A 399,829-nucleotide genomic window follows, 5' to 3' on the forward strand; every position below is an offset into this window, starting at 1 on the left:
TTCTATGTTCATATTCCTCTACCATTCTTTTTACCATTTCTCCGCCTACTGAACCACATTGTCTAGAACTTAGTTCTCCATTATATTCTTTAAATGGAACTCCTAGTTCTTGAGCTACTTCGTTCTTGAATTTAGATAAACCTTGTCTTGCTTCTGGAACTAATGCCCTATTACTATTTGACATGACGATCCCCTCCTCGGTTAATTTGGTATATATATCAGTAAACAAAGTATTTTCACTTCATCTGCCGACAATAGTATTTTAACCTTAAACGGTCATATCATTCACGTTAATTTAAGGGTAATATTAAAATTTTTACCATAATTATTCCTTTTAAAAATAACTTCATAATATATATTTATTATTTCCTCTGTTTCTACTATACGACTATTTCTTTTAATACAACTTGTATCTCTCGATTTATCTCAAAAAGAAGATTATCCTTTTTATCTATTATAAATAGATTTAATAAATCAACTGCCAATATATTCAATTCATTAATATCCTTATCATTTAATACAGCTTTATTTTTAGCTTTGCTTAAATATTTATTAATATCTTTATAAAGTCTAATCATTTCATCTTTTATTTGTTCTTTTGATATTAATTCTCTATTCAATCCAGACGATATTTTAATGAAATCTATTACCTTCATTGGAATTAGAAGGTACATACTACTTTCAAATAATTGTTTAAAATCATATTTCCAACCCTTAATTATATTAACTTTGCACGCTACATTTTCACCTTCACAGTCATCTCTAAATTCATATTCATCAGGTACTTCAATACTTGAATTTAACATTATTAAGTACTTTGTAGAATCTTCTTTTAAATTGTTCTCGTTAACATATTCTTTTCTTTTTTTATTTAGACTTATAACATTATTATCATCAGACAAATCAACTTTACTTATTATTATCCCTATATTTTGTTCATCTTTTGCTTGAAACTGTATTTTATATTCAATTTTTTTATATTCATCTTCTGCTGATACTTTCAAATTATAATTTGAATCCTTCAATATTATTACTTCACTTTTAGAACCTTCTCTATTTTTCGTAATATTAACTTTTGCAGTTTCATTAAAATCATCATTATATATCGAATTAATTAATTCCATCAATGGCATATAATTTTTTAATGAAAAAATTCTTTCCATAATCTTAATTAACTTTTTTTCAAAAACACTGCTTTTTGCTTTTGCATCATTATCATTATTTAAACTAAATAATCCTTCTCTATTTTGCAAACAGTTAAATTTTTCTTTGAAAGTAACATAAGAATTCTTATACTCTTGCTGCTCTGCATCATCTTCAATGACAGTTAACAATTTATTTCTATATTTAACTTTTTCTTCTCTTACTTCATTTAATAAAATTAACTTATTCATAACTTTTCCACCTCTACCATGGATTATTACCATAATATGCTTATATTATACGATTATTTCGAGGATTTCAATGTAAATTTATTCCATAGAAAGATTAAAATTATATAAAATTGATCTTTTGTTACTATAATTTTATTATTTTAATAAAATCATCACCTTTTCAAATATAAAAAATATAATTACTATATGATTTTTTTTATATTATTTAAAAATTCGATATTTTTCTACTTTCTTTCGACATTTACCAATAATCATATTATTATTACAATATGCAGTTTTAGTTTTTCAGATAAATTTAAAGTATTATAATAATAACGTTTTAACTTCCTGAATATATTTCTTAATTATAACTAACTTCTATTCTTATATAGATATCCAAATTAATAATCAAACTTATAAATATAATATAGATACATCATCGAGAAATTATAATCGTAACACTACTCTAGAAATCAGATACATTTTTCTGGAAGCAGGTATGTGAAATTGAGCTGATAAAGGTTCTTAATGGGGGCTTGTTTCATTTACAGCTTGTCCAAAAGTGAATGTCCAAATTTTATATTTGGAAACATGAACTTTCTCCTTGGAGATTTTACATCTGGAACACGCTAAAATGACGACAAGCCACCATTTATAACCTTCCAGTGAAAATTTCACTAGTCCTGTGGAAGATAAATGTATCTGATTTCGGTAATTGTTGCATAAGTCTATTCTTCTGATAATCTCTGATTAGTCTTAATTATTAGTTTATACTTCCAAAATGCTCCAATGGATAAAATTTAAATTGTACTTTTCCTTCTATATAAGAAGCATCAATATAAGGATTATTCCAGCGTCTTGAATCAGCTGAATCTGGTCTATTATCTCCTAAAAAGAAGTACTTTCCTTCTGGCACTTGAAAACTTCCATTATAGTTGTCTTTATTTTTCACATAATCTTCATTTAATTTTTCTCCGTTTCTAAACACTACTCCATCTTTTATATCAATTTTATCTCCTGGAAGTCCTATTAATCTTTTTACTAATCTTTCTTTGTATTCATCTGAATGAAAAACTATAATGTCACCTTCTTTAAGATTTTCTGTATTGTATACTCTAGTTACAGCTAATCTGTCTTTTACGTTTAAAGTTGGAATTAATGAACCGCTCATCACTTCCACATTAAAAAATAGAAATTTATGTACTAATAAAGCTACTCCTATTGCAGCAATTATTGGTATAACCCAGTCTTTAAAGAAATTTTTATTACTTCCTCTAATAGATTTATCATCTGTATTTTTTTCCGAATTATTAATTACAAATTGCTTTAAATTAAGCATTTTACTATTTCCACTCATTATTGTCACTCCATTCTCAAAAATTTTGAATAAATTCTTATCACTAAAATCAAATTTACAATCCAAAACGAATCATATATAATAACTTATCTTTTTATTAAAAATAAAATAATTCTTCAAATTTTTTATCTAAAGCTATGCAAAGTAATAATGCTAGCTTTGCACTTGGACAAAATTGCCCTGTTTCTATAGAACTTATTGTCTGCCTAGATACATTAACTAGTTCTGCCAAATCTCCTTGTGATAATTTTTTTTCGGCTCTAGCTACTTTCAATCTATTTTGTAAAATCAATTTTTCTTCCATAACTCTCCCCTTTATCTAGATGTCATTATAAAAAATTGAAGTAAAGAACACATAGATGCTACACTAAAAAGAATTCCTGATATCAATAGTTTCTTATGTTTCAAATAATAATATTTATAAAACGATTCAGTTGCTCCATATGCTGTGAATATTGCCCATATATCTCCTGTTGGCATATGTTTATAATTCTTAAATAGCACTAATATAACAACTATTGCACTAAAAACAAGCTTAGCATTCATTCCTGCTTTTCCTTCAATATATTGTTCCATTTCATCTTCTCGATCTATATTACTTTTTTTATTTCTTTCTAGTATTTCCTCTTTATTCACAATAAAACTCCTCCTTCTTGTCCTAATATCCTTATACTATACAAAATGCGTCTTTTTGTCAAGTATACTTGTCAAAACGCCAATTTAACTTGTATTTTTCCCCATGCTGTGAGCGATTGGTTAGGTATAAAATATTAATGTACCGTTTTAATCCTGAATAACGCAAATTAGACTATCCATATCTCAAAGAATTATTAAAACTCTATCCAATACAGATAATCTAATTTATTTAATTTATATATTTCAGAAATATGGAAATTTCAAAGTATATTTAATCTATAGATATCTAATTTAAAAATCAAACTTATATATGTATTATTAAGAGATTATAATCGTAACACTACACTAGAAATCAGATACATTTTCTGGAAGCAGGCATGTGAAATTGAGCTGATGATGATTATTAGTGGAAGGTTGTTTCATTTCTGCTTGTCATAAATTTACTTTAGGAACATGCAGAAATGGGTGCAACCTTCCACTTAGAACCTTCCAGCGAAAATTTCACTAGTCCTGTGGAAGATAAATGTATCTGATTGCGGTAATTGTTGCATAAGTATAATTCTTGCATTGTATATCTATATCCAATCTTTTCTTAACATCTCTTTTAAGAATTGCATGTTATCATTTCCTATATTTTTTACAATTTCTTCTTCTATTTCTTGTTTTAAAATTAGCATTTCCTTGCAGTAAGCTTCACCTTTTAAGGTTAATATCACTAATTTATCTCTATTGTTGCCTTCAACAGATTTCATTGTGATATACCCACCTTCTATTAATTTTTTTGAGCACTTATGAGCTGCTTGTCTTGATATGTTCATTTTTCTTGCAATCTCTGCTACTGTCGTTTCTTTTATGTTAATTGTTCCAAGCATATGTGATTCTGAATCCGATATATATTCTCCATGTTGTTTATCCCATAATTTCATAACTTCTTTACGAAGCTTTTTATGTTTTTCACTCACTAAGTCTATCAAATTTAAATCTTTCAAATAATTATCCATATAAAATTCCTCTAATTCCAATGAAATCTTGTTATTGACACTTGAAAAAGCAATAAAACCACATAGAAGTTTATCATTTTTTATCTGTGTATCTTATTATAACATAATAAGAATTCAACTTTCTATCGTCAACTTTGTTGACAATATATTTTTTCGAATGTTATAATTAATTGTAAACTTAGTTGACAATATTTTTCAAGGAGATGTATTATGGGAAAAAATAAAAAAGAAAATTTTATATTTACACTTATTTGTTGCGCTTTAATGGTTTTAGGAATGGATTTATATAACGGCATTTTATCAAATGGATTTAATAGCAATTTATTTATAGGAATATTAATACCATATGTGCCTATTTTTTGTATCGCATTAATTTTAGATTGGTTCTTAGTTGGTAAATTAGCAAAATCTATTGTAGCTAAAATAGTAAATGAGAATGATCCCCTTATAAAAAAAGTTTTACTAATATCATTCTTTATGGTATGCGGTATGTGTTTTTGTATGTCTTTAATTGTATCAATTCTTCATATGACTACACCTTCACAATTTCCTGCTCAATTTATTAAGACTTTAGGTATGAATTTTATTTGCGCTTTACCACTTCAATTACTCATTGTTGGGCCAATAGCTAGAGGTATTTTCTTTAAAATGTACCCTCCTATTGTCAATGCTTAAAAACCTTAATTTAAATTTTATATAATAAAACCTCTAGTAATAGATAATCAATATATTACTAGAGGTTTCTCATTTAAATTTCTTACTTTTCTATATAATTAATAACATTCTTTACTATCAAATTAATGGTACCATCACCATTCCTTTGTATTTCAAACTTGCTTGAATCATGATAAGTATCTTCATTAATATACAAATCTATCCGCTTATCTATGTTTAACCTAACTCGCTTCATCTTTTTTTCAACCCAAGTTTTATCGACTGCAACTTCTTCATTTAATCCTTGCTGCTTTATATAACTCGAAAAGTCTTCTTTTATTTGAGGATGTTCATTAAATATTTCTGCTGAAAACTCATCAATATTTATAGTATCTTCTTCTTTCAGCTTAGTTTTTATAGCAGTTCTAATTTCTTCAGCTCTTCCTGCATCTTCAGTAATATTTTTTCTAGTCCAGTTTTCTGCTGCCTTCACAAAAGTCCTTGTCATATCTCTTTCATTAGTAACAATACTTGCACCTAAAAAAGTATTTATAAAATAATTAGCTCCATATTCATCTTCTTTGCTGCTTTTTTGCTTATCTAAAATCATCAAATTATATCTGTCTTCTTCATTAATAGGTTTAATAAATGCAGCTTTTTGAATTTTTTGCCCACTCCCTGGAAGCCCTGCTGATTGTGGAACTATACCTATTCCAATTTTTTGATCTATAAACTGAATTTCATGAGTAAAGTTCTTAACATAATCCATCTTAAGTATACCTATCATAGGACCTTGATCTGTTGTTAAAGATACTATTATTAAGTCTCCTGATGGAATATTTACATTGGCCTTCATTATTATGAATAATTGCCTTGCTAATTCTTTAGATAAATTAATTAAATCATTATCCACTCCATTTAAATAGTCTTGAACTACTTCCTTAACTATATTTCTTTCTAAATTAAATTTTCCATATTTAAGCTCTTCATCTTTAAAGCATTTTTCTAAGTGTTTATATAAAAAAGCATATATGTCCTCACTTAATTCTAAACTGTATTCATTTAAAATAGGATCTTCTCCATTACTATCTAATATGTGAATAATTGCTTGATTTATATTAATTTCATTTATATATTCCATAGTTTCACCATCCAATAAAATTTATACAATAGATATTATAAACTTTTATCGATTAATTTACTACAATGTTTTACTAGTAAAGAGATTTGAACTATAATAGTATATGTTCTAATTATCAATGTTCTCAATTATCAGCTTATGATGAATATTTCATTTTCTTTCAGAATCTCTTAAATTGAGATGTATAATATTGATTAGGACTTATAGGTAGTTTTAAAACTATCCTAATACTACGTTATAATTTATACTAAGGAGATTATATTATGCAGGAATTAGAAACAAGAATTATTGACATTGATGTTGATAATATTAGAAAGATTTTAATATCAAATGGTGCACAAAAAGTTAAAATGGAAGATCAAGTTAATGATATATATGATTTTGAAGATGACAGACTTTTGAAAAATAAGGGATATGCCCGTATAAGAACTGTTAATGATATGCTTAATAATAAAATTGTATATTATATGACTACCAAAAAAATGATATCTCAGGAAAGATTTAAAATCATGGAAGAAAACGAAGTTATAATTGATAATAAAGAAATGGGAGAAGGAATATTTAAATCTCTTGGATTAGTTCTTAAAGAATCTAATAAAAAATATAGAGAAAGTTATAAATTTGATGAATGTTTAATTGAAATAGATATAAATGATAAGACTTTTTGTCCATTTCCTTATTTGGAGATAGAAACCAATTCTGAAGAAAACTTAGAAAAGGCAGTTAAATTGCTCGGTTATACACTAGAAGATACAACTTCACAAACCATTTATGATATTTTAGCCCAAAAAGGTATAGTTAATAGTACACCAAAAGGCATTTAGAATATATATGGTTCCCTCTAAAGGGACCATATATTTTTAATATATTTTCTATACTACTTAATACTTACTGTTCTAAACTCTATTTTATCACTTCTATGATGTGCTATCGAATATTCGAAAGGTTGCCCATTATCTAAAAATCCTACTTGTTCAACTTCTAATATTGGGAAATTGCTATCTATTTTTAATTCTTTTTGTTCTAATTCATCTGGTAAAATAGCCCTAATAATTCTATGTGCACTTTTTATTTTTAACTTCAAAGTATTTTCTATGTAACCATAAACTGAACTCATTAAAATATCATTTTTAATTCCTGGAATGAGTACAATAGGCATATATGTATATTCAATTACGAATGGTTCATCATTACTATATCTTGCTCTTATCAAGTAATATGCAAAATCATCAACCGTTATTTTTAATTTTGTAGCAATCTCTTCTGTTGGATGCACTACTTCAAATTTAATAATTTTTGAAGTTACCTTTTTATCATTATGACTTTCAGTAAAACCTTCAAACTGTTTTGCCATGCTTAGCTTTTGAACATCAGTATCATCAAGAGCTTTTACAAATGTTCCAGCTCCTCTTCTTTTTATTACCAACCCCTGTGTTACAAGCTCATCAACTGCTTTTTTAATAGTAATTCTACTAACTCCATACTGCTCACACATTTCTTTCTCTAAAGGCAATTGTTCATTAGTATTAAATTTACCATTTAATATTCCATTTCTTATATCTTCAGCAATTTCTTCATACTTTGCCATTATATCCCCTCAACTCCTCACAACATAACTTATTCACTTATTGATTATATCATTTATTTATAATATTATACAAATAATTCGAGTAAATCTTCAAATATAATCTTTTAAAAAATTCACTTACCTTCTTTTTTTCATATTTTTATGACAAGTTTCTAAACATTTTATTAATCCTACACTCTATTTATCAAAAAATGATATACTTGACTTAATCCACTTATTAAATTTCACTTAAAGGAGAATTAATATGCTAATAAAAAATTGTAATATTGTATATTTAGATAAAATTGAAAAAGGCACAATACATATTGAAGACGGAAAAATAAAAGAAATAAATCCAATTAACTGTAGTGATAAAAATATATATGACGCTAATGGATTATATATATCTCCAGGATTTATTGATGTTCATATACATGGTGCTGGTGGTTTTGACACCATGGATGGAAGTAGTGAAGCTATTAAAGGTATCGCTAAAACAATAGTTAAACATGGAACAACTGCTTTTCTTCCTACCACTATGACTGTTTCTGTTGACGATATAAGAAAATCTTTAAAAGTAATAAAAATGCTCAAAGAGAATAGTTCTGATATTCCTCATGTTTTAGGGGTTCATCTAGAAGGACCTTTTATAAACCCAAAAGCTATTGGAGCACAAAATCCTAAATACGTTTTATCACCTTCTATTTCTCTGTATAAAGATTTAATAGATAAATATGAGGATATTATTATTTCCATAACATTGGCTCCTGAAATTGCTGGAGCAACTGAACTAATTCAATACTTTTCTTCAAAAGATATTATCTGTTCAGCAGGTCATACTGCCGCAACTTATGATGAAGCAATATTAGGCATAAAACATGGTATTTCTCACGCAACTCATCTGTTTAATGCAATGACTACTTTAAATCATAGAAGCCCTGGAGTTGTTGGAGCGATATTTGATAGCAGCATTACAACTGAAGTTATTTGTGATGGAATTCATATTGCATATCCTGTCTTAAGAATTGCATTTAAGCAAAAAGGAACTGACAATGTTTTATTAATATCCGATGCCATGATGGCTTGCGGTATGAAAAATGGAGAATATTCTTTAGGTGGGCAAAAAGTAATTGTAAATAATGATGAAGCTCGTTTAGAAAACGGTGCTTTAGCAGGTTCTGTTCTTACAATTGATAAAGCTGTAAGAAACGTATATAAAAATTCAAACTTACCCTTATACGAAATAATAAAAATGGCTACATACAATGGTGCTAAGCATTGCAAAGTTGATAATCATAAAGGTTTAATCAAAGAAGGTTTTGATGCCGATTTAATATTATTTGATGAAGATATCAATATAAAGAAAGTCTTTATATTAGGAAAAGAAGCTTATTCTGCAATAAATTAATTCAAGTAGCCATATTTAAATGAGAAACCTTATACATATCTTGATTTACTTTTACAAATCAAAAATAAAATGTATATTTATAAAAAACTACAGGAGTCTGTCAAGATTTTTGTGTAAACTTCAAAAAATAACATGTTTATTTAATAAGGTTGGAGGTAGAATTATAACTTCCAACCTTTATTTTGTGATTATTGAATATTATTACATTAATTATTTAAAACATAGGTGATTTAATTGTTCTAAATTTTAAAACAAGACTTCGTCGAGACGACCTTCGAAGAAGATTGATAGTTGAGCTAAAATTTGAGCCCAGCTCTTAATTCCTTGTGTCCATTTTTTTGTGATATCAACAGTTGCAAGATAAAGTATTTTTAACAATGCTTCATCATTAGGGAAAATAGACTTACTCTTAGTAACTTTTCTAAGTTGGCGATTATAGCTTTCCATTGCATTTGTTGTATATATTATTTTTCTTATTTCAGGAGGATATTTAAAAAAAGTTGCAAGTTCATCCCAATTATTTCGCCAACTTTTTATTGCAATTAGATATTTATCTCCCCACTTTTCTTCTAATTTATCCAATTCGGCTAACGCTACGTCTTCTGAAGGTGCTTTATATACAAGTTTTAAATCGGCATTAAAAGCCTTCAAATCTTTATACGATAAGTACTTACTTGAGTTTCGTATTTGATGAATAATGCATCTTTGTATTTCAGTATTAGGGAACACTGCATGGATAGCTTCTTTGAAACCATTAAGACCATCAACGCAAGCTATTAAAATATCATTTACACCACGATTTTTCAGTTCATTTAAGACTAATAACCAGTATTTTGATGATTCAGCTGATCCAATCCAAATGCCCAGCACATCTTTTTTACCTTCAAGATTAACTCCGATAACAGCGTAAGCTGCCTTTGATACAATTGTATTATCTTTTCTTACTTTAAAGTGAATCGCATCCATAAAGATTATTGGATAAATTGATTCCAACGGTCTACTTTGCCATTCTTTAAGCATTGGGATAACCTTATCTGTTATATTTGAAATAAGAGTTGGTGAAGCATCCATTCCATAAATATCATTAATTTGAGTTGCTATATCTCTTGTAGTCATGCCTTTTGCATACATTCCAATAACAGCACTCTCTAAGTGTGATACATCTGTTTGATGCTTCTTTACTATAGCTGGCTCAAATGAGCCTTCCCGGTCTCTTGGAACATCTAAATCAAACAATCCCAGATTGGATTTCATAGTTTTTGAACTCTTACCATTTCGGCTATTTGATGTATTCTTATTTCCATAATCATGTTTAGCATATCCTAAGTGTTGTTCCATTTCCGCTTCTAGCGCCTGCTGAAGCAAACCTCCAAATAAATCTTTAAGTGTATTTTGTATATCTTCAGCAGTTTTGATGTCAGAGTTATTTAAAATTAATTTTACTAATTCATCTCTAGATAAAGACATAGTCTGTGCTCCCTTCATTTGATAATTTATTATATCATCTTCATGAAGTTTACACAGACTATTTTACACTCTCAACTACAGCTATTTTTTTATAAGCTGTAGTTTTTACTATGTTAATTAATTATTCCTGTCTTTGAAGGTAATTATATAATGCACCTAACTTATTTGCATCATTTCCAAATTCACATTTCTTTAAAAATGGCTTTATTGTTCCTTCTAAATCGCTATTCATGAGAATATCTAATCGTTTATTGATCTCATCAATATATTCTTCTCTTTCACTTATAGCTCCACCTAAAATTATAACTTCCGGATCAAAAGTATATTGAATATTATAAATTCCTACTGCCATAATAAAATAATATTTATTCACTTCTTTAATGGCAATTTCATCACCATTCTTACATAATTCAAATACTCCAATCCCATCTAAGCTTCCTTCTTCTAATCCTTTTAATCTTGCAACTCCTTTTGCTAATGCTATGGTAGACCCTGCTTGACTCCAGCTTGTAAACTTTGGTTCTCCCTCAAAATCACAAGTTATTGAACAATATCCAAATTCTCCACCATGTTTATGAGTTCCACCATGAATTTTCTTATCTTTAACAATCGCTCCACCTATTCCTGAACCACATACAACAAAAGCCAAGTCATTATTATTTTTACCAGCACCAAGCCAACATTCACCTAATGCTGCACAATTTGCGTCATTTTCAAGTTCAGTTTCTAAACCTGTAGTTCCTCTTAGGATTTCTTTAAAGTTTGGACCATGTATATATGGAATAGCACTTACCCCTCCAATTATTCCTGTTTCACTGTCTACTGCTCCTGGTGCACTTATAGCTATTCCTTTAACATAATGGACTTTCTTCATCTCATTTGTTATTTTAGATAACTCATTAAAAAATTCACTTTTATTTTCTGGAACATTAAATTTATTACTTTCAACAAATTCTCCATTTGTATTAATTACAGACCACTTAACAGAACTTCCACCAATATCAAAAACCATAAAATTTTTCATAATTATCTCTCCTCTAGAATCCATTGTTTTGAGCAACTTCTTTAATCCATCTTCCTGACTTTTTTATTGTTTTCTTTTGAGTTGCTAGATCAACAGCTATAAACCCATATCTATTTTTGTACGCATTAGACCATGACCAACAGTCAATTGGTGTCCACGTATGATATCCAAAACAGTTAGAGCCTTCACTTATGCCCTTGTGAAGATATTCTAAATGTTCTTTATAAAAATCTATCCTATAATCATCTTCTATTATTCCATATTCATTTATATATTTTTCTTCTCCTTCAACACCCATGCCATTTTCAGATATGTACCATGGAATATTATCATAATTATCTCTTAAATTAATTGCAATATCATACATACATTGTGGATATATTTCCCACCCCCTATATGGGTTCATTCTTCTTCCAGGCATTTCATAATTATCAAAATACTTATCTGGCATCCATCCTTTTGACTCATCAAACTCTGATTCTTTCGCCTTTACTCTTCTAGGCTGATAATAATTTACTCCAAGAAAATCAACAGTATTATTTTTAATTATTTCTAATTCTTTTTCTGTTGCCTGCCAAATCACTCCATCCTGCTCCAATATATCAAGAAGAATTTTAGGGAAATTCCCTTTAACAGCTGGTTCCAAAAATGAAGTATTGAAATAACTATCCGCAATATTAGACGCCATAGTATCTTCATCATTATTTGATCTTGGATATGCTGGTGTTAAATTTAAAACTATTCCGATTTGTCCACCTTCTTTATGGAATCCCATTTCTTTATACGCTTCAATAACTTTTGCTGATGCTAGATTTAAGTTAAACATTACTTGAACAGCTTTTCTTCCATCTACAATTTTAGGATAATGGAATTGATATAAATATTCTCCTTCAACTATTACCATAGGTTCATTAAATGTTGTCCAATGTTTGACTCTGTCCCCAAATAACTCAAAGCATTTTCTTGCGAATATCACAAACAAATCAACAACATGCTTTGACTCCCATCCACCATATTTATCATATAATTCAACTGGTAAATCAAAGTGATGCAGATTCATAACAGGAAGAAGATCATTTTCAATACATTCATCAATGACTTCATTATAAAATCTCACTCCATCTTCATCTACTTCACCAGTTTCAAAATCTTTTATAAGCCTTGTCCACTGAATTGAAGTTCTAAAACTATTTAACCCTATTTCTTTTATTAATTTTAAGTCTTCTTTATGACTATTATAGAAATTAGATGCTACATTAGGACCTACTCCATTAAAAAATGCTTCTGGTTCTATATCAAACCAATGATCAAATACACTATCATGTTTCTTATTAAATCTACCTTCACTTTGCGGACCTGAAGTTGCTGATCCCCACCAAAAATTTTCTGGAAACTTATATTTTATACTCATATCTTCTCCTCCTACTTTTTCTTGTTTAGCATTATTTTTTACAAGTTAACTAATTGTGCTAATTTTAATATTATTATTTTGAAAATCTATTAGACTTTTCTTCCAAAATTCTAAACTCTTAACTAATTTTTAGTTCCGTATTGCATAAATGATCCGTATTGCAGCATAGCTGCTCTCTTTATAAGTGCATAGCTACTCTTTTTATAGGTGTAACTCTTAACTGAACTAAAGCATTGCTGCCCCTATAAGTCCTGCATTATCTCCAATTTCAGCTATTCTTATGTCTACCATTGAAGGATCAGCTACTTTTGTTTTCGTACATTCAATTATCTTAGGTAATAAATAAGTGTTATATATTAATACTGCTCCGCCAATAACTACAGTTTCTGGATCTACTACGGATATTATATTAGCTATTCCAATTGAAATATTATCAATCCAATTTTCTATTACTTGTACAGCTTTTTTATCATTACTTTTATATAACTCAAACACTTCTTTTGTACTTAATTTTTTTCCGTATGCTTCTGATGCTATTCTAGCTATATTAATGCCACTGCATTGTCCTTCTAATCCTCCCTTATTTGCACCTGAATGACTATACCTATCCTCATTAATTATCATATTGTAAATTTCTGCAGTTTGGCTGTGTGCTCCATTTATAATTTTATTTTCAAGAATCAATGCACCACCTACTCCAGTTGAAACAGTTATATAAAATACTGATTCACAGTTCTTGGCACTACCAACCAAGCTTTCTGCAAGACCTGCTACATTTGCATCATTATTAACTTTAACTGGTAAGTTTAGTTTTTCACTTAAATAATTTTTTATATTAAAATTTCTCCATCCTTTTAGGTTAACAGGATTCAATAATTTACCCTCTTTCAAATCTAAAGGCCCTGGTACTCCTACTCCTACTTTTTCTATTTCATAATTACTCCATTGTCCCTTTATGTGATTAACTAATTTATCTAAGTTATAAGTAGGACCTTTTTCTACTTCATTTTCAACTTTGAATATTTCTACTATATCTCCATCCTTAGATATAACTGCTGCTCTTAAGTTTGTCCCACCAATATCGATTCCTATCAAATTAGACATGTTACTCCCCCTATAGTTTTTCAAAATTGTTTTTCTTATTTCTTGGTATAATTATAACTACAAGCGATTTTTTATTTACATTCATTTAATAAAAATAATTGTGACATAAAATCTTCACGTTTTCTTGACCAATATTCATTAGAATTATCTGTATAATCCTTCGATAATATTATTCCTAAATTCATAAGTTCATCACCGTAATAATTTCCTTCTCTGCCTTCTATTGAATATAACTTATTAGAATCTAACCCTTGTAACTTTATCCGATTATATTTTTCATTCGGTATGCATAAAGCTTGATAATAACCTACGATAGCTCGTGATTTATCCTCTGAAACAACCATCCATGACGTTTCATTTCTTTCAAAAGGATTTAGTATTCTGTAAAAATCACCTTTTTGAAATAGTGATTTATTCTTCTTAAAGAATTCAACTTGTTCCTTGACTATTTCTTTTTCTTCATCACTCAAGGTATTTAAATTGAGTTCATAACCAAAGGTTCCAAAGTATGCCACATTAGCTCTTGTATTAAGTGGAGTAAATCTTCCTACCTGGTGATTTGGCACTGCTGATACATGGCTTCCTATTGCACTTAATGGATAAATCATTGAAGTACCATATTGTATCTTTAATCTCTCTATAGCATCTGTATCATCGCTTGCCCAAGTTTGTGGTGCATAATAGAGCATTCCAGGATCAAATCTAGCTCCACCACCTGCACAGGATTCAATTAATATATTTGGATATTTAGCAATTATCTTTTCAGCTAACTTATATACTCCAAGAATATATCTATGGAATACTTCACCTTGTCTATCTGCTCCTAGTGCTAATGAATAAGGCTCTGTTATATACCTATTCATATCCCACTTAATATAAGAAATTTTAGAATTTCCTATTATGTCGTCCATTAAATTAAATACATATTCAATAACTTCATCCCTTGAAAAATCTAGGATAAGTTGATTTCTTCCATGAGACATATTTCTATTAGGTGTTTGAATAGCCCATTCTGGATGTTCTTTGAATAATTTAGTATCCTTACATACCATTTCTGGTTCAAACCACAATCCAAATTTCAGACCTATTTCTTCTACTTTTTTAGATAAGCCCGCTATACCGTTTGGCAGTTTTTCTTTATTTACAAACCAATCTCCAAGAGAACTTGTATCATCATTTCTTCGTCCAAACCACCCATCATCTAATACAAATAGTTCTATGCCTAAGTCTTTTGCAGTTCTTACAATTGAAAGAATCTTTTCCTCATCAAAATCGAAATATGTTGCTTCCCAATTATTCACAAGAACTGGACGTTCTTTATCCCTCCAGATTCCTCTTGCAAGTCTCGTTCTATACAGTTTATGATATGTTTGGCTCATTGCATTTAATCCATTGTCAGTATATACCATTACGCATTCTGGTGTTTGAAATTCTTCCTTTGAATCTAATTTCCATTTGAACTCATAAGGATTTATTCCCATCATAACTCTTGAAACTCCATAAGAATCAACTTCAATCTGCCCTAAAAAGTTTCCACTATATACTAAACTAAAACCATAAACTTCTCCTTTTTCTTCAGTTGTATCTGGACGCTTTAAAAGCATAAACGGATTATGAATATGACTACTTGCTCCTCGCAAACTATGAATTCCTTGGATTCCCTCCGTTAATTTTCTACTTTTTAAATGACACTCCCTTGCCCATGCACCTGATGTATGTATAAATTCAAAATTTGAATCAGGCAAATCAATGCTCATACTCATAGCATTATCAATATAAAACTCATTTAATCCTTCATTTGTTATTTTTGTATTTCTACATATGGCATCAATATCTTTGTAAATAGTATAGCTTAGAATAAGTTTACTATTTAACAACTCATCAAATAATATGATTTCTAATGTTTCTGCTTCTGAATTATTCTCAACATAAGTTGCTGGTAATCCCTTCAATTTATTTTTTCCACCATAGATCTTATGTTCCAAATACCTATAATTACTTATTCTACTTCCGTTCTTGCTTATTATCGTATGAGCTGGATATCTGTAATCTGTTGTTCCATAGCATGGATAATCCTGCTTTATATGTTCTAGCGATGTTGTGTGACTGCCTTCAAACATATTACATGAAGGTCTGAGTTCCCGTTCCATAATATGTTTAAAAGATTCTCTGTGCGTTAATCTTTTTCCATAATAAACATTTTCAACTTGTTCTATACCAGCAATTATTCTTACAATATAGCTTATATTATCATTATAAAGATGAAATTCTCTTGTACTCTTATTAAATTTAATTCCCATTTTAATTAAGTTCCTTCTTAAATTAATATTTATATAATAATAAAATCTAATATTCTTAAAAATATTTAAGACCTATTTCTATATATTTCCTTAAACTAATAAATAAACGCAGTTCAGATTTAATTTTTTTATACCACTGGATAACTCTTAAGTATTGTAAGATGTCCAATTATTTCATACTTGCCCAAAGTTGCAGGGATCAAATAACTATCACCTATTTTTATCTTCTCTAGATAACCATCTCCTTTTATAGTTCCTTCTCCATCAACACAGGTTAAAATATCAAATTTTTCTTTATCACTTTCGTCTTTTAATGTTTCATGTATAATGAATTTTTCCATTCCAAAATATTCATTTCTACACAACAAACTTCTTTTGAACCCATCAAATGAAACTTCCTCACCTTCAAGATTTTCACATTTAAGATCAAAATTTATAACTTCTAATGCCTTTTTCACATGTATTTCTCTTGGTCTTCCATAATCATAAACCCTGTAAGTAACATCACTATTTTGTTGAATTTCTGCTATAATAACTCCTTCACATATTGCATGGATAAGCCCACTATTTATTAAAAAGCAGTCACCTTTTTTTACTTCTATTTTGTTTAAATAATTTTCTACTTTTCCTGACTTTATTGCTATCTCAAACTCTTTCTTGGTACAATTTTTAGTTCCAACTATTAAAGCTGCATTAGGTTTGGCATCTACAACATACCAAGCCTCAGTCTTTCCATAATCGCCTTCATATTTAGCTGCATATTCATCTCCCGGATGAACTTGAACTGAAAGCTTTTCTTTTGAATTAATAAGTTTAACTAGCAGAGGTAGCTTCTCTGTAGAAACTTTACTACCAACTAGAGCATGTTCATATTTATTTATTAACTCATCAAATCTTGTTCCTTTTTCTTCTCCATTTTCTACAATTCCTATTCCATTTGGATGGCAAGCTATATCCCAGCTTTCTCCAATACTACCACTTGGAAGATTATCTCTAAATTTTTCTAAATCTCTTCCTCCCCAAATTTTTTCATAATATAAATTTTCAAATTTTATTGGATACATTTTTCCCCTCCATATAGTTTCCATATTTCTTCAATTAGAATTTAACTAAACTTCATAATTAACAACGTTTTCAACTAGTCAATTGTAATATAAAAATCACACTTTTAAACAGTTGACTTTTTTAGCTTAACGTTTAATTAAACAATTATATTATACAGCTAATTAGTAAACATATCAATATAATTTCTATTAGCCGTTTTAATAATAAATTAAGTTTGATATTCTTTGCTTTTACAAAATTTCTTTTAAATATCCAATTAACTCTATTGCTGCTTTTTCATGCGATAACTTCCCAGGATGCTTTCTTGAACCTACAGTTTCTTCGTTAGTATTTGGCAGTTGGAATACCGAAACCTTTTTTTCTCCTGTATTTTTAACATAAATATCTACTGCACGATAAATTGCTGGGAGCATCTCCCCACCAAGCATTCCATTTACCCACACTATATTTGCACTCTTATTAAATTTCCTAAGCTTAACAAGAAAATCATACACAGCCTTTTCAAATGTTTTTAAATCTTCTTCATTAAATGTACCATCTTCATTTAATCTTTGCTTATAAGTTTCACCAGTCACCTCATCTATCCATTCAGGAGAATTAAAAGCTCCTCTATCATTTGTTCCAAGATTCACCACCACAACATCTGGTTGCCAAGAATCAAAGTCATTAGCTTTAAAAGCTCCTAAAGTTTCATTTTTCTCTCCAGTGAGAATACCACAAACTTTTTCATAGTACTGTGGGATATTAAAATGTGGATTATTATCCCAACTAGTAAGCACTCCCCATCCACTTTCTGAAATGACTCTATAATCAGCATTCAAAGCCTTTGCTACTATTGTACTATAATTATCTATTGCACTAAACCACATAGAAATCCAATCATCTTCTTGCTTAGCTCCTATCACTCCTTCTCCTGACGTTATACTATCACCTATAAATTCAATTTTATATTTCTTTTCTTCTATTGGTAAAAATTCTCCATCAAATTTTACAGCATGTATTTGCATAAAACTTGCTGGATCTCCATTCATAGCTTGAACATCTCTTACTATGCAAACATTCTTCACTTCATTTTCATTCATGCCTCTAAATACACATATCCAATACCTTCCTGCAGTAAGCATCTGTCTGCTTACCGGAGACGAGTTAATAACTACACTTATCCAAGGTTCATACATATCGTAATCTACTTCTACTTCAATCCAAAGTTCAGAGCCTTTTGCATTTAACTCAATACCACTACCTGTCCAAAATACTGTTAATGGAGAAAGACATCCTGTTGTTCTGCCATGAACTTTTAAATTTTCAATATCTAATAATGTATGCACTTTTAAATTTCTATTTTCTTTCATCTTATTTTTCCTCCTAAAATACGCTTTATCTAAAAAAAATATTTTTATTATTAAATTTATTTTACATTTGCAATTTTTTCAATTTATAAAACTCACCTTTTTTCTCCATAAGCTCCTCATAAGTTCCAAACTCTTCTAAACCACCATTTCCTATAACCGCAATCTTATCTGCATTTCTAATTGTAGATAATCTATGAGCAACCACCAAGGTTGTCCTATCTTTAACTAAATTCTCAATTGATTCCTGTATCTTTTTTTCTGAAATACTATCCAAAGCAGATGTTGCTTCATCAAGAACTAATATTTTAGGATTTCTTGCAAATGCCCTTGCTATAGATATTCTTTGACGCTGACCACCAGAAAGATTCATTCCATGCTCAGTTATTTTAGTATCTACTCCATCTGGAAGCGACTCTATTAATTCTTCTAAATTGGCAGCCTTGATTATTCTATTTAATTCTTCATATGAAATACTATTTGTTCCATAAATAATATTTTCACGAATAGAATCAGAAAATAAAATTGCATTTTGTGGCACAACTGCAATATGTGAGCGATAACTTTGAAGATTAAGTGTTGCAATATCTTGATTATCAATAAGTACTTGTCCTTCTGTTGCTTGAAAAAATCCAATTACAAGATTTAAAATAGTTGATTTCCCAGCTCCTGAAGCGCCTACAAAAGCTATTGTTTCACCTGGATTTATAGTAAAATTTAAATTTGTTAAAATTGGGAGTTCACTATCTTTATATTGAAAATTAACATTTCTAAATGTAATTTCACCTTTAACCTCTTTAATTTTCTTTTTCTTACGATTATTTTCTATATCATCAGAAAGAAGTATATCTCCAATTGAAGACACGGATTCTAAGCCTTTCGCAATAGTAGGCAGTAATGTTATAACACCTGCTATCTGAGCAACTATTGATCCAAAATAAGTTTGATAAAGTACAACCTCACCTATTGAAATATAACCTTTTACTGCTATATACCCTGTAAATCCAAGACATATTATTTGGAAAACTTGAAATGCTACCCAGCTTATTGATGAAAAATATGCCTGAATTAGATCTAATTTCAAACCCTTTTTCTCAACGTTAACTAGCTGTCTGTCTATTTTCTTCGTTTCTTGTTTTTCTAAAGCATGAGCTCTTGTAACAGGAATTAATTCTACCATCTCCATTACACTAACTGAAGTATCTTCCATCTCTTTTCTATAATCACTATTATATCTTTTAATTTTCCCACTAAATACAATAATAATAATCACTGCTACAGGTATAGTTCCAACAAAAAATATAAATACTGTTAAACTTTTAAAAATTACAACCCCCAAGGCTACAACAATATTTAAAGCTATGCCTAATATAGTAATAAAAACTTGAGATGATAAATTTTCGATTTGCTCCACGTCCCGCATAATTTTTGATTGCAAACGTCCTGATTGCATTTCATTATGATATGCAATAGAGAGTTGCTGCAATTTTTTAACGAGAGTGCTCCTTAATTCTCTTTCAACACTTCTTATAGTTTTAGCATATAACACTGTATGTATATAATTTGTGGGTACGTTTTGTAGTACCATAACGAGGATTATAATAACATTTACTATAATTATATTAACAGCATTCTCACCCTTATCAGTTGCAGCATTTATAATATTTGCTGATACAACAGGCATAATCCATACAGGAGAACTTTTAATCAAAAAGAATATAACTGAAAAAAAGAGGTTTAAATAATATCCTTTATATATTCCAATAAGAGTTTTCAAAGTATTATTTTCATTTTGTTTGAATATTTCTAAAAGAGCTTCTTCTTGTGGTTCTAATTTGTCATCTAATTTATTTTTTAATTCTATCACTCTTTCACCACCATATCATAATATTTCTTTATAATTTTTTCTGCTGGTTTTCCATATACATCATATCCCTTATCATTTTTAGCTCTACTTAATAAATACTGACTTCCTGCCCAATCCCACATAGCAAAACCAGATACCCATTCACGCTTAATTGAAGATTCAAACATAGTTTTATACCATTCTGCTTGCTCATTTAAATCTATGTTTCCTTCAAGACTCCAATCATTCGGAACCTCTGAAGAACCTTTTGTAGACATACAACCCGCTTCTGCAAAGAAAAATGGTTTATTATATTTTTTCACTACCTTTTCAATACGATTCAATTCTTTTTCCCAATCAGAAATAGGATAGTAACCACTCGAAGAAATAACATCTATACAATCCCACCATTTTACATTATGCTCTTGATATTTATCTGTATTATAAGATACAATTCCTTTGTAAACATTTCTGATATCTGAAATAAGTTTACGCCACTCATTTTCTCTACGCTCTGACATAACCATTTCACAACCCGCTATAAACATTTCACAACCTGTTTTTTGAGCAATAGTAGCATAATGAATTTGAAAATCTGTATATGAAGCAAACCATTTACTCCATTTTGGCTCACAGTGAACATCTTCATCAAAAAAATTAATATATGCTCTCCAAGTTCCATTTTTACAATTAACCGTTGGCTTAATAGCTATTCTAAGCCCAATATCCTTTGCATAATTTATAATATCTTCTAACTCTTCATCTGATACAGTTGAATTAGATATATAACAAATCTCTTCTGATTGCGGAGTATCCTGTAATCCATTTGGTACAAGTATTATAAAATTGATTCCAACTCTTTCTTTTAAATTATCTAAACTCTCATAAGTTTTCTTCTTCAAATAGCTACCCTTCCTAGCAAAAGGTGCAAATGTAAAACCCTTTATAAACTCCATAAAATTCATTCCTTTCTTTAGTTAATACAATAACAAATAATATTCTTGTTTATTATTTGTTTATTGCACCGTTATCCACATATACTATACCAATTCTATTTTTTATCTGATATAATACAATTGTTTAAAAATAGAACAAATCTATTTTATGGAGGCTATCATGAATTATTTATTTGAAGAAATTAATGTTTTAGTATCACCCTACGAAGCTTTTATAGCTGGTACCAAATATGGAAATTTCCCAATCAAAGCTCATTGGCATTATTATATGGAAATTATTTTTATCCTTAAGGGAACTTCATTAATAAACTGTAATAACAACGAATACATTCTTGAAGCTGGCGACTTAATTTTATTCCATCCCCAAGCAGTTCATTCAATTTTTTCAGCCTCTAACGAACCACTGAAATACGGAGTGCTAAAGTTTGATATAAACAATCTTCACATAAACAGTAATTATACCCCAAAGCTTAGTTTAATCTTTAAATGTGCAATAGATAACCCTTATGCTGCTATATTAATTTCTTCAAAAGCATTTAATAGTTCAATAGAAAATATATTCACAAGCTGCATTGAAGAAGTGGCCAATAAAGATTATGGCTACGATATCCGTTTTCAATCTCTAGTTTCATCATTATTGATAGAAATTCTTAGAATTTGGAGAAAAAATGGATTTGATACAAATAATATAATGTTAACTCCTTACGACACTGATTCATTACATACAATATTACAATATATAGACGAACATTCACATGAATCAATAAAAGTTGAATCTCTTGCCGAGAAGTGCCACATGAGTTATTCATACTTTGCTAAGAAATTTCACGAATTATACGGTCAATCCTGCAAGGATTATATTGAATTTATAAGATTGAGTAAAGTTAAAGATTTATTGTTATTCACAAATTTTGACCTTAACTATATCAGTCAAGAAACAGGCTTTGCAGATTGTAGTCATTTAATACGAACCTTTAGAAAAAATACAGGTATAACTCCAAAACAATTTAGAAAACAACACCTTATAGATCCCAACTATTAAAATTTGCAAAAAAATAAGGCCCCAGTTACTTAAGCTATCGAGAATATAATTATAAATCTCTATATTCTCGATATAATACTACGTAAAAGAGTTCCTTTTTTCTACTTTACTATGATACTAATATTCCTAAAATAGTCACTTCACTTGCAATACTTTCTTTAATTACATTTATTTCGATTTTATATTTCTTAACTTCATCACTTAATTCCAATATCTCAGTTGCAGAATAATCTCCCCAGCCATCTTTAAAATAAGTGTCTAATAATACCTTTTCTTTATCATTAACTTTGACACTAATTTTTCCTGAATTCTCAGAAACACTCTTTTTATATAGCAAGATAATATTTTTTGCAGATAGCTCAAAAAACAATCTTCCATGATCAGCAATTTTCCCGTCATATTTCCATCCATTCTTAAATACTTGAAATCCTTCATCATAATTATCAAACCCTAGGATTTCTTCTGGTTTTATACTAGAATTATTTATAATTTTTCCGTTTATATATCTATCCTCAAATACACAAGGTATATCTAAAATATTATCTAAACTCTTTATTTGTTCTCTTTTTTTATAGTCATTATTATAAATATTATTAATAAAATGAACTAATAGCTGCGATATTATATAGTGCCCATCATCACTTGGATGAACCTCATCAGTTAAAACATCAGAAAATTTCATTTTATTTTTTTCAACTTCACATTTAAGGGCATCTCTAAAGCTTATCATTGGTACATTATATCTATTACCTATTTCTACTTGTTGTTCTTGAACATTTAATCCCGTATCCATAGTCATAAACACTTCTACTACTGCTGGTTTATTTTCACTAGCCAATAATCTTCTAATTAAACTTTCATAAGCAACTTTACAGGAATAATCCTCATCATCATTTACAGCTGCATCAACAAAAACTATATCTGGACTTTCATTTATCACCTGCATCTCAGCTCTATGCACCCCAATTAAAGATCCCGTAGCACCTACCCCTGCATTTATATGTTTCACATTTACATTATTAAACTTGTTTTCAAACCACTTATATGTCAATTCAACATAGCATTTTTCTGGAACTGTAGAATTACATCCTTGTGTTATTGATCCACCTAAAAATGCAATGGTTATATTCTCACCTTTTTCAATTTTAGCAAATAATTTTAATATTCTACTTATATCGCCCTTATTTACTAATGAACTATCAAACATCTCTTCTGTAATTTTAAATTCCACTTTTCTCCCTCCTAATGAATTCATTAATAAAGTCAATAATAAAACACAAGATAATTTACACAAGTGTTATGAATTATCTTGTAATTATTTTTTTAATTCTTTAACTGTGTCTTTTATAACTATTTTCCCACATATAACTCTTCTTGCTGGTTTATAGTCAACTTTACGAACTTTTTTAAGTATAACATCAACTGCTGTTTCTGCCATTGTTTTCATATCAACTTCAAAAGTTGTTATTCCTAAATCAGATATTTCTGTAATTAAATAATTATCAAATCCAACAACTGAAATATCTTCAGGAACTTTATATCCTTTATCTTGAAGTTTTTTAATTAGAAGATATGCTACTGAATCACAATTACAGGCAAAAGCAGTAGGCATTTTTTCAGGCAACTCAAAATTTAATTCTTTTTTACCTATCTCCCTATCTGAAATATAACTATTAGAGGTATATTCAATTCCTCTTTCTAGCAAAGCTTTTGTAAAACCTAAAAATCTGTCTTGAATGCTACTAGTAGCACGTGGATTTCCTACAAATAGAATGTCTCTATGTCCCATTTCAATTAGATAATCAGTTAGTAAATACATTCCATAATAATTATCTGAAGTAACTGTATCATAATCAATGTGCTTATCATATGTATCTAGCATTACTACTGGAACATCATCAAGACTATTTAAAAATTCAACATACTCTTTCTTTAATTCCCCCATAACAATGATCCCATCAACCTTACTATCCTGTAACATCCTTGGAACCACATTATTATTTTCATCTTCTCGATTTACTACCTCCATGATTCCATAATATGATTTTTGGGTTAATGCATTTAATACATTTTGATATAACTCCCAATAGAAAGAATGATACATTTCAACAAATCCTTCTGGAATTAGTACCCCTATATTGTATGTGTAACCATCTCTTAGAGATCTTGCAATAGAATTTTGGCGATATCCCATCTCTGCTGCAACTTTTTTAATTTTTTCTCTTAACTCATCACTAACTCCATCTTTATCTGATAGAGCCTTAGAGACTGTTACTTTACTCACCTTTAAAACTTCAGCAATATCAGCAAGTTTAATTGCTTTTGCCATATATTATTCATCCCCTTCCTGTATATGTAAAACTAATTCTCATAAATGCTTTCATTAAAACAATATTATATATTCCAATTATAAATCACTTAAGAATTTCTTGAATTGAGATGTACAAACTTAATTAGTGTTTATATATACCGAATTATCAAAATATCTCTCAATATTTAACACTTAGTTTACCCCTAATTATTATATTTATCACTTCAAATTACGCTTTATATGAATAAACGATTAGTTTTCACAATTATACCTTTATTATACAATAAAAAACTGTATTTCGCTATTAGTATATACTCTAAACGAGTTTACAATATTAGCTAAAAATACAGTTCAATTATTTTAACTTATTAACCTTATCACTTTATATTTAAAGTTAACGATTAATTACGAGGTATAATTCTACTATAATCTTCCTTCTAGACTATCTATTGCTCCAAGTTCATTATGTTCTTTTATGAATTTTACAGTTTCATCAATAGTAGTATATGCTAAACCTACATAAGTATCTGCCGCACCATAATAAATGGCTATTCTTCCTGTTTTAGCATCCGTTAAAGCTGCACATGGGAAAACAACATTTGGAACAAATCCACGTTCTTCATACCATTCTTCCGGTGTTAACATTATGCTTCCAGCTCTATATAAAACTTTAGATGGGCATTCTTTATCTAAAAGTGCTGCACTCATAGAGTAGACTAATCCGTTGCATGTTCCAGTTACACCATGATAAAAAATCAACCAACCTTCATCTGTTTCAATAGGTGCAGGGCCACAACCAATTTTTACTGACTGCCACCATCCATTTCCACCTTTTTGCATTACAATTCTATGCTTTCCCCAATAGTTCAAATCCGGACTTTTACTTAAGAAAACATCACCAAAAGGAGTATGACCATTATCACTAGGTCTTGATAGCATAATGAATTTCCCATCAATTTTCTTAGGGAATAAAACTCCATTACGATTAAATGGCAAGAACGGATTTTCCAATCTTGTAAATGTCTTAAAATCTTGTGTCTTAGCTAATCCAATTGCTGCTCCATCAAAATCTCCACACCATATAATATAATATGTGTCTTCTACTTTTACTAATCTTGGATCATATGCATATAGAGGTTGATAATCCTCTCCATTCTCATCAACAAATTTTATTCTTTCTTTATCAAAATTCCAGTTAATTCCATCTTTGCTGTGACCTAAATAAATATGAGGTCTTCCATTGATGGTTTCTCCACGAAAAACTCCAATAAACTCTTTATTATATGGCATTACTGCACTATTAAAAATTCTTGATACACCTTCTACAGGATTTCTCCCTATAATTGGATTTTCTGTATGTCTCCATATTGGACCTTCAAAGTTATTTGGCTTTTCCTGCCATGGCATATTTTCTAGTTTTTCACCTAAAATTTTACTCATATCAATTCACCTTTCTCAAGAAACTATTAATATTATGCAATAAACCTTTATTAATACATAACTTAACATTACTTCTCACTTCATATTTTATTGTTTTACAACTTTTATTAACTTATCTTATTATTCTTTTACCGATCCAGATACTAGTCCACTATAAATATATTTTTGTAATGTAATAAACACAAGGAAGGTTGGAATCATAATCAGAACCATCCCAGCTGCTATTATTTCCCAGTGAGCACCATATGGTCCCTTAAATTTAAATAGTGTTGTAGATATTGTTAATAATTCTGCTTTTGGAGTATATAAAAATGGAGTATAGAAATCATTATAAACACCAACTCCTTTTGTGATCAAAACAGTTATAATTGCTGGCGAAAGTAGTGGAAGAATTATTTTGTAGAATATTTGAAAATAATTAGCACCATCAATTATTGCAGATTCATCTAATGAAACCGAAATATTTTCCAGGAATTGCAAGAATATATAAATACTCATTATATCTGTACCACAATATAATATTATTGGGGCTAATCTAGTATTAAATAACCCTAATCCAGATACTATTTGAAATGTCGCAACTTGTGTTGCGATACCTGGAATCATTACTGCCACTAAAAACATTCCATTAACAAATTTACTAAACTTTGTTTTAAATCTACTAAATATGTATGCTGCCATAGAACCAGTAAGCACTGAACCCAAAAGAGAGAATACTAAAACAATTAACGTATTTTTAAAACCATTAAGCATATTTCCTTGGTTAAATACCACTTTAAAATTATCAAAATTCAAAAATGATTTAGGTAATTGTAATGCATTTGTTGAAGAATATTCCGTACTTGTCTTAAAGGCTGCAAAAAATACACTTAAGATAGGAATAATGAATACTAGTAAAAAAAAGATTAATACAGCATATTTAACTGTTTCATAAGCAATCTCTTTTCTATTCAACTTTCTTTTACTCATGTTTTAATCACCCTTTCCTCTTCATAACTGCATTTTGTATGCTAGTTATAATAATACACATTGCTAACAATATCATTGCCATTGCAGAAGCTAAACCAACTCTATGATTTTGGAATGCATATTGTACAGTTTGAATTATAAAAGTCATACTTCCATTTCCACCATTAGTCATTATATAAGGGGTTTCAAATGCTGACAATGCTCCTGTAAGTGCTAGGAATAATTGTAATCCCAAAATTGTTGAAATACCTGGTATTATTATATATCTGAGCTGTTGAAATCTACTAGCCCCATCAACTCTAGCTGCTTCTAAAATATCTGATGAAATTGAAGCCATTGCAGCTGAAAACATTACGATGTTATATCCAACATATCTCCAGACTGATACTGAAGCCAAAGATATGTTAACAATCTTTGGATCTTGTAGCCAATACTTTATAAGTCCACCTAAACCAACAGCATTTAATATAGTATCAAAGGTACTTCCTGGTTGAAAGAAGAATATAAATACAAAACTTATTGCAACACTATTAATTAATGATGGGAAAAAGTATACTCCTTTAAACAAATTAGAAAATTTACATTTAAATGATACTAAGTATGCAATTAAAATACCTAATGCAATTTGCACAAATGATGCAACAAAATAATATATACTTACAAATAAAGGTTCAAAATACTTCGTATCACTAAGTATAGTTTTATAATTTTTCAATCCCACAAAAGTTTTAGTTTTGCTAACTCCATCCCAATCTGTGAAGCTATATCCTGCCATTGCTACTGCAGGCAAATATGTGAATACTACTAATAACACTACTGGAACAGCTAAAAACAAAGCAGAAATTATGATTTTTTGTTTCTTATAAGGCAAAGAAGAAAAACTAAATTTTTTCTTAGTTGTACTAGGTGTTATATGCTTAGCATTTGTTACCACTAATAACACTCCTTTACTTTTAATTTGAAGGACTTAAATCAGTTTTCTGATAACCTCTCCCCGTTAACAGTTATTAAAAGTAAATGTCTATTACTATTTTTTTACTGATTTAAGCCCTACTACATCTTATTAAAAAATTATTTTTTAATAAATAATTTTTCAAGCAACTAAATTTTACTATTTTCCAATAGATTCAATTCCTTTTGTCCAATTATCATTTAAAGAATTCATATATTGATCAAATGTTTGTTTTCCATTTCCTAATCCAATTTCTATAATAGTTTTAACCCATTTGCTATCACTAAGGTTAATTAGTGATTCTTTTTGTACTTTGTCTAAATCAACAGCATTTTGAGTAGAACCCATCTTTTGTTGAACTAATTCAGCATTACTTCCTGATAAGTAAGCAGGCAACTTAGCACCAACAATAGAAGAAATCATATTAGAATCATTTGGATATTTTTCTACGAAATATTTTACAAATTCTTTTGCAATATCTTTATTTTTACTGTGGACATTTACCCCCATCATAAAATCAGACGCTATCTGAATAATTTGTTTACCATTATGATTTACAGGCGCACTCATAAACTTAATATTTTCAGGTGTTTTTGATTTAGCTTGAATTTGTCCTATAGCCCATGAACCTAGTGCCATTACGCCTATTTTATTATCAGCCATATCTTGTTTTGATTTTTCCCAATCTGATGTCATCGGATCTTGCTCAACATATTTATTAGCTACTGCATCATTTAATAATTTTAATGATGTATAAAGAGTAGATCCTTGCTTAAACGCATTCTTGTCATAAGTCACTTTATTTGGATAATCTACATCTCCTGAAACATTAACAAATTGTGCATTAGTCCAGTTAGTTAAAGCCCAATCTGCTACATAGTTTGTATATAAAGGAACTGCAGATGTTTTTTCTTTTATAGCTTTTAAGGCAGCCATAAATTCTTCTGGGGATGTTGGTATTTTTGTAATTCCAGCATCTTTAAAAACCTTTTCATTATATACAAAACCATTTGCATTAGCACCAGTTGATAAACCATAAACTGTTCCATCTACATTAGCATTATCAAGGAACGCATATTTATCTTTAAGTTCTGATTCAGTTCCCATTGGTTCATAAAAGTCTTTATATTGATTTTTTGTAATATTAGAAGGCATCATTAGAACATCACCATAGTCCTCTGTTCCCATTCTAGTATTCATTGTATTTTGATAATCGTTTACTGATTCAAAATTAACTGTAGTTCCAGGATGTTTTGACTCAAATTCTTCTTTATATTTTTTAAAAACTTCATCCATATCAGTTCTATGTGTTAATACTGTAAGTGTTGATCCTGATTTTCCATCGTCTTTACTAGATGAGCTTGTACCACTACTACCACAACCAGTTAAAGTTCCAACAGCTAGTGCTCCAGCAATTAATATTGCTAAATTTTTACGAATTTTCATTTTACATACCCCTTTTCTAAGTTTTTAAGTTAACGTTTAACTGGTTTTAGTATATATAAAAATTTAATCGTTGTCAATAATTTAAGTTATCATTTTTATATTTAAGTTACTCTTTTTGATTTGTAAGTTAACATTTTACTTTTCTGTTTTTATAATATATTTCTTTATTCCGCTCCATGCACAAAAGCTGCAAAAAAAACTAACAAATGAAAATGTACAAAATAAAATTGCTAGTAAATTAAATGGTAAAAATACAGCACTTGCTTCGAGTAATCCCATACATATTATCAATGTTATAATAGAATATTTAACATATATAATGCTTAATAAAAATGAATTCTTAAACATTTCTCTTAAGGTTAAATTAACACTTACACTCATTGGATAAATATATATTGACCAAATGCCGAATAATATTCCAGCTATAACTAAAATCGAAATTATAATATTATAAATCAAACCTTCTGACCTAACACAAAATATTAATGATTTACTCAAAATCACAACAAATATAATTTGAAAAATAAAAATAACAAAAGAAGATTTCCAATTCTTCTTAATAGCTTCCTTAAAGTCATAATATAAGTCTGAAGGTTTATCTTGCACCATCTTGATAGTAACTGCAGTCATTGCTCCAATAGCTGGTCCAATTGTAACTATAGGTATACAAGTTATAATAAATAGTAAATTCAGTTTAAAAAGCGAGGTAAATTCACGTAAAAATATATTCCAAAACAAAGCCATTCCTTCCTTTGGAGGTGCATCTTTTGAAACACCTGGTCCCTCTCTATTGTAGTCAAAGAAAAATAATCTCATAGTACACCTCCATAGTTTTTTTGCTTATCTTAATATATATTATTACAATTATCCCCATTCAATATTAAATTATCAATGACTGATGATTTTCTTTGCAAATCTATAACTTTTTAACAATTCTTTTTGCAACATATAAATATATATATAATTCTAATGAATATTAATTTTTTTAAATACAATGCTAATCATTAAGGTGATTTTAAGCACAAAATCACCTTAATAGTTGCTAATTTTATATTAACTTTAATTAATTGCAAATAGTTTTACTTGTTTCTTTATCAAATAAATGTATTTTTTCTTCATCTATAGCAACTTTAATTGCATCTCCTGGATGCATAAATGTACTTGCAGATGCACGAATAGTAAGTTTTTTATCATTACAATAAACGTGGAGATACACTTCAGCTCCCATTAATTCTTGAATAACTATTTGCGTAGCTAATACATTCTCTTTATACTTTTCCAAAAATTCTTTTTCTATGCCAATATGTTCAGGCCTAATTCCAAGAACAACATCCTTCCCAACATATGATTCAAATGTTTCTTCTCCACCTTTATTTTTAGGAATCAAAATACTATACTCATCAAACTTAACATAGTATTCTTTTTCTTTTTTTTCAATAACTCCATCTATAAAATTCATTTGTGGTGATCCAATAAAACCAGCAACAAATTGATTAGCTGGTAAATTATATAGCGTCATTGGTTTATCAACCTGTTGTATGTATCCGTCTTTCATAACAACAATTTTATCTCCCATTGTCATTGCTTCTACCTGATCATGAGTAACATATACAAACGTAATTCCTAATTTTTTATGTAGCTTAGTTATTTCCCCTCTCATTTCAGCACGAAGTTTTGCATCTAAATTCGAAAGTGGTTCGTCCAAAAGAAAAACAGCTGGTTCGTGAACCATAGCTCTTCCTAATGCTACACGTTGCCTTTGACCACCAGAAAGTTCCTTAGGCTTACGATTCAATAAATATTCAATATCAAGAATTTTGGCTACATTTCTAATTTTTTCATCTATTAATTTTTTATCCATTTTTCTTAAATTCATACCAAATCCAATATTTTTGTATACAGTCATATGTGGATATAATGCATAATTTTGAAAAACCATTGAAATATCTCTATCTTTCGGAGAAACATCATTGACTAATCTATCACCAATATATAATTCTCCACCACTTATATCTTCCAATCCTGCAATCATTCTTAACGTTGTTGATTTACCACACCCTGATGGACCAACTAAAACAACAAATTCCCCTTCATCAATTTTTAAATTCAAATCCTTTACAACGGTTACATTGCCGGGATAAGTTTTTACTATATTTTTAAATAGAATATCAGCCATTAAAAAACCTCCTAAAATAACGCTTAATTGTTAACTTTTTTAGTTTAACGTTAATCTTAATAATATAAATATACCATTCTTTTTTAATTCTTACAAGAATAAAAAAATAAATAAGATTTAATTAATTTTTAATTAAATCTTATTTATTTGAATCCAACTTTCTATTTTTCAAAGTTTAATTTATCTGAATTTGTCACATTCCAAGGGTCTTTTAATTCACTATCAAAGGTAACATTTTTAAATGAACTATTGGTTAAATAATCTATTTTTGCTTCCTTAGTATTATTAAATGATACATTTTCAAAATGAATATCAGTATGACACATATCCTTTAAACCCAACACAAATATTGCATTACTTTTTGCTCCATCCACACTGCAATTAATAATATTAATATTTTTGAATTGTGGCAAATCCTGAGCTGGCTTAAAAGCCCCTGTTGCAGTGCTATTACTATAGTTAGATGTAAATATAAATGGTTCTCCTTCTCCATCAGTAATATTTTTTAATGCTGAGTCTCTAAATATAATATCTTTTGCGCCTCCACCTGTTCCTGGTGATGATTTACAACGTAATCCAGAACCTGTACCATTCATAACATTATCTTCTGCCAAAATATTTTCTATCCAAGCTGCTGTATTACTACCAGCCACAATTGCACCATGCCCACGACCAAAATAGTTATCAAATACCCAAACATCAGTTACAGGCTTACGATTTTTTTCTGCATCTGCACCTTTTCCCGCTGTAAAATTCACACAGTCATCTCCTGTATCAAAAACACAATTTAATACTGTTAATCCTTTGGAATCAAAATCTATTCCATCTGAATTATTGCAATCAAAAGTTTTAATTAGTGCACCATTTAATACTACATTACTACAGCTATTACTTCCAATTGTATGTTGACTTGGATTAACAAATGAAAGTCCATCTCCATAATAAACATTATTTATATTGCTTATTGATATTAAATTAGATCTTCTACTGTAAGCTTCTGTGTCTGAAAGCCCCTTAATTTTCGCTGCTTTATATTGCTTAGCTGCAAGGATACCATTTTCTTCAACAGTTTTTATACTACTTTTTAGTGAATTAGGAAAATTAGTTGTTTTTTCTGGTTCACCTTGTTTCCACCCATTCCCATCTATTACTCCACTACCTACAATTTTTAGATTGGAACTATTACTACCTATAGCATTAATAAGTGCACTACTTTTACCTGTTCCACTTTTTATATAATCTTCTGGATTTTCAGAGCCTAAAAGCTTTCCATCAACTTGAAAAATAATATCACCTTTTAGCCAAATAGCTCCAGATTTAAATACTTTTCCGGCTGGAATTAAAACTTTACCATCTGAAGTACAGGCATCTATAGCTTTTTGAATTGCATTTGTATCTAAAGTTTTTCCATCACCAACAGCTCCATATTTGGTAACATCAAATATCTCTGGTGTTTTTGTTGTAGTTTGAATCACTTGATTACTATCTTGTGATTCCTTGCCATTTTTATCAACCGCCCTAACTGTAAAAGTATATGAAGTATTTGGATTAAGACCAGAAACTACATAATTATGCATACTTATGTTTACTGCTGATTTGTTGCTTGAATCTTTATAGAAATTATCTATAAAGGGTTTAGCTTTTGAATTTTTATTATCATTTGAGTTACCTACAAGTTTTCCATTCATATATATATTGTAATTTTTTATATTGTTATAATTTTCAGGTTTGTGCCAAGCCAAGGTAATACTATTATCATCATAAGCTAAAATTGGAACAGATAAATCTTGCGGTGCTAATACATCAGTTGCTGCTACGCCGTTGTTTTTTGATAAAATTAACCCTATAAATATTACTGCGATTACTCCAAAGACTATTACTGAAGTTATAGCTACCTTCTTTCTCATTACTTGCGCCTCTTTTCATACTTAACTATAAAATAATTCACATGATCTTTTTGTTAACATATTCTAACTAATTGCATTATATCCTGTTAAAATGTCAAACGCATGTCATACCAAACGACGCCTCCATGTGTTGATTCTGAAATTCCTTCATTTTCAAAACCAAATTTTTCGTAATAATGAATCAATTTTTCTTTACAAGTAAGTACCAATCCAGTGCGTCCTTGAGTTTTGGCATCAGCAATAACTCTAGTTATTATTTTTTCTGCACAACCTAACCTACGATATTCTGGTATAGTATTTACACCAAAAATCATTTGCCATTCACCCTTTTCATTATGTAAATTAGCATTTTCAAACATCTCATCACATAATTTTCTCTTATCTGTGACCATTCCATTTACAAAACCAACTAGCTTTCCATCATCCTCTAATAGCCAAAAATGGTTAGGATAAATTGTTAATCTATTCTTGAAATCACTTTCTGAAGCTGCTTCTGCTACTGGGAAACACAATGATTCAACAGCAGTGATTGCTTGTATATCTTCTATGGTTGCAATTCTTATCTCCATTTTCATTAGCTCCTTTTATTTATTAGAATTATTTTTCTTCAACGTTTTTTCTAAATCTGAAATATAAACTGCTTGTTGTTTTTTCAAATATATTCCTACAAAAGGTTTCATAATCCACTTTTTAGTTAACACATTCTCTGTAAAATTTATCTCTGTCCTATTATCATCTATCTTTGAAAATAATCCTACCCAATGGCCATGCATATTATTATTATCCATATCAAACTCATAACACGTCATAGGTTCAAATTTAGTTATTGTAAAAGTTGTAGCATATCCTTCTTTTGTATACTCCACAAATTTTTTTTCTGCTTCCAAAATCTCAATTTTACTTAAATCACTCCTCCATGAATAATTATCAAGAGAAGTTACTACTTCCCATACAGTTTTTATACCCTCGTTTAAAATTAGTTTTATATTTGCACTTGCCATTTTATCCCACCTTCAATATGACATTTCATTATTATTATAACTTATTTATACCCATAATAATGTAATCATTCAATCATTTTCTGTTTTTAAATTACTAAATTACATTGGTTTTCACATTAAAATACCTTTATAAATAACAATAACAAATATTTTGTTTACCAATTTATCCATGTTAAGCAGATAAAAAAGAGCTAAGAGAAATTTTAAATCCTCTTAACTCTTCTTATATAAATAAATTTATTCTATCTATAATTTTTCACAACCATTAGCTGATTAACAAATTTAAACTTTAAATTTATTTACTTCCACAAGCATTGCATTAGTCATGCTATTAAGCATTTGTGCTGCTGATGCAACCTCTTCCGTTGAAGCATTCATTTCTTCTGAAGACGCTGAAATTTCTTGAGAAGATGCTGAAACTTCAACTGAAATTGAAGATAAACCATCTATTTTATTTAAAATTGTGTTCTTATCTTTTTCTATATTTTCAGCTGATTTTTTAACAACATCAATTTTAGGAATTACTTCATCTACTGCTTCAATTATCTTTTTAAATGATATTACTGAATTTTCTATAACATCAACTTGATTCATCAATTCATTATCCATAGTAACAGAATCTTGGACAATAACGTCTGTATCTTTAGATATTCCACTTATTAACTTACTTATACTTTCAGATGACTCTTTTGATTGTTCTGCAAGTTGTCTGATTTCATCTGCAACTACTGCAAAGCCCTTACCAGATTCACCTGCTCTCGCTGCCTCAATTGCTGCATTTAATGCTAATAAATTTGTTTGATCAGCCACTTCGTTTATCAGATTAGTGATTTCATTTATTTTATTTACATTCCTACCAAGTTCAGTAATCTTACTATAAAATGTTTTGAATGAATTACTTACATTTGTTACTGATTGATTTAATCCATTCATTTCATTACTACTATCCCCCGCCATCACGCTTATCTCTCTAGAATTCGAATCTACAATCTGTATTTCTTTAACCATTCCAGACAACTTCTTGCTAAACTCACTAAGAATTTCTGTTATATATATTAATTCTTCTGATTGATTGCTCGTACCTGTAGCAATTTCAGATATTGCTCCTGTAACATTTTCTGATACATTTGCTATTTCTTCTGAGATAGAAGATAAATTTTCTGACTGTAAGTTAATGTTTGATGAATTATCCTTAACTTGCTTTATCATTATCCCTAACGATTCTTGCATCATTTTCATTGAAGCAGTCATTTCTCCAATTTCATCTTTTTGATTCAAATATTTAATTGGAACTTCCTCAATCAAGTTTCCCTCTGACAATACCTTCAAATGCTTTGAAGTTAATTTAACACCTTTAGATATATTATTTGAAATTAAGTATATAATGCAACCTCCAATTAATATAAATATTATTGAAGATATTGCAACTGAAATCTTCAAACCAGATAATTCTGATAACACTTCAGTTTCTGTTACTATAACACCTACAGACCATTCAGTTCCAGAAACTGGTGCATATCCTACATATTTATCTACTCCACCAAAACTATATTTACCTATTCCTGTCTCACCTGCACCCATTTTAACTTCAATATCTGCTATTGCTTGTAATTTCGGATCTTTTTTTGCTTCATCTATTGGATTATATAAATTGGTAACTTTATCTTTATCAGTACTTGCAATATTTACTCCATCTTTTCTAATCATAAATGCATAGCCAGTTTGTCCAATTTTAAGTTGATTGGTTAATTCACTTAAATAATTTCCATCTCTTGTTTCTATTAAAACACCTACAATTTTATCATTATATTTAACAGGAACTGCATACACAACTACAACTTGTTTATTAGCATCTTTACTTACTATCGGATCTGATACATTATCCTTACCTGCTAATGCATTTTTTAAGTATACTCTGTCTTTAACATTAACAATTGTTCCATCTGGTTTTTTAATGTCTCCATTTGCTTCTACAAATTCTAATCTAATACTTCCAATTCTTTTACCTTCATTTGAAAGAATTGGCATCTTACTTTCTGTTGCTATATTAGGATCACTTATTTCTGGTTTAGCTGCAATAGCCTCCAATGTTTTTAACTGCCCTTCAAGTCTTCCAGAAACATTACTTGCAGTTTGTTCTGCAATTTTAGGCAATGTCTTCCCTAAATTCGATTTTAATGCATTCGATGAATTGATAAATGAAATTATACCTAATCCTATGCATATAATTGCTAACATTAATCCCAAAAATACTATTAATTTTGTTTTAATACTTTTCATAAATTTCCCCCTATCACTATTTAAGTATAAAGTAGTTCTTATAGTCATTCTCTTTACTTAATTTTCGTTTTATATTCTTAAAAATTTATATGTATCATATATGTTTCTATATAAAATAAAAAAATCGCAGGCGACTGTGGAGCCGTAGATTTTTAATATTAAGTTCCGTATTGTGCTTCGCACTCTTTTTATAGGTGCGCATCTGCCTTTTCGAACGCATGTGAGAAAAATCTGCACCTTAGAAAAAGCAGCTATGCTGCATACGAGAACATTTTATGCAGGCGAATATGATTTATTTTTTTATTCTTTTAAAATATTAAACCTAGTTGATTAGTCTGTTTCAAAAGTTATCCGCAGATTCTCCAATAATATAATTTCCTAAAGAATAAAAAAGTGCCCATATAATTATAGGCACCAAAATAAAGCTTAAAATTTGTATAAATACATTTTGGCAACCTGACAATCATAGAAAATTAAATTTTCCTTAGACTCATAGCTTTGCGGCCCTACCTTTCAGTAAGTGTGCTATTAACATTATATTTTTATTATTTTATACTATTATGTAAAATATTAAGAACTGTACGTAAATCAGCAACTCCTATTTGACCAGGTGCTGAAGCTTTTTTGGCAGCTCCAAAAGTTAATGCTGAACCAAATACTTCGCCTGCTAAACGGCTTATAACCCCAGTACCTGCCATAGACATTGTAATAATTGGCCCCTCAGCATAATTTTCAACCATTTCATTTGTAGCTGAAAGTAAAACTAACACGTCGTTTTTATTTTGAGGCATTACTGCAATTTTAGGTAAATCAGCTCCTAATTCTTGCATTTTTCTCAAACGTAATACAATTTCTTCTTGAACTGGAGTCTTAAAGAAATCATGATTTGACATTACAACTTTAACTTCAGAATCATGTGCATAAGCAACTATATCTTTAACAATTTCATCTCCTGTAAAAAGTTCTACATCGATTAAGTCAACTAATCTAGTAGCTGCAATTTCTTTGTTCAATTTTGCATAATAATTTGTAGATACTTCTTTTTCTCCACCTTCCTTTTTGCTACGGAATGTGAATAATATTGGTGTATTTGAAAGTAGCTTTCTTAAACTAACAAGTAATTCTTTAACTCTTTCTATGTCTTCTACATTTTCATAATAATCAACACGCCATTCAACAACATCTAAACTGATATCCTTTAAAGCTTCAACTTCTTCAATAAGTTCTTCCTTTGTCCTTCCAACGATTGGAACGCAAATTTTAGGAGTTCCTTCACCAAGTACAACATTTCTAACTTTTACTGTTTTTTTCATAGCTATCCCCCTACTGTTTTAAAAAAATATATTATGAATATTATTGCTTTATTTTTAAATTATGTACAATATTATAATAATTATTAATCTCAGAAATAGCTTCTAATACAACAAACTTTAAAATTGTCATACTAGAAGCTGCATTATTTTTTTAACATACTTTCAATATTATTTGATATTTAAGAATTCTTTCATATGTTCAATAGGCATTTCTTTTCCTGTGAAAAGTTTAAATGCTTCTGCTCCTTGATATAACATCATACCATCACCATTAATCCATTTACAACCTACTTTATCAGCTGTTTCTAATAATTTAGTTACGTGTGGCATATAAACTGTATCTGCTACGAATAAATCAGGACGTAAGTATGTTTCATCTGGAATTACCATTTGACCTTCTAATGGCTTCATACCAACACCTGTAGCATTTACAAAAAGATAACTTGATTCAATTTCACTTCTTAAAGCATCAGTATCAGCTAAGTCAAATAATTTAACTTTACAGTTTGTTTTTTCAGTTAACTTTTTAACTGTTTCTTCTGCTCTTGCCCAGAATTTATCTTTAATATTAAAGATAGATATTTCAGCTACACCATCTAAAGCAGCTTGAACTTGAATTGCTGTTGCAGCACCACCAGCTCCTGCTATAGTCATTTTTTTACCAATCACATCAATACCACTATCTTTTAATGAAGTCATAAATCCAACTCCATCTGTTATATGTCCAGTTAAAACACCATCATCATTTACAACAGTGTTAACTGCACCTGCAAGCTCTGCTGCTGGAGAAATCTTATCTAAATATTTGTGAATAACAGTCTTATTAGGCATTGATACATTAGATCCACGAGCTTTTAATGCCTTTAATCCTTTTACTGCATCTTCTAGTTCATCGTTTCCAACTTCAAAAGCAAGGTATGCATAATCTAGTCCTAAATATGAAAAAGCCTCATTGTGCATTGTTGGTGATTTAGTATGCTTTATTGGCGTTGCAATTAACCCTATTAATGTAGTATATCCTGTAATACGTCTTTCCATTTATCATCTCTCCTTAATATTTAAATAATATATATTTATTAAAATTTTTATTTGTTAATTTTCCTACAATTATATGATATGTCTATTTCTAATAATATTCCAATTAATTCTTCTCTTATTATCAATAGAAATGTTCTATAGATAAATTACTAAAAATCTAGATTGCTAAACATAACCTTAATTAATCTGGAATCACAATACGTTTAGGTTTTCCGATAATAAATATGTATGAAAAAGCACCTAATCCACCCATTGCAGAAACAAAAACCAATGCAGATGCATACGATCCTGTTGCAGCAATTAGATAACCAACTATAGCAGGAGATAAAGCCCCTCCCATATTAGATACAAAATTAAAAACTGAACCACATAATCCTACTAATTGCTTAGGCATTATCTCAGATAATAAGGCCCAAGAAATAGTTGATGCCATACCTTGACCAAAGAAAGCTATGCACATAAATATGATAACAATTGTAATATCATTAGTATAATTAGCAGCCATAATAACAGCAGATAATAGCAAACCGATAATAACTGGAAGTTTACGTGATATTCCTATTCCATATTCTTTAGAAATCATCCAATCTGACCATCTTCCAGCAAACAAAACTCCAGCAATTGCTGCCATATATGGTAAAGCTCCATAAATCCCCATCTTTAACATAGTCATATGTTTTTCAGCAACAAGATAAGATGGAAACCATGTCATGAAAAAGAATAATATAGCAGTATTACAAAATCCACCTATATACATTCCCCATAACTGACGGCTTGTAAAAAGATACTTTACCTGTTTCCAATTAACTTTATTTTTTTCTGCAATAGTATCTGAAAGACCACCGCCTTCTTTAATAAGGTCAATCTCTGCTTGATTAACACCTTTTGATTTACCTGGATCATTGTAGCAAATCAACCAGAAAAATGTGAATATAATTCCAATTAAACCAGTAGCTACAAATATAGATTTCCATCCGAATGTTACTAAAAGCCATGTTAAAATAGGAGTACATAATGCGAGTCCTACATATTCAGCTCCTGTGTAAGCACCAATTGCTAAACCACGTTCCCTAGATGGAAACCATGCAGTAACAATACGGCTATTTGCTGGAAAAGCTGGCGCCTCAAATATTCCAAGTCCAAGACGGCAAGCAATCATACTAGCAAAGTTATAAGTAAGAGACATGGCTCCTGTAAATGCAGACCATCCAAAAAGTGCAATCCCATACACTACTCTTGGTCCTAACCGTTCAAGAAACCAACCACATGGAATTTGCATGCATGTATATGACCAACTCATAGCAGAAAATATTAATCCCATTTTTGCAGCGTCAAATCCCATATCGCTTGATATAAATGGAGCAGCTACTGAAATATTAGCTCTATCTAGATAATTAATAAAAGTTATTATACAAACCAAAAATAATACAAACCATCGTCTTTTTGTAGGTTTTTCTTTTACTCTACTTACATTTGTTTGACTCATCGTTGTCCCTCCAATTTTAATTATATTATAGCATTGTTATATAACTTATTTTATTACATTATTCAGCAATTTTACACAAATATTTTATATATACTCATATTTTCACATTAGGTACATCACAATGATTTACTTTAAACCTTTATGCAGAGATAGTATAAAATTTAACATTCAATATTACATAATAACCATCATATTTACTCCACATTTAAGTAGCTTATATAAATATGATGGTTTTGTATATTTAATTAAATATATTGTTTCAACAAGTTATAGACTTTTTTATAATTTAATTTATTCCTTCTTTTGCATATTGTCTATTTACATACAATGCAAGTACTATACCAACTACTGTAATTATTGCATTAAATAGAAGTACATATTTAGGTCCTTCTACACCACCTGATTTTGAAATGTAACTTGCAGCATTTAAGATAACATAGTTTGCTACACTAGACGCAATCATAACAATAGATGTAATTTTTCCTTTGTTTGTAGGGAACATAGAGTTTGCTGTCGATACAGCTAACTGAAGTACACCACCTGCTGCTGAATATCCAATTACAAATCCACCAATTAGACAAATTCCAGGTGTTTGCACAAAGTATATAATCATTAACATAATTGCAGAAATTGCTGGATAAAGAACAAGTACTCTAACTGGTTTAATAAATTTCTTTACAAGAACTGCTGTTACTAATACAGCAACCATTGATCCTAATGCATAATAAGTTTGAATTTGACTTGGATTAGCTAGACCATATAACTTACCTAATTCTTGATTACAGTTTAACCATAGTTGAAAAGTAGATGTACATGTAAATCCGATACAAATTACTGCTATACTTGTTGCTGTAAATTTCATCTTTTCTGATTTTACTGGTGTATCTTTCTTTGAATCTACATTTCCATTTCTAGGTGGAAATGGTGCAATAGCAATTAAAATACCGTCTATAGCTAATGCTATACCTGTTACAAAGAAAATTGTTGTATACGACATATTGCTTGCAGCAATAAAACCAATTACAAAAGGAAGTAAAAATTGACCTATTGATATTGAGAACTTTGTAAACATATTAGCAACATCACCAGAATTTACAAATATCTCTAAGCATGATGGAGTAACACATGTATCTAAGAATGAGTTAGCAGCACCACCTAATAGAGCAAAAGCATAAGCAACATACATATTTGGTGCGATTGCTATACCAATAAAGTAAGCTACATATAAAACTACACCAATTAATCCTGAAACTTTTCTTCCAAATCTATCAGAAATAGGTCCTGAAAAAGGAAGTGTGATTAAACGTCCAAGTCCTAATGCAGCTATAACTGCAAGTACCATACTTACATCAAAGGTACCATTTGATAACTTATCTGCTCCCCATGCACCTGCAAAATTTTGTTTATATTGTCCTAGTATTGAAACTCCAATACCATGTACGAAATATGTAAAGTATAAAGCTAATGCCGTTGGATAATATTTTTTCATATTCATTTTCTTTTCCCCTTTATTATTTATTTATAATATATAACTAATTAAAATTATTCCGTTCCTTATGTAAACCCTAAATATTACTTGTAGTTTATGTTAATTTTTTAACTTTTTTTTGTGAAACAAATCCTTGTATACCTCTTTTAATAGTTGGGCTGGATTCAAAAATCCAACCCATTAATAATCTTATAACCTATTATGAGGGATACTCATTTTTTATCAGTTATTATTTAAAAAACAATTCATCAACTTCTTTTGCTGGCATTTCAAGCCCAGTATATAATTTAAAAGCTTCTACACCTTGCCATAAAAGCATTCCTATACCTGTCACTATTTTGCAGCCAGCTGCTTCAGCTTCTTCTAAAAGCTTTGTTTTTCTTGGGTTATATATTACATCCGATACAACTAAATCTCTTCTAAAAACCCTTATATCTTTTATTGGAGATTCATTTTCGTTAGGATGCATTCCTACATGTGTAGCATTTACAAGAATATCACTATCTGCAATTTTCTCATTAAGTTTTTTCACATCTTCTAAATCATATAAATTTAAAACACATTCTGAAACTTCTTTTCTAATATTTTCAATAGTTTTCTCAGCTTTTTTATAAAAATCATCTTTTATATTGAAGGTATTAATTTCCTTGGCTCCATCTAAAGCACATTGAACTTGAATTGCTGTTGCAGCACCACCTGCACCTAAAATAGTAATTTTCTTATTCTTTATATCTACTCCATGCTCTTTCAAGTTACGCACGAATCCAACACCATCTGTAATATTTCCAGTTAATTTTCCTCCATCATTTACGATAGTATTAACTGCTCCAACTAGACGTGCTGCTGGAGATAATTCATCCATATATTTAGCAACTTCATTTTTACATGGCATTGTTACGTTTGCGCCTTTTATATTTAATGTTCTAAAAGCTGCAATAGTATCCTTCACTTTTTCTATTGAAATATCAAAAGCTACATACGCCGAATCTATTCCTAACTTTTGAAAACTATAATTATACATAGCTGGAGATCCTGAATGACCTATTGGTGTACCAATTAAACAATATAAAGCTGTTGTTCCTGAAATTCTCTTTTCCATAAATATCCCTCACAATTTAAATATCTTATTGTAAGATATTTTCTTATAACTTCATAGCAATTTCCATTGCTTCTGCTGTAGCATCTAAGGCTCTACGAGCTCTTGCTGCATCACCTATAACATAAGTTTCATTTACAATTTCTTTAACTTTTTCGCTTAATGGATCATAATTGCGTGCTCCCATAGCAAGTACTACTGAATCGAAGCCTTCAAGAGTATGTTCTGATCCATCTTCTAATGTATAAGCAACGCCACCTTCAAAGAATTTTGCAACTTTGGCATTAGTTACACTTTTAATATTATATTCTTCGAAGTCTTTCATTAAGAATTTGCGATGTTCAGAAATCACATCTGCTCCAACTTTATCACGAAGCTCAATAACTGTAACATCATGTCCTTGTTCTCCTAAGAAATCAGCTGTTTCACAACCAACCATTCCTCCACCTACTACAAGAACCTTTTCACCACAAGATTGTTTTCCATCAAGAAGATCTACTGCATGTATTAATCCTGATTCATTAATTCCTGGGATTGGAAGTACTAATGGCTTTGCACCAGTCGCAATAATTACTGCATCAGGTTTTTCTGCTTCTAAAATTTCAGTAGTTACTTCTGTATTCATACGAACTTTTACTCCATATTGTTCGCATTTAGCTACATAACTACGTACCATATTTGTAAGATCTCCTTTTCCTGGAGGATAAGCTGCTAAACGCATTTGTCCACCAAGAGTATCTGTTGCCTCAAATAATGTTACATCATGACCTCTTTCAGCTGCTGCCCATCCTGCAAGCATACCTCCAACTCCACCACCTACAACTATTACTTTCTTTTTAGTTTCAGCTGGCTTCATTTCACCTTCATAACCAAGGAATGGATTTACAAGACATTTAACTGGATTTCCTTGATACATATTGCAAACGCAACCCTGTAGACAAGCAATACAAGGATTTAATTGATCTAATTTACCTTCTTTAGCTTTATTAGGTGTGTGAGGATCAGCTAAACTTTGACGTCCAAATGCTACTAAATCAGCTCGTCCTTCACGAACTAATAATTCTGCATAATGTGGTTCAGTAAAACGTCCAACAATAATAACTGGAATATTAACTGCACGTTTAATTTCTGTAACCAGCTCCGCATTAAATCCTCCATGTAAAACTGTAGGTGCCCACATATATTCATCACGGATATGTACAGCACGTGAAACATGGAGACCGTCAACACCACACTCTTCTAAATAAGCAGCAATTGTCGCACTATCATGAACATCTAATCCACCATCAACTTCATCAGAACTGTTTATACGACAAAGAATTGCCATAGATTCTCCAACTTTTTTACGGATATTTTCAATTATTAAACGTGGTAAACGCAGTCTATTTTCAAAGCAACCACCAAATTCATCTACACGCTTGTTAGTTCTTGGTGAAAGAAAACTATTAACTAGATATCCATGTGCACAGTGAACTTCTACTGCATCAGCCCCTGCTTCCTTAGCACGTACTGCTGCATCCCCATAAAATTCTATAAGTTCATATATTTCTTCTCTAGAAATAGCAATCGGTGTATTTCTTCCTAAAGATGATGGTATTGCAGAAGCAGCTTTTAACGGATGTCCTGCAACCTTTGCATTTCCTTCTGGTCCAGCATGTTGAAGTTGGATAGATATTTTTGCACCTGCCTCATGACAAGCATCTATGACCTTCTTAAAGCTTTCTACAGTCCTATCTTCAAATAAACATGGTTTACGTGGTCCACCCTTAGCTTTCTTATCTACAACCGTAGCTTCAAAAGTAATTAATCCAAATCCTCCAACAGCACGTTCACGGTAATAAGCTAAAGATTTATCACTTAATGTTCCATCTGTATTTGCAAAATTGTTACCCATTGGTGGCACTACAAAACGATTTGGAACTGTCATTGGACCAATTTTAATTGGCGTAAACATTGACTTAAATTTCATAAAAACAAATCATCCTTTCATTGTTAATCTAATTCACAATTATTTATCTTTTGTTTCCTTTAAAATAAACAATTAAAATTGTATACTTTTATTTTTTAGGAGATACTTCTAGCCAAGCCTTATCCAATACTTTTATAGTATTGTCATATGTGTGTTTAGCTGCTTCTGCAACACCTTTTGCTAAAATAGCATCACTTATTACTTCAACACCTATACATGCTGGTTTTATACCTTTTTCCTTAATCATACGAACAAAACCTTCTGTTACATTTATTCCTGTACCTGGTGCAAGTCTGTCATGCATTGATTCATCTCTTAAGATAGATTTTGCATAAGGTCTTTCATAAACATCATTGATTTGAATAGATACAATCTTATCAGCTGGAATACCTTCTAATAATTTAATATCATTTTCTTGGTTTGCTCTTGCCCAATGCCATGTATCTAAGATAAGTTTAGCATTGTCACAACCAGAAGCTTCAACTACTGCCCATCCCTTTTTAACATCTGGAATACCACTGTACGGCATAGGTTCTACTCCAATTATATATTTGCCTGCTCTTTGGCATAATTCTTTCAATTTTTGTGCAGTGTGTTCTACACTATAATTTTCCATTAAACCAATATTTATATGTTGAACTCCAAATAACTCACACATATGGAAACATAATTGTTCTTTGTATTTTTGTTCATAAGAACGATTGTCTTCTGCCCAAAGTGTAATATATTCTACTTCTGTAACTTTCATATCATATTTCTTAAGAATATCAAGAATATCAGAATCAAATAACCCTTCGTTTAATGCATCTACATATGTTTCAGCACGAAGACCTATTCCTTCATATCCTGCTTCTTTAGCAGCCTTAACTCTTTCCTCAAATTTACATTGATCTCCTAATGTCCATGAGCTAACTGTAAGTGGCGGACATAGTCCTTCCTCATAAGTATTTTTTATAACTTCATTATTCATGGTATTTACTCCTTTCAATTTAAAAACATTGATATCAAAATAACATTGATATCGATTTCTGAATTTTGTCTAAAAACTATTTTCTATAAAACATTAATCATTCTACCGGTAGATTGAAAGTTGAGTCCCATTTATTAATCAATATTATTGGAATCTATATTAATATTATATTATAGGCATATTTAGAAAACAAATTGATAATATCCTAACAATCTATAGATTTTATATATAGGTCATGTTATAATTTCACCATAATACATACATTATGAAAGCGAGGTGCTAAATTGAATTTATATCATTTACGTTATTTTATAACTCTGGCACATTTAGAGCATTATACAAAAGCTGCCGAAAAATTAATGATTACTCAACCAAGCTTAAGTAGTGCTATTTCTTCATTAGAGAAGGAACTTGGAGTTTCACTTTTCGAAAAAGATGGCAGGAATGTGGTATTAACAAAGTGTGGAAAAATGTTCTTTGGTGCTGTACAAGAATCTTTAGAAATTCTCGACTCAAATGTAAACATTTTAAAATCAATTAGCAATGGCGAAGGTATAATTGATTTAGCTTTTCTTAGGACATTAGGAAGTGATTTTGTTCCAGATGTAACTTCAGCTTTTTTACAATCGTACCCTGAAAAAGAAATTAAATTTCACTTTCATACTGGAGTAACTGCTGATATCATTCAAGGGCTTAAAGATAGAAAATATGATATTGCATTTTGTTCTAAGATTAAAGAAGAACATACTATTGATTTTATTCCAATTGCCAAACAAGAATTGGTTTTAATAGTTCCCACCAATCATCCACTTGCAAATAAAAATACTATAGATCTAATTGAAACTATTCCATATCCTCAAATTATTTTTACAAAAAAAAGTGGACTTCGACCTATAATAGACGATTTATTCAATCAAATTGGTAAACAGCCAAAAGTTGCCTATGAAGTTGAAGAGGATCAAGTGATAGCAGGATTGGTTTCTAAGAATTTTGGAATTGCTGTTTGTCCTAATATGCCTATGCTAAATTCTATGAATTTGAAAGTTCTTCAAATTGCAAGTCCAAATTGGGAGAGATTTTTTTATTTGGCAGTTATAAAAGATAGGCAATTAACGCCAGTTGTCCAGAAATTTAAAGATTTTGTTGTTGAACACTCAAAAATATAATCATATATACTTAATTTTTATAAAAATCAAAACTATCCCTCTCCTAATTGGTACTACAATATTAACTATTTTGCAGAAGCCAAAATAATAATTAGGACTGGGATAGTTTTATTAAAATCTCAATAAATTTATATATCCTTATCTTCTTTTGCCTATCCTATATTGATTATGAATTTTAATCATTATCTTTACACCATATAGCCCAATATTCATGACACCCTTGTTCTGTTTCATGACATTTCATACAATCACTGATTGTGCTTTTTCCTGAACATTTGGCATACTTATTGACCTCTTTCTTTAAATCTTCTTCGTTTACTTTTTTACTTTTTACTATATTATTTTCCATTTTTATGTCCCCCTTATATTTATATTATTGCTTATTTTTTATCTTAAATTATAAATAATATATCTACTATCTTGTTAACTATAAAATTTTACTTTTCCCATAACCATTCATAACTCCTGCTTTAAATGAAATATTTGATCACTTAAATATCTATATAAATAATTTTTTCTATAAAAAAACGCCCTTTGAAATTTCAAAGGACGATCTAATAATCGTGTTACCACCTAATTTTATCAACAACTCACGCTGAAGAACTCAATAAGTATCTAAAATAAATACTTTACATTTTTAACGGGTGTCACCGGCACCTTCTACTTAGAAAATCAGTTCAAAGGGCAGCTCATAAGATGAATTCAGAAAAACTATTCTACGCACCTCTCATCAACCGGTTGCTTTCTGTGAAGAATTTTATTGTTTTCATACTACTTCTTAGTCATAGCTTTTAAATTAATTTATTTTAATAATATCTTTTTTTAATGTTTTTGTCAATATTATTTATATGATTTTTTCGCTTTATTTATAGATATAATCTATGGATAGTGTAAAATCGCAAAAAACGTTGCTAAATGTGTATTTATAAATTTTCATAAATAAAAACCATGCATTCACTGAGATATAATTTCTCATCGATGCATGGTTTTAGGTTTATGATAGAACTTTCTTGCATTTTTCAGCAGTCCTTTTTCATATCCTATCAATTATATTCTTTTATCTAAAAGCACCCATTACTTCTAGAGTTTTTAATATATTTCTACCTTCTTCAGTACCATTTATTATCCTTCTTGCTCTAAAACTATCTCCAATATTAAGAAGCTTTACATCCTTTTCTTCTGCATACGCCTCAGCCATAGGTAAATCAGATATCTCTGCTCTCATTCCAAGACATACAAATCCATAGTCAAAGTTTATTTCTTCAATACTACCATCAGAATTTTTTACTGTAAACGAACTTTCATTAACAGTTTGAAGTGCAGTTTCTGTAAGTTGCTTAACATTGTTTTCCTTCATCATGTGGTATGCATCAAGTTTTGTGTTAGTGTCAAGATCTTTTCCTATTACAGGAAGCATTTCGATATCTGAAACATCTGCACCCTTTTCAGCAAAAAATTCTACAACATCAAGACCTACTGCTCCACCACCTACAACTACAATTTTCTTTCCTTTGCAGTCTTCTTTATCAAAAGCATCAATATTTTCAATGAAACCAAATGTTGATTTAACTTTTCCGCCTTCTTTATCTACATTTTCCTTCAATCCTGATATTGGAGGAAGAAGTGGCTTTGAGCCTGTAGCATTTATGATGATATCTGGCTTTACTTCATCTAATAATTCTTTTGTAGCTCTTGTATTAAGTTTTATATTTAAATTTGAAAGTTCTTTTGCTCTATTTTCTAAATATTCTACGAAATAGTGAATTTTCTTTTTCGCAGGAATTGTTCCTATCATCCAAGACAATCCACCTAATCTATCCTTTTCTTCAAATAATGTTACATTACATCCAACTTCTGCTGCTGTACATGCTGCTTCTAATCCAGCAGTACCTCCACCTATAACTGCAACATTAATTGATTTCTTTACCTGCTTGTCTTTGTATGCATCTTCAAATAAAAGATCTGGGTTAACTGTACAACGAATTGGTTGTGATTTTGCCAAACGGTGGTCAGCACATCCTATATTGCAAGAAATACATCTTCTAAGAAGGTGCTCCTCTCCATTAGCAACTTTATTCGCCCAGTATGGTTCTGCTATCAACCCACGACCCATAGCAACAAGGTCTGCATCTCCCTTTGCTATTACTTCTTCACAAACTTCTGGTGTGCGGAAATTTCCTGAAGTTATTACTGGCTTGTCAAATTTATCTCTTATAGCTTTAGCCATGTAACTTCTCCATCCTTCTGGAAGACTCATCTTATCATGTTGCAAATATAGAGTATCATTTTGTGCTATAGAAACATTGATAAAATCAACTTTTTCTTGTAAGTATTCCATTAATTCAAGGGAATCCTCTAGTGTATTTCCACCTTGAATCATATCATCAGCACTAATTCTAATTGCAATTGGGAATCTAGGACCAACTGCTGCTCTTACCTCATCTATAACCATTTTAGGAAATCTAGCTCTGTTTTCAGCACTTCCACCAAACTCATCTTTTCTGTCATTAAATAAAGGTGAAAGGAACTGACTAAGTAGGTATGAGTGTCCACCATGAATCTCAACTGAGTCAAATCCTGCTAATTGAGCTCTTGCTGCAGACTCTCCATATTTTTTAGCAATAGCTTTCATTTCATCTACTGTTAATGGTCTTGGAATAGTTCCACCTTTTTTTGAGGGAATATTTGATGCTGAAATCGGTTGTTCACCATTCAATCTGGCTGCATAAGCTGATGCTCCTGCATGGTTAAGTTGAATAGACACCTTCGCACCATACGCATGAAGTCTTTCAACCAATGTGTATAGTCCAGGTACATATTGATTATCATCAATTCTACACTGCTTTGTTCCATTTGTTCCCATAGGAAAATCAACACATGCATTCTCTACAATAATAAGCCCTGTGCCACCTTTAGCTCTTAATTCATAGTATTTAATCATCTCTTCTGATACTTCTGCACTAACAGTTGCTAAGTTACTACCAATAGGTGGCATAACTGTTCTGTTCCTTAATGTCATTCCATTAATAGTGATTGGTGACAAAAGATTTGCATATTTATTTTTCATAATTCTCCTCCTATTTATTATGTATAATATTTTTACTTAAATTTATCTATTTCATTGCAAACAATTACAAAACAGTATTTTTATATGAAAAATGTACGAATCCAAAAGATAAACATAGTAATTAGAATACGTTAAAACCTTACTTTTCAAAGATATTTTAGTATTTGTTTAAAATTTAACTTGATTGATTAAATTTTAACTTGTTTATGTAATAGGACTAAACCCTATCCTTATAATCATATTTTAATATTTATCTATTCATTAATCTAATATCTTTTTTTTACATTATTAATAGATTATATCTATTAATAATGGTATACTTAGTTAAATAGTTTTTAAAAAAAGCAATATTAGAAAGGATTGATGCTCTAATGAATTTAAATCATTTGCAATATTTTAGAGTCTTAGCTAAGCTTGAACATTACACTCAGGCCGCTAAAGAATTGTCAATTACTCAACCTAGTTTAAGTCATGCTATTTCAACAATAGAAAACGATTTAGGCACTTATTTGTTTGAGAAGGATGGAAGAAATGTAAAACTGACTAAATATGGCCGCTTTTTTCTTAAATATGTTGATAGTGCTTTAAATGAATTAGAAGTAGGAGAAAAAAAATTGAAGGCCTTGACTAACTCTTCAACTGGTGTAATTGATTTAGGTTTCATATATACCTTAGGAGCATATGTTATGCCAAATATAATTAAAGAATTTTTAGATAATGAAAAATATAAAAATATCTCATTTTCACTTTTTCAAGGCACTACTCGTAATATTATTACTGGATTAAAAAACGAAAAATTTGATTTAGGTTTCTGTTCATTTGTAGAAAATGAACCTGATATAGATTTTGTACCTATTTTAGAAGAACAGCTAGTTTTAATCGTTTCAAAAAATCATGAACTAGCTTCACTTGATAGCATTGACTTAATAGATTTAGCTAACTATCCTTTTGTATACTTCAATAAAGAAAGTGGAATACGACCTCTTATTGATAGTTTATTTAGTAAAGTTAATATTACACCTAAAATTATATGTGAAGTTGAAGAAGACAGTGCGGTTTTAGGATTGGTTGCCGTTGACTATGGTATTGCTATTATTCCTAATATATCTTTAATAAAAAATTTCGATGTAAAAATCATACATATAAGCAATCCTATTGTTAAAAGATATATTTATCTTGCTTCTATGAAGAACAAATATATTTCTCCATCTGCAAATCAATTTCGTAACTATATCCTCAAGAATTTAAGTGAAACTTTATAAAATCATTAGCTAACCACCAAAAGTGATTTTATGATATATTTCCTTTCATATACATGCGTATAGAAGTCTAACTACGACACAGGCTTCTTTTCCAGCCTCAGTTGAGCAAACAGGCTTGGCAAATACAAAAAGATTGGCTGATTATATGCCAATCTTTTTATAAATACACTTTTATAACATTTTATAAATCTTTATAATTATTCTAACATTTCCATCCTCATTTAGCCATTCCATCTTTTTGCGGTATAACACTGTATCCCAAATTGATCAAAAACTTTTGTCACATGATGATTTACAATATCCTCTATAGTTTTAGGATTATTATAAAATGCTGGCATTGGTGGCATTATTCTAACTCCAAGTCTTGATAGTTTAAGCATATTTTCCAAATGTATTGAACTTAATGGAGTTTCTCTTGGACATAAAATTAATTTTCTTCCTTCTTTCAACATTACTCCAGCAGTTCTTGAAATTAAATTATCATCATATCCATTAGCTATTGAACTAAGTGTCTTCATGCTACAAGGCAAAATTATCATTCCATCCGTAATAAATGATCCACTAGAAATCTTTGCTCCAAGATTTCTGCTATCATAAATAAAATCTGATAATTCTTGTAAATAATCTAATGAATAATCTGTTTCTATTTCCAAATTTTTTATAGCCCATTCACTCATAATGAGATGAGTATTTACATTTTCTATTTGTTTCAATGCTTCAAGGAGCTTAACCCCATAAATTATTCCTGTTGCACCTGTAATCCCAACTACTAACTCCATCTTTCACCTCAATTTAAAGCTGTTTTAATCTATCCCACAGCTATATTATCATTTGTCTGCAAAAATCCATTACACCAGTTATTCCAGTTTTATTAAATTATCTATATATATACTATAACATATAACAAAGTTTTCAAAAAAATTTTTGTTAGCATTTCATCTGACATATCTATAATGCAAAAGTTATTTATTTGCTTCTGACTTAAATAATTCTGGTGCAAAACGAGCTGGATCTACATCTTTAAATTTTGCTCTTTGGAATTTATCTTTAAGTGCATATGGCACAGTGCAATCAAATATTGTCTTACAAGAAATTCCTTTATCTTTAATTGATGAACTATATTCTGGATCTTGTGAAGGATCTAGTGGATGACAACGTACTCCCGGAATAAATATTGTATCAACATCACCTTGGTAACGTGTATTCAAAGCCCACATTACATCATTACTATCAAACGGATCAACATCTTCATCAACTATAATTACATGTTTAAGTTCAGAAAATGCTGAAAATGCTAATAATGCGGCCTGTCTTTGACGACCTTCATCACTTGGCTGGCTTTTCTTAAATTGCAAAATCGCCATATATTTTCCACCACCTGATGAATGCGCATACACATTTAACAGCCTACCAGGCATGGCCTTTTCTACCATTTGAAGTATGCTTGCTTCTGTTGGAATACCTGCCATGCTAACATGTTCTTCGCTTGGCCCAATGCAAGTTTGCATTATTGGATTTATGCGATGAGTAACAGCTTTTACTTTTATTACTGGTATTTCATCACAAGCTGGACCAGTATAACCAGGAAATTCTGGCATAGCTTTTCCTGTATTTGAGTTTTGATCTTCTCTAATACGCACATTTGGAATTAATTCACCTTCTATAACATATTCAGCATTTGCAATTGCTCTTTCATCAATTGTTAAACACTGAGTTAATTCAACAGCTTTATTTCTAATAGCTCCAGCAATGCTTAATTCATTAAAACCAATTGGTGTTGTCGGAGGTTCAAAGCAAGCTGCAATTTCTATTGCAGGATCAACTCCTATACTAATAGAAATTGGTAATGGCTTCCCTAACTTTTCAGCTTTTTCACGAAACACACCCAAATGACGAGCCCCTGGAGTAAAGAACATAGACATTTCATCTTTGCTTTGTAAACATAAGCGATGTATAGTAATATCTGAATCACCATTTTCAGGGTCTGATGCATAGCACATACCCAAGGTTATATATGGACCTGCATCCTCTTCTGTATTAGTCGGTGCAGGAACTAATTTTCTAATATCAAAACCTGGTTCATCTGCATAATGAACTACCTCTTGACATTTAGGTTTTTCCTTTATAACTATTGGTTGAATTGGATGCTTAACTGCTTCATTTAAAAGAAAGCCTAGACGTTCTGGTTTTGAATCAAGCATTAAGCCAACTCTTTCTCTGCTTGCCAAAAGTCCAATAAGGACCCTTGCATCTTCATGCCCCTTAACATTATTAAATATCATTGCCGGTCCAATTCTTGTTGGTCGCATTACCGTACCGCCAGCACCTATATAACGATAAACACCTGATATTTCAGCATTAGGATCTGCTTCTTCACTGGTCTCAATTAATTGTCCTGGAACTCCTTTTAAACGTTCCAATGCAGAACGTAAATCTGTTATTTTTGATCTTTCAGTTGACATTTTATACTCCTCCTTCCTTAAATGCACTAATTTTGGCTATTATACTTCTCTGTATAAATTTACATCCCCTTTACTTACTCGCAAATCAGCAAATAAAGGAACTATTCTTTTAAAATGCTCAGTTTTATTATGTAAATCAATCGCATTTTGATCTTCCCAATCTTCTATAAACGTAATTATAGATGGATTATTTATATCTTGGAATAACCCATAGGAAATACATCCTTGTTCTTGCTTACTCTTTTCAATTAATTCTTTTGCTAATTGAATATATTCTTCTCTCTTGTCATCTTTAACTACACTTTGCGCTACTATTCTTATCATATTATTCCCTCTTTCTAACTTATTAAAATTATTATATTTATTCCAATTAACAATCAACAGTGATTGATGAAATCCTTTCAGTACTTCTAAAAACAAATGAAGAATTTTAAACTCACTATTTCTTATATGTTGTTATTTAGAAAGTATATAATACCTTACTTATAATTTTACAGCAAAATTGCAAGTAAAATCTAATAACTAATTACATTAAAATCTATAGATTTTAACCATATAAAATAGCATCGCTTATAATTAAAATTTAATCATAAGTGATGCTACTCAATTCAAAACACTCTATCTTTTTAATTTTTATACTTATAACAAATTATTATCCAAAAAATCAAAAGCTATTTTGCCTTACTAATTCTATTATAACTTTTCACGTCTTTTTGTAGATTTTATAAATAATTGTTTTAATGACTCTATATCATTATCTTTAATTGCATATTTTATTTTGTCTAACTCATTTTCAAAGTTTTGTATACTCATAAGTAAATTTTCTTTATTTCCCAAGAAAAGTTCACTCCATAAATCTTCATTAATGTTAGCTATTCTAGTTAAATCTCTATAACTATCACCAATAAAACTTCCAGTATCTCTTCCTTCCACATCACTATTCACTAATGCAACTGCTAATGCATGTGGTAGTTGACTTGTAAATCCTATCATTTCATCATGATATTCTGGATTTATCCTTTTAACTCTCTTAAAACCTATTTCATATGCTAAATCTTCTATAAGTTTAAGATTTTCTTCTTTATTTCTATCTACTGGAGTTAAAATATAGTTTGCACCTTTAAATACTTCGCTAGTAGCAAAATCTATTCCTTTCTTTTCTCTTCCTGCCATTGGATGTCCAAAAACAAAGTCAATATTACTTGGTAAAATTTCTACTATATGGCCAATGAACATCTTCTTTATCCCAGTGGCATCTGTTATTACTGCGCCATCTTTAAAATTGTCTTTGTTATCAGTAATAAACTTTTTAACTAACCTTGGGTATAAAGACATAATTATTAAATCAGCATCTTTAACTATTTCTTCTCCACTAGTAAATCCTTCTTTAATTAATCCTAATTTTTTAGCTTTTACTAATGTTTCCTCATTAGTGTCTATTCCATAAACATCATTGTATCCTGCTTCTTTTAAAGCCATAGTAAAGGAACCACCAATTACACCAAGACCAACAACTACAATTTTCATATTTAGCCCCCCAGAAAATTTAAATTTCTTTTCCTTCCATATTTGCTACAACTTTAACCTTATCCATCAATTTATCGAATTGATCTGGTGTAAGAGATTGTTGCCCATCGCTTAATGCATTTTCAGGATCATTATGAACTTCTATCATAAGTCCATCACTTCCAGCTATAACTGCTGCCTTTGCCATAGGCTCTACTAAATAAGCATATCCTCCCGCATGGCTTGGATCAATAATAATAGGTAAATGTGATAATCTTTTAATTACTGGAATAGCCTGTAAATCCAAAGTATTTCTAGTAATTGTTTCAAAAGTTCTAACTCCTCTTTCACAAAGAATTACATTTTCATTACCACCTGCCATAATATATTCTGCCGACATTAACCATTCTTCTATAGTAGCTGATAAACCTCTCTTTAATAAAATTGGTTTATTAGTTTTTCCAATTTGCTTTAATAAATCAAAGTTTTGCATATTTCTTGCACCAATTTGAATAACATCAACATTTTCAACAAAAGTATCTATATAATCAGTTGACATAAGTTCTGTAACTATTGGAAGTCCTGTTTCTTGTTTTGCTGTTTTTAATAGTTTTAATCCTTCAAGTTCTAAGCCTTGAAAACTATATGGAGAAGTTCTTGGTTTAAAAGCTCCTCCTCTTAAGAAGTTTGCTCCTGCAGCTTTTACTCTTTTAGCTACTTCAACAATTTGTTCTTCACTTTCAACAGAGCATGGCCCTGCCATTACTCCTAAACGACTCCCTCCAATTACTGAACCCTTAATATCAATAACTGTATCTTCCGGTTTAAATCTTCTATTTGCCTTCTTGAAAGGTTCTTGAACCTTCATAACTCTATCTACCCCTTTAAGTACTTGCATCTTCTTCGGATCTATTATAGAAGTATCTCCTACAACACCTATAATATAGTATGTGTCTCCTTTAGAAAGATTAACTTCTAATCCCTTTCCTTCAATTATTTCTTTAATTTTTCTAATTTCCTCTTCGCTTGCTTTTGGTTTCATTATAATTATCATTGTTTGTTTCCTCCTATACTACTAAAAAACTATTTTTTCTTCTAATCTACTATCCTACTAATCTACTACATAATATTAATTCAAATTTATATATAATTTCAATATTTGTTGTAATACTTTTCTTTATAGGTCAATAGAAACTTAATTATTTATACTTACATTTTCATTATTGTCTATTACTTCTTTAATTTTATCAATTACCACTCTAATATCACTATCATTTTTAACTATTTCTTCAGCATATTCATTGTAAAGTGCATATCTTTCATCATATAGTTTTAATAACTTTTCTTTTCCATCTTTAAGAAGTGGTCTAAACGAAACATCTACATCTCCTAAAATATTGTCAACAGGCCTATCAATAAAAATAATTAACCCTTCCTTATTTAAAGTATCTATATTAGCTTTTCTTTTTATAACTCCACCTCCTGTAGAAATTAATACATTACTGTATCCAGCTAATTCTTTGCATGTTTCTGATTCAATATCTCTAAAAAATTCTTCACCATTTTCAAAAAGTTGTATGGTTGTTTTTCCTGTTTTCTCTACAATGTATTCATCCATATCAAAGAATTTTATATTTAATTCTTCAGCTAACATTTTTCCAAGTGTCGTTTTCCCGCTACCTGGCATACCAATTATAACTATTTTGTTTTTCATATCTAACCTTCCTCCTAATTATTTAAATTATTTATTAATATAAGAACATAGTTCTTTACATTACATTGAATTTCATCTATGGATATATTTATCGTCTTTCCTCTGCCTTAATTGCTTAATAAATTGAACTTAAAATTATTTAAAATACAATTCATTAACTTCATCTGCAGGCATTTCTAATCCAGTATATAATTTAAAAGCTTCTGCACCTTGCCATAACAGCATACCTATACCAGGAACTATTGTGCATCCAACTGCCTCAGCATCCTCTAAAAGCTTCGTTTTCCTTGGATTATAAACAACATCAGCTACAACTAATTCCTTTGTGAAAACATTTGTATCTTTTATTGGAGATTCTTCTTCATTTGGATGCATTCCCACACGTGTTGCATTAACTAAAATATCACTAGCTGCAATTTGCCCATTAAGTTTTTGTGTATCCTCTAAATCACATAAGTTTACAACACATTCAGGTACTTCTTTTTTTATATTTTCAATAGTCTTCTCAGCCTTTTGATAAAAAGCATCCTTTATGTTAAAAATATTAATTTCTTTAGCACCATCTAGTGCACATTGAACCACAATGGCTGTTGCAGCACCACCAGCACCTAAAACAGTAATTATTTTACCTTTTATATCTACTCCATGTTCCTTTAAATTGCGTACAAATCCAACACCATCTGTAATATGACCAGTTAATTTTCCACTTTTATTAATAATTGTATTCACTGCTCCAATAATACGAGCTGCTGGAGATAATTCATCCATATACTTAACAACTTCACTTTTACATGGCATAGTTACATTTGCACCTCTTATATTCAAAGTTTTAAAGGCTGCAATAGCATCAGATACTTTTTCTTCTGAAATGTCAAAAGCTACATAGGCAGAATCTATACCCAATTTTTGAAAACTGTAGTTGTACATAGCTGGCGATCCTGAATGATCTACTGGTGATCCTATCAAGCAATATAATGCTGTAGATCCAGAAATTCTTTTTTCCATAATACTCCTCCTAAAATAATTAATTAATATTTGTTTCATAAGCTCCTAACATTTTAAAATAAGGACTATTTTGTTTAATTAATGTTAGTGCTTTTGTTACCTCATCTGAATATAGATTTCCTTCAAAATCTACATATAAGAAATACTTCCATGGACCATGTTTCATAGGTCGTGACTCTATCTTTATCATATTTATATTATTTTCTGCAAAATGACGCAATAATTTGTATAAGGTTCCAGCTTTATCATCAAGAGAAAATACCACGCTTACTTTATCTGCTTTTGGATTTCTTTCAAGTTCTTTACCAATAACTATGAATCTAGTAAAATTTTCTGATTGATTATTTATATTTTCTTTTATTATTTCTAAATCATATATGTTAGCTACTCTTTTGCTTGCAATTGCTGCTTTCCTTTTGTCTTTTAATTCATTAACTAACTTAGCACTATTAGCTGTGCTATGATAAGGTATCAATTCCCAATCCCTATAAGACTTTAAGAATTCTGTGCTTTGACTAAATCCCTGAGGATGTGAATACACTTCACTTATAGTTTCTAAAGTTGTTCCCTTTATTCCTACTAAATTTTGATTTATTCTTATACAAACTTCTCCAAGTATATAAAAGCCATATTTATACAACAGGTCATAAACATCTGAAATAGCACCTGTTGAAGAATTTTCTATTGGTACAACACCATACTTAATCTCATCTTTTTTAACTGCAGCAAAAACATTTTCAAATTCATCATAAGCCTTTGCCTCTTTATTATTGCCAAAATATTTGAACATTGCTTCTTCTGTGAAAGATCCACTTACTCCATAATAACCAATTTCTACACCATTTCTACTTTTGTTAATTTTAAGTTCTTCACATTCAGAACCATTATACTTTGTTTTTTCCTGTTCAAACCCCTTAGCAATTTCCATAATATTTATGAAAAATTTCCTTGCTCCTTCTTCATAAGCTTTATCCTTAAGATACCCTAGATTTTTTTCAATTACTTGTTTTTCTCTACTTTCATCTAATACTGGCAAATTGTTCTTCTTCTTATATTCACCAACTTTAAGTACTACATCCATTCTCTTTTCAAATAATTCTGTAATTTTTTTATCTATTTCATCAATTGTATCTCTATAATCATCTAACTCTGACATTTCACCTACTCCTCACAACTCATAACTAATTTAAAGTTCCTAATTACATAAAAGTTCCGTATTGCAGCACAGCTGCTCTTTTAATAAGTGCACAGCTGCTCTTTTTATAGGTGTAACTCTTAACTGATTAAAAGGTCAAGTATTCCTATTGCTGTAACTGCTTCAATAACTGGAACAGCTCTTTGTACTATGCACGGATCATGTCTTCCTTCTATTACAAGTTCTGCTTCCTTTTGTTCTGAAATATCTATTGTTCGCTGAATTTTTGATATTGATGCTGTTGGTTTTATTCCAACTTTAAATAGTATTGGCATTCCATTAGTTATTCCACCAGTAATACCACCATTATTATTTGTATAAGTTTTAACTTCACCGTTGTCATAATAATATTCATCATTACATTCTGAACCACGAAGCTTAGTCATTTCAAAGCCTTTTCCAAATTCTATTCCTTTAACTGCAGGCACAGAAAACATTAAATGAGCTAATGTTGATTCAACCGAATCAAAAAATGGATTTCCAATCCCAGCTTTTATGCCAAGAATGGTACATTCAATTGTTCCTCCAGTAGAATCTTGTTCTTTTTTTGCTTCTAAAATTAAAGTTCTCATCTCGTCTTCTTTTTCAGGTGCTAAAAGAGGTAATTCTTTTAGCTTTAAATTGTCCAATAATTCCTTATCTACTTTCACATCATAAAAGCTTTTATCTTCTATATTTCCTATACTTTTCACATGAGCTCCTATATTAATTCCTCTAGCTTGTAGAACTTGCTTACATATAGCTCCTGCAAATACTAATGGTGCAGTAATTCTTCCTGAGAAATGTCCACCACCTCTATAGTCATTAAAGCCATTATATCTTATAAATCCTGGATAGTCTGCATGTCCTGGTCTCATTAAATCTTTAAGTTTCCCATAATCTCTTGAATGCATATCTGCATTTCTAATTACTGCACAAAGAGGAGTTCCAGTAGTCTTTCCTTCAAAAAATCCACTTAGTATTTCTGGCTGATCTGCTTCTTTTCTTGCAGTAGACAAATTGCTTTTTCCTGGTGCACGTCTAGCCATTTCCTTCATAACTTCTTCCATATTTATTTCCACACCAGGTGGAAGTCCATCGATTGTAATTCCAATTCCAACTCCATGTGATTCACCAAATATAGAAACCTTTAATTTATTTCCCCACATTCCACTCATCAAATACACCTCCTAAATTTTTATAATCATCCCAAAACTGAGGATATGACTTAGAAACACATTCATAATCTCTAAGTATTACAGGCTCTTTACATACAGTAGCTGCTATAGCCATAGTCATAGCTATTCTATGATCCTTATGACTCCAGACTTCAACTCCACCTTTTAACGCTTTCACACCTTGAATTATTAATCCATCTTCTTTTTCAGTAATCTTTGCTCCTAACTTATTAAGTTCAGAAGTTACAGCAGCTAATCTATCACATTCTTTTATTCTAAGTCTTCCAGCATTTATTATTTCTGTTTTTCCTGCTCCTAAAGCTGCTACTAAAGAAACTACTGGAATTATATCTGGACATTGTGATCCGTCGATAATAGTTGCTTTTAGTTTTTCATCAGCAGTTCCAATAATGCCATTATTTTTATTGCTTATGGTAACTCCCATTCTTGCTAAAATATCAATTACTTCTTTATCACCTTGAAGAGAATCTAACTTTAAATCATTAAGGATTACTTCATTAGAAAGTGCGTCTGCACAAAAGAAAAATGCTGATTGAGAATAATCACCTTCAACTCTATAATCTCTACTCTTATATGTTTGATTTCCTCTAATTATAAACTCTTCATAATTATTATTAATAATTTCTATTCCAAAATCTTTCATAGCACTTAAAGTTAAATCAATATATCCCTTTGATTCCATTTCTGTTGTTATTATTATTTTTGAATCCCCATCTAGTAGTGGAAGGGTAAATAACAAGCCTGTTATAAATTGAGAGCTAATATTTCCTTTAACTTTAAATTCTCCTGACTTAAGTTTACCTTCTGTTGTTAAATCTAATATATCTTCTTTAAAAGAGTATTTTATATTTTGCTCCTTAAATATGTTGTAATAGGTATCTAAAGGTCTTTTTCCTAAATTACCTCTACCAACAAATCTATTAACACCATCAAATAAAGCTGCTATTGGCACTAAAAATCTTAAAGTTGAACCTGATTCATTACAATCAATTATTCTTTCTTTTTTTACTTTATTAGCTTCAATATTTTCAGTACTTTTGATACCACAAACTTCAAGATAATCATCTTTTTTTGCTATTTTTGCACCTAATGCCGACATAGCTTCAATAGTAGCAATAATGTCATCTGAATAATCTATGTTAGTAACCTTACTAATCCCATTTCCTAAAGCTGCACATATTACAGCTCTATGCGCCATACTTTTCGATGGAGGTATTTTTACCTCACCTTTTAATTTAGTTGGAATAATTTTAAAAGTTCCCATTATACGCCCCCCGTTTTGTCAGTTTACAGTTTACAATTTACAGTTATAATTACTAATTTACAGTTATTAGTTTTTGAAAAATTCTACGTTGGTTTTTTCTAGGTATGATTCTCCTATTTCTTTTAATAGCACTACTTTCAAGACATTATCTATATTTTTTTTATCTAAAGCTATAGTATCAAGAATTGCTGAACTATCGGCTATTTCTACTTCATATGGGAGAATATATTGTTCTAATATTTCTTTTATTTCTTTACTTACACCTTTAGCTGTAAGGTTTTTCTTTTCTGCTATCTTACTTATCTCATACATCCCTATTGCAACTGCTTCTCCATGAGTAAATTTTTTAAAGTTGTAATAAGTTTCAATAGCATGGCCTAAGGTATGACCAAAGTTTAGTAACATTCTTTCTCCAGTATCTTTTTCATCATTTTCCACAACACATTTTTTTATAAAGCAACATTTGTGGATAATCATTTCTATATTGTGCATAACTTCTTCTTTATTTTTTAAACCCTTCAAAAAGTAAAAGAAATCCTTATCTTTTATGCAGCCATACTTTATGACTTCAGCCATCCCATCTCTAAAAAATCTTTCACTTAAAGTTTCTAAAACTTCTGGATCAATTAAAACTAACTTTGGATGATAAAAACTTCCTACTAAATTTTTACCTCTTTCTAAATCTACAGCAACTTTTCCACCAACACTGCTGTCAACTTGAGCAAGTAATGATGTTGGCATTTGAACAAAACTAACACCTCTTAAGAAAGTGGCTGCTACAAATCCGCCAAGATCCCCAATTACTCCGCCACCAAGCGTAATTATCAAATCACTCCTTGTAAGCTTAAAATCCAAAAGTTCATTGTATACAACTGGAAGTGTGCTAAAGGCTTTAGTTTCTTCTCCTGGCTCTAGAGCCATCAATTTCACTTCATAGCCTGACTTAATTAGCGATTCTTTAACTCTGTCTCCATAGTGATAATTTACATTCTTATCGGTTAATATAAATATTTTTTTCCCTTGATAAATTTTGTTAATTTCTGAGCCTGTCTTATCAATTAATCCCTTTTGAATAATAATTGGATAACTTCTTTCGCCAAGTTCGACAATCAAATCTTCCATTTCATTTTGCCCCCTATATTTTGAATTAATTTTAAAAAAAATGGGACTCATATATAATGAGTCCCATAAAATATCAATAAAATTTGATATTAAAAACTTATATAAATATTAAAAACTCATCAAAAAGATATTTTCAGTTTTTTTGCAAAATAAATAGCCAGCGCTAAAATAAAAGCCCCAGAACATAAAATAAAAAAAGCTATAAAATTTTTGCATAACTGATTTCACAATATCCTTTTTCATGGTTTTCTCCTTTACTAAAATATCAATTCTTTTTACGAATATTAGTATAAATTTGATTTTTAAAATTTGTCTTTTTATTATTATAACAAACTATGAACAATTGTCAATCTCCATTAACTATTTACCATGTTTTTTATCAATAAAATATACATTTATCAATTTAACTAAACAACATTGATAAAAGGTTAAAAACACGCTTTATTTTTTCTCATTTTATCAAAATCTCAAAAAATGATATTATATTTCTTTTCTATAAAAACTTGCATACTTTAATTATCCTATCACAGAGCAAGGGAATATCTCATAAAGATCTCCCTTCCTACTATTACTTCATATTCAATTCAGCCATTGCATGAACAAATGGTGAATTCCAATAAATGTCTACTTCATTAGTTGAATAGCTTTCTGAATTATCTAAATAACATTTAGCAGGAGCTTTATCCTTCAAAAGATTTTTTGCAAGTGGATCTTCTAAATTTTTATTTGAACCACCTGCAATCATACCTTGTACTGCTGCTCCTTGTGCCGTTGATGGTCTATGATGCGGATGTTTCATAGAATTTGAACCATAACCTGTAACATAAGACATACCTAATGAGTTTTTGCCCAAACAATAGTTAATATGTTCTTTTGCATATTCTAAATATTCTTTATTAGGCATAATTTTATATGCTTCTGCAAGCAATACGGCATTATTGATTACCTGCATATTACTACCCCAATAATAATCTGTTCCATTAGGGACATTGTAATTATCATTTTTATCTAAAGCCACAATGTTTTGAGCTTCATTTATAATATAATTTTTAAGTAAATTCAAAGGAACTACCTAAACTATCTGTTTCAATTCTATATGTACCTGGTGTATTAACTGAAGAGAAATCACCAAAACAATCTGTTTCTTTAGCTGCCTTATCATAAGCAAGTCCAGTAATTTCCCCTTCGTAAACTACCTCTTTTGTCGCAGTAGAAACAACTCTGAATTTACGATCTTTAGTTTCTGCTCTAAATACAATCTTTTTCTTATCATCTGGTTTTTACCCTACTTGATTTATAACTTGTGATCATGCCTGCGCATATAACTACGGCTGACATTAATGCAATTATTTTCTTTGATTTCATAAATAACTTCCCCCTAATATAATATATAGCTTAATATTCTCATAATTTGGGATATATATAAATACTACTTTCTTGTAATCTACAAAATCAATCATTAAATGCAATTATTTTATGTATTTAACTAATTTCTCTCTTTTACTCGCAAAAATATGCATTTTAAGATAAAAATTTCAACAAACTTTCCTATAACATAAATAATAAAAAAATGTAGGTACATGCAATAAAGTAAGTATTACACTAAAAAATATATAGGAATAATACATATTGAAATATATAAGGACTATATCATATCTGATACAGTCAATTAAAATGTTGATTTTATTAATAATTGATAACTTTTAACTTATGGTTTCCAACCGTCATTTCCTGATAAAATATTAGCCTTTGTATACTTAGACGCTTCATTGCTAGTAATAGCTTTTGACCAGGATACTCTCTTAGATCTATTAGCACCAGTACCTTTGCATCCATATTCCTCTAAAAGAGCAGTATTATTTACATTATTGTTCATCTTTAGCCAACCTGCTGAGTTAACTGGTGCATTTAGATTACAATTTATATATGATACGTGACAGTAGTCCCCATAAGTTCTTCCAAGATAAACTGTTGAAGGTGTTTTCCAACGAGGATTAGTTTTGAATGTGTAATTAACATCTTCATTAGCGGTTAAAGTGCAATTTAAAAATACATATCCAAATTTCTGACCTTTAGGAGTGTTAGCAGCTGTATACATCCCCCCATCTCTTATATCATTTAATGTACAATTCTCAAATAATGCAGTAGCACCTCCCCAAATAAAGTCAACGCTACCTTGTATAAAACAATTCTTAAAATAAGCTCTAGATTTATTTGCACCATAGGTATATGCACATAAGGTATCTTGCCCACTATAAAAATTACAATTAGTGAAAGTAATTCTATCTCCATAAGTATAAATACAAGATGCCTGAACATCTTTACCAGTATCCTTTAAATGACTGTTTTCAAAAGTAATATTTTCTGCATTAAAGTCATTTGCAGCAACAGTTAAAGCTGCACAATCTGCTGAGTTATAAGTACCCCCAGTAGGTTTAGGATCTCCATTTGCAACATTATAGGTAAGTATTGTATTATTTTTACTTTCACCGATTATAGTTATAGAAGATCTTGAAATGGTAAGTTGTTCTTTATAAACACCATTTTTAACGTATATGGTTTTTCTCGTAGATCCACTATTGGAACGTATCAAATAGTTATAAGCATCTGTGATTGTTTTAAAATTTCCACTACCATCTTTAGCAACAACAACATCATAATTTGTTGCTGCATTAGCAGCAGCTTTGCTATTAGTTGCTGCGAAAGTAATTTGTTTTGATCCAATAACCGTTCCAATAATTACAAAGCCTAACATAAACGCTGCAATTGATTTATTTAATCTACTTTTTTTCATAATATGTCTCCCCCATATAATGCTAGTTATAACTTAATATTCTCATAATTTTGAACATATATATAGATTAATTTCTTTAATCCTACAAAATCAATCGTTAAATGCAATTATTTTATGGATTTAATTAATTTCTCTCTTTTACTCGCAAAAATGTGCATTTTAAGATAAAAATTTTAACGAAATTTCTTATAACATAAATAATAAAAAAAATCTATGTACATACAATAGAATAAGGTATGCTAAAAAAATAGGGAGGAAATATGAATGATAAATCGAAAATTTTTTTCTGTTTTAATAATATTTATAATACTTTTTTTAATAAGCTGCACCACTAAAAAAACAAGTCAAACTGATAATGTGGAACAAATTCAAAACGAAGCTTCTGCTGAATCAACCAATACTAAACTTAATATAGACTTTAATACCTTTAATGGTTTTGATATGATTCAAGATAATGTTAAATTTATAATTAATGGAAAAACTTTAACACTCAAACTTCCAATTTATTTAGATAAAAACAGACATTACATATGCTTAAATGAATTTATCGAACAGTTAAATGGAAAAATTAGTAAAATAAATAATTTATTACGTATTGAGATTGATAATAAATTTTATTTAATTGATTTATCTCAAAATACAGTTAAATTTCTAAACAACGAATTTACATTGAAGAAAAAATTATTAAATGATGAAAATATATATTATATAAGTTTTTTTGATTTTTCTCATATATTTAACCTCTATACTAGGTGGGATAAAAATAATAAGATAATAAATTGTAAGATAAATGGTTTCGATAACACAAAACCTGCTCCATATAAATCCAAAATAAATCAAATAGGCCTTATTCGTTTTGAAGATGTAGGTTTATCTTCCCAATCTTATTCTAAAGATTATTTTGAAAAGCTCCGTATAATGGCAAATTATATGTATCAAAAAAATATTCCTTACCACATTGCATGGATTCCAAGATACGTTATTCCTAACCAAGGAATTGATAATGATCCATTAACCAAAAATAATTTTGAAATTGCCGAAATGGTATACAGTTTAGATTATTTTACTGCACATAATGGAATAATCGGCCTTCATGGCTACACTCATCAGTTAGGTGATGTTGAATCTGGGATAGGTTTTGAATTTGGAAAATATGATCCTTCTGTAAAAAATTTTGAAGAAAAAATCCAAAAAGCTATTAACACCGCTTCATATTTAGATATACCAATAGGTTTCTTTGAAGCACCACATTATGAAATTACGCCAACACAAAATAAAATAGCAGAAAAGTATTTTAAAATATTATACTATCCATTTAATGATTTTGGTCGAAATAAAGCTGATTTAACAAAGCCCCAACTTAGTCCATATAATAAAACTTCTTACTATATTTCAACTCCGCTTGACTATATTCCTATTGGTAAAGAAGAGCTTACTTTAAATAAAATAGATAAAAATAATAATAAAGCTATAATGGGAAGTGTATTTTTTCATCCACTTTTAGAAAATGATTGTATCACTTTAGCAGAAGATAAAAATTCTGCTCCAACTTTTACATATATTGAAAATTCAAATTTTAAAAAATTAATAACTATCTTAGAGAAAAAAGGATATAGGTTCATTAAAGTAACAGATCTTTAAAAAGAAAATTTTTTATAGAATATGTACCTGCTAAAATTGGTCACAAAACAAGTTGAGGCACATATCCTGTTTAAAATAATATTATCCTCGTTGCAGTTCTCAAATCATTATTTTATTAATGAAAATAGCAAATTTATTATAGAATTGGAGATACCAACCTTATTAGAGATTCTTTAATTTTAAGTGAAATACTTCTGTTATTATAAACTTCCTTTGTTATTTCTTCTGACTCGTCAATATCTCTGAAGAATTGATTTTCCCCATCTATAGCAATCCTATTATCAAAAATAAATGCATTTACTTCAAAATTAAGCTTAAAACTTCTAATATCAAAATTAGCAGTTCCTATACTCATTACTGTACCATCAGCAATTATTGTTTTTGCATGAATAAATCCATTTTGGTAACTATACACCTTTATTCCCGCTTCTAAAAGTTCACCTACATAAGAACTTGCAGCCCACTGCATGAAAAAATGATCTGGTTTACCAGGTATTATTATTCTTACATCTACTCCTGATAATGCAGATATTTTCAAAGACTCCAATATAGGTGTATCCAAAACTAAATATGGAGTTTCTAGATATAAGCTCTTTTTTGCATTATTTATTAATTTTAAATAAGCATTTCTTATGTATTCTTCTTTATGATCTGGCCCACTTGTTACAATCTGTATTCCTACATCACCAAAATCTTTTGGAAATTCTTTTTCATATTTGTTGTAATTACTAATTTCTTCTTTTGAAGCATGACACCAATCAAGCAAAAACCGTTCATTTAAATCACTAACAGCTTCACCTTGAATTCTTACATGAGTATCTCTCCAAAAACCAATATTTTTATCTTTATTTATATATTCTTCTCCAACATTATATCCACCAACATATCCATATCTACCATCAATTACTACTATCTTTCTATGGTTTCTATAGTTTATACGAGTATTTATATGAGGCAAAATTCCTGGGAAAAATAATGCATATTTTCCTTTAGCATTCAAATAATTTTTAAGAACCTTTTTAGTTAACATACGAGACCCCATGCTGTCAACTAAAAGCCTAACCTCTACTCCACTCTTAGCCTTTTTCGCAAGTTCTTCAAGGATAGTCTTCCCAAGTGAGTCTGCTTTAAAAATGTAATACTCTATATGAATATATTTTTTAGCTTTTCTGATGTCTTGTATTAATTGTTTAAACTTATCTTCACCATTTATGAAAACTCTCACCTTATTATTCGTTGTGTAATTTGCTCCTGAATGATTGAAATTTAGCTTTCTTAAATCTATAAACTTTTCTCCACCATCATGTACATGATAGGTTGATTCATAGGTATCAAGTAAATTTTTTCTTTTATTTTCATCTATTCTTATTTTTTTCTTGAAAATCTTTTGCCTGCTTAAATTTTGACCAAGTAAAATATAAATCCAAAATCCAATGCCTGGCAAAATCATTACTATTAAAAGCCATGCCCATGTTGTAGTCGGATCTTTTCTTTCTAAAAAAATAAGTGAAAATGCAAATATTATATTTAATATTAAAATTATAGTTATTAAGACTAAAATTATATCCATATATATCACTTTCTTCCCCTTTTAAAACTCTCTGTACCAATTATATTATATTTATATTTCAATTATCAATGTTCACTTATCAATTGTCAATTAATGACGAAGTCTCTATTAAATAGAATTCTTGACTTTTGTAGAAATTTTAATATATAATGTTATTAAAATTTTATATTATGCTATGAATAGGAGTATTAGTAATAGATATATCTTTAAGAGAGCTGTTGTATGGTGTAAAACAGTGTTATATTATTATGAACTTGCCTATGAGCTTACTTGTTCGAAGCAAGTACGGTAAAACCGTTAAAATATTAAGTGAGAAGAATTAACTTTGTTTTTCTTTTAATTAAGAGTGGTACCACGGAAATTATGCTTTCGTCTCTTTGCATAGAGATGAAAGCTTTTTTGCAGTTAACAGTTAATAATTTGTAGTTTTCAGTTATGGAACAAAATCCACTGGATTTTGAATAATTTATAATTTTTTTATCCTAAATTGTTATTTTGCAACTTTAACTGCTAACTGATTAAATCAGCATCTTGCTGGTTAAAATTATATTATATAAGACACAATCAAATAAATTTCTAGCAGTTATTCAGCTAACACTTTACAAATTGTAGAAATCATGTAATGATTCATCCTTCAACTGTAAATTGTGCACTGTAAACTGATTCAAAGGGGAGGCTACATAATGTCAAATTACGGAACTAAAATCGATGCCAAATGGCAAAAAATATGGGAAGAAAATGAAACTTATAAGTTTAATACTGAAAATTTAGATAAGAAGCTTTATACTCTTGAAATGTTTTCTTATCCATCAGGTGCTCAATTACATGCTGGGCACTGGTTTAACTATGGTCCAACAGATTCATGGGCAAGACTTAAGAGGATGCAAGGATATAACGTATTCCAACCAATGGGCTTTGATGCTTTTGGCTTACCTGCTGAAAACTATGCTATAAAAACAGGAATCCATCCTCAAGATTCTACTTTAAAGAATATTGAAACAATGGAAAAACAATTGAAATCTATGGGCGCAATGTTCAACTGGGAAAATGAAGTTGTTACTTGTCTTCCTGATTACTATAAATGGACTCAATGGTTATTCTTGAAGCTTTATGAAAAAGGGCTAGCTTATAGAAAAAAGGCTCCAGTAAATTGGTGTCCATCTTGCAACACAGTTTTAGCTAACGAACAAGTTGTCGATGGTGCTTGTGAAAGATGTAGCACTGAAGTTACAAAGAAAGACCTTACTCAATGGTTCTTTAAAATAACTGATTATGGCGATGAATTACTTGATAAACTAGATGATTTAGATTGGCCAGAAAAAACTAAATCTATGCAAAAGCACTGGATTGGAAGATCTTATGGTGCACAAGTTACTTTCAAAGTTAAAGATTCTGATTTAAAATTTGATGTCTTTACAACAAGAGTTGATACTTTAAATGGTGTTACTTATGTAGTTCTAGCACCTGAAAATAAATTAGTTGATAAGCTAACTCTTCCAGAATATAAGGCTGCTGTTGAAGAATATAAAGAAGCTGCTGCTAAACAATCTGAAATTGAACGACAATCAAATACAAAAGAAAAGACTGGTGTATTCACAGGAGCTTATGCTATAAATCCTATTAACGGAAAAGTAGTTCCTATTTGGATTTCTGATTATGTATTAGCTACTTACGGTACTGGATGCGTTATGGCAGTTCCTGCTCATGATGAAAGGGACTTTGCTTTTGCAACTAAATTTAATTTGCCAATAGAAAGAGTTATAACTGATAAAGATAACACTGACCCAGAACTTCCTTATTGTGAATATGGAGTGCTTGTTAACTCTGGTAAATTTGATGGTTTAACTACTGAGGAAGCTAAAAAGAAAATAGTTGAAGATTTAGAAAAAGATGAATTAGGACAAATGAAGATAAACTTCAGATTAAGAGACTGGTTAGTTTCAAGACAAAGATATTGGGGTGCTCCAATTCCAATTATATATTGTGAGACCTGCGGAATAGTTCCTGTTCCTGAAAAAGATCTTCCAGTAGAACTTCCTTATAATGTTGAATTTACTCCAGATGGTAAATCACCACTTGGAAAATCTGAAGAATTCGTAAATACAACTTGTCCTTGTTGTGGTAAGCCTGCTAAGAGAGAAGCTGACACTTTAGATACTTTTGTATGTTCTTCATGGTATTATTTAAGATATGCAGATAATAAAAATGCAGATGCACCTTTTGATCCAGAAAAAATCAACAAGATTCTTCCTGTGGATAAATATGTTGGTGGACCAGAACATGCCTGTATGCACTTATTATATGCGAGATTTATAACAAAAGCTTTAAGAGACATGGGATACCTAAACTTTGACGAACCATTCTTAAGTTTAACTCACCAAGGCTTAATTTTAGGACCAGATGGACTTAAAATGAGTAAATCAAAAGGAAATACAATTTCCCCAGATGACTACATTAAAGAATATGGTGCTGACGTATTTAGAATGTATCTAATGTTTGGCTTTGGATATACTGAAGGTGGAGCTTGGAGCGACGATGGTATTAAATCTGTAGGCAAATTTGTAGATAGAATTGAAAGGATACTTGATACTTGTAGAGCTATAATAGATTCAAATGAAAATGTTAAAGATTCCATAGATTCAGCTGAAAAAGAATTGAACTTCTGGAAGCATACTGCAATCAGAGGTGTTACTGAAGATGGAGATAAAATGCAATTTAACACTGCAATAGCAAGACTTATGGAACTTACTAATGCACTAAACAAATATACTCAAGAAAATGTTAAGAATGCAAATTTCTTAAAAGCAACTATAACTGATTTCGTAAAATTACTTGCACCATTTGCTCCTCACTTCGCTGAAGAACAATGGAGCTTACTTGGAAATACTTCAACAATCTTTAATGAGAGCTTCCCTGAATTTGATCCTTCAGCTTTAGTTAAAGATGAAGTTGAAATTGCTATACAAATTAATGGTAAGATAAAATCAAAAATCATGGTAGCTTCAAACTTAGATGAAGAAGGTATTAAAGCCGCTTCTTTAGAAAATGAAACTATTAAAGAAAATACTGAAGGTAAAAATATTGTTAAAGTTATTGTAATTAAAGGAAGACTTGTTAATATAGTTGTAAAATAAAAAAGTGGCCTCAAGGCCACTTTTTTTCATGTCTAACATCTTCCTAAGCATAAGTATTAATTATGTTACCACTTTCCTCATCGGAAACTTGTGTTGTTGCATTTGCATTAGTATTTACCTTTACATTTTTTTCACCAGTTGGTTTTTCTGGTGGCTTTGATGGTGGTGCTGCTTTACTTGTGTTGCTAGATTTTTTTTGTTCAATTTGTGATTCAATATTTTGAATTTGTGATTGAATTTGTTTAGCCTTTGATTGCTTTGTTTTCTCATCATCATTACTTGATTGAATTTCTTGTAGTTGCTTCTCTAAACTTTCTTTTTGTTTTTCAAGAGCACTTGTATCACTACTTGTGCTACTTGTAGAAGTATATGATGTACTTGTCATTGACGATATTGATGAAATACTCATTATATTCCTCCCTCATATAATTATGAATTTATTAAAAACTTTTAAAGCTCATTGTTGCTTCAAAAGCACTGCTAATAGCATCTGCTTGATCCTGTGTTATTGTTCCTGCTGATATTAGGCCACTTAATGGATTTGTTTTATTAGTTGTCTCTTGATTATTTCTTGCCTCATGTGATTTCATTAATTCTTCAAAAACACTTTCAATTGCATCCTCTTGGGCTTGAGTTATTGTCCCTGCTGTTACCAAACTATCCAATGGATTTGTTTTTGTACTTGTACTGGTTGTACTTGAACTTGATTTATCTGCATCCCTTGCTGCATCTAATGTACTTTTAATTGAATCTGCTTGATCTTGGGTTATTGTTCCTGCAGTTATTAAGCTTTCTAAAGGGTTTTGAGATTTAGTTATATTGCTGTAGGTTCCTGAAGTTTGAATTTCTCTTCCCCTAGATTGAAAAACACTTTGAACAGCATTTGCTTGATCTTGAGTTATTGTTCCTGCTTCAACTAAGCTGCTCAATGGATTATTATTTGACAAGCTTTGTGTAGCATTCCCCATTGCTTGCATCCCTTGTTGACTTATTGAAACCAAATCATTTTCTTCTTGTCTTTTTTGCTGCTCTACCTTATATTGTTGTAAAGCTCTTGCTGATTGTATCCTTCTCTCAAGATACACTTCCATACTGTTTTGATTACTACTTATTGTGTTCATTATAATTCTCTCCTTTAACCTGCTTCCCTGCATATATTTTCTCCTATACTTATTTAATCGACATGTATTTCTTAAAATCTAACGTAGTGCTGTGGCAACTTTGTGGCAATTTTGTGGCAAAAGAGTTATAAGTAAAATTTAAAATAGCATTCGTATTTACATATGATAAAATATATTTTGAGGTGAATTAATTTCATGGATAAAAAATTAATATATATTGCTGACGATGAAATCAATATTTGTAATATAATAAAATCTTTTCTACTTAAAGAAGGCTTTGATGTTGAAATATTTACAAACGGACGTGATATCCTTGAAGCATTTAATAGAAGACAAGCTGATATGCTCATAATAGATATTATGATGCCTGAAATAGATGGATATGCTCTTTGTTCTTTAATAAGACTTAAAAGTTGTGTCCCAATAATAATTGTATCAGCCAAAGATACTGAATCTGATAAAATTACTGGTCTTAAACTTGGTGGAGATGATTATCTAACTAAACCTTTTAGTCCCTTGGAACTTATTGCTAGAATGAATAGTATTTTCAGACGAATAGACTTGGACAAAGCTCCTATCCAAAATAATCAAATTATGAAATTATTAGATGTATTAATAAATCTTAATACAAAAAAAGCTGAAGTTAACGGTTCCCCTTTAGCACTTACAGTAATGGAATTATCACTTCTTAATTATCTTATTCAAAACAAAAATAGAGCTGTCAGTAGAACTGAGCTTCTAGATAAAATATGGGGATTTGATAACAAAGTGGAAACTCGTGCTACGGATGATATGATAAAAAGAATAAGAAAAAAACTTACTTCTGCAAATTCGAAACTTAAAATACAAACTATTTGGGGTTTTGGTTTTTCAATACAAGATAATGACTAACACTAAAAAAACTATTAATACATAATAAGGACGGATATTATGAAGAGAGATACTATAAAATGGAGAATTTTTAAATATAACATTATTATTATTATTATGCTAATTACATTTACCACGATAATTTTCAATGTAGCTGTTCGTATATACATAGAAAAAAATCTTGTTACACAATTAGATAAAATAGCCTCAAATGCTGAAATTACAGCTCTTAAACATGGTCCTGATTTTTTTAAACAAGCACCTCCACCACCTCCTAATGATTCACAAGATATAAATCCATTTCCTCAAAATACTAAGCCTGATGAATTACCCCTTACTGATTCACAAGGTACTAATGAACTTTTTAGATATTATTTCATGTTAGATCATTCACTTAAAGAACCACTAACTTTACTAAATGCAGACTTCATTTTAATTGATCAAAATGAAAATAGAATTACTCCTTTTCCTGACAGATATATTTCTGATGATTTTATGAAACAATTAAAAAACAAACTTTACAATTCAAAAAAACTTGAGCAAGAAGATTATTTAAATTTTCATGTAGCTAGCACTGAATACATAGCTATTATTAAATCTGTATCTGATAAAAATTCCTTTGGACTAGGCTGGATAATAATATATTCAAATGTTGAAAAAATAAATCAATTACAGATAGGTATAAATTTAATTCTTTCTCTTATTCTTATTTTCTGTGCATTAGTTACTGTTATTTTTTCGTCACGTATATCAAAAAAAATTTGTACACCATTTGATAATCTAAATGAATATATCCGTGCTATATCAGAAAGAAATTTCGGTAATAAAATTGAAATGCCTGTTTATGAAGAATTACATGAATTTATAAATAATATTAATATTATGTCTGAAAAACTTGAAACCTATGACAAAGCACAAAAGACTTTTTTGCAAAATGTGTCTCACGAATTTAGAACACCACTTATGTCTATACAAAGTTATACTGAAGGTATTAAATATGACGTTATTGATAGTGATAATGCTGTAGAAATTATATTATCAGAAATAAAACGTATGACAAGACTAGTAGAAGATTTACTATATTTATCACGCCTTGATGCAATTGAAGAAAATTATAATTATGCAAATATAAACTTTAATGAATTAATAAATAAATGTATAGAGCATATAAGTTGGTTGGCTAAAAAAAATAATATCACAATTAGAAGTAATTTACTCACTAAACTTATTGAAATTAATGGCGATGAAGAAAAACTTTTGAGAGCAATTGATAATATTATTAGTAATTGTATAAGATATGCAAAAAGCACTGTTACTATTGAATTTAATCTTATATGTGATGATAAAGTTCAACTTATATTATATGATGACGGACCAGGTTTTATGGATATAGACCTTCCTAATATATTCGATAGATTTTATAAAGGAGAAAAGGGACATTTTGGACTAGGATTATCTATTAGTAAAAATATTATTGAAAAATTGAATGGAAGTATCAAAGCAGAAAATTCACTTACTGGTGCAAAGTTTATAATAGAGCTACCCAATCTACATAAAAATTAAACTTTTATAACAATTTTATGAAAAACCATAAATTTTTTGTTAAAAATATTAAGAGAGAGTTCACTCCTACTTTTCCATGCTACAACCTTAGATTGGCAAGTTAAAATAGAATGAGCTCTCTTCAACTGTATCAAAGCTTTATGAATTTAATATTTCTTTAAACTGAAAAAGTATTCCTTTTACTTTTTCTTCATCTAATGGTTTGTAAGTTTCAATATATCTTGAAACATCAAGAGCTTCATAAGCCCTTTTACTCATAGCTACCCAATTTTCAGGTATATATACCCATATTATATCTTCATATTTACAGCTTAATAAAAAATGTTCTAATCCATAAAACGCATATTCTTCAATTTCATGTATTTTATTGAAATCAATATAATCTTTAACGACCTCTGATGTTAATTGATCTTTATGAGAATTTACATAAAAAAAATCAAAAATTTCTCTTGAAGCATTTAGTGCACTATCTCTAATTATTTTTATTTTTTCATTTTCTTCGAAGTTTTGATAATACAATTCAATTAACTCTTCATTATCCTCATATACAATAACTTTTTCTACCTTTGTTTTTCTTGCAATTTCTTGAACCACATATCCAATACCAAGACCAACTATTCCAACTTTTCCATAAGAAAAAGATATTGCATTATACGAACTTTCTATTTCTCTAGGGGATAATTTCATTAAACAAGTATTATTTCTATATAATTGTATTATGTCTATATCATAATCATCGCTATTTTCATACATATATCCTTGCAAATCTTGCTTATTCATAGTGTTTTTAACTATTTTATAGTCACCACAAGTTCCTGGATTAACTAGATTATTATATTTTTTCATCTCTTGGAACACAAAATTTTTATTATATGGTTTCATAGTTAATTCCCCTTCTTGAAATGTTTAACGTAACTTTATTCATTATAACATATATTTCCATTTTTGTATAATAACACATTAAGATTTACTTTGGATTATATATTACTAAACCATAACATAATATCACATTTTTAACCAAAACTTAAATAGAAATATAAACTTTTTATTTTTATATATGTATGTTATACTTACGTTAATGATTTAATATCATTTTAATATTATATAAAGTAGGTGTTTGAATGAAAAATGTTACTATAAGCCAAGAAGCTTATGATGAATTTAAAGCTTTTTTGGACGAAAATAAAATAACTGATTTTAATATTAGAATTAATTTTGCTGGCTTTGCATGTAGTGGCCCAGTTTTTAACATATCTGTTTCAAAAGCAAGCGATGATGATGAGATTGAAAAAATTAATGATATCTCATTCATCTACGAAAAAAGCTTAATAGAACAGTTTGGAGGCTTCATAATCCTTTCTTCTGATGAAAATGAAGGCCGTGGATTAAGTCTGAAACCTGTTATTGAGCCTGAAGGTGGATGTGGTGGTTCTTGTAGTGGTTGCCACTAAAACTAAAATAAATATACTAAATTCTAAGAATGGTGTATGCATATATACATCATTCTTATTTTCTTACTTAGCTATATCAGCTGATTCTACTTTCCACTGCAAATTTATATAATCATCACTAATTTTATATACTCCATCCAGCATATCTATCCAATAATATTCATTAATCACCTTTTTTTCCTTTTCTTCTCCAGTAATGTTATTTAAAGTTTTATTATTAAATTCATTGAAATAATTACTAATTTTTGATGAAATGTCATACATAAATTTAAAAGATATTAAATCATCATCTTTTAATACTAACTTATTTGCTTGATTTTTCATTTCCTTGTTTAAAAGAGATAATGCATATTCCTTAATTTTTCCATGTATTTCATTTTCCATCACTTTATCAGTTTTTATATTTTTAGTAAAAAAAGGAATTGCATTTTGAGAGTAAGATCCATATTGCTGCCATAATTCCATTATATCACTTGACATTGCATCATAATTTTTATAAAGCTTTAATAAATCTTCATTTTTTATGCTGCTTTGTTCAATACTTTTAGCTAAAATATCCAGATTTATTTCATTTTTTTGCTTAAAATCTTCTATTTCAATATAAGATTGCTGTCCTATTTTATACTTATAGTTATTTAATTTAACCATTGAATATATATTAACTATTACACTTATTATAAGAAATATAGATAGTAACATTATATAATCCATACTTTTAAGTTTTCTAGCCAAGAACATCCCTCCTATATTAATATTTATTTTAACATATAAGCTGGCCTTTGCATATCATTACTATGCATTTATCTCGCCCAATCATGTATAACTTCGTTAACCATCTTTAATCCAATGTTTCCTTCGACGACTTCTTTTTCTCCAGCATTTATTCTTTTTATCTCTCCATATGAATTTTCCAAAGATAATTCTTCGCTTCCAGATAGAACCCATATTATCTTTTTACTCACGGGCTTTACTCCTAATTTTTTTTCACCAACTCCATCTGTAAAGTAAATTAATACAGATTCTCTTAGATTATTATCTCTAATATACTCAAATACTGGTGTAAATTCTGTTGAACCATTATCTTTAGCTCTCTTGTGTATGTCTCTTTCACTTTTTATCTCATATATATTTCTAATTTCATTATCACACTCAATAATTGTAATTTTATTATTAGTGCTTGCAGTTATTGTTAGTATTTCTATTAATATTTTATGCATATCCTCTTCATTCATACTTGCACTTATATCTATAGCTACAATTAGTTCAGCCTCAGTCTTAGGTAGTCGACCTCTTAAATCTAATCTCTCTGGCTGTCTTCTATCTCTTCTTGTTATTGTCTTCTTATAGCCAGATTTTACAGTTGGCAAGATGTTTTTAAGAACAGTTTGCCATGGTATTTCGGCTTTTTCTTTGTATGCTAAAATTATTTTTCCGATTCCTTCAGGAGCTCCTTCTGTATAAGCACTTATGGCTGTCTTTTTAGTTAAATTTCTGATGTCTTCTTCGCTTACTTGAATTTCTTCCCATAAATCATGCGCCTTAGACATATCTAGTTCATACTTACTTTCTTCATCATTTTTTATATTAGTTTTTTTAATTCTTGATTTAATTGCCTTATAAAGTTCTTCTGCATATTCTTCAGCACTTCGGTTTTCTTGTAAAAATAAATTATGTTCCAAGCTGATTGCTTCAAGTTTATTACTATAACTAGGCATATCTTTAATGAATTGATTAATTGAAATATCTAATGCAATATTAATTATTTCTTTGTTAAATCTATTTTTTAATTTTTTTTCTCTCTCAAAATGAGAATTCATTATATGATAAATCTCATGCTTAAATAATGCAGCCATTTCATTTTTACTGCAATTTAGAAACAAAATAGGATTAAAGTACATATAAAAATTATCACGCTCAGGAATAGTAGCTATAGGCACTGTTATTTTTATGTTTATATTTCGTCTTATTCTAAGCATAAATTGTCCAAAAAAAGCATCTTGACTTTGCAATAAATATAGTACAACTTCTTCAACTAATTCAAAAAATCTTCTCCTATAATTATCACTAGCTAATCCTTCTCTATCTAACGAATATGCTTCTTTTAAAAGTTGTTCCCTTTTTTCTTCAAACACCATTCTACTATCCCTCCTATCCTCATTTTTTTATTCTTTAATACTAAACTTCTATATATCAATATTTCAATTAAATATATTAAAAAATGAATCCAAAAATTCTTCTGTCTCCAATAATTGTTTATATACAGTCTTAGAATAATCCCTTTTAATTTCTTTCATTATTCCTAATCTTAGATCTCTAGGATATAAATTAAGAAATTCTGAAAATAACTTTAAATTTTTTTCTATATTGTGAACTTCTAAATATTTCAATGAATTTTTTACTACTATATATAATCTTGAATGACTTTCTTTTTCTATTCTGTCTTTTAATTCAAAGTTTAAAACTTCATTATTAAATATATCTTCTACACTTATCAATGGTTTTTTTAAATTAGTTAGAAAACTACTAAAATCATTTCCAATATCTATTCCTATATTTCCCTTTACAACATTAAAAAATGTATCAAAAGAATATTTCTCCTTATTTCTTAAATAAATATTATAAGCCTTAGATACTCTCTCCCAGCTTCTTGGGGTAGCTTTTATTGTTTCTTCAGAATCTGGAGTATGTAAGTATTCTGGAAAAGTAGATAAAAATTCTATAATATGTTCATGTATATTACCATTATCACTCATTCCCCAGTTAATCCACTCCTTGATATCAGAATCAAGTCTTACCCAAACAAATCTATCCTCCTGAGCTGGATCCATATCTACGACATCATATCTACTATTATAAAATCCCTCATTTTTATTAGAAGGATTCATTGCTGCTATTACCTTAACTTTATCACTTAATATATATCCATTGATTTCTCTATTTAAAATTAAATTCATAAGTTCCTGTGCTACCGCATGATCACATCTATTTAGCTCATCTATAAATAAAATGACATTACGTTTTTCATCATCTTTTAAAACTTTTTGAATTTCCTGTAATTTATTATGGGTTGCATAAATAGTTACCCCATTATCAACTATAGGTAATCCTCCTATTTCTCCTTCTTTCAACAAATTTGCATCTATTGTAACAAGGTAATCTCCATTATCTTTAGCAATCTGCTTAACTAAAGAAGTTTTCCCTACTCCGCTTTCCCCTATTATTAAAGGTACATCATTTGCTGCAACAATTAAATCTACTGTATTTAAACACTCTGAATATTTCAATTTTTCACCTCTATCACAATGTAGAATTCATAATAGCTAGAGTTCTATATAGACAATTATAAATTCTACAATATTGTTCATCTCAAATATATACTAAATTGATAATTTGTAATCCACTAATAATTTTCTAGCCATTTTGCTTCCGTACTCTCTGACAAAATTAATCTTATCCATTTCCAAAATCTCTAATTCTAAAAAGTCTTCAATGTATTTTTTATCAATATCCTTATCTTTAATCTTTTCTTTAAGAACTTCTACAACTAGCTCTACATCAATACTTTCATAAATATATTTTACTACATTTATGTTCTCACTAATAAAAATTTTTATTTCATCTAAATCATAATTAGAAATGTAATTAATTGCTTCTCCATTTTGTTTTATAGCTTTAACTTTTGCCTTTAAACTAGGATTTTTTATATATCTAATTGCCGCATAATAGTTATCTATTGCTGAAAGCTGAACTTTTTCTGAAGGATTTTCTATATATTTAATCGAATCATAATCTTTGGAAACTGCCATAATTTGCAATTCTTCACTTGGATCATTTACATATTGTATGGCCCACCCCTTTGTCCTAACTGCTTCTGCTATAATATCATTACTAGGATTCTTTATAAGTTCCAAAGCATTCCATAAACTTCTAACACACATAATACCAATTTCATTATCAACATCATTGATATACTTTATTGCTAAAGGAGTACTCTTAATAGCTTGTTTTTGAACTTCCTTACTAGGATTCTTTATATATCTGATGTTATTTCCATTAATTTTTACTATGAATAATTCCATTTCTTCATCTACATTCTCTAATTCTGTAATATATTCAGGATTCGTTTTTAACTTCAATAACACTTGTTCTTTATCCATTTCGATCACCTTTTCATTTTATCAATTGCAATGTTCAACTATCAATGATTAATTTTATATGATCACTCATCATTGACAATTTAACATTAAGTATTTATCTTTAATCTCTATATTTTTCTATTTCTCTTTTAACAGAAAAAAGTAAACTATTTAATTCCCAAACTTCACCATCTTCAATTAATTTATTTAATATTTTTTGAAATCTTGACGCTTCTGCTTCTTTACCTAATGAAATTAGTGTAAGCAATGAATTCATTATATTAGAAATTAAATTTGATTTAACTTCAAATAATTTTTGAGCATCTTTAATTTCATCTTTAATTTCTAACATTTCTTCATCTAATCTAAATGCCGCATCCGCAGAACTTTTAAGCTTTTTCTTCAATTCTTCTGGTATATGCTGCTTATACTTATAATTTAAAGAATGTTCGATAGTAGCCCAAAAATTCATTGCCAATGTCCTAATTTGAAATTCTGCTAATATTTCTACTAATCCCTCCGCCATATTTACAGGATATTTAATAATCATATGATAGCTTCTATAGCCACTTTCCTTCACATTTCTTATATAATCTTTTTCATAAAGAATTTGCATATCTTTACGACCTCTTAATATTTCTACGACAGTATCTATATCGTCAACAAATTGACACATTATTCTTATACCTGCGATATCTTCAAGCTCATACCTAATTCTATCTATTGGTATTTCAAATTTGTTTGCCTTTTCTAACATACTTGATACTTCTTTAACTCTTCCAGTTACAAATTCTATAGGTGAATATTCATTTTTTCTTCTATATTCTTTTCTAATTGATTTTAATTTTACTTTTAATTCATCAACTGCTTGCTCATAAGGCATCAAAAAAACCTTCCAATCGTTCATTGCCATTAGTCTCACCCTTTAATAATATGATTTCTCAATATTGTCCTTCTATATTATATCAAAAAGTTTAAATTAAGTGTTAATAATCTAAATAAACATCAAAAAATTAACATAACCTCTTTATCAATTATTTTAATATGATATAATTTATCTATAATAAAATTATAAATCAATGTAGTTTTAATGAGGGGACAAAAAAATGAACGACACTAACATACTAAATCATTTATTTGATAAAAATATAATTTGTCCAGTTTGTGATGCACATTTTAAGGCTAAAACTGTAAAATCTAAATCACCAAGAATTTCTTCTAGAGATTCAGATTTTTTTATACGGTATTCACCAGTTGTAAATCCGTATTTTTACGATGTTTTAATTTGCAATTCTTGTGGTTATGCTGCTATGAGATCAGACTTTGATAATATTAAAACTCACAAGAAGGAACTAGTCTTTAGCAATGTAACTCCAAAATGGAAACCTAGAGTATATCCTGATATTTTGGATGAAAAATTAGCAATTGAGCGTTATAAATTAGCCCTATTAAACGCTGTACTACTTGATCTACAAGATAGTACAAAAGCTATGCTTTCATTAAAAATAGCTTGGATGTATAGATTACTAAATGATAGTAATCAAGAGAAAACATTTTTAACTCAGGCCCTTGATGGGTTTAATGATGCATATTCAAAAGAACTTTTTCCTATCTATGGTTTACAAAGAGATGCTTTTATGTACATGCTTGGTGAATTGAATAGAAAATTAGGAAATACTCAAAATGCATTATTATGGTATTCAAAAACCATTGTCAGCGTAAATTCATCTAATAGAATTAAAGAATTAGCACGTATTGGGAAAGACTTAATAAAAAATGAAAATATTTAAAACTTTTTTTACTTACAAGGGGGAAATATGTCATGAAAATTTTTAAAAATAGTACTACTAATACTTCTAACATTTCTGAACCTTCAAAAAATGAAATCAGTAACAATACTGATATAATTACAAAAGATTTAAGTAATGAATTAGGTGATTTAAAAGCAAAAGCTGATGTAATAAATGATTCTCTTAAAAGTATTTCATCTACCGCATCGTCATTAATATCTTCTGCAGACTCTCAAAACAGAGAATTGCTAAATACACAAAATACATTAAACAGCTTTAGTTCAAATATGGAAAATTTAGCAATTGATATTACAAATGTTCATATCAAGGTATTAGATACAGATAAGTTAGCTGATACTGGATTAGATACAATCGGAAATTTAGATACATCATTGACAGACCTTGAAGAAGCATTCACAGTATCTACTTCAACTGTAAATGCCTTAGTATCAAAATTAGAATCCGTAAACATTATAACTGACTCTATAAGTCAAATAGCAAGTCAAACTAACCTTTTATCACTTAATGCAGCTATTGAAGCTGCTAGAGCTGGTGAAGCTGGTAAAGGTTTCTCTGTTGTAGCAGGTGAAGTTAGAAAACTAGCTGAAAATTCAAAACTTGCAGTACAAAGTATAACTAGTATATTAGACGAAATTAAGGTAGATATTTTAAAAGCTTCTAATGCAATGAACTCTGGTAATTCTGCTTTGACTACTCAACATAATTCTTTACAAGACGCAAAAAGCAGTTTTTCAGAAATAAAAACATCAATTGAAGAAGCAACTGATGAAATCACTACCTGCATCGAACATTTAACAACAGCTTCCATGGAAAAAGACACTGTTATTTCAACTGTTGATAATATTATCAACACTTTCCAAGAAAGTGAAAGCTTATCTAAGGAAATTGCTTCACATGTTCGCACGCAAGAAAATGCTATCGAGGATTTAAATAATTCGGTAAAAAAATTATTATAATGTAAAAAATGAGATATATCACAAACTATTGTGATATATCTCATTTTTATTATTTTAGTAATAACTTATCATTTTTAATAATTAGTACATATATATTAAACACTTGAACTTATAACTTTATAGTATTCTTTTAGGATTAAAATCAAGGTAATCTGCTGATGATAATATATATTCCACACCATCAAAATATCCATCTAATACTTTTCCTAGTAATATAGGGCCATGAAGGTGTCCATATATAACTTTTTTAACTTTATATTCCTTAATTATTTTTGTAAATTCGGATTCTTCAAATTTATCATTTACTGGAGGATAATGAAGCATAACTATTATATTTTCGTATCCATTTTTTTTAGCAGCATCTAGAGAAATCTTCAATCTTATTTGCTCTCTATTGTATATTTTTTCGTCCTTTTCACTGTATTTATCTCCGCTAGGACAAACCCACCCTCTAGTACCACATATAGCATAATCCTCATAGATATAATAATTATTTTGAATAAATTTAGTATTTTCATACATATTATTTAATTTTGAAATACTTCCCCACCAATAATCATGGTTCCCTTTACTTATGATTTTTTTACCAGGCAATTCATTTATCCAATCTAAATCATATTTACTATCTTGCTCTTTCAATGACCAAGATATATCTCCTGCAATAAGTACCATATCTCTTTCTGTAACTTTATCAATCCAATTTTCTTTTATTTTTTTGCAATGATCTTTCCACTTATCACCAAATATATCCATTGGTTTTTCAACATTAAACCCTAGGTGTAAGTCTGAAATGGTATAAAGTGCCACTTAATCCTCACCTTTCTGTCATCTTGAGCATATATAAAGCAAACTCTTATAAGCCCTTCTTATCTCTTCTTATCCAAATCTGTAATAAATGCTATTACATGTGCCACTGCTTCATATAATTCTGTTGGAATTTCATCTCCAATATCAACGTTGCATAATAAATCAGTCAGTTCTTTATTATACACTATCGGAACTTCATTATCTTTTGCAGTTTCTAGTATTTTATCAGCTATATGCCCCATTCCTGCTGCTGTTACTATTGGAGCGTCACTATTAAATTCATATTTTAATGCTGCTGCCTTTTTCCTCTGATTCATTTTTGTACACTCCCACCTAATTATTCAATCAATTCTGTAATGCACAATTAAAGATGAATCAACTCGACTTTATTAGCCATTTATATTTGGAGAATCTTTTATTGTACATGATAGTAGCTTATTACAAACTTTAAAGTGTCAAGAATTAATATATACTAATTATACCTTAATATCAATAGCAGAAATAGTTAAATCATTAAAGAAATTTCTGCAGTTAACTAAATCTACAGGTTTTTCTTTGGTCGATACATGAATATTCACAAATAATCCAAGTGTAGACAACCCATCAGCCAATTTATATTTATTATTATTTATAACAGACGTAAATTCATTTTCACATTTTAAATTAACATCGATTTTATTATTTCTAATAGTTAAATATCCATCTACATCCCCTAAATGTGCAGTTTTAACACTTACAATCATTTTTGCATTAGTAGAATCAATTTTTTTGCCATCTTTTCTGTTATCTTTTATTATTAATTTGCATGGATATTCTTGAAAATTAGCAGTTATAGGCACATTCACATAATAATATTCATCACTAACCGAATTAAATACTTTGATGTCACTGATATTTGCTTTTAATAAATTCATTACCTTCTCATATCCATCTTGTTTTAATTCTGTTTTATCGATTAAATCCTTAACTATGTCTCTTATGTTATTAATCTTATCCTTCATTTCATATACTATTCCATCTTTACCACTTGAATTACTTTTTAACAAAAACTCCTGATTGTTTAATTTACTTACTACATCTTTCATAGCATTATTTTCTACTTCTTTTGGTTGAATAGTATTTGGCATATTTCCTTGATTGTCATCTTTTCTATTTACTAATTCAGTAATTTTCTTATACTCATCATCTGTTAACTTTACTTCTCTACCCTCAATATTACTTAATAAATTTTCTAATTTTGATTTATTAGTTGATTCAATAAGTTTTTCAGCTTGAGTCTTAGGTGTATTATCTGCAATAATATTATCTCCAATTGTATCTTTAATTAATTTTACTATTTCCTTATCATCCAACTTTTCTATTAATGATGTAGGAATATTGCTTTTTTCTGTATTAAGATTAACATTTTCATTTCCAGCTCTTTTTTGAATTAAATCTAATTCACTATCTTCACTTCCTGTTAATGTTCTTAAAACATCTAATACATTTATTTTTTTAGTTAACGGATCATTTTCATTGTAAATTTTTGATGCAAATGCTGTATGAGAATCTACCGTACTTCTAACTACTTCAGAGCCTTTATCAAATAATTTACCATTTATAAAAGATTCATTAATCTTATTTTCTTTTGTTTTATCTGAAAACTCTAAGGAATTCAATGAATTGCTAATTCTCTTAAGAATTTGTTCAATTGTAGCATCTCCTTTAAATACCTTATTAAAACTATTTATATTTTCTTCTGAAAAATCCAAGTTATTTTCTATAAAAGCAAGTATATCCCCAGAAGACATTTTTTTAAATTCGTCAAAAAACTTAGTTAGCACTTCCTTAACAGCTTGCCCCTCAGAACTATCAACAGCTATTCCTTTACTTTGTAGGTATGTTTTAATAAACGAATCTATTTCTTTAGGATTGGCATTAACTTTTTCATTAAATTGAATTAAGCCTTTTATTTCATTTATATTCTCTCTAGTTAAAGATATATTATGTTTAACCATGTTTTTCAAAATATCAATATCATCTTTTGAAAGTCCTTCTTTCTCAATAACTTCTTGGAAGTTCTCGTCTCCACTTACTTCATCATCTACAGTATCTTGTACCAATTTTAATTTTAATTTCCCATTTTCAAAGCCATCTACTTGAAACTTTACTAATTTTAAATCGTCTAAATCAACATTTCCATTAAGCTCTGCAATAAATTGCCATCCATCTGATAATCTTATTGTTATGTCTTTTCCGTTTCCTTTATCAACAACTCTTCCTGTAAAACGCTCTCCTACTTCAAAAGTTAGTTTGCTAGAAATTTTCTTAGTATTTGTATTATATCCATTATTTATATTCCAAATTCCTGGCATATCTTTTTCTCCCCTACTAATTATTACTTCCACTTTATTCTATTATAATTATCGTACGAAAAAAGCACAAATTAACTACGTTTAAAAGTTAATCTTATTGAATATTTATATAAATTTATATTTTATGTATTTAGTTATAAGACATATTCTCATTATATATGTTACAATTGTCAATCTTCAATTATTTAAAACACTTTTGCTTATTTTTAAATTTTAATTGTATTGTAACATACATAACTCCTATCATTAGTCTATTTATAATCTTTTGCTTCTTCTTCCCCATCTAGTACTCTAGTTACTCCTTCAGCTAATGCAAGCATTTCATCTTCTCCTGGGTAGATTACTATAGGTGCTATAAATCTTACCTTTTCACTAATAAAATTTACGATAGGTTTTCCATAAGCCATACCACCAGTTAAAATAATGGCATCTACCTTTCCATTAAGAACTACTGCAGCTGCACCTATATCTTTAGCAACTTGATATCCCATAGCATCGTGAACTAGCTTTGCTTTTTCATCTCCATCTAATGCAGCATTTTCTACGATTCTTGCATCATTTGTATTAAGATAAGCTACAAAGCCACCTTTACCTGTTATTTTCTTTAGTATTTCTTCTAGCGTATATCTGCCACTAAAACACATTCTAGCTAAATCGCCAGCTGGAACACCTCCACTTCTTTCTGGTGAAAATGCTCCTTCACCATCAAGAGCATTATTTACATCAATTATTCTTCCTCTTTTATGTGCTCCTACTGAAACTCCTCCACCCATATGCGCCACAATAACATTAATATCTTCATAATTCAAACCAGATTCCTTTGCATATTTTTTAGCTACTGCCTTTTGATTTAGTGCATGAAAAATGCTTTTTCTTGGCAACTCTGGAATGCCTGATAATCTTGCTATATCATCCATTTCATCAACAACTACTGGATCAACTATAAATGCAGTTTTCCCAATAGAATTTGCAATTTCATTTGCTATAATAGCACCAAGATTAGATGCATGCTCGCCTCTTATACTTTCTTTTAAATCCTTTAACATATTTTCATTTACTCTATATGTTCCACTCAAAATTGGCTTTAAAAGCCCTCCTCTACCTACTATCGCATCTAAATTCTGTATATCTATTTTGTTATTTTCTAATGTTTTTAATATTACTTCTGTTCTAAAGTTTTGTTGATCAAAAATATGTTCAAACTTTCCAATTTCTTCTGCAGAATGTCTTAATGTTTCTCCAAAAATCTCTCTTCCACCATTATACACAGATATTTTTGTTGATGTAGATCCTGGATTTATTATCAATAATTTATAACTCACATATTTTCCTCCTTTAAATTTTATATTATAAATATTCCCATATGTATATATAATTAAACATTTCAAAATTAAAAAGCATATTATATTGTAAGAGAAATTTTATATATACAATTTCCAATCCTTTGAAATAAAAAAAGGCTACGCCAACAAAATTGGTTTCGCCAATTAAATAAATAATTAATTATTAATAACTCACCTTATTAAACGCCTTACTTATATCCCTTCTCTTTATCCAAAGCTTCATCTTTAATTTCTTTTCTCATAGCCTCTAGAGCTTCCTCTCTTCTTTCATTCTTTTCTTCTAATGTTTGCTTCATTTTAGAGTCATCTGTTTTAGCTATCATTTCATCGGCAAGTTCACAATTTAAAATTGTTTTATCAATATTATATTGAATTCTATCCACATTGTCTCTTCTATCATCTGGTTTGTTCTTCATAATATCATATCTCCTTTTCTACTGTAATTTTGTTTTTTAATTTGAAACTACAAGAAATTATATTTTCATAGTCATGAACTTTTCTTTTGTATTATGCTCAAACAAATAATTTATTATGTAGAATCATTTAATTTTCAATTACATTTATTTGCCACACATTAATAAGTTTACGAGTGTAATACTAATACAGTTAGGAGGTGATGATTATGAATGGAAATTTAGCCCCACATGAAGCAATTGAGGTCAGAGAATACATAAGTCAAGAGATGTTAGATATAAAAAAAATTAGTGCGAGCATAAATATGGTTAATGATGCTGAATTAAAAAATTATATGCAGGATTCAATAGCATCAAAAAAAACTGCTTTGCAAAACATACAGTCCTCATTATCTTAAAAATATTTTTAAATAGAAAGGAGTAATTCTAAATGCCACAAAATAGTACTACCTTAACAGAAAAGGACATTGCACTTGACTTAATTACAAGTTCAAAGACAACAATAACAACCTTATCTAAAACATTAACAGAAGCAACAAATCCACAACTAAGGGAAACTCTAAAAAACCAACTCACTGCTTGTGTCAACTCTCATTACAGACTTTCAGATATATCAATTAATAAAGGTTGGTACAATGCTCATCTAGATGCAGAGCAGCAATTACAACAAGATTTATCAACTATCAACTCTATTACTCAATAATTATCACATATATTACATCGGAGGTGAACTCATGAATAACAAAAATAACCTAGCACCCCATGAAATGCTTGAATTAAGAGAATTAATGGATTCAAATATTGTTGGTGTAAAAAAATTACAGGCTAATATGAAGATGATTGAAGATGATGAATTAAAATCTTTTATGGAACATTGTCTAGATAGCAAAAAAGAAAATATAAATTCTGTTCAAAATTTCATTGAAAGCAATTTTAATATTTAATATAATAGGAGGTTTCCACTATGTCTTTTTTAGATAACTTATTTGGAAATGATAATGCCGCACTAACAGAAAAAGATATCGCTCAAGATATACTCAAAGATTCAAAATTTGCTGTAACATCATTAGCTTCTGCTGCAGCAGAAGCAATTAATCCTGAACTTAGAGATATGTTAAGAACTCAATTAGATAAAGCTGTAAGCGATCATTTTGAATTATCAGATATGATTGTAGATAGAGGCTGGTATCCTGCCAAGGATGAACCTATAGAACAGCTTAGAAATGAATATGAAATTTCTCAAAAATTAAGTGAAAATTCTTAATAAAAAGAGAAATAATTGACACAGCTTTTACAGTTTACAGTTATCAATTGAAGTAGAAATCCCTAACAGGATTTCCCCCCTCAACTGTAAACTGTACATTGTTAACTGCAAATATATGCCCCTAAATAAATTCTTCAAAACCATCTTTATATTTCGTTGGTATAAATTCTATTATTTCATATTTAGCTATATCCTTCTTATAAAAAGGATCTTCCTTAATTATTGAATTTATTTCTTCTTTATCTTTCCCACAAGATAATATTATTCCTCCGGTTCTTGGATTTTGCCTTCCTGAACATATAAATTTATTCAATGAATAATATTTTTCTAGAAAAACAACATGGTCGTCCAAATATTTTTCAACTTCCTCCATAGATTTTTGATATCTTAAAATTACTAGAAACATATAGTTACCCTCCTCAACTATTCTTATTTATTTCTTCTAAAATCATAATTCTTTTATAAAATCCATATTTTTCATAAAATCTTAATACTTCTTCATTCCCATCTATAACACCTATTCTCCTTGTTTTGCTTTATTTTTATATAACCATTCCAGAGCATTTTTCATTAATTTATCTCCTAAATCTAATTTACGGTATTCATAAGCCACAAAAATCGAATCTATTTCTCCTTCTAATCCTTTATTTATACTACTAATACAATATCCTACATACATTTCTGCTTTCTTTATTAGAGCTATGTTAACACCTAAAACAGTGTCATTTAGAAATTTCTCCTTTCTAGCTTCAAAATTAAAACTTTTATATCTATTCTTAAAATAATTTGATTGTTTCTCATGCTGCTTATTTAATTGTTCCCATAATGGTTTGACTAAATCTAGTAATTCTGCTCCACCACTTTTTAATTCAAAATCCTCCATAGTTATTTCCCCCCCAAAAAATATATGTGCTACAATTAAAGTGTAAATCAGTACAAAATTCAATTCAATAATTGAAAAATGAAATTGTACTAGTACACGAGGTGAATCATGAGTAAATATGAAGCTATAATCAATTTTATTAATTATGAAATTAACAACAAAAATATTACATATGGTGAAAAAATGCCAACAATTAGAGAATTATCAGAAAAATTCAATTGCAGCAAGCAAACCGTTGTCCATGCTTATGAAATAATGCAAAAAAATCATATAATTTATTCTAGACCTCAAAGTGGCTATTATTTAATTGATAAAAAAGAACTTTATATAAATGATTTTAATAAAATTATAGACTTTTCATCTGGTTCTCCTGATGAAAGCATTCTAGATTATAAAGAATTCCAGCATTGTTTAAATCAAGCTATAGAGATACACAAAGCTACTCTTTTTAATTATTCTTCTCCTAAAGGACTTCCTGATTTAATTTTTACTTTAAAAACATATTTTGAAAATTATCAGATATTTTGTTCTTTAGACGACATTTATATTACATCAGGTTCTCAGCAAGCTATCAATATACTCTGTAGTATGCCTTTTCCCAATGGAAAAAGTAATGTACTTGTTGAACAGCCAACTTATCACGGTACTTTAAAAGCTTTAGAAACGACTAAAACTCCAATAATTGGGATTGAAAGAAAGTTTGATAGTCTAGACCTAAAAGAACTAGAAAAAAAATTCGCATATGGAAATATTAAATGTTTTTATACAATTCCTCGTTTTAGTAATCCTCTTGGAATAAGCTACACAAATAATGAGAAAAAACAAATCATAATGTTAGCTGAAAAATATGATGTTTATATTGTTGAAGATGATTATCTTGCTGATTTAGAGATTAAAAACAATTCATATCCAATGTATTATACTGATACATCATCTAAGGTTATATATATTAAAAGTTTTTCAAAGATACTCCTCCCGGGCCTTAGAATTGCAGCTGTCGTACTTCCAAAACTTTTAAGAAATACATTTGAAGAATATAAGAAATGGACAGATTTAAATACCTCTGTTTTATCTCAAGGTGCTTTGGATATTTATATAAAAAGTGGAATATTTAATTCTAATAATAAGACAATAAGAACAACATATTCTGAACGAATGGATGCGTTACGGAAAGTTTCAAGTGAAATTATACTTCCACAAATAAAATGGCACATACCAGACACTGGATTCTATTCGTGTATTGAATTTTTAAATAATATAAATATTGATTGGCTGATTAAGGAATGTGATAAAAAAGATATTCTTATAAAAGGGATGGATAATGCTTATTTAAAAGATTATTTTAATGGTGATATTTTAAAAATAAGTGTTGGAAATTGCAGTACATCAGATATAGAAAATGGAATACACGAACTTTTGAAAATAATTCAAATTTATTATAATAATATTTAACAAATTGAATACAGGCAGTCCCCTAAAGCACTGCCTAATTAAATTTTATTTTCTTAAGATAAAATTCAATTTTTTTACAAAGCCTCTGAAAGTATAATATAGTTTAAATGTAGTTTTTAAACCTTTTTATTAATTTAAATAATAAAACCCTCACAATACTTTATGTATTGCCAGGATTTTATCTAGAATAAGGTCTATTTCACTTCAATTTTATTATAATTTTTCTTACCTCTCTTTATTAAGGCACTTCCATCTTGGAAATCTGCTTCTTCTAAAGCTCGTGTCATTTCTATAACTTTTTCACCATTAATTGATAATCCACCTTGTTCAATTAATCTTCTAGCTTCTTTTTTAGATGGAACAATTTTAGTGCTTGCCAGAATATCTAAGATCGGTAGTCCAATCTCTTCTTTGCTTATTGTTACAGTTGGAACATTTGACATGTCAGCTCCACCTGCAAATAATGCAACAGCTGCTTCTTCTGCCTTCTTAGCCTCTTCTTCACCATGAACAAGCTTTGTTATTTCATATGCAAGTACTTTCTTGGCATTATTTATTTCAGCACCTTCAAGAGTTCCTAGTCTTCTTACTTCATCCATTGGTAAGAATGTTAATAAAGCTAAGCATTTTTCAACATCAGCATCATCTACATTTCTCCAATATTGATAAAAATCATATGGTGAAGTTTTTTCTGGATCTAACCATAATGCTCCTCCAACAGTTTTACCCATCTTTTGACCTTGGCTATTTGTAAGTAATGTACAAGTCATAGCCATAGCTTCACCTTGAGCTTTTCTTCTTACAAGTTCAACACCTGCAATCATGTTAGACCATTGGTCGTCTCCACCAAGCTGCATCTTACAATTATATTTTTGATTTAATTCATAAAAATCATATCCTTGCATTAACATATAGTTAAATTCTAAAAATGATAATCCTTTTTCTAACCTTTGCTTAAAACATTCAGCTGACAACATTCTGTTTACTGAAAAATGCACTCCAACTTCTCTTAAGAAATCAACATAGTTAAGGTTTAATAACCAGTCAGCATTATTAGCAAGTATTGCCTTACCATCTGTGAAGTCTATAAATCTTTCCATTTGTTTCTTTATACTATCAACATTATGCTGAATATCTTCTTTGGTAAGCATCTTTCTCATATCAGTCTTACCACTTGGATCTCCAACCATAGCTGTTCCACCACCAATTAAAGCTATTGGTCTATGTCCTGCTTTTTGCATATGTGCCATGAACATCATAGCAATAAAATGTCCAACATGCAAACTATCTGCTGTTGGGTCAAAGCCTATATAAAAAGTTATCTTCTCATTTTCCAATAACTTTCTTGTTTCTTCTTCATGAGTAAATTGTTTTATGTATCCTCTTTCTAATAGCTCATCTAATACGCTTGCCATTATAGTACCTCCTAAAAATCTTCTTACTAACACAGTATAATTCAATATATATATATAATTATACTGTTGTATTACTTTTTGATTATGCGTTAATAACTTTCCAGTATTTTAATCACTTACTATAGTATATCCTCAACCTTAACTTTTGGCAACAATTGAAAACAGTTAAGGGGTCTGCACTTATAAAAAGAGTGGCTATGCCACAATACGGAACTATTATTAAACTTGAAACTTATTAAGATTAAGATATTCTGAAGGAATATCCTCATTAATCATTCAATATTCAATATTCATCATTAACTCATAACTCATAACTGATTTAAAGTTCCGTATTGCATAAATGATCCGTATTGCAGCATAGCTGCTCTCTTCATAGGTGCATAGCTGCTCTTTTTATATAAGTTCCGTTGTTGCAGAATAGCTGCTCTTTTTATATGTGTATGTCTCTAATAGAATTTCCAATTGATAATTTTGATTCTATATATATTTTTTTGCCTATTATTTCGCTCTCTCCATTTATTAGTTTCATCAATAATTCTATTCCTAATTTAGCTATTTCCCCAATTGGCCTTATAACAGTAGTTATACTAGGAGTTATAAATTTTCCTATTTCATTTCCATCAAATCCCAATACAGAAATATCATCAGGTACTTTTAATCCATGATCTGTAATAGCCTTTATTGCTCCTGTTGCCATTTCATCGTTAAATGCAAATATAGCTGTAAATTTTTCTTTTCCATTAAGAATTTTTTTAGTTACCAAATAACCACTTTTTACACTAAAATCTCCGTGTAATATTAATTTTTCATTTAATTTAATATTATATTTTTCTAACGCTTCTAAACACCCATCTCTTCTCATTTTGGTTGAATAAAATCTTTCTGGTCCTTCAATTATTGCAATATCCTTATGACCATTAATTATTAACTCTTCTACACCTCTAGAAGTCCCTATCTTTTCATCTGTATACACATTAATGACTTTATGACTTACTTTCCTATTAATAACAACAACAGGTATTTTTTTATCTATAATCTCTTCAATAAACCCATCATCACCTTTTTTTTGACTTAAAACTAATATTCCATCATAATTTTTTGGACTTATTGTATTTTCTTCATGCATATCAATACCTTTAACAATTACATTATACTTTTTATCCATATTTCTATATACATTATTTATTACACTTTGAAATACGAATGGTGAAGTTCCATTATCAATAGTTGAAAAAAATACACCTATATTGTAAGCTTTATCTATTTTCAAGCTTCTAGCATTCATATTGGGAATATAATTTAATTCTTTAGCTACTTTAAATATTTCTTCTTTAGTTTTCTCACTAACAGCTTTCGATCCTGTTAACGCCCTAGAAACTGTTGAATGAGATATATTAAGTACTTTTGCTATATCCTTGATAGTTGTCGTCATCTTTTTCCTCCAAAATCTTTATAAATCATTTTTTAATTGTAACAAAAATAATACTACTAAGGATTTGTACCCGCTCCTGGTAATATTACCTTAAAACTATGCTCCACTCTTGAATTTACAAACTTAACTTTACCATATCCTATAAATGCATTTTTAATAATCGAAAATCCTCTTCCACTATTTAAAAACCTCTTTTTATCATCTAAGGAAATCAATTTTTCATATAGCCAAATATTTCTTTTATTATAGTTTGTTCTTTCCCCTTTAATGTTTTCATCAATAAATTCGCCAGGACTTGAAATTATAATTTTATTTTTATCTATTATTATTTCAATAATCTTATTTAAATCAAAATACTCCCTATATAATACTGCATTTTTTACTGCTTCAATTACAGCCTCTATTGGATAATCTTCAGGTAATATTTGTCTTACTTTTTCTTCAGCTTGATCTATCATATATAAAAGGTTTCCTTGAATTACATGTAACTCTTCATTAATATCATTTAGTTTATTAATAATTTTTATCATATTATTAGGTATATATAGATAATTTTTATCAGAAAAAACAAGCAATCCTCCATAAGTACATTTAAGTTGGGATTCATCCTTATGCTCAAATGCTATTCCTGCGCTTAATAATAAAAACTTTCTGTTTTCTTCAGTAATTTCTATTCCTTTCTTATTAAAATATTTATTTATTAGTTCCATATTCAATATATCTATTCTGCTATGAATTAGTGGACAAGTTTCAATGGTTAAACTGAGATTCTCTTCAAATAATGCAATTAATTCTTGCTTTCTCATTACATCAGTTGTGGAACCTCTTCTAATATAGAATGCACCATTTTCCCTTACTTGGTATGGCTTTTGCCCTCCATCATATATAGATATCACACCAATTATTTTATTTTCAATATTAATGAAATCTACTTTTATTGGTATTGGCGGCTCACACCTTGTTGATATAATTTGCTGAATTTGTTCTTCTTTAAACAAATCTTCGTCTTCTAAGCCTACAATTTTTTTAGTTTTGTCTTCAATTCCAACAATTATATATCCTCTTCCACCATTTGAATTAGCAATGGCACATATATCCTTAGTTAACTCTTTTTTTCCTGTTTCATAATAAAGTTCTAATTTTAACTTAAAATCTAACTTTATACCTTCATCTTTCTTAATAAGTGATAGTAATTTTTTACTATCCATATCATTATCCTCCTAAAATATTATTATAATTTTAAAGATAAAAAAAGCACTCTTATTAAAATAAGCATGCTTTATATAATTATGATTCAAATACATGTCCGCTTAATACTTTATTCTTCCCACTTTTTTTAGCCTTATATAGTAAATCGTCAGCTTTACTTATAAGTTCGTTTAAATCAGTCCCATTTAAAGGGAAAAATGATATTCCAAAACTAGCTGTTACTGATTTATATTCGCCATTTATTTCTACTTTATCTCCTTGAAGAATTGTTCTTATTGCTTCAACTTTATCATAAACATTTTCCTCATCTATATAGTTTGAAATATACAAGATAAATTCCTCTCCACCATATCTTGCCAAAACGTCATTTTGAGCTATACCACTTTTAACAACCTTCGCTGTGTTAATTAAGATTTTATCTCCAAATTGATGTCCATAAGTATCGTTTATTTTCTTAAAATCATCAATGTCTATCATTACAATTGCAAATTTTTCAGTTAGTTTTTTACATTCATTTTTTTCCAAATATTCAAAAAAATACTTTCTATTATATATTCCAAGTAGCGAATCTCTCTGATTCATCTTTTCCAATTGTTTATATAACATAGAATTTTCTATAGCTATAGCAATTTGGTTTGCAATTGATCTAAGAAATATTTTTAACTCCATGGTCATAAACTTATAAATGTTATGTTCTACAACTATATATCCTATAAACTTATCCCTCAATATAATTGGTGACCCCATAATTGAATGTATATCAGTTTTATGTTCCCCTGTTTGCTTTAAAACTCTTCTTGAATTAATTAAAAATTCTTCTCCTTTATTTATGTGCACATACTCATTTGAAGTCAATTTTATATTCATATTCTCAATATTACTAGCTTTAACGATTAATTCACCGTTTTCAATTAAAAATATGGTTGAATATGTAACCCCTAATATTCCTACTATCATATCGTTAATCATAGATATCAAGCTATCACTACTAAAAAAAGTATTTATATATTTACTTACTTCAATTATATTAGATAAAGAATCTATACTCTTTTCTAGCCTGATATTTTTTTCATTTAATTCTTGAATATGTTGTTCTGAAAACTTTTGATAAGTTTCATATTCCATTTTTAAAGAATTATATTGTTTCTCATAATCCTGCACGCGTTCCCACCATCCTCTAACCATAAATACTTCATGATTATTCAACAACTCCTATTACAACCATACTTATACCTATTATAATTATAATACAATTCATAGCATAATTGAATAAAATTATTTCATGCTCCTTGGGAGATCAATAAATAATAAAAAAATCATTACATAAAATGAATTTCAATATAAATTTAGGATAAACTAATAGTGCAATTTTTTTACAAGGAGATAAAATAATGAGATTTATACAATGGCTTTTAAGTGTGTTTATATTTATATTAATTTGTATATTATTTATACAATTTGGTAATTCAATACTAAATTTAATATTAGTAACATCATTCATTATCTTTGGTGTAAAATTTTTAATTCAAAGGTATATTAATCACTATTAATTTTATGATTATTCTTATCTAAAAATCCCTAAAATTTGTTGAATTGATTTAATATAATTATAACAAACTTTGAATTCAAACACCAATTTTCAATATTAATAAAAAATAAATGCAAAGTGACCATATATTTTTAAGTCACTTTGCACAAAATTAATGAATTAACTAATACTTATACTTTATTTTCTAAAAACTTATTATAACTTTGTGAATGTTATAACTTTTCCCATGACTTAGAGTTTAAATAACCTAAAACTTCTTCACGAAGCTCATCTTTCTTTAGTGCAAATTCTACAGTTGCTTGTAAAAATCCAAATTTATCTCCAACATCATACCTTTTGCCTTCAAAATTATAAGCATACATTGCTTCTTTAGAAATTAGTGTCTTTAATGCATCTGTTAGTTGAATTTCTCCACCTTTTCCAGGCTTAGTATTCTCTAATATATTAAATATTTCTGGAGTTATAATATATCTTCCTAATATTGCTACATTACTTGGAGCTTCTTCCTTTGCAGGCTTTTCAACTAAATCTTTTACTTTATATACTCTATCTTCTATATGAATTCCATCTACTATTCCATATTTAGAAACATTTTCTTCTGACACAGTTTGAACTCCCAATATAGTTGTTTTATACTCACTAAAACAATCAATTAATTGTTTTAAACAAGGAGTTTCGCTATCAACTACATCATCTCCTAATAAAACTGCAAATGGTTCGTTTCCAACAAAAGTTTTAGCACAATGAATTGCATGCCCTAATCCCCTTGGTTCTTTTTGCCTTATATAATGTATATCAACCATATCAGAAATATCTCTTACTAGTTCAAGCAATTCTGCTTTTCCTGATTTCTCTAATTCTAGTTCTAATTCTATAGATTTATCAAAATGGTCTTCTATAGATTTCTTATTTCTACCTGTAATAATTAAAATTTCTTCAATCCCAGATGCTACTGCTTCTTCAACAATATATTGAATTGTTGGCTTATCAACTATTGGAAGCATTTCCTTTGGTTGTGCTTTAGTTGCTGGTAAAAATCTTGTTCCAAGACCTGCTGCTGGGATAATAGCTTTTTTAACTTTCATGGCTTCTCTGATCCCTCCATTTTTTATTTTTATCAAATATCAATTATCCATAGTTAATTACTCCATAAGCATTGATAATTGATACTTAAATATGCTTAATTCTTATTTTAGATATCCGTATAAGAACATATATGATTACCTTATAGTATATCTATTATTAATATTATATCCAATAAAATTATTTTCTTCCTTTAAAACTATCTTTCATATCTAATGTCTTAAAATCATTAAAAGGAAATTGTACTGGCATTCCTGTTTTTCTTGACTTATATGCAGCTAGTATTATTGACATAGCTTTTTTACCTTCTTCTCCTGATACTAATGGTTCTCTGTCTTCATTTATTGCATCAATTACATCCTTAAATAAAGGTGTATGTCCTTCACCATAAACATTGTCTATTTTAACATTTACTAATTTTTTAGTGGCTTCTTCGTCTTCACCTTCAAATCTCCATGTTTCAAGTTCATTAACTGCAAGACCTCCAATAGATACTGCTCCAGTTTCTCCAAATATACTTAAAGTTTCTTCGAGATTCTTAGGATATACACATGCTGATCCTTCAACAATTCCTATAGCTCCATTTTTGAATCTTATTACTACAGCTCCAAAATCTTCTGCTTCTATATCTCTTAAATATGTATCACACTCAGCATAAACTCTTTCAACTTCTCCACCCATCATCCATTGAAGCAAATCAATATTATGGATACATTGGTTCATAAGAGTACCACCATCTAAAGCCCATGTTCCTCTCCAAGGTGCTTGCTCATAATATCCCATATTTCTATTCCAAAGTATTCTTGCTGTACCATTAATTAATCTTCCAAATTTATTTTCTTCTATTGCTTCTCTTAATTTTTGTATTGGCTTATTAAATCTATTTTGATGACAAACTCCAAGCTTAACATTGTTTTCTTTTGCGACTTTTATCATCTCATTAGCATCATCAATAGACATAGCCATTGGTTTTTCAACTAATGTACTTGCCCCTTTTCTCATAGAATGTATAGCAATTTCTGCATGATATCCACTTTCAGTAGCTATTGTTACTACATCTATCTCTTCCTTTTCTAACATTTCTTTATAATCTGCATATGCATTTACAGATTCTTCTGTTACTCCAGTTTTCTCTATATATTCTTTCTTCTTTGCTTCAGCTTTTTCTAAAATAACATCACAAGTTGCAACTAATTCAGCCTCTTCATTGTTCTTTACTAAAGCTTCAACATGTTTATAAGAAATTCTTCCACAACCTATAATAGCAAATTTTAATTTTTTCATAACTCTTTACCTTCTCCCACTATATTTATAATTTCCCAACTAACTGTTAACTATTTTAAGTTCCGTATTGCAGCATAGCTGCTCTCTTTATAGGGGCATAACTCTTTACCTTCTCCCATTATATTCATAAATTCCAAACATTATAACATTCACACCACTCACAACTGTAAATTGCCCACAGGGTACCCTAAAGGGCATAAACTGTGCACTGTAAACTGCCTAAATGCATTTTATTATTGTTTTAAGTATTATATAAATATCTAAAAATATGTTGTTTTTATTTATGTATTCTAAATTCAAGGCTAGTTTATCTGGCATAATTGTATTTATATAAAATTCATCTGGATTCTCTACTTCTCCAAGCAAATCATTCTCATCTCTATATCTAATAGACGCTAAATCTGTTATACCAGGTTTCACTTCTAAGACTCGTATTTGTTCTTCATTATATAGTTTAACATATCTAGGTACTTCTGGCCTTGGCCCAACCAGGCTCATATCACCTTTAAATACATTTATTAGCTGTGGTAATTCATCAAGTTTATATTTTCTTAAAAATGCGCCTATTTTAGTAATTCTACTATCATTTCCAACAGTTATTTGTCTTCCTAATTTTTCAGCATCAACAACCATAGTCCTAAATTTAAGAATTTCAAATTCCTTACTTCTTTCACCTACTCGTATTTGTTTGAAAAATACTGGTCCATCTGAACCTGTTTTTATTCTTATTGCAATTACTAATAAAACTGGACTTAACACAATAAGTCCTAAAGTAGAGCATATTAAATCAAATATTCTTTTAACTATTTTGTTAAATTTATTCATATATCTACCCCTAAAAGTTATTTATAATATTTTAATATATTACCTATTTTACAACACTTTAATCAATTTTAATTGAATTCTCGTATTTCTTCATAAAATTTTAAGTTATTTCAAAGCCTCTAAGAACTTTTCTGCTAATCCATGATAAGTATGATTTTCTAATACATAATCTGTTCCATTTTGTCCTAATTTGCTTTTTTCTTCTTCACTTAAGCCTTTAATTTTCATTACTGCCTCTACAACTGCATTAGCATTTTCTGCTGGAACTGTAATTCCGCAATTAGAATCTTTAACAGGGTCATTTGATGCTTCTACAGCATAAATTACAGGTCTTCCAGCCATCATATAATCAAATAACTTATTAGGGCTCACTCCATAATTAAATAAGTTTTGTTTTTTCAAGCCTATATAACATATATCTAATAATTGTAATACATTATCCATATTATCTTTAAGTACTGGGTCCAAAAATTCAACATTCGTAACATTATTGCTTTTTGCATATTCAATCAGTTTGTCTTTTACGTTTCCATTTCCAACCATTACATATTTTACTTTTTCATCACTTGTTTGCTTAGCTGCATCGATCATTGTATCTAAAACATTAGCAGGTGAATGATTTCCAGTATAGCCTACTAAAAAATAACCCTGCTCTTTTAGTTCTTTTAATCTTTCAATAGTAGTTTCCATTGGTGCAGTTTTCTTCTCACCAACTATTATTCCATTTGGAACATGGACATAGTTATCAGTTTTAAATCCTCTATCTTTCATATGCTTATCTGCATTTGGTAAAATCGAAATAATCTTATCACAATTTTTAAAGGCAAAATCCTCTGCTCTTTGAAGTATTACTATAGCAGGATTATTTTTAGAATACCCCCCAATTTCCATTGGTGTTAATGGCCATAGATCATGAATTTCAAAGAAAAGCTTACCTTTAGATCTCTTTGCTATTCTATGTGCTGGATATATATCTAACGGATAAGTTGAAGAAGCTATTACTGCATCTGGTTTGTACTTATCAGCAATCTTCTTGTAATTCATTCTTAATTTAAACATAAAAGTAGATATGTTCTTTATTCTTCCAACACCATTTCCATGGTATTCAGGAGTCTTAACCCATACATATGTAATTCCATCTATTATTTCTTCTTGGAAATCCTCTTGTACTTGAGGATTTTTCTTTCTTAAATGAGAAAAGTCAGCGCCTAGAATAGTAACTTTATGTCCCATTTGAACCCATTCTCTTCCCATATAATAAGGTCTAAATTCCATCCCATGATAATCAGACCCTGCATAGTGATTTATAAGTAAGATATTCATCTTAATTTTCTCCTTTTCAAAGCTCAATGCTCAACTGTCAATTATCAGTTGCCAATGGTCAATTGAGCTATAATGTATTTTTTGACTTATGAAAGTTTATTTACTGGTAATTTCTCAATTTCATTAAAATATATTACTTGATTTCTTTTATTTGTTGTGCAAAACGCGCAAAATTTCTTTCAGCACAAAAGCTCTCCACCCATAAATTACGGCATCTTTCTCTAAATGCTTGCCTTTCTTCATTGTTTAACAGAACCATATATTTAATCTTCTTTCCAAGTTCTTCAACTTTGAAATCTGCATCTATTAATATTCCTGTGTTCATATCTCTTACGATTTCAGAAGTTCCCCCTACATTAGTAGCAATAGTTGGAATTCCAAAGGAACAAGCTTCCATAATACTAACTGGTAACCCTTCTGAGCTACTCGTATTTATAAATAAGTCTACAGGTTCTTTTTGATAATACTTCATCAAATCAATATTTTTAATTCCACCTGGAAAGCTTACCTCCATAAACCCTAAATTCTCACTTGCATATGCCTTAAGATCTCCTAATCCATCTCCAGCTCCAAAATGTGTCCATCTTAACTTCAGGCCTGAATCTTTTAGTGTTGCTAAAGCTTTCGCTAATAAATCCATACGTTTTACTGGACTAATATGACAGCAGCTTACTATATGAAATACATGCTCTTCATCAACTGATTTAATTCCGTGATCCTTACTTCCCAAGTATCCAACTTCTATTTTATTATTATAACCATTATAAAGATTCTTTAAATAATCCATTCCATTTTTAGAACAGGTATATACCTTATCTATGTTCTTTAATAAGTATTCTCTAAGCGGTAAATAATTCATAGAATTTCTATAAGTATAAATATCATAGCCATGAGCTCTGCTTATGGCAGCTTTTTTGTTAAGCTTAAAGTAATCCTTAAGTTTAATTGCTACTAAAGCTGTATCATAAAACCAATAACTATAAAAAATAACCTTGTTATATTGAGATAAATTACATTGATTTAAAATATCCTTTGCTTCTTCAAACACAGCATTGGACTTTGAAATGAAATAAGTTAAATATGCCCTTTTCTTTAATGAGCCCTTAATTTCTATGCGTTCTTTCTCTGAAATATACCCATTATAATTAGAGAACGGAAATAACTTTATAGCATTAATAGGTAAACTACGCTTAATTTTAGACGCCTTAATTCTAAGTATTTCAAAATTTTCAGGCGTAGTTCGTGTTTGAACTGCACTATCAGCTGTACTAGTTGCGATTATTATAACTTTCTTAAAATTTTCTGAAAGCATTAAAATCTCATCTTCTATAAATTCTTCTCCCTTATCAAATGGGAAAACTTTAGTTAACATTACTAGGCAATCGTTCATCTTTTCCTCCTAATTAGTTAAAGTTTCAATAATCAGTTGTCAGTTCATAATTGATAATTGACAACTACTCATTGTTATTTGTATCCATTTGGATTTTTTGTTTGCCAAACCCAAGAATCTCTGCACATCTCTTCAAGTCCTCTTTTTGCTTTCCAATTTAATTCCCTATTAGCTTTACTTGAATCGGCATAACACACACCTACATCACCGGCTCTTCTTGGTGCTATTCTATATGGTATATTAACTCCAGTTATCTTTTTAAAGGTTTCTACCAATTCAAGTACACTATAACCTTTTCCTGTACCTAAATTGTATGTTACTAATCCCGGATTTTTCTTTAACATCTCAAGTGCTTTTATATGTCCTTCTGCAACATCAACCACATGCACGTAATCTCTTACACCAGTTCCATCAATCGTATCATAATCATCACCAAATATTGATAATTCTTTTAATTGCCCAATTGCAACTTCAGTTATATAAGGCATAATATTACTCGGAACTCCAGATGGATCTTCTCCAATAATCCCACTTTCATGAGCCCCTATTGGATTGAAATATCGTAAAATTGCAATATTCCACCATTTGCTTGACATACTTAAATCTCTTAGAATGTCTTCTGCAATTAATTTTGTCCTTCCATAAGGATTAGTTACTGATAATGGTAAATAATCTTCATTTACTGGCATAGTATCTGCAGTACCATATACTGTTGCTGATGAACTAAATACTAAATTTCTTACAGAATATTTCTTCATTAACTCTAGTACAACTAAAATACTTGTCAAATTATTATGATAATATTCCACTGGCTTCTCTATAGATTCACCAATTGCTTTTAAAGCAGCAAAATCCATTACTGCTTCTATATTATTTTCTATAAATACCTGTTCAACCGCATTCTTATCTGTCAAATCTATCTTATATAATTTTATTTTTTTTCCTGTTATCTCTTCTATTCTTTCTTTAACTATTTCTTTACTATTGCTCAAATTATCTATAACTACAACATCTTCCCCAGCGTTAAGTAATTCAACAGAAGTATGACTTCCTATATACCCCATTCCACCTGTAACCAATATTGCCACTACTTGTTCCCTCCTGAAGCTGGTAATTAAAATTCCTTAATGCAAATTAACCTACCAACGTTTTTCTTTATATATATTGTTCTTCATTCAATCTTATTTTTAATTTATTTTCTATTATTTCTACCATTTGAATTATACTAATATTCATCAATATATGCAATGTTTAGTGTTTCTTTACTAGGCAATTTTATATTATTTGATTTATGGCTGTTATATGCTAAAATATTTATATCTATCACTATGTATTTTTAAATGATTTCTAACAACTATTGTTTGAGTCATATTTTAAAATATATATATAATTTAAGGAGGCATAATACATGAAAGTATTAACTGTAATAGGTGCAAGGCCACAGTTTATTAAAGCTGCTACAGTTTCAAATAAAATTAGAAGAAATGGTAATAGTGAAATTTTAGTGCATACTGGTCAACATTATGATAACAACATGTCAGATATATTTTTTGAGGAACTTAATATTCCAAAACCAAACTACAACCTAAGCATTGGTTCATCTAATCATGGTCATCAAACTGGGAGTATGTTAATAGCTCTTGAAGAAATATATTTAAAAGAAAAACCAGACATGGTTTTAGTATATGGAGATACAAATTCAACCCTTGCTGGAGCTTTATGTGCTAGTAAATTACTAATTCCAGTAGCTCATGTTGAAGCTGGTCTTAGAAGCTTTAATAAAGCAATGCCAGAAGAGCAAAATAGAATACTAACAGATCACATCTCAGATTTACTTTTTACTCCAACACTAACAGCTTTAAATAATTTAAGGAATGAAAATGTTATAAATGGTGTTCACAATGTTGGTGATGTAATGTATGATGCTGTTAATCTTTTTAAAGAAAGGGCTAAAGAAGTGTCAAAAGTAATAGAAACTTTTGATTTAGCACCAAATAGCTATATACTTTCAACAATACATCGTGCCGAAAATACTAACAGTCTTGAAAGATTAACTTCAATAATAAAAGCTTTAAGCAATTCAAATAAAAAAATAATACTTCCTCTTCATCCTAGAACAAAGAAGTTTATTCAAGAATACAACTTACACGTTGGTGATAATATTAAGATTATAGATCCTGTAGGATATCTAGATATGATTTCTCTCCAAGAAAATGCACAAAAAATAGTAACAGACAGCGGTGGAGTTCAAAAAGAAGCATATTTCCTAAAGAAACCATGTATTACTATGAGAGATGAAACAGAGTGGGTTGAAACTGTAAACAATGGTTGGAACGTAATAGTTGGAAGTGATACTAATAAAATATTAGATGCTTTAGAAAATTTCAATCCAACAGGCACTCCTGCTTCAGCTTTTGGAAATGGAGATACTTCTTCAATAATTACACAAATAATTGAAGATCATCTAAAATAATTTTAGAAAATAAAGAATTTAAATTGCCTATCTATAACTCAATATAGATAGGCAATTTAAATTTATATAATTAAAACTCTATTTTTCATAATTAATTATTATAAATTCATATTAACATTTTTCCATAGCTTGTACTATTATTTTTCAGCTGTCCTAGAATTAAACCATTCAACATAATCAAAATCATCATAGTATTTATAACCGGTAAATCTATTTTTATATGAATATAAATTTCCTACATTTTTCTCATTTTCAAAACCTTTTATATAAACTGAAGATTTGATTTCTGAATATTCTTTGTGTGTAAATACGACCTTGTTTTTATATGGAAGCTTATCGAATTCTTTTAAGTCTTCAAGGGAACATCCATCCCTATCCGTCATCATAACAAACATATTATCAAAATCTATTCTATCAGTACGTTCTTTCCACTTTCTTTCAGCCTCATTTTCATCTTTATAATGCATAAAATGTATTTCAATATCATCTAATTTTCCAACAGGATACGCAGTATCCTCCTTTTTTATAAATTTCAAATCGCATTTTGAATAATACTCCAAATTTTTTATATATTTAACAAAATCACTTGGGTACATAAATAAATTTACAGTTGGTGAATTAAACTTTAAATTTAAATCATGTAAAATAAAGGCCCCATTACAATTGCTAGCTAATAAAGAAAAATCTTTATTTTTTAGACGCTTTGAATTCTTCATATTTATTCTTTTTCTTAATATATTGATAATTTCACTATAAAATAGCATATTAGCACTCATCCCTTCTATATCCCTATACTATAACAGCCGAAATAACAGAGTCTACTGTATTTCGGCTGGTTATTTTTATATTATACTTTTTATATCATTTTAAATTCTTTTATTGATGATGTTTTTCTGTATTCATTATTATCGTTTCTATAAACTTGAATACATGCTACTGCAAAGCCCATAAGTATCCAGTATGAAAATACATATGTAATAGAACTTGGTCCAAAACTTGCTGGTGCAAAAGCTATAAGTCCTGCAACTACCGCAAAGCACATAACACTTTTTTTCTTTATTCCTAAAATTAGATTTGTTATAAGTAAATATAGATAATATACTCCATATAGTAATATACCTGGTATTCCAAAATCCCCTAAAATCTCGATTGGATAACAATGTGGACTGTATATCCCTGCCGTATTTCCCTGGTTTTGAAGGAACTGCTGTACATTACCAACTCCAAAACCTAAATAATGCTTTTCTTTTATTGTACCATTTAATACATCTAGTATTATAGTTCCTCTTTCATTTAATGAACCTGCTGCACCTTCTTGATACTCTATATCACTTAATTCGTTGATTTTATCATCTAAGCCTGTATCAATAACTTTATTACCATTAACAGGTTTAATATGCTCAAATTTAGAACTATTGTAATATAAAAATACAAAACTAATACATAAAATAAGCGGGAAAACTATAGCCTGTATTTTTAATGTTCTAATTCTGAAAATAGAATAAATGCAAAATACAATTAAACTGAAGCCCATCGAAACAATTCCTGTTCTAGAAGTTGATATAACAACTAATGAAAATCCAGCTGCAGTGCAAATTGTAAACCAAACCTTAGCCAGAATATTATCAAATCTATAAATTCCAAATAAACATACTGGCGATAAAATTGCGAGGGTTGCAGCTAAATTATTTGTATTATATGAAAAAACTATAGCTCTTGCCTCAATAATACTTCTATGAAGCTTAGATAAATTCATTGTATCAAAATAATGTCTCACGGGTAGTTGTTGGCCAAGTGCTACTTCTACAGCCCCAACAATAACTACTAATGATACTAAAAACAATATTAAATTTATTGTATTATTAATTCTTTCCTTATTTATATTGTATATCATCATACTAATAATAAATGCAAACATCATTAAATAAATGGCTATATACTTTATTGCTAGTCCCTTACTTAATGACCACATTATGCTGACACACATATAAGCAAACCAAATAGCATAAATAATTAGTACTTTTTTGTTTAAGTTTACTATTACTTCCCTATCTTTAAATAATTTATACAAAGATATTAAAACAAATGCTGCCAAAATTACATGAAACATATAAACACTTTGGATTCTTGGAGCATATACAGTATAATCATAAAACGCAGATACCATAAGTATTGCATAAAAAGTATCGTAAATATCCTTATATTTCATTATAAATACTACTGCTAGTACTGTAACTATATACATTGCAGTTAATAAATAATTACCATTCAGTACTCCAAAAACTGCTGCTATAACAAATAAAATTGCTAGAACAATGTTTGTAATTCTACTATCTTTAGTCATCTCTACTCCTTATCCGCATTCTCTGCTGCCACTTCATCTTCATTCTTATAGTGATAAGTTGGAACGATCTTTTGCATTTGATGTTTTATTTCACCAATATCATTTAGTTCCAATAAATTTTTCAACTGCTCAAGCTTTTCTTTTAGAGTATCCATATTTTCAAAAGTTGGTTTACCAACATGTATCTTTTTATGAACAGTATCTTCTAGTCCTTCTTCACTCATTAAAAGTTCCTCAAATAACTTTTCTCCTGGCCTAAGTCCTGTAAATACAATTTTTATATCTCTATTGGGTTCAAGACCTGAAAGCTTAATTAAGTCACACGCTAAATCATAAATTTTAACTGGCTTTCCCATATCTAAAACAAATATTTCTCCGCCTTTTGCAAATGCACCTGCTTGAAGTACCAATTGAGCTGCTTCTGGAATTAACATAAAATATCTAATAATTTTCTTATGAGTAACAGTAACAGGTCCCCCATTAGCAATTTGTCTCTTAAATAAAGGTATAACAGAACCATTACTTCCAAGAACATTACCAAATCTAACAGCAACAAATTCTGTTTTGGATTGCTTATCCATGGCTTGAATTATCATTTCACATAATCTCTTTGTTGCACCCATAATATTAGTTGGATTAACAGCTTTATCTGTTGAAATCATAACAAATCTAGATATATTGGCTTCACTAGCTTCTAAAGCTAAATTCAAGGTTCCAAATACATTATTTTTTATAGCTTCCTTTGGACTATCCTCCATTAAAGGTACATGCTTATGAGCTGCTGCATGGAATACAACATTTATTTTATATTTAGTAAATACCTCATGTAATCTTTTCCTATCCCTTACAGACCCTATTAACACAGTAAGGTTCATATCTGGGAATTCTTCTCTTAGTTCATTTTGAATATCATATACATTATTTTCATAAATATCAAAGATTATCAATCTCTTTGGATTAAATACTGCTATTTGCCTACAAAGTTCTGATCCTATTGAGCCACCACCACCAGTAACTAGAATAGTTTTTCCTTCAATGTAATCAGAAATCCCTTTATTATCTAATTGAATTGGATCTCTTCCAAGTAAATCTTCTAAATCAACATCCTTAATTCTACTTACGGTTGCATCTCCACTCAATATTTCATACATACCTGGAATTATCTGTAGCTTACAATTAGTATCTTTGCAAATCTCAATTATTTCTGCTTTATTCTTTGCATCAAGAGATGGTATAGCAATTAAAATTAAATCTATTTCCTGTTCTCTGACAATATAAGGTATATCATATCTATTTCCTTCTATTTTAACTCCTGATATTCTCTTTCCTAGTTTAGTCTTATCATCATCAATAAGAACAATAGGATTATACTTTAACTCTCTTCTTGCCATCATTTCATTAATAATCATAGTTCCGGCAGAACCTGCTCCAACTATCATTACTCTTCTTTGATCAGATGAATATTTGAATGGTATGTATAAAAGAGTTCTTCTATACACTCTATAAAGAATTCTATATCCTAAAACAAAGAAAATACTTAAAAGTATTCCTACGACAGATACATTTAAAGGAATAGTTGAACCAAAAATTCTTGTATATCCAATCGATAGAATACCTGCTAAAATATTTCCACCAACTCCTAGCAAAAATTCATCAGTACCAGTTAAATGCCATAAACTATCATAAGTTTTAAATAAGTAAAAACAAACTAAATAAATTAAACTCAAAACCACACAATCGTTAGTATATATCTTTGCGATTAGAGTAAAACTTCCCGTGTTTGTTATGTTTATTGCAAAAAGATACGCCATATTTACCATAAACATATCAATTATCATAATTATTGGTGTTTTCCAACTCTTCATTATAATCTCCTCCACTTTCAAGAGACAATATTATTACCTTAGTCCATTAAAAATTTTAAGCAATAATTTAGGGCAGTATGCCATGCCCTTAGCTTGAATAAAATATCTAAGGTTATTTTTATTAAACCTCTGCATTTTATATGCCTTCAAATATCCCTTTACATCAGTTCTATTTAAAAATTCAAAAAGATCCTTATGAAAATTTGAATCTTTACTAAGCACTGAAAAAATATGTGATATTGAATAAGGAATCTTAAATTCAATCAAGAATTTTTCTATTTCCTTTAAACTTACATCTGTCTTAACCTCTTCCAATAAATCAGTATAAGAATAGTAGCCATCAAGATGTTTTAACGATACATTTTGAGTAACTGAATTTCCCCAAATAACGTAAAATGCTAAAATTTCATTGACACTTATTACTTTTTTCGAATATAGTAATGCTTTTACAATAAAGATCATATCTTCTCCATATTTTCTTTTACTATCAAATAGGAGATTATTTCCTTTAATGATTGATGCTTTATATATAGCACTTCTCATCCCTATTGTTATATCATCATTTAATTGTTTTAAGGCTGCTTCTTTTCCACTTATAAAATCACTTAAGCACTTTGTTCTATTTTTAACTAAAACATTTTCCTGTGCATCAACTTCACTGTAATCACAGAAAACTACTTCACTGCAAGTTTCTTCTGCCTTCTCGTACATTAACTCAATAAATCTAGAATCAATATAATCATCTGAATCTAGAAAAGTTATATACTCACCAGAAGCTTCTTCTATTCCCTTATTTCTTGCAGCACTAACTCCTGAATTTTTTTGAGTTATAATTCTATAATTTATAATTGATTTTTCAAGTAATTCTTTTGCTATATGAATACTTCTATCTTTAGATCCGTCATCTATTAGTAAAAATTCAAAATCCTTATTTGTCTGATTTATAACAGATTTTATACATCTTTCAATACATTCCTCTACATTATAAACAGGAGTAATTATAGATACCTTCGTCAAAACTATTCGCTCCTTTTATCTATCTATAGGCTCAACCATTAATACTTTAAATAACCTAATTGTAGTAATTTAAAACCTAATTATTTGAAATTTTAAACGCTACTTGAATTATACTAATATTGACACCTATATGCAATATTTAGTCATTTTTCTTAAGTTAAATTTCATAATTCAAATAGCAATTGTCAATGATAGATGATCAATTATCCATCGATGATAGCTTTTTTATTGTTTTTGCATGCCACACACGATCTTCTTCTTTTGGAAGTGTCATATAATCTCCATATAATTGAGTTAAAACCGCATCATAATTTTTAGGTGCATTAAAGTATTCCCCTTCAAACTCAACTTTTATTAAATCAAAAAAATCTTTCTTCTTATATATGTATTCACTCCAAGTAGTATCAACTCCATACCCCATATATTCAGAATTAATGTCATTCCAGTTTATTAAAAAATCAAATAACTTCTGTCTTCTTTGAGTTGGAAAAATTTTAACTACAATTTTATAAATAAAATGCGTAAGCTTATTTTTAAAAGTTAATTTTTCTGGTATCTCTCTACACCTAACAAAACTTCTTAAAATAAAATTACTTATTTTTCTTTGAATAGTATAGACCCATTTTTTCTTTGGTAAACTATCATAAGGTAAAATATCTATAAATAATCCATTATGCATCTTTGGATTTTCAACTATTTTTTCTTCAATAAATAAAGTATTATTATATCTAATCTTACAAGGGACTTGATAAATATCATAATAAAGATCATTTTCATGAGTTTGCAAGAATAAATGTTCAGGCAACTCATTTTTAATTATACTTAGAAACTTTCTATAGTCTTCTCTAAGCATACCTATATCAATATCATCATCCCAAGGAATAAACCCTTTATGCCTTACTGCTCCAATAAGTGTTCCTGCATCTAAAAAATATTTAATGCCGTATTTATCACAAATATCAGCTACTTCTTTCAAAATTCCTGCCATTATTATTTGAGCATCTCTTAGTCCTAACTCCTCATAGTTTGAATAATCAATGTCGTTCATATTTTTCTCCTTAAATTATATCAATGTAAATACAAAACTGTCATATAAGGTACCAAATTCTGATACCTTTCCTTTTTATTATATCAATGAAAATTCAAAACTCAATAAATATAATATAAAATTATCAATTGCCAATACTCAATTATAAATGCTAAATTGTCACTATTGACAATTTAGCATTTATAATTGGCAATAGCACAGGTATTTCTATTTTTTTGAATATACCTATCATGTATGCTATAATTTATTACGAAATTAATCATTTAATAAGGCACATGAAAAATAGGCTAGCAAGAGGACTTGTTATTTATTTGATAGTGCCGAATATCTACGATTGGAGAAAATAATAATGGAAAATAATAATGATTTAATTAGTGTTATTGTACCTGTATATAATGTTGAGAAATATTTGCCTAAATGTATAGATAGCATTTTGAATCAAACCATAAAAAATCTTGAAATTATTTTAGTTGATGATGGTTCCTTAGATAATTCAGGTAAAATCTGTGATGATTTTTCTAAAACAGATAATAGAATTGTTGTTATTCATAAAGAAAATGGTGGACTGAGCTCTGCAAGAAATGCTGGTCTTGAAATTGCTAAAGGAAACTATATTGGTTTTGTCGATAGTGATGATTGGTTAGATGAAAATATGTATGAGCAGCTGCTAGATTTAATAAAAGCTACTGATTCTGATATATCCTGTTGTAAATTTTTTAGAACAGCAGATGAAAAAGAAAAGGCTCCCTGCGTTGACAATGAAATCATCAAATCCTTTAATAATATTGATGGATTAGGTAATTTCTATACTGATTTATATACTCAAACAGTTGTAGCTTGGAATAAATTATATAAAAGAGAACTTTTTGATAATGTAACTTATCCAGTTGGAAAAATTCACGAAGATGAAGGAACCACTTATAAGTTATTTTACAAAGCTAATAAGATAACTTACACTAATAGGCCATTATACTATTACAGAGTAACGCCTAACAGTATCACTACTAGAAAATTTAATAAAAAAAGATTAGACATTTTAGATGTTTATGATGAGAAAATTAAATTCATGAGAACTATAAATAATGATAACTTATATTCCAAAACATTAAAATGGTACTTGTTTACTCTTATTAATTGCTATTTTGAGTGCAGTAATGGTATGGAAGATAGCCAACAATATATAAGTTCCATTAAGTCAAAAATATCTGAAACTTACAAGGAATATAAAACTAATCCTAAAAAACAATTTCATTGGACAATATTATTTTCTATTTTTAATATTAGCCCAAAATTATATAAATTAATATTGAATTCTGCCAAGTCACACTAAATGTAAAGAATTTGATATATACAGGGGCTCAATTGCTAATGAATAATAATCATTAGGTAATTGACATTACTATTTTTAACTACTTTATAATATTTAGCTTGGAATTTATTTTATTATATATAACAAAATAAATTTCACAAAAATTAGGAGGCCTAAATACTCATGTTAATAAAAATCTTTAAGAATTTCGTTATATTTTCAATGATTTTTCTATTAAATATTACTCTCATTGATAACATAACATATGCAGCAGAACAAACTACAACTATTGCTAATAGTTCAGATACAGCTAATTCTACTCAACAAAGTGCTAAAACAACAGAGGAATCAAAAGACAAAGATTCTAAAACTTCAACAACTACCACTAAAGATGAAACTAAACCTGTTGATAAATTAAATAAAACTTTAGCAGATGAATCCAAAGAAAACTTTATAGATTATGGTTGGAAAACAATTAATAATAAGAAATATTACATAGTTAATAATAAAATTTCTGAAACCACTGGTTGGGTTATGGAAAAAGACCTTAATCCAAATATCAAACGTAATGATAAAAATTACAATGCACAATATTATTTAGATGAAGATTTTTCAGTTGTAGTTGGCTGGAAACAGATAGACGATAATTGGTATTACTTTAATTCAGATGGAGTAATGCAAACTGGCTGGATTAATAATAATGGTACCTACTACCTAGATGATTCAGGTGTAATGCAAACTGGTTGGAACAAAATTAATGGTGCTAAATATTTTTTCACTCAAACTGGGCAAATGGTTACTGGAAAATCATTAATTGGTGACAAGTGGTATTTCTTCAGTAATATCGGACAACTTCAAACCGGATTCTATACTAATAATGGGAAAACTTATTTCTCTGATGACGATGGAATAATGTTAACAAATAAATGGGTTTCTAACAGCAAACATAAGTTTTACATAAAATCTGATGGTACTATTGCAATTGGAGACATATTTATAAATGGAGTTATGGAGAAATTTAATAATAACGGTTATTATCAAGGTTCTGATCCTAATAACAAGAATTATTTATATATAAAGTTTTTAAACGTTGGTGATGCTGATTGCGCGTTTATAAAGCTTCCTAGTGGCGAAACTGTTTTAATTGATACTGGAACTCCTGAAAGTGCTAAAAGTGTAGTTGACTTTTTAAATAGTCAAAATTTAAAAACTGATTTTTTTAAAGCTTCAAAAGATGGACAAGCTATAAATAATTCTAATGCAATTGATAACAAAACTGATGCTGAAAATATTAATAATACTATTATTTCAACAAATTCAGCCACTACAGCAGCCGCTGTTAGAGCTAACAATGGTAAAGGTGTAATTGACTATGTCATACTTACTCACCCTCATTCTGACCATATAGGTGGTCTTATCGAACTAATGAATAACTTTAACATTGGTAAGATCTTTGTACCTAAATATTTTGAAATGCAAGATTATGCTCCAGGTGCTACAACTGTTAGCGCAAGTGACATTGATATTATAAAATATGATTATAAAGTCTACAAAGCTACAATGGATGCTATAGCAAAAAGTGGAATACCTGTAGTTGAAGCTGATCCACAAGCATTTGTAGATAGTGAACACATTTTACAATTTCTTCATCAAAATAAAAAGTATTCAGACCTTGAAGCCAATACTTACTACAAAGAATATGGTGCTTTAAATGATAGATCTGCAATTACATTTTTAAATTACGGTGATCTTCAAACCTTATTTACTGGTGACATGCAATGGCATGCTGAAAGTGATTTTGCTATGAATAAATCGCTAAAGAACAATGAAGTAGACATATTGAAAGTTCCTCATCACGGAAATGTTGGTTCTTCCTCTTACACATTTATTGGATATGTGAAACCAACTATTGGTGTTATTTCTAGATCTAAATCAAGAGTTGTCACTAATAACGAACCTTATAATACTTTAATCGCCTGTGGCGTTAAAATTTACGAAACAAGTGCTACAGATGGAGTTTCTGTATACGCAACTAAAGATAACTGGAATATTGAAACTGCTAATTAATATTAATTCAGCACTTACGGAGGGATACATTTGATATTTTCAACAACATTATTTTTGTTTATTTTTCTCCCCCTTACATTATTAATATATTATCTTCCTATTTTTAAAAATAAGACTTTAAAAAATATAATCTTATTTATAGCAAGTATAATATTTTATGCTTGGGGAGAACCAACCTTTGTTTTAATATTGTTATTTTCTATTATTGTTACTTGGCTTTTAGGTTTATTGGTTGATAAATATAGATCTACAAAAATGGTAACATTTATATTAGTGATTACAGTTATATTTAATATAGGCTTATTATTCTTTTTTAAATACTTAAACTTCACTATCGATAATTTAAACTCACTTCTAGGATTACATATTAGTAATCCTAGAATACAATTACCACTTGGAATATCCTTTTTTACATTTCAAGCTTTATCATATGTGATAGATGTATATAGAAAAAAAATAGATGCTCAAAAAAATCTATTAAACATAGGTTTGTATTTAGCTTTCTTTCCAAAGTTAGCACAAGGCCCTATAGTTAGATATGAAACAATTGCCCAGGAAATCAGCAATAGAAAAGAAAACTTAACTGATTTTTCTGAAGGTATAATGAGATTTATTCAAGGTTTAGGTAAAAAAGTGTTAATTGCTAATAATTTAGCTCTTGTTGCAGACTATAGCTTTCAACTAGCTGCAGCTCCTGGCAATAATCTATCTGTCAGCCTAGCTTGGCTAGGAGCCATTGCCTACACTTTTCAAATTTTCTTTGATTTTTCAGGTTATTCAGACATGGCAATTGGACTTGGTAGAATGTTTGGATTTCACTTTTTAGAAAACTTTAATTATCCATATATTTCAAAATCTGTTTCTGAGTTTTGGAGAAGATGGCACATTTCATTACAAACTTGGTTTAGAGACTACATATATATTCCTCTTGGCGGAAATCGTGTAAGCAATTTAAAATTTCTATTTAATATATTTATAATATGGCTATTAACTGGAATATGGCATGGAGCTAACTGGACCTTCATACTTTGGGGGTTAATGTATTTTGTACTTTTAGCTGCTGAAAAATTCACAGGCTTTAATAAAAAATTAAAAGGCTTTGGTTATGTATATACATTATTTTTTGTAATGATTGGATGGGTTATCTTTAGATCTGATAATATTTCAATTGCTATAGAATACATAAAGATAATGTTTGGAATTGGTGCAAATGGGATATTAGATAATCAATTTATATTATATTTATCTGAATTTAAATACTACTTTATTGCTGCTATTTTATGCAGTGTTCCTTTAAAAGACTGGCTTAGTCCTAAATTTAAATTTGATGGAATCATATATAATACCATCTATTGTGTGTGGTACGTACTTATATTATTCATATCAATTTCTTTCCTAGTAAAAGGAGCATATAATCCTTTTATTTACTTCAAATTTTAAAGGAGATAAAAAGATGAAAAATATTAAATCTAATATAAATAAAAATTCAATTGTTTCATTGATTTTTATACTTACAATCTTCACTTTACTGTTTGGGTTCTTAGCTAAAATTGGAGAAGGCGTACTTACTAGAATTGAAAAAAGAATTTCACCTTCCCAAAACATTACTGCAGAAGCTACTCAACCCGCTCCGGAAACTGTAGATTTAAATAAATTATACCCTGTAAAGCAAACAGAAAATAAAACCTCTGATACAGCGAATAATACTGCAGCCACAGTAAATAATAACAAGAACTTAACTATTGGTTTAAAAACACCTGCTATATTAAAGAAAATAATAGATAGAGGTGAGGCTCTTAGCACAGATAGTATTATGTTTAAAACTAAATTTATTGAATTAAATGGTTTATTTAATAGAGTTTTAGGAAAGCGATTAGTTAATGATGTTGATAAAGATTATAACGTTGGTAAACTTGATAATGGTTATTTAGTCTTCACTAATCCTAAAATTGATATTACAAAATATGCTCAACAAACAAAGGACTTCAAAGACTACTTAGCTGAACAAAATATTCCATTATTATATATTCAAGCACCATATAAAATATCTAAGTATGATCCAGAACTTCCAACAGGTTTTGAGAATTATACTAACGAAAATGATGATAATATGCTAGCTGCACTTTCTAAAGATAATGTAAATACTTTAGATTTTCGTGAAGAAATAGCTAAAGATAATTTAAATCATTATGATATGTTCTTTAAAACCGATCATCACTGGACACCTAAGGCTGGATTTTGGGCAGCTACAAAAGTTGCTCACCTATTAAGAAATAACTACAATTTCAAAATTAATGAAGATGATTATAATTTAGATAATTATAATATAAATACTTTAAAGCATTGGTTTTTAGGCTCTCAAGGAAAAAGAGTTGGAGTCACTTATACTGGCGATGATGATATTGATTTAATAACACCAAAATTTGAAACTGATTTTAATTTTTCAGTTCCAACCTCAAATATAAATCGTTCCGGTGAATTTAAAGACACCATGTTTTTATATGATCTTATAAATAAGAAAGATTACTACAATCTTAGCCCATACGAATCTTATATTGGTGGTAATTATGATTTAAATTTAATAACAAATAATAAGAGTCCAAATAATAAGAGAATTCTACTTGTTAGAGATTCCTTTGCATGTGCAATGACACCTTTCTTAGCTATGTCCTGCAAAAACTTGGATACTATTGATTTAAGATACTATACAGCAAGTATTAAATCATATATCGAGCAAAATAAACCTGCTGTAGTTATATTGATGTACTCAAATCAGCAAGATGAATATTTTAACTTTAAGTAATAATGGTCAATTATCAGTTTTAAAAGGCCGTTAATAAAGGCTAAATGTTCAAAAAACTCAATTATCTTTGATCTTCCATAATCGATAATTGAGCTTTTTTTATTTCTAATTTTTCATCTCAATTGTTCTTTGATTGACAATTGAAAATTGACAACTGTCAGTTGGTGAGCATTGTTTATGCTGATTTTATTTTTAACTTAACTAATAATTTATTCATCACTTCAAAGAACAATTCATCCCTAGTAAATAAAAGTATTCCAAGATAAATTCCTCCACACACTACTACATTAAACGTACACGAAATAAATACATTTTGTATAAAAAATCTTGATGCAATTGTTATTGGTATGAAAAGTAAGGAATAGAAAAAATATTTAATATTTTCAAATGCAAATAAATTTATATCTAGCTTTATAACCTTTTTTACTAGTCTATATTCTAATATTAATATAATCAAATTAGCCAAAAGAGTGGTTGATATAGCTGTTACCATATTAAAAGTACCTGTAAGGGTTAAGGTTATATTAAATATTAAATTCATAACCCCGCCTATCAAAACTAATATGGCATCTTGTTTTTCTTTTCCAAAGATATATATAATTTGATTTGCAACAACGCTTTCTACACCCGTTACTAACATATGAATTGCAAATATACTCATAACGGGAACTGCTGCTAAGAAATCTTTTCCTCCAAATATGTATATGGCTTCTTTTGAAAGACATGATAACCCAATAGCTGCTGGAAATAAAAATAAAAAATATATCTTTACAACTTTCTTTAACAAAACTAAATATGCATCTTTCGATTGGTTTCCTAAATAATTTGAAAGTCTTGGCATTGTAACTTGAACTACCGTTAATAATAAAGTACTTACAATAGTAGTTACTCTCTGAGCCATGTAATAATATCCAACTTCTGCTATACCACCAACGCTATCCTTTAACATGGTTTTATCAAGTTGAGTATATAAAATTCCTGTACTAGTTAGAATTACAACATAAAACATTGGCTTTATATGTTTTAAGAATTGCAAATCAGAAAAATCAAACTTAACTCTTCTCTTTATGTAAATAAAGCTAATTATGTTATTTATGAAATTAAAGCCTACAACTATGTATAAATAAAATAGGAAATCTCCCTTTTCTCTAATAAAAAATAAAATCAATGCTGAATATATTACCCTAATCAGCATTGTTTTAAGAGCAATGAAATCATAATTCTCTACTGCTTCATTAACCCATTCCACATAAAACATATTAGTAACTATATTAAAACCTAAAATTATGCATGTAAATAAATACGGTTGATCTTTATAAGCTATTGCTACAAAAACCATATATGCAACTGTAGCAACCGTATTTGTAAATACTGTAAAGACAAACAAGCTTGTGAATGTCTGTCCAAGCTTCTTTTTATCATCTCTTACTTTACTTATTTCTCTTAATCCATATTGATAAATTCCAAAGCTTGCAAATATTAAGAAATATGCAGTTAAGGAATCTCCATATCCAATGTATCCGTATAATTCTCCTCCAAAAGCTCTACTTACTAACGGCATTACTATTATAGGTAAAATTATATTAAATAAGTTGAGCATTGCTTTAAAAATTGCGTTTTTTGAAATTGACTTAGCCATTTATTCAGCCTCCATAAATATAAGTTTTTTTACTTATATTTCTCATCTGTGTTATTTCTTTTTCAATTGTACATTCTACGCAATTCCTTGTCAAATTGGTAATTAGCCTTTTACTCCACTGTCATTAATACCTTTCATAAACCACTTTTGAGCTATTAAAAATAATATTAACAATGGTAATACTGTAATTGTACTTGCTGCCATCACTTCTGGCCATTTTATTCCGTATGCTCCTCCTTGAATAAAAAATTGCCTAAGACCTGCTGAAATCAAGAATTTTTCTGGACTCTTTGTTATTAAAGAAGGATATAAATATTCATTATAGTAGGTTACAAAACTAATTAACCCAAAGGTTATAAAACTTGGCTTTGTTAATGGAAACATTATCTTTAAAAGTATTTTAAAATGAGATGCACCATCCATTCTTGCTGCTTCAACTAAACTTTTGTCAACTTGTAAAAAAGCCTGTCTGATTAAAAATATCCCAAATACATTAACAAGATTGCTGATAATGAGCCCAGTTAAAGTATCAATTAAATTAATATCAGCTAGTATCATATAGCATGGCACGTAAGTAACTGCTGATGGTAACATATATGTACCCATTATTAATGAAAATAATAACTTCTTGCCCCTAAATTTAAATTGTGTCAATGCATATGCAATCATAGCAGCACTAACCATTTGAAATGCAACTTCTATACTTGCAACAAATAAACTATTTCCCATATATCTCGCAAAAGGTGCTTCTGTAAATACCTGACTAAAATTATTCCATTGAGGAACTTTAGGAATTAACAATAAAGGAAAATTGAACACTTCTTCTTTAGTTTTTAGTGCACTGCTTATCATCCATAAGAAAGGGAAAAAAGTAATTACACTGATAAGAATTAATACTCCATGTCTCATCATACTAGCTAAGACTTGAGATAATTGTGGACGCTGTGATATAAGTTCTAACTTTATTTCTTCTACCTCTTTATCTATATCCTCTCGATTTTCAGCATTTCTTTTTAAATTTATATCCATTAACTCTATTCCTCCCTGCAAAATTCTAATCCAGTACTATTAATAATGAACCCATTTTTTTGATGCGATAAATTGAATTCCTGAAAGAATTCCTATAATAAGCAATATAACCGTAGCCATTGCTGTGGCTTGCCCTATATTAAAATTCTCAAATGCACTTTGATAATATAAATATAATAAAGTTCTTGTGCTCCCTGCCGGTCCACCTTGTGTTAATACTTGAATTTGATCATAAGCCTGTAGAGAATTTATCATTGTTATTATGCTCAAAAAAAAGGTTGTAGGAGATATGAGAGGCAAAGTAACACTTATAAATTTATTCCAAGAACTTGCTCCATCTATTGCTGCTGCTTCATACAAATGCTTTGGTACCTTTTCTAATGCAGTTAAATAAAATACCATAGCCCATCCAATTCCCTTCCAAACTGTAACAATTATAACTGACATCATTGCTGTATTTGAACTTTGCAGCCATTGTGATTTTGGCATATGAAATAACTGCAGCATGTAATTAGCTAACCCATAGCTTGGCTCAAAAATCCAACTCCAAACTATTGATATAGCAACCGTTGGTGTAATCCACGGAGAAAATATAACCGCCTTATAAAAAGCTGAGCCTCTTATTTTTTTCTTTAAAAGAATGGCAAGAGCTAATCCACCAGTTATAGTTGGTATTAAAGTTCCTACTGTAAATACAAAAGTATTCTTTAATGCCTCATAGAACTTGTTGTTTAAAAACAACTCTCTATAGTTCTGAGTTCCAACCATATTATAATTAGAACTCATATAATCCCAATCTGTAAAACTCATGAATATAGCCTTTATCATAGGCCAAATCCAAAATATACAAAGAGGAATTAATGCTGGCAAAATAAACATTAAAGTCACAGCCATATTCTTAATATGTTTTTTAATACCAACTCTTGCTTCCACAAAACCACCACCTTTTTTCAGTTTACAGTTTATGCCCTTTAGGGTACCCTGTGGGCAATTTGCAGTTTACAGTTGATGATGAAAAGCCTTCAACTAATAACTTTAAACCGTTAACTCCTGCTATTGATAAAATTCTTAACTTCTAATTCTTAACTGAATCAACCGCTTCTTGTGCAGTTTTTTGTGCTTCATCTAATGCATCTTTTGCAGAAACATTTTCAATTTCAACCTTATCAGCTGCAACCTTTAATGCGTCAATAATTTTTCCATCAGTCGGATCTATAAATACTTTTGTTGCATGTGCAGCTTGAGCAGTCGGAACCAACGCTTGAGGATTTTTCTTTACATACTCAGTAAACTCTGGAGTAGATGTACTTCCCTTGTTTACAGAAATATATCCTGAAGCCATTGACCATTGTGCACTAACTTTTGCAGACGTAAAATATTTAATAAACTCATATGCTCCTTGTTTTTCTTCATCACTAATTTCTTTAGGAATTACTAATACTCTTGCTTGTGCAATAGGACTTGATTTTTTTCCTTCTTTAAATGCTGGTTGTTCAAATGCAGCTAATTTATTAAAATCCAAATCTCCTTGGTCACCTGATGATCCAGTATAACCAGCTGCTTTATCCTTCATAGCATCATCAACTGTTGCATACCAATATTCCCAACCTTGTCCACCTGAGTGTATTCTCATAATTTTATCTTCATGAATCCATTTTCTAAAACTATCCCAAGCTTCAATCCATTCTGGTGAATTTATTAATACTTGTTTTCCATCATCACTTAATATTTTTCCACCATTGCTTAATGCTGCATCAATTAAATTATCTTGTCCCCACATAGGTTCCCAGCCATAAAATGAAACTTCATCCCCATCTTTTTTAGTAAGTTTTTTAGCGGCTTCAGCAAGACCTGTCCAAGTTTTTAATTTATCTTCTGAAATTCCTGCATCTTTAAATGCTTGCTTGTTATAATATAAAAGTTGAGTTGTTCCAAATGCAGGAAATCCTATTAATTTATCCTGATATTTTCCTGTTTCTAAAAATGATTCTAAATAATTATCTGCTTTAAAGTCAGCATCTTTGTTTGTATAGTCACTTATATTGATTAATAAATCTTTTCTTGCAAATATTACAGCTTTATCAGGCTCTAACAATGCAACAGCAGGACTTTTCTTTGCAGCTATTCCAGCTTGCAGATTTTTAAAGGTAGTATCATACTTATCTTGAGCTACTCCCTTTACTTCATATTTATCTTGTGAATCATTAAATTCCTTAATTATTTTCTCCATATTATCTCCAAGCTTCCCCCCAAGACCATACCAATATTCAACTTGAATTTTACCACTAGCAGTCTTTACTGGTCCTTTTGCTGATACTCCACTATTTCCACAAGCAGCCAAACTTCCTGAAACAATAGAAATTAATGCTACTGCACAAATCTTTTTTACAAATTTATTCATAAAAAATTACCCCCATTATTTATAATAGTATATAATCACACGCATCGTTCATCTTTTGAACAATATTATATTATCACCGTTCATTGTTCATAACAACATGTTCATCAAACTTTTCCCAATTATTCTTTCAATTGTAAATATCCCTCACTTCACTTTAAAATATAATTTATTGCCGCTTGATATTAACTTAATGATATTTTTTCTTATTGGTTATTATAGATATCCAATTTAAGAATCAAACTTACAACTGGAATATACATGCATCATTGAGAAATTATGATCGTAACACTACACTAGAAATCAGATACATTTTTCTGGAAGCAGGCATGTGAAATTAAGCTGATGATGGTTCTAAATGGGGGCTTGTTTCATTTACAGCTTGTCTAGATTTTACATCTAGAACACGCTGAAATGACGACAAGCCCCCATTTAGAACCTTCCAGCGAAAATTTCACTAGTCCTGTGGAAGATAAATGTATAAGATTTCGGTAATTGTTGCATAAGTCTAATTCTCGCCTTGGATATCTTTACTAGGAAATTTTCTTGGAAACAAAAAAAGAAACTCAACCTCCGCACTAAGTGCAAATATTGAGTCTCTTTCTTTTCAATAAAATTTTAGTTAATATATTTTAAATTGTTAATAAAAGGGCTAATTAATTCTAAGCTTGTACACTATCTCCATGGTGTTGTGCAGCTACTTCATCTGCATAAGCCATAGCATCTGCCTTCTTAAAGAATGGAAGATAAATAGCTGTATCAATTGCTAAAATAACTAATTGTGCTAATGCATATGGAAAACCACCTATTAATAAACCTGAGATGATTGGTGGTACTGTCCAAGGTGGAGTTACTCCTCCCATTGGTGCAAGTAATCCACTTGCAATTGCAAGATACATTAGTATTGCTGTTAATACAGGGCAAACTATAAATGGTACAGCCATAATTGGGTTCATTACTATTGGAGTACCAAATAAGATTGGTTCATTTATATTAAATAAGTTTGGCGCTACAGCTAATCTACCTAATTGCTTAAATTGAGCTGATTTTGCAAATAATATCATACAAAGAACAAATCCTAGAGTATGACCAGAACCTGCCATGTTTATAAAGTTATCATAGAACTGAGAAGTTACTATATGAGCTCCATGTGCAAGATCTAAAGTTCCTGCTTTTTGAAGTTCTGCATTTGCTAACATATTTGCACCTAATAAACTTCCAACTATACCAGACATAATAGTTGCTCCATGTACACCAAACCACCATAAGAATGGGATACAGAATGCAATTACTATAACTCCACCTAATGAATCTGATACACCTTGTAATGGTGTTTGAATAACCTTATAGATTAATTCAACAAATGTTGTATTTCCGCCCCATTTTAAAGCTGCATATATAACACCAGCAGCTGTAAACATAACTGCAGCTGGAATTAAAGCTGAGAATGCTGAAACTACACCTGATGGTACACCTTCTGGCATCTTAATTCTAATATCCTTCTTCATAAACCAAGAATATGTTGCACCAACAATTAAACCAATAATGATTGCAGTAACCATACCTTGACCACCAATCCAGCTTCTTGGAATAACTCCACCAACTGAAAATACGTCTTTTGTTCCTTCTGGAGTGAAGGCTACTGAATCTGAAGTTGTAATTAAAAATACAGCTAACGACATTACTCCTGCTGATAAAGGTTCATGACCTTCATTCTTAGCATAAACATAAGCTATTGAAATAACAGAAACTAAAGCCATAATATTCATTGTATTACCTTGAATTTTTAATAATGGATCAGTCCATCCTGCTCCAAATGTAGCAGTCATAAAATCAGTGAATCCTTTTACTGGAAAGAAAGCTATCAATAGGAATAAGGAACCTATGATTTGTAGTGGCATTGTGTATAACACACCATCTTTTAATGCTTGAATACCTTTAAGGTTAACGAATTTCATAACCACTGGTATTACTTTTTCGTTCAACGTTTGACTCATTGACATAATATTTTCCCCCTTGTATTTAATTAAGATTATAATATAAATAATTACAAATAATAAATTTGTTATTATTAACACATAAATAAAATGTTATTCTTTAATATCGTTTTCACATGTTTGAAGACATCATATAACTGTATATAATACAGTTATATAGGTGACATCCTGCTTATAAATCAATTAAATTATTTAACACCATATAAATAACTTACTTTATTTATTCGCTAGCTTTAAAGCTAAATCTAAAACTTTAGTTCCATTCATCATTCCATAATCAACCATTGGAATTACTTCTACAGGAATTCCTTTTGGATCACAAAGGCTTTTTGCTTTCCCTAATGTATAACCAACTTGTGGTCCTAATAAAGCTACATCCATGCTATCTAAATGTTTATCCATTTGAGATTCTGGAAAAGCTACAATTTCAGCCTCTACACCTTTAGCTTTAGCCGCTTCTTTCATTTTATTAACTAAAACACTAGTTGACATCCCTGATGCACAAAACAATTTGATTGTTACCATATTTATTTCCTCCTTATAATAGATTAATAGATAGATTTAAAGATATTTTGAAATGCTATATCTCGGCATTATGTTATAATGTCTTCTTAACATTTTATGCAAATCTATATTGTTTAATGAACTTATTTAGCTAATGTATTAACAACTTTTCTTAATTCCATAATTTGTTGAATAAGATTTTTTTCTGTTATAGCTGTCATTAAATGATCTTGTGCATGAACAAATAATACTGATAATTCTATTTTCTCTCCAGCTGCTTCCTTTTGAAGCATTTCTGTTTGAGAATCATGAGCCTTAGCCAATGCATCATTTGCTAATACAATTTCTTTATCAGCTTCTTCATACTTACCTTCGTTTACAAGGTTAAGGGCCATGTAAGAATGATTTTTACAATCTCCTGCGTTTATTATTATGTTCATAATTGCCATCTCTAACGGTTCCATTTACATTCCTCCATTTTATGCTTTACTACTTTATGCAAATATATAAAGCAATACTCATGCCAAACACTAAAAAATAACTTTTATTTTCAAATGTTATGCTTTATAATATACAATGTAGACGCTTGATATTATCTATGTTCAAGTCATTTTGTTAAATAAAAAAAGTCTTTCAAGTTTTTTTATTATTTTTTTCTGTTTAATTCTATTTTAATTACTGTTTGTACATTTTTATTAGTGTTTAATAACTTTTTTATAGTGTTTAAGACTTATTCTTTGTTTGTTTAAACACTATATAAATATTGTTTGACCTTATTAATAAGTATATGGTACTATTTCCATATAATACATGTAAATGCTCGATTTTATATACACTAATCGCATATATAGTATACATTAGGAGGAAAACTATGGCGAAAAAAGACTTAGTATATCGAAAAATACTTCAATTAAACAATCCAAATGGAATTGATACTAAAACACTAGCTTCTTTAATTAATATGTCCAGAGCCAATTTAAGTCATGAACTAAATGAATTATGTAAGGAAGGTAAATTATCGAAATCATCTGGAAGACCTGTTTTATTCTTTATTACAAATGATGAAAATACACCTACTGAATCACAGTTAGATCTATTAGCCAAAACTAATACATCTCTCAAAGATTCTATTGAACAAGCAAAAGCTGCTATTTTATACCCTCCGAAGGGTATGAATTGTTTAATATTAGGTAGTACTGGTGTTGGTAAATCAATGTTTGCTTCATTAATGCATAACTATGCTTTAGAAATGAAAGTAAAACCTGAAGATTCTCCATTTATTGTATTTAACTGTGCAGATTATAGTAATAATCCTCAATTACTTACTTCTCAATTATTCGGAGTAAAAAAAGGTGCTTATACAGGAGCTGAATCTGATAAAACAGGCTTAATTGAGCAGGCCGATGGTGGGATATTATTTTTAGATGAAATTCATAGACTGCCTCCAGAAGGTCAAGAAGCTCTTTTTATATTTTTAGATACTGGAACCTTTAGGAGAATTGGAGATTCAGAGATAAGAAAATCAGATGTTCTAATAATTTCTGCTACAACAGAGGATCCAAATTCTACTTTGCTAAACACTTTTACAAGAAGAATTCCAATTATAATCAATATTCCTTGTCTTAAAGATAGGACTCTAGATGAGAGATTATTTCTAATTAAAAGTTTCTTCAAATATGAAAGTATTCGTATTAATAAGGAAATATATGTTTCTCTTAATTCACTTAGAGCTTTACTATCTTATGACTGCCCTAATAATATTGGTCAATTAAAGAGTGATGTTCAACTACTTTGTGCAAAAGCATATTCAGAATTTTTAACTAACCAAAAAACAGATGTAAGAGTTCACAGTGGAATGTTACCACATTATATAAAAGAAGGACTTTATAAAGAAAAAGAACACCGTGTTTTATGGAATAAATTAATGAGTGAGGAAATTGAATATTTCAGATTCAACGGTGCAAACGAAGATACCAATACCATTTTTAATAATGTAGATAACACAATTTATGATTTTATAGAAAATAAACTTGAAAAATTAAAATCCTTAGATATTTCTGATATTGATATTGAAAATATACTTGAAAAAGATATTGCAAAACATTTTAGCAAAAATAATTCTGAAGTCTCTAAAGAAGCCAACAAAAAGAATTTATTGACTATCATCGATGAAGGTATTTTAGACTGTTTTGATGAAATAATAGATTATGCTTCGCAAAAACTAAATATTACTTTTGATAATAATCTTTACACAGCTTTTGCACTACATATTAATACTTTAATAAACAGAATCAACAATGATAAGATAATAATAAACACTAATTTAAATAAGATTAAAGATTTGTATCCTTTAGAGTTTAGTACAGCAATTGAAATTAAAGAAATTATAGAAAATTATATTAATAAATCTATTCCAATAGATGAAGCTGGATACTTAACTTTATTTTTAATACCAGATAATACTTTTAATTCTATGGCCCAAGATAAAGCAAAAGTTATACTTATCGCTCACGGAGACTCCACTGCTACCTCAATGGCAAATGTCTCAAGCAGCCTTTTAGGAGAAGATTATGTGCTCCCAATTAATGCACCAATTGATGTTGCACCTTCTAAAGTACTAGATCAGTTAAAGAAATGTATTGAAAATAATCCTACTTCTGCAGGCTACCTATTATTAGTTGATATGGGATCATTAACAACTTTTGCAGATACAATAAAGAAAGATTTAAATGTTGACATAAAAGTAATATCTCTTGTCTCAACATTACATGTATTAGAAGCTGCTAGAAAAGCGCTAATAGGTTCATCTTTAGATGAAATTTATAACGATGTACTTATGGTTAATTCTTATGTGGAAATGCATAAAAATGTAAGTCATACATCAGAAAATCGGGATAAAATCCTAATAATCACTGCATGCTTAACTGGTGAAGGAGCAGCTATTGCAATTAAGAATTTTTTACTTAGTAATCTTAGATTGAATAGCGATTATTTTGAAATAGTATGCTTAAATTGCTTGGACAAAAATTACTTTAAAGAAAAAATTCTCAATCTCCAAAAAGAAAATGAAATATTATTTATAGTTTCTTCTTTCCCTGTAAGTTCAAAAATAAAACAATATACTATGTATGAAGTTTTTGATATGGATGTACTAAAGGAATTACAAGCTGCTATTGATTCAAAAACTACAATGATCAACATACCTAAAATTATAAAGGAAAATGTTAATAACATAGATGGTGTCGAATTATTTAATGATGTAACTAAGTTCTTAAATTTACTAGAAACTAAGCTTTCTATAAAATTATCAGAAGAAGTTACAGTTGGAATAATTCTTCACATAGCCTTTGTTATTGGGCGATTAAGAAATGAGAATAACCCAGCTATTTATCCTGAAAGAGACAATTATATAGCAGAATACATTGATTTATATACACTAATAAAAGAAAATTTAGGCTTTGTTAATAATAAGTACAAAATTGATATATGTGATGATGAAATATGCTATTTAATGAAACTATTATTAAATGCAGAGCCAAAATTAAAGGATAAGTTCAAACACAAATAAGAAGATAGGGCAATTATCATAAATGATAATTGCCCATATTTACATATGTGAATCTATAACTTTATTATGTAACCTTTTTCCGATACTTTCTATTATGTACAACACAGGTATTTGAGTTGTTATATCACTAATTCCTATCCTTTCTCTCTGAACATAATACGATATGTTAAGGTCAGATATCTTGGCTATAGTACAATTTTCACTATTAGTAATACTTACAATTGTACTATTTTCTCTCTTTAAATTACTTATATGGTCAATAACAGTCGCTGTTTCTCCTGATACTGATATGGCTATTATTATAGAATCTTCGTACATTTTATAATTTCTTGGGAAATATGGATCATCAATATACATTGCAAATCTACCTATTGAAGAAAAATATCTAGCTGCATATTTACATAGTATTCCTGATGTCCCAGTTCCTATAAATATAACATTATTAGCTGCTTTAATTAAATCACAAAGAGTATTTAATTTCTTTTCTAATTCACTATTATCTAACTTTTTAAAAAAATCTATTATTATAGAAGTATCATCATTTATTTTATTACTTTCATTTTTTTGAATATGCATTTTCAATTTTATTTTGAATTCTGAATACCCTTCACAGTCAACCTTTTTACAAAACCTAAGTATTGTAGTCGTTGATACATGTGCTTCATCTGCCAATTCCCTAATCCTCATATAAACAACTTTATCTGCATTTTTCATTATATATCTATATAGCATTAGTTCCAAATCATTTAAACTTTGTATAATTTCATAGTTAAACATAATTTAATCAACCTCTTCTTTCATAAATATGTCTATTTAATTATACCCTATTTAGTGTTTTTTTTATATTCCCTACAAAAATTCTGGCACTGGATAAGTTATGAACAACATATTGAGCTCATTTAAACATTGACATTATTTCTAGAAAAAAGAAGGTTCTAAAATTTAAATTTTACACTTAAATTCCAGAACCTTCTTTTAAATAAATTTATTATTAACTTACTGCTAATTCAAGCCTCTATTTGTTATTTGTGTGCTTATAGTTTGATACTCTTGAATCATTTATAACACCACTATAATTAAGTCCAAATGCAAAATCATATACATGTCCATCACTATCTTTATAGCATTCCATATCAAGTCCAACATCTTCTAATTGCTTCTCAACAGTAGTCATATCTTTAGGCATTTGAATTGGAAGCAATCCTTTTGGTTCAAATTTACCTGTAATAACATCTAATAATGCGGCATCACTTACGGAAAATCCAACTACTATTGAATCACATGATTTTTCAAACTCTCCAAAACAAACAGCATTACTTGCTTTCATAGCACAAATAATCGGAATGTTTTTACCAGTTTTCTTAATAGCAGCTTTAGCATTCACCATCGCCTCAAGGTCATAAGAATTATAAATATTTGAAGTATTGCCGTTATATGAGCGATTTTCCTTAGTTCCATCTGCAAGTTTATCTCCACTTATAGAAACTTTACGCCCATCCTTAGCCACGTAATCAGAATATTGCAATGAAAGAGGATAGAATTTTTTATTTCCAGCCGCATCTACTGAAAGTCCTGCATAAGAAAAATTACCTCCATTGTTAGGACTGCTCATGCCTACTATAACTAAATCAACATCTGAAAGATCTGGCGCCTTATATCCAGTTATATTTCCATTTGCATCTTTAACTGGAATATCTGTAACTACTTCTTTAAAGTAATTTTTAGCCACATTAATTGTCATTGTTTCACTCCAAGCGGCTTCAGATGTACCAAAAGCACTCTTTATTGCTTTTGTATATGTCATTGGAATGTAAACTTTCTTGTTTTTAGCTGAACCATTATCAGCTTTTATTGTGCTATTTGAATTTTTAAGCATAACTATTGAACTAAGTTGAGCATTATACCCATCTTGTTTCTTTTCTTTACTTCCAACTATGCTTAATGAATTGTTTAAGTTAAGATATGGATTTTCAAATAATCCTGGATTAAACATAAGCTTCAAAAGACGAACTGCTGATTGTTCAAAACGATTACGTGCCCATGCCTCTCCATTATTCTTAACCATCATATTATAAGCAGCGATAACAGGTTTTGAATTATTATTTCCGCCAAACATATCAACGCCATTCATAAGCACATCATAGTGACGTTCATCAACTGTCTTGTTTTCTTCTCCCCATGCCATTCCAAAACCTTTTCCAAAAGGAGTTGGTGGTGTTGCTGTTACTCCCCAGTCTGTGCAAACAACGCCATCAAATTTATTTTTATCACGAAGTATACTCATTTTTTCCTTATTGTAAGCACTTCCTACTGCCTGCCCTCCAATTGGATTTCCTTGAGCATCTAATCCTATAGAGTAAGAATCCATTACAGCAGTAGCTGAACCTGTTTTTCCTTTAAGCTTTAATCCACCTTCAGTAAATGGTTTTAAGTGTTCGCTGAAATTATTTCCTGGATATACAGCATATTTTCCAGTCATCATATGAGATTCACGTCCACCTTCTCCAGCTCCATCCCCTGGCCAATGTTTAATCATACAGTTAATTGAATCTTTTCCCCAGCCTAGATCTTTTCCATCTTTATCATAAGTTGATTGAGACCCATCTACATAAGCCTCTGCCATATCTGTTGCTAGCTTAGTATCTTCTCCAAAGGTTCCATATACACGCAACCATCTTGGCTCTGTTGCTAAATCGATTTGTGGTCCTAAAGCAGTAGCTATCCCCATTGCCCTATATTCTGCTGATACATCTTTTGCAAATTCATACATTATATTAGTATCAAAGGTAGCAGCAAGACCAAGGTTAGAAGGCCATAAAGAAACATCCTTTCCTGATATAGCATTTGAATATTGATCTCCTGAACCCGCAGTACTACGAGGATCAGAGCTGAAATTTACTGGAATTGGGCATGGTAGACTTTCAACATAAGCCTGCATTTGATTATTCCAGGTCACTGCTGCTTCAGTATTATTACTTCCTGCATTTAATACTGCTCTTAAATTATCTTCTGAAAGATATTTTTTTTGGGCATCTGTAAGTCCTGCTTCTATAGTTTTTTCATGGGCACTAAAAAGCATAAGTCCTGCTATTTGATTTACTGTAAGAGATTTAGCTAAATCTTTTGCTCTGGTATCTGAATCTAATCTCCAATCTTCAAATTTATCTAGCTTCCCGTTTTTGTTTAAATCTTTAAAGGCATAAGTATAATTACCATCTTTTTGTTCAATTAATTTAACACCTGAATTTTTTGAATACCCAAGTTCCTTCCCATTATTAGGATTTGTAACCAACATATAAGTAGTCTTCCCATCAGTAACTTCTTTTTCTGTGTATTTCACTGGATCAGCAGCCTTTGCTATTGTTGTAAACATAAATTGACTGGAAATTACTGCTCCTAAAAGTAGATTTGCTATTAACTTTTTTCTTTTCACAAATATTTCCCCCTACCTCTAATTATATTTTATGTTATTTCGCAATTTTTACTTTATTATAAACAAAACTCTTTTTAAAACATTTTATTCTGTATATAACTAGTAAATTGTTTCCACTTATATTCATAGCAATTTTTATGCCACTTCCTATTTTTTTACATATGGTATTATTTCACTTTTAAAGTCTCTATTTTAGATACTTCCAGTATTATGCAATGTGTGTTATTATGTGTGTTATTTAGTTCAAATCAAATAACACTCTTTGCTATGTGTTTTATTTTTAAAAATCACAAAGGTATTTAATTTTTTCACTACTTAGTTCTACTTAAACATAATATCTTTTTCAATTTCACTCTCACTTATTTCTACCTTATATAAAAAAGAAAATTAAAATAGTGCAAGTTCCAGATTTCCTCTGGAACTTGCACTATATAATTTAAGAAAATTCAAAGAATTTTCATCCTACCTATAACTGTGAACTGTTAACTGCCTAAAGTTCTTCTCCATTACTTTCAATAACTTTCTTATACCAGAAGAAGCTCTTCTTTCTAGCTCTGCTCATGTCTCCATTTCCATCATTATCTTTATTTACATAAATGAAGCCATATCTCTTTTTCATTTCCCCTGTTGATGCACTTACTAAATCTATACATCCCCAAGGAGTATATCCAATTAATTCAACTCCATCATTTACAGCTTCCTTCATTTCTTCAATATGTGCTCTTAAATAGTCAATTCTATAATCATCATTAATTGAGCCATCTGCTTCAACTTCATCCACAGCACCTAAACCATTTTCCACAACCATTAATGGAATTTGATATCTGTTGTAGATATTATTTAATGTCCATCTTAAGCCCTTAGGATCAATTTGCCATCCCCAGTCACTTGCTTTAAGATATGGATTCTTTACACCACCTAATATGTTTCCTGAAGTCTTTTCTAATTCTGGATCTGAACTTACACAGTTTGACATATAGTAACTAAATGTATAGAAATCCACACAGCCTTCTTTTAATGTTTCTTCATCATTTTCCTCCATCTTAATTTCAATGTTATTATCTCTGAAAAATCTCTTTGCAAATCCTGGGTATGCACCTCTTACTTGTACATCAGAACATAAGAAATTATTTAAATTATCTTTTTCTTGATTCAAAAATACGTCTTCTGGATTACAAGTATAAGGATATGATGCCATATATGCAATCATACAACCTATTTTAAAGTCTTTATTAATTTCGTGACCTAATTTAACAGCTTTTGCACTTGCTATAAATTGATGATGAAGTGCTTGGAATCTTATTTGTTTACTGTCTTGAGTTTCTTTATCAAATGCAAGTTCACCACCATCATTTAATAGTATTCCTCCACCCATAAATGAACCAAAAGGCATAGTCAAACAGTTTATTTCATTAAATGTAAGCCAATATTTTACCACATCTTTATATCTATTGAATATAGTTTCACAGTATCTAACATAGCAATCAATAACTTCTCTGCTAGCCCATCCATTATATTTTTTAGTTAATCCAAATGGAGTTTCATAGTGTGAAATTGTAACTAAAGGCTCAATATTGTATTTCTTTAACTCCGCAAATACGTCATCGTAAAATTTTAGTCCTTCTTCATTTGGAGCCATATCATCACCATTTGGGAAAATTCTGCTCCAATTTATGGACATTCTGAAAGTCTTAAAACCCATTTCACCAAATAGTTTTATATCTTCTTTATAATGATGATAAAAATCTATTGCTTCATGACTTGGATAATAAGTTGCTTCTTCTAATTCTGGTGTTATTCTTCTTGGAGTTGTATGAGTACCTCCTGTCATAACATCAGCAGTACTAAGCCCTTTTCCACCTTCTCTATATCCACCTTCAAATTGGTTAGCAGCTGTAGCTCCTCCCCATAAAAAATCCTTTGGTAATCCTTGAAATTTATTATTTAACATTTTTATACCCACTTTCTTCAGTTTACAGTTTACAATTTACAGTTAACTGTATAAGTTTATTTGTGAAGTGACCTTAATTGCAGAAAAGTTCACTGTTATGGCAAAGCCCTTCTTCATACAAGTAAAATGATCCGTATTGCAGGAAAGTTCCGTATTGTGGCAAAGCCACTCTTTTCAGATGTGCATAGCTGCTCTTTTTATAGGTGTAAAATTTTATAAACAGCTTTAGCTACTCCAGAATTATAATTTGCATCTGTTATATATTTTGCTATTTCTTTTATCTCAGGAATTGCATTTTCCATAGCAAAGGATATAGGAAATTCAGTAAACATTGAATAGTCGTTAAACCCATCTCCAATTACAACAACTTCCTCTTTTTTTACTCTCTTTTTATCTGAAATCTTAGACAATATAGTTCCTTTTTGAGCTTCTATATGATTTATTTCTAAATTAATTGCAATACTTGATGCAATTGCAAGACCATCTATATTTTTAAGCTCTTCTTTTAATTTTAAAATCTTATCTTCACATTCACCATAGGACTCAATTTTTCCTATTTTAATATCTTTACTTAAAAATTCATCTATATTATCAATATACTTTAAAATCGGAAAATGATGCTCTTCTTTTGCTCTCTTAAGGATTTCTTCATGATTTGTAACTTCTGGATTAAAATATTGGACCCTAAGTACACTTCCTTTTAAAGAGTCTTCTTTAGTATTAATAGTATATAATCCTCTATCCGTGTATATCTCAACATTAAGTCCATTTCTTTTTATTATCTCTAAAATGTCCTTAAGCTTACCTTTGTCCATATAAATTCCTTCTAATACATTTCCATCTTTATCTCTATATTCTGCTCCATTTAGCACTATGCATTCACACTTTAAATTATACCTATCAAGAAATGGCTTAATATCTTCATACATTCTTCCACTTGCAATTACGAACTGTACTCCCATTTCTTCTGCTTTTCTTATAGCCTTTAAATTTTCTTCAGGTATATCATTATTTCTTCCAAGTAAGGTTCCATCCATATCTGATACAATGAATTTTATCATAATTTATTATTTATTTTTCTCTAGGGTTTCTATTTTTTCAGCAAATTGTGGCAAGTGTTTTTTATGTGCAAGTAACATTTCATCTAATAAATCTTTGGCAATTTGTCCACTTGGAACTAATGGATTTATTGTAAATGCGTGAAGAGCCTTATTATAATTTCCTGTAACTGCTGCTGAAATTGTTGTTTCTTCCATTCCTTTCATTATTTGAACCATTCCTCTTGGTGCTGGATCAAATTTTCCCCAATTTAAAGGTTGAGGTCCATTTGCTGTTATTATACTTGATACTTCTACAATAGAATCATATGGCAAATCACTTATTGCACCATTATTTTTTGTACTAACTACCATAGTCGTCTTCTTATCGTTGAATATTGAAGCAATTAATTCACAAGCAGCATCACTATAATGAGTTCCACCTCTCTTAGTTAATTGTTCAGGTTTATAATCTAATTTAGGGTCTTTGTATAATTCAAATAATTCTGCTTCAGTTCTCTTTACGACTTCTGCTCTAGTTTCACCTTTTTTGAATTCTTCAAGTTCGTCTTTTAACATGTCATCTGTAATATAATAATATCTGTGATATGGGCATGGTAATATTCCTAAATCTTGAACTTGCTCATAATTAAATTTAATGTCTTTTATATTAGCAACGCCTGAATCCTTTTTAGGTTTCTTCTTTTGTGCTGGATCATATAATTTTCCTATTAATTCTTCTGTTCTTTCATTTCCTTCCTTATCCCATACTCTATGCCAATGGAAGTGATTTAATCCTGCAAATTTAAAAGTTAATTCTTCTAGCGGAACATCTAAGGTTTCACTAGCAATAAACATACAATTTATTGGAACATTACATAAACCAACAGTTCTATCCCATCCACCATATTTTATAGCAGCCTCTGTTACCATACCTGATGGATTTGTGAAGTTAACTAACCATGCATTTGGACATAATTCTCTCATGTCATCTATTATGTCTAATATTACTGGAATTGTTCTAAATGCTTTAAACATTCCACCAGCACCATTAGTTTCTTGTCCAATTATTCCATGACTTAAAGGAATTCTTTCATCTTTAATTCTCGCATCTAAAAGACCTACTCTAAATTGAGTAGATACAAAATCTGCTCCCTTAAGAGCTTTTCTTCTATCTAAAGTTAAATTAACCTTCCAATCAAGGCCTGCTGCTTTAACCATTCTTTGAGCCATAGCACCAACTATCTCTAATTTTTCTTTTCCTTCTTCAATATCAACAAGCCAAATTTCTTTAATTGGTAGTTCATCTTTTCTTTTTATAAAACCTTCAATTAATTCAGGAGTGTAACTTGAGCCACCACCAATAGTAACTATTTTGATTTTTTTCTTTTTCATAATTCAACCTCCACTTTGGCAGTTTACAGTTTACATGGCACAATTTACGATTGAGGTTAAAAACCTTCAACTGTAAACTGTAAATTGTAAACTGTGAACTGATATTTTTACTGCTTTTTCTTGACATAAATATATCACAAAATTCAGATAATTAGTTCATTATTGAAGTTTTAGTGACACATGCTGATTTTTAGTTATTTGTTTTTTTCTGAAACAAGTTGTTTTATGCTTTTTGTATTATAATAAAAAAGTCCTAAAACCTTTATTAGGATTTTAAGACTTTCTAAGTATTTAAATGCAAATTTTATTTCTTTTGACTAAACAACCAATTAATAGCCTCTTGATTATTAAATGCTGGTACCCAAGCAAAATGATTATATGCAACATTTTTATCTACTGGCACTCCAGCTTTAAGCATATCTTCAGTTGAGTATTCTGTAAATTTAATATTGCTGCCTAACTCTTTTAGTCTATATACTAATGTTTTTGTTCCTATAATATTATTGTTATATTTATATTGATCTTTTTGTCCATACATTGGAACTATAGGATCATTTGTTGCATGAAATGCCCAAATTGGTAAATTCTTAACTTTATCCATTAACGCTATATCTCCTTGTCCACATACAGGCATAGCTGCTGTAAAAAAGCCAGGATAAGTAGTAATTAATCCCCAGGTTCCCATTGCTCCCATTGAACATCCTGCAACATAAATACGAGATTGATCTATATTAGGATATTCTTTCTCCAAACCTTTTATAATTTCAATTAAAGCTGGTTTCACTTTTTCTTCATTCCAACCTAATTTTCCTGTAGTTGCCACATTAACCTTTAATTCAGCAGGCAATTGAGGTGCTACAACATAAGCCTTGTGAATAGCTTGTTGTGCATCAGAAGCAAAGCCTGTCACCATATCATTCGCTACTAATTGTGCTTCATTATCGCTTCCAATTTCTCCACCACCATGAAGGACTAAAACTAATGGAGCTTTTTCAGTGGTTTTAGGCACAAATAGTCGATAATTCAAAGTTTGAGTTGTATAACTTCCTTGATATGTTCTTTTTAAAAACTTATCTGCATCTCCTAAATCAAATTTAATATTATCCTTGTTAAAATTAAGCTTAGAATTAGCATCACATACTATATTAAATTTTTGATTGTATGCAAATGCATCAAAACTTAAAGTAATCTTATTTCCTTCTATTTTTATATCTTTAACTGCCTGTTTAGATATTTGAGTAGCTCCATTAACTACAGTTGGAAATTCTATATGGAAATCAGAAGCTTTGAAATTATAATTTGATGCATCTTTAACTGTTATTTGAATTGATTTAACTTGATTTCCAAAATCACTTGTTGGAGCTGATGCTTCTATTTTTTCAATTTGATTATTAAGAGCAGTTCCAGCTGAATCTAAAGCTTTAGCTGCAGTTGAAAATGATAAAATTGCACACACTGTCAACATACTTACAAGTGGTTTTATAAATTTATTCATTTAAAGTTCCCCCTACATTTTTAAAATTATATATGGCTTTATTATTATAAAAGTAGTTCAAATTGTATATATGTAACCTTTTAAATAAACCCAATATATCTAAGTGATTTACAAAGATATATTAGGTTTATTATATATTATTTATTTTGTAATTTTATCTATTATTGTGCTGCTTGCTCATTCTTAACATTGATAGCATCTTGCTTCTTGAAGAATGGTAAGTAAATAAAGAATGATATTGCCATAATTACAATTTGTAATAATGCTGTTCTCCATCCACCTAATATGAATCCTGAGATTACTGGTGGAGTTGTCCATGGAACCATTACTCCTGTGAATAGTGGAACCATTCCTGTGGAAATTGCTAAATAAGTAAGTAAACTTGTTACCATTGGACTAATAATAAATGGTATTGCCATAAATGGATTCATTACTATTGGTGTACCAAATGTAACTGGTTCATTAATATTGAAACATCCTGGTACTATAGCTAATTTACCTAATTCTTTACTTTGTGCTGATTTACCAAAGATAATCATACATAATACAAGTCCTATTGTCACACCTGCGCCTGTCATACTAACAAAGTTATCTAAGAATTGTTGTGTTACTATATGACCACCATTTGCTATTGTAAGTTCTTTTCCACTTTGAATTATAGCTTGATTTTCTAATGTATTCGAAGTTAATATTCCTGTCATGATACCACCCACGATTGTTGAACCATGAACTCCAAACCACCATAAGAATGGGATTAAGAATGACATTACTAAAACTCCACCTAAAGAATCTGAAATACCTTGTAATGGTGTTTGAATCACTTTATAGATTAATTCAATAAATGTTGTATTCATTCCATATTTAAGTACTGCATATAAAACTGTTGCACCTGTGATTATAACAGCTGCTGGTATTAATGCTGCAAATGAATTTGCAACCCCTTGTGGAACGCCTGCTGGCATCTTAATTGTAATTTTCTTAGCCATAAACCATGAATAAATTGCTCCAACAAGTAAACCAATGATGATAGCTGTAACCATACCTTTTCCACCAATAAAATCTTTATTGATAACATTTCCTACTGTTACCCCTTCAGGAGTTGTAACAGAAGCATTCATTGTTAACAAAAATACTACAAGTGCTATGATTCCTGATGATAAAGGTTCATGTCCATCGTTTTTAGCATATGTATATGCTATACCAACAACTGCAATAAGTGCTATTATAGCGAAACTAGAACCATAAGCTTGTAATAAAGGTTCTGTCCATCCCGCTCCCATCATACTAGCCATCCAATCATTAAAAGGCTTATATGGAATTTGTGCTAATAATAGGAATATTGATCCTACCATGATTATTGGCAACGTATACAAGATACCGTCTTTTAATGCTACAATACCTTTTAAGCCAACGAATTTCATAATTACTGGTATTACTTTTTCATTTAAAGTGCTTCCAAATGATGACATAATAATTCCTCCTTAAAATTAAATATAAGATGATAAATATAAAACCGTGATATTAATATATAAATAATAATAAACATTTTGAATTTATTATTATCTTATTTAAAGCTGCATTCGCCTATGTAATTGTATACATTTGACAATCAACAAATAACATAGCCATATACAAACTAAATAATAAGCTTTTATTATTTTGTGATATTTCCATCTAGCTAATGACTAAACGGAAATATCATCAAATCGCACAAATTTATTTTCCAGCTAATTTTAATGCAAAATCCAATACTTTTTGTCCATTCATCATTCCATAATCAACCATTGGTATAACGTCTACTGGAATTCCTAATGGTTCACAGATCTTTTTAGCCTTTGCTAATGTGTACCCAACTTGTGGTCCTAATAGAGCAACCTGTACATTATCTAAATGCTTATCCATTTGTCCTTCTGGGAAAGCCTCTATATCCACTTCTATTCCTTTAGCCTTAGCTGCATCTTTCATCTTATTAACCAAAAGGCTTGTTGACATTCCTGCTGCGCAAAATAATCTAATTGTTATCATAATCTTTTCCTCCTGAAATATAAAATTATTTAATGAAATTTATTACTTAATTAAAGTATTTACAATTTTTCTTAGTTCTATTATTTGTTCTATCAAATTTTTTTCTGTTATTGCCGTCATAAGATGATCTTGTGCATGTACAAACAACACTGACATATCTATCTTTTCACCATTTGCTTCTTTATGAAGAAACATCGTTTGACCATCATGAGCTTTAGCTAATGCATCATTGGCTAATTCCATTTCTTTATCAGCTTCCTCATAATTCCCTTCATTTACATTGTTAAGAGCCATATAAGCGTGATTTTTGCAATCTCCAGCATTAATTATTATATTCATAATTGCCATTTCCATTTCTTCCATAGTTAACTCCTCACTTTGCTTCTATATTTTTTATTTATTCAAATATCATTTTTGTTTTATTTATCTTATGCATATATACAAAGCAATAATCGTGCCAAGTTTTTAATAATCAAAAAAATTTTTCAACTTTTTACAATCCCAGTGTTTTAAACGTTTTCGTGTCTTTCGATAATTATTGTAAAGGTTTTAATGTGTTTTATTTTTCATAAAAAGTATCGAAACACATTGTTAATGTGTTTTATTTATAGATATCCAATTTAAAAGTTTAACTTATAAATGGAATATACATGCATCATTAAGAAATTATAATCGTAACACTACACTAGAAATTAGATACATATTTGTGCAAGCGGCATATGAAATTAAGCTGTGATGGTTGTTAGTGGAAGGTTGTTCCATTTTCTGCTTGTCATAAATTTATTTTAGGAACATGCAGAAATGGGTGCAACCTTCCACTTAGAACCTATCCAGCGAAAATTTCATTAGTCCGCTGGAATAAATATGTGTTTAATTTCGGTAAGTTCCGCATATGTCTAATTCTCGCTTTGGATATCTTTATAAAAAAATTGATAAGTTATTCGTGTACTTTAAAAAGTCCTTCACTTACAACTTATCAATTAATTTAAATTCTTGGATTAAAAAAATTCATCAAACAACATATTTCTTCTTCTGAAGCATTTATTGAATACTTAGTATTAATTGGCATAAATGCATTTTTAACTATTTTATATAAATTCAAATTATCTTTAATATATTTATCTTTTCCTTCGAATTCAATTATAGTCTTTTTCTCAATAGACATATCTATCATAGCAGCTATATGCAAGGTTATCCCAATAAGAATATTAGTACTTATATTAGTCTTCAATTCTTCTTCAATATTCTTAATAAATTTCTTTATATGTTTTAATACAGTTCTTCCATCACTGTTTTCTAGAGTATTTTCTAGAGTATCCTCCATTTTTAAATATGTTTCCTCAACATCAATAATTTTCTGCATACCACTAGTGCTTTGCCCATCTATTATTTGATCTAACATAAATTGAGGACTCTGTACCTCTAATTCAAAAGGACTTACAAAACAAATAATTTCATATTTTATGCTTAGTTTTTCAATTCTTTCATAGATGCTTTCTTTTCCAACAAGATTTATTGGAACAATGTCGAGCAATTTTTTATCAAAAGTCAGATTGCGTTCTAATAATTTCTTAAGTGTTTTAGCACCACCTTCACCAGTCGTACATACAGTAACTATCGCCAATCTCTTTTCTTCTTTTTCTTGTTTATGCTCCAAGGCATTTTCTTCATATAAACTGTTAACTTCAAGGGTTTCTCTATAAATTTCATCTAACGAATACCCCATCATAGACTTTCTAGTTGCCTCTAATGCATGCAGAGTACTAACAAGTGGTATTGTTCTTGTTTTTATATTAAATGTATTTTCTATTTCTTGTCCAAAGGTTGTTAAAGACCCCATATCCACCAAAAATAATATATCAGATTTAATTTCATTTTTTTTAATATAATCTATAGTCTTTCCTAGTATGTTTTCTGGTTTTTCTTCTATAGGCGCATTAATTCCAACAACATTCTTTGTACCAAGAAGACTATTCACTGCATCTGCCATTGAAGTTGCTGTGCTTACTCCATGTGCAATTACAATTACTAAAACATCATTTTGCTTATATTTTAAGCTTCCATAATTGTAACTTAAAAACATAGCAATAAAACCGGCTTCATCAATTGGCATATTTACATCTATAGCCCGATCTATTATCTTTAGAGCATCGACAGCAACATTGAATTCTTTTCTATGTTCTTCTCTTATACTGCTTAATTTAGGATTTACTATTTTTTTATTTCTTCTTATTCTATCAATTGAATTACTGATATGGACTGCTAATCCATAGTTTATTTTTTTATCTAGATTGATTTCTAATTCCTCTTCACAAAAATGAATAACTTCTTCTATAACATTCATAACATCTTTTTCTATAATGTTTTTAATATTAGACATATCAACCTTGCTAATATACTTTTTAAAATAATCTTCTATATCTCTTTCAATTTCCTCTTCGAGTTTTACCCCTTTAATTCCTCTTGCCTTAAGTTCATTTGTTCTTAAGTCTAACATTTCATAAATATTATCATCAGTTGCATTTTCTTCAAATATTTCTCTATCTTCATCTTTATCAAAAATAAAATATCTTTTATTTATATCAATTAATTTATTCCACAACTGTCTATGTTCTACTTCCTTATACAATCCTTCTCTAATATACGAAGGCAAATCTAAACTATTTATTTTTATAGCATCTTTCTTATTCGAAAGAAAATCAGCATATGCTTTAGCACAAGCAAGCTGAATATCTGATTTTAGTTGTCCTATATTATTCTCACAATTATAAGATAAGAATGCCTTTATGGAATTAATGGACACTGTAATACTTCTCCCAAGTCTTCCAGATTCCTCAAGCAAAAATTGTTTTATAAGATTAAATCTTTCTTCCATACCTCTATTTCGTAAAGCAGGTATAGTTATAACCATAGGTATTCTTCTAGTGAAAGTTTTAAGCAAAGCAGCATTTGGATCTTCAGTTGTTGCTGTTATTATAAGAACATTTGCACTTCTTTCACTATCTGTTTCTCCTAGTCTTCTATAAACTCCCCTATCCATAAATGTAAAAAACATTTCTTGTCCTTCAGCGGGTAACCTATGCACTTCATCTAAAAATAAAATTCCTCCATCTGCCTTTTCAATAAGACCTACCTTATCAAAATCCGCACCTGTATAAGCTCCTTTTTTTACCCCAAACAATTGTCCTAACAATAATTGGGGATTGTTTGCATAATCTGCACAATTAAATGTAATAAATGGACTTTCTTCGGACTTCACTTTCATTTCAATTGCATATTTATAAATTAACCCTGCGAAAGTTGACTTACCAACACCAGTTTCCCCTAGCAGCAAAATATTCATCCCATTCGGTGGATATAGTATAGCTGCTTTAGCCTGCTCTACCGCTGAATATAAACTAGGATTAACTTCCGAAAATTTATTTATAACTGATATATCAGGGGGAACGTTTTCTTCATCCACAGCCATAAATAACGTTGGCTTTCCTTTTGATTTAATTGCTTTTCCTTCACTCACCAATTTATTTAAATCATTACTTGCATTTGCTCTGCTAATGTTTAATTCTTCTGCAATCTCCGATGCTGAAATTCCACTTGAATCCAAGTCCTTTTTTTCTTTAAGTTTCATTAGAATCAAATCAATTCTCTTCATCAACTAGTTACCCCCTTTTGACACTATTTTCTGTCATATATATTTGCAATTATTAATGGTGAATACTCAATATTCAATCAACAACTAATCTGGATATTTCTTTATCCCCTATCAAACCTTAACTATTAAAAAAATAGAATGTTAATTGCAATATACCCCATTAACATATAAATCTTACCTTAATTATACAACCTTATGTATTTAAAACTCATTATTTAATTTATATAGTAAAAACTATATCACATATTACAATTTTATTAAACAAAAAACTAGAAATATCCAAGGCACAAGCTAGAATCGAGTATTAATCTAGTGAAATTAAATATATTATAATAATAACTATTTTTAATTTCTAATATAGATATACACTCTAATCCTAGTTAATGCACTTTGATACCAAAACACAAATATTATTATTTATTAATTAATTTTCTTCAAAAATACAATAATTATCTTTACCTTTATTCTTTGCTAAATATGTTGCTTTATCGGCTTTAATATATAAATCCTGAAAATTTTCACCATGTTCTGGATACTTTGCAATTCCTATACTACCAGATAATTTGTAATTTAAGAATTCCTTAGTAAAATTTGTCCTAAAGCCAAGCACTAACTGCTCTGCCTTCCTATAAATTAATTCTTCTGATTCTACATCTTTTAAAAACACTACAAATTCATCTCCACCTATTCTTCCAACAATAGAATTTTCACTAAAGATCTCTATTAACATGGAAGACATATTCGTTAAAACAAAATCTCCAGCTAAATGTCCCAAGTTGTCATTAATTGATTTAAAATTATCTAAGTCTATTTGAAATAATGCTCCCATACTGCCCTTACTATTATTAATATATTCTTCAATAAGTCTTTCTGTTGTTCCTTTATTGTACAAACCAGTTAAACTGTCTCTTTCTGCTTTAAATAAAAGTTCTTCATTTTCTTTCCGCTCTTTATCTATATCTATAATTATACCTATAGCTCTAGAAATATCCCCATTTTCATCAAACATAGCGGTAATTCTTATTTTATGCCAAATATACTCATCATCTATTTTCATTCTAATTTCAGTTTCTTTATAAACTTCTCCAATAACTATTTCATTTAGCATTTTCCCAAATACCTTTTTATCCTCAATATGAATATAATCTGTATCATATAGTTTCTTTGTAGCATTTTCAAAAACTTGCTTCAAATTACTTCTATTTTTCAAATTTCCATAATAATGAACAGTATCTTCCTTAACATTCCATTCAAATATTATGTTATCCGTTTGAGATGTGATTATTCTATATCTTTCTTCGCTTAATTTAAGTTTTTCTAAAGCTATTTTAGAATCATTTATATCCATTGCTACATTGTAGCTAAAGATTTTGCCATCGTTATCTTTAATTATTCGCCCCTTATCAAGCACCCAAATAACACTTCCATCTTTGCGCTTTATCCTATACTCCACAGTAAATTTATCATCTTTACTTATTTGTTCGTCAATTTCTCTTTTAACACGCTCATGGTCTGCTTCATAAATTATGTCAAGTATATTTTTACCTAGTAATTTATTTAATTCACTCCTTTTATAGCCTATAATTTTTAGATATCCACTGCTCAAAAAGTCCATGTAATATTTTCCATTTATTAATATATGTCGATGAACACCTCCAGGAATATTTGAGGTTAAAGATTTCAGCTGCCTATTTTTATCTTCAATATATTTTCTATTATTCTGTACTTCATCAATCAATTCATTAAAGGCTGTTGCTATTTCACCAAATTCATCCTTCTTATTATATATAAATCTATCCTCATAATTTCCATTTTTTATTTCTCCAATTGCTTTTAATAAACTATTAATTGGCTTCGAAAATTCATTTATTGTAAATGCATTTGCACTTATAACAAGTAGAAAAATTAATATTGAAAATATACTTACTTCCTCTAAACTTTTATTAATAGGTTCTTTAAACTCAGCCAAATCAACATCACTTAACACTATCCATCCAGAGTTATTAATTTTTTTATAATATCCTATTTTTTCAATTCCATTTATAGTAAATTCTATAGTTCCTTGCGGTTTATTGTCAAATTCTATTTTTTCCCACTCCACCTGTAAATTACTTGACTTTACACTATTATTAATATTTTCTTTAAAACCACTGCTATTACTTGCTGCAGTAATTCCATTTTTATCTACTATTGTAATTTCACCACTCTTAAATAAATGTGCCCTACGAACAAGAGTATCAAAATAATTCATATTTATTACATTAACTATAAAGCCTTTATATTGGCCGTCAAAAAATATTGGACTTGCTATTATTGCACTTTTCATATAATTATTAAAATCATTTCCTTCTACAATATCTGTTATAACCAATTCACTATTTTCAAGTCTTTTCATTTCATCTTCTGACAAAGTAAAGTTTTTATAGATATTATCTGTTGCTGCAATTATTTTACCTTGCTTATTAAAAAGCATTTGCCTAATTGAAAAGGAATCTTTATTAACTACATCATTAAATTTTTTTATGTTTTCATCACTCATTACATTATTTGAATTTTCTAACAATTCTCTAACCACTAGAGAATCTGAAATAACGTTGTTATTATTTATATTTCGTTGAAAAAACGCTTCAATACTCACAGCTTGATCGTTACTAAATGTTACTATATTTTGCTTAATCAGTTCCATGCCTTTGGTCTTAAAATTTGCAATATATATACTTGTCAAAACAATTACAGGTACTATCCCCCATAATGTAGAAAAAACAATAAATTTCCTCCTTACATTCATGCTAACACCCCATTACCATATAATTAATAAATCTATATATTAATTTTAACAAATTTTGATATTTTTTTATATATTTTTATTTTTTCTACATTATTGTATCTAATATTCTTTTATTATTTATTGAATTTTAACCAAAAATATTATTCATATAATATTTTTTCAAATATTATACTATGTATAATTTAAACTATACTTAAAAATTTATTACATATGCTTTGCTATTAGCTCAATTACTAATTATCAACAAAAAAATCGCAGGCGACTGTGGAGCCGGAGATTTTTAATATTAAGTTCCGTATTGTGCTTCTCACTCTTTTTATAGGTGCGCATCTGCCTTTTCGAACGTATGTGAGAAAAATCTGCACATTAGAAATGATGGCAGCTATGCTGCATATGATAACATTTTATGCAGGCGAATATGATTTGTTTTTTATTCTTTTCTTATACACAGCTCATTTAAATAGCCTTTTTCATATATTATCCACAGATTTTACTGCATTATAAATTCATAAAAAATAAAAAAAAGCATAAATTATGCTCAATATTTAAGACTAAGTTTTCAAATAAACTTTTCTTAATGAAATTAAGCATAAATTATGCATATTATTTTAAATATATCGTATTAATTAAACCAAATTATTCAACTTCCATAAGACTTGGAACTTCATCTGTCCCAGCTTCAGGTTGCTTTGCTACAAAATAAACTCCACCTATAACCATTAAACTGCATACGATTGTCATTATATCTATCTTTCTACCATTAATGAATACGTCAAATACAATTGACCAAACAACATATGTTATATTTAACCCCATAGCTCTAGTAGCACCAATTTTATAAATTGCATTGTAATAGAATAAATATGATACTGTTCCTGACAATGCTGTAGCTCCGATCCACCATATTACACTTGTCCTTAAGATTTCAAAACTAAGTCCAATTCCACCTACAATTGGAACTATTAGAATTCCATATACTATTGCTGAAGTCATTTGTCTTATTTGAAGTGCAAATTCAGAAGATACTTCATCATCTTTCATTCCATACGCACATATAACACATTCACTTCCCCAACCAAACACACATAACAAAGCACATAAAAATCCAACTATACTGATTCCATTTTCACTTGATGAGTATCCAATTATTGATACACCTATAATTGCAAATATTAATCCAATCCATGCTTTCTTATTCATTTTCTCTTTTAATATGAAATAAGCTAAAATAGCCCCAACTGCTGGATATAATGATGAGATTATTGCAGTATAAGATGGTCCAATAAGCTTAACTGCAAGTAAATATCCTGCCATTCCAACAGGTCCACCCATAAGTGCCGCAAGTACAACAAATAAAGCACTTTTAGTTCTCATAGCTTTAAACAAATGACCTAATTGTCTTTTACTTGCAAGGTATATGAATGTCCATGCTGCTGAAAAAGCATCATGAAAAAATGCAGTTATAAATGGTGCTAAAAAAATTGCTCCCTCTGGTAAAAATGGGCTCATCCCAAGCACGATTGCCATTAACACGGTATCCAATCCCCAAGTGATTGCTGAGGTTACGCCACTTAATACACCGGCTTTATAATTTTTTTTCATAATGAATCTCCCCTTTTATAATTACTTGCAAAACATAAATTAATTTTATCAGACTCTGCAATTATTTTATATATATTTATTTTCTAAAATATAAATATATAAGGCCAATCAGCAAAATAATAACAAAGGTAGTAAATAACTTATTTAATATAAATTACTTACTACCTTTATCTTTTAAACATATATTATACTAATTAGCTTCTGCAAGCTTTGGAGTTTCTTTAGTTTCTTCTGAAATTTTTGCCATAAAATAAACTCCTCCCATAACCATCAAACTGCATATAATTGTTTTTAAACTTAATTGAGTTCCATTTATTAATACATCAAATATTATTGCAAAAACAGTATTTGTAGAGTTTAATCCCATTGCTTTTGTAGCCCCAATTTTATCAATTGATTGATAATAGAACAAATATGATGCTGTTCCTGCTAAAGCAACTCCTATAAGCCACCAAACTGAATTTGTTTTTAAAGCTTCCATACCTATTCCAATTCCCCCTATCATTGGAACTATTAAGACAGCATAAACAATACCTGATGTTAATTGTCTTATTTGAAGTGCAGATTCTGCTGAAACTTCATCATCCTTCATTCCAATTGCACATATAACAGATTCACTTCCCCATCCTACTGCACACACTATAGCCCATATAATTCCAATCATACTAACTTCAGATCCATCTGGTGAATATCCAATTAAAAATATTCCTATAATTGCAACAATTAATCCTGCCCATCCCTTTTTACCTATTTTCTCCTTTAATATTAAGTATGCTAAAACTCCTCCAATTGCAGGATATAATGATGTTATAATTGCTGTATAAGATGCTCCTATATATTTAATTGACATTACATATCCTGTCATACCAATTGGACCACCCATAATTGCTGCTAATGCAACTACCAATCCGCTCTTAGTTTTCATAGCTTTAACTAATGGTGATAATTTTCCTTTTATTGCAAGATATATAAATGTCCATATTGCAGAAAATACATCATGAAAACATGCTGCTATGATTGGTGCCACAAGTACCGCACCTTCAGATGAGAATGGACTCATAGCAAGTATTAATGCCACTAAAACAGTATCTATCCCCCAAGTTACTGCCGAACCTATTCCGGTAAACACACCAATCTTATAGTCATTTTTATTATTTTCCATTAAAAATCCCCCTTAATCATTCATTTATAGTTTATACATTAATATTTTTCCTATACCATATACGTTTATCAAGTTCATTTTCTGAACACCTTAATACTATCATTGTTCATTGTTCATTACAATATGTTCAGAAAAAATATTTAAAATTTTCATATATTTTTATAATTTTATAGAAATTTTATGTTCTTTTTACTTTTTTTGGTGTATAATTAAACTATCAATTGTTAGTTTAAAAATAATAAATAATTATAAGTAATATTATTGTTATTTTTTAAACTCTATATAATTTTTTCTAACATTAGTGTTTAAAATATATTATTAAAAAATATTAAAACAATACATATATTAAAATTACTATTCTCTAAGGAGTTTTTATGAATACTCGAGACAAAATTATTTATGAAGCATTAAACCTCTTTTCAACAAAGGGCTTTGATGCAATATCTGTAAGAGATATCGCTAAAGCAGTTGGTATCAAAGCAAGTTCTCTTTATAATCATTTTAAAAATAAGCAAGATATTTTAGATACTATAATAAGTAAATATTCAGCTTATATCTCTAATTTCTTTGATCACATGATATACAATTGTTGTATTAATGAAATTGTTATTAACAAGATTAAATATTTCTCAGAGGAGTATTTTTTTAAAGACTGTATAGAGATATTTATGTTTTATTTAAAAGATGAGTATGTTGTTAAATTTAGAAAGTTGCTTATAATAGAACAATTCAATAATTCCGAAATTGCAAATATATATAATAAAATATTTGTTGAAGATATTTTAAATTTTCATACCAAAATCTTTGAATTACTTATGAACGAAAATGTAGTTATTAAAAAAGACCCTTATATTTTAGCTCTTCAGTTTTATTCTCCAGCTTTTCTATTATTCTATAAGGATGATAATATAACTGATAAAGAATTAACTTCATTAAAAAATCACATTGCTGAATTTAAAGATACATATGTATTGAAAGGATGATAGTTTTGAACATTACCATTATTTATGACAATAAAAATAACGCATTCAATTGTGTACAACTTTTATTACACAATTTAAAGATCAATGTAGATTTGGAAGTAACTGAATTCTACTTATCGGGAAATCATGGTACTTTGAAGAAACTTTCTTATATTGAAAATTTTAATTCTCCCTCTCCCGATATGGATACCTTTAAAAAAATTATAACTTCATTAAAGAAATCAGATTTATTCATTATTGCTTCTCAAATTTCTAATTGTGACATTAGTATTGGAATGAAGAACTTTTTTTACAATCTATCGCAATATTTTATTGATGCTAAAATAAAATCACTGATACATAATAAGATTGGTATAGTAGTTTCAACAACAGCTGGTGCAGGATTATTTTATAATACAAATCTGCTCAAAAAAAATTTAAATCTTTTAGGCATGAATTACATATTTAAATTTCACGAAACCCTTTACGAAACAAACTGGAATGATATTAATCTTAAAACTAAAATGAAAATAAACAAAAATGCATTTAATATAACTTACAAAATTCTTAACTTATACAATAATCTTCACAGTGTAGGTTCACAATTTTTTAATAAAAAAATTTGTATGCCTAACATACATCTTGTTCACCCTGCCAAAAACAATATTATTGATGTTAGTTGCTTAGAAAAACAAGATCACTATCTTCATAAGCACATGTAATAATAAAAATCTCCACAAAAATAAGAGGTGCTTGTTTCACTCTAGCAAATTCAAAATCACATTTGAATACTATAAAGTGAAACAAACTACCTCTAATTGCTTCATTATCTATTGGGACTATTTATAAATTAAGAGTTCTTTTTAAATACTCTAAATCTTGCAATGAATCTATTTCAAATATATCATCTGATTCAATTTTTTCAATATAAACATTCATATTCTTTAGATTATCTACAGCAATACTATCCCAGTACAAATCTCTAAAATCGCCCTTATCTACTGCTTCTTCAACTTTCTTAGCAATAAGCTCTCCATCTTTTTCTGTCCAAAAAGATGCTCCAGACATTATATATTTAGGTTCATCACCTTCTTTTCCAATATCTACTCCAAATATTCTTCCATTATCATCATATTTTAAAATCCATTCACCAACTATATTTTCCTTGCAGGCAGAATAATATATTGACGTTGTTGGTTTGGCTTTTGGTAAAAAGTTTTTAGTAATATAATTATCTGCATCTATAACAAACGCATCATTAAGATATTGTCTTACAAGATACATAGTATATATATTGTTATATACATCAAATTTTTCATTAACTACTTTTATAAGATTATACTTTTTTACTATATCATCAAACTTTTCATGAAGATAACCAGTTAAAACTATAATTTCATTAATTCCGCACTCTCTTAAATTTAGTATTTGTCTTTCAAGTAAAGACATTCCATTAACTTCAATTAAAGACTTTGGAGTATTTTCTGTTAATGGTCTTAATCTTGTTCCCATTCCTGCTGCCATTAAAATTGCTCTCATAACACACCTCTAGTTCAGTTTACAGTTTACAGTTTACAGTTTACAGTTTACAGTTTACAGTTTACAGTTGGCATTATAAATCAAACTGTGCAAATTGTATACCGATATTTATAATTTATTCAAACATTCTTTTGCTCTATTGTATCTATCAATTCCATAAGTACCAAAATCATCGCCTTCAGCTTCTTTAATTAATGTCCAAACTGCCCATAGAAAATCCTGGCATATCTGATGGATTAATAATCTTCTTCTGGAATCTTTATCAGCTTCTTTTCCATTAAAGTATAACCTAAACATTAACTCAATGTCATCTTCTGAAAACTCATTTTCTAAAGAAAGTGCTGCTAAATCCCACATATCATCATTGATGCCACTGTATTCCCAGTCAATTAAATAAATCCTACCATGTGTATCCTTAACAAAATTTTCTGAAACCAAATCATTATGTGATGGTACAAACACTCTGTTACAAACCTTCAATTCCTCTTCTAGAGCCATAATTTTCTCTCTTACTTCTTCATAATCCTCAAAGAAATCTCCATGATCGTTTCTCAATATATTTTCATATTTTTCAAGTTCTCTAAACATACTAAATTCGTTATCCATATGGAAATCTGTACTTTCATGAAGATTTCTCAAAATAGTAGTAACTTGTTTTAAGTTTTCTTCTTTTTTAATACTCCTATGAGTTAATGTTTCTGCATTTTCAATAAATTTAGATATTTTAACTCCTGTCTCCAAGTTAAAGTATGGCACTTCAACATTATAACCTTTTTCAGATGCAATTGCCGAGTTAAACATTTCTGTATTTCTATTAATCATTTGCTCAGTCCCAACTCCTGCAACTCTTAAAATATACTTTTCACCTTTAACAGCTATTCTGTAATTTTTATTTGTCATTCCTCCCGCTGGAACTATTTCAGTGATATCCTCGTCTTTAACCTTCAATGATTCACGGATTATAGTTTTTATATTATTGATTTCATAGTTGAGCTCTCTTCTTCTTATAGTTGGATAAAGATAATTTTTAATCTTTTCGTATTCCTTTGGAGTATCTGCATCCCCCCATGCAAGATCATCTATTTTAACAAATCCAATATTATAATCTCTTGCAACATCTAATAGTACATATTCATAATTTAAATATGGATTTACATTCCCCTTAAATTCTTCAAGCATCATACTATACAGCTTGTATGAAATCTTAGTAAGTCCAATCATTTCTCCATCAATCCTGTTAAATTGGTGGATATCTTTAGACATCTTGTATAAATGATTATCTCTTATTTCAACAAAAGCTTCATCTCCAGAACCACTTTCATTAGTAAAAAGTATACAATCTCGACTTGGACTTTCAGCTAATTCCTTTATTGCTCTTTTTTCGAAAATCAAGTCATTTTCAATAAGTAAAAAATCATCATCAATGTATTCTTTAGCTAAAGATAAAGAATGCATAGTACCTGTCCACTTATAAGTATCACTTTTTACTAACTTTATGTTTTTACTACTTTTAAAGTATTCTTCAAAATATTGACTTTCATATCCTGTAACTATTACAGTTTTGGTTATTCCATTTTCTTTTAATATATTTAAAGTTCTATCAATCAACTTAAAATCTTCAATTTCAAGCATTCCAACAGGCTTTCCAAATTCCTCTGTTCTACCAGCTGCTAATATAACAGCTTGTTTTACTATTTTCTTTTCTTCTTCATGAAGCTTTAATCTAGTATTCTTTGCCGAAGTAATATTTTCTTCTAAATACTTCATACCTTTTTCAGTCACTTTATATAAAGTTCCCCTATTATTTGTTATTCTATCTATGTATGCAGCCTCTGTAAATTCCTTTAAAACAGCATTAACCTTACCAAGGGATATATTAGTTCTTTTGGCTAATTCTCTTTGATTTATATTAAAATTATCATTTAAAGTTTTTAATATTTTTATTCTATCCTCCAACATATGTACCTAGCTCCTCTTTTCAAATTATTTATATATCCAATAATCACTGTTCGAAATTTGAACTAAAATAATTATATTCCTAATCCCCTTTTATGTCAATAAAACAATTACAAATTAATGCAAAAATGCTGCTTAAATAACTATGAAAATTATTTAAACAGCATTATTACTTAAATTAATCTCTTAAATACAGTATGGTTTCAAATTTGTTTATATTACCATGAAGCTGCACCATCTTGTCCAAAAGTATATACTCTATCATCAATAAACATGCCTTGGTTAATTACCATTTGTCCATTTGGAGTAAAGTAATACCATTTTCCATTTAAATTCAACCAGCCCTTATGCATTACTCCATTTTTACCAAGATAGTAAACTTTATTATCCACATTAATCCAACCCATTCTCATTTCTCCTGTTGTTGGATCCAAATAGTAAGTCTTACCATCAGTGTTATCAACCTTCCAACCTGATGCTCTAAATCCTATATTATTTAAATAATAATTTTTACCACCAGTAGTTATCCAAGCATTTTTAACTTGTCTATTATGTTTGTCAAAATAAGCAGGTTTTCCATTTACAGTTCCCCACTCTTCATATTTACTTAAATCTACCCAAGTATCATTAAAATCATCATAAAATTGATCATCGTCTGTATTATTATTGTTGTTATTATTATTCCAATCAGAATTATCAACTCTATAGACTTCTAAAGTATATGTTTTAGTAGATGCTCCATCTTCTGATTTAACTTCTATTGTAATTTGAGTCTTTTGATTTCCTCTAAGACTTACAGATATTGCTGTATCAGAATAAGTCTGTCCATTAACAGTAATTGTAGAATTAGAATTCTTTGGAACAGGTGTTACCTTTATATTAGTTACATTTGTATCTACTCTAACTTTTGTTATATCAGCTGTAGGATCAAATGTATAGTCTCCTGTATTAAGAATTACATTCTTTAACGCAGCATCACTACTTTTATTATTATTAGTTAAAGTTACTGTATATGTCTTTGTCGTAGTTCCATCCTGTGCAGTTACAACTATTTTTACCTTTGTTGTTCCACTTGAATCCAAAGGCAACTCAGTTTCTTCTCCTGAAGGTAAAGTATATGATTGATCGCCACTATTGATTGTAGCAGTAATGGAAGCTATATTAGCATCTTGTGCTATTACTGTGAATTTTTCTGTAGTATCTTCCTTAGCAACAGTTACATTATAGTTATAATCAGTACTTGAAAAACCTGTAGTTCCATTACTATTAGTTAAACTATAACCTTTTACTTTTAAAGAATTCAAAACAGCATTATCTGATTTCTGTCCTTGATTTGGGTTAGTCTGATTTCCATAATTTTCAGGTAAATAGAAAACATAAGTATCTCCTATTGGCTCACTTGTATATATAGGCTCTCCATCAGTGTTAGTTTTGATAACCTTATTTCCACTTGAATCTGTTACATATGTAAATTCATCATAATATGCTTGTACAACCATTTTCTTAGCTGTACCAATTTTTACATTAAGGTCAGTATCTCTAACATAATTACCACTACCGTCAGTAGCTAATATTGGCTTGTTATTAACTGAGGCTGTTGCTTCTGTTAAATTATTGCTGTTAACATCATCTGCAAGCCAAACTTTTATATATTCATTTAAATTACTTCTTTTAGTTTTATCAAGAGATACCTTTACTGAATCTGAATTTGGTGATCCATAATATAAATCATAAGTACGTCTTGATGTATAAAATTTATCAATTAAATTTGTTGTTCCTGGCTGAGTTAAATACGGAGTTTTTGCCGTAGAACTAGAATTATCAGCAACATCAAAAGATAAATTCATGTCAAAATTACTTGTATTTATAGGATTAACCTTAAATAAATATCTTGCTAGAATAGTCTGTGTATCTGTTATTTCACCATTGCTAGCCGCATATACATCTAATTGTAACTCATTTGTTGTTGTACTAGCTTTAAAATCAATAAATTGTTTTCCATTTTTAAGTTCTGACTTTACTACCTGAGTCTTTCCAGTAGAGTCCGTATAATTATTGGTTAAAACATAACCCACAGTAGTTTTATCTCTCAATAAAGTTGGATCTAGAGATACCATTCCAGCCCTTTGATCAATATAAATTTCTCCTTTATAAGTCTTGAACGTAGCATTCTTATCCTGTAAAACATTAAATACCTTACCAACATATGCTTGCACATCTGTATTGTCATTATAATTAAGCTTTGTTATTCCAGCATCTTTTAAGCTATAATCATTGCTAGAATTCAAATTTTTATATCGAATTTCTATTGCATAAGCTTTTTGGATATCTTTGTTGGCTCCACTTCCAGAATCCAATTTAACTACTATTGACTCTGGCTGTCCTAATTTAGCCAAACTACCAGTAAGCTGCTGTCCATCAATATTATATTCTGTTCCAATTGTAGCTTTTTTACCATTTTTATATACCATTGCATTTTCTAAATTCATTGTATTTTCAAATGTCATAACATACTTTAATGCTGAAACAGAATCGGGTACATCAAAGGTATATCTAAGTGCCATACTTGAATCTGCTTTTGCATCTTGTACATATAAAAATGGAGTTGTATTATTTACTTTTTCACTTGCTGTACCAATAAAAGCATTTGTTATATTATCAAAAGAATTTTGAGAGCCAACATAAGCCTTAAAAGTCATAGGATTTATTTTGTTAACAACGAAGTCAGTTGCATGCTCTATTGTTATTGTTTGACTTGCATATTCTGTATCCTTATATGTTCCAACATTAGCTTCATCCACTCCACTAAGACTTTTACTTGCTGGTACAAAGTCAACATTTTGTGTTCTAAATGAAATTTTGTACTCTATCTTATTAACTCCTAAAGGTAAATTCTTTATAGTTTTACCTACACTTGGCACTGCTCCATTTACAATTTGATAATCAGAAATAGTTATTCCTATTTCATTCAATGTAGTAGTATCTGTAACAGGAGTACCATTGATAGAAACTATTTCAACATTTTGTTGAGTTATATCAGATGTTGATGTCTTTGTATCCTTTGCTAATTTTTGCAAAGCATCAATAGTAGTTCTTACATCTTTTACTGTTATATCGAAGCCTCCTACAACATTTTGAGTAGAATATATTGTCTCATTCAATGTAGTATCATTTCTTGGTGTTATCAGATTTTTATCTCCTGCAATACTTACTTGTATAGCTGACGCATCTGAAGCTGCCGCTTTAGCTTCATGACCACTAAATCCAACTGGCAAAAAGGATACTATACTTGTAAATACTATTAATAATGCTACAAACCTCTTTTTCATTTCACGCATGATTGTCATCCTCCTAAATTGATTCTAAACTTCAAACTTATCTTTTGTAATCGAACTTTTATAATATTTATATTATCATATTAATTTTTAATTATTAAATTAATATGTTATAATAATTGGATTTAAACTCACTTATGCATACTCAATTTGAATATACCCTACTTTAAATATCGAACCTTTAAGTTTCATCTTTAGATATATAAACACATCTTGTAAATTAATAACTTTATTTACAATTCCGTTCTTTAATTAAATTTACTTCTTTTTTATTATTATGTTGACCTAAAAATCAAAAACCTTCCATAATATAATACAATAGTCATACATTACGAAAGGTACTTTTGTTAACTTTACTATTAAATTTTCTTTTATGATTTTCCTTTAAAGGTATTCTTACATTTTGGACATGTAATCGAAATTTTTCCTTGTCCTCGTGGCACACGCAAACTTTGCTTACAATTCGTACATGTAAAATATTTATGAGTCTTTAAATCTTTTAATTTATTTAACTTTCGTCTAAGCGAATTTCTCATAGTATTTTTTATTTTTAAAAACTTATAATTTTCCATTTGACGTTTATAAATATTTCTTGAAAAAATCCTAAAAACGCATATAACAGTAGGAATATAAGCAACTATTACTACAAACCATAAAGCTTTAGGTAAAACATTTGATATTATTAACAATATGAAAGATAATACAATTAATGCTCCAGACAAACTGTCTCCACCATATCTTCCATACATTATTTTCTTAAACCATTCCATTTTTCCACCTCATTTTCATTGTGCATGTTGTAATTATAATTATAACTAATTTGTTCTTAAAATTATAGCATTATTATAAATATAGAATTGTAAATAAAACTCCCTTATCAATTGCATTTGCAACTACTTTTTAAAAAACTTTATATACATCTGTTTAAAATAAATGTTGGCAATGTTTAGAAACTTATTATTTAGAAATTTAGGTCACTAGAATATATAAACAAATAGAATAGAAGGAAATGCTATCTCTTGATTTTTATCAATAATATATTGACAAAATAGAAATCACATTTCCTTCTATTAATAATATATATGTACTATTGAGGAATTATAATCTTAACACTAAACTAGAAATCCGATACATTTTTCTGGAGCAGGCATGTGAAATTGAGCTGATGAAGGTTCATAATGGGGGCTTGTTTCATTTCAGCTTGTCCAAAAGTGAATGTCCAAATTTTATATTTGGAAACATGAACTTTCTCCTTGGGGATTTTACATCTGGAACACGCTGAAATGACGACAAGCCCATATTTAGAACCTTCCAGCGAAAATTTCACTAGTCCTGTAGAAGACAAATGTATTGGATTTCGGTAATTGTTGCATAAGTCTAATTCTCGCTTTGGATATCTTTATTCTTTATAAGTTTCTATTTTTGATCCATTTTATATTTATACATTGTTTGCAATAACTTCTGCTATTGCTTCTGCTACTTTTTGTTGACTACTTGGATCCGCACATCTTATTGCTTCTTCTTTATTAGTTATAAATCCAACTTCAACTAATACTGCAGGCATATTTGCATTTCTACATACAAATAGATTTTGTTCTTGTCCGCCTCTATTGTTTAAATTCAGCTTACTAGCAATATTATTATTTATTAATGTAGCTATTTTTCTACTTTTATCTATTCTAGCACTATTTAATTTACCACCAAAACTAGTATCTTGAGGCTCATTACTATAAAGAGTCATTACTCCTTGTGCTGTCGCACCTGCTGAATTATGATGTATGCTTATAAAGAAATCTGCATTTACATTATTGGCTGTCGTTACTTTATGAGTAAGACTAGCTGTTAATGAGCCATACGAAGGCTTGCTACCAAGATCTCTAGTCATCAACACATTGTAGCCCTTAGCTTTAAGTTCTTTCTTTAATTTATCGGCAACTTGAATATTTAATTCTGTTTCACTATAAGTCACACCATCAATAGTACTTTCTGCACCATAATCTTTTCCATAATCATGTCCTGCATCTATTACTATTGTTTTTTTACCATTTGATGTATTATTATTTATTGGTGAATTTGTTCCAGAATTATCAACATCACCTTGAGATGAATTAGATCCTGAATTTCCTTTGTCATTTTGAGATGAATTAGATCCCGAACTAGTACTGTCATCATTCTTAACAGTAGAAGCATTTTGTCTCTTACCATCTGAACCAATCTTATATCCATCCTGTGTAGTGTTTGTAACCAATCTTCCAGTTGAAGGATTTAAATAATAAGTATCTCCATTAGATGTAACCCAACCAGTTGACATAGCACCACCATTTTCTAAATGATACCATGCATCACCAAGATTGATCCATCCTTTAGCCATAGCTCCATTATCATATAAATAATAGTAAGTTCCATTATCTAAAATCCAACCTGTTGCCATGCTTCCATCTTGATTGAAATAATACCAGATATTACTTTGTTGTATCCAGCCTGTTGCCATACTTCCATCTTGATTTAACATATAATTTTTATTGTCTATCTTCTTAATACCAGTTACCATACTTCCATCACCTTGAAGATAGTACCAATTATTATTATCTTTAAGCCAACCAGTCTTTATTTTGCTGCCAGCTTCAAAGAAATACCACTTATCACCGATTTTCTTCCAGCCTTTATATTCAGCCATAGCTCCAGAATCCTGTAGATAATACGAGTTTGAGCCATCAAATAAAATTCCAGTTGCCATAGTTCCTGAATCAGACAAGAAATACCATTCATCACCTATCTGCTTCCAGCCTTTAACCATAGCTCCTGAACTGTCACTATAGTACCATTTACTATTATATTTAAACCATCCAGTTTGCAATTTTCCTTCATCATTTAAATAATACCAATTGCTGTCTGGCTTAATCCATCCGATAGCTTTCGTATTATCAGATTTATAGTAATACCAATTTCCATCTTCATTTTTCCATCCAACTGTAGATGTTATGTTAGTTTTATCATCTATAATTGTAGTATCATTTTTAATTTGATTTTCTGGAATAACACTTGATACATTCTGTACATTTGGTTTACTTTCTGGTTTTCCTGGATTGGGAGTTCCATTTGATGATTGGTTATTATCTTTGCTATTATCAGTATTTGTTGAATCATCAATAGTATCCTTTGGATAATCTACTCCCGCAAAATCCATTAAATCTTTATATAATTTATTTACTTCTTCACCATATGTAGCACTTGGCGCCCATTTAGTACCTAAAGAATTTACTGTTGTTGCCCTACCTTTAACTGTTGCAAAATGTCTTGGATCAGGTGTATCACTTCTTGGATATCCATCCGCACCTGCATATAAAGCTAAATGATCCAAATGAGCTTGTACACCTTCATCCCAACTGGCAAACTTTTGATGAGCATTTGGATCAGTATCGCCTCCACCTTCAGGTTTTTTTAACCCACATGGATTATGATAACTCTCATCTATAACTCCACCAAATTTTCCAAATCCAGTTTCTTTTGCAGCTTGTACATATGCTATAGCTGGATTAACATCACCATGATCTGGCGCATACTTAAAATAAAGATCTGCTAAACCTACAAAAGTTTCTGTTGCTCCTTTAGATTCAGCCCATTCTTCTGCCTCTTTTGCAGTAACTTTTGTATCTGATATTATTTTAAAATCAGTAGTTGCTGCCTTTACACTCAATGTTGGAATAAAACTTAATACCATTGCAAACGCTAGAACAAATGTAATAAGTTTTCTTTTAATTTTCAAAACCGTCTGCACCTCCTTATATTTGATTTTAACAAAAAACCTTACTGCATTAAAGATGAAAATTAGAAAATAAGTGTTTTTTCGTATTAAATTATCGTAATATGTACAAAAATCGCTAAAAGAGAGCCTCTTAAGTGCTCTCTTTTAGCGATGTTTCCCTCTTCTGCAGCTATCAAGGCTACTTCTACAATCTTCAAGATTGTCCATCAAATTATCTACTAATTTATCTGTTAGACACATTTGGTTGCACATTATCTTTTCATTTACACTCATTAAATAGCAAATAAAATTTTGATTGGTATAAGCATATAAAAATAATAACACCAATATTAGCCTATTTAAAAGAGCTTCCTGGCTGCCTACTACCATTGTAGACAAGGTTAGATCGCTTACTGGATCATTACCACAATTTTCTCCTAAAGTATTGAATCCTGGATCGCTAAAATTACAGTTACTCATTTTCTACCTCTCCATGTATGAAAATGTTATATTATATTAATATGAGATATCTCTTATTTTGGTTACTTTCTTATTTCTTTCTAATAAATATTTTCACTGTAATTCCGCAACCTTTAAACTTTATATATTTCAATTATCATTGTTCAATGATCAATAATCAATGATCATTGACAATTGAATTTTGATTTCCTTTGTAATTCTTTATGTCTCGAATAATTCTTTTTGCAGCATATATTACTAAATTTATTTTTGATAAAATTATTCTTCGCTCTTTCCAACCGCTGATAAAACTAAGCCCTTATTATGCTCTAATGCCCAGTTAATCCCCCAGTCATTTTGGAATATTAAAAGATTTCTATCTTTAAGATCCTTAACCTTCTTAGTATCAGAAGTTAAGTTTAATGAATCCATGTCGATATTTTTATTTTCAATCCATCTAACGTATCTATAAGCCAATCTTTCCATCTTAACATCAACATTATATTCATTATTCAATCTGTATTCTAAAACTTCAAATTGAAGCACACCAACAACTCCAACTATTATTTCTTCCATACCAATATGGGTTTCCTTGAATACTTGAATTGCACCTTCTTGAGCAATTTGAGAAACACCTTTTACAAATTGTTTTCTCTTCATTGTATCTACTGGTCTTACTCTTGCAAAATGTTCTGGTGCGAAGGTTGGTATTCCTTCAAATTTAAATTTATTTGCTGGCATACATAATGTATCCCCAATTGAGAATATACCTGGATCAAACACACCAATTATATCTCCTGCATAAGCTTCTTCAACAATTTCTCTTTCTTCTGCTAAGAATTGTTGTGGTTGAGCAAGTTTTATTTTCTTGCCACCTTGCATATGCATAACTTCCATTCCTTTTTTAAATTCTCCAGAACAAATTCTCATAAAGGCAATTCTATCTCTATGTGCCTTATTCATATTTGCTTGAATCTTAAATACAAAGGCAGAGAACTCCTTATTCATAGGATCAATTTCTCCTATACTAGAGTTTCTTGGAAGTGGTGATGAAGTCATCTGCAAGAAGTGCTCTAAAAATGGCTCAACACCAAAGTTAGTTAATGCAGATCCAAAGAATACTGGTGTCAATTCACCTTCTCTTACCTTTTTAAGATCTAATTCATCTCCAGCTATGTCTAAAAGCTCAATATCCTCCATAAGTTTTTCATGAAGAGGTGCTCCAAGCAGGTCCTTAAAAATTTCATCATTAACATCGCCTTCTGTTGCTTCAACTTCAGTTTGCCCATGATTTCCACCATTAAAAGCTAAAACTCTCTTGTTTTGTCTTTCATAAACACCTTTAAATTCTTTACCAGATCCTATTGGCCAGTTTATTGGATAAGTTTTTATTCCAAGCTCATTTTCAATGTCATCAAGTAAAGTAAATGGATCTTGTGCTTCTCTATCCATCTTATTTATAAATGTGAATATTGGAATTCCTCTAAGAGCACAAACATGGAATAACTTTCTTGTTTGATCTTCTATACCTTTTGCAGCATCAATAACCATTACAGCACTATCAGCAGCCATAAGTGTTCTATATGTATCTTCTGAGAAGTCTTGATGCCCAGGAGTATCTAGTATATTAATGCAATATCCATCATAATTAAACTGCATTACAGAAGAAGTAACTGAAATACCTCTTTGTTTTTCAATTTCCATCCAGTCAGAAACTGCATGTTTTGAAGCCTTTCTTGCTTTAACAGACCCTGCAAGTCTTATAGCTCCTCCATAAAGTAATAATTTCTCTGTAAGTGTTGTTTTACCAGCATCAGGGTGAGAAATTATTGCAAAGGTTCTTCTTTTTTCAATTTCTTTTATATAATCAGCCAAAGCTAACCCTCCTATTACGTTCACAATATTATTTTATAACCTACTATATATTATAATTGACAATTATCAATATTCACTTGTCAATTATGTTAAAAAATTAATTACAATAACCAAATATTAACTTCCTCTATTTACATTGGAATGATCCTCCCATTGAATTTAACTAATGCTATATTAGTTTTTAAGTTACTTAATAATTTCCTTATCATTAACTAAATTATTATATCATATGAAATATTTTATGTATACTTCATATCTATCTTAATTTAGTACTGTTCCACATGTATACTTTGTTCAGGACTACCTACAAAATGAGGTCGTCAATTCAAAGCAGACACTTTCACGTAACATGCGGTATTCAATAGAACAAAAGTGGCTGCGCCACACTCTCTTTTAATCACATTTTTACACGCCATACCACTCTTAAGTGTTTATATAACTGGCTTAAAAAATCGCAATTTTTATACTTTACTAAACATTGAAAGAAGAAGGTTATTTCAAAATATACTTTGAAATAACCTTCTTCTTTAAAAGACTTAAATATTATGATGCAGATATTGTTATTTCTGTAGTTCCAACAACTCCAGAACCATCCGTTGCTGCTGCTTTAACAATTACTTTTCCTGCTCCTGTTCCTGTTAATTTACCAGTAGTACTTATAGTTGCACTTCCACCTTCACTTAATATTGACCATTTTACACTTTGAGTGGTTGCATCACCTGGTGAAACAATACAAGTCATTTGTAAACTTCCACCAACAGCTATGCTCTTTAAGCCACTAGCACCTGAAACTGCAATTGAAGTAACCTTGACTGTATCTGTATTGTTACCATTGTTATTATTGTTTGAGTTTGTGTTCTCTTCCCATTGTGCATATAAGGTCATATCTTTAGTAACATAAATCCTATCAGAATCTAAGTAACCTGTACCATTACCATTACTCTTAGTATTCCATTCAACAAAAGTATATCCACTCTTTGTAGGTATATATAAATACATTTGTGAATTTTCATCAACAGTTTTTGTTTTAAGTAATTCATCATCTTCATTATCAGCATCTGGATCTTTAAATTTAATTGTATATTGCTTTGGATGATATAAACCATCAGATGGAATATCCTTTGACATAGTTGAATTACTTGTAATCAATTGATTTGATGCATATGGCATTGTACTATTTCCATAATAATCAAAGGCCTTAATAGGAGTAATAGGATAACTTCCTATATAAACTCCATTATCATCAAAGTTGCATAATTGTCCATTTATCATAGAAGAACCTTTTTGCATTTCTCCTGATGATGAAAACAAGTGAATTTTTCCCTCTATTTGGATAAGCCCAGTCTGCATAGCACCACTCAAATCAGCATAATACCAATTATCACCATATGGAATCCAGCCAGTCTGCATTTTTCCCATAGAATCAAAGTAGTACCAACTTCCATTTATATACTTCCAACCTGTAGCAAAACTATATCCCATAGAATAATACCAAGCTCCGTCACTGCCACTAATCCATGCAGCTGAAGCACCTACAGGTACTAAAGTAACCAAAGCTAAACTTACCAAACTTGATGCAATTAATTTCTTTAAAATTTTATGCTTCATGTTAAGTTCCTCCTTATCTTATATAACCATTGGTCAAGTTATAAAGGTATAACTTGACCATTTTTTCTTTAGCATTTCATTGCATTAATTATTGGACAATAATAGTTGTAGTAGCAGTTACACTTGGATCACCATTTGATTTTACTGTAACTAAAACTGTTCCACTAGCAGTTCCATTAAATAGAGCTGCTTTAGTATCAGCACTAACAGTAACACTTACTTTTGACGGATCTGAAACTAACCATGTAACACTACCATCAGTTACTCCAGCTGGTAATACAGCTGCACTTAAAGTTAGTGATGAACCACTATTAATTGTAACACTTCCACCATTTACTGAAGCAGCACCATTAGTTATTGCAATACTCTTAGGTGCATTTATAGATATTGTTTTTGAATTAGTTAATGTCACTCCATTTGCTGTTGTTGCTGTTACTGTTACAGCAATTGCCCCATTATCCTTAGCAGTTATAGTTGCGGTCTTCTTATCAGCACTAGTTGTAATACTTGCTTTTGTTGTATCTGATACTGACCAAGTTATTGCTGATGGTGTAGTAGCAGTACTTGGTACTAAATTATAGGTCATATCTAAAGTATCACCAATTTTAGTAATTCCAGCTGCTCCAGTAACACTAGTTACAGTCAAACCTGTTGCATCCTGACCTGATATTGTAATAGGCATCGTAGCTGTCTTTCCTCCATTTGCAGTTGCAGTCACATTTATAGTTCCATTTTCAACTGCTGTAAGTGTAACGGTTGAATCACCATTATCAACAAAAGTTGCTTTTCCTGTTACATTTTCAACAGACCATTTAACAACATTACTAGTTGCTGCTGCATCAACGGTTGCTGACAAACTTAATGACCCTTGGTTTGTTGTTATTGCACTTATATCTGCACCATTCTTATCTTTTGGAAGCACAATTGTAACATTATTAGTTTTAGTTAGAGGATCCACTACAGTAATTTTTATTGGAGTAGAATTTAATCCCTTACCATCAGTTGAAATTGCTGTTACAGTAACTGTTCCTGTTTTATTACCTATCAATAATCCATTTACATTACTATCGAACGATGCACTTCCTGTATCGCCAACACCATTGCTTACCTGCCATTTTACTTGTTGATATTTAGCATCTCCACCAGTAACTGTTGCAGTCAACAATAAACCTTCGTTCACTCCGACTTTTCCTCCATTGGCTGGAGCATTAATTGCAATAGATTCTACCTCTTGAATTTGGTTATAGATTGATACTGTTGCACTACCAGTTTTTGTTTTACCATCAACATCTGCCACAGTTGCATATACTGTCACGGTTCCATTTTTAACTGCTTGAATTCTAACCGTATTTCCGCTTGTGCCAGCAGGATCTATAATTGCACTTCCTCCATCGCTTCCACCTACAATAGACCATGTTACAGCCGATGCAGTTGTAGTAGCATAAGTTGGAGTTATAGTTGCAATAAAATCAACAGTTCCATTATCATCACTTACATATGCATGAGTAGCTCCAGTTGCAGTAGCTACATTAATATTTGAAATTGGTATTTGCTTACCAGTTCCAGTTATAGTAACGCCTTGGGTATCACTAGCAGTTGAGCCATCAGTTGCAGCTGCCTTTACTGTAACTGTTCCATCTGATGTCGGAGTTAATAAACCTGTTGTTGGATTTATACTTGCACTTCCTGTACCATTTGTAACAGTCCATTTCACTGCAGCACCAGTTGTTATTACTTTAGAATTTTCTCCTGTTATTACTGCAATCATTTGTACTGGATTTGTTCCACTCGCTGCATTTGGACCTGTTATATCAATACTAGCAATCTTAACTATTTGTCCAGTTATTGTTACATCTTGAGTAGCAATCTTATTTCCATCTGCAGTCACAATTTGAACCGTAATTGATCCATTACCAATAGCACTTACAACTCCATTTCTGCTGATTGTTGCAACTTTAGCTATATCAGAAGCTGCTGTCACTTCAACTCCATCTTCATTTTTAGCTTTAATAATTGACCAAGTTACTTCTTTATTGCTTGCAGTAGCTGGTAATATATTAACGGCTAATTGAAGCGTTCCATCATTCTTAGATATTGCCATAGTATCTGTTGCATTAGCAGTACCTATATTTACACTATCAACTGGGATAACAGTAGTTTGTCCTGTTATTGTTACAGTCGCACTTCCAACAATTCCAGAACCATCTTTAGCTGTTGCTTTAACTGTAACTGTTCCATTTGAAATAGCTTTAATAGTGATATTATTTCCACTTATGCTGCTGACAGTCGCACTTCCTGTTCCATTTTGCACATCCCAAGTAACATCTTGAGTAGTTGCATCATTTGGCAATATGCTAGCGACAAGATCTAAAGTTCCACCATTTGATGTTATAACTGGTGTTCCTCCTGTCTTAGTAGTTACAAGAATCTTACCTACATTAACTACTACATCAGTAGCACTTACAGTAACATCCTTAGTTTCACTTACACCAGAGCCATCTGTAGCTGTTGCTTTAACAGTTACTGTTCCTGCTGTTACTCCTGTTAATACTCCAGTATTTTGATCAATTGTAGCTGAACCTGTTCCATTTGTCACAGTCCATTTTACAGCACTAGTGGCTGCATTACTTGGTGATACCTGTGCTGTCATTTGACTAGTCTTACCTACAGTAACATATGAACTTCCATTTATAGTAATTCCAGTTACATAAACGGTAGTATCATCATTCCACTGAGCATATAGAACTGTATCTCCTTTTATCTTTATATCATCATTACCATCATAATCTGTTCCTGAACCATCTTTTCTAGTATTCCATTCTTTAAATTTATAGCTTGTCTTAGTTGGCGCAAATAAATCAGCTTTTTTACCATATTTAACCATTTCAGTTTTAATAATTCCATCAGTTTTTGAGTCTTTATAAGTAAGTGTAAACTTTCTTCCTTCCTTAGCATCCTCATAATCTGCTTGTGTCTTATCCTGAACTACCTCATTATATTCTGACTTTGTTGGAGAGCTGACAGTTTTTGAACTGCTGTTTAAAACTTGAACAAGATTTCCAGCCGAGTCAAATTCTTTGTCAGGAGTTGGAGCTCTATATCCGGCTACTTGTCCATCACTTCCAATTGTATAAAACACTCCATTAATAATTGTATTACTAGTTTTCATAATACCTTTATCATCAAATATGTAAACTCTACCATCTATATTAATGACACCGGTTTGAATTGCTCCAGTCGAATCCGCATAATAATAATTTTTATTATATTTAATCCAACCAGTCTTTAAGGAACCATCGTCTTGAAGGAAATACCAAGAATCTCCTGCTTGAATCCATCCTTTTTGCATTCTTCCATAGCTGTCAAAATAATATAAACTTCCATCAATCTTTTTCCATCCTGTTACTTTCTTGCCATCTTGCATAAAATAATAATTACCTTGATAATCATTAACCCATGCAGCTGAAGCTACAGTTGGCGCTAAAGTAAACAGTGTTGTTGATATAATAGTTCCTACAACTATCTTATTTATCAATTCACGTTTCATTAAACTTCCCCCTATTAAATATTTTAAGTATGTAATTTTTTATTTATTCTCTCGTAAAACAAAAACATATTATAAATTATTATCGAAATATTTTAGTAGAACTATATAGTTATAGTACCATATTACACTAAAATAAGTACATATATAAACTTATATTGTCAATGTTCAGTGATCAAGTTTTAATAGTCAATTTTCGATGATAAATTTTGGGCAGCCCTTGAAACTTTATTAATTTTAAATAGCATATAAGAGTGTTTCAAATAAATGTTGTTGATATTGTAAATCTGATGATGCTATAAATGTAAATAAACATTACCAAAAATATAAATAGACTTTACCAACATTTATTTAAAACAGCATAACATGGAACATTTTTATTATTTATTATAACGGTTTATATATGTTGCAAAAATAATCCTTAATAACATAAAGATTTCCAAAGGATGCTAACATTCATTGACCCTTGAATATGTATTGAACATTTATAATTACAATATATATTATAAAATAAGTTTATAACTCTCTAGTAATCTTGATAATTTCCAAATACAAAAGACACTAAGAGTTGAATTCTTTTACTTCAGCTTATTTGCATTAATAAACTAAAGCAAGTGCAATTTTACTCTTAGTGCCTTATTAATTTTTACTCTTAGTGCCTTATTAATTTTTACTCTCAGTACCTTATTAATTTTCAAATCCCTTTACACGTAGCTATTTTAATAAATCGCCTTATTAACCTAGCTTAATGTTCCATCTGAATTAAATACATATTTTGTTCCATCGATATATCTTGTGCCAGTCACCATTATACCATTAACATTAAAGTAATAGGTATTTCCATTTACAGTAACCCATTCATTCTTCTTCATTTTTCCTGTACTATCATCTAAATAGCTCCATCCATCATTAGATGATGCCCAACCAGTTTGCATTACTCCATCGCTATTTGAGTAATACCAGCTTCCATCTGCTCTAAACCAGCCTGTTTGTAATTCCCCTGAAGGATCTTTGAAACAGTACCACTTATCTCCTAATTGAAGCCAGTTTGTTGCAGCTTGTCCATTATCTTTTAAGTAACACCATTTATCTTTATTCTTTTTCCAAGCTGAAGTTACCATTGAACCATCTGCATTAAAGTCATACCAATAATCGTCAATTTTTATCCAATCTTTAGCTCTCTTACCATCAGCTTTTAGATAGTAACTTTTTCCTCCAACATTAACCCAATCCATTTTTTTGACAGCACCATCTTCTCCAACGAAGTAATAGTCATCTCCATCTTGAATCCATTGATTGAATAATTCATAGCCCTTTTTCTTATCAAAATAAGCTCTGTTACCATCAACAATCTGCCAGCCTGTTTCCATTGCGCCATCTATTCTATTGAAGTAATAAGTTTTTCCATTAATCTTTTGAACACCTTTTAAACTTACGCCATCTTTATCATAATAATAAACATAGCCATCTCTTTTTCCCCAGCCTTCGCTATTATCGAATCTATCAAACACCTTGTCCCAAGCATTATCAACATCATCACTCTTGTCTTTAATAGCATTTGATAAATCATCTATTGAATCACTAATTTTATCAAGATTATTAGTTATACCGCTTACTGAATTTGAAATTTCATTATTAAAATCTGGTACCATTGCATAAGTTCCAGGTTTAATCATTGCAGCAGCTACAGTCGTATAAGTACTTGGTATAACTGTAGTTAAATAAGATACTATCATATTTTTTTCATATGCATCAACTGGAATATCATATAAATAAACTTTATTTGTTGATGAATTAGTAGTTAAAGATATTCCTAAAACATTTGTGCTGATTCCCATTGAACTTAAATCTATATTGTTAGTAACTCCTTTTAAATTAGTAACACCAGAAAAATCAATTACATTTAATGTATCTGCTTGAGTTGCAGCACTTGAACCATACTTCAACATTTTATATACAGGATTATTTATTGCATATACTTTGTTGTTGGTTGAATCCACAACATTTATATCAAGCCCATCACAAATTACATTCATACTAACTGCACTTAAATCAATTGTTTTCCCATAAGTAGAATTTCCTGATAAAGGAAGAGCAGGTATTAAATTCGCACTACTATAAGTAGCATTTTTACCAGTTCCATTTAAAGTATCAGACGGAAAAGTTGCTAACCCAAGAGGTCCTCCCACAGCAAAGCCTTGAGCCACTACATTTGTTCCACGCTTCACTGTATATTTGTATACAGGTACACTTTTTGCTGCTTCCTTAATAGATGTTGTTGTGACACCTGAAGCTAAACTAGTTTGGACAATTCCTACAGCTACTACTAATTGTGCACCCTTTGCCCTATACTCTGCTGTAGGTCCATATGCACTCAAATACTGGCCATAATTATAAACACTTGTCAAACCTGCTGAAATTGTACCAATATTAGCCTGTAAACTAGTTGCTATCGTTGAAGCTGCAGTATCACTTAAAGTGTATGATAAAGTTCCACATGGTTCAAATTGAGAAACAACATCTGTAGCTGGATTGAAGCCTGCTGAAGGATATTGTCCACTTAACTTTGTAACCAATTCTGCCTGAGCTACTGCTGCATATGCCGCCTCAGTACTTGAAGCCGAAGTTGCTACTGAAGTTGTATCTGCCTTTGCATTTATGTTTGAAATTCCAATTGGTGAAATCGTACTAAAGCTTGTAGTTATAAGTATCAACGCCACTATTTTACTAATTTTTCTAATCATATAAATCGCCTCCATAATATCTACATCTATTATACCATTTATACTGACCAGTTCAAATATTTTATTATCTATATGTTCTAAAAATTTTCTTCATTAAGATTTAATTACTATATTAAAGTGGTTGAATAAGGCAACTAACTAAATTATGAACTTTCTTAATTAGAACTTATATCTACAATAAAATATTTTCTTCTTCTAATAATTTTATAAACTCTTTTACCAAATATGGATCAAATTGCTCACCCGAACATTTTTTAAGCTCCTCAATAACATATTCTTTTTCATAAGTTTCTTTATAAATTCTTCTATGAGTCATAACATCATAGGAATCAACAATACTTATAATCCTTGATAATAACGGTATTTCTTCTCCCTTAAGTTTGTTAGGGTAGCCTGTACCATCATACCTTTCATGATGAGCCAATATTTTGTTTGCAATATGAGCTAATTCAGGGGTTGAAGAAGCTATTCTATATCCTATATCACAATGGGTTTTCATAATAACCCATTCTTCATCTGTAAGCTTTCCAGGCTTCATTAAAATATTCTCTGGTATACCTATTTTTCCTATATCATGCAAGGAAGAAAGAAGTTCTAACTCATCAAGTTTTTCTGTTGTTAATCCAAGCTTTTTGCCCAATTTCAAACTTAACCATTTAATCCTTATAGTATGTTCCTCTGTTTCGCTATCTTTTTCATGTAAGGTTTTCAAAAGTGACTGTATAGCTGCACTTCTTGCACTTTTATTTTCCATAAGCTTACTTCTGTACATTCTCTTTTCAGCCAAACTCATAACATTTTCTGTATTAGAATTTTCTTCATAGTATCCAGCATATCCCCACGCTATACTTATTTTAAAGTGAAACTCTGTTTCGTTATTACATTTTTCTTTTATTCTATCTATTAAATCAGTAACATAATAAGAATCTTTATTTCTAACTAATATTACAAATTCATCGCCTCCCCATCTAGAAATAACATCATCCTCAGCACAAATTTCTTTAAGTATTTTCCCCACAAGAACAAGTAACTTATCGCCCTCAAAGTGGCCTAAAGCATCATTAGTTAATTTTAATCCATTAAGATCTCCCATTAAAATAAAATAATTCTCAAACTTATTCTCATCTAATTCATCAAGTATTTTTTCTATATATGCTCTGTTGTTAAGCTTAGTAAGTTTATCACAATAACTTAAAAATCTTATTTCATCATTGGCACAATTAAGTTCTGAAAGCATTTTATTTGTTGCAGCTGCCAATTTGTAAACTTCATCTTTCCCCGAAATTTCAATATTTAAAGAGGTATCTTTAGACTTACCAACTTTCTCCATGAATTTTGTTAATTTTGACAGTCTCTTTAAAATATATTTATTAATAATTAAAACATCAATTATTAAAACAATAACAATCAAGCCTAAAAATTGGAGAATAAAACTCTTGAAAAAATAACCAATTTGATCATTATTATAACCGTTATCTATCAAACTGGCGCTAATTGAACTTTCCCCATTAATGTCTTTTATTATTTTAACGGCTTCAGAATATTTTTTATTATAAATAACCGTATTATTATCTATGTTTATAAACGAAACTTCATCATTTTGTTTATAATTTTCTTGTTGAAAATCACTTAATGTTAATTTAACACCAGCAATTTCTTCTATATAAGTTATTATATTTTTGTCAACTTCACGAGCCATAATTATAAAGCCATTGCTTTTTGCATGCTTATTAGAAGAGGTTACAGGTATTATTGCTACTATATAAGTTTTTTCTTTATAAGACAACAATCCATTCTTTCCTTCATCACCATTAAAATTAGTATTAACTCCCAAAAGCCTTTCAACGAGCTTTTTACTAAATTCTTTGGAAACTGAACTTTCTTTTGAATATACAATCTCTTTATTATTATTCACAAAAACAATGTTCTTTAAATTTAAATTTTCTATTGTCTCCTCCTGCAAATTTGAATTAACAAATTCTTGATTTGGTTCAGCTATAAACCTATAAGTGTCATCCCATTGTCCCCAATCAGTAATAAGCCGTTGCATATTATCTTCTTCTTTATTAATCAAATAATCTATTACTTCAAAATTCCTTTTTAATCTTCGTTCGTGTTCCTTGTCTATATATCCAAAATAGGAAAAATTAAATATTGAAATAGTTATTCCTATTATTGATAACATACTTAAAAAGCCAATTAATAATGTTTTATGTTTGATACTCATAAAATACATCTCCTCAACATTAAAGTATAGCTTCATACTTTCAGTTAATCATATGTTCAGTGTACTCATAAATAGCCATCATACTAGTTGTATATAATATACAACTTAGCTTGATGGCTATAATTTAATATATATTTTCCAATTAAAATGTTTAATTGCAATGTATAATTTTAATTAGAACTCATATATAGATATCCAATTTAATCATTCAACTTATAAATGTAATATATATGTATTATTGAGAAATTATAATCGTAACACTACACTAGAAATCAGATGCATTTTTCTGGAAGCAGGCATGTGAAATTGAGCTGATGATGGTTCTTAATGGGGCCTGTTTCATTTAAAGCTTGTCCAGATTTTACATCTGGAACACGCTGAAATGACGACAAGACGCCATTTAAAACCTTCCAGCGAAAATTTCACTAGTCCTGTGGAAGATAAATGTATCTGATTTCGGTAATTGTTGCATAAGTCTAATTCTCGCTTTGGATATCTATACTAATAAAATTTCATTATTTCACTTTGAATTTTTGTACCAATTCATTTAAGTGTATTGCTATTTTTGCTTGTTCAGTTGCAGCATGAGCCACTTGTTCCATAGCAGAAGAACTTCTTCCAATTTCAGCTTGTATGTTTTCACTACTTACTGATGACTTTTGAACATCCGCTGCTGTGCTTTGAAGAGCTTGATTAATTTGTTCAACTGTAGCTTCAACTTCTTGTGCCATTGAAACTAACTCTTCTGACATAGTGCTCACAAATTCACCATCATTGCTATATTTTTCTCCAACCTTAGCATAATCTTGTAACTGTTTGTCCACTTCAGTTGACATAAAATTAAGTATATCATTACTATTTTCAGATAGATTTTTAACAGCCTCATTAATTTTTCCTATTGTGTCTTGAATTGTAACAACAGTTTGTGAAGATTCCTCTGCAAGCTTTCTAATTTCTTCTGCAACAACTGCAAAACCTTTTCCAGATTCCCCTGCTCTTGCTGCTTCAATTGCTGCATTTAAAGCTAACAAATTAGTTTGTTCAGCTATATCTGCTATTGCACCTGCCATAACTTTAACTTCTTCAACAACCTTTGCATCTTGTATTGCTTTTGCAATGTTCTTTTCTTTTTGATCTCTAATTTGAGCTGTATTTCTTATTGCTATTTGGCTATCATTCTTTATACCTTCAGCTCTTTTCTTAATCTTTTCAGCATTAGTACTTCCTGCTTCAGCTTTACCAGCTAATCCTTCCATATTAGTATTTACTTCTTCTATAGAAGCTGCAATTTCCTCAGCTGTAGCACTTGTTTCAGTCATAGTTACATTTATATTTTTTGAAGACCTATCAACTTCTTCAAGTTTAGCTGTGACTTCTTCTATGTTTGCTGATAATTCTTGGCTTAATGCACTCATATTTGATGATTCATTAAGTATTATTGTAATAAGTTCTCTAATGTTCTTTTGGGCAATATTCAATTCCCTTCCAGTATTTCCAATTTCATCATTTTTAGCCATTTCACATTCTTCTGTAAAATCATATGCTGCTAATTGCTTTGCAAACGTCTGTAGGTTATTTAATCTTTTAATTATACTTTTATTCATATACATTGCTGCAATCACTGCTATAACAACACTTATAACGCACAGTCCTGTTGTTGTAATAATGTCGCTAGCTATTGTATCTCCATTAGCCAAACCATTTCTTATATCCGAAAGTTGTTTGAAATTTACAAATCCCGATATAAGTACCAAAACACTCATAATTACATATGTTATTATAAGTTTAGCCTTAAGAGATATATTTTTTTTATTTCCGTCCATCTTCATTCCCCCTGATTTCCTTATCCTGTAATATCATGTAATACAAACAAAAACGAGACTAATTATGTAAATTACCCACTCCTTTCTTATTGCATTTATAATACCATTTTCCCCTTATATATTCAATAAAGCTTAATGTTAAATTCTTAATCAAAAACAGCAACCACTTTAATTGATAATCTACACTCAAACTTTGTACTTATTTCATAAATAAATGACAGGTTATTTTATATATATCAAAACAACCTGTCATTTAATCATAAATTAAGCATTATTCAAATTTATCCATTGACCATCAAGGAAGAACATTCCTGTTTTCATAACTCCATTTGCGTCGAAATAATAGTTCTTGCCGCCTATATTTTTCCAGCCTCTTACCATCATTCCACTGTCATCCAAATAGTACCATATCTTTCCAGTATATAACCATCCTGTTCTCATGGAACCATCATCATTTAAGTAATACTTGTTCTTATCGTAAGTTACCCAACCCTTTTGCATTACTCCATGGTCATCCATATAATAGTATTTTCCTTTATAAAAATACCAACCAGTTTGTAGTTGTCCATAATTATTGAAGTAATACCATTTTCCATCATAAGTAGCCCAAGCATTAGTCCTCATTGAACCATCACCTTGAAGATAGTACCAATAACCTTTGTCATATTGCCAGCCTGTTATCATAATACCATCATCATTCAAATAGTACCAGTTTCCACTTTCAAAGATCCAGCCGGTTTTTCTATCTCCATTTATATCACAGAAATACCATTGATTATCATATTTTACCCAATCATTTTTAACTTGTATACCTGCCGCATTATAAAATCTCCATTCTCCAGCAACAAGTACCCACTGATTTTTACCTTCAATGTCGCCTCTGATTAAACTCAATTTATAGGTAGTAGTTGTTGTTCCATCTTCTGCAACAACTTGTACATCTACATTGTTTGCTCCTACCTCAAGCTTAATATAATCTGATTGTCCATTTGTATATTCTTTTCCATTAACTTTAATCTTTGCACTGTCATTTTGAGCAGAAAATAATATTCTAACTTTTTCAATATTTTTAGCTACCTTAACACTATAAAGATAAGTTTCTGGATCAAATTTTGGTGATAATGTCCCATCTGTTACAGAAAGAGTTGCTAGATTAACATTATCTTTAGAATATTTTCTTGTAACATTTACTACATAAGTCTGAGTATTTCCCTTAGTATCTGTAACTTTAACATTAATTGTATTTACACCTTCATCTAAACTAATATTAGGTGAAGTTGCTGCGCTTGGCACCTTTTTCCCATTTACTGTAATAGTTGCATTTGGATCTTCTGCTGTAGGAGTTACTCCAACCGAAGTAATACTATTTTCAACAGTTGCAGTATACTCAGTTATACCTTTATTAAAGGTTGGCGAAAGTGTTCCTGAAGTTAAAGTCAAACTTGTAAGACCTGTACTTCTAAATAATGGTGTACGAGTTACATTTACAATATATGTTCCTACATCTCCATCCTTAGTAGTAAGTACTATATCAACTTCATTATTACCTTCACTTAACTTTATATTTTGGCTCTTACTTCCACTAGCTACAGAAACCCCATTAACTTTAATAGTAGACGAATTGTCTACAGCTGTTGGGATAAATGAAACTGTAGTTTGATCTGTTGGAACTGTCACAATGTATTCATTAACATCTTTATCAAAAGCTGGAGTCAAAGCACCTGTTGAAGGTACCAATGCTTGTAACTTTGGCAGACCTTTCTTAGTAATTACCAAGGTATATTGCTTTGAAACATTTTGATTAGTTCTCTTTATTTTTATAATGTTATCTCCACCAACTAAATTTACAATGTTACTACTTGCACCATTAACAGTGAAGGTCATAGGAGTTCCTGAAATGTCTAGCAATTCAATTTTAGCTGTATTTATAGTAGCGTCTGCTTTCATAGAATAATTTCCATTTGCATCTATTTGACTATATGGAAAATTCTGAGGAGTTTGAGAATCCAAAGTAACTCTCAATGTATTAAAATCAAGAGATGAATCAGCTTCAAATCTCATTTTTATTGGATACGTCACTGAATTTCCTGCACTATCCTTGATTGTAACTGTAAGAATAAAATCACTATAATCCGTTATAGAACTAATTGTATAATTTTGCCCTCCACTAGCATTTCCAATTTGCCCAATCACCATATTAGTTGAGTTACTTGTAACACTTGTAATACTATAACCAGAAGTAGAAGTTAAAGTTAAGCCTTTTCCTATAGGAAGATATTCACAAATATATCCACCTAAAGAATCCTTATCTACAATTCTAGTAACATTCTCTGTCAAGTCACCAATATTTATAACTAACCCTGGTACTTGCGTAGTTTCTTGCGTTGCAGCATTAGCTTTATTCGTGTTTCCAATTTGTAAAACTGTAAAAAACACAGTAAATATTAACAAATAAGATATAATTTTTCTTAAACTAAATTTTTTAGTCCTCATCAATAGTCCTCCCCCATTTATTTGTCTTACTCACTTGCGATAATTAATTATAAAAATCGACAAAACTCATACCAATATAATACCATATTTATAGCTGCTTTACCAAGATTTTTTAGAACCAACAACTAAATGTTTACTCTATATTGCATGAGTACCAGCTTCCCCTAATATAGGCTTTTTTATAAAACAAACCACCCCTTCTACTAAATTTTACTTTGTAATCTTAAAAACTACATTATTACCTTACCTATACTATAATATACATATTTTTTTAATAATATTGGTGCCTTTTTTCAATTATAAATACTCAAGAATTAATTACCAATTTTCATTAAAGATCAACTCTCGAGCATTTATAATCGCCTAATCAAATTTAACAGATCCTAATTGCAGCATAGCTGCTCTTTTTATAATTGATTCTAATTGCAGCATAGCTGCTCTTTTTATATGTGCATATTTTTTTAATAATATTGGTGCCTTTTTTCAATTATAAATGCTCAAGAATTAATTACCAATTTTCATTGAAAATCAACTCTCGAGCATTTATAATCACCTAATCAAATTTAACAGATCCATCCTGGTTAAAATCATAGGTATAACCATCAATTGTTTTTGTTTGATTATTCATAGTTCCATCTTCATTAAAATAATAGTATTTTCCATTCTGCGCTAGCCATCCACTATTTGCAATGCTTTCAATTCTATGTCTCATATTTCCAACAAAATTCAAGTAATACCAATCACCAGTATACTTAAACCATTCTCCTGACTTCATACTTCCATCATAATTAAAGTAATACCATTCCCCATCTATTTTAGTCCAGCCTATTTCCATTTCTCCACTTGAATTCAAATAGTACCACTTATATTTATATGGAATCCAGCCTGTTTCCATGGCTCCATCATTATTTAAACAATACCATTTCCCATTTTTAATTATCCACCCTGTTTCCATGCTTCCATCTTCATTTAGGAAATACCACTTTCCTTCATCTTGAAGCCAGCCTGTTCTCATTGCTCCATCAGCGCCTAAATAATACCACTTATCTTCAAATAGTACCCAGCCTGTCTCCATCATTCCAAATTTATTTAAATAATATGATTTTCCATTGTCCTTTATCCAGCCTGTCTGCATATTTCCTGCCCCAGAAAAATGAAAGTATCTCTTATATTTATTATCATAAAACCATGTACTCTTTAATGGATCACCTTTGGAATCATTATATCTCCATCTTCCATTTACTATTAACCATTGATTTGGCTTTAATACTGCATTAATAGCTCCTTGAACATCAGGTGTAACAGGTATTCCCAAATAAATGTTTAAGGTATAAATTCCTACTCTTCCTGTCTCCTTATCAGTAACAGTGATAGTTAATGTGTACTTACCCATATCATGCAATCTTAATCTTGTAATATTAGATGCTTTTAATTCTGTTTTATTAACAGTTACTGTATAATTTTCGTCTTCTGTAACTGCATTAAGTTCAACCATTTCAGTGCCTTCATCCAATTCCAAATTATAAAAATTAATACTATTATCAAAACCAATGGTTTCATCATCTACTCTTATATCTTTTAGATAAACAGCGTCTTTCCCACCTCTATATACAAAAACAGTATATTTAGAAACAGCTTGTGTATTAGCATCTTCTACTTCTATCTCAACTTTATTTTTACCCTTCTTTAAATTTACCCATTTTTTATAACTATCATCTTTAGTTACAATTTCTCCGTCAATTTTAACTGTATTTTCAGGTTCATCTGGTTTTACTTTAATAGATACAACATCTATATCCTTGCCAACATCAACAATATATGAGTGCACATCTTGATCAAATTTTAATTTAGAACCTTCACTTAAAGTAATATTCCTTAAAAACGGTTGCCTCTCGCTAGCATAAACTCCAGTATTAACCAAATCAAGACTGCTTGGACTTATAAAAGAAAGTCCACAAAAAAATGCCCCTATAATTACACTTCTAAATATCCTGTCCATTCTCCCCCCCCTTTGCACATGTAGATTTAATTATTAATTAAACTAAAGTACTTTTATTGGTTATCTGATTTTTATTTCTAAATATATTAATAGTAAAAAACCACATAAAATTTCATTTTATTCTTTATACTAATGTTAACACCTTAGCGCATGACTGTAAACTTACTAAGCCTTTAATTTTCCTTTAATTTTCCTTAATTTTTTATTAATTTTTTTTGAACAAAAAGGGATGTACCAAACAGAAAATCAATTTCTGTTTGAGTAACATCCCAAATTTAACCTCTTCAATTGTCATCTCTCAATTGTCAATTCTTAATTAGTGATAAATTATCTAATCCATGCTCCTGATGCACCTAATTTGTATCCATCAACAGTAGTGTTAGCTGCCATTGCTCCTGATGCATTTAAGAAGTACCAATTTCCATCAGTATCTAAGAACCAACCAGTTTTCATTGCTCCTGATGGTTGTAAGTAATACCAAGTTCCATTGTCATTTAACCAACCAGTTTTCATTGCTCCTGAACCTTGTAAGAAGTACCAAGTACCATTATCATTGTACCAGCCAGTAGCCATGATTCCATCAGCTTTGATCATGTACCAAACTCCACCATCGTTAACCCATTGTCCTTTAGTTTGAGTACCATCAGCCTTGTAGTATGTCCAACCTGCATCAGTTTTAACCCATCCTTTATTTGTTGGAGTTTCAACTGGAGTTTCAGGTGTTGTATCTTTTGCTCCAATTACTGAGTAAACTGCATCTTTTTCATTCCAAGTTACGATATTGTCTGCATCGTAAACTGACATTTCATTTAATGCACCATCTACTTTGTATAATTTATCCCAAGCAGCATCATTATCCCATTTGTAGATATATCCACCTGATAATCTGTAAATATTTCCATTTACATCTGTATCAACTGCTAAATCTCCATTAGTGTTAACTTCTGCAGTTTCATCTGCTTTATCAGCCGCATCTACATAGTTATATCCATGTGTTGAACTTAAAGTCATTGTTTGAGTTTGTACTGAATCTGAATCTTCACTGTAAGCAACTACTTTTCCATTAGCAACAGTGTATTTTCCTAATAAGCTTGCACTTGCATCTACACCAGCATCATCTGATACTACATATGTAGAAACTGATTTAGCATATTTTGCTCCATCAATATCATCAGAAGCTTGTGCTTTTGAGATCTTTTGGATAACAGTGAAACTTACTTCTCCAGCTGTTGCTGTATTAAATGCAGTTGTTGTTCCAGAAAGAGCTAATCCATTAATTTTGCTTACTGAAATTCCTGCAGTAGTTTTAATAGTAACTTTTGCAGTTCTATAGATATAGTTAGCATCTTGCCCTATTACATTTTCAGTTCCCACTGAAGCCCATACACCATTAGTTGCAGTTCCCGCACCATTGTATTTGTCATGAGTATTTGATACTGTAACAGTTTTGTCAGCAGCACCAGATGCAGTTGTTGTAACTTTGATTGATCCTAAATTGTAGTCAGCATCAATGTAATTTCCACTAGCATCTGTATAAACATTTAATCTAGCAGCAGAATCATTTGTTGCATTAAGACTTGCATATGTAGTCCCATACCATAAATCTGTAAATTTATTTCCTGGAAGAGCTTGACCATCTGTTCCGTCTAAGTTTTTCATTGTTGCTGCCTCAGTAACATTGTATCTTCCATCTGTATCTTTTTTGATATTCTTTCTTAAAGCAGAAGAAGTATCATCTTGTGCATTAGACTCAACATTTTCATCTGTTACTTTACCATCAGATAAATCCACAAAATAATCACCATTTCCAACATTTAAATACTTAGAACCATACGCACTAACTGTTGATCCTGTGTCAATGTCTGCTAAATTATTATACTTTCCATCTGCTAAATAATATGTAGCATCATCCTTATCATTGATTTCTGCATCAACAAAGAATTTCCCATCCTTATATGCTACTGCATTATATACAGTTCCTTCTTGTGAATCAATTTTCTTGTAATCAGCAGCATTTGCTGGAGCCATTGAAATAATAGCTGCAGCAGCTACTAATACTGAAGTTACTTTACTCATTCTTTTTATCATTTGTATATTCCTCCCGAAATTTAATCTTTTGTTTTTATTTAGCAACTTTACAAATATAATTATATCAACCCAATTCGACATTGTCCACATAATTATATACGTTTTTTTCAATTTTATGCCTATTTTTTTAATAAAATTATTGTTATTGCATGAATTTTTTATAGTACTTGGAAATTAATATTTAGAAATGAATAAAGTAACATATGAAGTTATATATATTCTAATAGTCAAATATCAGTAATCAATTAAAGATATCCAAAGCAAGAATTAGACTTATGCAACAATTACCGAAATCCGATACATTTATCTTCCGCAGGACTAGTGAAATTTTCGCTGGAAGGTTCTAAATGGCGTCTTGTCGTCATTACAGCGTGCTCCAGATGTAAAATCCCCAAGGAGAAAGTTCATGTTTCCAAATATAAAATTTGGACATTCACTTTTAAACAAGCTGTAAATGAGACAAGCCCCAATTAAGAACCTTCATCAGCTCAATTTCACATGCCTGCTTCCAGAAAAATGTATCGGATTTCTAGTTTAGTATTATAATTATAATTTCTCAATTATTCATGCTTATTACATTTATAAGTAAAACTCTTAAATTGGATATCTATAATGTAGAAAGTTGACCAATGCTTAATTTTCAATTGTAATGTAATTGCAAAACTCAAAGCGTAATAATAATTTATTAATTAATAGCAAAATCCCTCCAGGATTTCCTGAAGGGATATATGTATTCTTAATCAGAGCTTATATAAATATAAAAGCTTTAGCCAACCCATACACCATTGGCATCTAATTTATAGCCTCCAATTGATGTATTTTTCTGCATTGCTCCTGATGCATCGAAATAATACCACTTTCCATTATCATTAAACCAGCCAGTTTTCATAAGGCCTGAAACTGTGTCTAAATAGTACCATTGTCCATTTACCTGCTTCCAACCAGTGACCATGATCCCATTCTCATCTAAATAGTACCAAGTTTGATCACTGCCAAACCATCCTTTGAATTTCGATCCATCAGCATTGATATAACTCCAAGTTCCATTGTTTGAAACCCAACCAGCCTTTGTTTCATTAGTAGTTGTGTTTTTATCAGTATTAGTAGTTTTATCTGTCTTATCCTCTGATTCAACTTTTTTGCTTATTACTGAATAAATTTCATCACTTGAATTCCAAACAATTAAATTATCCTGATCATAAACAGATAAATCATTATATTCTTCATCAGTATCATAAACCTTGTCAAAATTTCCATCACTATCAAATTTTGATACAGCATCATCTGATAGTGCCCATAAATTACCCTTTACATCAACATCTACTGAATTATCTCCGTCTTGAACTGTTATATTATCATTATCTCCTAATTCAACATAATAAAGAGAGCTTTTATTTTTTAATTCAATAATTGAAGCTTCAAGGTCATTTCCATTTAGTTTATAATTAATTAATTTACCATCTGAAACAGTAAAGGCTTTTTGATCCTCACTTAATAAATCTATTTTCTTACCATTTTTATCGCAAACAATATAGTCAGTTACGGTTCTTGCATATTTAATTCCATTAATCCCTTTAGAATATTGATTTTTTGATATAACCTGAATAACCTGGAAAGTTACACTGGTTTTATCTGACGATTGAGTAAATGCTGTAGTTTCTGTACCTAAAGTTAATCCACCTATTCCTGTTACTGCTATACCATTAGTAGTTTTAATTGTAATTGTTGCTAATCTATAAATATTACTAGAGTCTTGTCCAATAACTGTAGCATTAGCTACTGCTCCTCTTACATTATTATCTGCATCATTAGTATTTTCTACATTAGCAGTTTTTCCACCATCTAATTGAACTTTTATTTTTCCTAAATTGTAATCAGCATCAATATACTTCCCAGATTTATCTGTATAAACATTAAAACTAGTTGCTCCACCATTAATATTAGTATCTGCTGATTTTGTTTTATATTGTGCGGCATACCAGCCTTCAGCAAATTTAGCTTTTGGTAGTTCAGTTACTTCTTTAATATCCTTTGCATCAGTATCATCATATCTTCCATCATTATCGTATTTAATACTACTTCTTAAATTAACCCCTACACTATCTAAATCTTTATTTTTAATCTCATCATCAGAAACTTTACCATTTGATAAATCTAAGAAATATTCTCCATCCTTAACTTCCGCATATTTAGTTCCATACACTTCAACTTTATCTTCTGAATCAAGGTTGTCTAATTCTTTATATTTTCCATCGCTAAAGAAATAAGCCCCTTCATCTTTTTTATTAGGCTTACCACCTATGTAGAATTCTCCATCTTTATAAGCTATGGCATTATAAATATCTCCCTCTTGAGATTTTATTTCTTTAGTTGCTGCATTAGCACTAACCGGCACTATAGAAACCACTGTTGCTACAGCTGCTAATAAAGATATTGTTTTATTAATATTTTTCAACATATTTTCCCTCCTAATTACTATCCCTCATTTTAATAGTCTAAATTATATCCATATTATAGCATAGTATTACAAGGTAGTAATTATCAATTGTCAGTTTATATAATCGTGTCATCATTTATTTCAGCATATCATTTTTCTTCAAAACCTTCAAATACTATAAATTAAGGGCAACCAAATCAAAATTAATTAGAGCATCAAAAGCACATATGAGTCAATAACATTATACCAACTCATATGTGCCTATTTTTATTGTATTTTATTAATTAACTTCTTATATATTTATAAATTTTCTATTGAAAATTATCTAATCCAAGCTCCATTTTTTCCTAATACATATCCATTAACAACTGTATCAGCTAGCATCGCCCCTGATGAATTACAGTAATACCATGTTCCGTTATCATTAATCCATCCTGTTTTCATCGCACCCATAGCACCATTTGATATTGGGTTTAAATAATACCAGGTTCCACCAATATTCTGCCATCCGGTTTTCATTGCTCCCATATTACCGTCTGATACTGGATTTAAATAATACCACAAGCCTCCTACATATTGCCATCCAGTTTGCATTACTCCAGCTCCATTAGTATAATACCAACCATTTCCATCTTGGAACCAACCTATAGTTTTAGTCCCATCAGCTTTATTATACGACCAAGTTCCATCTGTAGCCTTTACCCAGCCTTTAGTTACATTCGGAGTAGGAGTTGGATTATCATCTTGTTTCTTACCACCTATTACTGAATAAACCTCATCATGTTGGCTCCAAGTAATCATATTGTTATTATCATAAACTGATAATGAATCAAATGCACCATCTACCTTATAAATCTTTGTCCAATCATCAGTACCATCAAATTTCTTAATGTATCCACTATCTAAGATATAAATATTTCCTTCTATATCAGTATCAATTGCTGCTTTATTAATATCAGTGCTATATTCTGCTTTAATATCTGCCTTTTTTTCAACATCTGTATAATAATAGCCATTCTTTCCTTTTAATGTAGCTGCTTGAATTTTTAAATTTGGATCAGAACCCTTTGTATTATTGATATTAAATAACACTAGTTTTTCACCTATTACTCTCGCTTCAGTCCCTGATACTTTTGCTAAAGCTAAATAATTAGATTCATTTGATAATACTGACCCATTGTCATTACTTATAATATAATTGCTTACAGATTTTGCATATTTTGCATCTTTAATAGTATCTGAATTTTGCGCTTTAGATATTTTTTGAATTGTATCCAATATTACAGTATGGTTACTAGCATCAACTGCAAATATTTTACCATTTATTTTTACTGATGAAGGTAGCGTTATACCATTAGCAGGTGTTAACGTAATTTTAACTTGGGTATATCTATAAATATTATCTTTATCTTGTCCCAATTCTTTAGTAGCTGAATTTACAATTTTAGCATCTACTGTTGCAATTGTAGTAGATCCAGATTTTAATATTTTTTTATCCACTGTATTTTCTACTGTAACTTCTCCTGACACTCCTGATCCTGTGGTTTCAACTTTAATTTTTCCCAAATTATAATCTGCATCAATATAATTACCTTTAGCATCAGTATATATTGTTGGTTTATCTCCAGCATTATCTAGATTAGTTGCTATCGTATAGAATTTAGTAGCATACCAATTTTCACTAAATTTATTTCCTGCAATTTTTATAAAGTCTGTTGGCAAATTAGAATTACTATTATATCTATTAACCTCTTTAATCTTTTTTCTTAAAGACGATTCAGCATCGTCCAAATCATTTTTTCTCATGGAATCCTTTGTTACTTTACCTGTATCTAAATCTACATAATAATCGCCATTTTCTACTTCAGCATATTTAGTTCCATATATTGTATAATCCGAACCCGAATCAATATCATTTAAATTAGTATATTTTCCATTAACATAATAATAAGTCCCTTCATTGTCTTTAATTTTTCCATTTACCAAATCTTTCCCATCTTTATATGCTATAGCGTTGTAAACAGTTCCTACTTCAGTATCAACCTTTTTAATATCTGCAGCATATGCTGGTACCATTGAAACAACAGCTGCCGTCGCTAATAGTAGTGATGTGATTTTATTTGTTCTTCTAATCATAATTTTCTTTCCTCCAAAAATCTGTATTATATATTTTATTTACTACAATCTCGAATAAGCTTATTCATTGTTTTTTATTTTTCTATATATAATACAATCGACATAAAAAAAGTGTTGCAAAAAATTCATAACATACATCCTGTAATCTCTTATCAGTTATAGTTCATCTTAATATTTGGCCATTTGCTATGTGATGACTAATTTTCAACGGTAATTATCAATATGAAATTTTTGCTTGGTTTTGTTACTTCAAACTTATTAAGTTATTAATTTAGAATTGAAAGTTTTGTGGATTTAGTAATTGTTTTCATAAAGAAAAAATAGTAATATTTTATAGTTTCTAAATCATATAAATAATGCTATAATAAAACGTATACATGTTAAAATTTAGGGGGTATTTCTATGAATAAAAAGATAAAGAAAATAATTGTATTCACTTTAATATGTGCTGCTTTTTCTACTTTCATGTCATCAACCATAAATATGGGAAATCAGTGTGCTTATGCATACTCTAATGATGAAATTTCAAACTTGGGGCTAACAACATCTACCGGAATTATAATACCAATTTATAACAGTGTCTCTAACAAAGAAAAAAATAGAGTAAAAAAATATGATAAGATTCCAATAGTAATTTATTCAAAGCTTGCTTCAAATCAAGATAATATTAAATTAGGCACAATTGAAGCAGATGCAAAAGATATACGTGTTTTTGTTGGCACAGAAAAAATTAAGCTTGCCGATATTAACAGCGTAATAAAATTTGAAAAAGGTGAAAAGAAATCAATTTACATAAGATTATATGATTCAAAAAATGATTTTGATAGTTCCTTTAATACAGAATATCAACTTAATGTAGAAAGAGAAGTTGGCGAAGATAATGATACAGATGAGGATACTGTTACATTAAAAGATTACGATGATGTTTACTTAACTCAATTATCACTATCTTCTGATGATAAACAAATTGATCTTAATTTCAATAAAGAGCAGGCAATTTATAATGTAACTGTTGATCAAGATATAAAATACCTTAGAATTAAAGCTGTTCCTGAACAAGATAATTATAGACTAACAATTAATGATAAAGATGTAGATACTAAGGGCAGTAACAAAAATGTCCGAACTGAAGCCTTAGATGAAGATAAAACTCTTATCAAAATCAGAATTGTAAGTACAGATCATAAAAGAAGAGACTATTACTTAAATGTAACAAAAAATACAAGCAAGACTTCAACTACTGATACTACTTCTAGCAATACTATTAACCCGCCGGAAAATAATATTTCTCAATATGCTTTAACAAATGGAGTTTGGCAATTTAAAAAGACAGATGGAACTATAGCAACTGGTTGGACAAACATAGGCAATCAATTATATTACTTTGATGAAACAGGCGCAATGAAAACTGGCTGGTTAAAAGATGCTTCTGGTAAGTGGTACTACTTAAATGCAGGTGGAGATATGGCTAAGAATACAACTGTAGATGGATATAAAATTGGAACTGATGGGGTATACGTAGGAAAATAAGCAATGGTCAATTATCAATAATCAGTTTTCAATTAATAGATATCAATTGTTATAATTAGTTTTGAATTTTTTAAGCACTAGACGATTATTCATGTCTAGTGCTTTTGGTTATTTTTTACAAGGGTCAGTCCCCAATTAACTCTTCAGGTCCAAATAATAAAATATTTTTATTATTATTCGAATAGTCTTTTACAGAATCAGTAAATCCGCTTTTTGAAAAAAAGCTATAAAATTTCTTTTGAAACTTTTCAAATACATTTATTTCACTTTTTTTTATTAATGAGTTTACAACATCCATATCTAATTTTTCATTTCTCCATTTGCATTCTCCAAATAATATCATTGTATCATCAATAGCAACTATATCTATTTCCTCTTGTTTTTTAGTTTTAGGGTTATTGCCCCACCATCTTCCTATATTGGTATATATAAACGGTAAATCTCCATTTCTGTTTTGATAATTCATAAAATCTATACACACCTTTTCAAATATCTCACCCAAATATTTTGGAATTTGTGGTTCTATTTTTTTTTCATACAAAAAGTCTCCCATGTGCTGTTCTATAAGTGATTTATTAGAAAAAATGAAATTATAATAAAATTTAAATAGATTGTCATTAAGCTTATAAATGCTTTTTCTTGAATTTTCTTTCTCCATAATAGGTGTCTCTTTTGATACAATATGCAAATCAATTAATGATGACAAATATTTAGAGCATTTATCTTTAGGCTCCCCAATTTTAGTTGATATCTCATTTATCTTTGTATAACCATTTGCAATTGCTTCTATTATTGAATTATATACAGCCGGTTCTCTCAATTCCTGCTTTAGTAAATTTTTAGGTTCTTCATATAAATAACTTGACTTATCTAACAATTCTTGTTTTATATTATCCTCTATAGTATTCTTTTCATTAAATTTCTCTAAATATTGAGGAATTCCTCCGATTATTCCATAAGTCATAACTCTTTCATTAAAAGAATACTTTGGAAAAAACTTCGAACTATTATAAAAATCAAAAGGCTCAATCAGCATCTGTGCAGTTCTTCTTCCAAATAATGGGCTTTTGTAGCTTAATACTTCCTTTTCCATAAAGCTCATGGAAGAGCCACACACTACAATAAATAATTTTGTTTTCTTTAAGTAGTGGTCTATTAAATTTTGTAATAAGGATGGCAATGTATTATTAGATTGAACTAAATACGGAAACTCATCAACAACTAATATCAGCTGCTTATCTTCGCTTTCTTTGGCTAAAAACATAAACGCTTTTTCCCAAGATTCAAAAGTACTGATATAATCCGTCATTTTAAAATACTCCAGAATTTGTTTTGAAAAATTTCTAAGAGATAGGCTGCTATTATATTCCTCTGCAACAAAAAATATTGCTGGCTTATTATTGCAAAATTCACTTAATAAAGTTGTCTTTCCTACTCTTCTACGCCCATACATAACAATAAACTGAAATTCTTCCTTTGAATATAGTTTATTTAAAGCATTAATCTCATATTCTCTTCCTATAAACATAAATTTTTCACCTCTATTCAATAAATAATTCATAGCTTACACTAATTTCATTAAAAATAGTTAACTTTAAAGTAAATAAATTTAAAGTTAACTATTTATATTATATCCTAAATGTTAATTATTTAAAACAATTTACTGCAAAAAGTTAATCTTAAACAGAGGATTTAGATTACTAGACTTATACCTTAATAACTAAAATAAAGTTTATCTTTATTCTGCACAACAACAATAGATTAAGAAAAGTACCTTCAGTAGAAATTTCGAAGGTACTTTTCCAATTTTATACAAGGGTCAGTCCCCTACACATACACAATAAATATTTCTTTATTTCTCACATATATTGTCTCATGTATAAACTTTTTATTTTTATTGAAATTGTAAACAATCAAATAACCTTTATCCATTGAATGAATACTCAAATAATCACATAATTGATTAACTCCAGCTTTATGATATTCCTCTCCATGCCATATTTTTAATTCTGTTATATATTTATGGTTATTATAAGTAACAACTACATCTAATCTTTTCTCCCTAGATATCTGAACTTCTTTAAAATCAAAACCTATCCCATTTATAATTGGTTTTATAAATGCTAAAAACAATAACCTTCCATGATATTCAATGAATTTTTCGTCCTTATTGCTATATTGCTCTTTCATAAATTTTTGATAATTTAAAAGTACTTTTTCAAAATCCAAGCCATTATCCAATGTTAAAAAGTTCTCTCTAAAATTATAGTTTGATATATTTTCGCTTTCACGTGCTTTTATAGACGTTAAATGATTATATATATATTGTTCAAAAATCCTATTATGAATTTTACATATATTATTTTCTTGTTTTATGAATCCATATAATTCTCCAAGAGAAATCAAGCTGTCACTTGGAACATAAACTATTTCTTCACCTGATAATACTATTTTTTCAATAAATTTTTTAAAATCTTCATTATTTTCTAGATTCTTTATTAGAGAATCAAACAAAGTATTCTTTTCATATAAGAGCAATTTCACTGCTTTATCAATATTATCTTCTATCCAGTTATTTTTGAAGTTTTGCTCCATTAATAAACTTAATTTACTAACCAAAAAAGGATATCCACTAGTATAATAATATATTTTTTCAGCTATAGCCTTCGTATCCATTTTCACATTTTCTTCGATAGAGTAATCCTTAAGCATAGTTTCTATTTCCATGGAATTAAAGGTCATATCAACATTAAAATCTACAGCAATATTCCATGGACTATTATATTTCCTTTCTTCATCAGGTCTAATTCTTAACTTTAGATTTTTCACATCATGTACTCCAGCTAAAATTACAGAATGAAAAGTATAATCCATATCATCATTAGATAAGATATACTTGTTTCTAAGCATTCCCAAAAAACTTAAAAAGAGCTGATTATTGCTGGCTTTATCAACTTCATCTATAATCAATAATACTGGTTTTTCAGTACTCTGTATAAATTTCGTTATAACACTGGATAACATCTGCAAGTTTTTAATTTCTACTTTTAGATTTCTAAGTTCATTTGATTTTTCTTCATCTATAAATCTTAAGGCATCTATAATTAAAATAAAAAACGTGCTGCTAAAAACTTCCTCATCTTCAAAAACACTATCTCCAATACCTTCAAAACTTGTTCTAATAATTAGATATTTTTCTTTAAATACCTTTGCTATTTGAGATAGTAAAGTAGTTTTTCCATATTGTCTAGGCCTATTTATAATAAAGTAATCTCCTTTATCTATAAGACTTTCGATCTTCTTAAGCTTATTATCCATATTAACCATGTAATGTTTTTTACTAATACAAGGACCTGCTATATTAAATCTTTTTCCCAAGCCTGCTCTCCCTCCTTTTCAAAGCAATTGTACATTTTCACTTCCAATTTTAGCCAGAAGTCAGTCCCCACTTACAATTCTAACTCTCTTTCCCTTAAAAACAATTGCAAGCTTCCATATATTTTTTACACCTCTATCTTGAAGTTCAGCTTCATATTTATTTTTTCCAATCTGATCTAAGGCTTCCTTAACCCCTTCATCTATAGTTTTAGACGCTGTATCTTTTATTCTTTTAAACTCTATTATAATTCCAAGTTTCGAAATATCCCTTGGAATAAGCATTACATCGTACCTTCCATAGCCACTTTCCTTGTTTGATTTAACTTCATATTTGTCTGCAAGAGATACAATCATTCCAAGAACAAAAGCATGATATACCTTTTCAGGTTCTTTCCCTGATACGTCGAAGTAACTCATATTTTTCATTACAAAGTCAGTAAATATTTCTTCAAAAACTTCAAGATCTTTTGTGATTAATGCTTTTAGCATGATATTATATTTTTGATTATTTAGGGTTTCTTTAAACCATTTTTCAATTAAATTTTCATAAAATATATGAACTTCTTCATTTGGAACCTTTAGTTCACAATTTAATCTGCCTCTAACAAGTTCTGTTTTTACAGCTTTTAAATACCCACTCATAAGTAAAAAACTCCAGATATTCTCATTTGAATCTTCAACTTCTGACATCACTATAGTATCATCAATTACTTTACTAATTGACTTCCCTTCTATAAGATCTTCAAGTTCAAGTTTTAGGCTATTATCTCCTTTAAGAAGTAGTTTCTTAATCAAATCATTGCTACTGCTATTAATCCAATAAGGCATAAACCCTTCTCGTTTATTTTTTAAATAATTCAAAACAGACCAAGGATTATATATAACTTCTCCTCCGAATATGTATCCATCATACCATTCTCTAATCCCTTCTAGTTCATTAGCAGAATCAAAATACTTTACAAGTTCTTGTATTTCCTCTTCAGTAAATCCAAATTTATCATTAAAACTATATCTTAAAAGCGTATTTACTTCTAAATTATTAAGTCCTGAAAAAATACTTTCTTTTGCTACTCTAAGTATTCCTGTAATCAAAGATTTTTCAACATATGGATTATCCTTCAAAGCTGAAGTTAATAAGTTTCTTATAAGTGCAATCATTTCTTCGTAGTAACCATGTATGTAACCTTCTTGAATTGGCACGTCATATTCGTCTATGAATAGCATTACTTTCTTTCCATAATGTTTATTCATATATCTCATAAGATTGCTTATCCCCTCTGCCAAAAGTCCTTGGGATGGATTTCTTGAAATTATATCTCTAAACTCTTCTTTATCAAACTCTGATAATTTAGAGCTCTCCAAGAGATATTCATGCTCATTATATAGACTAGACAATAATACCTTAATTCCATCCTCAAAGTTTTCATAAGACAAATGTTTCTGATTTTTAAAGGTAACAAAAACAACAGGGTACTCTCCTTGAAGTTTCATTATTTCTTTTTCATTTTCTATTTTCAATCCATTAAATAAAGATTTTGTTTCTTCTTTAGTTCTTATATCAAAAAAGTATCTTAACATACTCAAATTTAGCGTTTTTCCAAATCTTCTTGGTCTTGGAGTTAAGATAATTTTTGCTCCATTTTCTATAAATTCTTTTATTAATAAGCTCTTATCCACAAAATAATTGTTTTTTTCTATTAATTCTTTAAAATCTGAGGTCCCTATTTGTATAGTTTTTTTCATTGTATAATCCGCCTCTCTATTGATTTATCACAATCAATCCCCAACTTTTACCAAGTGACAGTCCCTACACTTCACGATACAATCTTTCCTATAAAATGAAATTCCATATTTTATTATATTTTCATATCCTTCTTGATTAAGCTCTTCTTCATATTTTTTCTCTTCAATCTGTTCTAAAGCTTTATCACTCATTTTAAATATATCCTTAGGATTATCACAAACCTTAAGTTCTATTATAACTGCTGGATCAAATATTGATGGTGACTTTATAAAAATATCGCTTCTGCCATCTCCAGACTCTCTATTTGATTTTACAATATATTCATGCATATTAGCTAAAACTCCTACTACAAAGCCATGGTAGAAATTTTCATAAGCATCATTAAAACTTATAGTTTCCCTTAATAGCTTATTTAATTCCTTTTGAAAGGTATCCCTGTCTTTTTCAAATATTGCAGAATACAAAATACTCAAATCTTTTACTTTTATTTTATCATGAAACCATTTTAAGATTTTTGTTCTAAATATATACTTTACTTCCTCATTAGGTATTTCTAATTCCACATATTTTTGATTTGTTTCACTGATTCTTTCATTTACTTTTTTAAAATAACCAGTGAAAAACATAAAATTCCATAAATTATCCATACTATCGTAAATTTCATCATAAGTTATATCTTCATGAACTGGTTTCTCAATTGTTTTTCCTTCAATTAATAATTCTATTTCATTTTTAGTTACATTATCAGCTCTTTCAATTAAGCTTCTGACTATACTGTTTGAACTTGTATTTGCCCAATATGATGAAGGAAATACATTTGGATTCTTATATAAATCTTTAACAAACTTCACAACACTCCAAGGATTATATACCTGTGCCTGACCAAAAATATATCCATTGTACCAATTTCTAGTAAGTTCTTCTTTCTCACTAAGTCCATAATCCATAAGCATATTACTCACTTCAGCTTGGGTAAATCCAAAATATTCATCATAATAATCATTTAAAATTGAGATAATATCTAAATTATTTAAACCTGTAAAAATACTTTCTCGTGAAATACGCAAGCAACCTGTAATAACTGCAAATTCTAAAGATGAATTTGTTTTTAAGGCGGATTCAAAAAGTGACCTTATAAAAGCTATCATTCTATCGTAGAAGCCTTCAAAAAATGCATTTTCAAGAGGTACATCATATTCATCTATAAGAATTATCACTTTCTTTCCATGATACTTTTCTAAGCAGTCAGATAAGAATTTTAGTGCAGTTACATAAAGTCCTTCATCTCCATCTTTTCTGGCTATGCTTCTATATTCTTCTCTTTCCTCATTTAATTTATCACTTTCTAAAATATAATCATGACGTCTAAATTCATTTACTATTTCATCTTTAATACACTTAAGAGCCAAGTCAAAAGTAGGTTGTTTAGACGATTTTAATGATAAATTAATTACTGGATATTGCCCCATATGTGAAGTATATTGTTCCCCAGTTTTCATTATATTCAAATTTTCAAAAAGGTAAGAGTTATCTTCACTACTGTTTTCAAAGAAATATTGAAGCATACTCATGTTTAGAGTTTTTCCAAATCTTCTTGGTCTTGTGAATAAGTTGACATCTGCTTTATTATCAAGTAAATCTTTTATTAATAAGGTTTTATCTACTAAATAGTAACCTCTAGTTATTAACTTTTCAAAATTATCTATTCCTATTGGTAGTGGTTTAAAATTCATTATATCACTCCCTGTTTAATATTCAGCTTCTTCTCTTATATTATAGCCTACATTATGTTTGCTTAAAACAAAAAAACAGCTAAGATTTATTATTTAAATTCATCTTATCTGTTATCAATTGTCAATGATCAATTGCCTGTAAACTTTTCCTATTTTTATACAAAGAACTTACTCCTCTATTTGATTTTAAATATTGTCTTGATAGCAATTCCTCCAACATAAATTAAGGCATAAATGCTTGCTAATGAACAATAAAAAATACTGCTTATCTTCCACAACATTTTATTTATAGGTACTTCTTCTAATATATTCTTTAATAATATTCCACCTATGATAAGCAAAAGAATATTTGTCATAAAAAATATTCGTGGTCCAGATGCAAAAATAGTTGGTGAAAAGCCTAAAATATATCCACAGGCTAAGGCTGCTAAGTAAAAAATTATACACAGATATCTCTCATTTTTGTTCTTTATACACATGAACATGAGGATAACTATACTAAAAATAATAACAGAACTTATAACAGCTGGTACTATATCAAGCATTGGATTAAAAAATATTTTATCAAGGATAGTTTGTATATCATAGGGATACTCATAACTAGTGGTGCTTAAGACCATTTTGTTAATTGGTGCTAAGCTGCCTATAAAATACATAGACGGAATAAATGCTGAAATTCTAACTGACCATTTACTATTTCTATTAAATACTATAATAAATAAAAGCAAACTAATTACAAGCATTAAAATAGTAGTTTCTCTAACAAGATGAGAATGAGTCCAACATACACCTTGATATACTTTTTGAAATAAAGATAAACTATCAAACCCAGGGTACCAAGTTTTAGTTTCCGAAATGTTACGCAATTCATTACCTGGCGATAGCGTGTAAATTATCAAATTAATTAAAACCAGCAAATTTTCTGCAACTAGCCCTAAATAAAACTTTTTATCACGTTTATATAAATACAATACTGTCATTATTCCAAAACAAATTAATACAGCAGCTGTCTGCTCCATATAGGAAGCATATAATACTGATAACATTGCAATAATACAATGCTTTTTAGATATATCTTTATTGTATATTTTATAAATAAATGGTGACATTGCTATAAGGCAAAAAAACGTCGGCCATAAATAATAAAAACTACCAGTAAACCATGAACAAGCTCTTGTTGTAACAGATATTGGTATCATAAAGAATGATAAGCAAACAAAAACATCAATAATATTACTATGCTTCTCAAAACTATCTTTTGATATAGATAACTTTATAATATTTGAAATAAACACAACAAACATTACTGCTATTATTGTATTTAAAATACGCCAAATGAATAAAGGTAACAAAGAAAAAATGCCTATAAAAAATTCACTAGCTATTCTTCCTCCCCAAGTTTCATAACGCATAATTACAAAAGAAATAATACTTTTACTTTTAGAGACTGTTTCTATAAAATATGTATCATCTCCTGGATATAAGGTAATAAAACATTGGGCAATAAAAAACACTATTGCAAAAGCAATAAAAATATACCTTTTTTTATTGACCCTCTCATTAAAATACATTAGCTCACTCCTAATTAAATATTCATCAATTTACATTGCTTAATATTTTCATAATTCTTATAATAAAAAACTTATACCTGCAATTATTAACGTTCTATAGTCCATAACAAATTCTGATTTCCTTTAGAAATCTTTAAGTGTTAAACAATCATTTTTGCATATATATTCCAATTATAAATATTCAATTCGCAATTATCAGTTAACAGCGAAATCCATTCAGGATTTCTTGAATTGAAATGTACACTCTTAATTAGAACTCATATAAAATAAATTATCACTATTTTTTATTATACCAAATTATTTCATTTAGTGTAGGTCTATTTAATAAACATCGATTAAAATATCCATTTCAATTAATTTGTGGTTATCCTCTAGTTAAATGGTAATTACCACTTCAGTAGTACTTTTTCCAGTTCACAATCAAACTCACGTGGCTAAAAGTTTATAAAAGACACTTTCTTTTTCAGATTGCATCTAAGCTATCACATTACTTATTAAATTTAGACCTGGCACGACATCCCTTCATCTACTAATTTTTCAAATTCATTATTACTTTATTTACTTTTAATTCCTCATTAATAGATAGTTTCACATTTTTAAATCCATATTCAGACACTACTTTGTTCATCAATTGCAATTTTCCGTAAAATTCCTTATATAGTAAGATATTTCTATCAATATAGCTTTTCTAACCAAATATGTAATAATTCACTTTTCTGATGTTAATATTTGTGCTATTCTTAGTAATTATAAGGTTAATAATCTTATAATTAAATTCATTATATCAAATATAACTGAATCGTTAATTATTATAAATTTATGTGAATTCAATACAAATGCAGCTTTCCCAAAACAACCCAGAAAATCTAACCAGTCAAAACGTAGAGAAAATAATTAAATTCTTTTTAGATATAAATTACTAAGAACTTACTAAAAATTCTCTCTTCTTGTGTATCATATTTTATAGCAAGCCTTAATGATCAGACTTAGTGAATTTATAAAATTAACATCTGATGAATGAATACTTCATTTTCTATTTATTTTAGAAATTTATTAATAAAATAATAGCTGGCATTGGCTAACTTATTATACTGGGAGGAAAAATTATGATTCAGAATGAAAAAAGTTTAGATGGATTGAGAGGACTAGCAGCTTTTATTGTTATAATTCATCATTATTTAGTTGGTTTTTATCCTTCAACATATACCGGAAATATCAACAGCATTAGAACCAGTAGTGGCTTTGATGCACTTATTTCAAGAACACCATTCAATTTATTTTTTAATGGAAATGCTTCAGTATGCATGTTTTTTATTTTAAGTGGATATGTTCTTAGTTGCAAGTTTTTCAAATATAAAGAAAAAAATATAGTGATTTCAAGTGCAATCAGGAGATATTTAAGATTAATGATACCTGTATTATCTTCAATAGTGTTGGTATTTATACTTATGAAATTCAAGTTATTTTATAATATTCAAGCGTCTACTATAACTGGCTCAGATTGGTGGTTAGGAAGTTTCTATAATTTTGAACCTAATACATTTGAAATGCTTAAACAAGGATTATATAGAGTGTTCTTTTTTAGTGAAACATCCTATAATGCAGTGCTTTGGACTATGCACTATGAGTTATTTGGTTCCTTTATTGTTTTTGGATTTCTTTTTATTTTTGGAAAAATAAAAACCAGAGTAATCACATACATAGTTATAATATTTTTATTATTCAATACTTATTATTTAGCGTTTATTTTAGGAATGTTTTTAAGTGATATACATAGTGTTAATTGCAAATTAATAAATAAAATAAACTTTAGATTTCCGAAGATATTTTTTCTAATTACGGGACTATACTTATGCTCATATCCTTCTGGAGTAGATGTAACTGGAAGCATATATAATTATATAAAAATATCAAAATTTAATGATGTCGTAATGTTATATCATATAATAGGTTCTTTCTTTATTATGATCACACTTTTAAATTCATATAAATTAAAAAACTTTTTCTCAAATAAAATATTTTTATTTTTAGGAAAAATATCATTTTCAATGTATTTAATACATCTTATAGTATTATGTTCATTTTCTAGTTTCATTTTTTTAAATCTTATTAATTATTTTAGATATTACCAAACCTTTTTTATTATGTTGATATTATCCATACCATTAATAATACTAATATCACATTGTTTTTATAAATATATTGATTCAAATTCAATAAAATTATCTAAAATATTATATAAGAAATATTTAGAACATAATACAAAAAACTTTTTCTAATAATTTGCATATTATAGACAAAAGCATTTTATTATAATAAAATGCTTCATTCGATAACTTTTAATTTTTCAATTTAAATTACATTGTGTGATAAAAATGATGCACGAAAATATGTGACTAATAGATTTCTAATTGAATTTAATAGTGTAATTGATTTAATTAGAAAAATTGATAAAGCTATAGATTTTAATTTTATTTACAGATTTATACTCTGAACTTGACGAACTAAACATTTATGCGCCAGTACTAATTAACTCTATTATGATTCAGTAGCTATTCAGAATTCCATCAATAATGCAAAAAATATGAGAAATTGAATTAAACATTCAAGATCAACTTCGTGTAAAGACTACCAAATAATTATTTAAATATAAAATTATACCCAACATAGAATTTAAACTTTTATGTTGGGCTTATTTTATAACTTAAATTACGCTACCGCTACACATCAATCCTTTGACTGTTGACACTTAAATTTATTCATTCTTGTTGTTGTTTTTCATCAAAATTAATTCTTTGTGCTTCAATTACTAAAGGTCTTTTCATAATTCTAGTATTCATACTCATAATATATTCCCCAACTAATCCAATGAAGAAAAGTTGTATTGATCCAAAGAAAAATACTCCAATAAGTATTGGAGCCACGCCTAACGGAAAATCATTCCAATAAATTATTTTTAATATTAAATATATTACAGAAATTATTATACTTAATGCAGATAATACAAATCCTGCAATTGTAGCAAGTCTAAGGCCTATCTTAGTGTATGATGTAAAACTAAGCATGGCAGCATCATATAATTTGTAAAAATTATTACTAGTTTTACCAGATCTTCGTTTTTCTTGTTCATATGCAATATCTTTTCTTTCAAAACCCAATTCAGCAACAATTCCTCTTAAAAATGGTGAAGGATCTCCAAGATTTCTTAAGACATCAATAAAGCTTTTATCATATAATCCAAATCCTGTAAAATGTTCTATCTGTTCAACACTTGACATTTTTTTTATCATTGTGTAATAACATGATCTCAAAAAATACATAATTTTATTTTCTTTACTTTTAGTTTTTATACCACAAACTATTTTGTATCCACCTTCCCATTCTTTAATAAACTTAGGAATCATACTAATAGGATCTTGAAAATCAGCACACAATAAAATAGTGCATTCACCTGTTGTTTGACATAGCCCATAATATGGTGAATTAAACTGACCGAAATTTTTCGCATTAAATATTGCCTTTATGTTTTTGTTTTTTTGACATAAATTAAGTAATGATTCTCTTGTTTTATCCTTAGAATAATTATCTATAAATATAATTTCATATTCGTAGTTTTCTAATTTATTTTTAAATAAATTAATGATTTCCTGACTTAAAGGAATTACATTTTCCTCTTCATTATATGTAGGAATTAATATACTTATTTTTTTCATTTAACTATCCCCTAACCAATAGATTCTAATAACATTTTGATCCCTTCTTCAAAATTAATCTCACACGACCATCCTAAATTTTGTTTTAATTTATCTACAACTGGCTCAAAGCTTATAAAACCTTCGCTATTATAAGATATTGCACCAAATTTCAGTTCACTTTTAGATTTACTGATTCTTTTCATATCTTTTATAAAGTCTTTAAGCTTCCTGCTATCACCACTTGCAATATTATATATACCCTCCACACAAGATTTATTAGCAAGCAAATACATTGCTCTTGCTAAATCTTCTACATGTATAAAGTCCCAACTTTGTATACACTTAGTTAATTCTATACTTTCATCTCTTTTCATCTTATCTAAAACTGACATAACTAATGTTCCTTGATAATCATAAATACCATATACGCTAAATATTCTTGTCCAAATAAATTTTATATTGTTTTCGTTAGCAATTTTTTTAAGTGCTCGATAAGTTTTTAATTTAGCTTTACCATATTCAGTAACTGGTCTAGCAGGATAGTTTTCATCAATCTTTCCAATACATTTACCATATTCAGCTTGAGATCCAGCTCCAATAAATGTATTGCATCCTAATTTTTTAGCAATTTTTAAGGCATTTATTGCACAAATGTAATTTTTATTTTGTAAAATAGCATTATCACGATATGGTACCCTTACACCATCCCATGCCAAATGATAAAATATATCTATTTTTATTGTTTCAATTTTTTCTGTAAGTCTTCCAATATTTTCTATATCAATTTCTACAACTGTTAAAAGATTGCTTTTTGGTAATCTATCTAAATTTTTTGAATTAGGTCTAACTACAGCTATCACAATCCAGTTATTTTTAATATATTCCTTAATTATATGTATTCCTATAAAACTTGTAGCACCAGTTACCACCACATTTTTCATAATTAATTATACCTCTTTCTATTTCTCCAAGTTAAGAACATTAGAACTAATATTATTAATATTAGTTCTAATGTTCTTAAATATTACAAATTTTGATTAATCTATTAAACAAATCTCTATCTAATAATGGATCTTGATCATGAATAGGTTTTCCCATAGCAAGCTTGGGAGACACATAAGTAGTATCAGTTAAACTTAACTCTATAAAACAAGGTTTATCATCTATTAATATATCTTCACATTCTGATATTTGCTTTACAGACTTTATATTTATATATCTTAATCCATAAGCATTGGAAATTTTATCAAAGTCAGGAATTGTATACCCACCATCTTTTTTAGTTTGAACAAAATTAGATTCAAAATACATTTCTTGAAAATGACGAATCATTCCTAATGATTTGTTATTAAGTAATATAATCTTGACCGGAATCTTTTCTCTAACTATAAATTGAAGTTCTTGGATATTCATTTGTAATCCACCATCTCCATTAAAACAAATCACATTTTTTCTACTACCATAATATGCACCTATGGCAGATGGTAGTGAATATCCCATTGCACCATGTCCCCCTGAAAAAAGCATCTTTTGATTGCTCCTTATATTAAAAGATTGTGCAACCCATACCTGATTTTGTCCAACATCTGTTGTTATAATCGAATCCTCCGGAACCTTATAAGAAAGTTCTTCTATAATATCAGTTTCATATTGTGAATCTATTCCTTTGAGTTCTTCTCTTATTTCCTTGCATACATTTAACCATTTTTCATATCTATCTTTCAATTCAAATTTTTCTGTATTTAATATTGGAAATATTTTTTTCAAATCTACAACAAAGTCTATTTCATCTGCTTTAATTTTATTTGTAAGTTCTCCACTATCAATATCTAATCTTATAATTTTTGCATTTTCTCCAAACATCTTCAAATTACTTCCAGTTTGTCTACAATCAATTCTAGATCCAATACTTATAATTAAATCACTATTAGATATAATAAAATTTGCACATCTATCCCCATAAGCACCAACAAATCCAAAACCATTTTCAACATTATTAGGTAACACATCTCTTCCAATCATACTTGTGACAACAGGAATACCTATTAAATTGACAAAATCTCTAAAATCATTTCTAACATTTGCAATATTAATTCCATTTCCCGCCAAAATAACTGGTCTTCTAGAAAAATTTATCATTTGCAACATAGTATTCGTCATATAATTATAATAATCACTAATTTCCTTAGGATTTTGTGCTTCATAATGTTTTAAATCGTCAGGAATAATATCTGCTCTTAAAATATTCATAGGAATATCTATAAGTACTGGCCCTGGCCTCCCACTTATACATATATCAAATGCTTTCTCAAATTCATACTTAACATTATTCTCATCATCAATTTTCACTGCATATTTAGTAATTGATTTTACAATACTTATAATATCCGTTTCTTGAAATCCTTTTTGTCTAACATGTAACTCTCCTTTTGATTCATAAGTATTCACCTGACCAGTAATAAATATACATGGTATAGAATCAAAGTAGGCATTCGCTATTCCTGTAATAAGATTTGTAGCCCCTGGCCCACTTGTAGCATATGCAACACCAGGTTTATTTGATGCCTGAGCATATCCACATGCACAAAATGCAGATGCTTGTTCATGATAATTTACGTGTGCCGATATAAAATCTTTGTACTTATCAAAAGACTCCATAAGATGTGTTACCATTCCTCCTGGATATCCAAATACATCTGTAACTCCTTTTTCAATCAAAAAAGTTACAATATAATCACTTAGTTTCATATTTTAATTCCTCCAATACTTACTTAAATGCCCAAAACTTATTTAATATAAAATTTAAAGGTATAGTAATAATTAAATTTAATATTGGTGCAATAATATTAGAAAGATTTAAATGGTCAACCATAACTACTAGTAAAATTGTACTAAATACAAATGTTGTACCATATGAAACAAAAGTTTTTATCATGGGTTTCAAATTACCTTTATTACTCTTTTTAAATACATACCTATTATTCCAATAGTAAGCATTTAATACACTTACAATAAATCCAATTGTATTTGCAACAATATAATTAACTTTAAAATATATTAACACATAATATATTAAAAGGGAAATAAGAGTATTCGATGCCCCTACTATTCCAAATTTAATAAATTGAATTATTATCTTCCAAAAACCTTGTGTTCTAAAACTTTCAATTGAAAATAACTTCATTATTTCACAGCCTCTTTAATTGTTTTAGCCATATAATCAATCATTTCATCTGTCATTCCTGGGTAAACTCCAACCCAAAAAGTATCATTCATGACTCTATCAGTATTTTTCAAATCCCCAACAACACGGTATCCTGTTCCCTCAGTTCTCATCTCATCAAAACACGGATGTTTAATAAGGTTTCCTGCAAATAGCATTCTTGTTTGAACTCCATGCTCTTCAACATATTTAACAACCTTATTTCTATCTACACCTTCTTTACATGTTATAAGAAAACCAAACCAGCTTGGATCAGAATTTTCACACGGAACAGGTAATATTAGTTTATCTTCAACTTCTAATAAACTTTCCTTTAATCTATAAAAATTATGTTTTCTTCTTTCAACAAATGAAGGAAATTTTTTAAGTTGAGCACATCCTATAGCAGCTTGCATATCTGTAGCTTTTAAGTTGTAGCCAAAATGTGAATATACATATTTATGATCATATCCGACAGGTAATTCACCATATTGTTTATCAAAACGATGTTTACATAAATTATCCATACCAGAAGGACATACACAATCTCTTCCCCAATCTCTAAATGAACGGATTATTTTATTAAGTAATGCATCATTTGTATATACTGCACCCCCTTCACCCATTGTCATATGATGTGGTGGATAAAAACTTGAAGTTCCAATATCTCCAATAGTACCTGTAAACTTTTCTTCTCCATCAATAGTATATTTTGACCCTAATGCATCGCAATTATCTTCTATAAGCCATAAATCATTCTTATCACAAAATTCTTTAACAGCTTTTAAATCAAAGGGATTTCCCAATGTATGTGCAATCATAACTGCTTTAGTTTTTTCTGACAAAGCCTTTTCAAGCATTGTTACATCAATATTATATTGTGGAATTGCAACATCAACAAAAACAGGAACTGCACCAAATTGAATCATAGGAGTAACAGTAGTTGGAAATCCTGCTGCAACAGTAATAACTTCATCTCCACGTTTAACTGCCCTTTCTCCAAGTAATGGCGATGTTAATGCCATAAATGCGTTCAAGTTAGCACTTGAACCAGAATTAACTAGACTACAGTATTTAACATTTAAATATTTAGCAAATTCACTTTCAAATTCATCTGTATATCTTCCTGATGTAAGCCAGAATTCAAGAGAACTATCTACAAGATTAACCATTTCTGCATTGTCATAAACCCTTGATGCATAGGGAATTCTTTGTCCATATACATAAGCATCTTTTTTATGATATTTATCACAATATTGACTAACAAGTTTTAAAATTTCTTCTTTATCTTTTTCTTGATTTAATTTACCAGCCATTCTTATTCTCCTTTGAAAAATTCTATAATTTGTTTATTCATGCATTCATTAATATCCTTCTGTTCAAAATAACATTTTGCCCATTCAACTGTTTTTTCAATTGCAGTATCTATATTCCATCTAGGTTTCCATCCAAATACGGATTTAATTTTAGAACAATCTAATTTTAAAAAATTAGCTTCATGAGGTCCTCCCATAAATTTATCTTCCCAATCCATATTTTGCCCCCATTTTTTGCAAAAAACATCTACTAAAATACCTGTTGTTATGCAATCTAATTCGTCTGGTCCAACGTTATAATAATCAGCATATTTTATGTCCTCATATTGCTTTTGAGCAATCATAAGATATGCACTTAACGGTTCAAGAACATGTTGATATGGTCTGGTTGAATGCGGATTTCTTACTAGTATAGTTTCCTTCTTTTCAGCTGCTCTTATACAATCTGGAACAATTCTATCTTGAGCAAAATCTCCTCCACCTATTACATTACCTGCTCTTGCTGTAGAAATAGCCACTTGTCCATCAGCAAAAAATGAATTCTTATAACTATGGGTAACAAGTTCTGAACAAGACTTACTATTTGAGTAAGGATCAAAACCATCTAATGGTTCATTTTCACGATATCCCCATTCCCATTCGTTATTTTTATAAACTTTATCTGTTGTTACATTTAAAAATGATTTTACGCATGAATTCTGTCTAACACACTCAAGTATATTAACAGTTCCCATTACATTTGTTTCATATGTATATACTGGATCTTTATAGCTATCACGTACAATAGGTTGTGCTGCAAGATGAAAAACTATTTCTGGTTTATTTTCATTAAAAACTTTCATTAGTTTATCTAAATCTCTTATATCACCTATTGTTGAATTTATTTCTTTTCCAACACATGAAATTTCAAATAAATTAGGATTAGTAGGTGGTATCAATGAATATCCTGTAACTACTGCTCCAGCTTGCACAAGGATCTTACAAAGCCAAGATCCTTTAAATCCAGTATGACCTGTAACCAAAACCTTTTTCCCTTTATAAAAATTCAAATCAACTACCATCTTTTCCAAGGTGCTTCCCCACTTTCCCATAACTCTTCAAGTTGATGTTTATCTCTTTGAGTGTCCATGCATTTCCAGAATCCTTCATGCTTATAAGCCATAAGTTCTCCCATTTTTGCAACAACTTCCAATGGAGTTTTTTCAAATACTGTACTATCGCCTTCAATGTATTCAAAAATTTCAGGATTAAGCACCATAAATCCTCCATTAATCATATTTCCGTCATCATCGCTTTTTTCTCTAAAAGAATTAATTCCATTCTCTTCATCAATATCAAGAACACCAAATCTTTGACCAACATTAATTGCTGTCATAGTTGCTATCTTTCCATGGGATTCATGGAACTTAACAAGTTCTGTAATATTAACATCGCTAACCCCATCTCCATAGGTAAGCATAAATGGCTCATTACCAATGTATTTTTGTATTCTCTTTATTCGTCCACCAGTCATAGTATTCAGACCTGTATCAACTAAAGTTACCTTCCATGGTTCTGAAAAATTATTATGTACAATCATCTTATTATTTTCACTAAAGTCAAATGTTACATCACTTCTATGTAAATAATAATCTGCGAAATATTCTTTAATCATATGAGCCTTGTATCCACAACAAATCACAAAATCAGTATATCCATAATATGAATATGTCTTCATAATATGCCACAAAATTGGCATTCCTCCAATTTCAATCATTGGCTTTGGCCTTAAGTGACTTTCTTCACTAATTCTTGTTCCAAATCCGCCTGCAAGTAATACTACTTTCATAGTTATAACTCCCCTCATCAAAATCTTTAATAATATTTATAATTTTGTAGATTCCATTTTTTCTGCTTCATTCTTAATCTTTAATTCATTAACCTCAATTCTTATATCAGATACCTCTTCAATTATATAAGGGGGTCTATTTCTAGCTGCATCAAATCCTCGCCATATATATTCTCCCAAGATACCAAGTGTCAACATGATTGTTCCAAATGCAATTAAAACTAATATAGCAAGTGTTGCAAAACCTGGCACAGATATTCCAAATATCAAACTTGAAATTAATAGATACATAGCATATATAAATGTTCCTATAAAAATAATTGCACCTACACCAGAAATAAATTTAATTGGAAAATATGAGAATCCCATCATTGAGTCTATAACAAGCTTTATTTTCTTAGATAATGTCCATCGTGATTTACCAATTTCTCTTGCTTTTCTTACATAATAAATCTTATCAGTTTTAAAACCTGCCCATAAAATTTGTAAAGTAATAGCTGAATTCTTCTCATCTAATAATCTTAAAACTTCAATTACTTTTCTGTCTATTAAGAAGCAATCAAACCCTCCTTTAGGCATAGTTTTAATTACAAATTTTCTAATTATCCAATAATACATATTAGAAAAAATTTTTTGAGAAAAACTTTCTTCTCTATCAGAGCGTACTGCTAAAACTACTCTATTGCCTTTTTTCCAGTTTTCAAACATATCAAGAATTAATTCTGATGGTTCCTGTAAATCTGCTGCTTTAACCACAGCACATTCTCCCGAACAATTCAAATATCCTGCTAACATAGCAGAATGTGATCCAAAATTTCTTGATAACTTAATTAATTTAATATTCTTATCAATTTCAGATAATTTTCTCATCACTTCCCAAGAAGCATCACCAGACCCATCATCAACCATTACTATTTCATATTCATCAAGTTTACACAATACTTTTTCTTGTAAATCTTTATATAATGGATTTAGATTAAGTTCATTATAATATACTGGAATTATTATAGATAATTTATCCATTTTTATTTACTTCCTTTATGTATTCATCAAAATCTCTTATATATTCTGAACTATCATAAGCTTCGCTTGCCAAACACAAAAGAATACTATCTTCTGAGAAATCATACATATCTTTCCATAACATTTTAGGAAGATATATTCCCGTATGAGGCTTATCTAATACAAAAACTTCATCTTTTTTCCCATCCCTTACTCTAACTTTAGATGATCCACATACATTAATTAACACGAATTCACTTCTCCTATTTGCATGTTGACCACGAACAACTGTAGTATCAGAACCATAAATATAAAATATTCTCTTAATGTCAAAAGGAATATCTTTCATTCCTTCTACTACTACAAGTTTTCCTCTATCATCACCATTTTGTTTAAACTCTATCATCTTATTTCTATCCATTGTCATAATCCCCTTCATAAAAATATTCTTAACTATTATTATAAAAAACTAAATACTTATTAATTTACATATAAGGATTATTTTTTGCCCATTGTTCATATCCTACGTTATTCCATGGCATTCCTCTATCAAAAGTATATCTCCATGGATATACTTTTTCTCCGGATATTTTATTCTTTATATCTGATACTTTGCAAATAGGCTTAGCTGGACTTCCAGCCACTACAACTTCTTTAGGTACATCTTTATTAACAGTTGCTCCTGCAGCAACTAGTGCATCTTCATATATGTGTACCCCCGGCAATATAACACTCATAGTGGCAATAACAGCAAACGATTCAACTGTTACTCCAAGAAGTTGTTCAGATGGTGGAGTTGGATCATTAGTTAATACTACATAAGGAAAAATCCAAACGTAATCTTTTATAATGCTTTTTTGGCCAATATGTACATTACTATGAATATTTATATAATTTCCAATCTTACAATGTCCTTGAATATCAGACAATGTACCAATTCTTACATTATTTCCAATGTCAGACTTCTCTCTTATTGTAACTCTATGCCCTGTTTGAAAATTGTCTCCAATTATATTTTCTCCATAAATAATAGTTTCACTACGGATAAGTGAATTTTGTCCAATTATAAGTGGATGATTTTTATTTTTCATATCATCAAAAAAATCTACAAGATATTCTCCTAAAATACATCTTGCTCCGACAAAAGTTCCTCTTTTTATATGAACATTATCCTTTATAATACATCCATAATCAATGTATACATCTTCTTCTATTATTACATTTTCACCTATTATGCTACCATCTTTTATAGTAACATTTTTTCCTATTACGCAATTTTTGGATATTATCGAATTATTCATATTTTTTCCTCCAAAACAATATTCCACATAGTATGATTTTTTATATTTAACTAAGTGTAATTAAACCATTTGATTTTATATAATAAAATTTTTTTAATAATATATTATGAACTATTATTTACCTTCCCAATCATTTATTGCATTTATTACATAATCTAGCTCTTCTTTAGTCATACCATTATATAATGGTAGCGATAATACTTCATTAGAATATCTTTCAGTTATAGGTAAACTTCCTTTTGATAAATTTAAGTATTCATACGCCTCTGCTAAATGTGGTGGTATTGGATAATGAACAATTGTACCAATTTCTCTTTCATTTAAATAGTCGATCAGTGATTGTCTATTCTTTACTCTTATAACAAATTGATGCCAAACTGTTGTGGCACCATCACAAACTTTTGGTAATTCTATATTTTCATTTTTAAGTTCACTTATATATCTTTTACAAATTTCATGACGTTCCTTAGTAACTTCATCTAAATGTGGTAATCTAACTCTTAAAAATCCCGCCTGCATTTCATCAAGTCTCGAATTAGTTCCTACAACCATATTATAATAACGCTTTTCACTACCGTAATTTCTAAACACTCTAACTTTTTGAGCTAAATCATTATCATTTGTAGTAATTGCACCAGCATCTCCAAATGCTCCTAAATTTTTAGATGGATAAAAGCTAAAACAACCTATATCTCCAAACGTTCCACATTGTTTCCCATTTTCCATTGCTCCATGAGATTGAGCACAATCTTCAACTACACGCAAATTATGTTTCTTAGCAATTCCCATAATTTTGGACATTTCAGAACATTGACCATATAAATGTACTACTAAAATAGCTTTTGTCTTATTAGTAATTTTTTCTTCTATTTTATCAACATCGATGTCATTATACATATTAGGCTCTACAAATACTGGAGTAGCACCATTAATTGTAATTCCCATAACACTTGCTATGTATGTATTGCCCTGAACAATAACTTCATCACCGTTGCCTATACCAAGTACTCTAAAAGCAATCCACAGTGCATCAAGGCCATTTCCCAATCCTACACAATGTTTTGCGCCCGTATATCTAGCAAATTCCTGTTCAAAAAAAGAAACTTCTTTCCCAAGCACATACCAACCTGAACGTAATACTTCTAGTGCCTTGTCTTCAAATTCTTTTTGATATTGTTGAAAGCCCCTATCAAGTCTATTTGGCATTATTTTCATCGATCCCACTCCTTTGTTATTTTATATCTATATTATTAAGTATAAAGCTTGCTTGTCTGTTTGAATCATCATTAAAATAATACGTTGATTGTACTTTAACACCACATATTTTATTTTGGTCTACATTAAGTCTAAAATCATAAGTTTTCTTTTCTATGTTATTAATTGACTCTTTTAACTCACCATCTACGAAAATATTGAGTGAATTTGCTGCTGTAATATCTTTGTCAAAAGTAACAGAAAATGAAATCTTCCCCTCCCCTCCTGTTTTAGTTATAAATGAAAAGGTTGGAGGGCAATAGCCATTATTATTAGCTTCAGCTTTAGGTATGTATGGTGTAGCATTTTGTTTTTCTTGTTCTTTAATTTGATTTCTAGTATTTATTGCATATGGATTAAGTGCAAAAGTTACCTCCTGAGGATATGAAGCTAAGTTGTAACTTACAATTGAAGAACAAATACACATAAATATAAAAAATGATAATGTTATTTTAATAAAATGTTTTTTTAATAATCCCCATATTTTGCTATAATCTATAACAAACGCTATAATAAAATACATAATAATATGTATATATATAAAATATCTTGATTCTATCTGTCCTAATATTATTAATACTGTACTTATACTAGGGCATAAAAAGTAAATATATTTTTTATCTATAGCTTTTAATCTGCTTAACATATTATTATTTATATTTCTTGCTGAATTCTCCTTTACATCATATACTGATAAAAACAAACTATTTAAATATAAAATTACATAACTAATGAAAAAGTTTAAACTTAAATTTCTTGTCATATCTTTTACATAACCCTCTTCATCAAATACAAATAATATATTTATTAAATGAGTAAAATAAATACCAATCATTTCAAATGGGTATTTTAATATTATTTTTATTATACCTAAATATGATATAGTCTCAGGTGTAATATTTTCCACTTGAATTATAGCTGCACCAGTTTTATTTATTGAGGTAAGACCAGGTATTTCTGGATAATCATATAATGGTGCTATCATAGTTTTATATGAGTTACATTTTAACCCTAAATATAATTGTAATAAATTTAAGCTTTTAGCTCCTCCTAAAGAAAAAATTATAAGTGGAGAATATGTTTCTAAATATATATTATTAATTACCATTTGAGGCCAAGCTACAAAAATTATTCCTAAAATAATAAATATAATATTACATACAAGTTTCCATTTTTCTTTAATATTAAATAGTATAAATACTAAGATAAAAATAATAATTGATATTAAATAAGACGGCCTTGTATTATAACAACCATATAATAACATTCCTACTAAAGGATATTTTATTATATTCAAGGTATTATTTTTAAATTTTTCAATTGCAAAAAATATAGATGCTATTAATAACATTATAGAAATATGATCTGATAATGGATAAATTAACATACCTTTGTAGAAATAAACTATAAATAAAGAAAATACCACACTGGATATTATTAATCTTTTTATCGATATAGCATTTTTCTTTACAAAAAAATTTATAAGAATTGTAAGTATTATAGAAAATGACATACTGCTTAGTATCCATAATCCAATATATTGACTTCGAAAAATAGCTCCTCCTATTTTTCGAACAACAAATAATATAAATGGGTAAAAATATCCTCTAATGGATTGTGGATAGAATTGAGTGAAACTAAATTTACCGTCTGAATAAAAGCTTTCCGACAAACTCCAGTAGTAGCCAGAATCACCATAAAACTCCGTATTATTTTTTTCAATACAATAAATCATAAGTATTATAAAACTTATAGAACATGGAATAATTACATATTTATACTCTTTTAAAAAAGCAGTAAATTTTTCTCGAACTTTACTTATTTTCATTTACTTAATCTCCTTAAATTTAATTATATTAGCACTGAAAGTCTCTAGTAAACCAGTACACTTTTACTACACTATAATTAATTTGAACTTGGACTAATTTATAGTTACAAATTTTTCAGTTGGTACCAAAGCATTATTTTTATCACTTAAATATAATATGCAAATTTGATATTTACCGTTATTCTTTAAAGCTCTTTTATCTACTCTCCCAATAAATCCACTATGATTATAGTTATGAGTATCATCATAATTATTCTTAAAATAATCTGTAACATCACTTCTATCTTGTTCTATTGTACTGATTTTATATACTTCTAAAGTTTCTACATTTTTGAGTGCAACATAAGTTTCAACAGTCTGTAAATCTTGATTTAGTTTTATAGCCCATCCTCTTATTCTCACAATTTTATCTTCAGGATTATTATTAACTTCATCAACAGTAACTTTTACTCCATCATCATTTGCATAATTATTTATATCTATTTTTTTTATTGAATAATAATCCATGTAAATAATAAATGAAAATAATATTCCTATTACTATGAATATGCCAATTATTAATATAACACTTTTTTGATTTACTTTTTTATTCATAAATTTTCTCCTTAGACAATAATTAATAATTGTAAATAATTAATAGCTGCTATAATTCCACCATACATCAATATATTTTTTTGTTTATCCTCTGATATATTTTCACTTATATCATTAAATATAAACACTGCACATACCAGTATAGAGAAATATAAAAATATAAATGTACGTATTCCTGAGGCATAAACTGTAGGAGAAAAACTCATTATCATTCTAGATGCAAATCCTAATAAAAATATCAATTCAATTAGTAACATTTTAAGAGTGTTTTCAAATATCAAATATATTGAAATCAATATACTTCCTACTATAATTACCCCTAAAATAATACTTAAATAATTTTTTTTACATTCAAAATTTGATACATCTATTTGTAAAAAATTATTTTGACCGTTATTCATTAATGCAATTAAATTAGGAATAACACTCGAAAAAATATTTTTCCCAAATCCAAATAAAACTGAAGCTAAAAAAGGAATTAGTGAAATACATCTATACAATATCTCCTTATATTTACAGTAAACTCCAAAAATAATCAATATGGTAAAACATAAAAAGAATACATTATAATCTGATATTAAGTTTCCCAATGTTGCAGTAAAACATATTTTTATTTTATTGGTAATAGATAACATATTAAAATCTGGAAACCAAGTAATAGTTTCTGCTCCACTTCTATTAATATTTCCAGGTGCTGTTGCATGATATATGAAAAATATTAATGAAGTTACATTTTGAAGTATTGAATATTTAAATATCTTTTTTTTGATAAAAAAGAAAATATTTAATACAGTATATGCACCTAAAATAATACAACACATTTGTAAATTTCCAAGTCCCATAACCAATGCAAACCAAAATGATATGTATTGCAATTTATTTATTTCTTTCCCATCATATATATACTTTAAATATATTAACGAATATAATCCAAAAGAAAGTGGAAAATAATATATAGTAGATGTAATAATCCAGCCTGCTGTACCCATTTGCATAAATGGATATAACATTATAAAAAAAATCACCATCCATTTTTGATATTTTGAACTTCTATCTTCAGTAATTTTAATTATGGAGTATGCTGATAATATTATTACCAATAAATTGCATATTTTAAATATAAAATCAGGCCACTTTACTAAATAGAGCTGAACTACAGTTGCTAGAGAAGGTGATGACCATGTTTTATATAATGTAAACATGCTTCCCCATACATCAGCATAATGCTCTCTACTGTATACATCATCTCCATAATTAGAAGTCATTTTTATATGTATAAATATAAAAGCTATCATTAATATGATGTATGGTATATTATCTGACCTAATCCACTTTCGTATTTTTTTGTTCATTTTTTTCTCCTAACTTTATTGTAATTTTATATGTTTTCATTTTATTGTAAATGCAACATTAATTATCATATATTTATGTGATTTATAAATCTAAACATTTCTTTATTATTAATATAGCTTTCATTTCTCGGATTATTTTTAATATTCACCTGAAATTCTTTATTCATCTCTAAAAGTTTATTGCTTATTGATATAGGACTCAATTGATGTAGTGAATTAATATTATCATTAAAATAGCTCATGTCTTTATTGCCATAATTATTAGTAATCACTTTAATTCCAAAAGTAGACATTTCTAATGGCGGATAACTTGGATGTGGCGATATCATAAGTGATATTCCTGCGTATGACTCTGCCATTAAACTAGAATATCCATCTAAAGTCAATTTTCCTAAAGACTCAACCTTTACTCCATTTCCTAAATCCACATCTGGATGTTTCTCTCCAACTGAATATATTGTCCATTCTCGAACATCTGGTTGTTGCCAAACCCATACTTTCAATGATTCAATTATTAATTCAAATGCATTTCTTTGAACTGAAGGTCTTCCATATATAAGAATTTGCTTTTTCTTATTAAATTCATTAATTTGTAAAAGCCTATTTTTTAATTCCTCATTAAGTGTAGGTTCAAAGCAATATTCTTCATGAAATGTATACTCATTTAATTTAAAGTAATCCATTAACAGTCTAGTATTAAATACTGCTATTTGAGGCAACTCACTTCTATATGTACTGTCAGCAAGTGCATAATTACTTGACCATGCATAAAATCCTGGCTCAAAGTCTTGTATAAAATAAATTGATTTTTTCACTTCTTGATTAAATTCATTACTCTGCCATCTAATTAAATTATGTGCTGCATATGCAGTCCACCATGCAGTGGACATAAATACATCATTCTTGCCAATTGGAACAGTCTTATTATATCTATCATTAAAAGGTACTACTTGATAATCAACTCCACTATCTTCACTGCAGCTCACTAATGTATATTTATTAAATCTCTTCATATCTTCGCTTGATGGTGATGCATCAGTAGTTATGATTCTTCTCTTACATCCTAATTCATCCGCTAACTGTTCATAAAACTTAAGTGCTGTTGAAATACCGCCAAAAATATGTTCTTGATTAATTGATGGAACTAATAAATTTAATCTTTTCTCTTTGACTTCACTTTTCCTAGCATTTATTGGTGTAATTTCACATATATTAGGGTTAAAAGAAACCTTTACATTAACATCCTTCCAGACCTTTTGGACTAATTTACTTTTTTTGGCTATTCTTTTTATTTTACTTAGCATTTTGTTTCCCTTCTTATCCTTTTATTCGTGGAGATGTACTATAAAGATCTAACTGTGAATTATAATATGGATCTCCATTATCTAAATACTCCTGATAGTGAATCTTAGACATTTCAAAATCTATTTCTGGTATATATGAATCTCTCGATTTAGATTCTAAATGATATAATTTTACTCTTGCATTATATAAGTTATTTAATCCATGTTTTCTAGCTCTTAAAGAAATTTCAACATCACTTCCGCAAATTATAAAATTCTCATCAAATGCACCTATTTTATTAATAGTATTTTTTGATATTGCTAAACATGCACCTGTAGATGCTAAAACATTTCTATTAATGACTGGAGATATATACGGTGATCCAAAATGTATGGGATTCATACCTTTAAATACATGATCAGCCCATCCTCCCATACCTAATACAACTCCTGCATGTTGAATAGTTCCATCTTCATATAATAATAATGCTCCTACAGTTCCAACATCTTCTCTCATCGCATTTTCAGCTAAACGTTCTAACCAATCTGGACTAATAATAGTTGTATCATTATTAAGAAATACATATACATCTCCATTTGCTTCACTAATCCCGTGATTGTTCAACTTAGACCAATTAAATTCATAAAACGCATCTATTACTCTAATATTGTTATAATCTTTTTCAACTTTTCCAAACCACTCATAAGTTTCATTTTCAGATGAATTATTATTTAAGATTAGTATTTCATAATTAGCATACTTAGTTTTTTCTAATATACTTTCTATACAAGGCTTAAGTAATTCTAATTTATCTTTAGTTGGTATAACAATAGATACCATTACCTCTTCTTGCTTTAAATTAAATCTAGCATCATAAACAAATAATATATCTGTTTCTTGTGAATAAGCTTCTGAACCATACCTACGTTTTAAATGTTCATCTAGTGCCTTTAATCCAGCCACATGTGCATAAGGCTTAGAATTTGGATTCATTGCTGTTGAGCTCGGTATTTCTCTCCATGAATAAAGAACTCTTGGAATATGATAAATATTATCTGTAAGCTCACTTATTCTTAACATTAAATCATAATCCTGAGCTCCATTAAACTTATCTCTGAAACCACCTACTTTATCGAAGATTTCTTTTTTAATAACAAGCAAATGACAAATATACATTTGTGAGTATAATAAATCTCTTGACCAATCTGGTTTCATAAACGGAAACTTTCTTTCCCCATTTAAGCTAATTTTATCTTCATCTGAATATAGCACATCTGGATTATGATTATTAATTGCTTCTGCTACTTGATATAACGCTTCTTTTCTCATTTCATCATCATTATCCATAAGTATTAAATATTCACCTATAGCCATCTGCTTGGCATTATTTGTAGCATTTGATATTCCGCTATTTTCTTGCAACCTTTTAACTTTTATTTTTTCATTCTTAATGCATTCAATATAATTTATTGTTTCTGGATTTGTAGAGCAATCATCCACTATACATAATTCCCAATAAGGGTATGTTTGATTGGTAATGGACTCTATAGCCTTTTCTATCCATTGTTTTTCTACATTGTAGACAGGCATAATTATAGAAAACATTGGTTTACTTTCAAGCTTTTCAATTTGATTTTGCACTTTTTCCGATGATAGTTGTTTTTCAAATTCAATTTGCTGATTTAAATAATCTGAATTAGCACTTGATGTAAATTTCTTACCTTCAATTTTATCTTTTAAACCTTTTAATCCATGCCTCTTTATTTCTGACATTCCTTTGAATATCAGTTTAGGGTTTCTGATAATCATATATAGAATAGATGTCTTTCTTAGGCCAATTTTTCTCAAAAGACTTTTGATTCTACCTTTAATCGTAAGACTTCTACAAATATTCTCAAGTTTATTTACATGTTCTAAAGTACTTTCTAAATACTCTTTAATTCGTTCAGCTTCCTCTTTTTGAGATTCTATTAACTTACTATTTTCACTTAATATCTCTTTTAATAAAATTATACTTTTTAAGCTTTTAGATATATATTCAATTTCTATTACTAATTTTAGTATATCTTTAGTCTTGAATTGGTTTTGTATTAGTATCTGTGGATCTTCAGAAATAAACATATAGATATTACTTTCTAAAATATTTTCCCCATTGGTTACTATGTCCTTAGAAAAATCTATAATTTCACCATGGCATGTTATTCCTTTTAAAGATATTATTTTAATAATACATTGACTCTTACTAGCATCCACTCGAAAGCCCTCTATATTTGTACTCCTATCTAAATCTATTTCCTTATAAATATGTTCTTCTTTACCTAATAAGATTACAATACTCTCATCTTCATTGTAACTTTCTTCTGTTTTTTTATATATTTGTAGGTAATCTTGAGCATCTTCTTTATGGATTATTTCTTCCACGTTTTTTACAATTTGAGATTCTTTCTCACTAATAAAATTTTTCAATATAGTTACTATATCATGCTTTTCTCTTTTTATCATTTTATTATTAAACAAAATATTAAACTCATTCTCTAACTCTTTTAATTTTTCATAATTTTCCGTAGGTATTCTAGATAAATTAAATATTTCTTGATCTATCTTTACTTCATCTTTATATCCTATTATAAATTTTCTATAACTATTAGAATCATAATCAAATGGTTCTATATATTTGTTATAGTAGTCATCTATATATTCCCTATAGTTTTCTAATTCTTTATCTATTACAGATAAAAAATGCATTCTAGTTAAGTCTTCCCATACATTCAAATTACCATGTTCATAGATACAATATGGTATATCCATGTTCTGAAGAGTTATAATAGAATCTTCTAATACTGGCAAGCCATTTTCAATGTGCTCCTTCAACCATCTATACTCAGTTCCATATAAAACCTTAAATAGTTCATTCAATCTTTTTTCTGCCGCTTCTACTTCAACTGAATAAAATGGTGCTGCTATAATAAAACATTTCTTGCTAACCCTATTTAGTTCACATATAAATTTTTCTCTTCTATCCATTGGAATGTGTTCGAATACATCTAATGCTACAACAATATCATATTGAGAATCATTAAAACTCATATCTGTTGCATCACCAAGTATATATTTAGGATTATTTAGTAACCTTTCAGGTAGCTCTATATCTAAATATGTTATATTATCATTTGGTAAAAATTTTTCTAGTAATTGATGTTCATTAGCACCAACTTCTAAAATGTTAAATTTAACAACCTTATTTCTTCTAACTGATTCAATTATTTTTTTTGTGTTATTATACCTTTGATATTGATCAAAAGGAATTACCATTACTTAACCACCTCCCATTTATGTTCTATAAATAATCGTCCCTCGGAAAAATATTCATTTGTAACTAAAATTCTTTGAGCTTCAGTCTTATAATCAATGCATACTATACCTTCATTATTAAAAATACCTACATCTATGCTATAACTACCACCCAATACAGGTATAGATGGAACAATATATTTAACTTTATGTCTTCCATATTTGTTAGGTACAACAATCTTGTCTAAATAAGTATTTGGCCCAAATATATAGTCTCTATTAGGTGTATATAATGCTACTCCAATTAAAAATCCTGGAATTCTATCATCATATATTTCATATTCAATAATAACTTCTAAATTATCAAAAGTCTTAAATTTTGAAGAATTACAAGTAACACTTGTAATTCTTGCTAATATTCCGTTTCCTGGTATATCTGTAATTTTATCTTCTTCAACTTGTGATAACTCTTCTTTTTTAGTCTCCTCTTCACTTTGCATACTTATCCCAGTATTCAATTTTTCACCTAGTAACATATAAGCTTCATACTTATCTACTATTTCACTTGATCCTCCAATTTCTACAACTTCACCTTTATTTATCCATATTCCTTTAGTACAAAATCTTTTTACTTGCTCAGTTGCATGCGAAACAAAAAGAATAGTTGTCCCGTTGTCTTTTAGTTGCTTCATTTTATCAATACATTTTGTTTGAAATCTAGTATCTCCAACGGATAATGCCTCATCAACTATTAAAATTTCTGGTTCAACATTTATAGCTACTGCAAAAGCTAATCTTGCAAACATACCTGATGAGTATGTTTTTACAGGTTGATTTATAAATTCACCTATATCTGCAAAATCCATTATTGGTTGTACCCTCTGCTGCATTTCTTCTCTTGTGTACCCCATCATTGTTCCATTAAGATAAATATTTTCAATTCCAGTATATTCTGGATTAAATCCAGCTCCTAATTCTAATAATGCTGATATTTTACCATTTACCTCAATATTACCAGATGATGGTGTAAGTACACCTGTTATTATTTTTAATAATGTTGACTTTCCAGATCCATTAGTTCCTAGTATTCCAACAGTTTCTCCACGTTTAATTTCAAACGATATATCTTTTAATGCATAATGTTCTCTACCATATTTTTTTTTAGATATGCTTAAAGATTCCTTCAATCTATCCATAGGCTTATCATACAGTTTATATATTTTACTTAAATTTTCTACTTTTATTGCTATTTCCGACATACAAATCTCCCTTATAATACATCTGCAAAATGTGGCTTTAATTTTTTAAATATTGTTGCTCCAATAGCAAATAACCCAAGTGTTATTATCCAAAAATATAATGTTTGAAAATATCTTTGGAAAAACCAAACATGGTTTAAAAATGTATCTCTATATCCTTCAACTATATAATACATTGGACTTATCTTTAATATCCACTGATATTTTTCTGGAACCATTGTATAACTCCACATTATAGGTGTCATCCATACACCAATCTGTAAAAAAATATTTATTATTTGTCCTAAATCTTTAAAGAAAATTACTATTGCACTTGTTGCATATGATATTGCAAGTACTATAGCAAATACACAAAACGAATAATATATTAATTGTACTGTATATATCGATGGATAAAATTCATATATCCATGCTACCACAAACAAAAAACCTATAAATACTAAATGTACAAATAATGCTGATACTATTTTCACTATAGGTAGTATACTTATTTTAAACACAACTTTTTTTACTAAATAGCTATATTCTAACATACAATTTGTAGCATTTAATAATGCTTCCTGAAAGAAAAACCAAGGTACTAATCCCCCCATAAGCCATAATATAAAGGGTACACCTTTAATTGGTGAACCTGACCTTAATCCAACTCCAAACACGAACCAATAAACTAGTATTGTTACTATAGGTTGAATAAATGCCCAAATAATGCCCAAATAAGAACCTGCGTATTTTGTTTTGAAATCATTTTTTGCTAATCCCCATATTAAAGTCCTGTTATTTTTAATTTCTTGAATTAAGACAAGTACACCTTTTGATTTTCTAAGAACAATTAATATTAATATATCTATTAATATACAAATGATTGATTTTAAAACATAATTTATAATATTTTCGTATTCAAAAAGAGATTGTTCTACTCTTATGTCAACCTTATATGTTATGTGTGGATCAGTCCCTGTTGTTAATAAATCAATTGCTCCTTCTTCTTGTTTTGTTTCTCCAATTTGATTTTGATTGCTTTTATCTAACAATTGGTTTAAATCTAAGTTTATTTCCTTACCAAAATAGGATAATTTAACATCAGATATATTAGTCTTCCCAGGCTGCTCACCAAAATCGAATCTCAATTCTTTTGTGCTCTTTGGAATTGTAAACTCTAACTTTTCCTTATTATTTATATCAGTATAATCTATCTTTTGTGATTGTTCTTCCTTCCATGAAGAATCATTTCCATAAAACAGCTGATATGAATCTTGTTTGTCAGATATTACTTCATAACTCAAAGTAATATTTTTACTTTCCAAATCACAATATTTAAACACTGCTACATTAGATAAAAATACAATAAATATTAGTACTATTAATTTAACAAATTTTTTCTTACTCATTTTATATTATCCTCTTACTTGAGTTCTATTAAGTATCTTTCTAAAGCATTTTTCCAATCAGGCAACAAATTAAATCCATTATCCAAAAGGCTCTTCTTTGAAAGTCTTGAATTTAAAGGCCTTTCCGCTTTTGCTGGATACTCGCTTGTCGGAATAGGATTTATCTTGCAACCTAAATCCGCTTTTTTCATAATTTCTGCTGCAAACTCTGCCCAAGAACAAAAACCTTCATTAGTTGCATGATATACACCATATTTTTCAGATATAGCCATATCGCATAAAAGTGGTGCTAAATCAAAAGTATATGTAGGACTTCCTATTTGATCACACACAACATTTAAACTTTCTTTCTCTTTCCCAAGTCTAAGCATTGTTTTAATAAAGTTGTTTCCATTAACTCCAAACACCCATGAAATTCTAACAATAAAGTACTTATCCAAAACTTCCTTAACCTTTAATTCACCTTCGTATTTAGTCTTTCCATAAACTGAATGTGGCTCAATTTTACCGTCAACTTCAAATGAAGTGTCTCCTTTACCATCAAACACATAATCTGTAGATATGTAAATCATCTTAGCATCTATTTCTTTACAAGCCTTTGCTATATTCTCTGTACCATATACATTGACTTTTGTACAAGCTTCTTCTTCATCCTCCGCTCTATCAACCGCTGTATATGCTGCACAATGTATTACACATTCTGGCTTTAACTTTAAAATATGCTGCCTAACAGCATTAGCATCTGTTATATCCAATTCTGCTCTATCAATTCCAATACACTCGATATTCCTTCTATTTAATTCCTTTACAATATCAAAACCTAATTGTCCATTTACTCCAGTAACTAAAATCATTTTAACTCTCCTTTTACAGTACACCTTTCTTTGCCATTTTAATGATATACTTAAATATGCATTCTGGCAAAAAAGGTAATACAATTTCTATAATTATTGAAACCTTGTGGAAGTCTCTATACTTAATCATAACTTTCAAATTTTTAATATTAGGTTTAAAAAAATATTTTTTTCTAGAATCCAACCAAATTAAACAACTTTTTATATGTTCCTCTAATTCAGCATACTTTAATCTTTTCTCTAGTGATTTATATCTATAAATAAAATCCTCTATCCTCTTACTATAATATGTTTTTTTATCATGAACATCTTTTAAAATACCTGTTTGATTTGAACTATGTTGCCTATATCTTACTAAAGGCCTATTTATGAATTCTATTTTCCCATTTAATGCCGCTATAATAGCAATCCATTGATCATGAACTAATGTTTTTTCAAAAGGTATTGCTTTCATTGAAATATCTCTTTTAACAATCATTGCACATCCTGTCACAAAATTAGTCATCAGCAATTCTTTTGCCAAGTTATATCCAGACTTATATATAATTCTTTTTCTTATTTCAGTTATGCTTTTAGCTATCTTCTGTCCATTCTCATCAATTATTGAAAGATCACTGCACACAAGTGTCACATCTTTTTCATAAAATTTATCAATCATTAATGTTATTTTTTCTTTTTCCCATATATCATCCTGATCACAATATGCAAAAAACTCTCCATTTGCTATTTTAGTAAGTTCTTCAAACGCTTTATTAGAGCCCTCATTTTTAGTTCCACTAACTACAACATATGAAAAGTTTGTTATATACTTTCCTATCAATTCTTCACTAATAGGAAACTCTGGACAATCATCATAAACTAATAATTCTATATTTTCATAAGTCTGCTCATTCAAAGAATCCAGCTGTTCCACAATCCACTTTTTATTAGGTTTATATACAGCCATTAATATAGAAACTAGCGGAGAATCGTCTTTGCTATAATTTTTTTCTAAATTATTATCTTCGATAATCATATTACTCAACTGTAGATTCTCCTCTGCTTATAATCTTAAAACTTAACTGTTGATTTCAATGCATAATTGCTCACATCTAATCTATCTCCGAATGTTCTTGGTTGTGCTTCACACTCTTAGTAAGGTACTTGTTTATTTAAGTTAAATGATCTTGGTTTCGCTTCGCACTTTATTTATAGATGAATGATCTTAATTGCAACATAGCTGTTTTATTTATAGGTACATGTTCTTGGTTGTGCTTCGCACTCTATCTAGAAGTGTACATCTTTTCATAATAACTTTGATATTCACCACTTATTATATTTTCCCACCAAGCCTTATTGTCTAAATACCACTTAATTGTCTTTTTTATTCCTTCATCAAAGGTTGTTGTTGGAAGCCATCCAAGTTCATTATGAATCTTTGTAGGATCTATTGCATATCGCATGTCATGTCCTTTACGGTCACCAACATATTTTATAAGCTCCTCTGTTTTTCCTAATTCTCTTATAATGGTTTTAACCACTTCTAAATTAGTTCTTTCATTATGTCCACCAATATTATATACTTCCCCAACTTTGCCTTTGTGTATAATTAAATCAATAGCTCTACAATGATCTTCTACATAAAGCCAGTCACGCACATTTTCTCCTGTTCCATACACAGGTAATTCCTTATCATTTAAGGCATTAGCTATCATAAGAGGAATTAATTTTTCTGGGAAATGATATGGTCCATAATTATTTGAGCATCTTGAAATAGTTACAGGTAAATTATAAGTTCTATAATATGCTCCAACTAAAAGATCAGCTGATGCTTTACTTGCTGAATATGGGCTTGATGTATGCAATGGAGTTTCTTCTGTAAAAAATAAATCTGGTTTATCTAAGGGTAAATCTCCATACACTTCATCTGTTGATACCTGATGGTATCTCTTTATTCCATATTTTCTGCATGCATCCATAAGCACTTGCGTACCCATAACATTAGTTTTTAAGAATACTTCAGGATTTTCAATAGATCTATCCACATGACTTTCTGCAGCAAAGTTCACTACAATGTCTGGAATTACTTTCTCAAACATTTCATAAACTGCCTTTCTGTCTGCTATATCTATTTTATAAAAACTAAAATTAGGATTATCTTTAACTGACTCTAATGTTTCCATATTTCCTGCATAAGTTAAAGCATCCATACAAATAATTTTATAATCTTCATATTTATTAAGCATATAGTGAACAAAATTTCCGCCTATAAATCCTGCTCCACCAGTTACAACAATTTTCATCCTTCAATCCTCACTTCTTATATTAATAATTAATTACTTATTATATATAAATGTACAATCACTATCCTTCAATAATGGTGCCTTTTTATCTTTTTCTGAAAGAATTGGATTTTCTATTCCCCATTCAACACCTATTTCTGGATCGTTAAATTTAATACTTCTATCACTCTCATAGTTATAATAATTATCTGTTTTATATACAAACTCCACATCATCAGTTAAAGTCAAAAATCCATGTCCAAAACCTCTTGGAATAAATAATTGCTTTTTATTTTCATCCGAAAGTTCAACAGCTACCCATTGTTTATAAGTTGGAGAACCTTTTCTTAAATCAACTGCCACATCAAGCACAGCCCCTTTGACACAACGTACTAATTTCGCTTGGGCATGTTCTCCATTTTGAAAGTGAATTCCTCTCAATATTCCTTTTCCTTTAGAATAAGATTGGTTATCCTGCACAAAATCACAAGCTATTTCCGGAGTCTTAATCCTAGAATAAGTTTCCATAAACCATCCTCTTTCATCACCAAAAACCTGTGGTTCAACTATATAAACACCTTCTAATTTAGTTTTAATCAAATTCATTACTTAAACCTCTTTTCACTGTACAATTGACGATTAACAATTGCCAACTAGTAAATCACTTTATTTTCCGCAACATTTTTAAGATGTTGTCCATAAGGACTTTTTCCATACTGCTCTGCACCTTCTAACAAAGTTTCTTTAGTTATCCAACCATTTTTATAAGAAATTTCTTCTAGACATGCAATCTTAAGTCCTTGTCTTGTTTCAATTACCTTTACATATTCAGAAGCCTCTGTTAAACTATCAACTGTTCCAGTATCAAGCCATCCATATCCTCTTCCAAGAGTAATAACATCTAATTTTCCATTTTCAAGATAAATCTTATTTAAATCTGTAATTTCCAACTCTCCTCTTGGTGATGGTTTTAAATTTTTAGCATATTCACAAACCTTGTTATCATAAAAATAAAGCCCTGTAACAGCATAGTTTGATTTTGGTTTTTCAGGTTTTTCTTCTAGAGATACAGCCTTACCATTTTCATCAAATTCTACTACTCCAAAACGTTCTGGATCTTCTACATAATACCCAAAAACTGTTCCACGGCCTTCATTTTCTACTGCTCTTTTTAAATGTTTAGTTAACCCATTTCCATGGAATATATTGTCTCCAAGTATCATTGCACATTTATCATTTCCAATAAACTCTTCACCTAATATAAAAGCTTGAGCTAATCCATCTGGAGATGGTTGTACTTTATAAGATAAATTAATTCCATATCTAGAACCATCACCTAAAAGCTTTTCGAAATTAGGTAAATCATTTGGTGTTGAAATTATTAATATTTCTTTAATCCCTGCCAACATTAACGTTGATAATGGATAATAAATCATAGGTTTATCATATACTGGCAAAAGCTGCTTTGAAGTTACCATAGTTAATGGGTAAAGTCTTGTACCACTTCCACCTGCAAGTATTATACCTTTTGTCAAAATTATCACTTCCTTAATTTATAGTTCAATTTTCAGTGATCAATTCTCAATTTTCACTCATACTTAATAAAATATTATTGCGTTTATTGCTTTTACACTCTAAAAATGATTTTATCATATTATAAAGTATAAATAAACAATATTTACATATTTAATACGATAGTAGTTACTTGAATTATATCAAAATTATTGCATATCCTTAAAATTTCTTCTTTATGCTCCACTCAATCCCCTAAAAAACATAAATTATTAATTGTACATTGCTAATTTTGTTATATAATATAGTTATGTATTTTCAATAAATAATAAAGGATGATATAAATGATAAAAGAAAATCAAAATTTTTTAAACAAAATAAATGCTGTTTCAGACATTGTAATTTTATTTATATCAATGACTTTAGCATATTTAATTCGTTTTCATATATTTTCATCTGATTCTGGGTATATAAAGCTAATTACATACCTTCAATTTTCAGTTATTATAATTCCAATAAATTTAATTGTATTTAATTTTTTTAATCTTTATCATTCTTTTAGAACTAAAGTTTTTATTAAAGAGTGTAGTCAAATAATCAAGGCAAATACTCTTCTTACTGCTATACTATTATCTATGCTATTCACTTTAAAGCTAGGAAATATTTCACGTTTTGTTATTGTTATCTTTTATTTTGTTAATATCGGATTGATAACAAGTAAAAGACTAATAATAAGAAAAACTTTATCTAACCTAAGAAAGAAAGGTTTAAATTTAAAACATGTAATAATAGTCGGAGCTGGTGAAGTTGCTAATGAATATTTAGAAGTCCTTGAAAACAATAAACATTTTGGATATAGTTACTCTGGATATGTAGCTGATAGTACAGATTTCAAAGGAGAAAAACTTGGAGATTATGCTGACCTATACGAAGTTTTAGATAAAACACAACCTGATGAAGTTGTTTGTGCTTTAGATATTTCGGATGCCAAATATCTAGAAAATATAGTTTCTGCTTGCGAGAAAAGCGGTACAAAAATTTCTATAATTCCTTTTTCCTATAAATACATACCAAGTCAACCTTACATAGATCAAATTGGTAATATTCCGCTTATTAATCTTAGACGGATACCCTTAGACAACTTAGGAAATGCATTTACTAAACGAGCTATAGATATACTTGGTTCTATATTCTTAATTATATGTACAAGCCCTATCATGCTTATTACAGCATTAATTATAAAACTTACTTCAGATGGCTCTGTTGTTTTTAAGCAAAAGCGTGTTGGCTTGAATAAAAATTTATTTACTATGTATAAATTTAGATCCATGAAAGTTAATTCATATGAAGAAACTGGATGGAGTAAAGATGTTGATCCAAGAAAAACAAAATTCGGTTCATTTATTCGTAAATTTTCGATTGATGAATTACCACAATTTTTTAATGTTTTAAAAGGAGATATGAGTTTAGTAGGTCCTAGACCTGAGCTTCCTCATTTTGTCGATAATTTTAAAGATGAAATCCCTCTTTATATGGTAAAACATCAAGTTAAGCCTGGAATAACAGGCCTTGCTCAAGTTAATGGTTATAGAGGTGATACATCCATAAAGAAAAGAATTGAATACGACATATCTTATATAGAAAATTGGACTCTATTACTTGATATGAGCATATTATTTAAAACTGTTTTTAAAGGCTTAAAAAATAATGAAAAGATTGTTATAAATGATACCATTGATATGAAGTAACATTACTCTATCTTAAATTGTGCAACAAAAGGAGGAAACTGTGAAATTATCTATTATTATCGTTAACTACAACACTTATACTCTTACTAGACAAACAATAGAATCAATAATTCACAAAGAACATACCTTTCAATATGAAATCTTATTAATAGACAATGCTTCTAAAGATAACAGTATTGAAAAATTACAAAAAACCTTCAGTGATCTTATATCAAAAAAAACATTAAAAGTATTTGTAAACTCTACAAATTTAGGTTTTGCAAAAGCCAATAATATTGGTATGCGAGCTGCTGAAGGTCAATATATATTATTACTTAATTCAGATACGGTTGTCAACGAAGATTGTCTAGAACAATGCCTAGCAGAGATGGATAAAAACTCAAATTTAGGTGCTTTAGGCTGCAAAGTTGTGCTTCCAAACGGAAAACTTGATCATGCTTGCAAAAGAGGCTTCCCAACTCCTAAAGCTTCACTTTATTATTTATTAAAATTATATAAAATCAATCCTATAAAGTATGGGCAATATGATGCATTACACTTAAAAGAAGATGAAGTTGGAGAAGTTGATTGTCTGATGGGTGCTTTTATGCTTATGCCGAAAACAGCACTTGATAAATCAGGTTTACTAGATGAGGATTTTTTTATGTATGGTGAGGATATTGATTTATGCTATCGTATTAAGGAAAATGGATATAAAATTTTATATTACCCCAAAGCAACAATAACTCATTACAAAGGTGGAAGTTCCAAAAAGAAAAGGACTAAAGTTATATATGATTTTCACAATGCAATGTGGATTTTTTATAAAAAGCATTATTACTCAAAATATAATTTTGCCATATCTTTTCTTGTATTTATAGGTATTTGGACAAAATACTTATTAGAAATACTTAAAAATTCAGTTTCTTCAAATTGACTATTGATAATTGTCAGCTAGTATTGTTACTAAAACCTTACATTTCCTTGTGCTTCGTTGCAATGAATTGCTGAGGATGCTATAATATTACATATTTGTATGTGTAAATTACAAAAATAATTATATTAGGATGTGTAGATATGGATAAGCTTAGAAATAATTCAAAAGATAAATCTTATAATTTTTTCTTACCAATTGCAGTTATCCTGAGCATTGTACCTTTAATTGTTCGGATGACCAACGTTAACGTTGATGAAAATGTAGCTAATATATGGGGCAGTACTACTCAAGTAGATTTATTTTCGCAAAAAAAAGCCTTTTTATTAATGTTTTTTTCTATTATACTAATATTACTCAGTATAGTATTTTTTAAGAAAATTTTTAACAAAAAAGACAAAGTTGTTAATTTAATTTTAATTTCAACTGGTGTTTTTTTTCTTTTTATACTCCTTTCTTCAATTTTTTCAAAATATCAAGAAGTTTCTTTTTGGGGGATGTTTGATAGGGCTGAAGGGTTTATTACTATTTCATGTTATTTAATCATTTTCTTATATTCAATTTATACTTTCAAAAATACTAATAATTATAAATATATTATAATTCCAATATTAATTATAGTATTTATTAATGCATTTTTGGGATTATTCCAATACATTGGACAAGACCTAATTGCAACACCTCTTGGTAAACTCATGGTTGTACCTAGTGAATATTTTAAGACTACTGGAAATTTAACTCCAACCATTCAAGAACACACACTTTATGGTACCTTTATTAACTATAACTACATGGGAAGTTTTGTTTCTATTGTATTACCAATTTTGTTTTGTTATACGATATTTGAAGATGAAATTTTATATAAGATTTTATCTTTCATAGGAACATTGCTTTCATTTTGGCTATTATTTGGCAGTTCTGCACGTTCAGGTTTAGTTGGTGTTTTTGGTTCTCTTATATTTGGTTCAATATTATTCTGGAAACCTATTAAAAAACATTCAAAATATCATTGGAAGAAGCTTTTAATTGGCTTTTTATCATTGATCGTGATATTGGTAGGTGTTAATTTTGCTTCTCACGGATCAATACTAAGAAGACTTCCAACTTTGACTTCTGATATTTCTGAAATTTTTAAAAGTACAAGTGATTTTGATTATACAGATCACACTCCTATAAAGGATATTAAATATGAAGGTTCAACAACAGAAATAGTACTACCAAATAATGCTGACACATTGAAAATAACTTATGAAACTGGTAATCCAGTATTTAAAAATTCTAAAAACGAAATTGTTCCATATACTTTAAACGGAAAAGTATTAACAACTAATTATGAAGCTTTTAGAAATTTCACTTTTGCTTTTGGGAAACTTGATAGCAAATCAGTTATGTCTGACACTTTACTTTTAAATATAGATAATCAACCAAGATTTATATTTAAATTAAATGATGTTAAAACATTTCATCTTATGGACATGAGCACAAAGAAATTTATAGATTTACAATATCCTGAAACCTTTGGTTTTAAAGGAAAGGAAAAACTAGGTTCTGCGAGAGGATATATTTGGTCAAGGTCTATTCCATTGCTTAAAAATACTATCATATTAGGAAATGGTCCAGACACATTCCCATTTGTATTTCCTCAAGGTGAATTAATCGCTAAATATTATGCTCTTGATACCCCAAATATAACTGTTGATAAAGCACATAATCTCTATTTACAAATGGCACTTAACTATGGAGTGATAGCATTGTTAGCATTTTTAATAATAACAATTACTTATTTAGTTGATAGTTTCAAATTGTATGCTTTCAAAGAAAATTATGATTTGGATAAACAAAAAATGCTTGGAGCTATTACATCTTTAGGTGTCTTGGGATACTTAGTTACCGGTTTCTTCAATGATTCAGTAGTAAGTGTTGCTCCTGTATTTTGGATAGTATTTGGTGTGGGAGTTGCATTGAACTTCATGAACAGAGAGACACTACGTAAGCTTAGTAAATAATCAATTATCAATTATCAATTATCAATTATCAATTATCAATTATCAATTATGGATATTTTAATTCGTTGTTGATTTAAATTTAAGAGATAATGAACTAAATTGGAGCTACTTCGGTGGTTCCTTTTTTTAATTGTCAATGGTCAATTTTCAATGATCAGTTGCTTAATTCAAACAATATGGATGATTATCATGAATCTCTAATCTGTTGCTGTAATTTTTCAGTTGTTTGTTCTCTATAATAACATTAATCCATTCAAATTTATGCGAGGTGAAATGCGTGAACAACGAAGTTTTAGATATTTTAAAAAGACTTGAATCTAAAATCGTAAATCTAGATACAAAATTTGATAGACTTGAAACTAAAGTAGATGAGCATACACAAATTTTAAGAGCATTAGAGCATTCTGCTGAAGTTAATAAAGCTGAACATGATAAGATGGCTAATGATATAGCTAAAATTCAAGGTAATGTTACTGGTATAAGAAAAGATTTATCCCAAGTGGAATTAGTTACTGCAAATAATTAGGCTGATATTGCCAGATTAAAATCTGTTAAATAATATTTAGGAACTGCTAAAAATGGTGGTTCTTTTTTTGTTTATTAATTTTGTTTTTAGGCAAGAATAATGATACAATGGTCAATTATCAATGATCGATGATCAAATTTTCAGTAGTTTTGGAGGGATGGTTATTTATAGTAATGTTATTGTTAATAAGTCGTTTGATTTTGCTCTTGAAATCATCAATATTTATAAAGCTTTGGTATTTAATAAGGAGTTTATTTTATCAAAGCAATTATTGCGTTCTGGAACTAGCATAGGTGCTAATATTAAAGAAGCTATTAAAGGATATACTAAGACAGAGTTTTTATACAAGATGAATAGGAAGCTAATGAAAGCGAATACTGGTTGGAACTTATTATACAATCTAAAATTTTGAAAGATGCTAATATTTTAAAAGCGCTTCAAGATTGCAAAGAGATATGTAAAATTTTAAGCAAAATTGCAGGTAGTTGCAGAAATGAAACTTAAAATATATAATAACTGATACTCTTCACCTGATTGACAATTGATCAATGATCATTGACAATTGAAAAAAAGAAGGTACAAGGCATAGCCTTGTCCTTCTTTTATTTAACAGAATTCAGAGATTTAGGATTAAACCCAAGCTCCGTCTGCTCCTACCCAGTAACCATCAGGAGTAGTAGTGTTAACTAACATAGCTCCAGTTGCTCCAACGTAGTAGTATTTTCCACCAGATTGAACCCATGCATTAACTGTCATAGCACCTGATCCACCTAAGTAGTACCAAGCTCCAGCTGAATCTTGAGCCCAAGCATTAGCTAACATGATTCCATTAGCATTTGAGTAGTACCAAGTTCCAGTTGTATCTGTATACCAACCAGTAGCTTTAGTTCCATCAGCTTTGTTGTATGACCAAGATCCATCAGTGTTCTTAGCCCAACCAGCTGCTGCTGGAGTTGTAGTTGTGTCGTCTTTCTTAGTATCATCAGTAGATTTTCCACCGATTACTGAGTAAACTTCATCAGCTTGGCTCCAAGCAACCATGTTGTCTTTGTCATAAGTTGATATAGCATTGAAAGAACCATCTACTTTGTAGATCTTTGTCCAATCGTCTGTACCATCAAATTTCTTAACATATCCGCCATCTAATACATAAATGTTTCCATCTACGTCAGTATCCATAGCTACTTTATTAAGCTTGTCATTGTATTCTCCTTGAATAGTTGTTTTTGATTCAACGTCAGTATAGTAGTAACCATTCTTTTGCTTTAATGTAGCTGCTTGAACAAATACGTTATCTGAAGTTGAATTGCTGTTATCAACATAGTATATTACTAATTTTCCACCAACAACTGCTGCTTTAGCACCTGTTTGGTTAGCATAAAATGCATAGTTGCTTTGATCATTAGCAGTACTTCCACCTAGAGGAGATAGATTACTCTTATCATCTTTACTTATAACATAGTTATAAACTGTTTTAGCATATTTAGCTTCATCTTTATCACTTGAATCTTGAGCTTTAGATATCTTTTGAATTACTGGTAAAGTTACTGAACCATCAGTACCAAGTGCGAAAGGCTTATTGTTAATATTTACAGTTTGATTAGCTCCACCAGCTACTACAACTTTGATTTCAGCATATCTATAGATATAATCTTTATCTTGTCCTAAAACTATGCTCTTAGTTACTGCTGCACCAGCTTTAGTTGTTGTTTGACCTGAAGTATCTGAATCTAAATCTTCAAGATCAACTGAGTTTTCAATTGTTGCAGAAGCCTTAGTTGTTTCAACTTTAATTTTTCCCATGTTGTAATCTGCATCAATATAGTTTCCATCTTTATCAGTAAATATGTTAGCATATGAAGCAGGAGCTCCTATACCTTTACCATCTGCATCTTTTCCAGAAGCAGCAGTAGTATAGCTATAACCTGATTTTCCAGTAGTTTCATACCAAGTTTCTCCAAACTTAAGTCCTGGTATAGCTTGTAAGTCTGGAAGTACAGTTGCATCGTTATTCCATCTATTAACTTCTTTAGCTTTCTTTCTTAAAGCAGTTTGAGCATCGTCAGTATCATTTTCAGACACATTTTCATCGATTACTTTACCTGTTGATAAATCAACATTGTAATCTTTACCGTCATCAACTTTAACATATTTAGTTCCATATGCTGAAACATCTGAACCAGAATCAACATCAGCTAATTCATTGTACTTACCATCTTTTAAGTAATAAGTAGCATCGTTGTCATTAACTTCTCCATCAACATATGCAGTACCATCTTTGTATGCTACTGCATTATAAACAGTACCTTCTTGTGAATCTACTTTTTTAACGTCTGCAGCGTATGCAGGAACCATTGTAGCAACAGAAGCTGCAGCTACTAATAATGATGTAATTTTATTTGCTCTTTTAAACATCGTTTTCTTTCCTCCTAAATTTTAAAATTCAGATAAATTATAGCATTTTTGTATAACCATGTAAAGTTATATAATGCTTCTAAATGTATATTTTGCACAAACAATATAATCAACAATTAATTTGATATGTAATCTGTACCAAATTCACATTCATTATTACAGTATATCACATTACATTTAGCTTGTACATAAATAACTAATTTTTTATCGTTTTTACTCCTATCCCAAGTAATCCCTTTGTTGTCATTAAACTATACAAACTAAAATTTCATTTTGGGTACTTTTTCAAAAAAACTTTTTTATTTTTTATAAATAAATTTATATTTTCCTTCGTACCCTTTTATTACTACATTTGCATTATATAATACAAAGTAGTAAATTACTTTTGGTCCCTTTTCGGATATTTTAGAAAAATATTTTTAATTTTCCTGCAATTCCTTCAATGTCCTTAAATAACATTATATAATACAACATCAAAAACTATTTCTGGTACCCTTTTGATCAATTATCAATTATAAATTTTTAATGCTCAATCACTAAACACTCCAACTCAACATTTGCCATTGATAATTGAACTTAAAATTTCCACGCTCCCACAATAATTTCCCCTTTTTTCAATGTATTTTCTATATCTCCACTTTTAAATTCACATACTTCTTCCTCTGCGTTATCATCACTAAAATCACTAATTATATTATTTTTCTTCCGCCTTTTAACTTTTCTAGTTTTTTTATTTTCTGAACCTATTTTAATATCATACATATTTTCATTTACCGTAGTCTGCGTTTCTAATTCTACATTACTTTTTTCATTATTAATTTCTAAATTAATCACCTTCTCATTTCCTATATCTACATTATCTTTCTTGTAAATTTCTTCTTTATTATTATCTACCTTTAATTTTTCTTTTTTATTAATAGTTATAAGTTCTACATTATCTTGATTTTTCAATTCACTATTTTCTTTAAACTCCTTAATATCTTCAGATTCATCCTTTTTAATTTCCACTTTTTTATCTACTTTAATATTCTGATGCTTTGCAAAATTTTTCACCCTATATATCTTATCTTCTGTAACTTCAACCATTTCTAGCTTTATAAATGTATTTAATGCTAATTCAATATCTTTCTCTTCCCTATTGATCTCAATAGCTAAAGTTTCTATTGAATAAGGTATATTTTTTGAAAGATATAATTCACCCATCAAATTAACTTTCCCAGCTAAAAGCACAAGTCTAAACCAAATATATTGAATTAAATCCCTTTCTGGCATCTTATCTATTATTTTTAATTTTGTGTCATCTGGCATGTCTATTCTAAATTTTACGTACTTTCTTTCTCTCATATTACTCATTCCCTTTCATATACATAATAAATAAATCAATATTCAAAAATGTTCTTATTTGCAGCACAGCTGCTCTATTCTAAGGTGCATATTTTCTTTCTATCATATTACTTATTTCTCTCCATAATATAAAATTTAATTTCTACATTAGTTATATGCTTTATTAATTTTAAAAACATAAAATGCAAAAATTTTTTCAAAAAATATTCTTCTGCCATCAAATTGATAATTGACTATAAAAAAGAGAGTACCTTTTCTGATACTCTAATATTGCAAATAACTAATATTATCTAATAAAACTCTTCTATAATTAAACTAGAAACTTTTACCTATTCTCAATTGTCAATTATCAATCACCGACAATGACTTCATAATTAAAAATTGACAATTGAGCATTAAATAAAAGAGCACCCTTTCGAATGCTCTATTAAAACCCAAAGTATTTAATTGCTATTATTCAGTCCAAGCTCCATCTGCCCCTAATTTATATCCTCCTATTGTAGTATTACTTGCCATAGCTCCATTACTATTTAAATAATAATACTTTCCATCAATATCTTTCATCCAGCCAATCTGCATTATTCCCTGTTCATCAAAATGATGCCAAATTCCATTTATCTTCTGCCAACCTATTTTTTTAATGCCATCTTGACCAAAATAATACCACAACCCATCTACATTTAATAAATCTGTTGCTCTATTTCCTTCAGCATCTACATAATAATTTTGGACCCATTTATTCTTCACTATATTTCCCGATTCATCATTATACTGCCACTTTCCATTAGTCTGTACCCATGAACCTTTTATATTATTATCTGCTTGATTATTATTAGAGATAGCAATTCCAGTATTAGTTCCTCTAAAAACATTTAAAGTATAGGTTCTTGAATTGTCTGAATCATCTTCCACATAAATTTCTATTTTATTATTACCTTTATTTAACGAAACCTTTTCTTTATATTTATCATCTTCATCAACTTTTGTTCCATCTATTTTAACTTTATAATTATCATACTCATTACTATCACTATCTGGCCTAGCTCCTATTGTTATCTCATTAATATCATCTGGAACATTTACATTGTAATTATATGTTGTTTTTGAAAAATTTACATCTCCATAACTAACAGTAATATCTTTTAAATAAACATTGTCATTTTCACTATCACTTGAGCCTAAATATTTCACCTTAATTCTATATTCACTTGCAATATTATCTTTATCACTATATTTAACAGCTCCAGGATTTTGGCTATATATTCTCACAACAATAGTTGTTGTATCTGATAAACTTATACCACCACCTTCTCTTGTTCCCCTAGTTGAACTTGAAGTTCCATCAAATATTCTTACATTATCTGAATCTACACCACTTACATCAACTTGAACCTTACTTAAAGATGTTTTGGCATAATAAGTTCCAGGTTCCTTAACTTCACTAACCGTGTCATCATAATCATTATCTGAATAAAGACTTAATGAATTTCCACCAGATGCCTTTAATCTTATATTTGTTACTCCATCAGTTGTATTAGCATAAGCTTTTGTATCCATGAAATTTAAATTTATTGCTGGTGATAATACATTAAGAATTCCTAAAATGAGCGCTAGCGATATTATCTTTTTTATATTTTTATTCATGTCATTTCCTCCTTTACAATTGTCAGCTATCAATAATCTTTATTCAATTTTCAATTAAAGAATTTATTTTCATTGATAATCAATCATTCCACATTGAAAATTTTCTACTTAATCCATGCTCCATTTGGACCTAATTTGTATTTTCCAACAGTCGTATTATATGCCATTGAACCATCATAACCTAAATAATAATATTTTCCTGTATTATCATCTAACATCCAGCCTGTTTTCATCATCCCAAAAGAGTCAAAATAATACCAATTACTTCCTACCTGCTGCCAACCTGTTTTTTTAGCTCCATCTACTCCAAAATAGTACCATATTCCATTTATATTTAACCAATCTGTTGCCATATCACCATTATCCTGCAAGTAATAATTCCCCATCCAAGTTCTTTTTACTGGTTTTCCTGTTGTATCATTGTATTGCCATTTTCCATTAATTTGCACCCATTGATTAGCTTTAATAGTTGTTGCATTATCATTATTGGTTTTATCTACTGTTTGAGTAGTATTAGTATTTTGTGAATCAGTTGAACTAGTTCCCCTGTTTATTATCAACGTATATTTTCTATAATAACTACTACCTTCATCTTTAATTTCTATTTCAAATTTATTCGTTCCCTTATACAAATCCACATCTTTTTTATACTTATCGTCCTTGTCCACAAAATCTCCAGCAATATGGACAGAATAATCATCATTTTCAGGTTTTACTTTAATAGTTGCTTCATTTACACTAGTTGGTACATTGTAAGTGTATGTTATTTGTGATTTTACTAAAGGTATATCCTCGCCATTTACACTAAGCTTATCTAGATATATATCATCATATGCCTTTGAATATTGGGAATCTGTAAGTTTATCATTTCCATCTCCTGAATATTCTACCTTAACCTTATATGTACTTAAAAGATCATATGTACTATCCTCACTATATTTAACCTTATCGCCTGGATCTTCACCATATACTTTTATAATAAACATAGTAGTTGATGAAAAATCAGTAGATAATCTAAGATCAGTATTTAAGGTTTTTCCCTTACCAGAATCTGAACTTCCTTTAAACACTCTAACATATTTTGAACTTACGCCACCTAAATCAAATCTAACAATACTTGTCGAAGATTTAGCATAATATGTTTCATCTGCTTCTATATCCTCTGGATCTACCATTTGATTATTTTTATATTCTTTACTACTATATAGTTTTAACTCATCACCATCTGCATCTACTAATCCTACACTATCGAAATATTTATTTGAATTAGATGCTGCATATGCCTTTGTAGTTAATAAATTTATACTTGTTGCTGGCATACTTGCACTAAATGCGCTAAATATAACTGCAATAGCTATTATCTTTTTTATGTTTTTATTCATTTATATACTCCCCCTTAATAGTTGGTTTCAATTATCAATGATTAATGGTCGATTTTTGACTCAAGCGATATTTAATCATTTTCATTGAAAATTATATTTCTAACATATTAGTCAAATTTTTACCTATATATATATTAACATTTATTGTTCCATATTTTAATATATATTTTAATTTTTATAATTTAATTCTTTAATTCAATTATTAATTGTCAATTTTCAAATGTGAATTTTGTTAAATAGCTTTTATTTCATATCAAGTTTTAGCTACTTTTAATTCTGCCCTTCATTTAATAAAAAGAACGCCCATTAACTAAGCGTTCTTCTTAAATTTCATTGCTTTACTAATTTAATATTTATTTTTCTTAGTTATCTTCCTGTCCATGCTCCATCAGCCCCTAAAGTATATCCTTGTATTTTAGTACTATGAGCCATTGAGCCATCTCCAGGATTTAAGTAATAATATTTTCCATCTGTATGCTTCATCCAGCCTGTGAACATTTTTCCTTGTCCATCCAAGTAATACCAATTTCCTCTTACCATCTGCCAGCCTGTCTTTCTAGCTCCATCTGTTCCAAAGTAATACCATGCTCCATTAATTTGATACCAATCAGTAACCATATTTCCATAATCATTTACATAATAACTTTGTACCCAACTATTCTTTAATATTTTCCCGTTTGCATCTAAATATTGCCAATTAGCACCTACTTGCACCCATTGATTTACTTTTGTAGTTGTTGCATCGGTTGCTGTGTTTGGTTTTGAGTCAGCTTTAGTTGTAGAAGTTGTTGTAGTTGAATCATCTGAAGAACTTCCTCTATTTATATTTATTGTATATACTCTTTTATTACTATCTGAATCCTCAAGTTCGACCTTAAATTGGTTTTTACCTTGTTTTAAATCGACTGTTTTCTTAAACTTATCGCTACTATCTACTTCATCATCATCAATTGTAACTGTATCTTCATCTTCATCTGGCGGTACTGCTTTAATAGTTGCTTCCTCTGTGTTACTATTAACATTATAATCATAAGTAGTTTTTGAATCGGATAAGGAAACACTATCGCCATTAATAGAAAGTCTATCTAAATATATATCATCATAACTATCAGAATCATCACTATTATCAGATGTATCACTACTGTCAGCTGTGCATTTTATTTTAATTGTATAGTCATTTAATTTGTCATTTTCATCCTCATATCTTACATCACTACCTGGATCTTCACTATATATTCTTACAATAAGCTTTGTAGTTCCAGATGAAAGACTTATATCACTGCTAATCTTTTTCCCTTTAGTTGAATCAGAATCATTTTTAAATACTCTTACATATTTTGACTTAACTCCATCCACTTTTATAGTAATAGTATCAGATGACGTTTTAGCAAAATAGTCAGTATCAGGTTCTAAACTATCCGAATCTACTTTATCATCATAATTACTACTATCATAAATTTTTATACTACCACCACTTGATGTTTCCAATTTTAAACTATCAAATGTGCTATCACTATTATCAGAAGCATATGCCTTTGCCATTAATAAATTAGCACTTGTTGCTGGCGCTACTGCAGAAATAGTACCTACAGCCAACGCTAATGCAACTATTCTTTTTACATTTTTACTCATGTTCTTCCCTCCACTTTTATTTGTCAATTGTCAATTATCAATGCTCATTGATCGCAACTTCAATTGATTATTGAGCATTGACAATTGATCATTTTTCCTTTCTACGCCATTGCTCCATTACTATCTAAGGTATTTCCCTCAACAACTGAATTTTTAACCATTTTCCCTGTTGAATCTAGGTAATACCATTTTCCATCTGAACTTTCAACCCAGCCAGTTTTCATTGCTCCGCTGCCATCTAAATAGTACCAATTTCCTGAAGAATCTCCTAACCATCCTAATTTCATTACTCCACTTACATCTAAGAAATACCATTGACCTTTAACACTTACCCAGCCAGTTTGCATTTCACCATTATCATTAAAGTGATACCATTTGCCATTTTCTGAATACCAGCCTATAGTCCTATATCCATTTTCATCTAAATGATATCTGATTCCAGTATTTGTATCAAACCACCATTGATTCTTCTTAACAGTTCCTGTACCATCTACATATCTCCATTTTCCATCAAATCTTTGCCATGCGTTAAGCTTATTTCCTTCAGTTTGTACTGTGAAAGTTTGTCCACTTGTAGTTGCTGTGTCTTTCTTTCCTCTATAAACATTTAGTGTATAAGTTTCATCTTCATCATCATGTTCAACATATATTGTTATTGTATTATTTCCTTTGTCCAATTTAACTGTATTTTCAAAATCATGATCTTTATCAACAGATTCATCATTTATTTTTATATAATCTTCATCATCATCTGGCTCTGCTCTAACAGTTAATGTATCAACATTTTCATCCACATTTACACTATAATCTGTTTGACTTTTTGAAAAATCAATATGTCCATCACTTAAATGAATTCCATCTAAATAAGCATATTCTCTATCTTGTTCTGTATCAGATGATGTCGTTTCCTTTTTTACATGGATTATATAAGTCTTAACAGAATCACTTACATCTCCATTATTATAAGCTTCTTTGTAAGCATCTTCACTCTTATATGTTCTTAAGTAAATAGTTTTGTAATTTGAATTAAGTTTAATGTCATCTCCAACATCTTTTCCTTCCTCAGTTTTGCTACCTGAAGTAAATACCTTAACTACATATCCACTTCCTTTAACTTCTGCTGCTATATTCAATACATTTATACCTTGAACTTCAGCATAATATTCATTTTTCGAAGTTAAATCTACCTCGTCTCCTGAGTAACTATCTCTAAGTTTAATTTCACTCTTTCCATTGTTCCAATTTAAAGTCAAAGAGCTTAATTCCCCAGTACTTGCAGCCTTATAAGTTACTGCATAAGCCTCTGTAGCTCCCATTTTAAAATTATTTGCTGGCAAAAAGCCTGAAACTGCACTAATTACTAGACTTGCAGCAATTATATATTTTATCTTTTTATGCATGTATATCCTCCTTTAAAATCCTGATCAATTTATAATTTTTTAACTTTATTTTCTTTTTTAAAAATACTCTTTCCATCTTTTGTAGTTATGCTCTTTGTAATATTATTAACTTAATCGAATGTACCAGAACAACCATCACCTTTTTACATGGTTTTAATTACTCTATACAATTATAGCATATTTTTTCTTAAATATAAATAAAAAACTATAGAGTATATTTATTCTAAGTATACTCTATAGTTCTTAATTTTTCCTTATATAAATATTAATTTTTTATAAATATTCTGTTACAATGTTCAATAATCATAGATATCTTGTTCCATTCTAACTTGTCAAATCGAAGATTGGAACAAGCTAGAATGGGTGCAAGCTTTCTCTTAGTGCTTTCAGCGAAATTTTCATAGTCCTGTATAATACAAATGTATTTAATTTCGTGGAATCACCACATCAGTTTAAGCTATGTGCTAAAGTATTAGAACCCCACTTTCTGTGAATTTATATTCTTTATCATCTATTTTCTTTGTTCCTGTTACCATTGCTCCATCATAATCTAAATAATATTTTGAATTAGCATATACTACCCAGCCTTTTTGCATATATCCATTTTCATCAAAATAGTACCACTTATTATCTAATTGTAACCAGCCTGTCCTCATTGAACCATCATCATTTAAATAGTAAGTATGTTCAACGTTAGTTGTTTTATCTCCTTCTTGAACTGCAGCTGTTTCTTTATACCAGCCTGTCTTCATATCACCATTTGTTTTATCTAGCATGTACCATTGTTCTTTATTTTTCTGCCAGCCTGTTAACATTACACCATTGTTGTCAAACAAATACCATAAATTATTAACTTTAAACCAATCTGTTTGTCTAACTCCACTATCATTTAAATAATAATATATCTTTTTTTCATTATCAAATAACCATTTATTCTTGTATTCAGTTCCATTTTCATCATAATATTTATATCCTGCATCTGTTTTTACCCAGCCATTTTTTTTACCATTTGTTTGTTCTTGATCTTTATCTGTATTTTGTGTATCTTGAACTTTTCCTCTATTTACAGTTAATGTGTAAGTTCTCTCTTTATCATTCACTTCGTCTTTTACTATTACTTTAATTTCATTTTTGCCCTTTTCTAAAGAAACTTTATCTTGATAATCATCTTTTTCCTTAACTTGGTCACCATTAATAGTAACTACATCATTATCATCTTCAGGCTGTGCAGTTATTTTTAATTTACTTACAGATTCATCTAAATCTACAGTATAAGAATTTGTATCTTTCGAAAAATCAATACTTCCATTATCTAAAGTGATGTTATCTAAATATATATTATCTTGAGCATTTGAAGCATCACCTCTAGTGACAGTTAAAGTATAAGTTCTTTGATTATCCTTACTATCAGTAACTTTAATTTTTATGTCATTTTTACCTTCATCTAAATCTATTGCTTTCTTATATCTATCATTAGAATCAACTACTGCTCCATTTATTCTAACTCTATCATTGCTATTTTCTGGCTCAGCTGTAACATTAATATGATCAACATCTTTTGCTACTGTCAAATCATATGAACTTTTTTCCTTTAAAAAACTTATGCTTCCTTTACTAACATCAAGTTTTGATAAAAATATAGAATCTTGATCTCCATCTTCAAAAGAACTTTCAGTAGTCTTTCTTATATTCAATCTATATTCTTGTTCACAGTTTCCAACATTCTTATCAACATCTTTGGCTTTTCTAAAAGCTGATTTATCTTCATAAGTTCTTACATAAATAGTTGAATCGCCTTTTCCAATTAAAATTTTATCTCCTGGATCATAAGCTGTTGCATCAGATTTATCAGAAGTAAATATTTTAACTACGTAGTCACTACCTTCAACATCTGCATCTATTTTTATTCCATCACTTTTATCAGTTTGTTTAATATAATATTCAGTTTCATCACTTAACTTAACTTTATCTCCATTATATCCATCTAGTAAATCCAAAGACTTTCCATCTAAAGTTTTTACTTTAATTGATTTCAACTGTCCATCATCTGGAGAATATGAAGCTGCATAAACTTGTTGTACTTCCATCAAATATTTATTCATTGTTGTAGGTAAAATTGTTGCAGTTGCATTAACAATAAGTGTAAGTGCAATTATACGTTTTATATTTTTATTCATTTAATTTCCTCCTGATTCGTTCCAAATTGAATTCATCTATGCTGCAATTTTCAATGATTAATTGTCAATTATAAATACTCCATTGCATATATCCTGCATTAGCATATGATCAATTATTAAATGTCAATTATCACTGATTAATTTTTGTGATTAAAATTTGGTTGTATAGTTTTTAAAATCATTTTTTAATTTGTTTAAATGCTTGGGTTTAGAAATTTAAATTGCACCATATGTAATTATTTTACCACTATTTCAATATAAAATCTAAATATTTCTAGCATTAATGGTCTTCTTTTTTCAAATAATAAGATATAAACTAATCAATTGTCACTTTTCAGAGCCAAATTGTCAGGTTTTGCGTTCATTGATTAGTAACTTTTACTTTTTATTAAATTTTAATTATTAAAAATTAAACTTAGGAGGAGTGTTTATTATGAGTAAAGAAAAAGTTTCTTATGAAGAACCTAACTATGATATGGATAAATTAACAGATCCTCACCCATCATCACCAGATGCTTCTGATATGGAAAAAATCAAAAAGATGTATTTGCCAACTTCAAAAGCTGATAACAAACCAAGTGAAGAAAGCATAGAACGTGCAAATAACTTAAATTATTCTAAGCCTGGTTCATTAATTTGATGCAATTGTCAATTTTATATTCTAAATACAAGGAGTGATTATAATATGAGTAAAGAAAAAGAAGTTCCATGTACCTCTGATGTAAGAGATGATAGCAGTAAAGCTTTTACTAATCCATATCTTCCAAAGATGAGGACTAATTACCATCCAAGTCAAGATGATGTGGAAAGTGCAACTGGAGTAGATTTTCCTGTAAATATGCCAAATCCAGCAACAGATGCTATTGTTGCAAACAATATATCAAATCAGGAATTTGACTATACTCAAGACATGCTTTTGCCTGATGATGATTTATTCTGAGGCAATTATCAATTATTGATAGTCAATTTTAATTTTGGTGAATAGTTTTTTTAATTTTGGTAAGAATATTATCTGTACCCCATAATACTCAGGCACTAAAGTTTTTCATTTTAATTTAGTGCTTATTTCCAAAAGAAAAGCTCCCATAAATTCAACTCTTATGGGAGCTTTCGTTTTGTTTATAATTTATATATTTAAAAAGCCTTTTCCTCTTACCTCTGATACATCAATGATTGTTATAAATGCACCTGGATCTATATGATGAATTTCACTTTTTAATTCAACCATTTGATGCGAACTTACTATGCAATAAAGCATTTTCTTCTTACAATGCGTATATTCACCTTCTGCAAACAAGGATGTAATACCTCTATTTAAATCCTTTATCACATATTCGATAATTTCTTTTTCTTTACTTGTCAAAATAAGCAGCAATTTTCTGCTATTAAATCCTTTTAGCATCCTATCAAGAACTGCACTTTGGATAAACAATGAAATAATTGTATATAAAGCTTGTGGTAAGCCAAATATTATTGCTCCAATTATAACTATTATCAAGTTGAGGGAAAATCCTAAACTTCCTATGTTGAAATTTGAATATTTTTTCCTTATTAACATGGTTACTATATCCATACCACCAGTAGAACCACGCCTTAAAAATACTAATCCATACCCAATACCACACAATACTCCACCATAAATACAAAAAATAAGCGGATCACTATCCATATTTAATATATGAGACATTGATTTTGTTATAATCAAAGAACTTGATAAACTTAACATTCCTACAGTGGTATATATTGTAAAATATTTATCAAGCTTTTTATAACTTAAAAGAATTAATGGTATATTAATTATTAATACAACTATACCTGATGGCACTTTAGAAGTATATTCTAAAATAAGAGCTATTCCTGTAGCACCACCACTTAGCAGCTTAGCATGCACTAGAAATAAGTTTACTCCTAAAGATGCTATCATGCATCCTACAAAGATGAAAAAAACATCAATTAAATTTCTTTTATACTTGTAATATGTATCCATTGATTTACCTCTATTAATTATCAATTTTCGATGATCAATTTCCAATGATCAATTGTCAATCGTCGATGATTATTACGTATTTGTAATTGAGTATTGAGCATTGAATACTTAACATTCGCTCATATAGTTTATAACAAAATTTTATTAGTATCAACCTATTTTGACATTAAATTTTGAATTTATTTACTTCAATTTCTAAAAGTTCAGCTTTTTCTTTTAATTTTCCTGCCTCTTTCGACACATCTGTTATTGCTTCTGTTTGAGTTTGGATTGATGCTGTTACCTCTTCTGAACATGCTGCTGTTTCTTCAGATATCGCAGCAATATTATTTATAGCGTTAACTACTTGTTCGTTATTACTATACATAACTCCAACAAAGTCTTCCATATACTCTATAGTGTTTGTTATCTCATCAGTAGCTTCTGTAATTTTAGTAAAGGCTTCATTAACGTGATTTACTGATACAAATTGTTTTTCTGATACTTCTTTTACTTCTTTCATTGCATCTACACCACTTGATATATCCTGCTTTATATTCATAATTATTTTAGCTATATCATTAGTTGAATTTGAGGAATCTTGAGACAACTTTTGAATTTCTTCTGCTACTACTGCAAAGCCCTTACCAGCTTCTCCTGCTCTTGCAGCTTCTATAGACGCATTCAAGGCAAGCAATTGAGTTTGTTCTGAAATTTCATTTAAAGCTTTTAATATGCTTTCAATATTTTTAGATTTTTCATTTAGACTTTCAATGCTTTCTTGAGTTTTCTCTACAATATTGACAGTAGTTTCTGCCTTTTCTTTCAAATCGTCAACCTTTTGAATTCCATTAGCAATAGCTTTAGATGCATTAATTGCTTCCTTAACCATTAATTTAGTTTTTTCCGATAACTGATTAAATTCTTGATCCATCTTTTCGCCAAGCCTTGCACCATCTTCTGCTGCATTTGCCTGATTAACTGCTCCATCCGATATCTCTTCTGCTGTAGCACTTATTTCTTTGGCAACTGTTGAAGTTTCCACAGCTTTATCAGTTAATGTCACAGAACTATCTTTTATATCTTGAGTTAAATTCTTTGTACTAGCTAGTAAATTCGCCATTTTACTCATCATTTCATTAAAACTTAGTTCTAAAACCTTTATTTCATTTTTAGCTTTAGTGCTGCATTTAACTGTAAAATCTCCAGTAGCTGCTACTGATAATAATTGCGACATCTCTTTTAAAGGTTTTGATATTTTTCCTGCCATATACATTATTATTATAGCTGCAATAATTAATATTATTAGTCCAGCAACTATTGATATTTGAGTTATTCTATTTATAATTGCCTTTGCACTTGTTTCTTTTTGTACTGTTATAACTGACCAATTAAGAGAATTTCCAGCAAGCTTAATATTTTGATATGATGCATAATAATTTTGTCCATTTTCCTTGTATTGTATACTTCCACTATTCCCTGCCATCAATTGTGTTACTATCTCTTTTAAACCATCAGATATTTGTATAGGTTCTTCCTTTGAAGTTCCTTCTTTAACCCCTGTTGTCTTTGTTTGATTTTTGTAATTATAAAGCTGCTCTATAACTTGGTCATCAGGATGTGCTACAACAACACCTTCACTATCTATAATAAAAGAATATCTTCCTGCTTCCTCATCTGAATTTTCTTTTATTAATTCTTGCAATTTTCCAAGCTTAATATCAGCTCCCATTACCCCAACAAATTTATTATCTTGTAGTAAAGGAATGAATATTGATGTCACAGGATTTTTCGACGAAACTGAATAATATGATTTTGATACAAAAGGCACTAAAGAATTTTTTGCCTGAGTAAACCACCATCTATCAGACCTATCAGCTAATTCTCCTTGTGACCTTCCTGTCTGCATTCCTTTATCATTTTGTATGTACAATAATTCAAAATATGGATTTCTTTCTTTTGTTTCTTTTAATACTTTTTCCTTAATATCTTTGTCTCCATCTCTAACGTCAGAATTGTATGCCAAATCTTCTGTAACCTTGTAGGTAGTGTCAACAAATTCAGAAACATTTTGTGAAATAAGATTTGATACCATTTCATTCTTACTATTTATTTCTTTGTCATAATACTTTGATAGCATTACATTTACACACAATATAATCCCTAAAGTTAAAATTGCAGCTATTGATAACATCGTAATCAATAACTCACTTTTTATACTTCTGTTTTTGAACTTGTTGCTTGGATTAATGTGTTTTCTAACCTTTTGCTGCTCTGCTTTTAAAACTGTGTCAACTTTTTTACCTTCCATAATATAATCCCCTCATTTTCTGTTGTTTTTTTTAATATTTTCTATTGTTTTTAAATATTTTACGTTTTTATATCTAATATTATAATATAATGACGATTCTTACAACCAGTGCTTTTCTAAAAAAATAACAAAGCCTTAACCAAAAAGTTAAGGCTCATAACCTATTAATATTTTTATTTAATTATATCTGCCAAGCCAGTTAATTTTAATTATTATGCATTATTCATAATATTCTGGAGCCTTTTTTATGCTGTTAAAGAATTCCTCATCATGGGCAAAGAATACTTTCGCATCATACTTTTTCTCTAATGCTCTTACTTTGTTAATTGATTTAAAGAAAGAAAGGCTGTCATAAAGTAATCCAGATGCCTTGACAGGTGGTCCATAAATTTCTGAATTATATACACAATCTTGAGGAAAGATTAAAGTGCCCTCTTTTTCTAAATGAACTATTATTCCTAACAATCCCGGTGTATGCCCTGGCAAATTAATTATTTCTACTCCCTTTGCAAATTCAAAATCTTCTTCAACTAAATGATATTGCTTTACTGATACATCTAAATCTGCCTTTATGTATCCACCATGAGTTATTGGATTTGAATTTAATCTAACTTGAGTTTGAGCCTGCATAAAATCTGCTTTAGGCACATAAACCTCAGCATGTTTAAACATATCTAAGTTGCCTGCATGATCTAAATGCATATGAGAAATAATTACTTTCTTTATTTCCTCAGGCTTTGTCCCACATAGTGCTAATTGTTTTTCTAATCTTTGCTCTTTAGTCTGATATAATGGATAAACTTCTTGCAAGTTTTTAGGCCAATACCCCTTCATTGCTTCTGGATTACTTCCTAAATCATATAGAATTTTCCCATCTGGATGATCTATTAAAACAGCCATTACAGGAAGCTTAATCCATTCATTTTTCACAAATGGCTGGCTATAAGTCCCCATAGTAGCTCCACCAACTACATTATTTTTATCTGTTTCTAAATATCCTGTATCTAAAACATATACTTTCATTTCACAATCCTCCAATTCAATCACAATGGTTTCATTGTAATTCTTTATTTATAAATGCTGATTCCATATTGATCATTTCTTATTTCAATACCTATATAAATACTAAATTACTAGTTTCCCATTGCGAATTTCTACTTTCACTAGCTACTTTTTATATTATCACTGAAAAATTGTATTTGTATATGTTCTTGAGTGACGATTTTCTTGTGCATAAGGTATAATTTTTACATAAAATTATAATTAATTGTTTTAATATATATTCTAGTTTATATGGCACATTTCAATTTAAGAAAATCAAAAAGAACTTTGTCATTAATTTATAACTGATCATTAAACATTGATAATTAAAACATATATAATGGTGTTTAAAATAAATGTTGGTAATAGTTCTTCCTTATATATCGATTATAGATTCGTAATACTTAGAAATTTTATTAACAACATTTACTTAAAACAGTCTTACAATATATTTTTAAATTTACACTAAATCAACTTTAAAAGAGACAGTCCAATATAAACTGCCTCTTTTATAAAAATCTCTAATCATATATATGGCTTATTATTGAATATTACAAAAAAATTTTGAGGCCTTTTTATATCTTACAAAAGCCTCAAATGTCAATTAATGATTATCACTGTTTAATTATATACCTAATCTCAATTCTCAATTCTCAATTCTCAATTCTCAATTCTCAATTCTGGGAAGTATACCACAATCTCTAATTTCCCTTTATTCCTTGGAATTATATTATCTTTTGCAATCTCTCCATTAATAAGAACTTGTATTTGCTTTTCATTTATCTTTTCGCCTTTTACCATAGTTTCACTTAAGGTATTATCCTTATCAAATCTTTTAACTTTAATCGTATAATCTTCTTTTTCATTCGTAATTTTGATTTCAAATTCATTCCAATCCTTAGGAATGCATGGTTTTATGGTATATCCCTTATCTTTAACTTTTCTAAGTCCTAAAATATTTTCAACTCCAACTCTATACATCCAGCCAGAGGCTCCAGTATACCAACTCCATCCGCCCCTTCCTGCATGAGGTTCCTTAATATATACATCTGCAGCCATTACATAAGGTTCTACTTTATAGTTCATGCACTCTAATTCTGTCTTAGTATGATTAATTGGATTTATCATATTATAGTATTTCACAGCTTTATCACCTAACCCAAGCTTTGTTAAAGCTAAGATAACCCAAACTGCTGCATGAGTGTATTGCCCTCCATTTTCTCTAACCCCTGGCACATATCCTTTTATGTACCCAGGCTCTAACTTTGAATTACTAAAAGGTGGTGAAAGGAGCAATATCATTGCTTTATCTTTCTTAACAAGGTTCCTATCAACTGCTTCCATAGCCTCAATTGCTCTCTGCCTTCCATCCACCTTCAATTGAAGATTAGTTTTACTTTCAAAGGCTCCTGAGATTATTGACCAGCTTTGAGCTAAAGAATCAATTTGGCATTCTGGATTTTCTCTTGATCCGAGAGGAGTCCCATCATCAAAATATGCTCTTCTATACCAGCCGCCATCCCATGCATTTTTTTCTAAATTTTCTCTTATAAATTCTTTTCTTTCTTCAAAATGAAGTTTAGTTTCATTATCCTTTTGGTTTTCTGCAATCTCAATAAAACTATTTAAGATCGAATACAAGAACCATCCAAGCCAAACACTTTCTCCTTTTCCTTCATTTCCAACTGTGCTCATTCCATCGTTCCAATCTCCACTACCCATTAATGGAATGTTATGAATACCAAATTTCAAAGCTTTTTCTATCGCTTTTATACAATGCTCATAGATTGTTCCTTCTTTAGACGATTGATTTACTATAGTGTACCTTTCATCTTCCCCTTCTCTTAGTGGGTCATCTTCAAGATATGGAGCCCTTGCCTTTAAAATTTCATAATCTCCTGTAGAATTAATATACTCTGCTGTTACATAAGGCAACCATAACAAATCATCACTAAACCTTGTTCTAATACCCGAATTTACAACTGGATGCCACCAATGTTGAACATCACCTTCCACATATTGTCTAGAAGCACTTCTTAATATCTGTGCTTTTGGAATTTCAGTATCAACAACTCCAAGAGACAAGGAATCTTGAAGCTGATCTCTAAAACCATAAGCGCCACCACTTTGATAAAATGCACTTCTGCTTAAATATCTACAACTTAAAGTTTGATATAAAAGCCATCCATTTAAAAGATGATCTAATGACTTATCAGGTGTCTTAACTTGTATATTTCCTAGGAAATTTCTCCAATATTGTTTTACCTTATCTAATTCTATTTGTACATTTTCAAAATTCTTATATTTATTGATAATATCTTCTATATTTTCCCTATTTTCCTGTCCAAATAAAATTACAAGTTCCTTTTTTTCTCCCTTTTTTAATTTAATACTAGTAGCTGCTGCCAAGCAGGGATCATAGCTTCCACCTGAATTATTACTTAATTTATCCCTTTTCAAAGCTTTTGGTCTAGAGGTTTCACCATTAATTCCTATAAATTCTTTATTATCTCCAGTAAAGCTTATGTTATCTCCACCTAAAATAGTTAAATAAGCATTTAATTTTCCAAAATACTCGCTATATGGATTACTAGCTCCTATAAAATCTACATTTTCATTATCATCAACTATATATGTAGAAATATATCTACCACTATCATATTCATAAACTCCTAAAACAAGTTTTGCATAATAATATAATGAGAGTTCCCTATCTCTATCACTTAAATTTTCTAAAGTAACTCTTTGAAGTTTTATTTTCTCATTTTTAGGGGCAAATACTTCAAGAATTCCTTTTATATCGCAGGCCGTATGTCTAAATTCAGAATATCCAAAGCTATGCTTTATTAAATATTCACCTGAATCTCTAATTGGCTTTGGTGTTATTGAAAAACATGCCTTTGAAACCTTATCTTGAATATAAAGGCCTTCTCCCAAAGGATCTCTTACATAATCATTACTCCAAGGCGTTATTTTATTTTCTCTAGAATTTCCACACCAAGTATACCCCGCTCCCACCTCTGATACATGAAATCCAAAATCATCATTAGAAATAACATTAATCCATGGTGCTGGCGTATTCTTATAATTAGACAATTTTATTATGTAGCTATTATCTTCTTTATTAAAACCACCATAACCATTAAAGAAATCTAAATCATCCATATTAAATTCTTCAAAAGTTTGATTATTATCAGAAACCTCTTTTAATCCAATTAAGTCAGCTTCCTCCTCAAGCTTTGCTTCAGTAAAATTAGCTTGTTCTTCCGCTTCTTTAATATTATTGACTACTGATTTCTCCATATTTCCAACTATTGATTTATTCATATTCTCTTCTACAGATTGCTTTATATTTCCGGCTACAGATTTCTCAATATTTTTAGCAACATCGTATTTATTAATTACTTCTTCATCATTATCATATACTTCATAAGGAATATTATTTTCAATTGCATTTCCCTTTTCATATTTGTCTTTGAAAAGAGCATTATTTCTTAAAGCTATTGGAGAATCCATGCCTTCTTTATCTAAATTCATATAACTATTTAATCTTTTCTCATTATATGCATATGAAGATAAATTATTATTCTTATCAACATAAATTCTTGAAATACCTATTAATAAATTCTTAACTTCTACAGCTAAAGTTGATTTGCTATGAATGAATATTCCTCCTGGTTTATTTAAAGAATTATTTTCATTCACTGCCCTTATGGCTTCTATCACACTCTTTTGAAGTGGCGCATCATAGGATATTTCCTCATCATTATATATAATTAAATCCAATTTAACTCCCTTGAGTTTTAAATAATGATGAAATTTTACCATATTAAATACTAGATGCATATCTTCTTCAGCTTCAATAATCAACATTGCAATTGGTAGATCCCCAGAAATTCCATAAGGCCATAAATCCTTTTGATGTTTTGAAATATTTTTAATATATTCTTCTCTATTCTTTCTGCTATTACTTAAAAAGAATATATTGCTGGCAACACTTTGAAATATATTAGCCATGCCACTTCTTATTCCTAAATTCTTCAACTCAAGCTGTGTGGCTGTACTATATCCTTCGAATACTTTATCAAGCTTACCAGGATTATTATATTCTCTACATAGATTTAATACTTGTTCTTTAGAATCGCAAATACCTGTAATATAGAAAATTTCCCTTTTTGAATTCGGCTCTAATCTAACCCTAACTCTTACACTCATTATAGGGTCTAGTACTGTTCCTACAGTATTATCTAAAGCTTTATCATTATCCATTGCTTGTGGATTTTTCAATTCTCTGTTTCTTCCTATGAAATTAATTCTTGAAGTCTCATAACTAATACCACCCTCTAATTCTCCCTTAACAACTGCCTTGTGAAAAATGTATGGAACTTTTCCATCTTTAACTCTCGGTCTTCTGCTTCCAACAAGTATATCTTCTTCTTTATCATATTCCGTTTGAATAAACAAATTAGAGAAAGCAGGGTGAACAATATCAGCACTAAAAGTAGCTAAAGTTATTTCCATATAACTTGTTATTTCAATACTTCTACCTTTATCCCCATTGTTTTTTAATATTAGTTTTCTAACTTCAAAATTTTCTTCCGTTGAAACAGCGACTTCTGTAACAGTTTCAATATTTCCATCTCGTCTGCTAAATTTAGCTTTATCTAGATTCAACTCTACTAAATATTTTTCTCCAGAATCCTTGCAAGGCTCATAAGTAGAACTCCAATAATCATTTGAATTTAAATTCTTTATATAAAAGAACATTCCACTATCATCACTTGTGGAATTTCCTTTCCACCTATAAAGCATAGTATCATTTTTCTTAGAATATCCACTTCCGCTAACAGTAATCATTGAAGAATACTCACCATTACACAATAATAATAGCTGCGGACTGTCTTGGTTGGTTTTTTCAAATACTCTTGGAATTAAAGCTTCTCCTTTAAAATATTTATTCTTAATAAAATACTCTTCATTTCTTTCAAAGGTTACATTTTGAGGAACCTTTTCTTTTAGTAGAAGTTCAGTTGCCTTAACCTCTGGCAAACTATGAAATCTACTAACTAAAATATTATTTAGCAACACATTATCTAATGCCATTAATGACATTCCTAAATGATGCACCATATAAGTAACAACCTTGTTAACCTTCTGTGGATAACTTCTGTTATTAACATTATCATTTTCGACCTTATCCACAACTATAGGAGTCTTTATGTCATAGTTATCCACATTATGAACATCTTCCACATCATAATGTGTAATATTTGTGTTAATTTTATCCCTTGTATTATCCACTCTTTTATCATGGTTATCCACAGTTTTCTTAAAGTTATCCACATTTTGTGAATAGTTTTTCCCCACTAGGGACAAAGCGTATTTACTTTTGTCCTCTGCAGTACTTCTTATACTATCAAAAATATCATCTTTTGAGAAGCTAACTATATAATTATCTTTTCTAGCTTTAGTATAATCTACAGACTCAATAAAACCGTATCTCCCTATAGCTCCTAATTTTTCTAATTCCTTAAGGTTCTTTATTCCGGCTCTTTTAGCAAAAGGTAACATCATTAAAGTTGAATATGGTGATATTACCAATTCATCTTCAAGACCTCTTTTTAATCCAAGTCCAGGCACTCCAAACGCTTTATATTGATAATTTTCTGAAGCATCAAATTCATAAAATGCAGATTCAGATATTCCCCAAGGTGTTTTCTTTTGCTTAGCAAAGCTTATTTGAGCTTTGATAACAGATTTATATGTTTGACTAAGCAAGGTTCTCGGATAATTCTTCATTATTAATGCTGGCATAAAATATTCAAACATGGTTCCACTCCAGGAAACAAGGGAATGAGCATGAAAAGCATTAGTCATAGCTCTTCCTAATTTGAACCAATGAGCCGTTGGCACATCATTTTTTGCTATCGATACAAATGAAGCTATCCTTGATTCTGACGCCAATAAATCATAATAAGAATTTCCTAAAGACTTTTCTTCAACATTATATCCAATTGAAAACAAACCTCTAGTTTTATCATAAAGAAAGTTGAAATCCATCTCTTTTGACATATTATCAATATCTCGTATTATATTATCCATCTTATTTATATAATTTTTAAATATCTCAACTTTTTGTCCCAATATGCATTTAAAGTTATCCCCATTTTTATTTTTATACTCTTCACATCTGTGGATTAATTCAAAAAAATCAGGTACTCCTTCAAAGAATTCTTTACTATATAATTTTTCTAATCCTCCAAAAATCAATTCGTAGTGCTCAATTTTTTTCCTAACTTCATTAGTAAGCTTGTTAATCCAATAATCCGCCTCAGTGTTTTCTATATGATATGTATATCGACCACTTTCTTCTTTAAAAGTATGCTCTAAATCACTTGTATTATCATTTAGCTCTTCTAATTCTTCTAATTTTTCAATAGCTTTTAGTCCTTCAAGTTTAAATAAAATCTCATTTAATACTTTTAAATATTCACCAATATCAATGTGAGAGGAAAATTTCAGTTTCAATGAAGGATCTTCTTCTTCAATTATCTTATAAATATCATTCAGCGATTTTACTTCCTTTGATCTTATTATCTTGTTATGCTTAAGTTCTTCCATGGTTTGCTTTAGTACCCAAAGATCTCCTAATAAATTTCCGCTATCAACTGTTGATACATATCTTGGCCATAACGGCTCCTTTGTTTTTGTATCATACCAATTTAAAAAATGCCCATTTACCTTTTGCAAACTTTTCATACTATTTAATATAAGCTCTATTCTATCAATAAATTCTAGCATTGTTATATATCCTAAATCATATGCAACTATGTTTGAAGTAATTCCCATTCCTATATTGGTTGGAGAAGTTCTGTTAGCCACTCCTCTAAATGGCTTTTCTTGATAATTATCTGGGGCTAAATAATTATTTTCAACATTAACAAAATCCTCATAGTAAGCATATATTCTTCTTGATATCTTCCTTAGATAAGTTTTTTCTTCATTCTGTAGCATATCTCGTTCATGTTCTGGAAACTTCGCACTTATACAATAAGCCAAATATGGACTAGAAATCCAAAGACCTGCTACAAAAATATTATAGGCAATAACACCAAAAGAACTATAAAAAGACAAGTATAAAACTAGTAATCCCATTACTGGGGCAATCCACATTCCCTTTAAATATGCACCAAAATCATTTCTAGAACGCTTTTCCACAAATTCTGCTGATTGCCACTCTAAAAGATTTCTCCTAGAGAATATTACTCTAAATAATGTTATTAGGATAGCATCTAACATTAGAAATGCTTGATATGGAATAAAGCTAACTATAAGCATTATTTGTTCAAAATTCTTAAATGTCCCCATTAATTTATTCTTTGGAGTAACAACAAAGTCAGTTACTGTAAATACCAAAGAAATTATAGAAGCCAAAAGCACCAAAAATGCGATTTGACTTCTTCCTGATAAAACAGTTAAAGATAAAATAAGAGTACACAATAGATTAGGTGCCAATAAACTTCGTCTTAAGTTATCAAAGATTTTCCACTTGTACAATAAACTTATATTATTAGAAAATAGCCATCCTATCAACTGCCAATCTCCTCTAACCCATCGATGCAATCTTTTAGAACTTGCAGCATAAGAACTTGGATAACCGTCAATAAATTCTACATCACTCACCAATGCACATCTTGCAATTCCACCTTCAAGAAGATCATGACTCAATATAGTATCATCATCTATGGCTGTATGTAGTACTTTATAAAACTCATCTATGCTTATTATCCCTTTTCCTGTAAATGAACCTTCTCCAAATAAATCTTGATATGTATCAGAATATGCTACTGAATAGCCATCAACTCCTCCTTCTCCTCCAAATATTCTTGAAAAGTAAGTTTGATTCTTTGCTTCTAAGCTTATACTTACTTTAGGTTGCATTATCCCATAACCTCTGATAACTCTGCCATCTTTAATTTGAGGAATATTAAGCACATGACTCATAGCCCCTATCAACTTAAAAGCACTTTCCCTTGGCATAAAGGTATCTTCATCTAATGTAATTAAATATTTCACAGTTCTTAATGGCTTAATATTAGAACTAAAAACATTAAATGTATGCTCTTTATTGTTTCTAATAAGAGCCATGAATTCCATTAACTTTCCACGTTTTCTCTCTCTCCCCATAAAAATATTTTGTTTCTTATTATAAATTCTTCTTCTACTTAAAAAAAAGAATTTGTCTTCATTATTATCTTCAATGTTCAACTCATTTTTATCCTCAAAATTTTCATCTTGGATATTTAAACTATTTCTATTCTTAAAATTTTTATCTTCGATATTTAAATCATTTCTACTCTCAAAATGTGAATATTTTTCGTTAAGTCTTCTAGCACATTCAATACCACATTTAATTATTTCAGCATCATTTTTTTCTGTTTCATATTCAGAATCATAAAAATCACTAAGTAAAGCAAAGTATAAATTTCTATCTCTATTTCCTAGATAAGCAACTTCTAATTTACTCATAAGCTCTTGAACTTTTTCTTTAGAGTTTACAATAGCAGGAATTACAACTACAGTTTTACTCTCATCAGGAACTCCTTTACTAATATTTAATTTTGGAACTAATTTAATATCAATAATTTTGCTTACAGTATAATTAATAAGCCCAACTATAATTTCATTTACAGGAATTAAAATAACTAAAAATGAAATTATATATTCAGTTCTAGTATATGTCCCCCCTAGTAAATTAATTATGAACAAAATAAGAAAACTAATTATTAATGTTCCAAATACATTAAAAGCTACATAGACAGGTTCAGAATTTATTACTTTCTTGCTGTTCTTATATGCTTTTAATCGTTTTACTCCATCATCAATCAAATAATATCCTACATGACACTTATAACTTTCTTCATTACTAATTTTACTTATTTCTGCAAGTTCTAAAATGTTATTAGCTAAGTCAATTTCATTTATTCCAGAAGTCCTTGCAATAGTTTCAAGTTTATGCCTATAATAATCTTTAGTCTCAAAATCCATATTATTATAAACATTCTCTGGATCTCTTTTCAAAATACCTTCAACTAAAGATGTGTTTTCAAAAAATCTTCTCCAGCTAATTCCTTCAATTTTTCTGATAGATGTAATATATTCTCCAATATTTCTCTCTAAAGTTTCTTCTCTTAAGTCACTTTTTATATTATTATCATTTATATCTATATTAATTTTCCACTTTGCTTGAACTAACTCTTCTATTCTCCCATCTTCAATTGAATTATCTCTTAAAACCCTAAGAAATTCTCTTAAAAACAACGGACCAATATTTTTATTTTTCGCAACAATGCTCTGAACTTCTTCATTAAATTTACCATTATTAATTGAATCTATAACTTTTTCAGCTACAGTTTTCCCCCTAATTATTTCTTTTTGAATCCCAACAAGTTCATTAGTATATTTAGATAAATTAATGATTATTGCTATTTTAAGCATAAGTGGAAAAGCCCACAACTCTCCTGTGGTAAAAGCTGTTTGCTTGTTATTAGAATTTGTACTTAAAGCGTCTTCTTGAAGTTCATTTATATAACTTATAAATTTATCACAATCAATTTCATTTCCTTCATTTATATAATTCTTTGCCACTACAAAAATACGTGGAACTAATTCATTAATCTCAATATTAGCATTTGAATTTCTATTATTACTTTTATGTCCTTTATTATTATTTCCATTATAATTAACTTCATTAATACAGTCTAATCCCTTAAAATAATCTATAGGCATTTCAACCTTTATTGCTTTATACTCTTTCTCAATCAAATATATATTATCAAGTAGCCATTCTGATGCTCCAAGAACTTTATAACCATTTTTGGACAGCTTGCTAAAATACCTGAAATTTTCATGGATGCAAGAAAACCCTTCCGCAAGCTCTCTTAAAACATTTTTTCTTACTCCATAAGAATTATTCATTTTCAAGTAAAAAACTCCCTTCTTCATGTAACTTTAAACACAATTACTCAATAGAGATATTTTTACCAAGATTATAAATAATATTCTTAACTCTATAACAAAAAGCAAATAGTATTTCAAATTATAGAATTCAACTCTTACATGATTTTCAGGCATGCGAACAAGCTCTTACTAATTTTCAAATTTGAATACATTACATATAAGCATGCACAAACAATAAAATTTTATATGTATAGGTGTTTTAAATAAGTGTTGTTAATGTTTAAAAGTTTAAAATCATGTCAATTATTAAAATAGCTAATTATATATGTTCCGATTATCAAATTTCAATAACAATTGTAATTTGTCACAAAAGCTCCAAGTAGAAATTTCGAAGAACGAAATATAGAATTAAAAATTCATTATGAAAGGTGATTATTTTGATAGAAACAGATTCAAACTTTGAACAACTCAATTCTCTTATGACTTTCCTACTAAAAAAAGATATTTATAAAAATAGAATTATTGAAGCTTGCCCTAATTGTAACGGAAAAAAATATATAAGGTATGGGGCTTACAAAGGAATTCAAAGATATAAATGCAAGGAATGCTCAAAAACCTTTTCAAACAGTACAAATTCTTTATGGAGTTATTCTAAAAAGAACTCTCCTAAATGGATACAATTTATTGAACTCGTTATTGAAAGAAAATCTTTAAGATTTTGCGCTGAAAAACTAGAAATAAGTCTAGTTACCGCATTTTATTGGAGACATAAAGTATTAAATGGACTAAATTTTGACAGTATCCCAGAGAAGTTAACTAATAATGTTTTTATTTCAAAAAAACTAATTCCAGAAAATTTTAAAGGTAGCAGAAATATAATGACTGATAAGCGCCATAATATATGGGTTATAGCTGCAAAATCAAGCAATGATTCTATGATAGCAAAACCTATCTCAAAAATTCATTGGAATCTCAATAGTTTCAACAAAAAAATTTACTATTTAATTGATAAAAAGGCCTATATCACAACATATTGTGATAGATATCTATCAGCAGTTGCTGCAAAACATAACAAAAAACGAGAATATCAAGTTTTTGATGATAAAAGAATAAAAACTTTCCCAAATATTTTGAATCTATGGCTAAAAAAGTACCATGGAGTAGCTACAAAATATTTAGAAAACTATCTTTCACTTTTCATATTGTTTATTATTAATAGAAAAATTGATTCTATAAGCATATCTAATCAATTAATTACTGGAAATAGATATATTAGAACTAATGAAATAGGCCTTACTCTCGAATAATTTCAAAACTTATCATCATATCGTTATTTGGTGAAATATCAATATCATCATCATTTAATTAATATTTAACAACATTAATATTCAACAACATTTATTTTAAACAGCACTATATACAATTAAATAGTTAAAAGGCATCTACTTCTTAACTTCTATACTAAGTAGAGTACTAATTTAAATAAAGCAAAAAATATTCCACATATTTATTTCTTAGATTTTTCATTTAATATTTATTCAAGGCAACTTCAAGTTTAATCTTAGAAATAAAATTTAATTAAAATATTTTTATTATTGCATAAAAAGAGCATAGATCTACAAAATCTATACTCTTAATCAATTTATATTATGTTCTTTATAAATTAAAAAAATGGTAATTTAAAAGTAATATCAGCATATACATATGCAGCAAAAATCCCTATAAATATTAATGCTGCCAAAAAACTCCTTAGTATTATTCTTTTGTTTCTCCCAGTAATAGAATAACAAAATAGAGATAGAAAAATCACTCCTATCATTGCTGACCCTATTGCAATATATATTTACTTCTACTCTCAAACTTTTAGTAATTCTATTAGTTAAAAAATTCTGTGAAAGCCTTTATTGTGTACTCATTATCAGCTACAGATGCTAATTCTCTTACTGAATGCATGCTTAATACTGGCGCTCCCATATCTATTACAGGTATATTTAGCTTTGCTGCAGTAATTGGCCCTATTGTTGTTCCACCTCTTAAATCTGATCTATTTACAAATACTTGGCATGGTACTTGAGCTTTTTCGCATACTGCTTTAAATATCGCACTTGCGTAACTATCTGTTGAATAACTTCCTGATGCTGCAATTTTAAGTACTGGTCCTTTTCCTAATAAAGGCTTACTTGTTGGATCACATTTTTCTGTATAGTTTGGATGAATGGCATGAGCTAAATCTGCTGAAATCATTATCGAATTGCTTACTGCTCTTCTAAATTCTTCTCTTTCTTTTTTTAGACCTAAACTTATTCTCTCTAAAATATTTTCCAAGATAGAAGAATTTGCTCCTTGCTGTGTTAAACTTCCTATTTCTTCATTATCTAATGCCACTAACACCTTAGTTGCTTTAATTGGATTACTGTTTATTAATGCTTTCAATCCTGCAAATACCATCCAAAGGTCATCTAACCTTCCACATGAAATAAATTCATTATTAAGTCCAACTGTCATACCTTCTGCATATTCATATAAGAATAAATCAAAATCTAAAATGTCTTCTGAATCTACTTTTAATGATTCTGAAATCAATTTAAGTAAATAATTATCTTTTTCTAGTTTATCCTCTACTATTGTAAATAATGGTAATACATCTTTTTGTTTATTGTATTCGTAACCTTCATTCACACTTCTATTCATATGTATTGCCAAGTTAGGAATGATTAAAACTGGTTTATTAATATCCACTAAACTTACTTTTGGTGCAAATGGATTCTCTCCTTTTAGTGTAACTCTTCCTGCTATACTCAAAGGTCTGTCAAACCAAGTGCTAAGTATTGGTCCACCATAAACTTCAGTATTTAATTTTAGATAATGTCCCTCAACTAACATTTCAGGATTTGGCTTTATTCTAAAACCAGGTGAATCAGTATGTGCTCCTATTAATCTAAATCCATCTTCTTCAATTTCGCCTGTTCCAATTTCAAAGGCTATTACTGCAGAATTATTTTTTGTAATATAATATTTTCCACCTTTTTTTAATTCCCATTGATCTTCTTCTTTTATTTCAGAATATCCTTGATTATTTAAAATATTTTTAATTTCTTGAGCACCTTGAAATGCTGTTTTACTTTTATTTATAAAATCTATTAATTCTTGTCTATTACTCATTTGTTTACACCTCTCCCTTTTTAATAACAAAAAACTACTTTACTATTATATACCTTTATTACTAATATTAAAATATTTCTTAATAATTATTAATTCTCAATCATCAATTGCCAATTCAATTCTCATATGGCCTTAATTTGATAGGACTTACATACTTCAAAAATTTTATACATTTCTATAAAGAGTCAAGATAATCCATAAAATAAAATTGTCAACCCAAAGTAAAACCCTTCACATATCAGGTGCATATAAAATACAAAAAAGTTGGCATATACATACAATATCCACCAACTTTTATAATATTTAAATTCTATTTTAAGATATGTAAGTTCTAATTAATATCGTACATCTCAATTAAAAAAATTCTCAAAGAAAAATAAATATAAAAACCCTACATTTGGCTACATGAACTTTTTCTTTAGATCTTTTTGACTAATTGATAATTGAGCATGAACATTAATAATTGAAATATATTTAAATGAGCTTATATTTATGCAGTTCTTCTTTTAATATTTCTAAATTCTTGCCTTCCATAGGGAATAACGGCATTCTTAATGGCCCAACATTATATCCCATAAGACCCAAAGCTGTCTTTACTGGAATAGGATTTACTTCTATAAACAATGCATTTATAAGTTCTAAATATTCTGTTTGAAGTTTACTGCTTTCTTCTAATTTACCCTCAAAATAAAAACTACAAATATCATGTGCCTCCTTAGGCATAACATTTGAGAAAACAGATATTACTCCTTTTCCTCCAAGAGATAAAATAGGAAGAATTTGATCATCATTTCCAGAATAAATATTAAGTTCATCCTTACATAAAGCTTTTATCTTTGCAACAGCTGAAAGATCCCCACTAGCTTCTTTTGTTGCAACGATACGCGGATGCTTAGCTAACTCAACATATGTTTCTGGTGCTATGTTAACCCCTGTTCTTGATGGAACATTATATAAAATAATTGGAATATTAACTCTGTCTGCAATATAATTATAATGCTTTATTAGACCACTTTGAGTAGTTTTATTGTAATATGGAGTAACTATTAATAGTGCATCTACTCCAACACTTTCAGCATATTTAGAAAGCTCTACTGCATAAATTGTATCATTAGAACCTGTCCCTGCGATTACTGGAACCCTCTTGTTTACATACTCTACTGTAAATTTTATAACTTCCCTATGCTCATCATCTGTCATAGTAGAAGACTCACCTGTAGTTCCTGCAATTACTATTGCATCACTTCCATTCTCTATATTAAAATCAATTAACTTTTTTAATTCAGAGAAATTAATACCATCTTCTGTAAAAGGTGTAACAATTGCAACTGCTGCACCTGTAAATATAATATCCTTCATATAAGTTTGCCCCCTTGAATATTTTCACTCTTTATTATAACACAGTAAAGTTACACTATAAACTTATAATATGTATAATTATAAATTTTATTATCCACAATTTATTATTAAAAATAGAAAATTCCATATTGCTAATTTACAATTAATCATTGAACCCTTATAATTGATAATTACCCATTGACTCATATATTTTTTAATATTGAATATGCTATTAATATTGTAAACTGTTATAATTATAAATAAGTTTTGTTTTATAAAAGATTGGAGTGCTATTTAAATGTTTTTTAATTTAATTGTTAACAAATTTATAAAAGATAATACAAATTTAAAAGATGATAAAGTTAGAAATTCCTATGGTATTCTCGGAGGAATCATTGGGATTCTAGTTAATATAGCTTTATTTGTAATAAAATTTATTGTTGGTCTACTAGTATCAAGTATAGCCATCATGGCAGATGCATTTAACAACTTATCTGATGCTGCATCTTCATTAATAACAATTTTAGGTTTTAAACTTTCAAACAAACCTGCTGATAAAGAACATCCCTTTGGTCACGGAAGAATCGAGTATCTTTCTGCATTGATTGTTGCCTTTATGGTAATGTTAGTTGGTTTGCAATTTATTAAATCCTCATTTGATAGAATAATTAATCCAACCCCTGTAACCTTTGAATTAATTCCATTCATATTATTATTTGTATCTATATTTTTTAAGATTTGGCTATCAAGGTTTAATAAATTCATGGGAGAAAAGATTAATTCTGCTGCTTTGAAAGCTTCTTCTACAGATGCCTTGGGAGATGTTTTCACCACTAGCTGCGTTGCGATTTCATTTTTAGCTTCTAAATTCACAACCTTACCTATAGATGGATATATTGGAATGCTTGTTGCATTATTTATTGTTTATTCAGGTTTTAATTTAGTTAAAGATACTATAAATCCACTTTTGGGCGAAGCTCCAGATCCTGAACTCGTTGAATCTATAAAAAGAATGGTTGCTTCCTATGACAATATTCATGGTACCCATGATTTAATAATTCATAATTATGGTCCTGGTAAATGTATGGCATCTATTCATGCTGAAATTCCAAGTGATGTAAATATTATTACTATTCATGAAATAATTGATAAAGCAGAGAGGGAGATTTCTGAAGTTCTAAAGATATATTTAGTAATACATATTGATCCTATTTGTGTCATTGAAGGAGAGTCACAAGCAGCTTTTGAAGAAATTTTATCTATAATAAAAAAATATGACTATATAGAGTCTTTACATGACTTTAGAGTAGTTGGTGAAGGCGAAGTTAAAAATTTAATTTTTGATATAGTAATTAATCCACCAAAAAACTTTTCAATTACTGATGATGAAATAATTAATAATATCTCCACTGAATTAAAAAAATGTCATTCATCTTATAATTGTGTAATAACTATCGATAGACATTTTTCTTAATAAGTCCTATAACAATAATTATTTATTTTCATCACATTCTATTTGATAAAAATTATTTATTCATAATTTGAAATTAAAATCACAATATATGTTAAATAAAATAAATCTATGCTATGATTTTGTTATTAATATTGTTTTTAAGGGGGTAAAAATGTGAAATGTCCACATTGCGAGGAAGAATTAGGCCTTAATAATATCTGCATAAATCCTGTATGCTCATATTTTGGAACTGAAATAAAATTTTCAACTGATTCTGATAGAAATAATATAAAAAATGATACTCAAAATTATTCAAATATTAAAACTACTGCAAGCAATTCTTTTGAGTATACTCATAGATATTCTGATAAAAACTCTCAAACTTATAATAATATAGACAAGCAATCTACAGATAATTATTTTAAAGGTAACAATTGTATATCTAAAGAAGAATTAACTACATTTATAGGTAACAATGCTAATTATTATTTTAAATACATTGGTAAAATAAGAACTAATAATAAATTTTCTTCTTGGAATTGGCCTTGTTTTTTTCTTAATTCTTATTGGTTATTGTATCGTAAATTATATCTTCCAGCAGCTATATTGATTGGTATAAATTTTGCTTCATCAAAAATATTAGGCCACAAAACTTATTTATTTTTTATACTTATGTTACGTATTATAGTAACTATTTTTGCAAATAGTATTTATCTTAATCATTGCAAACAAAAAATCACAAAAATTAAAGCATCTATGTCATCTTTGAGCGAAATTCAATATTCTCAATACTTAAGAAAATTACGCAAAAAGGGTGGTGTTTCCTTAGCTGCCCCTATTTTTCTCCTTATAGTATCTATATTAGTTACTATAATTTATATCATTATATCCTTATCAACTATGTCTAAAGCACCTGGTTTTTATTCTGGTTCTTATTATCTATAAGAGCATGATACTAAAACAATACATATAGATGTGTTTTAAATAAATGTTGGTGATATTGTTTTATAGTTTATAGTTTATAGTTTATTTTTAATTCTACATTAAAATGCTCAAGTATCTATTGTCAATGATCTGTAATTGATCCTAGGACAATTTATACTTGAGCATTTATTATATAACAACATTTATTTTAAACAGCTTAACATAAACTATAATTATTAATGTTCAGTTATCAATTATTAGGGAAATCCCCTAAGTATTTCTTCAATTGATATGTTCAATCTTTATTAGAAATTATATATAATTTTTTAAAGGTATTATAGTACCTTTGATAAGAAGTCTATTGTACGTGGATTTTGTGGATTCTTAAATACTTCATCTGGAGTTCCTGATTCTATTATTTTTCCGCCATCTATAAATAATATTCTATCTCCAACTTCTCTTGCAAATCCCATTTCGTGAGTAACAACTACCATTGTCATACCTTCCTTAGCAAGGTTTTTCATAACACTTAAAACTTCTCCAACCATTTCAGGATCTAAAGCTGAAGTTGGCTCATCAAAAAGCATAACATCTGGCTGCATAGCTAAGGCTCTAGCTATTGCAATTCTCTGCTTTTGTCCTCCTGATAATGAAGCAGGATATGCATCTATCTTATCCAATAATCCTACCTTTTCTAATAGTGAAACAGCTATTTTCTTAGCTTCATCCTTTGACATTCCTTTTACTTTTATAGGTGCTAAACATATATTTTCACAAACAGTTTTATGAGGAAATAGATTAAAGTGTTGGAACACCATCCCCATCTTTTCTCTCATTTCATCTATATTGGTTGCTTTTGAAGTTATATCTTTACCTTCAAAAGTTATTGTACCTGAAGTTGGTTCATCTAATAGATTAAGGCATCTTAAAAATGTACTTTTACCTGATCCAGATGGTCCAATTATAACTACAACTTCACCTTTTTGAATATGCTCATCTATACCCTTTAATACTTTATTTTTTCCAAAGCTTTTATGTAAATCATTAACGTATATCACTAGCTTTAAGCCTCCTTTCTACATAACCCAAACCTCTTGTCAAAGTGAATGTTAATATAAAGTAAACTACAGCTGCAACAATTATTGGTTCTAATCCTAATGCTGTATTCCCCCTTACTATTCCTGCCTTAAACATAAGCTCTGCTACTCCTATGACAGAAACCTGTGATGACTCTTTAACTACAGAAATAAACTCATTTCCTAAAGCTGGCAATATATTTTTAAATGCTTGAGGTATTATTATTTCAAACATTGCCAATCTTTGATTCATACCTAAACTTCTTGCAGCTTCCATTTGCCCCTTATCTACTGCTTCAATTCCAGCTCTTATTATTTCAGATACATATGCAGCAGAATTTAATGCTAAGGCAATTACACCAACCAACAAATCTCCAATTGGAATATCCATTATTTTTGGCAGTCCATCAAGCGTAGGAAACCCAATATAAATTATATAGATTTGAACTAAAATCGGAGTACCTCTTACAAATTCAACATAAACTTTTGAAATTAATGATAAAGCTTTAATTTTAGAACGTCTTAAAAGCGATAATATTAATCCTAAAATAGTTCCGAATATAACTGCAAAAAAAGCTAATAAAATAGTTATTACTGCTCCTTTTAAATAATAATCATAATATTGATTTAAAAATGAAAAATTCAATTCTTTCCCTCCTAATTATTAATTTAGTAATGATCAATTATTAAGGCTCAATTGTCAATAAACTCATTACCTCCACTGAAAACTCAGTATTAAGCTAATATTCAATAGTCTATTATCAACAATCACTCATCCATTATCATTGATAATTGACAATTGATAACTGACAATTGCAAATTGATTCCTTGTCAATTATCACTGCTGAAAGGCCACTTGTCAATGCTTAATTATTTACTTCTGATAAATAATCAATAGCTGCTTGTAAAAATAAAGCAACTCCCTTATATAATACCGAATCATCCATAAGATATTTTGAATTATGTGCTGGATATACTATTCCATCTTCAAATGCCATTGGATTACATAACCTAAAATAGCAGCCTCTAACCCTTTCAAAGAAAAATCCTGCATCTTCTGCCCCCATATTATATTCCTTTTCAATATGAATTTCATCTTCTTTTAATATTTTTTTCGAAGATTTTAGGAACAGGTTTACCATATTATCATCATTAACAACTCCAGAACATCCACCATCAAAATTCAATTCATAGTCTGCTCTCATTAATTTGGTTAATCCTGATACAATTTCTTCTATTCTTCTTAATACATATTTTCTTGTTTCTGCATCTGTATTTCTTACAGTTCCTTTTACTTCTACAATATCAGGAATAATATTATTAGAATTTCTTCCCCCTTGAATACTGCTAAAGCTTATAACCGTTGGTATAGTTTGTTTTATTTCTCTAGTTAAGATATATTGAATATTGTTGATAATTAATGTAGCAATAGAAATTGGATCTATGCATAAATCTGGAGTGGATGCATGTCCCCCCTTGCCAATTATTTTCATATTAATTGGGTCTTCATATGCACTTACACTTCCATACTTAACCATTACATCTCCGTTTTTATAATCTTTTAAAGTATTCTCAACATGTAATGCTAAAATTGCATCCGCTTTAGGATTTTCTAAAACTCCATCTTCAATCATTGCTAATGCTCCGCCTGGTGCACATTCCTCGGATGGTTGAAATATTAATTTCACTTTTCCATTTATTTTTTCTTCATTTTCTTTAAGTATTTTAGCGACTCCAAGCAATATTGCCATATGTGCGTCATGACCACAAGCATGCATATTCTCATTTTCAGATTTAAAAGCTAACTTTGTTTCTTCTTTAATTTCCAATGCATCCATGTCCGCTCTTATAGCAATTGTTTTCCCAGCTTTATTACCCAAAACAGCCGATATGCCAGAATGCTTTTCATATGTAGTATAAGCAACACCTATTTCATCTAATCTATTTTTCACATACTCACACGTACTTGGTAAATTCATGCCTATTTCTGGTATTTTATGAAGATCTCTTCTCCATTTTACTATTTCCTCATTTAAATCAAAAGCTTCGCTCATTATATTCATTGCTATAATCACATCCTATCAATAATAAGTTAAGGCATCACAATCTTAATATTTTAAGAAGTGTTGCCTTAAACTCTAATTTCTACTGTCTTAATTGTTTTATTAAATCATATTAACTACTATAAGTAATTATTCTGCTAATTTATTTGCATCTGTGAAAAGTTGTTTAATCTTATTTTCATCTTGTAATTTCTTTAAAGTTTTGTTTACTTCTGCTTTTAAATCCGAACCTTTTTTCATTGCTACTGCACATCCACCATCTGGATCTTTAACTTCTAAATTACTTGCAATTGCAATTCCTGGATTCTTTTGAACAGTTATATCTGCAACTGTTGATTCAACTAAAACTGCATCTACTTTTTTATTCTTCAAATCTAATATTAAATCAGGAACTTTATCTAAAGATTTAATTTTATCTGCATCAAAGTTGTCCTTTGCAATACCTTCTTGGATTGATCCCTTTTGAACTCCAATTTTCTTTCCTTTTAAGTCTTCAATTTTGCTTATTGAAACTTCTTCTCCTGATCTTAATATAAATCTATGTGAAGCAACAAAATATATATCTGAGAAATCTGCATTTTGTTTTCTTTCTTCTGTTGGTGTCATTCCTGCAAACACCATATCAACCTTATCTGCTTGAAGCGCTACAAGTAATCCATCAAAAGCCATATCCTTCATTTCAAGTTCTACCCCTAAATCTTTTGCAAATTGCTTTGCAATTTCAATATCAAATCCAACTATTTGATCTTTTCCATCTATTTCTTTATGGAATTCATATGGTGCATAATCTGCACTTGTTCCAACAACAAGTTTTCCTTTTGACTTTATTGCTTCTAGTGTTGATCCTGCTGTTTTTGTAGTTCCAGTTCCAGCATTACCTGTATCCTTTTTTTCAGTATTTCCGCAGCCAACCATACCTATTGCTAATGTTGTTACTGCTACTACAGCTATTAATTTCTTTATTATTCCAATTTTCATTATTTATCCCTCCGCTTTTCCATCACTAATCATTAGCATAATTATACACACATTTTTATATTTATGCAATACTATTTTTTTAACTTTTTTGAATAAATATTAAAAATATCATTTTAATTTAATTATTTAAGTATACATAATATTCCTCAATAAATTATGTAAATATTTCTATAACTGCAGTATTCAAGCTAGCTTGGATCATTAGTTTAAGAGTAAGTATTGAAAATTTATAATTACAGATCATATTATTTTTAGTTTGCATAATTGGTAAAAATTTATTCATAAAAATAGTAACAAGCTTGGAATTTCACCCCAAACTTGTCACCACTTTATTCATATTCAATTATCAATTTTCAATGATCAATTAATTATATAAGCTCAAAGAAAAAGATCAAATTTCCAATTGTAAAAACTCCAAGAAAAAAGTTCGTGCCGCCAAATATATAAACTCCAATGAGAGAGCTTATGTTTCCAAAGATTAAAGTTCCAAGGAGAAAGCTTATATTACCAAATACAAAAGCTCAAAGAGAAAGTTCATGTTTCCAAATGTAAAAGCTCCAGGGAGAAAGTTCATGTAACCAAATATAAAATTTGGACACTTACTTTTTGGACATTCACTTTTTGAATACTCACTTCACTTTCAAAATATCTCAAATTAAGATGTACAGCATTAATTAGAACTTATATGTTTAACGACTGATAGCCTATGTAATGCTCTAGTACACATAATATACTTAACTAACGGTTGGATTTCACTTTCTTCTACTATTATTACGCCATCAAATTCCAAACCTTTTGCTAAATATGCTGGAATGAGAACTCTTCCACCTTTATAAGTAATATCTTCACTATCTAAACTTTGTATACTCATTTTTTCCTTAATAACAGGAGCAAATTTATTTAGTTCTTCTTTTCCATTGAAAATTATTGCTATATTTTCATAGCCATCATCCTCGTAATCTTCTAAGATAGAACTAATTGTATTTACAAATTCATCGCTATTTGACGTATCTTCTTCTATTACAGGCTCTCCTTTTCTAACTAAAGGCACAATTTTATCCACTTCTAAAAAGGCATTTGCATATTCCATAATTTCTTGGGTTGATCTATAACTCTTATTTAACTCATAGGTTTTAATTTCTGCATTTATATCATAAAAAACATCTTCTAAATGAAGCATTGCTGGCTCATCTTCAGTATTTATTAATCTTTGATTTGAATCTCCTACTATTGTATAGCTCTTACAACCTGTCATTTCCTTAATTATTTCAAATTGTATCATGCTATAATCCTGAGCTTCATCAATAACAATATGCTTTATTTCTTCTCTCATTTTTATGCCTTTTAATTTAACTGATAAATACAAAATTCCTGCTAAATCCATATATCCTAAGCTGTCATCCGAAATTTCATTATCTAAATCATCAGTTTTTTCAACATATTCTTTTCCTAAATTTGAATTAACTATTCTTTTGTAAATGTCTATAATCGATTCTGGTCTAATCCACGTATCCAATTCATCCCGTGAATTCATAACAGCTCTAATAATTTCTCTTATTTTAATTTTTCTCAAATATTCTAAATTATTCTTTTCAGTTGCTAATTCTTCTTCAGATAAGCTATTAATTTTTTCTTTGAATTCAGCATTTAATTTATAAAATTCCTCATCTCTTTTATCTTTAATCTTAGATATAAGTATTCTTTTTATTTTTTCACTTCTTCTAAACAAAGGCATATCCTTATAATAAACGTTAAATAATTCCTTAACTTCGTCAATTGCTACTATATCTTCGCCTTTAAATTTTACTGGTTTTATTTTAAAGTATTCCTTATCTAGTCCATGAATATTGAAATTCAGTAATTTCAAAAATTCTTCTGAACTTTTATATTTATACTCCTTGAATGCATCAGTATTCCCATTCATAACCTCTTCTACAGAACTTGAGAAACCTTTGATATTTTCATATTCTAAACCAAGCTCTTTTCTTGCAAAGTTTTCAAAAGTTGTTTGCTTTATATTGCTTTCTCCAAGAGAAGGCAATACTTGAGCTATATAATCCATAAAGATATCATTAGGAGCAAAAATTAGCACTTTATCTCCAAATTGCTTTCTAAAATTATAAAGCAGATATGAAATTCTGTGAAGAGCAATAGTAGTTTTCCCCGATCCTGCAACTCCATTTACAACTATTACTTTATTTCTATCTTCTCTAATAATTTCATCTTGTTCCTTTTGAATAGTCATAACAATATCTTTCAATTTATCCGATGAATTTTCAGTTAAGACCATTTGAAGTATTTCATCTTTAATATCAACAGCTGAATCAAATATACCTTTAAGCTCTCCCTTTTTTATTATCAACTGCTTTCTTGATAAAATATCTACAGCTACTTCCCCTGATGGTGGAGTAAAGCTTGATTTTCCAAGTGCTCCTTTATAAAATAGAGCAGCAATAGGGGCTCTCCAGTCAACAATTAATGGCTCAAAATTATCTTCTAATGTAAAACCATATCTTCCGATATAAATATCTTCTGGAATTTCATCATCTTCTTTAAATGTAACCTTTCCAAAATACGGCGATTCTTTAAGCTTAGTAAATTCCATTAATCTTTTATCAATTGTCTTATATGCTTCTTCCTTAACATAATTCTCATGATCAAAGTAATCTATAACTTGATCTTCATCATCCTTATATTCTTCAATATATTTTTTTCTGGCATCTAAAATATAATTGGTCACATTCTTTCTTTTCTCTAAATACTTTAATATTTCCTTATTTAAGGTATCCAAAATTTCAGTTAATTTACTTTCTTCTTGTAAAAAATCCACTTGTTTATTCAAAATTTATCCCCCTTTAGTTCAGTTATGAGTTACACCTATAAAAAGAGCAGCTATGCACCTATAAATAGAGCAGCTATGCTGCAATACGGATCATTTATGCAATACGGAACTTAAAATTAGTTATGAGTCAACAGTTAGTTTAAAGTTAAGAATTATGAGTTTAGAGTTGACAGTTAGTTAACAGTTAAGTTAGCTTTGAGTTAACAACTGGTTATTCATTATTAGTTTTTGGTTATTATGGTTATCCTAATTAATAATCAAACTTATAAATCGAATATACATGCATTATTGATAAATTATAATCGTAACACTATACTAGAAATTAAATACATATTTGTGCAAGCGGCATATGAAATTAAGCTGTGATGGTGCTTAGTGGAAGGTTGTTCCATTCTCTGCTTGTCATAAATTTACTTTAGGAACATGCAGAAATGGGGCAACCTTCCACTTAGAACCCATCCAGCGAAAATTTCATTAGTCCGCTGGAATAAATATGTATCTAATTTGGATAAGTTTTGATTAATATTGGTTTCTCTATTTTGCATTTTTAATTGCATATTGTCAACATTAAAATGCACAATGACGGATTAGAAATTTTTTGTTCATCTTCCCCCATTGTGCATTCATTATTAGTATTTTCTAATAAATTTTATATATTCTTATCTTCATTTTCTGTATTGTTGTATTCTGATTTTATTTCTTGTTGTTCTTGTTCTTCATGGTTATTTAATGAATTACTTTCCAATAAATCACCTGTAACCTCACTCTTTTTTTCAGAAGTATTATCTTTATCATCTATAATAACATCTAAAGAATGCTTCTTAGCTCTTTTCTCTTCTATTTCTTTTCTTCTTTTTTCATTTTCAGACTTTTCTTTTTCTCTTTCTTCCTTCATTTCTGGATATTTCTCATAAACTATTTCTAAGAATTCTTCACTAAATATAGTTTCTTTTTCTAAAAGCGTATTAGCTATTTTCTCTACCAATTCTTTGTTTTCAGTTAATATTTGTTTTGCCTTTTCATGAGAAGCTCTTATTATTTTTAAAGTTTCCTCATCTATTAATGTAGCTGTTTCTTCACTACAATTCTTAACTGCTCTTCCATCTAAATATCTATTTTCTATGGATTCTAATGCAACCATATCAAATCTTTCTGACATTCCATACATAGAAACCATACTTCTTGCAATTGATGTAGCTTTCTTAATATCATCAGATGCTCCTGCTGTAACTATATTAAAGAATACTTCTTCAGCTGCTCTTCCTGCAAGAATAGAAACTATTCTATTTATAAAATATTCTTTTGATGGTAGGAACTTTTTATCCTCTTCCTCAGTATACATAGTATATCCTAATGAACCCATTGTTCTAGGAACTATTGTTATTTTATGTACTGGGTCTGTTTTAAGTATTGCAGCTGCAAGTGCATGCCCTACTTCATGATAAGATACTATTTCTCTTTCTTTTGGTGAAAGAATTACATCCTTCTTTTCTTTTCCTGCTATTACAACTTCAACTGATTCTCTTAAGTCTTCTTGAAGCACTGTTTTTCTGCCTCTTCTTACTGCTCTTAAGGCCGCTTCATTTATGATATTTGCAAGATCAGCTCCAACAGCGCCTGGAGTACTTCTAGCTATCTCAGCTAAATTAACATCTTCACCTAAATGCACATTTTTAGAATGAACATTTAGTATTGCTTCTCTTCCCTTAAATTCTGGTCTATCAACAATAACTCTTCTATCAAATCTACCTGGTCTTAAAAGCGCCTTGTCAAGTATCTCAGGTCTATTTGTAGCTCCAAGGATAACTATACCCTTTGATGAATCAAACCCATCCATTTCAGATAGTAATTGATTTAAAGTTTGTTCTCTTTCATCATTACTTTGCATTTGATTATCTCTACTTTTACCAATTGCATCTATTTCATCTATAAATATGATACATGGTGCCTTTGCTACTGCATCCTTAAATAACTCTCTAACTCTTGATGCTCCAACTCCAACAAACATTTCAACAAAACTTGAACCTGATAGTGAGAAGAATGGTACTTTAGCTTCTCCTGCTACAGCTTTAGCTATAAGTGTCTTTCCTGTTCCTGGAGGTCCTACAAGTAAAACTCCTTTAGGTAATTTAGCTCCAATTTCAGTATATTTTGTTGGCCCATTTAAGAAATCTATTACTTCTTTTAATGATTCTTTAGCTTCTTCTTGTCCTGCAACATCATCAAAAGTTACTTTTATTTCACTTTCCATATAAACCTTGGCGTTATTTTTGCCGATGCCCATGACACCGCCTCCACCTCCGCCCATTTTGGAGAACAAGAATTTCCACATAAAGAATATTAGAACTAAAGGTAATATCCATGTAAGTACAAAGTTCATTATAGGAGCTTCTTTACTAGGACTTTGACCATAAAAATCAACATTGGCCGCTCTTAGTGCTGAAATTAAATTTTCATCAGCTATATTGGCTGTATATAATGTTTTTCCCTTATATTCTTGATTATTTTCACTTGGTGTGATTAATAAATTGTCACTTGTTATAACAACCTTAGAAATTTCCTTGTCTTGTAAAAGCTGCATAAACTCATTATATGTAATTGCCTTATTTGTAACTGAATCTCTTGCATAGTTAAATGCCATAACAAATGCAATTGCTATTATAAAGTAAGTAATTGCTACTATAAATGAATTTTTATCTTTGTTATTTTTTTTATTATTTTTATTGTTATCTATCATCTAATCACCTTCTCTTATACAATTTGTTATTTACAATAATACTTAAAGATTAGATTATTCTCTCCACATATCTTCCATATCACTTTTGATTTGTGACTTTCTTTTCAATGTAGATATTACATCTATTTCAAAATATTCATTCACTTTAACTAAAATATCGCCTTCTTTGAACTCACCTTTTATATTCTTTAAAGGTATTTCCTGCATTTCCCCAGCTTCATTCTCAACAATTGCAAAAGTGCCTTCTACTCTATCTATTATATACTTTTCACTCATGTAACATCCTCTTTTCATAATATAAATTAATTCTAAGATTAGTTAACCAATCCTTTTATCCCACGAGTAGTTAATTTCAATTGTCAATTATCAATTTGTAAAGCAGTATTATATTTTTACATATGTTAACATAATTAATTGTCAAATATCAGCGAAATTTAAAATTTTCTATGGAATTATTTAGTAGAGTATAAACTTCCAAACTCATTAAATGGATAAAATTTAATTTGAGCTTTTCCTTGAATCTTTGAAGCATCTATATATGGATTAGCCCACTTTCTAGCATCATTAGATCGATTTCTGTTATCCCCTAAAAAGAAGAATTTATTTTGTGGTACATCAAATGTACCATTATAAATCTCATTATTTTTAACATAATTTTCCTTAATATCTTGGCCATTAATATTAACTATACCATTATGTATTTCAATATGATCTCCTGGAAGTCCTATTGCTCTCTTTATAAGTACTTCGCTTAATTCATCTGAGTAAAATACAATTATATCTCCTCTTTTTATGTTACTTGTATCATAAACTCTTGTTACCATTAATTTATCACCAACATTTAAAGTTGGAACCATTGATTCACTAGGTATATAAACATTATACACTAAAAACTTATTTATTAAACACGCAATTCCTATAGCCGCAACAATTGGAATTATCCATTCTCTAAAAAAGCTTCCTTTACCTATTAGTTTTGACATTAATCCTTTTTTTGATAAATCTGTTTCTATAGTTTCTTTCATTAGATGTTCTCCTTCTTATTTAAACACTTCAAACTTATTTATTGGATAATACCTCAATATTGCCTTTCCTTCTATATATGATGCATCTACATAAGGATTTATCCAGTGTCTTGAGTCATTTGAATTTGCTCTATTATCTCCTAAGAAAAAATATTTATTTTCTGGTACTTGAAATGATTTGTTGATTATTTCATTATTTTTAACATAATCTTCTTGTAGTTTTTCACCATTCCTATACACAATACCTTCTTTTATATCTATTTTATCACCTGGAAGACCTATTAATCTTTTTATTAAAATTTCTCCTGGGAATTCATCATTTTTAAATAAAACTATCTCCCCTTCTTGTAAACTCTTAGTATCATGTACCCTTGATACGATTAATCTATCTTTGATCTGTAAGGTTGGCAACATAGATCCGCTAGTAATCCAAACACCATAACCCACAAAATTCCATATTAAAAGTATTATACAAGCAACAACAGATAAATCTATTATCCACTCTTTTAATTTTGATTTTTTCTTAGTTTTATTAGCTTCTTCTATTTGATTTTCATTATTTTCTGCCACTGTGCTACCTCCATAAAAGATTTATACTTCAACTGTCAATGCTCAATTTTCAATTAAGCTAAAAACCTTTGCTTTCTTATAAAATTTAATTAAAACATAGGTTTATTTTATATTTTATCATACCATTTTAGTATATCATACTTTATTGTCTAAAATATTTACAACTTATTAATTTTTTAGGATACCTAGTACATTTTTAGTTTATGATACATAATCCCCACCAAAACTCATAACTAATGACAAATGCACAATCCCAAATTGCTTATTTGGGATTGTGCATTGTAAGTTAGTACTTTAATTTACTTGACTATTTATATAACATCGTTTTTTAATAAATCTTCGTAAGATTCCCTTCTGCAAATTAATCTCGCTTCATTATCCTTAACCATTACTACTGCAGGTTTTGGTATTCTATTATAATTACTTGACATAGAATATCCATAAGCTCCAGTTGTCATAATAGCTAAAATATCTCCACTTTCAACTTTAGGAAGCTTCACATTCTCCAGTAATATATCTCCAGATTCACAACACTTTCCTGCAATAGTTACAACTTCCTCATTAACATCTGTAACCCTATTTGCTAGAAGACACTCATATTGAGCATTATAAAGAGCTGGTCTTATGTTATCAGTCATTCCTCCATCAACTGAAACATATTTTCTTACGCTAGGAATTTCTTTGACTGAACCCACAGTATATAATGTAAGCCCCGCATTAGCTACAATACTTCTTCCCGGTTCTATTGTAAGTATTGGTCTTTCTTGACCAGTTCTTGCACAAACTTCATCAACCTTGTTAATTATAACGCTACAATACTCTTCTGTTGTCTTTGGTTCATCTTCCTCTGTATAATATATTCCAAAGCCGCCACCAAAATCTACCTCTTCAATAAGATATCCTAAGTTTTCTTTAGTATTTCTCACAAGTTCAAGCATTATCTCTACAGCATCTTCATATGGTTCTAAATCAAAAATTTGTGACCCTATGTGACAGTGTATTCCTGTTAGATTTATATTTTCCAAACTTATTGCTTTTTTAATAGCATCTTCTATAACAGTTCCAACTGGCGCAAAGCCAAATTTAGAATCTATTTGTCCAGTTTTAATATATTCATGAGTATGAGCCTCAATTCCTGGTGTTATTCTTAAATAAATATTTTGAACTTTATCATACACTTTAGCTATATTATTTAATGTTTCCATCTCATAATAGTTGTCCACAACAAAATTACCAACACCTAACTTAACCCCTAACTCAATTTCATCTATAGTTTTATTATTCCCATGAAACATTACTTTTTCAAGTGGAAACTCTGCCTTATACGCCGTATATAATTCGCCCCCAGAGACAACGTCTAATGACATGTTCTCTTCTCTTAATAATTTACACATTTGAACTGTTAAAAAAGCCTTACCAGCAAAAGCTACTCTATTATTATTTTCTTCACATTTAAAGTATTTTCTATAATCTCTGCAATAATCTCTTATTAATGCTTCATCAAATACATAAAGTGGACTTCCATATTCTTTTACTAAAGCCTTAGCATTTACACCACCAACAACTAGTTGGTTATCCTGTGTTTTCATTGTTCCAAATAATTTCATTTGCTTAACCCCCAATTTAATATAATACACAAATTACAATTTACAGTTTGCAAATCACAATTGTGATTAAAAGCTTGTAATTAAAGAAAACTTTACTAAATATCCATGAAAACAACAAACGCCACAGAATATTTCTGTGACGAGTGGTAAATTTTCACGCTATATAATACGCACATATTTTCATCGATTATCAATTTACAAAAAAAGATACATTATAAATATTTAATATCTATAATAGATAATCCTTCACCTTTTATAAATTATAAACTGAAAAAAGTACCGTGTAGCTCAACACTTACGTGACAGTTATCCACATATTCTATGAATACCCAGAAATAAATTAATGCATTATAATTTATTCCTTCGGCCATAATACCTTTTAGTATAAATCTTAGCTTGCAAGCTCCTTATACTTACTCTTTATTACAGCTCCTCTACCCCAGGTCAATAACATTTGGCAATTTTCGATTATCAATAATAAATCCATCATTGATAATTAAACATTGATCCTTGTTCCTTATTATCTTATTAAACTATTACAAATATGATACCATAAATTGAAGTTAAATCAACATTTTTTTGCTAGTCAAAATAGTTTCCTATTCTTTTCTATATTCATCCATAAGATCTCCCATAATACTTGCTGAAGATGGGGGGGTATAAGTAATGGCATTTGCCCCTGCTTGTATTGTTTTACTTATGGACTCCTCTGTAGGTCCACCAGTAGCTATTATAGGGAATTCAGGAAACCTTTTTCTGATATTTTTTACTATATTGACTGTATTTTTACCGCCTGAAACATTCAATATAGTTGCTCCAGCTTCTATTCTTTTTGCAATATCTTCATCTTCTGAAATTACAGTTACTATTACAGGTATATCTATAGTTGCTCTTATCTTCTTAACAACTTCATTGCTAGTTGGAGCATTTACAACAACGCCCATGGCCCCTTTAAATTCCGCATCCATTGCTAAATTAACAACTCTTTTCCCTTGAGTAATTCCTCCACCGACGCCACAAAAAACTGGAACGTCAGCTGACATTACTAATGCTTGTGTTATTATTGGCTGTGGTGTAAAAGGATATACTGCAATTATTGCATCTGCATTACTATTTCTTATTAATGCTACATCTGTAGTAAAAAGTAATGACTTTATTCTTTTTCCAAAAATATTAATTCCACCACAATTTCTTATAACAGCTGGAACTTCAATGACATGATTTCTAAGAGTACCTTTTATTTGTGGAATAAATTTAGCTTCTTTATATGTTGTCATAGATTATATCCCCTCCACATCAATTTTTAGAGCTTAAAATTAAAATCACTATATAATAACTTATTATATTATACTCTTTTATCCTCATTCTGAAAGTTAAATTTTGTTTATCCACATTATCCACAGTTTTTATCCACAAGTATGTTTATTATTAATAAAACCTTTATAATTATCTTATAAAAATATTACTATAAAAATTCAATCACAAAAACTTAGTTCAATAGTAATTTATAATACCTTTATCAAAAGTTATCCACATTCAAAACATACTTATCAACACTATGAACAATGCCCATACTTACTAGCTTTAACGTATATTTTCATAAATATAATATACACTTTGTCCACAAACTTATTCACAGATTACAAATTAACTATACTTTACGCACAATCTTCACTAAATTGTAAAGAAATTTTCACGCGAAAAATAAATGCTAATATAATTATATAATTTCCATCAAAAATAAATTCATATTTTCTAATAAACAAAAAAATATGAATTTATTAATAATAATTACATTTTTTTCTATTTATATATTTTAAATATATCATCTAATAATAATCAAAGCAATTAAAAATAAGATATTCTTTAATCTTTAATATTTTTTCTATTAAACAATATTTTTTTATAATCTTGCATTGTTAAAATCAAATCAAATATTATTAGTAGTAAAGATGTATATAATACAATATATAAACTTTTCTCTGCTAATAAATATAGCTCATGTACTACTGGATGAAAAAAATTAATCCCTATATAACAAAGAATCATCCAACATACTGAAAAACTAAGAGTTATATATCCATAAATATTATATTTATACTTTGAATAATCCCAATAAACTTTTTTAAAAATATGCTTCAAAATATATCCACTTATATATTCAACAGTTGTTGGTATTAGGAAATATAATAATATCAAAGATCCACCTTGAATTTCAAGTATTTCATTACATATAACTAAAATTGTAAATGCTATACCATACATAGGCTTAAATGGACCTATTAAAAAACCTTCCTTCTTAAAAGTTTTTGTAATTGCAAAACTATATACTTCTTCTATTAACCATCCTAAAAAAGAATATAATATAAAATTGAATGTTAAATAAAACATTACATCCATCAATTAACCACCTTTTCCTGTAATTTAAAAATAGTATTTGTAGATGTAATTTTTTTATCCTTAGATATATATTTAAATTATTATTTTATATATAAGGTGTTTTCTTTCTTATAAAAATCCAATTGTTGGCAATGTAAATTGTCAATTAGAATATATGTTATAATAATATTATTTGATTTCTAAATTCATCTGAAAATTTGTATTATTATAAATTTGATAACTGAATTTTAGATATAAGAGTATCTTAGGAGGGTAACTTACATATGGAAAAAATTTATTATGATAACCAATATCTTAAAGAATTTACTGCTGAAATCGTTGATATAAAAGAAATTGATAACAAATTTCACGTTATATTAGATAAAACAGCATTTTTCCCAGGTGGAGGAGGACAGAATTGTGATCTTGGATCTTTAGAGAATGAAAAAATTATTGATGTATACGAAAAAGACGACATAGTATACCACGTTCTTGAAAAGAAACCTATTAAAATCCATAAAGTGAAATGTATGATTGATTGGAATAGAAGAACTGATGGTATGCATCAGCATTTAGGGCAACATGTTTTATCAGGTGCCTTCTTTAATCTTTTTAACTCCAATACTTTTGCAATCCATTTAGGTTCTGATATAAGCACCGTTGATATTTACGGCATTTTATCCGAGGAACAAGTACGAGAAGCAGAAAAGCTTGCAAATAAAATTATTGGCGATGCTATACCTGTAGAATCTTTTGTTCCAACTAAAGCTGAATTAAAAAAATTAACACTTAGACGTGCTCTTCCTAACACGCAAGAAGATATTAGAGTTGTAAAAATAGGAGATTTTGATATAAATGCATGTTGTGGACTTCATCCTGCATCAACTCTTGACTTAAGGCTAATTAAGATTAAAAGATTTGAAAAACATAAAGATGGAACAAGAATAGAATTTTTAGCTGGTGAACGTGCTGTTTCTGATTCCTTCAAAAAAGATGAATTTCAAAATTCCATCTGCAGATATTTAAGCTGTAATGAAAGTGAGGCTATAAATGGTATTAAAAATTTAAATGAAAGTCTTCGTACTACTAATGAAATGAATAAAAGTCTTAATATTTTGTTAGCTAAATATCAAGAAAAAGAAATGCTTGAGGATGCGGCTAAACTAAATGATATTAGAGTCATAAAAAAAATCTTTGTTGGCGAGAACTTAAAATATGTAAGCAATCTCACTTCAAAGCTAATTGAAAATGAACGTACAATTGCTTTAATGGCCGTACAATCAGAAGAAAAAGTTAATCTTATCTTTGCCTGCTCAAAAGATATTAAAGAAGTTAAAATGAACGATTTACTAAAAGATGCAATATCTCTTATTGACGGTAAAGGTGGTGGAAGCCCCTTCCAAGCTCAAGGTGCAGGTAAAAACAACGCAAACCTTGAAAGTACATTAGACTATGCCTTCAATAAAATAGCTCAATCTATATAAATCCATAGACTTTAATTTATATAGATATCCAAATCAAGAAATAGACTTATGCAACAATCACCGAAATATGATACAGTTATCTTCCGCAGGACTAGTGAAATTTTTGCTGGAAGGTTCTAAATGTGGGCTTGTCGTCATTTCAGCGTGTTCCAGATATAAAATCCCCAAGGAGAAAGTTCATGTTTCCAAATATAAAATTTGGACATTCACTTTTAGACAATCTGTAAATGAAACAAGCCCCCATTAACAACCTTCAACAGCTCAATTTCACATGCCTGCTCCAGAAAAAATGTATCATATTTCTAGTGTAAAGTTGTAATTTTAATTTCTCAAGAGTGTATACATATTCCATCTATAAGTTAAACTCTTAAATAGATATCTATATATTAAATGCACAAAAAAATGTTGGTAAACTACCAACATTTTTTTATAAAATAAACTTTAAAGCATTAAATCAATGATTTATTCTTCTATACTAACTACATCATATCCTTCTTCTTCAATAGCTGCCTTTATTTCTTCATTACTATTTGATGTTTCTACTATTGCACACTTATTTTCAAGGCTTACTTCCACTGAAGTTACCTTATCTAAATTTTCTAATGCTTCCTTAACATGAGCTACACAATGTCCACAGCTCATTCCTTCGATTAGTATTTTCTTCTTCATTTAATCACCCCCTTTATTCAGTTTACAATTTACAGTTAGTGCCCTATTTAAGTTACCGTGCACAATTTATAGCTTACAGTTAGGTCACAATTCCTGCTGATGGCACATAGTTTAAAGTTAGGACATAATTTCAGTTTACAGTTTAGGAAGAAAAGCCAGAGGCTTTTCTGAATATATATTCAGAAATTCCGTTAGGAATTTCCACCTTCAACTGCGAACTGTGAATTGTTACCTGTAAACTGTAAAACGTCTAAGTCTTAGTGCATTTGTAAGTACCGATACTGAACTTAAACTCATTGCTGCAGCTGCTATCATTGGATTTAATAGTGGTCCTCCAAATATATGGAGAATTCCCATTGCTACTGGAATACCTAATACATTGTAACCAAATGCCCAAAACAGATTTTGTTTTATATTTCTAATGGTGGCTTTACTTAATTTAATTGCAGTAATAACATCCATTAAATCGCTTTTCATAAGTACTATATCAGCTGATTCTATTGCTACATCAGTCCCTGAACCTATTGCAATTCCAACATCCGCTTGTGCAAGTGCTGGCGCATCATTTATTCCATCACCAACCATAGCAACTTTATTTTCACCTATTTGAAGCTTTTTAACTTCATTTGCTTTGTCTTCTGGTAACACTTCTGCCAAAACAATATCAATTCCAACTTGTTTAGCTATTGCATCCGCTGTTTTCTTATTATCACCTGTTATCATAGCCACTTTTATACCCATATTATGAAGAGCTTCTATTGCAGCTTTACTGTTTGCTTTAACAGTATCTGCAACTGCTACTATTCCTTTTAATGAACCATTAATGGTCACATACATAGGCGTTTTTCCTTCATCTGCTAATCTATCACTATCTTTTGCCAAAGCCTCAATATTTATGTTTTGTTCTATCATTAATTTCTTATTTCCAAGTAAAATACTTTTATTATCTATCTTAACTTCTATTCCATGACCTGGAATTGCATTGAATTCTTGAATTTCTTTTAAAGCTAAATTTCTATTTTCTGCTTCTTTAACTATTGCTTCACCCAATGGATGCTCTGACCCTTTTTCACTGCTTGCAGCTAAAATCAGCACCTCTTCTTCTGAAATTCCATTTGTTATTATATCTGTTACTACTGGCTTTCCTTCTGTTATAGTCCCAGTTTTATCAAACACAATGGTTTTTATTAAGTGAGTTGTTTCTAAGGCTTCTCCACCTTTTATCAACACACCATTTTCTGCACCTTTTCCTGTTCCAACCATTATTGCTGTTGGTGTTGCAAGACCTAGTGCACATGGACACGCTATTACAAGAACTGCAATAAATATTGTTAATGCGAATATTTTACTTTCTCCTGCTATAAGCCATGCTACTGCAGCTATTATTGCTAGTATTATTACTGTTGGAACAAAATAGGCTGATATAACATCTGCAAGTTTTGCTATTGGTGCTTTTGATCCTTGAGCCTCTTCAACTAATTTTACTATTTGAGAAAGTGCTGTATCTTTTCCTACTTTTGTTGCCTTGTATTTTACAAATCCTGTTTTATTAATACTTGCCCCAATTACACTACTACCTACAACTTTTTCAACAGGAATGCTTTCTCCTGTAAGCATTGATTCATCTATAGATGTGCTACCCTCAATTATTTCACCATCCACAGGAAGCTTTTCCCCTGGTTTTACTATTACTATATCTCCAGCTACTACTTCCTCTATAGGAATTATAACTTCATTATTGTTTCTTATTACTGTTGCAGTTTTTGGTGCTAACCCCATTAATGCCTTAATTGCCTGTGAAGTCCTTCCTTTTGAAACTGCTTCTAGATATTTTCCTAAAGTTATTAAGGTCAAAATAACTGCTGCTGACTCAAAATATAAATGCATAACATAATCTGTTTCACCAGATAATATTTTATAAATTGCAAATATTCCATATAAAAACGCTGCTAAAGTACTTATTGCAATTAATGAATCCATATTAGGACTTAATTGAACCAAATTCTTTATTCCAACTTTATAGAATTTATAACCAGCTATCATTACTGGTAATGTTAATATCACTTGAATAATAGCAAAATTAAAGGGATGCATCATAGGATGAAGTACTTCTGGAAGAGGCATTCCCAACATTTCACCCATAGTTATTACTAAAAGAGGTAATGTAAAAATTAATGATGCAATAAATCTTCTAAGCAGCAACTGACTTGGTTCTAGTTTTTTCTTTTCTTGCATTTCTTCATCTTCTTTAACCAATTTATACCCTGCTTTGTCTACTGCTGCTTTAATATTAGCATACCCTATTTCATCTTCATCGATAGTTATAGTTAGTTTTTCTGTAGCAAGATTAACTACTGAGTTTTCAACTCCATTAAGTTTTTTAGTAACTCTTTCTACTCTATTTGAACAAGCTGCGCATGTCATTCCTTCAACCTTGAAATTATAGGTTTTAATGTTTTTCTTAACTCCATATCCCGCTTTTACTATTGCAGCTTCAATGTTACTTTGATTTGAAATGCCTTCATCATATTCCACATTTAATGTTTCTGTTGCAAAATTTACATTTGCATTACTTATTCCTTCTAATTTATTTACAACTCTCTCAACTCTATTTGCACATGCTGAACATGTCATTCCTTCTATCTTTAGTAACTTTTTTTTCATTCTTTCACCCTCCTCCTTTATTACACACTCATTTATAAATTAACCACCTATTCTAATTTTCAATGATCATTGATCAATTTTCAATTGTAGGTGCTCAATCATTATTCTTGTTATATATTTTTTGTTTATTTTAATTTTTAATTATCAATTTTCTATGCTCAATTATTGGAATTCTATTAATAATTATCAATATTACAGAAACCCTTAATTGCTTTCGTCTTTATTTTGAAAGTAATTTTTCTAGAACTTTGCTAAGTTCTTCTATTTTTTCATCTGGATTATTATTCATACAAGCTTCTTTTACACAATGACGCAAATGCCCCTGAAGTATAGTTAAATCAGCTTTTTTTATTAATGATTGAACTGCCATTAGTTGATTGGCTATATCTATACAATATCTATCATCTTCAATCATCTTAATTATTCCTTCGATTTGACCTTTTGCAGTTTTTAATGATTGTAATGCTTTTTTTCTTTCTTCACTCATCTTACTTCCTCCTCCCCCCTAGGGGGTGTTTATAATATTATTATACTTCACTAAATACCTTTGTCAATAAAATAAAAAAAATACATACAAAAAAGTTTAAATTAAGTGTTAAAGTCAAAATTACTATTAACAACATTTATTTAATACAGCTTTATATATATTTTTTTAATAAATAACTTTAAATTTTTATTTAAATTACTAATTATATTTATTTCTAGTCTTTGTGCTTTCTAAATAATCTACAAAAACTCGAACTATATCTGGATCAAATTGAGTTCCTGCACACCTTTTTAATTCATTAATAGCTTCATTTCTACTCAAAGGTTTTCTATAAAGATCATTACTCGTCATTGAATCATATGAATCTGCAATACTGACTATTCTAGATATTAATGGAATAGACTCTCCCTTTAACTTTAACGGATATCCGTTTCCATCCCATCTTTCGTGATGAGATAGTACTCCTTGTGCAACATTACCTAATTGATTAGTTGCTTTTATAATTCTATATCCCTTTTCAGTATGAGTCTTAACTATTTCAAACTCATCAGCAGTCAAAATGCCTGTTTTGAGTAATATTTGCTCACTAATTCCTATTTTCCCTATATCATGAAGCTTAGCAACTATTTTTAATTCATCTATAATTGACATCGGTAATGACAATTTTTTTCCCATGATTAAAGAATAATTCAAGACTCTCTCTGTATGTTCTTCTGTTTCCAAATTTTTAGTTTGTAAACTTACTTGTAAAGAATTCATAACAGCACTATTAAGGCTATTTTTATTCAATAATTTCTGTCTATATACCTTATCATCTGCTTCTTTCAATGCCTCATATATACTTTTATTTAAACTATTTGTTATTGCTGAACCTAAAGATATACTTATATCAATTAAATTGTGTTCATAGGCCTTACACTTGTTAAATATTTTTCTAATAATCTCCTCACATTCATAATCAGTTGAATTTGGAATTAAAATCACAAATTCATCGCCTCCTGTTCTGAAAATAAATTGTTCATCTGTACATACAGCTCTGAGAACATTAGCTATTTTCTTTATTAATTCATCTCCCTTATAATGGCCAAATGTATCATTCACTAACTTTAATCCATTTGCATCTCCCATAATAACTCCAATAGGCAGATATTTTTCACAAGATAATTCTTTCACTTTCTCTTCAAAAAATGTTCTATTATACAGGCCTGTTAAAACATCTGTAAAACTTAAATGTTTTAACTTTTCCTCTGTTTCTTTTTTCTCTGTAATATCCAAAATTAGTCCAACTACGCCAACTGCTTCTCCATATTTATCGATTACAGGCACCTTTCTTGCTTCTGTATAAATATTTTTTTCTTCACCAGAATCAAGAACTGTTTGATAATTTATGCTTTCCTTTTTCTGTAACACTTCATTATCTTCTATTGTATATTTTTCAGCTAATTCTTTATCTCCATGTACTTCACTATTAGTTTTTCCAGCTAACTTTTTCATTTTATCTTTACCATAAAATTTATCAAATTCTCTATTTGTATAAATATATTTTCCTGCTTTATCTTTATAAAAAACCATTCCTGGTAAAGTATCCATAACAACTTTCAATATATTTTCCTGCTGTTCAATAATCTTATCCTTTTGATTCTCCGCAGTTAGATTACAATAAACTCCAGCTATAGCCATCACTTTATCTTCTTCAGCAATTAGTGGAAATAAGTTATACATCATCTTGGTTTTATTAATGCGACATTCTCCATTTTGAGGCTTTAAATCCTTAATTACAAGATTGTACTTATCAGCATTATCCTTCTCATCTGTTTCACCGAAGATTTCTTCATGACTTAGTCCAATAAATTCAATATTCTCTTTTTCAAACAGCTTTGCATATTCATTATTAACATATACATATTTTAAATCTAGATCCTTTATCCATATCGCATACGGCATATTATCAACTAATAACTTGAATAGCTTATAGTCCATATTATAGTAATCCTCTCTTAATTGATATTCTATAATCTATGTTTTCTCCATAAAAATCACTTACATTTTACCATAAATATACTATACAATAAAGTTAACAGCTAGCAATTAATGCCTTTTATGGCTAATTAATTGCTAACTGTTACTACTTTAATATATTATTTATGTACCTCTTGCTTATAGTTCTTGTCCACTATTTCCTTTAAAACACCTTCTGCTAACTTAGCAAAATATTTTGAGCAATTTAAAATAGCTGCTTCATCCACTTGATATTCTGGATGATGATGAGCATATGATTTTCCCGTTCCAACAATAATAAACGCTCCTGGAATTTTCTTTTGATAATATCCAAAGTCTTCTCCTTCTAATCCCATAGAAATTTGCTTGACATCATATCCAATTCTTCTTCCAAGTTTAGTACAATACTCAACCCATTCTTCTGAATTATTCGTTGCAGGAGAACTTGGATGCCATATAAGTTCTCCATTTCCACCTAGGATTTTAGCTCCCCCTGTGATTATTTCCTTCATTCTTACATAAATAAATTCACGTATATTCTCATCTAAAGTCCTAACTGTACCTTCAAGATATGCATAATCCGGAATTACATTCCAAGTATTTCCTGCTTCCATATGAGTAATACTTAAAAGTGCACTTTCAGTTGGACCTACATTTCGACTAATAATTGTTTGAAGCGATGTCACTATGTTGCTTGCAATTATAATAGGATCTATGCTTTTTTGTGGCTTTGCAGCATGGCTGCCTACTCCAGTAATTTTAATTTCAAACCTATCAACAGATGCAGTCATAGCACCACTTCTTATTCCCATGACTCCAACGTCTTCATCTGATATATTATGTACTCCAAAAATTGCATCAACATCATTCAATACACCAGTTTCAATAATTTTTATTGCTCCATCAGCACTTTCTTCTCCTGGCTGAAATATAAATTTGACTGTTCCTATTAAAGATTTTTGGTGCCTTTTAACTAAATATGCCGCTCCTAAAATTGCAGCTATATGAAAATCATGCCCACAGGCATGCATTTTTCCCTTAATTTTAGATTTATAAGGTAAACAGGTTTCTTCATGAATTGGCAATGCATCAATATCACATCTTATTGCAATGATCGGTCCATTAGGATTTCCTTTTATTTGTGCTACCAAACCTGTTTCTAATGGCAAATCAAGAACCTCTATATCTGCTTTTTTTAGTAATTTTTTTATTAACTTTGTTGTTTCAAATTCTTGATTCGGTAGTTCAGGATTCTCATGTAACTTATGAAATAAATTAATAAGTTCATCATTTAAGTTTTCTATTATTGATGATAGTATCTTATTGACCATATCTCTACCCCTTTATGCTAATTATTTAATACTTTCATTACATTTATTGCTAACATAGTACCTATAATAAATACAATATAAAAAACTATATAAGCTATTGACCATCCACCACTAAAAGAAGCCCTAATCTTTTCATGGATTTCAAGTATAGTTGTATCCTCTTTTATTATTTTCATGAAGTCTTTCCCATATTTAATAATAAATAAAGCTAAGGCAGTAATTCCAACAATCACATATAGAAAAGAAAATGCCATTTGCACTCCTGGTATCTTTAACAATGTAATCGCTGATAATATGAATGTTATGGTGTTATTAAACATATGGGCTATTATCGATGGAAAAATAGAGTCTGATTCTATTGCTATAAATGCTAATAGTATTCCTACTAAAATAGGATTAATAAATTGAACTAAATTCAAATGGAACATAGAAAACAAAATTGAGGATAGAATAATGGCAGTTAAATTACCATACTTCCTCATACTTTTAAGAATGAATCCTCTAAAAATTATTTCCTCTAAAATAGGTCCTACCAAACAAACATATAACAAAAACAATATTAGATATAGTTTTTCATTTGGGAAACTAAAATTTGGTTGGGGGATAATTATACCCTTAGTTTTAAGAATAGTATAATATATTGAATAAATTATGCTGGAAATCATTCCTGTTCCTATACACGAAACAGCTCCAAGCAATATAAAGCTTTTAGATGCTTTATTCTTAGTAAATAAATCTTCTTTTAATTTTATTTTTGTAATTAATATTGCAACTATAATTGCCAGAATATCCCCTAATACACATGGAAGATATCCTACAAGAAAACTTCGTACATCATCTGAAAAAGTTATTGAAAAGTTATTATGATAATATTTTTTAGAAATATAGTTAATAAATTTAACTATAAATATAATTCCATATCCTATAGCATATGTTGATATTGCCAAAATCAATAGTATCTTAGAACATTTACCACCTGTCTTCTTTATCTCTGCTTTTAATTCTAATTCTTTTACTTCCATTTCCTGTTCAAAATCATTTATCATCATTTTACCGCCATTCCAAAAACAATGATCAATTGTCAATTTTGATTGATCCTTGAGCATTGACAATTGACAATTTATTTATTATTTAAGTGCACATATAATTTTTCTCTTCTATCAAGTTTTATATTAAATATGCTTTTTATTTCCGTAACCTTTTCCATTTTTAATTCTTTTATTATTAAGCCTTCTTTATCATTAATATCATTTAATATTTTTCCATTTGGATCAACAAAAATTGATGCTCCATTATAGTGTAATCCACCACCAAAACCAATTCTATTTATTCCTATAATATAGCACTGGTTTTCAATTGCCCTTGCTTTTAATAATGTTATCCAATGCTCTTCCCTAGCATCTGGCCAGCTTGCAGCCACAGTTATTATCTGTGCTTCTTTAGATGCTATTTGAAAAATTTCTGGGAATCGTAAATCATAACAAATAAATGGACTTAAATTAAATTCATTTATCCTACAAATATTTATTTCATCTCCGGAGTCAAACTTTTCCTTTTCTCCTCCATAGGAAAAAGGATGTATTTTAGAATATTTAGCTAAAATCTCTCCTTTATTTGAAACAATTGTATATATATTTTTACCTTTTTCATCAACTCTTATTGCAAAACCAAGCCCTATATTTATATTATAATTTTGGGCTAATTTCTTAGCCCACTTAATGATTTTTTCTTCTGACAATGTGAGATTATTAATGTTCATAGTAAACCCTGTCAAAGCCATTTCTGGAAATAATATCAACTCCACATTATCTTTTGCTGCCTTTTTAATATACTCTTCAATCTTGATAATATTTTGATTAACCTTCTCCCAAGCTATATCTATTTGAGCAATTCCTATAATCAATTCTTCTCCCCCTCATAATCACTGACAGATTAAAAGTTTTTTCCGTTCCAACCCCAATCACTTACTTCTTCATATTTCACATATATTTTATTTTGAGGTATTTCTAATTCTTCTTCATATATTTTGCAAATTTCAGCTGTTAAATTTGCATAAGCATCTTTGCTCGCTTTTCCAAATATTTTAACTTCAATAAATGCACCTTTTTCTAATTTTTCTCCTGCAAAATATAATGAGTATCCATCTTCAAAGCCAACCATTAAAAAAGTTTCACTCTTTCCAGGAATTAATTCAATTGCTTTTCCTAACTTTGTTTTAATTATTTCCTCTTTTTCCTTTGAAATTTCAACACTAACTTTTGATCCTATAAATGGCATTGTGTACAATCTCCTTCCAATAAATAAATTTATAAATGAAAATAACAAACTAACATTATTTTTACTGCTAACCTAATATTCTCAATTATACTTAGTATTTTATTTAATTATATTCCCATATTAATTTACATTTCAATACACTTAGATTTTAAATTTTTGTATCATTTCATTTAGATCTTGAGAAAGCTGTGATTGACTTTGAGCTGTTAATGTTATTTCATCTATGGCTTTAGATGTTTCAGTTATATTATTCATTATTCCATCAGTTTCTTGTGAAGACTTTTGTGCTGTATTAGCCATGCTTTCAACTGCTCTACTTACTTGATCCATTGTAGCTAAAATCTCTTTTGACATTTCTGCTATCTCATATGACATTTTGCTTACAAATTCCACATCCATATAATTTTCCTTACCAACTTGTATCATTTCTTCAAACTTAGGATTTAGTCGTTCTTTTATAAATAGCAATACTTCATTACTATTATTTGAAAGATTATTAAAAGCAGTTTGAACTTGTAAAATTGTATTTTTTATTGATTCTACAGCTTCTGAAGATTGTTCTGCAAGTTGCCTCACTTCTTCAGCAACTACAGAGAATCCTTTACCTTGTTCTCCAGCCCTTGCAGCTTCTATAGCTGCATTTAGTGCTAGTAAATTTGTCTGCTCTGATATATCTGCAATGGTATCTGCCATAACTCTTATATTTTCTACTACTTCACCTTCTTTTATGGCTTTCATGATTTTTTCTTCTTTTTCACTGAATAATGTTTCTATTTCTTTAAGGGATTCCAAAGATTTATCCTGCATTTCTTCTATTCTAATTTTTGTTACATTCGCATTATTACTGCCTTCAACTGCTTTGTTGGTTAATACATTTATACTTGAATCCACTTCTTCTATTGAAGCACAGATTTCTTCTGACGCAGCACTAGTTTCTTGAATCCCAAAATTGATATTTTTAATGCCATTATCAATATTATGCTCCATTGCAGTAAATTCTTCCATGGTTGCAAATAATTCTTCACTAGAAGCACTCATATCTTGAGAGTTCTCCATTATTTTTTTTATTAAAATAGTTAACTCTTTTCGCATCCTTTCTATTCCTTTAGCTAAATCTCCTATTTCATCTTTACGCTTTAAACTTTTTTCCGAAAGTTCAATAGTAAAATTACCTTCTGCCAACAATCCAAAATGCCCTACTGCTCTTAATAATGGTTTAGAAATAGTATTACTAATATATAAATATACCACTATCCCAAACAATAATAATATTATTAATGATGATACAATAGTACTTGTAATAAAACTCCTTAAAACCATTTGACCTTCCACTTTGCTTCTCCCCGTAAATAATATACCAATTACCTTATTATTATCTCCAAGAATAGGAGTGTACATTGTATCATACTTACTCCCAAGTATATCAGCCTCACCTGAATAAGAATTATTATCAAAAACTACTTTTGAAATTTTCTCATCTAACTTCGTACCAACAGCTCTATTTCCATCCTTCATTAAAGTAGTTGAAATTCTAATATCATCAAGAAAAATAGTTGCATCACAATCATATTTTTCCTTTATGTAATCTACCACATTATCAGAATCTAATCTATATCCTACAGATATAACGCCAATTATATTGCCCTTTTCATCTTTTACTGGAATTCCTGATCTTGCTGCAAGTTTTACTTGAGTTCCACCTTCAACTTGTGAATTTGCTTTTCCTAGGATAGCATTTTTAACGTTTGCCTGATTTATAACACTATCCCCCTTTTTATCGGGTTCATGAGTTCTAACAATCACATTACCTTTCTCATCTGTAACTGTAACAAATTCAACATTTGAATTTTTTAAAATAATTTTTAATTCATTCAAGAGTTCATCACTATTTTTTTCTTCAACTAGCTTTATAACTGTTGAATTAAATGATAGTTGAGTTCCTATATTCATAGATTCATTTTTTAATTCATTTATCTTATCACTTAGCAAATAATTTGCTCTTAGCACTTCATTTTTATTATTACTACTTGAATAAGAATCAAACTTTATTGCATTAATAGTTAAAACAGAACCTGCTAATAAAATTATAATTGCAAAAATAAATATAAGTAATTTAAATTTTAACGAATTTAATTTCATATCTATACCTCCCAGCACTTTAACTTGTGTTTAAAATCGCTATTCCTATAGACTTTTATTCGATATTAATTTACAATTTCCTCTTTAAACTTACATCTGTTTTCATATATATTTGCTAATAACTTCTTGAACTGTTTCTTTTTAATATGCAATGAATTTCTACTAAACATTTTCCTTACCTGCTCTCCTAAAAAAATGAAAGCTGGCTACTTTCAAAATATCCTGACATAATAGTTTTTGCATTTATGAATTCCATACTATTTCTCCTAATTCACTTGAATATAAATACCAATAATTAATTTACAATTCTAATATATCTCATCTAACTTAACATAGTTATGTCATATTTTGAAAGCCTATCTATAAAATAATTAAATTGTATAAAAAAATTTCAATGTTAAGTTAAAAATTTTATTGAAATATGTTATATTATTAATATATGGGTATAAATTTTGGTAAAAATGGTATCTAGGTATTGAGGTTTCATTATGGGAGGGGTGTTTATATGAATAAATTAACAAGTAAAATTTTAATTGTAGATGATAATCTTGCAAATATTTTGTTGTTAGAAAAAATGTTGACTATATCTGGTTACAAAAACATCAAATCTTCGACAGATGCTAGACTTACTTTGGAATTATTTTCAACTTTCCAACCAGACTTAGTATTATTAGATTTTAGAATGCCATTTATGGATGGTCTAGAAGTTATGGATCAATTATATTCATCACAAAATTACTGTATGCTACCTATAATAATGATTTCTGCTGAAAATGATAAAGAGTATTACGAAGAAGCTCTAACTAAAGGTGCTATGGATTTTATCACCAAGCCATTTAATTATAGCGATATTATTTTGAAAATAGATAATGTATTACAATTTGCTTAACTGCTAAAGACAATTTATGAGGTGCTTCTATGGATAATTTAAAAACTAAAGATCATATTTCTTTGCACAAACTAACTTGGCAGTCTTATATTCGCAATGCCTTCATACCATTAATAATTGTACAAGTTATTTCCATATGTGTATATTTTATTTCAATAGTTTTATGTTGGACAACAATATCAGATATGGATTGGAAGCTAATAGTAGCTACGCCAAAAGAAGATATTTATTCTACTGTTAATGCTTTAAACCATACTTTAATTAAATTAGGCTTTGCTTCTATTATCATACAATCAATTTTGACTTGCTTATTATTCTTATCCTTCATTACAAAAAGTGCTAAAAAGACAAGTTATTTAATCTCTAATTCTTTCTTGAAAATCAAAGAACTTATGGACCAAATCGGGAATGGATACTATAGTCCTAAAGCACCTGAATTTGATATTGAAGAACTAAATGATTTATCAATTAATTTAACTAGAATGGGTCAACATTTAGGCGAAACAAATAAAAATTTATTGCTTACCCAATATGAACTTAGGAAAAAGGAAACTGATTTAAAAGCTTTAGTAAATTCAATTAACGACATAATCATGGAAGTAAATTCTGCTGGTGATATAACAAACTTTTGGTCCAGATCTCACTATGACTTATACAAACAATATATGCACAATAAATTGACCTCTATTTCTTTTATTTTAGACAATGAAACTACTAAAATAGCTAAAGAAAAAATTTCGTATGTCCTTCAAACAAAACATACACTTAATATGGATTTTTGTGTAGAATCAAATTCTAATATAAAGTGGTTTGAGGCGTCTATTTCTCCAAGATTGAATAGTGAAAATAGGGTTGTTGTTTCTGCTCGTGACATAACCGAACACAAAAAGCTTTCTGAATCTATTATCATTGCAAAAGAAGAAGCAGAAAAAGCCAGCAAAGCAAAATCCGAATTTTTATCAAGCATGAGCCATGAACTCAGAACTCCACTTAATGCAATACTAGGTTTTTCTCAAATTTTAGAGTTAGATCCTGAATCACCCTTAACAAATTCTCAAAATCAAAGTGTTAAGGAAATAATTAAAGCTGGAAATCACTTACTTGAATTAATAAATGAAGTTCTAGATTTAGCAAAAATTGAATCTGGTAAATTAAGTATTTCTATGGAGACAGTTTCTATTAAATCAATACTTGAAGAAACTCTAACCTTAATACGTCCTTTTGCTGATAAAAATGGTATAAAAATAAATTTCTCACAAATTAAAAATTCAGAAGAATTTGTTTATGCAGATCACATGCGCTTAAAGCAAATATTACTTAATTTATTGACCAATGCAATTAAATATAACAAACCAAGTGGAGAAGTAACTTTTTATCATGATAAAATAGATAATAAATTTAGGTTCCACGTAATTGATACTGGTATAGGATTATCTGAATGTGAAATCAATTTGATTTTCAAGCCTTTTCATCGTTTAAATACTATTAACAATTCAATTGAAGGTACTGGTATAGGTCTGACTGTAGCAAAACAACTTGTAGAATTAATGAATGGTGAAATACATGTAACTAGTGAAAAAGGTATTGGCAGTCATTTCTGGGTAGAGTTTTCTCTTATTGAAGCTAGTAGTATAGAAATTCCAAAAAATACTTTATCAATTGATAGTAAAAAAACAAATTTTAATAATAAAAATTACACTGTATTATATGCAGAAGATAATCCTGCAAATTTAAGACTTGTTAAACGTATCTTATGTCAAATAAATAATTTAAAAATGGTTTCTGCAACTTCTGGGGAATTGTGTATTGATTTAGCTATATCTCATAAACCAGATCTCATATTGCTAGATATCAACCTCCCTGGAATAGATGGTTATGAAGTTTTCAAAATATTAAGGCTACATGAAGAAACTAAAAATATACCTGTTGTTGCAATTAGTGCTCATGCAATGCCAAAAGATATTCAAGCTGGTCTTTCTATTGGTTTTTCAGACTATATAACTAAACCTATTAACATTTCAATTTTTCTTGAAAAAATATCAACTATTTTAAATAAAACAAAGACTTAATGACATCCGTCAATGTTCAATTTTTCACAATTGAACATTGACAATTAATCATTAGAAATAAATATGCAAAGGAGACTTACGAATTATGAATTTCAATTGTAAATATGACATAATCGGTTTTTCTACTGATTTAGGTCTTAGCATAAAAGAAATTTCCGAACTTTATTATGAATTAATTAATGAACTAAATTTAGCTCTACTGGAATTAAAAACTCTTGTAGATGGACAAGATTATACAAAAATACAAAATATAATTCATAACATTAAAGGTGTTTCTGGTAATTACAGAATAAATGATATTTATAATGAAACTACTAGGATTAATGATCTTCTAAGTTCTAATGACTATTCTACTCTAAAAAAAGATTTAACTAACTTGTTTGCTATTTGCATTGATGCCCAAAATGAAATACGATTCTTTTTTGAACAAGCATTAAAAATTAAACTTTTAATTTAAACCTATTTACCTGTTCTTTTAACATTTCAGCTTGAGATGCTAATTCTTCACTAGCAGATGCACTTTCTTCTGCAGTTGCAGAATTAGTTTGTACTACATTAGATACCTGCATAATACCTTGATTAATTTGAGCAATTCCTTGTGCCTGTTCATTTGTGGCTACTGATATTTGATTTATAAAATCAGCAACCTGTATAGTATCTTCCACTATTTTATTTAATGACTCAGCAGTCTCATCTGCAATACTTGTTCCCATTTCCGCCTTGCCAATGCAGCCTTCAATCATTTCTGTAGTCTCTTTGGCTGCATTTGCTGATCTTGCAGCTAAATTCCTTACTTCTTCAGCCACTACAGCGAAACCTTTTCCATGTTGCCCTGCTCTGGCTGCTTCAACTGCTGCGTTTAATGCAAGAATATTAGTTTGAAATGCAATTTCATCTATTACTTTTATAATCTTATATATATTTGAAGATGCATTATTTATTTCTGCCATAGCTTTCTGCATTTCTTTCATCTTTTCGTAGCCTTCTTCTGCATTTACTTTAGCACTCATTGCTATCTCATTTGCATTAGAAGCATTTTCTGCATTCATTGTAGTCTGAGAAGTTATTTCTTCAATGGATGCCGTTAATTCTTCCACAGAACTTGCTTGTTCCATTGCACCTTGTGAAAGAGCAACACTTGAATCTGATACTTGATTCGAACCAGCTGATACCTGCTCCGCTGCAGAATTAATATTAAACATAGCATCACTTAACTTATCAGTCATTTTTCTAAAAGCATCTGCTAATAATCCAATTTCATCTCTTCCACTTATATTTATATTTACTTCAAAATCTCCATCTGCTACTTTATTTGCAATTTTTATTATTTTATTAACCGGCTTGCTTATTGATGAAGAAATTAACATTCCTATTAACATAGCTATCACAACGCCAATAACCAAAATTATTATAGTTAAAACTGTTGTTTGTGCTGCAGTTTTAGTATTACCATCAGAAGTTTCTTTTGCAATTTGCAATTTTAAGTCAATATAACTATCAAGAGTTGTTTGTAACTTTTCTAATGCTGGTTTACCTTGACTATAAAGTAAATTAAGGGCCTCACTATCTTTACCATTATTTTTGAATTTAATTATATTGTTTATTATATCTATATAATTAGCTTTATATGTTTTTAAATCTTTCATATATTGCTGTCCTTGAGTTGTAAGAGTTGTTGAAGTTAATTTATCAAGTGCAGAATCAAATTTACTGCTTGCATCCTTTATTTTACTATCAAATTGTTGTATTTCTGAAATATCATCTGTTAGCAAAACATCTCGTATATAGCCTCTCATATCATTAAAAGAATTTGAAAGATCAATGGTATCTCCTAATGGTGCTGTCATTTTTTCATATAATTTAGTGTCAAGGTCACTGATTTTATTAATATTAGCAATTCCTTGAATCCCAATAAAGGCAGCAATCAAAGTGACTATAAGAAACCCAAAAATAATTTTTACCTTTACCTTCATATTATTAAACCAATTCATTCTTATCCACCTCTCAGTTTATTCAACGCTAGTCAATATAGTATTATCCTCATCATTTATTAATTTATCGCAATCCAAAATTAACTTTACTTCTTTACCCGTTTTTCCTATCCCTCTAATAAATCTATTAGTAATCTTATTCAGATTTGGTGGTGGTACTATATCTTGTTCCTGAATTACTAATACCTCTGATACACGATCGACAATAAGGCCTATTCCTAATCCTTCTATATCGATAACTATTATACATGTCCTATCATTGTATTCCCTGAATTCTTTCTTAAATCTTAATCTAACATCCATTACAGGAATTATCTTCCCTCTTAAATTTATTATTCCTTTAATATAATCAGGAAGCTCTGGAACTAAAGTTATTGGCTGTATTCCTATTATTTCTATAATATTATTTATACTAATACCATATGATTCATTATCAAGTACAAATATAAGGTACTTTTCCTTTTGAGTATCTTCTTCTAAATTCAATGTATCATTAACTATATTTTTATTCATCCAAACACTCCCTTTGCTCGCAGTATTATCAATCTAAAATTAATATTTACCAAATTCAATATCCCCTAAATTAATATGGGACTTTGTATTAACATTAACTGGTATATTAGAACCATTGTCATCTATGTTATTTTTTGAATTAAACATCTTTTTTTCTTCAATATGATCTAGAAAAATGTTGTTGTAGTTGTCTCTTTTTAATTTGAACTTAGCTACTCTATCTTTTAGTATTTCTGCTTGGCTAGACATCTCTTCACTTGAAGATGCTGTTTCCTCAGAAGTAGCTGAATTCATTTGAGTAACTCTAGATATCTGCATAACAGCATCTTTTATTTGTGATACAGCAGATGCCTGTTCATCACAAGATGTTGCTATTTTACTAACTATTTCAGACGTATTCCTAATATCAAAAACAATAGCATTTAACGATTCTGCTGTATTGTTAGCTATTTGTGTTCCTGCATTTACTTTCTTTATAGACCCCTCTATTAGTTCTGTTGTTTCTTTAGCTGCATTTGCACTTCTGCCTGCAAGATTTCTAACTTCTTCTGCAACGACTGCAAAGCCTTTTCCATGTTGGCCTGCTCTTGCAGCTTCTACTGCTGCATTAAGAGCTAATATATTTGTTTGGAAGGCAATTTCATCTATAACTTTAATTATTTTTGAAATATTTTCAGAAGCCTCATTTATTTCATTCATAGCCTTTAACATGTTACTCATTTCTGCATTTCCATTAACAGCATTTTCTGTAGCCTTTACTGCTAACTCATTAGCTTCATTAGCGCTTGTTGCATTAATCTTAGTTTGTTCACCAATTTCTGAAATTGAAGCTGTTACCTCCTCAACAGCGCTTGCTTGCTCAGCTGATGCTTGAGATAAACTTTGGCTTGCATTTGAAACTTGAATTGATGCAGATGCAACTTCATTTGCTGATATATTAATATCTGTTAATACTTGATTGATCGCTTTAATTGATGCAGTTAATGCATTAACTATTTTTCCATAATCTCCGCTATACGAATTGTCGATAATTATATCTAAATTACCCCTAGCCATTTCTGACAAAGCTTTATTAATCTCACTAATTGGTTTAGAAAAAGCATCCATAGCATTATTTATAATGCTTATTAGTTCTTTAAAACTCCCACTATATTTCTCACTTTCCCCTCTGATCTCTAAATCTCCAGCTGCTGCAGCTGAAAGAACTCGAACTTCTTCATCTACAACTTTAAGAATATTATTTCTTAGTCCATCTAAACTTTCATTTGCTAATCCATATCTTCCTGGTAATTTTTCAAGTTGAACTGTAAAATCACCTTCAGAATAAGATTTTAATACAGCAAAAAGTTTTATTAAAACTTCCACAGAAATCCACATACCGTCGTTGACACTTTGTGCCATTTCCCTATAAACACCATCGAATTTAGCAACATCTATTTTATCCCTTGTATTTCCTAATTTAAAAGTATCATTCATCCATTTGACTTCTTCAATAAACCTATTCAAGTTATCTATTAACATATTTAAATTACTTATAATATTGTTAAATTCACCTTGATACGTAGTTTCTATCTTTTTTGGTATATCCCCATTACTTATTCTCTTTACATAATTAGCTGTTAAACTAATAGGGTCAATGAAAGCTTTAATTATTTCATTAATTCCCTCAGCCATTTCCGCCCATGATCCACTAAATTGTGTTGAATCTATTCTCTTAGATAAATTTCCTTGCTTAATTTCATTTGCTACACTTATTTGTTCTTTTGATATATTTAATAAATTCCCCCTTAACTCATCCACATGTTCATTTACCAATCCATATCTTCCTGGCTGCTTTTCAAACTGAACTGACAAGTCTCCTTTGGAATATGCTTTTAGAACCTCAAATAATTTTATGAACACTTCTATAGATATCCAAATGGTATCATTTATATTCTCAGTCATTTCTCTATAAACCCCTTCAAATTTTGAGGCATCTATTTTATCTCTTGTATTCCCTAATTTAAAGGTTTCTTTTAACCAATGTACATCTTTATTAAAAGTATTTAAACTATCAATAAGCTTATTAATATTCTTCTTTGCAATATTAAATTCGCCTTCTTCATCCTCACTATATTTAATTCTAATTTCGCCTTCACTTATCTTTTCTATGTAATTTGAAGTTGTTCTAATATTTTTTATAAATATATTTGTGGTTGATAAATGATTGTCGCATATAGTCCTCCAGGCACCAGGGTATTCTGAACTATTTACCTGTATTTTAAAATTACCTTTATTAATATTTTCATTAATATAAGTTGATTCATCAACTAATTTTCTTATGTTTTCTGATATTATTTTTAAAGATCTTGCTACTTCACCTATTTCATCAGTTTCTTCTATATTAATATTTTCATTTAAATTACCATTTGCAATATTTCTAGCAGCACTATTAAGCTTTCTCATTTGTTTTTCAATTGAATTTGTGAGAAATACCCCTAATATCATTGTAATCACTATGAATACTATTGAAATCAGCAATATATTATTTAGATACCCTTGTATAGAACTCCCACTTTCTAATCCCTTATAACTCATGGCTAATACTATAGCTTCCATTAGAACTATTAAAATAAATACTAGCCCAAGTTTCTTTTTCATTTTTAAATTGTTAATATCAAACATCCCATTTCCCCCTATAAATTTCCTCTAATATGTTTTTTCAAATATCCACGTGTTAATACTAAGACATTTTAAATTCAAAATTTGCCTTCAAAAGCTCTTAATTCATCCAATTTCTCTTAATAATTTAATTTTAATGTCTTTCCTTTTCTGTTTGTAGTCCCTTAAGTCATGTCGTAACATGCAGAATGCACAATAAATTTATATAATAATGCAATTTGCATTACTTTTCATTGTCCTACTTTTATCAAAATGTTATAATCTATATAACATAAATTAATTTTTCTAAAAAATAGAAATAATAATCATTTGGGGACATTATTTAGGTTTGCTTTTCTGTTTCTATGCAAAGATCACAACATAAGATTGGATTAAGTGAAGAGGGGTATTTTATATGACAAGAATTATTATTGCTGAAGATCAAAAGCTCTTACGAGAAAGCTTTAAAACTATAATTGAAAATAATAGTGATATAAAAGTTGTTGCTTGTGCTACTAATGGCAATGAAGCTTATGATTTCTGCAAACAGTATAATCCTGATGTAGTTTTAATGGATTTATCAATGCCAATTTGTGACGGGACAGAAGCTACAAAATTAATCAAATCTGATTTTCCATCAATTAAGGTTTTAATCCTTACTGCATCTAATGATAGAAATGATGTTGCTGTAGCAATAAGTAATGGGGCAGATGGATATATTTTAAAAAATATAGGTACTGAAGAATTAATATTATCAATAAAAAGTATATCTCTAGGCCTTGGAATAGTTACTAGAGATATTTTAAATCCTATAGTAACAAACCTTCGAAAGGAAAGCAAAAAATCAAAAAAAAATACAATTGCTATCCATGGAATAAATATATCATTAACTGAAAGAGAGCTAACTATAATCTCTATGATTGTTGACGGAAAAGATAACAAGGAAATTGGAGCTGCCTTATTTATTGCTGAAGGAACTGTAAAAAATATAATTACTGAAATAATATCAAAACTCCAATTAAAAGATAGAACTCAACTAGCTGTATATGCTGTTAAAAATCAGTTAGTATAACCCCATTTGCATCATTAATTAATCAATATCTAATGGTGAATGATTGCTGTTGAAATCCTATAAGGACTTCAACTTTAATCATTCATCATTATCTTTTTATTTTAACGTAACATATCACAAATAAGTTGTGGTATACGCAATAAATTAACTTGCTTTTCAACCGCTCCTATCTCAAAAGCTACCTTAGGCATTCCATATACAACTGATGATTGTTGGTCTTGTCCTATTGTTCTGGCACCAGCTCTTCTCATAGACATTAATCCTATCGCTCCATCTTGTCCCATTCCTGTCAATATAACGCCAATCGCATTTTTTCCTGCTATCTTTGCAACTGATTCAAATAGTACATCTACTGAAGGGCAATGTCCATTTACCTTCTCCCCTTGTATAGTTTCTACAATATATTTATCTGCAACCTTCTTAATTTTCATATGTTTATCTCCTGGTGCAATTAAAATAGTCCCTGCTTCAATACTATCACCAGTTTGTGCTTCTTTAACATTAAAATGTGTTTGTAAATTGAGCCTATCAGCAAACATCTTAGAAAACATTGGTGGTATATGCTGAACAATTACTATTCCAGGTAATTCTTTAGGCAAAGCCTTTAATACAGAATAAATTGCTTCCGTTCCTCCCGTAGAAGCACCTATTGCAATTATTTTATTGCTTGTATTAATGCTTCCAGTTAGGGTTCTGTTCACAACATTTACCTTTGGCAACTTATTCAAGTTAGCAGATAGATTAACACTTGTTGCTCCTTTTACCTTTAGTATCAATTCATTTATAAATATTTGTAGACCATTGGGCGTTCTAGCATCAGGCTTACTTAAAAAGTCTACTGCTCCTGCATCCATAGCATCGAATACAACATCGCTTAAGGAGCTTATAACTATTATTGGAATTTTATATTGTGGGAGCAGCCTTTTAACAAATTCTACTCCATTTAATTTTGGCATTTGTACATCACAAATCATTACATCAGGATTTAATTCAAGCAATTTATCTCTTGCATCATAAGGATCTATTGCTTTTCCAACTACCTCTATATAAGGATCCTTTGATATTCCTCGTGATATTGCTTCCCTAAACACCATACTATCATCGACTACTAATACTTTAATTACTTTCATAAATCTTCCCTTCTTTTACTTCAAGTGATATCAATAGACAATTGTCAATGTTAATTTATTTTCGAAAATTGAATATTAATCATCAAAAATTCATGATGGCTATAATTCTTTTCTATATACAGATGGCATTATATATTTAAAGCCCATAGTATCGCCACTTAAAGATTCTGAATGACCTATAAATAAATATCCGCCATACTCCAAGTTATTATAAAACTTACGCACCACATCATTTTTTGTTTCATTATCAAAATATATCATTACATTCCTACAAAATATGACTTGAAATTTCTTTTTAAATGGAAATACATTATCCATTAAATTAAATTTTCTATAGATAATTTCATTTTTTATCTTATCAGTAAAGATAAAATTTTCCCCATCATATTTCTTAAGATATTCCATTTTCCATGCTGGAGGTAAAGATGAAATTTGATCCTTATGATATATCCCTTCTTTTGCCATTTTCAAAACTTTTTCTGATATATCGGTTGCAAGCAGTTTTTTATCCCACCATAGCTGATTTTCTTTAAAAAACTCATCCAATATCATTGCAAGTGTATACGCCTCTTCTCCTGATGAGCACCCTGCGGACCAAATTCGCAAATCCTTGTCTCTTATTGTATTAACCATGTATGGTAAAACCTTTTCTTTTAAATAATCAAAATGATCTTTTTCCCTCATAAAATAAGTATGATTAGTAGTTATTTTATTAATTAAGGTAATAACGGCTTTCCCTGTTTTATCAGAAATTATATGATCATAATACTCAGAAAAACTTTCAAAATTATTTTCAGCAAGTACATTATGTAATCTTCCAATAACCAGCATTTTCTTTTCTTCCTTAAGGTTTATTCCATAATTATCTTTAATATATTTAGCTAATTGCTTAAATTCTTTTTCTGTAATTGTAACCATAATTCACCCATATTTAATACTTTCCAAACTCAGTATCACTAAGTATTATTTTTTTTGAATTTTCATTTTTTACATTTCTATCCTTTAATGAATTAATTTCATTTTTATTCTTTTTCTGTTTGTCCAATCTGTCTGAATTATACTTTGGTCTTTGTTCATCTATACTTCCCAATCTAAAGGTTTCTACTTGTTCTTTTAAAACTTCAGCTTGACCTGCTAGCTCCTCACTTGCAGCAGCACATTCTTCAGCTGTAGCTGAATTGCTTTGAACAACTTGAGATATTTGCACTACGCCTTGGGATATTTGAGTCATACCTGTTGCTTGTTCAGTTGAGGCTCCTGAAATACTGTCTATTATTGCTGCAACATCTTGAATATCTACAACAATACCATCAAGTGCTTCTGCAGTTTGATTTGCGATATCTGTTCCATCTTTGATTTTAATCAAAGATTCTTCTATAATTTCTGTTGTTTCTTTAGCTGCATTAGCTGATCTTGCTGCCAAATTTCTAACTTCTTCAGCTACAACCGTGAATCCCTTTCCATATTGACCTGCCCTTGCTGCTTCTACTGCTGCATTTAAAGCAAGTATATTAGTTTGGAATGCTATTTCATCAATTACTTTAATTATCTTTGCAATATTATTAGATGATTTATTAATCTCCTCCATTGCTTTAAGCATCAATTTCATATCACTATTTCTCTTAACTGCGTTATCTTTTGTAGCATCTGCTATTGTATTAGCTTTTTTAGCATTTTCAGCGTTTACCTTAATTTGAGCAGAAATCTCTTCAATTGATGCAGTTAATTCTTCAACTGCACTTGCTTGTTCTGTAGCACCTTGTGATAAAGATATAGTTGAATCTGCTATTTGTTTAGATCCAATATTAACTTGCTGTGAGGCAAAACTAATATTTCCAATGACTTCATGTAACTTATCTTGCATTTTATTCATAGACTGTGAAAGTATTCCAATTTCATCTTTTGAATTATTTGTAATTTCTACATTCAAATTTCCGCTGCTTATTTCATCTGTCACATACATAAGTTGATAAATAGACTTATTTATAGCCCTAGAAATTAAAATTCCAAAGGTTACAGCACAAACAATTCCTATTGCAATCACTATAAACATTGTAACAATGGCAGTATTAGTTTCTGCTGAATATTCATCAGATCTTTGAGTCCCTATTGATGTTTTTAAATTAAATAAACTATCTATTGTATCACTTACTTTATCTGACATAGTTTGCCCATCTCCTGAGCTAAGCATTTGAAAAGCTTCATCATATTTTTGAACAAGAATTAAGCTTATAACATCATTTTCAAATTTATTATATTTATCCAATACGCTTTTTAGTTCTGCAAATTTTGCTTTTGCTTCATCAGTTTGCAAGGATTTCTCAAATTGGCCCATGTTTTCTTGGATATCTTTATTGTAACCATCTATCTTGTTTTTATATTGGGTTACATTTGAGACATTTTTATCAAGTACCATTTTATATAAATTTATTCTAACCCTTTGATATGAAATAGATACTTCTGCAATATCACCAATAGATACCCCAAAATTCACATATAAGTCGGAATAATTAGTATCTATCTTTTTTATTTTCGTTATTCCAACTCCTCCAACTATACCACTAATTAGCGCAATAAAAATAAACCCAACTATCAATTTTGTGCTAATCTTCACGTTATTTAACCATCTCATTAAAACTCCCCCCACCCATACAAAATTTTATAAATATAATTCTCATAATTTTATATTAGTTTTTTTTGGAAAAGCTTTTAAGTGTCTTAAGTCATTGATTTAAATGCAATTTGCACTACTGCATTATTTTTTATGCAAATTGCATATTTTATAATGTAAATAAAAAAAGCACCTTTTAAGATGCTTTCTTATATTTATTCATTATTTAAATTTTTTATTGATACTAATGTCCAAATTATAAATTCATAAACAATAAAATACCTTTTTGCCAAATTTACAATTTATAAATAAACATTGATAATTAAAAATTATATGTATTAATCAGATTTATTATCCGTAGTTGTGTATTGACGTGCTACCAAAATCTCTACCCTTCTATTTTGAGCTCTTCCATCTTCTGTATCATTAGCTGCTTTTGGCTTTAAGTCTGCCCATGCTTGAATAGATACTTTCTGAGGATTAAGCCCATATGAACCAGATACCATTAATTCCCTAACATTTACAGCACGTTCTGCACTTAACTCCCAATTTGAACGATATCTCGAATTGCTAATTGGAACATTATCAGTGTGTCCTACTACTTTAATCTGATTATCTAGACTATGTAACATGCTAGAAATTTTAGACATTAATGGTGCAACGTTTTGATGTACATCAGCTTGACCTGAATTAAAAAGTACTACATCTTGAATAGTTATATCTAAACCATCACCATTAAGTTCTACCTTAATTTTATCTGCATAGCCTTCTTTACCAATTTCTTGTTCTATCATTTTCTTAATTTCTGTCATCTTATCCTGTTCTACTTCTGCATCACTTTTACCTGAGCCTTCTGATGTATTTTCCATAGGAATCATTGAATTTCCATCACTTTGCATAACACCTTGACCACCTGCAAAAATTATATTAAATGACTTGCTCATAGCTTTAAGTTTTGCACTATCTGTTTTTCCCATGGCAAACATAACAATAAATAATGCTAATAGGAGTGTTAACATATCTGAATATGGAAGAAGCCATGCTTCATCAACATGCTCTTCATGATGTTGCTTTTTCTTACTCATCACTTATCTCCTCCAAATTAGTTCTCATTATTATTTTCTTCAAATCTAACTCTTTGTTTTGGTTCTAACATACCTACTAGCTTTCTTTCAATACTCTTTGGATTGTTTCCTGCTTGAATAGCTAAAATTCCTTCAAGCATAATATTCATATTTCTTACTTCTTCTAAAGATTTTCTTTTTAATCTATTTGAAAATGGATGCCAAATTAAATATCCAGTAAAAATACCAAAAACAGTAGCAACAAAGGCAGATTTTATACTTTCTCCAAGTACTGTAATGTTGTCAAGATTTCCAAGTGCTCCTATTAAACCTATAACTGCTCCCAAAACTCCAAGAGTTGGCGCAGTACCACCTGCTGTTGAAAATGCTGTTGCACCAAGACGATGTCTCTCTTCCATACTTTCTATTTCTATTTCTAATACTTCTTTTATAAGATCTGGTTCTAATCCATCTACAACCATTTCTAGACCTTTTTTCATAAACTTATTTTCAAGTCCTTGTATAGTACTTTCAAGAGATAGTAAACCATCTCTTCTAGTCGTTTGAGACATTTCTACAAGCTGCACTATAATTTCTGCAGGATCCTCACTCCCCTTAGCACTGAAAAGAACTCCAAAAATCTTAGGAAGTTTAACAAATTCACCCTTTGGAAATGAATTTAATAGAGCAACAACAGTACCACCAATAATTACCAAAAATGCTTCTGCACTTAAAAGTACAGCAAGACTTGCTCCTTTTTCTAGCATGGCGGCAACAACAATAATTAAACCAGCAACCATACCAATAATCAAAAATATATCCATTTTTTTCCCCCTTAATACTTTTTTCACTAATTTAGATATAAAACCTTTTAGTGTTACAATTTAGATTTCTCTCTCATAAAATCTTTAGTTTTCTGTACTATACATGTCCATATTAATATAATACCATAATACAAGCCGTTGGAAAACTACATTTTGGCATATCTTTCGACATAAATTAAATTTTAAATTATTAAATCTAAACATAATAGTATAAAAAATTATATGGTGTTTAAAATAATTTTATATTATTTTAACAAGGAGGCATTTAAATTGAATGAAGGATTAGTAGTTCTAGTACGTTCAGTCATAGCATTTTTTTCTTTACTTATTTTTGCGAAAATACTTGGGAAACAACAAATTAGTCAATTAACATTTTTCGATTATGCTCTTGGAATAACTATCGGATCAATTGCTGCAACTCTTACTACAGACCTATCTAGCAGGGCTTGGCCTCATTTTGTTGGGCTTTTAACTTGGTCCGCCCTTGGCTATTTAATGCAATATATAACTGAAAAATGGAGATATGCTGCAAAATATATCGAAGGAGAGCCTACAATTATAATTATGAATGGAAAAATAATGGAGGATGTGTTGAGAAAGATGAAATACACCGCAGCTGATATAATGGGACTATTAAGAAATAAAGATGTCTTTGATTTATCCCAAGTTGATTTTGCAATCATTGAACCAAATGGACAATTGTCTGTATTAAAAAAGCCAGAATATGAACCGTTGACACCGAAAGACATGAATATACCAAAAACTCCAACTGGTATAAGTACAGAACTAATTTATGATGGAATTCTTATAAATCAAAATTTAAGGCAACTTAACAAAAGTAAACAATGGCTTATGAGTCAGTTACGCTCACAAGGAGTAAAAGATGTCTCCGATGTATTTCTAGCAACTTTAACTCCATCTGGTTCTCTATACATCGACAAGTATAAAGATCATATGGCTAAAGTAACTGATATCGGTGATTATAATGGTCCATACTAATTTAGGAGGTAAATTAAATGAGAAAATTTTTAATAATAGCTATTCCTGTATTATCGTTAACCCTATTTTCATTAATAATGCTAAGTGGTGGTATTTTAAAAAAAACTTCAGTTAATGGTATGAATATTCCAGAAACTATTCAATTGGCTGTTGATGATATAAAATCAGAAAATTGGAATGCTGCCAATGAAAAAAGTGAAAATCTATCAAATACTTGGGATAAGGTAGTAAAAAGAATTCAATATAGCTCTGAACGAGATGAAATTAATTCTTTTAATACAAGTATTGCTCATCTCAAAGGTGCCATTGCAGCACAAGATAAATCTGCTTCTCTTATGGCTTTAAATGAAGCTTATGAGCATTGGGATGGTGTTGGAAAATAATTAATAATAAACGATAAATTATTAATGGTGAGTAATTTTATACTCACCATTAATAATTCGTCTTTAACCAATATTAAAGTTCTTCACCATTAGTCTTTATTACATTTTGATACCAATAGAAACTATCTTTCTTATATCTATTTAAAGAAGCACCTTCCTCTTCTTCACGATCTACATAAATAAAGCCATATCTTTTTTGATATCCATTTAACCAACTTAATAAATCTGTTATCGACCAAGTGCAATATGCGATTACTTCACACCCCTCATTAACAGCTTCTTTTAATTCTTCTATATGAGCTTTTAAATAGGCAATACGATAATCATCATGAATTTTATTATCTTCAGTCTTCTTATCAAATGCACCTAATCCATTTTCAGAAATAACTATTGGTAAATCATATCTACTTGTAATAATTCTGCAACACATTCTTATACCCATAGGATCTATAGTCCAATCCCAATCTGTAGTTTTTAAATATGGGTTTGGTGGGTTTTTATATAAACCTGGTGTTCCACTAATTTGTGATGTACCTTTTTTACCTGTAGTATTCATTTCAGCCATTCCAATACCATCTATTGGATTATATTCAACTACTGTTGTTTGATAATAATTAACTCCCATGAAATCTACTTGTGCTGCTGCTTTCATAAGTTCAGCGTCACCATCTTCAAATACAGGCGCAACTCCTTGTCCCTGTAAATACTTTAGAGCAGTCTTTGGATAACGTCCAAAGGCATAAACGTCCATCCACCAGAATGTTTGTAAATCATCATAATCTGCTTTAGCTATGTTATTTATTGGACTACAATCTAATGCATAACTTGGTCCAAATGCAAAACTTGCACCAATTTTACCGTTTGGAACAATTTCTCTAAAAGCAAGCACTGCTTTAGCATGAGCCAAGTTCGCATGGTGATTTACTTGATAAAACATTTTTAAATCATTTTTCTTGCCTGGTGGGTGAGTAGCCATTATCCAGCCATGTGCTGTAAATATATTTTGTTCATTCAAGGTTATCCAGAACTTTACTCTGTCCTTATAACGCTTAAACAAAGTTATCGCATAATTTTCATAATCATCAATGATTTTTCTACTTTCCCACCCATTGTATTCCTCAACTAATGCTTGTGGTAAATCCCAGTGATAAATTGTAACCATAGGTTCAATTCCATGTTTTAAACATTCATCGATTACATTATCATAAAACTGTAACCCTTTTTCATTAACTTCTCCTCTTCCATTAGGGAAAATTCTTGGCCATGAAATTGAAAATCTATAAGTTTTTAACCCCATCTCTGCCATTAAAGCTATGTCCTCTTTATAACGATGGTAATGGTCAACTGCAACATCTCCAGTTGTTCCTTTAAAAGTTTTCCCTGGAATCCTTACAAATTCATCCCAGTTACTTCTTCCTTTACCTTCCTCTTCTGCGGCACCTTCAACTTGATAAGCAGCCGAGGCACTTCCCCATAGAAAATCTTCTTGAAATCCATGTTTCTTCTCAAAATACATCTATTTTCCTCCTTATAGTATGATTTCACTTTTGCCTGATTTTCCATAAAATCAGTTATAAAACAACACCCTACTATTAACAATTACTATAACTATAGAGTATCATACAACCTACTATTTGTCTATTAAAATTATATCTATATTATTATAATGTTATATCCTTTTTAAAATTAAAATTATAGACTATAAAATAGCCTCATTTATAAACTATCTATAGTCTTATTTCTTTTATAATAGAAGATTAAAATTTTTACCATTATAAAATAAATCACTTTTCAAAAAGACAACATTATATACGTTTTCATAATCAAGTGCAACTGTTTTCATGTATTTTTTACATTCTATTAATTATTTATTAACATATTATTCATAATTTACAACGATTTCGGTCTCATCCATCGATTGCTTTTCTCTCTAAAATAGAATATTATAACAATACAGAAAGAATTTAAGGAGGAAATAAATTATGATAAAATTAATTAAAGAAATTTTTAGTTCTGAAAATTTAAAGAGAGCTATGATATACGGATCATTTACTAATCCAAATATTACTGCATCTCAACTAAAAAATTTAAGTAGTGTTCTTAAAAATATGGATGCTAAAAGTATCAATAAGAGCATCACTAAAGATTCAAACTCAAAAAAAGTAGCATAAATTTTATATTTTTTGGAGAGCGACAAATATGGATAACAAATTAATCCACAAAAAGAAGGCTTTATAGTTTTTAATAATTAGAAACTGTAAAACCTTTTTTCTTTTATGTAAACATGATTTAATAGTTTTCTTTTCTAACTTCAAAGAAACTTTGAGGATGTGCACACACAGGACATACTTCTGGTGCCTTTTTGCCCATTACAAGATGCCCACAATTACGACATTCCCACATTGTTTCTTCAGACTTTTCAAATACAGCTTTCATTTCCACATTATTTAAAAGTGCACGATATCTTTCTTCATGAGATTTTTCAATTTTAGCAACCATTCTAAACTGTGCTGCAAGTGCTGTAAAACCTTCTTCTTCAGCCTCTTTTGCAAAAGTATCATACATTTCAGTCCACTCATAATTTTCGCCTTCTGCTGCATGAAGCAGATTTGCTGCAGTATCTCCAAGTTCTCCTAAAGCCTTGAACCATAATTTTGCATGCTCTTTTTCATTGTTTGCTGTAGCTTCAAAAATAGACGCAATTTGTTCATACCCTTCTTTTTTTGCTACTCCTGCAAAGTAAGTATATTTATTTCTTGCTTGAGATTCACCAGCAAAGGCTTCCATTAAATTTTTTTCTGTTTTCGACCCTTTTAAATTCATTGTAACATCTCCTTCTTAAATTGCAAAAATTTCTTGAATTAATAATCACTATTGTTTAATTATAACTATTAATCATATTAGTGTCAATAAAAAAACAACAAAGTATTTGACTATTTAATTTAGTCTAAACTTTGCTGCTTTTTTAAAGAAAGCTGTTATATATTCTCACTGAGTTTCAAATAAAAATCTATTAATTTTTGATTATTTTCATCAAAATAGAAATTAAATCTATTTATTTTAGTAATTATACATACTAGTACTATGTCAAGAAAAAGTACAAGTTAAACATGAATTTTTTATTACCATTTTACCTTTCAATGACTCAACTTACATTTTTATATAAAATCATCCAGACTATATCCCTTACAAAATAATGCTCCTTGCAATATATATACTTAAATTGTTTTTGAAGAACCAATTGATAAAGCTGCAAATGCATCAGCTGTAGCAGGTCCCAAACTACCATTTGTAGTAGATATACTAAGTTTTATTTGTAATGCTCTTGTAAGAGCAATTATAGTACCCTAGCTAGTACTTCCATCTTCAGATATTTCGGAATATCCTGTCTTACCTTTATACGTTCTGTTTAATCATTGTTAAGCTTTCAATACCATTTGATCCAAGTGAATCAATCCCTTATTTATATTTTCATAATTTATAAGAAACTGATTAAACAATATGTAAACATTAGAATTTTAAAATTGTAGTTTACTATTTACGCATACACTTAAAATTATAAAGAATTTATGTGGGCATCTGATAATGTTTGATGCATCTTAACAAATTAGGTTCAATTATAATAATTTTTTTTCATAGAATTATTTTATTAAATTTATAGCAATTCTATAGAAATACTATAAGAAATAGATAATATAAATCTTTATAATAGTAAGTGGGGGTGAAAGATACAATATCATCTTTTAAAAATTTTCAAAATTCATATGGTATATTTTTTTATGAGCCAACGGAAAATAAAAGTTTAAAGGAACTCTAGAAATAGGGTTCTTTTTTTATTCAAAAATATAGCTTTAGAAGGCGCCTTAAGGAGGGATTGAATGTCGGTAAATTTATTATTTAAAATTAAAAACTTTAATAATAATAGTGAGAACTTTATCTGTATATTAGCTCATTTTAATTCAAAAATAAAATATTTAAGCTATAAATTAAAATATCCTGAAGCAGAAACAGATCTTATTATTTATTTTTATGAACTTATAGGTAAATTAAATAAAAACAAATTTATAGAAGATGAAGAGTTAATTATGTATATTAACAAATGTCTTAAAAATAAGTCAATATACTTATCTAACAAACAAAATAAAGACAAACAGTATTTATGTTTTACGTCAGAAGCAGAAATATTAGATGTATTTAATTATGTAGAAATGAAAGATGAATATTCAGATATTAGATTTAATGATTTAATTTCATCGCTTAATAAAAGACAAAAGGAAATTATGTTTTATAAATTTTATATGCAGTTATCAGATATAGAGATTGGAAAAATTCTGAAAATATCAAGACAATCTGTAAATAAAACCCAAAAAGGGCTTTAAAAAATTTAAAGGATGAATTATTAATGTAGATAAATTTTAAATTTACAAAATGTACACGAAACTTCTTTTAGTAACTGTAAAACATATCCAACAGGTACATTAGTAGAACTATATACTTATACTTAATCATAAAATAGTACTAAACATGCAGATTTCCTTAGAATAAGAAATTTATATGATCGTAGACAAAATCAAATTGCTGATGATACTTATGGCATGTTTATAGATTGTCAAATAAGATATGATTCTGGTAATACACCTGTTTATGGTAACTGGAATTAATAAAATTTAATGAAGCACATTTAAAAATAATGGATCCAATATTATATTGGATCCATTATTTTCTTTATTTTAAATTGTTTGAATGTGAATTTAAAAGTAGGTTTAATGAGCTATATAAATATATCACATTACTATAGTTATTCAGGTATTTCTTTAAAATAATCTATCCCAACAATAATTTCATTATCAGAATCTAGATTAAAACCTAATTCATTAGAACGATCATAATCATAGGTATAATCTTTTAGGATTTCCATATATTTTTCATTATTAATTTTAGGAGTACAGGCTCTACTTCCAACAAAGCTATCTTTTGTTTCATAGTAGGTGTTAGATGACTAACCATTATTATAATCCAATTTTGTTTTATCAACATTTCTATATCTATTAGCTATTTTAGTAGTATCATTTTCATTAAAACTTTCCTTATTATTTTCATAATTTTTATATGCATCTAAATTATCATTTTTAGTTATATCTGCTGTATTTGTTTTAGAATTATTTTCTAAGCTACAGCTGACAACTGCAGATGATAGTAACGCAAATATAATTAACCATACAACAATTTATATTTTCCTAAATATTAAAATAAATATCAGTTTTTTTACAGACTGTTTTTTTTAATAAAATCACATCTTCTAATTCTTCTTTATATACGATTTTAATAATCATAATAGTCGCTATATTATAAAAAATTAGAGTTTAGTTGAAAATAATTGGTACTTGTAATTGAGACAGATGCAATGATTGTACTAAATATTACTCATTATTAATAACTATTTTTTTACTTACTACTGCCCATAGATAAATTATATTAAGTATATCTAAGCTATTAATAGTAAAATCATTTAACATAATAATTACCTACATTTTCAAACTCTGATATAATATTATTTTTAAATTTATATCCTATTAAAGCATTTTTAGAATAATTTTTAAAATATACATTGAATAACCTAATGTCTAACTTGTCTATCTTAAATATGTAATTTTTATTTATAGCAAAAGCCTTATGACTTTGAACTATATCTTTGCAATCAATTAACTCTAGTATTTTTTTTAAACTTATATTATTATACGCATAAACTCCACTAATAGTATTTACTTCACAATCTCTTCCTTTAACTTCTATAAATATAATTTCTTCTATCTTTACCACCACATATATACTACTCCTTATTTTTATAACAAGTTCCTTGTCCTCATGTTTATCTGAATCATCCTTTCCATTACCAAGACAGTTAATTTCATTACTAATGAGCTTTTTTAGCACAGCTTGTACATCATTTTTATTATAAGGCTTTAATATATAATCATAACAGTGAATCTGCTTAAATGCTTGCAATATATAATCCAAATGTGTCGTTAAAAAAACAATTTGACTAAATTCATATTTAGGTGTATTCCTAATATCCATTGCAAGATCTAACCCCGATGACTCCTTTAAACCAATGTCTATTAAAAACATATTAATATCTTGATTTTCAATTATCCCTAAAGCTGAACTTTCACTATCAGCTTCATAAATTTCTATAGAATTATCAATGGAATGAATCATTATTTTTAGAATTTCTCTTTGTATATGATCATCCTCTGCCAACATAATAGAATACAAAATATAATCCCCCCATGTTATATACCCTTTAATATTACATTTTTCTTCGAAGTTTATATTGCAACAATAATACCCAAATACAAACAAGTTTCCTATACAGACAGTATTTAGACTTATTTTTTATTACATACTTCTCTATTTATATAATACAATATTTTTAATAATTACACAAATTTTCATATAATATATTATTTTGTATATTAATTTATTTTAATTTCAAACTCCATAGTTCAATACTCTACACGATTGATATAACTGCACTGCATTTGAACATAATCATCTTTTATTTTTACTAACATAGTGTATTATATGTACCAAACCCTCATCATACTTTACTTTTTTCACCAGTATTCCTTTATAAGTATAATATTTTAATAATAAATTGGTAATTAACAATATAGCTAAATCATTAGAAGAAATTCTACACCTTGATATTCTAAATAATTTTTAAAAAAAGCTAGATATATCCAAATTGAAAAAAATGTATATTTATTGTTCTATACATCCACAATAAGGGGAGTATATCACAATTAGTCCACAACATTTTTTTAAGTTCGTTCATTAAAAAATATTTTATAAACACTAAAATATATTATATGTTAAAATAATGAATAAATATTATTAATAAAAAAGGAGAATTTAATTGAAGCATATAAGAACTATTTTATCAATAGTACTAATTCTAGTAATATTAAATGGCTGTGGAAATCAAAAAACACAAACTAATGACAGCCAGACAAACAGTATTGATGCTATTGAATCTAATGCTAATGATAAAGTAAACACTAATAATGATACAAAAAATGACAATTCTACTAAACAAAACGATACATTACAAACACAAAATAATATAGATAAAAACAAAATTAACTTAACAGATGATTCTACTAAGACTTCTGAATCTAAAACTTCAAATTCAGATAGTACGATAAAAGAAAATGTTATAGATTATATTATCAATGGTCAAGAGAATAAATCTGAATCACAAAAATTGAAGTGGAGTAAGACATTTTTAAATAAAATTGATATCGATTCTTTATTTAAGCAATATACTGAAAACAAAGGTAACGCAGATGACATAGAGGGCTTTGCAACTTATATAACGAAAAATGCACCTGTACTAAGTAATTGGCAAGATCTATTCAAGAAAGATTTATATGACACCTATGGAGAAAATGTTGTTAAAATAAAACATTTAGAAAATGATTTATATCAAGCATATATTGAAAAAGATGGTTCGCAAGTACCTTACGTTGTGGTTTCATCAAAAACAGGATATTTTCACGGATAGTTTGATTTTATGCATAATGAGCAAAAATATTCTACATTAAACAAAAAAAACTATTACGAAACATATCGTCAGTAATAACAGCAACTATTACTGACGACTATAGTTTATTTACACAATTAGATTAAAGTTATTTAATCTGCAAGAGTATTATACCAATTTTCAGCCCAAACACCTCTTTGAGGTTGGTTGGGATTATAAGGTCGTTCATAATTATTTATAAATACTTCTGCTAAATAAGTAGGATCTGCTGTACTCTGAGTAAATTGCCCAAAATTCATAGGGTAAGCCCTAGTTGCAAAAAATTGCTGACCATTTTCAAGTTCCCATTGTATTCTTTTGCATTGTGTGTCAACAGTTCGGTAATCTAGTCCATTTTGATTTGCCCAATTAGTAATAATAGATTTAGGAGTCCATTGTACTAAACCATATCCTCCACCTCCACCTACTTCATTCATATCTGCAACAATCCCTGATTCTCCTTGCATATTTCCTAGCATTGCACAAATAGAATTGCTAGTCCATCCTTTTTTTACAAAAAATGAATAGATACACCTTGCAGTATCTGTGATATTACCTGGCTGAGAATTTAAAGTTGCTACACCACTTGAATCTATTATCCAACCATCTATTGTTGTATTAACAGCCATTTCTCCCTTATAATGAGAATCAGCTGTCTCAGTATATAAGTAATACCATATAGAATCCAATTGGATCCATCCAGTAGCCATTTCTCCTCTATAATGTGTATTACCATCTTTTTCTCTTGTCTCAATATATAGGTAATACCATTTAGCATCTATTTGAGTCCATCCAGTAGCCATTTCTCCTCTATAATGTGTATCACTATCTTTTTCTGTTGTCTTAGTATATAAGTAATACCATCTAGAATCCAATTGAATCCATCCATTAGCCATTTCTCCTACATAATGTGTATCACCATCTTTTTCTGTTTTCTCTGTATATAAATAGTACCATCTAGAATCTATTTGAGTCCATCCATTAGCCATTTCTCCTACATAATGTGTATCACCATCTTTTTCTGTTTTCTCTGTATATGAATAGTACCATCTAGAATCTATTTGAGTCCATCCAGTAGCCATCATTCCATTAGCAGGATTTAAATAATACCATCTTTTATTTTCATCTTGTATCCATCCTTTTACAATAGTTCCATCTTTATAACAATACCATGATCCATTTATTTGTTTCCATTCTAACATTTGTATACTACTTCCTTTCAATTTATAAACAAATTTTATTAAAATATTTTGGTTAGCTAACTCATTTACTTTACACTAATTAAAAGAAACTTTTGTTTAATTTTGTAAACCTCAAATTTAATTATCATTATCCTGCCATATTTTATGTATTAAAATCAAATATTACCAAAAAATCAATACTTTTGCTATAAATCGTATATTTTATTGCACAAAATAGAAATTTAACATATAAAATGATTTTATGGCTTTTTACACTTAATTTTATACGTTTTAAGAAATAAGCATTTAAAATTTTTTATAATTATGAGAATATCTACTTGAAAGTTATTAATCACCGTTTAATATTTTAGAAATAATAAATATACATTTTTATGAAAAATATATATTTCTAAATAATTACTGATATCTATTTGATCTAAAAATATAAAAGGTAATTACTAATTTTAAATAATTAAAAATTGAATGGAGGAAAAAATATGAGAGAACTAAAAATTGAAGAGCAAAAAAGTATATGTGGTGGAACACATTACCAATTTACAGATTTAACTACAGGTTATATTTATGTCTATGACAATAGAGATAAAGCAAACAGCATAAGGTTAGATCTTAGATCACAAGGTCATAAAGTAAGTTCTATTACAAGCTATAACTAATATTAATATTTAATTATAGCAATATTAGAAAAAGCTGTCTCATATGAGTCGGCTTTTTCTAATATTATTTTAAGCTTAATAAACTTCTACTACATTATGTAAATCTTGTAGTATTATATATATAAAATCTAAAAGCAATTAGTATAAAATATTAAATATAAGGAGTAAATATGACTATAAGAAGAAAATATTGTTGTATTAAACAACAGGATATAACAGACTGTGGTCCAGCTTGTATAGGTACTATTGCAATGAAATATGGATTGAAACTTTCACTTTCTAAACTAAGAGAAATCTCTGGAACAGATTCAGAAGGAACATCTGTTTATGGAATTATGGAAGCTGCTAAAAGTTTAGGCTTTTCTGCTAAAGCAGTAAAGGTATCTAGTAACGAAGAAATATTTGATGATTTAAAAACTCCTTTAATTGCACATGTAGTTGTCGATAGTATATTGCTGCATTATGTAGTAATACATAAAATTACTAAGGAAAGTATTTTGATTGCAGATCCAGCTAAAGGAATTGTTAAATACACTCCAAAAGAATTTTTCGACATATGGACTGGCGTATTAGTTTTTATGGTTCCAACAGCTGATTTTAAAAAAGGGGATGAGACTAAAGGTCTTTTTGAAAGATTCTGGGGACTAATTAAAATTCAAAAAATCCTATTAGCAGAAATATTTATATCATCCATAATAATAACTCTCTTTGGAATAGGTGGATCATTTTATTTCCAATTTTTAATAGATGATATACTACCTAACAACTTAAGTCAGAAACTATTATCAATATCTATGGCAATGCTTGTGCTTGCTATCTTTAAGATTTTAACTGAATTTTTTAGAAGGATACTACTTATACACATGGCACAAAATATAGATATTCCATTATTGCTAGGCTATTATAATCATGTAATTAATTTACCTATGAAATTTTTTAGCACAAGAAAAGTTGGGGAGATTATTTCTAGATTTAATGATGGATGTAAAATAAGAGATGCAATTTCATCAGCAACATTAACTTTAATGATTGATGTTTTGATGGCAATTGTAGGAGGTATTATTTTATATATTCAAAGTTCAAAGTTATTTTTTATTTGCTCAGTACCAATATGTTTATATTTAATTTTAGTATTTGGATTTAAAAATAACTTAGAAAAGGTAAATAGAAATGTTATGGAAGATGATGCAGCATTAACATCTTATTTAGTTGAATCGATAGAAGGGATAGAAACAGTAAAAGCCTTTAATGGCGAAAAAAAAGTAAAGATAGAGACAGAAGCCAAATTTATGAAATTTATAAAAAGTTTATTTAAGCATGCTTACATATATAATCTTCAAGATACATTGATGAATGCTGTTAAAGGAATTTTTGGTGTATGTATTTTGTGGATTGGAGGTATTTTTGTTTTAAATAGGCAAATAACAATAGGCGAATTAATAAGCTTTAATGCATTACTTGTATACTACATTGGACCAATAGAAAGGTTGATAAATTTACAGCCACAATTACAAAGTGCAGTAGTTGCAAGTGATAGATTGGGTGATATATTGGATTTAGAGTTAGAAAAGTCACAAGATGAAGCTAAAAAAATAAATCCTAAATCATTATCGGGAGATATAGTTTTAAAAGATATTAATTTCAGATATGGATTAAGGGAATTAGTTTTAAAAAATATAAATATAAGTATAAAACCAGGAGAGAAAATAGCTTTAGTTGGAGAAAGCGGATCTGGCAAGACTACAATTGCAAAACTCTTAATGGGATTTTATAAAATAGAAAAAGGTGAAATTATATTAAATGGTTATAATATAAAAGATATAAATAAGGAAGTGTTAAGAGATAAGATTAGTTACGTATCTCAAGAGTCATTTTTATTTTCAGGGACAATAAAAGAAAATTTACAATTTGCAAGAAAAAATTTAACTGATGAAGATATAATATCTATTTGTAAAAATGTAGAAATACATGATTATATAAATAGATTACCATTAAAGTATGAAACTCCTTTAGTAGAACGGGGAAGTAATCTTTCAGGAGGACAAAGACAAAGATTATCAATAGCTAGGGCTTTATTAAAAAATCCAGATGTATTAATAATGGATGAAGCAACATCTAACTTAGATTCTATAACTGAAAAAGCAATACAAAAGACATTGGAAGAATGCTCGGGAAATGTAACCTCGATAATAATTGCTCATAGATTGAGTACGATTATGAAATGTGACAAAATATATGTTATTGATAGTGGCGAAATAGTAGAAGAAGGCACTCATAAAGAGTTATTGAAAAAAAGAGGCTATTATTATAGGTTATGGGGTGAACAAAGTATTGAAAAATTAAATAAAAGCCTGCCATCTTCTATTAATAATATTAATAGAAATGATACAAATTTTAATTCAAAAAACTCATTAAGCATATAAACTACTTTATCAGAATGTTATAAAATATCACATATATGAAAATATAGAATAACTTGTGTAAATCAAATATTTGCTATGTTGTATAGAGTTGTCGCATTAGCGGATTAAAATCTGTTAGCGATGGCTCCTTTTTAAGCTTGTATAAAATATTTTCTAAACGGATTATTTTACCAATTTAAATTTCTTTAAAAATAAGAGTACTTTAATAAGCTTCGCTATAAGACTTTTTAAAAAATATATTTATGCTGTTTTCTTTAATTCAAATAAATGCTTACCAGTACAGTCCGTTTTAATTTTACTATGTAATTTATCTATATTAAGTGCCCTAGCAAGAAGTATACTTTCGGCAAATACATGATGCTAGTATAAATAGTACAAGTTGAAAGTGAAAAAATCTGAAATTTAGTTTATATTAAAGAAAGAGTTTTTTAACATGAGTAGACAGTTCACAAAAGAATTTAAATAATATGCAGTAAGGTATTATGAAGAACTTAAAGACTTTGGTATAAAAGTATGTTCAAAAGAATCTAGGAGCAAATAGAACTGTACTATTTGATTGGATCAAAAAATCTAAAAACAATAATGGAGAGGTTCCGACAAGAAAATCTGGTAATTATCAAAGTGATAAAGCAAAAGAAAATGCAAGGCTACGTAAGGACTACGTGATTCTCCAGGATGCTTTAGAAATATAAAAAAAAGTGCTCAGCATTCTGGGAAAACAAAAAAAGCTCTTTGTTATCCCCACACATAAGTCGATAGCTCTGTACAAATGCACCTTCAATGATAGCTTCATCAATACCTTTGCTTTCAGGACAGTATTTCTTACCTTTTTTAGTACCTACAACAACATTGCCAGTTACTCTCTTTTGATGAGGTGTTCAGCTGTGCCAATTACGGCGAGAAAGGTTACTGCCACAGAAACCACATTTTAGCATACAGCTAAATGTGTACTTTTTATTATAAGCCTCCCTGCGACCGTGAGCGTCTACCTTAGTACGGTTCACGTTACGTCGATTAAATCTCCTGTGCTTTCTCATATGTGTCCTTATAATTTATTAAAATAACAGTTTAGCAATTAAATATTATTTTTTAAACTTACATTTCGTAGGTTTGTTTGCTGTGCTTATTTTTATATAAAAACAACCACCAATGATAAAATCTATAGGTTTCCAACGGATTGCATAAAAATTTGCTTTTATACATTAGTTTCCGTGACTACTCATATGAATAAAAATAAGCCCTATTTCTAAGACTTTTATTATAATACCCCAAATAAGGGTTTATGGTTTTATATTCATGGGGGATTTGTCGGATGCACCCCATAAATTTCTTAAGATGATTACATTTGATGGGAGAGGTCAGTAGATAAAATAATTGTCTACCTCCTACTCAATTTATATTCAAACAAAGTTCTTTAAATATTTACTTATCAGCTCAGCATTCATAGGTTCACATTTAATATTTGTTCCTCTCAAAGCATTATCAGTATTTTTGGTTTCTAGAATTGGAGCCATTTCACCAGTTCTAATTTCAAAGTTTTCGCATGCATTACTTTTGACTATTTGGAATAGAGATTCTAATAATTTCAAAGGATGTTCACTACCTGATTTATATAGATTTTCTTTCCAAGTAGCATAATCGATATCTTTAGTTTCATATCCACACTCATTAACTAATCGTCCTAATTCACGAACAGATATATGAACACTATTTAATAAGTTATATGCTTTTCCATATGATTTGCCTTGTTTTGAGATATATATTATAGCTTCAGCTATATAATCTACCTGAGTCATGTGTATTTTCATATTTATATCTGGATATGTCTTTGTTTGAATCATAGATTTAATTGTTCTACTAACTGAATCACTATACTTCCATATACCAGTTTTATTATCTCCAGTTATTTCTCCTGGACGATATATTGCTGCTCTTAATCCCCTTTCTCTTGCAATATGAATTATATTTTCTGATACCCATTTACTTTCACTATATGATAAATAGTATCCTGTGCAACTTGAAAGTGGGTCATCTTCTGATACTGTTTTATCAAAATAACTTGGATTATCAAAAACGCTATATGAAGATATATAGTTATAGTACTTTTGTTTTCCTTCACAAGCAAATTCAATAGTTCTCACTGTTCCTGATACATTAGTATCTTTTAATCTCTCATATGGGTATACAAAATTAAGTATTGCCCCATTATGATATACAGTATCTACAACTTCAGTAAGCTGCTTGTACTTTTCTTCTTCTATTCCTAATAATGATTTATCAAGAGAGCCTATCACTGGAATAATATTTTCCTTATATTCATCTTTCCACAATTTATAATATTCCATATTTTCTTTTAATCTTCTAAAACCGTCTTCGTCATCCTTCGCTCTTACATGGCAATAAAGTTTTGCTTTAGTTTCAGCTATTAATGTGTTAATCAAATATGCGCCAACAAATCCAGTAGTTCCAGTTATAAAAATATTTTTCATGGGAGGATTTTCAGTTTCATACTCTTTAGCATAAATGCTTTCATCTAACTTAACTTCATCATATAAATAGCTTTTATCCTTCTCCAATATACTTACGTCTTCTCCACTTAGAGTTTTATCAATATATTCTCCTATTTTTTCTATTGTAGGATTATCGTATATAAATGATATTGGAACATTTATAGAAAATATATCTTCTATATTGGCTGTAAGACCTAGTACTTCTAAGGAATCCATTCCTAAATTTAGTAAATTATCATTACTTCTAGTTTTATGTGAAAATTCCTTATCAATAATATCACCTAATGTCTTTTCTGTTTCTGTACTATATTCTATAGGTTCACTGCTTTTTAGAGAATTATCTTCTTCACTTAAATTTATTAAATTCAATTTTTCTTCTTTATATAAACTAGCAGATTTCATTATTGATATTTTTCCATTATCAGACCTTGGAAGTGTCCCCTCTCTTATAAATCCAACATGATACGGTGATACTTGAAAATATTTTGATACACAGGAACTTATTCTACCAGCTACTTCATTTAAATTCCCCACCTTTACTATCTTTTCTGGTATTTCAGGAATAATAATTAATCTTTCCTTGTATTCATTTATTACGGGAAATGCAATAATATCTGAATCTTTTAATTCAGATATTTCTTCCTTTAATTTTATTGCAATATCATTTGGTAATATATTTACTCCATTAATAATGATAAGTTCTTTTATACGTCCTGTAACGTATATTTTTTTATTTTTTATAATACCTAAATCTCCTGTACGAAGGAAATTTCCATTATACCCCTTTAATTTTGCATTAAAGGTTTCATTTGTCGCAATTTCGTTTTTATAATAACCTTGGGCTATAGAAGGTCCTTGTGCCCATAATTCTCCGAACTCATCTTCGGCACATTCTTCAAGAGTGGTTGGATTTACAACCTTTATGACTATATGATTAATAGCTTCTCCATTACTTAAAAATTGAATTTTATTTCCAGTATTTTCACTGGCTAAAACCCATTTTCCAGCTTGATACTCGTCGAAATCAATTTCTATTCTCTCATCCTCTGAATAATAAGTATTTGTTGTTATTCCACATGTAGCTTCTGCCAGACCATATCCTACTATGAATTTATTCACAGTAATTCCGAATTCTTTATATGCATCAGCAAACTGTTTCATAGTTGAATGGTTAACTAACTCAGAACCATTTAATAATGTCTTTACATTTGATAAGTCAATACCTTTTAGTTTAACAGAAGGCACTAACTTTGGATAAGATTCATAAACTGAGTTTGGTGCAATGGTAACGTCTGCTTTAAAATCACTCATTCCTTCAAACCATCTTAAAGGTTTTTCAAGAAATGCATTTGGTGACATAATTCCTACGGAAAGTTCTTTATCTAACATAGGTGAAAATATTAAATACACAAGACCTAGGTTGTGAAAGAAAGGAACCCAACCAAATAACCTTTTATTTTGCATAGATTCCTTGCTTAAATTAACAAGGCTCACAATATTTCCATAAGATACCATTACCCCTTTTGGCTCACTAGTTGACCCCGAAGAATATTGAATATATATAATATCATCTAGCGATACTTCTTCTGGTATGAAATCTTTATCTTCAGTGCACTTCTCTACATTAATTACTTGTAAATTCTCCAATAATGAATTATATTTTTCATCCTTTTTTACTTTTTCTAAAACTGAATGAATCTCATCTTCAATCGAATCGCCACATAATATAAATTTGGGATTACAAGATTCCACAACTGATAAAAATCTCATCATCTTATTGGAATCCGTTGGTGGTGGAATTATTGTAAATATTGTTCCTGCTAATACTGATCCTAAAACTGATAATACATTATCAGCTGTTTGTGTAGAAAAAATAACTACTTTGTCTCCTTTTTGTGCCTTTCTTCTTTTTAACATAGATGCTATAGATAATGATTTTTCAACTAAATTAGCTCTTGTTAATGTAATTACTTGTTTTTCTTCTCCAGAATATTCATAAAAACTAAAACAAATGTTATTCTCATTTTCCCTCGCATTTTCATTTAACACCTTCCAAAAATTATCTTGATATCCTTTAATATAATATTTCATTATATTTCATCCTCCTATATAATTTTAAAAATTCCATATTATGTAAATATTATACTACTGTTTTTACTTAGTATCAAAACTTATAGATTTATTTTATACATAATTTTTATACTAAATTCGAGTACAACTAACATATCCGTGTAAAAATCTTAATTTATATCTAATTTTTGTCTTAGATTGGTTTTTGTCGGAAATGTTGACTGTACACCTTTAAAATTAGACATAATAAAAACACCTACTCTAAAAATAAGTGCTTTCAATATTTATATAATTTTTAATATTTTCTAACATTGCTCTTTTTCATCTTTATATCTTTTCACTAAATTATAAAAACTATTTTTCTTTAATTGAGTAAGCTCCATTGCTTTTACTGCAGTAATTTCTCTGGCTTTCCACTTATCATAAGTTTCTTTCCAGTTACCAGGATATTCAACACATGGTCTACCTAGTTTTCTTCCTTTCGCCTTAGCTACCGCAATTCCCTCAGCTTGTCTTTGTTTAATCTTTACTCTTTCTTTTTCAGCCATATATGATAAAAGTTCAAATACTATATTTGATATTAATTTCTTCTCTAAATCTGATTTCCCAACAGTATTTAGAATTTCAGTATCAATAACTATTATATTTATACCTGTCTTTTCTAAATCACGCCATTCCTCTTTTATCATTTCCATATTTCTTCCGAGCCTATCAAGCTCTTTAATTATCAAAGTATCCCCTAATCTTAGTAATTTCTCTTTTAATGTAAGATGTCTTTCTCTCTTAAAATCTTTTCCTGATATATGTTCTTTTATTATATCTATATTAACATCTATTGAAATATTATGTTTCTTGCAATAATCACTAATACTATTTATCTGTCTATCTAAATTTTGTTCCAATGCTTTTAGAATCAAATGCAAATACAAAGGACATACAATACAACACCGTCTAGGACATTCTAGACTGTCCACAACTATGGATATATATTCACATATTACTAAGCAAATGAGCGACAATACTGTGGATATATTTGAAAATATGCTAAAACAGGATAATGAGGTTTAATAATATCATTTCATTTGCCACCGTGTACTTATTTATGGTGACAAATAGGTTGAATTGCTTCCAATCTTAAGCTTATAATCGCTGTAAAATAGAGCTATTTCTTAATTAATTTAACTACTGTTTCTATATGCTTCGTCATTGGGAACATATCGACAGGCTGAACTTCCACTGTCTCATACTCTAACTGCTCTAAGTACTTTAAATCCCTTGCCAAAGTGCTTGGATCGCAAGATACATAAACTACTCTTTTAGGTTCAGCCTTTCCAATTGCATCTAATAATTTAACATCGCAACCCTTTCTTGGTGGATCAACAACTATAACATCTGGTTTAATTCCATCTTCAATCAATTTAGGTATTATTTCTTCTGATTTCCCCACATAGAATACAGAGTTTGTAATTCCATTATTTTTGGCATTTATTATTGCATTATCAATTGCTTGCTCAACTATTTCAACACCATAAACTTTTCTTGCTTTTTGAGACAAAAATAATGATATTGTTCCGGCACCACAATAAGCATCAAAAACCACTTCAGTTCCAGTTAACTCAGCATATTCTAAAGCTTTATTATATAATACTTCTGTTTGAATTGGATTTACTTGAAAAAAAGAAACTGGTGATATGTTAAATTTATATTTTCCTATATAATCTGATATGAAATCTTTTCCCCATAAAGTGATGCATTTATCTCCTAAAGCTAAATTGGTATCCTTAGAATTTATGTTTTGAATTATACTGGTTAAATTTTTACTTTCATTGCTTAGCAAATCTAATAATTCCTGCTTATATGGAATTTTTTTATTTGTAGTTACTATTACAACCATTATTTCATCAGTCTTGAAACCTCTTCTGACCATTATATTTCTGATTAAACCTGATTCGTAAAAAATCCCATCCCTATTAGCTGGTTCTATGGAATATTCTAGCATCCAATTCTTTATAATTTTTATAATTCTATCAGAGTCTTCATTTTGAATATGACAAGTCTCTATATCAAGAATCTCATGGCTCTTTTCACTAAGAAATCCTATTGATAGTTCTCCATTAGTCAATCCAACAGAGTAAATGCCTTTATTTCTATATCTATACGGAACTTTCATTCCAATAGGAACTTTCACTATTTCTGATGATAAGCCACCTATTCTCTCAATACAATCTTTTACTCTATTAAATTTAAAGTCAATCTGACTTTCATAATCTGAATGCATCAACGAACATCCACCGCACTTATCATAATTAATACACTCCGGAATTTTTCTCATACGACATTCTTCTATTACTTCAACAAGCTTCCCATAAGCATAGTTTTTCTTCTTTTTAATTACCTCTATCTTTACAGTTTCATCCTTGAGTGCTCCTGGGACAAATATTGGATATCCTTCTATCTTTGCAACGCCTTCACCTTCATAGCCCTGAGAAATGATCTTCACAATGTATTCCTTATTTTTTTCTACCACATGCACACGTCCTTCATTTATAACTAAACTTTTTATTTAATATTTATCATTATTTCCTACATTTTATCATATTTAAAATAATCTCGCCTTAATATTTTTCTTTAAACTCTATTAGTTTCAAAATTCCTTAATACCATTAAAGGAATCTACCCTCTCTAAATATTGTTATTTTTTTAACCCTTAAATTTCCTTATACAAAAAAAGAGCACCTTTCGGTGCCAATACAGAATCAGTTGCCATTTAATTCCATAACTATTAAATTATTATTCCTTGTTTAAAGCAATAATATACATTATATATTAAATCTCACTTGTATAATTGTTAATTTTTTGTTAACTTTTTTATTCAAGTTCTGAAATTTTAAATTACTTACAAAATCCTATAATTTTTCTATATAAATAAGAGACCTTGATATAGTATATCAAGGTCTCAATATATTACTAAAAATTATGTTTAAAATTATTTAACAACATCAATCTTTAATAAGTTAGTTGCACCAGTTTGATCTACAGGTACTCCAGCTGCTAATACAACTGTTTCTCCTGCTTTAACAAATTCATTATTTTTAGCTATTTCAACTGATTTTTCTAACATTTCATCAGTTGATTCCATCTTATTAGCAACTACTGCATATACTCCCCATGAGAATGCTAATTGTCTAGCAACTATTGGATCTGGAGTAATAGCTATAATTGGACATTCTGGTCTACATTGAGAAATTCTCTTAGCAGTAGCTCCAGTTTGAGTTGAAGTTATTATTGCAGTTGCTTCTAATTCATTAGCTGCATTACTAGCTGCTCTTGAGATAACTCCTGCGATAGCTGGAATGTGTGATTTAGCTTGAGAAACGGCTACTTTATATTCTAAAGATTTTTCAGTTTCTTCAGCAATTCTTGCCATTGTAGTTACAGCTTCTACTGGATAATCTCCATTAGCACTTTCTCCTGATAACATTATTGCATCAGTACCATCTAAGATAGCATTAGCTACGTCTGAAACTTCTGCTCTTGTTGGTCTTGGATTTCTCATCATAGAATCTAACATTTGAGTTGCAGTGATAACTGGTTTTCCAGCTTCTTTACACTTCTTGATCATCATCTTTTGAACAGCAGGTACTTGTTCTATTGGAATTTCAACTCCCATGTCTCCTCTAGCAACCATTAAAAGGTCTGAAACTTCTAATATTTCATCAATATTATCAACACCTTCTTGGTTTTCGATCTTAGAACAAATTAAGATTTTTTCTCCACCATTTGCATCAAGTATTTCTCTTATAGTCTTTACGTCAGACGCTTTTCTGATGAATGAAGCAGCTATCATAGTAACTCCAACTTCACATCCAAAGATTAAATCTGATTTATCTTTTTCAGTAAGTGCTGGTAACTTAATAGATACTCCTGGTACGTTAACTCCTTTATGAGTTCCAACAAATCCAGTGTTTTGAACTTCACACTTAATAGCGTTTCCTTCGATAGATTTAACAGTTAATCCTACTAAACCGTCATCTATTAAGATAGTGTTTCCAGGCTTAACATCATTAGCTAATCCTGCATATGTAACTGCACATTTAGTTGTATCACCAATTACATCCATATCTCCAGCATATACTGTAAATTCTGTTCCTTTAGTTAATTCAAGCTTCTTTGGTTCGAATTTACCAGTTCTGATTTCTGGACCTTTAGTATCAAGAATTATTGCAATTTCTCTATTTAACTTCTTTGATAATTCTTTAACCTTTACAATTCTCCCACCGTGTTCTTCATGATCTCCATGTGAAAAATTATGTCTTGAAGCATTCATTCCTGCAAGAACTACTTTTTCTAAGATTTCCATATCTTCACTTGCTGGACCAATAGTACATATCATTTTAGTTTTTCTCATTAAACTAACACTCCTCTTTCTTGGATTAATTATACAATTTATATTAATAAACTATAAACAAATTATTATGATAATACTTGAGCTATATCATATAGCTCTTTATCAAATTTACTTTCCATATCTAGAGCTTCATCTATATCTTGGTCTATTATTTTATTATCTTTAATTCCAATTACTCTTGAAGTTTTTCCTTCTAATAATACTTCTATAGCTCTTGCTCCCATTCTTGAAGCTAAGACTCTATCAGTAGCAGTAGGACTTCCTCCTCTTTGAATATGACCTAAGATTGTTGCTCTTGTTTCTATTCCTGTTACTTCTTCAACTTCTTTTGCAAGTTCAAATGCTCCACCAATTCCTTCTGCAAGGATTACTAAATTATGCATTTTTCCTCTATTTTTTCCTTCTAAGATAGTTCTGCAAAGTGCATCCTTATCAAAATCTATCTCAGGAATTATGATTGCTTCTGCACCACCACAAATACCTGCATATAAAGATAAATCGCCACAGTCTCTCCCCATAACTTCTACAATAGAAACTCTTTCATGAGAAGTTGAAGTGTCTCTGATTTTATTTATAGCATCTACTACAGTATTTAAAGCTGTATCAAACCCTAAAGTAAAATCTGTGTAAGCTAAATCATTATCTATTGTTCCTGGTAAACCTATTGTTTTAATTCCAAGCTTTGATAATAATTTTGCACCCATGAATGATCCATCTCCGCCGATAACTACCAACGCTTCAACACCATATGCTTGCAATATTTTAGCAGCTTTTTTTCTAACTTCTTCATTTTTAAATTCTGGACATCTTGCAGTTCTTAGTACTGTTCCACCTCTTTGAATTATATCAGATACAGAATTTCTATCCATACTAAATAATTCACCATTAATTAGTCCACTATATCCTCTTTGAACTCCCATAACTTCTATACCGTTATGAAGGGCAGTTCTTACAACAGCTCTAATTGCAGCATTCATACCAGGTGCATCTCCACCACTTGTTAACACAGCTATTTTTTTCATAATATATATTTCCTCCTTAAATACCGAAAGGGACTCTTTTTGACCCTTATGTACATAATATAACCATAATTTATTAACCAAGAATTATTGTACATAAAATTCAAACAATTATCAATGATATTTAACCATTTTCTGATATAATTCAAAATAAATTTCTAAATTATATCAAATTTTTTATATTATAAATAACTTTTAAATATTAAATTTATATTGTTAACCAACTTACCCATAAATTTCACTATATATGTGTTACTTTTTATTAGGTATCAATCACCTTATATTATACCCAATAATCGATAAAATAGTAGAATTTGATCTCATTTTTGCAATATTAATTTTTGTAATATTTTTCATTTACCTATTTGCAAATTATAACTCAATTATTTTTACATTTTCTTCTCCTAAAGTTTCTTTTAACATTATTATAACATCACTATCTAATGATACCCATCTATCCTTAGGAACTCTAAATTTTTGTTTTTGCTGACTTTCAAATATATAAATAGGTGTGTCACCTAGATATTCTTTAGCCAATATATCCTTAAGTCTTTTATTAAGATCTCTAGCTGCTTCAGTATTGTCAACTCTTAAATATACCTTAGCTGTATTTACCTGTTCCAAAGGTTCTATACTTTCACATATTAGTTTAGGTGGCTCATCTTCCTTTAAGCTTAATCTACCTTTTACTATTACTAAGCTATCTGTTACACATAACTCTTTCACTTTATCTAATGTCTTAGGAAAAACTATTACTTCTATTGTCCCAGTTAAATCTTCTAGCTTTAAAAATGCCATTATAGAGTTATTTCTTGTTACTTTTTGATTAACTCCAGCTAGTATTCCACCTAGAATTACCCTGTCATTATCTTGTAGCGTTTCTTCCCTATTAAACATAGAAATTTCATCTAAATTTTCTTCAAAGGTTTCATCAAGAGTTTCATGAACCGAGAAAATCTTTGATATTTCATTTGTAGTCTGCATTTTTAAACTTTTTGCGTAATCATCCAAAGGATGTCCAGTAATATATAATCCAGTCATTTCCTTTTCCATTGCCAATAGATTCTTCTTGTTAAATTCTTTTATGTTTGGATAACTTACTTCTGGATTTTTTAATTCTTCTGTTCCAAACAAACTTATCTGTCCATCAATATTTCTTCTTTTATCACTAGATATATTTTCAATTAACTTCTCATGTACTGCAAGCATTTTCGATCTAAAAACCTTAAAATCATCTAATGCCCCAGCCTTTATTAAACATTCAACTGCACGTTTATTTATAGCTGATGGATCCATTTTGTTTATAAAATCTACTAAAGACTCAAATTTACCTTTTTCTTCTCTTGCTTTGACTATACTGTCAACAACATTTCCACCAACATTTTTTATAGCAGCCATTCCAAATCTAATTTTATCATCTTTAACTGTAAACCTTGAGAAACTTTCATTTATATTAGGAGGCAAAACTTGAATTCCTAATTCTTCTGCTATCCCAATATAATAAGCTACTTTTTCATTAATTCCCATAATTGAATTAAGCATAGCAGCAAGCATCTCTACTGGATAGTATTTCATAAGATATGCTGTTTGATAACCTACAACTGCATAAGCAGCCGCATGGGATTTATTGAAAGCATATGAAGCAAAATCCATCATGTTATCAAATATCTTATTTGCTACTTCTTCACTTATTCCATTTCTTATACATCCTGGAACGATAACTTCGTCCCCTTCAAGAATACCATGAATGAAGTTCTTTCTTTCTTCTTCCATGACCTTGTGTTTCTTTTTGGACATGGCTCTTCTAACCATATCACTACGTCCCATAGAATATCCAGCTAACTTTCTAACAATCTCCATTACCTGTTCCTGGTAAACCATAACTCCATAGGTAACATTTAGCACACCCTCTAATTCAGGTGTTTCATACTGAACTTTATCTGGATTTTTCTTGCACTCTATATACCTTGGTATCTCAGCCATTGGACCTGGTCTATATAACGATATTCCAGCTATGATATCTTCCAAATTATCAGGCTTTAATTCCTTCATGAAGGAAGTCATTCCCGCTGATTCTAATTGGAATACCCCTGCTGTGTTTCCTTCACCTATCATTTTATAGACTTCTTTATCATCAAAATCAATTTTATCTAAATCAATATCGACTCCTCTATTCTCTTTAACCATCTTTATTGCATCACTCATAACAGTTAAAGTTCTAAGACCAAGGAAATCCATTTTTAGAAGTCCAAGCTCTTCCAAGGTATTCATACCAAATTGTGTTACTATCATTTCATCATTTTTTTGAAGTGGTACATATTCAACCAATGGTTTTGATGCTATAACTACCCCTGCAGCATGCGTTGATGAATGCCTTGGTAAGCCTTCTAAATCCATTGAAACGTCAATTAGTGTTTTTATTCTTTCATCACTATCATAGGCAACCTTTAATTCTGGATTCAAATCTAAGGCTTTCTCAATTGTAATTCCAAGCATTGTTGGTATCATCTTCGCAATTTTATCCACTTCTGTATAGCTATAATTCATAGCTCTTCCAACATCTCTTATACACAGTCTAGCTGCCATAGTACCAAAAGTTATTATTTGAGATACATTATCTGCACCATATTTCTCAACAACATAATCTATCACTTCTTGACGTCTTTCGTAGCAGAAGTCACTATCTATATCCGGCATGGATACTCTTTCTGGATTTAGGAAACGTTCAAAGATCAAACTGTACTTTATAGGATCTATCTTAGTAATTCCTAAAGTAAATGCAACAATAGATCCAGCTGCTGATCCTCTTCCTGGACCTGTAGGTATTCCATGATCATATGAAAACTTAATGAAATCCCAAACAATTAAGAAATAATCTATATATCCCATTTGTTTGATTACTCCAAGTTCATATTCTAATCTATCCACATATTCTTTAGCTTTTTCAGAGTTTTCCACAATTTTATTAACTTCTGTGTAATTTAGCTCTTTATTTCTTAATTCTTCAAATACATCATATCTTTCAATCAAACCTTTATAGCAAGTATCTTTTAAATACTCATAAGGATCCTGTCCCTCTTCTAAAGGAAACTTTGGAAGCTTTGATTCATGAAACTTATACTCGTAATTACACTGTTCTGCAATTTTCATTGTATTTTCTAAGGCCTCTGGTACATATGAAAACATATCATACATTTCCTCAGGTGATTTCAAATAAAACTGATCTGACGGATATCTTCTCCTATTAGGATCATCTATGGTTTTAGCTGTTTGGATACACATTAATACGTCATGGGATTTTGAATCTTCTTTATTTATATAGTGAACATCATTTGTAACAATCAATGGTATTCCAGTTTCTTTAGATAATTTCATATTATCCTCATTAACTTTCTTCTGCTCTTCCATACCATGATCTTGTAATTCTAGATAAAAATCTCCGTTAAAGATATCTTTATATTTTAATGCGACTTCTTTAGCCTTTTCATAATTTCCCTTAAGCAAATTTGACTGAACTTCTCCACCTAAGCACGCACTTAAAGCAATTAAACCTTCACTGTGCTCTCGTAAATAATCACAATCAACTCTAGGCTTATAATAAAACCCTTCAATCGAAGCTATTGATGCAATCTTCATTAAGTTTTGATATCCAATTTCATTTTTTACTAATAAAACTAAATGATAAGTTGAATTTTCTTTATCAGGCTGCTTAATATGCATTGATTTAGGTACTACATATATTTCACACCCTAAAATTGCTTTTATATCATTTTCTTGAGCAGCCTTAAAAAAATCCACAAGTCCATACATGACCCCGTGGTCTGTTATCGCTATGCTGTCCATACCTTTTTCTTTAGCAGCTTTCATAAGCTTTTTTATTTTGCCAGAACCATCTAACAAACTATATTCTGTATGTAGATGTAAATGACAAAATTGCTTTTCCTTCTCCATGTAACTCCTCCTCTCCTTATGATAATTATATCCATAAGTCATTTGAAATTGTCTGCTTTTTAATTATAGCAATCTAAAACTATTTTTTATATAACTTTATCTCAAAAATCGCAAATAACCAAAATCTCAATTCAAATCATTATTGATTGAAATTTTGGTTATCCTTTACAATTGAAAATCTAAAGTTTTACTTCCTTCCATATAAGGACCTATAACCTTTTTGACTTTTTCAACGTGGAACTCATTCACATCATAAGCCAAATAATCTTCTTCATTATCAAATCTTGTTATGATTCCTATATCATAACTTCTGTCACTTCTAATGGTGTCTACTCCAACTTCTAATTTCTTTAATTCTTTAATTTCCCCATTCATAGATAATAAAGTATTTTCTACAAATTTCAAGTTATCTGTTGTTGGTTCCTTTAATTTAAAAAGTACAATATGCGTAAACATAACACCACTCCTTCAGTTATCAGTTTACAGTGCACAGTTTACAGTTAGAAGTAAACAGTTGGCAGTTGGCTTATTCTCCAACTGTAAATTCTAAACTGTGCACTGCCTAGTTGTTTGTTCTTAATTCTTCTGCTATTTTCTCAATTTTTCTTAATCTATGATTAATACCTGATTTTCCTATTGGAGGATCAAGCATTTCTCCTAATTCCTTTAAAGATTCATCTGGATAATTTAATCTTAATTCTGCAATTTCTCTTAGGTTCTCTGGAAGTCTTTGAAGTCCAATCTGTGATTGAATTAATTTTATGCTTTCAACTTGTCTTACTGCTGCATTTACAGTTTTTGAAAGATTAGCTGTTTCACAATTAACAAGTCTATTTACATTATTCCTCATTTCCTTCATTATCCTTATATTTTCAATTTCCAACAAAGATGAATGAGCTCCAATTATATTAAGCAAATCTACAATTTGCTCACCTTCCTTAATATACACTATAAAACTGTTTTTTCTTTGTATCACTTTAGAGTTCAACTTAAATGTATTAATAAGATTAGATAAATCTTTTGCGTATTCCTCACTATGAGTTACAAATTCCAAGTGATAGGTTTTTTCTGGATTACTAATACTTCCTCCACCAATAAAAGCGCCTCTTATATATGCCTTTTTAGCACTTTCTTCCTTAAAAACATTATCTTCTATTCTGTAATCTAAACTCATTATACCATCAATTTCTTTAAGTATACCAGTTTCATTTAGCAGACCTCTAACGCCCATTTCTTCTGATATTACAACCATGTAGATATTATTCTTTTTTAAAGAATTACTTTTTTTAACCATTAATTTTGAATGAATATCACAGTGGTCCTTTAAAAGTGTAAATATTAATCTTGCACTTGCTGGATTTTCTGTGGTCATTTTAAAGCTAAGTCCACTTCCACTAAAAGCTAATGTACCACTTACTTTCATTATAGCTGATATTTCTGCCAATGCTTCTTCCCTTGAAATATCTATATATCTGCATATTTCTCCTTTAACTTTAGATGAAAATGACATTTTATTTCCTTCCTTATCTATACAAATTATCAATTATCAATTATCAATTATCAATTATCAATTATCAATTATCAATTATCAATTATCAATTATCAATTATCAATTATCAATTATCAATTATCAATTATCAATTATCAATTATCAATTATCAATTATCAATTATGGGTATTTTAATTCGTTGTTAATTTAAATGCAACCTTTAATCATTTTCTTTTCCTTTTTCTTCTCTTACTCTTTCCTTGATTCGTTGTGATAAATACATGTATTCAATGATCTTCTTTTTATCATACAACAACTTCTTTTCCATAATTGTATCTGCTAATATTTCTGCCAATTTATCTGCATCATGTTTTACTAAACCATTCTTAATTTTTACTAAATCCTCACCAACTATTTTTATGCCCAGGCTATTTATGTCTTCTCTGTCTAGTTTCACAAGATCTGCACCATCTTTTTGATATTTTTCTCTTAATTCCTCAGTAATTTCACCTGTATTGGCAATTACATAATCAACAATATCTTTTCCTCCATATTTTAGAAGAACTTTTAAATGGTCAGATACCTTAAAGCCTGTAGTTTCACCTGGTTGAGTCATTATATTCGAAATATAAATTTTAACTGCATCACTTTTTTTAACTTCCTTAGCTATATCTTTAACAAGTAAATTAGAGGTAATACTAGTATATAAACTTCCTGGTCCCATAACTATAGCATCCGCCTCTTTTATTGCTTGTAATGCTTCTGGCAATGCTCTTGCACTTTCTGGTACTATTTTAAATTCCTCTATTCTAGAATTCTGTTTTATTGCTTCTTCCGGAATCTGGGATTCTCCTTCTACAATATTACCATTTTGAAGTTTTGCTATTAATTGCATATTATCTAAAGTAACAGGTATAACTTTCCCTGTTACAGCAAGTACTGAACTCATTTTTTGAACTGCCTCTTCGAAATTATCAGAAATTCCAGCCATTGCAGCTAAGAATAAATTTCCGAAGCTTTGATTTTTTAATCTTCCATCTGAAAATCTATATTGAAGTAAGTCTTCCATTATTGGTTCGGTATCTGCCAATGCTAATATACAGTTTCTTATATCTCCTGGTGGCAACATACCTAAATCTTCTCTCAAAGCTCCTGAGCCACCGCCATCATCACCAACTGTTACTATTGCTGTAATATTTGATGTATAATATTTTAAACCTCTAAGCATTGTTGATAAGCCAGTTCCACCACCTATTACAACGATTTTAGGTCCTTTAACTAACAATCTCTTTTCATATATTAAGCTTTCCATTTTTCTGCTATCTAAAGAGACCTTTATATATCCCCTGTTAATTAATGCTATTATAGATTTCATCATTTCTGTAATAGAAACATATAATACAAATATTCCTGTAACATTTAAAAATACGTAAAAAACTATATAATATATATCATACATTCTATGGTAAACTAGTTCTGTAAAACCATATGCTATAAGCAATATTCCAAAGAGTCCAAATGCCAGCCACCTTTTTACTCTAATTCCTACTTTAAGCCAATCTAATATCCTCATAATTTCTTTTCCCCTTTATGAAGATCTTCAGATACATCTCTATGTTCAATTTTAGAATTGTAACTTTCTTTGTTTAGTCTTTCATAAACTTCATTTGCAATTGCTACTGAGCGATGTCTTCCGCCTGTACATCCAATTGATATTATCAGCTGTCGCTTTCCTTCTTTAATATAATTAGGAATTAGATATTTTAGCATATCCATTAATTTTTCTATAAAATTGACCGTTTCATCCTGTCTTAGCACATATTCTTTAACAGGTTCATCATTACCTGAATATTGCTTTAACTCTGGTATATAAAATGGATTAGGTATAAATCTAACATCAAAAACCAAATCTGAATCCACTGGTATTCCATACTTAAAGCCAAAGCTTAATACTGTAATTGACAATTGCTTTTCAGGATAAATATTATCACCATATGTCTTATTAATTTTATCCCTTAGATCCTTTATCTCATATTTAGATGTATCAATAATATTATCTGCTACATTTTTAACTTCTCTTAATTTTTCTCTTTCTTGCGTAATTCCTGTTAAAACTCTTCCCTCAGGCGATAAAGGATGACTTCTTCTTGTTTCTTTAAATCTCTTTATAAGAACTTCATCTGTTGCCTCTAAAAATAAAATCTCATACTTAAATTCGTTTGTTTTTAAATAACTTAATGCTTCAAAAAAATCATCAAAGAATACTCCGCCTCTAATATCTATAACTAATGCTACTTTTTCAATATTTCCTCCACTTTGAGTACATACTTCTGCAAATTTTGAGATTAACTTTGGTGGAAGGTTATCTACACAAAAATACCCCAAGTCTTCTAAAGTTCTTGTTGCTTGTGTCTTTCCTGCTCCTGATAATCCTGTAACTATAACAAATCTCATACTACACACTCCCTTTGCCAAAGATAAATAATTCATTAATTCTTAGTACAATGTTAACAGTAAAATTATATCATACTATCCCTAAAAATGTTCAATAGACAATTGAATATATACTATTTCAATTTATCCTCTCAACACCAATGTAATAATTTTGAAATATAAAAACTAATGCACAATACATTATGCATTGTGCATTAATTTAATAAAATCTGTAAGTTACCTCACAATATGCCTTATATTTTAATCTTCTCCTAAAATTCTAACTTCTGGATATAGATCCACACCAAACTGCCTTTTTACTTCGTCCTTAACATGATATATTACAGCTAATACATCTTTGGCAGTTCCATTACCTTTGTTGATAACAAATCCTGCATGTTTTTCTGAAACACATGCCCCACCTATAGTAAATCCTTTTAATCCAGCATCTTGAATCAATTTACCTGCAAAATGTCCTTCTGGTCTCTTAAAGGTACTTCCTGCTGATGGATATTCTAGCGGTTGTCTTTCTACTCTTCTTGTAGTCAATTCGTCAACTCTAGCTTGAATTACAGCCTTTTGTCCTGGAACTAATGCAAAAGTTGCTTTTAATACAACATATCCCTTTTCCATAACTACAGACTTTCTATATCCTAAATTCAATTCTTCCTTAGATAATATTTTTAACTCTTGATTATCATCTAATACTTCAGCACTTTCAATAACAAATGATATTTCTCCATCATACGCTCCTGCATTCATAAATACAGCTCCACCTATACTTCCTGGAATTCCACATGCAAATTGAAATCCTGATAAAGAGTTTTCTGTGGCTTTCTCAGATACATCCTTAAGCAATGCACCACATTCAGCAATAACTTTATTATCAATACATTCTATTTTATTTAACTCACATAATTTTATAACTACGCCTCTAATTCCGCCATCCCTAACCAAAAGGTTAGATCCATTTCCAATAACATAAAAAGGAATTTTATTTTCTTTACAAATTGTAATACTATCTCTTATTTGTTGAATATTTGTTGGGATTAAAAGTATATCTACTGGCCCACCAACCTTAAAATATATATGCTCACTCATTTTTGCATTTAATTGAATTTGCGATTCTTCGTATATTTCCTCAAACAAATCCTTATACTTTCCATAATGTTCCATGCCAAAACTCCTCAAAATTTATCTATATTTATTTGCATTATGTATAATAATTCATACATGTTATAATAATCTATTTATTACCTTAATACAAGTAAACTTTCTTCCGTATTATTATAGCATAATTTATTTACTTTGTTCATGTTTTTTAAAATATGCCATAATACTGCTTGCAGCCTTATTATCAATGGATTCAGTTTCAAGTAGTTCTTCTAAAGTAGCTTTCTTAATATTATCTATACTTCCAAATTTCATAAGAAGCGACATCCTTCTCTTTTGTCCTATATTTGGGATATCATCTAGTATTGAATGTAATGTTCTTTTATCTCTTAAACTTCTATGGTAAGTAATTGCAAACCTGTGAACCTCATCTTGAATTCTTCTTATTAACTGCATCAAATTAGAATTTCTATTAATTATCAGCTCGTTATTATTATAAATTATACCTCTTGTTGCATGATGATCATCTTTTACCAATCCACAAACAGGGATATCTATTCCTAACTTATCTAAAACTTCTAATGCTATATTCACTTGTCCCTTTCCACCATCCATCATAATTAGATCTGGAAAATTAGAAAACTTTCCATTTGAAAATTTAAGTTCCTTTTGTTGAATTTCTTGAATTTCCTTTAGTCCATGGGAAAATCTTCTTTCTAAAATTTCTCTCATGCTATCATAGTCATTAGCATTTTTTACAGTTTTTATTCTAAATCTTCTATAATCACTATTTTTAGCTTTACCTTCTTCAAATACAATCATTGAACCAACTGAATCAACCCCTTGTATATTAGATATATCATAAGCTTCTACTCTAAATGGAATATCATCAAGTTCTAGTAATTCTTGTATTTGCTCTAAAGAGTTTAAATTTATTGCTTTATCTCTTAATATTTTATCCTTAAATTGATCTAGTGTAACTTTTGCATTGCTTTTTACTAATTCAAGCATTTCTTTTTTTTCACCTTTAATTGGAACCTTAACCAAAACCTTCGAACCACGTTTTACACTTAAAAATTCTTCTAAGGTATCTATTTCATCACTTTCTGGAATATAAATAGTTTTAGGCACTTTAGGTGTTCCTCCATAAAAAGAAACAATAAACTGCGAAATGATTACTTTATTATCTTCATCTGCACTATTTTCTATAATCAAATGTTCCCTTCCTATAATCTTACCATCTCTTAAGAAAAATACCTGGATACAGCAATCTTTTTCATCTTTATAAATATTAATAAAATCTTCATCATTTTCCTGAGATTTAAAAACTTTTTGCTTTTCAGCTATATTTTTAATTGCTAAAATCTTATCTCTTAAGGATGCTGCTTTCTCAAATTCTAAATTAGTTGAAGCTTCCTGCATTTCTTCTTTTAATTTATTTAAAAGTGACTTATCTCTGCCACTTAAAATATCCATGATTTCACTTATCATATTTCCGTATTCAGCCTTTGAGATTCGTCCTTCACATGGTGCATTACATCTTTTTATATGATAGTTTAAACAAGCTCTTGTTGGAGTTCCATTTTCAGTGATTAGTTTCTTACAGGTCCTTAACAAAAATATTTTTTTAATTAAATTAATCGTCTCATGTACATCTCCTGCATTAGGATATGGTCCAAAATACTTATTTCCATCCTTTGCATAATTTCTAGTTATAAAAACTCTAGGAAAATCTTCATTAACGGTTATTTTTATAAAAGGATAAAACTTATCATCCTTTAATAAAATATTATATTTAGGACTATATTTTTTTATTAAATTACATTCAAGTATTAAAGCCTCCATCTCAGAATCTGTTACTATGTACTCAAATTCAGCAATCTTTTTAACCATTGCTTTTACTTTTTCTGAATGATTTTTTGAATTTTGAAAGTATTGTCGCACTCTATTTTTTAATATTTTTGCCTTACCAACATAAATAACCTCTCCAAGGGCGTTTTTCATTAAATAAACACCTGGTTTATCAGGCAAAATCTTTAACTGTTCTTTAAAATCAAACATATAATCTATCTTCTCCTCGCCTAATAACTTACAATTAACAATTGTCATATTCAAAAAAGTTTCAATGAGAAAGTTCATGTTTCCAAATATACAAGCTCCAATTAAAAAGTTCGAAAAATTAAATATAAACTTTCGCTCCTCACTTCTGGTACACTTACTTTTCTTTTAGATTTTCTTGAATTAGTATGTATAATTTTAATTTATATATTTACTTTCTTAAATACATAATATAACGTTTTTGCATATACATAAATACCTCAGAGAAAATTACTCTGAGGTAAAATATTACTTAAGCACCGCTGATCTTATGAGTTTTCCTGCTATTGGAGCTGCTGCACTTGCTCCATATCCACCATTTTCCACTATTACAGCAACTGCAATTTTAGGATCATTTGCAGGTGCAAAGGCTATAAACCAAGAATGAGGTGTAGCGCTTTCACCATTTTTAAGATTATAATCCGCTGTACCAGTCTTTCCAGCTGCATTAGTCCCTTGGAAAAAACTCCATATATCAAGTTTTGAATCAACTAGATTTTTCATATAATCCTTTATAATAGCTGCATTAGCTTCGCTAATAACTCTCTTATTAACTTTAGGTGAAATTGTTCTAATTACATTGCCATCTTTATCTACAACTTGATTAACAAGTCTAGGCTCCATCATTTGGCCATCATTAGCTACTGTACTTGCAACCAAAGCCATTTGCATTGGTGTTGCTAAGATACTGCTCTGCCCAATTCCTGATTGAGCAATATTTCCAACCTCCGCTTTTGACAACTTAGGAAAATTGCTTTTTGCTATAGCAAAACCATCTGAATCAACACTATTGTTAAAACCAAAGTTTTCAGCTGTGGTTTTCAATTTATCATTTCCAAGCTCCATTGCCAAGGTTCCAAAAACAAAATTACTAGACAATCTATAAGCATCTTTTAAATTTATAGTTCCATTTACTTCTCCATCATCATTACTTAAAGATTGTTTCTCATTAAATACTATTTTTCCTGTATCGTCAAAGGTTCTACTTGTAACTCCAGGCATATTTTCTAATGCACTAGCAAGAGTAACTGTCTTAAAAGTAGAACCTGGTGGATAAAGACCAATAGTTGCTCTATTAATAAGCGGAGTATCATCTGCACTTCCTGAATTAGCTGCCTTCATTGAGTTTCCCAAATCATTTGGATTATAAGTTGGCTTAGATACCATAGCTAACACTTCTCCTGTTTTAGGATTTAATGCAACCACAGCCCCTTTTCTATCTCCAAGCGCATCATATGCAATTTTTTGAAGCGTTGGGTCTAAGGTTGTTATAAGCCCATTACCCACTTTATCTTCATCTTCTTTTCTACTTTCAAACATCTTTTTGACTTTATCAAAGCTAAAGTCTTTTGTCAGATTCAAAAAATTATTTGTAAGCTTACTATAAGTTCTTAGTTCCTTATCATAACTATCTTCTAGACCTGCTAATCCATAAACTGGATCAACATAGCCTAAAGCATGAACATATAAATCCCCATTGACGTAAGTTCTCTTTTGATTTAAAGCATTTACTCTAGAACTTGTTGTTAATGGATTTTTGTCTCTATCGTATATCGTTCCTCTTAAAACTTCATTTCGTATTGCCCAAAGTCTTTTATTTCCTTGCTCATTAGCCAAATTATCAGCCAAAAAAACTTGAAAATATGCTATATAAGATATAAGTGCTACAAAACAAAATAAGAAAACAACCATTACTTGTTTTACACTGTTTGAAACATTCTTCAATTTTTAGTCCTCCTCTGATATCTTCTGAAGTATTGCAAGTGCAAAAAACATAGTTACTATCGAAGATCCTCCATAACTTATAAGAGGCAGTGTAATTCCTGTAAGAGGTATTACCGAAAAGACACCTCCGATTATAACTAAAACCTGACATGCTATCATAGCACTAAATCCTACAGTATTAAGCATAGAAAATCTATCTTTAACTCTAAATGCTGCCCTCATTCCTCTGTAGAAAAACAAGAAATATATTATCATAATACCAAGTCCAAATACCATTCCCAATTCTTCACAAATTACAGCAAAGATTAAGTCTGAAGTATTAACAGGTATAAAACCAGGATATCCTTGCCCTAAACCCGAACCAAACATTCCACCAGATGAAATAGCATATAGTCCTTGAACTATTTGATATCCTCCAGTGTCAATATATTTCCACGGATTTTTCCAAACTTGAACTCTTACTCTTACATGTGAAAATAAATTATATGCAATTACTGATCCTATTACAAACAATACAAAACAAATTACAACATACTTCTTCTTGCCAGTTGCAAGATAAACCATTGTTAAGGCTATTCCAAAAAATATTAATGCTGATCCTAAGTCTTTCTGTAAAACCAAACAACCTAGTGCATACATTACCACTAATGCAGGCTTCCAAAGCTGCCTAAAATCTTCTGCTATGTTGCTTTTATCTTCATATTTCTGCAACGCTGATGCCAAGTACAATATAAAGGTTATCTTTCCAAATTCAGATGGCTGAAATCCCCCTATTCCTGGTATAGTAACCCAGTTGGTTGCTCCATAAGTTTCTTGGTGTGCTAGCAATGCCATAGGCATTATAACTATTGTCATAATCAAATATATTTTTTCATATTTTCCAAAATCCCGCACATCTGGTATAGCCACAACAAGAAAAATAAATGCTATCACTCCACCTGTGAACCATGCTAATTGCTTAATGGCAACACTAGTATCTAATCTATATAATACAGCTATTCCTATTACTGCTAATATGCATGCAAACATAATTAAAAATTTATCACCATGAGGATAAAACTTTCTAATTAAGATTTGCGTCGCTGTTATTAAAGCACATACTATAAGTCCCATATATAAAGCACCTTTATCCACATCATCTTTTAATATTGCGAGATTTGTAAATAATGCCATACATAATAGATAAGTTAAAAGTAACAACTTTACCTCATCCTTTTTAATCTTCAAACTATATCACCTCATTATATACTTACGTCCTTTTAGCTTTTGCAAGGCTCAGTAAAAGATATAATTTTATAATTAATCTTATACTGAGCCTCGTTATTTATAGCTATATTTATATATCCAATTAATCATAATACATTTTTTATCCTAAGATTTTAAAAATTACATTTCCAATTTTTATTTCATCTTTATTTGATAACTTCACTTTACCAGTTATTTTTGTTCCATTTAAATAAGTCCCATTTGTACTATTCAAATCTTCTAAAAACAGCGAATCGTTTCTGACTAAAATTTTAGCATGATTTCCTGAGATATGTTGCTCATTCAGTACAATTAAATTATCACCTTTTCTACCTATGGTTAAGTCAGATCTAATTGGAATAATAGAACCTTCCTTTAACTCTTTCACACTTCCAGAACTCATAATTTCTAATCCATAATTCCCTTTTACAACTGTTGGACGCCTTTTTTTGCCTCCATTTTTAACATCCTTATACATTATCTTCAATGCATAATATATTATTACATATAGTATAACAATAAAAACTAATCCAAAAATTCCAGCTATTATTTTCGAAAAACTCATATATTCACCTCAATATTTATTCCTGCATAATGGCATATATTGCAATTATCTATATTCAATACTCAATTATAAATCAATGTTGATTTTCTTAGAGAATCTTTAAGTTTTGAAAAATTCTTTTTGCTATATAAAATTCACTTTTAAACTTTTCATAATATTTATATACCTTCTTAATGATTATACAACAAAAAAACAACTATGACATAAAAAAGTATTACAATTAGATTAACAATTGCATAATACAATTGTTAATCTAATACTTACTTCTTACTATAATATCTTATTTAAATATATCCCTGTATATGACTTTTTCTCTTTACATAGTTGTTCTGGAGTTCCTGTCTTAATTACAGTACCTCCCTTATCTCCACCTTCTGGTCCTAAATCAATTAAATAATCTGCACATTTTATCATATCTAGATTATGTTCAATAACAACAACAGTATTTCCTGCATCTACTAACCTTTGCAGAATTTCAATCAGCCTACTTACATCATCTACATGCAATCCAGTTGTTGGTTCATCTAAAATATATAAAGTCTTTCCAGTACTTCTTTTTGATAATTCATATGCTAATTTTATTCTTTGAGCTTCACCACCAGATAATTGAGTTGATGGCTGACCTAGCCTAATATATCCTAATCCTACATCATTTAAAGTTCTTAGCTTATTTTCGATTCTAGGTATGTTTTCAAAAAACCTTAATGCTTCTTCAACTGTCATATTAAGAACATCATCTATATTCTTTCCTTTGTATTTCACTTCTAAAGTTTCCCTATTGTATCTTTTTCCTTTACATACTTCACAAGGCACATATACATCTGATAAAAACTGCATTTCAATTTTTATAATTCCATCTCCAGAACAAGCTTCACATCTTCCACCTTTAACATTGAAACTAAATCTGCCTTGTTTATAGCCTCTCATTTTAGCTTCTGTAGTTTGTGAAAACAGTTCTCTTATTATATCAAAAGTTCCTGTATATGTAGCAGGATTAGAACGTGGTGTTCTTCCTATAGGACTTTGATTTATGTCTATAATCTTATCTATGTTTTCATACCCAGTTATTTCTTTGTGATTTCCAACTGGATTTTTACTTCTGTTTACTAACTTATTTAAGCCTTTGTAGAGAATTTCATTTACTAATGTACTTTTCCCAGAACCTGAAACTCCTGTAACCATTGTTAAAGTACCAAGTGGGATAGATACATTTACATTCTTTAAATTATTTTCTTTTGCACCAACAATTTTAATATTTTGCCCATTTCCTTTTTTTCTTATCTTTGGCGTCTCTATGAATTTCTTACCAGTTAGGTATTGACCTGTTATTGATTTTTCACAAGCCTTCACTTCTTCAATAGTTCCAGCTACAATAACCTCTCCTCCATGTTCCCCTGCACCTGGACCAATATCTACTATATAATCTGCTTCTTTCATAGTATCTTCATCATGTTCTACCACAACTACTGTATTTCCAACGTCTCTTAAATTTTTCAAAGTATTTATTAACCTATCATTATCTCTTTGGTGTAACCCGATGCTAGGTTCATCCAAAATATATAATACTCCCATAAGTGCTGAACCAATTTGTGTAGCGAGTCTTATCCTTTGTGATTCACCACCAGATAAAGTTCCAGAATTTCTTGATAAACTTAAATAATCAAGACCAACATCTAATAAGAATTTTAATCTATTCTTTATTTCTCTTACAATTTGATCACTAATAATTTTATTCTTTTCTGAAAATTCTATTCCATTTATAAATTCTAATTCTTCTTTTATAGACATGCTTGTAAATTCATATATATTTTTCTCGCCTACAGTAACTGCCAATACTTCTTTTTTTAATCTAGCGCCATTACATTTAGGACATAGATCATTACTCATATATTGCTCAATTTCAGTCTTAATAATATCAGAATTACTTTCTCTATATCTTCTATTTAATGCATTGATTTCACCTTCGAAGGCATAGTTGTATAATGCCTTAACTCCATCTTTAACATACTCAACCTTAAGTTTCTTTCCCTCTGTTCCATATAGTAACAAATCAATATGTTTTCTATCTAAATCTTTTAATTGCATATTTAAATCTAATCCATATTCTTTATTTAATGCCTTTAGTATTGCATATGTCCAAGAATCTTCTTTAAGTCTACCATTTCCCCAGCTTGCCACAGCGCCTTCCATAATACTTAATTCTTTATTAGGTATAACCAGCTTTTCGTCTATCTCAAGCAAGGTTCCAATTCCATCACAATGATCACACTTTCCATATGGAGCGTTAAATGAAAATAATCTAGGAGCTAACTCATCTATACTTATACCACAATCTGCACAAGCAAAATTTTCACTAAACAAAGTATCTTCTCCACCAATAACACTTGCTATTACTAGTCCTTCTCCCATTTTTAATGATGATTCTATAGATTCCGTAAGTCTTCCTTCAATGCCATCTTTTATAACAATTCTATCTATAACAGCTTCAATATTATGTTTTTTATTTTTATCTAACTTTACCTCTTCTTCAGTTAAGTCATAAATTTCTCCATCAATTCTAGCTCTTACAAATCCATTTTTCTTTATATTTTCTAATACTTTTTCATGAGTACCTTTTCTACCTTTAATTACAGGCGATAATATTTGAAGCTTTGTTTTATCACCATAGCTCATGATCTTATCAACGATTTGATCAACTGACTGTTTAGATATTTCCTTTCCACACTTTGGACAATGTGGAATTCCAACTCTTGCATACAACAATCTTAAATAGTCATAAATTTCTGTGATTGTTCCTACAGTAGATCTTGGATTTTTACTTGTAGTCTTTTGGTCTATTGATATTGCTGGTGATAATCCTTCAATATTTTCAACATCTGGCTTATCCATTTGCCCTAAAAATTGTCTTGCATAAGAAGATAAAGATTCCACATATCTTCTTTGCCCTTCTGCATATAATGTATCAAAAGCTAAAGAAGATTTACCTGATCCTGATAATCCTGTAAATACAACTAGCTTATCTCTTGGTATTTCCAAACTAACATTTTTTAAATTATTTACTTTTGCACCTTTAATTATTATTTTATCGTTCATAACAACCCCCTGGATTCAGTTAACCGTTTGTGCCCTTTAGGGTATCATGTGGACAATTTACAGTTAACAGTTTTTTGATTTCAGTCTTTTCATTCTTATTTTTTACCTTGATTGAGCTGTATAAATTTCTTCTTCCTCAACTCTTAACTCCTAATTCTAAGCTTTCAACTCATTTATTATATCTCTAAGCTCTGCTGCTCTTTCAAATTGAAGATTTTTAGCTGCTAAAAGCATTTCTTCTGTAAGTTGTTTAATCAACTTATCTTTTTCTTTTTTATTAAGTTTCTTCTTATTATCAACTTTATATTCTTCAACTTCTTCAGCAATTTTTGTTGCCTCTATTACTTCTCTTACCTCTTTAATTATTGTAGTTGGAACAATTCCATTTTTATCATTATATTCCTTTTGTATTGCTCTTCTTCTTTCTGTTTCTTTCATAGCCTTATCCATAGATTTAGTTATATTATCTGCATACATTATAACTTTACTCTCAGAATTTCTTGCTGCCCTACCTATTGTTTGAATCAATGAAGTTTCTGATCTTAAGAAGCCTTCTTTATCAGCATCTAAAATTGCAACTAAAGCAACCTCTGGTATATCCAACCCTTCTCTTAAAAGATTGATTCCAACTAATACATCATATTCTCCAAGTCTCAAATCTCTTATAATTTTCATTCTTTCAATAGTATCAATATCAGAATGCATATAAGTAGTTTTTACACCAAGCTCTGTCAAATATTTAGTTAAATCTTCTGACATACGCTTAGTCAGAGTTGTTATTAAAATCCTAAATCCACGTTCTACAGTTTTATTAATTTCTCCATACAAGTCGTCAATTTGACCTTTTATTGGTTTTATAACTATTTCTGGATCCAATAATCCTGTTGGTCTTATAATTTGTTCTGCAATTTCTTCTGAATTATCTATTTCATAGGCAGATGGAGTTGCACTTACAAAAACCACTTGATTAATTTTCTCTTGAAATTCTTCAAATTTTAAAGGTCGATTATCATATGCACACGGAAGTCTAAATCCATAATCAACTAATGTATTCTTTCTAGACCTGTCTCCTGCATACATTGCTCGAACTTGTGGTAAAGTTACATGACTTTCATCAATAAACATTAAAAAGTCTTCTGGAAAATAATCTATTAGTGTCTTAGGCGGAGTTCCACCCGCTCTACCATCTAATATTCTAGAATAATTTTCAATTCCACTACAATATCCCATTTCTTTAATCATTTCAATGTCATAGTTTGTCCTTTGCCTTAATCTTTGTGCTTCTAAAAGCTTATCTTGAGCATTAAGTTCCCTTAATCTTTCTTCTAATTCCTCTTCAATTCTACCAATAGATTTATCGATAGTTTCCCTTGAAGTAGCAAAATGGGAGGCAGGAGTTATAGCAACATGATTTCTTTCTCCGATAATTGTCCCAGTTAAAACATCAAATTCTCTTATTCTATCAATTTCATCCCCAAAGAACTCGATTCTGATACCTTTATTTGAATAGGATGCAGGAATTATATCTAAAGAATCTCCTCTAACTCTAAAGGTTCCTCTAGAAAAGTCTATATCATTTCTCTCATATTGAATTTCAATTAATTCTTTAATAACTTCATTTCTCTCTTTTTCCATTCCAGTCCTAAGACTTATGGTTAATTTCTTATATTCATCTGGATTACCTAATCCATATATACAAGAAACAGATGCTACAATAATTACATCCCTTCTTTCGAAAAGTGCTGATGTGGCTGAGTGTCTTAATTTATCAATTTCATCATTTATAGATGCATCTTTTTCAATAAACGTATCTGTTTGAGGCACATATGCTTCTGGTTGATAATAATCATAATATGAAACAAAATATTCAACTATATTATCAGGAAAAAATTCTTTAAATTCCGAACATAATTGTGCTGCTAGAGTCTTATTATGAGCTAAAATCAAAGTAGGTCTTTGAACTCGTTCTATTACATTTGCCATAGTAAATGTTTTTCCCGATCCAGTTACTCCAAGCAATGTCTGACCTCTATGTTTATTGTTTAATGAGTTAACCAACTTATCAATAGCCTGTGGCTGATCTCCTGTTGGTTTAAATTTAGACTGTATTTTAAATTCTCCCAAATGTATCGCCTCCATCTCGAACAAGCATTCGCATATAATTATATTCTACTTGCCCTTAAGTATTAAGTCAATAAGTTATATTAATTTTCTATATAATAATAAAAGTGGCAAAGCCACTTTTATTATTTATTTTCTTTATCATCTTCTTTATTATCTTTTATATCTATTTTTTTGTGTTCTATACTATCCGATTTTTTTATTTTGCTAAGCACACTATTAAAACTATCATCTTCAATTGGTACCATTTCTTCTTTTTCTACATTTCTGGGTACTAATAAAATTCCCAGCCTAGTATTTTTATTATGTCTAAAATTAATATCTTTTATTACACCACTAGAATCTTTAATTTTCATTATAGTATTATATAAATTTTCCTTTATAATTGCGTAAACTTCTGTCTCAGAATTGATGATCTTATCATTTATAGATAAAACTTTACTTTCAATATCAATTCCATACTCTTTCATCTTAGAATCTGTTGAAATTTCTAAAACCACTAAGCCTTCACTATCACTTACAAACTTAGGTACTCCTCTTTCTTCATTCCTTACTTGACGCTTTAACATAAATTCATGGGCAGTTGGCATGAAAGCTAGTACTAACATTTCTCCCACAATCCCAATCCTAGTAATTTGAGATGCGGCTATCAAAATTAATCCATAAATTAATATGTGCACCCCTGATGATATTGCCTTTCCTCTTTTAGTCTTTGTAAAAGTAACTGAAGAATATCCTAATATTGTGTAAAAAGGAAATATTGAAACTACACTGCTTGCTAACAATGCAAGTGCTGAAGGTGATTTAATTGACGGCCACCAATTAGGATTTTGTATTAATTCTGTTGTATAACTTGAAGTCGATCTGTCAATATTCACTGCAATCATTATAGCTATAGGCAGCACCCAATATCTTCTAAGTGCGTATCCGCCCAAAATTTTACCATTCCTATTTGTAAATACTGGAACTGCTCCTCTATCTCCATCTATCATTACTAACACACCCTCTACAATATGAAATACCCCTACAAGAAGTATTAAATAAAGTATATCAATATCTAGTTTTAAAATCTGTGAAGATTGTGGTACCGCTATATTAAGTACCTTAATAATAATACTCACAAATCCCAAAATAGCTCCCGAATAAGAAAAGCATATTAACCTTGGCTTAATAAATGCTAATAATATAGATATCATAAAGAGATAAGATATTCCTGAATTATCACTAAATACTACTCCTAGGCTTGTAAGAATCAAACTTCCGATACATCCCCCTATAATCCCTAAAACAAGTTGAGATAGCGTAAGTTCAACAAGTGAATTTACACTACCTCCTAAAATCATTTTTTGCATAGATACTACTTTTTTATTCTTCAAATACAATACTATCATTAAAGAAATTAATAAAAAAACTAATGGGGGCGTAACTATAGCACCAGCTACATTTCGCAATGTATATATTAATAAACTCATTTTATCCCCCCTACTGCAATTTTTCCTCTATTTTTTGAATCGCTGTTTTCAATTGTTCATCTGTATTTTTATCATATCCGGTTTCATCTATACCCACAGCCGTTTCGACTTCGAAATCAGGTTTAATTCCTATATTATGAATATTTTCACCATTGGGTGTATAATACTTTGAAATCGTCACTTTAAGGCCGCCAATGTTATCTTTAAGCTGAATTGGTAATTGAGTTATCCCTTTTCCAAATGTAGTCTTTCCTACCAATGTTGCAGCCTTATAATCCCTAAGTGCTCCTGTTACAACTTCAGATGCACTTGCACTATTTTTATTAACCAATAGCACTAGTGGCATTCCTTCTGCATCACCTCCAATTGACAAAGAATCATACCTATTATCATATTTATCAATTGTATAAGTTATTATTTTATCCTTTGGAATAAACTGCGATGCAACCTTTACTGCTTGTGATAATAAACCACCAGGATTTTCTCTCAAATCTAATATTAAGCCTTTCATTCCCTGACTTTTCAACTGATCAATAGTATTTTTGAAATTGTCAGCTGTATTTTCATCATTAAAAGTCTTTATTCTTATATATCCTATTGATTCATTTAACATATTTCCTATTACTGGTTCAGTTTTTACTGTATCACCTACTAATTTTATCTCAATTTCTCCAGCATTAGCTCTTTTGATTGTCAATTTTACACCAGTATCATTAGAGGTAGAAATTAAAGCAACCGCCTTATCAATATCATTCCCTGACACTTCAACATCATTGACTTTTTCAATCACATCATTTGCAATTATTCCTGCTTTATCTGCTGGTCCACCCTTGACAGTTTCTACAACTACTAGTTGTTGATCTTTTGCAGCTACAGTAATACCTATATGTGTTACATTTCCATTACTTTCTTTAATTAATGCTTGAAATTCTTCAGGAGTTTTAAATACTGTATATGGATCTCCTAATGAATTTGTCATTCCTTTAATTGCACCTACGAGTAATTTATTATCATCAATTTCTCCATCATACTTCTCCAAAAGAGTATCTCTAACTGTAAAAAGTGCTGAATACTTGCTTTTATCATTAATTTGCTTTGCAGCACTCACAACATCTTGAGATGGCATATTCACTAAAAATATGCCTTTAGTTGCTATATAGTTTCCTGATAAAAATGCAGCTAACATTATTACTACTAAAAAAAGTGTTACTGGAATTAATCCTAATTTTCTTCTTTCTTTTTTGTTTGCAAATATATATCTTTTTGATTCCTTCACCTATAAAGACTTCCTTTCATATGCATTATACATATAATCCCAATGAGTATCTTCATAGACTTAGTGGATTATTATGTAGAACCCCACGATTTTATGGTGTTAGATTTTATTAATTCATCTCATTATATTTATCTTTATACTTATTTGCAAAAATTATACCTCTAAAAATTTTCTTAATGCAATTATACTTGCAACTCCACCAACAACAATTCCACCAAGTGCAAATTGCCATGATAAAGATGCCAATATGTAAGCTGTTGGTACAAGACTTATATAGGCCAATTGTGAAGAAGCCCAATTAATTAAACCGTTGTATGCAAAAAATAATGCTCCACATGCTAACATTGCTCCTACTAATCCAATTACCATACCTTCTATAACAAATGGCCATCTAATAAACCAATCCGTAGCCCCTACAAATTTCATAATTCCAACTTCTCTTCTTCTTGAGTATACAGTTAACTTTGTTGTATTCATTATCAAGAAAAGCGAAACTCCTACTAATATTACAAATAATCCAAATCCAACTATTCTTATTCCTTTTACTACACCAACAATTTTATCTACTAAGGCTTGTTGATTTTCAATACTTTCAACTCCTTGAAAATCCTTTATTCCTTCACTTACATTCGAAGCATATTCTGGTGCTTCTAATTTTACTGTATATGATGCATTAAATGGATTATTTTGAAGTGTATATCCCTTTAATAATCCTTCATTATTATTTGTGGTATTTTGGAAATTCCTAAATTCATCATCCTTAGATTGATAAACTATATCTTTTACGCCTTCAATTTTTCTTAATTTAATTTCAATTTCTCTTTGATCAATAAGCTTTATATCATCTTTTAAATATACCTTTAGTTCTACTTTATTTTGAACTGTATTAATTCCATTATTTATATTGTTAGCTATCAATAAAAATATTCCTAGAACAAAAAAAGTTATAAGAACAGTAATTACTGAAGCAATGCTGATAGTTTTATTTCTTTTCAAACTTATAAATGCATCCTTAATAAAATGCGTAATAGTATTAATTTTCATCTTCGTACTTACCTCTTTTCTCGTCTCTTACTATTTCTCCTTTTTCAATAGCTATAACTCTTTTTTTCATATAATCAACAATTTCCTTAGCATGAGTAGCCATTAAGATAGTTGTACCAGCTTTGTTTATATCTTCTAATAATGACATTATTTCTCTCGCTGTATCTGGATCTAAATTACCAGTAGGTTCGTCCGCAATTAAAACTGTTGGATTGTTCACTAATGCTCTTGCTAAAGAAACTCTTTGTTGTTCTCCTCCTGACAACTCATTCGGAAACATTTTATACTTATGAGATAATCCAACTAAAGATAATACCATTGGAACCCGTCTTCTAATTTCTTTTGGAGACGCCTCAACTACTCTCATAGCAAATGCAACATTTTCATATACATTAAGAGTTTGTATTAATCTAAAATCTTGGAATACCATTCCTATTTTTCTTCTATAATATGGAATTTGTTTCCTAGTAATTGTTGATAAATCTTTCTCTCCAACAATTATTTTTCCATTTGTAGGTTCAACTTCTTTTAAAATCATTTTTATAAATGTGGATTTTCCAGATCCACTTGGCCCAACTAAAAATACAAATTCCCCTGCTTCTATTTCAACATTAACATCTGATAAAGCTTTTACATTATTATCGTAAATTTTAGATATCCCTCTAAATTGAATCATATTCTAACACTCCTTTTTTCTCCTGCCCAGTGTTTCTAGTTACCTGGCTATTAACTGAAGAGATTATTTATCAGCTCTTATACCAAATTATGGGTATAAAAGTAATTTCAACCAGTTTACAATACTCCACCTTAAACTTATCTTTATCGTATATTTTGCAAATTTATTGCAAAACCTACAAAAATAATTATAACATAAGAATACTCGTTAATGTTATACAAATTTATTAAATATAACGGTATTTATTGACAAATTAGTATTGTCTTATATCATTAAATCCTTCTCCCAATACCTCATGTACTTCTCCAACTGTTATAAAGGCTTCTGGATCAGTTTCTTTAATAAACTTTTTCAATTTTATAAATTCATTTCGACTAATAACTGCATAAAGGACATTAATATCTTTTCCAGTATATGCTCCTACTCCACTTAAAAATGTGCATCCACGTTCTAAGGTATCAATAATATATTTGCTTATTTCATAACTATTTTTACTAATAATAAATACACTTTTACAAACATTAAATCCTTCAATTAACCTGTCTACAATTATTCCAAGTAATATTATACTTAGCATAGAATATAAAGCCACATTAACTCCAAATACAAATATACTTGCAAGAGTTATTAAAAAATCAACAGCTAACAAAGATTTTCCAATATCTAAATGAAAAAACACATTTAATATTTTAGCTAAAATATCAGTTCCTCCAGTTGATGCATTTTCGTTAAATACAAGCGCCATTCCAACGGCTGAAATTAATGCACCAAAAATAGTGGCTATCATTAAATCATTAGTAATTGCAAATGGATTCAAAAACTTTTCAATTCCCCATATTATTAACGACAATCCCAAACTGGCATAAATTGTTTTTATTCCAAATTTTCCATCTATAAACATAAATGCAACTACAAACAAGACAACATTAAGAACTAAAGTAACTACTCCTATTGATAGGTTAGGAAAAACTGCATTTAAAATGATTGCTATTCCTGTAACTCCACCAGCAGCGATATTATTAGGAGCATAAAAGTACTCTATTGCAAATGCAACCAATATTATCCCTAGTGTTATTATACTGTATTCTTTTAATACTGAATTTTTCATCTTACCCTCTCCTTAATTTACTTAATATTTATTAAAACTTTATTTTAAGTTTCCACTAATTAAAACAAAAAATACAGGATACGAAGCTATTTCATAGGCTTTATATCCTGCATTTTGTTATACTATATTTTATTATCGTTAATCTTAAAGTATTTACTCACTTTAAAATCAAATTATTTCTTTAATGAAACAGCTTTCTTACTATGCTCTACTATTGCTTCTGTTGTTAAACCATAAACTTTTAAAAGTTCATTTGGCTTACCACTTTCACCAAAAGTATCTTTTATTCCAACTTTTAATACTGGAATTGGACATTCTTCTGTCACAACCTCAGCAACAGCTGAACCTAAACCACCGATTACACTATGCTCTTCAACAGTAACCATTGCCTTAGTTTCCTTAGCCGCTTTAATTAATAGTTCTATATCGATCGGTTTTATTGTATGTATATTTATTACTCTAGCATTAATTCCTTCTTTTGACAAGATATCTTTTGCCTCTAAGGCTAATTCCACCATCATTCCAGTTGCTACTATAGTAACATCATTACCATCGGCTAAAGTTATTCCTTTTCCAATTTCGAATTTATAGCTTTGTGCATCATTTATAATACTTACTGCTAATCTTCCTAATCTTACATAGCACGGACCATTATATTCTGCTACTGCTAATATTGCTGCTTCTGTTTCTACTGCATCAGCTGGGTTTATTATTGTCATATTTGGAATACTTCTCATTAATGATATATCTTCAACTGATTGATGAGTAGCTCCATCTTCACCAACTGTCAAACCAGCATGAGTTGCACAAATTTTCACATTTAATTTAGGATAGCATATTGAGTTTCTAATTTGTTCAAATGCCCTTCCAGCTGCAAACATTGCAAAAGTACTTGCAAATGGAATTTTTCCGCAAGTTGAAAGACCTGCAGCAATTCCCATCATATTAGACTCTGCAATCCCAACATTTATAAATCTTTCTGGTGAAACAGCCTTAAAATCTGCAGTTTTAGTGGATTTTGATAAATCTGCATCAAGTACCACAACATTTTTATTTAAAGTTGAAAGCTTTACTAATGCTTTCCCGTAAGCTTCTCTAGTTGCTATTTTATTTCCCATTAGTTTGCTCCTCCAATCTCTTGTAATGCCTGCTCACATTGCTCTTTGCTTGGAGCCGCTCCATGCCAACTTGCTTGATTTTCCATAAACGAAACACCTTTTCCTTTTATTGTGTTACATATAATCGCTGTTGGTTTTCCCTTAACTTCCTTTGCTTTTGAAATTGCATTAATGATTTCATCATAATCATGACCATTAATAGTTAAAACATTCCAACCAAAGGCTTCAAATTTTTTATCTATTGGTCCTGGATTCATAACATCTTCTATATTTCCATCTATTTGTAATCCGTTATTATCTATAAATGCAGTTAAGTTATCTAATTTATAGTGAGCAGCTGACATTGATGCTTCCCAAACCTGACCTTCTTCAAGTTCTCCATCACCTAAAATTGCATATACTCTATAATCCTTTTTATCAAGTTTTCCTGCTAGTGCCATTCCTACTGCTGCAGAAATCCCTTGACCTAAAGAACCTGTTGACATGTCAATTCCTGGTAAATCATTCATATTAGGATGTCCTTGTAATCTTGAACCAGTTTTTCTTAATGTAGCTAATTCTTCTACTGGAAAATATCCTTTTCTTGCCAATACACTATATAATGCAGGTGCAGCATGGCCTTTTGATAAAACAAATCTATCTCTATCAGGATCATTAATTTTGTTCACATCTATATTCATTTCCTTAAAGAATAATACAGTCATAATATCTGCTATTGATAAAGATCCTCCTGGATGGCCCGATGCCGACTCAGTAAGCATATAAACTATATCTTTTCTAATTAACTTTGATACTTCTTCAAGTTTGTAATCTTTATTCATTAAACAACCCCCTGTTATTAATTCCTTAACCTATTTTATATTATATATTTTTTTAACAAATTTATTCTAGCATATAAGCTATATTTTGTATATACTATTTATATATGTAGTATACTTTTTTCTATAAATATACCATATAATATATCATATTATTAAACCAAAAAGAGTAGTATAAATATAATAACATTTATACTACTCCAAAATTTTTAACACATTTTATATTAATTTAAATTTAAACTAACAGCTAATGCCCTATCAACCTTCTTCATGTCTGCTTCAGTCATATGTCCAATTTTTTCTTTTAGCCTTCTTTTATCCAGTGTCCTTATTTGTTCTAATAGAACAACTGAGTCTCTATTTAATCCATATTCCTCTGATGAAATTTCAACATGAATAGGAAGTTTAGCTTTATTAATCTGAGATGTTATTGCTGCAACAATAACTGTAGGACTATATCTATTTCCAATATCATTTTGTATAATAATTACAGGTCTTATTCCACCCTGCTCAGATCCTATAACTGGACTTAAATCAGCATAGAAAATTTCCCCTCTTTTTACCACAATGTTTGCCATTTTTAAATAATCACACTCCGCAAATCCATGCCTCATACTCATTAACATCATCTAACAAATATTCAATTCCCAATTTAGAATATTCTAAGTTTATTTCAGCCATATCTTTATACCCATTTCTCATTAATACTTCAAATTCAGCTGAAAAACCTTCGTTAATATATTGTATTAACGATTTCTCCATAATTCCACTACTTTTTTTATTTTTTGGAGTTTCTATACCTTTTATTTTAACGTTTTTCACATTATTCAGATTTTTTATTGACATATTTCCGCCTCCATCGTAGTAAAATATTCTTATTAACTATGATTATATTGCAAATTATGTCAATTTGTCAAAGGATTTGTATTACTTATTTCTCAATTTTTACATATTCCCTTATCTCTGATAATTTTCGCTTTAATATTTATGTACTTTTATTTTATAGCTTTAATGTTAATGCTGGCTTGATTTCAATTTAATATACTTTCTAAAATAAATCATTACTTAAAGTTTTCTCAATCTTAAAATCCTTATAAGTTATTATTACTCTTTCTTTATTATTATCATCCAAAATCTTTAATAAAACTGGAACCTTTTTATTTTTATCTATATAAAGTTCAGCTTTATCTAAGTGTTTATTCATATTCTTATAGTCTATATTTACTTTCAAATAAAGTCCTGATCCCCATTCTTCCTTAACTTCTTCTGCATCACCTTCCTGATAATTAGATAAAATGTTTTGTAAAAATGCTAATGGATAAATTTTATCTATATCTTTATCAAGAGTATAATCTTCGTCACCATCTTTTTCCACCTTTATTTCTCCGCCTTTATATACTTTAACCCGTTTATAGCCATCTAAAAATTCTATTCTTAACCCTTTATCAAAGCTATAATACTGAGTTGTGTTTTCCTCAAATTGTGATTTTGAATTTTTAAATAAATAATGGACTTTACTGCTATAGTATTTTTCATGCTTTAATTGATTTATTATATCTTCATTTGACGGAATAATTAAATTCCTGCCTATAATGACTAACACAATCACTAATATTGGAATTAATACCAATATTCCAATTATCATCTTTTTATCAAATAAGTTACTTCTCAAGTTCATAATTCCTCCAAATATTTATTACTATGTTAATAGTATTTATGAACTATTTGGAAGATTTATTCTCAATTAACCAATATATTATTAATTTCTATTGGTAATTCATTTATAATATCTCTCGCATTTATTATGTAAACCTGCTCGCCTAATCTATCAGCTATTTTACCATGTATATATGCACCAAAAAGTGCTGCATTCTCTATATTAACACCTTGAGAAATAAATGCATTTATTATTCCTGTTAATGCATCTCCCATTCCACCAGATGCCATCTTACTATTTCCAGTTGAATTTATATAAATTTCTTTACCATTTGAAATCACAGTATTGTAACCCTTTAGCAATACTACTATTCCATATTTATTAGCAACTTCCTTAGCAATTTCACTTCGGTTATCCTCAACCTCCTCAACAGTTATTTCTAAAAATCTTGCTAATTCTCCTGGATGAGGGGTTATAATTGCTCTATTCTTTAGATTTTTAAGCAGTTTCTTGTTTTTTCCTAATAAAGTTATCCCGTCTGCATCAATAACAATTGGGCAGTTGCTATTATCAATCACCTGCTTTAATATTTCTTCTTGTCTTTCTCCAATTCCAAATCCAGGCCCTAGTGCAATAGAATTTGCACTTTTTATAAGTTCTATTATATTGCTATCAAAATTTGATGTCATAGCCTCTACTAGTCTGTTTGCTAATATTCCTTGAATATCTTTATCACATATTAATGTTGTTAATCCAGCCCCTGCTCTAACTGTACATTCTGTAGTAATAAATGCTGCACCTGTAAAACCTGATCTTCCCGCGAAAACCAAAGCTCTACCATAATCACCCTTATGTCCAAATACTTCTCGCTTTGGAAGTAAAAATTTATATTCTTTTTCTTCTAGAATATACGTATTTTCAGTATTTATTTTTTTCACCTGTTCTGGTATTCCAATTTTTAATATCTTTATTTTTCCCACATAATTAATTGCTTTATATTTTAGGAAACCTCTTTTAATAACTTCAAATGTATAGGTTACATGAGCCCTAATGGAAGCTCCCCTTTCAATTCCGAAATTAGAATCCAACCCTGATGGAACATCTATTGCTGCAATAAATTTTCCATACATATTTACCTTTTCTATTACCTTCTTAAACATGCCTGTTAGTTCATTGTTGAGTCCAACCCCAAAAATCCCATCAACTACTACATCATAATTATTCAAGTCATCAATAAAATTTTCATCTATATCTTCTTCTGACTGAATAAACAATAGCTCCTTCTTATCAATTAACTTCTCTATAATATTAAAATTAGTCCTAAAATCATTGCTGTAATTTTGATTTCCACTTATTATGCAGACTTTTACTTTCTTTCCTTCTAATATTAGATGTCTAGATAATGCTAATGCATCACCACCATTATTTCCTTTTCCACATAATATTAAAAAAGATTCTCCTTTATCTCTCAATACCCTTAATAATTGTATTGCTGCATTTTCCATCAAGACAATACTCGGAATGCCAATTTCATTAATACTCTTGCTATCCATTTCTCTACACTTCTCTGCAGAAAAAATTTCAATCATTATATTACCTCCATAACTGCATATGCTATTGCATTTTCTTTACTATGCGAAATGCTAACATGGATATTTACTTTTTTTATATCCACTATTTTATTAATGTTATCATTTAAATATACAATAGGTTTTCCAAGTTCATCTCTCAACACTTCAATATCTTTTAACCCAAATCCTCTAAATCCAGTTCCTAAAGCTTTACTTATTGCTTCTTTAGCCGCAAAATTTCCTGCTATTACATTTCCCTTAAATCCATGTAAACTAAAATACTCGATTTCCTTTGTAGTAAATGATCTTTCAATAAAGCTTCTAGTTCTACTTATTACTTTTTCAATTCTGCCAATCTCAATTATATCTGTGCCAATACCTATAATCATGTTTATCGCCTTTCCTTAGTAATCTCTTTTCACAATCTTAGCGCAAATATAAAATTATTTCTATAATAATTTTTATTAATTTATAATTTTTTCATTTGTTCCTACATCAAACTCGCAAACGTGTTCATCAACATAATTACCTATCACATCAATCAAATGTATTGGTGAAACTTGATTATTGTATAATTTCATTAGTAATTGTTTCACCTTGTGTCTATGAATTGATATAGTTTCGACTTTTTCTCTTTCCAAATTCACATTCTTTAATCCCACATAATCTTTTCTTTCAATCTCTATCCCATATGCCGTTACACCCATAAAATTTGATTTTATGAGTCTATATGCATATCGAAATTCAAGATCCGCTTCACTATTAACCGATGCATACTCCTCAACTAAATTCATACCCTTCAACTCCTTTAATTAATAATTCTCATTTACAAAATAATCTTATCACAAAACATAACAATAAATTGTCAAAGCATGTCCACGTTTTCAATTTTATTTATCTTTTTATTGACAATAAAATTTCTTCCTTTCACTTTTATTACACGTACATTCTTCAGTTTGGTGTTTTTTACCTCTCATTGTCGAATAAAAGAATAACTTTCCACCCAATATCATCATCCAAATGTAATTATTGTCGATTGCCGTAATATATTCAATTCTACTTATATTAATGCATAAAAAAAGAGCTATTAGCTCTTTTTTTACCTCATAATCTCTCTTTTCATTCCATAATTGAAAAATATTTTTAGATACCGTTTACATCTTTATTATAACACATTCATTCTTAAATACAACCCTTTTTCAATAAATTTCATTAATTAATTATATTAAGTTTTATGTCCTTTTACTTTATATTTTTCATTTAAATTCATTTCACTTTTATACGAATACCTTTAATTTTATTAAATATTTATAATAACATCATATTAAATAATCAATGTTATTATGTTATTTTATCCCAATATAACTTTTTACTATTTTATATGTTATATATTGTATAAAAAGAATTGCCTTATATTAAAAAAATATTTAGGCAACTCTTTATTATTGATATTCCATATTATTCTCTTAACATAATGTCTTCAAAATCCCAAGTAATTAGTTAACCTTCTAAAATCTCATCTTTTTGTTTTTTATTTTCAATAAATTTAAAGTCTTCTGCTACAACCTCTATTATATACTTTTTATTCCCATCCTTATCTTCATAGCTACCAGTTCTTAGTCTTCCACTCACTGTGATAAGGCTTCCTTTCTTCATATATTTAACAATAACTTCCGCTTTTTTTCCCCATACTCTAATTGGAATAAAATCAGCTTCTCTAGCTCCATCTGGCAACTTAAAATTTCTTTGTACAGCGATTGTAAATTTAGTATAAATCTTATCACTATTTTCAGTGTGCCTAAGTTCAGGGTCTCTAACTAATCTTCCTAACAGTATTATTTTATTCATTTCTTTACCTCCTGAATTTTTTTCTTTTAAAGTTATATCCACTTCAATAACTTATATTCATCAGAAGCAAATTAATTTTCATTAATATTTGATTTTTTTATTTTCTGCTGTAACGCAGTTTATTTCAACTCCCAAAATAAATATTATTGATATCAAAAATAACCATGTCATTAGAATAAATACTGCTCCAAGACTTCCATATAATCTTGCGTAATTATTAAAATTATCTATATAAAATGAAAATCCAAAAGATACTATCCCCCATCCTAGTGTGCTAAATATAGCTCCAGGAATCACCTCTTTCCATATAAGCTTCTTAGCTGGAGCAAATGTATAAATCCCTATAAAAATAAATATCATGATAACAAGTATTAAAAAATATCTCAATACATTCCAAAAAACTGATATTATATAGAATTGATAAATCGATTGAATGTATTCTCCTATTACATTACCAAAAACTAAAAGTATCAGTGACAGCATTATAGTTATTGCTAATGATAATATTCCCAACATAGATATTATTGACAACTTAATAAACGATCTGTTTTCCTTAAAATTATAAGCTTTATTTACACTTTTAATTATAGCTTTAAATGCCGAGGATGCTGTCCATACCGTCAACAGAATTGAAATTCCTAACAAACCAGTATGTTGATTATCAAATACTTCTTCTATTGTTGTTCTTGTTAATTCTAGTATACTTTTGGGAAACATAATACTAAGTTGTGCTAATATTTGAGCAGAATTAAACCTACTAAAGCCAATTAATGTCATCAAAAAAAGCATGAATGGGAAAAATGACAACACCAAATAGTATGCTAGCTGAGAGGCTAAGGCAAATACATCATCTTTCTTAATTTTAACTATAAGATATATTAAAAATTTCATTATACTTTTACATTTCATACATATTTTACCGCCATTCCTTATTCTATATTCTTCTTCGATTACAATATATGGCAACTAATTAATAATTTAAACATATATATTTTATTCTAATACTGTTATTTTTATGTGATTTGTTTATAAAAAAACTGGTTATATGAAAACTCAAAATAACCAGTTTAAAATCTTTGTTAAAATCACCTTATAACTCTACTTATTATACAAATATCCTGAAAATATTAACAATCCAAAACATGCTATATGGAATGTAATCACTATTTGAGCATATTGAAACCATTTTTCTTTCTTATGATTTTTATAAAATTTCGATTTTCTTTGATATATATCAGTTCCAACTAATGCTAAGCCCTGATATAGTCCATATATAATATAATACCATTTTAAGTCATGCCATGCTCCCATTATTAACATTGTAAGCAATTGTCCAACATGAGAAGCTACAAACCTACTCTTAAATCTCTTATTTCTCATGCTATTTAATACAAATCTTGAATATATGTAATCTCCAAACCATTTCGATAGAGAGATGTGCCATCTAGTCCAAAACTCCTTCATATCCTTACTAATAAATGGTTTATTAAAGTTTTCTGGCATTCTTATCCCTAAAATATAGCTTGTACCAACTGCAAAAGCTGTATATCCTGCAAAATCAAAGAACAAATATAAGCTATATGAATACATATAATTCATACTATTAATAAAGGTTATATGCGTAGGTATTTTACTCATCCATATTGAATTAATTATACTAGCTATAATAAATTTATATACTATCCCTCTTATTATGCATTTTATCCCATAATACAAATATTCATTAACATATTCATTCCTGCTTATATTCTTATCTAAATCCGATTCAAATCTTCTTGATCTATCAATAGGACCAGAAATTAAAGTTGGAAAAAACAAGAAGAAATATAGTGTTTTTAATATACTAACTTCTTTAATAGTCTCGTCATATATTTCTATAACCATTTGAATAGCTTTGAAATTCATATACGAAAGACCTATAAATCCTATACTTCTTTCAATCGTTACAGCACTTATTTTAAAAATAACAACTGGCAACATTGAACAAAGCAGTACTAAAAAATATAAATATTTGTTATCCGTCTTTTTTCTTAAAACAGAGTAAGTTTTAATTAATGTAATTTCAAAAAGTAAAAATAAAGGAAATATTTTCCCTATTCCCATTATTGCCATTATCATTAATATTGATAAGAAAATCCCATAATATTTAATTTTTTTTTCAAACAATCCCATAATAATAGCAGGTATTAAGGCAATTGCTAGCACATATAAATAAAAGTAATCGCCATATTCAACTAATGTCATTTTAATTCCTCCATGGTTATTAGTGGATAATTATAGGTTAATTTACTTAAATATCCACAAGGCTATTTATTGTACTAAAATTGACTATATACAAATGGTAAATCTGCTGCAGAGTAGAAGAAATATGCCATTAATGCTGAAACTAGCACAATTGATAAAATTATACTTCTGCTCAAATCTCTATTTTTATTTAAAATGTTTATAAATTTCTTCATCTACCTTAAGCCACCCTTCTTTTCCAAAATGTTGAGTATCAAATAAAAAATATTGTTTATATTCATATTGAGATAAATCAAGAACCTCAAATCCACTGTCCTTAGATAACTTCTTAATCTCCTCATAATAATTCTGTCTAGCATCTTTGCTAAGTTCTTCATAATCAGCATACCATCCATTAGCTGGTTGCAATATAATATACGGTTTTATATTTAAATCTTTGCAAACACTCAAGAAAAATTTATAATCATCCATTTCCTTTGCTGAAAGCAAATCATCTGATTTACATTCCCCTTTATGTTTACTCACTGTACTTCCCAAGTACTCCTTATAATAGTTATCCTCTAACTTCAACTCATTTGTTGATATTAATTTTTCATTTTCATTCTCAATTTTTTTATATTCTTCATCCCAATCAATTTCTTTTGGCTGTTTTTTATCAGCTATGTTTGGCAAATCTTTAAGCTCCTCATAAATTAATGCCTTATCTTGAACATCTAGCAAATATTGCTTCATCTCATAATATGGTTTAAATGCAGCCTTTTGAAACGTCGAAAATTTGCTAGAATCCAAATATAACTTAGCGTAATATGCTTCTGGTGAATACTTTTTAGCTTTTGTTAGAAAGTTATAGACTCTATCTGCATAATACCTTTTATTATTTTCACTTATCTTAGGATTATTTAAAAATTTATAAAATTGCACTTCTGAAAAATTAGCCACAAAGCTAGCTGGATCTAATTCATTTTGTTTTTCAAACCATTGAATCGATAGGACATATGCAACTTTTTGATTATCATTAATATCTGCACCACCAAGATAATTAGCTTGCTGTAAACTTTGTGAAAATGCCCTTCCAAAACCACTTAAATCATAGTTTTCTCCTTTAATAGGAAATAACTTCAACGGATTTTGTGGTACCTTTATACTCATTTCGGAAGAAGCAAGCAAGAATAAATCTCCCTTGTCAGACAATAATTTTTTATCTAGAGAACTCTTATCCTTTACAAAATCAGAAAACTTTTTTCCCATTACACTAATATCTTTTTGCTTGGTTAATACCTCTATTTTTTTATCCAAAAATGAATTTACTGCAACTGTTACAAGTACAGCAATCATTATTGGTATTAGTAAACTTATTATTTTTTTCATTGTGTAGCAACCTCTTTGCCGTTATAATTTTAATTTACATAGTTATCATATAAAAAGGTATATTCCTAAATTAAATTTTTACGAATATACCTCATCTGTCTATAATATAATTATAACTTATAAATCTTCTCTCTGTTATTTATTACATTCTTAGTTGCATTTCTTGTATCATACACAACCTTAGCTCTAGCTACAATCGATTCGTAATCATAACAGCTGTGATTTGTTGTAATTATAACAATGTCAGAGTCATCGATAACTTCTTTCCAGTCAACTGAATTATATATTTTTCCTTTATACTTTGATACAGCACAATAAGGATCATTTACTTTAAGATCAGCACCATTCTTTTCTAGTAATTCTATTACCTTAAATGCTGGTGATTCTCTATAATCATCAATATCATTTTTATAAGCTACACCTAATAATAAAACTTTTGCTCCATTTAATGCTTTTTTATTCTTATTTAAAATTTTCATAACATTATCAAGTACAAATTCAGGCATTGAATCATTAATTTCTCCTGATGTTTCGATTAATCTTGTATGATAATCATATTCTTTTGCTTTCCACTCTAAATAAAATGGATCAAGCGGAATACAGTGACCTCCAAGTCCTGGTCCTGGATAAAATGGCATAAATCCATATGGTTTAGTTTTTGCTGCATCTATAACTTCCCATACGTCTATCCCCATTCTGTTACATAATATAGCCATTTCATTAGCTAATCCAATATTTATATTTCTAAAAGTATTTTCTAATATCTTTTCCATTTCAGCCACAGCTGGTGATGATACTGTATGTATATCTCCTTCTAAAATGTTTCTATATAATGCTGCTGCAACTTCAGTACATTCTTCACTACATCCTCCAACAACTTTTGGAGTATTTTTAGTATTAAAATCCTTATTACCTGGATCAACTCTTTCTGGTGAGAAAGCCAAGAAAAAGTCTTCTCCACATTTAAGTCCGCTTTCCTCTAAAATTGGCTTAAGAACTTCTTCTGTTGTTCCTGGATAAGTAGTACTTTCAAGAATAACAAGCATACCTTTATGTAAATATTGTGCAACACTTTTTGTTGAGTCAACTACATATGATAAATCAGGTTGCTTATATAAATCTAAAGGAGTTGGTACACAAATACAAATAGTATCTACATCTTTTACAAAACTGAAATCAGTTGTTGCTTGTAGCGTTTTTGCTTCTACCAATTTCTTTAAAGTTTCATCAACTACATCTCCTATATAATTTTGTCCGTCATTAACCATTTTTACTTTTTGCTCTTGAACGTCAAAGCCTATAGTTTTATACCCTGCATTAGCTTTTTCTACAGCTAATGGTAATCCTACATATCCAAGACCAACCACCCCAACTTTGGCAGTTTTATTGTTTATTTTATCTAATAATTGTTGTTTTAATGCTGACATCTTATACCTCCACTTATTTCAGTTAACAGTTCACAGTTTACAGTTTTTGATGAAATTCTTACAGAATTTCTTTAATAAATATTATTAAACCAATGTATATAGTTCATTTATTACATATTATCTTATACATACTTAATTGAACTAGTCATTTATGCATTTAACTTTTTCACCGTTTATATCATAATTCTTTCCGCAAGCACTGCATGTTGCATGCTCATCATTAAAATTCAGCCTCTCACCACATTGGCATACATATCCCAACATTTTTGCTGGATTTCCAACAACTAAAGCATAATCTGGTATATCCTTAGTAACTACTGCACCTGCTCCTATCAAGGCATACTTACCTATATTATGCCCACATACTATTGTAACATTTGCGCCTATGGATGCACCTTTGCCAATTATAGTTTCCTTATATTCACTCTTTCTTTCTATAAAACTTCTCGGATTTACCACATTTGTGAACACACATGAAGGTCCTAAGAAAACATCATCCTCACAAATCACTCCAGTATAAACAGAAACATTATTTTGTATCTTTACACCATTTCCAAGTTTTACACCTGGTGATACTACAACATTCTGTCCTATGTTACATTTTTCTCCCATTTCACTATTGCTCATAACGTGAGAAAAATGCCATATCTTTGTTCCAGCTCCTATTTTGACATTATCGTCTACATAACTGGATTCATGTACAAAATAACCATTATCCATAAATAATCCTCACATGTTTAAAAATTTTTCTATTGAAACATTAATTAATAATATTAAGCTTGAATACTTTCAACTATATAATTAATTTCTTCTTCTGTCAGTTCTGGATAAACAGGAATTGCAAAAGTTCTATGCGATAAGTATTCAGCGATAGGCATATCCCCTTCTTTATATCCAAGATCTTTATATACCTTTTGTAAGTGTAGCGGAACTGGATAATACACTCCTGTTGCTACTCCCTTTTCCTTAAGTTTAACTAGCATAGCATCTCTATCATCACACTGAAGTACATATTGATGATAGATAGTTTCGTTTTCTTCAGCTATGATTGGTGTCACTACATTTGAATCTTTAAATTTTTCATCATATATTTTAGCAATTCTTCTTCTTCCAGCATTCCATTTATCTAAATACGGTAATTTTACTTTCAAAATAGCTGCTTGGATAGCATCTAGTCTTGAGTTATATCCTATTAAGTAATTATAATACTTTAATGGATTATATACTGTATCATCACCTTCTTTTGATGTCTCAATTTCTTCTTTAATATTATTTAATAGATTGTATGCTTTTTGACCATTTTCACCACTTCCATGAGTCCTTAAAGCTCTTGCTATGGTTGCTATTCCATCATCATTTGTTACTATAATACCACCATCTCCAGCACATGAAAGATTCTTTGTTGGAAAGAATGAAAAACAAGCAGCATCTCCTAATGTTCCTGCTCTTTTACCTTTATATTTAGCACCTGATGCTTGGGCTGCATCTTCTACAATCTTTAAATTATGTTTCTTAGCTATTTCATTTATTTCATCCATCTTTGCACATTGACCAAAGATATGTACTGGTATAATAGCTTTTGTCTTATCAGTAATTTTTTCTTCTATCTTAGTTGGATCTATATTAAACGTTTCTTTTTCCACATCAACAAAAACAGGTGTTGCACCAACTGCTGAAATAGCTTCTGCTGAAGCAAAATAAGTGAATGTAGAAGTTATTACTTCATCACCATTTCCTATTCCTAAAGATTTTAATGCAATAACTAATGCATCTGTTCCGTTTCCTACGGATATTGCATGCTTAACACCTATGTATTCTGCAAATTCCATTTCAAATTCTGTTACATTTTTGCCCATGATGTAATTTGCTGAAGAAAGTACTTCCTTAGTCACTCTATCTAAATCTTCAGAAATAGATTTATACTGAGCTTTTAAATCAATTAATGGAATATTCATTTCCCTCGCTCCTTAATTCTACATAAAAATTTTATCGTAATCTATTTTATTCTATAAAACTAACATGAATATTTTAACATACTTATTTTTAATTAACAATGTACAATAATTACTTATAAATGACAATTCTAGGTTAATATTTCTTTATAGGATACCATTCACTCGGTAATAGCAATTTGTATTTATTTGTAGCATATCTATCATCAATAAGTAAAATTCTTCCTTTATCAGTTTCAGTTCTTATAACTCTTCCTACTGCCTGTTGCACTTTATTTATCCCTGGAAACACATACGCATAATCATAACCATTTTCATTGTAAAAATCCTTCATTATTTCATTATTCATTGATATCATTGGATAACCAACGCCAACTATAACACTTCCTATTAATTGTTCCCCAGGTAAATCTATTCCCTCTGAGAACATCCCACCAAGTACACAAAGCATTAATAGATTTCTATTTTCTTTAAACTTGCTTAAAAACTCCCTTTTCTCTTCTTCACTCATATTTTGTTTTTGCTTTACAATTTCAAATTCCTTTATAGTTTCTTTTGTTAATTCATCATATAGTAACTCCATATATACATATGATGGTGAAAAAATTATATAGTTTCCTAATTGTTCTTCTACAAACTTTAAAATTTTGTTTTTTACTAATCCTATTGTTCTTTCCCTATATTTATATCTTATATTAATTGGACTCAAATACACATTTAAATTTTCTCTTTTAAATGGTGATGGAAGTTTCAATCTATAGGTTTCATCATTTCCTCCAAGCATATTGACATAATACATTATCGGCGATATAGTTGCTGAAAAGAAAATTGCAGAATAACATTTTGATAGATATTCCTTTAAATTTTTTGCTGGATTTACGCAATATAACGTAAGCTTCAAATCTTGTGCTTCCTTTTCAATAGATGTCCTGTAATTCTCATCATATAATTGCATGGTGGAAATAAAAGCATTTATATCAAAATATAATTGTAGTATCTCTCCATATCCTTCAAATCTATTTCCTCTTATTAAAATTTCTTCACTTTCTTTTAGGTACAGCTGTAAATATTTAATTAAGTCTTTAGGTTCTTCAACTTCATAAAACCATTCTACGCTCTTATGCTCACACTCATTTCTCAAATCAATAAAATAACTATTTATTTTACCCAATACTGAATGTATTTTACTAAGTTTACCTTTAGCAATCTTCTTACATTCCATTATTTTATCCTTTGATAAAGATGCCGAATACATCATTCTTGCTCTGTCTATTAAATTATGTGCCTCATCAATAAGAACTATATTTCCCTTATTCTCTAAAATTCTTCCTAATGATACTCTTGGATCAAAAATATAGTTATAATCGCCTATAATCCCATCACAATACATGCTTAAATCTAAAGAAAGTTCGAAAGGACAAACCTCATATTTTTCAGCATAATTTTGTAATATTTCCGAGGAAATCCTATCCTCACCCTCAATAATATCTAATATTACTTTTTTTACCTTACTATAATAATCTTTCGCATATATACAGTTTTCTGGGTTACAATCAAACTCCTTATTTATGCATATTTTTTCTTTTGCCATAATTGTAATACTTATAAATTTTAAGCCACCTTGCCTGAGTTTATCATAAGTATCTTCTGCAACCTGCCTGTTAATTGTCTTCGCTGTTAAATATATTATTTTTTCTCCAATTCCACTCCCTAAAGCTTTTACTGCTGGAAATATAGTTGATATTGTTTTACCTATTCCTGTTGGAGCTTGAGCAAACAACATTTCTTTCTCTTTAATCGTCTGATATGCTATATTTATTAATTTTCTTTGACCTTCTCTATATTTTTCAAATGGAAATTCAAGATCCTTTATGGACTCATTTCTATTACTCATCTTCTTATATATTAAAATACTAAATCTTTCATACTCTTCTAATAGCTTTAAGGTAAATTCCTTCAATTCATTTAAAGTGAATTTCCTTTCAAAGCTTTTAACCTCATCTGTCTCAAGCTGTACATAAGATAACCTTATATGTAATGTATCTATTTTATTATCCTCACCATAAATTAATGCATATACTTTTGCTTGAGCCCAATGAACTTCATTTGAGTCATCGATATATGAAAAATTTTTATATGTAGATTTAATTTCCTCAATAATTATTTTATCATCTTCATTTATTATTCCATCCGCTCGTCCCTCGATATTAATAACACTTTTTTTCATTTCAAATTCATGAGTCAAATAGACTTCTTTTTGATAATTTTCATAAATCTTGCCATTATCTTCTTGAAGTTTTTGATGTGCTTTTGTACCTTCTAAAGCTCTGCCATTTCCTGAAAACCTATTATCTATATCACCTTGTTTTAAACAAAATTCTACTAAGTTTCTTACAGATTCTTTTATAATAATTTTATCCATAATATTGTCTCCACTATTTAACATGCTAAATTAAAACTTCCAAAATATTTATTTTATATGAAAAAACTTACTCAATCAGTCCTCTAAAATTATAGATACCAATTAAGTAAGTATTTCTAAATTATTTATAACTACTCTGTTTCATATTCATTAACTATTTTTTGAACTAGTTTTTTTATAACACTTGCTTCTGCAATTAACGATAAAACTAATAGAAAAATTTTTATTCTTTCCTTATCTTTATCTTTCAAATTAAAAGTCTTAATAATTTCTTCTAATTTATCTTCACTTGCTAAAGATGTAATTAAATTATTCTCCAAGCTTTCTTTTTGAATTTGAATAAAAGTCTTGTAAGTTTCTTCCCATGCTAAAATATCATCATTTCTATCATTTATTTCATTAAAAGCAAGTCTAAATACTTTTTTTATTTCTTCTGTCGTTAAAATAGGTCTCATATATCCAAGCAATACTAATTGTGTCAAATGAGTTTTTGTATATCCTCGCTTTTTACCATCCTCTGGTTTGGTTATCACTTCACTTTTAGTATAGTTTTGAACTATATTGTTAGTAAACTTTTCATCCAAAAATTTATCATTTAAATAATCAATTACTTGTGATAAAAATAAATCGTACTTAGGAAAATCTTCATATGAAATCAAACTATTTTTCGATATTTCCTCAGCTAATTCTTTAATATAATTTGAATCAAAATTTTTCCCCATTCTTTACACCTATTCTTTCATTGAACTTTATGCATACATTATATAGTAATTATCAACTTATTACAAGTTACATTAAACACCATTTATTTTATCTTATTTCACATTATTGATAACTATTAAGATATTAATAATTTTAATTCTAATTTGCATTAGAGCTCTTCTCCATACCTATTTAAAAAATATCTAATTTATGTAATTAATCGACATTATTTCTTACATAACCTTCCATTCCACAAAAAGCCGTTTTTATTACTTTTTTGTTCATTTTTCTATGTATTTTTTTAATTATTCTATTTTTTATTCACCAACTATTATATATAACAACTCAACTTTAATATTTACAACATTATAAAAAACTTTTTTTCCAATTCTCCTATCAAATTGTCAAAAAAATCCACTTGACTTTTCTAAAATATGGTAGTATATTTTACTTAAGATGTTTATTAAAGTTGAATTTTGTAATTTTTTATAAATTTTTTGAAAAAATCCATTGACTTTATATTACATCCTTGGTAATATATCATAGTAGAATGTCGAATAATGGAATGAGGAGGAATTTTTATGAAATCAACAGGTGTAGTTAGAAGAGTAGACGAATTAGGAAGAATAGTTATTCCTATAGAACTTAGAAGAACTCTAGATATTGCTGAAAAGGATGCATTAGAAATTTATGTAGACGGAGAGCAAATCATCTTAAAGAAATACGAGCCAGCTTGTATCTTCTGTGGTGACGCTAGAGATGTTATCAACTATAAAGGTAAAAATATCTGTACAAAATGCTTAGACGAAATTAAAGCTAACAGATAATATTTGATGTAGGTAATTTCCTATCACAAATATAGTATTGTTTATTAGACTATCTCAGTTCAACTCGAGATAGTCTTTTTTTACTTAATAATAACTACAGAAACTATTATTTTACATTAGTATCATCTTAACAAATATTTTAATAAATATATTTACAAATTCTTTTAAATTTCAGTTGAAAACTTATATACTTCACTCTTAGGTATTTCTCTTTCCTTAGCTACACTCTTTATGGCATCTTTCTTATTTAATCCATCATTCATATATTTAATTATATGTTCTTGAATCGATAAATTAATCCATAACTCTCGTTGTTCCTCTTTTATATCTTCAAGTTTCTTCCCTTCTAGAACTAGAACAAATTCTCCTCTAGGTTTATTCCTAACAAAATATTCTATTGCTTCCTCTAATGTTCCTCTATATATTTCCTCATAAATCTTAGTCAGCTCTCTACAAACTGCAATTTTTCTGTCACCAAATGTTTCAAACAAAAATGACAGAGTATCCAGCAACCTATGCGGTGCTTCATAAAAAATAAGTGTTTCTTGACTCTTTAATAATTCGTCAGTGATTCTTTTACGTTCTTTATTCTCTCTAGGTAGAAAACCTCTAAACAAAAACTTTGTAGTATCTAATCCAGAGTATACTAAAGCCGTTGTTATAGCTGTTGCACCTGGAAGTACTTCAAAATCAATATTTTCTTCTATGCATTTTGAAACTATAACACTTCCCGGATCTGATATTCCTGGCGTTCCTGCATCAGATACCACTGCAACACTTTTTCCTTCAAATAATAAATCTATAATCTTATTACTTTTATCTTGTTCATTAAATTTATGATAACTTATTAATGTCTTTTTTATTTCAAAATGATTTAGTAATTTTAGTGTTTGTCTTGTATCTTCCGCCGCTACAATATCGACTTCACGCAATGTTTCCAAGGCTCTTAACGTAATATCCTTTAAATTTCCAATAGGAGTTGGTACTAGATATAATTTTCCACTATTCATTTTACTCCCTCCAATATATCGAATCTATTTCTTTGGTATATTTACCACTTTCATCATAAACATATAGTGGCGCATCCCATTTTAGATATGCTCCACCATCTCTTTGTCCTTCAACTAACACAATATTAGGAGCTTTACCTATTTTAGGGTGAATCATTTTTACTCTCTTCGGCTCAATTTTATATTTTCTCATTATGGTAAATATGTCCGCCAACCTTTCTGGTCTATGAATCATGAAAAGTCTTCCATTATCTTTTAATAAAATTCTTGCTGCATATATAACATCCTCTAAATTGCATAATATTTCATGTCTAGCTATAGCCAATTTGTCATTGGGATTGATAATTCCAGCATTATTTAATTTGTATGGTGGATTCACAGTAATAACATCAAATTTTTTTAGCTTCTTTAGATACTCTATGTTTTTTAAATCTTCATTAATAAAAGAAACCTTTTCTTCTAGTGAATTTAATTTTACACTTCTTTTTGCCATATCAACCATTTCTTCTTGAATTTCTAACCCATACACACTTTTAGGATTATACTTACCATATATTAAAAATGGAATTATCCCGGTTCCTGTACACAAATCCATAACTTCGTGCTTCTTTTTAACCTGAGCAAAATCTGATAATAATACTGCATCAATACCAAATTTAAATCCATCTTTCTTTTGTATCAATTGTAATTCCTTAAGCTGTAAATCATCAATAGTTTCATCATCTTTTATATATTTCAAATAATTATTCATAATATTTTCCTTTACTATAAAATAAACATACCTTTCATATTATAGCATCACAAATAAATAAAAAAAAGTTCTTCTGTCTAATGACAGAAAAACTTAGTCTTGAAATCAGATATTAACAACTAACTTCTTATGTTTACTAATTAAGAATTCTTCTTCCTGCATAGAAACTATATACAGGACCAACTTTAACAACATCACCAGTTTGTGGTGCATGAATCATTTGTCCATTTCCAACATATATTCCTACATGACCTGCATGAGTAAACACCAAATCTCCTGGTCTAAGTTGATCTTGACTTACAGCTTGTCCACTATCGACTTGATCATATGTTGTTCTTCCTATCCCTACTCCCGCAGCATTTTGATATACATAACTAGTAAATCCTGAACAATCAAAAGTTCTTGTACCAGTTGCTCCCCATTCATAAGGTTTTCCCAATTGTGCATAAGCCATATTTAAAATAGCCTGTGCGTTTCCTGCTGATGGTACTGATACTTTTCCACCTCTGCTTGGTGTTGCTGCTCTTACTTGAGCTTGCTTCTTTTCAGCTATTACTGCCTTTGCTTTCTCAATCTTATCATTAATTTCTGATGTAACAATTTCACTCTTAATTTGATTATCTCTAATCTTTCTTAATTGATCTATTGCTGTTTGAAGATCTTCCGCTGAACTATTAGAATTACTCAACACATCAATTTGAGGCTTCACAATATCTCTCTCTAATTGTGATAAATATTGTGAATCAAAATTCTTCTTTTCATCTTGAGCTTGTTTTGCTAAAGCTGATGCTTCACTTTTCTTACCTTCTAATTGACTTAAATTAGCTTGTATTTCCTGATTAAGCTTATCTATCTCAGCCTTTTTATCTTCTAGGGATTGCATTTTATCATTTAATTCTTGTTTTTTACTTGTAACTTCCTCTATTTGGGACTTATCTTTCCCTACTATTTTACTAACCGCTTCTGCTCTAGTAAAGAAATCACTTGTTGATTCTGATTCAAGCATAAAATTTAAATAACTGAATTCTAAATCACCGGATTTATACATCTCTTTAACTCTTTGTCCTAATGCTAAATCCATTATGTTGATATCTTTTTTACATTGTTCGATATCTTTTGTAGTGTTGTCAATAACCTTATTAATGTTAGCTATTTCTTTTTTATTCTTATCCACCGTTAATTGTAGTGGTTCTATCTGCGCATCTAAATCGTAAATCTTATTTTGAATGTCCGTTATTTTGCTTTGAATTTCTGCATATTTCTGTCTCGAATCACTTAACTGTTGACTATCTGGAGCTGCATATACTGGCACTGAACCACCTATAACGATTACGCTCGCTAACATAATAGCTAGAATTCTCTGTCTCATTCATATTCGGTTTTCCAAACCTTCCCTCCTTCATTTATATACTACCTTTAACATTATAACACTTTCACTAAAGATAGACAATTAATCCATCCTCCAAGATTTTAATTTATTTTAATAAAATTTATATATCGTCCATATTCCCCACTATTTCTAAGTTATTCTTTATATTGCTCGTTTTAAGCCAAACCTCCTCCTAAATCTACAAATTTAACTAATTTATGAGAATAGTATCACTTGTTTCAACTCATATAATTTCTATTTAATTAATCCTACATTAGTTTAAATCTCTCAAAATTCTTGACACATGAATAACTTGACTATATAATTAAATATGTTCTCGGGGTGTGGCGCAGATGGGAGCGCGCGTGGTTTGGGACCATGAGGTCGCAGGTTCAATCCCTGTCACCCCGACCAAATTTTATGGCTATTGATGCCATCCCTATATAAAACGAGCTTTCTTAAATAACCTATGAAAGCTCGTTTTTCATATAATGAAATTAAGAATACTATTTTTAAGCACATCTAATTTAATTACTTATTAATAATATTATGGAGGTACTTTATGCTTACCAATATAAATGGTGCAATTTTTGATTTGGATGGAACCTTAGTTGATTCTATGTGGGTTTGGTCTAAAATCGACGTTGACTATCTTAAATCAAAAGGATATAATGCGCCCAAAGATCTTAAAAATGAAATATCACATTTGAGTTTTACCCAAACTGCTGTTTATATTAAAGAAAAATTTAAACTTGCTGATTCAGTAGAAGAAATGTTACAAGCGTGGCATGACATGGCATTTGATCATTATGCCAATAATGTTAAATTAAAATGTGGGGTGAAAGAATTCTTTAATTATTTAAAATCAAAAAAAATTAAAATTGCTTTAGCAACCAGCAACTCCATGCCTTTGCTTGAAGCTTGTTTAAAAAATAATGGTATCTACAATTATTTTGATTCCATTACTACCACAGATGAAGTTAATAATGGAAAAAATTGTCCAGATGTTTATTTACTGGCTGCAAAAAAATTAGAAGTTGAACCAAAGAATTGCTTAGTTTTTGAAGATATTTTACCAGCTATGCAAGGAGCTAAGGCAGCCAATATGAAAGTTGTTGCAGTACAAGATGATGAATGTACAAATTCTAAAGAAGAATTGCTTGAATATGCGGATATATATATTAATTCTTTTTTAGACTTATTGTAATTTCTAAATTTTAAACGGCAGATTATTCATTCACTGTTGCTAACATATACTGTTTGTACAGAAATTGTATGAATAACCTGCCATTTTATTGTTTATTTATAAATTTTAGAAGTAAAATTTATTTTCTCTCTACTCCATATTTTCCTTCTAATTCTTTTAACATTTGGTCATATTTTGTATGTTGATTTTGTTTTAATAATTCATTTAAAACATTACTTTTTACTTCTTCAAAACTCTTAACTGAAGCTTCATTTTTTGCATCTACAACTATTAAATGATATCCAAATTGAGTCTTAACTGGTTCAGTAATTTTTCCTATTTCTGCATTGAAAGCAGCTTCTTCAAATTCTGGTACCATCATTCCCTTAGAGAATTCTCCTAAATTTCCACCTTGTTGATTAGATGGGCATGTTGAATACTTCATTGCTGCATCTCCAAATGAAATACTTCCATTTGAGATTTCTTCTTTTGCATTTTTAGCTTCTTCTTCAGTTTCAACTAATATATGTCTAGCTGAAACTGTTGCTGGGCTACTAAAAGCTTCTTTATTATTATCATAATAATTCTTAACTTCTTCATCTGTAACAGTAACATCAGCTAATACTTTATTTATAGCCATTGAAGTAATTACTTCTTTAGATATGTTTTCCATAGCTTCTTTATACTCTTGAGTTTCGTTTAATCCTATTTCTTTTCCAAACTTACTCATTAATTCAAATGAAATCAATTGCTCAATTAATTGTTTCTTTTGCACTTCGTTTTGAAGAGTTGCTCTTTGTTCTTGAGGATATCTGCTAATTATTGCACTTAAATCCTTTTCTGTTATTTCATTTCCTGCAGCAACAGCTAATACTTTATTTTCCATGTAAATTCTCCTTTAATATTATTATTTTTGTATTTTTTCCATTTAAAATTTCAATATACCTCTTATTTTAACAGTATCTACATTTACTCACAATAACAAAAAAAATTATTTTTAATTTTCTACTCTTAATAACATAATATACATAAATTTATAATATAATGCTATAATAACTTTGGGTGATGTTATGTCAGAAATATTAAAAAATGATTGGAAAAACTATTTAGAATCTGAATTTCAAAAAGATTATTATCTTAAATTAAGAAAATTTTTAGTAAACGAATATAATTCAAAGATTATTTATCCTAATATGTACGACCTTTTTAACGCATTACATTTCACACCTTATAAAGATGTGAAAGTCGTTATATTGGGTCAAGACCCTTATCATGGTCCAAATCAAGCTCACGGTCTAAGTTTTTCTGTTAACCCAGGAGTAAAAGCACCTCCATCTTTAGTTAATATGTACAAAGAACTTCATACAGATCTAGGATGTTATATTCCAAACAATGGTTATTTAAAAAAATGGGCTGATCAAGGAGTTTTATTATTAAATACAGTTCTTACAGTTAGAGCCGGTGAAGCTAATTCTCATAGAAATAAAGGTTGGGAAGAGTTTACTACTAAAATTATTACCGTTTTAAATGAAAAAGAAACCCCTATAGTGTTTATTCTATGGGGTAATAACGCTATTTCGAAAACTAGCTTAATTACTAATCCTAAGCATCTTATCTTGAAATCAGTGCATCCGAGTCCTCTATCAGCTTCAAGAGGTTTTTTCGGCAGCAAACCTTTTTCAAAAACAAACGAATTTTTAACTTCAACAGGTCAAACACCTATAGATTGGCAAATTGAAAACATATAATAGCTAAAATTATAATTATTCTTAATTACTTTAAGTCAATTAAATAATATGTGATTTTCTCTGTTTGGTGTATAATGTGTTTATAAAATTACTGTCAGGAGGTTATTTTGTGGATTATAAATTTGCTTATGATAATAAAGACTACCTTTTAACAAATGAAAATTGTGAAGGATTATTTTTCGAGGATGATAATGAAATTGTAGGTTTATCTTTAGACTTGATTTTAAATGCACTAAATGAAGGTGAAGACGTTGCTTTTTCTAATGAATACTATTCTGGTAAATGTTCTTGCAATACGCAAGATGAAGTAAATAAATCTTATCGTTATTTGGAATATCATTTTTATATCTATACAAAAAATAAAGAATATGTAATAAATACAATTGAAAATGAATATAAAGCTACATCTTTTAATAAACTCTTTAATGCTGGAAAAATTGATGATAGTTACATAGTTATTGTCACAGCATGTCCTAATTGCGGCGTATATTCAATATCTGTTGAACAATGCACTGTTTAATAAATATGCTTTACAATTGAATTTAGTTGCGAATATCAAAAATATAAGGTCTATCAAACTGATAGACTTTTATTTTTACTTTTAAATTATGTATATTATAATTATAAATACTCAACATAATCAATGAATGTTGAACATTATCACACCTAATTTTAATTATTAAGTTTGGTTATTTCATAAAAACAAAAAGCACTAACTTACGTTAGTGCTTTAAATATGGTGGCTCGAACTGGAATCGAACCAGTGACACGAGGATTTTCAGTCCTCTGCTCTACCGACTGAGCTATCGAGCCATCTTACCTGGCAACGTCCTACTCTTCCACACAGTCTCCCATGCAGTACCATCGGCGCTGTAGACCTTAACTTTCCTGTTCGGAATGGGAAGGAGTGTTACCTCTACGCCGTCATCACCAGATCACAAAACTTATTATATCTAGATATAGATATTATGTCAACAACTTTTTAATATTTTTGATAAAATTTATTTTTAACATTGATGAATTATACTATTTTGATTTTTTCATTATTTGTGCAATAATAAAATTATTAAATGTTTGGAGATGATTTTATGAGTACTGAAATAGAAAAGTTAACTCAAATTTTAAAAGCAAGTAACAACATAGTTTTCTTTGGTGGAGCTGGTGTTAGCACTGAATCTAACATCCCTGATTTTAGAAGTTCCACTGGATTATTTAATGAAAAATTGAATGTTACATTTACACCTGAGCAATTAGTATCACATTCCTTTTATATTAGATATCCAGAAGAATTTTTCAACTTTTATAAATCAAAACTTATTTATCCTGAAGCTAAACCAAATAGTGGGCACTTAGCATTAGCTAAACTTGAAGACATAGGCAAATTAAAGGCTATAGTAACACAAAATATAGATGGACTTCACCAAATGGCAGGAAATAAACATGTTTTTGAACTTCATGGTTCTGTTCATAGAAATTATTGTACTAAATGTCATGAATTTTATGATGCAAAATTTGTTTTAGAAGCAAAAGGTGCTCCTATCTGCACTAAATGTGGTGGATCTGTTAAGCCCGATGTAGTACTTTACGAAGAAGGTTTAGATGATACAGTAATTAGAGGTGCCGTAGATGCAATATCTAAAGCTGATACACTCATTATTGGAGGAACTTCTCTTGTAGTATATCCCGCTGCTGGGCTTATAAATTACTTTAAAGGTAAAAACCTTGTACTTATAAATAAGAGCTCTACTTCTGCGGATTCTAAAGCTGATTTGGTTATTAATGATTCTATTGGAGCAGTTTTAAGTGCTGCTGTAGATGCCCTTTAATAACGTCGTATTCCTTATATATAACAAATATTTTGCTCTCAATTTTAAAAAAATAAATAATAATTCCTATTGAGCTTCATTCATAGGAATTATTTTCATTGCTCATATAATTCTAATTATCTAAAAAATCTTTAATTATTACCCCTTCAATATAATCTTTCGATTTTCTTTCGAATTTATATCACTCTTTTGTAATCTTTATACTTTAACATAATCTTTGTAGGATTTAGACACATGCAAAAAGATAGCAATCTCATTTGCTAGCCTATTTTCTTTCATGTACTTCACTATTTTTTATTCACTTATGCTTATATGGTAAAATAGTATTAATTTAACTACTCTGGGGGGAACAAAATGCAAAACTATAATATTTTGGTTGTTGATGATGATAAAGCAATAACTGATGCAATTGAAGTTTATTTAACTAATGAAGGTTACAATATTTTTAAAGCCTATGACGGACTACAGGCTTTAGATGTATTACAATCTGAAAACATACATCTTATATTAATGGACATAATGATGCCTAATATGGATGGTATGAGAGCCACAATTAAAATAAGGGAGGAAAAGCAGCTTCCAATAATAATGCTTTCTGCTAAATCTGAGGATACTGATAAAATATTGGGCTTAAACTTTGGTGCTGATGATTATGTAACTAAGCCATTTAATCCGTTAGAACTAATAGCTAGAGTAAATTCTCAGCTTAGAAGATATGCTATGTTCTCGCCTCTTAAAGAAGATACAAATGTAATCAGCATAGGAGGAATAGAGCTTAATAAAGAAAGTAAAGAAGTATTTGTTGACGGTACAAACGTAAAGTTTACTCCATTAGAATTTAAAATTTTAACGCTCCTTATGGACAACCCTAATAGAGTATTTTCTATTGAAGAAATTTATGAAAGAATTTGGAACGAACCAGCTTATAGCAATGTAGATACTGTTTCTGTCCATATAAGACGTATAAGAGAGAAAATAGAAATAAATCCTAAAGAACCAAGATATTTAAAGGTGGTGTGGGGAATTGGATACAAATTTGAAAATCACTAAAAAAACTATAAATAAAAAATTTATAATACTCTCACTATGTATTGCTATTTTACCTATTCTTTTAGGCTTATCAAAAGGATTTTTTCAATTAGAGAAATTTAGCTATGAAGATTATTTTCTTAATGTTATAAGAAGTATTCACTACAAAGATGGCGATGGTAATATTCGAGAAGATCGTATATTAGACACCATTAATAACCTTAAAGCCGAAGATAACTATGAATTTAATGAAAGCAAAAGGGAACTTGAAGACTTTTCAAAAAAGTTTGGACTTAATTTAAACGAAGAAATTAAACCAAATGAAAATAAGAATATTTCTGAAGATGATTATTCAACATATACTGATTTAAATTCTAATTATATTTATGCCCAAAAAAACATTAATAGAAGTCAAAATGAATATAGAACTGAAGCAATTAGTCGGATTAATAATGAATTAGATGACAAAAAAATCACAGATAATCAAAAAAACATTGAATTTTATGTTGAAAGTCAAGATGGTCAGATTATAAGTAATATTAAGGATAAATCAAAAGATGAGATTATACAGGAAACTAAAAATAATTCTAAATATCATATTATTATTTTAGGTATAAATAAAGAATTGCCAACAGAAGTAGACATTACAAGCAATATGAAATGGGCATATAAAGACTTTTTTGAAAGTAATAAAGTTAATTGGATGTTAAGTAGCTATAACTACAAAAATATTATTGTTAGACTCTCAAATCCACTAATTCCAGGTGATGAAATTTACCCTAAATTTAAAAAAAATGCCTTTTATGACTACATTGCATATGGTTCTCTAGCATTATTGTTGTTGGATTTGTGTATACTTATTATTTCTGTAAAAAAGATAATAAAAGAACAAGACTTAGAAATTCACAATAATAATATCTTGAAACTCCTTAATAGTTTTTTTATAGAAGCAAGAGTATTGTTAATTGGGTTATTTATAGCATTATTAATTGGACTATATAATATCAATGTTTACCTAGTAAATTCTATCATAGAGAATTACATTTCGCAGATAGTAGATAATATATATTTACTTAAAGTGAACTCAAATACATTTTTGGAACAAGTATCCCTTTTATTTATAAGTTCTATTATATTAGGATATTTTATAATCTGTGACTTATATCAATTATATTTATGTAAAAATTTACGTGAATTTAAGCAATATGTTCATAGGAAATCTATTTTACGTATACTCTATAATAAATTTAAAACTAACATGTCTTGTATATCAACGACCAATCGAACTACAATTTTATTAATTATAATTGCTTTATATCTCGCATTAATAATTTGGGGTACTGTTTATACATCACAAAATGTATTCTTTTTTGCTCGTATTTCGGGTTACATTATTACATTTTTAGCCATAAATCTTTTGGGTATAATATCTCTAATTATAAATACTGCTCTTTCAATTATTAATACTCAAAAAATAAAGACAGCAACAGACAACATTTTAAATGGAAATTATAAAAATGAAATTAAAATCCATGGTTCTTTTCTTGTTAAAGAATTAGCAAATAATATAATGAATATAGAAAACGGTCTGGACAAAGCTATAGATAAAGCTGTAAAAAGTGAACGAATGAAAGGTGAATTAATCACAAATGTCTCTCATGACTTAAAAACTCCATTAACCTCTATAATTAATTATGTAGATTTATTAGACAAAGATAACCTTACAGAAAAAAAGAAAAGTGAATATTTAGCTATTCTTAAAGAAAGGTCCTCAAGATTAAAAGTTTTAATCGAAGATTTATTTGAAGCCTCAAAAGCTTCTTCTGGTAATTTAGAACTGCATATGGAAAGTCTAGACCCTGTGGCACTTCTCAGACAAACTTTAGGCGAATTTGAAGATAGAATTAATAATTCAAATTTAGATTTTATCAAAAACATACCAGATCATAAATTAACAATATATGCAGATGGTAAAAGAACATTTAGAGTATTTCAAAATTTAATTTCGAATATTTTAAAGTATTCTTTAAATGGTACCAGAGTATATATAGATATCGAAGAGCAGAATACTTTCGTATCTATAACCTTTAAAAATATATCAAAATATCCTTTAACCTTCACTGAAGATGAAATACTAGAAAGATTTAAAAGAGGTGATTCTTCAAGAACAACTGAAGGTTCTGGCCTAGGATTAGCTATCGCCAAAAGCCTTGTGGAAATTCAAAAAGGAATTTTTGAACTTAAATTTGACGGTGATTTATTTAAAGTAAAAATTTTATTAAAAAAAGAAAATTTTTAATCTAAATTATGTATAAATAAATTTAACTTGGCAATAAATAATAATGAAGTATTTAACTTCAATATTTAATCGCCTCTCCCCCATTTTTATTTATATACAATTTATAAAAACCATATTATATGTCAGTAAAATGATATATAGTATGGTTTTTTAGGTTATATATGTTGCAATTTAAATCACCAATTAATTACAATCAAGTTTAACCTTTTTATATTATTTTTGCATTAAAACTCTTCTTAGCATATCCAAGCCAGTTGTTGTTGCTTGAAGTCTTACTCTGCTTCTGTTACCATTAAAAACATATTTTTTTACTGTAACTTCACCTTTAAAATAAACTCCTATATAAACCAATCCAACCGGCTTTTCTGGCGTACCGCCTTCTGGACCAGCAATTCCAGTTGTTACAATACTAACATCAGTTTTAGCTGTATTTGCAATACCAATTGCCATTTCTCTTGCAGTTTCCTCACTAACAGCTCCATACTTTTCTAAAGTTTCATTCTTAACCCCAAGTCTATTATGTTTTGCCTCATTTGAATATGTCACAGCGCCTTCTAAAAACACTTCAGATATTCCAGGATAATTTATAAGGGTACCTGCTATCATTCCACCTGTGCATGATTCAGCTGCAGAAATTGTTAATTTCTTTTCTATTAGAAGTTTGGCTACAACATCTTCAATATTAACATCTTCTGTTGCATAAATATTATCTCCTAATCTATTTTTAATTTCTTTCTCTATAGGTTCTATTAATTTACTGGCTTCTTCTTCATTATTAGCCTTTGCAGTTATTCTAAGCATTACTCCTACATCTTTTGCATAAGGTGCAATGGTAGGATTAGTTTGTGCAGCCATAATATCCTTTAGTTCTTCAGCTACTGCACTTTCTCCAATTCCCAGTATTTTAATTACTCTAGACATTATTATTGAATCAGCTTTTTTTTGAAGATATGGTCTAACCGTATCCTCAAACATAGGTTTCATCTCCTTTGGTGGACCAGGTAAAATAATCATTACTTTGCTATTTTCTTCAATAATTACACCTGGCGCTGTTCCATTATCATTATTAATAATAATAGCTCCCTCTGGAATCAATCCTTGTTTCAAATTATTTTCAGTCATCTTCCTTTTCCTTTCCCTAAACTTAAAATAATTTTTTATCTTTTCAATTGCTTCTTCATTTGGAAGTAATTCTTTTTTGAAATATTTTGCAGCAACTTCCTTAGTTAAATCATCCTCTGTAGGTCCAAGACCACCTGTTGTTATTATAATATCACTTCTACTATATGCCTCATCAAAAGCATAAATAATTCTCTTTTCATTATCCCCCACTACTTGTTGATAATACATATCTATTCCTAGTGCTGCTAATTCCTGCGCTATATACTGAGCATTTGAATTAACTATGTCACCTAGTAAAATTTCTGTCCCTATTGCTATGATTTCTGCTTTCATTATTATTCCCTCCTATCACACCTTCATGAACTTATTAATATATCTATACTTCTTTAATTCTATTAACCAACCATATTTTAAATACATAAAAGAATAAAACCTACTCAATAAAAACATTGAATAGGCTTTGTATAAAATATTTCTTTTATAATATGCTATCCCTAAATATAAATTTAGAGATAGCTTATATAAAAAATTTTTTCATCTCAATCTATTTTAAGTATATACTCAAAATCATCAAAAACAAAATTCTCTTAAAACTAAGTATTTACTTAAAATAAGATTAGTAATATGTATGAGAAGAAAAAATTCATTGCTAAGAGAACTTTCATACTTTTAGTATACGCATGACCTCTCTTATTTATTCATACCTATTAACCAATTTATTTTAAAAGTTTATAATTTTTATAGATTATTTGTTTTCTGTTTCAAGCAATGCTAATGCAACCGCTCCAATTACTCCTGCATCTGTACCTAATCCTGCTGGAACGATCTTAACTGACTCTGCCATTGATTTAAAACATCTCTTATCAACAACTTTTCTTACTGTTTCAAAAACAATATCTCCAGCCTTTGATACGCCTCCACCAATAATTATTACTTCTGGATCAAAAATAGATACTGCATTAGCAACTGCTATTCCTAAATAATTTAATGCATTATCAATTATATCTTTACAAACAGGATCTCCTGCTGCTGCTTCTGTAAATACTTCATATGAAGTAATAGTTTCATATTTTCTTAATGATGTTTCAACTTTACTAGCTAATGCTTCTTGTCCTCTCTTAGCTATTGCAGTTCCTGATGATGTTGCTTCTACGCAACCAATATTTCCACAATTACATCTTGGACCATCTGGAGCAACTGTCATATGACCAATTTCTAATGCATTTGAAGTATGTCCTCTGTACACCTTTCCATTTAGGACAGCACCGCCGCCTACACCTGTACTTACTGTAAAGAATACTATATCTTTAGCTCCTCTTCCAGCTCCAAACATATACTCTCCAATAGCTGCAACGTTTGCATCATTATCTAAAAAAACAGGTAATCCAAATTTTTTATTTATTGGCTCTACTAGATTAAAATTTTTGAAAGGAAGATTTGGTGTATATATTATAGTGCCTTTTTCTGCATCTAATGGACCTGGTGAACCTATACCAATGCCTTTAATTTCTTCACAATTTACAGACCCATCCTTAATAACTTTTTCTATAGATTCTATAATTCTATTTAATACAGGAATTTCTCCTTCGTGTGCATTTGTTGGCACTGTAGTTTGACTTATTACTTCTCCATTTAAATTAGATAATGCTGTACTAATTTTAGTACCACCTAGATCTACTCCTACTACATATTTTTGCATAACATAACTCTCCTTCATTTTCTAATTTCCCAATTAAAAACAATTTCTTTTAATTGATATTATACTATATTATGTCATGTTAATAAAACCTATATTTAAAATATTTATTTTTCTAAAACATCTTATTTGCGCTTATGTAATAGTTTCCATATTCATCACATTGAGTATAACTTATCATAAATTTATTATCTTTAAGCATAGAATTAATTAAATCAATATCATTTTTATTATTTTTATCTATTCTTATAACAAAGTTATCATCTTTATCTATTATATTTAAATAATCAAAAATATTACTATAATCACTCAGCTCCATATTCCCTTTTATGTCCATGCTGTAATCCGACATCATTTCATCTCCCTCTTTGAGAAGTATCTAATAAAAATAGTATATGTTCACAAAATTACTTTTATGCCATCCAACATGATAAAAAATCAATTGACATATAAAAATGCATAAAGAAAAAGATTATGCTTCCATTTTGCATTATATTACGCAAAACCAATAGCAGCATAATCTTTATTCTTTCTAAAATATAAGTATAATTTTCATACTATATTTAATATACATATTAATTTATTTCTATTTTCTTGCCTCTTTTATACTCTCAATAGCTTTAACTAATTCAATTTCTGGAACTTCTTCGTATCTAACAAGTTCCTTTGTAAATCCTCCTCTACCTTGTGTTAATGATCGAAGTTCAGTAGCATACTTTCTAATCTCTACAAGTGGAACCTCAGCCAAAACTTTTTGCTTATCGCCTTCTGGCTCCATTCCCATTACCCTTCCTCTCTTTTTATTAATATCAGCTATAACATCTCCCATATATTCATTAGGCATTATTATATCTAATTTCATTATAGGCTCTAGTAAGATAGGTTTAGCTTGCTCAAGCCCTTTCTTATAAGCTAATGAAGCTGCCATCTTAAATGCCATTTCAGAGGAATCTACAGCATGATATGACCCATCATGAAGAGTAGCTTTAAGCCCGATAACTGGGCATCCAGCTAAAATACCATGCGAAATACATTCTCTTAATCCCTTTTCCACTGCTGGAATAAAATTCCTTGGAACAGCTCCGCCAACAACATTATCCACAAATTCTAAGTCATCAACTCCATCTTTTCTAGGTTCAAATTTTATAACAACATCTCCATATTGACCATGTCCACCAGATTGCTTTTTATGTTTTCCTTGTACATCTGCAACTCCTTTGATTGTTTCTTTATATGGAACCTTTGGTAAATTTAATACCACATCGACACCATATTTATTTTTTATCTTACTAGCAATTACATTTATATGTGTCTCTCCTAATCCTGCAATAATAATCTCTGCATTTTCAACATCTCTAGATATTTCAAAAACAGGATCTTCATCTTTTAATTTATTTAAAGCTTGGGATATCTTTTCTTCATCACCTTTAGCTTGTGGTATTATAGCCATAGAACAAACAGTTCCAGGGAAATTCATCTTATCATACATTACTTTAAAATCTGTGCTAGCTAGAGTATCTCCTGTGTTTGTATATTGTAATTTTGAAATTGCTCCTATATCTCCTGCAATAATTTTCTTAGTAGGTATTTGTGTTTTTCCTCTGATAAAACAAATATGAGATAACTTTTCTGTCTTATCTTTATTCACATTTAATACTGTCATATCATCTTTAGCCTCTCCTGTCATAACTCTAAAGAAAGATATTTTACCTACAAATGGATCTGCAATCGTTTTAAATACTAATGCTGAAAAAGGTTTTTCTTGATCAAGATCAATAAATACTTCTTCATTCTTCGAAACATCCATTGCCTTTTGAGGAATTGCATATTCTGGTGAAGGAAAACATTCTACTATATCATCAATTAAAGAATCCATTCCTATAACCTTAGTAGCGCTTCCACACATAACAGGTGCAATGTCTCCACTAGCACAGCCCTTTATTAATCCTTTATATATTTCCTCATCACTTAATGTACCTTCACTAAAGTATTTATCAAGTAATTCTTCATCAGTTTCTGCAACTGCTTCCATGATCATTCTCTTACAATCTTCTACTTTTTCCTTTAATTCTTCAGGTATTTCTAATACCTTTATTTCCTTAGTTTTAACATCATATATTCTAGCCTGCTTTGAAATTACATTAATTACTCCTGTAAATCCCTCTTCTTTTCCTATTGGGTATTGAATTGGAACCACACTTATTCCAAATTTTCTATTAAGGTCATCTAATACCTTATCAAAGCTAGCATTTTCTCTATCTAATTTATTAATAAAAATTGTTCTAGGAAGCTTAATCTTATTACAATATTCCCATGCTCTTTCAGTACCAGCTTTTATTCCTGAAACTGCACTAACAACTATCATTCCTACATCAACAGCTCTCATGCCTTCGATGCATTCCCCTTGAAAATCAGCATAACCAGGAATATCAATAATATTTATTTTTATATTCTCTAATTCAATTGGAGCCACTGAAAGTGCAATAGAAAATTGTCTTTTCTTTTCCTCAGTATCAAAATCTAACACAGTAGTTCCATCTTCAATCTTCCCTAATCTGTCTGTTATCTTTGAATAATATAGAAGACTTTCTGCTAAAGAAGTTTTTCCTGTTCCATTATGTCCCATTAATCCTACATTTCTTAAATTTTTAATACTATAATCTTTCATGAACGCTGCCAAACCCTTAAGTCTATAAGAAGCTGGCTTCCACCCGCCTTTCGCTTGATAATACTGTATGTTATTATATTTCTATTTTTATTTCATAAATCCTTCTCTTTTTCTAAATTTTCTGAAAATTCATTTTTAATATTTTTCTTTACTTTTTAACTAATCTTTATGTTTTCTTGTAGTATCAGAAAAAAAACATTATAATCTTATTTGTTGATATTCTAACTTTTAATTTGTTATTCTGGAGGAAGAATCTAATGAAGATAAAAAAAAGATTGGCAAATCACTATAAAATTTGGTTCATTATACTTGCAGCTTTAATAATTATTGGAGTTCTATTCATAAAACCTCAAATTGGAATTGCTGATCAAGGTGATTTTGATAGAATTATGAGTATATCTGGTTTAAAATTATTAGATTCAGATGTAAATAATCCAAACTTTTGTAGATTTTTTAAATATATTGTTACTGACTATCAAATATCTGATTTGCAACATATAATTCTAACTGTTTTTGGTTCTAGCCTAACTTATATAATCATAATAATCAGTACCATATGTAAGTTATTTGGACAAACTGTATTTAAAACTCAGTATTTATCCATTATATATAGTATTGTATATATTTCTGCATTCTCTATAATATTACGTTCATTAAATATAAAGAATAATATTAAACTAATTGTACTAACAATATTAATACTATTTATTTTCTTTGATGGCAACTATCTAATCTGGTTCAATAGTCTATATGGTGAACCAATGATGTTTGTCACTTTAGTTCTATTTATTGCTTCAGTCCTAAATTACACTTACTATAAGTATGTAATTAAAGGAAGCGAAAAAATAATGTCCAAATTATTTTTTGTACTATTCACAGCGGTTTTATTTATAGGATCTAAATTACAAGTGCTAACCTCATTACCATTTATATTGTTTCTCGTTGGCAAAATAATATGGGATAATAGGCATTCTTTAAGTAAAATGAATTTATCTATATTATGTGCTTTTTATTGCATTCTAATTATTTATCCATCAGGAATTAGTTATCATAGCCATAATTTAAACAAATCTACTCAATATGATTCTGTATTTTACGGTATCCTTAAGGAATCTAAAACTCCTGAACAAGATTTAATTGATTTAGGCCTTAATCCAGATATGTCTGTTGAAGCTGGAAAAAGTGCTTTCTTAGACGAAAGTAAATATGTTAAATATTTGCCTACAAAATCTGAATTGACAGATAAAGAATTTTATAATAAAATAAGCAATTTTAAAATTGCTATCTTCTACTTGACTCATCCTAGAAGATTATTAACTGGCATGGAGTATACTGCAAGCAAGTCATTTAATATTAGCACAGGTTTAGGTAAATATTATAGAAGTTATAGTGAAACCCCTGTTAAAGAATTTCACAGATTTACTTTTTGGTCTTCTTTAAAACAGACAGTATTACCTCACAACTTATATTTTATAATTTCAAGCTATATTATTCTTTTAGTTTTTTCACTTTATAAATATATTAAAAGCAAAGCAAATTTAGAAATAAAAACTAAAATACTTTTACTTTGGACTATAATGTTAATAAGCGTAGTTCAGTTTCCAATGCCATTTGTTGGTAATGGATATGCAGATACTTCAAAACAATTATTTCTATTTAATTTTATTTTTGATGGTTTACTCATATCAATTGTCACAATAGTAATTTCTAAACTAATTGATTTAATTAAAATAAAATGAGTAACTTTACCAAAGAAGATTTTATAAGCTCTCATAAGAATTAAAGGAGTTCATCTCATGAAATTAACAAGCTTAGCATTTAAATTGCGAAATTATGCAATATCATTAATAAAAAAATTTATTCTAATAACAAAAGAAATATTTTCAACTTCAATTAAGAAACTTCGTTTTGTAACTGTGCTAGATATGTTAATAAAAACAATATTATTTTTAACAGTGCTTCACGATACAGCTATTTCACGCAATAATGCCTTATATACTAGTATAAAATTCAGTTTAGTATATTTAGGCTTCATACTTTTTATTTACTCATTTGGATACTTAATTTCCAAATATAAGCAAACCTTATTTTATTTAATTCTTAATTTTCTATATAGTATATTACTAATAGGGGATTTATGGTACTTTAGAGTTAATCGAGATTTTTTAGGTGTAAAAAATATTTTATTTCCAGGAACCTTCAATCCAACTGGTTTACCATTATATAATCTTAAATTTATCGATATTTTTTTTATCATAGATTTAATTATTATTATTAGTTGGATTATTATATTCAAAGTAAAAAATCCATATAAAAAAAATATTCACAATTTTATCACAACTATAAAGTCTTCCTTAATTATAATAATTATTTCAATATTATATTTTGATGTTTTTACGCTCAGTGACTTCGGTAATAGTATTCTTTATAAACAATGGTCCACACTAATGTCAGTTCAAGCTCCTGGTCCTTTAGGTTATCATACCCTTGAAGCCTTTAAGAGTGCCTCTAAAGCTTTTTATAACTCAAGTACCAATGATAAAAAAGAGATTACTGACTGGTTTAAATATAATGATGAAAATTTAAAGCCTAATGAATATTTTGGAATCTTTAAAAATAGAAATGTAATTTTTCTTCAAATTGAGTCTATGGAAAACTTCGTAATTAACCATAAAATCAATGGAAAAGAAATTACACCTTTTCTAAATAAACTTACAAAACAAAGCTTATACTTCAATAACTTTTATGAGCAAAATAATGGTGCAAATAGTATAGACTGTGATTTTATGATAAACACCTCCGTTTACCCTTTAGGTGATAGAATAACTGCTACAAACTATGGTGAAAATATCTATCAAAACTCATTACCAAGACTTTTAAATAATCTAGGCTATACTACAATCTCAACTCATGCAGAAGAACATGGTGAATTCAACTGGACAGAATTACATAAAAATGGATTTGGTGCTCAAAACCTTTGGAGTATTAAAGATTATAATTATGATGAAATAGTTGGATATGGATTATCCGATAAAAGTTTCTTTACACAATTGAGCGAAAAACTAAAGAATGTTAATCAACCATTTTTCTTACAAATGCCTACTTTATCTAGTCATGGTCCATTTAATATAGATAATAAATATAGACAATTAAATTTACCTAAAGAAATTGATGAAAGTTATCTTGGTGGATATTTTGAAAGCTTACACTACACAGATAGTCAAATAGAACTGTTTTTTAACAAACTTAAACAGTATAACTTATTAGATAATTCAGTTATAGTCATTTATGGTGACCATGCAGGTGTTCATAAATACTATAATGATTCTATACAAAAATTAGATTTCGATAATAATTGGTGGAAAGAATATGACCACAAACTCCCATTAATAATTTATTCATCAAACGCTCCTGCTCAAAATATAACAGCATCTGGAGGGCAAGTTGATATGCTTCCAACTATATCATATTTATTAGGACTAGATAAGTCTCTATACAAGGATACTTCTATGGGAAGAGTCCTTGTAAATACTAATAGAGACGCAACCATTATAAAAGGGAATAATATAAAAGGAACTATAAAAGATTCTGAGGAAGAAAAGCATTTACTAGATGCTTATAGCATTGGTGAAAAAATAATTAAAGACAATTACCTTTCTATAGACACAAAAAAGGAACATTAGATTTATATATTAAAAAGGTTCTATAAGTTTAGTTGATTTTTATATCAATTAACTTATAGAACCTTTTTATCTTAATTTTAATAGCTTTATACTCGATATCCCTAACCTAATCAATAATAAAGTTACACCTCCACAAGTATCAATTAGAACATCTCTAAATGCACCTTCTCTTCCCTGAACAAATAGCTGATGTATTTCGTCTGAGCAAGCATAAGTAAATACAAATGCTACAGTACTTATAATCACCACTTTTTTTGTGAAATAATGCTTTGCTACATTAATATACAATAAAGCTAACACCATATACTCTAGAAAGTGTGCGCACTTTCTAACAATAAAATTAGCCAGTTGCCCAAAAATACTATTTGCATCTATCCCAATTAATAAAAGTACTTTTATTGCTCCTTCACTTTGCGAGTCTGATATATTTGCTGGCTGATTTGACATTGTAAATATTAAAATCATCCAAGCGATTAGCAACATCCAATCTAAAATTTTCCTCTTGTTCTTCATTTTTTATCCTCATTTAATAAAAATTCATATATAATCTATTCTGACATATATCTATTTATATATGCAAGTGATTCTTCTAATAACTCTTGACCTTTTTCCAATCCATCAATTTTTATTTCTAAGTTACAAATTCTTTGATCTATTTGATACATAAAATGCTTAATATCTTGCAATAGCTTAGCTTCATATGTTACCTGAACTCCTTCATCATCAATAAACACTTTTTCTGGTGGAGAACCGCATTTAGTGCACTTCGCATACAAGCCCTGTTTTTCTAAATTAGTAAATACTTTAAATGTATCATTTCCACATTTTTCACAATTTGATAACATCATAAATTCATAATAACTTACATCATAATAATAAGTACTATCACAATCTTTACATGTTAATTTTAGTCTACCATCTTCAGTCACTATATGAAATTCATTTCCACTACATCCATCCTTTTTACACACAATAGTTCTTACCATATCCATACCCTCTCATCATATATTTTCATTTTTAACTTATATAACATTCAACGATACTTAATTATATCTTTGCATGTATTTTACATGTAAATTATATGCTGCTTTTCCCTTGTTATACATACTAATATATGATATTTTCAGTTTATTTTACGAAATAATTCTACTTTTTTCTTAAACAATTTTAACCAAACATATTGTTATAAATTAAATATAAGTTGTGATATATTCTTACAAAATAAAAAAACTATGAATTAAAATTCATAGTTTCAAATGGTGGAGATAAAGAGATTCGAACTCTTGACCCCCTGCGTGCAAGGCAGGTGCTCTCCCAGCTGAGCTATACCCCCATGGTGGACCTTCAGGGACTCGAACCCTAGACCTACCGGTTATGAGCCGGTTGCTCTAACCAACTGAGCTAAAGATCCATTAACTTATAAAACTCTTGTATTCTACAAGAATACCTCGCAACGTCCTACTCTGCCACACAGTCTCCCATGCAGTACCATCGGCGCTATAGACCTTAACTTTCCTGTTCGGAATGGGAAGGAGTGTTACCTCTATGCCATCATCACGAGATTAAGTGAGTTCCCAAATCTTTGATTTGGCTGAACGAACTTATGCAAATCGCTTCAGCGATTTGTATTCCTTATAAAAAGAATCCAGTTCATCACTTATACTTTATTTAATTGAAAGATTTGTTCTTTCAAAATTGCACATAGTTTTCTAATGTATTTTTTACAACTTAACTTATTGGTCAAGCCCTCGACCTATTAGTATCAGTCAGCTAAATATGTTACCACACTTACACCTCTGACCTATCAACCTTGTAGTCTTCAAGGGGTCTTACTAGCTTATGCTATGGGAAATCTCATCTTGAGGGGGGCTTCACACTTAGATGCTTTCAGCGTTTATCCCTTCCCGACTTAGCTACCCAGCTATGCTTCTGGCGAAACAACTGGTACACCATAGGTCAGTCCATCCCGGTCCTCTCGTACTAAGGACAGCTCCTCTCAAATTTCCTACGCCCGCGACGGATAGGGACCGAACTGTCTCACGACGTTCTGAACCCAGCTCGCGTGCCGCTTTAATGGGCGAACAGCCCAACCCTTGGGACCTACTTCAGCCCCAGGATGCGACGAGCCGACATCGAGGTGCCAAACCTCCCCGTCGATGTGAACTCTTGGGGGAGATCAGCCTGTTATCCCCGAGGTAGCTTTTATCCGTTGAGCGATGGCCCTCCCACGAGGTACCACCGGATCACTAAGCCCGACTTTCGTCCCTGCTCCACTTGTAGGTGTCGCAGTCAGGCTCCCTTCTGCCTTTGCACTCTTCGAACGATTTCCGACCGTTCTGAGGGAACCTTTGGGCGCCTCCGTTACATTTTAGGAGGCGACCGCCCCAGTCAAACTGCCCACCTAACAATGTCCTGTCACCAGTTTCATGGCATCCAGTTAGAACTTCAATACTATCAGGGTGGTATCCCAACAACGACTCCACTAAAGCTGACGCCCTAGTTTCCCAGTCTCCCACCTATCCTGTACAGACAATACCGAAATTCAATGCTAAGCTACAGTAAAGCTCTACGGGGTCTTTCCGTCCAATCGCGGGTAGCGAGCATCTTCACTCGCACTACAACTTCGCCGGATTTGCAGTTGAGACAGTGCACAAGTCATTACGCCATTCGTGCGGGTCAGAACTTACCTGACAAGGAATTTCGCTACCTTAGGACCGTTATAGTTACGGCCGCCGTTTACTGGGGCTTAAGTTCATACCTTCGCATTACTGCTAAGTATTCCCCTTAACCTTCCAGCACCGGGCAGGCGTCAGCCCCTATACATCAGCTTTCGCTTTAGCAGAGACCTGTGTTTTTGTTAAACAGTTGCTTGTGCCTATTCTCTGCGACCTGCTTTCGCAGGCACCCCTTCTCCCGAAGTTACGGGGTCAATTTGCCTAGTTCCTTAACTGCAATTCTTCCGTCGGCCTTAGGATTCTCTCCTCATCTACCTGTGTCGGTTTGCGGTACGGGCACTACTTCTCTCTCTAGATGCTTTTCTTGGAAGCATGG

General features: G+C 29.3%; 303 protein-coding genes, 4 tRNA genes, 3 rRNA genes, 1 pseudogene, 2 riboswitches and 2 other annotated features (2 of these 315 only partly in view). Of the genes and pseudogenes, 61 read left to right on the plus strand and 250 right to left on the minus strand.

Translation table 11 applies throughout. From position 1 onward, the window contains the following. From CSPA_RS25555 to CSPA_RS25580, 6 genes are all read right to left on the minus strand, one after another. A protein-coding gene (locus CSPA_RS25555) for an alpha/beta-type small acid-soluble spore protein (protein ID WP_015395308.1) crosses the window boundary here: on the minus strand, window positions 1-184 show its 5' portion. The gene continues 5 nt to the left of window position 1, outside the view; 184 of the gene's 189 nt are visible here — the first part of the coding sequence; its start codon is at window positions 182-184; the stop codon falls past the left edge of the window. A 196-nt stretch (window positions 185-380) separates the two neighbouring features. After that, window positions 381-1,394: a hypothetical protein gene (locus CSPA_RS25560; protein ID WP_015395309.1), complete on the minus strand. Its 1,014-nt coding sequence runs from the start codon at window positions 1,392-1,394 to the stop codon at window positions 381-383. Between the two features lie 742 nt (window positions 1,395-2,136). Beyond that, complete coding sequence (lepB, locus tag CSPA_RS25565; protein ID WP_015395310.1) at window positions 2,137-2,730, minus strand: signal peptidase I; 594 nt, start codon at window positions 2,728-2,730, stop codon at window positions 2,137-2,139. A gap of 97 nt (window positions 2,731-2,827) precedes the next feature. Beyond that, the gene (locus CSPA_RS25570) at window positions 2,828-3,034 is read right to left on the minus strand and encodes a helix-turn-helix transcriptional regulator (RefSeq protein ID WP_015395311.1); all 207 of its coding nucleotides are present in this window, start codon (window positions 3,032-3,034) and stop codon (window positions 2,828-2,830) included. An 11-nt stretch (window positions 3,035-3,045) separates the two neighbouring features. Further along, window positions 3,046-3,366 carry a DUF6442 family protein gene (locus CSPA_RS25575; protein ID WP_015395312.1) on the minus strand — a complete coding sequence of 107 codons (321 nt, stop codon included), beginning with the start codon at window positions 3,364-3,366 and terminating at the stop codon, window positions 3,046-3,048. 575 nt (window positions 3,367-3,941) lie between these two features. Beyond that, a complete protein-coding gene (locus tag CSPA_RS25580) occupies window positions 3,942-4,367 on the minus strand; it encodes a MarR family winged helix-turn-helix transcriptional regulator (RefSeq protein WP_015395313.1) in 426 nt (141 codons plus the stop codon). Window positions 4,368-4,577: 210 nt separating this feature from the next. Between CSPA_RS25580 and CSPA_RS25585 the strand changes: the two genes are divergently transcribed. Further along, window positions 4,578-5,042 (plus strand): DUF2798 domain-containing protein, encoded by a 465-nt coding sequence (locus tag CSPA_RS25585; protein WP_015395314.1) that lies wholly within the window; start codon window positions 4,578-4,580, stop codon window positions 5,040-5,042. Window positions 5,043-5,124: 82 nt separating this feature from the next. On the opposite strand, the gene CSPA_RS25590 is transcribed toward CSPA_RS25585, so the two are convergent. Beyond that, on the minus strand, window positions 5,125-6,162 hold the full coding sequence (locus tag CSPA_RS25590) for a nucleoid-associated protein (RefSeq protein ID WP_015395315.1): 1,038 nt from the start codon (window positions 6,160-6,162) through the stop codon (window positions 5,125-5,127). A 263-nt stretch (window positions 6,163-6,425) separates the two neighbouring features. Between CSPA_RS25590 and CSPA_RS25595 the strand changes: the two genes are divergently transcribed. Further along, window positions 6,426-6,986, plus strand: a complete 561-nt coding sequence (locus CSPA_RS25595; RefSeq protein WP_015395316.1) for a class IV adenylate cyclase — start codon at window positions 6,426-6,428, stop codon at window positions 6,984-6,986. A 53-nt stretch (window positions 6,987-7,039) separates the two neighbouring features. On the opposite strand, the gene CSPA_RS25600 is transcribed toward CSPA_RS25595, so the two are convergent. Then, the gene (locus CSPA_RS25600; protein WP_015395317.1) at window positions 7,040-7,750 is read right to left on the minus strand and encodes a GntR family transcriptional regulator; all 711 of its coding nucleotides are present in this window, start codon (window positions 7,748-7,750) and stop codon (window positions 7,040-7,042) included. A gap of 244 nt (window positions 7,751-7,994) precedes the next feature. Between CSPA_RS25600 and nagA the strand changes: the two genes are divergently transcribed. Next, entirely contained in the window at window positions 7,995-9,137 is a 1,143-nt protein-coding gene (gene nagA, locus CSPA_RS25605; protein WP_015395318.1) for an N-acetylglucosamine-6-phosphate deacetylase, read from the plus strand. A 246-nt stretch (window positions 9,138-9,383) separates the two neighbouring features. Here nagA and CSPA_RS25610 read toward each other — a convergent pair whose 3' ends face one another. The 9 genes from CSPA_RS25610 to CSPA_RS25650 all read right to left on the minus strand — a co-directional run bounded on the left by CSPA_RS25610 (window position 9,384) and on the right by CSPA_RS25650 (window position 21,659). After that, window positions 9,384-10,604, minus strand: coding sequence for an IS256 family transposase (locus CSPA_RS25610; protein ID WP_015391179.1), 1,221 nt, complete (start codon window positions 10,602-10,604; stop codon window positions 9,384-9,386). 121 nt (window positions 10,605-10,725) lie between these two features. Then, window positions 10,726-11,628: an ROK family protein gene (locus CSPA_RS25615; RefSeq protein WP_015395319.1), complete on the minus strand. Its 903-nt coding sequence runs from the start codon at window positions 11,626-11,628 to the stop codon at window positions 10,726-10,728. A gap of 13 nt (window positions 11,629-11,641) precedes the next feature. Further along, window positions 11,642-13,039: a glycoside hydrolase family 1 protein gene (locus CSPA_RS25620; RefSeq protein ID WP_015395320.1), complete on the minus strand. Its 1,398-nt coding sequence runs from the start codon at window positions 13,037-13,039 to the stop codon at window positions 11,642-11,644. Window positions 13,040-13,264: 225 nt separating this feature from the next. Next, window positions 13,265-14,143 (minus strand): ROK family protein, encoded by an 879-nt coding sequence (locus CSPA_RS25625; protein WP_015395321.1) that lies wholly within the window; start codon window positions 14,141-14,143, stop codon window positions 13,265-13,267. Window positions 14,144-14,214: 71 nt separating this feature from the next. Then, window positions 14,215-16,443 (minus strand): alpha-galactosidase, encoded by a 2,229-nt coding sequence (locus CSPA_RS25630; RefSeq protein ID WP_015395322.1) that lies wholly within the window; start codon window positions 16,441-16,443, stop codon window positions 14,215-14,217. A 128-nt stretch (window positions 16,444-16,571) separates the two neighbouring features. Beyond that, window positions 16,572-17,507, minus strand: coding sequence for a type I phosphomannose isomerase catalytic subunit (locus CSPA_RS25635; protein ID WP_015395323.1), 936 nt, complete (start codon window positions 17,505-17,507; stop codon window positions 16,572-16,574). A gap of 231 nt (window positions 17,508-17,738) precedes the next feature. Then, window positions 17,739-18,860 (minus strand): SGNH/GDSL hydrolase family protein, encoded by a 1,122-nt coding sequence (locus CSPA_RS25640; RefSeq protein ID WP_015395324.1) that lies wholly within the window; start codon window positions 18,858-18,860, stop codon window positions 17,739-17,741. A 61-nt stretch (window positions 18,861-18,921) separates the two neighbouring features. Continuing rightward, window positions 18,922-20,724 carry an ABC transporter ATP-binding protein gene (locus tag CSPA_RS25645; protein ID WP_015395325.1) on the minus strand — a complete coding sequence of 601 codons (1,803 nt, stop codon included), beginning with the start codon at window positions 20,722-20,724 and terminating at the stop codon, window positions 18,922-18,924. Continuing rightward, on the minus strand, window positions 20,721-21,659 hold the full coding sequence (locus CSPA_RS25650; RefSeq protein WP_015395326.1) for a glycoside hydrolase family 113: 939 nt from the start codon (window positions 21,657-21,659) through the stop codon (window positions 20,721-20,723). The genes CSPA_RS25645 and CSPA_RS25650 overlap by 4 nt, the downstream gene beginning before the upstream one ends. Before the next feature lie 160 nt (window positions 21,660-21,819). Here CSPA_RS25650 and CSPA_RS25655 point away from each other — a divergent pair, with 160 nt between their 5' ends. Continuing rightward, window positions 21,820-22,701, plus strand: coding sequence for an AraC family transcriptional regulator (locus CSPA_RS25655; protein ID WP_015395327.1), 882 nt, complete (start codon window positions 21,820-21,822; stop codon window positions 22,699-22,701). A 109-nt stretch (window positions 22,702-22,810) separates the two neighbouring features. Here CSPA_RS25655 and CSPA_RS25660 read toward each other — a convergent pair whose 3' ends face one another. From CSPA_RS25660 to CSPA_RS25750, 19 genes are all read right to left on the minus strand, one after another. Continuing rightward, window positions 22,811-23,932, minus strand: a complete 1,122-nt coding sequence (locus CSPA_RS25660; RefSeq protein WP_015395328.1) for an SGNH/GDSL hydrolase family protein — start codon at window positions 23,930-23,932, stop codon at window positions 22,811-22,813. 84 nt (window positions 23,933-24,016) lie between these two features. Then, on the minus strand, window positions 24,017-25,030 hold the full coding sequence (locus tag CSPA_RS25665) for a LacI family DNA-binding transcriptional regulator (RefSeq protein ID WP_015395329.1): 1,014 nt from the start codon (window positions 25,028-25,030) through the stop codon (window positions 24,017-24,019). A 405-nt stretch (window positions 25,031-25,435) separates the two neighbouring features. Beyond that, window positions 25,436-26,452 carry a glycoside hydrolase family 130 protein gene (locus CSPA_RS25670; RefSeq protein ID WP_015395330.1) on the minus strand — a complete coding sequence of 339 codons (1,017 nt, stop codon included), beginning with the start codon at window positions 26,450-26,452 and terminating at the stop codon, window positions 25,436-25,438. A 120-nt stretch (window positions 26,453-26,572) separates the two neighbouring features. Beyond that, entirely contained in the window at window positions 26,573-27,421 is an 849-nt protein-coding gene (locus tag CSPA_RS25675) for a carbohydrate ABC transporter permease (protein WP_015395331.1), read from the minus strand. 7 nt (window positions 27,422-27,428) lie between these two features. Beyond that, window positions 27,429-28,355: a carbohydrate ABC transporter permease gene (locus tag CSPA_RS25680; protein ID WP_015395332.1), complete on the minus strand. Its 927-nt coding sequence runs from the start codon at window positions 28,353-28,355 to the stop codon at window positions 27,429-27,431. A 177-nt stretch (window positions 28,356-28,532) separates the two neighbouring features. Continuing rightward, complete coding sequence (locus tag CSPA_RS25685) at window positions 28,533-29,819, minus strand: ABC transporter substrate-binding protein (RefSeq protein ID WP_015395333.1); 1,287 nt, start codon at window positions 29,817-29,819, stop codon at window positions 28,533-28,535. 135 nt (window positions 29,820-29,954) lie between these two features. Continuing rightward, window positions 29,955-30,635 carry a DUF624 domain-containing protein gene (locus CSPA_RS25690; protein ID WP_015395334.1) on the minus strand — a complete coding sequence of 227 codons (681 nt, stop codon included), beginning with the start codon at window positions 30,633-30,635 and terminating at the stop codon, window positions 29,955-29,957. A gap of 247 nt (window positions 30,636-30,882) precedes the next feature. Next, window positions 30,883-31,995 (minus strand): ABC transporter ATP-binding protein, encoded by a 1,113-nt coding sequence (locus tag CSPA_RS25695; protein WP_015395335.1) that lies wholly within the window; start codon window positions 31,993-31,995, stop codon window positions 30,883-30,885. 161 nt (window positions 31,996-32,156) lie between these two features. Beyond that, the gene (locus tag CSPA_RS25700) at window positions 32,157-33,902 is read right to left on the minus strand and encodes a glycosyl hydrolase family 28 protein (RefSeq protein ID WP_015395336.1); all 1,746 of its coding nucleotides are present in this window, start codon (window positions 33,900-33,902) and stop codon (window positions 32,157-32,159) included. Window positions 33,903-33,988: 86 nt separating this feature from the next. Then, the gene (locus tag CSPA_RS25705) at window positions 33,989-34,471 is read right to left on the minus strand and encodes a GNAT family N-acetyltransferase (protein WP_015395337.1); all 483 of its coding nucleotides are present in this window, start codon (window positions 34,469-34,471) and stop codon (window positions 33,989-33,991) included. A gap of 15 nt (window positions 34,472-34,486) precedes the next feature. After that, window positions 34,487-34,903: a DUF3284 domain-containing protein gene (locus CSPA_RS25710; RefSeq protein ID WP_015395338.1), complete on the minus strand. Its 417-nt coding sequence runs from the start codon at window positions 34,901-34,903 to the stop codon at window positions 34,487-34,489. Window positions 34,904-35,185: 282 nt separating this feature from the next. Continuing rightward, on the minus strand, window positions 35,186-37,183 hold the full coding sequence (locus tag CSPA_RS25715) for a methyl-accepting chemotaxis protein (RefSeq protein ID WP_015395339.1): 1,998 nt from the start codon (window positions 37,181-37,183) through the stop codon (window positions 35,186-35,188). A 447-nt stretch (window positions 37,184-37,630) separates the two neighbouring features. After that, window positions 37,631-37,720: riboswitch (cyclic di-GMP riboswitch) on the minus strand. 8 nt (window positions 37,721-37,728) lie between these two features. Then, window positions 37,729-38,496 carry a type I 3-dehydroquinate dehydratase gene (aroD, locus tag CSPA_RS25720; protein WP_015395340.1) on the minus strand — a complete coding sequence of 256 codons (768 nt, stop codon included), beginning with the start codon at window positions 38,494-38,496 and terminating at the stop codon, window positions 37,729-37,731. 168 nt (window positions 38,497-38,664) lie between these two features. Further along, on the minus strand, window positions 38,665-39,534 hold the full coding sequence (locus CSPA_RS25725) for a shikimate dehydrogenase (protein ID WP_015395341.1): 870 nt from the start codon (window positions 39,532-39,534) through the stop codon (window positions 38,665-38,667). 181 nt (window positions 39,535-39,715) lie between these two features. Then, window positions 39,716-41,020: an MFS transporter gene (locus CSPA_RS25730; protein ID WP_015395342.1), complete on the minus strand. Its 1,305-nt coding sequence runs from the start codon at window positions 41,018-41,020 to the stop codon at window positions 39,716-39,718. A gap of 286 nt (window positions 41,021-41,306) precedes the next feature. After that, the gene (locus CSPA_RS25735; protein ID WP_015395343.1) at window positions 41,307-42,515 is read right to left on the minus strand and encodes an MFS transporter; all 1,209 of its coding nucleotides are present in this window, start codon (window positions 42,513-42,515) and stop codon (window positions 41,307-41,309) included. A gap of 223 nt (window positions 42,516-42,738) precedes the next feature. Then, window positions 42,739-43,608, minus strand: coding sequence for a shikimate dehydrogenase (gene aroE, locus CSPA_RS25740; protein WP_015395344.1), 870 nt, complete (start codon window positions 43,606-43,608; stop codon window positions 42,739-42,741). Window positions 43,609-43,651: 43 nt separating this feature from the next. Further along, window positions 43,652-45,574, minus strand: coding sequence for an oxidoreductase (locus CSPA_RS25745; RefSeq protein ID WP_015395345.1), 1,923 nt, complete (start codon window positions 45,572-45,574; stop codon window positions 43,652-43,654). Between the two features lie 88 nt (window positions 45,575-45,662). Continuing rightward, window positions 45,663-46,544 carry a sugar phosphate isomerase/epimerase family protein gene (locus tag CSPA_RS25750; RefSeq protein WP_015395346.1) on the minus strand — a complete coding sequence of 294 codons (882 nt, stop codon included), beginning with the start codon at window positions 46,542-46,544 and terminating at the stop codon, window positions 45,663-45,665. Window positions 46,545-46,828: 284 nt separating this feature from the next. Between CSPA_RS25750 and CSPA_RS25755 the strand changes: the two genes are divergently transcribed. Then, window positions 46,829-47,710, plus strand: a complete 882-nt coding sequence (locus tag CSPA_RS25755) for a LysR family transcriptional regulator (RefSeq protein ID WP_015395347.1) — start codon at window positions 46,829-46,831, stop codon at window positions 47,708-47,710. A 175-nt stretch (window positions 47,711-47,885) separates the two neighbouring features. On the opposite strand, the gene CSPA_RS30365 is transcribed toward CSPA_RS25755, so the two are convergent. Beyond that, a complete protein-coding gene (locus CSPA_RS30365) occupies window positions 47,886-48,059 on the minus strand; it encodes a hypothetical protein (protein WP_015395348.1) in 174 nt (57 codons plus the stop codon). Between the two features lie 193 nt (window positions 48,060-48,252). Then, window positions 48,253-48,505, minus strand: a binding site (T-box leader). Between the two features lie 262 nt (window positions 48,506-48,767). Next, window positions 48,768-50,777: an oxidoreductase gene (locus CSPA_RS25760; protein ID WP_015395349.1), complete on the minus strand. Its 2,010-nt coding sequence runs from the start codon at window positions 50,775-50,777 to the stop codon at window positions 48,768-48,770. A gap of 371 nt (window positions 50,778-51,148) precedes the next feature. Here CSPA_RS25760 and CSPA_RS25765 point away from each other — a divergent pair, with 371 nt between their 5' ends. After that, entirely contained in the window at window positions 51,149-52,039 is an 891-nt protein-coding gene (locus CSPA_RS25765; protein WP_015395350.1) for a LysR family transcriptional regulator, read from the plus strand. A gap of 221 nt (window positions 52,040-52,260) precedes the next feature. On the opposite strand, the gene CSPA_RS25770 is transcribed toward CSPA_RS25765, so the two are convergent. From CSPA_RS25770 to CSPA_RS25830, 14 genes and pseudogenes are all read right to left on the minus strand, one after another. Beyond that, on the minus strand, window positions 52,261-52,818 hold the full coding sequence (locus CSPA_RS25770; RefSeq protein ID WP_015395351.1) for a UbiX family flavin prenyltransferase: 558 nt from the start codon (window positions 52,816-52,818) through the stop codon (window positions 52,261-52,263). Between the two features lie 183 nt (window positions 52,819-53,001). Next, window positions 53,002-54,501, minus strand: coding sequence for a UbiD family decarboxylase (locus tag CSPA_RS25775; protein ID WP_015395352.1), 1,500 nt, complete (start codon window positions 54,499-54,501; stop codon window positions 53,002-53,004). Between the two features lie 39 nt (window positions 54,502-54,540). Then, window positions 54,541-54,825, minus strand: coding sequence for a putative quinol monooxygenase (locus CSPA_RS25780; RefSeq protein WP_015395353.1), 285 nt, complete (start codon window positions 54,823-54,825; stop codon window positions 54,541-54,543). Window positions 54,826-55,194: 369 nt separating this feature from the next. Further along, on the minus strand, window positions 55,195-56,028 hold the full coding sequence (locus CSPA_RS25785; RefSeq protein ID WP_015395354.1) for a prephenate dehydrogenase: 834 nt from the start codon (window positions 56,026-56,028) through the stop codon (window positions 55,195-55,197). 19 nt (window positions 56,029-56,047) lie between these two features. Further along, window positions 56,048-57,061 carry a 3-deoxy-7-phosphoheptulonate synthase gene (gene aroF / locus CSPA_RS25790; protein WP_015395355.1) on the minus strand — a complete coding sequence of 338 codons (1,014 nt, stop codon included), beginning with the start codon at window positions 57,059-57,061 and terminating at the stop codon, window positions 56,048-56,050. 141 nt (window positions 57,062-57,202) lie between these two features. Next, window positions 57,203-57,721: a shikimate kinase gene (locus CSPA_RS25795; RefSeq protein WP_015395356.1), complete on the minus strand. Its 519-nt coding sequence runs from the start codon at window positions 57,719-57,721 to the stop codon at window positions 57,203-57,205. A gap of 135 nt (window positions 57,722-57,856) precedes the next feature. After that, window positions 57,857-58,726, minus strand: a complete 870-nt coding sequence (locus CSPA_RS25800) for a shikimate dehydrogenase (protein ID WP_015395357.1) — start codon at window positions 58,724-58,726, stop codon at window positions 57,857-57,859. 19 nt (window positions 58,727-58,745) lie between these two features. After that, entirely contained in the window at window positions 58,746-59,882 is a 1,137-nt protein-coding gene (pheA, locus tag CSPA_RS25805) for a prephenate dehydratase (protein ID WP_015395358.1), read from the minus strand. Window positions 59,883-60,001: 119 nt separating this feature from the next. Next, window positions 60,002-61,078 carry a chorismate synthase gene (gene aroC / locus CSPA_RS25810; protein ID WP_015395359.1) on the minus strand — a complete coding sequence of 359 codons (1,077 nt, stop codon included), beginning with the start codon at window positions 61,076-61,078 and terminating at the stop codon, window positions 60,002-60,004. Then, window positions 61,056-62,363, minus strand: a complete 1,308-nt coding sequence (gene aroA / locus CSPA_RS25815; RefSeq protein WP_015395360.1) for a 3-phosphoshikimate 1-carboxyvinyltransferase — start codon at window positions 62,361-62,363, stop codon at window positions 61,056-61,058. Before aroA ends, aroC begins: the two co-directional genes overlap by 23 nt. A gap of 66 nt (window positions 62,364-62,429) precedes the next feature. Next, on the minus strand, window positions 62,430-63,485 hold the full coding sequence (gene aroB / locus CSPA_RS25820; RefSeq protein ID WP_015395361.1) for a 3-dehydroquinate synthase: 1,056 nt from the start codon (window positions 63,483-63,485) through the stop codon (window positions 62,430-62,432). Window positions 63,486-64,053: 568 nt separating this feature from the next. After that, window positions 64,054-64,548: a glycoside hydrolase family 9 protein gene (locus CSPA_RS25825; RefSeq protein WP_015395362.1), complete on the minus strand. Its 495-nt coding sequence runs from the start codon at window positions 64,546-64,548 to the stop codon at window positions 64,054-64,056. Then, window positions 64,535-64,750: pseudogene (locus tag CSPA_RS30675) on the minus strand (cellulase N-terminal Ig-like domain-containing protein); the annotation flags it as partial. The pseudogene CSPA_RS30675 and the gene CSPA_RS25825, both read right to left, overlap by 14 nt. A gap of 443 nt (window positions 64,751-65,193) precedes the next feature. Continuing rightward, a complete protein-coding gene (locus CSPA_RS25830; protein WP_015395364.1) occupies window positions 65,194-66,279 on the minus strand; it encodes a pectinesterase family protein in 1,086 nt (361 codons plus the stop codon). A 264-nt stretch (window positions 66,280-66,543) separates the two neighbouring features. Between CSPA_RS25830 and CSPA_RS25835 the strand changes: the two genes are divergently transcribed. After that, window positions 66,544-67,920: a DUF2334 domain-containing protein gene (locus CSPA_RS25835; protein WP_015395365.1), complete on the plus strand. Its 1,377-nt coding sequence runs from the start codon at window positions 66,544-66,546 to the stop codon at window positions 67,918-67,920. A gap of 136 nt (window positions 67,921-68,056) precedes the next feature. On the opposite strand, the gene cls is transcribed toward CSPA_RS25835, so the two are convergent. Continuing rightward, window positions 68,057-69,490: a cardiolipin synthase gene (cls, locus tag CSPA_RS25840; RefSeq protein ID WP_026106306.1), complete on the minus strand. Its 1,434-nt coding sequence runs from the start codon at window positions 69,488-69,490 to the stop codon at window positions 68,057-68,059. A gap of 166 nt (window positions 69,491-69,656) precedes the next feature. After that, window positions 69,657-69,870, plus strand: a binding site (T-box leader). A 303-nt stretch (window positions 69,871-70,173) separates the two neighbouring features. On the opposite strand from cls, the gene leuS reads away from it, so the two are divergent. Continuing rightward, window positions 70,174-72,624 (plus strand): leucine--tRNA ligase, encoded by a 2,451-nt coding sequence (gene leuS, locus CSPA_RS25845; RefSeq protein ID WP_015395367.1) that lies wholly within the window; start codon window positions 70,174-70,176, stop codon window positions 72,622-72,624. Between the two features lie 43 nt (window positions 72,625-72,667). Here the strand turns inward: leuS and CSPA_RS25850 are convergent, their stop codons facing one another. Both CSPA_RS25850 and CSPA_RS25855 read right to left on the minus strand, forming a co-directional pair. Further along, window positions 72,668-73,033: a FlxA-like family protein gene (locus CSPA_RS25850; protein WP_015395368.1), complete on the minus strand. Its 366-nt coding sequence runs from the start codon at window positions 73,031-73,033 to the stop codon at window positions 72,668-72,670. 31 nt (window positions 73,034-73,064) lie between these two features. Further along, window positions 73,065-73,745: a hypothetical protein gene (locus CSPA_RS25855; RefSeq protein WP_241393364.1), complete on the minus strand. Its 681-nt coding sequence runs from the start codon at window positions 73,743-73,745 to the stop codon at window positions 73,065-73,067. Window positions 73,746-73,940: 195 nt separating this feature from the next. On the opposite strand from CSPA_RS25855, the gene CSPA_RS25860 reads away from it, so the two are divergent. Beyond that, window positions 73,941-74,636 carry a response regulator transcription factor gene (locus CSPA_RS25860; RefSeq protein ID WP_015395370.1) on the plus strand — a complete coding sequence of 232 codons (696 nt, stop codon included), beginning with the start codon at window positions 73,941-73,943 and terminating at the stop codon, window positions 74,634-74,636. Between the two features lie 39 nt (window positions 74,637-74,675). After that, window positions 74,676-76,178 (plus strand): sensor histidine kinase, encoded by a 1,503-nt coding sequence (locus tag CSPA_RS25865; protein WP_015395371.1) that lies wholly within the window; start codon window positions 74,676-74,678, stop codon window positions 76,176-76,178. 138 nt (window positions 76,179-76,316) lie between these two features. Here CSPA_RS25865 and CSPA_RS25870 read toward each other — a convergent pair whose 3' ends face one another. Continuing rightward, a complete protein-coding gene (locus tag CSPA_RS25870) occupies window positions 76,317-77,060 on the minus strand; it encodes a hypothetical protein (protein WP_015395372.1) in 744 nt (247 codons plus the stop codon). Between the two features lie 239 nt (window positions 77,061-77,299). Here CSPA_RS25870 and CSPA_RS25875 point away from each other — a divergent pair, with 239 nt between their 5' ends. After that, window positions 77,300-77,629 carry a HesB-like protein gene (locus tag CSPA_RS25875; protein WP_015395373.1) on the plus strand — a complete coding sequence of 110 codons (330 nt, stop codon included), beginning with the start codon at window positions 77,300-77,302 and terminating at the stop codon, window positions 77,627-77,629. A 63-nt stretch (window positions 77,630-77,692) separates the two neighbouring features. Here the strand turns inward: CSPA_RS25875 and CSPA_RS25880 are convergent, their stop codons facing one another. The 5 genes from CSPA_RS25880 to yjbM form a co-directional block, all read right to left on the minus strand. After that, on the minus strand, window positions 77,693-78,361 hold the full coding sequence (locus CSPA_RS25880; protein WP_015395374.1) for a hypothetical protein: 669 nt from the start codon (window positions 78,359-78,361) through the stop codon (window positions 77,693-77,695). Window positions 78,362-78,429: 68 nt separating this feature from the next. Continuing rightward, complete coding sequence (locus CSPA_RS25885; RefSeq protein WP_015395375.1) at window positions 78,430-79,764, minus strand: vWA domain-containing protein; 1,335 nt, start codon at window positions 79,762-79,764, stop codon at window positions 78,430-78,432. A gap of 63 nt (window positions 79,765-79,827) precedes the next feature. Further along, window positions 79,828-80,913, minus strand: a complete 1,086-nt coding sequence (locus CSPA_RS25890) for an AAA family ATPase (RefSeq protein ID WP_015395376.1) — start codon at window positions 80,911-80,913, stop codon at window positions 79,828-79,830. Between the two features lie 93 nt (window positions 80,914-81,006). Beyond that, entirely contained in the window at window positions 81,007-81,786 is a 780-nt protein-coding gene (locus tag CSPA_RS25895; RefSeq protein WP_015395377.1) for a hypothetical protein, read from the minus strand. Window positions 81,787-81,886: 100 nt separating this feature from the next. After that, window positions 81,887-82,678 (minus strand): GTP diphosphokinase, encoded by a 792-nt coding sequence (yjbM, locus tag CSPA_RS25900; RefSeq protein ID WP_015395378.1) that lies wholly within the window; start codon window positions 82,676-82,678, stop codon window positions 81,887-81,889. 193 nt (window positions 82,679-82,871) lie between these two features. Here yjbM and CSPA_RS25905 point away from each other — a divergent pair, with 193 nt between their 5' ends. Both CSPA_RS25905 and CSPA_RS25910 read left to right on the plus strand, forming a co-directional pair. Continuing rightward, window positions 82,872-83,555, plus strand: a complete 684-nt coding sequence (locus tag CSPA_RS25905) for a DUF2225 domain-containing protein (RefSeq protein WP_015395379.1) — start codon at window positions 82,872-82,874, stop codon at window positions 83,553-83,555. A 32-nt stretch (window positions 83,556-83,587) separates the two neighbouring features. Further along, window positions 83,588-84,532 (plus strand): methyl-accepting chemotaxis protein, encoded by a 945-nt coding sequence (locus CSPA_RS25910; protein ID WP_015395380.1) that lies wholly within the window; start codon window positions 83,588-83,590, stop codon window positions 84,530-84,532. Between the two features lie 117 nt (window positions 84,533-84,649). On the opposite strand, the gene CSPA_RS25915 is transcribed toward CSPA_RS25910, so the two are convergent. The 5 genes from CSPA_RS25915 to tlp all read right to left on the minus strand — a co-directional run bounded on the left by CSPA_RS25915 (window position 84,650) and on the right by tlp (window position 89,452). After that, window positions 84,650-85,339 (minus strand): metallophosphoesterase, encoded by a 690-nt coding sequence (locus tag CSPA_RS25915; protein ID WP_015395381.1) that lies wholly within the window; start codon window positions 85,337-85,339, stop codon window positions 84,650-84,652. Window positions 85,340-85,398: 59 nt separating this feature from the next. Then, window positions 85,399-85,656, minus strand: a complete 258-nt coding sequence (locus CSPA_RS25920; RefSeq protein ID WP_015395382.1) for an EscU/YscU/HrcU family type III secretion system export apparatus switch protein — start codon at window positions 85,654-85,656, stop codon at window positions 85,399-85,401. Window positions 85,657-85,815: 159 nt separating this feature from the next. Continuing rightward, window positions 85,816-87,693 (minus strand): hypothetical protein, encoded by a 1,878-nt coding sequence (locus tag CSPA_RS25925; protein WP_015395383.1) that lies wholly within the window; start codon window positions 87,691-87,693, stop codon window positions 85,816-85,818. Between the two features lie 251 nt (window positions 87,694-87,944). Continuing rightward, window positions 87,945-89,015, minus strand: a complete 1,071-nt coding sequence (buk, locus tag CSPA_RS25930; RefSeq protein WP_015395384.1) for a butyrate kinase — start codon at window positions 89,013-89,015, stop codon at window positions 87,945-87,947. Window positions 89,016-89,224: 209 nt separating this feature from the next. After that, on the minus strand, window positions 89,225-89,452 hold the full coding sequence (tlp, locus tag CSPA_RS25935; protein ID WP_015395385.1) for a small acid-soluble spore protein Tlp: 228 nt from the start codon (window positions 89,450-89,452) through the stop codon (window positions 89,225-89,227). A 206-nt stretch (window positions 89,453-89,658) separates the two neighbouring features. Here tlp and CSPA_RS25940 point away from each other — a divergent pair, with 206 nt between their 5' ends. Genes CSPA_RS25940 through CSPA_RS25955 form a run of 4 tightly spaced genes read left to right on the plus strand, consistent with a single transcriptional unit; the run spans window position 89,659 to window position 90,713 of the window. Beyond that, the gene (locus CSPA_RS25940) at window positions 89,659-89,847 is read left to right on the plus strand and encodes a hypothetical protein (RefSeq protein WP_015395386.1); all 189 of its coding nucleotides are present in this window, start codon (window positions 89,659-89,661) and stop codon (window positions 89,845-89,847) included. Window positions 89,848-89,879: 32 nt separating this feature from the next. Further along, a complete protein-coding gene (locus tag CSPA_RS25945; protein ID WP_015395387.1) occupies window positions 89,880-90,152 on the plus strand; it encodes a spore coat protein in 273 nt (90 codons plus the stop codon). Window positions 90,153-90,183: 31 nt separating this feature from the next. Further along, window positions 90,184-90,393 carry a hypothetical protein gene (locus CSPA_RS25950; RefSeq protein WP_015395388.1) on the plus strand — a complete coding sequence of 70 codons (210 nt, stop codon included), beginning with the start codon at window positions 90,184-90,186 and terminating at the stop codon, window positions 90,391-90,393. Between the two features lie 20 nt (window positions 90,394-90,413). Then, window positions 90,414-90,713 (plus strand): spore coat protein, encoded by a 300-nt coding sequence (locus CSPA_RS25955; protein WP_015395389.1) that lies wholly within the window; start codon window positions 90,414-90,416, stop codon window positions 90,711-90,713. A gap of 121 nt (window positions 90,714-90,834) precedes the next feature. Here CSPA_RS25955 and CSPA_RS25960 read toward each other — a convergent pair whose 3' ends face one another. Together CSPA_RS25960 and CSPA_RS25965 are read right to left on the minus strand one after the other, a co-directional pair. Beyond that, a complete protein-coding gene (locus CSPA_RS25960; protein WP_015395390.1) occupies window positions 90,835-91,119 on the minus strand; it encodes a YciI family protein in 285 nt (94 codons plus the stop codon). Window positions 91,120-91,230: 111 nt separating this feature from the next. Continuing rightward, complete coding sequence (locus CSPA_RS25965; RefSeq protein ID WP_015395391.1) at window positions 91,231-91,596, minus strand: GNAT family N-acetyltransferase; 366 nt, start codon at window positions 91,594-91,596, stop codon at window positions 91,231-91,233. Between the two features lie 108 nt (window positions 91,597-91,704). On the opposite strand from CSPA_RS25965, the gene CSPA_RS25970 reads away from it, so the two are divergent. Beyond that, a complete protein-coding gene (locus tag CSPA_RS25970; RefSeq protein WP_015395392.1) occupies window positions 91,705-93,048 on the plus strand; it encodes an aminotransferase-like domain-containing protein in 1,344 nt (447 codons plus the stop codon). Between the two features lie 194 nt (window positions 93,049-93,242). Here the strand turns inward: CSPA_RS25970 and tyrS are convergent, their stop codons facing one another. From tyrS to galE, 10 genes are all read right to left on the minus strand, one after another. Beyond that, window positions 93,243-94,463: a tyrosine--tRNA ligase gene (gene tyrS / locus CSPA_RS25975; RefSeq protein ID WP_015395393.1), complete on the minus strand. Its 1,221-nt coding sequence runs from the start codon at window positions 94,461-94,463 to the stop codon at window positions 93,243-93,245. A 430-nt stretch (window positions 94,464-94,893) separates the two neighbouring features. Continuing rightward, a complete protein-coding gene (locus CSPA_RS25980) occupies window positions 94,894-95,895 on the minus strand; it encodes a LacI family DNA-binding transcriptional regulator (protein WP_015395394.1) in 1,002 nt (333 codons plus the stop codon). A 56-nt stretch (window positions 95,896-95,951) separates the two neighbouring features. Further along, window positions 95,952-97,103, minus strand: a complete 1,152-nt coding sequence (locus tag CSPA_RS25985; protein WP_015395395.1) for an AlbA family DNA-binding domain-containing protein — start codon at window positions 97,101-97,103, stop codon at window positions 95,952-95,954. 79 nt (window positions 97,104-97,182) lie between these two features. Next, the gene (locus CSPA_RS25990) at window positions 97,183-98,265 is read right to left on the minus strand and encodes a sensor domain-containing diguanylate cyclase (protein WP_026106305.1); all 1,083 of its coding nucleotides are present in this window, start codon (window positions 98,263-98,265) and stop codon (window positions 97,183-97,185) included. Between the two features lie 600 nt (window positions 98,266-98,865). Next, window positions 98,866-99,738: a UTP--glucose-1-phosphate uridylyltransferase GalU gene (gene galU / locus CSPA_RS25995; protein WP_015395398.1), complete on the minus strand. Its 873-nt coding sequence runs from the start codon at window positions 99,736-99,738 to the stop codon at window positions 98,866-98,868. Window positions 99,739-99,916: 178 nt separating this feature from the next. Beyond that, entirely contained in the window at window positions 99,917-101,020 is a 1,104-nt protein-coding gene (locus tag CSPA_RS26000) for a Gfo/Idh/MocA family protein (protein ID WP_015395399.1), read from the minus strand. A 219-nt stretch (window positions 101,021-101,239) separates the two neighbouring features. Beyond that, entirely contained in the window at window positions 101,240-101,845 is a 606-nt protein-coding gene (locus CSPA_RS26005; RefSeq protein ID WP_015395400.1) for a sugar transferase, read from the minus strand. Window positions 101,846-101,950: 105 nt separating this feature from the next. Beyond that, on the minus strand, window positions 101,951-103,168 hold the full coding sequence (locus CSPA_RS26010) for a glycosyltransferase family 4 protein (protein WP_015395401.1): 1,218 nt from the start codon (window positions 103,166-103,168) through the stop codon (window positions 101,951-101,953). A 133-nt stretch (window positions 103,169-103,301) separates the two neighbouring features. Beyond that, a complete protein-coding gene (locus tag CSPA_RS26015; protein ID WP_015395402.1) occupies window positions 103,302-104,558 on the minus strand; it encodes a glycosyltransferase in 1,257 nt (418 codons plus the stop codon). A gap of 74 nt (window positions 104,559-104,632) precedes the next feature. Then, window positions 104,633-105,646 (minus strand): UDP-glucose 4-epimerase GalE, encoded by a 1,014-nt coding sequence (gene galE, locus CSPA_RS26020; RefSeq protein ID WP_015395403.1) that lies wholly within the window; start codon window positions 105,644-105,646, stop codon window positions 104,633-104,635. Between the two features lie 320 nt (window positions 105,647-105,966). On the opposite strand from galE, the gene wecB reads away from it, so the two are divergent. Continuing rightward, the gene (wecB, locus tag CSPA_RS26025) at window positions 105,967-107,031 is read left to right on the plus strand and encodes a non-hydrolyzing UDP-N-acetylglucosamine 2-epimerase (protein WP_015395404.1); all 1,065 of its coding nucleotides are present in this window, start codon (window positions 105,967-105,969) and stop codon (window positions 107,029-107,031) included. A 137-nt stretch (window positions 107,032-107,168) separates the two neighbouring features. On the opposite strand, the gene CSPA_RS26030 is transcribed toward wecB, so the two are convergent. The 5 genes from CSPA_RS26030 to CSPA_RS26050 all read right to left on the minus strand — a co-directional run bounded on the left by CSPA_RS26030 (window position 107,169) and on the right by CSPA_RS26050 (window position 113,305). Next, on the minus strand, window positions 107,169-107,807 hold the full coding sequence (locus tag CSPA_RS26030; protein ID WP_017810335.1) for a DUF1919 domain-containing protein: 639 nt from the start codon (window positions 107,805-107,807) through the stop codon (window positions 107,169-107,171). Between the two features lie 80 nt (window positions 107,808-107,887). Beyond that, window positions 107,888-109,375 (minus strand): O-antigen ligase family protein, encoded by a 1,488-nt coding sequence (locus CSPA_RS26035; RefSeq protein WP_015395406.1) that lies wholly within the window; start codon window positions 109,373-109,375, stop codon window positions 107,888-107,890. A gap of 2 nt (window positions 109,376-109,377) precedes the next feature. Further along, window positions 109,378-111,240: a polysaccharide biosynthesis protein gene (locus tag CSPA_RS26040; protein ID WP_015395407.1), complete on the minus strand. Its 1,863-nt coding sequence runs from the start codon at window positions 111,238-111,240 to the stop codon at window positions 109,378-109,380. A 33-nt stretch (window positions 111,241-111,273) separates the two neighbouring features. After that, window positions 111,274-112,257 carry a glycosyltransferase family 2 protein gene (locus CSPA_RS26045; protein ID WP_015395408.1) on the minus strand — a complete coding sequence of 328 codons (984 nt, stop codon included), beginning with the start codon at window positions 112,255-112,257 and terminating at the stop codon, window positions 111,274-111,276. Window positions 112,258-112,456: 199 nt separating this feature from the next. Next, complete coding sequence (locus tag CSPA_RS26050) at window positions 112,457-113,305, minus strand: LicD family protein (RefSeq protein ID WP_015395409.1); 849 nt, start codon at window positions 113,303-113,305, stop codon at window positions 112,457-112,459. A 349-nt stretch (window positions 113,306-113,654) separates the two neighbouring features. Here CSPA_RS26050 and CSPA_RS26055 point away from each other — a divergent pair, with 349 nt between their 5' ends. From CSPA_RS26055 to CSPA_RS26070, 4 genes are all read left to right on the plus strand, one after another. Further along, complete coding sequence (locus CSPA_RS26055; RefSeq protein ID WP_015395410.1) at window positions 113,655-114,635, plus strand: glycosyltransferase; 981 nt, start codon at window positions 113,655-113,657, stop codon at window positions 114,633-114,635. A 162-nt stretch (window positions 114,636-114,797) separates the two neighbouring features. After that, window positions 114,798-116,681, plus strand: coding sequence for an MBL fold metallo-hydrolase (locus CSPA_RS26060; protein WP_015395411.1), 1,884 nt, complete (start codon window positions 114,798-114,800; stop codon window positions 116,679-116,681). A 30-nt stretch (window positions 116,682-116,711) separates the two neighbouring features. Continuing rightward, window positions 116,712-118,121, plus strand: a complete 1,410-nt coding sequence (locus CSPA_RS26065; protein ID WP_015395412.1) for an MBOAT family O-acyltransferase — start codon at window positions 116,712-116,714, stop codon at window positions 118,119-118,121. A gap of 13 nt (window positions 118,122-118,134) precedes the next feature. Next, window positions 118,135-119,484 (plus strand): DHHW family protein, encoded by a 1,350-nt coding sequence (locus CSPA_RS26070; protein WP_015395413.1) that lies wholly within the window; start codon window positions 118,135-118,137, stop codon window positions 119,482-119,484. A gap of 175 nt (window positions 119,485-119,659) precedes the next feature. On the opposite strand, the gene CSPA_RS26075 is transcribed toward CSPA_RS26070, so the two are convergent. The 7 genes from CSPA_RS26075 to CSPA_RS26105 form a co-directional block, all read right to left on the minus strand. Then, window positions 119,660-121,123, minus strand: coding sequence for an oligosaccharide flippase family protein (locus CSPA_RS26075; protein WP_015395414.1), 1,464 nt, complete (start codon window positions 121,121-121,123; stop codon window positions 119,660-119,662). Between the two features lie 102 nt (window positions 121,124-121,225). Then, on the minus strand, window positions 121,226-122,035 hold the full coding sequence (locus CSPA_RS26080; protein ID WP_236907854.1) for a carbohydrate ABC transporter permease: 810 nt from the start codon (window positions 122,033-122,035) through the stop codon (window positions 121,226-121,228). 156 nt (window positions 122,036-122,191) lie between these two features. Then, entirely contained in the window at window positions 122,192-123,046 is an 855-nt protein-coding gene (locus CSPA_RS26085; protein WP_042315029.1) for a carbohydrate ABC transporter permease, read from the minus strand. A 181-nt stretch (window positions 123,047-123,227) separates the two neighbouring features. Beyond that, the gene (locus CSPA_RS26090; protein ID WP_015395417.1) at window positions 123,228-124,553 is read right to left on the minus strand and encodes an ABC transporter substrate-binding protein; all 1,326 of its coding nucleotides are present in this window, start codon (window positions 124,551-124,553) and stop codon (window positions 123,228-123,230) included. A 659-nt stretch (window positions 124,554-125,212) separates the two neighbouring features. Next, on the minus strand, window positions 125,213-126,553 hold the full coding sequence (locus CSPA_RS26095) for a PTS sugar transporter subunit IIC (RefSeq protein WP_015395418.1): 1,341 nt from the start codon (window positions 126,551-126,553) through the stop codon (window positions 125,213-125,215). A 210-nt stretch (window positions 126,554-126,763) separates the two neighbouring features. After that, window positions 126,764-127,072 carry a PTS sugar transporter subunit IIB gene (locus CSPA_RS26100; RefSeq protein ID WP_015395419.1) on the minus strand — a complete coding sequence of 103 codons (309 nt, stop codon included), beginning with the start codon at window positions 127,070-127,072 and terminating at the stop codon, window positions 126,764-126,766. Between the two features lie 122 nt (window positions 127,073-127,194). Continuing rightward, window positions 127,195-127,515 (minus strand): PTS lactose/cellobiose transporter subunit IIA, encoded by a 321-nt coding sequence (locus tag CSPA_RS26105; RefSeq protein ID WP_015395420.1) that lies wholly within the window; start codon window positions 127,513-127,515, stop codon window positions 127,195-127,197. A gap of 407 nt (window positions 127,516-127,922) precedes the next feature. Between CSPA_RS26105 and CSPA_RS26110 the strand changes: the two genes are divergently transcribed. Further along, window positions 127,923-130,619 carry a sigma-54-dependent transcriptional regulator gene (locus CSPA_RS26110; protein WP_015395421.1) on the plus strand — a complete coding sequence of 899 codons (2,697 nt, stop codon included), beginning with the start codon at window positions 127,923-127,925 and terminating at the stop codon, window positions 130,617-130,619. A gap of 39 nt (window positions 130,620-130,658) precedes the next feature. Here the strand turns inward: CSPA_RS26110 and CSPA_RS26115 are convergent, their stop codons facing one another. The 13 genes from CSPA_RS26115 to CSPA_RS26175 form a co-directional block, all read right to left on the minus strand. Continuing rightward, window positions 130,659-131,396 (minus strand): MurR/RpiR family transcriptional regulator, encoded by a 738-nt coding sequence (locus CSPA_RS26115; RefSeq protein ID WP_015395422.1) that lies wholly within the window; start codon window positions 131,394-131,396, stop codon window positions 130,659-130,661. Between the two features lie 238 nt (window positions 131,397-131,634). Further along, window positions 131,635-134,052: a glycoside hydrolase family 3 protein gene (locus CSPA_RS26120; protein ID WP_015395423.1), complete on the minus strand. Its 2,418-nt coding sequence runs from the start codon at window positions 134,050-134,052 to the stop codon at window positions 131,635-131,637. A gap of 490 nt (window positions 134,053-134,542) precedes the next feature. Next, window positions 134,543-136,003 (minus strand): glycoside hydrolase family 1 protein, encoded by a 1,461-nt coding sequence (locus CSPA_RS26125; protein ID WP_015395424.1) that lies wholly within the window; start codon window positions 136,001-136,003, stop codon window positions 134,543-134,545. Window positions 136,004-136,200: 197 nt separating this feature from the next. Further along, a complete protein-coding gene (locus CSPA_RS26130; RefSeq protein ID WP_015395425.1) occupies window positions 136,201-137,064 on the minus strand; it encodes a Cof-type HAD-IIB family hydrolase in 864 nt (287 codons plus the stop codon). Window positions 137,065-137,070: 6 nt separating this feature from the next. Beyond that, complete coding sequence (locus CSPA_RS26135) at window positions 137,071-138,435, minus strand: 6-phospho-beta-glucosidase (RefSeq protein WP_015395426.1); 1,365 nt, start codon at window positions 138,433-138,435, stop codon at window positions 137,071-137,073. A gap of 304 nt (window positions 138,436-138,739) precedes the next feature. Next, window positions 138,740-139,930 (minus strand): carboxylesterase family protein, encoded by a 1,191-nt coding sequence (locus tag CSPA_RS26140; protein WP_015395427.1) that lies wholly within the window; start codon window positions 139,928-139,930, stop codon window positions 138,740-138,742. Window positions 139,931-140,091: 161 nt separating this feature from the next. Then, window positions 140,092-141,399 (minus strand): PTS sugar transporter subunit IIC, encoded by a 1,308-nt coding sequence (locus CSPA_RS26145; protein ID WP_015395428.1) that lies wholly within the window; start codon window positions 141,397-141,399, stop codon window positions 140,092-140,094. A gap of 247 nt (window positions 141,400-141,646) precedes the next feature. Then, window positions 141,647-141,955 carry a PTS sugar transporter subunit IIB gene (locus CSPA_RS26150; protein ID WP_015395429.1) on the minus strand — a complete coding sequence of 103 codons (309 nt, stop codon included), beginning with the start codon at window positions 141,953-141,955 and terminating at the stop codon, window positions 141,647-141,649. Window positions 141,956-141,997: 42 nt separating this feature from the next. Continuing rightward, window positions 141,998-142,318 (minus strand): PTS lactose/cellobiose transporter subunit IIA, encoded by a 321-nt coding sequence (locus tag CSPA_RS26155; protein WP_015395430.1) that lies wholly within the window; start codon window positions 142,316-142,318, stop codon window positions 141,998-142,000. Between the two features lie 622 nt (window positions 142,319-142,940). After that, window positions 142,941-145,607: a sigma-54-dependent transcriptional regulator gene (locus CSPA_RS26160; protein ID WP_015395431.1), complete on the minus strand. Its 2,667-nt coding sequence runs from the start codon at window positions 145,605-145,607 to the stop codon at window positions 142,941-142,943. Window positions 145,608-146,031: 424 nt separating this feature from the next. Beyond that, on the minus strand, window positions 146,032-148,395 hold the full coding sequence (locus CSPA_RS26165) for a sensor domain-containing diguanylate cyclase (protein WP_015395432.1): 2,364 nt from the start codon (window positions 148,393-148,395) through the stop codon (window positions 146,032-146,034). Between the two features lie 636 nt (window positions 148,396-149,031). Further along, window positions 149,032-149,997 carry a DMT family transporter gene (locus CSPA_RS26170; protein WP_015395433.1) on the minus strand — a complete coding sequence of 322 codons (966 nt, stop codon included), beginning with the start codon at window positions 149,995-149,997 and terminating at the stop codon, window positions 149,032-149,034. Between the two features lie 190 nt (window positions 149,998-150,187). Continuing rightward, the gene (locus CSPA_RS26175) at window positions 150,188-151,159 is read right to left on the minus strand and encodes a DMT family transporter (RefSeq protein WP_015395434.1); all 972 of its coding nucleotides are present in this window, start codon (window positions 151,157-151,159) and stop codon (window positions 150,188-150,190) included. Between the two features lie 374 nt (window positions 151,160-151,533). On the opposite strand from CSPA_RS26175, the gene CSPA_RS26180 reads away from it, so the two are divergent. Both CSPA_RS26180 and CSPA_RS26185 read left to right on the plus strand, forming a co-directional pair. Further along, a complete protein-coding gene (locus tag CSPA_RS26180) occupies window positions 151,534-152,142 on the plus strand; it encodes a TetR/AcrR family transcriptional regulator (protein ID WP_015395435.1) in 609 nt (202 codons plus the stop codon). Then, window positions 152,139-152,843, plus strand: a complete 705-nt coding sequence (locus CSPA_RS26185; protein WP_015395436.1) for an NAD(P)H-dependent oxidoreductase — start codon at window positions 152,139-152,141, stop codon at window positions 152,841-152,843. Before CSPA_RS26180 ends, CSPA_RS26185 begins: the two co-directional genes overlap by 4 nt. Before the next feature lie 121 nt (window positions 152,844-152,964). Here CSPA_RS26185 and CSPA_RS26190 read toward each other — a convergent pair whose 3' ends face one another. The 17 genes from CSPA_RS26190 to CSPA_RS26270 form a co-directional block, all read right to left on the minus strand. Further along, complete coding sequence (locus CSPA_RS26190; protein ID WP_015395437.1) at window positions 152,965-153,660, minus strand: CTP--phosphocholine cytidylyltransferase; 696 nt, start codon at window positions 153,658-153,660, stop codon at window positions 152,965-152,967. 108 nt (window positions 153,661-153,768) lie between these two features. Further along, entirely contained in the window at window positions 153,769-155,619 is a 1,851-nt protein-coding gene (locus CSPA_RS26195) for an NTP transferase domain-containing protein (RefSeq protein ID WP_015395438.1), read from the minus strand. Window positions 155,620-155,834: 215 nt separating this feature from the next. Next, window positions 155,835-158,954 (minus strand): N-acetylmuramoyl-L-alanine amidase family protein, encoded by a 3,120-nt coding sequence (locus CSPA_RS26200; protein WP_015395439.1) that lies wholly within the window; start codon window positions 158,952-158,954, stop codon window positions 155,835-155,837. Window positions 158,955-159,322: 368 nt separating this feature from the next. Continuing rightward, a complete protein-coding gene (locus tag CSPA_RS26205) occupies window positions 159,323-159,721 on the minus strand; it encodes an RING finger protein (protein WP_015395440.1) in 399 nt (132 codons plus the stop codon). Window positions 159,722-160,389: 668 nt separating this feature from the next. After that, window positions 160,390-162,717 (minus strand): N-acetylmuramoyl-L-alanine amidase, encoded by a 2,328-nt coding sequence (locus CSPA_RS26210; protein ID WP_015395441.1) that lies wholly within the window; start codon window positions 162,715-162,717, stop codon window positions 160,390-160,392. A 144-nt stretch (window positions 162,718-162,861) separates the two neighbouring features. Further along, window positions 162,862-163,176, minus strand: coding sequence for a hypothetical protein (locus CSPA_RS26215; RefSeq protein ID WP_015395442.1), 315 nt, complete (start codon window positions 163,174-163,176; stop codon window positions 162,862-162,864). 258 nt (window positions 163,177-163,434) lie between these two features. Beyond that, complete coding sequence (locus CSPA_RS26220; RefSeq protein WP_015395443.1) at window positions 163,435-165,030, minus strand: peptide chain release factor 3; 1,596 nt, start codon at window positions 165,028-165,030, stop codon at window positions 163,435-163,437. A gap of 543 nt (window positions 165,031-165,573) precedes the next feature. Next, the gene (locus CSPA_RS26225; RefSeq protein ID WP_015395444.1) at window positions 165,574-166,638 is read right to left on the minus strand and encodes an InlB B-repeat-containing protein; all 1,065 of its coding nucleotides are present in this window, start codon (window positions 166,636-166,638) and stop codon (window positions 165,574-165,576) included. A gap of 88 nt (window positions 166,639-166,726) precedes the next feature. Then, a complete protein-coding gene (locus CSPA_RS26230) occupies window positions 166,727-170,185 on the minus strand; it encodes an Ig-like domain-containing protein (protein ID WP_015395445.1) in 3,459 nt (1,152 codons plus the stop codon). Between the two features lie 737 nt (window positions 170,186-170,922). Beyond that, window positions 170,923-172,926 carry an N-acetylmuramoyl-L-alanine amidase family protein gene (locus CSPA_RS26235; protein WP_015395446.1) on the minus strand — a complete coding sequence of 668 codons (2,004 nt, stop codon included), beginning with the start codon at window positions 172,924-172,926 and terminating at the stop codon, window positions 170,923-170,925. Between the two features lie 172 nt (window positions 172,927-173,098). Continuing rightward, window positions 173,099-175,153, minus strand: a complete 2,055-nt coding sequence (locus CSPA_RS26240; protein WP_015395447.1) for a CHASE4 domain-containing protein — start codon at window positions 175,151-175,153, stop codon at window positions 173,099-173,101. A gap of 515 nt (window positions 175,154-175,668) precedes the next feature. Next, window positions 175,669-176,976, minus strand: coding sequence for a methyl-accepting chemotaxis protein (locus CSPA_RS26245; protein ID WP_015395448.1), 1,308 nt, complete (start codon window positions 176,974-176,976; stop codon window positions 175,669-175,671). 264 nt (window positions 176,977-177,240) lie between these two features. Beyond that, the gene (locus tag CSPA_RS26250; RefSeq protein WP_015395449.1) at window positions 177,241-179,469 is read right to left on the minus strand and encodes a cadherin-like beta sandwich domain-containing protein; all 2,229 of its coding nucleotides are present in this window, start codon (window positions 179,467-179,469) and stop codon (window positions 177,241-177,243) included. A gap of 553 nt (window positions 179,470-180,022) precedes the next feature. Beyond that, on the minus strand, window positions 180,023-181,468 hold the full coding sequence (locus CSPA_RS26255) for a cadherin-like beta sandwich domain-containing protein (RefSeq protein WP_015395450.1): 1,446 nt from the start codon (window positions 181,466-181,468) through the stop codon (window positions 180,023-180,025). Between the two features lie 327 nt (window positions 181,469-181,795). Next, window positions 181,796-183,556 (minus strand): N-acetylmuramoyl-L-alanine amidase family protein, encoded by a 1,761-nt coding sequence (locus tag CSPA_RS26260; RefSeq protein WP_015395451.1) that lies wholly within the window; start codon window positions 183,554-183,556, stop codon window positions 181,796-181,798. Between the two features lie 766 nt (window positions 183,557-184,322). Continuing rightward, the gene (locus tag CSPA_RS26265) at window positions 184,323-186,014 is read right to left on the minus strand and encodes an N-acetylmuramoyl-L-alanine amidase family protein (protein ID WP_015395452.1); all 1,692 of its coding nucleotides are present in this window, start codon (window positions 186,012-186,014) and stop codon (window positions 184,323-184,325) included. A gap of 300 nt (window positions 186,015-186,314) precedes the next feature. Then, window positions 186,315-188,129 (minus strand): N-acetylmuramoyl-L-alanine amidase family protein, encoded by a 1,815-nt coding sequence (locus CSPA_RS26270; RefSeq protein WP_015395453.1) that lies wholly within the window; start codon window positions 188,127-188,129, stop codon window positions 186,315-186,317. Between the two features lie 402 nt (window positions 188,130-188,531). On the opposite strand from CSPA_RS26270, the gene CSPA_RS26275 reads away from it, so the two are divergent. Then, a complete protein-coding gene (locus CSPA_RS26275) occupies window positions 188,532-189,659 on the plus strand; it encodes a cadherin-like beta sandwich domain-containing protein (RefSeq protein WP_015395454.1) in 1,128 nt (375 codons plus the stop codon). Window positions 189,660-189,783: 124 nt separating this feature from the next. Here CSPA_RS26275 and CSPA_RS26280 read toward each other — a convergent pair whose 3' ends face one another. The 5 genes from CSPA_RS26280 to CSPA_RS26300 form a co-directional block, all read right to left on the minus strand. Next, window positions 189,784-191,187 carry an ATP-binding protein gene (locus tag CSPA_RS26280; RefSeq protein ID WP_015395455.1) on the minus strand — a complete coding sequence of 468 codons (1,404 nt, stop codon included), beginning with the start codon at window positions 191,185-191,187 and terminating at the stop codon, window positions 189,784-189,786. A gap of 299 nt (window positions 191,188-191,486) precedes the next feature. After that, complete coding sequence (locus tag CSPA_RS26285; protein WP_015395456.1) at window positions 191,487-193,037, minus strand: AAA-like domain-containing protein; 1,551 nt, start codon at window positions 193,035-193,037, stop codon at window positions 191,487-191,489. Window positions 193,038-193,097: 60 nt separating this feature from the next. Beyond that, window positions 193,098-194,780 (minus strand): AAA family ATPase, encoded by a 1,683-nt coding sequence (locus CSPA_RS26290; protein ID WP_015395457.1) that lies wholly within the window; start codon window positions 194,778-194,780, stop codon window positions 193,098-193,100. A gap of 33 nt (window positions 194,781-194,813) precedes the next feature. Continuing rightward, window positions 194,814-196,514, minus strand: coding sequence for an AAA family ATPase (locus CSPA_RS26295; RefSeq protein ID WP_015395458.1), 1,701 nt, complete (start codon window positions 196,512-196,514; stop codon window positions 194,814-194,816). A gap of 176 nt (window positions 196,515-196,690) precedes the next feature. Beyond that, a complete protein-coding gene (locus CSPA_RS26300; RefSeq protein WP_015395459.1) occupies window positions 196,691-198,085 on the minus strand; it encodes a DUF6056 family protein in 1,395 nt (464 codons plus the stop codon). Window positions 198,086-199,191: 1,106 nt separating this feature from the next. Here CSPA_RS26300 and CSPA_RS26305 point away from each other — a divergent pair. Next, window positions 199,192-200,364 carry an acyltransferase family protein gene (locus tag CSPA_RS26305; protein ID WP_015395460.1) on the plus strand — a complete coding sequence of 391 codons (1,173 nt, stop codon included), beginning with the start codon at window positions 199,192-199,194 and terminating at the stop codon, window positions 200,362-200,364. Between the two features lie 480 nt (window positions 200,365-200,844). Here the strand turns inward: CSPA_RS26305 and CSPA_RS26310 are convergent, their stop codons facing one another. The 23 genes from CSPA_RS26310 to rfbA all read right to left on the minus strand — a co-directional run bounded on the left by CSPA_RS26310 (window position 200,845) and on the right by rfbA (window position 227,329). After that, window positions 200,845-201,798, minus strand: coding sequence for a glycosyltransferase family 2 protein (locus CSPA_RS26310; RefSeq protein WP_015395461.1), 954 nt, complete (start codon window positions 201,796-201,798; stop codon window positions 200,845-200,847). 11 nt (window positions 201,799-201,809) lie between these two features. Next, a complete protein-coding gene (locus CSPA_RS26315; RefSeq protein WP_015395462.1) occupies window positions 201,810-202,721 on the minus strand; it encodes an NAD-dependent epimerase/dehydratase family protein in 912 nt (303 codons plus the stop codon). A 76-nt stretch (window positions 202,722-202,797) separates the two neighbouring features. Continuing rightward, entirely contained in the window at window positions 202,798-204,528 is a 1,731-nt protein-coding gene (locus CSPA_RS26320) for a thiamine pyrophosphate-binding protein (RefSeq protein ID WP_015395463.1), read from the minus strand. Between the two features lie 19 nt (window positions 204,529-204,547). After that, window positions 204,548-204,964, minus strand: coding sequence for a GtrA family protein (locus tag CSPA_RS26325; protein ID WP_015395464.1), 417 nt, complete (start codon window positions 204,962-204,964; stop codon window positions 204,548-204,550). Beyond that, the gene (gene rfbH, locus CSPA_RS26330) at window positions 204,964-206,298 is read right to left on the minus strand and encodes a lipopolysaccharide biosynthesis protein RfbH (RefSeq protein ID WP_015395465.1); all 1,335 of its coding nucleotides are present in this window, start codon (window positions 206,296-206,298) and stop codon (window positions 204,964-204,966) included. Before rfbH ends, CSPA_RS26325 begins: the two co-directional genes overlap by 1 nt. 2 nt (window positions 206,299-206,300) lie before the next feature. Continuing rightward, window positions 206,301-207,359, minus strand: a complete 1,059-nt coding sequence (gene rfbG / locus CSPA_RS26335; RefSeq protein ID WP_015395466.1) for a CDP-glucose 4,6-dehydratase — start codon at window positions 207,357-207,359, stop codon at window positions 206,301-206,303. Continuing rightward, entirely contained in the window at window positions 207,353-208,126 is a 774-nt protein-coding gene (rfbF, locus tag CSPA_RS26340; RefSeq protein WP_015395467.1) for a glucose-1-phosphate cytidylyltransferase, read from the minus strand. Before rfbF ends, rfbG begins: the two co-directional genes overlap by 7 nt. A 36-nt stretch (window positions 208,127-208,162) precedes the next feature. Further along, window positions 208,163-209,149, minus strand: a complete 987-nt coding sequence (locus tag CSPA_RS26345) for a glycosyltransferase family 2 protein (protein WP_015395468.1) — start codon at window positions 209,147-209,149, stop codon at window positions 208,163-208,165. After that, window positions 209,142-209,549 carry a sugar 3,4-ketoisomerase gene (locus CSPA_RS26350; protein ID WP_017810331.1) on the minus strand — a complete coding sequence of 136 codons (408 nt, stop codon included), beginning with the start codon at window positions 209,547-209,549 and terminating at the stop codon, window positions 209,142-209,144. The genes CSPA_RS26345 and CSPA_RS26350 overlap by 8 nt, the downstream gene beginning before the upstream one ends. A gap of 64 nt (window positions 209,550-209,613) precedes the next feature. Next, the gene (locus tag CSPA_RS26355; protein WP_015395470.1) at window positions 209,614-210,429 is read right to left on the minus strand and encodes an acyltransferase; all 816 of its coding nucleotides are present in this window, start codon (window positions 210,427-210,429) and stop codon (window positions 209,614-209,616) included. A gap of 114 nt (window positions 210,430-210,543) precedes the next feature. Further along, window positions 210,544-211,644, minus strand: coding sequence for a DegT/DnrJ/EryC1/StrS family aminotransferase (locus tag CSPA_RS26360; RefSeq protein WP_015395471.1), 1,101 nt, complete (start codon window positions 211,642-211,644; stop codon window positions 210,544-210,546). Window positions 211,645-211,660: 16 nt separating this feature from the next. Next, a complete protein-coding gene (locus tag CSPA_RS26365; RefSeq protein WP_015395472.1) occupies window positions 211,661-213,511 on the minus strand; it encodes a hypothetical protein in 1,851 nt (616 codons plus the stop codon). Window positions 213,512-213,604: 93 nt separating this feature from the next. Continuing rightward, window positions 213,605-214,105: a hypothetical protein gene (locus CSPA_RS26370; RefSeq protein ID WP_015395473.1), complete on the minus strand. Its 501-nt coding sequence runs from the start codon at window positions 214,103-214,105 to the stop codon at window positions 213,605-213,607. An 11-nt stretch (window positions 214,106-214,116) separates the two neighbouring features. Then, window positions 214,117-215,457 carry a DUF6056 family protein gene (locus tag CSPA_RS26375; RefSeq protein WP_015395474.1) on the minus strand — a complete coding sequence of 447 codons (1,341 nt, stop codon included), beginning with the start codon at window positions 215,455-215,457 and terminating at the stop codon, window positions 214,117-214,119. Between the two features lie 65 nt (window positions 215,458-215,522). Next, entirely contained in the window at window positions 215,523-216,761 is a 1,239-nt protein-coding gene (locus CSPA_RS26380; protein ID WP_015395475.1) for a rhamnosyltransferase WsaF family glycosyltransferase, read from the minus strand. Window positions 216,762-216,774: 13 nt separating this feature from the next. Further along, window positions 216,775-220,053, minus strand: a complete 3,279-nt coding sequence (locus CSPA_RS26385; RefSeq protein WP_015395476.1) for a glycosyltransferase — start codon at window positions 220,051-220,053, stop codon at window positions 216,775-216,777. Continuing rightward, window positions 220,053-221,291 carry an ABC transporter ATP-binding protein gene (locus CSPA_RS26390; RefSeq protein ID WP_015395477.1) on the minus strand — a complete coding sequence of 413 codons (1,239 nt, stop codon included), beginning with the start codon at window positions 221,289-221,291 and terminating at the stop codon, window positions 220,053-220,055. The genes CSPA_RS26385 and CSPA_RS26390 overlap by 1 nt, the downstream gene beginning before the upstream one ends. An 11-nt stretch (window positions 221,292-221,302) precedes the next feature. Beyond that, a complete protein-coding gene (locus CSPA_RS26395) occupies window positions 221,303-222,679 on the minus strand; it encodes an ABC transporter permease (protein ID WP_015395478.1) in 1,377 nt (458 codons plus the stop codon). Window positions 222,680-222,693: 14 nt separating this feature from the next. Then, a complete protein-coding gene (gene rfbD, locus CSPA_RS26400; protein ID WP_015395479.1) occupies window positions 222,694-223,533 on the minus strand; it encodes a dTDP-4-dehydrorhamnose reductase in 840 nt (279 codons plus the stop codon). Between the two features lie 13 nt (window positions 223,534-223,546). Beyond that, window positions 223,547-224,548, minus strand: coding sequence for a glycosyltransferase family 2 protein (locus tag CSPA_RS26405; RefSeq protein ID WP_241393410.1), 1,002 nt, complete (start codon window positions 224,546-224,548; stop codon window positions 223,547-223,549). Window positions 224,549-224,795: 247 nt separating this feature from the next. After that, window positions 224,796-225,815, minus strand: coding sequence for a dTDP-glucose 4,6-dehydratase (rfbB, locus tag CSPA_RS26410; RefSeq protein WP_015395481.1), 1,020 nt, complete (start codon window positions 225,813-225,815; stop codon window positions 224,796-224,798). A gap of 33 nt (window positions 225,816-225,848) precedes the next feature. Continuing rightward, complete coding sequence (gene rfbC / locus CSPA_RS26415) at window positions 225,849-226,400, minus strand: dTDP-4-dehydrorhamnose 3,5-epimerase (protein WP_015395482.1); 552 nt, start codon at window positions 226,398-226,400, stop codon at window positions 225,849-225,851. A 47-nt stretch (window positions 226,401-226,447) separates the two neighbouring features. Further along, window positions 226,448-227,329, minus strand: a complete 882-nt coding sequence (gene rfbA, locus CSPA_RS26420; RefSeq protein WP_015395483.1) for a glucose-1-phosphate thymidylyltransferase RfbA — start codon at window positions 227,327-227,329, stop codon at window positions 226,448-226,450. A gap of 321 nt (window positions 227,330-227,650) precedes the next feature. Between rfbA and CSPA_RS26425 the strand changes: the two genes are divergently transcribed. The 6 genes from CSPA_RS26425 (at window position 227,651) to CSPA_RS30940 (ending at window position 233,003) form a co-directional block, all read left to right on the plus strand. Further along, complete coding sequence (locus CSPA_RS26425; protein WP_015395484.1) at window positions 227,651-229,054, plus strand: undecaprenyl-phosphate glucose phosphotransferase; 1,404 nt, start codon at window positions 227,651-227,653, stop codon at window positions 229,052-229,054. Window positions 229,055-229,094: 40 nt separating this feature from the next. Next, window positions 229,095-229,970, plus strand: a complete 876-nt coding sequence (locus CSPA_RS26430; protein ID WP_015395485.1) for a glycosyltransferase family 2 protein — start codon at window positions 229,095-229,097, stop codon at window positions 229,968-229,970. A 140-nt stretch (window positions 229,971-230,110) separates the two neighbouring features. Next, window positions 230,111-231,973, plus strand: a complete 1,863-nt coding sequence (locus tag CSPA_RS26435; RefSeq protein ID WP_015395486.1) for an O-antigen ligase family protein — start codon at window positions 230,111-230,113, stop codon at window positions 231,971-231,973. 277 nt (window positions 231,974-232,250) lie between these two features. Then, window positions 232,251-232,499 (plus strand): hypothetical protein, encoded by a 249-nt coding sequence (locus CSPA_RS26440; protein WP_015395487.1) that lies wholly within the window; start codon window positions 232,251-232,253, stop codon window positions 232,497-232,499. Window positions 232,500-232,620: 121 nt separating this feature from the next. Beyond that, window positions 232,621-232,911: a four helix bundle protein gene (locus CSPA_RS26445; protein ID WP_015395488.1), complete on the plus strand. Its 291-nt coding sequence runs from the start codon at window positions 232,621-232,623 to the stop codon at window positions 232,909-232,911. Continuing rightward, the gene (locus CSPA_RS30940; RefSeq protein ID WP_241428397.1) at window positions 232,908-233,003 is read left to right on the plus strand and encodes a hypothetical protein; all 96 of its coding nucleotides are present in this window, start codon (window positions 232,908-232,910) and stop codon (window positions 233,001-233,003) included. Before CSPA_RS26445 ends, CSPA_RS30940 begins: the two co-directional genes overlap by 4 nt. Before the next feature lie 126 nt (window positions 233,004-233,129). On the opposite strand, the gene CSPA_RS26450 is transcribed toward CSPA_RS30940, so the two are convergent. From CSPA_RS26450 to CSPA_RS26480, 7 genes are all read right to left on the minus strand, one after another. Beyond that, entirely contained in the window at window positions 233,130-234,914 is a 1,785-nt protein-coding gene (locus tag CSPA_RS26450; protein WP_015395489.1) for an N-acetylmuramoyl-L-alanine amidase family protein, read from the minus strand. A 576-nt stretch (window positions 234,915-235,490) separates the two neighbouring features. Continuing rightward, entirely contained in the window at window positions 235,491-236,258 is a 768-nt protein-coding gene (locus CSPA_RS26455) for a phage replisome organizer N-terminal domain-containing protein (protein WP_015395490.1), read from the minus strand. 453 nt (window positions 236,259-236,711) lie between these two features. Further along, window positions 236,712-237,902, minus strand: coding sequence for a cadherin-like beta sandwich domain-containing protein (locus CSPA_RS26460; RefSeq protein ID WP_015395491.1), 1,191 nt, complete (start codon window positions 237,900-237,902; stop codon window positions 236,712-236,714). Between the two features lie 104 nt (window positions 237,903-238,006). After that, window positions 238,007-239,284: a cadherin-like beta sandwich domain-containing protein gene (locus CSPA_RS26465; RefSeq protein WP_015395492.1), complete on the minus strand. Its 1,278-nt coding sequence runs from the start codon at window positions 239,282-239,284 to the stop codon at window positions 238,007-238,009. A gap of 366 nt (window positions 239,285-239,650) precedes the next feature. Continuing rightward, window positions 239,651-240,916 carry an N-acetylmuramoyl-L-alanine amidase family protein gene (locus CSPA_RS26470; RefSeq protein WP_015395493.1) on the minus strand — a complete coding sequence of 422 codons (1,266 nt, stop codon included), beginning with the start codon at window positions 240,914-240,916 and terminating at the stop codon, window positions 239,651-239,653. A gap of 101 nt (window positions 240,917-241,017) precedes the next feature. Then, window positions 241,018-242,316 carry an N-acetylmuramoyl-L-alanine amidase family protein gene (locus tag CSPA_RS26475; protein ID WP_015395494.1) on the minus strand — a complete coding sequence of 433 codons (1,299 nt, stop codon included), beginning with the start codon at window positions 242,314-242,316 and terminating at the stop codon, window positions 241,018-241,020. A 464-nt stretch (window positions 242,317-242,780) separates the two neighbouring features. Next, window positions 242,781-244,493 carry a cadherin-like beta sandwich domain-containing protein gene (locus CSPA_RS26480; protein WP_015395495.1) on the minus strand — a complete coding sequence of 571 codons (1,713 nt, stop codon included), beginning with the start codon at window positions 244,491-244,493 and terminating at the stop codon, window positions 242,781-242,783. 433 nt (window positions 244,494-244,926) lie between these two features. Here CSPA_RS26480 and CSPA_RS26485 point away from each other — a divergent pair, with 433 nt between their 5' ends. Both CSPA_RS26485 and CSPA_RS26490 read left to right on the plus strand, forming a co-directional pair. After that, entirely contained in the window at window positions 244,927-245,133 is a 207-nt protein-coding gene (locus tag CSPA_RS26485; protein WP_015395496.1) for a hypothetical protein, read from the plus strand. 45 nt (window positions 245,134-245,178) lie between these two features. Then, the gene (locus CSPA_RS26490; protein WP_015395497.1) at window positions 245,179-245,433 is read left to right on the plus strand and encodes a hypothetical protein; all 255 of its coding nucleotides are present in this window, start codon (window positions 245,179-245,181) and stop codon (window positions 245,431-245,433) included. A 186-nt stretch (window positions 245,434-245,619) separates the two neighbouring features. On the opposite strand, the gene CSPA_RS26495 is transcribed toward CSPA_RS26490, so the two are convergent. From CSPA_RS26495 to CSPA_RS26510, 4 genes are all read right to left on the minus strand, one after another. After that, a complete protein-coding gene (locus CSPA_RS26495; protein ID WP_015395498.1) occupies window positions 245,620-246,480 on the minus strand; it encodes a YitT family protein in 861 nt (286 codons plus the stop codon). A gap of 166 nt (window positions 246,481-246,646) precedes the next feature. Further along, entirely contained in the window at window positions 246,647-248,770 is a 2,124-nt protein-coding gene (locus CSPA_RS26500) for a methyl-accepting chemotaxis protein (RefSeq protein WP_015395499.1), read from the minus strand. 219 nt (window positions 248,771-248,989) lie between these two features. Continuing rightward, complete coding sequence (locus tag CSPA_RS26505; protein WP_015395500.1) at window positions 248,990-249,793, minus strand: N-acyl homoserine lactonase family protein; 804 nt, start codon at window positions 249,791-249,793, stop codon at window positions 248,990-248,992. 678 nt (window positions 249,794-250,471) lie between these two features. Continuing rightward, a complete protein-coding gene (locus CSPA_RS26510; RefSeq protein ID WP_015395501.1) occupies window positions 250,472-259,795 on the minus strand; it encodes a GH36-type glycosyl hydrolase domain-containing protein in 9,324 nt (3,107 codons plus the stop codon). Window positions 259,796-260,208: 413 nt separating this feature from the next. Between CSPA_RS26510 and CSPA_RS26515 the strand changes: the two genes are divergently transcribed. After that, window positions 260,209-261,078, plus strand: a complete 870-nt coding sequence (locus CSPA_RS26515; RefSeq protein WP_015395502.1) for a transposase-like zinc-binding domain-containing protein — start codon at window positions 260,209-260,211, stop codon at window positions 261,076-261,078. A 568-nt stretch (window positions 261,079-261,646) separates the two neighbouring features. Here the strand turns inward: CSPA_RS26515 and CSPA_RS26520 are convergent. Both CSPA_RS26520 and dapA read right to left on the minus strand, forming a co-directional pair. Continuing rightward, window positions 261,647-262,933, minus strand: a complete 1,287-nt coding sequence (locus tag CSPA_RS26520; RefSeq protein WP_015395504.1) for a M18 family aminopeptidase — start codon at window positions 262,931-262,933, stop codon at window positions 261,647-261,649. Window positions 262,934-263,407: 474 nt separating this feature from the next. After that, window positions 263,408-264,292, minus strand: a complete 885-nt coding sequence (gene dapA / locus CSPA_RS26525; RefSeq protein WP_015395505.1) for a 4-hydroxy-tetrahydrodipicolinate synthase — start codon at window positions 264,290-264,292, stop codon at window positions 263,408-263,410. A gap of 277 nt (window positions 264,293-264,569) precedes the next feature. Between dapA and CSPA_RS26530 the strand changes: the two genes are divergently transcribed. Then, entirely contained in the window at window positions 264,570-265,745 is a 1,176-nt protein-coding gene (locus CSPA_RS26530) for a cation diffusion facilitator family transporter (RefSeq protein ID WP_015395506.1), read from the plus strand. 153 nt (window positions 265,746-265,898) lie between these two features. After that, window positions 265,899-266,669: a DUF2628 domain-containing protein gene (locus CSPA_RS26535; RefSeq protein WP_015395507.1), complete on the plus strand. Its 771-nt coding sequence runs from the start codon at window positions 265,899-265,901 to the stop codon at window positions 266,667-266,669. Between the two features lie 314 nt (window positions 266,670-266,983). Here CSPA_RS26535 and CSPA_RS26540 read toward each other — a convergent pair whose 3' ends face one another. From CSPA_RS26540 to CSPA_RS26595, 12 genes are all read right to left on the minus strand, one after another. Further along, window positions 266,984-267,706, minus strand: coding sequence for an amino acid ABC transporter ATP-binding protein (locus CSPA_RS26540; protein WP_015395508.1), 723 nt, complete (start codon window positions 267,704-267,706; stop codon window positions 266,984-266,986). Continuing rightward, entirely contained in the window at window positions 267,693-268,370 is a 678-nt protein-coding gene (locus tag CSPA_RS26545; protein ID WP_015395509.1) for an amino acid ABC transporter permease, read from the minus strand. Before CSPA_RS26545 ends, CSPA_RS26540 begins: the two co-directional genes overlap by 14 nt. A 220-nt stretch (window positions 268,371-268,590) precedes the next feature. Further along, the gene (locus CSPA_RS26550) at window positions 268,591-269,787 is read right to left on the minus strand and encodes a M20 metallopeptidase family protein (RefSeq protein ID WP_015395510.1); all 1,197 of its coding nucleotides are present in this window, start codon (window positions 269,785-269,787) and stop codon (window positions 268,591-268,593) included. 129 nt (window positions 269,788-269,916) lie between these two features. After that, window positions 269,917-270,765 carry an ABC transporter substrate-binding protein gene (locus CSPA_RS26555; protein ID WP_015395511.1) on the minus strand — a complete coding sequence of 283 codons (849 nt, stop codon included), beginning with the start codon at window positions 270,763-270,765 and terminating at the stop codon, window positions 269,917-269,919. A gap of 670 nt (window positions 270,766-271,435) precedes the next feature. Next, entirely contained in the window at window positions 271,436-273,607 is a 2,172-nt protein-coding gene (gene helD / locus CSPA_RS26560; RefSeq protein ID WP_015395512.1) for an RNA polymerase recycling motor HelD, read from the minus strand. Window positions 273,608-274,256: 649 nt separating this feature from the next. Further along, a complete protein-coding gene (ftsH, locus tag CSPA_RS26565; protein ID WP_015395513.1) occupies window positions 274,257-276,344 on the minus strand; it encodes an ATP-dependent zinc metalloprotease FtsH in 2,088 nt (695 codons plus the stop codon). Between the two features lie 54 nt (window positions 276,345-276,398). Beyond that, window positions 276,399-276,620, minus strand: coding sequence for a DUF3006 domain-containing protein (locus tag CSPA_RS26570; protein WP_015395514.1), 222 nt, complete (start codon window positions 276,618-276,620; stop codon window positions 276,399-276,401). 176 nt (window positions 276,621-276,796) lie between these two features. After that, window positions 276,797-277,369 (minus strand): signal peptidase I, encoded by a 573-nt coding sequence (gene lepB, locus CSPA_RS26575; protein WP_015395515.1) that lies wholly within the window; start codon window positions 277,367-277,369, stop codon window positions 276,797-276,799. Window positions 277,370-277,384: 15 nt separating this feature from the next. Further along, window positions 277,385-277,939, minus strand: coding sequence for a signal peptidase I (lepB, locus tag CSPA_RS26580; protein ID WP_015395516.1), 555 nt, complete (start codon window positions 277,937-277,939; stop codon window positions 277,385-277,387). Between the two features lie 311 nt (window positions 277,940-278,250). Then, the gene (gene lysA, locus CSPA_RS26585) at window positions 278,251-279,546 is read right to left on the minus strand and encodes a diaminopimelate decarboxylase (protein WP_015395517.1); all 1,296 of its coding nucleotides are present in this window, start codon (window positions 279,544-279,546) and stop codon (window positions 278,251-278,253) included. A 276-nt stretch (window positions 279,547-279,822) separates the two neighbouring features. Beyond that, window positions 279,823-279,991: riboswitch (Lysine riboswitch) on the minus strand. Between the two features lie 154 nt (window positions 279,992-280,145). Next, window positions 280,146-280,823 carry a beta/alpha barrel domain-containing protein gene (locus CSPA_RS26590; RefSeq protein ID WP_015395518.1) on the minus strand — a complete coding sequence of 226 codons (678 nt, stop codon included), beginning with the start codon at window positions 280,821-280,823 and terminating at the stop codon, window positions 280,146-280,148. Between the two features lie 589 nt (window positions 280,824-281,412). After that, on the minus strand, window positions 281,413-281,946 hold the full coding sequence (locus CSPA_RS26595; RefSeq protein WP_015395519.1) for a putative ABC transporter permease: 534 nt from the start codon (window positions 281,944-281,946) through the stop codon (window positions 281,413-281,415). Window positions 281,947-282,209: 263 nt separating this feature from the next. On the opposite strand from CSPA_RS26595, the gene CSPA_RS26600 reads away from it, so the two are divergent. Further along, a complete protein-coding gene (locus tag CSPA_RS26600) occupies window positions 282,210-283,409 on the plus strand; it encodes an alanyl-tRNA editing protein (protein WP_015395520.1) in 1,200 nt (399 codons plus the stop codon). A 462-nt stretch (window positions 283,410-283,871) separates the two neighbouring features. Here the strand turns inward: CSPA_RS26600 and CSPA_RS26605 are convergent, their stop codons facing one another. The 9 genes from CSPA_RS26605 to CSPA_RS26645 all read right to left on the minus strand — a co-directional run bounded on the left by CSPA_RS26605 (window position 283,872) and on the right by CSPA_RS26645 (window position 294,974). Next, window positions 283,872-284,078, minus strand: a complete 207-nt coding sequence (locus CSPA_RS26605) for a heavy-metal-associated domain-containing protein (RefSeq protein WP_015395521.1) — start codon at window positions 284,076-284,078, stop codon at window positions 283,872-283,874. A gap of 228 nt (window positions 284,079-284,306) precedes the next feature. After that, the gene (locus CSPA_RS26610; protein WP_015395522.1) at window positions 284,307-286,742 is read right to left on the minus strand and encodes a heavy metal translocating P-type ATPase; all 2,436 of its coding nucleotides are present in this window, start codon (window positions 286,740-286,742) and stop codon (window positions 284,307-284,309) included. A gap of 220 nt (window positions 286,743-286,962) precedes the next feature. After that, window positions 286,963-287,229 carry a metal-sensing transcriptional repressor gene (locus CSPA_RS26615; RefSeq protein ID WP_015395523.1) on the minus strand — a complete coding sequence of 89 codons (267 nt, stop codon included), beginning with the start codon at window positions 287,227-287,229 and terminating at the stop codon, window positions 286,963-286,965. Between the two features lie 198 nt (window positions 287,230-287,427). Further along, window positions 287,428-289,209, minus strand: coding sequence for a sensor domain-containing diguanylate cyclase/phosphohydrolase (locus CSPA_RS26620; protein WP_015395524.1), 1,782 nt, complete (start codon window positions 289,207-289,209; stop codon window positions 287,428-287,430). A 158-nt stretch (window positions 289,210-289,367) separates the two neighbouring features. Beyond that, window positions 289,368-290,558, minus strand: a complete 1,191-nt coding sequence (locus CSPA_RS26625) for an amidohydrolase (protein WP_015395525.1) — start codon at window positions 290,556-290,558, stop codon at window positions 289,368-289,370. A 17-nt stretch (window positions 290,559-290,575) separates the two neighbouring features. Next, on the minus strand, window positions 290,576-291,664 hold the full coding sequence (locus CSPA_RS26630; protein ID WP_241393363.1) for a CPBP family intramembrane glutamic endopeptidase: 1,089 nt from the start codon (window positions 291,662-291,664) through the stop codon (window positions 290,576-290,578). 14 nt (window positions 291,665-291,678) lie between these two features. After that, window positions 291,679-292,461 (minus strand): carbon-nitrogen family hydrolase, encoded by a 783-nt coding sequence (locus CSPA_RS26635; RefSeq protein ID WP_015395527.1) that lies wholly within the window; start codon window positions 292,459-292,461, stop codon window positions 291,679-291,681. 29 nt (window positions 292,462-292,490) lie between these two features. Beyond that, window positions 292,491-292,835: a phenylpyruvate tautomerase MIF-related protein gene (locus CSPA_RS26640; RefSeq protein ID WP_015395528.1), complete on the minus strand. Its 345-nt coding sequence runs from the start codon at window positions 292,833-292,835 to the stop codon at window positions 292,491-292,493. A 141-nt stretch (window positions 292,836-292,976) separates the two neighbouring features. Continuing rightward, window positions 292,977-294,974 carry a methyl-accepting chemotaxis protein gene (locus tag CSPA_RS26645; protein WP_015395529.1) on the minus strand — a complete coding sequence of 666 codons (1,998 nt, stop codon included), beginning with the start codon at window positions 294,972-294,974 and terminating at the stop codon, window positions 292,977-292,979. Between the two features lie 505 nt (window positions 294,975-295,479). Here CSPA_RS26645 and CSPA_RS26650 point away from each other — a divergent pair. The 3 genes from CSPA_RS26650 (at window position 295,480) to CSPA_RS26660 (ending at window position 298,389) form a co-directional block, all read left to right on the plus strand. After that, window positions 295,480-295,863: a response regulator gene (locus CSPA_RS26650; protein ID WP_015395530.1), complete on the plus strand. Its 384-nt coding sequence runs from the start codon at window positions 295,480-295,482 to the stop codon at window positions 295,861-295,863. A gap of 29 nt (window positions 295,864-295,892) precedes the next feature. Next, window positions 295,893-297,932: an ATP-binding protein gene (locus CSPA_RS26655; RefSeq protein WP_015395531.1), complete on the plus strand. Its 2,040-nt coding sequence runs from the start codon at window positions 295,893-295,895 to the stop codon at window positions 297,930-297,932. Window positions 297,933-298,017: 85 nt separating this feature from the next. Further along, entirely contained in the window at window positions 298,018-298,389 is a 372-nt protein-coding gene (locus CSPA_RS26660; RefSeq protein ID WP_015395533.1) for a hypothetical protein, read from the plus strand. Here CSPA_RS26660 and CSPA_RS26665 read toward each other — a convergent pair. Genes CSPA_RS26665 through CSPA_RS26675 form a run of 3 tightly spaced genes read right to left on the minus strand, consistent with a single transcriptional unit; the run spans window position 298,373 to window position 303,100 of the window. Beyond that, on the minus strand, window positions 298,373-299,923 hold the full coding sequence (locus tag CSPA_RS26665) for a methyl-accepting chemotaxis protein (protein WP_015395532.1): 1,551 nt from the start codon (window positions 299,921-299,923) through the stop codon (window positions 298,373-298,375). The two genes, CSPA_RS26660 and CSPA_RS26665, sit on opposite strands and share 17 nt — an antisense overlap. 18 nt (window positions 299,924-299,941) lie before the next feature. Continuing rightward, the gene (locus tag CSPA_RS26670) at window positions 299,942-300,436 is read right to left on the minus strand and encodes a chemotaxis protein CheW (protein ID WP_015395534.1); all 495 of its coding nucleotides are present in this window, start codon (window positions 300,434-300,436) and stop codon (window positions 299,942-299,944) included. 39 nt (window positions 300,437-300,475) lie between these two features. After that, complete coding sequence (locus CSPA_RS26675) at window positions 300,476-303,100, minus strand: methyl-accepting chemotaxis protein (protein ID WP_015395535.1); 2,625 nt, start codon at window positions 303,098-303,100, stop codon at window positions 300,476-300,478. A gap of 391 nt (window positions 303,101-303,491) precedes the next feature. Between CSPA_RS26675 and CSPA_RS26680 the strand changes: the two genes are divergently transcribed. Further along, the gene (locus tag CSPA_RS26680) at window positions 303,492-304,148 is read left to right on the plus strand and encodes a response regulator (RefSeq protein WP_015395536.1); all 657 of its coding nucleotides are present in this window, start codon (window positions 303,492-303,494) and stop codon (window positions 304,146-304,148) included. 101 nt (window positions 304,149-304,249) lie between these two features. Here the strand turns inward: CSPA_RS26680 and CSPA_RS26685 are convergent, their stop codons facing one another. From CSPA_RS26685 to motA, 5 genes are all read right to left on the minus strand, one after another. Next, window positions 304,250-305,278, minus strand: a complete 1,029-nt coding sequence (locus tag CSPA_RS26685; protein ID WP_015395537.1) for a protein-glutamate methylesterase/protein-glutamine glutaminase — start codon at window positions 305,276-305,278, stop codon at window positions 304,250-304,252. Window positions 305,279-305,377: 99 nt separating this feature from the next. Continuing rightward, complete coding sequence (locus CSPA_RS26690; protein ID WP_015395538.1) at window positions 305,378-306,196, minus strand: CheR family methyltransferase; 819 nt, start codon at window positions 306,194-306,196, stop codon at window positions 305,378-305,380. Between the two features lie 13 nt (window positions 306,197-306,209). Further along, window positions 306,210-307,910: a methyl-accepting chemotaxis protein gene (locus tag CSPA_RS26695; protein ID WP_015395539.1), complete on the minus strand. Its 1,701-nt coding sequence runs from the start codon at window positions 307,908-307,910 to the stop codon at window positions 306,210-306,212. A gap of 317 nt (window positions 307,911-308,227) precedes the next feature. Continuing rightward, window positions 308,228-308,974: a flagellar motor protein MotB gene (locus CSPA_RS26700; RefSeq protein ID WP_015395540.1), complete on the minus strand. Its 747-nt coding sequence runs from the start codon at window positions 308,972-308,974 to the stop codon at window positions 308,228-308,230. 17 nt (window positions 308,975-308,991) lie between these two features. Then, a complete protein-coding gene (motA, locus tag CSPA_RS26705) occupies window positions 308,992-309,777 on the minus strand; it encodes a flagellar motor stator protein MotA (RefSeq protein WP_015395541.1) in 786 nt (261 codons plus the stop codon). A gap of 270 nt (window positions 309,778-310,047) precedes the next feature. On the opposite strand from motA, the gene CSPA_RS26710 reads away from it, so the two are divergent. Both CSPA_RS26710 and CSPA_RS26715 read left to right on the plus strand, forming a co-directional pair. Continuing rightward, on the plus strand, window positions 310,048-310,776 hold the full coding sequence (locus tag CSPA_RS26710) for a YetF domain-containing protein (RefSeq protein ID WP_015395542.1): 729 nt from the start codon (window positions 310,048-310,050) through the stop codon (window positions 310,774-310,776). A 17-nt stretch (window positions 310,777-310,793) separates the two neighbouring features. After that, window positions 310,794-311,159 carry a DUF4363 family protein gene (locus CSPA_RS26715; protein WP_015395543.1) on the plus strand — a complete coding sequence of 122 codons (366 nt, stop codon included), beginning with the start codon at window positions 310,794-310,796 and terminating at the stop codon, window positions 311,157-311,159. A gap of 73 nt (window positions 311,160-311,232) precedes the next feature. Here CSPA_RS26715 and CSPA_RS26720 read toward each other — a convergent pair whose 3' ends face one another. Then, a complete protein-coding gene (locus CSPA_RS26720) occupies window positions 311,233-312,675 on the minus strand; it encodes a glycoside hydrolase family 1 protein (RefSeq protein ID WP_015395544.1) in 1,443 nt (480 codons plus the stop codon). A 466-nt stretch (window positions 312,676-313,141) separates the two neighbouring features. On the opposite strand from CSPA_RS26720, the gene CSPA_RS26725 reads away from it, so the two are divergent. Further along, a complete protein-coding gene (locus tag CSPA_RS26725; RefSeq protein WP_015395545.1) occupies window positions 313,142-313,330 on the plus strand; it encodes a hypothetical protein in 189 nt (62 codons plus the stop codon). Between the two features lie 118 nt (window positions 313,331-313,448). On the opposite strand, the gene rbr is transcribed toward CSPA_RS26725, so the two are convergent. Further along, on the minus strand, window positions 313,449-313,982 hold the full coding sequence (gene rbr, locus CSPA_RS26730) for a rubrerythrin (protein WP_015395546.1): 534 nt from the start codon (window positions 313,980-313,982) through the stop codon (window positions 313,449-313,451). A gap of 1,055 nt (window positions 313,983-315,037) precedes the next feature. Here rbr and CSPA_RS26735 point away from each other — a divergent pair. Beyond that, window positions 315,038-315,538 (plus strand): sigma-70 RNA polymerase sigma factor region 4 domain-containing protein, encoded by a 501-nt coding sequence (locus tag CSPA_RS26735; RefSeq protein ID WP_015395547.1) that lies wholly within the window; start codon window positions 315,038-315,040, stop codon window positions 315,536-315,538. Between the two features lie 1,126 nt (window positions 315,539-316,664). Here the strand turns inward: CSPA_RS26735 and CSPA_RS26745 are convergent. After that, a complete protein-coding gene (locus CSPA_RS26745) occupies window positions 316,665-317,435 on the minus strand; it encodes a LytR/AlgR family response regulator transcription factor (protein ID WP_015395549.1) in 771 nt (256 codons plus the stop codon). 643 nt (window positions 317,436-318,078) lie between these two features. Here CSPA_RS26745 and CSPA_RS26750 point away from each other — a divergent pair. Further along, window positions 318,079-318,726, plus strand: coding sequence for a hypothetical protein (locus CSPA_RS26750; RefSeq protein WP_015395550.1), 648 nt, complete (start codon window positions 318,079-318,081; stop codon window positions 318,724-318,726). 131 nt (window positions 318,727-318,857) lie between these two features. Here CSPA_RS26750 and CSPA_RS26755 read toward each other — a convergent pair whose 3' ends face one another. After that, entirely contained in the window at window positions 318,858-319,946 is a 1,089-nt protein-coding gene (locus tag CSPA_RS26755; protein ID WP_015395551.1) for a phage tail tip lysozyme, read from the minus strand. 476 nt (window positions 319,947-320,422) lie between these two features. Between CSPA_RS26755 and CSPA_RS29880 the strand changes: the two genes are divergently transcribed. Both CSPA_RS29880 and CSPA_RS26760 read left to right on the plus strand, forming a co-directional pair. Continuing rightward, entirely contained in the window at window positions 320,423-320,599 is a 177-nt protein-coding gene (locus CSPA_RS29880; protein ID WP_015395552.1) for a hypothetical protein, read from the plus strand. 170 nt (window positions 320,600-320,769) lie between these two features. Further along, entirely contained in the window at window positions 320,770-323,022 is a 2,253-nt protein-coding gene (locus CSPA_RS26760; protein ID WP_015395553.1) for a peptidase domain-containing ABC transporter, read from the plus strand. Between the two features lie 1,400 nt (window positions 323,023-324,422). Here the strand turns inward: CSPA_RS26760 and CSPA_RS26765 are convergent. The 40 genes from CSPA_RS26765 to CSPA_RS26955 form a co-directional block, all read right to left on the minus strand. Next, on the minus strand, window positions 324,423-327,623 hold the full coding sequence (locus CSPA_RS26765) for a non-ribosomal peptide synthetase (RefSeq protein ID WP_015395554.1): 3,201 nt from the start codon (window positions 327,621-327,623) through the stop codon (window positions 324,423-324,425). 284 nt (window positions 327,624-327,907) lie between these two features. After that, the gene (locus tag CSPA_RS26770; RefSeq protein WP_390624465.1) at window positions 327,908-328,543 is read right to left on the minus strand and encodes a recombinase family protein; all 636 of its coding nucleotides are present in this window, start codon (window positions 328,541-328,543) and stop codon (window positions 327,908-327,910) included. Between the two features lie 221 nt (window positions 328,544-328,764). Next, entirely contained in the window at window positions 328,765-330,129 is a 1,365-nt protein-coding gene (gene rlmD, locus CSPA_RS26775; RefSeq protein ID WP_015395556.1) for a 23S rRNA (uracil(1939)-C(5))-methyltransferase RlmD, read from the minus strand. A gap of 459 nt (window positions 330,130-330,588) precedes the next feature. Then, window positions 330,589-332,010, minus strand: a complete 1,422-nt coding sequence (pyk, locus tag CSPA_RS26780) for a pyruvate kinase (protein ID WP_015395557.1) — start codon at window positions 332,008-332,010, stop codon at window positions 330,589-330,591. Window positions 332,011-332,075: 65 nt separating this feature from the next. Continuing rightward, on the minus strand, window positions 332,076-333,032 hold the full coding sequence (gene pfkA / locus CSPA_RS26785) for a 6-phosphofructokinase (RefSeq protein WP_015395558.1): 957 nt from the start codon (window positions 333,030-333,032) through the stop codon (window positions 332,076-332,078). A 369-nt stretch (window positions 333,033-333,401) separates the two neighbouring features. Further along, complete coding sequence (locus tag CSPA_RS26790) at window positions 333,402-336,980, minus strand: DNA polymerase III subunit alpha (protein WP_015395559.1); 3,579 nt, start codon at window positions 336,978-336,980, stop codon at window positions 333,402-333,404. Window positions 336,981-337,145: 165 nt separating this feature from the next. Further along, window positions 337,146-337,436, minus strand: coding sequence for a Dabb family protein (locus CSPA_RS26795; protein WP_015395560.1), 291 nt, complete (start codon window positions 337,434-337,436; stop codon window positions 337,146-337,148). A gap of 106 nt (window positions 337,437-337,542) precedes the next feature. After that, a complete protein-coding gene (gene whiA, locus CSPA_RS26800; RefSeq protein ID WP_015395561.1) occupies window positions 337,543-338,490 on the minus strand; it encodes a DNA-binding protein WhiA in 948 nt (315 codons plus the stop codon). A gap of 199 nt (window positions 338,491-338,689) precedes the next feature. Then, window positions 338,690-340,042: a gluconeogenesis factor YvcK family protein gene (locus CSPA_RS26805; RefSeq protein ID WP_015395562.1), complete on the minus strand. Its 1,353-nt coding sequence runs from the start codon at window positions 340,040-340,042 to the stop codon at window positions 338,690-338,692. Continuing rightward, window positions 340,039-340,923, minus strand: coding sequence for an RNase adapter RapZ (rapZ, locus tag CSPA_RS26810; protein WP_015395563.1), 885 nt, complete (start codon window positions 340,921-340,923; stop codon window positions 340,039-340,041). The genes CSPA_RS26805 and rapZ overlap by 4 nt, the downstream gene beginning before the upstream one ends. A 240-nt stretch (window positions 340,924-341,163) precedes the next feature. Continuing rightward, window positions 341,164-342,078, minus strand: coding sequence for a UDP-N-acetylmuramate dehydrogenase (gene murB, locus CSPA_RS26815; protein ID WP_015395564.1), 915 nt, complete (start codon window positions 342,076-342,078; stop codon window positions 341,164-341,166). Between the two features lie 123 nt (window positions 342,079-342,201). Next, window positions 342,202-344,076, minus strand: coding sequence for an excinuclease ABC subunit UvrC (gene uvrC / locus CSPA_RS26820; RefSeq protein ID WP_015395565.1), 1,875 nt, complete (start codon window positions 344,074-344,076; stop codon window positions 342,202-342,204). A 285-nt stretch (window positions 344,077-344,361) separates the two neighbouring features. Next, window positions 344,362-345,837, minus strand: coding sequence for a peptidoglycan D,D-transpeptidase FtsI family protein (locus CSPA_RS26825; protein ID WP_015395566.1), 1,476 nt, complete (start codon window positions 345,835-345,837; stop codon window positions 344,362-344,364). Between the two features lie 3 nt (window positions 345,838-345,840). After that, a complete protein-coding gene (locus tag CSPA_RS26830) occupies window positions 345,841-347,064 on the minus strand; it encodes an FtsW/RodA/SpoVE family cell cycle protein (RefSeq protein WP_015395567.1) in 1,224 nt (407 codons plus the stop codon). A 139-nt stretch (window positions 347,065-347,203) separates the two neighbouring features. Next, on the minus strand, window positions 347,204-347,647 hold the full coding sequence (locus tag CSPA_RS26835) for an FHA domain-containing protein (RefSeq protein ID WP_015395568.1): 444 nt from the start codon (window positions 347,645-347,647) through the stop codon (window positions 347,204-347,206). Between the two features lie 270 nt (window positions 347,648-347,917). After that, window positions 347,918-350,740, minus strand: a complete 2,823-nt coding sequence (gene uvrA / locus CSPA_RS26840; protein ID WP_015395569.1) for an excinuclease ABC subunit UvrA — start codon at window positions 350,738-350,740, stop codon at window positions 347,918-347,920. 156 nt (window positions 350,741-350,896) lie between these two features. Then, window positions 350,897-352,864 carry an excinuclease ABC subunit UvrB gene (gene uvrB / locus CSPA_RS26845; protein WP_015395570.1) on the minus strand — a complete coding sequence of 656 codons (1,968 nt, stop codon included), beginning with the start codon at window positions 352,862-352,864 and terminating at the stop codon, window positions 350,897-350,899. Between the two features lie 122 nt (window positions 352,865-352,986). Next, entirely contained in the window at window positions 352,987-354,333 is a 1,347-nt protein-coding gene (locus CSPA_RS26850; protein ID WP_015395571.1) for a hypothetical protein, read from the minus strand. A 10-nt stretch (window positions 354,334-354,343) separates the two neighbouring features. Next, a complete protein-coding gene (locus CSPA_RS26855) occupies window positions 354,344-355,609 on the minus strand; it encodes a S41 family peptidase (protein WP_015395572.1) in 1,266 nt (421 codons plus the stop codon). A 153-nt stretch (window positions 355,610-355,762) separates the two neighbouring features. After that, entirely contained in the window at window positions 355,763-356,653 is an 891-nt protein-coding gene (gene ftsX, locus CSPA_RS26860) for a permease-like cell division protein FtsX (protein ID WP_015395573.1), read from the minus strand. Further along, window positions 356,643-357,329, minus strand: a complete 687-nt coding sequence (gene ftsE / locus CSPA_RS26865; protein WP_015395574.1) for a cell division ATP-binding protein FtsE — start codon at window positions 357,327-357,329, stop codon at window positions 356,643-356,645. The genes ftsX and ftsE overlap by 11 nt, the downstream gene beginning before the upstream one ends. A 253-nt stretch (window positions 357,330-357,582) precedes the next feature. After that, a complete protein-coding gene (locus CSPA_RS26870; RefSeq protein ID WP_015395575.1) occupies window positions 357,583-358,437 on the minus strand; it encodes a YitT family protein in 855 nt (284 codons plus the stop codon). A gap of 173 nt (window positions 358,438-358,610) precedes the next feature. Then, window positions 358,611-359,555 (minus strand): transketolase family protein, encoded by a 945-nt coding sequence (locus tag CSPA_RS26875; RefSeq protein ID WP_015395576.1) that lies wholly within the window; start codon window positions 359,553-359,555, stop codon window positions 358,611-358,613. Next, a complete protein-coding gene (locus CSPA_RS26880) occupies window positions 359,555-360,376 on the minus strand; it encodes a transketolase (protein WP_015395577.1) in 822 nt (273 codons plus the stop codon). The genes CSPA_RS26875 and CSPA_RS26880 overlap by 1 nt, the downstream gene beginning before the upstream one ends. 221 nt (window positions 360,377-360,597) lie before the next feature. Next, a complete protein-coding gene (locus tag CSPA_RS26885; protein ID WP_017810322.1) occupies window positions 360,598-360,951 on the minus strand; it encodes a type II toxin-antitoxin system PemK/MazF family toxin in 354 nt (117 codons plus the stop codon). A gap of 10 nt (window positions 360,952-360,961) precedes the next feature. Next, on the minus strand, window positions 360,962-361,219 hold the full coding sequence (locus tag CSPA_RS26890; protein ID WP_015395579.1) for a hypothetical protein: 258 nt from the start codon (window positions 361,217-361,219) through the stop codon (window positions 360,962-360,964). Window positions 361,220-361,421: 202 nt separating this feature from the next. Next, window positions 361,422-362,051 (minus strand): germination lipoprotein GerS-related protein, encoded by a 630-nt coding sequence (locus tag CSPA_RS26895; RefSeq protein ID WP_015395580.1) that lies wholly within the window; start codon window positions 362,049-362,051, stop codon window positions 361,422-361,424. Between the two features lie 62 nt (window positions 362,052-362,113). Beyond that, on the minus strand, window positions 362,114-363,619 hold the full coding sequence (locus CSPA_RS26900; RefSeq protein ID WP_015395581.1) for a bifunctional ADP-dependent NAD(P)H-hydrate dehydratase/NAD(P)H-hydrate epimerase: 1,506 nt from the start codon (window positions 363,617-363,619) through the stop codon (window positions 362,114-362,116). Beyond that, window positions 363,619-363,990: a holo-ACP synthase gene (acpS, locus tag CSPA_RS26905; RefSeq protein ID WP_015395582.1), complete on the minus strand. Its 372-nt coding sequence runs from the start codon at window positions 363,988-363,990 to the stop codon at window positions 363,619-363,621. The genes CSPA_RS26900 and acpS overlap by 1 nt, the downstream gene beginning before the upstream one ends. Before the next feature lie 75 nt (window positions 363,991-364,065). Further along, window positions 364,066-364,395 (minus strand): DUF6514 family protein, encoded by a 330-nt coding sequence (locus CSPA_RS26910; RefSeq protein ID WP_015395583.1) that lies wholly within the window; start codon window positions 364,393-364,395, stop codon window positions 364,066-364,068. 706 nt (window positions 364,396-365,101) lie between these two features. Next, window positions 365,102-365,449 (minus strand): single-stranded DNA-binding protein, encoded by a 348-nt coding sequence (locus tag CSPA_RS26915; protein WP_015395584.1) that lies wholly within the window; start codon window positions 365,447-365,449, stop codon window positions 365,102-365,104. Between the two features lie 81 nt (window positions 365,450-365,530). Further along, a complete protein-coding gene (locus CSPA_RS26920; RefSeq protein WP_015395585.1) occupies window positions 365,531-366,358 on the minus strand; it encodes a YihY/virulence factor BrkB family protein in 828 nt (275 codons plus the stop codon). Between the two features lie 189 nt (window positions 366,359-366,547). Beyond that, window positions 366,548-367,693 carry a D-alanyl-lipoteichoic acid biosynthesis protein DltB gene (gene dltB, locus CSPA_RS26925; RefSeq protein ID WP_015395586.1) on the minus strand — a complete coding sequence of 382 codons (1,146 nt, stop codon included), beginning with the start codon at window positions 367,691-367,693 and terminating at the stop codon, window positions 366,548-366,550. A 74-nt stretch (window positions 367,694-367,767) separates the two neighbouring features. Beyond that, window positions 367,768-367,908, minus strand: coding sequence for a hypothetical protein (locus tag CSPA_RS30370; RefSeq protein ID WP_015395587.1), 141 nt, complete (start codon window positions 367,906-367,908; stop codon window positions 367,768-367,770). Next, complete coding sequence (gene dltD / locus CSPA_RS26930; protein ID WP_015395588.1) at window positions 367,880-369,061, minus strand: D-alanyl-lipoteichoic acid biosynthesis protein DltD; 1,182 nt, start codon at window positions 369,059-369,061, stop codon at window positions 367,880-367,882. Before dltD ends, CSPA_RS30370 begins: the two co-directional genes overlap by 29 nt. Window positions 369,062-369,171: 110 nt before the next feature. Further along, window positions 369,172-370,488 (minus strand): nucleotide sugar dehydrogenase, encoded by a 1,317-nt coding sequence (locus tag CSPA_RS26935; protein WP_015395589.1) that lies wholly within the window; start codon window positions 370,486-370,488, stop codon window positions 369,172-369,174. A 141-nt stretch (window positions 370,489-370,629) separates the two neighbouring features. Then, window positions 370,630-371,208, minus strand: a complete 579-nt coding sequence (locus CSPA_RS26940) for an acyltransferase (protein ID WP_015395590.1) — start codon at window positions 371,206-371,208, stop codon at window positions 370,630-370,632. Between the two features lie 53 nt (window positions 371,209-371,261). Continuing rightward, window positions 371,262-372,443 carry a DegT/DnrJ/EryC1/StrS family aminotransferase gene (locus CSPA_RS26945; RefSeq protein WP_015395591.1) on the minus strand — a complete coding sequence of 394 codons (1,182 nt, stop codon included), beginning with the start codon at window positions 372,441-372,443 and terminating at the stop codon, window positions 371,262-371,264. A 133-nt stretch (window positions 372,444-372,576) separates the two neighbouring features. After that, complete coding sequence (locus tag CSPA_RS26950; protein ID WP_015395592.1) at window positions 372,577-374,862, minus strand: ATP-dependent DNA helicase; 2,286 nt, start codon at window positions 374,860-374,862, stop codon at window positions 372,577-372,579. 131 nt (window positions 374,863-374,993) lie between these two features. Next, window positions 374,994-375,584: a DUF1836 domain-containing protein gene (locus tag CSPA_RS26955; protein WP_015395593.1), complete on the minus strand. Its 591-nt coding sequence runs from the start codon at window positions 375,582-375,584 to the stop codon at window positions 374,994-374,996. 561 nt (window positions 375,585-376,145) lie between these two features. Here CSPA_RS26955 and CSPA_RS26960 point away from each other — a divergent pair. After that, complete coding sequence (locus tag CSPA_RS26960) at window positions 376,146-376,391, plus strand: AbrB/MazE/SpoVT family DNA-binding domain-containing protein (protein ID WP_015395594.1); 246 nt, start codon at window positions 376,146-376,148, stop codon at window positions 376,389-376,391. 164 nt (window positions 376,392-376,555) lie between these two features. Here the strand turns inward: CSPA_RS26960 and rsmI are convergent, their stop codons facing one another. The 3 genes from rsmI to CSPA_RS26975 form a co-directional block, all read right to left on the minus strand. Beyond that, window positions 376,556-377,401 (minus strand): 16S rRNA (cytidine(1402)-2'-O)-methyltransferase, encoded by an 846-nt coding sequence (gene rsmI, locus CSPA_RS26965; RefSeq protein WP_015395595.1) that lies wholly within the window; start codon window positions 377,399-377,401, stop codon window positions 376,556-376,558. Between the two features lies 1 nt (window position 377,402). Continuing rightward, window positions 377,403-378,152, minus strand: coding sequence for a tRNA1(Val) (adenine(37)-N6)-methyltransferase (locus tag CSPA_RS26970; RefSeq protein WP_015395596.1), 750 nt, complete (start codon window positions 378,150-378,152; stop codon window positions 377,403-377,405). Window positions 378,153-378,288: 136 nt separating this feature from the next. Then, entirely contained in the window at window positions 378,289-379,521 is a 1,233-nt protein-coding gene (locus tag CSPA_RS26975; RefSeq protein WP_015395597.1) for a C40 family peptidase, read from the minus strand. 338 nt (window positions 379,522-379,859) lie between these two features. Here CSPA_RS26975 and CSPA_RS26980 point away from each other — a divergent pair. Both CSPA_RS26980 and CSPA_RS26985 read left to right on the plus strand, forming a co-directional pair. Then, window positions 379,860-379,935 (plus strand) — tRNA-Pro (locus tag CSPA_RS26980). A 148-nt stretch (window positions 379,936-380,083) separates the two neighbouring features. Then, entirely contained in the window at window positions 380,084-380,728 is a 645-nt protein-coding gene (locus CSPA_RS26985) for an HAD family hydrolase (RefSeq protein ID WP_015395598.1), read from the plus strand. 118 nt (window positions 380,729-380,846) lie between these two features. Here the strand turns inward: CSPA_RS26985 and CSPA_RS26990 are convergent, their stop codons facing one another. Then, window positions 380,847-381,593, minus strand: coding sequence for a peptidylprolyl isomerase (locus tag CSPA_RS26990; RefSeq protein WP_015395599.1), 747 nt, complete (start codon window positions 381,591-381,593; stop codon window positions 380,847-380,849). Window positions 381,594-381,777: 184 nt separating this feature from the next. Between CSPA_RS26990 and CSPA_RS26995 the strand changes: the two genes are divergently transcribed. After that, complete coding sequence (locus CSPA_RS26995; RefSeq protein ID WP_015395600.1) at window positions 381,778-382,455, plus strand: uracil-DNA glycosylase; 678 nt, start codon at window positions 381,778-381,780, stop codon at window positions 382,453-382,455. 109 nt (window positions 382,456-382,564) lie between these two features. Beyond that, window positions 382,565-382,975, plus strand: coding sequence for a DUF3785 domain-containing protein (locus CSPA_RS27000; RefSeq protein ID WP_015395601.1), 411 nt, complete (start codon window positions 382,565-382,567; stop codon window positions 382,973-382,975). A gap of 217 nt (window positions 382,976-383,192) precedes the next feature. Here CSPA_RS27000 and CSPA_RS27005 read toward each other — a convergent pair. Beyond that, window positions 383,193-383,268: transfer RNA gene (locus CSPA_RS27005), tRNA-Phe, on the minus strand. A 5-nt stretch (window positions 383,269-383,273) separates the two neighbouring features. Further along, a 5S ribosomal RNA gene (gene rrf / locus CSPA_RS27010) occupies window positions 383,274-383,390 on the minus strand. 153 nt (window positions 383,391-383,543) lie between these two features. On the opposite strand from rrf (CSPA_RS27010), the gene CSPA_RS27015 reads away from it, so the two are divergent. The 3 genes from CSPA_RS27015 to CSPA_RS27025 all read left to right on the plus strand — a co-directional run bounded on the left by CSPA_RS27015 (window position 383,544) and on the right by CSPA_RS27025 (window position 387,609). Next, window positions 383,544-384,281 carry an NAD-dependent protein deacylase gene (locus tag CSPA_RS27015; RefSeq protein WP_015395602.1) on the plus strand — a complete coding sequence of 246 codons (738 nt, stop codon included), beginning with the start codon at window positions 383,544-383,546 and terminating at the stop codon, window positions 384,279-384,281. Window positions 384,282-384,635: 354 nt separating this feature from the next. Next, window positions 384,636-385,331, plus strand: coding sequence for a response regulator transcription factor (locus CSPA_RS27020; RefSeq protein ID WP_015395603.1), 696 nt, complete (start codon window positions 384,636-384,638; stop codon window positions 385,329-385,331). Further along, window positions 385,306-387,609, plus strand: a complete 2,304-nt coding sequence (locus CSPA_RS27025) for a sensor histidine kinase (protein ID WP_015395604.1) — start codon at window positions 385,306-385,308, stop codon at window positions 387,607-387,609. The genes CSPA_RS27020 and CSPA_RS27025 overlap by 26 nt, the downstream gene beginning before the upstream one ends. Window positions 387,610-387,822: 213 nt before the next feature. Here CSPA_RS27025 and CSPA_RS27030 read toward each other — a convergent pair whose 3' ends face one another. From CSPA_RS27030 to fusA, 4 genes are all read right to left on the minus strand, one after another. After that, window positions 387,823-389,064, minus strand: a complete 1,242-nt coding sequence (locus CSPA_RS27030) for a competence/damage-inducible protein A (protein WP_015395605.1) — start codon at window positions 389,062-389,064, stop codon at window positions 387,823-387,825. A gap of 412 nt (window positions 389,065-389,476) precedes the next feature. Beyond that, window positions 389,477-390,430: an ROK family protein gene (locus CSPA_RS27035; RefSeq protein WP_015395606.1), complete on the minus strand. Its 954-nt coding sequence runs from the start codon at window positions 390,428-390,430 to the stop codon at window positions 389,477-389,479. A gap of 112 nt (window positions 390,431-390,542) precedes the next feature. Then, entirely contained in the window at window positions 390,543-390,779 is a 237-nt protein-coding gene (locus CSPA_RS27040; protein WP_017810321.1) for a hypothetical protein, read from the minus strand. 234 nt (window positions 390,780-391,013) lie between these two features. Next, window positions 391,014-393,095, minus strand: coding sequence for an elongation factor G (gene fusA / locus CSPA_RS27045; RefSeq protein ID WP_015395608.1), 2,082 nt, complete (start codon window positions 393,093-393,095; stop codon window positions 391,014-391,016). A 257-nt stretch (window positions 393,096-393,352) separates the two neighbouring features. Between fusA and wsfD the strand changes: the two genes are divergently transcribed. Next, window positions 393,353-394,834, plus strand: a complete 1,482-nt coding sequence (gene wsfD, locus CSPA_RS27050) for a glycan biosynthesis hexose transferase WsfD (protein WP_015395609.1) — start codon at window positions 393,353-393,355, stop codon at window positions 394,832-394,834. Window positions 394,835-395,542: 708 nt separating this feature from the next. Next, window positions 395,543-396,778: an LTA synthase family protein gene (locus CSPA_RS27055; RefSeq protein ID WP_241393361.1), complete on the plus strand. Its 1,236-nt coding sequence runs from the start codon at window positions 395,543-395,545 to the stop codon at window positions 396,776-396,778. 66 nt (window positions 396,779-396,844) lie between these two features. Here CSPA_RS27055 and CSPA_RS27060 read toward each other — a convergent pair whose 3' ends face one another. The 6 genes from CSPA_RS27060 to CSPA_RS27085 all read right to left on the minus strand — a co-directional run. Next, window positions 396,845-397,291 (minus strand): VanZ family protein, encoded by a 447-nt coding sequence (locus CSPA_RS27060; protein ID WP_015395611.1) that lies wholly within the window; start codon window positions 397,289-397,291, stop codon window positions 396,845-396,847. Between the two features lie 35 nt (window positions 397,292-397,326). Then, window positions 397,327-397,764 (minus strand): hypothetical protein, encoded by a 438-nt coding sequence (locus tag CSPA_RS27065; RefSeq protein WP_015395612.1) that lies wholly within the window; start codon window positions 397,762-397,764, stop codon window positions 397,327-397,329. A 271-nt stretch (window positions 397,765-398,035) separates the two neighbouring features. After that, a tRNA-Ala gene (locus CSPA_RS27070) sits at window positions 398,036-398,111 on the minus strand. A 1-nt stretch (window position 398,112) separates the two neighbouring features. Beyond that, window positions 398,113-398,189, minus strand: a tRNA-Ile gene (locus tag CSPA_RS27075). Window positions 398,190-398,223: 34 nt separating this feature from the next. Further along, window positions 398,224-398,340, minus strand: a 5S ribosomal RNA gene (gene rrf, locus CSPA_RS27080). Window positions 398,341-398,514: 174 nt separating this feature from the next. Further along, window positions 398,515-399,829: ribosomal RNA gene (locus tag CSPA_RS27085) — 23S ribosomal RNA — on the minus strand; it runs 1,595 nt beyond the window's last position.

The organism is Clostridium saccharoperbutylacetonicum N1-4(HMT) (assembly GCF_000340885.1).
Classification (GTDB): domain Bacteria; phylum Bacillota; class Clostridia; order Clostridiales; family Clostridiaceae; genus Clostridium; species Clostridium saccharoperbutylacetonicum.

What these genes read in the sequence shown, in the direction of transcription:
- CSPA_RS26895 (WP_015395580.1), bottom strand. Translation starts at nt 362,051, where the DNA reads ATGAACTTGAGAAGTAACTTATTTGATAAAAAGATGATAATTGGAATA.
- CSPA_RS26280 (WP_015395455.1), bottom strand. Translation starts at nt 191,187, where the DNA reads ATGTTTATAGGAAGAGAATATGAGATTAATGCTTTAAATAAACTATAT.
- CSPA_RS26720 (WP_015395544.1), bottom strand. Translation starts at nt 312,675, where the DNA reads ATGTATTTTGAGAAGAAACATGGATTTCAAGAAGATTTTCTATGGGGA.
- CSPA_RS26170 (WP_015395433.1), bottom strand. Translation starts at nt 149,997, where the DNA reads ATGAAAAAAAATTATAAAGCCGGTGTATTAAGTGGCGTAACCTCAGCA.
- CSPA_RS26600 (WP_015395520.1), top strand. Translation starts at nt 282,210, where the DNA reads ATGGAAAAAATTTATTATGATAACCAATATCTTAAAGAATTTACTGCT.
- CSPA_RS26235 (WP_015395446.1), bottom strand. Translation starts at nt 172,926, where the DNA reads ATGATTAGAAAAATTAGTAAAATAGTGGCGTTGATACTTATAACTACA.
- CSPA_RS26805 (WP_015395562.1), bottom strand. Translation starts at nt 340,042, where the DNA reads ATGAGGATATTAGATTGGCTTAAAGTAGGAATTAGAGTAAAAAGGTGG.
- CSPA_RS26390 (WP_015395477.1), bottom strand. Translation starts at nt 221,291, where the DNA reads ATGTCGGAAATAGCAATAAAAGTAGAAAATTTAAGTAAAATATATAAA.
- CSPA_RS26405 (WP_241393410.1), bottom strand. Translation starts at nt 224,548, where the DNA reads ATGATTATCGAAGATAATAATTTAGAAAAAAATTATAGCAAAGACGAT.
- nagA (WP_015395318.1), top strand. Translation starts at nt 7,995, where the DNA reads ATGCTAATAAAAAATTGTAATATTGTATATTTAGATAAAATTGAAAAA.
- CSPA_RS26485 (WP_015395496.1), top strand. Translation starts at nt 244,927, where the DNA reads ATGAGTAAAGAAAAAGTTTCTTATGAAGAACCTAACTATGATATGGAT.
- CSPA_RS26075 (WP_015395414.1), bottom strand. Translation starts at nt 121,123, where the DNA reads ATGGCTAAGTCAATTTCAAAAAACGCAATTTTTAAAGCAATGCTCAAC.
- CSPA_RS26290 (WP_015395457.1), bottom strand. Translation starts at nt 194,780, where the DNA reads ATGAAAAAAACTATACAAATAGGGACCTCAGATTTTAAAGAATTAATA.
- CSPA_RS26685 (WP_015395537.1), bottom strand. Translation starts at nt 305,278, where the DNA reads ATGAAAGTAATTAAAGTATTAGTAGTCGATGATAGTATGGTGTTTAGG.
- aroE (WP_015395344.1), bottom strand. Translation starts at nt 43,608, where the DNA reads ATGGAAAAGAGAATTTCAGGAACAACAGCTTTATATTGTTTAATTGGT.
- CSPA_RS26615 (WP_015395523.1), bottom strand. Translation starts at nt 287,229, where the DNA reads ATGAGTGAAGAAAGAAAAAAAGCATTACAATCATTAAAAACTGCAAAA.
- CSPA_RS26975 (WP_015395597.1), bottom strand. Translation starts at nt 379,521, where the DNA reads ATGAGACAGAGAATTCTAGCTATTATGTTAGCGAGCGTAATCGTTATA.
- CSPA_RS26990 (WP_015395599.1), bottom strand. Translation starts at nt 381,593, where the DNA reads ATGGAAAATAAAGTATTAGCTGTTGCTGCAGGAAATGAAATAACAGAA.
- CSPA_RS25705 (WP_015395337.1), bottom strand. Translation starts at nt 34,471, where the DNA reads ATGGAGATAAGAATTGCAACCATAGAAGATATACAAGCAATCACTGCT.
- CSPA_RS27030 (WP_015395605.1), bottom strand. Translation starts at nt 389,064, where the DNA reads ATGAAAGCAGAAATCATAGCAATAGGGACAGAAATTTTACTAGGTGAC.
- CSPA_RS25635 (WP_015395323.1), bottom strand. Translation starts at nt 17,507, where the DNA reads ATGTATCCAATAAAATTTGAAAATTTATATTATGAAAAAATTTGGGGA.
- CSPA_RS26495 (WP_015395498.1), bottom strand. Translation starts at nt 246,480, where the DNA reads ATGGATACATATTACAAGTATAAAAGAAATTTAATTGATGTTTTTTTC.
- CSPA_RS26475 (WP_015395494.1), bottom strand. Translation starts at nt 242,316, where the DNA reads ATGCATAAAAAGATAAAATATATAATTGCTGCAAGTCTAGTAATTAGT.
- CSPA_RS26315 (WP_015395462.1), bottom strand. Translation starts at nt 202,721, where the DNA reads ATGAAAAATGTGGTGGTAACTGGTGCTACAAGTTTTATAGGAATACAT.
- CSPA_RS26875 (WP_015395576.1), bottom strand. Translation starts at nt 359,555, where the DNA reads ATGGGAAATAAAATAGCAACTAGAGAAGCTTACGGGAAAGCATTAGTA.
- CSPA_RS26425 (WP_015395484.1), top strand. Translation starts at nt 227,651, where the DNA reads ATGATAAAAGAAAATCAAAATTTTTTAAACAAAATAAATGCTGTTTCA.
- CSPA_RS25695 (WP_015395335.1), bottom strand. Translation starts at nt 31,995, where the DNA reads ATGGCTGATATTCTATTTAAAAATATAGTAAAAACTTATCCCGGCAAT.
- CSPA_RS26275 (WP_015395454.1), top strand. Translation starts at nt 188,532, where the DNA reads ATGAATAAAAAGATAAAGAAAATAATTGTATTCACTTTAATATGTGCT.
- CSPA_RS26110 (WP_015395421.1), top strand. Translation starts at nt 127,923, where the DNA reads ATGGCGAAAAAAGACTTAGTATATCGAAAAATACTTCAATTAAACAAT.
- CSPA_RS26620 (WP_015395524.1), bottom strand. Translation starts at nt 289,209, where the DNA reads ATGGACTATAAGCTATTCAAGTTATTAGTTGATAATATGCCGTATGCG.
- CSPA_RS26935 (WP_015395589.1), bottom strand. Translation starts at nt 370,488, where the DNA reads ATGTCAGCATTAAAACAACAATTATTAGATAAAATAAACAATAAAACT.
- CSPA_RS26320 (WP_015395463.1), bottom strand. Translation starts at nt 204,528, where the DNA reads ATGAAACTAAGTGATTATATTGTAACTTTTTTGATTGAAAAAGGAGTT.
- CSPA_RS26190 (WP_015395437.1), bottom strand. Translation starts at nt 153,660, where the DNA reads ATGAGAGCAATTTTAATGGCAGCAGGAATGGGAACAAGATTAAGACCA.
- uvrA (WP_015395569.1), bottom strand. Translation starts at nt 350,740, where the DNA reads ATGAACGATAAAATAATAATTAAAGGTGCAAAAGTAAATAATTTAAAA.
- CSPA_RS25650 (WP_015395326.1), bottom strand. Translation starts at nt 21,659, where the DNA reads ATGGAGTTTATAAAGGGTTTTACATTTGCACCTTTTGCTAGGAAGGGT.
- CSPA_RS27020 (WP_015395603.1), top strand. Translation starts at nt 384,636, where the DNA reads ATGCAAAACTATAATATTTTGGTTGTTGATGATGATAAAGCAATAACT.
- CSPA_RS26245 (WP_015395448.1), bottom strand. Translation starts at nt 176,976, where the DNA reads ATGGACGGAAATAAAAAAAATATATCTCTTAAGGCTAAACTTATAATA.
- CSPA_RS25855 (WP_241393364.1), bottom strand. Translation starts at nt 73,745, where the DNA reads ATGAACACAATAAGTAGTAATCAAAACAGTATGGAAGTGTATCTTGAG.
- CSPA_RS26200 (WP_015395439.1), bottom strand. Translation starts at nt 158,954, where the DNA reads ATGCGTGAAATGAAAAAGAGGTTTGTAGCATTATTAATAGTATTTACA.
- CSPA_RS25960 (WP_015395390.1), bottom strand. Translation starts at nt 91,119, where the DNA reads ATGTTTCTAGTAATTTTAAGATATCAAAAATCTATGGAGGAAGTTGAA.
- CSPA_RS25910 (WP_015395380.1), top strand. Translation starts at nt 83,588, where the DNA reads ATGAAAATTTTTAAAAATAGTACTACTAATACTTCTAACATTTCTGAA.
- CSPA_RS26090 (WP_015395417.1), bottom strand. Translation starts at nt 124,553, where the DNA reads ATGAATAAATTTGTAAAAAAGATTTGTGCAGTAGCATTAATTTCTATT.
- CSPA_RS26060 (WP_015395411.1), top strand. Translation starts at nt 114,798, where the DNA reads ATGTTAATAAAAATCTTTAAGAATTTCGTTATATTTTCAATGATTTTT.
- CSPA_RS25640 (WP_015395324.1), bottom strand. Translation starts at nt 18,860, where the DNA reads ATGAAAGAAAATAGAAATTTAAAAGTGCATACATTATTAGATATTGAA.
- CSPA_RS26890 (WP_015395579.1), bottom strand. Translation starts at nt 361,219, where the DNA reads ATGTCAATAAAAAATCTGAATAATGTGAAAAACGTTAAAATAAAAGGT.
- CSPA_RS25580 (WP_015395313.1), bottom strand. Translation starts at nt 4,367, where the DNA reads ATGGATAATTATTTGAAAGATTTAAATTTGATAGACTTAGTGAGTGAA.
- CSPA_RS26765 (WP_015395554.1), bottom strand. Translation starts at nt 327,623, where the DNA reads ATGAAATATTATATTAAAGGATATCAAGATAATTTTTGGAAGGTGTTA.
- ftsX (WP_015395573.1), bottom strand. Translation starts at nt 356,653, where the DNA reads ATGAAAATTAATACTATTACGCATTTTATTAAGGATGCATTTATAAGT.
- CSPA_RS25560 (WP_015395309.1), bottom strand. Translation starts at nt 1,394, where the DNA reads ATGAATAAGTTAATTTTATTAAATGAAGTAAGAGAAGAAAAAGTTAAA.
- CSPA_RS25610 (WP_015391179.1), bottom strand. Translation starts at nt 10,604, where the DNA reads ATGTCTTTATCTAGAGATGAATTAGTAAAATTAATTTTAAATAACTCT.
- CSPA_RS25795 (WP_015395356.1), bottom strand. Translation starts at nt 57,721, where the DNA reads ATGAAAAACAAAATAGTTATAATTGGTATGCCAGGTAGCGGGAAAACG.
- pfkA (WP_015395558.1), bottom strand. Translation starts at nt 333,032, where the DNA reads ATGAAAAAAATAGCTGTGTTAACAAGTGGTGGAGATGCACCTGGTATG.
- CSPA_RS26040 (WP_015395407.1), bottom strand. Translation starts at nt 111,240, where the DNA reads ATGAAGAGTTGGAAAACACCAATAATTATGATAATTGATATGTTTATG.
- aroF (WP_015395355.1), bottom strand. Translation starts at nt 57,061, where the DNA reads ATGATAATTATAATGAAACCAAAAGCAAGCGAAGAGGAAATTAGAAAA.
- CSPA_RS26030 (WP_017810335.1), bottom strand. Translation starts at nt 107,807, where the DNA reads ATGAGTGCTAATATGCTATTTTATAGTGAAATTATCAATATATTAAGA.
- CSPA_RS26670 (WP_015395534.1), bottom strand. Translation starts at nt 300,436, where the DNA reads ATGAATAAAAATATAGTTAATGATACATTGAATTTAGAAGAAGATACT.
- CSPA_RS25665 (WP_015395329.1), bottom strand. Translation starts at nt 25,030, where the DNA reads ATGGCAAAAGCAATTAAACTTGCTGATATTGCTGAAGTTTTAAAGGTG.
- CSPA_RS26015 (WP_015395402.1), bottom strand. Translation starts at nt 104,558, where the DNA reads ATGAACGATTGCCTAGTAATGTTAACTAAAGTTTTCCCATTTGATAAG.
- CSPA_RS26605 (WP_015395521.1), bottom strand. Translation starts at nt 284,078, where the DNA reads ATGAAGAAGAAAATACTAATCGAAGGAATGAGCTGTGGACATTGTGTA.
- CSPA_RS26265 (WP_015395452.1), bottom strand. Translation starts at nt 186,014, where the DNA reads ATGTTGAAAAATATTAATAAAACAATATCTTTATTAGCAGCTGTAGCA.
- CSPA_RS26900 (WP_015395581.1), bottom strand. Translation starts at nt 363,619, where the DNA reads ATGATTGAAATTTTTTCTGCAGAGAAGTGTAGAGAAATGGATAGCAAG.
- CSPA_RS26140 (WP_015395427.1), bottom strand. Translation starts at nt 139,930, where the DNA reads ATGAATAAATTTATAAAACCACTTGTAAGTATGTTGACAGTGTGTGCA.
- rfbC (WP_015395482.1), bottom strand. Translation starts at nt 226,400, where the DNA reads ATGAATTTGATTAAAACTAAATTAGAAGGTGTTTATATAGTTGAACCA.
- CSPA_RS26945 (WP_015395591.1), bottom strand. Translation starts at nt 372,443, where the DNA reads ATGAATATTCCATTAATTGATTTAAAAGCTCAGTATAAATCTATTTCT.
- CSPA_RS26625 (WP_015395525.1), bottom strand. Translation starts at nt 290,558, where the DNA reads ATGGTCAATAAGATACTATCATCAATAATAGAAAACTTAAATGATGAA.
- CSPA_RS25715 (WP_015395339.1), bottom strand. Translation starts at nt 37,183, where the DNA reads ATGAAAAGTATTAAAACAAAATTAATAGTATTTTTGGGATTAATGTTA.
- CSPA_RS26350 (WP_017810331.1), bottom strand. Translation starts at nt 209,549, where the DNA reads ATGGATAGAAATAAGATGATAGAGTTTAAACAAAATGGTGATGATAGA.
- CSPA_RS25940 (WP_015395386.1), top strand. Translation starts at nt 89,659, where the DNA reads ATGAATGGAAATTTAGCCCCACATGAAGCAATTGAGGTCAGAGAATAC.
- CSPA_RS26450 (WP_015395489.1), bottom strand. Translation starts at nt 234,914, where the DNA reads ATGTTTAAAAGAGCAAATAAAATTACATCATTATTAGTAGCTGCAGCT.
- rapZ (WP_015395563.1), bottom strand. Translation starts at nt 340,923, where the DNA reads ATGAGATTTGTTATAGTTACAGGATTATCAGGAGCAGGAAAGACACAA.
- CSPA_RS26435 (WP_015395486.1), top strand. Translation starts at nt 230,111, where the DNA reads ATGGATAAGCTTAGAAATAATTCAAAAGATAAATCTTATAATTTTTTC.
- CSPA_RS26005 (WP_015395400.1), bottom strand. Translation starts at nt 101,845, where the DNA reads ATGAATAAATTTAACAAAATAGTTAAAAGAATATTTGATTTAATATGC.
- CSPA_RS26250 (WP_015395449.1), bottom strand. Translation starts at nt 179,469, where the DNA reads ATGAGGACTAAAAAATTTAGTTTAAGAAAAATTATATCTTATTTGTTA.
- pyk (WP_015395557.1), bottom strand. Translation starts at nt 332,010, where the DNA reads ATGAGAAAAACTAAAATGATATGTACTATTGGTCCAGCAAGTGAAGAT.
- CSPA_RS26960 (WP_015395594.1), top strand. Translation starts at nt 376,146, where the DNA reads ATGAAATCAACAGGTGTAGTTAGAAGAGTAGACGAATTAGGAAGAATA.
- CSPA_RS26985 (WP_015395598.1), top strand. Translation starts at nt 380,084, where the DNA reads ATGCTTACCAATATAAATGGTGCAATTTTTGATTTGGATGGAACCTTA.
- CSPA_RS26325 (WP_015395464.1), bottom strand. Translation starts at nt 204,964, where the DNA reads ATGAAGTTATTTTCAATTGAAAGTTTTAGAACACAAGGTTTTTGGAAG.
- CSPA_RS26735 (WP_015395547.1), top strand. Translation starts at nt 315,038, where the DNA reads ATGTCGGTAAATTTATTATTTAAAATTAAAAACTTTAATAATAATAGT.
- CSPA_RS26000 (WP_015395399.1), bottom strand. Translation starts at nt 101,020, where the DNA reads ATGAAAAAATTAAAATTTGCTATTATAGGTTGTGGAAGAATTTCTTAT.
- CSPA_RS26955 (WP_015395593.1), bottom strand. Translation starts at nt 375,584, where the DNA reads ATGGGGAAAAATTTTGATTCAAATTATATTAAAGAATTAGCTGAGGAA.
- CSPA_RS26940 (WP_015395590.1), bottom strand. Translation starts at nt 371,208, where the DNA reads ATGGATAATGGTTATTTTGTACATGAATCCAGTTATGTAGACGATAAT.
- CSPA_RS25785 (WP_015395354.1), bottom strand. Translation starts at nt 56,028, where the DNA reads ATGAAAATTGTAGTTGTTGGTCTTGGTGTAATTGGTGGTTCCTTTACT.
- CSPA_RS25780 (WP_015395353.1), bottom strand. Translation starts at nt 54,825, where the DNA reads ATGATAAGAATAGTAGCGCAAAGTGTAGTTAAAGATGACAAGAGAGAA.
- CSPA_RS25585 (WP_015395314.1), top strand. Translation starts at nt 4,578, where the DNA reads ATGGGAAAAAATAAAAAAGAAAATTTTATATTTACACTTATTTGTTGC.
- CSPA_RS25775 (WP_015395352.1), bottom strand. Translation starts at nt 54,501, where the DNA reads ATGTCAACTGAAAGATCAAAAATAACAGATTTACGTTCTGCATTGGAA.
- CSPA_RS26640 (WP_015395528.1), bottom strand. Translation starts at nt 292,835, where the DNA reads ATGCCATTTATAGGATCAAAAGTTAGTGTTGAAATTTCAAAGGAAAAA.
- CSPA_RS26870 (WP_015395575.1), bottom strand. Translation starts at nt 358,437, where the DNA reads ATGAAAAATTCAGTATTAAAAGAATACAGTATAATAACACTAGGGATA.
- wsfD (WP_015395609.1), top strand. Translation starts at nt 393,353, where the DNA reads ATGAAGATAAAAAAAAGATTGGCAAATCACTATAAAATTTGGTTCATT.
- rfbH (WP_015395465.1), bottom strand. Translation starts at nt 206,298, where the DNA reads ATGGCTGGTAAATTAAATCAAGAAAAAGATAAAGAAGAAATTTTAAAA.
- CSPA_RS26445 (WP_015395488.1), top strand. Translation starts at nt 232,621, where the DNA reads ATGATCGATGATCAAATTTTCAGTAGTTTTGGAGGGATGGTTATTTAT.
- CSPA_RS25850 (WP_015395368.1), bottom strand. Translation starts at nt 73,033, where the DNA reads ATGAGTATTTCATCAATATCGTCAATGACAAGTACATCATATACTTCT.
- tyrS (WP_015395393.1), bottom strand. Translation starts at nt 94,463, where the DNA reads ATGGCAAGCGTATTAGATGAGCTATTAGAAAGAGGATACATAAAACAA.
- CSPA_RS26085 (WP_042315029.1), bottom strand. Translation starts at nt 123,046, where the DNA reads ATGGCTGTGACTTTAATGTTTATTTTGCCAGCATTAATTCCTCTTTGT.
- CSPA_RS26365 (WP_015395472.1), bottom strand. Translation starts at nt 213,511, where the DNA reads ATGAAAATAAGTAAAGTTCGAGAAAAATTTACTGCTTTTTTAAAAGAG.
- CSPA_RS25970 (WP_015395392.1), top strand. Translation starts at nt 91,705, where the DNA reads ATGAGTAAATATGAAGCTATAATCAATTTTATTAATTATGAAATTAAC.
- CSPA_RS26380 (WP_015395475.1), bottom strand. Translation starts at nt 216,761, where the DNA reads ATGCTAAGTAAAATAAAAAGAATAGCCAAAAAAAGTAAATTAGTCCAA.
- CSPA_RS26080 (WP_236907854.1), bottom strand. Translation starts at nt 122,035, where the DNA reads ATGATGAGACATGGAGTATTAATTCTTATCAGTGTAATTACTTTTTTC.
- CSPA_RS26790 (WP_015395559.1), bottom strand. Translation starts at nt 336,980, where the DNA reads ATGGAGAAGGAAAAGCAATTTTGTCATTTACATCTACATACAGAATAT.
- CSPA_RS26660 (WP_015395533.1), top strand. Translation starts at nt 298,018, where the DNA reads ATGAATTTCAATTGTAAATATGACATAATCGGTTTTTCTACTGATTTA.
- CSPA_RS25675 (WP_015395331.1), bottom strand. Translation starts at nt 27,421, where the DNA reads ATGAGTAAAAGAAAGTTGAATAGAAAAGAGATTGCTTATGAAACAGTT.
- CSPA_RS26590 (WP_015395518.1), bottom strand. Translation starts at nt 280,823, where the DNA reads ATGACAACATATAAAGAAGCTAAATTTATTCCACAAATAAAAGGTACT.
- CSPA_RS26205 (WP_015395440.1), bottom strand. Translation starts at nt 159,721, where the DNA reads ATGGAATGGTTTAAGAAAATAATGTATGGAAGATATGGTGGAGACAGT.
- CSPA_RS26655 (WP_015395531.1), top strand. Translation starts at nt 295,893, where the DNA reads ATGGATAATTTAAAAACTAAAGATCATATTTCTTTGCACAAACTAACT.
- CSPA_RS25595 (WP_015395316.1), top strand. Translation starts at nt 6,426, where the DNA reads ATGCAGGAATTAGAAACAAGAATTATTGACATTGATGTTGATAATATT.
- CSPA_RS27040 (WP_017810321.1), bottom strand. Translation starts at nt 390,779, where the DNA reads ATGTCGGATTACAGCATGGACATAAAAGGGAATATGGAGCTGAGTGAT.
- CSPA_RS26165 (WP_015395432.1), bottom strand. Translation starts at nt 148,395, where the DNA reads ATGAATGTAAGGAGGAAATTTATTGTTTTTTCTACATTATGGGGGATA.
- murB (WP_015395564.1), bottom strand. Translation starts at nt 342,078, where the DNA reads ATGGAACATTATGGAAAGTATAAGGATTTGTTTGAGGAAATATACGAA.
- CSPA_RS26180 (WP_015395435.1), top strand. Translation starts at nt 151,534, where the DNA reads ATGAATACTCGAGACAAAATTATTTATGAAGCATTAAACCTCTTTTCA.
- CSPA_RS25905 (WP_015395379.1), top strand. Translation starts at nt 82,872, where the DNA reads ATGAACGACACTAACATACTAAATCATTTATTTGATAAAAATATAATT.
- CSPA_RS26185 (WP_015395436.1), top strand. Translation starts at nt 152,139, where the DNA reads ATGATAGTTTTGAACATTACCATTATTTATGACAATAAAAATAACGCA.
- CSPA_RS26970 (WP_015395596.1), bottom strand. Translation starts at nt 378,152, where the DNA reads ATGAATAATTATTTGAAATATATAAAAGATGATGAAACTATTGATGAT.
- CSPA_RS25895 (WP_015395377.1), bottom strand. Translation starts at nt 81,786, where the DNA reads ATGGATAAAGAACAAGTGTTATTGAAGTTAAAAACGAATCCTGAATAT.
- rbr (WP_015395546.1), bottom strand. Translation starts at nt 313,982, where the DNA reads ATGAATTTAAAAGGGTCGAAAACAGAAAAAAATTTAATGGAAGCCTTT.
- CSPA_RS25860 (WP_015395370.1), top strand. Translation starts at nt 73,941, where the DNA reads ATGGATAAAAAATTAATATATATTGCTGACGATGAAATCAATATTTGT.
- CSPA_RS26145 (WP_015395428.1), bottom strand. Translation starts at nt 141,399, where the DNA reads ATGTCATCATTTGGAAGCACTTTAAATGAAAAAGTAATACCAGTAATT.
- wecB (WP_015395404.1), top strand. Translation starts at nt 105,967, where the DNA reads ATGAAAGTATTAACTGTAATAGGTGCAAGGCCACAGTTTATTAAAGCT.
- CSPA_RS26345 (WP_015395468.1), bottom strand. Translation starts at nt 209,149, where the DNA reads ATGGATAAATTATCTATAATAATTCCAGTATATTATAATGAACTTAAT.
- CSPA_RS26675 (WP_015395535.1), bottom strand. Translation starts at nt 303,100, where the DNA reads ATGTTTGATATTAACAATTTAAAAATGAAAAAGAAACTTGGGCTAGTA.
- CSPA_RS26995 (WP_015395600.1), top strand. Translation starts at nt 381,778, where the DNA reads ATGTCAGAAATATTAAAAAATGATTGGAAAAACTATTTAGAATCTGAA.
- CSPA_RS25730 (WP_015395342.1), bottom strand. Translation starts at nt 41,020, where the DNA reads ATGAGTCAAACAAATGTAAGTAGAGTAAAAGAAAAACCTACAAAAAGA.
- CSPA_RS25865 (WP_015395371.1), top strand. Translation starts at nt 74,676, where the DNA reads ATGAAGAGAGATACTATAAAATGGAGAATTTTTAAATATAACATTATT.
- fusA (WP_015395608.1), bottom strand. Translation starts at nt 393,095, where the DNA reads ATGAAAGATTATAGTATTAAAAATTTAAGAAATGTAGGATTAATGGGA.
- rfbF (WP_015395467.1), bottom strand. Translation starts at nt 208,126, where the DNA reads ATGAAAGTAGTATTACTTGCAGGCGGATTTGGAACAAGAATTAGTGAA.
- CSPA_RS26305 (WP_015395460.1), top strand. Translation starts at nt 199,192, where the DNA reads ATGATTCAGAATGAAAAAAGTTTAGATGGATTGAGAGGACTAGCAGCT.
- CSPA_RS26690 (WP_015395538.1), bottom strand. Translation starts at nt 306,196, where the DNA reads ATGGTTACAATTACAGAAAAAGAATTTAAGCAATTAGCTAAATATATT.
- CSPA_RS26570 (WP_015395514.1), bottom strand. Translation starts at nt 276,620, where the DNA reads ATGAGTGAAAAGTATATAATAGATAGAGTAGAAGGCACTTTTGCAATT.
- CSPA_RS26915 (WP_015395584.1), bottom strand. Translation starts at nt 365,449, where the DNA reads ATGAATAAAATAATACTGTTAGGAAGATTAGTTAGAGACCCTGAACTT.
- CSPA_RS26470 (WP_015395493.1), bottom strand. Translation starts at nt 240,916, where the DNA reads ATGAGTAAAAATGTAAAAAGAATAGTTGCATTAGCGTTGGCTGTAGGT.
- CSPA_RS29880 (WP_015395552.1), top strand. Translation starts at nt 320,423, where the DNA reads ATGAGAGAACTAAAAATTGAAGAGCAAAAAAGTATATGTGGTGGAACA.
- CSPA_RS26755 (WP_015395551.1), bottom strand. Translation starts at nt 319,946, where the DNA reads ATGTTAGAATGGAAACAAATAAATGGATCATGGTATTGTTATAAAGAT.
- CSPA_RS26885 (WP_017810322.1), bottom strand. Translation starts at nt 360,951, where the DNA reads ATGGCAAACATTGTGGTAAAAAGAGGGGAAATTTTCTATGCTGATTTA.
- CSPA_RS26295 (WP_015395458.1), bottom strand. Translation starts at nt 196,514, where the DNA reads ATGAATTTTAAACCACTACCAATAGGAATAGATAATTTTGAAAAGTTA.
- CSPA_RS26665 (WP_015395532.1), bottom strand. Translation starts at nt 299,923, where the DNA reads ATGAATTGGTTTAATAATATGAAGGTAAAGGTAAAAATTATTTTTGGG.
- galU (WP_015395398.1), bottom strand. Translation starts at nt 99,738, where the DNA reads ATGAAAGTTAAAAAAGCTATTATCCCAGCAGCAGGTCTTGGAACAAGA.
- CSPA_RS26455 (WP_015395490.1), bottom strand. Translation starts at nt 236,258, where the DNA reads ATGAGAGAAAGAAAGTACGTAAAATTTAGAATAGACATGCCAGATGAC.
- lepB (WP_015395515.1), bottom strand. Translation starts at nt 277,369, where the DNA reads ATGAAAGAAACTATAGAAACAGATTTATCAAAAAAAGGATTAATGTCA.
- CSPA_RS26550 (WP_015395510.1), bottom strand. Translation starts at nt 269,787, where the DNA reads ATGAATATAATGAGCGAAGCTTTTGATTTAAATGAGGAAATAGTAAAA.
- CSPA_RS26920 (WP_015395585.1), bottom strand. Translation starts at nt 366,358, where the DNA reads ATGAAATGTAAAAGTATAATGAAATTTTTAATATATCTTATAGTTAAA.
- CSPA_RS27060 (WP_015395611.1), bottom strand. Translation starts at nt 397,291, where the DNA reads ATGAAGAACAAGAGGAAAATTTTAGATTGGATGTTGCTAATCGCTTGG.
- CSPA_RS26160 (WP_015395431.1), bottom strand. Translation starts at nt 145,607, where the DNA reads ATGAAGAGAATTGATTTGATTCTAATGAAACTTAAAGAAAAAAAGGAC.
- CSPA_RS25670 (WP_015395330.1), bottom strand. Translation starts at nt 26,452, where the DNA reads ATGAGTAAAATTTTAGGTGAAAAACTAGAAAATATGCCATGGCAGGAA.
- CSPA_RS26835 (WP_015395568.1), bottom strand. Translation starts at nt 347,647, where the DNA reads ATGAGTTTTTCGAAAATAATAGCTGGAATTTTTGGATTAGTTTTTATT.
- CSPA_RS26115 (WP_015395422.1), bottom strand. Translation starts at nt 131,396, where the DNA reads ATGTTTAACTATGAAATTATACAAAGTTTAAATGATTTGGAACTAATG.
- CSPA_RS25955 (WP_015395389.1), top strand. Translation starts at nt 90,414, where the DNA reads ATGTCTTTTTTAGATAACTTATTTGGAAATGATAATGCCGCACTAACA.
- CSPA_RS25945 (WP_015395387.1), top strand. Translation starts at nt 89,880, where the DNA reads ATGCCACAAAATAGTACTACCTTAACAGAAAAGGACATTGCACTTGAC.
- CSPA_RS25760 (WP_015395349.1), bottom strand. Translation starts at nt 50,777, where the DNA reads ATGAAAAATAAATATGCAAATCTTTTGTCACCAATCACTATTAATGGA.
- CSPA_RS26700 (WP_015395540.1), bottom strand. Translation starts at nt 308,974, where the DNA reads ATGAGTAAGAAAAAGCAACATCATGAAGAGCATGTTGATGAAGCATGG.
- CSPA_RS26630 (WP_241393363.1), bottom strand. Translation starts at nt 291,664, where the DNA reads ATGCTCAAGGATCAATCAAAATTGACAATTGATCATTGTTTTTGGAAT.
- CSPA_RS25570 (WP_015395311.1), bottom strand. Translation starts at nt 3,034, where the DNA reads ATGGAAGAAAAATTGATTTTACAAAATAGATTGAAAGTAGCTAGAGCC.
- CSPA_RS25980 (WP_015395394.1), bottom strand. Translation starts at nt 95,895, where the DNA reads ATGACGACAACTATCAAGGATATAGCAAAAGTACTTAATATATCTCAT.
- CSPA_RS26155 (WP_015395430.1), bottom strand. Translation starts at nt 142,318, where the DNA reads ATGGAAGAAATGGAAATGGCAATTATGAATATAATAATTAATGCTGGA.
- CSPA_RS26255 (WP_015395450.1), bottom strand. Translation starts at nt 181,468, where the DNA reads ATGGACAGGATATTTAGAAGTGTAATTATAGGGGCATTTTTTTGTGGA.
- CSPA_RS26530 (WP_015395506.1), top strand. Translation starts at nt 264,570, where the DNA reads ATGTTTTTTAATTTAATTGTTAACAAATTTATAAAAGATAATACAAAT.
- CSPA_RS26555 (WP_015395511.1), bottom strand. Translation starts at nt 270,765, where the DNA reads ATGAAAATTGGAATAATAAAGAAATTAATAGCTGTAGTAGCAGTAACA.
- CSPA_RS26715 (WP_015395543.1), top strand. Translation starts at nt 310,794, where the DNA reads ATGAGAAAATTTTTAATAATAGCTATTCCTGTATTATCGTTAACCCTA.
- rfbB (WP_015395481.1), bottom strand. Translation starts at nt 225,815, where the DNA reads ATGAAAATTGTTGTAACTGGTGGAGCAGGATTTATAGGCGGAAATTTT.
- lepB (WP_015395310.1), bottom strand. Translation starts at nt 2,730, where the DNA reads ATGAGTGGAAATAGTAAAATGCTTAATTTAAAGCAATTTGTAATTAAT.
- CSPA_RS25885 (WP_015395375.1), bottom strand. Translation starts at nt 79,764, where the DNA reads ATGGTGTTTGAAGAAAAAAGGGAACAACTTTTAAAAGAAGCATATTCG.
- CSPA_RS25685 (WP_015395333.1), bottom strand. Translation starts at nt 29,819, where the DNA reads ATGAAAATTCGTAAAAATTTAGCAATATTAATTGCTGGAGCACTAGCT.
- aroB (WP_015395361.1), bottom strand. Translation starts at nt 63,485, where the DNA reads ATGGAAGATTTGATTGTCGAACTTGGCGAAAGAAGTTATCCAATTATT.
- CSPA_RS25725 (WP_015395341.1), bottom strand. Translation starts at nt 39,534, where the DNA reads ATGGAAAGACGTATTACAGGATATACTACATTAATAGGGTTAATTGCA.
- CSPA_RS26880 (WP_015395577.1), bottom strand. Translation starts at nt 360,376, where the DNA reads ATGAATAAAGATTACAAACTTGAAGAAGTATCAAAGTTAATTAGAAAA.
- acpS (WP_015395582.1), bottom strand. Translation starts at nt 363,990, where the DNA reads ATGATTATAGGTATTGGCACAGATATAATTGAGATTGGCAGAATTGAA.
- CSPA_RS26505 (WP_015395500.1), bottom strand. Translation starts at nt 249,793, where the DNA reads ATGAAAGTATATGTTTTAGATACAGGATATTTAGAAACAGATAAAAAT.
- CSPA_RS26175 (WP_015395434.1), bottom strand. Translation starts at nt 151,159, where the DNA reads ATGGAAAATAATAAAAATGACTATAAGATTGGTGTGTTTACCGGAATA.
- dltD (WP_015395588.1), bottom strand. Translation starts at nt 369,061, where the DNA reads ATGAAAAAAATAATAAGTTTACTAATACCAATAATGATTGCTGTACTT.
- CSPA_RS27065 (WP_015395612.1), bottom strand. Translation starts at nt 397,764, where the DNA reads ATGGTAAGAACTATTGTGTGTAAAAAGGATGGATGTAGTGGAAATGAA.
- CSPA_RS26370 (WP_015395473.1), bottom strand. Translation starts at nt 214,105, where the DNA reads ATGAATAAAAAAGTAAATCAAAAAAGTGTTATATTAATAATTGGCATA.
- CSPA_RS27035 (WP_015395606.1), bottom strand. Translation starts at nt 390,430, where the DNA reads ATGCAAAAATATGTAGTAGGAGTAGATCTAGGTGGTACTAAAATTAGT.
- CSPA_RS26150 (WP_015395429.1), bottom strand. Translation starts at nt 141,955, where the DNA reads ATGATAACAATTAGATTATTTTGCGCAGCAGGAATGTCAACAAGCCTT.
- CSPA_RS25985 (WP_015395395.1), bottom strand. Translation starts at nt 97,103, where the DNA reads ATGGATAGTAAAAAATTACTATCACTTATTAAGAAAGATGAAGGTATA.
- CSPA_RS26760 (WP_015395553.1), top strand. Translation starts at nt 320,770, where the DNA reads ATGACTATAAGAAGAAAATATTGTTGTATTAAACAACAGGATATAACA.
- CSPA_RS26055 (WP_015395410.1), top strand. Translation starts at nt 113,655, where the DNA reads ATGGAAAATAATAATGATTTAATTAGTGTTATTGTACCTGTATATAAT.
- CSPA_RS26195 (WP_015395438.1), bottom strand. Translation starts at nt 155,619, where the DNA reads ATGTTGGAGGATAGAATAAAAATATTAAAAACTTTAAATGATAATTTT.
- CSPA_RS25710 (WP_015395338.1), bottom strand. Translation starts at nt 34,903, where the DNA reads ATGGCAAGTGCAAATATAAAACTAATTTTAAACGAGGGTATAAAAACT.
- CSPA_RS26035 (WP_015395406.1), bottom strand. Translation starts at nt 109,375, where the DNA reads ATGACTAAAGATAGTAGAATTACAAACATTGTTCTAGCAATTTTATTT.
- CSPA_RS26375 (WP_015395474.1), bottom strand. Translation starts at nt 215,457, where the DNA reads ATGAACAAAAAAATACGAAAGTGGATTAGGTCAGATAATATACCATAC.
- CSPA_RS26520 (WP_015395504.1), bottom strand. Translation starts at nt 262,933, where the DNA reads ATGAGTAATAGACAAGAATTAATAGATTTTATAAATAAAAGTAAAACA.
- lysA (WP_015395517.1), bottom strand. Translation starts at nt 279,546, where the DNA reads ATGAAATTATTTGGAACAATGAAAACACAGGATAACCAACTAGTTGTT.
- whiA (WP_015395561.1), bottom strand. Translation starts at nt 338,490, where the DNA reads ATGTCATTTTCATCTAAAGTTAAAGGAGAAATATGCAGATATATAGAT.
- CSPA_RS30370 (WP_015395587.1), bottom strand. Translation starts at nt 367,908, where the DNA reads ATGAAGAAATTTATAAACATTTTAAATAAAAATAGAGATTTGAGCAGA.
- CSPA_RS25630 (WP_015395322.1), bottom strand. Translation starts at nt 16,443, where the DNA reads ATGGGAATTAAATTTAATAAGAGTACAAGAGAATTTCATCTTTATAAT.
- CSPA_RS26595 (WP_015395519.1), bottom strand. Translation starts at nt 281,946, where the DNA reads ATGGATGTAATGTTTTATTTAACATTCAATTTTATATTATATTCTTTT.
- CSPA_RS25620 (WP_015395320.1), bottom strand. Translation starts at nt 13,039, where the DNA reads ATGAGTATAAAATATAAGTTTCCAGAAAATTTTTGGTGGGGATCAGCA.
- CSPA_RS26725 (WP_015395545.1), top strand. Translation starts at nt 313,142, where the DNA reads ATGATAAAATTAATTAAAGAAATTTTTAGTTCTGAAAATTTAAAGAGA.
- CSPA_RS26095 (WP_015395418.1), bottom strand. Translation starts at nt 126,553, where the DNA reads ATGTCAATGAGTCAAACGTTGAACGAAAAAGTAATACCAGTGGTTATG.
- cls (WP_026106306.1), bottom strand. Translation starts at nt 69,490, where the DNA reads ATGGATATAATTTTAGTCTTAATAACTATAATTTTAATATTAAATATA.
- CSPA_RS25625 (WP_015395321.1), bottom strand. Translation starts at nt 14,143, where the DNA reads ATGTCTAATTTGATAGGAATCGATATTGGTGGGACAAACTTAAGAGCA.
- aroC (WP_015395359.1), bottom strand. Translation starts at nt 61,078, where the DNA reads ATGAGTGGAATGTGGGGAAATAAATTAAAGGTTTCTATATTTGGTGAA.
- CSPA_RS25765 (WP_015395350.1), top strand. Translation starts at nt 51,149, where the DNA reads ATGAATTTAAATCATTTGCAATATTTTAGAGTCTTAGCTAAGCTTGAA.
- CSPA_RS26260 (WP_015395451.1), bottom strand. Translation starts at nt 183,556, where the DNA reads ATGATAAAAAGAATGAGTAAAGTAACTTCAGTATTAGTAGCTGCTGCA.
- CSPA_RS26950 (WP_015395592.1), bottom strand. Translation starts at nt 374,862, where the DNA reads ATGGATAAAATTATTATAAAAGAATCTGTAAGAAACTTAGTAGAATTT.
- CSPA_RS25655 (WP_015395327.1), top strand. Translation starts at nt 21,820, where the DNA reads ATGAATTATTTATTTGAAGAAATTAATGTTTTAGTATCACCCTACGAA.
- CSPA_RS26270 (WP_015395453.1), bottom strand. Translation starts at nt 188,129, where the DNA reads ATGATTAGAAGAACAAATAAAATCACATCACTACTATTAGCGACGGCA.
- CSPA_RS25615 (WP_015395319.1), bottom strand. Translation starts at nt 11,628, where the DNA reads ATGAAAAATTTTATGGTTTTTGATATTGGTGGAAGTTCTGTTAAGTGG.
- CSPA_RS26135 (WP_015395426.1), bottom strand. Translation starts at nt 138,435, where the DNA reads ATGAAAAAGAAAAAAATCAAAATAGTTACTATTGGTGGTGGCTCAAGT.
- CSPA_RS26610 (WP_015395522.1), bottom strand. Translation starts at nt 286,742, where the DNA reads ATGAAAAAAAAGTTACTAAAGATAGAAGGAATGACATGTTCAGCATGT.
- CSPA_RS26460 (WP_015395491.1), bottom strand. Translation starts at nt 237,902, where the DNA reads ATGAATAAAAATATAAAAAAGATAATATCGCTAGCGCTCATTTTAGGA.
- CSPA_RS26645 (WP_015395529.1), bottom strand. Translation starts at nt 294,974, where the DNA reads ATGAAATTAAATTCGTTAAAATTTAAATTACTTATATTTATTTTTGCA.
- CSPA_RS26355 (WP_015395470.1), bottom strand. Translation starts at nt 210,429, where the DNA reads ATGAATAATTCGATAATATCCAAAAATTGCGTAATAGGAAAAAATGTT.
- CSPA_RS25965 (WP_015395391.1), bottom strand. Translation starts at nt 91,596, where the DNA reads ATGGAGGATTTTGAATTAAAAAGTGGTGGAGCAGAATTACTAGATTTA.
- CSPA_RS25875 (WP_015395373.1), top strand. Translation starts at nt 77,300, where the DNA reads ATGAAAAATGTTACTATAAGCCAAGAAGCTTATGATGAATTTAAAGCT.
- CSPA_RS25690 (WP_015395334.1), bottom strand. Translation starts at nt 30,635, where the DNA reads ATGAGATTATTTTTCTTTGACTACAATAGAGAGGGACCAGGTGTTTCA.
- rsmI (WP_015395595.1), bottom strand. Translation starts at nt 377,401, where the DNA reads ATGAATAGTGGAAAATTATATCTAGTACCAACTCCTATTGGAAATTTA.
- rfbD (WP_015395479.1), bottom strand. Translation starts at nt 223,533, where the DNA reads ATGATTTTAGTTACTGGAGTAAATGGACAATTAGGTTTTGATATTGTA.
- CSPA_RS25870 (WP_015395372.1), bottom strand. Translation starts at nt 77,060, where the DNA reads ATGAAACCATATAATAAAAATTTTGTGTTCCAAGAGATGAAAAAATAT.
- dltB (WP_015395586.1), bottom strand. Translation starts at nt 367,693, where the DNA reads ATGACATTAGTTGAATATGGCGATTACTTTTATTTATATGTGCTAGCA.
- CSPA_RS26680 (WP_015395536.1), top strand. Translation starts at nt 303,492, where the DNA reads ATGACAAGAATTATTATTGCTGAAGATCAAAAGCTCTTACGAGAAAGC.
- CSPA_RS26225 (WP_015395444.1), bottom strand. Translation starts at nt 166,638, where the DNA reads ATGAAGCATAAAATTTTAAAGAAATTAATTGCATCAAGTTTGGTAAGT.
- CSPA_RS26360 (WP_015395471.1), bottom strand. Translation starts at nt 211,644, where the DNA reads ATGAAAATAATGCCAAATAGACTTGATAGGGGCTTTCAACAATATCAA.
- CSPA_RS26480 (WP_015395495.1), bottom strand. Translation starts at nt 244,493, where the DNA reads ATGAATAAAAATATAAAACGTATAATTGCACTTACACTTATTGTTAAT.
- CSPA_RS25600 (WP_015395317.1), bottom strand. Translation starts at nt 7,750, where the DNA reads ATGGCAAAGTATGAAGAAATTGCTGAAGATATAAGAAATGGAATATTA.
- CSPA_RS26300 (WP_015395459.1), bottom strand. Translation starts at nt 198,085, where the DNA reads ATGTATTTTAATGAGAGGGTCAATAAAAAAAGGTATATTTTTATTGCT.
- CSPA_RS25925 (WP_015395383.1), bottom strand. Translation starts at nt 87,693, where the DNA reads ATGCCAGGAATTTGGAATATAAATAATGGATATAATACAAATACTAAG.
- CSPA_RS25950 (WP_015395388.1), top strand. Translation starts at nt 90,184, where the DNA reads ATGAATAACAAAAATAACCTAGCACCCCATGAAATGCTTGAATTAAGA.
- tlp (WP_015395385.1), bottom strand. Translation starts at nt 89,452, where the DNA reads ATGAAGAACAAACCAGATGATAGAAGAGACAATGTGGATAGAATTCAA.
- CSPA_RS27055 (WP_241393361.1), top strand. Translation starts at nt 395,543, where the DNA reads ATGTCAGTTCAAGCTCCTGGTCCTTTAGGTTATCATACCCTTGAAGCC.
- CSPA_RS25750 (WP_015395346.1), bottom strand. Translation starts at nt 46,544, where the DNA reads ATGAATAATGAAGTTATAAAAAATACTTATGAGGAAGGACTATGTCCG.
- CSPA_RS25745 (WP_015395345.1), bottom strand. Translation starts at nt 45,574, where the DNA reads ATGAAATTTAAGTCAATGTTTACGCCAATTAAAATTGGTCCAATGACA.
- CSPA_RS25590 (WP_015395315.1), bottom strand. Translation starts at nt 6,162, where the DNA reads ATGGAATATATAAATGAAATTAATATAAATCAAGCAATTATTCACATA.
- uvrC (WP_015395565.1), bottom strand. Translation starts at nt 344,076, where the DNA reads ATGTTTGATTTTAAAGAACAGTTAAAGATTTTGCCTGATAAACCAGGT.
- CSPA_RS25770 (WP_015395351.1), bottom strand. Translation starts at nt 52,818, where the DNA reads ATGGAGTTAGTAGTTGGGATTACAGGTGCAACAGGAATAATTTATGGG.
- CSPA_RS26850 (WP_015395571.1), bottom strand. Translation starts at nt 354,333, where the DNA reads ATGAGTTTATTAATATATACATTGCGAAATGTAGCTGGTGCTATAGTT.
- CSPA_RS26230 (WP_015395445.1), bottom strand. Translation starts at nt 170,185, where the DNA reads ATGAAACGTGAATTGATAAATAAGATAGTTGTAGGAACTATTATATCA.
- aroD (WP_015395340.1), bottom strand. Translation starts at nt 38,496, where the DNA reads ATGAAAAAAACAGTAAAAGTTAGAAATGTTGTACTTGGTGAAGGAACT.
- CSPA_RS26100 (WP_015395419.1), bottom strand. Translation starts at nt 127,072, where the DNA reads ATGGTAACAATCAAATTGTTTTGTGCATCAGGGATGTCAACTAGTGTT.
- CSPA_RS26490 (WP_015395497.1), top strand. Translation starts at nt 245,179, where the DNA reads ATGAGTAAAGAAAAAGAAGTTCCATGTACCTCTGATGTAAGAGATGAT.
- CSPA_RS26010 (WP_015395401.1), bottom strand. Translation starts at nt 103,168, where the DNA reads ATGAATATCTTACTTATAAATCACTATGCAGGGTCTGATTATCATGGG.
- CSPA_RS26050 (WP_015395409.1), bottom strand. Translation starts at nt 113,305, where the DNA reads ATGAACGACATTGATTATTCAAACTATGAGGAGTTAGGACTAAGAGAT.
- CSPA_RS26695 (WP_015395539.1), bottom strand. Translation starts at nt 307,910, where the DNA reads ATGAGATGGTTAAATAACGTGAAGATTAGCACAAAATTGATAGTTGGG.
- CSPA_RS27015 (WP_015395602.1), top strand. Translation starts at nt 383,544, where the DNA reads ATGAGTACTGAAATAGAAAAGTTAACTCAAATTTTAAAAGCAAGTAAC.
- ftsE (WP_015395574.1), bottom strand. Translation starts at nt 357,329, where the DNA reads ATGATTCAATTTAGAGGGATATCTAAAATTTACGATAATAATGTAAAA.
- rfbG (WP_015395466.1), bottom strand. Translation starts at nt 207,359, where the DNA reads ATGGTAGTTGATTTGAATTTTTATAAAGGGAAAAAGGTTTTGGTTACA.
- CSPA_RS26310 (WP_015395461.1), bottom strand. Translation starts at nt 201,798, where the DNA reads ATGAAAAAAATAAGTATATTAATTCCTACATATAATGAAGAGGAAAAT.
- ftsH (WP_015395513.1), bottom strand. Translation starts at nt 276,344, where the DNA reads ATGATAGATAACAATAAAAATAATAAAAAAAATAACAAAGATAAAAAT.
- CSPA_RS26125 (WP_015395424.1), bottom strand. Translation starts at nt 136,003, where the DNA reads ATGTTAAATAATAAATTTCAAGGATTACCAAAGGATTTTTTATGGGGA.
- CSPA_RS25920 (WP_015395382.1), bottom strand. Translation starts at nt 85,656, where the DNA reads ATGAATCAGAGGAAAAAGGCAGCAGCATTAAAATATGAATTTAATAGT.
- CSPA_RS26395 (WP_015395478.1), bottom strand. Translation starts at nt 222,679, where the DNA reads ATGAGTAAGAAAAAATTTGTTAAATTAATAGTACTAATATTTATTGTA.
- CSPA_RS26105 (WP_015395420.1), bottom strand. Translation starts at nt 127,515, where the DNA reads ATGGAACCGTTAGAGATGGCAATTATGAACATAATAATAAACGCAGGA.
- CSPA_RS25700 (WP_015395336.1), bottom strand. Translation starts at nt 33,902, where the DNA reads ATGAGAAAGAAGGTAGCTATAACTTCAGTAATAGTCTTTGGAGTAATC.
- motA (WP_015395541.1), bottom strand. Translation starts at nt 309,777, where the DNA reads ATGGATATATTTTTGATTATTGGTATGGTTGCTGGTTTAATTATTGTT.
- leuS (WP_015395367.1), top strand. Translation starts at nt 70,174, where the DNA reads ATGTCAAATTACGGAACTAAAATCGATGCCAAATGGCAAAAAATATGG.
- CSPA_RS26910 (WP_015395583.1), bottom strand. Translation starts at nt 364,395, where the DNA reads ATGAATTTAGTTGAGGAGTATGCATCGGTTAATAGTGAAGCGGATCTT.
- CSPA_RS26465 (WP_015395492.1), bottom strand. Translation starts at nt 239,284, where the DNA reads ATGAATAAAAACATAAAAAAGATAATAGCTATTGCAGTTATATTTAGC.
- CSPA_RS26650 (WP_015395530.1), top strand. Translation starts at nt 295,480, where the DNA reads ATGAATAAATTAACAAGTAAAATTTTAATTGTAGATGATAATCTTGCA.
- CSPA_RS26130 (WP_015395425.1), bottom strand. Translation starts at nt 137,064, where the DNA reads ATGATAAAATTCATTGTATCAGATATGGATGGAACCTTACTTGGAAGA.
- CSPA_RS26215 (WP_015395442.1), bottom strand. Translation starts at nt 163,176, where the DNA reads ATGAGTAACTGTAATTTTAGCGATCCAGGATTCAATACTTTAGGAGAA.
- yjbM (WP_015395378.1), bottom strand. Translation starts at nt 82,678, where the DNA reads ATGGCAATGAACGATTGGAAGGTTTTTTTGATGCCTTATGAGCAAGCA.
- CSPA_RS26070 (WP_015395413.1), top strand. Translation starts at nt 118,135, where the DNA reads ATGAAAAATATTAAATCTAATATAAATAAAAATTCAATTGTTTCATTG.
- pheA (WP_015395358.1), bottom strand. Translation starts at nt 59,882, where the DNA reads ATGTCAGAGTTAGATGATTATAGAGATACAATTGATGAAATAGATAAA.
- CSPA_RS26795 (WP_015395560.1), bottom strand. Translation starts at nt 337,436, where the DNA reads ATGTTTACGCATATTGTACTTTTTAAATTAAAGGAACCAACAACAGAT.
- CSPA_RS30365 (WP_015395348.1), bottom strand. Translation starts at nt 48,059, where the DNA reads ATGGAAAATAATATAGTAAAAAGTAAAAAAGTAAACGAAGAAGATTTA.
- CSPA_RS25835 (WP_015395365.1), top strand. Translation starts at nt 66,544, where the DNA reads ATGATAAATCGAAAATTTTTTTCTGTTTTAATAATATTTATAATACTT.
- CSPA_RS26385 (WP_015395476.1), bottom strand. Translation starts at nt 220,053, where the DNA reads ATGGTAATTCCTTTTGATCAATATCAAAGGTATAATAACACAAAAAAA.
- CSPA_RS25735 (WP_015395343.1), bottom strand. Translation starts at nt 42,515, where the DNA reads ATGAATATGAAAAAATATTATCCAACGGCATTAGCTTTATACTTTACA.
- CSPA_RS25800 (WP_015395357.1), bottom strand. Translation starts at nt 58,726, where the DNA reads ATGGAAAAAAGAATTTCTGGATCTACAGCATTATATTGCTTGATAGGA.
- aroA (WP_015395360.1), bottom strand. Translation starts at nt 62,363, where the DNA reads ATGGGAACTTTTAAAATTATTCCAACTAAATTAAAAGGTGAGGTAAAA.
- CSPA_RS26240 (WP_015395447.1), bottom strand. Translation starts at nt 175,153, where the DNA reads ATGAGTATCAAACATAAAACATTATTAATTGGCTTTTTAAGTATGTTA.
- CSPA_RS26500 (WP_015395499.1), bottom strand. Translation starts at nt 248,770, where the DNA reads ATGGAAGGTAAAAAAGTTGACACAGTTTTAAAAGCAGAGCAGCAAAAG.
- dapA (WP_015395505.1), bottom strand. Translation starts at nt 264,292, where the DNA reads ATGAAGGATATTATATTTACAGGTGCAGCAGTTGCAATTGTTACACCT.
- CSPA_RS25830 (WP_015395364.1), bottom strand. Translation starts at nt 66,279, where the DNA reads ATGAAAAAAAGTAGATTAAATAAATCAATTGCAGCGTTTATGTTAGGC.